The 461,373-nt window shown below is 71.1% G+C and carries 355 protein-coding genes, 1 tRNA gene, 6 pseudogenes and 1 riboswitch (1 of these 363 only partly in view); of the genes and pseudogenes, 163 read left to right on the plus strand and 199 right to left on the minus strand.

The genetic code is table 11. The annotated features are described in order from the left end of the window. On the plus strand, positions 1 to 1,416 hold the full coding sequence (gene dnaA, locus WMF36_RS00005) for a chromosomal replication initiator protein DnaA (protein WP_437485109.1): 1,416 nt from the start codon (positions 1 to 3) through the stop codon (positions 1,414 to 1,416). 56 nt (positions 1,417 to 1,472) lie between these two features. Here dnaA and WMF36_RS00010 read toward each other — a convergent pair whose 3' ends face one another. From WMF36_RS00010 to grpE, 3 genes are all read right to left on the minus strand, one after another. Further along, on the minus strand, positions 1,473 to 5,396 hold the full coding sequence (locus WMF36_RS00010) for a serine/threonine-protein kinase (protein WP_437577493.1): 3,924 nt from the start codon (positions 5,394 to 5,396) through the stop codon (positions 1,473 to 1,475). A gap of 120 nt (positions 5,397 to 5,516) precedes the next feature. After that, positions 5,517 to 7,379: a molecular chaperone DnaK gene (gene dnaK, locus WMF36_RS00015; protein WP_437577494.1), complete on the minus strand. Its 1,863-nt coding sequence runs from the start codon at positions 7,377 to 7,379 to the stop codon at positions 5,517 to 5,519. 188 nt (positions 7,380 to 7,567) lie between these two features. After that, the gene (gene grpE, locus WMF36_RS00020; protein WP_437577495.1) at positions 7,568 to 8,152 is read right to left on the minus strand and encodes a nucleotide exchange factor GrpE; all 585 of its coding nucleotides are present in this window, start codon (positions 8,150 to 8,152) and stop codon (positions 7,568 to 7,570) included. A gap of 239 nt (positions 8,153 to 8,391) precedes the next feature. On the opposite strand from grpE, the gene WMF36_RS00025 reads away from it, so the two are divergent. Together WMF36_RS00025 and WMF36_RS00030 are read left to right on the plus strand one after the other, a co-directional pair. After that, positions 8,392 to 9,654, plus strand: a complete 1,263-nt coding sequence (locus tag WMF36_RS00025) for an aspartate aminotransferase family protein (RefSeq protein WP_437577496.1) — start codon at positions 8,392 to 8,394, stop codon at positions 9,652 to 9,654. 1 nt (position 9,655) lies between these two features. Beyond that, complete coding sequence (locus WMF36_RS00030) at positions 9,656 to 12,091, plus strand: HAD-IC family P-type ATPase (RefSeq protein WP_437577497.1); 2,436 nt, start codon at positions 9,656 to 9,658, stop codon at positions 12,089 to 12,091. A 48-nt stretch (positions 12,092 to 12,139) separates the two neighbouring features. On the opposite strand, the gene WMF36_RS00035 is transcribed toward WMF36_RS00030, so the two are convergent. From WMF36_RS00035 to WMF36_RS00045, 3 genes are all read right to left on the minus strand, one after another. After that, a complete protein-coding gene (locus WMF36_RS00035; protein WP_437485121.1) occupies positions 12,140 to 12,652 on the minus strand; it encodes a Fur family transcriptional regulator in 513 nt (170 codons plus the stop codon). Positions 12,653 to 12,734: 82 nt separating this feature from the next. Continuing rightward, positions 12,735 to 13,805: a hypothetical protein gene (locus WMF36_RS00040; protein ID WP_437577498.1), complete on the minus strand. Its 1,071-nt coding sequence runs from the start codon at positions 13,803 to 13,805 to the stop codon at positions 12,735 to 12,737. A gap of 70 nt (positions 13,806 to 13,875) precedes the next feature. Next, positions 13,876 to 14,670 carry a hypothetical protein gene (locus tag WMF36_RS00045; protein WP_437577499.1) on the minus strand — a complete coding sequence of 265 codons (795 nt, stop codon included), beginning with the start codon at positions 14,668 to 14,670 and terminating at the stop codon, positions 13,876 to 13,878. Between the two features lie 310 nt (positions 14,671 to 14,980). Between WMF36_RS00045 and hrcA the strand changes: the two genes are divergently transcribed. Beyond that, positions 14,981 to 16,024: a heat-inducible transcriptional repressor HrcA gene (gene hrcA / locus WMF36_RS00050; protein ID WP_437577500.1), complete on the plus strand. Its 1,044-nt coding sequence runs from the start codon at positions 14,981 to 14,983 to the stop codon at positions 16,022 to 16,024. Here hrcA and WMF36_RS00055 read toward each other — a convergent pair. Continuing rightward, positions 16,017 to 17,090 (minus strand): RluA family pseudouridine synthase, encoded by a 1,074-nt coding sequence (locus WMF36_RS00055; protein WP_437577501.1) that lies wholly within the window; start codon positions 17,088 to 17,090, stop codon positions 16,017 to 16,019. The two genes, hrcA and WMF36_RS00055, sit on opposite strands and share 8 nt — an antisense overlap. Positions 17,091 to 17,277: 187 nt before the next feature. Between WMF36_RS00055 and WMF36_RS00060 the strand changes: the two genes are divergently transcribed. Both WMF36_RS00060 and WMF36_RS00065 read left to right on the plus strand, forming a co-directional pair. Then, the gene (locus WMF36_RS00060; protein ID WP_437577502.1) at positions 17,278 to 18,132 is read left to right on the plus strand and encodes a response regulator transcription factor; all 855 of its coding nucleotides are present in this window, start codon (positions 17,278 to 17,280) and stop codon (positions 18,130 to 18,132) included. A gap of 116 nt (positions 18,133 to 18,248) precedes the next feature. Continuing rightward, the gene (locus tag WMF36_RS00065) at positions 18,249 to 20,963 is read left to right on the plus strand and encodes an ArnT family glycosyltransferase (protein ID WP_437577503.1); all 2,715 of its coding nucleotides are present in this window, start codon (positions 18,249 to 18,251) and stop codon (positions 20,961 to 20,963) included. 324 nt (positions 20,964 to 21,287) lie between these two features. Here WMF36_RS00065 and cobA read toward each other — a convergent pair whose 3' ends face one another. After that, positions 21,288 to 22,946 carry a uroporphyrinogen-III C-methyltransferase gene (gene cobA / locus WMF36_RS00070; protein WP_437577504.1) on the minus strand — a complete coding sequence of 553 codons (1,659 nt, stop codon included), beginning with the start codon at positions 22,944 to 22,946 and terminating at the stop codon, positions 21,288 to 21,290. Between the two features lie 143 nt (positions 22,947 to 23,089). On the opposite strand from cobA, the gene WMF36_RS00075 reads away from it, so the two are divergent. From WMF36_RS00075 to WMF36_RS00085, 3 genes are all read left to right on the plus strand, one after another. Continuing rightward, positions 23,090 to 23,473, plus strand: a complete 384-nt coding sequence (locus tag WMF36_RS00075) for a DUF4339 domain-containing protein (RefSeq protein WP_437577505.1) — start codon at positions 23,090 to 23,092, stop codon at positions 23,471 to 23,473. 191 nt (positions 23,474 to 23,664) lie between these two features. Further along, positions 23,665 to 24,648, plus strand: a complete 984-nt coding sequence (hemB, locus tag WMF36_RS00080) for a porphobilinogen synthase (RefSeq protein ID WP_437577506.1) — start codon at positions 23,665 to 23,667, stop codon at positions 24,646 to 24,648. Positions 24,649 to 24,651: 3 nt separating this feature from the next. Continuing rightward, a complete protein-coding gene (locus WMF36_RS00085; protein ID WP_437577507.1) occupies positions 24,652 to 25,164 on the plus strand; it encodes a hypothetical protein in 513 nt (170 codons plus the stop codon). Here the strand turns inward: WMF36_RS00085 and WMF36_RS00090 are convergent. The 3 genes from WMF36_RS00090 to nusG are packed head-to-tail and all read right to left on the minus strand — an operon-like array spanning position 25,161 to position 30,347. Then, on the minus strand, positions 25,161 to 27,080 hold the full coding sequence (locus tag WMF36_RS00090; RefSeq protein ID WP_437577508.1) for an ABC transporter ATP-binding protein: 1,920 nt from the start codon (positions 27,078 to 27,080) through the stop codon (positions 25,161 to 25,163). The two genes, WMF36_RS00085 and WMF36_RS00090, sit on opposite strands and share 4 nt — an antisense overlap. Positions 27,081 to 27,109: 29 nt before the next feature. Next, on the minus strand, positions 27,110 to 28,906 hold the full coding sequence (locus WMF36_RS00095; RefSeq protein WP_437577509.1) for an ABC transporter ATP-binding protein: 1,797 nt from the start codon (positions 28,904 to 28,906) through the stop codon (positions 27,110 to 27,112). 25 nt (positions 28,907 to 28,931) lie between these two features. Then, positions 28,932 to 30,347 carry a transcription termination/antitermination protein NusG gene (gene nusG / locus WMF36_RS00100; RefSeq protein WP_437577510.1) on the minus strand — a complete coding sequence of 472 codons (1,416 nt, stop codon included), beginning with the start codon at positions 30,345 to 30,347 and terminating at the stop codon, positions 28,932 to 28,934. A 388-nt stretch (positions 30,348 to 30,735) separates the two neighbouring features. On the opposite strand from nusG, the gene WMF36_RS00105 reads away from it, so the two are divergent. After that, the gene (locus tag WMF36_RS00105; RefSeq protein WP_437577511.1) at positions 30,736 to 31,344 is read left to right on the plus strand and encodes a zinc-ribbon domain containing protein; all 609 of its coding nucleotides are present in this window, start codon (positions 30,736 to 30,738) and stop codon (positions 31,342 to 31,344) included. Positions 31,345 to 31,426: 82 nt separating this feature from the next. Here WMF36_RS00105 and WMF36_RS00110 read toward each other — a convergent pair whose 3' ends face one another. From WMF36_RS00110 to WMF36_RS00120, 3 genes are all read right to left on the minus strand, one after another. Continuing rightward, the gene (locus WMF36_RS00110) at positions 31,427 to 33,319 is read right to left on the minus strand and encodes a serine/threonine-protein kinase (RefSeq protein ID WP_437577512.1); all 1,893 of its coding nucleotides are present in this window, start codon (positions 33,317 to 33,319) and stop codon (positions 31,427 to 31,429) included. A 182-nt stretch (positions 33,320 to 33,501) separates the two neighbouring features. Further along, the gene (locus WMF36_RS00115; RefSeq protein ID WP_437577513.1) at positions 33,502 to 34,356 is read right to left on the minus strand and encodes an HAD hydrolase family protein; all 855 of its coding nucleotides are present in this window, start codon (positions 34,354 to 34,356) and stop codon (positions 33,502 to 33,504) included. Between the two features lie 10 nt (positions 34,357 to 34,366). Next, a complete protein-coding gene (locus WMF36_RS00120; RefSeq protein WP_437577514.1) occupies positions 34,367 to 35,566 on the minus strand; it encodes a class I SAM-dependent rRNA methyltransferase in 1,200 nt (399 codons plus the stop codon). Positions 35,567 to 35,802: 236 nt separating this feature from the next. Here WMF36_RS00120 and WMF36_RS00125 point away from each other — a divergent pair, with 236 nt between their 5' ends. Both WMF36_RS00125 and lnt read left to right on the plus strand, forming a co-directional pair. Further along, the gene (locus WMF36_RS00125) at positions 35,803 to 36,729 is read left to right on the plus strand and encodes a hypothetical protein (protein ID WP_437577515.1); all 927 of its coding nucleotides are present in this window, start codon (positions 35,803 to 35,805) and stop codon (positions 36,727 to 36,729) included. 114 nt (positions 36,730 to 36,843) lie between these two features. After that, on the plus strand, positions 36,844 to 38,619 hold the full coding sequence (lnt, locus tag WMF36_RS00130) for an apolipoprotein N-acyltransferase (RefSeq protein WP_437577516.1): 1,776 nt from the start codon (positions 36,844 to 36,846) through the stop codon (positions 38,617 to 38,619). On the opposite strand, the gene WMF36_RS00135 is transcribed toward lnt, so the two are convergent. The 5 genes from WMF36_RS00135 to WMF36_RS00155 all read right to left on the minus strand — a co-directional run bounded on the left by WMF36_RS00135 (position 38,606) and on the right by WMF36_RS00155 (position 43,841). Then, positions 38,606 to 38,914, minus strand: coding sequence for an HU family DNA-binding protein (locus WMF36_RS00135; protein WP_104976744.1), 309 nt, complete (start codon positions 38,912 to 38,914; stop codon positions 38,606 to 38,608). The two genes, lnt and WMF36_RS00135, sit on opposite strands and share 14 nt — an antisense overlap. Positions 38,915 to 38,978: 64 nt before the next feature. Continuing rightward, positions 38,979 to 39,587: an rRNA maturation RNase YbeY gene (ybeY, locus tag WMF36_RS00140; RefSeq protein WP_437577517.1), complete on the minus strand. Its 609-nt coding sequence runs from the start codon at positions 39,585 to 39,587 to the stop codon at positions 38,979 to 38,981. Positions 39,588 to 39,595: 8 nt separating this feature from the next. Beyond that, positions 39,596 to 40,246, minus strand: coding sequence for a fructose-6-phosphate aldolase (gene fsa / locus WMF36_RS00145; RefSeq protein WP_437577518.1), 651 nt, complete (start codon positions 40,244 to 40,246; stop codon positions 39,596 to 39,598). A 126-nt stretch (positions 40,247 to 40,372) separates the two neighbouring features. Then, positions 40,373 to 43,408 (minus strand): preprotein translocase subunit SecA, encoded by a 3,036-nt coding sequence (gene secA, locus WMF36_RS00150; protein WP_437577519.1) that lies wholly within the window; start codon positions 43,406 to 43,408, stop codon positions 40,373 to 40,375. 348 nt (positions 43,409 to 43,756) lie between these two features. Further along, positions 43,757 to 43,841 (minus strand) — tRNA-Leu (locus WMF36_RS00155). A 550-nt stretch (positions 43,842 to 44,391) separates the two neighbouring features. Here WMF36_RS00155 and WMF36_RS00160 point away from each other — a divergent pair. The 4 genes from WMF36_RS00160 (at position 44,392) to WMF36_RS00175 (ending at position 49,221) form a co-directional block, all read left to right on the plus strand. Then, positions 44,392 to 45,027, plus strand: a complete 636-nt coding sequence (locus WMF36_RS00160) for a response regulator (RefSeq protein ID WP_437577520.1) — start codon at positions 44,392 to 44,394, stop codon at positions 45,025 to 45,027. A 549-nt stretch (positions 45,028 to 45,576) separates the two neighbouring features. Then, complete coding sequence (gene rpoN, locus WMF36_RS00165) at positions 45,577 to 47,097, plus strand: RNA polymerase factor sigma-54 (RefSeq protein WP_437577521.1); 1,521 nt, start codon at positions 45,577 to 45,579, stop codon at positions 47,095 to 47,097. A gap of 61 nt (positions 47,098 to 47,158) precedes the next feature. Then, positions 47,159 to 48,148, plus strand: coding sequence for a hypothetical protein (locus tag WMF36_RS00170; RefSeq protein WP_437577522.1), 990 nt, complete (start codon positions 47,159 to 47,161; stop codon positions 48,146 to 48,148). A gap of 80 nt (positions 48,149 to 48,228) precedes the next feature. Then, on the plus strand, positions 48,229 to 49,221 hold the full coding sequence (locus WMF36_RS00175; RefSeq protein ID WP_437577523.1) for a hypothetical protein: 993 nt from the start codon (positions 48,229 to 48,231) through the stop codon (positions 49,219 to 49,221). Between the two features lie 49 nt (positions 49,222 to 49,270). Here WMF36_RS00175 and WMF36_RS00180 read toward each other — a convergent pair whose 3' ends face one another. Together WMF36_RS00180 and pgeF are read right to left on the minus strand one after the other, a co-directional pair. Further along, positions 49,271 to 50,533, minus strand: coding sequence for a bifunctional nucleoside/nucleotide kinase/histidine phosphatase family protein (locus tag WMF36_RS00180; protein WP_437577524.1), 1,263 nt, complete (start codon positions 50,531 to 50,533; stop codon positions 49,271 to 49,273). 10 nt (positions 50,534 to 50,543) lie between these two features. After that, positions 50,544 to 51,356, minus strand: coding sequence for a peptidoglycan editing factor PgeF (gene pgeF / locus WMF36_RS00185; protein ID WP_437577525.1), 813 nt, complete (start codon positions 51,354 to 51,356; stop codon positions 50,544 to 50,546). Positions 51,357 to 51,442: 86 nt separating this feature from the next. Between pgeF and WMF36_RS00190 the strand changes: the two genes are divergently transcribed. After that, positions 51,443 to 52,627: a serine/threonine-protein kinase gene (locus WMF36_RS00190; RefSeq protein WP_437577526.1), complete on the plus strand. Its 1,185-nt coding sequence runs from the start codon at positions 51,443 to 51,445 to the stop codon at positions 52,625 to 52,627. A gap of 120 nt (positions 52,628 to 52,747) precedes the next feature. After that, positions 52,748 to 55,564: a PBP1A family penicillin-binding protein gene (locus tag WMF36_RS00195; RefSeq protein ID WP_437577527.1), complete on the plus strand. Its 2,817-nt coding sequence runs from the start codon at positions 52,748 to 52,750 to the stop codon at positions 55,562 to 55,564. Positions 55,565 to 55,667: 103 nt separating this feature from the next. Here the strand turns inward: WMF36_RS00195 and WMF36_RS00200 are convergent, their stop codons facing one another. The 13 genes from WMF36_RS00200 to fadI all read right to left on the minus strand — a co-directional run bounded on the left by WMF36_RS00200 (position 55,668) and on the right by fadI (position 71,332). Then, positions 55,668 to 56,999 (minus strand): alkaline phosphatase PhoX, encoded by a 1,332-nt coding sequence (locus WMF36_RS00200; RefSeq protein ID WP_437577528.1) that lies wholly within the window; start codon positions 56,997 to 56,999, stop codon positions 55,668 to 55,670. Between the two features lie 158 nt (positions 57,000 to 57,157). Further along, a complete protein-coding gene (locus WMF36_RS00205; RefSeq protein ID WP_437577529.1) occupies positions 57,158 to 57,865 on the minus strand; it encodes a hypothetical protein in 708 nt (235 codons plus the stop codon). Positions 57,866 to 58,105: 240 nt separating this feature from the next. Then, on the minus strand, positions 58,106 to 59,287 hold the full coding sequence (locus WMF36_RS00210) for a zinc-dependent alcohol dehydrogenase (protein WP_437577530.1): 1,182 nt from the start codon (positions 59,285 to 59,287) through the stop codon (positions 58,106 to 58,108). Positions 59,288 to 59,293: 6 nt separating this feature from the next. Beyond that, complete coding sequence (locus WMF36_RS00215; protein WP_437577531.1) at positions 59,294 to 60,097, minus strand: SRPBCC family protein; 804 nt, start codon at positions 60,095 to 60,097, stop codon at positions 59,294 to 59,296. A 280-nt stretch (positions 60,098 to 60,377) separates the two neighbouring features. After that, positions 60,378 to 61,394 carry a tetratricopeptide repeat protein gene (locus tag WMF36_RS00220; protein ID WP_437577532.1) on the minus strand — a complete coding sequence of 339 codons (1,017 nt, stop codon included), beginning with the start codon at positions 61,392 to 61,394 and terminating at the stop codon, positions 60,378 to 60,380. After that, positions 61,381 to 62,784 (minus strand): protein kinase domain-containing protein, encoded by a 1,404-nt coding sequence (locus WMF36_RS00225; RefSeq protein ID WP_437577533.1) that lies wholly within the window; start codon positions 62,782 to 62,784, stop codon positions 61,381 to 61,383. Before WMF36_RS00225 ends, WMF36_RS00220 begins: the two co-directional genes overlap by 14 nt. 172 nt (positions 62,785 to 62,956) lie before the next feature. Beyond that, positions 62,957 to 63,949 (minus strand): M14 family metallopeptidase, encoded by a 993-nt coding sequence (locus tag WMF36_RS00230; RefSeq protein WP_437577534.1) that lies wholly within the window; start codon positions 63,947 to 63,949, stop codon positions 62,957 to 62,959. Between the two features lie 174 nt (positions 63,950 to 64,123). After that, positions 64,124 to 65,092, minus strand: coding sequence for an agmatinase (gene speB, locus WMF36_RS00235; protein WP_437577535.1), 969 nt, complete (start codon positions 65,090 to 65,092; stop codon positions 64,124 to 64,126). A gap of 8 nt (positions 65,093 to 65,100) precedes the next feature. After that, entirely contained in the window at positions 65,101 to 65,880 is a 780-nt protein-coding gene (locus tag WMF36_RS00240) for a lysophospholipid acyltransferase family protein (RefSeq protein ID WP_437577536.1), read from the minus strand. A 12-nt stretch (positions 65,881 to 65,892) separates the two neighbouring features. After that, positions 65,893 to 66,453 (minus strand): GNAT family N-acetyltransferase, encoded by a 561-nt coding sequence (locus WMF36_RS00245; RefSeq protein WP_437577537.1) that lies wholly within the window; start codon positions 66,451 to 66,453, stop codon positions 65,893 to 65,895. Positions 66,454 to 66,616: 163 nt separating this feature from the next. After that, positions 66,617 to 67,597: an SDR family oxidoreductase gene (locus WMF36_RS00250; RefSeq protein ID WP_437577538.1), complete on the minus strand. Its 981-nt coding sequence runs from the start codon at positions 67,595 to 67,597 to the stop codon at positions 66,617 to 66,619. Between the two features lie 190 nt (positions 67,598 to 67,787). Further along, positions 67,788 to 70,025, minus strand: a complete 2,238-nt coding sequence (gene fadJ, locus WMF36_RS00255; RefSeq protein ID WP_437577539.1) for a fatty acid oxidation complex subunit alpha FadJ — start codon at positions 70,023 to 70,025, stop codon at positions 67,788 to 67,790. Then, the gene (gene fadI, locus WMF36_RS00260; protein ID WP_437577540.1) at positions 70,022 to 71,332 is read right to left on the minus strand and encodes an acetyl-CoA C-acyltransferase FadI; all 1,311 of its coding nucleotides are present in this window, start codon (positions 71,330 to 71,332) and stop codon (positions 70,022 to 70,024) included. Before fadI ends, fadJ begins: the two co-directional genes overlap by 4 nt. Positions 71,333 to 71,586: 254 nt before the next feature. Between fadI and WMF36_RS00265 the strand changes: the two genes are divergently transcribed. After that, positions 71,587 to 71,811 carry a hypothetical protein gene (locus WMF36_RS00265; RefSeq protein ID WP_437485204.1) on the plus strand — a complete coding sequence of 75 codons (225 nt, stop codon included), beginning with the start codon at positions 71,587 to 71,589 and terminating at the stop codon, positions 71,809 to 71,811. Then, positions 71,808 to 72,017, plus strand: coding sequence for a hypothetical protein (locus tag WMF36_RS00270; protein WP_437577541.1), 210 nt, complete (start codon positions 71,808 to 71,810; stop codon positions 72,015 to 72,017). Before WMF36_RS00265 ends, WMF36_RS00270 begins: the two co-directional genes overlap by 4 nt. 286 nt (positions 72,018 to 72,303) lie before the next feature. Here the strand turns inward: WMF36_RS00270 and WMF36_RS00275 are convergent, their stop codons facing one another. The 4 genes from WMF36_RS00275 to WMF36_RS00290 all read right to left on the minus strand — a co-directional run bounded on the left by WMF36_RS00275 (position 72,304) and on the right by WMF36_RS00290 (position 77,980). Then, on the minus strand, positions 72,304 to 74,250 hold the full coding sequence (locus WMF36_RS00275; RefSeq protein WP_437577542.1) for a CBS domain-containing protein: 1,947 nt from the start codon (positions 74,248 to 74,250) through the stop codon (positions 72,304 to 72,306). Between the two features lie 79 nt (positions 74,251 to 74,329). Further along, positions 74,330 to 75,223, minus strand: coding sequence for a hypothetical protein (locus WMF36_RS00280; RefSeq protein WP_437577543.1), 894 nt, complete (start codon positions 75,221 to 75,223; stop codon positions 74,330 to 74,332). 44 nt (positions 75,224 to 75,267) lie between these two features. Beyond that, positions 75,268 to 76,086, minus strand: a complete 819-nt coding sequence (locus WMF36_RS00285; RefSeq protein ID WP_437577544.1) for a hypothetical protein — start codon at positions 76,084 to 76,086, stop codon at positions 75,268 to 75,270. Positions 76,087 to 76,219: 133 nt separating this feature from the next. Next, complete coding sequence (locus WMF36_RS00290) at positions 76,220 to 77,980, minus strand: hypothetical protein (RefSeq protein ID WP_437577545.1); 1,761 nt, start codon at positions 77,978 to 77,980, stop codon at positions 76,220 to 76,222. An 80-nt stretch (positions 77,981 to 78,060) separates the two neighbouring features. Here WMF36_RS00290 and WMF36_RS00295 point away from each other — a divergent pair, with 80 nt between their 5' ends. Further along, positions 78,061 to 79,389, plus strand: a complete 1,329-nt coding sequence (locus WMF36_RS00295; RefSeq protein ID WP_437577546.1) for a hypothetical protein — start codon at positions 78,061 to 78,063, stop codon at positions 79,387 to 79,389. Between the two features lie 41 nt (positions 79,390 to 79,430). After that, positions 79,431 to 83,333 carry a lamin tail domain-containing protein gene (locus WMF36_RS00300; RefSeq protein ID WP_437577547.1) on the plus strand — a complete coding sequence of 1,301 codons (3,903 nt, stop codon included), beginning with the start codon at positions 79,431 to 79,433 and terminating at the stop codon, positions 83,331 to 83,333. A 136-nt stretch (positions 83,334 to 83,469) separates the two neighbouring features. On the opposite strand, the gene WMF36_RS00305 is transcribed toward WMF36_RS00300, so the two are convergent. The 6 genes from WMF36_RS00305 to WMF36_RS00330 form a co-directional block, all read right to left on the minus strand. Further along, complete coding sequence (locus tag WMF36_RS00305; protein WP_437577548.1) at positions 83,470 to 84,144, minus strand: hypothetical protein; 675 nt, start codon at positions 84,142 to 84,144, stop codon at positions 83,470 to 83,472. A 412-nt stretch (positions 84,145 to 84,556) separates the two neighbouring features. Further along, the gene (locus tag WMF36_RS00310; RefSeq protein WP_437577549.1) at positions 84,557 to 86,218 is read right to left on the minus strand and encodes an SBBP repeat-containing protein; all 1,662 of its coding nucleotides are present in this window, start codon (positions 86,216 to 86,218) and stop codon (positions 84,557 to 84,559) included. Further along, positions 86,218 to 87,204 (minus strand): tetratricopeptide repeat protein, encoded by a 987-nt coding sequence (locus WMF36_RS00315; protein ID WP_437577550.1) that lies wholly within the window; start codon positions 87,202 to 87,204, stop codon positions 86,218 to 86,220. The genes WMF36_RS00310 and WMF36_RS00315 overlap by 1 nt, the downstream gene beginning before the upstream one ends. 8 nt (positions 87,205 to 87,212) lie before the next feature. Continuing rightward, positions 87,213 to 88,721 carry a serine/threonine-protein kinase gene (locus tag WMF36_RS00320; RefSeq protein WP_437577551.1) on the minus strand — a complete coding sequence of 503 codons (1,509 nt, stop codon included), beginning with the start codon at positions 88,719 to 88,721 and terminating at the stop codon, positions 87,213 to 87,215. Between the two features lie 275 nt (positions 88,722 to 88,996). Further along, positions 88,997 to 90,352, minus strand: a complete 1,356-nt coding sequence (locus WMF36_RS00325) for a cyclic nucleotide-binding domain-containing protein (protein WP_437577552.1) — start codon at positions 90,350 to 90,352, stop codon at positions 88,997 to 88,999. Positions 90,353 to 90,545: 193 nt separating this feature from the next. Continuing rightward, entirely contained in the window at positions 90,546 to 91,220 is a 675-nt protein-coding gene (locus WMF36_RS00330; protein ID WP_437577553.1) for a dienelactone hydrolase family protein, read from the minus strand. A gap of 289 nt (positions 91,221 to 91,509) precedes the next feature. Here WMF36_RS00330 and WMF36_RS00335 point away from each other — a divergent pair, with 289 nt between their 5' ends. After that, entirely contained in the window at positions 91,510 to 92,250 is a 741-nt protein-coding gene (locus tag WMF36_RS00335; RefSeq protein WP_437577554.1) for a hypothetical protein, read from the plus strand. Between the two features lie 31 nt (positions 92,251 to 92,281). Here WMF36_RS00335 and WMF36_RS00340 read toward each other — a convergent pair whose 3' ends face one another. The 4 genes from WMF36_RS00340 to WMF36_RS00355 form a co-directional block, all read right to left on the minus strand. Then, entirely contained in the window at positions 92,282 to 93,100 is an 819-nt protein-coding gene (locus tag WMF36_RS00340) for a hypothetical protein (protein WP_437577555.1), read from the minus strand. 189 nt (positions 93,101 to 93,289) lie between these two features. Next, on the minus strand, positions 93,290 to 94,486 hold the full coding sequence (locus WMF36_RS00345) for a PLP-dependent aminotransferase family protein (protein WP_437577556.1): 1,197 nt from the start codon (positions 94,484 to 94,486) through the stop codon (positions 93,290 to 93,292). A gap of 376 nt (positions 94,487 to 94,862) precedes the next feature. Next, the gene (locus WMF36_RS00350; RefSeq protein WP_437577557.1) at positions 94,863 to 95,684 is read right to left on the minus strand and encodes a cellulose binding domain-containing protein; all 822 of its coding nucleotides are present in this window, start codon (positions 95,682 to 95,684) and stop codon (positions 94,863 to 94,865) included. Positions 95,685 to 96,244: 560 nt separating this feature from the next. Beyond that, a complete protein-coding gene (locus WMF36_RS00355) occupies positions 96,245 to 97,048 on the minus strand; it encodes a nucleotidyltransferase domain-containing protein (RefSeq protein WP_437577558.1) in 804 nt (267 codons plus the stop codon). Between the two features lie 281 nt (positions 97,049 to 97,329). Here WMF36_RS00355 and WMF36_RS00360 point away from each other — a divergent pair, with 281 nt between their 5' ends. The 7 genes from WMF36_RS00360 to WMF36_RS00390 all read left to right on the plus strand — a co-directional run bounded on the left by WMF36_RS00360 (position 97,330) and on the right by WMF36_RS00390 (position 102,915). Beyond that, positions 97,330 to 98,091 carry a substrate-binding domain-containing protein gene (locus WMF36_RS00360; protein ID WP_437577559.1) on the plus strand — a complete coding sequence of 254 codons (762 nt, stop codon included), beginning with the start codon at positions 97,330 to 97,332 and terminating at the stop codon, positions 98,089 to 98,091. Between the two features lie 48 nt (positions 98,092 to 98,139). After that, entirely contained in the window at positions 98,140 to 98,409 is a 270-nt protein-coding gene (locus tag WMF36_RS00365) for a hypothetical protein (protein ID WP_437577560.1), read from the plus strand. A gap of 32 nt (positions 98,410 to 98,441) precedes the next feature. After that, entirely contained in the window at positions 98,442 to 99,203 is a 762-nt protein-coding gene (locus WMF36_RS00370; protein ID WP_437582056.1) for an ATP-binding cassette domain-containing protein, read from the plus strand. After that, on the plus strand, positions 99,203 to 100,177 hold the full coding sequence (locus WMF36_RS00375) for a sugar ABC transporter permease (RefSeq protein ID WP_437577561.1): 975 nt from the start codon (positions 99,203 to 99,205) through the stop codon (positions 100,175 to 100,177). The genes WMF36_RS00370 and WMF36_RS00375 overlap by 1 nt, the downstream gene beginning before the upstream one ends. Continuing rightward, complete coding sequence (locus WMF36_RS00380; protein WP_437577562.1) at positions 100,174 to 100,437, plus strand: hypothetical protein; 264 nt, start codon at positions 100,174 to 100,176, stop codon at positions 100,435 to 100,437. Before WMF36_RS00375 ends, WMF36_RS00380 begins: the two co-directional genes overlap by 4 nt. 129 nt (positions 100,438 to 100,566) lie before the next feature. Then, positions 100,567 to 102,192: an FAD-dependent monooxygenase gene (locus WMF36_RS00385; protein WP_437577563.1), complete on the plus strand. Its 1,626-nt coding sequence runs from the start codon at positions 100,567 to 100,569 to the stop codon at positions 102,190 to 102,192. An 87-nt stretch (positions 102,193 to 102,279) separates the two neighbouring features. Beyond that, positions 102,280 to 102,915: a TetR/AcrR family transcriptional regulator gene (locus tag WMF36_RS00390; RefSeq protein ID WP_437485251.1), complete on the plus strand. Its 636-nt coding sequence runs from the start codon at positions 102,280 to 102,282 to the stop codon at positions 102,913 to 102,915. A gap of 43 nt (positions 102,916 to 102,958) precedes the next feature. On the opposite strand, the gene WMF36_RS00395 is transcribed toward WMF36_RS00390, so the two are convergent. The 3 genes from WMF36_RS00395 to WMF36_RS00405 form a co-directional block, all read right to left on the minus strand. Beyond that, positions 102,959 to 103,825, minus strand: a complete 867-nt coding sequence (locus WMF36_RS00395; RefSeq protein ID WP_437577564.1) for an Hsp33 family molecular chaperone HslO — start codon at positions 103,823 to 103,825, stop codon at positions 102,959 to 102,961. A 541-nt stretch (positions 103,826 to 104,366) separates the two neighbouring features. Further along, positions 104,367 to 108,647 (minus strand): hypothetical protein, encoded by a 4,281-nt coding sequence (locus tag WMF36_RS00400; RefSeq protein ID WP_437577565.1) that lies wholly within the window; start codon positions 108,645 to 108,647, stop codon positions 104,367 to 104,369. A gap of 14 nt (positions 108,648 to 108,661) precedes the next feature. Further along, positions 108,662 to 110,488, minus strand: a complete 1,827-nt coding sequence (locus tag WMF36_RS00405; protein WP_437577566.1) for an OmpA family protein — start codon at positions 110,486 to 110,488, stop codon at positions 108,662 to 108,664. Positions 110,489 to 110,850: 362 nt separating this feature from the next. Between WMF36_RS00405 and WMF36_RS00410 the strand changes: the two genes are divergently transcribed. Further along, on the plus strand, positions 110,851 to 111,447 hold the full coding sequence (locus WMF36_RS00410; RefSeq protein ID WP_437577567.1) for a superoxide dismutase: 597 nt from the start codon (positions 110,851 to 110,853) through the stop codon (positions 111,445 to 111,447). Between the two features lie 240 nt (positions 111,448 to 111,687). Here the strand turns inward: WMF36_RS00410 and WMF36_RS00415 are convergent, their stop codons facing one another. Together WMF36_RS00415 and WMF36_RS00420 are read right to left on the minus strand one after the other, a co-directional pair. Next, positions 111,688 to 113,028 carry an acetylglutamate kinase gene (locus WMF36_RS00415; protein ID WP_437577568.1) on the minus strand — a complete coding sequence of 447 codons (1,341 nt, stop codon included), beginning with the start codon at positions 113,026 to 113,028 and terminating at the stop codon, positions 111,688 to 111,690. A 5-nt stretch (positions 113,029 to 113,033) separates the two neighbouring features. Next, positions 113,034 to 114,035, minus strand: coding sequence for an N-acetylornithine carbamoyltransferase (locus tag WMF36_RS00420; RefSeq protein WP_437577569.1), 1,002 nt, complete (start codon positions 114,033 to 114,035; stop codon positions 113,034 to 113,036). Between the two features lie 652 nt (positions 114,036 to 114,687). Between WMF36_RS00420 and WMF36_RS00425 the strand changes: the two genes are divergently transcribed. Next, positions 114,688 to 114,999, plus strand: coding sequence for a hypothetical protein (locus WMF36_RS00425; protein ID WP_437577570.1), 312 nt, complete (start codon positions 114,688 to 114,690; stop codon positions 114,997 to 114,999). Positions 115,000 to 115,122: 123 nt separating this feature from the next. Here WMF36_RS00425 and WMF36_RS00430 read toward each other — a convergent pair whose 3' ends face one another. The 5 genes from WMF36_RS00430 to WMF36_RS00450 form a co-directional block, all read right to left on the minus strand. Then, complete coding sequence (locus tag WMF36_RS00430) at positions 115,123 to 115,971, minus strand: GNAT family N-acetyltransferase (RefSeq protein WP_437577571.1); 849 nt, start codon at positions 115,969 to 115,971, stop codon at positions 115,123 to 115,125. 160 nt (positions 115,972 to 116,131) lie between these two features. Then, positions 116,132 to 116,542 (minus strand): hypothetical protein, encoded by a 411-nt coding sequence (locus tag WMF36_RS00435; RefSeq protein ID WP_437577572.1) that lies wholly within the window; start codon positions 116,540 to 116,542, stop codon positions 116,132 to 116,134. A gap of 246 nt (positions 116,543 to 116,788) precedes the next feature. Beyond that, the gene (locus WMF36_RS00440; RefSeq protein WP_437577573.1) at positions 116,789 to 117,415 is read right to left on the minus strand and encodes a Uma2 family endonuclease; all 627 of its coding nucleotides are present in this window, start codon (positions 117,413 to 117,415) and stop codon (positions 116,789 to 116,791) included. A gap of 80 nt (positions 117,416 to 117,495) precedes the next feature. Beyond that, a complete protein-coding gene (locus tag WMF36_RS00445) occupies positions 117,496 to 121,128 on the minus strand; it encodes a UvrD-helicase domain-containing protein (protein ID WP_437577574.1) in 3,633 nt (1,210 codons plus the stop codon). Between the two features lie 127 nt (positions 121,129 to 121,255). Beyond that, entirely contained in the window at positions 121,256 to 121,495 is a 240-nt protein-coding gene (locus tag WMF36_RS00450; protein WP_437577575.1) for a hypothetical protein, read from the minus strand. On the opposite strand from WMF36_RS00450, the gene WMF36_RS00455 reads away from it, so the two are divergent. From WMF36_RS00455 to WMF36_RS00470, 4 genes are read left to right on the plus strand one after another with little or no spacing between them, the layout of a single operon-like run. Next, the gene (locus WMF36_RS00455) at positions 121,494 to 122,453 is read left to right on the plus strand and encodes a prenyltransferase (protein ID WP_437577576.1); all 960 of its coding nucleotides are present in this window, start codon (positions 121,494 to 121,496) and stop codon (positions 122,451 to 122,453) included. The two genes, WMF36_RS00450 and WMF36_RS00455, sit on opposite strands and share 2 nt — an antisense overlap. Next, positions 122,450 to 123,193 (plus strand): ferrochelatase, encoded by a 744-nt coding sequence (locus WMF36_RS00460; RefSeq protein ID WP_437577577.1) that lies wholly within the window; start codon positions 122,450 to 122,452, stop codon positions 123,191 to 123,193. The genes WMF36_RS00455 and WMF36_RS00460 overlap by 4 nt, the downstream gene beginning before the upstream one ends. Continuing rightward, positions 123,190 to 124,107, plus strand: a complete 918-nt coding sequence (locus WMF36_RS00465) for a prenyltransferase (RefSeq protein ID WP_437577578.1) — start codon at positions 123,190 to 123,192, stop codon at positions 124,105 to 124,107. Before WMF36_RS00460 ends, WMF36_RS00465 begins: the two co-directional genes overlap by 4 nt. A gap of 13 nt (positions 124,108 to 124,120) precedes the next feature. Continuing rightward, positions 124,121 to 124,822, plus strand: coding sequence for a lycopene cyclase domain-containing protein (locus WMF36_RS00470; RefSeq protein ID WP_437577579.1), 702 nt, complete (start codon positions 124,121 to 124,123; stop codon positions 124,820 to 124,822). Between the two features lie 115 nt (positions 124,823 to 124,937). On the opposite strand, the gene WMF36_RS00475 is transcribed toward WMF36_RS00470, so the two are convergent. Continuing rightward, complete coding sequence (locus WMF36_RS00475; RefSeq protein ID WP_437577580.1) at positions 124,938 to 127,460, minus strand: glycoside hydrolase family 31 protein; 2,523 nt, start codon at positions 127,458 to 127,460, stop codon at positions 124,938 to 124,940. Positions 127,461 to 128,390: 930 nt separating this feature from the next. Here WMF36_RS00475 and WMF36_RS00480 point away from each other — a divergent pair. Then, positions 128,391 to 129,413 carry a rhamnogalacturonan acetylesterase gene (locus WMF36_RS00480; RefSeq protein ID WP_437577581.1) on the plus strand — a complete coding sequence of 341 codons (1,023 nt, stop codon included), beginning with the start codon at positions 128,391 to 128,393 and terminating at the stop codon, positions 129,411 to 129,413. Between the two features lie 51 nt (positions 129,414 to 129,464). Here the strand turns inward: WMF36_RS00480 and WMF36_RS00485 are convergent, their stop codons facing one another. The 4 genes from WMF36_RS00485 to leuC all read right to left on the minus strand — a co-directional run bounded on the left by WMF36_RS00485 (position 129,465) and on the right by leuC (position 134,981). Then, entirely contained in the window at positions 129,465 to 130,409 is a 945-nt protein-coding gene (locus WMF36_RS00485; protein ID WP_437577582.1) for a fibro-slime domain-containing protein, read from the minus strand. Between the two features lie 267 nt (positions 130,410 to 130,676). Continuing rightward, complete coding sequence (locus WMF36_RS00490) at positions 130,677 to 132,200, minus strand: hypothetical protein (protein WP_437577583.1); 1,524 nt, start codon at positions 132,198 to 132,200, stop codon at positions 130,677 to 130,679. Between the two features lie 726 nt (positions 132,201 to 132,926). Beyond that, entirely contained in the window at positions 132,927 to 133,544 is a 618-nt protein-coding gene (gene leuD / locus WMF36_RS00495; protein ID WP_437485287.1) for a 3-isopropylmalate dehydratase small subunit, read from the minus strand. A gap of 27 nt (positions 133,545 to 133,571) precedes the next feature. Next, complete coding sequence (gene leuC / locus WMF36_RS00500) at positions 133,572 to 134,981, minus strand: 3-isopropylmalate dehydratase large subunit (RefSeq protein ID WP_437577584.1); 1,410 nt, start codon at positions 134,979 to 134,981, stop codon at positions 133,572 to 133,574. Positions 134,982 to 135,197: 216 nt separating this feature from the next. On the opposite strand from leuC, the gene WMF36_RS00505 reads away from it, so the two are divergent. After that, entirely contained in the window at positions 135,198 to 136,109 is a 912-nt protein-coding gene (locus WMF36_RS00505) for a LysR family transcriptional regulator (RefSeq protein WP_437577585.1), read from the plus strand. 95 nt (positions 136,110 to 136,204) lie between these two features. Here WMF36_RS00505 and WMF36_RS00510 read toward each other — a convergent pair whose 3' ends face one another. After that, positions 136,205 to 137,749, minus strand: coding sequence for an IMP dehydrogenase (locus WMF36_RS00510; RefSeq protein WP_437577586.1), 1,545 nt, complete (start codon positions 137,747 to 137,749; stop codon positions 136,205 to 136,207). 578 nt (positions 137,750 to 138,327) lie between these two features. Between WMF36_RS00510 and WMF36_RS00515 the strand changes: the two genes are divergently transcribed. Continuing rightward, complete coding sequence (locus WMF36_RS00515) at positions 138,328 to 139,248, plus strand: transposase (RefSeq protein ID WP_437577587.1); 921 nt, start codon at positions 138,328 to 138,330, stop codon at positions 139,246 to 139,248. 379 nt (positions 139,249 to 139,627) lie between these two features. On the opposite strand, the gene WMF36_RS00520 is transcribed toward WMF36_RS00515, so the two are convergent. Together WMF36_RS00520 and WMF36_RS00525 are read right to left on the minus strand one after the other, a co-directional pair. Further along, positions 139,628 to 139,966: a four-helix bundle copper-binding protein gene (locus WMF36_RS00520; protein ID WP_437577588.1), complete on the minus strand. Its 339-nt coding sequence runs from the start codon at positions 139,964 to 139,966 to the stop codon at positions 139,628 to 139,630. A 294-nt stretch (positions 139,967 to 140,260) separates the two neighbouring features. Continuing rightward, positions 140,261 to 140,917: a ferritin-like domain-containing protein gene (locus tag WMF36_RS00525; protein ID WP_437577589.1), complete on the minus strand. Its 657-nt coding sequence runs from the start codon at positions 140,915 to 140,917 to the stop codon at positions 140,261 to 140,263. A gap of 79 nt (positions 140,918 to 140,996) precedes the next feature. Between WMF36_RS00525 and WMF36_RS00530 the strand changes: the two genes are divergently transcribed. The 3 genes from WMF36_RS00530 (at position 140,997) to WMF36_RS00540 (ending at position 143,118) form a co-directional block, all read left to right on the plus strand. Further along, on the plus strand, positions 140,997 to 141,980 hold the full coding sequence (locus WMF36_RS00530) for a hypothetical protein (protein ID WP_437577590.1): 984 nt from the start codon (positions 140,997 to 140,999) through the stop codon (positions 141,978 to 141,980). Then, positions 141,964 to 142,197, plus strand: a complete 234-nt coding sequence (locus tag WMF36_RS00535) for a hypothetical protein (RefSeq protein ID WP_437577591.1) — start codon at positions 141,964 to 141,966, stop codon at positions 142,195 to 142,197. Before WMF36_RS00530 ends, WMF36_RS00535 begins: the two co-directional genes overlap by 17 nt. A 93-nt stretch (positions 142,198 to 142,290) precedes the next feature. After that, a complete protein-coding gene (locus WMF36_RS00540; protein ID WP_437577592.1) occupies positions 142,291 to 143,118 on the plus strand; it encodes an MOSC domain-containing protein in 828 nt (275 codons plus the stop codon). A gap of 52 nt (positions 143,119 to 143,170) precedes the next feature. On the opposite strand, the pseudogene WMF36_RS00545 reads toward WMF36_RS00540, so the two are convergent. From WMF36_RS00545 to WMF36_RS00555, 3 genes and pseudogenes are all read right to left on the minus strand, one after another. Further along, positions 143,171 to 143,614: pseudogene (locus WMF36_RS00545) on the minus strand (alpha/beta hydrolase); the annotation flags it as partial. A gap of 84 nt (positions 143,615 to 143,698) precedes the next feature. Next, positions 143,699 to 144,511: a dienelactone hydrolase family protein gene (locus tag WMF36_RS00550; protein WP_437577593.1), complete on the minus strand. Its 813-nt coding sequence runs from the start codon at positions 144,509 to 144,511 to the stop codon at positions 143,699 to 143,701. 257 nt (positions 144,512 to 144,768) lie between these two features. Beyond that, positions 144,769 to 145,752 carry a TauD/TfdA dioxygenase family protein gene (locus WMF36_RS00555; protein ID WP_437577594.1) on the minus strand — a complete coding sequence of 328 codons (984 nt, stop codon included), beginning with the start codon at positions 145,750 to 145,752 and terminating at the stop codon, positions 144,769 to 144,771. A gap of 251 nt (positions 145,753 to 146,003) precedes the next feature. On the opposite strand from WMF36_RS00555, the gene WMF36_RS00560 reads away from it, so the two are divergent. The 4 genes from WMF36_RS00560 to WMF36_RS00575 all read left to right on the plus strand — a co-directional run bounded on the left by WMF36_RS00560 (position 146,004) and on the right by WMF36_RS00575 (position 153,697). Further along, on the plus strand, positions 146,004 to 146,297 hold the full coding sequence (locus tag WMF36_RS00560; RefSeq protein ID WP_437582057.1) for a Uma2 family endonuclease: 294 nt from the start codon (positions 146,004 to 146,006) through the stop codon (positions 146,295 to 146,297). 192 nt (positions 146,298 to 146,489) lie between these two features. After that, positions 146,490 to 150,569 (plus strand): RHS repeat-associated core domain-containing protein, encoded by a 4,080-nt coding sequence (locus tag WMF36_RS00565; protein ID WP_437577595.1) that lies wholly within the window; start codon positions 146,490 to 146,492, stop codon positions 150,567 to 150,569. Positions 150,570 to 150,805: 236 nt separating this feature from the next. Then, positions 150,806 to 151,840 (plus strand): hypothetical protein, encoded by a 1,035-nt coding sequence (locus tag WMF36_RS00570; RefSeq protein WP_437577596.1) that lies wholly within the window; start codon positions 150,806 to 150,808, stop codon positions 151,838 to 151,840. Between the two features lie 195 nt (positions 151,841 to 152,035). Next, a complete protein-coding gene (locus WMF36_RS00575; protein WP_437577597.1) occupies positions 152,036 to 153,697 on the plus strand; it encodes an amidase in 1,662 nt (553 codons plus the stop codon). Positions 153,698 to 153,718: 21 nt separating this feature from the next. Here the strand turns inward: WMF36_RS00575 and WMF36_RS00580 are convergent, their stop codons facing one another. Then, the gene (locus WMF36_RS00580) at positions 153,719 to 154,579 is read right to left on the minus strand and encodes a class I SAM-dependent methyltransferase (RefSeq protein ID WP_437577598.1); all 861 of its coding nucleotides are present in this window, start codon (positions 154,577 to 154,579) and stop codon (positions 153,719 to 153,721) included. A gap of 241 nt (positions 154,580 to 154,820) precedes the next feature. On the opposite strand from WMF36_RS00580, the gene WMF36_RS00585 reads away from it, so the two are divergent. After that, the gene (locus tag WMF36_RS00585; protein WP_437577599.1) at positions 154,821 to 155,048 is read left to right on the plus strand and encodes a hypothetical protein; all 228 of its coding nucleotides are present in this window, start codon (positions 154,821 to 154,823) and stop codon (positions 155,046 to 155,048) included. Here the strand turns inward: WMF36_RS00585 and WMF36_RS00590 are convergent. The 4 genes from WMF36_RS00590 to WMF36_RS00605 form a co-directional block, all read right to left on the minus strand. Next, complete coding sequence (locus tag WMF36_RS00590) at positions 155,041 to 155,454, minus strand: PilZ domain-containing protein (RefSeq protein ID WP_437577600.1); 414 nt, start codon at positions 155,452 to 155,454, stop codon at positions 155,041 to 155,043. The genes WMF36_RS00585 and WMF36_RS00590 overlap by 8 nt on opposite strands. 229 nt (positions 155,455 to 155,683) lie before the next feature. Continuing rightward, the gene (locus tag WMF36_RS00595; RefSeq protein ID WP_437577601.1) at positions 155,684 to 159,796 is read right to left on the minus strand and encodes a DUF3344 domain-containing protein; all 4,113 of its coding nucleotides are present in this window, start codon (positions 159,794 to 159,796) and stop codon (positions 155,684 to 155,686) included. Further along, entirely contained in the window at positions 159,793 to 161,646 is a 1,854-nt protein-coding gene (locus tag WMF36_RS00600) for an OmpA family protein (protein ID WP_437577602.1), read from the minus strand. The genes WMF36_RS00595 and WMF36_RS00600 overlap by 4 nt, the downstream gene beginning before the upstream one ends. Before the next feature lie 294 nt (positions 161,647 to 161,940). Further along, positions 161,941 to 162,366: a hypothetical protein gene (locus WMF36_RS00605; RefSeq protein ID WP_437577603.1), complete on the minus strand. Its 426-nt coding sequence runs from the start codon at positions 162,364 to 162,366 to the stop codon at positions 161,941 to 161,943. An 89-nt stretch (positions 162,367 to 162,455) separates the two neighbouring features. Here WMF36_RS00605 and WMF36_RS00610 point away from each other — a divergent pair, with 89 nt between their 5' ends. Further along, entirely contained in the window at positions 162,456 to 163,646 is a 1,191-nt protein-coding gene (locus WMF36_RS00610; protein WP_437577604.1) for a cytochrome P450, read from the plus strand. A 100-nt stretch (positions 163,647 to 163,746) separates the two neighbouring features. On the opposite strand, the gene WMF36_RS00615 is transcribed toward WMF36_RS00610, so the two are convergent. Then, the gene (locus WMF36_RS00615; RefSeq protein WP_437577605.1) at positions 163,747 to 164,865 is read right to left on the minus strand and encodes an RNA polymerase sigma factor; all 1,119 of its coding nucleotides are present in this window, start codon (positions 164,863 to 164,865) and stop codon (positions 163,747 to 163,749) included. A gap of 216 nt (positions 164,866 to 165,081) precedes the next feature. Between WMF36_RS00615 and WMF36_RS00620 the strand changes: the two genes are divergently transcribed. From WMF36_RS00620 to WMF36_RS00645, 6 genes are all read left to right on the plus strand, one after another. Next, positions 165,082 to 166,185 (plus strand): PEGA domain-containing protein, encoded by a 1,104-nt coding sequence (locus WMF36_RS00620; RefSeq protein WP_437577606.1) that lies wholly within the window; start codon positions 165,082 to 165,084, stop codon positions 166,183 to 166,185. 71 nt (positions 166,186 to 166,256) lie between these two features. Then, a complete protein-coding gene (locus WMF36_RS00625; RefSeq protein WP_437577607.1) occupies positions 166,257 to 167,852 on the plus strand; it encodes a DUF1565 domain-containing protein in 1,596 nt (531 codons plus the stop codon). 40 nt (positions 167,853 to 167,892) lie between these two features. After that, positions 167,893 to 169,443, plus strand: a complete 1,551-nt coding sequence (locus WMF36_RS00630) for a hypothetical protein (protein WP_437577608.1) — start codon at positions 167,893 to 167,895, stop codon at positions 169,441 to 169,443. A gap of 249 nt (positions 169,444 to 169,692) precedes the next feature. Next, positions 169,693 to 170,007: a hypothetical protein gene (locus WMF36_RS00635; protein WP_437582058.1), complete on the plus strand. Its 315-nt coding sequence runs from the start codon at positions 169,693 to 169,695 to the stop codon at positions 170,005 to 170,007. Between the two features lies 1 nt (position 170,008). Next, positions 170,009 to 170,386: an Imm10 family immunity protein gene (locus WMF36_RS00640; RefSeq protein ID WP_437577609.1), complete on the plus strand. Its 378-nt coding sequence runs from the start codon at positions 170,009 to 170,011 to the stop codon at positions 170,384 to 170,386. Between the two features lie 261 nt (positions 170,387 to 170,647). Further along, complete coding sequence (locus WMF36_RS00645; RefSeq protein WP_437577610.1) at positions 170,648 to 171,526, plus strand: hypothetical protein; 879 nt, start codon at positions 170,648 to 170,650, stop codon at positions 171,524 to 171,526. A gap of 301 nt (positions 171,527 to 171,827) precedes the next feature. Here the strand turns inward: WMF36_RS00645 and WMF36_RS00650 are convergent, their stop codons facing one another. The 3 genes from WMF36_RS00650 to WMF36_RS00660 form a co-directional block, all read right to left on the minus strand. Next, complete coding sequence (locus WMF36_RS00650; RefSeq protein WP_437577611.1) at positions 171,828 to 173,204, minus strand: hypothetical protein; 1,377 nt, start codon at positions 173,202 to 173,204, stop codon at positions 171,828 to 171,830. 133 nt (positions 173,205 to 173,337) lie between these two features. After that, complete coding sequence (gene metG, locus WMF36_RS00655; protein ID WP_437577612.1) at positions 173,338 to 175,440, minus strand: methionine--tRNA ligase; 2,103 nt, start codon at positions 175,438 to 175,440, stop codon at positions 173,338 to 173,340. A gap of 37 nt (positions 175,441 to 175,477) precedes the next feature. Further along, on the minus strand, positions 175,478 to 176,890 hold the full coding sequence (locus WMF36_RS00660; RefSeq protein WP_437577613.1) for a serine/threonine protein kinase: 1,413 nt from the start codon (positions 176,888 to 176,890) through the stop codon (positions 175,478 to 175,480). 208 nt (positions 176,891 to 177,098) lie between these two features. Here WMF36_RS00660 and WMF36_RS00665 point away from each other — a divergent pair, with 208 nt between their 5' ends. Together WMF36_RS00665 and WMF36_RS00670 are read left to right on the plus strand one after the other, a co-directional pair. Then, positions 177,099 to 178,025: a hypothetical protein gene (locus WMF36_RS00665; RefSeq protein ID WP_437577614.1), complete on the plus strand. Its 927-nt coding sequence runs from the start codon at positions 177,099 to 177,101 to the stop codon at positions 178,023 to 178,025. A gap of 70 nt (positions 178,026 to 178,095) precedes the next feature. Next, positions 178,096 to 182,040 carry a protein kinase domain-containing protein gene (locus tag WMF36_RS00670; protein WP_437577615.1) on the plus strand — a complete coding sequence of 1,315 codons (3,945 nt, stop codon included), beginning with the start codon at positions 178,096 to 178,098 and terminating at the stop codon, positions 182,038 to 182,040. 25 nt (positions 182,041 to 182,065) lie between these two features. On the opposite strand, the gene WMF36_RS00675 is transcribed toward WMF36_RS00670, so the two are convergent. Further along, positions 182,066 to 182,938 (minus strand): hypothetical protein, encoded by an 873-nt coding sequence (locus tag WMF36_RS00675; protein ID WP_437577616.1) that lies wholly within the window; start codon positions 182,936 to 182,938, stop codon positions 182,066 to 182,068. A 235-nt stretch (positions 182,939 to 183,173) separates the two neighbouring features. Here WMF36_RS00675 and WMF36_RS00680 point away from each other — a divergent pair, with 235 nt between their 5' ends. From WMF36_RS00680 to WMF36_RS00690, 3 genes are all read left to right on the plus strand, one after another. After that, entirely contained in the window at positions 183,174 to 184,358 is a 1,185-nt protein-coding gene (locus WMF36_RS00680) for a hypothetical protein (protein ID WP_437577617.1), read from the plus strand. Further along, positions 184,355 to 185,458 carry a metallophosphoesterase family protein gene (locus WMF36_RS00685; RefSeq protein ID WP_437577618.1) on the plus strand — a complete coding sequence of 368 codons (1,104 nt, stop codon included), beginning with the start codon at positions 184,355 to 184,357 and terminating at the stop codon, positions 185,456 to 185,458. Before WMF36_RS00680 ends, WMF36_RS00685 begins: the two co-directional genes overlap by 4 nt. A 72-nt stretch (positions 185,459 to 185,530) precedes the next feature. After that, on the plus strand, positions 185,531 to 186,667 hold the full coding sequence (locus WMF36_RS00690; RefSeq protein ID WP_437577619.1) for a trans-sulfuration enzyme family protein: 1,137 nt from the start codon (positions 185,531 to 185,533) through the stop codon (positions 186,665 to 186,667). Between the two features lie 154 nt (positions 186,668 to 186,821). On the opposite strand, the gene WMF36_RS00695 is transcribed toward WMF36_RS00690, so the two are convergent. After that, on the minus strand, positions 186,822 to 187,688 hold the full coding sequence (locus WMF36_RS00695; protein WP_437577620.1) for a class I SAM-dependent methyltransferase: 867 nt from the start codon (positions 187,686 to 187,688) through the stop codon (positions 186,822 to 186,824). Positions 187,689 to 187,917: 229 nt separating this feature from the next. Between WMF36_RS00695 and WMF36_RS00700 the strand changes: the two genes are divergently transcribed. From WMF36_RS00700 to WMF36_RS00720, 5 genes are all read left to right on the plus strand, one after another. Continuing rightward, on the plus strand, positions 187,918 to 189,072 hold the full coding sequence (locus WMF36_RS00700; RefSeq protein ID WP_437577621.1) for an amidohydrolase family protein: 1,155 nt from the start codon (positions 187,918 to 187,920) through the stop codon (positions 189,070 to 189,072). A gap of 10 nt (positions 189,073 to 189,082) precedes the next feature. Further along, on the plus strand, positions 189,083 to 189,988 hold the full coding sequence (locus WMF36_RS00705) for a phytanoyl-CoA dioxygenase family protein (RefSeq protein ID WP_437577622.1): 906 nt from the start codon (positions 189,083 to 189,085) through the stop codon (positions 189,986 to 189,988). Beyond that, positions 189,978 to 190,574 carry a hypothetical protein gene (locus WMF36_RS00710; protein ID WP_437577623.1) on the plus strand — a complete coding sequence of 199 codons (597 nt, stop codon included), beginning with the start codon at positions 189,978 to 189,980 and terminating at the stop codon, positions 190,572 to 190,574. The genes WMF36_RS00705 and WMF36_RS00710 overlap by 11 nt, the downstream gene beginning before the upstream one ends. A 98-nt stretch (positions 190,575 to 190,672) precedes the next feature. After that, the gene (locus WMF36_RS00715; protein WP_437577624.1) at positions 190,673 to 191,206 is read left to right on the plus strand and encodes a GNAT family N-acetyltransferase; all 534 of its coding nucleotides are present in this window, start codon (positions 190,673 to 190,675) and stop codon (positions 191,204 to 191,206) included. Positions 191,207 to 191,214: 8 nt separating this feature from the next. Continuing rightward, a complete protein-coding gene (locus WMF36_RS00720; RefSeq protein WP_437577625.1) occupies positions 191,215 to 192,483 on the plus strand; it encodes a cytochrome P450 in 1,269 nt (422 codons plus the stop codon). Here the strand turns inward: WMF36_RS00720 and WMF36_RS00725 are convergent. Genes WMF36_RS00725 through WMF36_RS00750 form a run of 6 tightly spaced genes read right to left on the minus strand, consistent with a single transcriptional unit; the run spans position 192,417 to position 196,273 of the window. After that, positions 192,417 to 193,052, minus strand: a complete 636-nt coding sequence (locus WMF36_RS00725; protein WP_437577626.1) for a hypothetical protein — start codon at positions 193,050 to 193,052, stop codon at positions 192,417 to 192,419. The genes WMF36_RS00720 and WMF36_RS00725 overlap by 67 nt on opposite strands. Then, a complete protein-coding gene (locus tag WMF36_RS00730; RefSeq protein ID WP_437577627.1) occupies positions 193,045 to 193,887 on the minus strand; it encodes a multinuclear nonheme iron-dependent oxidase in 843 nt (280 codons plus the stop codon). The genes WMF36_RS00725 and WMF36_RS00730 overlap by 8 nt, the downstream gene beginning before the upstream one ends. Next, positions 193,887 to 195,497 carry a B12-binding domain-containing radical SAM protein gene (locus WMF36_RS00735; RefSeq protein WP_437577628.1) on the minus strand — a complete coding sequence of 537 codons (1,611 nt, stop codon included), beginning with the start codon at positions 195,495 to 195,497 and terminating at the stop codon, positions 193,887 to 193,889. Before WMF36_RS00735 ends, WMF36_RS00730 begins: the two co-directional genes overlap by 1 nt. Continuing rightward, the gene (locus WMF36_RS00740; RefSeq protein WP_437577629.1) at positions 195,475 to 195,714 is read right to left on the minus strand and encodes a hypothetical protein; all 240 of its coding nucleotides are present in this window, start codon (positions 195,712 to 195,714) and stop codon (positions 195,475 to 195,477) included. The genes WMF36_RS00735 and WMF36_RS00740 overlap by 23 nt, the downstream gene beginning before the upstream one ends. A 58-nt stretch (positions 195,715 to 195,772) precedes the next feature. Next, positions 195,773 to 195,970 (minus strand): hypothetical protein, encoded by a 198-nt coding sequence (locus WMF36_RS00745; RefSeq protein WP_437577630.1) that lies wholly within the window; start codon positions 195,968 to 195,970, stop codon positions 195,773 to 195,775. Between the two features lie 24 nt (positions 195,971 to 195,994). After that, entirely contained in the window at positions 195,995 to 196,273 is a 279-nt protein-coding gene (locus tag WMF36_RS00750) for a hypothetical protein (RefSeq protein ID WP_437577631.1), read from the minus strand. Between the two features lie 785 nt (positions 196,274 to 197,058). On the opposite strand from WMF36_RS00750, the gene WMF36_RS00755 reads away from it, so the two are divergent. Then, positions 197,059 to 197,463, plus strand: coding sequence for a hypothetical protein (locus WMF36_RS00755; protein WP_437577632.1), 405 nt, complete (start codon positions 197,059 to 197,061; stop codon positions 197,461 to 197,463). Positions 197,464 to 197,508: 45 nt separating this feature from the next. Here the strand turns inward: WMF36_RS00755 and WMF36_RS00760 are convergent, their stop codons facing one another. The 7 genes from WMF36_RS00760 to WMF36_RS00790 all read right to left on the minus strand — a co-directional run bounded on the left by WMF36_RS00760 (position 197,509) and on the right by WMF36_RS00790 (position 204,373). Further along, a complete protein-coding gene (locus tag WMF36_RS00760; protein ID WP_437577633.1) occupies positions 197,509 to 199,422 on the minus strand; it encodes a hypothetical protein in 1,914 nt (637 codons plus the stop codon). A gap of 75 nt (positions 199,423 to 199,497) precedes the next feature. Next, positions 199,498 to 200,595 carry a hypothetical protein gene (locus WMF36_RS00765; protein WP_437577634.1) on the minus strand — a complete coding sequence of 366 codons (1,098 nt, stop codon included), beginning with the start codon at positions 200,593 to 200,595 and terminating at the stop codon, positions 199,498 to 199,500. Positions 200,596 to 200,741: 146 nt separating this feature from the next. After that, positions 200,742 to 201,674, minus strand: a complete 933-nt coding sequence (locus WMF36_RS00770; RefSeq protein ID WP_437577635.1) for an STAS domain-containing protein — start codon at positions 201,672 to 201,674, stop codon at positions 200,742 to 200,744. Positions 201,675 to 201,877: 203 nt separating this feature from the next. Further along, positions 201,878 to 202,000 carry a hypothetical protein gene (locus tag WMF36_RS00775; protein WP_437485364.1) on the minus strand — a complete coding sequence of 41 codons (123 nt, stop codon included), beginning with the start codon at positions 201,998 to 202,000 and terminating at the stop codon, positions 201,878 to 201,880. Continuing rightward, entirely contained in the window at positions 201,997 to 203,022 is a 1,026-nt protein-coding gene (locus WMF36_RS00780; RefSeq protein WP_437577636.1) for an aldo/keto reductase, read from the minus strand. The genes WMF36_RS00775 and WMF36_RS00780 overlap by 4 nt, the downstream gene beginning before the upstream one ends. Positions 203,023 to 203,248: 226 nt before the next feature. Next, complete coding sequence (locus WMF36_RS00785) at positions 203,249 to 203,845, minus strand: hypothetical protein (RefSeq protein ID WP_437577637.1); 597 nt, start codon at positions 203,843 to 203,845, stop codon at positions 203,249 to 203,251. Positions 203,846 to 203,929: 84 nt separating this feature from the next. Continuing rightward, positions 203,930 to 204,373 carry a hypothetical protein gene (locus tag WMF36_RS00790; protein WP_437577638.1) on the minus strand — a complete coding sequence of 148 codons (444 nt, stop codon included), beginning with the start codon at positions 204,371 to 204,373 and terminating at the stop codon, positions 203,930 to 203,932. A gap of 236 nt (positions 204,374 to 204,609) precedes the next feature. Here WMF36_RS00790 and WMF36_RS00795 point away from each other — a divergent pair, with 236 nt between their 5' ends. The 5 genes from WMF36_RS00795 to WMF36_RS00815 all read left to right on the plus strand — a co-directional run bounded on the left by WMF36_RS00795 (position 204,610) and on the right by WMF36_RS00815 (position 208,154). Beyond that, positions 204,610 to 205,539 (plus strand): hypothetical protein, encoded by a 930-nt coding sequence (locus WMF36_RS00795; RefSeq protein ID WP_437577639.1) that lies wholly within the window; start codon positions 204,610 to 204,612, stop codon positions 205,537 to 205,539. 2 nt (positions 205,540 to 205,541) lie between these two features. Continuing rightward, entirely contained in the window at positions 205,542 to 206,318 is a 777-nt protein-coding gene (locus tag WMF36_RS00800; protein WP_437577640.1) for a hypothetical protein, read from the plus strand. Continuing rightward, positions 206,315 to 207,217, plus strand: coding sequence for a DUF692 domain-containing protein (locus WMF36_RS00805; protein WP_437577641.1), 903 nt, complete (start codon positions 206,315 to 206,317; stop codon positions 207,215 to 207,217). The genes WMF36_RS00800 and WMF36_RS00805 overlap by 4 nt, the downstream gene beginning before the upstream one ends. Then, the gene (locus WMF36_RS00810) at positions 207,214 to 207,735 is read left to right on the plus strand and encodes a hypothetical protein (protein ID WP_437577642.1); all 522 of its coding nucleotides are present in this window, start codon (positions 207,214 to 207,216) and stop codon (positions 207,733 to 207,735) included. The genes WMF36_RS00805 and WMF36_RS00810 overlap by 4 nt, the downstream gene beginning before the upstream one ends. Before the next feature lie 101 nt (positions 207,736 to 207,836). After that, positions 207,837 to 208,154: a putative quinol monooxygenase gene (locus WMF36_RS00815; RefSeq protein WP_437485370.1), complete on the plus strand. Its 318-nt coding sequence runs from the start codon at positions 207,837 to 207,839 to the stop codon at positions 208,152 to 208,154. Here WMF36_RS00815 and WMF36_RS00820 read toward each other — a convergent pair. Together WMF36_RS00820 and WMF36_RS00825 are read right to left on the minus strand one after the other, a co-directional pair. Further along, positions 208,135 to 209,082: a LysR family transcriptional regulator gene (locus tag WMF36_RS00820; protein ID WP_437577643.1), complete on the minus strand. Its 948-nt coding sequence runs from the start codon at positions 209,080 to 209,082 to the stop codon at positions 208,135 to 208,137. The two genes, WMF36_RS00815 and WMF36_RS00820, sit on opposite strands and share 20 nt — an antisense overlap. Before the next feature lie 136 nt (positions 209,083 to 209,218). Then, positions 209,219 to 210,217, minus strand: coding sequence for a metallophosphoesterase family protein (locus tag WMF36_RS00825; protein WP_437577644.1), 999 nt, complete (start codon positions 210,215 to 210,217; stop codon positions 209,219 to 209,221). Between the two features lie 611 nt (positions 210,218 to 210,828). Here WMF36_RS00825 and WMF36_RS00830 point away from each other — a divergent pair. Further along, positions 210,829 to 211,602: a DUF6748 domain-containing protein gene (locus tag WMF36_RS00830; protein ID WP_437577645.1), complete on the plus strand. Its 774-nt coding sequence runs from the start codon at positions 210,829 to 210,831 to the stop codon at positions 211,600 to 211,602. Between the two features lie 52 nt (positions 211,603 to 211,654). Here WMF36_RS00830 and WMF36_RS00835 read toward each other — a convergent pair whose 3' ends face one another. After that, positions 211,655 to 213,103 carry a B12-binding domain-containing radical SAM protein gene (locus tag WMF36_RS00835; RefSeq protein ID WP_437577646.1) on the minus strand — a complete coding sequence of 483 codons (1,449 nt, stop codon included), beginning with the start codon at positions 213,101 to 213,103 and terminating at the stop codon, positions 211,655 to 211,657. 475 nt (positions 213,104 to 213,578) lie between these two features. Between WMF36_RS00835 and WMF36_RS00840 the strand changes: the two genes are divergently transcribed. Then, on the plus strand, positions 213,579 to 214,484 hold the full coding sequence (locus tag WMF36_RS00840) for a hypothetical protein (RefSeq protein WP_437577647.1): 906 nt from the start codon (positions 213,579 to 213,581) through the stop codon (positions 214,482 to 214,484). Between the two features lie 225 nt (positions 214,485 to 214,709). Next, complete coding sequence (locus WMF36_RS00845; protein WP_437577648.1) at positions 214,710 to 215,324, plus strand: NAD(P)H-dependent oxidoreductase; 615 nt, start codon at positions 214,710 to 214,712, stop codon at positions 215,322 to 215,324. A gap of 128 nt (positions 215,325 to 215,452) precedes the next feature. Here WMF36_RS00845 and WMF36_RS00850 read toward each other — a convergent pair whose 3' ends face one another. Continuing rightward, positions 215,453 to 216,457: a hypothetical protein gene (locus tag WMF36_RS00850; protein WP_437577649.1), complete on the minus strand. Its 1,005-nt coding sequence runs from the start codon at positions 216,455 to 216,457 to the stop codon at positions 215,453 to 215,455. Positions 216,458 to 216,567: 110 nt separating this feature from the next. Continuing rightward, entirely contained in the window at positions 216,568 to 217,221 is a 654-nt protein-coding gene (locus WMF36_RS00855) for a lamin tail domain-containing protein (protein ID WP_437577650.1), read from the minus strand. A gap of 172 nt (positions 217,222 to 217,393) precedes the next feature. On the opposite strand from WMF36_RS00855, the gene WMF36_RS00860 reads away from it, so the two are divergent. After that, positions 217,394 to 218,593, plus strand: coding sequence for a hypothetical protein (locus WMF36_RS00860; RefSeq protein ID WP_437577651.1), 1,200 nt, complete (start codon positions 217,394 to 217,396; stop codon positions 218,591 to 218,593). A 36-nt stretch (positions 218,594 to 218,629) separates the two neighbouring features. Here WMF36_RS00860 and WMF36_RS00865 read toward each other — a convergent pair whose 3' ends face one another. The 3 genes from WMF36_RS00865 to WMF36_RS00875 form a co-directional block, all read right to left on the minus strand. Beyond that, on the minus strand, positions 218,630 to 218,944 hold the full coding sequence (locus WMF36_RS00865) for a rhodanese-like domain-containing protein (protein ID WP_437577652.1): 315 nt from the start codon (positions 218,942 to 218,944) through the stop codon (positions 218,630 to 218,632). A 185-nt stretch (positions 218,945 to 219,129) separates the two neighbouring features. Next, complete coding sequence (locus WMF36_RS00870) at positions 219,130 to 221,079, minus strand: family 2A encapsulin nanocompartment cargo protein cysteine desulfurase (RefSeq protein WP_437577653.1); 1,950 nt, start codon at positions 221,077 to 221,079, stop codon at positions 219,130 to 219,132. Continuing rightward, the gene (locus tag WMF36_RS00875) at positions 221,066 to 221,974 is read right to left on the minus strand and encodes a family 2A encapsulin nanocompartment shell protein (RefSeq protein WP_437577654.1); all 909 of its coding nucleotides are present in this window, start codon (positions 221,972 to 221,974) and stop codon (positions 221,066 to 221,068) included. The genes WMF36_RS00870 and WMF36_RS00875 overlap by 14 nt, the downstream gene beginning before the upstream one ends. Positions 221,975 to 222,483: 509 nt before the next feature. Here WMF36_RS00875 and WMF36_RS00880 point away from each other — a divergent pair. Next, positions 222,484 to 222,621, plus strand: coding sequence for a hypothetical protein (locus tag WMF36_RS00880; protein ID WP_437577655.1), 138 nt, complete (start codon positions 222,484 to 222,486; stop codon positions 222,619 to 222,621). After that, positions 222,618 to 223,574, plus strand: coding sequence for a serine O-acetyltransferase EpsC (gene epsC, locus WMF36_RS00885; RefSeq protein ID WP_437577656.1), 957 nt, complete (start codon positions 222,618 to 222,620; stop codon positions 223,572 to 223,574). Before WMF36_RS00880 ends, epsC begins: the two co-directional genes overlap by 4 nt. A gap of 146 nt (positions 223,575 to 223,720) precedes the next feature. Here epsC and WMF36_RS00890 read toward each other — a convergent pair whose 3' ends face one another. Further along, positions 223,721 to 224,833 carry a CAP domain-containing protein gene (locus tag WMF36_RS00890; protein ID WP_437577657.1) on the minus strand — a complete coding sequence of 371 codons (1,113 nt, stop codon included), beginning with the start codon at positions 224,831 to 224,833 and terminating at the stop codon, positions 223,721 to 223,723. Between the two features lie 228 nt (positions 224,834 to 225,061). On the opposite strand from WMF36_RS00890, the pseudogene WMF36_RS00895 reads away from it, so the two are divergent. Both WMF36_RS00895 and WMF36_RS00900 read left to right on the plus strand, forming a co-directional pair. Continuing rightward, a pseudogene (locus tag WMF36_RS00895) lies at positions 225,062 to 225,940 on the plus strand (PA4780 family RIO1-like protein kinase); the annotation flags it as partial. Between the two features lie 968 nt (positions 225,941 to 226,908). Then, a complete protein-coding gene (locus WMF36_RS00900) occupies positions 226,909 to 229,500 on the plus strand; it encodes an ATP-binding protein (protein ID WP_437577658.1) in 2,592 nt (863 codons plus the stop codon). 116 nt (positions 229,501 to 229,616) lie between these two features. Here the strand turns inward: WMF36_RS00900 and WMF36_RS00905 are convergent, their stop codons facing one another. The 4 genes from WMF36_RS00905 to WMF36_RS00920 all read right to left on the minus strand — a co-directional run bounded on the left by WMF36_RS00905 (position 229,617) and on the right by WMF36_RS00920 (position 234,896). Then, positions 229,617 to 231,041: a M20 family metallopeptidase gene (locus WMF36_RS00905; RefSeq protein WP_437577659.1), complete on the minus strand. Its 1,425-nt coding sequence runs from the start codon at positions 231,039 to 231,041 to the stop codon at positions 229,617 to 229,619. A 208-nt stretch (positions 231,042 to 231,249) separates the two neighbouring features. After that, complete coding sequence (locus tag WMF36_RS00910; protein WP_437577660.1) at positions 231,250 to 232,452, minus strand: lanthionine synthetase C family protein; 1,203 nt, start codon at positions 232,450 to 232,452, stop codon at positions 231,250 to 231,252. A 124-nt stretch (positions 232,453 to 232,576) separates the two neighbouring features. Beyond that, positions 232,577 to 233,818 (minus strand): peptide-N-glycosidase F-related protein, encoded by a 1,242-nt coding sequence (locus WMF36_RS00915; RefSeq protein ID WP_437577661.1) that lies wholly within the window; start codon positions 233,816 to 233,818, stop codon positions 232,577 to 232,579. Positions 233,819 to 233,927: 109 nt separating this feature from the next. Continuing rightward, positions 233,928 to 234,896 carry a GlxA family transcriptional regulator gene (locus WMF36_RS00920; protein WP_437577662.1) on the minus strand — a complete coding sequence of 323 codons (969 nt, stop codon included), beginning with the start codon at positions 234,894 to 234,896 and terminating at the stop codon, positions 233,928 to 233,930. A 214-nt stretch (positions 234,897 to 235,110) separates the two neighbouring features. Between WMF36_RS00920 and WMF36_RS00925 the strand changes: the two genes are divergently transcribed. From WMF36_RS00925 to WMF36_RS00935, 3 genes are read left to right on the plus strand one after another with little or no spacing between them, the layout of a single operon-like run. Beyond that, complete coding sequence (locus tag WMF36_RS00925; protein ID WP_437577663.1) at positions 235,111 to 235,479, plus strand: hypothetical protein; 369 nt, start codon at positions 235,111 to 235,113, stop codon at positions 235,477 to 235,479. After that, positions 235,476 to 235,796 (plus strand): DUF3817 domain-containing protein, encoded by a 321-nt coding sequence (locus WMF36_RS00930; protein WP_437577664.1) that lies wholly within the window; start codon positions 235,476 to 235,478, stop codon positions 235,794 to 235,796. The genes WMF36_RS00925 and WMF36_RS00930 overlap by 4 nt, the downstream gene beginning before the upstream one ends. A 12-nt stretch (positions 235,797 to 235,808) precedes the next feature. Further along, a complete protein-coding gene (locus WMF36_RS00935) occupies positions 235,809 to 239,003 on the plus strand; it encodes a PEP/pyruvate-binding domain-containing protein (protein WP_437577665.1) in 3,195 nt (1,064 codons plus the stop codon). A gap of 163 nt (positions 239,004 to 239,166) precedes the next feature. Here the strand turns inward: WMF36_RS00935 and WMF36_RS00940 are convergent, their stop codons facing one another. From WMF36_RS00940 to WMF36_RS00950, 3 genes are all read right to left on the minus strand, one after another. Then, positions 239,167 to 239,760 carry a hypothetical protein gene (locus WMF36_RS00940; protein WP_437577666.1) on the minus strand — a complete coding sequence of 198 codons (594 nt, stop codon included), beginning with the start codon at positions 239,758 to 239,760 and terminating at the stop codon, positions 239,167 to 239,169. A gap of 633 nt (positions 239,761 to 240,393) precedes the next feature. Next, positions 240,394 to 241,260 (minus strand): single-stranded DNA-binding protein, encoded by an 867-nt coding sequence (locus WMF36_RS00945; protein WP_437577667.1) that lies wholly within the window; start codon positions 241,258 to 241,260, stop codon positions 240,394 to 240,396. Between the two features lie 520 nt (positions 241,261 to 241,780). Beyond that, positions 241,781 to 245,272, minus strand: coding sequence for an AgmX/PglI C-terminal domain-containing protein (locus WMF36_RS00950; RefSeq protein WP_437577668.1), 3,492 nt, complete (start codon positions 245,270 to 245,272; stop codon positions 241,781 to 241,783). 307 nt (positions 245,273 to 245,579) lie between these two features. On the opposite strand from WMF36_RS00950, the gene WMF36_RS00955 reads away from it, so the two are divergent. Further along, complete coding sequence (locus WMF36_RS00955; RefSeq protein ID WP_437577669.1) at positions 245,580 to 246,074, plus strand: GFA family protein; 495 nt, start codon at positions 245,580 to 245,582, stop codon at positions 246,072 to 246,074. A gap of 159 nt (positions 246,075 to 246,233) precedes the next feature. Here the strand turns inward: WMF36_RS00955 and WMF36_RS00960 are convergent, their stop codons facing one another. After that, positions 246,234 to 247,007, minus strand: a complete 774-nt coding sequence (locus WMF36_RS00960; RefSeq protein ID WP_437577670.1) for an SDR family NAD(P)-dependent oxidoreductase — start codon at positions 247,005 to 247,007, stop codon at positions 246,234 to 246,236. A gap of 120 nt (positions 247,008 to 247,127) precedes the next feature. On the opposite strand from WMF36_RS00960, the gene WMF36_RS00965 reads away from it, so the two are divergent. Next, positions 247,128 to 247,820, plus strand: coding sequence for a TetR/AcrR family transcriptional regulator (locus WMF36_RS00965; RefSeq protein ID WP_437577671.1), 693 nt, complete (start codon positions 247,128 to 247,130; stop codon positions 247,818 to 247,820). 21 nt (positions 247,821 to 247,841) lie between these two features. Here the strand turns inward: WMF36_RS00965 and WMF36_RS00970 are convergent, their stop codons facing one another. Continuing rightward, on the minus strand, positions 247,842 to 249,170 hold the full coding sequence (locus WMF36_RS00970) for an amidohydrolase (protein ID WP_437577672.1): 1,329 nt from the start codon (positions 249,168 to 249,170) through the stop codon (positions 247,842 to 247,844). Positions 249,171 to 249,426: 256 nt separating this feature from the next. Here WMF36_RS00970 and WMF36_RS00975 point away from each other — a divergent pair, with 256 nt between their 5' ends. After that, positions 249,427 to 250,278 (plus strand): dienelactone hydrolase family protein, encoded by an 852-nt coding sequence (locus WMF36_RS00975; RefSeq protein WP_437577673.1) that lies wholly within the window; start codon positions 249,427 to 249,429, stop codon positions 250,276 to 250,278. Positions 250,279 to 250,343: 65 nt separating this feature from the next. Here the strand turns inward: WMF36_RS00975 and WMF36_RS00980 are convergent, their stop codons facing one another. Beyond that, entirely contained in the window at positions 250,344 to 250,439 is a 96-nt protein-coding gene (locus tag WMF36_RS00980; protein WP_437577674.1) for a VOC family protein, read from the minus strand. A 218-nt stretch (positions 250,440 to 250,657) separates the two neighbouring features. On the opposite strand from WMF36_RS00980, the gene WMF36_RS00985 reads away from it, so the two are divergent. Then, positions 250,658 to 251,710 carry a protein-glutamine glutaminase family protein gene (locus WMF36_RS00985; protein ID WP_437577675.1) on the plus strand — a complete coding sequence of 351 codons (1,053 nt, stop codon included), beginning with the start codon at positions 250,658 to 250,660 and terminating at the stop codon, positions 251,708 to 251,710. A 135-nt stretch (positions 251,711 to 251,845) separates the two neighbouring features. Here the strand turns inward: WMF36_RS00985 and WMF36_RS00990 are convergent, their stop codons facing one another. From WMF36_RS00990 to WMF36_RS01000, 3 genes are all read right to left on the minus strand, one after another. Next, positions 251,846 to 252,241 carry a type II toxin-antitoxin system PemK/MazF family toxin gene (locus tag WMF36_RS00990; protein WP_437577676.1) on the minus strand — a complete coding sequence of 132 codons (396 nt, stop codon included), beginning with the start codon at positions 252,239 to 252,241 and terminating at the stop codon, positions 251,846 to 251,848. Between the two features lie 75 nt (positions 252,242 to 252,316). Further along, complete coding sequence (locus WMF36_RS00995; protein WP_437577677.1) at positions 252,317 to 252,880, minus strand: hypothetical protein; 564 nt, start codon at positions 252,878 to 252,880, stop codon at positions 252,317 to 252,319. 288 nt (positions 252,881 to 253,168) lie between these two features. Then, positions 253,169 to 253,351, minus strand: a complete 183-nt coding sequence (locus tag WMF36_RS01000) for a hypothetical protein (RefSeq protein ID WP_437577678.1) — start codon at positions 253,349 to 253,351, stop codon at positions 253,169 to 253,171. A gap of 136 nt (positions 253,352 to 253,487) precedes the next feature. Here WMF36_RS01000 and WMF36_RS01005 point away from each other — a divergent pair, with 136 nt between their 5' ends. Next, a complete protein-coding gene (locus tag WMF36_RS01005) occupies positions 253,488 to 254,927 on the plus strand; it encodes a serine hydrolase domain-containing protein (RefSeq protein ID WP_437577679.1) in 1,440 nt (479 codons plus the stop codon). A 60-nt stretch (positions 254,928 to 254,987) separates the two neighbouring features. On the opposite strand, the gene WMF36_RS01010 is transcribed toward WMF36_RS01005, so the two are convergent. The 4 genes from WMF36_RS01010 to WMF36_RS01025 all read right to left on the minus strand — a co-directional run bounded on the left by WMF36_RS01010 (position 254,988) and on the right by WMF36_RS01025 (position 260,230). Beyond that, positions 254,988 to 256,556 (minus strand): PAS domain-containing protein, encoded by a 1,569-nt coding sequence (locus tag WMF36_RS01010; RefSeq protein ID WP_437577680.1) that lies wholly within the window; start codon positions 256,554 to 256,556, stop codon positions 254,988 to 254,990. Between the two features lie 282 nt (positions 256,557 to 256,838). Next, positions 256,839 to 258,575, minus strand: a complete 1,737-nt coding sequence (locus WMF36_RS01015) for a glycoside hydrolase family 43 protein (RefSeq protein WP_437577681.1) — start codon at positions 258,573 to 258,575, stop codon at positions 256,839 to 256,841. 176 nt (positions 258,576 to 258,751) lie between these two features. Next, entirely contained in the window at positions 258,752 to 259,408 is a 657-nt protein-coding gene (locus WMF36_RS01020) for a YceI family protein (protein WP_437577682.1), read from the minus strand. A gap of 21 nt (positions 259,409 to 259,429) precedes the next feature. Continuing rightward, positions 259,430 to 260,230 (minus strand): dioxygenase family protein, encoded by an 801-nt coding sequence (locus WMF36_RS01025; RefSeq protein WP_437577683.1) that lies wholly within the window; start codon positions 260,228 to 260,230, stop codon positions 259,430 to 259,432. On the opposite strand from WMF36_RS01025, the gene WMF36_RS01030 reads away from it, so the two are divergent. The 7 genes from WMF36_RS01030 to WMF36_RS01060 all read left to right on the plus strand — a co-directional run bounded on the left by WMF36_RS01030 (position 260,229) and on the right by WMF36_RS01060 (position 267,614). After that, positions 260,229 to 260,393, plus strand: a complete 165-nt coding sequence (locus WMF36_RS01030; RefSeq protein ID WP_437577684.1) for a hypothetical protein — start codon at positions 260,229 to 260,231, stop codon at positions 260,391 to 260,393. The two genes, WMF36_RS01025 and WMF36_RS01030, sit on opposite strands and share 2 nt — an antisense overlap. 32 nt (positions 260,394 to 260,425) lie before the next feature. After that, complete coding sequence (locus WMF36_RS01035) at positions 260,426 to 261,394, plus strand: LysR family transcriptional regulator (RefSeq protein ID WP_437577685.1); 969 nt, start codon at positions 260,426 to 260,428, stop codon at positions 261,392 to 261,394. Between the two features lie 208 nt (positions 261,395 to 261,602). Further along, positions 261,603 to 262,721, plus strand: coding sequence for an ABC transporter substrate-binding protein (locus tag WMF36_RS01040; RefSeq protein ID WP_437577686.1), 1,119 nt, complete (start codon positions 261,603 to 261,605; stop codon positions 262,719 to 262,721). After that, a complete protein-coding gene (locus tag WMF36_RS01045) occupies positions 262,718 to 263,662 on the plus strand; it encodes an ABC transporter permease (RefSeq protein WP_437577687.1) in 945 nt (314 codons plus the stop codon). The genes WMF36_RS01040 and WMF36_RS01045 overlap by 4 nt, the downstream gene beginning before the upstream one ends. Beyond that, on the plus strand, positions 263,638 to 264,426 hold the full coding sequence (locus tag WMF36_RS01050) for an ABC transporter ATP-binding protein (RefSeq protein WP_437577688.1): 789 nt from the start codon (positions 263,638 to 263,640) through the stop codon (positions 264,424 to 264,426). Before WMF36_RS01045 ends, WMF36_RS01050 begins: the two co-directional genes overlap by 25 nt. Then, positions 264,423 to 265,775: an LLM class flavin-dependent oxidoreductase gene (locus tag WMF36_RS01055; RefSeq protein WP_437577689.1), complete on the plus strand. Its 1,353-nt coding sequence runs from the start codon at positions 264,423 to 264,425 to the stop codon at positions 265,773 to 265,775. The genes WMF36_RS01050 and WMF36_RS01055 overlap by 4 nt, the downstream gene beginning before the upstream one ends. Before the next feature lie 285 nt (positions 265,776 to 266,060). Further along, positions 266,061 to 267,614 carry a S28 family serine protease gene (locus WMF36_RS01060; protein WP_437577690.1) on the plus strand — a complete coding sequence of 518 codons (1,554 nt, stop codon included), beginning with the start codon at positions 266,061 to 266,063 and terminating at the stop codon, positions 267,612 to 267,614. Positions 267,615 to 267,640: 26 nt separating this feature from the next. Here WMF36_RS01060 and WMF36_RS01065 read toward each other — a convergent pair whose 3' ends face one another. Beyond that, a complete protein-coding gene (locus tag WMF36_RS01065; RefSeq protein ID WP_437577691.1) occupies positions 267,641 to 268,435 on the minus strand; it encodes a transposase in 795 nt (264 codons plus the stop codon). Here WMF36_RS01065 and WMF36_RS01070 point away from each other — a divergent pair. The 4 genes from WMF36_RS01070 (at position 268,416) to WMF36_RS01085 (ending at position 274,172) form a co-directional block, all read left to right on the plus strand. After that, the gene (locus WMF36_RS01070; protein WP_437577692.1) at positions 268,416 to 269,486 is read left to right on the plus strand and encodes a Mu transposase domain-containing protein; all 1,071 of its coding nucleotides are present in this window, start codon (positions 268,416 to 268,418) and stop codon (positions 269,484 to 269,486) included. The genes WMF36_RS01065 and WMF36_RS01070 overlap by 20 nt on opposite strands. A gap of 153 nt (positions 269,487 to 269,639) precedes the next feature. After that, positions 269,640 to 271,868, plus strand: a complete 2,229-nt coding sequence (locus WMF36_RS01075; protein WP_437577693.1) for a 5'-nucleotidase C-terminal domain-containing protein — start codon at positions 269,640 to 269,642, stop codon at positions 271,866 to 271,868. Beyond that, complete coding sequence (locus tag WMF36_RS01080) at positions 271,865 to 272,605, plus strand: tetratricopeptide repeat protein (protein WP_437577694.1); 741 nt, start codon at positions 271,865 to 271,867, stop codon at positions 272,603 to 272,605. The genes WMF36_RS01075 and WMF36_RS01080 overlap by 4 nt, the downstream gene beginning before the upstream one ends. A 532-nt stretch (positions 272,606 to 273,137) precedes the next feature. Further along, positions 273,138 to 274,172 carry a DUF2278 family protein gene (locus tag WMF36_RS01085; RefSeq protein WP_437577695.1) on the plus strand — a complete coding sequence of 345 codons (1,035 nt, stop codon included), beginning with the start codon at positions 273,138 to 273,140 and terminating at the stop codon, positions 274,170 to 274,172. A gap of 259 nt (positions 274,173 to 274,431) precedes the next feature. Here WMF36_RS01085 and WMF36_RS01090 read toward each other — a convergent pair whose 3' ends face one another. The 3 genes from WMF36_RS01090 to WMF36_RS01100 all read right to left on the minus strand — a co-directional run bounded on the left by WMF36_RS01090 (position 274,432) and on the right by WMF36_RS01100 (position 277,375). Further along, on the minus strand, positions 274,432 to 275,715 hold the full coding sequence (locus WMF36_RS01090) for a lipase family protein (RefSeq protein ID WP_437577696.1): 1,284 nt from the start codon (positions 275,713 to 275,715) through the stop codon (positions 274,432 to 274,434). Between the two features lie 64 nt (positions 275,716 to 275,779). Further along, positions 275,780 to 276,397, minus strand: coding sequence for a YncE family protein (locus WMF36_RS01095; RefSeq protein WP_437577697.1), 618 nt, complete (start codon positions 276,395 to 276,397; stop codon positions 275,780 to 275,782). A 153-nt stretch (positions 276,398 to 276,550) separates the two neighbouring features. Beyond that, positions 276,551 to 277,375, minus strand: a complete 825-nt coding sequence (locus tag WMF36_RS01100; protein WP_437577698.1) for a DUF6597 domain-containing transcriptional factor — start codon at positions 277,373 to 277,375, stop codon at positions 276,551 to 276,553. 65 nt (positions 277,376 to 277,440) lie between these two features. Between WMF36_RS01100 and WMF36_RS01105 the strand changes: the two genes are divergently transcribed. The 11 genes from WMF36_RS01105 to WMF36_RS01155 all read left to right on the plus strand — a co-directional run bounded on the left by WMF36_RS01105 (position 277,441) and on the right by WMF36_RS01155 (position 286,776). Continuing rightward, positions 277,441 to 278,115 (plus strand): glutathione S-transferase family protein, encoded by a 675-nt coding sequence (locus WMF36_RS01105; protein ID WP_437577699.1) that lies wholly within the window; start codon positions 277,441 to 277,443, stop codon positions 278,113 to 278,115. 530 nt (positions 278,116 to 278,645) lie between these two features. Beyond that, positions 278,646 to 278,888, plus strand: a complete 243-nt coding sequence (locus WMF36_RS01110) for a hypothetical protein (protein ID WP_437577700.1) — start codon at positions 278,646 to 278,648, stop codon at positions 278,886 to 278,888. Between the two features lie 166 nt (positions 278,889 to 279,054). Further along, on the plus strand, positions 279,055 to 279,591 hold the full coding sequence (locus tag WMF36_RS01115) for a hypothetical protein (RefSeq protein ID WP_437577701.1): 537 nt from the start codon (positions 279,055 to 279,057) through the stop codon (positions 279,589 to 279,591). Continuing rightward, positions 279,588 to 280,619: a hypothetical protein gene (locus WMF36_RS01120; protein ID WP_437577702.1), complete on the plus strand. Its 1,032-nt coding sequence runs from the start codon at positions 279,588 to 279,590 to the stop codon at positions 280,617 to 280,619. Before WMF36_RS01115 ends, WMF36_RS01120 begins: the two co-directional genes overlap by 4 nt. 200 nt (positions 280,620 to 280,819) lie before the next feature. Continuing rightward, positions 280,820 to 281,305, plus strand: coding sequence for a hypothetical protein (locus WMF36_RS01125; protein WP_437577703.1), 486 nt, complete (start codon positions 280,820 to 280,822; stop codon positions 281,303 to 281,305). Then, a complete protein-coding gene (locus WMF36_RS01130; protein ID WP_437577704.1) occupies positions 281,302 to 282,069 on the plus strand; it encodes a hypothetical protein in 768 nt (255 codons plus the stop codon). The genes WMF36_RS01125 and WMF36_RS01130 overlap by 4 nt, the downstream gene beginning before the upstream one ends. After that, the gene (locus tag WMF36_RS01135; protein WP_437577705.1) at positions 282,066 to 282,608 is read left to right on the plus strand and encodes a hypothetical protein; all 543 of its coding nucleotides are present in this window, start codon (positions 282,066 to 282,068) and stop codon (positions 282,606 to 282,608) included. The genes WMF36_RS01130 and WMF36_RS01135 overlap by 4 nt, the downstream gene beginning before the upstream one ends. A gap of 216 nt (positions 282,609 to 282,824) precedes the next feature. Next, positions 282,825 to 283,916, plus strand: coding sequence for an AAA family ATPase (locus WMF36_RS01140; protein ID WP_437577706.1), 1,092 nt, complete (start codon positions 282,825 to 282,827; stop codon positions 283,914 to 283,916). Between the two features lie 201 nt (positions 283,917 to 284,117). Then, positions 284,118 to 284,642, plus strand: a complete 525-nt coding sequence (locus WMF36_RS01145) for a hypothetical protein (protein WP_437577707.1) — start codon at positions 284,118 to 284,120, stop codon at positions 284,640 to 284,642. Next, positions 284,639 to 285,505 (plus strand): tetratricopeptide repeat protein, encoded by an 867-nt coding sequence (locus tag WMF36_RS01150; protein ID WP_437577708.1) that lies wholly within the window; start codon positions 284,639 to 284,641, stop codon positions 285,503 to 285,505. The genes WMF36_RS01145 and WMF36_RS01150 overlap by 4 nt, the downstream gene beginning before the upstream one ends. Then, the gene (locus WMF36_RS01155; protein ID WP_437577709.1) at positions 285,502 to 286,776 is read left to right on the plus strand and encodes an AAA family ATPase; all 1,275 of its coding nucleotides are present in this window, start codon (positions 285,502 to 285,504) and stop codon (positions 286,774 to 286,776) included. The genes WMF36_RS01150 and WMF36_RS01155 overlap by 4 nt, the downstream gene beginning before the upstream one ends. Before the next feature lie 171 nt (positions 286,777 to 286,947). Here WMF36_RS01155 and WMF36_RS01160 read toward each other — a convergent pair whose 3' ends face one another. Continuing rightward, the gene (locus tag WMF36_RS01160) at positions 286,948 to 287,703 is read right to left on the minus strand and encodes an SDR family oxidoreductase (protein WP_437577710.1); all 756 of its coding nucleotides are present in this window, start codon (positions 287,701 to 287,703) and stop codon (positions 286,948 to 286,950) included. Positions 287,704 to 287,813: 110 nt separating this feature from the next. Here WMF36_RS01160 and WMF36_RS01165 point away from each other — a divergent pair, with 110 nt between their 5' ends. The 8 genes from WMF36_RS01165 to WMF36_RS01200 all read left to right on the plus strand — a co-directional run bounded on the left by WMF36_RS01165 (position 287,814) and on the right by WMF36_RS01200 (position 293,921). Continuing rightward, positions 287,814 to 288,572, plus strand: coding sequence for a helix-turn-helix domain-containing protein (locus tag WMF36_RS01165; RefSeq protein ID WP_437577711.1), 759 nt, complete (start codon positions 287,814 to 287,816; stop codon positions 288,570 to 288,572). Between the two features lie 535 nt (positions 288,573 to 289,107). Continuing rightward, positions 289,108 to 289,548 (plus strand): hypothetical protein, encoded by a 441-nt coding sequence (locus tag WMF36_RS01170; protein ID WP_437577712.1) that lies wholly within the window; start codon positions 289,108 to 289,110, stop codon positions 289,546 to 289,548. Continuing rightward, positions 289,545 to 290,321, plus strand: a complete 777-nt coding sequence (locus WMF36_RS01175; RefSeq protein ID WP_437577713.1) for a hypothetical protein — start codon at positions 289,545 to 289,547, stop codon at positions 290,319 to 290,321. Before WMF36_RS01170 ends, WMF36_RS01175 begins: the two co-directional genes overlap by 4 nt. Beyond that, complete coding sequence (locus WMF36_RS01180; RefSeq protein WP_437577714.1) at positions 290,318 to 290,902, plus strand: hypothetical protein; 585 nt, start codon at positions 290,318 to 290,320, stop codon at positions 290,900 to 290,902. Before WMF36_RS01175 ends, WMF36_RS01180 begins: the two co-directional genes overlap by 4 nt. Positions 290,903 to 291,188: 286 nt before the next feature. Beyond that, the gene (locus WMF36_RS01185; RefSeq protein ID WP_437577715.1) at positions 291,189 to 291,560 is read left to right on the plus strand and encodes a hypothetical protein; all 372 of its coding nucleotides are present in this window, start codon (positions 291,189 to 291,191) and stop codon (positions 291,558 to 291,560) included. Between the two features lie 608 nt (positions 291,561 to 292,168). Further along, positions 292,169 to 292,609: a hypothetical protein gene (locus WMF36_RS01190; RefSeq protein WP_437577716.1), complete on the plus strand. Its 441-nt coding sequence runs from the start codon at positions 292,169 to 292,171 to the stop codon at positions 292,607 to 292,609. Further along, positions 292,606 to 293,385 carry a hypothetical protein gene (locus WMF36_RS01195; protein ID WP_437577717.1) on the plus strand — a complete coding sequence of 260 codons (780 nt, stop codon included), beginning with the start codon at positions 292,606 to 292,608 and terminating at the stop codon, positions 293,383 to 293,385. Before WMF36_RS01190 ends, WMF36_RS01195 begins: the two co-directional genes overlap by 4 nt. Continuing rightward, positions 293,382 to 293,921: a hypothetical protein gene (locus tag WMF36_RS01200; protein ID WP_437577718.1), complete on the plus strand. Its 540-nt coding sequence runs from the start codon at positions 293,382 to 293,384 to the stop codon at positions 293,919 to 293,921. Before WMF36_RS01195 ends, WMF36_RS01200 begins: the two co-directional genes overlap by 4 nt. Before the next feature lie 750 nt (positions 293,922 to 294,671). On the opposite strand, the gene WMF36_RS01205 is transcribed toward WMF36_RS01200, so the two are convergent. Together WMF36_RS01205 and WMF36_RS01210 are read right to left on the minus strand one after the other, a co-directional pair. Beyond that, positions 294,672 to 295,649: an SGNH/GDSL hydrolase family protein gene (locus tag WMF36_RS01205; RefSeq protein ID WP_437577719.1), complete on the minus strand. Its 978-nt coding sequence runs from the start codon at positions 295,647 to 295,649 to the stop codon at positions 294,672 to 294,674. A gap of 377 nt (positions 295,650 to 296,026) precedes the next feature. Next, positions 296,027 to 296,257, minus strand: a pseudogene (locus tag WMF36_RS01210) (transposase domain-containing protein); the annotation flags it as partial. 698 nt (positions 296,258 to 296,955) lie between these two features. On the opposite strand from WMF36_RS01210, the gene ltrA reads away from it, so the two are divergent. The 3 genes from ltrA to WMF36_RS01225 all read left to right on the plus strand — a co-directional run bounded on the left by ltrA (position 296,956) and on the right by WMF36_RS01225 (position 299,362). Then, positions 296,956 to 298,194 carry a group II intron reverse transcriptase/maturase gene (gene ltrA, locus WMF36_RS01215; protein ID WP_437577720.1) on the plus strand — a complete coding sequence of 413 codons (1,239 nt, stop codon included), beginning with the start codon at positions 296,956 to 296,958 and terminating at the stop codon, positions 298,192 to 298,194. Positions 298,195 to 298,311: 117 nt separating this feature from the next. Further along, positions 298,312 to 298,557, plus strand: coding sequence for a transposase domain-containing protein (locus WMF36_RS01220; RefSeq protein ID WP_437577721.1), 246 nt, complete (start codon positions 298,312 to 298,314; stop codon positions 298,555 to 298,557). Positions 298,558 to 298,999: 442 nt separating this feature from the next. Next, the gene (locus tag WMF36_RS01225; RefSeq protein ID WP_437577722.1) at positions 299,000 to 299,362 is read left to right on the plus strand and encodes a hypothetical protein; all 363 of its coding nucleotides are present in this window, start codon (positions 299,000 to 299,002) and stop codon (positions 299,360 to 299,362) included. A 368-nt stretch (positions 299,363 to 299,730) separates the two neighbouring features. Here the strand turns inward: WMF36_RS01225 and WMF36_RS01230 are convergent, their stop codons facing one another. From WMF36_RS01230 to WMF36_RS01245, 4 genes are all read right to left on the minus strand, one after another. After that, entirely contained in the window at positions 299,731 to 300,147 is a 417-nt protein-coding gene (locus WMF36_RS01230; protein ID WP_437577723.1) for a hypothetical protein, read from the minus strand. A 463-nt stretch (positions 300,148 to 300,610) separates the two neighbouring features. Next, positions 300,611 to 300,886: a hypothetical protein gene (locus tag WMF36_RS01235; protein WP_437577724.1), complete on the minus strand. Its 276-nt coding sequence runs from the start codon at positions 300,884 to 300,886 to the stop codon at positions 300,611 to 300,613. A gap of 662 nt (positions 300,887 to 301,548) precedes the next feature. Beyond that, entirely contained in the window at positions 301,549 to 303,123 is a 1,575-nt protein-coding gene (locus WMF36_RS01240; protein ID WP_437577725.1) for a serine/threonine protein kinase, read from the minus strand. Then, complete coding sequence (locus WMF36_RS01245) at positions 303,117 to 304,073, minus strand: hypothetical protein (RefSeq protein WP_437577726.1); 957 nt, start codon at positions 304,071 to 304,073, stop codon at positions 303,117 to 303,119. Before WMF36_RS01245 ends, WMF36_RS01240 begins: the two co-directional genes overlap by 7 nt. 596 nt (positions 304,074 to 304,669) lie before the next feature. Between WMF36_RS01245 and WMF36_RS01250 the strand changes: the two genes are divergently transcribed. After that, positions 304,670 to 305,533 (plus strand): zinc ribbon domain-containing protein, encoded by an 864-nt coding sequence (locus WMF36_RS01250; protein ID WP_437577727.1) that lies wholly within the window; start codon positions 304,670 to 304,672, stop codon positions 305,531 to 305,533. Continuing rightward, positions 305,530 to 309,051 carry a tetratricopeptide repeat protein gene (locus tag WMF36_RS01255; RefSeq protein WP_437577728.1) on the plus strand — a complete coding sequence of 1,174 codons (3,522 nt, stop codon included), beginning with the start codon at positions 305,530 to 305,532 and terminating at the stop codon, positions 309,049 to 309,051. Before WMF36_RS01250 ends, WMF36_RS01255 begins: the two co-directional genes overlap by 4 nt. Positions 309,052 to 309,457: 406 nt before the next feature. On the opposite strand, the gene WMF36_RS01260 is transcribed toward WMF36_RS01255, so the two are convergent. Next, on the minus strand, positions 309,458 to 309,835 hold the full coding sequence (locus tag WMF36_RS01260; protein ID WP_437577729.1) for a hypothetical protein: 378 nt from the start codon (positions 309,833 to 309,835) through the stop codon (positions 309,458 to 309,460). A gap of 182 nt (positions 309,836 to 310,017) precedes the next feature. Between WMF36_RS01260 and WMF36_RS01265 the strand changes: the two genes are divergently transcribed. From WMF36_RS01265 to WMF36_RS01285, 5 genes and pseudogenes are all read left to right on the plus strand, one after another. After that, complete coding sequence (locus WMF36_RS01265) at positions 310,018 to 311,340, plus strand: S41 family peptidase (protein WP_437577730.1); 1,323 nt, start codon at positions 310,018 to 310,020, stop codon at positions 311,338 to 311,340. A 215-nt stretch (positions 311,341 to 311,555) separates the two neighbouring features. Further along, positions 311,556 to 312,194: a peroxiredoxin gene (locus WMF36_RS01270; RefSeq protein WP_437577731.1), complete on the plus strand. Its 639-nt coding sequence runs from the start codon at positions 311,556 to 311,558 to the stop codon at positions 312,192 to 312,194. 34 nt (positions 312,195 to 312,228) lie between these two features. After that, the gene (locus tag WMF36_RS01275) at positions 312,229 to 313,545 is read left to right on the plus strand and encodes a hypothetical protein (RefSeq protein ID WP_437577732.1); all 1,317 of its coding nucleotides are present in this window, start codon (positions 312,229 to 312,231) and stop codon (positions 313,543 to 313,545) included. 388 nt (positions 313,546 to 313,933) lie between these two features. After that, complete coding sequence (locus tag WMF36_RS01280) at positions 313,934 to 315,103, plus strand: right-handed parallel beta-helix repeat-containing protein (RefSeq protein ID WP_437577733.1); 1,170 nt, start codon at positions 313,934 to 313,936, stop codon at positions 315,101 to 315,103. Between the two features lie 365 nt (positions 315,104 to 315,468). Beyond that, positions 315,469 to 315,873, plus strand: a pseudogene (locus WMF36_RS01285) (GxxExxY protein); the annotation flags it as partial. 464 nt (positions 315,874 to 316,337) lie between these two features. Here WMF36_RS01285 and WMF36_RS01290 read toward each other — a convergent pair. The 5 genes from WMF36_RS01290 to WMF36_RS01310 form a co-directional block, all read right to left on the minus strand. Next, positions 316,338 to 317,390, minus strand: a complete 1,053-nt coding sequence (locus WMF36_RS01290; protein WP_437577734.1) for a hypothetical protein — start codon at positions 317,388 to 317,390, stop codon at positions 316,338 to 316,340. 193 nt (positions 317,391 to 317,583) lie between these two features. Next, positions 317,584 to 318,768, minus strand: coding sequence for an XdhC family protein (locus WMF36_RS01295; protein WP_437577735.1), 1,185 nt, complete (start codon positions 318,766 to 318,768; stop codon positions 317,584 to 317,586). Between the two features lie 86 nt (positions 318,769 to 318,854). Then, positions 318,855 to 321,047, minus strand: a complete 2,193-nt coding sequence (locus WMF36_RS01300) for a xanthine dehydrogenase family protein molybdopterin-binding subunit (RefSeq protein ID WP_437577736.1) — start codon at positions 321,045 to 321,047, stop codon at positions 318,855 to 318,857. Continuing rightward, positions 321,044 to 322,048 (minus strand): FAD binding domain-containing protein, encoded by a 1,005-nt coding sequence (locus tag WMF36_RS01305; RefSeq protein ID WP_437577737.1) that lies wholly within the window; start codon positions 322,046 to 322,048, stop codon positions 321,044 to 321,046. The genes WMF36_RS01300 and WMF36_RS01305 overlap by 4 nt, the downstream gene beginning before the upstream one ends. A gap of 3 nt (positions 322,049 to 322,051) precedes the next feature. Next, positions 322,052 to 322,732, minus strand: a complete 681-nt coding sequence (locus WMF36_RS01310; protein WP_437577738.1) for a (2Fe-2S)-binding protein — start codon at positions 322,730 to 322,732, stop codon at positions 322,052 to 322,054. A 148-nt stretch (positions 322,733 to 322,880) separates the two neighbouring features. On the opposite strand from WMF36_RS01310, the gene WMF36_RS01315 reads away from it, so the two are divergent. From WMF36_RS01315 to ilvE, 3 genes are all read left to right on the plus strand, one after another. Further along, positions 322,881 to 323,807, plus strand: a complete 927-nt coding sequence (locus WMF36_RS01315; protein ID WP_437577739.1) for a LysR family transcriptional regulator — start codon at positions 322,881 to 322,883, stop codon at positions 323,805 to 323,807. Between the two features lie 123 nt (positions 323,808 to 323,930). Further along, on the plus strand, positions 323,931 to 324,632 hold the full coding sequence (locus WMF36_RS01320; RefSeq protein WP_437577740.1) for an IclR family transcriptional regulator: 702 nt from the start codon (positions 323,931 to 323,933) through the stop codon (positions 324,630 to 324,632). A gap of 5 nt (positions 324,633 to 324,637) precedes the next feature. After that, positions 324,638 to 325,528, plus strand: a complete 891-nt coding sequence (gene ilvE / locus WMF36_RS01325; protein ID WP_437577741.1) for a branched-chain-amino-acid transaminase — start codon at positions 324,638 to 324,640, stop codon at positions 325,526 to 325,528. 112 nt (positions 325,529 to 325,640) lie between these two features. Here the strand turns inward: ilvE and WMF36_RS01330 are convergent, their stop codons facing one another. Beyond that, entirely contained in the window at positions 325,641 to 326,552 is a 912-nt protein-coding gene (locus WMF36_RS01330) for a LysR family transcriptional regulator (protein ID WP_437577742.1), read from the minus strand. A 529-nt stretch (positions 326,553 to 327,081) separates the two neighbouring features. Between WMF36_RS01330 and WMF36_RS01335 the strand changes: the two genes are divergently transcribed. The 3 genes from WMF36_RS01335 to WMF36_RS01345 all read left to right on the plus strand — a co-directional run bounded on the left by WMF36_RS01335 (position 327,082) and on the right by WMF36_RS01345 (position 332,682). Further along, entirely contained in the window at positions 327,082 to 328,635 is a 1,554-nt protein-coding gene (locus WMF36_RS01335; RefSeq protein ID WP_437577743.1) for a hypothetical protein, read from the plus strand. 217 nt (positions 328,636 to 328,852) lie between these two features. Beyond that, complete coding sequence (locus tag WMF36_RS01340; RefSeq protein ID WP_437577744.1) at positions 328,853 to 330,802, plus strand: ABC transporter ATP-binding protein; 1,950 nt, start codon at positions 328,853 to 328,855, stop codon at positions 330,800 to 330,802. After that, on the plus strand, positions 330,799 to 332,682 hold the full coding sequence (locus WMF36_RS01345; RefSeq protein ID WP_437577745.1) for an ABC transporter ATP-binding protein: 1,884 nt from the start codon (positions 330,799 to 330,801) through the stop codon (positions 332,680 to 332,682). Before WMF36_RS01340 ends, WMF36_RS01345 begins: the two co-directional genes overlap by 4 nt. A 57-nt stretch (positions 332,683 to 332,739) precedes the next feature. Here the strand turns inward: WMF36_RS01345 and WMF36_RS01350 are convergent, their stop codons facing one another. Both WMF36_RS01350 and WMF36_RS01355 read right to left on the minus strand, forming a co-directional pair. Continuing rightward, positions 332,740 to 333,165, minus strand: a complete 426-nt coding sequence (locus WMF36_RS01350) for an organic hydroperoxide resistance protein (protein ID WP_437577746.1) — start codon at positions 333,163 to 333,165, stop codon at positions 332,740 to 332,742. A 177-nt stretch (positions 333,166 to 333,342) separates the two neighbouring features. Continuing rightward, complete coding sequence (locus WMF36_RS01355; RefSeq protein ID WP_437577747.1) at positions 333,343 to 333,951, minus strand: VOC family protein; 609 nt, start codon at positions 333,949 to 333,951, stop codon at positions 333,343 to 333,345. A 131-nt stretch (positions 333,952 to 334,082) separates the two neighbouring features. Between WMF36_RS01355 and WMF36_RS01360 the strand changes: the two genes are divergently transcribed. Next, positions 334,083 to 334,733, plus strand: a complete 651-nt coding sequence (locus WMF36_RS01360; protein WP_437577748.1) for a TetR/AcrR family transcriptional regulator — start codon at positions 334,083 to 334,085, stop codon at positions 334,731 to 334,733. A gap of 89 nt (positions 334,734 to 334,822) precedes the next feature. On the opposite strand, the gene WMF36_RS01365 is transcribed toward WMF36_RS01360, so the two are convergent. After that, positions 334,823 to 336,088 carry a PAS domain S-box protein gene (locus WMF36_RS01365; RefSeq protein WP_437577749.1) on the minus strand — a complete coding sequence of 422 codons (1,266 nt, stop codon included), beginning with the start codon at positions 336,086 to 336,088 and terminating at the stop codon, positions 334,823 to 334,825. Between the two features lie 443 nt (positions 336,089 to 336,531). Between WMF36_RS01365 and WMF36_RS01370 the strand changes: the two genes are divergently transcribed. Beyond that, a complete protein-coding gene (locus WMF36_RS01370; protein ID WP_437577750.1) occupies positions 336,532 to 337,212 on the plus strand; it encodes a DJ-1/PfpI family protein in 681 nt (226 codons plus the stop codon). Positions 337,213 to 337,270: 58 nt separating this feature from the next. Here the strand turns inward: WMF36_RS01370 and WMF36_RS01375 are convergent, their stop codons facing one another. The 3 genes from WMF36_RS01375 to WMF36_RS01385 form a co-directional block, all read right to left on the minus strand. Beyond that, a complete protein-coding gene (locus tag WMF36_RS01375; RefSeq protein ID WP_437577751.1) occupies positions 337,271 to 338,026 on the minus strand; it encodes a glutathione S-transferase in 756 nt (251 codons plus the stop codon). A gap of 190 nt (positions 338,027 to 338,216) precedes the next feature. Further along, positions 338,217 to 338,546 (minus strand): AzlD domain-containing protein, encoded by a 330-nt coding sequence (locus WMF36_RS01380; protein WP_437485553.1) that lies wholly within the window; start codon positions 338,544 to 338,546, stop codon positions 338,217 to 338,219. After that, the gene (locus WMF36_RS01385) at positions 338,543 to 339,295 is read right to left on the minus strand and encodes an AzlC family ABC transporter permease (protein WP_437577752.1); all 753 of its coding nucleotides are present in this window, start codon (positions 339,293 to 339,295) and stop codon (positions 338,543 to 338,545) included. The genes WMF36_RS01380 and WMF36_RS01385 overlap by 4 nt, the downstream gene beginning before the upstream one ends. A 342-nt stretch (positions 339,296 to 339,637) precedes the next feature. Between WMF36_RS01385 and WMF36_RS01390 the strand changes: the two genes are divergently transcribed. Both WMF36_RS01390 and WMF36_RS01395 read left to right on the plus strand, forming a co-directional pair. Next, the gene (locus WMF36_RS01390) at positions 339,638 to 340,255 is read left to right on the plus strand and encodes a TetR/AcrR family transcriptional regulator (protein ID WP_437577753.1); all 618 of its coding nucleotides are present in this window, start codon (positions 339,638 to 339,640) and stop codon (positions 340,253 to 340,255) included. After that, positions 340,252 to 341,523 carry a cytochrome P450 family protein gene (locus tag WMF36_RS01395; RefSeq protein ID WP_437577754.1) on the plus strand — a complete coding sequence of 424 codons (1,272 nt, stop codon included), beginning with the start codon at positions 340,252 to 340,254 and terminating at the stop codon, positions 341,521 to 341,523. Before WMF36_RS01390 ends, WMF36_RS01395 begins: the two co-directional genes overlap by 4 nt. Before the next feature lie 40 nt (positions 341,524 to 341,563). Here WMF36_RS01395 and WMF36_RS01400 read toward each other — a convergent pair whose 3' ends face one another. Beyond that, on the minus strand, positions 341,564 to 344,089 hold the full coding sequence (locus WMF36_RS01400; protein WP_437577755.1) for a PAS domain-containing protein: 2,526 nt from the start codon (positions 344,087 to 344,089) through the stop codon (positions 341,564 to 341,566). A gap of 455 nt (positions 344,090 to 344,544) precedes the next feature. Between WMF36_RS01400 and WMF36_RS01405 the strand changes: the two genes are divergently transcribed. Continuing rightward, entirely contained in the window at positions 344,545 to 345,669 is a 1,125-nt protein-coding gene (locus WMF36_RS01405; protein WP_437577756.1) for a Gfo/Idh/MocA family protein, read from the plus strand. Positions 345,670 to 345,787: 118 nt separating this feature from the next. Here WMF36_RS01405 and WMF36_RS01410 read toward each other — a convergent pair whose 3' ends face one another. Beyond that, the gene (locus WMF36_RS01410) at positions 345,788 to 347,191 is read right to left on the minus strand and encodes a sigma-70 family RNA polymerase sigma factor (RefSeq protein WP_437577757.1); all 1,404 of its coding nucleotides are present in this window, start codon (positions 347,189 to 347,191) and stop codon (positions 345,788 to 345,790) included. Between the two features lie 407 nt (positions 347,192 to 347,598). On the opposite strand from WMF36_RS01410, the gene WMF36_RS01415 reads away from it, so the two are divergent. Continuing rightward, positions 347,599 to 348,204 carry an arsenate reductase family protein gene (locus WMF36_RS01415; RefSeq protein WP_437577758.1) on the plus strand — a complete coding sequence of 202 codons (606 nt, stop codon included), beginning with the start codon at positions 347,599 to 347,601 and terminating at the stop codon, positions 348,202 to 348,204. A gap of 140 nt (positions 348,205 to 348,344) precedes the next feature. Here WMF36_RS01415 and WMF36_RS01420 read toward each other — a convergent pair whose 3' ends face one another. After that, positions 348,345 to 349,985 (minus strand): sigma 54-interacting transcriptional regulator, encoded by a 1,641-nt coding sequence (locus WMF36_RS01420; RefSeq protein WP_437577759.1) that lies wholly within the window; start codon positions 349,983 to 349,985, stop codon positions 348,345 to 348,347. Positions 349,986 to 350,963: 978 nt separating this feature from the next. After that, a complete protein-coding gene (locus tag WMF36_RS01425) occupies positions 350,964 to 351,641 on the minus strand; it encodes a hypothetical protein (RefSeq protein WP_437577760.1) in 678 nt (225 codons plus the stop codon). A gap of 160 nt (positions 351,642 to 351,801) precedes the next feature. On the opposite strand from WMF36_RS01425, the gene WMF36_RS01430 reads away from it, so the two are divergent. Beyond that, positions 351,802 to 352,218: a hypothetical protein gene (locus WMF36_RS01430; RefSeq protein ID WP_437577761.1), complete on the plus strand. Its 417-nt coding sequence runs from the start codon at positions 351,802 to 351,804 to the stop codon at positions 352,216 to 352,218. A 153-nt stretch (positions 352,219 to 352,371) separates the two neighbouring features. Here WMF36_RS01430 and WMF36_RS01435 read toward each other — a convergent pair whose 3' ends face one another. Next, positions 352,372 to 352,824 (minus strand): hypothetical protein, encoded by a 453-nt coding sequence (locus tag WMF36_RS01435; protein WP_437577762.1) that lies wholly within the window; start codon positions 352,822 to 352,824, stop codon positions 352,372 to 352,374. 323 nt (positions 352,825 to 353,147) lie between these two features. Continuing rightward, positions 353,148 to 354,533 (minus strand): DUF4142 domain-containing protein, encoded by a 1,386-nt coding sequence (locus WMF36_RS01440; protein ID WP_437577763.1) that lies wholly within the window; start codon positions 354,531 to 354,533, stop codon positions 353,148 to 353,150. A 339-nt stretch (positions 354,534 to 354,872) separates the two neighbouring features. Here WMF36_RS01440 and WMF36_RS01445 point away from each other — a divergent pair, with 339 nt between their 5' ends. Further along, positions 354,873 to 358,550: a GAF domain-containing protein gene (locus WMF36_RS01445; RefSeq protein ID WP_437577764.1), complete on the plus strand. Its 3,678-nt coding sequence runs from the start codon at positions 354,873 to 354,875 to the stop codon at positions 358,548 to 358,550. 4 nt (positions 358,551 to 358,554) lie between these two features. Here the strand turns inward: WMF36_RS01445 and WMF36_RS01450 are convergent, their stop codons facing one another. Together WMF36_RS01450 and WMF36_RS01455 are read right to left on the minus strand one after the other, a co-directional pair. Beyond that, complete coding sequence (locus WMF36_RS01450) at positions 358,555 to 359,184, minus strand: hypothetical protein (protein WP_437577765.1); 630 nt, start codon at positions 359,182 to 359,184, stop codon at positions 358,555 to 358,557. Positions 359,185 to 359,613: 429 nt separating this feature from the next. Next, positions 359,614 to 360,801 (minus strand): ABC transporter permease, encoded by a 1,188-nt coding sequence (locus tag WMF36_RS01455; RefSeq protein WP_437577766.1) that lies wholly within the window; start codon positions 360,799 to 360,801, stop codon positions 359,614 to 359,616. Between the two features lie 68 nt (positions 360,802 to 360,869). On the opposite strand from WMF36_RS01455, the gene WMF36_RS01460 reads away from it, so the two are divergent. Beyond that, positions 360,870 to 361,313, plus strand: coding sequence for a GFA family protein (locus tag WMF36_RS01460; RefSeq protein ID WP_437577767.1), 444 nt, complete (start codon positions 360,870 to 360,872; stop codon positions 361,311 to 361,313). 69 nt (positions 361,314 to 361,382) lie between these two features. Here WMF36_RS01460 and WMF36_RS01465 read toward each other — a convergent pair whose 3' ends face one another. Further along, a complete protein-coding gene (locus WMF36_RS01465; RefSeq protein WP_437577768.1) occupies positions 361,383 to 364,886 on the minus strand; it encodes a PD-(D/E)XK nuclease family protein in 3,504 nt (1,167 codons plus the stop codon). Between the two features lie 403 nt (positions 364,887 to 365,289). On the opposite strand from WMF36_RS01465, the gene ribD reads away from it, so the two are divergent. Together ribD and WMF36_RS01475 are read left to right on the plus strand one after the other, a co-directional pair. Further along, on the plus strand, positions 365,290 to 365,757 hold the full coding sequence (ribD, locus tag WMF36_RS01470; RefSeq protein ID WP_437577769.1) for a bifunctional diaminohydroxyphosphoribosylaminopyrimidine deaminase/5-amino-6-(5-phosphoribosylamino)uracil reductase RibD: 468 nt from the start codon (positions 365,290 to 365,292) through the stop codon (positions 365,755 to 365,757). 163 nt (positions 365,758 to 365,920) lie between these two features. Then, positions 365,921 to 366,874 carry a S1 family peptidase gene (locus tag WMF36_RS01475; RefSeq protein ID WP_437577770.1) on the plus strand — a complete coding sequence of 318 codons (954 nt, stop codon included), beginning with the start codon at positions 365,921 to 365,923 and terminating at the stop codon, positions 366,872 to 366,874. A gap of 13 nt (positions 366,875 to 366,887) precedes the next feature. Here WMF36_RS01475 and WMF36_RS01480 read toward each other — a convergent pair whose 3' ends face one another. The 8 genes from WMF36_RS01480 to WMF36_RS01515 all read right to left on the minus strand — a co-directional run bounded on the left by WMF36_RS01480 (position 366,888) and on the right by WMF36_RS01515 (position 380,685). Continuing rightward, positions 366,888 to 369,707 carry a hypothetical protein gene (locus WMF36_RS01480; protein WP_437577771.1) on the minus strand — a complete coding sequence of 940 codons (2,820 nt, stop codon included), beginning with the start codon at positions 369,705 to 369,707 and terminating at the stop codon, positions 366,888 to 366,890. A 402-nt stretch (positions 369,708 to 370,109) separates the two neighbouring features. Then, positions 370,110 to 370,715 (minus strand): L-2-amino-thiazoline-4-carboxylic acid hydrolase, encoded by a 606-nt coding sequence (locus tag WMF36_RS01485; protein WP_437577772.1) that lies wholly within the window; start codon positions 370,713 to 370,715, stop codon positions 370,110 to 370,112. A 327-nt stretch (positions 370,716 to 371,042) separates the two neighbouring features. Continuing rightward, positions 371,043 to 372,326 carry a radical SAM protein gene (locus WMF36_RS01490; RefSeq protein WP_437577773.1) on the minus strand — a complete coding sequence of 428 codons (1,284 nt, stop codon included), beginning with the start codon at positions 372,324 to 372,326 and terminating at the stop codon, positions 371,043 to 371,045. Positions 372,327 to 372,390: 64 nt separating this feature from the next. Continuing rightward, a complete protein-coding gene (locus tag WMF36_RS01495; protein ID WP_437577774.1) occupies positions 372,391 to 372,807 on the minus strand; it encodes a GAF domain-containing protein in 417 nt (138 codons plus the stop codon). Between the two features lie 57 nt (positions 372,808 to 372,864). Continuing rightward, entirely contained in the window at positions 372,865 to 373,839 is a 975-nt protein-coding gene (locus tag WMF36_RS01500) for a C-type lectin domain-containing protein (RefSeq protein WP_437577775.1), read from the minus strand. Positions 373,840 to 374,236: 397 nt separating this feature from the next. Then, positions 374,237 to 377,644 carry an ATP-binding protein gene (locus WMF36_RS01505; protein WP_437577776.1) on the minus strand — a complete coding sequence of 1,136 codons (3,408 nt, stop codon included), beginning with the start codon at positions 377,642 to 377,644 and terminating at the stop codon, positions 374,237 to 374,239. 100 nt (positions 377,645 to 377,744) lie between these two features. Beyond that, complete coding sequence (locus WMF36_RS01510) at positions 377,745 to 378,500, minus strand: regulatory protein RecX (RefSeq protein WP_437577777.1); 756 nt, start codon at positions 378,498 to 378,500, stop codon at positions 377,745 to 377,747. 13 nt (positions 378,501 to 378,513) lie between these two features. Further along, complete coding sequence (locus tag WMF36_RS01515; RefSeq protein WP_437577778.1) at positions 378,514 to 380,685, minus strand: carbohydrate-binding family 9-like protein; 2,172 nt, start codon at positions 380,683 to 380,685, stop codon at positions 378,514 to 378,516. Between the two features lie 496 nt (positions 380,686 to 381,181). On the opposite strand from WMF36_RS01515, the gene WMF36_RS01520 reads away from it, so the two are divergent. Further along, on the plus strand, positions 381,182 to 384,493 hold the full coding sequence (locus WMF36_RS01520) for a cadherin-like beta sandwich domain-containing protein (protein WP_437577779.1): 3,312 nt from the start codon (positions 381,182 to 381,184) through the stop codon (positions 384,491 to 384,493). A gap of 185 nt (positions 384,494 to 384,678) precedes the next feature. On the opposite strand, the gene WMF36_RS01525 is transcribed toward WMF36_RS01520, so the two are convergent. The 7 genes from WMF36_RS01525 to WMF36_RS01555 all read right to left on the minus strand — a co-directional run bounded on the left by WMF36_RS01525 (position 384,679) and on the right by WMF36_RS01555 (position 392,401). Then, entirely contained in the window at positions 384,679 to 386,223 is a 1,545-nt protein-coding gene (locus WMF36_RS01525) for a cobyric acid synthase (RefSeq protein WP_437577780.1), read from the minus strand. After that, on the minus strand, positions 386,220 to 387,158 hold the full coding sequence (cbiB, locus tag WMF36_RS01530) for an adenosylcobinamide-phosphate synthase CbiB (RefSeq protein WP_437577781.1): 939 nt from the start codon (positions 387,156 to 387,158) through the stop codon (positions 386,220 to 386,222). The genes WMF36_RS01525 and cbiB overlap by 4 nt, the downstream gene beginning before the upstream one ends. Further along, positions 387,155 to 387,739, minus strand: coding sequence for a bifunctional adenosylcobinamide kinase/adenosylcobinamide-phosphate guanylyltransferase (gene cobU, locus WMF36_RS01535; RefSeq protein WP_437577782.1), 585 nt, complete (start codon positions 387,737 to 387,739; stop codon positions 387,155 to 387,157). The genes cbiB and cobU overlap by 4 nt, the downstream gene beginning before the upstream one ends. Beyond that, positions 387,736 to 389,271: a cobyrinate a,c-diamide synthase gene (locus WMF36_RS01540; RefSeq protein ID WP_437577783.1), complete on the minus strand. Its 1,536-nt coding sequence runs from the start codon at positions 389,269 to 389,271 to the stop codon at positions 387,736 to 387,738. The genes cobU and WMF36_RS01540 overlap by 4 nt, the downstream gene beginning before the upstream one ends. Continuing rightward, positions 389,271 to 389,852, minus strand: a complete 582-nt coding sequence (gene cobO / locus WMF36_RS01545; protein WP_437577784.1) for a cob(I)yrinic acid a,c-diamide adenosyltransferase — start codon at positions 389,850 to 389,852, stop codon at positions 389,271 to 389,273. Before cobO ends, WMF36_RS01540 begins: the two co-directional genes overlap by 1 nt. Then, positions 389,849 to 390,640 carry a precorrin-4 C(11)-methyltransferase gene (gene cobM, locus WMF36_RS01550; RefSeq protein ID WP_437577785.1) on the minus strand — a complete coding sequence of 264 codons (792 nt, stop codon included), beginning with the start codon at positions 390,638 to 390,640 and terminating at the stop codon, positions 389,849 to 389,851. Before cobM ends, cobO begins: the two co-directional genes overlap by 4 nt. Positions 390,641 to 390,799: 159 nt before the next feature. Next, the gene (locus WMF36_RS01555) at positions 390,800 to 392,401 is read right to left on the minus strand and encodes a PAS domain-containing protein (RefSeq protein WP_437577786.1); all 1,602 of its coding nucleotides are present in this window, start codon (positions 392,399 to 392,401) and stop codon (positions 390,800 to 390,802) included. Between the two features lie 190 nt (positions 392,402 to 392,591). Between WMF36_RS01555 and WMF36_RS01560 the strand changes: the two genes are divergently transcribed. The 3 genes from WMF36_RS01560 (at position 392,592) to WMF36_RS01570 (ending at position 394,696) form a co-directional block, all read left to right on the plus strand. Then, entirely contained in the window at positions 392,592 to 393,317 is a 726-nt protein-coding gene (locus WMF36_RS01560; protein WP_437577787.1) for a TetR/AcrR family transcriptional regulator, read from the plus strand. A 79-nt stretch (positions 393,318 to 393,396) separates the two neighbouring features. Next, positions 393,397 to 393,861 (plus strand): ABA4-like family protein, encoded by a 465-nt coding sequence (locus WMF36_RS01565; RefSeq protein WP_437577788.1) that lies wholly within the window; start codon positions 393,397 to 393,399, stop codon positions 393,859 to 393,861. Position 393,862: 1 nt separating this feature from the next. After that, on the plus strand, positions 393,863 to 394,696 hold the full coding sequence (locus WMF36_RS01570; RefSeq protein WP_437577789.1) for a hypothetical protein: 834 nt from the start codon (positions 393,863 to 393,865) through the stop codon (positions 394,694 to 394,696). 33 nt (positions 394,697 to 394,729) lie between these two features. On the opposite strand, the gene WMF36_RS01575 is transcribed toward WMF36_RS01570, so the two are convergent. Further along, entirely contained in the window at positions 394,730 to 395,632 is a 903-nt protein-coding gene (locus WMF36_RS01575; RefSeq protein ID WP_437577790.1) for a fibro-slime domain-containing protein, read from the minus strand. Between the two features lie 868 nt (positions 395,633 to 396,500). Between WMF36_RS01575 and WMF36_RS01580 the strand changes: the two genes are divergently transcribed. Beyond that, the gene (locus WMF36_RS01580) at positions 396,501 to 398,246 is read left to right on the plus strand and encodes a DUF1592 domain-containing protein (RefSeq protein WP_437577791.1); all 1,746 of its coding nucleotides are present in this window, start codon (positions 396,501 to 396,503) and stop codon (positions 398,244 to 398,246) included. A 2-nt stretch (positions 398,247 to 398,248) separates the two neighbouring features. Beyond that, entirely contained in the window at positions 398,249 to 399,685 is a 1,437-nt protein-coding gene (locus WMF36_RS01585) for a DUF1552 domain-containing protein (protein ID WP_437577792.1), read from the plus strand. Between the two features lie 218 nt (positions 399,686 to 399,903). Here WMF36_RS01585 and WMF36_RS01590 read toward each other — a convergent pair whose 3' ends face one another. Further along, a complete protein-coding gene (locus tag WMF36_RS01590; RefSeq protein WP_437577793.1) occupies positions 399,904 to 400,896 on the minus strand; it encodes an NAD-dependent epimerase/dehydratase family protein in 993 nt (330 codons plus the stop codon). A gap of 855 nt (positions 400,897 to 401,751) precedes the next feature. On the opposite strand from WMF36_RS01590, the gene WMF36_RS01595 reads away from it, so the two are divergent. The 4 genes from WMF36_RS01595 (at position 401,752) to WMF36_RS01610 (ending at position 406,569) form a co-directional block, all read left to right on the plus strand. Continuing rightward, positions 401,752 to 402,750: an aldose epimerase family protein gene (locus WMF36_RS01595; protein WP_437577794.1), complete on the plus strand. Its 999-nt coding sequence runs from the start codon at positions 401,752 to 401,754 to the stop codon at positions 402,748 to 402,750. Positions 402,751 to 402,902: 152 nt separating this feature from the next. After that, positions 402,903 to 403,922 (plus strand): sugar-binding protein, encoded by a 1,020-nt coding sequence (locus tag WMF36_RS01600; protein ID WP_437577795.1) that lies wholly within the window; start codon positions 402,903 to 402,905, stop codon positions 403,920 to 403,922. A 32-nt stretch (positions 403,923 to 403,954) separates the two neighbouring features. Next, positions 403,955 to 405,457 carry a sugar ABC transporter ATP-binding protein gene (locus tag WMF36_RS01605; RefSeq protein ID WP_437577796.1) on the plus strand — a complete coding sequence of 501 codons (1,503 nt, stop codon included), beginning with the start codon at positions 403,955 to 403,957 and terminating at the stop codon, positions 405,455 to 405,457. Further along, positions 405,454 to 406,569 carry an ABC transporter permease gene (locus tag WMF36_RS01610; protein WP_437577797.1) on the plus strand — a complete coding sequence of 372 codons (1,116 nt, stop codon included), beginning with the start codon at positions 405,454 to 405,456 and terminating at the stop codon, positions 406,567 to 406,569. Before WMF36_RS01605 ends, WMF36_RS01610 begins: the two co-directional genes overlap by 4 nt. Positions 406,570 to 406,648: 79 nt before the next feature. On the opposite strand, the pseudogene cobJ reads toward WMF36_RS01610, so the two are convergent. The 15 genes and pseudogenes from cobJ to WMF36_RS01685 form a co-directional block, all read right to left on the minus strand. Continuing rightward, positions 406,649 to 407,929, minus strand: a pseudogene (gene cobJ / locus WMF36_RS01615) (precorrin-3B C(17)-methyltransferase). Beyond that, positions 407,922 to 409,061: a cobalt-precorrin 5A hydrolase gene (locus WMF36_RS01620; RefSeq protein WP_437577798.1), complete on the minus strand. Its 1,140-nt coding sequence runs from the start codon at positions 409,059 to 409,061 to the stop codon at positions 407,922 to 407,924. The pseudogene cobJ and the gene WMF36_RS01620 overlap by 8 nt, the downstream one beginning before the upstream one ends. After that, entirely contained in the window at positions 409,058 to 409,858 is an 801-nt protein-coding gene (gene cobI / locus WMF36_RS01625; RefSeq protein WP_437577799.1) for a precorrin-2 C(20)-methyltransferase, read from the minus strand. Before cobI ends, WMF36_RS01620 begins: the two co-directional genes overlap by 4 nt. After that, positions 409,855 to 411,165 (minus strand): precorrin-6y C5,15-methyltransferase (decarboxylating) subunit CbiE, encoded by a 1,311-nt coding sequence (gene cbiE / locus WMF36_RS01630; RefSeq protein WP_437577800.1) that lies wholly within the window; start codon positions 411,163 to 411,165, stop codon positions 409,855 to 409,857. The genes cobI and cbiE overlap by 4 nt, the downstream gene beginning before the upstream one ends. Beyond that, on the minus strand, positions 411,162 to 411,893 hold the full coding sequence (locus WMF36_RS01635) for a precorrin-8X methylmutase (RefSeq protein WP_437577801.1): 732 nt from the start codon (positions 411,891 to 411,893) through the stop codon (positions 411,162 to 411,164). Before WMF36_RS01635 ends, cbiE begins: the two co-directional genes overlap by 4 nt. Further along, a complete protein-coding gene (locus tag WMF36_RS01640) occupies positions 411,890 to 413,017 on the minus strand; it encodes a cobalt-precorrin-5B (C(1))-methyltransferase (protein ID WP_437577802.1) in 1,128 nt (375 codons plus the stop codon). The genes WMF36_RS01635 and WMF36_RS01640 overlap by 4 nt, the downstream gene beginning before the upstream one ends. Positions 413,018 to 413,033: 16 nt before the next feature. Next, a complete protein-coding gene (locus WMF36_RS01645) occupies positions 413,034 to 413,771 on the minus strand; it encodes an FAD-dependent oxidoreductase (protein WP_437577803.1) in 738 nt (245 codons plus the stop codon). A 13-nt stretch (positions 413,772 to 413,784) separates the two neighbouring features. After that, on the minus strand, positions 413,785 to 414,159 hold the full coding sequence (locus WMF36_RS01650; RefSeq protein ID WP_437485684.1) for a DUF3209 family protein: 375 nt from the start codon (positions 414,157 to 414,159) through the stop codon (positions 413,785 to 413,787). A 172-nt stretch (positions 414,160 to 414,331) separates the two neighbouring features. Then, positions 414,332 to 415,519 (minus strand): CbiX/SirB N-terminal domain-containing protein, encoded by a 1,188-nt coding sequence (locus tag WMF36_RS01655; RefSeq protein WP_437577804.1) that lies wholly within the window; start codon positions 415,517 to 415,519, stop codon positions 414,332 to 414,334. Next, the gene (locus tag WMF36_RS01660; protein WP_437577805.1) at positions 415,495 to 416,322 is read right to left on the minus strand and encodes an energy-coupling factor ABC transporter ATP-binding protein; all 828 of its coding nucleotides are present in this window, start codon (positions 416,320 to 416,322) and stop codon (positions 415,495 to 415,497) included. The genes WMF36_RS01655 and WMF36_RS01660 overlap by 25 nt, the downstream gene beginning before the upstream one ends. Further along, on the minus strand, positions 416,319 to 417,068 hold the full coding sequence (locus tag WMF36_RS01665) for a CbiQ family ECF transporter T component (protein ID WP_437577806.1): 750 nt from the start codon (positions 417,066 to 417,068) through the stop codon (positions 416,319 to 416,321). The genes WMF36_RS01660 and WMF36_RS01665 overlap by 4 nt, the downstream gene beginning before the upstream one ends. After that, complete coding sequence (locus WMF36_RS01670) at positions 417,058 to 417,450, minus strand: hypothetical protein (protein ID WP_437577807.1); 393 nt, start codon at positions 417,448 to 417,450, stop codon at positions 417,058 to 417,060. The genes WMF36_RS01665 and WMF36_RS01670 overlap by 11 nt, the downstream gene beginning before the upstream one ends. After that, positions 417,447 to 418,181 (minus strand): energy-coupling factor ABC transporter permease, encoded by a 735-nt coding sequence (locus tag WMF36_RS01675; protein WP_437577808.1) that lies wholly within the window; start codon positions 418,179 to 418,181, stop codon positions 417,447 to 417,449. The genes WMF36_RS01670 and WMF36_RS01675 overlap by 4 nt, the downstream gene beginning before the upstream one ends. A 77-nt stretch (positions 418,182 to 418,258) precedes the next feature. Continuing rightward, positions 418,259 to 418,463, minus strand: a riboswitch (cobalamin riboswitch). A gap of 1,108 nt (positions 418,464 to 419,571) precedes the next feature. Next, complete coding sequence (locus WMF36_RS01680) at positions 419,572 to 420,399, minus strand: enoyl-CoA hydratase/isomerase family protein (protein WP_437577809.1); 828 nt, start codon at positions 420,397 to 420,399, stop codon at positions 419,572 to 419,574. 358 nt (positions 420,400 to 420,757) lie between these two features. Next, positions 420,758 to 421,648, minus strand: coding sequence for a 3-hydroxyacyl-CoA dehydrogenase family protein (locus tag WMF36_RS01685; RefSeq protein ID WP_437577810.1), 891 nt, complete (start codon positions 421,646 to 421,648; stop codon positions 420,758 to 420,760). Positions 421,649 to 421,857: 209 nt separating this feature from the next. On the opposite strand from WMF36_RS01685, the gene WMF36_RS01690 reads away from it, so the two are divergent. From WMF36_RS01690 to WMF36_RS01700, 3 genes are all read left to right on the plus strand, one after another. Further along, a complete protein-coding gene (locus WMF36_RS01690) occupies positions 421,858 to 433,098 on the plus strand; it encodes a tetratricopeptide repeat protein (protein WP_437577811.1) in 11,241 nt (3,746 codons plus the stop codon). A gap of 14 nt (positions 433,099 to 433,112) precedes the next feature. Then, the gene (locus WMF36_RS01695; protein WP_437577812.1) at positions 433,113 to 434,123 is read left to right on the plus strand and encodes an aminotransferase class IV; all 1,011 of its coding nucleotides are present in this window, start codon (positions 433,113 to 433,115) and stop codon (positions 434,121 to 434,123) included. A gap of 149 nt (positions 434,124 to 434,272) precedes the next feature. Continuing rightward, a complete protein-coding gene (locus WMF36_RS01700; protein WP_437577813.1) occupies positions 434,273 to 435,085 on the plus strand; it encodes a hypothetical protein in 813 nt (270 codons plus the stop codon). Positions 435,086 to 435,210: 125 nt separating this feature from the next. On the opposite strand, the gene WMF36_RS01705 is transcribed toward WMF36_RS01700, so the two are convergent. From WMF36_RS01705 to WMF36_RS01720, 4 genes are all read right to left on the minus strand, one after another. Continuing rightward, positions 435,211 to 437,490, minus strand: coding sequence for a hypothetical protein (locus WMF36_RS01705; RefSeq protein WP_437577814.1), 2,280 nt, complete (start codon positions 437,488 to 437,490; stop codon positions 435,211 to 435,213). 54 nt (positions 437,491 to 437,544) lie between these two features. Continuing rightward, positions 437,545 to 437,931, minus strand: a complete 387-nt coding sequence (locus tag WMF36_RS01710; RefSeq protein ID WP_437508243.1) for a RidA family protein — start codon at positions 437,929 to 437,931, stop codon at positions 437,545 to 437,547. Between the two features lie 91 nt (positions 437,932 to 438,022). Further along, on the minus strand, positions 438,023 to 438,718 hold the full coding sequence (recR, locus tag WMF36_RS01715; protein WP_437577815.1) for a recombination mediator RecR: 696 nt from the start codon (positions 438,716 to 438,718) through the stop codon (positions 438,023 to 438,025). A 5-nt stretch (positions 438,719 to 438,723) separates the two neighbouring features. Next, positions 438,724 to 439,047 (minus strand): YbaB/EbfC family nucleoid-associated protein, encoded by a 324-nt coding sequence (locus WMF36_RS01720; protein WP_437485718.1) that lies wholly within the window; start codon positions 439,045 to 439,047, stop codon positions 438,724 to 438,726. A gap of 285 nt (positions 439,048 to 439,332) precedes the next feature. On the opposite strand from WMF36_RS01720, the gene dnaX reads away from it, so the two are divergent. Next, complete coding sequence (gene dnaX, locus WMF36_RS01725; RefSeq protein ID WP_437577816.1) at positions 439,333 to 441,702, plus strand: DNA polymerase III subunit gamma/tau; 2,370 nt, start codon at positions 439,333 to 439,335, stop codon at positions 441,700 to 441,702. A 27-nt stretch (positions 441,703 to 441,729) separates the two neighbouring features. Here dnaX and WMF36_RS01730 read toward each other — a convergent pair whose 3' ends face one another. The 6 genes from WMF36_RS01730 to WMF36_RS01755 form a co-directional block, all read right to left on the minus strand. Beyond that, the gene (locus tag WMF36_RS01730; protein WP_437577817.1) at positions 441,730 to 442,338 is read right to left on the minus strand and encodes a Uma2 family endonuclease; all 609 of its coding nucleotides are present in this window, start codon (positions 442,336 to 442,338) and stop codon (positions 441,730 to 441,732) included. After that, positions 442,332 to 442,946, minus strand: coding sequence for an ATP/GTP-binding protein (locus WMF36_RS01735; RefSeq protein WP_437577818.1), 615 nt, complete (start codon positions 442,944 to 442,946; stop codon positions 442,332 to 442,334). The genes WMF36_RS01730 and WMF36_RS01735 overlap by 7 nt, the downstream gene beginning before the upstream one ends. A gap of 11 nt (positions 442,947 to 442,957) precedes the next feature. Next, on the minus strand, positions 442,958 to 443,950 hold the full coding sequence (locus tag WMF36_RS01740) for a class I SAM-dependent methyltransferase (protein WP_437577819.1): 993 nt from the start codon (positions 443,948 to 443,950) through the stop codon (positions 442,958 to 442,960). Then, a complete protein-coding gene (locus WMF36_RS01745) occupies positions 443,947 to 445,023 on the minus strand; it encodes a radical SAM protein (RefSeq protein ID WP_437577820.1) in 1,077 nt (358 codons plus the stop codon). The genes WMF36_RS01740 and WMF36_RS01745 overlap by 4 nt, the downstream gene beginning before the upstream one ends. Further along, positions 445,020 to 445,766 (minus strand): radical SAM protein, encoded by a 747-nt coding sequence (locus tag WMF36_RS01750; protein ID WP_437577821.1) that lies wholly within the window; start codon positions 445,764 to 445,766, stop codon positions 445,020 to 445,022. The genes WMF36_RS01745 and WMF36_RS01750 overlap by 4 nt, the downstream gene beginning before the upstream one ends. 80 nt (positions 445,767 to 445,846) lie before the next feature. Then, on the minus strand, positions 445,847 to 447,385 hold the full coding sequence (locus WMF36_RS01755) for an ATP-binding protein (RefSeq protein ID WP_437577822.1): 1,539 nt from the start codon (positions 447,383 to 447,385) through the stop codon (positions 445,847 to 445,849). 734 nt (positions 447,386 to 448,119) lie between these two features. Between WMF36_RS01755 and WMF36_RS01760 the strand changes: the two genes are divergently transcribed. Next, complete coding sequence (locus tag WMF36_RS01760; protein ID WP_437577823.1) at positions 448,120 to 449,193, plus strand: trypsin-like serine protease; 1,074 nt, start codon at positions 448,120 to 448,122, stop codon at positions 449,191 to 449,193. Between the two features lie 640 nt (positions 449,194 to 449,833). On the opposite strand, the gene WMF36_RS01765 is transcribed toward WMF36_RS01760, so the two are convergent. Further along, complete coding sequence (locus tag WMF36_RS01765) at positions 449,834 to 450,127, minus strand: hypothetical protein (RefSeq protein ID WP_437582064.1); 294 nt, start codon at positions 450,125 to 450,127, stop codon at positions 449,834 to 449,836. On the opposite strand from WMF36_RS01765, the pseudogene WMF36_RS01770 reads away from it, so the two are divergent. Both WMF36_RS01770 and WMF36_RS01775 read left to right on the plus strand, forming a co-directional pair. Further along, positions 450,075 to 450,191, plus strand: a pseudogene (locus WMF36_RS01770) (hypothetical protein); the annotation flags it as partial. The gene WMF36_RS01765 and the pseudogene WMF36_RS01770 overlap by 53 nt on opposite strands. A 187-nt stretch (positions 450,192 to 450,378) precedes the next feature. Then, entirely contained in the window at positions 450,379 to 450,672 is a 294-nt protein-coding gene (locus tag WMF36_RS01775; protein ID WP_437582065.1) for a hypothetical protein, read from the plus strand. A gap of 93 nt (positions 450,673 to 450,765) precedes the next feature. Here the strand turns inward: WMF36_RS01775 and WMF36_RS01780 are convergent, their stop codons facing one another. Beyond that, positions 450,766 to 451,818, minus strand: a complete 1,053-nt coding sequence (locus WMF36_RS01780) for a LacI family DNA-binding transcriptional regulator (protein WP_437577824.1) — start codon at positions 451,816 to 451,818, stop codon at positions 450,766 to 450,768. Between the two features lie 179 nt (positions 451,819 to 451,997). Between WMF36_RS01780 and WMF36_RS01785 the strand changes: the two genes are divergently transcribed. Next, entirely contained in the window at positions 451,998 to 453,524 is a 1,527-nt protein-coding gene (locus WMF36_RS01785) for an L-fucose/L-arabinose isomerase family protein (RefSeq protein ID WP_437577825.1), read from the plus strand. 184 nt (positions 453,525 to 453,708) lie between these two features. Here the strand turns inward: WMF36_RS01785 and WMF36_RS01790 are convergent, their stop codons facing one another. Together WMF36_RS01790 and WMF36_RS01795 are read right to left on the minus strand one after the other, a co-directional pair. Continuing rightward, entirely contained in the window at positions 453,709 to 454,791 is a 1,083-nt protein-coding gene (locus WMF36_RS01790) for a hypothetical protein (protein WP_437577826.1), read from the minus strand. A gap of 9 nt (positions 454,792 to 454,800) precedes the next feature. Continuing rightward, entirely contained in the window at positions 454,801 to 456,708 is a 1,908-nt protein-coding gene (locus tag WMF36_RS01795; protein ID WP_437577827.1) for a serine/threonine-protein kinase, read from the minus strand. 338 nt (positions 456,709 to 457,046) lie between these two features. Between WMF36_RS01795 and WMF36_RS01800 the strand changes: the two genes are divergently transcribed. After that, on the plus strand, positions 457,047 to 460,481 hold the full coding sequence (locus WMF36_RS01800; protein ID WP_437577828.1) for a DUF2126 domain-containing protein: 3,435 nt from the start codon (positions 457,047 to 457,049) through the stop codon (positions 460,479 to 460,481). A gap of 471 nt (positions 460,482 to 460,952) precedes the next feature. Then, positions 460,953 to 461,162: a hypothetical protein gene (locus WMF36_RS01805; RefSeq protein ID WP_437577829.1), complete on the plus strand. Its 210-nt coding sequence runs from the start codon at positions 460,953 to 460,955 to the stop codon at positions 461,160 to 461,162. Between the two features lie 8 nt (positions 461,163 to 461,170). Here WMF36_RS01805 and WMF36_RS01810 read toward each other — a convergent pair whose 3' ends face one another. Then, positions 461,171 to 461,373: the final stretch of a hypothetical protein gene (locus WMF36_RS01810; RefSeq protein ID WP_437577830.1), read on the minus strand. It continues 1,153 nt past the right edge of the window; the window shows 203 of its 1,356 coding nt (coding positions 1,154-1,356); the start codon falls outside the window, past its right edge; its stop codon occupies positions 461,171 to 461,173.

Consider the following 461,373-nt stretch of genomic DNA (forward strand, 5'->3'; position numbering starts at 1 on the left):
ATGACGATTCCGAAACACGAGCCGCGCGAAGTCTTCGATCAGGCGATCGAGCATACGCGGACGCTTTCGCCCGCAACTTTTGATCAGTGGTTCGGGGGCGTTCAGTTCGATGATCTGACCGACGGCGTGCTCACGCTGCGTGTCCAGAACGAGTTCGTCCTCGAGTGGGTCAGGGACAACTTCCTGCCCTCGCTGACGGACAAGATCCGCGAGCTCACCGGCTGGTCGGTCCAGGTGGCGTGGACGGTCGATCAGCACCTCGCCTCGCCGATCGCGAAGCGCGTGGAGCTCACCCCGGTGCGCCCGCGGGCGCTCGTGGTGCGTCCGACGAGCACGGCGCCGGCGCCGGCGCCCCGGCCCGAGCCGTCGCTCCGGCGCGTCTCGTCGCTGCCGGACGACCTGAACCCGAAGCACACCTTCGCGAGCTTCGTCGTGGGCCCGTCGAACCAGCTGGCGCACGCGGCCGCGATCGCGGCGGCCGGCGGCGGGGGCCGCCGGTACAACCCGCTCTTCATCTGCGGCGGCACGGGGCTCGGCAAGACCCACCTCATGCACGCGATCGCGCACCGCGTCTTCGAGGGCAGGCCGGACGCGCGGATCATCTACGTCTCGGCCGAGAAGTTCACGAACGACTTCATCACGGCCATCCAGCACCACCGGATGGATGAGTTCCGCGCGCGGTACAGGTCGAGCTGCGACGTGCTGCTTGTCGACGACATCCAGTTCCTGGCCGGGCGCGAGCAGACGCAGGAGGAGTTCTTCCACACCTTCAACGCGCTCCACACGCTCGACCGGCAGATCGTGGTGACGAGCGACAAGTACCCCCAGAACCTCGAGCGCATGGAAGAGCGCCTCGTCTCGCGGTTCTCCTGGGGGCTCGTCGCCGACATCCAGGTGCCGGAGCTGGAGACGCGCGTCGCGATCGTCCGGAACAAGGCGGCGCTCGAGGGCATCGCGCTCACCGACGACGTGGCGCTCTACCTCGCGCAGATGGTCCGCTCCAACGTCCGCGAGCTCGAGGGGACGCTGATCCGGCTGGCGGCCAAGAGCTCGCTCACGGGTCGCCCCGTGGACCTCCCGTTCGCGCGCGCCGAGATCACGGCCACGTCGCCGCCGCGGGCGCAGATGATGAGCGTCGAGGACATCCAGCGCGCGGTGTGCCACCACTTCCACCTGCGCTCGATCGACCTCACGTCGAAGGACCGCCACAAGAGCGTGGCCTTCGCGCGCCACGTGGCGATGTACCTCTGCAAGCAGCGGCTGAAGTGCAGCTTCCCGGAGATCGGGCGGGCCTTCGGCAACCGCGACCACACGACCGTGATGAGCGCCGTCCGCAAGATCGAGGCGCAGCGCGACTCCGATCCGCAGGTACGCGCCCACCTCGAGGCGCTCGAGAAGAAGCTCGCCGACGAATAAGGCGCGCGGCGCGCCGAGCAAGGCGCGCCGGAGATCCTGCCGCAGCCGCAGGGCGGTCAGAGCTCGGACAGCGCGGTGCGTGCGTCGTCGGCGACGAGCTTGTTGCCGTACGCGGAGGCGAGCTCGAGCACCTCCGCGAGCTCGCCCCGCGCCTCCTCGACCTGACCCCGCTGCTTCAGGAGCGCGCCGAGCAGGTACCGGCTCTCCAGGGCGTCCGTCCGGTAGGAGCGCGCCTCGGCGTAACGCGCGAGCTCGCGCAGGAGATCGCCGGCGCCGGCCGCGCCGCTCAGGCCGTCGAGGTAGGCGAGGTGCGCGCGGTTGATCGAGACGAGGCGCTCGTGGCCGCTCTCCTCCGCGAGCTCCTTCGACTCGGTGAGCGAGGCGTAGGCGCGCGGCAGATCGCCGAGCCGGCGGCTCGCGTCGCCGAGGTTGTGCAGCGCGGCGGCGGTCTCGAAGCGCAGGCCCGCGGACCGGGCGAGGTCGACGGCGCGCGCCGAGGTCTTCACCGCCGCGGCGAAGTCGCGGAGGAAGACGTGCACGAGGACGCGCTGCTTCTCGCGCTCGCTCGCCGCCGCGAGATCGCCCGGGTTGCCGAGCGCCTCCGCCCGATCGAGCGCGCGGATCGCCGCCTCGATGTCCCCCGTCGCCGCGCGCGTCTGGGAGATCGCGAGCAGCAGCCGCTCGTCGTCGATGTCGCCCATCGCCTCGAGCTGCTCGACCGCGCGGACCGCGCGGGTGAAATCGCCCGTCCTCACGCCGATCTCCGTCTCGCACGCGAGCGCCTTGCGGCGGAGGTCCTCCCGGTCGCCGGTGAGGGCGTACGCCTCCTCCAGCCGCGCGTACGCGTCCGCGAAGAGGTCCACCGCGCCGAGGGCGCGCGCCACATCGACGCGCGCCGAGAGCTTCTGCTCGGGGGTGCCGGCCTCGTCGATGCGCCGGAGCGCGCGGGCCGCGACGTCGCCCAGGTCGGGCGCGGAGCGCACGCGCACGACGACGTCCGCGAGCGCGCCGAGCCACGCGGAGAGCTCCGCCGGCGAGCGGTGGGCGTGGTCGCCGAGGTCGAGCGCCTGGGAGATGAGCCGGAGCGCCGGGTCGAGCTGGCTCGCGCGGATCTTGTGGAGCGCCGCCCGCGCGTGGAACGTGGCGGCCCGGTCGCGATCGCCCGCCTGGTAGAAATGCTGCCCGATGCGCTCGGCGTGCTCGGCGCTGTCCTCGCCCACGACCGCGAGGTACGCCGCCGCGGCCGCGGCGTGCAGCTCCCGGCGGAGCTCGGGCGGGATCGCGTCGAGGACGATCTCGCCGTGCATGGGCGACGCGAAGCTCGCCTGCTCGGGGCCCTTGAGCCGCAAGAGATCGCGGGTCGCGAGCCCGGAGATCGCGCGGTTCACGAGCGAGAGCTTCTGCTGGAGGAGCGCCGCGAGGACCTCGGTCGGCACCGGATCGCCGAGGATCGCCGCCGCCTGGAGCACGGCGCGGTCGCTCGGGTCGAGCCGCCGCACCCGGGTGGCGATGAGCGTGCGCAGCGAGCGCGGCACCGCCGAGGCGCCGTCGAGCCGGGCCTTCACGGCGCCGCCGACGACGCTGAGCGCGCCGGAGTCGCTCAGCTCCTTGATGAGCTCCTCGAGGAAGAGCGGGTGGCCGCCGGCGCGCTCGCGGCAGAAGGCGAGCACCTCGGGCGGCAGGAAGGTCGCGCCGATGCGCGCCGACATGAGGCGCGCGCTGTCGCTGTCCGAGAGCTCCCCGACCTGGATCCGGTAGAAGTGGGGGTGCGCCTCGAGCAGCGGCGGCGGGTCGCTGCGGGTCGCCAGGATCAGCACGGCGCGGAGCCCGCCGGCGCGGCCGGCCGTGGCGAGGAGGGTCTCGGCGGTGAGCTGGTCCATCGCCTGCGCGTCGTCCCAGGCGAAGCAGTGGAGCCGATCCTCGCAGAGGCTCTGCACCATCCGCGGGAAGGCCGCGCGCAGGATCGCGGTCGTCCCCTGCGGCGCCCGCTGGTCGACGAGCGCCGCGCCGAGCTGGCCAAGCACCGCCGCGGACTCGTCCTCGCGCAGGCCGAGCGCGCGCAGCCGCGGCAGCACCGCGCGGATGCGCTCCTCGTCGTCGCCCTCCTGGATGCCGCAGAGCACCTGCAGCATCGCGGTGAGGCCGCTCCACGGGACGTCGGCGCCGTTGTGCGGGCACGACGCGACGTAGACCCCGACGTTGTAGTCGCCCTTCGAGAGCCGCCGCTCCATCTCGGCGAGCAGCCGCGTCTTGCCGATGCCGCGCTCGCCCTGGATGACGGCGATCTGCGCGCGCTTCCTCGTGGCGTCGGCGAGGATGTCCCCGAGCTGCTTGAGCTCGTCGCGGCGGCCGACGAAGCGGCCGTACGCGCCGTCCGGGGGCTGCGCCGAGGTGACCACGCGGCCCCCCTCGGGCGCGGTCCGGCCCGCGCCGGGCAGCTCCTCGGTCGTGAACGCGTTGCGGAGGACGCGCCCGGTGAGGTGTGACACGGCCACTTGCGACTCGGTCGCGCGGGCGAGCGCCTGGGCCGAGGCGATGAGCGACGTGAGCCGCTCGTCCCGGATCGGGGCGCCGGCGCTGTCGACCAGGATGCGGGCGAGGTGGATGCCGGCCGAGGCCGCCGCGCCCCCGCCGCGCGAGCGCAGGATCACGAGGGCGGCGCGCACCGCGGCCTCGGTGTCGCGGCCGTCGGCGTCGCCGAGCCCGAAGACGGCGACGAGCTGCGACGCCTCCTGCTCGAGCAGCAGCGCGCCGTAGCGCGCCAGCACCTCGCGGGCCCGCCCGATGCGCCTCGCCGCGTCCTCCTCGGAGCCCGTGAAGATGAGCACGAGCGCCGTGACCTCGCGCCGCTCGCCGAGCCCGCGCGCGGCCGGGCTGCTGTCGGCCTTCTCGAGCAGCTGGAGGAGCCCCGACGCCGTGCGGCTGCGCGTGCTGCTCGTCGTGTGCGGCACCTCGACCGGCGTGCGCTCGTTGGCCCCGATCGGCTCCTCCTCGAGCACGGCGCTCGCCTCGAGCGCGGCGCCCGCCGTCTCCTCGTGGAACGGCTCCAGGAACTCGGCGAGGTCGTTCGCCCCGAACCGCTCGCCCGTCGCGTAGAAGAACCCGAGGAGCGCCTCGTGCAGCCGCCCGGCGTCGGGGACCCGATCCTCGACGTTCCTCGCGAGCATCGTGCTCACGATGTCGACGAGCGACCTCGGCACGTCGGGGCGCACGAGCGCGAGCGGCGGGTACTCGCTCGCCTGCAGCCGCCGCATGACCTCGAACGCCGTCGGCGCCGCGAACGGGTTCGAGCCGGCGATCATCTCGTAGAGCACCGTCCCGAGCGAGAAGAGGTCGCTCCTGCCGTCGATCGCGCCGGCGCGCGACTGCTCGGGGCTCATGTACGCGAGCTTCCCGCGGATCCTGCCGGCGCGCTTCTCGCCGACCTCCTCCTCGGTCATCGACTGCGTCGCCTTGGCGATGCCGAAGTCGGTGACCTTCACCTCTCCCTCCCAGGAGAGCAGGATGTTCTGGGGCGAGATGTCGCGGTGGACGATGCCGAGGGGGCGCGACTGCTCGTCGCGCCGCCGGTGGGCGTGGTCGAGCGCCTTCGCGATCTCGGCCGTCATGAAGACGGCCATGCCGAGGGGGATCGGCCGCTTGGACCTCCGGCAGCGGGAGAGCAGCGTCGCCAGGTCGAGCCCGGGGACGTACTCCATCGCGATGAAGTAGCTGGTCGGATCGCCGTTCGGATGGTCGACGCGGCCGAGGTCGAACACCTGCACGATGTTCGCGTGCGAGAGGCGGACGGCGAGCTTGGCCTCGTGCACGAACATGTCCACGAAGCGCCCCTGCTCGGCGAGCTTGGGGAGGATGCGCTTGATGACGAGGACCTTCTCGAACCCCTCGACGCCGAAGCTCTTGGCCTTGAAGACCTCGGCCATGCCGCCCTCTCCGAGGCGCTCGAGCAAGCGATAGCGTCCGAAGGTCTCGCTCAGCATCGTCCCGTCGAAGCCCCGCGCAGCCTTGCGTCTAGAGCGCGCGCGGCGCTCCGGAGGGGACGGCCTCGGATCGGCGAGCGAGCCGGTCTTTGATCCCCGGCTGCGTCGCCCGGCCGCGCGTCACGTCTCGACCGCCTTGTTCGCGCCGGCGTCATCATCCCCTCCATACATCGACTCGGCGATCCGGAACGCCGCCCCCTCGAGGCGCGCGTACGCCGCCCGGAGCGTGTCGAGATCGCCGCCGCCGTCGAGCAGCTTCCTCAGCGCGGCGCACTCGGCGTGGACCTCGCCGAGGAGCTCGGCGTCGAGCAGATCGCCGTAGCCCTCGAGGGCCTGCTCGGTCGTGTAGGCGAGGGTCTCGGCCTGGTTGCGGATCTCGGCGAGCTCGCGCCGGAGCGCGTCGGTCTCCTTGAACCGCTCGCCCTCCAAGACGAGCCGGTCGACCTCGTCCGGCGTGAGGCCGCTCGTCGGGGTGACCCGGACCTCCTGCACCCGCCCCGTCCCGAGATCCCGCGCCTCGACGCGGACGATCCCGTTCTCGTCGATGCGGAAGGTGACCTGGATCTTGGGCAGCCCGCGGGGCGCGGGGGGGATGCCGGTGAGCTCGAAGCGGGCGAGGCTCCGGCAGTCGGCGGCCATCTCGCGCTCGCCCTGGAGCACGTGCACGGGCACGAAGCTCTGGTTGTCGACGCTCGTCGTGAAGATCTCGCTCCGCTCGGTCGGGATCGTGGTGTTCCGCGGGATGAGCTTGAACATCACGCCGCCGCCGGTCTCGACGCCGAGCGACAGCGGCGTCACGTCGAGGAGCAGCACCTCGTCCACGTGCCCCGAGAGCGCGGCGCCCTGCAGCGCCGCCCCGACCGCGACGACCTCGTCGGGGTTCACGCCCTTGTTCGGCTCCCGGCCGAAGAACTCGCGCACCGCCGCCTGCACCGAGGGCATCCGCGTCATGCCGCCGACGAGGACCACGGTGTTGACGGCCGAGACGGGGAGCTTGGCGTCCCCGAGCGTCGCCCGGCAGACGTCGATGGTCCGCCGGATGAGGCTCTCGCAGAGCATCTCGAGCTCGTTGCGCCGCATCGTGCGCTCGAGGTGGAGCGGCCCGCCGCCCGGGCCGACGGCGATGAAGGGGATGTTGATCTCGGTCTCGAGCGACGACGAGAGCTCGTGCTTCGCCTTCTCCGCCGCCTCCTTGAGCCGCTGCAGCGCCATGCGATCCCGGCGCAGATCGATCCGGTGCAGGCCATCGAACTCGTCGGCGAGCAGGTCGATGATCCGCTGGTCGAAATCCTCGCCGCCGAGGTGCGTGTCGCCGCCGGTCGACTTGACGCTGAAGACGCCGCCCGCGATCTCGAGGATCGAGATGTCGAACGTCCCTCCGCCGAGGTCGTAGACCGCGATCGTCTCGGCCTTCACCTTGTCGAGGCCGTAGGCGAGCGCCGCGGCGGTCGGCTCGTTGATGATCCGGCGCACCTCGAGCCCGGCGATCCGCCCCGCGTCCTTCGTCGCCTGCCGCTGCGCGTCGTCGAAGTAGGCCGGGACGGTCACCACCGCTTCCGTCACCGGCTCGCCGAGGAACCGCTCGGCGACCTGCTTCATCTGGCCGAGGATCATCGCCGAGATCTCGGGGGGCGAGTAGCTGCGCCCCTTGACCTCGACCCAGGCGTCGCTGTTCGCCGCCTCGACCATCTTGTACGGGGCGAGCAGGACCTGCTTGCTGACCTCGGGCGCGCTGAACTTGCGGCCCATCAGCCGCTTCACCGCATAGATGGTGTTCTGCGGGTTCGTGACCGCCTGGCGCCGCGCCACCTGCCCGACCAGGCGCTCACCGCTCGCGGGGAAGCCGACGACGGAGGGGGTCGTGCGCGCGCCTTCGGCGTTCGGGATCACCCGCACGTCGCCGGCCGAGGCGACCCCTGCCCCTTCGACGACCGCCACGCACGAGTTCGTCGTCCCGAGATCGATGCCGATCACCTTCCCCATATGCGGCGAAAGATACTACAGGCCTGGATGCTCGCCGGGTGGGCAGACGACCGTGGCGCCCGCGATATTTGGGGAGATCGTGCGGTGAGGTGGCGGGGCACAGCAGATCCCGGAGAGGACCACCGCCATGATGCGCATGAGGCAGGAGGTGTGCGCCGGGGGAACCGGCGCGCGACGCCGGTGGAAGCTCAGCTCGCTTCGGACGCCGGCTCGCCGGGCGAGCCCTTCGAGACGACGACCATGGCCGCGCGGAGCAGGTAATCGCCCTGCATGTAGCCCGGCTGGACCTCCGCGATCACGACGCCGGCCGGGTGCTCGGTCGACTCGATCTGCTGGATGGCCTCGTGCACGCTGGGATCGAAGGGCTTGCCGACGGCGGCGATGCGCTTGATGCCCATGCGATCGAGCGTGTCGACGAACTGCTTCGCCACGATCCGCACGCCCTCGGCGACCGACTTCGCGTCGGGCGCGCTCTCGGCGTGGCTGGCGGCGCGCTCGAGGTTGTCGAAGACCGGGAGCAGATCCTTCAGGATCGTCTCGCGGCCGCGGCGCTGCGCGTCCTCGACCTCGCGCCGGGAGCGCTTACGGAAGTTGTCGAAATCGGCGGCGGTGCGCAGCAGCTGCTCGCGCAGCCGCGCGGCCTCCGCCTGCGCCTCGCCGAGCTTGTCTTCCGGGGTGGGGGCTCGCTGCTCCGCCGGCTCTGCGCGTTCCTCCTGCGCCTCCGCCGTCTCCCCCGTGTTCTGGTTCGACCCATTTTGTTCCGAATCGCTCATAGGACGGCCGGCACTATAGCCAGCCGCGATCCGCTGGCAATCGCCAGGCCGAAGTCGGCCCGCGGCGGGCGAGCACCGGCGCGTCCGGACGGCTGCGTCCCCCGGGACCGGCCGCGGGCGCTCGCCGGCGTCCGTGACCGGGCGCTCCGGACGCGCGTTTCGCCCGGGGTTCCGCGATCCGCAGCCGGCCATGCATCCACCGTTTGCTCCGACCCCCTGCCCGGCGTTAGATCGGCCCCATGAGCATCGCCACAAGCCCAGGCGGCGACCCCGCCCCGGCGAACGCCTCGACGCCCGCCAGCTCGCCGCTCCTCGCGGCGCAGAAGCACCTCCTCGGCAACTACCGCCAGCCCGCGTTCGTCCTTGACCGGGGCCGGGGTTGCGAGCTCTTCGACACGGAGGGGCGCAGGTATCTCGACATGTGCGCCGGGGTGGCGGTGGCGTCGCTCGGGCATGCTCACCCGCGGCTCGTGGCGACCATCGCCGAGCAGGCGGGCCGCCTCATGCACGTCTCCAACTATTTCTTCAACGCGGAGAACCTCCGCCTCGCCGAGGAGCTCTGCGCGAAGACCGGCTTCGACCGCGCCTTCTTCTGCAACTCGGGCACGGAGGCGAACGAGGCGATGCTCAAGCTCGCGCGCCGCCACTTCTTCAACCGGGGCGAGACGGAGCGCTACCGGATCGTCGCGTTCGAGAACGCGTTCCACGGCCGCACCCTCGGCGCGATCGCCCTGACGGGGACGCCGAAGTACCGCGAGGGGTTCGGCCCGTCGCTCGCGGGCGTCACCCACGTGCCTTACGGGGACGTGGCCGCTGTGCGCGCCGCCATGGGCCCGGACGTCGCGGGGATCCTCGTGGAGCCGGTGCAGGGGGAGGGCGGCGTCCTGCCGGCCCCGGCCGGGTTCCTCGCCGAGCTGCGGCGCATCGCGGATGAGCACGGCGCGCTGCTGCTCCTCGACGAGGTGCAGACCGGCATCGGGCGCACGGGGCACTGGCTCGGCTCGATGGTTGACGGTGTCCAGGGCGACGCAGCGGCGCTCGCGAAGGGGCTCGGCGGCGGCTTCCCTGTCGGCGCGCTGGTGCTGCGGGAGCGGCTCAACGGCGCGCTGCCCCCGGGCTCGCACGGCTCGACCTACGGAGGCAACGCGCTCGCCTCCGCCGCGGCGCGCACGGTGCTCGCGGTCATCGAGGAAGAGAAGCTCTGCGAGGCCGCCCAGAAGCGCGGCGAGCAGCTCGGCCGCGGCCTCGCCGCGATCGCCGCGCGGCGGCCGGACGTGTGCGCCGGCGAGCGCGGGCGCGGCCTGCTCCGCGGGCTCATCCTCGCGCAGGGGGTGGACGGGCGGATCGCGCTCGGTCGCGCGCGCGACCGGGGCGTGCTGCTCACGATCGCGGGCAGCAACGTGCTCCGGTTCACGCCGCCCCTCATCGTGAGCGAGGCGCAGATCGACGAGGCCCTGGCCGAGGTCGAGGCGGCGCTCGCCGAGACGCCGGCTGCGGGTTGAGGTGGTCGCGTCGCGCGCAGCCGGGCCCACCGTCGCGCCCCTCCCGTGCTCGGGCTGCAGCAAGCTGATCGATCCGCTGCGCGCGGGGCACGTCGCGATCTTCGACCAGCGCTTCCACTATTTCTGCAACGCCCGGTGCCGCCACACCTTCCTCGGTGAGGCGTCGCCCGCGCCGGGCGACGTCCGGCCGCCTGGCCTCGCGGCGCACGGCGCGGCGTTCCTCGGCGCTGCTGCTCGAGGGACCTCGCCGGGGACGCCACCGGGCGCCGCCCGGCCGTACGCCTCAGCGCCGCGCGCCGAGCCCGCGCGGGCGGGCTCGGACGAGGGCGCCACGCGCGTCGCCGATCTCGACGCGCCGATCGTCGACGCGTTCCCGCCCGTGTCGCTCGACGAGAAGCTCCCGGACCTGCCCCTCCTCGACGACGATCGCGCGCTGCTCGAGCCGATCGGGAACACCATCCTGAGCGAGGAGCCGCAGCGCTACGAGGCGGTCGAGGCGCGGGACATCGGCGCGCTCCTGCTCGTGCTCGCGATCATCGCGGGGACGCTCGCCGTCGCGCTCACCCTCGCCGGGGACGCGAAGCTCGTCATCGGCGCCCGCATCGTGCTCGCCACGGTGAGCGCGGGGATGCTCCTCGGCCGCGCCGCCACGACCGCGCGCGACGCCACGGACCCGCACCCGGCGCCGATGCTCGCCCCCGTCCTGGGCGGGCTCGTGGCCGCCGTCTGGGCCCTCTTCGGTCAGGATCACGCGCTCGCGGCCGAGGCCGCGTCGCTCGCGGGCGTGATCGCCACCGCCAGCGCGATCAGCGCCTGGCTCATCGAGAGCGCCCGCCACCGCGTGTTCGCGGAGCGGGGCTGGATCGCGTCCGTGCTCTCCGCGCCGGCGCGCTGGCCGCCGGGCGCGTGGGCGCCGAGCCCGGCGCCTGCCGACCGAGCCCTTCCGCGCGGCGACGACGGCGCCGCCGAGGGCGCCGGGGTCGAGCTCTACGAGCTGCGACCGGGCGAGAGCGTCCAGGTCGACGCGGGGGATGTCGTCCCCGTCGATCTCGTGGTCACGGGCGGCGACATCGAGGTGCTCCCGTGGATCGGCGCGACCACGCCGGCCCGTCGCCGCGACGGCGACCCGGTCATCGCCGGGGCCACGGTGGTCCGGGGCCGCCTCGTCGGCGCGTGCACCTTCTCCGGCGGCGATCGCGCGGTCGCGCGCGTGCTGCTCGACGCTCGCCGGCGCGCGGACGCCCTCGCGCCGATCGCGCAGGCCTCGCGCGCCCTGACCGAGCGCTGGGCGCTCGGCGCCGCGGCGATCGGCGCGCTCTCCGCCTTCGTCGCCGGGCGGGCGCCCGTCGAGATCGCGATGACCGCGGCCGCCGTGCTCGCCGCGATGGCCACGGCGATCACGGCCTCCATCGCCTCGGTGCACGTCGCGCGGGGCATCCTGCTCGGGCTCCGCCGGGGCATCGTCTACAAGAGCGCCGACGCCTGGGATCGCGCAGGCAGGGTCTCGGTCGCCGTGTTCTGCGCCCGCGGCACGCTGCTGCTCGGCGAGCCCGAGCTCGCGGAGCTGGAGGCGACCGGCCAGAAGCTCACGCCGAGCGACGTGCTCGCGCTCGCGGCCGGGGCGGAGCGCACCGAGGAGCACCCGGTCGCCACGGCGATCGTCCGCGCCGCCCGCGTCCGCGGCCTGCGGCCCGACGGGGTGCGCAACCCCAACTTCCACCCCGGCCTCGGCGTGACGGCCGTCACCTCGTCCGGCGAGGAGCTCTGCGTCGGCAACCGCGCGCTCATGCTCGAGCAGCGGATCTCGATCGCCGCGGCCGAGAGCCGCGTCGCCGAGCTCGAGGCGCTGGGGCGCACCGTGGTCCTCGTCGCGGTGGGCGCCCGCCTCGTCGGCGTCATCGGCCTGCAGGACGGGCTGCGCCCCGGGGCGCGGGCCGCCATCCAGCACCTGCTCGACGCGCAGATCGAGCCCGTGCTGATGTCGGGCGACGCGCGCGAGACGTGCGAGGCCATCGGCCGCTCGCTCGACATCGACCACATCCGCCCCGAGGTCCTCCCCGCGGATCGCGGCGCCGAGGTGCGCCGCCTGATCGACGCGGGCACGAGCGTCGCCGTCCTCGGCCACGCCGGCGTCGACGACGCCGCGCTCGGCGCCGCGGACGTCTCCGTGGCCCTCGGCGCGGCCGGCTCCGCGCCCGCCGACTTCTCCACGGTCCTCGCCTCGGATGACGTCCGCGACGCTGCGCTCTCCCTCGCGCTCGCGCACCGCACGCGCCTCGAGGCGCGCGTCGGGCTCGCGCTGAGCGTCGCCCCCGCGCTCGTCGGCGCGGCGGTGATCTCCGCGTTCGTGCTCCCGCCGGCCTACGCCCCCATCGCCTCGCTGCTCGGCGGCGTCATGGCCGTCGTCCACGCCCGCGCGCTCGACGCGAAGAGCTGAGCGCCGCCGCGCGCGGCCTGCGGCGCCGGCCTGCGGCGCCGGGGCGGGCTACGAGATGCCGGAGGCCGCGCTCTTTGTGTCGCGGCAGTCCAGGCAGACGCCGTACATCTCGTGCTTGTGCCAGGTCACCTCGAAGCCGTACTTCGCGGCGATCTCCTCCTGGAGCGCCTCGATGCGCGGCTCCTCGAACTCGATGATCTTCCCGCAGCTGACGCAGATCAGGTGGTCGTGGTGCGCGCTGGCGTCGTCCGCCAGCTCGTAACGGCTGAGGCCGTCGCCGAACCGGCGCTCCGAGGCCACGCCGCACTCCGCGAGCAGCTTGAGCGTCCGGTAGACCGTCGCGTACCCGATGCCTCGGTCGTGCGCGCGCACTTCCGTGAGCAGGTCCTCGATGGTCATGTGCGGCGCGCCCGAGAAGAAGGTGTCGACGATCAGCCGGCGTTGCGCCGTCGACCTCAGCCCCTTCTTGGCCATGTACGCCTGGAGGCGGGCGCGCAGCCGGTCGAGGGCAACTTTGTCGACGTGGGTCACGCTGTCCCCCTCACTCGCGATGACGGCCATGACGAGTTTATCCCGTTCGCGGCGAACCGCGTCAAGGCCGGCGACCGCGCCTGCTCGGCGCGACTGGGCAGCCCCCCTGTCGCTACTCGCCGACCTGCGCCATGTAGCTGACCTGCGCGGCCGAGCCTCCCAAGGGGCTCAGCAGCGTGACGGGCGGCGCCACCATCCCGGCCGCCGACGTGTTGTCGATGACGACGTAGTAGAGGCCCGGGCGCAGCGCATAGCGGCGCGTCTCGATGATCCCGGGCTGGAGAGGGCCGCCCGCCTGCACCGGGCCGGGCGGGGGACCGAGCGGCTTGCCGGTCTGATAGGCCTCGCGCCAGGCGTCGCCCGTCAGCTTGTCGACGATCATGATGTCCACGGGGGCGCCCTGCACGCTCACCTTGAGGTAGAGCGCCTGGTCCGAGTCGGCGACCTCGAACGGTCCGAGGTAGTCGCGCTGGTGCGCGTGCACCTCGACGCTCTCGTTCGCGAACGTGTAGCGCTCGTCGTCCTCCACCTCGAACGGGTGGTGCGGCCGCTGGGGCGGCATGAGGATCCCCAGCGTGAAGTCCTTCCCGGTCTCCTCGTTGTAGAGGACGGTGAACCCGCGGGTCATCTCGCCCGCGACGATCTGGTTGCCGATCAGGTTGGCGATCCCTCCGAACGGCGCGACGTTCGCCATCACGTCGATGACAGGGTTCTCGACGTAGCCGAGCTGGAAGCTCGGGCCCTGAACGATCCGGTTCAGCCGTCCCCACACGTAGACGTCGTCGCCCGCGATCTGGAAGTCGGGCCGGTACTCGACGGACGTCGTGAGGGAGAAGCCCACGCGCTTGGCCGGCTGCATGTAGCCGTACCCCGTGCCGGCGATGTGCACGGTGACCGTCTGGGCCGAGTCGTTGACGTCGTACGAGCACTGCATCGGGAAAAACCGCCCCATGGCCGACGATCGGTCCTGCAGGCGCAGCGAGACCCCGCTCTTCAGCATCTCGGGGCAGATCTTGCTGGCGCCGAAGTTCGAGAACAGAAACCAGCGGAGGCCGGGGCTCGCGTTCACGGGGCCGCTGATGCAGGGGCAGCCGACGAACGTGAACGACAGGGCGACGACGGCGAGCGTCAGCGCGGCAGACGCGGTGGACGCGCGGGGGGACGGGGAGCTTCGTGCGGGCACGCGGGCTAACATAGCGGGTCGACCTCGGGGCGAGAGCGGGTTTGCGCCGGGGAGGACCGCCCGTCCCGCCTCAGCGCACGAGATGCCATTGGACGCCGGGAGTGACCTCGAGATGCAGGTGGTTTTTGTGCGCCCGGTCGTAGTTGGGGGTGAGGATCGACGTGAAGATGTGCTGATCCGCGGCCTCGCACACGATGGAGCGCAGCTCTCGCGCCGTCGTGTCCGCGGGAGGGCTGCTCGTCGCACCCCTGCCGGCCACCCCGGGCTTCCCGGTCGCCCTGGCGCCCTCGCCGCACACAGGTGCGCCGCGCCTGCCGACGAAATCGCGCTCGACGTCGAGCCACGCCTCCGCGAACCCGTCGCCCACGCGCTTCTTGACGAACCGGTAGGGGTCGATGGCGAGCCCGCCCGGGTGCCTCGTGGCCAGCTTGCCCTCGGGCCACATCCTCGACGGAGGTCGCCAGGCCGAGAACATCAGCACCTCGACGATGTCGTGCACGCGCAGGATCCGGCTGAAGTCCGAGAGCGCGAGCGCGAGGCGGCAGTCGAAGACGTCGTTCGGGTTGTCCGCGCGCCGGTGGGTCGGCAGCGCCGTCCGGTAGAGGACCCCGCCGACCCCCTGCATCAGCCGCACCGGCGCGAGCACCCCCGGCGCGCGCGGCACCGGCTCGAACGCGATCTTCCGCCGCGCGAGCGCCGCGCGGCACTGCTCCGCGCTCATGGCCGCGTAGCGCGCCGACGGGTGCTTCGCCCAGTCCTGATGGAACCGCACCTTCGGCTTGCCCTGCGCGCTCGTCGCGGCGGCGAGCGGGCCGAGCGCGAGGGCGAGCGCGGCGGCGGTGGCGGCGTGACGTACGGACGGCATCGTTGCGGGGTCGGCCTCGCGCGGGCAGGCGAAGCGCCCGCTGGAAGGAAGGAGGCGGAAGGCTGGAGGCGTCCGCCGGTGGCGCGGGGCGCCGCAGGATTGCGCGCGGCGGCTGCGCCCATCCTACCGCGCCATTTGACCGGGCCGCGCGATCGCCTCAAAATAGCTCGCATGCGCATCCGTGGGCCCGGCGCCTCCTCGCGCCTCTTGACGTATGGGAGCGAAGGCCCGGCCCGCACGGCTTCCCGGTTCGGGCGGTCCCTGGGCCAGGTAGCCACAGCAGCGCACGCATGCGCCGCCAGCAGTTGACATGGGAGATTTTTCCAATCGCGCTCGAAAGATCCTTTTCGCGGCGGTCACCGAGTTCATCGCGACGGGCGACCCCGTAGGCAGCAGGACGCTTGCGCGGAAGTACGGGCTCGATCTCTCGGCGGCCTCGATCCGCAACGTGCTCGCGGACCTCGAGGAGGCCGGCTACCTCCACCAGCCGCACACCTCTGCAGGGAGGATCCCGACCGACCGCGCGCTCCGGTTGTTCATCGACGCGCTCGTCGAGCTTCGGTCGGTCTCCCCCGAGCAGCAGGCCGAGCTCAGCGCCAGGTTCACCGAGATCTACACGGTGGCGAGCGATCCGCTCCGCGAGACAGGGCGTTACCTCTCGGAGCTGTCCGGCGCCGCGGCGGTCGTCGCGGCGCCGCGGGCGGAGATCCGCGCCCTCTCCCAGCTGCGCTTCATCTCGACGAAGCCGGGGCAGCTGCTTGCCGTGCTCGTCTTCGCCGACGGCTCGGTCGAGAACCGCTTCCTCTCGATCGGCGAGTCGATCAACGAAGGGGAGCTCAACCGGATCCACAACCTGCTCGCCGACGTCATCGAGGGGCGCACGCTGGGCGAGATCCGGGACCTCTTCGCGCGCCGCCTCGCCGATGAGCGCCTCCAGATCGACGCGCTGAGGCGCCGCGCCTTCGAGCTCGGCAGCCAGGCGACGGCCGACGTGACGCGGCGGAGCCAGGTCGTCATCGAGGGGCAGAACCGCCTGATCGATCTGCCCGAGTACGCGGACGTCGACCGGCTCAGGAAGCTGATGAGGGCGCTCGAGGAGCGCGAGGAGCTCGTCGATCTGCTCGACCGCACCCTCGCCGCCGGCGCGGGCGAGGTCACCGTCTTCGTGGGCAGCGAGGCGGGCGACCTGGGCGGCGGCCAGCTCAGCCTCGTCGCCGCGCCGTACATGGAGAACGGGCGCGTCGCCGGGACCGTGGGCGTGCTCGGTCCGACGCGGATGGACTACGCGAAGGTGATGCCGCTCGTCGACGCCACCGCCGCGGCCATGAGCGAGGCGCGCGGCAAGGTCAAGTAGCGCCCTTCCGGCGCGCCTCGCGGAGCCGCTCGAGCACCTCGTCGAAGTCGGGGGGCGGCGGCGCCTGGAACCGCATCGGCCGGTCGTCTGCAGGGTGATCGAAGCCGAGCTCGGCCGCGTGGAGCATCAGCCGCGGGGCAAGGATCTTCGGCGCGCGGTAGTCCCGCACGTAGACCGTCTCGCCGACGAGCGGGTGTCCAGCCTCGGCGAGGTGGATGCGGATCTGGTGCGTGCGCCCCGTCTCGAGGCGGCAGGCGACCAGCGTCACGCCCGCGGCGCCGGTCCCGTCCTGCGGCCCCCGGAGCGTCTCGATCGGCTCCACGTGCGTCACCGCGAGCTGCCCCTCGCGCCGTCCTCCTCTCGCCGAGCCGCGCAGCCCGTCGCCCCGATCCTCGATGAGGTAGCTGCGGTAGGTGCCGCGCGGGACGGCGCCGTGCGCGAGCGCCAGGTACTGCCGGTGCATCGCGCGGACGCGGAGCTGCTGTGCGAGGTGCTTCTTCGCGGCGAGCGTCCGCGCGAAGACGAGCACCCCGCTCGTCCCCTTGTCGAGGCGCTGCACCACGCCGAGCGGCGCCCGTCCGCGCAGGCGGTCGCGCCGGGCCAGCACCTCCCGCACGAGCGCGTCGAGCGTCGCGGCCTGCTCCGCGGGGTCCTCGTCGCCGTAGGGGATGGTGCTCACCCCGGCGGGCTTGTTCACCACCACGACGCTCGCGTCCGCGTAGATCACGAGCTCGCTCTCGAGCTTGCGCCGCCGCACCGTCTCGGGCCGCGGCGCGTGCAGGCGGACCTCGATCGGCTCCCCGCGGAGCACCCGCCGCCGGGCGCTCGTCGCCACCGCGTTCCCGACCAGCACCTTGCCGGTCTCGATCAGCCGGCGCGCGTCGGACCACGAGACCGAGGCCAGCGTCCGGACGGCCCCGTCGAGAGGCCGCCGATCCAGCTCTGCCGGCACCGTCCAGCGGCCATCCTGTGGGGGTCGGACCGGGGCGGTCGAGTCGGCGCCGATCGGTTCGGCGTCCTGGATCTGGGGCGGCGGAGCGGGAGCGGTGGGTCGGAGCGGGCGCATGGAGAGCTCGTTGGGGGGCGCCTCGGCTCCGCCCACCGGCGTGGGGCCGGCCTCTACCGGCGCGGAAAACGCACATCCGCGGGGCTCGCGAGGCGAAAGACACCGCGAATGTTGACACATCGCGCGACGGGGGCCGAAGATATCCGAGCCGTCATCGCTTTCTCGCCATCTGAGAGGAGACCCGTTCGTGGCCAGCACCCTTCTCGCCGTAGACGACAGCGTGACCATGCGCAAAGTGCTCGAAATCACCTTTGCGGGTCAGGATTTCCGCGTCGTGACGGCGAGCAGCGCCGACGCTGCGCTGCAGAAGCTCAAGAGCGATAAACCCGACCTGGTGATCGCCGACATCACGCTCGAGCCGAAGAACGGCTACGAGCTGTGCAAGGCGATCAAGCAGGCCTCACCGGCGACGCCCGTCCTGATCCTGTCGTCCAAGCAGAACCCGTTCGATCCCGCGAAGGGCTCGAGCGTGCAAGCCGACGACCACATGGACAAGCCGTTCGACACCCAGCAGATGATCGACAAGGTCAAGAAGCTGCTGGCGTCGCGCGGCGAGGCGAAGCCCGCCGCCGCCGCGGCTCCTGCGGCGGCGACGCCTGCGCCCGCGCGCACGCCCGCCGCGGCGCAGCCAGCCGCAGCGGCGCAGCCCGCCGCCGCGGCCACGAGCCCGCTCCAGCGCGCGAAGACCCTCATCTACACGCCGAACGCGCCCGCCACCAGCGCCGCGCCGGCCCAGGCCTCGGTCAAGACGGCGCCGGGCGGTGCGGGGAGCGTGCCGGTCACGACGACGATGGCGTTCTCGCCGACGCCGGTGTCCGGCGTGCCGAAGACGGCGTCCGGGCCCGCGGCGGTGGCCGCCACCGCCTCGGCGCAGGTCAACGGCCAGATGGCGAGCAAGCTCGAGGGCCTCGGGCTCACGTCCGAGCAGGTGGAGGCCGTGATGGCGCTGTCCCGCGACGTCGTGGAGCGCGTCGTCTGGGAGGTCGTGCCCGTCCTCGCCGAGACGATCATCAAAGAAGAGATCGCGCGCCTGACGAAGTAGCCGCGCGCCGCGGCCGCCGCGCGGCCGCGCGGCGCGGGAGCATGCGACCGCTGCTTTGCCCGGCGACGTAGAGTTGCTACGTCAGGGCCGCGCCTCGTTCCGCGTTCGGCGCAGCCATGAACGACACGCACGACAAGAGCAGCGGTGCGCCCGCGGACGGCGGCGACGAGACGGTCGAGCTCGACGCCGACGAGGTGCGCCTCGTGCCCCAGGGCAACCCGCTCCGCTGGCGCGGCGCTGCTGTGTCCGCCGCGGGCTCCCTCCTCGCGTTCGTCGTGATGGCGCTCGCGCCTCAGCTTCGCTGGGGGGTCCCGCTCGGCGCGCTCGGGATCGCCGTCGCGGCGCTCGGCTTGCTCGACTTGCTCGGCACGTTCGACGACCCGCCCGAGCGCGTCGCCGCGCGCGTCGGGATCCGCGACCTCCTCGGTCCGCTCGCGCTGCTCGGGGGCGGGCTCGTCGCGTTCTTCGTTCTCATCACGCTCAGCGTGGCGGGCTACCTCTCGCCGAGCTCCCTCTCGCGGGACGGCGCGCCCACGCTGCTCTCGCTGGCGGCGTCCGCCGTCGCCGTCCCTGCCGCGTTCCTCACGGCTGTGGTCGGCGCGTTCCGGCTCGGCGAGCGCCTCGGCCCCTGCCGCGTCGACGAGGCGGGCGCCCCGCGCCCCCTGATCCGGCGGCATGGCTTCTGGCTCGTCGCCCTCGTCACGCTGCTCTACCTGCCCATGCTCGGGAGCCACTCGCTCACCGACCCGTGGGAGACGCACTACGGCGAGGTCGCGCGCGAGATCCTGGCCAGGAACGACTGGATCTCCCTCTGGTGGGCGCAGGACGGCTGGTTCTGGTCGAAGCCGGTGCTCGGCTTCTGGATGCAGGCGCTCGCGATGGCGGCCTTCGGCGTCCGCTACGGGTCGGGAGAGATGCTCTCGGCGGTCGCCGAGGGGCGAACACCGTGGCCCGAATGGGCGGTCCGGCTGCCCATCTTCGCGCTCACGCTCATCGCCGTTTACCTCCTCTACAAGGCCATCGCGCGGATCTTCGGCCGCCGCGCCGGGCTGCTCGCGGGGGTCGTCCTCACCACGATGCCGCAGTGGTTCATGGTCTCCCACCAGACCATGACCGACATGCCCTTCGTCGCGACGATGGCCGCGGCCATGGCGCTCCTCCTGCTCGGCATCCACACCGACGAGGCGGAGGAGGCGCGCGTCTACGAGGTCGATCTCGGCGTGCTCAAGGTGGGCCTCTCGGTCTACCACCTCGTGCTCGGGGCGATCCTCGCCTGCGCGCTGCCGCAGGTCCTCTACCTGCTCTCGCGTCACGTCGAGATCCACACGGCGCCCTTCGGCCTGCGCCTCCACGGCGACGTCTTCAGCTCCGGCTCACCGGGCAACTGCGGGCTCCCCGGCAACGAGGCCTGCCGGTCGGTGCTGCCCGTGCTCCCCGGCCTGCAGCCGGTGCTCCAGGCGGTCATCTGGGCGCAGACGCTCGCGATCGTCCTGTACGCCAGCTGGGGCGAGCGGCGCGTGCAGCGGCTCCTCTTCCTCGCGGCGTGGTTCTTCGCCGCCCTCTCCACGATGGCCAAGGGGCCGGCCGGCTTCGGGCTCCCGGTGCTCTGCGCGCTCGGTTACGTCGTCGTTTCGCGCCGGTACCGCGACCTGCTCAAGATGGAGATCCCCGTCGGGCTGCTCGTGCTCGCGTGCGTCGCGCTGCCCTGGTTCGTCGCGATGTACGCGCGGCACGGCCAGCCGTTCACCGACAGGCTCCTGTTCCACGACATGTTCAAGCGCGCCTTCACCCACGTGCACGACACGAACGAGGGCGACGACGTGAGCTTCCGCTACTACGTGTGGCAGCTCGGCTACGCGATGTTCCCGTGGACAGGGCTCGTGCCCGCCTCGCTCGTGTGGTGGCTCCGGCGGCGCGAGGGGGGACCCCCGGGGGAGCCCGGCTCGGCCGAGGCCCGCCAGAGCGACGCCTCTGTGTTCCTGGCGATGTGGTTCATCTTCGGCTTCGCGCTCTTCTCGCTGATGCTGACGAAGTTCCACCACTACATCCTGCCGGCCGTCCCGCCGGCGGCGATGCTCACGGGGATCCTGCTCGACGACATGCTGCGCCTGGAGCGCGGCGCGGGCGGGCTCGCGCCGCGCTCGGGCAGCGCCTCCGCGCCGGCGCGTTCGCCTTCGGTGGTCAGCTACGAGCGCGCGATGCTCGGCGCCGTCGCGATCGGCGCTGCGCTCCTGGTCTTCTTCGTCGGGCGCGATCTCGCGATGGCGCGCGAGGGGCAGGCGAGCCAGGCCAGGCTGCTGCACCTGTTCACGTACAACTACAAGCGCCCCTGGCCGCAGTCGCTCGACTTCTCCGCGACCCTCTGGGCCTTCACCGCCGCCGCGGCCGTCCTGTGCTTCTTGCTCATGGTCGCGCGCTGGCGCCGCCTCGTCCTCTACGCGCTCGTCTCGCTCGCTGTCGCGTTCACGGCGTGGGGGCTCGACGTGTACTTCGTGCGGACATCGCCCCACTGGGGGCAGCGCGAGACATTGCTCGCCTACATGCGCTCGAGCCAGGAAATCCCAGGGCCGCTCGTCGCCTACCAGATGAACTGGAAGGGCGAGAACTTCTACGCCGGCAACAAGCTGGCGGTCTTCGTGTCGAGCGGAAAGAAGTTTCAGGACTACATCAATGAGCAGAAGAAGAAGGGCGTGAAGACCTTCTACTTCGTCACCGAGCATGGGCGCATCAGCTCCCTGTCGAACGAGCTCGGCAATCCCCGCATCTTCGAGCGGCTCACGTCCATCGAGCTCAACAACAAGTTCCTCGTGGTTCGAGCAACATTCGAGTGACCGGTCGCGCCTGAAGGCGTTTATCTCACCGGCGCTGTCCGGATGTGACGCTGTATGCCTGCTCCGACCTGAGGAAGGCGCTTGTAGATGTTCAACGGTACTGCTGCATCGGGAAATCCCTTGCACCTCTGTCACGAGGGGAGCGCAGGAGCGCAAGGGAGCTCCGGTTCTGACGTCCTAAGTACCTGAATTCACTCCAGGAGGTGCAGGCACGCCTCGTGCTCTCTGTGAGCTCGAGCGTCGCGGCGGAGACCTCCCCCCCAGGTCCGCTGCGACGCTTTTTTTTGCGCCGTGGAGCTCGCCGCACATCGTGCGACCAGCGCCTCAGTGATCGGCGCTTGCCGGGGCAGCTTGCAACGCAGCGAAATGTCGATCCAGCGCGTCCAGGAGACCTGCTGTGGTGCTCACCTCGGCGGTCACGCCGACCCGGAGCCCCCACTTCTCGGCGGTCGCGCTCGTGATCGGGCCGATGCTCGCGAGGAGCACGCGGTCGAGGCGCGCTGCGGCGCCCTCGCCGAGGAGTTCGCACAGGCTGTCGACGGTGCTGCTCGATGTGAGCAGTACGACGTCGATCTCGCCCGCCGAGAGCGCCCGGAGCAGCTCCTCGCGGCGATCGCTCGACGCGGGGCGGGTCTCGTAGACGGGCACCACGTCAACCTCGCAGCCGGCGGCGCGGAGGCGTTCGGGGAGCACTTCGCGGGCGACGAGCGCGCGCGCGAGGAGGACGCGGACCGGGGGGCGCGCCGCCCTGCGCTCGGCCAGCGCGGGGTCGGCGAGGAGGGCCTCCGCGAGCTCCTCGCCGCGGAACTCCTTCGGGATGATGTCGGCGCGGACGCCGCGCGCGGCGAGCGCGGCGGCCGTGCCGGCCCCGATCGCGGCGAGGCGGGCCGAGCCGAAGGCGCGCGCGTCCAGGCCGAGCCGCTCCAGCTCCTTGAAGAAGCAGGTCACCCCGTTCTCGCTCGTGAAGACGACGGCGTGGTACCCGGAGAGCCCGCGGACGGCCTCGGTGACCCGCGCGGGGTGGGGGGGCGGGTGGATCTCGATGGTCGCGAGCTCGACCGCCTCGCCGCCACGGAGGCGGATGAGCCGCGACGTCGAGCGCGCCTGGTGACGCGGCCGGGTCACGAGGACCCGCTTGCCGAACAGCGGCTTCCGGTCGAACCAGCGCAGCGCGTCGCGCAGGCCGGTGACGGCGCCGACGACGATGACCGCGGGGCTCTGGAGCCCCGCCTCCCTGGCGCGGTGGGGCAGCTCGTCGAGGCGGCTCGAGACGACGCGCTGGTCGGCCCGCGTGCCCCACTGGATGGCCGCCGCGGGCGTCGCGGGATCGCGGCGCCCCGGCCCCATCAGCCCCGCGACCACCGCGTCGAGCGCCTGCATGCCCATCAGGACGCAGATGGTCCCGCGGACCGAGGCGAGCTCGCTCCAGTCGAACGCTCTGCCCGCTCGGGTGACGCCGCTGACGATCATCACGCTGGAGGCGATGTTCCGGTGCGTCAGCGAGATGCCGGCGTAGGCCGTCGCGCCGAGGGGAGAGCAGACGCCCGGCACCACCTCGAACGGCACCCCGGCCCGCGCGAGCGCCTCCGCCTCCTCCGAGCCGCGCCCGAACAGGAACGGATCGCCGCCCTTCAGGCGCACGACGCTGCGGCCCGCGAGCCCGAGCGCGACGAGCTCCGCGTCGATCTCCGCCTGCTTCGCGTCCTTCACCACCCGATCGCCGCCGCGCTTGCCGACCGAGCGCACCTCGGCGCCCTCCCGAACGCCGTCCAGCAGCGCGGGGTGGACGAGCTCGTCGTGCAGCACGACGTCGGCCGTGGCGAGGAGCTCTGCGCCGCGCAGCGTGAAGAGCCCCGGGTCCCCCGGGCCCGCGCCGACGAGGTACACGACGCCCGGCCTGGCCGCGGCCGGCCCCCCGCCCGCGGCCCGCAGGGCCGCCACGCCGTGGCCTTCCTCCGAGGGGTCGTCACGCCTGGGAACCACCGTCAAACTCCCGTCGTTCTCTCGTTCATTCATGGCAGACGTTGATTGTCATAGCGATTCTGCAGTGAAGTTGACTCGGTGCGTTAAGGGTATAGAATCGCACCCGTTCGATTCAACGTCCGACGGTTTCTGGAGTCCATTCGATGAGATCTGTGAAACTGTTCGAGGAGCTGCGGAGCTCAGAGCGCGGCTTTCCGGACCGATGGTACGTCACCAACGGCGAGCGATCGGTCGGGCCGGTGAAGCTCGACCAGCTCGCGCGCGGCATCGAGAGCGGAATCGTCCCGCTCGATAGCTTCGTTCGCAATGAGACCTGGACCGTGTGGTGCCCGCTGTCCGACATTGCAATGGTCACGGTCGCCGCCACGGAGACGCCTGCGGAACAGCCGGACGAGGTCTCGGCAGCGGACGCGGACGACGACGATACGGTCCCGCTCTCGTCCCAGCAGACGCCCCATCCGATGACCCCGCCGCGCCCCGGGTCGGCGGCGCGTTCGAGCGCGCGTCCTGGAGCGGCCCAGCGCTGAGCGAGCTCGCCGGGCGCGGGCGCCGCGCTCGGCGGGGCGAGCGCGGCCGGAAGAAGGGAAGTGGATGGCCGGTCTCATGCTGGCGGTTTCGGGCGAACACTAGCCGATTCCAGCGCTCAGGCGATCCACGGATCGCGCGCGGCGAGACCGGAGCGGTCCCCGCGGGCGAAGGGCTGCTATGCTCCGCCGCCGTGTTCCCCACGAAGAGACCGCGCCGGCTCCGCCGCTCGCCCGCCCTCCGCGCCCTGGTGCGGGAGACGTCCCTCAGCCCGGGGGATTTCGTCCTCCCCCTCTTCTTCAACGAGGCGCTCGACGCGCCCCGCCCGGTCGGGACGATGCCGGGCGTCTCGCAGCTGCCCGTGAGCGCCGCGGCGGCGCAGGCGCGGCTCTGCAAGGAGCTCGGCATCGGCGGGACGATCCTGTTCGGGCTCCCGCGCATCAAGGACGCGTCGGGATCGAGCGCGTACGACGCGGACGGCCCCGTCCCGCGCGCCGTGAAGGCGATGAAGGAGGCGGTGCCGGAGCTCCTCGTGATCACCGACGTGTGCGTGGACGAGTACACCGATCACGGCCACTGCGGTCTGCTCCGGCAGGACGCGTCGGGCGCGGTGGACGTCGACAACGACGCGACGCTGGAGGTGCTCGCGCGGGCGGCGGTCGTCCACGCCAAGGCGGGGGCCGACGTGGTCGCGCCGAGCGACATGATGGACGGCCGCGTCGCCGCCATCCGGCGCGCGCTCGACGCCGAGTCGCTGACGGGGACGGCGATCCTCTCCTACGCCGTGAAGTATGCGTCCGGCTTCTACGGGCCGTTCCGCGAGGCGGCGGACTGCGCGCCCAAGTTCGGCGACCGGGCGGGCTACCAGATGGACCCCGGGAACGCGCGCGAGGGCCTGCGTGAGGCGGCGCTCGATGAGGAGGAGGGGGCTGACATGCTCATGGTCAAGCCCGCGCTCGCGTACCTCGACGTCATCGCGCGCGTGCGCGAGGCGACGACGCTGCCGCTCGGCGCCTACAACGTCAGCGGCGAGTACGCGATGATCAAGGCGGCCGCGGAGCGCGGGATGATCGAAGAGAAGCGCGCGGTGCTCGAGCTGCTCACGTCGATCCGGCGCGCCGGGGCCGACTTCATCCTCACCTACCACGCGCTCGACGCCGCGCGCTGGCTCGGCTGATCCATGCGAAGCCGGGGCGCGGGCGGAGGTGCTGCGCGGCGCTCGGGGTGGGCCGCCGCCTGCGTGGTGGGGGCGTCGGCCGCGCTCGCGGCGGGGTGCGCGCCGAGCCGGTGCGACCGGTCCGAGAGCGCGAACCCGCCCATCGAGTTCACCGAGGCCGCGCCCGAGGGGGGCGTCTACGAGACGTCGGCGCCGGACGGCGAGCTCCTCCATTTCCCGGGCGGCATGCGGTACGCGCTCAGGCACGGCCTCGGCGCGCGGCCGCGATGGTGGCAGGTGTACCTGTCGTTCGAGAGCGACGGCACGAAGCGCGGCGGCACGCTGGCGCACGCGGCGGGCAACCAGGCCGAGGTGACCTGCGTGGACGGCGAGCACCTGATCGTCATGAACGACAGCTGCTCCGAGTACTGGCTGCGGGTGGTCGCCGGAGGCGCGGACGGCGCTGACGAGGGCGCGGCGGGAGGCGCCGTCGCCGGCAAGTGCTACGGCGACGACCCGGAGCGCGCTGACCCCTAGGTCTGCGCCACCGCCTGCCGGGCGAACTGGAGCCGGTACAGCTTGCTGTAGACGCCGCCTGCGGCGAGCAGATCCTCGTGCGTGCCCTGCTCGACGACGCAGCCCTTGTGGAAGACGACGATGCGATCGACGGCGCGGATCGTCGAGAGGCGGTGCGCGATGATCAGCGCGGTGCGCCCCTCCATGGCGCCCTCGAGCGCGCGCTGCAGGCGCGCCTCGGTGTCGCTGTCGACGTTGGCCGTGGCCTCGTCCAGGATGAGGAGCGGCGGATCGCGGTAGAGGGCGCGGGCGAAGGCGATCAGCTGGCGCTCGCCGGCGCTGAAGTTGCTGCCGCGCTCGAGCACTGGGGCGTCGAGGCCGTCCTCGCGGCGCTCGAAGAGATCGAGCGCGCCGATGCGGTTCAGCGCGTTCACCACCTTCGCGCGATCCGGGGTCGCGTCGCCGGCAGCGATGTTCGTGAGCACCGTGCCGGGGAACAGGAACACGTCCTGGGGGACGACGGCGAACTTGCGGCGCAGCTCGTCGCGAGGGTACGAGCTGACGTCGCGGCCGAAGACCCGCACGGCGCCCTCCTCGACGTCGTAGAGGCGGAGCAGCAGCGACGCCACGGTGCTCTTGCCGGCGCCGGTCGCGCCGACCAGCGCGACCTTCTCGCCGCTCCTCGCAGCCATCGAGACCTGCCGCAGCACGGGCACGCCCGGCTTGTAGCCGAACACGACGTTGTCGAGCTCGAACGCGACGCCCTCGTCCGCGGCCTTCGTCGGGCCGCCGCCGCTCGCCGCCGCCGTCGCGTCCTCGTCCTTGTTGTCGAGCAGCTCGAAGATGCGCTCCGCGCCGGCCATCGCGGACTGCAGCAGCGTGTACCGAGCCGAGAGATCGCGGATCGGGACGAAGAACATGTCGATGTAGGCGACGAACGCGAACAGCGTCCCGAAGGAGATCTCCTCCTTCAGGCTCTTCACGCCGGCGTACCAGAGCACCGCGGCGATGCAGACGCTCGAGACCATCTCGATGGCGGCGTCGAGCGTCGCGTCGAGCACGATGGATCGGTTGTTCGCGCTGCGGTAGGCCGCGTTGATCTCGTCGAACTCCTCGGCCGAGCGCTCTTCCCTGGCGTAGGCCTGCACGACGGCCATCCCGGAGACCTGCTCGTTGAGGTACGCGTTCATCCTCGCCGTCTTCGCCCGCACCTCCCGGAAGGCGTCGCGGATCCGGCGCCGCGTCCAGTTGACGCCGAGGGCGACGGGGGGCACCGCCGCGAAGGCGAGCAACGACATGCGCCAGTCGAGCGACACCATCACCACGACGATGACGGCGAGGCGGATCAGATCGCCGAACGCGTTGAGCGCGCCGGACGCGAACATCTCGCCGATCGCGTCCACGTCGTTCGTCACCCGCGTGACGAGCCGGCCGACCGGCGTGCGATCGAAGAACCCGAGGCGCCTTGTGTGCAAGAACCCGAAGACGCGCACGCGCAGGTCGGCCATCGCGCGCGCGCCGGCGAGCTGCATCAGGTAGAGCTGCGGGAACGCGAGCGACTGCTCCGCGAGCATGATGCCCGTGAGCAGGAAGCCGTTGCGCGTGAGGCGATCGAGCCCGCCGGGCGAGTCGAAGGCGTCGAGCGCGTCGCGCATGATGAGCGGGCGCATCAGCGCCAGCAGGGCGGTGACGATGAGCAGCGACAGCGAGAGCGCGAGGTGCTTGCTCTGCGGACGAACGAACGGCCATAGCCGCAGCAGCATGCGCGCGTCGTACGCCTCGCCGAGCTGCGCCTCCTCGTGGAAGCGGCTCAGCACGTCCTCGGTGCGGCTCGCCTTCTTCGCCCCGCGGCCCCTGTCCGCCGCCGCCTGCGCCGGCCGCCGCGGGCTCGCGCCCACCTCTCCGGCGGCCGAGGGGCTGCTCGATTTCGACCGCATCGTCGCGCTTTCTCCGGGGCTCGGTTGCGTCACGAGAGCCCCACCGGCTGCGAGGACGGCGACGCCTCGAGGGTCGCGAGATCCTCTTCGAGCTGCTGCTCCTCGGCGAACGACGCGTACAGCCCGCCCGCGCGGACGAGCTCGTCGTGCGTGCCGCGCTCGATGACCTGGCCCTGCTCCAGCACGACGATCGCGTCGCACCGCCGCGCGGCCGCCACCCTGTGCGTGATCAGGACGACGGTCCGTCGCGCCGCCTGCCGCTCGATCGCCTCGAGGATCGCCTGCTCGGTCTTCGCGTCGACGGCGGAGAGCGGATCGTCGAGGACGAGGATGTTCGGCTCGCGCACGAGCGCGCGCGCGAGCGCGACGCGCTGGCGCTGTCCGCCGGACAGCTGCACGCCCCGCTCCCCGACCACGGTGTCGAAGCCGTCCGGCAGCGAGAGGATCTCGTTCAGCACCTCGGCCTCGGCCGCGGCGGCGCGGATGGTCTCGAACGAGGCGGGCGAGTCCGGATCGTCGAGCGAGTAGCCGATGTTGCGGGCCACGGTGGTCGAGAAGAGGAACGCGTCCTGCTGCGCATAGCCGATGCTGGCGCGCACGGTCTCCAGGGGCAGATCGCAGATGTCGATGCCGTCCAGGAACACCGCGCCGCGCGGCGTGGGCATGAGCCGGGCGAGCAGCGTGGCGATGGTGCTCTTGCCCGAGCCCGTGCGCCCCACGATGGCGAGCGAGCCGCCCGCTTCGACCTCGAGGCTCACCCCGTCGACCACCTTCCTGGCGCCATGGGAGAACGTCAGCTCCTTGACGGAGAGGGCGCCGCGGACGACGTCGGGGGACGGCATCGGGCCGCTCACGACCTCGGGGATCGCGTCGAAGATCGCCTTGAGCCGCACGTAGCCGGCGCGACCGCGCTGGACGATCGCTGCGACGAAGCCGAGGGCGAGCATCGGCCACGTGAGCCGCAGCAGCGCCAGCCAGAAGGAGACGAAGTCCCCCCTCGTCATCTGCTTGTCCAGCACGAGCTGCCCGCCGTACCAGAAGACGATGAGCACGCCGACCGAGCTGATGGCCCCCATGAGCGGCCCCATGGATCCGCGCAGCTTGGCGAGGGAGAGGCTCTTCTCGAGGTAGGCCTGGTTCGTGCTCGTGAACGCCGCCATCTCGGACGCCTCGAGCGCGAAGGAGCGGACCACCCGGACGCCCGCGAGGCTCGCGAGGACGCGGTCGCTCATGGCGCCGATCGCCTCCTGGTTGTCGCGGGTGCGGACGAAGAGCTTGCTCGAGAACGAGCGGGTGACGAGCATCAGCGCGGGCATCGTCAGGAGCGCGGCGAGGGTGAGCCGCTTCGAGATGTGCAGCATCACGTACAGGGCGCTCGCGAACGCGAAGACCGAGCCGACGACGTTCAGCAGGCCGAAGCCGAGGAGGAGGCGCACCTGCGTCAGGTCGTTCGTCGCCCGGCTCATGATCTCGCCGGTCGGCATCTTGCGGAAGAAGGCCGGCCCGAGCTTGTGCAGGCGCGCGAGCAGGATCGCCCGGAGCTCGTACTCGACGTTGCGGCCCGCCGTGAAGATGGTGACCCGCGAGAAGACGCGCATGACCGCGGCGCCCACGCTCACCGCGAGCATGATGAGCGCCGCCCGCGAGGCCTCGTCCGACTGGAGCTTCACGGCGGCGTCGACGGCATCCTTGACCAGGAAGTCGCGCTTGGCCATGAGGAGCTGCTGCATCGCGAGCAGCGCCGCGCCGGCCAGGTAGAGCGGGAGTTTGTGGCGGAACTGGGCGGCGAGGCCGACCGGGTAGGTTGAAGGATCGCGCTTGATCATTGAGGAGAGTGCCGCGCGGCGACGCTCAGCGCGCCTTGCGGGGCGTCGGCGCGAGCGGCTTGCGGTGCGACGTCGAGAGCGCAGGCCGATCTCGGGCGTCGGCCACGAGATCGAGCTCGTCGAGATCGAGCCTCGTCGAGAGCAGGCCGAGCAGGACGCGCGCCCCTCCGCGCCCGTCGAGCTCGCTCACCACACCGATCTTGTCGCCAAAGGGCCCCCGCCGCACGCGCACCCGGCTGCCCTTCTCGAGCACGCCGCCCTTCGCGGGCTCCGGGGTGGCCTTCGCCGCGGCGTCCGGCTCGCCGGACGGGCCGCGCTGCGCCCGCGGCGCGTGCTCGGCCTGCGGCTTCTGCGGAGCTTCGGCCTTCGTCTGCGGCTCCGCCTCGCCGTGCGGCGCTCGCCGGGCCGGGGCGCCGCCCTCTCCGCCGTGCCTCGGCGAGGGCCGCGGCTCTCCTCCGCGACCGCCGCCGGCGCCGCTCGTCGCCTTGAACAGCGTCGCCAGGGTCGGCCGGCGGGCGGGGAGGGCAGCCTCGACGCGCTCGTCGCCGCGCGCCCGCGCCTGCTCCATCGATAGCTCGCGCGCCCGCGCCTGCTCGGAGCGCCACCGCTCGTTCTCGGCCTCGATCTCGGCGTGGGCGCGCGCGCGCTCCTGCTCGATGCCCTCGAGCTTGCGGTCGAGCGCAATGCGGTCGTTCTCGCGCGACCAGGCGACGAGCCGGTAGATGGGGGTGAGCGCGACGAGCGCGTCCTCGAGCTGCTCGTCGAGGATGTCGGCGTGCTCGACCGCGGTCTCGCGCGGGACCGACCAGCCGATCCAGAGCGGCACCTGCCCGTCGGCGGCGCGGCGAAGCATCTCGGCGATCGCGTCGGGCGTGGCCGCGCTGCAGGCAACGCGATCGCCCCCGTCGGCGCCGAAGGAGAACTGCTCCGGGAGCGCGTGGAGGGCGCTCGTGAGCTCGGCGGCGAGCGGCGAGGCCGGCTCGCCCGTCGCCTCCTCGGTCGCCGCGAGGCGGGCGCGGAGGTTGTCGACGTCGACCTTCGCGTCCGGGTGGACCGCGAAGCACACCTGCACCTCGCCCTCCGAGATGCGCAGCGCGAGGAACGCGTGCCGCGTGTAGGGGCTCGGATCATCGATCGCGTCGGAGATCGAGCGGCCTCGGTCGAGCAGGCGATCGAGCTCGTCGCGCGCCGCCTGGTCACGCCAGAAGAAGACCCACTGGCAGTCGGCCCGGTGCTTGTTGCGGATCGAGGGGTGCTCGTCCGAGCCGTGAACGTCGACCGAGATGCCGAGGTCGCCCAGCCGGGAGACGACGCCGCGCGCCCAGGCGAGCGCGCGCTGCTTCACCTCGAGGCGGGGGCGTGAGTAGGCCTTCGATGTCGCTTTTTCGGCGGCGTACGCGTCGAAGTCACGAGCGGTGAGATGCAGGGAGGGATGGCTCATTGCTTCGACTGACTGCGAGGCGCGGCGTGGGCGGGTGCTGCCCCTTGGGTGGGTCACGGGAGTCACGGGAGTCACGGGACGAGCTGTGCTCCTCGTGAAAGTCGCGCGGATGGTATCGTGAGGAGCTTCGAAATCAAAGCCTCCACGCCGCGCGATCGATCCCGGCGATGCGTGGAGGCGGCACGCTTGACCGCCATGACAAGCATGTCACCGTAGGCACTCCCGTGCCCCAGCAAGAGGGCGATCCCACCAATATCATCTAGATCCCCGCGTAAATTGCGCATCTCCGGCGCAGCGGGGCCGCTCCCGGGCGCTCCTGTTCCCCGAGTTGTCCGAGCACCCGAGCCCGTGAGCCTGCGAGGCCCGTCGGCCTGACGAAAGAGGAATCATGGAACAGCATCGAGACGAGCACATTGTCTGCGCGAGCTGCGGCACGTCGTTCCTATTCTCGGCTGCGGAAGCCGCCGTTTACGCCGAACGGAAGCTCGCGGCCCCGCCGAAGCGGTGCCGGACTTGCCGCCGCGCGCGCAAGGACAACCGAGGGGAGCACGAGAGCGCGCCGACCGCTCGCGCGGCGCAGCACCAGCGCCCTGGGCCGGCCCGGAGCGCCGGCGGGTACCGCGGCGCGGCGCGCGGTGACGGTCGGCCTCGGAAGCCCCAGTACACGGGCGACGTGAACGAGTACCGCAGCCCGATGCAGGACGCGTACTCGGGGCTTGCGCCCGCGTGGACGGCGCCGAGCGCCTACCCGCACCGCCCGCGCGGCGGCGCGCCCGTCCGCGACGACGGCAACTACCGCGCGCCGTCGTTCGCCGGCGAGCGCCGAGCCGTGCCGCAGGGTCGCGGCGCGCCGCAGCAGCCGCGCGCGCCGCGCAACCGTCCGACGTTCTCGATCACCTGCAAGTCGTGCGGCTCCGAGGGCGAGGTCCCGTTCAAGCCTGTCGAGGGCCGCGACGTGTTCTGTCAAGCGTGCTACCGCGCGCGCAAGCCTTCCTGAGAATCCCGTCAGCGCAGCCGCCTCGAAGCGGCGCAGAGGTCCGGCCATCGTTTGCCGGGCGCCGGGTCTCTGGCGAGCGGAGCTAGAGGCTGATCTCGCAGGCGAGCTCGGAGGTGAAGCCGAGCTCGCCGAGCGTGATCGTGACCTTCACGCCTCCGCCGGACGCGCGTCGCGCCGTCTCCTCGACCATCCCCACGACCCACAGCCGGAGCGGCAGCGAGGCCGGGTCGAAGTCGCCGATGTGGAGCGTCACCCGCCCGGTCGGTCCGGTCGCCACGCGCCATGAGCCGAACGTGAAGAGCCGCGACCAGATCGAGGTCCCGCGACGCATGAGCGACGCGATGTCGGTCAGCGGGCGGGCGAACAGCGTGCGCACGAGGCTGTGCAGCTCGCCGCCCACGCCGAGCCTGCCGATGTCGCGCCAGCGCTCGAGATCGCGCAGCACCAGCGACGTTGCGAGCTCCATGTACGCGTCGAGCGCCTCGAGATCGTATCCGACGAGCGCGTTGATCGAGTCGTGCTTGAAGTCGTCGGCGTAGCGGAGCGGCATCTGCGCGACGACCTCGTCGCGTGCGCTCCTCCCGTACTCGTCGACGATGGTGCGATCGACGCTCCGCAGGACGGGGCCGCGCACATGGTACTGCCCCGCGAAGCGCGCCGGCAGCGGCCGGACCGGGGTGATGTTGGGCCGCCGCGTATCGCGCTGCCGGTTGAGCAGGGCGCCGAAGTCGGCGCTGCGCACGGTGGGCTCGGATCGGAGCCCGAGGTCGGCGCTGCGCACGGTGGGCAACGACTCGCCGCGCTGCGAGAGCATCGAGGGCTCCGAGCCTCGGTTCCGCAGCGCGTTCGAGAGCGTCGCGCCGGGCGCGGGCTTCGCCGGCTCGGACGACGGCCGCATCATGGGCGGCGCCTCGGTGACGCGCCCGCCCGACACGAGCGACGGCGAGATGCGCATCGGCGGCGCGGCGTTCATGTCGAACGCCGTGCCCGCGCGCGATCGGTCGCGCGAGGACGAGAGCCGATCGCGCTCGTTCTCCGAGGCGCCCCCGAGGCTCAGGGCCATCCGCCGCTGCACGTTGATGAGCCTGCCGAGCGCCGCCGTCCGTCGCGGCGGATCTGGCGCGACGCGCTCGAGCTCGCGGACGACGTCGCCGGCCGTCTGGAAGCGCTTCGCGGGATCCTTCTGCAGGAGCCGCTGCACGATCGCCTCGAGCCGCGGGTCGACGGTCACGCCCGCCGAGGCGAGCGTGGGGACCTCCGCGTGCACGACGCGGAACGCGGTCGCCACGGCGGTCGGCGCGCGGAACGGCCGCGTGCCCGTGAGCACCTCGTAGAGCAGGACGCCCACGGAGAAGAGATCGCTCCGCCCGTCGAGCGGCGACTCCCCGGTGGCCTGCTCCGGCGACAGGTAGTCCGGCGTGCCGAACACGACGCCCGTGCGCGTCCGTGGCGAGGGGCCGTCGGAGTCGAGGACCTTGGCGATGCCGAAATCGAGCAGCCGGACGACGGCCGAGCCGCGGCTGGGATCGAAGGCGATGAAGATGTTCTCGGGCTTGAGGTCGCGGTGGATGATCCCCGCGCGGTGAGCGGCGTCGAGCGCCTCCAGCACCGGGAGCGCGACCCCGACGGCGGCCTCCATGTCGAGGCGGCCGAAGCGCGCGAGCGCCATGCCCAGCGACTCGCCGTCGAGGTGCTCCATCACGATGTACGGACCGAGCTCGCCGACGCCCGCGTCGATCACGTCGACGATGTTCGGGTGGCGGATCCGGTTGACCGCCTGCGCTTCCTGGAAGAACCGGTGAGAGAGCTCCGAGTTGTCCGCCAGCTCGGGGTGAAGGAATTTGATCGCAACGGCGCGACCTGCGAGCACGTGCTCCGCCCGGAACACGTCGCCCATGCCGCCCCCGCCGATGCGCTCCGCGAGGCGGTACTTGTTGTCGACGAGGAGGCCGGGGGTCGGGGGTCGAAACGCCATCTGCTGCCGCTGGCGGGCGAGGGACCAAGATCATGGTCCCCGAGAACACGCGCCCCTGTAAAGGGTTGGGAGGCACGCCCCTCCCGAAAGCTCGATCCTATTCCTTCGGTGCACGTCGCGGCTAGGTTACCTGCTCCAGGTGTGGGGCGGATCGCAGCGTGAGGCACCTTGCGGAGGGGCGATCACGGCTCAGGTGCATTCTTCCGCAGTTCGACGATCCGGTGGGTGATCTCCGCGAACCCGCGGCCCATGGGATGGGAGGCCACGAACCGCGGCGGCACCGACAGCTTGCCGAGGTGGGCGCGCACGTTGGCCACGCCGAAGGTCAATGTAAATGCAGCGAAGGCGACGCCGTCGTTGCCGCTGTCGCCCACGAAGGCGTAGCGGGACCGGGCCCGGGTTGGATCCTCTCCGAACCGGGTCGAGAGCAGGTGTACGGCGCCCGTGGCCTTGTCGGCCGGGTCGCGGGTGAGGTGGAGGTGGACGCTCGAGACGAGCGTCCTCACCCCCCGCTCGCGCAGCACGGCGCGCATCTTCTGCACGTCCTCCGGCGGGACGCGCCGGTGCTCCCCGATGTCGATGGTAACGTCGGTCACCCTCTGGTCGTTGTCGTCCGCGAGCGCAGCCGCGGGAAAACGACGCACCATGTCATCGGCGAGCGTGACGAGCTCGGCCCGACGAGCCCGCCGCGTGTCGCGGTCCAGCGCGTCGAGCTTGACGACGCGGCCTGCGCCGGCGCTCGGGGCGAGCCCTTCTCCATGGCCGGCGATCGGACCGGCCTGCTCACGGACCAGCGCGACGGCTCCGTTCTCGACGATCGTCGCGTCGATCGGCCATTGCCGCTGGATCACCTCGCCCCATCCCGCGGGCCTGCCGGTGCAGGCGATCAATGCGAGCCCCGTCTCGCGCAGACGGAAGAGCGCACCGTAGGCGGCCTCGGTGAGGGCGCCGTGATCCAGCACGGTGTCGTCGAGGTCGAAGATCACCCCGGCGAGGCCGCGCGCGTCGTCGGGGGTCAGCAGGGAGAGAGGTTTCATCGGGCGATCGTCAGAGCGCGTCGATGCGCGCGATGAGGCTCTTCAGGTAGAGCCCCTCGGGGAAGGCCGCGGGGACGGGGTGGTCCCCCCCCTGGAAGTGCCGGTCGAACACCGCTGCCTGCATGCGGGCGTCGCGCGCGCCGAGCGCGAGCACCCGGGTGAGGTCGTCGAGGCTCACGGCGCTGGAGCAGGAGCAGAGCACGAGGATGCCGCCCGGTCGCGTGGCGCGGCACGCCCCGGCCGCGAGGCGCCGGTAGGCCGTGAGCGCGGCATCCTTGGACGCGCGCGTGCCTGCGAGCTTCGGCGGATCGCAGAGGACGAGGTCGAAGCCGCCCTGACTCGACGCGCTCTGCAGCGCCTTGCGGGCGTCGTCGCGCGTGAAGCTGATCCGGTCGAGCAGCCCGTTCTCCCGCGCGCACTCCGCCCCGACCTCGAGCGCCGTCGCGCTCTCGTCGATCGCGAGGACCTCGCTCGCCCCGCCGCGGGCCGCCGCCATCGCGAACGTGCCGACGAAGCAGAACGCATCGAGCACGCGCCGGTTGGGGGCGAGCTGCTCGACGCGGGTCCGCAGCGTCCGTTGATCCAGGTAGAACCCGGTCTTGTGGCCGAGCGCGAGCGGGATCGTGTACCGCAGCCCTCGCTCGACGAACCGCAGCCGATCGAGCCCGGGGTCGCCGCGCACCACGCCGCTGTCGGCGGTGAACCCCTCGAGCTTGGCGAGGGATTCCGGGGTCCTGTCCACGATCGCGCGCGGCGAGAGCGCGGCCTGGAGGGCGTCGAAGATCACCCCCTCGCGGCGCTTGACCCCGATCGTCCCGAGCTGCACGACCACGGTGTCGCCGAACAGATCGACGATCAGCCCGGGCAGTCCGTCCCCCTCCGCGTGGATCAGCCGGAAGGCGTCGGTCTCGTGGCCAGGCGCCCGGCCGGGCAGGCCGAGCTCGCGGCGGTGCGCGATGGCGCGCTCGATCCGGTGCCGGAACAGGGCCGCGTCGATCGGCCTGTCCTCGCGCGTGTACATGCGCACCGGGATGGCCGAGCGCGGGGTGTAGAGCCCGCGGCCGAGCACGCTGCCGTACGGATCGGTGACCACGACCTCGTCGCCGGCCACGGCGCCGCCCTCGATGCGCGCGACCGCCTGAGCGAACACCCAGGGATGCCCCGACCACACGGGCCGAACATGACCCTGCTTCAACGTAACCGTAGGCATGATGGAACCCGATTGTTCTCGATGTTGGCAGGGCTGCCGACGAGGGCGGCCGTGCCGTGACGTTTGCCGTGGGAGCTAGTACCCTGCGGGACGGCGCGCGTGTGAACCTTCCGCCACAGCGCGCCGTGGCGGCCGATGCACGCCGGCGTGCTTCGCGGCCATGGTGACGACAATTCAGCGAGATGGTCGATGGCATCCCGGTTGCTAACTTCCCTGCACCGAAGAGGAGTCGCCCGATGCGCCGTTGCTTGACCCATGCCCTTGTTGCGGTGGCGATGACCGCGCCGATGAGCGCGCTTGCGCAGGAGAACAGCAACTGTCCTCCTGGCGCGTGGTTCTGTGAGGAAGTGGAGCCGCCCGGCGATCCCGCCGCGGGGCCGCCTTCCGCCGCCCCTGCCGAGGCCCCCCCGGCCGAGGCGCTGCCCCCCCCATCGCCGCCCCCGCCGCCGGGGCGGCGTGCGACCCGTCCGGCTCCGCCGATCGTCGTCTACCAGACCTCGCCTCCGGGCCAGCCGCCGCAGGTCATCGTCGTGACGCCCGGGTCCGCTCCTCCGCCGCGTGTGATCGTGCGCCGCGTGACCCCGCCTGCTCCGCCTCCGCCGCCGAAGCTGCGCTGGCGGCGCCAGTGGGGCGTCAACTTCCGTATGCAGGGCCTCATGATGGGCCGCGAGCACGGCGGCGCGGAGGACGCCGGCATGGGCGGCGTCGGGATCAGCCTGCGTTACCGGCCCGTCCCCGCCTTCGCGCTCGACCTCGGCGCCGACATCCTCGCGGGTAACGACTACCACGGCTACAACCGGACCGAGGTGCCGCTCTCGCTGAGCGGGATGCTGTTCGTCAACCCGCGCAGCCGCACGCAGTTCTACTTCACGGGCGGCCTGAACATGTCGCACGCCGACGTCGAGCGACCCGTGAGCGAGGCGGCGGCCGGCGGCGAGGCGTACGTTCCGAACACCGAGTACGACTACTTCGGCGTGCAGGGCGGCATCGGCCTCGAGTTCCGGCTCTCCCCCCGCCTCGCGCTGAACATCGACGCGCTCGGCTTCGTGCGCGGTCGCACGGACGACGGTGTCGTTCCCGAGTTCAGGGATCCCGTGACCGGGCGAACGACGGACACGTCGGGCGGTGGGCTCTTCCGCGGTGGGCTCAGCGTCTACTGGTGAGCGTCTCGTCCTAGCCTCCTGTCCGCCCTGACCGTGCGGGGCTCGCCTCGGCTTCGATCTCCTCGGGGCTGCCTCCGCGGTCCGGGCTGCTCCGACGCGGTATAACGCCGCATCGTGCCCCAGGCCTCGACCCCACGCGCGCTTCACAGCCGCGCTCCGCTGCTCCTCTCCATCGCCGGCGGTGCGACGTTCGCCCTCACGGCCCCGCCGACGGATCTCTATCCTGCCGTCATCGCTGGCCTCGCCCTGCTGGCGGCCGCCGTCCACGACGCCCCGACGGTCTGGCGCGCTTTCGGGCGCGGCGCCGCCTGGGGAACGGCGGCGGGCATCGTGGGCCTGCGCTTCGTGCCGGAGGTCATCCAGCGCTTCACGCCGCTCGGCTCGGCGGCCTCGTACCTCGCGCTGGTCCTGCTCGCTGCCGCCCAGTCGCTCGTCTGGGCGGTTTGCGGTGGCATCACGAGCGTGCTCCTCCGGCGCCTGCGCGCCCCGCTCGAGCTCGCCTTCGCGGCCGGCGTGTTCGCCGCCGTGGTCCTCCCGACGGTCTTCGGGTGGACGCCGGCGGGCCTCATGAGCCCGTGGCCGGCGCTCGTGCAGCTCGCCGATCTCATCGGCGAGCGCGGCGTCTCGGTCCTGTTCGCCGTGGGGGCAGCTCTGCTGGCCCGTGCGGGGCTCGCGGCCTTCGGGGTGGCGCCGGGCGGGCGTCCGCTCGCGCGCGCGCCTGCGCCGGAGCCGCGGTCCGCCCGCCGTCGGCCGCCGCGCGCGATCCTCTACCCGGCGCTCTCGAGCGCCGCGCTCTTCGGGCTGCTCGCGGCTCACGGCGCGCTGCGGATGGCCGCGGTGGAGCGCGCCAGCGCGGGCCTGCCGACGGCGCGGGTCGCGCTCGTCAACCAGGCCGTGGGGCCTCACGAGCGCTGGCAGGCGAAGAACCACCCGCGGATCCTGCGGACCCTGCACGAGCTCACCCGGAAAGCCGAGGCCGGCGGCGCCGAGCTCACCCTCTGGCCCGAGGCGGCGTATCCCTACCCCCTCCCGCACAGCGCCCGACAGGCGCCGCGCGGCGGTCGCGCGATCCTCGGGCCGGGCGTCCGCGGTCCGGTCCTCGCCGGGCTCATCACCCATGCGCCGCCCGTGAAGGCCGCCGACGGCGTGGAGGAACGGAACAGCTACAACTCTGCCACCCTCGTGCTCCCTGACCGGACCATGCAGCCGACGCAGGACAAGCTGCAGCTGCTCTGGTTCGGCGAGACGGTCCCGGGCGGCGCCTACCTGCCCTGGCTGCGGCGCATCTTCCAGAAGAGCGGCGGGCTCGTCCCGGGCGCGGAGCCGCGCGCGCTCACGCTTCCCCGAGAGCAAGGGCCCGCGCTCCGGATCGGGGTGCTCAACTGTTACGAGGACACGCTCACCGGGGTGGCGCGGCGGATCACCGGGACGCTCACCCCGAACCTCCTCGTCAACATCACGAACGACGCCTGGTTCACCGGGAGCGCCGAGCCCGAGCTGCACGCGCGGCTCGCGGTCATGCGCGCCGTCGAGCTGCGCCGCGATCTCGTGCGCGCCGTGAACCTGGGCGTCGTGTCATGGATCGACGCCCGCGGCGTGGTGCGCAGCCGCGAGGAGAGCGCTGCGCCGGGGGTGACCTTCGCGACCCCGGCGGTCAGGGACACGCCCCTGACGCTCTACACCCGCCTGGGCGATGTCCCGCTGGCGTCGCTGCTCGCCCTCGCGATCATCGTGTGCGCGCTCAGGGCGCGACACTCCATGGCGAAGGTGTCGCCCGGAGCTCGGGGTATTGGCGCGGAAGCGCGCCCGCTCGCAGGAGCACCGGAGCTCGCGCCGCCGGATGCGGCCACGCAAGCTGCGGCCACCGACGTACCGCTCAGCCGTCCTTGAGCGCCTTCACGGGCGCCGCGCGGAGCTTGCGGCTCGCCGGCTTGCCCTTGATCGTCATCGGCTGCTTGGTGAACGGATTGATGCCTTCCCGGTCCTGCGTGGCCGGGATCTCCTTCGCCTTGATCTTCACGAGGCCGGGGACCGTGACCTCACCAGGCCCCTCCGGACCGAGCTCTTTCTTCACCAGCTCGCCGAGCGCATCGAGCACGCTGGCCACGGACTTCTTGTCAAGGTTGGTGGCCTCGGCAAGACCAACGATCATCTGCGCCTTGGTCAGCTTGTTCGAACCGGGCATGTTTCCTCCAAGTCGAAAGGGGGCGTCCGTTTAACAAGCGAGGTTTCGTATCGCAAGCGATAAGTCATTGCGCCCCCGTCTTATTCGGCCTCGCGACGCCGCTGCGGGGCCGGATTCCAGTGGAACTGCTGCCCCGTGACGCCGCGGCGGCCTCGAGCTCCCGGGTCAAGGCCGTCATCTCCCGCTCCTCCGCGTCGGTCTTGTGGTCGTAGCCGAGCAGGTGGAGCAGGCCGTGCCCGAGCAGCATCGTGATCTCGTCGAGCAGCGGACGGTCGCGCTCGGCGGCCTGACGGGTGGCCGTGTCGATCGAGACGATCACGTCGCCCAGCAGGCCGTGCCACACCGACGGATCCACAGGGCCTCGCCGGCCGCGCCGGCGTGACGTGGCTCCGTTCTGGTCGATCATGGGGAACGCGAGCACGTCGGTCGGCTTGTCCTTGCGCCGGTAATTGCGGTTCAGCTCGTGGATGGCCTCGTCGTTCACCAGGGCAACGGAGAGCTCCACGCCCTGCAGCGCGAGGTGGGCGAGCATCTTGCTCGCGCGCCGGCGTACGACCGCCGCCGACACCCCATGGAACGGCCCGCCCTGCGTCGTGATGGACACGACCGCGGGGGCCGCTGGGCGGCTCCCGCGTCGCTTCGTTCCCGCGCTCCCCTTGTCCTTCTCGGCCACGGGATCCGCTATACCAGCTCGGGGATCTTCTTCGCATCTGCCAAGAACTGCGCGAGCCCGACGTCGGTCAGCGGGTGCCTGGTCAGCTGCTTGATGACCTTGAGCGGCAGCGTCGCGGCGTGCGAGCCGATCATGGCGGCCTGCACGAAGTGGACGGGGTGCCGCACGCTCGCGGTGAGCACCTGCGTCGGTAAGCCGTAGTTCCTGTAGATGGTCACGACCTGCAGGACGAGGTCCATCCCGTCGCCCGCGGCGTCGTCGACCCGCCCGACGAACGGCGAGATGTACGTGGCCCCGGCCTTGGCCGCGAGCAGCGCCTGGGCGGCCGAGAAGCAGAGTGTGACGTTCGTCCTGACGCCCTCGGCGGCGAAGATCCGGACGGCCTTGAGCCCCTCGTCGATGAGCGGGACCTTGACCACCACGTTCGGGTGAATCCGGGCGAGCTCGCGACCCTCGCGGAGGATCGCGTCCTTCTCGACCGCCACCACCTCGGCCGAGACGGGGCCGTCGACCACCTCGCAGATCTCGGCGATCACCTGCCTCGTCGGCCTGCCGCCCTTGGCGAGGAGCGACGGGTTCGTGGTCACGCCGTCGATGACCCCCATCGACTGTGCTTCCCTGATTTCCGCGATGTCCCCTGAGTCGATGAACACCTTCATGGTCCTGCCTCCCCGAGCCGATGAATCGGCCCTCCGGCAGTGTTCATGCTGGCGTCAGGCGCAGGAGCAAGGGCCCGGCGGGGGCCCTTGCTGCCACGTCGCGGCTGTCGGGCGAGCGGCGCCGGCTCAGGCCGTCGCCTCGTCCTCGACGCCGTGGCACGTGTTGAACGGCTTGCCGCTGCCGCAGGGGCACTCCTGCTCCTGCATGACGGCGGGCTGCGGCAGCGCCGGCGCGGGGTTCGCGCCGATCGGGAGAGACTCGTCGTGCTGCGCGACCGCGTCGAGCAGCGCCGCCGCGTGGCGCTGGCGATCCGCCGCCTCGATCTGCGCCTCTTCCTGCTCGGCGCGCCGGACGTTCACGCTGAAGAGCTTCGTGACCACGTTCGAGGAGACGCGGGCCACCATGTTGACGAACATGTTGTAGCCCTCCTTCTTGTACTCCTGCTTCGGGTCCTTCTGCCCATAGCCGCGCAGGCCGATGCCGTCGCGGAGGTGGTCCATGTCGGTCAGGTGATCGACCCAGGCCTTGTCGAGCTCCTCCAGGTAGAGATGCCGGAAGATGCGCAGCGACAGCTCGACCCCGATCTCCTCCTCGCGCTTCTCGTAGGCCTTCTCGGCGCGCTCGTAGAGCTCGCGCGCCAGCGTCTCCTGATCGCCGATGTGCGAAACGTCGTCCGGCAGGTCGACGCCGACGTGCTCGCGGAAACCCTGGAAGATGCCGCCCCAGTCCCACTCCTCGGGCGGCTTGCGCGACGGGCACGACTCCTCGACCATCGCGCCGATGATCCGATCCATCAGATCGAGCAGGCGCTCCCGCTGCTCCGTGAGCGCCTGGGGCACGAGCGCGGCGCTCTCGTCGTAGATCTCGAGGACCTTGTCGGCGCGCGACTCGAGCTCGACCTTCACGCCCCAGCGCGTGTAGATCTCGCGCTGCAGGTTCTCGAGCTCGACGAACCGCTCCGTCTCCTCGAAGTCCTTTCGCACGATCTCACGGCGGTTGCCGTCCGCGTCGAGCGGCATCACTGGATCGTTCGCGAACATGCCAAGCAGGTAGCCGACGTCCGGCCGGACCAGCTCCACGATCGACGCGAGCGGCTTGATGGCCCGCTTCTCGCCAGTCGGCTTCCCCTCCTCGTCGAGGATCTCGGGATAGTAGCGGCCCACGAGCAGCGACTGGCGCATGTCGTAGATCGTCTTGCGCTGCGCGCTCATCACGTCGTCGTACTCGAGCAGGTTCTTGCGGATGTCGAAGTTGCGCTCCTCGACCTTCTTCTGCGCGTTCTCGACGCTCTTCGTCACCCAAGGGTGCTCGATGGGCTCGTCGTCGGGCATGCCCATCCGCTCCATCAGGTTCTTCACCCGATCCCCGGCGAAGATGCGCATGAGATCGTCCTCGAGGGACAGGTAGAACTTCGACGTTCCGGGATCGCCCTGGCGGCCGGCGCGGCCGCGCAGCTGGTTGTCGATGCGGCGCGACTCGTGCCGCTCGGTGCCCAGGATGTAGAGCCCGCCGATCTCGCGGATCTCGTTGCCCTCCGCGGTGCACTCCTTCCTGAGCTCCTCGACCAGCTCCTCGAACGCCTCGGGCTCCGCCTCGGCCTGGCGGTTCTGCTCCTTGAACTTGAGCTTCGCGAGCATCTCCGCGTTGCCGCCCAGGATGATGTCCGTCCCGCGCCCCGCCATGTTGGTCGACACCGTGATGGCCCCTTTGCGGCCCGCCTGCGCGACCACGTAGGCCTCGTTCTCGTGGTGCTTCGCGTTCAGCACGTTGTGCTTCACGCCCCGCTTCGTCAGGATCCGGCTGATCGCGGTGCTCTTCTCGACGCTCGTCGTGCCCACCAGGATCGGCTGGCCAAGCTCGTGCTTCTCGAGGATCTCGTTGATGACCGCCGTGAACTTCTCCTTCTCGGTCTTGTAGACGAGATCCTCGTAGTCGACGCGGACCACCGGCTTGTTCGTGGGGATGATGACGCAGTCGAGCTTGTACGTGCTGTGGAACTCCGCCGCTTCCGTGTCCGCGGTGCCGGTCATCCCGGAGAGCTTCTTGTACAGCCGGAAGAGGTTCTGGAAGGTGATCGTCGCCATCGTCCGGCTCTCCTCCTGGATCCGGACGTTCTCCTTCGCCTCGACGGCCTGGTGCAGGCCGTCCGACCACCGGCGACCCGCGAGGACGCGGCCGGTGAACTCATCGATGATGAGCACCTTGCCGTCGCGTACCATGTAGTTGACGTCGCGCTTGTAGAGCGTGTGCGCGCGCAGGCACTGGTTCAGGATGTGCAGCGTCTCGAGGTTCACCGGGTCATAGAGGTTCGTGCCCTTGAGCACCTTGAGCGCCGCGAGCAGCCGCTCCGCCGTCTCCACGCCCTCGTCGGTCAGCGTCACCGAGTGACCCTTCTCGTCGACGGCGTAGTGCTCCTCGTTCCGGAGCTGGGGGATGACCTCGTTGATCGAGCGGTACTTGTCGCTCGAGCGCTCCCCCTGGCCGCTGATGATGAGCGGAGTCCGCGCCTCGTCGATGAGAATGGAGTCGACCTCGTCGACGATCGCGTAGTGCAGCGGGCGCTGCGCGTACTCGAGCGCCGAGAACTTCATGTTGTCGCGCAGGTAATCGAAGCCGAACTCGTTGTTCTGGCCGTACGTGATGTCACAGCGGTATGCGTCGCGCTTCTCCGCGTCGCCCTGCTGATTGACGACCACGCCCGTCGACAGGCCGAGGAAGCCATAGAGCTTGCCCATCCACTCGGCGTCGCGCCGCGCCAGGTAATCGTTCACCGTGACGACGTGGACGCCCTTGCCCTCGAGGGCGTTCAGATAGCAGGGGAGCGTCGCGACCAGCGTCTTGCCCTCGCCGGTGCGCATCTCGGCGATGCTGCCGTTGTGGAGCACCATCCCGCCGATGAGCTGCACGTCGTAATGGCGCATCTTGAGCGCGCGCTTCGACGCCTCGCGGCAGACCGCGAACGCCGGGACCAGGATGTCATCCAGCGTCGCCCCGTTGGAGAGCTTCTCCTTGAACTCCGCTGTCTTTGCCCGAAGCTCGGCGTCCGAGAGCTTCTGCAGCTCCGGCTCCATCCTGCCGATCGCCTCGGCGCGGGGTCGCAAGCGGCGGATGGCACGCTCGTGCGAGGTGCCGAAAATCTTCTTCATCGCCCAAGTGAACATCTTACGTGCCTTGGCTCCGCGGCGGTCAGGTGGGAGGAAAGGGTCCGGCCGAGGAACGCGAACGTAGTCGCGCCGCGGGCGTCGCGCAATTCCTGGACCGCGCGCTCCGTCGACGACACCGCCGAGGCGATCCGCCCGAGGCTCCGCGGCCCGGGCGCTGCCCGGCCTCCGCCTCCGCCGTCGGACACGCGCTCCGGCGCATGCTCGCTCCCGCACGCCCAGCGGGCCGCGTCCACGCACCGGCCGACCACGCCCGCGCACCGGCGACCACGCTCGGCCCGAGCCGCCCCGGGAAACGACGGGGCACGTCGCGCCGCAGGGAGGTCGAGTCCTCCAGGATTTAAGCCGTGGTGCACGAGGGGGGACTCGAACCCCCAAGCCTCGCGGCGCCGGAACCTAAACCCGGTGCGTATACCAATTCCGCCACTCGTGCGCGCGCACGCTTGTGGCACCCCACGCCAGCCTCATCAAGCGGGAAAATGAGTTTGCTGCGCTGCGCCGATCGCGTCAGGGCGGAGGTGCACGAGCGGCCCGGACGGGAGGCCCCGGCCCGGGAAGCCGAGCCTGGAGCAACGGGCGGATCGGCGGACAGCACCGTCCTGGAGGGGTCGCAAACCTGGGCTGGCCCGTGCGCACGAACCGCGCACCGGCGGTCGGGGACGCGGTGGGCAAGCCGACAGCATGGGGGGGCGCTCTTCGCCGGGGCGGAGAAGCCTTGCGGAGGGAGCGCGAAATGGGCACAGCGCCGGCCCCGGGATCGACGGGGCGGCCTCACCGGCGGCGTCGCTCGAAAGGGCCGCGTTGACGCCGAGAACCAGGGCCGACGAGGGTCGGGCGACGGCGGCGCCACGCTGTCGGCACGTGCGTTGCGAAGAGGGAGGACCGTCCGCGGACGCGGATGCTGCCGCTGAACGGTGGGGCGCGCGCGCGTCGCCGTCCCCGTCGATGCGGCGCAATTCGACTGCAAGCCGCAGGGAACCCCGATGACGTACCAACCGAACGTTCTCCTCTTGGATCAGGACCATGTCCTCCGGAGGGCCACGGCGCTCCTCCTGGGCAACCGCGGTGCCCTCGTCAGCCCGGCCGCAACGCTGGAGGAGGCGATCTCCCTCTCCCGCGAGCGCGTCTACGACGTCGCGCTGATCGATCTCGCTCCCGGGACCCAGGGCGCCCGGGAGATCCTGGGCCGCCTGCGGCGCGAGGGCACGATGCCGCGGCGGGTCGTCTTCTGCGCCGACGAGCCGGTCTCGTGCGACGGAGCGGACGACGTGAGCGAGGTCCTCCTCAAGCCGTACGCCTTCGGCCGGCTGCTCAGCACGATCTTCGTCGATCTCAGCCCCCGGCCATCCACGAGGTCCGGGGTCTTTCCTCGCCTCCGGCTGGTCCGCGGCGAGCTCGACAATCCAGAGCGGAGCGGACCGGGTGAGCGAGGCGCGTGCGCCCCCGACCGGGCCGCCCCCGGTGCGGTAGACCGCCCGACCGAGCCGCGCGGCGGCGACGTCGTCGAGGCGAGCGGCGCCGCCGTCGTCCGGCTCCAGCGCAGGACGCGCAGCGGTCCGTCGGGGCGCACGCTCAGGTCGCCGCGGCGCGCGCCGCGAGGTGCGCGCCATCCCGGATGACGATCCGCCGCCGGTCGAACGAGATCAGGCCGGCGCGCCCGCGAGCGCGCTCTCGCCCGCGAGTTCGCCGGGCCCGCGGTGCCCGAGCGGGACGACCCGCCCGTCGGCGACGCGCTCGGCCTTCACGCGGCTCGAGATCCTGCGAGGCGTCGCCGCGCTCGCTCTCGATCCCCAGCGCAGGTCAGCGCACCTTCGGCTGTCCCATCGCGCCATCGCCTAATTTTTCGGGATTTCAAGCCTCCCGATCGGGAGCCGATGGTGCAACGATCCGTTGGCGGGGGCCAATTCTAACAGACCGAGGATCACACTCCGGGTAGGGCGGAGAAATCCGCCATGGTGGAGCCTGATACCGCGTTCAGCAGTACAGGATGCAGGCCCTGCGCTATTTTTTGGTGCAGACGTGAAAGCAAGACCCGGGCCGCTGCCCCGTTCGATGCTACGTTGGGGGTGAGGCCACCAATGAAACACTCGATGGCACGAACCTCGCGCAATGCCCCGGCCCCCGTTCGGCGGGTGGCGCAGGCGGCGAACTGAGAGAAGGAGCTCCTCATGGGCATGGAGATGAAGCTCCAGTTCAAGCTGTCCCAGCAGCTTGTGATGACCCCGCAGCTGGTGCAGGCCATCCGGCTGCTCCAGCTCTCGCGGCTCGAGCTGGTCGACGAGATCAGGAAGGAGCTGGACGGCAACCCGGTCCTCGCCGACGACATGACCGACCCGAAGGCGCGGGACGGGGAGAAGGGGGATCAGAGGGGGAGGAACGCCGACCTGCCGACAGAGCAGCGGCTCGAGAACGGCGAGCGGTTCGACCGCGACACCGACATCGCGGCGCGCGAGACGGAAAAGCGGGTCAAGGAGGTCGACTGGGAGCAATTCCTGGAAAACCGCCAGCTGCAGCAGGCCATGCCCGCGCACCGGGGCGGCTTCGACGAGCTGCCGCCGATCGACCAGAACCTGACGAAGCCGTCGAACCTGCGCGACCACCTGCTCTGGCAGCTCCAGATGAGCGATTTCGTCGAGAACGAGCGGCAGTTCGCCCTGCTCGTCATCGGCAACATCGACGAGAAGGGATACCTCGACCTCAAGGGGGGAGAACGTCCCGACGGCACGAAGGGCCCTGACATGAGCCTCGCCGACCTGGCGCGGGAGGCGGAGCTGCACCCCGAGGACGCCGAGGAGGTGCTGGCGATGATCCAGCGCTTCGATCCGGTCGGGGTCGCGGCGCGCGATCTGTCGGAGTGCCTGCGGGTGCAGGCCGAGGTGCTCGGCTTCGACGCGATCGAGATGGCCATCATCAAGGACCACCTCCACAACGTGGAGCGGCGCAACTTCCCCGCGATCTCCAAGGCGCTGAAGATCCCGCTGGAGGAGGTCTACGACGCGGTCCAGGAGATCCAGAAGCTGGAGAGCGTGCCGGCGCGCAACTTCGCCGAGGTCGACGAGAAGACGATCGCCATCACCCCGGACGTGTACGTCATCAAGGACGGCTCTCAGTTCGTCGTCACCGACAACGACAAGGGGCTCCAGCGGCTCTACATCAACGAGAACCTCGCCCAGCGGATGCTCAAGGACCCGAAGGCGAAGGAGTTCATCAGCGAGAAGCTCCGGAGCGCGCAGTGGCTGATCCGCGCCATCGAGCAGCGGCGGCGCACGATCATCAAGGTGACCGAGTGCATCGTCGAGAAGCAGCGCGAGTTCCTGGAGCGCGGCGTGGGCTACCTGAAGCCGATGATCCTGCGGGACGTCGCCGAGTCGGTGGGCATGCACGAGTCGACCATCTCCCGCGTGACGTCGAACAAGTACGTGCACACGCCCCAGGGGCTCTTCGAGCTCAAGTACTTCTTCAACTCGTCGATCCACAGGGTGGCTGACGAGGACATCGCCTCGGAGAGCGTCAAGCAGGCGATCAAGAAGATCATCGCGGCCGAGGACAAGTCGAATCCCTACAGCGACCAGGCGATCGTCAAGATCCTCGAGGAGACGGACGGCATCAAGATCGCCCGCCGCACCGTGGCCAAGTACCGCGAGATGCTCGGCATCCTGAGCTCGTCGAAGCGCAAGAAGATGTTCTGAACGGCGCCGGACGCGCCCGCTCGACCCCCGTTCCGGCCCCCCCCTTTCCCGGCCTCCTGCCATGCCCGCCGAACCGATCACGGCCGCCCAGCTCTTCGAGCGCTTCTTCGCGCCGCACTACCCGCCCGACGCGCTCGCCGACCTCGCGGCCATGCGCTCCACCGACGCAAACCCGGCTGGAAACCCGTCGATCCTGGCCCAGATCGAGCACGCGGCGGAGGTGTTCGCCCGGCTCGCGCCCGGGGCGTTCGACGTGCCCGACCTCGGGCTCGATTTCTCCGATGCGTCGGTCCACCGGCTGGGCGCGGCGCTGACGCGCGAGCGGCGCGACGCCTGGCTCTCGCCGGCAGGAGGAGCGGGCGGTGCGGGGATGCGCGGCACGTCGACAGCGAGCGGGGCCGGAGAGCCGTCCATGCTGGTCACGCTCGTGACGCACGGGGCGCTCTATGTCGGCGCGTGCGTCGTCAAGAACCACGGGGGGAAATGGCAGGTCCGGAGGCCGCTGTGGGAGTCGCTGGTCCGGCTCGAGTCGAGCGCAGGGACCGGCGATCTCGCGCTCTTCCAGTGGTGGCTCAAGGCGCTCAGCGACGAGGAGATCGACCGCGGCAGGCTCGTGGATCGCTACCGCATCCACGTGGAGGTGCCGACGTTCGACGCGGAGCGGCTGCCGGTCATCGCGGCGGGCGACCGGCGGATCCCGAGGCTCGCGAAGGTGCGTTACGACACGCTCTACAAGCACCTCCGCGCGCACCTGCCGGAGCTCAGGTCGGTGGGGGAGGACTTCCCGTCCCCGGAGCGCTTCGAGGAGATGGCCTTCAAGAGCATGGAGTTCGCGCTGCTCGGCGGCGGGCGGATGCTCCTCATGCACGGGGCGACCGCGGAGGGGGTGCACCTGTTCTGGCTCGACGCGAACGGCTTCGCGAAATCCGCGTACTACCCGGCCGACAGCTTCCCCGCCCACGTGGTCCAGGTCGAGGGCCAGAAAATCCGGGTGATCGTGCCCGTCCGCGGCGAGACCCAGGCGCACGAGATGCTCTGGTGGGGGGCGTAGCCGGCCGCGTCGCCGTGCGCCGCCCGACGGCGCGCGCGCGCCGGGCTGACCGGCGCGCGTCCCGGGAGTAGGCTCGCCCCGTGCTGTCGCCCGACGTCCGCTTCGAGGGGTTCACCGCGACCGACTGGATCCGCGTGCTGTCGTTGTTCCGGCCCAGACGCACGAGCGTCGACGAGGCCGAACGGCCGCGCGGCGGCGTCGTCGCGGTCCGCGCGGGCGGCAAGCTCAGGAAGCTCGTGCACACCGACGCCGGCCGGCTCCGGATCGACGACGCGCAGCGCGCGGCCACGCTCTCCGCGGAGGAGCTCGCCGCGTCCCATCACGCGAGCTGGGCCGCCGTGATCGAGGCGGGCGCCCTCGAGGCGATCGTGGAGCGGTTCGGGGCGCGGGTGCGGCGCGGCGACGACCTCATCGCCCAGACGCTCCTCCTGCTGCAGCTCGCGCGCGAAGAGCTCCTCGTCGGGACGATCGATCTCTGGCCGGCGCGGCTGCACGGCGTGCCGATCCCGTCGCCGGGCGTCGTGCGGGGCACGCTGGAGTCGCTCGCCGGGGTCGGCAAGACGATGGTGATCGGCCTGTTCGAGGGCGGGGAGCTCTGGACGAGCGTGGCGCTGCGCCGCGACGCGCGCGGGATCAGCCTGATCCTCGGGCCGGACGAGGTGCGGGAGGACATGGGGCTGCTCGCCGGCGACTGGCGCCGCGACTACCGGCACCTGTCGCGCGCGATCGAGGAGCGGGCAGGGGAGCTGTCGCTCGGCTGCTTCGCCGAGGCGGAGACCATCCGGAAGCTCGAGGTCGATCCGAGCCCGGGCGCCTGGGCCCGGGCGGTCGCGGTGCGCGACGTGATCCTCGCGCCGGTGCCGGCGGCGCTCGCCATCCCGCTCGGGATCGACGCGGGGCGCGCGGCGCTCAGCGCCCTCCGCGCGATCGCGGAGCGGATCGATCCGATGGGGATCGTGGGGCCCGCGATGCGGGCGGTGCTCGAGCGGGCCGGGACCGACAGCGAGATGGCCGCGATGCTGCCGTTCCACCCGCTGGAGCTGCTCCGCAAGCTCATCAGCCGCGAGCGCTGACCCGGCCGCACGTCGCCGCGGCCGCGCGCGCGTCGCCCCGATGGAAGCATCAGGGGTGCGCGGTGCTCGAGTCGCCGCCCTGGACCGCCGGGGCGAGCTGGAAGCGGCGCTCCTCGCACGCGTACGCGGTGGGGGTCAGCTCGATGACGGTGTGCAGCGGGATCGGCAGCGTCGGACACGAGGGCGCGGGGCGATCCACGAGATAGGCGTAGAGCGCGCGCAGCACCGCCTGGTGGCCGATCACGAGCACGGGCGAGCGCTGGCGCTCGAGCTGGATGATCAGCGGGTCGAGGCGCTGGATGACGTCCTCGTACGACTCGCCGCGAGGGTAGCGGTAGCGGAACTTGTCGGCCGCGCGCGCGTGGAAGACCTCGGGCATCTGCTGGCGGATCTCCTCGTAGGTCATGCCCTCGCAGACGCCCGCGTCGATCTCGTCGAGGGCGCGCCACGCGACGTGGTTCTGCGTCATCGGGCGCGCGGTCTGGATCGTGCGGCGCAGGGTGCTCGTCCAGACGTTGACGTGCTCTTCGCCGGAGCGCTCGCGGATGAAGCCGGCGAGGTTCTTCGCGTACTCGTCGCCGCGCCCGCTGAGATCCGAGTCGCCGCCGAGCAGGCCCTTCTCGTTGAACACGCTCTCGCCGTGGCGGGTCAGCCAGATCGGGTGCGGCGTGAGGTGCATGTTCATCAAGAGCGGGACGAGGCGCGCCGGCAGGTAGCCGTGGATGCGGTTCAGCACGACCTGGCGGCCGACGTCGATGATCTTGATGTAGCTCTTCTCGGGCTCGCCGAGCGGCTCGTACGCGCGGGCGTAGTGCGCGATGCGCGCGCGGAAGTCGCGCAGCGCCGCCTCCGGATCGACGCCCTGGTAGTCGGGCGAGCGGAGCTTCGTCTCGCGGACGTTGGTCTCGATGATCGACTCGTCGTTGCAGATCGACTCGATGAAGACGACCGGGAAGCCGTGCGCCTGGCAGCGCTCCATCACGAGGTTCCGGCGGGCGCGGGTGCTGTTCGTGGCGTCGTAGATCGCCACCTCGCCGCCGGAGCTGAGCCAGCCGATGAGGTCGTCGAGCGCCGTCATCGCCATGCCGAGCAGCGCCTGGCGGCCCTCGGAGTTGTCGGGGTCGAAGAACTGGTGCGGCTGCGCGGTGCCGAGGTGCGCCCGGCGGTAGTTGCCCACGTTGAAGAGCCGCGTGGGGTGGCCGAGCCACGAGAGATACCGCGCGATCTTGCGGGCGATGGATGTCTTTCCCCGCGCGGGCAGGCCCACCATGGCGAGGACGATCGGCGACGAGTCGCGCGCGAGCGAGACCATGGGGAGCGTTCTAGCCGATGACGGTACGGCCGGCGACGACGACGGAAAGCAACCGGCCGCTTCGCTGTCCGTCGCGCCGGTACGAGAAGAAGCGGGCGGGGTCACACGCGGTGCACCCCGGGACGTCCTCGACCGAGGTTGCGTCGAGGCCAGACTCGGCGAGCTGAGCCTTGAGGATGCGCCGGACGTCCGCATGCGGGCGCGCGCCGGGGGCGCGGCGGACGATGGCGGCGTCGCCGGCGCTGGAGCAGGCGGCGAGATCGGCGGCGACGTCGTCGCCGATCTCGAAGCAGCAGGCCTCGATGTGCGGACCGATCGCCGCGACGAGATCCGCGCCGGGGCCGGCGAGCGCCCTGAGCGCGCGGGCCGCCTCGACCACGACCCGGAGGACGGTGCCGCGCCAGCCGCTGTGGACCGCGGCGACGGCGCCGCTCCGGCGATCGGCGAGGAGGATGGGGGCACAGTCGGCGCTGCGAACGCCGCAGCCGACGCCGGGCACGCGTGCGAGGGTAACGTCGCCAACCTCACGGACGACGTCGTCACGATCCTCGGCTCCGGTGAGCACCCGCGCCGCCACGCCGTGGACCTGGCTGAGGTAATAGAGCCGCGCCGCCGGGATGCCGAGGCGCCGCGCGGCGCGCTCCAGGTTCTCGCGGACGGCGGCGGGGTCGTCGCCGAGCGCCACGGCGAAGCTCAGGGTGTCCCACGGGGGGGCGCTGGCGCCGCCGCGCCGGGTGAAAAAGGCGTGCGAGAAGCCGGCGGAGGCGAGGAGCGGGCTCTCGAGCGCCTCGGCCGCCCCGGGGACGTCGATTTTTGCGGTCATTTGGGGCGCCACGAACGATCGGATGCGTCGGCTGCTTCGGTCATAGACGATACGGGTGGGTTGCGTGGTATTTTCCCGCTCCACGCATGGCCGCCGGTCCGGACCCGAATATCGGTCGAGATCTGCTCGGGGGGCAGTTCCAGATTCTTCAGAAGATCGGCTCCGGCGGCATGGGGTCGGTCTACAAGGCCACACAGCCGGCGATGAACCGGATGGTGGCGGTGAAGATCCTCCACCCGAAGCTCGCGAACCGAAAAGATCTTGTCTCTCGCTTCCGCCGCGAGGCGCGGGCGATGAGCCACCTCACCCACCCGAACACGGTCAAGGTGCTGCTCTACGGCGAGCTCGAGGACGGCTCGCTGTACATCGTGATGGAGTACCTGGAGGGCAAGAACCTGAACCAGGTGGTCCGCAAGGACGGGCCGCTGACCGTCGAGCGCGCGATCCCGATCCTCATCCAGGTCTGCGGCGCCCTGCAGGAGGCGCACATCCAGGGGATCGTGCACCGCGATCTCAAGCCCGAGAACATCTTCCTGTCGACCAACGGCGGGCTGAAGGACTACCCGAAGGTGCTCGACTTCGGCCTCGCGAAGGTGACGGAGCGCGAGCTCCGGCCGGGGTCGGTGATGCTCACGCAGGAGGGCATGGTCTTCGGGACGCCGGAGTTCATGTCGCCCGAGCAGGCGCAGGGCAAGGTGCTCGACGCGCGCAGCGACATCTACTCGCTCGCGACCATCCTGTACGAGGTGCTCACGGGCAAGCTGCCGTTCGAGGCGCGGACGCCCATGGAGTACATCCAGCACCACGTGACCAGGAATCCGATCCCGCTCGACGAGCGCGTGGCCGGGAAGCACTTCCCGCCGGGGCTCGGGGTGGTGCTCGGCAAGGCGCTCGAGAAGCGGCCCGAGGATCGGTTCGAGTCGGCCGCGGAGTTCGCCGACGCGCTCAAGCCGTTCGCAGGCGGCGCGGGCAAGGGCTACACGGCGATGATGCCGAAGAAGGCGAACCCGGCGCTCGAGCAGGCGGCAAAACAGCACGCCGCCGCGCTCCAGGCGAGCAGGCCGCCCGGGTCGTCGCCGTTCAAGTCGCCTGCGAAGACGGTGAAGATGGCCCAGCAGCCGCAGGCGCCCGCCGCCAAGCCCGCGCCCCTCGCCAAGGCGCCGGCGGCCAGGGCGGAGGCGAAGCCGCTGCTCCTCGTCGGTATCGCAGCGGGGTGCCTGATCGCCGGCATCCTGATCACCATCGTGGCGATGCGGCTGTTCCAGGGCTGAGCCTCCGCGGCTGCGCCCTGGATCGAGGCGAGCCTCCACGGGCGTGCTAGCGTCGCCGCTCCGGCGCGCCGGGCGCGCTGGATGCGCATCGCCTGCGCCAGCGTTCACGGGGACGTCGTCATGGCCTCGGAGCAATCAGGGAACCCAGGAGGAAACGAGAACGATCCGGCCAGGAGGGCCGATTCGCCGCGGCGGGCGTCGGAGCCGCCGGTGCGGCGGGCGTCGGAGCCGGCGCGGCGGGCGTCGGAGCCGCCGGTGCGGCAGGCGTCGGAGCCGCCGGCGCGGAGGTCCGGACCGCCAGGGCGAGGGAGCGAGCCGCCGCAGCGGATCAGCGCGGCGGCGCGGCCGGTGAGCGCGCCGCACCTCGATGTCCCGTCGCGCCCGTCCCGCCCGCCACCCCCGCCGGACGACGCGGCCGCACAGGAGCGGAGCGCCAGGATCGCCACCTGGGCGAAGCGCATCGGGATCGCGCTCGCGGCGCTGCTCGTCCTCGCCGCCGCCGCCGTCGTGCTCGTGGTCCGACATTACGAGGCGGATCTCCCCTCGACCCGCGAGCTCAAGGACTACCGGCCCCCGCAGGTGACGCGCATCCTCGCGCGCGACGGGACGCGGCTCGGCGAGCTCTTCACCGAGCGGCGCACCGTCGTGCGCATCGGCGAGATCCCGAACCAGGTGAAGCTGGCCACGCTCGCCGCCGAGGACGCGGGCTTCTACGAGCACGCCGGGCTGAACTACCTCGGCATGCTCCGCGCCCTCGCGGTGAACCTCCGCTCGACCCAGACCCGGCAGGGGGCGAGCACGATCACGCAGCAGGTCGTGAAGAACGTCCTGCTCACGCCGGACCGGACCTACAAGCGCAAGGCGCGCGAGATCATCCTGGCCCGCAGGATCGAGCAGGAGCTCACGAAGGACGAGATCCTGGAGCTCTACCTCAACAAGATCTACTTCGGTCACGGCCGCTACGGGGTCGAGGAGGCGAGCCGCTACTACTTCGGGAAGAGCGTGCGCGACGTGACGCTCGCCGAGGCCGCGCTGCTCGTCGCCGTCGTGAAGGGGCCGTCGGTGTACTCGCCCCGGGCGAACCTCGAGCGCGCCGTGGGGCGGCGCGACTTCGTGCTCGACCAGATGCAACGCAAGGGCTTCGCGGACGAGATCCAGGTCGAGCAGGCAAAGCGGGAGCCGGTGGTGCTCGCCATCGAGACCGAGTCGCTCGCCGAGCTCGCGCCCGAGGTGGTCAGCGAGGCGCAGCGCGTGCTGCGCGAGGTCGTCGGGCCCGCCGCGCAGCAGGGCGGCTACACGATCACGACCACGATCGATCCGGCGCTGCAGGCGGCGGCGCGCGCGGCCGTCCGCAAGAACCTCGACGCCTACGCGAAGCGGCACAAGCTGTTCGGCCCGCTCGCGCGGACCAAGAAGGAGCCGCCGCCCTTCGAGGGGACACCGGCCGGCCACAAGGTCTTCCGGGGGATCGTGACCGGCGCCGACGACGCCCGAGGGACGCTCTCGGTGCGCGTGGGCACGCTGGAAGGCACGGTCGCGCTCCGCGGCGCGCAGCGGTACAACCCGAACGGGCTCGTGGCGAGCAAGTTCGCCGACGTCGACAAGGTGGTGCGCGTCAGCCTGATCGGCCCCGCGCCGGAGCCGGTCGTCGAGGCGGTCGCGCCGGGACAGGAAGAGGACGAGGACGCCGCCGGCGAGGCGAAGCGCGCCGCGCCCGCAGGCAACCCGGCGAAGCCCGCGGCCCCGGTGCCGCTGCGGCTCGAGCTCGGACCCGAGGGGGCGCTCGTCGCCGTCGACGTGCGGACGCGCGAGATCGTCGCCCTCGTCGGCAGCTACGAGGCGGTGCGCGGCGGGCTCGACCGCGCGACGTTCGCGCGGCGGCAGCCCGGGTCGACGTTCAAGGCGCTCGTCTACGGCTACGGGATCCACGCGCGCACGCTGACGCCGTCGACGATCCTCGAGACGACCCCGCTGTCCATCGTCGATTACAAGCCGCAGAACCACGACGAGAGCGAGGGGAAGTCGCCTGCGCGGCTCCGCGAGGCGGTGGCGCACAGCGTGAACGTCGCCGCGGTGTCGGCGCTGTCGCGCGTCGGCGCCTCGAACGTGGTCGCCTTCGCCGGCGCGCTCGGCATCCAGTCGAAGCTCGGCGCGGACCTGTCGCTCGCGCTCGGCGCGTACGAGGTCACGCCGCGCGAGATGGCGGCCGCGTACGCGAGCATCGCCGCGGGCGGCGTCTACGAGCAGCCGGTCCTGATCACGAAGATCGTCGGGCCGGGCGGGGCGGAGATCCCGCTGCCGCCGCGCCCGCCGGCGCACCGCGTGATGGACGAGTCGGAGGCCTACGTGCTCACGAGCCTGCTGACGTCCGTCGTGCAGAGCGGGACCGGCAAGCAGGCGCGCGCGCTCGGGCGGCCGATCGCCGGCAAGACGGGGACGACGAACCAGTCGAAGGACACCTGGTTCGTCGGCTACTCGACCGACATCGCGTGCGCGGTGTGGACCGGCTACGACGACGCGGCGCCGCTCGGCAAGGGCGAGGCAGGCGCGACGTCGGCGCTGCCGGCGTTCGTGGATTTCATGAAGCAGGCGCACGGGAAGCGCCCGGTGGCCGACTTCCCGGTGCCGAACGGCGTCGTGCGCGTGAAGATCGATCCGCTGACGGGCCTCCTCGCGCGCGAGGGGCAGGAAGACGCCATCGAGGAGGTGTTCGTCGCCGGGACGGAGCCGGCCGACGAGGCGCCGGTCCCCGAGGCGGACGCGGGCGCGGAGGGCGCCGGCGGCGGAGCGCCGGAGGAGCTGCAGGGCGTCGTGCCGGCGCCAGGCGAGGGGCCGCGGCCGACAGAGCCGGGGACGGCGCCGGGGCCGATCGAGCCGGAGCACGCGCCGGAGCCAGGGCCGCTGCCGGCCGGCGACACGGCGCCGCCGCCGTTCTGAGCGACGCGCGGCGCGTGAGCGCCCCGGATCGGCTCGAGCGACGGAGCGCCGGAGCGCCCGGAGAGCTCCTTCTTCTCCCGGCGCACCGGCCGCGGTCGCCGCTCTACCCGGCGCCCGGCGTCGCCGTCCCTGTCGGGATCGAGCCGCTGGCGCCCGCGCCGGCCTCGGGGAACGGGCCCGTGACGGCCAGCGTGAGCCCGTCTTCCTGCAGGTTCACGAAGAGCGCCTTGCCGTCGGGCGAGAAGCACACGCCGGCGAGCTCGCTCAGGCTCCGCGCGTTGCGCGCGAAGTCGAAGATCTCCCCGTCCTCCGTCACGCCTCGAAGATAGTTCCCCCGGCTGCCGTCTTCCGCCAGGAAGAGCTCTCCCCAGGGAGCAAGCGTGATGTTGTCGGGCGCGTCCAGATCCTCCGTGTCGGTCGCGTGGGCGATGACCTGGAGCGTGCCGCCGTCCTCCGCAGGGACCAGCTGGAAGATCTGCCCAGCGCCGGCCGGGCCGCCGCTCGTCGCGCAGAGGTACACGACACCTTGCGAGAGGCAGATGCCTTCCCCGCGCCGGAAGACGGCGGCCCCCTTGGCCTGGGCGTCCTTCCGGACCGTGTCGTCCCGCGGATCGGGATCGTCGATATCGACCCAAGCGATCTCGCGTGGCTCCCCCAGCGCCCAGCCCGACGCATCGACCTTGCGGGCCCCGACGACGGCGAGCGCCTGGAGCTGGCCCTTGAACGGAGCGGCGGGGTCCGTCGGCTTGAAGCGGTAGAAGCAGCCGTCCGCCCGATCCTCGGTCAGGTAAGCGATGTTCGTCGCGGGGTCGACGACCGCCGCTTCGTGGAAGAAGCGGCCATAGCCGGTCAGGCGCTGCGGCGGCGCCACCCTGGACGCGTTCGCGGCGCACACGAAGACATAGCCGTGGCGAGCGTCGACGTTCTCCTCGCAGGTGAGCCAGCCCCAGGGGCTCACGCCGCCCGCGCAGTTCCGGTTCGTGCCTGCGAGCACGAGATTGCTCGAGCGGCGCTCGAACGTCGCGGCGTCGAGCACGAGCCTCGTGACGCCGCCCATGCTCGCCGCGTCGTACGCCTCGGCCGGCGCATTCTGGCCGGCTCGGTACGGTCCGATGTTCCTGTCCGCCGGCCCATTCTCGTGATTTCTGAGCAGAATCAACGTGTTATCTGGCCCGGGAAAGCACCCCATTCCATCCGGACGACCGGGCACCCGGTAACCGTCTTCCATGTCGCCGCCGGCGCGCTCGAGGATCCGGTAGGCGAAGCCCGCGGGGAGGTCGAGGATGCCCGCTCGATCGGGCACGAGAGGCCCGAACCGGCCGGCCGCCTTCTTGGCCGTCCTCCGCGCGAAGACCAGGGAGAACGGCAGGGCCAACGCCGCGGCTGCAGCCCCGCCGATGCGCAAGAAGGATCGCCTCGGGACGCGTCGCTTCATGAACAGGATCTACGTCGAACGGCCACCGCGCGAAAGCCGTCGAGCGGGCGCGCCACGAGGCCGCCGCCGCGGTGATGCACACGACGAACGCCGGCCCGCGCGCGTTGACGGTTCGAGTTTGCGGCGGCGCTCGTCAGGACGCGCGCCGCCGCGCGGCGTCACCCCACCTGGCTTCCGTCAGGAACGGGGCGGACCTGGATCTTCGAGGACACTCGGCCCACGAACCGCCGCAGGATCTGCTTCGCGCCGATCGCGCCACCCGCGCCCACCGCGAAGACGAGCGGCGCCGCAGCGCCGCCGGTGATCGCGACGAGACCCGCCGCGAGCAGCACGCCGGCGCCGGTGGCCACCGCGCCCGTCGAGGCCTCCTGGGCCGCGTGCGTGATCGCTTCCCTCTTCGTCATCTTGCCGCGCTGGTAGGCCGTGACCCCCTCGTACGCGCCGAAGGCGCCGTCGATGACGAACCCGATCCCGGCCGCCTTGCCCGCGCCCTTCAGGACCTCCCGGCCCGCGGTCTTCATCACCTCGCGGGCCAGCGTCCTGGCGACCGCAGCCGACGCGCCGTCGGCGAGCGCCGCCTGGCCCACCTGCCGCGCCGCCTGCTGCGCGACGAGCGCGCCCGCCTGCTTCCCGCCCTGATCCACGACGATCTTCGCCGTCGCCTGCGCCCCCAGCGAGAGCCCAGGCGCGAACACGTCCACGACCGCCGTGGTGTTCTCGACCATCGCGCGCCGCAGGCCCTCCCGCGCGCCCTCGTCGAGCAGCCCCTTGCCCGCCGCCGAGAACAGCGCCTCTGCCGCCCCGCGGACGGCGACCGCGCCGCTCCCTGCCACCGAACCAAGGATCTTGTTTCGCCGTGAGCTCATCTCGACCTCGCCGTCTGCCTGCGCGCGCCCGTGCCTCGTCAAGGGGTAGCGCCCCAGGGCGGAAAGACAAGCTCAGCGCCGCGCGCTCTCACGTCGCGGTGCGACGAGATCCGTCCCAGCGCGCGCCTGCGACGATGCGACGAAGCGCTCGACCGACGGCGAGCAGAGGCCGTCGTCGCCGGCGCGCAGATCGATCTGCGCCGCCCCGGTCGTGCGCTCGTCGTGGCTCGCAGCGCTGGCTCAGGCGCTCGCCGCCGGCGTGAAGACGACGCGCATACAGCCATCCTGCTTCTTCTTGAAGAGCTGGTATCCGCGAGGACCCTCCTCGAGGCTCATCGGGTGCGTCACGAGGAACGACGGATCGATCTCGCCGCGCTCGAGGTGCTCGAGCAGGCGCGGGATGTAGCGCTGGCCGTGCTGCTGCCCCATCCGGAAGACCAGGCCCTTGTTCATGGCCGCGCCCATCGGGAACTTGTCGATGAGGCCGCCATAAACGCCGACGATCGATACCGTGCCTCCCTTGCGGCACGCCATGATCGCCTCGCGCAGCACGAACGGGCGATCGGTCTCGAGCCGCATCGCCTGCTTGGCGCGGTCGTAGGCGTACTCGAGGCCGCGTCCGTGCGCCTCCATCCCGACCGCGTCGATGCACGCGTCGGGGCCGCGGCCGCCCGTCATGTCGCGGAGCGCCTCGCGGACGTCCACCTCATCGTAATTGAGCACCTCGGCGCGGCCGCGCTCGCTGGCCAGCCGGAGGCGCTCGGGGAGCCTGTCGATCGCGATGACCCGCTCCGCTCCGAGCAGGTAGGCGCTGAGGATCGCCATCTGTCCCACGCCGCCGGCCCCCCAGATCGCGATCACGTCGCCGGGGCGGATCCCGCACATGTCCGCGGCCATGTAGCCCGTCGGCAAGGCGTCGGCCGCGAACACCGCGCGGTCGTCGGGGACCGCCTCCGGGACCTTGAAGGCGCCCTGATCGGCGAACGGGACGCGGACATACTCGGCGTGACTGCCGGCTATGCCGCCAAAGGCATGGCTGTAACCGAAGATGGCGGCGGTCGTGTCGCCAAATGCCTTGTCGAGCACGGCGTGGCTCGGATTCGAGTTGTCGCAGAGCGACCAGAGCTCGTGCTCGCAATAGAAGCAATGCCCGCAGCCGACGATCGAGCAGACGACGACGCGGTCGCCCTTCTTCAGCTTGCTCACGTCAGGGCCGACATCGACGACCTCGCCGACGAACTCGTGCCCCAGGATGTCCCCCTTCTTCATCGTGGGCACAAACCCGTCGATCAGGTGCAGATCCGAGCCGCATACGGACGACATCCGGACGCGGACGATGGCGTCGTGCGGGGCGAGGATCCGCGGATCCGACACCGTCTCGACGCGGAGATCGTTCACACCATTCCAGCAGAGCGCGCGCATGGAGCCTCACCCCCCCAGCGCGGCCGATCTCCGGCCGCTGGGCTGTCCTTCGATCGTCGGTATCTCGCCGGCCTCCATCAGCTGCTTGAAGTGGCGGAGATCGTCCCCGAGCTGCTGATCCGGCGCCTCGCCGAAGACCTTCGCGATCGCCCGGCCGAGCGCGCCGGCAGGCGCCTTGTAGTCGATCGTCACGTGGACCTCGGTGCCGCGGCCGCCGGGCGCGGGGACGAACCGGACCGAGCCCGCGTTCTCGATGTCGGCCGGCTCGCGGGAGCGCCACGCGATGAGCTCGTTCTCCCGATCCTCGATGATCTCGGCCCGCCACGACACCGAGCCGCCGCCGGGCGCCCTCGCCTTCCACCGCGAGCGGCTGCCGTCGATGACCTCGACCTCGGTGAGGTGCTCCATGAAACGTGGTAAGTTCTCGAAATTACGCCAGAATCGGTAGAGCTCGTCCGCGGGCCTGGCGACGGTCACGGTGCGCGCGACGCGCGTCGCCTCGGGGGCCAGCGCGCCGAACAGGCGGCCGGCGCGCTCGCCGGCGCGGAGCAGCGGCGCGCGCGAGGCGGCGCGATCGTCGGGCGATCGAGCGGCGCCGCGGCGGCCCGAGACGCCGTGCTGGATCAGCGCTCCGCCCGCGAGCGCGAGGACCAGGCCGGGCACGCTGCGGCGAGCAAACCCGTACGCCACGAGGGCGCTGCCGCCGATCGTGGAGAGCAAGCGCTCCGCCCTTCCAGCTGCTCTGTGCGCCTCAGCTTGGTCTCGCTCGGCCAGCGGCGGCGCCTTGGAAATCGGTTCGAGCATCGTCATGACACAACTCCTCCGTAACCTCGGTCAGCTCGCCTGCGCGCGCCGATGAGAGCCTCCGCCGGCGGAGGGCGTCGCCCTACCCCACCGCGCGGGGGCGCGACCTCGTCCGGGGCGCGGCTCGATGAGGGCGAGGCGCCCTGTGCACGCGCAGACGTCAGCTCGTGTTCGCGGCGAGGTGAGGCAAGGCCCGCGCCTGCTCCGATCCACACGCCGGGGGCTCCGGTCGTGTCGCGAGCGCCCGGCCCGCCGCGCGGCGCGCCGCCGCGCCGTGCGCCGGACCTCAGAACCTCACGAGGAGGCGCGAGCCGAGGCCGCCCGGCGACGGCGTGAGCGAGAGCTCCGCCACGGGCGGCTTGCCAGGCGCCGGCGAGGCGGCCTCGGAGGGGCTCAGCAGGAGCAGCGTGACGCCGGCGCCGATGCCGACCAGCCCGACCCCGGCGAAGACGCCCGCGAGCGTCGTGGCGGTCATCCCCGTATCGTAGTCCCCCTGCAGCGACCGCGGGCACGTGTAGCCCCCGCCGGCGGCAGGGGAGCACCCGTCCTCGACCGCAGACAGCGCGCCGGCGCGCACGACGAGCGCCACCACGGTCGCGATCGCGCCCGCGCCGCCGACGCCGAGCGCGATGTAGCCGCCCGTGCGAATACCGCTGGAAGCGGCGGGCGGCGCGGCGAGGCCCGGGGCGGCGTCCGCGTCGCGCGCAGAGAGCGGCGCGGGCACGGTGAGCGACACGTCCCGATGGGCGCCCGGGGTGAGCTCGATGCGCTCCGTGATCGGCGCGGCGCCGCCGTAGAAGAGCTCGACCGTGTGCGCGCCCAGATCGCGCTCGAGCGCGACGCCGAGGAGCCTCGGATCGAGCGGCTTGCCGTCCAGCACCACCCGCACCGGCGACCTCCCCTCGGCGCCCTGCAGGCGGACGGTCAGCGTCCCGACCTTGTTGCCGAGCGTCCGGTAGCGGAGCTCGGCGTCCTCGCTCCACCCGGCATACTTCGCTTCATTGGACTGGAGCGCGGCGCGCCGGAGATCCCACCAGTCCCGCCTCGCCGAGGCGTAGCGGCCCATCTCCTCCTCGCACTCGGCGATGTTCCGCAGCGCGCCGAGCCCCTCGGGGTAGATCTCCAGCGCGCTCCGGAAGGCGATGACCGCCTGCTCGCACTCGCCGGCGCTCCGCAGCTCGCGGCCGCGGGCAAACAGCGTCTTCGCGTCCTCCTCCGCCCCGATGGCGAGCGCCGGGGCCGGCGCCGCCGCGAGCAGGGCGGCGCTGCACAGCGTGATGAGCTGTCGCTCAAAGGATCTCACTCTTGTCGATCTCCTTGCGGCGCCGGGGCACGGTGGGCGGCGGCGCGGACTTGGCGGGCGCCGTGGCGCGGGGAGCGGCCCCGTCCCCCCCAGGACGGGGCTGGGTCGAGCGCGGCCGCGAGGACGCGGTCGCCGTGGCGCGGGGAGCGGACCCCTCCGCCGGCGCGACGCCGGCAGTCGGCTCCGCCGGCGCGACGCCGGCAGCTGGCGCCGCCGCGTCGGACTGCGGTGGCGACGGTGGCGCGGGCGGCGAGCGCGGCGCCTCCTGGAGCGCGCCGCGCACGCCGGGGGACAGGTGCCGCGCCGCCTGATCCGGGCGCGGCCGATCGAGCAGGCTAAACGCGAGCGCGGCGGTGCCCACGAGCGTGCCCAGGCAGGCGACGACCACGGCGGCGAGCGCCGCCGGCCGACGCCTCGGCGGTGCCTCCGCGGGCTCGGGCGGCGGCGCCGTGAGCGCGGCGCGGTAGGCCCGCACCATCTCGCGGATCGAGGCGAACCGCTTCGCCTGCTCCTTCGCGAGGGTGCGCGCGAACCAGCCGTCGAGCCCCCGGGGAAGCGACCGCCGGACCGCCGTGGCAGGCTCGAAATCGCGGGTGCTGACCGCCACGATGAGCTCGGCGATGGTGTTGCCCTGAAACGGCGGCCAGTCGGTCAGCACCTCGTAGGCCAGCACGCCGAGCGCCCAGACGTCGGCCCGCGCGTCGACCGAGAGCGGCGTGGAGAGCTGCTCCGGGCTCATGTAGTTCGGCGAGCCCAGCATGACGTCGGCCTCCGTTTCCCGCGGCCGATCGAGGCCGAGATCGCCGTGCAGCGCCTTGGCGATGCCGAAATCCGCGACCTTCACCGTCAGCTCCACGCCGGGATCGTCGAGGAGCATCACGTTCGAGGGCTTCAGGTCGCGGTGCACGATGCCCATGTCGTGCGCGACGGTGAGCGCGTCGGCGATCTGATCGAGCATGTCCGCGAAGCGCGTCGGATCGATCGGCCCCCGCTCGCGCACCTCCGCGAACAGCGTTCGACCCCGGATGTACTCCATCACGAGATAGGGGATGTCGTCGTGAACGCCCGCGTCGTGAACGGCGACGATGTGCCGCGTGCGCGCGCCCAGGCGGGCCGAGATCTGGGCCTCGAACCGGAACCTCTCCAGGACGGTACGGCTCCGCGCGGGGTCGCCGGTCAGCGAGACGCTGAGGAACTTGATGGCGAGCTCGGTCTTGAGCGTGACGTGGACGGCGAGCCACACCTCCGCCATGCCCCCGCGCCCGAGCGGCCGGACCAGACGGTACTTGCCGTCGACGATCTCGTCGGCCTCGTGCTGCCAGTGGTCCGACTCGTCGGCGCCCGCAGGGCGCTCCGCCGCGCCGGGGCTGACCCTGACGGTCGTCGGCATGCGGGGCGAGTCAGCGTCCACACGCGAAGGATAGTGGATGCAGCGTGCGGGACTGGCACTTTTTCACAGGGGCCGCTGTCGGTCCGCCTCCGCGTGTCCGCGTGTCCGCGCATCCGGCGAGCGCGGGACGGCGGCCGCGGTCAGCCGCGTGTCGGCGGCGAGCGCGGCCGTGTCACTCGGCGGCGTCGGCGAAGAGATCCGCCGGCGGCTCCTCGATGTGCGGCGGCGCCTGCGGGGCCGCCCGGCCCACGCCGCGATCGAGCGCATCGCAGAGGAGCGCGCCCACGCCGGGGACGACGTTGTCGATCGCCGCGTCGGCCTCGCGCGGGTTCAACCACCAGAACGGGTTGAGCAGCCGGCGGAGATCGCGGAGGGAGCGCGTCGGGCGGCTGACCTCCACGGTGAGGGCCAGCGTTCCCAGGTTGGCGTCGAGCCAGTCATCCATGTCGCCGACCGTGGGGTACCAGTGCGCCGCCTGCCGGACCTCGTACCGCTCGCGCGGCAGCGCGCGGCAGAAGGCACCCCCGAGCGCCCGGTACAGCGGTGCGCGCGGGTTGGGCGCGCCGGTGTGCGCCCACGGATAGAGCAGGAGGTTGCCGCAGCTGTGGAAGCCGAGCGCGAGCGCAGGCCGCGTCTCCAGCGCGACGTCGCGCAGCGCGCGCGACTCGGGCTCCGAGAACGCATGCGGCCCCGTGTAGTGCGGCGACCACCTGAGCCGCGAGCCCGCGAACGGGTGCAGCGGCCTCGACGCGGACAGCGGCGCGAAATTCCGGTTCAGATCCACGCCGCGGGCATTGCACCGCTGAGACGCCGATCGCTCGCTGCCGAGGCGCTCCAGGTTGTCGACGAACGCATCGGGATTGACGACCGGCACGACGACGAGCCGCGCCCGCGCTGCAATGCCGCCGCGCCCGCTCGCCAGGATCGACCGGACCGCATCGAGCAGCGCGAGCCCGCCGATCACCTCGACCCCGTGCATGAGCGACGTCAGCAGGAACGTCGGGCCCAGCGGATTGCCGAAGTCATACCGCCGTAACGGTCGTCCATTGGCGGACGTCCCGACCGTCCTTTCCCGTCCACCGTGATTGCGCGCAAGGCGCGCCCAGGCGGCGTCCAGCTGCGGGAGATCGGCGTAACGACCGGAGAGATCGGGCGAGCGTGTCATTCCAGTGTCTCTCATGTGACACCGGAATGGCGACAGGCGCCAGCGGATTGGGCCGCAGCACGGCGCGGCGGGGCGCTTTTCCCCTGGTCGTGCTCGCTGGGCTCGACGACGTCGAGACCAGCTTCAGGTCTTCATGTCTTCACATCTTCACGCCTTCGTTGCATCATCTTCACATCATCCGAGCGGCCGGTTGACCTTTCTCGTTGCGACGAGGGCGAGGCCCTCGAACAGGAGATGCGCGCCGAGGTGAAGGGTGATGTCGGCGTGGTCGAGCGCGGGACATACCTCGACGAGATCCATGCCCACCAGGTTGATCCCCGCGAGGCCGCGGAGCAGCTGGATCGCCTCGCGCGCGCTGAGCCCGCCGGGCACGGGCGTGCCGGTGCCCGGGGCATAGGCCGGGTCAATGCCGTCGATATCGAAGGACAAATAGACGGGCGCCTCGCCGGCGGCGGCGCGGATGGCGGCCGCGATCGCGGGCGTGCCGTCCCAGTCGATCCGGTCCATGTCGTACAGCGTCGCCCCGGCGTGCGCCGCGAAGGCGCCTTCCTCCGGGTGGCCCCACGTCGCGCGGATGCCGATCTGGTGGAGCGCGCCCCGTCCGATCAGCCCCTCGTCGATGGCGTTGCGGAACGGCGTGCCGTGGTGGAACGGCTCGCCCCACACCTCCGACGTGCTCGTGTCGAGGTGGGCGTCCACGTGAATCACGGTGACGGGGCCGTGGCGCCGCGCGAGGGCGCGGAGCACCGGGAGCGCGACGGAGTGATCGCCGCCCACGACGAACGGGACCGCGCCGGCCGCGAGCACCTCGTCGACCGAGGCCTGGATCAGCTCACGCACGGAGTCGGCGTGGAAGGGGGGAAACGGCACATTGCCGCCGTCGAGCACGCGGAGCGCGCGGAACACGTCGACGCCGTGGCCGGGGTGATAGGACTGCACGAGCGCGCTCACGCGGCGCAGCTCGTAGGGCGCGAACCGGGCGCCCGGGCGGTAGGTGACGCTCCCGTCCCAAGGGACGCCGAGGAGCACGGCGTCGGCGCCGGCGTAGGCCGACGCGCCGGCCTCCTGGAAGCTCGCGGTCGGGAGGCGGAAGAAGGGAGTCTGGCCGTGCCGCAGGTACGCGGCGGCTCGTTGTTGCGACATGAGATCTCCTAACGGCTCAAGAGGTCCAGGATGACGGCGCGGGCGCGCTCCGCGAGGTCGGCCGCGCCGCCGTGGTCGCCGAGCGGCGGGCCGAAGGTGATGCAGGCGCTCGCCTCGCGGCGGCTGGAGAAGCGGAGATAATGGGGGAGGAAGGTGTCGTCGCCCGCCCAGCAGAGCTCCGGGGCATCGTAGGTGATCGCCGCAGGCACGATGGGGACGCCCGCGATCCGGGCGAGGCCGAAGATGCCTTTGCGGAAGGGGAGGACCTTCTCTCCGCGGGTGGTGGAGCCCTCCGGGAAATTCAGCACCGGGACGCCGTGGCGCAGGGCGCGGAGCGCGCACCGGAGCACGCGCGCCCCGCTCGCCGGGCGCCGCCGGTCGACGAGCAGCACGCCGAGATCGCGCGCGCGCTCGCCGATGATCGGCCAGCTGCCGATCTCCTGCTTCGCGATCGCGGTGCAGGGGGTGAGCGACGCGAGGAGGATCGGATCGAGGTAGCTGACGTGGTTGGCCACGATCACGAACGGCGGCGCAGGGAGCGCGCCGGTCACGCGGAGGCGCAGGGCGTGCAGCGCGCACAGCTCCCTCGCGGTCCCGTGCAGGAGGCGCGCCCGCTCGCGATCGCGCGAGGCGGGCAGCTCGGGCAGCAGGCGGGTCCGGAACGCGGTGTCGAGCGCGAGCCCCATCACGCCGGAGACCCGGCTGGCGACGGAGAGCGCCTCGGTCCACGGCCGGTCGGCCGCCGCCCCCGGGCGGCGGCCGTCGTCCAGCGGAGCGGTGGTCGTCATGGTCCGTCCGCCTCAGGCCACCGCGGCGATGCCGCCGCCGTCCACCGCGCGCGGCTCCTTGGCCTCGGCCGGGCGATCGACGAGCCCCACCCGCTCGAAGCGGGCCCGGAGGGCCATGAACGCGTCGCGATCGATGCGCGAGATGATGCGCGGGTGCCCCGTGCCGTAGAAATCGGGGCGGACCTCGATCTCCTTGGCGCCCAGCATGGCGTGGAGCGCCCGCGCGGCGTGGTTGTCCTCCTCGACGGTGAACCAGCACGACTCCGCCCATCCAAGGATCGACCCGACGAACGCCCGGAGCAGCGTGTGCGTCGCGCGGGAGCCCTGGTATTCGGGCAGGACGGCGAGGGTCGTGCAGTAGACCTCCTTGCCGCGCGCGAAGGAGAGCAGGTACCCCGCGGGCCTGCCCGCGGCCTCGACCATGAAGCAGGAGTCCCTGAAGAAGTCGCAGCAAAGACGGATGTAGTACCGCCCGAGCTCGCCTTCGCCCGCACTTCCGAAGAGCGCCGTCTCCAGGTCCATCAGCGTCGAAAAATCATCGCTTCGGAGCGTGCGCGCCACATAACGGCTCATCGTTGCGCCTCCTTATTTCAATTGAATCACTGGTCGGGGCGCAGCATGCCGGTGCTCGGTGGAGAACACGTCACAGAATTCCCGAGGTTGAGAGACACTCGGGGGACGCGGGCGCGTCAGAATGGCTGGGAGATCGCGTACGGAAGGTGCCCGATCGGCCATGTCATCGTGGCTTGAGGCGCTCTGCCACGGCGGCCGGGACCTCGAGCGCGAGGCCGGCGAAGGCCCGGGCGGTGTCGAGGAGCGCGGCGACGCCCGAGGACGCGCGCCACCCGCCGGTCACGCCGGTCCAGTGCTTCATCGGAAAGAAGATGTTGCCGTCGGTGTGCGGCGCCGCGCGATCCAGGAAGGTCGCGCGGGTCGTGTACGCGGCGAGCAGCCGCTCCGTGAGGGCCGGGAAGGCGACGAACGCCGCGGCGGTGATGCGGCCGGCGACGCCGACGTACGTGTCGCGCCGCGGCCGCTCGGCGAGGGAGACCATCGCGGCCGCGACCCGCTCGGGGTCGACGGTCGGCCGGATCGGCTGGACGGCGCGGCCCGTGTAATTGCCGGCGTGCTGGTAGATCGGGGTGTCGACCGACGCGGGAAGGAGCGTGCAGACGTGAATGTCCGGGGTGCCGGCGAGCTCCTGTCTCAGGCAGGACGCGAGGCCGAGGATCCCGAACTTGGAGATCACGTAGGCGCTCATCGTCGGCGCGCCGAACTTGCCGAGGGCGGAGACGTTGTTGATGAGCACACCGGCGCCCTGCGCGCGGAAACAGGGCAGCACGGCCCGCACCCCGTGCACGTAGCCGAGCAGGTTCGTCTCGATGACCTGGCGGTAGGTCTCGTAGGGCGCCTCGTCCGCGCGCGCGTAGAGGAACACCGCGGCGTTGTTCACCCAGACGTCGATCCTGCCGAACACGTCGATCGCAGCGCGGGCGAGGGCCCTGACGCTGCACTCGTCCCGCACGTCCGTCGGGACGGCGAGCGCGCGCGCGCCGACGCTGGCGCACTCGGCGGCGACCTCCTCCAGGGCCGACGCGTTCCGCGCGGCGATGACCACCCTCGCGCCGCGCCGCGCGAACGCGATCGCCGCCGCCCTGCCAATCCCCGAGGACGCCCCGGTGATAACGACCACCGAATCGCGAACGCACTTCCGCATGACTGACAACCTCCCGCGCGGTCTGCTGCTCGCCGAGAGGAAAGCAACGCGCGGGCCACGCTGGCTCGGATCGTGCACAGGGAATCCGAGGTAGCGCGCGGTTCCTCGCATGCCGCGGGGGACTTTGCGCCCATCACGCCATGCGCCGACAGAGGGCATGTCGTCGACGCCGCGCCGCTTTTTCCAGGAGTCAGTCGTGGAACGACTTGCCCGTCCTCGCCGCCTCGACGAGGGCCGGGGCGGGCGTCCAGCGCTTGCCGAAGCGGCGCTCGTAGACCTCGATGCGGCGGAGCACCTCCGCGGCGCCGAGGGCGTCGACGTAGCGGAACGGGCCGCCGCGGAAGGGCGGGAAACCGAGGCCGAAGATCGCGCCGATGTCGCCGTCGCGCGGGCTCCGCAGGATGCCCTCGCCGAGGCAGTACAGCGCCTCGTTCACGAGCTGGAGCGAGCAGCGCATCTGGATCTCCTCGACGGCCACCGGCGGCTTGTCCTTCGCCTTCGGCAGCGGCAGCCCGAGCACGGCATAGACGCTCTCGTCAGGGTGCTTCCCCTTGCCCTTCTTCTTCGCCGCCGCGCCGTACAGGTACATCCCGCGCTCGTTCTTGCGGCCCCGGCGGTCGTCGGAGACCAGCTTGGCCATCGTGGGCGGCGGGGACATGCGATCGCCGAACGCCTCGATCATGATCGGGCCGATGTGCGCCGCCACGTCGATGCCCACCTCGTCGAGCAATGCCAGCGGGCCGACCGGCCAGCCCCACGCGACGAGCGCCCGGTCGACCTGCTCGATCGCCACCCCCTCGGCCAGGAGCCAGCTCGCCTCGTTCATGTACGGCCCGAGGATCCGGCTCGTGTAGAAGCCCACCCCGTCGTTCACGACGATGACCGTCTTGCCCTGCCGCTTGCCGACCGCCACCGCCGTCGCGACCACCTCGGGGGACGTCGCCTCCGTCCGGATGACCTCCAGCAACGGCATCTTGTGGACCGGGCTGAAGTAGTGCATCCCCACCACGTTCTCCGGCCGCCTCGACGCGGCCGCGATCCGGGAGATCGGGATCGAGGACGTGTTCGACGCGACGATCACGCCGTCCTTGCCGTTCGCCTCGATGTCCTGCACGACCGCGTGCTTCACCGCGAGATCCTCGAACACCGCCTCGATCACGAGATCGGCGCTCCTCAGGCCCGAGCTGTCCGTCGTCGTCGTGAGCAGCGCGAGCTTCTGATCCCGCTCGATCGGCGTGAGCTGCCTCTTCTTCACCCGGTCGCCGAGGATGTCGGTCACGACCTTGAGCCCGCGGCCGAGCGACGCGTCGTCGCGATCCCGGAGGCGCACCGCGATGCCGGCGTTCAGGCTGACATAGGCGATGCCGGCGCCCATCAGGCCGGCGCCGATCATCGCGATCTTCTCGACCTTCCTCGGCTGCACGGACGCATCGTCCACGCCGGTGTCCTTCTTCATCGCGTTCGTCGCGAAGAAGAGCTCCATCAGCCGGTGCGCCGTGCTCGACACGACGAGCTCGCCGAACGCCCGCGCCTCGACCTCCCTCGACGCGTCGAAGCCCCGGTCCGCATAGGTCTTCAGCACCTCGATGATCCGCTCGGGCGCCGGATAGTGCCCGCCGGTTTTCTCACGCGTTTTCTTCTGTGCTTGCTGGAAAAGTACAGTCCTGCCGAGCGGGTTTTGCTCGAGGGCCGCCCGGGTGAGGAGTGTGGCGGCGTCGAGCTTCGGCCCCTTCTTCGCGGCGCCGCCAGGGCGGAAGGGCGGGCCGCCTTCGACACGCGCGAGCTTCAGGGCGAGCGCCGCGGCCGTCTCCTTCAGGATGGGCGCGGGGACCACGTCGTCGGCGACGCCGAGCTGCCGCGCCTTCGAGGGGCGCATGTTCTTGCCGGTGAGGCCGTGGTCGAGCGCCGCCTGCAGCCCGGCGCGCTCCGCGAGCCGCTGCAGCCCGTTGATCCCGGGGAGCAGGCCGAGCTGCACCTCGGGCAGGCCGAGCACCGTCTTCCTGTCGTCGCTCAGCACCCGGGCATGGCAGGCGAGCGCCACCTCGAAGCCGCCGCCGAGCGCGGCGCCGTGGATCGCGGCCACGATCGGCTTGGGCGAGCGCACGATCCGCAGGATCGCCTCGTGGCCGGCCCGGCACATCGCCTCGGCCTGGGCCGCCGTGGTGACGCTCTTCAGCATGTCGATGTCGGCGCCCGCGATCCAGGTGTCGGCCTTGCCGGACACGAGGATGGCGGCCTTGATGAGCGGGTTGCTGGCGATCTGGCCCATGATCCGCTCGAGATCGCCGGCGAACGTGGGCTTCAGCGTGTTGACCGCCTCGCCCGGGACATCGTACGTGACGACGCCCACGCCGTCGGGGCGCACCTCCAGGGAGACGGGGCTCTTGGCCGCGGGGGCCGGCGTCACGGGGTCGATCGTCGTCGTCATGCTGCCTCCAGGACCACGGCGGCGCCGAGGCCGCCCGCCGCGCAGACGGTGAGGAGCGCGTGCTGGCCGCCGCGCTTCTTGAGCTCGCGGAGCGTGGAGAGCACCATGCGCCCCCCCGTGGCCGCGAACGGGTGGCCGAGCGCGATCGAGCCGCCGTTCACGTTGAGCTTCTCCGGGTCGATCTCGCCGACGGCGGCGGACCGGCCGAGCTTGTCCGCGGCGAACGACGGCGACGCGAGCGCCTTCAGGTTGGACGCGACCTGCGCGGCGAAGGCCTCGTGCATGTCGACGAGGTCCATGCGGTCGAGCGAGAGGCCGGCGCGATCGAGCGCCCGCGGCACGGCGAGCACCGGGGCCATGAGGAGCTGCCAGCCCGGGTCGACCGCCGCGTAGGCCCACGACTTCACGTACCCGAGCGGCTGGTAGCCGAGCGCCCTGGCCTTGCCTTCGCGCATGAGGAGCAGGGCGCTCGCCCCGTCGGTGAGCGGCGACGCGTTGCCCGCGGTGATGGTGCCGTGGCGGCGATCGAACGCCGGCGACAGCTTGGCGTAGGCGTCGAGGGTCGAGTCGTCCCGGACCACGTTGTCGCGCTCGACCGGCTTGTCGTAGGGCGGGGGGATCACGTGCATGACCTCGGCCGCGTACGTGCCGTCGCGCCAGGCGCGCGCGGCGTTCGTGTGCGAGCGGTGGGCGATGGCGTCCTGCTCGGCGCGGGTGATGCCGTTCTGCTTCGCCATCTTCTCGGCGGCTTCGCCCATCTGCTCGCCGGTGGTCGGCTCGCGCGAGAAGCCCGGGACCGGCGGCACGATGTCCTTCAGCGAGAGGCGGGAGAGGATCTCGAGCCGGGCGCCGAGCGTCCTGGCCTTCTGGAGGTCGGTCAGCGCGGAGGCGAGCTTGCGGGAGACGCCGAGGGGCACGTCGCTCATGCTGTCGGCGCCGCCGACGAGGGCGACGTCGTGCTGGCCGGCGAGCATCGCCTCGGCGGCGCTCGTCATGGCCTGGAGCGACGTCGCGCACGCGCGCGAGACGCTGTAGGCGTCGATGTCCTTGGGCAGGCCGGCGCGCAGCACGACCTCGCGCGCGATGTTGAGCCAGTCGAGCGTCGGCACGACCTGGCCGTAGACGACCAGCGTGACGTCGCGCGGGCTCACCTCGCTCCTCTGGAGGAGCTCCTTGACGACCGTGGTCGCGAGATCGACGGTGCGCAGCGCCTTGAGCGCCGTCCCCGCCTTGGTGAACGGCGTGCGCAGCCCAGCAACGACCGCCACCCGGTCCTTGCCGCTCTTCCCATTCTTGCCTGAAGCCATGTCGACTCCTCTGCCGCCGGAGAGCCCACCGCGGGCCCGCCCCGCGCGCCCCCGCGCAGCCCCCCCGGATCCCGGCTCGCCGGTCGGGTGAAGTCCCTTAGGTGCGCTGACGCGACGTGTCAACCTCGCTCGGTCGCTCGGGGGCGGAGAGAGGGACAGCGCGCTCCAGGAGTGAAGTGAGGATGGAAGATCGGTCGAGTCGTCGCTGTGTCTAATTTGGCCTACACAGGATCTTCCCGATAGCGTTACGGGCCATGGGGAAACGACTTCAGTTCAGTGCGCTGCTCTGCGTCGCTGCGGCGATCGCGGGGTGTGCGACGACGGGCGCCAGCTCCACGGCCCCGGCGACGCCGGGCTATGTGTATGTCACCGGGCACCAGACCACGTTCGGGTTCACCACGCCCGAGGTGTGGAGGTGCCCTGAGCAGGCCGGGAAGGGCGAGTGTACGCGGGTCGAGGTGACGGAGGAGGGCGAATGAAGCATTCTTTGAAATGGTGCCTGCTGCTCGCGGCGATCGGCTCCACGGGCTGCCAGGCTGTTTACACGGACATCCGGCATGTGGACGGAAACCGGTACATCATCACCCGCAACAAGTCGGGCCCCTTCACCAAGGCCCACGGCACGGTCCTCGACTGCCAGGCGAACGGCGACGCGATGACCTGCACCGAGATCAGCGACCTGTAGCGCGCGGCGGTCACCCGCTTCGGATACGGGCCCACCTCGACGTTTTCGGTGCTCAGCGCACTGGAGTGCGCTTCCGCGCCGAAAACGCCGATCTGGGCCCGTCTCCTGTGCGGGTGACCGCCGCTCTGGCTGGATCGACGGCCGAGGAAGTGAAGAACGGGAAGGCGCAAAGGGACGTCGGGAAGATTCGTTCCTGAACTCTGCTTGCGCCTTTGCGCCTTTGCGCCTTTGCGTTGAATTCTGTCTCTGCGGCTCCGGTGCGCGCGTCGCCGGGAGCAGCGACTGCTCACGCCTCGCGCAGGAAGGCCTCGAGAAGCGTCGCTGATACGTCGAGGAGATCGCGCTCCGTCACGATGCCCACGAGCCGCTCGCCCGCGACCACGGGCAGGCAACCGACGCGCTGCTCGCGCATGATCCGCATCGCCTCCAGCGTCGGCGTCTCCGGGGCGATCGTCACGGGATCGGTTCGCATGATGGACGCGACCGTGGGCGGGCCGGAGCCGTTCGGCGCCGCCGCGACGCCGCGGGCGACCAGCCGGAGCAGCGCGCGGTGCGAGACGACGCCGACCAGGCGGCCCTGGTCGTCCTCGACCGGCACATGGCGCACGTGCCGCCAGTCCATGACGCTCGCGGCGAAGTCGACGATGTCGGTGGGCCGCACCGTGAAGAGATCGGTCGACATGAACTGGCCCACGGTCCGGTAGCTGTCGCGCAGGAGGTCCCGGTCCGCCTCGAGCGCGGCAGGCTCCCAGGTGTGCACCGGGCGACCGGCCCCGCCGCTCCGGGCCTCCTCCTGCTGGCGGGCGAGCATCGCGGCGCAGAGCGCGCGGCACTGCAGCTCCGAGGTGCCCTGCCCGGCCATCGAGGCGAGCGAGCCGAGCGCCCACTGAGCGCCGGTCTGGCCGCGGCGCACGCGCTCCTCGATGACGCCGAGATAGCGGTCGATGTCGGCGGCGTCGATGCCCGCAGCCGCAAGGCCCCCGCGGGCGGCGGGGAGGAGGTGCGACAGGATGAGCTCCGGGGCGGGGAAGCTCCGCCCACAGGTCCACGTGAGCTGCGCCTTGAGGCCGTGGCGCGCCGCCGCGAAGAAGTTCGCCTTGGCGTCCTCGAACGGCATCTCGAGGTCGATGCGCGGGTGCTCGGCGGCGAGGCCGGACATCAGGCCGAAGAAGAAGGCAGCGTTCGCGACCTCGTCGAGGATCGTGGGCCCCGCGGGCAGCGCGCGGCTCTCGATGCGCAGGTGCGCGACCCCGCCCGAGACGCCGTAGCAGGGGCGGTTCCAGCGGTAGACGGTGCCGTTGTGGAGGCGCAGGGCCTTGAGCTCCGGCACCTCGCCGCGCGCGAGCACCGAGAGCGGCGGCTCGCCGGTCTCGGCGGTCATGATCACGCGGAACCGCGCGATGTCCTCGCGGAAGAGCTCGAGCGCGCCGCCCTGCACCCAGCCGTCGCCGAAGTGGACGCGGGGCTTGTGCTGCCGGACCTCGCGCGCGCTCGGGCGGGTGTCGACCGAGCTCTCGAAGAGGGCGATCCGCGTCTCGTGCCAGAGCCGCTGCCCGAGGAGCAGCGGCGAGTTGACCGCGGCGGCGAGGACGGGCGCGGTCACCGCCTGGGCCAGGTTGTAGAGCGGCGCGAACTCCAGCGCCCCGACCTGGAGGTGGACCTGGAAGCTCGTGTTGCACGACTCGAGCAGGATGTTGTCGTGGGTCATCTCGAGCTCGTCGAGCCCGTGGATCGACACGCGGAAGTGGCCCTGGCGCAGCTCCAGGAGCGCGCGGTTGAGCTCGTGGTAGCGCGGCGCCGGCGTGAGGCTCTCCAGGCGGAGGTCGCCGGTGCGCAGCGTGGGGAGGATGCCCGCGAGCAGCACGTCGGCGCCGACGGCGCGCGCGGCCTCGGCGGCCCGGCCGACGACGTCGGAGAGCTCGGCCTCGAGCCGCCGCAGGCAGTCGCCGCCGAACGGGAGCGGGGTCAGGTTCGCCTCGAGGTTGAAGCGGGCGAGCTCGGTCGTGAGCCGGTCGTCGGCGGCCCGCGCGAGCACCTCCAGCGCGAGCGGCGCGGGGCGGAGCGCGCGGTCGACAAGGAACATCTCCTGCTCGGCGCCGATCCGGCGCACGCCCGACTCGATGCGATCTTCCTGGAGGAGGCGCTCGAGCGCCTCCACGTCGTCGAGCAGCGCCCGCATGAAGGACTGAAGCTGCTCCTCGTTCGCCTGCTCGGAGACGTGGTGCTCGCCCATGGTGATCCGCCCCCCCCCCTTTCGCCCGCCCCGCTCCCGCTCCGCCGAAGCCTACGACGAGCGGCGGCGCGGCGCGCGCTCAGAACCTGTGGCCGACCGCGAGCCGCAGCGTGGCGACCTTGTCCTCGGCGAGGCCGAACCCGAGCGGCGCGTCGAGCGCCACGAGCAGCCCCGCGCGGCCGTAGTAGCCGGGCTTCTCCGGCGTGTAGCTGACGAACGGCTCCAGCGCGAGCTGCGCCATGTCGTCGCGCGTGAGCGTCAGCGCGGCCTGGAGCCGGAGCCCGCCGCCCAGGGCGCCCTTGCCGCGCATCTCGAGCTCGTTGCCCTGCTCGAGCACGAGGTCGACGTCGCTCCCGCTGGTCGGGAGGGCGAGCATCACCGCGGTCTCCGCGCGGTAGACGAGCCGCGTGGCGAGCTCTGCCTCGACGCCGCCGCGGGCCCTCAGGGGAAAGTGCTCGGGGATGAGCCGGTGCAGATCGACGTAGGCGCGCGCCGGGGCGGTCGCCTGCAGCGTGGCGCGCGCGTCGGCGTTGGGGTCGGTGAGGACGGGGATCGAGAGCGTGCCGCCGCCGAAGACGGCGAGCTTGCGCGACATCGCGCGCGCGTAGTGGGCGCCGATGGTGGGGTTGCCGAAGAGGAGGCTGCCGGCGCTGCTGCTCTCGTCGACGCCGAGCCGGGACGACCGGAACGTGGCGGAGACGTTGCCGTAGGCGAGCGGGAGCTCCGCATCGAGGTGGAGCCGCTTGCGCCACTGGAGCTGACCGACGAGAGCGAAGCTCAGGCCGAACGTGCTCACCTCGGACTCGACGTCATCCATCGACCATCCGGCCGACTTGCTCAGGACGTCGAGCTCGAGCGCCACGCGGGAGCCCTGGCTTTTGATCCAGCTGTTCTTTTCCGCTGATGTGGCGATCGGAGCCGCCAGCCAGAGCGAGAGCAGGACGGCGGAGGAGAGCAGCGGCTTCGCGTTCAAGCGGTCCCAGCTGCGATGACTAACATGGTCCGGCTCGCCCGTGTTTAGCGAACGGCGCGGTCGGCGCCCGCCGCGTCCTCGCCCTCTTCTTCCTCGTCGTCGCTGGCGTCCTCGTCGTCGCTGGCGTCCTCGTCCGCTTCCTCGTCGTCGTCAGCCTCGCTGTCGCCTTCGAAGAGCAGGGAGGGGGCGCCGCCGGCGCCGTGCTCCGCGAAGATCGTGTCGGCGGCGATGACGAGTTCCTGGAGGCGTTCGGCGTCGACGGGGCCGTACACAGCGAGCGCCATGGCGCGGTCCCGCACGAACAGCCACGCGTCGGGGAAGTCGCGCAGCGCATCGCGGACGCGCGCCGAGAGCCACCGGCCGATGCCCTTCGCTTCCGGCCCCTCGACAAGGAATTGCTCCATGAAATCCGGGTCCTTCTTGAACTGGACGCCGGTGTTGGGGGCGCGATGGCCGTCGAGGATGGGCAGAGGGGATACGGTGAGCTGGGGCGCAGCCTTGGCCAGCTTCGCGAGGACCACCTGGTACTCGCTGCCGTTCTTCGCGTCCGGCCCGGCGACCACGACGTAGGCGAGCTTCGGGACGAGCTCGTAGCGGGCGACGACCGCGCCGCCGCCCGTCTCCTCCAGCATGCGCTCGAGGCTGCTCGGCGACGAGCGCACCGGGCGAGGGCCGTCGATTTCGGCGACGGTCTTCCGGGCGTCGCGCTGCGCCCCGCGCAGGGGAGAGGCCGCCTGCGGGGTCATCAGCACACGCCAGCGCACGAGCTCGCCGTCGCGCCGCGCCTCGTGCCGACCGCGCAAGCCGGTCAGGTACCAGACGACGAGCAACGCGAGGGGACCTACGTACCAGAGCCAGGGCATGGGGCGGCGATGCTAGCAAACCTCGCGGAGCGGCGGTGGGGTCACGCGCATCCGCGGTGGGGTCGCGCGCATCCGCGGTGGGGTCGCGCGCATCCAGGGCGGGATCGCGCGCGTCCGCGGGCGGCGGTGACGCTCAGGGCGCGGCGTCCGAGGGCGCCGGAGGGGCGGCGTCCGAGGGCGCCGGCGGCGCGTCGTCCCGCCGCTCGAAGATGCACCAGTAGCCGTTCTTGCTGTGACGGACCTTCCCGGCCACCTCGTAGATGCCCCGGAAGCGCCGGTCCTTGCGGAGCTTCTCCTGCGCCGGGAACGGGAGCTTGTCGCACGTGTCGGCGCCGCCGATGAACACGAAGTAACGCGGCGCCTTGTCGAAGACGCGCTGCACGTAGCCGGGGCCCGTCTTGCGCGTGTAGCCGCCCGGGAGCTTGGAGATCACCGGGTCGACGAGGCCGAGGAGATCGAGCACCGGATAGTCGGTCGCGTACCCGATGTACCCGATGTCGCCCACCGCGACCTCGCCGGGCTTGCCGTGCTGCTGGAACCACGCGGCCGTGCCGCCGGCGGCGCTGTCCCAGAACCGCTTGTCATCGTCGAGGATCCGGAACTGGGCGCGATCGAGCCGATGCGCCCGGAAGACGCCCAGCGCGACGAGGCCGCCGACGGCGAGCACCCCGGCGCCCGCGGCGAGGGCGATCGCGCCGCCGGCGCGCGACTCGACGGCGCGGGCCGAGAGCGCGGTGAGCAGCGGCTCGAGCAGCGAGCGGGCGCCGAGGCCGGCGAGGAGGAAGCAGAACGGCTCGAACGGGCTCATGAAGCGGTAGAACGGCATCCAGTCCCCGCCGACGAGGAGCACGTAGCCGCCCACCGCGAGCGCGAGGGCGGCGACGCACAGCGCGTCGCGGTGGCGCGAGACGATCGCCACGCAGAGGCCGAAGAGCGCGAGCAGGAGCACCGGCGAGGTGTGCGCCGCGTACTCCGCGAGGTAGTGCCGCCCGCCGGCCAGCTGCTCCGCGAGGCTGCCGGTCTTGGCGCTCAGCGTGTTCGGCAGCCACGTGCCGTAATAGCTGTACCGCCAGAGCATGTGGCACGCGATCGGCGCGGCGAAGACGACCCCGCGGAGGAGGTTCTGCCGCCCGAAGAAGCGCAGGCCGAGGAACAGCATCGGGATGCCGAGGAACATCGGCGCTTCGGGGCGCGTGAGGCCGGCCAGCCCGAAGACGAGGCCCGAGTACGGGAAGCCCGTCCCCCGGTCGCGCTCGCGGAACATCATCTCTGTGCCCGCGAGGACGAGCAGGACGAAGAGCGGCGTCTCCAGGCCGAAGACGGCATATCCGCTCAGCACGATCGAGGTCGCGAACAGCCACGTGGCGATGCACGGGATCGCGCCGTGCGGGCGCAGCCGGGCCGAGAGGAGATAGACCGCGCCGAGCGAGCCGCAGGCGGCGAGCCCGCCGAGCGCCTTGGCGACGACGTCGGGGTCGAGGCCGAGCTTGATGCCGACCGCGAGCAGCACGGTCCAGAGGAAGTTCGTGTACCCCTCGATGGGCTCGCCGGCGTTGTAGACGAGCCCGAGGCCCCGGGCGAAGTTGCGCGCGTAGCGATACGAGATGTACGCGTCGTCGATCGTGAACGAGCGCACCCGCACCATGTTCGCGACGAGCAGGAGCGCCGGCAGCACGAGGCCGAGCGCGAGGTGCAGGCGGCCGGAGAGCGGCGCGCCGCGCAGCCAGTCGCGCAGGCTCCGGGCAGGCGGCGCGCCCTGCGCGTCGCCGCCCGCCTCGTCCACCACGTCGCCCACCTCGCCGTCGGCCGCGCCGCCAGGAGGAGCGACCTCGCCGCCCGGAGGAGCGACCCCGACGCGCCCGCGCCCTTCTTCGTCCAGTTCCAGGGAAGCCATGGTGCGCGTCTCCCTAGCATGGTTGGTCCATGTCCGGGTCGTTTCTTGGTCGAGCCGGTCATCCCAGCTATCCTCGAAACATGCGTGCAGCCATGGTCGCTCTCGTCGCCTCCTCCGCGCTTTTCCTCGCGGCGCCCGCGCTCGGCGCGCGGGGCGTGCCGTGCGGCTTCTATGGAATCGATCCGGGGGCGCCCGTCGAGGAAGGGGAGGTGATCCTCGACGACGAGCTCGCGGAGCAGCTCGCGCGGGCGGGCGCCGGCGCCGTGCGCGTCGAGCTCCGGCTCGACGACGCCGAGGCGTGGGACCAGGACAAGCTCGACGAGGTCGACGCCGTCATCGACGCCGTCATCGACGCCGGCCTCGAGCCGCTCGGGCTGCTCTCCCACCGCACGCTCGGGGGAGGACAGGACGACTGGAACGACGATCGGGACGGGGACGGCAACAACGCCTATGTGGAGGCGTTCGCCGACAGGGCAGAGGCGTTCATGACGAGGTACGCCGGGCGCGTCGAGCGCTGGGAGATCTGGAGTCAGCCGAACTGCTTCGAAAACCCCGATTACGCGCTCGATCCCGAGAACGCCGGCTGCACCTACATCCTGCCGCGCGTGCTCGCGCAGATCCTCGCCCAGATCCGCATCCGCAACGAGGCGCTCTTCAACGTCGACGAGATCTCGCTGATCACGGGCGGCCTGCTCGCCTCGGACGACGACGCCGTGCCGTTCTCGGGGGTCGATTACCTGCGCGAGCTCTACGATCAGCCCGTGTGGGACGAGCTGGCGCTGCGCTACGGCGAGCGGACGCCGTGGTCGCACCTCGGCCATCAGCTGTTCGTCGATCAGTTCCGCGAGGTCGATCCGGTGGTGCTCGGCGACTATCTCGACGAGGTGCGCGCGATCGCCGAGCAGGAGGGGGACGAGAGCCCCTTCTTCGTGACCGGGATGGCGTGGTCGACGACGCTCGTCGGCGAGGAGCTCCAGGCGGCGAACCTGACCACCTCGCTCGATCTGCTCTCGAAGCGGCGCGACGTCGCCGGCGCGGTCTGGGCCAGCTTTCAGGACGAGCCGCTCGACGACCAGCGCTACGGTCTGACCGACGAGTCCGGCGTCGCCAAGCTCGCGCTCGCCGCGCTCCGCGAGGCGGCCGCGGGCTGCGAACCCGAGCAAGACGAGGGGACCGGGACCGGGGGCAGCGGCGGCGGGAACGGCTCGAGCAGCGGCGGCACGGTGGGCGCACCGCTGCCCGGCAGCAGCGACCAGGGAGGGCGACCGATCGACGGAACGCGGCGCGCGAGCGCCTGCAGTTATGTCGCGGGCGTTTCCCGCGACCGCGGCGCGTTGCCGGAGGTTGGCTGGCTCGCGTTGCTCGCGGCATCCGCGATCGCGATCGCGCGCTCCCGTCGCGTCATCTGAAGGCAACACAGGCGAGCGCGGGCATCACCTACACTCGAGCCATGCCTCACAGGTCGATGCGCTTCACGCGGCTGATGGCCGTGCTCGTGGGTGTCTTGTTCTGGAACGGCTGCGGGGACGACGGCGGCGATAACCCCTCCGGGGTGTGCGGCGACGGCGAGGTCGACGCGGGCGAGGTGTGCGACGACGGCAACACGGCGGAGGGCGACGGCTGTTCGCCGACGTGCCAGCGCGAGGAGGTGCGGCCCCGCTGCGGCGACGGCGCGCTCGACCCCGGCGAGGCGTGCGACGACAGCAACACGGCGGACGGCGACGGCTGCTCGGCGGAGTGCGAGATCGAGGTGCCCCCGCGCTGCGGCGACGGCGCCGTCGATCCGGGCGAGCAGTGCGACGACGGCAACGTCGCGGCCGGCGACGGCTGCGAGGTCGACTGCACGAAGACGCCGGCCCAGGAGATCGTGTGCGAGGCGCTGGCGCCGCTCGCGCAGGGGACGTGCGCGGTGGTCGCCGGCGCGGGCGCCACGCTGATCCGGGGCACCGTGCTCACGCCGGGCGCGGTGTACCGCGGCGGGCGGGTGCTCGTGGACGAGCGCGGGACGATCGCGTGCGTCGGCTGCGACTGCGAGGCGGCGGGGGCGACCGAGATCACGTGCCCGACGGGCGTCGTCTCCCCCTCGCTGATCAACACGCACGACCACATCACGTACACGCAGAACAGCCCGTATACCCCGACCGACGAGCGCTACGAGCACCGGCACGACTGGCGCACCGGGAACAACGACCACACGGAGATCGACACGGAGGGCTCGGCCACCGCGGCGCAAATCCGGTGGGGCGAGCTCCGCTTCCTGATGGGCGGCGCGACGTCGATCGTCGGCTCGGGGAGCGCGACCGGGCTCCTCCGGAACCTGGACCGGGCCGACCAGGAAGGCCTGGGGAAGAAGCCGGTCAAATTCGACACCTTCCCGCTCGACGACGCGAGCGGCCGCGAGCTCGTGAGCGGCTGCGGCTACTCGGGCGACATGGTGAAAGGCGAGGACATCGAGGGCGAGGACGCCTATTGCCCGCACATCGCCGAGGGGATCGAGGCGTCGGCGCGCAACGAGTTCGTCTGCTTGCAGGCGGATCCCAACGACGTGCTGCTGCCGCAGAGCGCGTACATCCACGGGATCGGCCTGACCGCGCCCGACTACGCGGCCATGGCGGCGAAGGGGACGGCGCTCATCTGGTCTCCGCGCTCCAACATCACCCTCTACGGCGACACGGCCGTGGTCACCGCCGCGGCCCGCCTCGGGGTGCAGATCGCGCTCGGCACGGACTGGATCGCGACCGGCTCGATGAACCTGCTGCGCGAGCTCCGGTGCGCGGCGGCGCTCAACGAGACGTACTACGACGGCTTCTTCACCGACGAGGAGCTGTGGACGATGGTGACCGGAAGCGCCGCCGCGGTCACCGCCACCGACGACGTGATCGGCGCGCTGTCGACGGGGAAGGTCGCCGACATCGCGATCTTCGACGGCGCGGAGCGCGAAGACCACCGCGCGATCGTCGCCGCCGCGCCGGAGGACGTCGTGCTCGTGATGCGCGGCGGAAAGGTCCTCTACGGCGACGCGGCCGTGGTGGCCGCGGTCCGGGGCGCGGAGGCGTGCAACGAGCTCGACGTGTGCGGCGTCGCGAAGCAGGTCTGTCTGCAGGACGAGATCGGGATGACGCTGGAGGAGCTAGAGCGGGAAGCGGGCGAGATCTACCCCGCGTTCTTCTGCGGCGAGCCCGAGCGCGAGCCGCTCTGCACGCCGTCGCGCGCGGCGACCGCGCCCGTGAACGCCTCGGTGAACGGCTCGACCGTCTACACCGGGCAGCCCACGGACGAGGACCTCGACGGCGACGGCATCGCCAACGGCGCGGACGACTGCCCGAGCGTCTTCAACCCCATCCGGCCGCTCGACAGCGGGGCCCAGGCCGACTTCGACGGCGACGGCGACGGCGACGCCTGCGACGCATGCCCGCTCGACGCGGGGAGCACCCTCTGCTCGGCGCCGAACCCGAACGACGGCGACAACGACGGCGTGCTCAACGGAGCGGACAACTGCCCGAGCCTCCAGAACCCCGACCAGGCCGACATGGACCGCGACGGCAAGGGCGACCCGTGCGACCTCTGCCCGGCGGCGGCGAACCCCGGAGCGCAGGGCTGCATCGTGTCGATCTACGACATCAAGGACGGCACCGTCGCCGAGGGCGCGACGGTGGCCCTGGAGAACGCGCTCGTGACGGGGAAGCACGCGAGCGGGTTCTTCGTGCAGGTGAAGCTCGGGGACGCGGGGTACGCGGGGCCGGCGGACTCCGGCGTCTACGTCTACAGCCCGTCGAACACCGTGGTCGCGGGCGATCGCGTGCGGATCACGAGCGCGGTGGTCACGAGCTTCTACGGGCAGATCCAGCTCGGCTCCGCCGTCGTCGAGGTGATCGCGTCGCTCGGCGAGGCGGCGCCGGCGCCGGAGCCCGTCGCGCCGGCCGACATCGTCACCGGCGGGCCGCGCGCCGCCGAGCTCGAGGGCGTCCTCGTCGAGGTGGAGGACGTCGAGGTGATCGGGCTCGAGACGATGTACTTCGAGTTCATCGTCACGGGCGATCTGCGCGTGGACGATCTCCTCTACCGGGCCGATCCCTTCCCGGCGGAGGGCGACGGCTTCGCGAGGATCCGCGGCATCCTCAACCACCGGAACGACAACTCGAAGGTCGAGCCGCGCAGCGCGCAGGACCTCGTGGCGGGCGCTCCGCGGCTCGCCGCGTTCGGGCCGGATGCGTCGTTCGCCTACGTGGGGCAGGTCGCCGCGCCGACCCTGCCGGCGCCGCTCGAGGTGACGCTCTCCGGGCCGGCGACGGCCGACACGTTCGTGACCGTGACATCGGGAGATCCGGCGGCGATCGCGGTGGTGGGCGGCGGCGCGACCGTGCCCGCCGGCGCGACGAGCGCGGTCGTGCTGCTCGACGCCCTCGCCGCGGCCGAGGCGGTGGAGCTCACCGCCTCCCTCGGCGACGTGAGCCTGACCGCGACGGTGCGCGTCCTCGACGCGGTCGAGGCGCCGGTGCTGGCCGCGCTCGACCCGCCGTCGCCCAGGGTGGCTCCGGGCGGCACGGTGTCGTTCACCGTGACGCTCGACATCCCGGCGCCGTCGGAGGGCGCCGTCGTGGCCCTCGCGCTCGATCCGCCGGGCGCTGGCACCCTCCCGGCGTCGGTCGCGATCCCGGGCGGGCAGCAGAGCGCCACGTTCGACTACGTGGACGGCGGCTCGGTGGCCGGCGCCACCGTGACGGCGACGCTCGGGGCGATCTCGCTCTCCGCGACCGTCGAGACGGTGACGGTGACGGGAAGGCTCGTGATCAACGAGGTGGATTACGATCAGGAGAATACCGATGGTGCCGAGTTCATCGAGATCTACAACGGCACGGGCGCGCCCGTGGACCTCGCCGGTCACGCGCTCGTGTTGATCAACGGCGCTTCGGAGCCTCCGTCCGCCTACCAGACGTTCGATCTGAGCCTTGCCGGGACGCTCGCGGCGGGCCAGTACCTCGTGGTCGGCAGCACGGCGGTGGTCGGCAGCGACACCCTGCCGGAGGGGACGCTGGCAATCCCGTTCTCGGGCGCCCAGACCAACCGGGTGCAGAACGGAGCGCCCGACGACCCCGACGGGATCGCGCTGGTGAACACGACGACGGGGAGCTTGATCGACGCGCTCTCCTACGAGGGGAGCATCACCGCTGTCACGATCGGGGAGGCCAGTGTGAGCCTCGTCGAGGGCGAGCCATTGCCCGCCTCCGTGGCGGACGTAAACAATGCTCCTGGCTCGCTCTGCCGCCTGCCCGACGGGACGGACACGAACCAGGCCGCGGCCGACTGGGCGTTCTCCGCGACGATCACGCCTGGCGCGGCGAACGTGCCGTGAGCCTCGGCCGAGGCGCGCTGCGCTCTCCTGCGCAGCGCGTCCCGGCGGCCCTCAGGGGTCCGGCTCCGCCGCGCGGCCTCTGCCGGTGTCCTGGTGTGTCAGCTGGATCTGGAGGGGAGAGCCCGTGAGCCGCTGCTCACAGGCAGCCGCAGAGCGGGTCGCCCTGCTTGCACACGCACTTGCCGCCCTTCTTCGCCGACGCCCCCGCACGGGCGCCCCGCGCGGCCTTGGCCGGCGCCGCCCGGCCGCGCTTGACCACGGCCGACTTGGGCGAGAGCTTCGACGTCTTCGCGTCGGCTTCGTCCTCGCCCTCGTCCTCTGCCGCGGCCTTTGCCTCCTCCTCGGCCTTGTAGGCGGTGAACGCCTTCTGCGCCTTCTCGGCGTCGCTCTTGGCGGTGTCGAGCGCGAGGGTCAGCTCGGAGATCTTCTTGTTGCGCTCCTCGATCTGGAGGTTGAGCTGCGCGATCCTGTCCTGCTCGACGATGCGCGCGGCCACCGCCTCGGCCTGGGCCGCCTCGGCCTCCTTCACCTTGCCGGCGAAGGTGGTGACCGTGGCCGCAGCCCCGGCCACCAAGAGCAGGCCCATCACGACCGCGAACCGACTGCGCCGCTTCTGCCGCACGCCCTGGGCGAGCGCTTCGAGCTCGCGGTCCAGGTCGTCCGTGGTCGACATGGGCGGCACGCTGGCCGCCACCGGCGCGATGCTGGGAGGCACCTGGAGCGCCGCGTGAGCGCCCGCCCTCGTCCCCTGAACGTACGTGTCGACGGGATAGGGGGGGGGCACCCCGGCCCTCTCTTGAGAGTAGTTCATCGCGCGAGACCTCCTCCTCCGTGAGCGGCTCCTCAGCAGGCAAATGTGGTGCCCGGTACGAAGACCTCGCCACGGCATCGCGCGCACCGCCCAAGAGCGCGCAGGGAAGGCAAAACGAGGGATCTCGAGGCGCTCCAGGGGCGGGTCGCGCTCGATCCGGTGGATCAGTTGTTCTGGTGCATGGAGCTCTCACCGGACCACCGCGTGTCCCCCTGGTCCGCTGGAGGTCCTGTCCTGCGCGGCGGATCTCCCATGCTGCTGGCAGGCACAAAGATCCGCCTTTGCTCAATGCAGCACGAGCAGACCTTTCGTGAGTTTACCGTCTGCCAGAACGTGTCAATCGGCGTGCACCGGGCACCTTCGCGGGGAGCGCCGGCGCGGCGGCGGAGCGCGCCTCGACGTGGGGCGGACGTCAGGGCTGCAGCTTGGCGACGAAAGCGTCGCGGCCCCCGGCGCTCGTCAGGGGGGCTCCGCCGAGATCGATGCTGCCGCTGAAATTGCCCGTCAGCGCGATGAACCCCAGCGCATCCACGTCGACGGCCGCGGCGCTCTGCGTCATTGCGTCGCCGAACGACACCGCCCAGGCCGTCGTGCCGTCCGGTTTGAGCTTCGCCAGGAAAGCGTCGAAGCCGCCGCGGGACTCGACCTGCGGGGGCTTGAGATCGATGGATCTCTCGAACTCTCCGGCCACGAGGACGTTGCCTGCCGGGTCCACCGCCACCCCGAGCGCCCGCTGATTCGCCGCATCCCCGAACTGACGGCTCCAGACATGCTTGCCCTCGGAGTCGAAGGCCGCGACCACCGCGTCGGACTCTCCGGCGTGCGGCGGGGGTGATCCGTCGAAGCTCATCTGTCCTTCGGTCATCCCCGCAACGAAGATGCTTCCCTGGGCGTCCACCGCGACCGACACGAACTCCTGGTCCATGTTGTCGCCGAAGGTCTTGGCCATGAGCGGCTCCCCGTTCCTGTCGAGCTTCCCCATGAAGGCGTCATAGCCGCGGGGGATGAGGTCCGTCTCCCCGAAGCGCATCGGGCCGGCGATGCTGCCGACCAGGACCACGCTGCCATCGGGCGTGAAGGCGGCGTCCAGCGCGACCTGAGGGCTCGAATTGCCGAAGTTCTTGCTCCAGATGTGTTCCCCCTGCGCGTCCATCTTCACGACGAAGATGTCCTCTCCGCCGAAGCTGACGAGGTTGGCCGCACCCAGCACGTTGGCCCGGTCGGTGAAGCTGCCGGCGACCACGATGTTGTCGTCCGCATCCACCGAGAGCCCGCGGACGGTGTCGGCCCCGGGACCGCTGATGCGCTTGATCCAGTCGAGATCGCCCGCCGCGTCGAGCTTCGCCACGAACACGTCCGTGCTGCCGGCGCTGGGGAGCGACGTCCCGTCGAAATAGAGGGCGTTCTCGTAGGTCCCGGCCAGGACCACGAGGTCGTTCTTGGCGTACGCCACGCGCGTGCAAACATCCGTGCCCGACCCGCCGAACGCCTTGTTCCAGATCGGGGTCCCGTCGGCGGCGAGCTTGACGACGAAGCCGTCGGTCGAGCCCTGGCTGGTGGCGAAATCCACGCTCCCGGAGAACCGCCCCGCGACCAGGATGTTCCCTGCCCTGTCGAAGGCGATGTCTTCACCGTGCTGCTCGCCGTCTCTTCCGATCTTGATGCTCCACTCGAGCGTTCCGGTGCACCTGGGCTCACCGTCGCAGCTCTCGTCAACATCATCAACATCCTCGGCGTCCACCGTGCAGCCCTCGGCCGTGGGGATCACCTGATCGACGCACGACCCGTCTCGCAGACAGCCGCTCTTGCACACGCCGACACCCTCGGTCATGGGGGGGCCGTGATAACAAGGCTCACACGGCTCCATGCCAGTGGAAGAGGTCGACGTCGTCCCGCCGGCGCCGCCCTCCGCGCCGGTGCCGCCGCCGGTGCCGCCGCCGCCGCCCTGGCTGCCCGTCCCGCCTTGCCCGGCGCCGCCGACGTTCGCCGCGATCACGCCCTTGTCGAAGCACCCGCCCAGCGCGCCGGCCACGCCGAGCGCGCCGGAGAGGACCAAGAAGTCGCTGCGTCTCATCAAAACACCCCCGCGATCCCCGCGCCCCACGGCGATACCCACGGACGCGCCGTCGCGCCCCTGGGCCTCGACGCAGACGGCAAGGTGAGGAGCAGCGCGGCGCCGCCCGCGGCGAGCGCCCCGCCCACGATGAACGCCGGCGCAGGGATGAGGCGCATGCTGTTGTACGAGCTCAGCGTGTCGCGCGTCTTCCGCGTGTCCGGGCACACGACCTCCTCGGTACACCCGAGATCGATCAGGTCGCTGCGCAGCGCGCTTGTGACGCCGAACGTGATGCCGCCGAGGACGAGCGCCGCCGCGCCCGTGCCCACCGCAGACCAGCCGAGCACGCGCTGCGTGGTCGGCTGCGCGGGGGCGGCCGGGGAGGGGACGAAGACGGGCCGGCGGACGTCGGGGAACGCGAGCGCGACCGCCGTCTCCTGGCGCTCCTGCAGCGTGATCTCCTGCCGGACGACACGGCTCCCCCACGCGCCCTCGACAAGGTGCTTGCCAGGATCGACAGGCCGGCTGACCCCCACGAGCGCCGGTGGCATGAGCTTCCCGTCGATGGAGATCTGCACCTCGCGCTCCGGGGCGCCGCGCACCCCGACTGCGAGCCTGGGGATCCGTGGTTTGAGATCGTTATACGCCTTCTCGGCGTCGGCGACCGCCGTCCTGAAGACGTCGCTGGCCGAGGCGTCGAGCGGCGTGCGGCTCACGTGCAGGTAGCGCTCGGAGGCCTCGATGAGGCGCCCGAGGCGCTCGAGGCACCGCGCCACGTACAGGCCGATCGTGGGCGCCTGGATCAGCTCTTCCGCGCGCCAGAGCTTGTCGAGCGCCGCCGCATACTCGCCCTTGTCGTAGAGCTCGAGGCCCTCCTCCGCGAGCGCCCGGGCAGCGTTCACGGTGGCGGGGTCGACGTCGGCCGCCCGCGCGGGGGTCGCGAGCGCGAATGCGAATGCGAGCGCGACGGCGGCGGTGCCCAGGGCCCTCAATCGCGGGTGCATTCGTCTGCTCAGAAGCCGAGGCGGTCGGCCTTGGGCCGCGTCGCGCTGGAGGCCGAGGGCGCGGCCGCGGACGAGGAGGTCCTGGTCCGCTGCGCGGAGGAGGCGGCCTTGGCCGGTCGAGCGGGCGCCGCCGCGGTCCAGGAGGCGGTCGCGGCGGGCGCTCGGGTCGAGGCGGGCGCCCTGGAGGCCCGCGCCGAGCCGGCGTCGCCCGCAGGCGCCGGGGTCGCCGCGTCCCGGGAAGGCGCGATCTCGGGCGCTCCCGTGGCCGGAGCCGTCTCCGCCGGCGGAGCGTTCGCCGGAGGAGCGGCCGGCGGCGCCTCGATCGCCGCCGGCGGCGACGCGGCGCCGGACGGCGTCTCGTGCGCGGTCGGGTCGCTCCCCAGCGCGCGCCAGCCCACGAAGAGCACCACGCCGACGGCCGAAGCCGCGAGGCCGAGCACGAGGGCGGCGACCGGCGCGGCGCGGCGAGGCTTCCCCTCGACCTCCGCGCCCTCGTCGACGATCGGCGGCGAGGCCGCGCCCCCGCCGGGCGAGACGACCGGCGGGGCGGACATCGGCGGCGCGGACGCCGGCGGGATGGAGATCGGCGCGGCGGCCGCCGGGGCAGGGGCGTGGGTGGAGCTCAGCGATGCCCTCTCGGTCTCCGGCGCCTCGCCCTCCGGCAGGAGCGCCTCGCGCAGCGCCTCGACCATCGCCGTCGCCGAGGGGAACCGCGCGCTCGGATCGCGGCTGCACGCCTGGAGGAACCAGTCGTCGAACGCCGGCGGCACGGGCACGGACGCCACCCGCGAGGGGACGGGCAGCGGCTCACTGCATATCTCGAGGATCATCGCGCCGGGCGCCTCGGCCTTGATCGCCGCCCGGCCGCACACGCACTCGAAGGCGATGACCCCGAGGGCCCACAGGTCCGACCGGTAATCGACGGTCACCCCCTGCGCCTGCTCAGGGCTCATGTACGGCAGCGTCCCGATCAGCACGCCGGCCTGCGTCCCCATGCCCTCGCTGCCGTACAAGCGCGTCTTCGCGACGCCGAAGTCGAGGACCTTGGCCACCTCGCGGTCGTCGTCGCGGGCGAGGAAGATGTTGTCGGGCTTGAGGTCGCGGTGGACGATGCCGGCGTCGTGGGCCTTGCGGACGGCGCGCGCGACGTCGGCGAAGATGCGCGTCGTCTCGGCCCGAGAGAGCGTGCGGACGCGCCCGAGCCGGTGCGCGAGATCCTCGCCCTCGAGCAGCTCCATCGCGATGAAGGGGACGTCGTTGTCGACGCCGTGATCGAGGATCTGCACGACGTTCGGGCTGCGGAGCGCCGCCGCCGCCTGCGCCTCCTGGTGGAAGCGCGCGCGGACCGTCTCGTCCTTCGCGTACAGCGGGCCGAGCATCTTGATCGCGACCGGTGAGCCCAGCGTGAGATCGGCCGCGCGCCAGACGGTGCCCATGCTGCCCGAGCTGAGCGGGCGGATCAGCCGATACCGGCCGACCAGCACCTGTCCCTCCAGCCCGAACGCGTTCGTCGTCATTGTCGCAGGACCTGTCGTGCGCGCGTGGCCTACCCTACGCTGGTGATTGTTCAGTGCTGGTCAACAAGAACAACGGATAGACTGAAAGTCTACGGGGTATGGCGCGCTGCGTCAACCGACGCACGCGCCTCGCGTTCGCAGGACGCTGCTAGAGCACCGAACAGGTTGAAACCCCTTGCAAGAGAGAGTTTGAACCACAGAGGCAGAGAGGGAACAACAACAAAAACTCTGCGCAACCGTCGCGCATTTCTCCGTCTTTCGAGCGGTCCGGCGATCTAGATGAGCACAAAATCCTCGGCCACGGAGACCTCCTCGGCCATGATGCTCGTGGTCTCGTCGTCGCGCTGGACGGCGAGCTTGTAGAGTTGTGCCAGCACGGCCGGGTGATCCTCGCACAGCCCCATGAACTCGGTGGCCGGCAGGTACAGCGTCACGGTGGGGTGGACGGCGATCACGTCGGCGTTCGCCGCGCGGCGGAGGACCATCGCGATCTCGCCGGCGACGTCGCCCGGGCCGAGCGTCGAGAGCACGAGCGGCTCGCCGCGGGCGTCGTCCGCGCCGTCGCGCCGGACCACGGCGACCTCGCCGGAGGCGATGAGGAACAGGCCGGGGGGCCGCTCGTCCTGGACGAGCAGCCGCTCGTTCTTCTCGAACGTGCGCGTGCGGAACCGCTTCACGAGCACGGGCCTGTCGGCCTCGGGGACGACACGGAGCACGTCGCTCATCCGGACGAGGTTCTCGACCATGCGGTCCCGGCAGTAGGCGGCCAGCTCCAGGCCCACCTCGGGCTCACGCTGCGTGATCTCGTCGATCGCGTCGCGCTTCACCTCGAGGACGATGGATGGCCGCGTGGCGACGACGCTCCCGGTGCGCGGCGCCCGCGAGAGCAGCGCCATCTCGCCGAACATGGCGCCGTTCGTGAGCCGCGCGAGGAGGGTCTCCTCGTCCCCGCGCCGGCGCCGGGCCTCGAGCTCGCCGCGCGCGACGAAGTACGCCTCGCTGCGCGCCGCGCCCTGCTCGATCACGGTCGTCCCCGCCGGGACCCAGATGGGGGTGAACGCGGCGCACAGGGCCCGGAGCGCGTCGCGCCCGACGGACGAGAAGACCGGCTGGGGCGCGATCCCGGGGTGGTCGGCCTGGGCGACCAGCCTGCGCGTCGCGTGGTGGATGATCTCGGTCGCCTTGTTGAGCAGGAGCGCGCCCTGGAGCACGGCGGCGAGCGGCTGGAACGCCTCGGCGGTCGGCAGGGGGGGCGGCGGGGGCGCGCCCTCGCCGAGCCGCGGCGAGTCCCTGCAGAACGAGTCGGCGATCAGGTCGAGCCCGGGGCCGGGATCGCCGCCGAAGCGCTCGCTCTCGCGCGCGGCCGCCACGGCGAGCGGCAGGTTCTCCAGGTCGATCGCGCGGATGACCGCGGTGGAGCACGCCTCGCGCGCGGTCTCGTGCCGGTTCAGCTCGCCGAGGAGGCGGCCGCAGAGGCAGAGCGCGGACGGCATGGTCGGGTCGTGCCGGACCAGCGCCGCGGCCCAACGGAGCGCGGCGTCGCGCTCTCCCGCGAGCGCGAGCGCGAGCGCTCGGTCGATCGGCGACTCCGCCTGGTGCGTCGAGCCCGGGAGTACCGGGGGGAGTGCCATGTAAGCGTGTATATCAGGGTTCCTTGAGCGACGGCAAAGAAGGCCGATCCGGTTGCCATGCGGCGGCTCGGGCGTCGCGGCGTCGCGCCCACGTCGAGCGCGGCGAGCGGCCCCCCGGGCGGCGGGGGGCGCGGCGCGAGCGGCGGCGCCCGGCCGGCGCGGCGCCTCGCGGGGAAGGGCCGGGGCGCTGCGCTCAGCCGAGGTGCTGCTTCAGGAACGCGATGCTCCGCTCCCACGCGAGCTTGGCCGCATCGGGGTTGTAGACATCGGGGCGCGTGTCGTTCGCGAACGCGTGGTCGGCGTCGTAGATGTGGAGATCCATCGACTGGCCGCGGGCGGCGAGCTCCTTCCGGATCGCCTCGGCGGCGGCCGGCGTCGCCCACTCATCGCGCGAGGCGAAGTGGGCGAGGATCGGCGCCTTGACGCGCGAATAGTCGGGCGCGGGGCTCGGGACGCCGTAGAAGGGCACGACGGCCGCGAGCTCCGGGACCGTCGCCGCGGCGGCGAGGCTCAGCGCGCCGCCCAGGCAGAACCCGATGATGCCGACCTTGCCGTTCGAGCGCTCGTGCGCCGACAGGAAGCGGACGGCGCCGGCGATCTCCTCGAGGGCGTGCGGCTTGTCGAGCTCGGTCATGAGCCGGTTGGCCTCGGTCGCGTCCTTGGTGGTCTTGCCGTGGTAGAGGTCGGGGGCGAGGGCGATGAACCCGGCGGCGGCGAGCCGATCGAGCAGCGAGCGGATGTGGTCGTTCAGGCCCCACCACTCCTGGATCAGGACGACCGCAGGCGCCTTGCCGCCCTGTTTCGGCCAGACGATCGCGCCGGTCGCCGAGGACCCATCCTTCACGGGGAATGAAACCTTCTCGGACATGCGACTCCTCCCTTCAAGGCGGGGCGGCGGCGCCGGCCCCAGTGAACGAACGGGGCTCGGCATCCGCCGGCCCCAGTGAACGAACGGGGCTCGGCGTGCGCCGGCCCCAGTGAACGAACGGGGCTCGGCATCCGCCGGCCCCTCTGCCGCGGCGCAGGATAACCGCGCATCGCGTGATGCGCATCGCGCATCGCAAGATACCGGGCGCGCGCTCCACGCCGGCGCGCGGACGAGGTAAAATGACCGCGTGGATCCGCTGGCGGGACGATGGAGGCGAGCCGTCTCTTCCTTGAAGGAGCTCCGGCTGCGGGTCGCGTTCGTGCGGAGCGAGATGCTGCGCGCCGAGCCCGCCTCCGTCGCCCGCGCGCTCGACGACCTCTGCCGCGACGCCGAGCAGGCCGATCCCGGCGCGCGCGACGTGCTCGGCGCCGTCGTGCCGGTCCTCGCGGATCCGGCGCTCTCCGAGCGCGTCGAGCAGCTCCGGGAGCTCGCCCCCTCCCTCTCCCTCCTGTCGCTCTCGCGGCTCCTGCGCCGCAAGGCGCGGCGGCACGAGGCGCAGCCGGCCTCGCCGGCGCCCGACGAGCGCCGCCTCGCCACGTCGAGCGCGGGCCGCGCGCTCTCGCTCGGCGAGCGGCGCGCGCTCGCGCGGCGGCCGACGCGCGCCGCCTTCGACGCCCTGCTGCGGGACCCGCACCCGCTCGTCATCCGCAACCTGCTCGCGAACCCGCGCCTGACCGAGGACGACGTCGTCCGCCTCGCGGCGCGGCGCCCGGCGAGCCCGGAGGTCATGACGGAGCTCGCGCGGCACCCCGAGTGGCCCCAGCGCGCGCGGGTGCGCATGGCGATCGTGCAGAACCCGGGCGCGCCGCCGGAGCTCGCCGTGCCCATGGTGCGCCTCCTCCTGCGGCCCGAGCTCCTGCAGCTCGCGGCGGCGGCGGACGTGCCTGCCGTCGTGCGCGCCGCGGCGCGGGAGCTGCTCGAGCGCCGTCCGCCCGTCCCGCACAAGCCGGGCGGCGCGCTGGAGCAGTGAGCGGCCCACGCTGCCCGAGGACGGCGCCCCGTCACCGCCCGGGCACGCAGCGGCGCCGCGCTCGCCGCGCCGCGGCCGCGGCGAGCGCCGCCGCAGCGAGGCCAGGCAGCGCGCCGTGCGCAGGGCCGGCGGCGTGCGCGCAGGCCGCCGCCGAGGCGCCGTCCCCGGGCGCCGGGCGGCGCGCGCGCGTGCAGGGCGCGCTGAGGTCGGGCGCCGTCCAGGGCTGGTGGAACGCCATCGCGCGCTCCACCGGGTCGTCCACGTTGCTGAGCTCCTCGCTCGGCGCCTCGCCGATCGCGATCCAGAGCCGTACGCGGCGCGCCTCCGGGCTCCACGCGACAAGGTGATAGCTCCCGGTCTCGGGCACCTCGATCCGCTGCTCGAGCAGGAGCCAGGAGCGGGCGCCGGTGACGGGCTCGCGGACCACCTCCGCGTCGTGCACGCTCCGGGTCGCGAAGATCCGCGCGCCGAGCCCCGCGGGCGCCGCGAAGGGCAGCCCCGCGGGCCGCGGCAGGCCGGGGCCGAGCAGCGCGAGGGAGGGGCGCTCGCGGCGGAGCGCGTCCATCTCCGGCATGCCGAGCTGCACGCGGAGCGTCTCTCCCTGCGTGGCGCCGAGCTTCAGCCACACCGGGCGGCTCGGACACCCGAGCTCGGAATACACGACGCGAGAAAGGTGGAGTTCGGAGAACTCGAAGGCTTCCTCGGCGCTCGAGTGGTCTCCGTAATCGAAGAACATCTGGCGTGCGCGCGCGGGGGACGCCGACGCGAGGAGGGCCGCCAGCGTGATCGCCACGAGGGCGAGGCGCTCGATGCGCCCGCGGAGCGTCGCGCGGCGGGTCCGGGGGATCATGTCTCTCGACAGGATCCCTGGGGCCGAAGATCGATCTGTCCACGCCGAATGCGCCGCGCCGCGAGGGGGAAATTATCAGTTATCGCCAGTTACCGGTGGTTACCGTCAATCGCGGGGAAGGCGCCGGGAAGAAGAAGAGGACGAGCACGATGGGCGGCGCCGGCCGCGCTCGCGGGAGCCGGCGGGGGGCTACGCGACCTCGGCCCAGCACCGCGCGAGGCGGCGGACCCCCTCGTCGAGGTCCTCGTCGCGCGAGACCGACGAGAAGCACAGTCGGAGGGCGAACGGGGTCACGGCGCCGTTCGCGCGGAACAGCGACCCTGGGTCGAAGGCGACGCCGTGCTCGATGGCGGCGGCGAGGAAGAACGCCTCGTTCGGCTCGGCGTCGGGCTCGACCCAGATAGCGAAGCCGCCGGCCGGCGACTCGAACCTCCAGCCGGGCAGGTACCGGCGGAGCGCTTGCTCCATGCGGGCGGCGCGGCGGGCGTAGAACTCGCGCAGGCGCACGAGCCGCTGATCGAAGTCCTCGTTGCGGAGGTAGTCTTCCAGGATGGCCTGCGGCAGGCTGGCCGCCTGCAGGTCGTCGGCTTGCTTCAGCTTGAGGACATCGGCCCGGAGCGCGCGCGGGGGCACGAGCCAGCCGACGCGGAGCCCGGGGCACAGCGTCTTCGAGAACGTCCCGACGTGGAACACGCGATCGGGCGCCTCGGCCAGGAGCGGCCGCGGGGCGGGGCCGTCGAAGCAGAGATCCGCGTAGGCGTCGTCCTCGATGATCGGCCGGAGGGTCGAGAGGACCTTTGCTCGCTCGCGCGGCGACAGCCTGCGTCCACGCGGGCTGGAGACAGCGGGCATGAGGTAATACGCATCGACGTGGCTACCGTCGTCGACGAGCGTCGCGCGGCGCGCCTGGAACAGATCGAGCGCGCCGGGGTAGCTCTCGGGGTCGACGCCGATCCTGGCGCCCGGCCCGCGGACCATCTGCGCGGCGAGGGACACGGCCTGCTGCGCGCCGCTGGTCACGATGATGTCGTCGCGAGCGACGCTGGCGCCGCGCCGTCGCAGCTGCCCGGCGATCCAGGAGCGGAGATCCTCGTCGCCCTCGGGCCAGCCGTACTGGAGCGCCGGGCAGCTGGGGATCTGGAGCGCGCGGACGAACGACGCCGCGAGCTTGGACCGCGGGAACTCCCCCGGCGCCGGCAGCCCGCCCGCGAAGCTGATGAGGCCCGGTGTGTCTGCGGCCCGCCGCGTCAGGGCGTCGAACCGGCCGAGGCCGAGCCCGAGGCCGAGCCGCGTCCCGCTCCGCGGCGGATCGCGCGAGATCGGGGCCTGCGACGGCCGGGTGTGGGATGACGGGGGCGGATGGGTTGCGCGCGCGGTAACGTCCATAGATTTCCGGGTCCGGACGCGACCCATTCAAGGATGGTGCCGCCTGCGCTGTCCGTCTCCAGACGGAGCGGAAACCCTCGGGCCCCGCGGCAGGACGTATTTCCCTGGAAAATTGGTTACATCGCGGCAACGCCGGACGGGCGAGGACGCGCTGGTGGGTGTGGCGTGCTCGCGCGGCGTGTCAGGCTGCCACAGCGCGCCGACGGGCGAGCAGGGGTGTCCTCCGGGCGGACATGGCCTGGAAATACGGCCGTCATGGTCTGGTCGGTGAGATGTCTGCCAGGAGATCTGTATCCGCAGCGCACGCTGCTCCGAGCGTGGAGGGTGCTCGCGAGGCGTTTCGCCCGGGCCGGCCGTCGGGAAGGTGTGCTCTGGGCTAGGGCTCTGTGCCCCAGGCGAGCACGCCGTCGTGGTACACGGTGACCTGCATCGACGGGATCCAAGCGGTCGTCGCTTCGAAGGAGTAGTCGTCGGCCTGCGTCATGCGCTCGTAATCGGCGTTGAAGACGCGGATCTGTACCTCTCCGGACGTGGCGCCCGGGGCGAGGCTGGCTGCGGCGGCGAGGAAGCCGAGCTCGAAGTAGTGATCGGCATCCGTGCCAGACGCCTCGCTGAACGTCCTGGTGAGGTTGGCGCATCCGCCGGTGGTCGCCGCGAAGTCGCATGCGCTTCTGAGATCCAGAGCCGCGACGTCGGCGGTGAACCAGTAGCGAATCGTCAGATCGCTGAGCGCGATGCTCTCATCTCCGGTGTTCCTGACCTGGACCTTGAACGACAGCTGCTGGGGGGTGGCGGTGGTGTCTCTGGCGGCGTACTGCAGCTCGAGCGCCGGCGTGGTTACGCCGCCGGTGGTGGAGCTCGCGGTGGTGGAGCTCGTGGCGCTGCCGCCGCCGCCCGTCGTGCTGCTCGCCGTGGAGCTGACCGAGCTGCTGGCCGCGGAGCTGACCGAGCTGCTGGCCGTGGAGCTGACCGAGCTGCTGGCCGTGGAGCTGACCGAGCTGCTGGCCGTGGAGCTGACCGAGCTGCTGGCCGTGGAGCTGACCGAGCTGCTGGCCGTGGAGCTCGTCACGTCAGCTCCGCCCTCCCCGCCGGCGCCGCCGGCGCCGCCGAGACCGCCGGATCCGCCGTCTCCGCCCGTCGTGGAGCTGGCCGTGCCGCCCGTCGCGGAGCTGCTCGTGGTCGAGACCGCAGACCCCACGCTGCTCGAGCTGGACGAGGACGCCCCGCTCGAGCTCGATGTGGCGCTGCTCCCGCCCCCCCCGCCATCGCCGCCCAGACTGGAGCCTTCGGCACACGCCACGAGCATCAGGAGAGAGGCGGCAGAGAGAGCCCTCGTTCCCATCAGCCAGGAGCGCGATTCTCCAGCTCGATTGCAGCCACTGCCCTGCAAGAGCTGCGCTCCTGAGCTCGTCGACATCTTCACCCGAAAACCCCGGAACCACGCTGCTTCGGACGTCTTCGGGCCGAGCAGCGACGCACACCTTGCCATCGGTCGCATCTTGATGACTCCTGTGAGCGCCCGACCAGGTCCGAAGGTCGAACGGAAGGAAGTTGAGACCGGAAGCTTATACAGATCTCCTCGGCGCCAGCAAGAGGTTTGGGCGCCAGCAAGAGGTCTATCGTGGTAACTTTCTGCTGATGTCGTAGTCCTGTGTGGAGTTTTCCTGCGCACAGGTAGGGCACGAACACTGGCCGACACCGGGTGTTCTCGCCGTTCTCGCCGCTCTCATCTCCTGTGTCCCGGCCCGCGGGGCCGCCTCACGCGTCCTCGAGCGGAGGCGGCGCGTGGAGCCAGTTGAGCTCGGAGTCCTCCATGAACCGTGTCTGCCACTGTGCGGGCTTCTCCCAGTCACGAAACGAGAGCACCGCGCCGCAGAACGCCTCGCCCGTCTTCTTGCCAGGCGCACGGATCAGCTCGTCGGCGAGGTGCAGGAGATCCGCCGGCTGCTCGGGCGCGTCCGCGACGAAGGCCCTCACCCACTTGTGGTACGGATACAGGATGCGGTTGTGCGCCAGGATCAGCCGGTAGCCGAAGAGCACCGCGCGCGCCGAAGCCCAGCTCAGGAGATACCGGTTGTCGTGCTGCTCCGCCGACTCGAGATAATAGCGCATCGCCTCCAGCTGGGCGATGAACCCCAGCATCTTGTGCGCGCGCTCATGCTCGGGATAGGCCGAGATCGCGCGCACCAGGTCGTCGATGTCCGGGCGCCGCGACCAGGCGACCGTCGCCCCCAGGAACGCCGAGCGCGCCGGCTCACTGCCGCGCTCGCGGGTCTTCTCGAGGAGATCCTGGTTGATGATCTTGCCGTCGACGTACCCGCCTGGATAGTCCACGAGGCCCGGGTCCCAGGCGACGTAGACCAGCTCGCCGGCCGCATACCGCCGCCTGTGCTCCTCGTCGGTGACCACCCAGAAGAAGTCGACGTCCGACGTCTCCTTCCCCAGCCCCTTCGCCTGGGAGCCTCCGATGATGATCGCCACGGAGCACGGGTCCGCGCTCAGCCGCTCGACGAGGCGCGAGACGGTCCGGAGATGGTGCGCGTGATAGTTCGGTTCTCGCATCGAGGTCATCCACTCTTTCTTCCACCGAGGAGTCTGCCGCCCGACGGTCCGTCGCACGGTAGCGCAGCTCTTGGGAAATTTCCCCCTCGGCGCGCCGCCGAGACCCGGGCCGGCCTCGACCATCACACTCCCTCCCCGGGTAGGCAGCCATGGACGGCACGCTCCAGCGAGGGTACAGGTGCGCTCTGCCGTAGTTCAGGTTCAGGGGAAAATTTCATGAAGACCAAGGCGATCAGCGGTCGACTGGCAGCGTGGGCCCTGAGTGCGCTCGTCGCGAGCGCGTGCTCTCAGAAACAAGGGGGGTCGGCCGAGGGGACAAGGGCGCCGCCGCGGGGGACAAGGGCGCAGCGGCGGGCGAGAAGGCCGCCAAGGTGGGTAGAGTCAAGATTGCCCTCCTCCTGCCAGAGTCGAAGACGGCGCGCTACGAGTCGAAGGACCGCCCCTTCTTCGAGGCCAAGGTGAAGGCCCTCTGTCCGGACTGCCAGATCCTCGCGAGCAACGCGAACCAGGACGCCTCGCAGCAGCAGGCCCAGGCCGAAGCGGCGCTGACCAACGGCGCGAGCGTGCTCGTCCTCGACGCCGTCGACAGCGCCTCCGCGGCCGTCATCGCGACCAAGGCCAAGGCCCAGAAGGTGCCTGTCATCGCCTACGATCGCCTCGTCCCGGGCACGGACGCCATCGATTACTACGTGTCGTTCGACAACGAGTCTGTGGGCAGGCTCCAGGGCGAGTCGCTGATGACGGCGCTCAACAACAAGCCGACGGCCCGCGTGGTGATGATCAACGGCGCGGCGACCGACAACAACGGGATGCTCTTCAAGAAGGGGGCGCACAGCGCGCTCGACGGCAAGGTCCAGGTGGTCAAGGAGTACGACACGCCGGACTGGAGCCCCGACAAGGCGCAGGACGAGATGACCCAGGCCCTCACCGAGCTGAATAACCAGGTGGACGGCGTGTACGCGGCCAACGACGGGACCGCCGGCGGGGCGATCGCCGCGATGAAGGCGGCCGGCATCAAGCCCCTTCCGCCCGTGACAGGTTAGGACGCCGAGCTCGCCGCCGTCCAGCGGATCCTCCTCGGCGAGCAGTACATGACGGTGCACAAGGCCATCAAGCCGCAGGCGGAGGCCGCGGCGGTGATCGCGTATCACCTCGCCACGGGCAAGCCCGTGCCCACCGACATCACCGGCGGCAAGACGGTCAACAACGGGAAGAAGGACGTCCCCTCGGTGCTCCTGGTCCCCCTCGCGGTCACCAAGGAGAACCTGATGGACACGGTCATCGCGGACGCCTTCTGGACCACGGAGCAGATCTGCACGGCCCAGTACGCCGAGGCCTGCAAGGCGGCGGGCATTCTCTAGGTCCGGAGCTCCCCTCGACGCCCATGAGCGCGATGCAGCGAGCTCCGATCCTCGAGCTGCGCGGGATCAAGAAGCGATTCGGCGCAGTGCAGGCCCTCTCCGGGGTCGATCTCGAGGTCTTCCCGGGCGAGGTCGTCGCGCTCGTGGGGGACAACGGGGCCGGCAAGTCGACCCTGATCAAGACCATCGCCGGCATCTTCCCGCCCGACAGCGGCGAGATGCGGTTCGCCGGACAGCCGGTCACGCTCCGGGGACCCAAGGACGCATCGAGGCTCGGGATCGCGACCGTGTATCAGGACCTCGCCCTGTGCGACAACCTCGATGTGGTCGCGAACCTCTTCCTGGGAAGGGAGGAGATCGACCCCGTCTCGCGGGTCATGAATGAGGAGCACATGGAGCGGCGCGCCCTGGAGGTGCTGAGGACGCTCAACGTGAACCTCCCCGCCGTCCGCACGCCGATCGCCGCGCTCTCGGGCGGACAGCGGCAGTCCGTGGCCGTGGCCCGCGCGGTGATGGGGGAGGCGAAGCTCGTCATGCTGGACGAGCCCACCGCCGCCCTCGGCGTCGCCCAGACGAAGCAGGTCCTCGAGCTCATCACGCGGCTCAAGCAGCAGGGCCTGGGCGTCCTCGTCATCAGCCACAATCTCGCCGACGTCTTCCAGGTCTCGGACCGCATCGTCGTGCTCCGGCTCGGCCAGCTCGCGGGCACGTTCGACACGAGCGCGGCGTCGCGCGAGCAGGTCGTCGGCAGGATCACGGGCGCCGACGTGGCGGAGCCAAGGAGGGCAGGGTGATGGGAGGCTCGGGACCGACGGGCGAGATCGCGGCCTCCGCGTCGTCGACGGCAGGCACGGCAGGCGCGGCAGGCCTCTCCGCGCTCGCCCGGCGCCTGCGCCAGGGGGATGCGAGCTCGTTGCCGGTCCTCCTCGGGCTCGTCCTCATCTGGGGCATTTTCGCCTCCCAGAATGAGAACTTCCTCTCCGCGCGCAACCTCACGAACCTGGTGCTCCAGATCGCCGCGATGGGGACGATCTCGGTGGGGATCGTGCTGGTCCTGCTGCTCGGCGAGATCGACCGGTCGGTCGGCGCGGTGAGCGGGATGAGCGCCGCGGTGATGGCCATCCTGAACGTGCAGCACGAGGTGAGCCCGGCGCTGTCGCTGCTCGCCGGGGTGGCGACCGGCGCGTTGATCGGGCTCGCGCAGGGGTTCTGGTTCACCCGGTTCCGGGTCCCGTCGTTCGTCGTCACGCTCGCGGGGCTCCTCGCCTGGCAGGGAGCGCTCCTGTGGGTGCTGGGCACGACGGGCACCGTGAACGTCTACGATCCGCTCATCTCGGGGCTCGCCGGGACGTTCCTCTCGCCCGGGCTCGGGTGGGGGCTCGGCGCGCTCTGCGTCGGCATGGCGATCGCCGGCCAGGCGGTGACCTGGCGGCGGCGGGCCCGGGCCGGCCTCCCGCCCCCCTCCAGGGGCGCCATGGCCGCGCGGCTCGCGGGGGTGGTCGTCCTGGTCCCGGCGGTCGTGGGCCTGCTCAACGCCGACCGAGGGGTGCCGCTCGCGCTCCTCCTGCTGCTCGGCTTCGTGATCGGCTTCGACCTGCTGCTCCGGCGGACCCGGTTCGGGCGGCACGTCTTCGCGGTGGGCGGGAACGCGGAGGCCGCGCGGCGGGCGGGCATCCGCGTGGACGCGATCCGCGTGGCCGTGTTCACGCTGTGCGGGGCGCTCGCGGCCTCGGGGGGATCCTGGCGACCTCGCGCCTGCTCGCCGTGAACCAGTCGTCCGGCGGCGGGGACGTGCTCCTCAACGCGATCGCCGCCGCCGTGCTCGGGGGGACGAGCCTGTTCGGGGGCCGAGGCACCGTCTGGTCGGCGCTGACCGGCGCGCTGCTGATCGGGTCCATCTCGAACGGGATGGATCTGCTCGCGCTCCCCTCCTCGGTGAAGTTCATGGTGACGGGCGCGGCGCTGCTCACCGCGGTGACGATCGACGCGCTCGCGCGGTCCGGCCGGCAACCGGCGGGCCGCTCCTGAGGGCCTGCCGGCCGGACAGACCGCGGGCGCGTCCTGCGGCGCCCCCCGCGATCCCGCCCCCTCTTGCCAACCCGGTCGCTCCTATTTATGGTGAGTGAGTACTCACTCACCATAAATAGGAGGCGGGTCATGGCGAGAGCACTCGATGCGCTGGTGGTCGGGGGAGGGCCGACCGGGTTGACGATGGCCGGGGAGCTCGCCCGGCGAGGGCTCACGGTGCGGATCGTGGACAGGGCGCTGGAGCCGCCCGCGGATCACTCGCGGGCGCTCGCCGTGCAGGCGCGGACGATGGAGATCTTCCGCAGGATGGGGATCGTCGATGCTGCCCTGGAGCGCGCCGTGCGCGTGGGAGGGTTCAACGTCCTCCTCGCGAACGGACAGCGCGCCCGGCTGCCGATCTTCGACTTCCCGGAGCTGTCCACGCCGATCCCGGGCATCTTCGTCATCCAGCAGCTCGACACCGAGCGCGTCCTGGCCTCCCGGCTCGCCGGGCTGGGCGTGGCGCTCGAGCGCGGCGTCGAGCTCGCCGCCTACGCGCAGGACAGCGACGGTGTCTCGTGCACGCTCCGCCGGGCCGACGGGAGCCTCGAGGAGGTGCGCGCCGGGTGGCTCCTCGGCTGCGACGGCGCGCGCAGCGCTGTCCGCAAGGGCGCCGACATCGCCTTCGAGGGGGACACCTACGACGATCACTGCATGCTCGGCGACCTCGTCGTCGACTGGCCGCTGCCGGACGGCGACATCTACCTCAGCCCCTCGCGCCGGGGCGTCCTCGCAGCCTTTCCAGTGCCCGGCAGCCATCGCTTCCGGGTCATCCTCATCCGGCCCGAAGCGCCGCCGGAGCACGGCGCGCCGGTCTCGCGCGAGGAGTTCGAGGCCGCGATGCGCGAGATGATCCCGGTCCCGTTCGAGGTCCAGAGGGCGATCGTCCTCTCGCGCTACCGGCTGCACCACCGCGTGGCCACGCGGCTGCGCAAAGGACGGGTGTTCCTCGCCGGAGACGCGGCGCATATCCACAGCCCGGCCGGCGGGCAGGGCATGAACACAGGAATCCAGGACGCCTACAACCTGGCGTGGAAGCTCGCGGCCGTCGAGCAGGGCCGGATGCCGGCGTGGCTGCTGGACACCTACGAGATGGAGCGGCTTCCCGTGGCACGCCGGCTTGTCGACTTCACCGACCGCCTCTTCGGCCTCCTGGCCGGGCACGGTCCGGTGGGCCGGACGCTGCGCGCGGTCGCGCCGCGCCTCATGGCCCGCGCTTTCGGCATCTCCGCCGTGCAGCGCCGGATCCTGGGATTCCTCTCGCAGCTCCAGATCCGCTACCGGAAGAGCCCGCTGTCGGTGCAGATCGGAAGCCCACCGGAGCACGGGCCGCGCGCCGGGGATCGCGCGCCGGACGCCGTGGTTCGCGGCGCGGCGGGCGAGCAGGTCCACCTCATCGACCTGATGCGCGGCGCCGGATCCACGCTGCTGCTCTTCACCGGCCCGCAGGCGGACGGCGGGGCCCGCGAGCACGCCCGGAAGCTCGCCGCGCAGCTCGGCGGGCCCGACCTCGAGGTCCTGGTCATCGGCGCGCCCGAGGCCGGAGGGTACGCCGATCCGGACAGGCACGCCCACGCGGCGTACGGCGTCGCGTCCTCGGCCGCCGTCCTCGTCCGGCCGGACGGCTATATCGGCGTGCGCAGCGATCCGCTCGACGAGGGGGAGCTCCGGCGGGCCCTCGACCGGCTCTTCACGCGCAGGGCCGGATCCGCCTAGCGCCCTTGCCGATCGCGGCGCGGCGGCGGCCGAAATCCGCCGGGATCGCTGGCGCGCGGAACCAGAAGGTGAGCAGAAGGAACGCCGATGAGCCGACGACCGCGCTCGAGCGACACGTTGACCGAGGCGCAGAAGAAGATCGTCGAGGCCGCGGTGACCGCCTTCGCAGAGCACGGCTTCCACGGGACCGCGACCCGGGACATCGCCCGGCGCGCAGGGGTCGCGGAGGCGACGATCTTCAAGTACTTCCCGACCAAGAGGGATCTCCTCCTGGGGGTGCTCGGGCCCGCCATCGAGCAGCTCGTGGGGCCCGCGATGGCGCGCTCCATGGACCCGCTCTTCAACGCGACGTACCCGACCTTCGAGGCGTTCCTGCGGGCGCTCCTCGCCGAGCGCGCCGCGTTCGTGCGCGCGCACCCGCAGCTCGTGCGCATCCTGGCGCAGGAGCTGCCCTTCGACGCCGATCTGCGGATCGGCATCGCCGGCCGGGTGTTCGCGCCGTTCCTCGCGAGGGGGATCGCCTTGATCGAGCGCTTCCAGCGCGAAGGGCAGGTCGTCGGCTGGCCGCCCGCCCTCGTCCTCCGCTGCGTCGCCTCGACGTTCGCGGGGTACATCCTCCACCGCGTGTTCATCGCTCCCGACGCGGCGTGGGACGACGAGGCCGAGATCGAGCGGGTCATCGCCTTCGTGATCCGCGGCCTCTCGCCCGGCCAGCCGGCGTGACCCCGCGCGGCGCGGTGCCGGCGCGCCGCGCCGCGGGCGGCGATCAGCTCGTCATCAGCAGCGAGCGGAGCTGCGACGGCGACACCTGGTAGTCCTTGCCGCAGTAGTCGCAGCGGATGTCGAGGACCTTCCCGTCCTCGACCATCTCCTCGATGTCGCTCCGCGGCAGGCTCGCCAGCGTGGTCATGACCCGGAGCTCGCTGCAGCGACAGCTGAAGCTGAGCGGCGAGTCGTCGAGCCGCGAGAACGGCATGCCGTGGAGCAGCTCCTCGAGCAGCACGTCCGCCGAGGCGCCCTCCTGCGCGAGCACGTCGTCGAGGCGCTCGAAGTCCTTGAGCCGCTCGGTCATCACCATGAGCGGACCGCGCTCGACCTCCGGGAGCAGCTGCACGAGGTACCCGCCCGAGGTGCCGACGCCGTCCTCGCCGATCAGCGTCGCCACCGCGATCATCGAGACGACCTGCTCCGACTCCTGCATGTACGTCATCAGGCCGCCGGAGATGCCGCCCTCGGCCGGGACCTCGACGACCCCTTGGTGGAGCATGCCGTTCGGCAGCGTGCGCATCACCTGCAGCAGCGACCCCGCGCCGATCTCCACCGCGCTCTTCTTCGCGGCGCCCTTGCCCAGGTTGACGAGGCCGCGGCTCGTGCCGTCCGGGTGCGAGTCCGCGACCAGGGATCCGTGGCCGGCCGCGCCCTTGAGGATCGCCTGCACGCGCAGGTTCGGCGCCATCGCCTCGCGCACGAGGATGGCGCCGGTGATCAGCTCTCCCAGCCGCTGCGCGGTCGCGCCGGTGGCCGTTTGCACCGCGATGGCCCCTCGCACGGTCTCGGTGGTCAGCGCCGTGATGACGCGAAAGGCGCCATCCATCGTGATGGCGCGGACGACGGAATCAGAAGGTCGGAGCAAGATGCACTCTCCCGTGAGGAAATATCGTTAGGCCACGGACGGCGGATGGCAACCCGCGGCGCATCCGACCCGGGCGGTTGCGGCGTGTCGGACCCGTCGGCCCCGGCGGCAACCTCAACCTGGGTCGGGTCCGCCGCAACCTGCGGCGGCAACCTCAACCTGGGTCGGGTCCGCCGCAACCTGGGTCGGGTCCGCCGCAACCTGGGTCGGGTCCGCCGCAACCTGGGTCGGGTCCGCCGCAACCTGGGTCGGGTCCGCCGCAACCTGGGTCGGGTCCGCCGGGTCCGCCGCAACCTGGGTCGGGTCCGCCGCCGCAACCTGGGTCGGGTCCGCCGCAACCTGGGTCGGGTCCGCCGCAACCTGGGTCGGGTCCGCCGCAACCTGGGGTCGGGTCCGCCGCCTCGGTTCCGGCAGCAACCTGGTCGGGTCCGCCTCGCCTCGCAGGCGGAGGCGCCTGACATACGAAAATTTAATTATTTCAAATATTTGTTGAACCGGCGCCCCCGGCCTGCTCCGGGCGGGGGCGCCGTTGGGGAGGGGCTCAGCCGTGTCGGCGGCGCCGGTGCAGCGCGGCGGCGCAGGCGCCGGCCGCGAGCAGGGCCCAGGGCACCGAGGGGCTGCCGTGGCCGTCCGCGCCTGCCGTGCAGGCGCAGCCACCGCCTTGCACCACGACGCCGTCGCCGGGCGGCGCCGTGGTGCTGCACGGACCGATGCTGTTGTCCGGGTTGCGGCAACCCGGGACGCACTCCTTCGTCGTCGCCCCGTCGCACACCATGCCGGCGCCGCAATCGCTGTCCTGCTCGCACGCCGTGGGCTGGTCGTCCGCAGGGTTGTTCGGATCGCGCTCGCCCGCGTCGATCGCGCCGTCGTGGTCCTCGTCCTCGTCGCCGTCGGCGGCGCCGCCGCCGTCGGTATCGGCCTTCGTCGGATCCGTCGTCGTGTCCCCGCCGTCGCCGTCGGGCACGCAGGTCTCCGCGTCAGCGTCCGTGTCCTCGTGCGAGCAGTCCTTGCCCAGCTCGGTCCCATCGAAGAGCCCGTCCCCGTCGCTGTCGGGATCGAGCGCGTTGATCTTCCCGTCCTCGTCTGTGTCGGCGCCGGGCTCGATCTCCTCGCCGTCGATCACCCCGTCGTCGTCGCTGTCGGCGTCGTCCGGATCGGTGCCGAGCGTCGTCTCCTCGCTGTTCGAGAGGCCGTCGTCGTCGCGATCGCCGCGGTCGTCCCCGGGGTCGTTCGGGTCGGTCTCGTTGCTGTCCTCGTCGATCGTGCCGTTGTGGTTCAGGTCCTCGTCGCCGTCGCTCTGGCCGCCGCGGTCGGTGTCGGGGTCCACCACGCTCGTCGTCGAGGCCCCGCCGTCGGCGTCCGGCGTGCAGGTCCCGGCGTCGCCGGCGGTGTCCGCGTCCTCGCAGCCCTTCCCCGCCTCGGTGCCGTCGAAGAGCCCATCCCCGTCGCTGTCCGCGTCCAGGATGTCCGGCTGCCCATCACCGTCCGTGTCGTCGCTGGGGTTCGGCTCCTCGCCGTCGAGCAGGCCGTCGTCGTCGGTGTCGCGATCTCCCGGATCCGACCCGAGGAACGTCTCGAGGTCGTCGCCCACCCCATCGCCGTCGCTGTCGACGTTCTGGCCGTCGTCGTCGCCGTGGCTGGCGGTCGGGTCGGTCTCGTCGGCCTCGATCGCGCCGTTCAGGTTGGCGTCCTCGGAGCCGTCGGTCGCGCCGCCCTGGTCGCTGTCACGGCGCACCGCCGACGTCGTCGTGGCCCCGCCGTCGGCGTCCTCCGCGCAGTGCCCAGCGTCGGCGTCGGTGCCGGGGCCGTCGCAGCGGAGGCCCATCTCCGTGCCGTCGTAGAGGCCGTCGTCGTCGCTGTCCACGTCGCGCGCGTTGATGAGCCGGTCGCCGTCCGTATCGTCCGACGGGTTCGGCTCCTGCCCGTCCGGCACGCCGTCGTCGTCGGTGTCGGCGTCGTTCGGATCCGTGCGCAGCGTCTCCTCGAGATCGTCGCTCAGCCCGTCTTCGTCGCCGTCCTCGTTGTTGCTGTCGTCGTCGCCGTGCCCGCGGGTCGGGTCGCTCTCGTCGTTGTCCACGACCCCGTTCAGGTTGGCGTCCTCCGAGCCATCGCTCACGCCGCCGTTGTCCGTGTCCGCATCGAGCGGCGACGTCTTCGTGGCGCCGGCGTCCGCGTCCGGGGTGCAGCGCCGCGACGGCGCGTCGATGCCGGGGCCGTCGCAGTCGAGGCCGAGCTCGGTTCCGTCGAAGAGGCCGTCGTTGTCGCTGTCGACGTCGAGCGCGTTGATGAGCCCGTCGCCGTCCGTGTCGTCCACCGGGTTCGGCTCGAGCCCGTCGGGCACGCCGTCGTCGTCGGTGTCGGCGTCGTTCGGATCCGTGCCGAGCGCGACCTCGAGGTCGTCGCTCATCCCGTCCTCGTCGCTGTCGGTGCTCAGCCGATCGTCGCCTCCCTGGCCGGCCCGGGGCTCGGTCTCGCCCGCGTCGACCGCGCCGTTCAGGTTGGCGTCCTCGGAGCCGTCGGTCACCCCGCCGCGATCGGTGTCGGCCTCGAGCGGCGACGTCCTGGTGGCGCCGGCGTCGCCGTCGGGGATGCAGTTGCCCGCCGCCGCGTCGGTGCCCGGACCGTCGCAGCCGAGGCCCATCTCCGTGCCGTCGAAGAGGCCGTCGTTGTCGCTGTCGACGTCGAGCGCGTTGATGAGCCCATCGCCGTCGTGATCGTCGGTCGGGTTCGGCTCGAGCCCGTCGGGTACGCCGTCGTCGTCGGAGTCGGCGTCGGTCGGATCCGTGCCGAGGTACCCCTCGAGGTTGTCGGCGAGCCCATCGCCGTCCGTGTCGACGATCTGGCGGTCGTCGGCGCCGTGCCCGGCCGTCGGATCCGCCTCGTCCTCGTCGAGCACGCCGTTCAGATTCGCGTCCTCCGAGCCGTCGAGCTCGCCGCCGTTGTCGGTGTCCTCGTCCAGCGGGTCGGTCGTCGTCGCCCCGGCGTCGCCGTCGGGCACGCAGTGCCCCGCCAGCGGGTCCGTCTCCGTCCCCGGGCCGTCGCAGTCCGTCAGCCCGCGCTCCGTCGCGTCGAAGAGGCCGTCGTTGTCGCTGTCGACGTCCCGCGCGTTGATGAGCCCGTCGCCGTCGGTATCGAGATCCCAGAGCTCCTCGGCGCTATCCTTGATGCCGTCGTCGTCGGTGTCGGCGTCGCGCGGGTCCGTGCCGGCGCGGTTCTCCTCGCCGTCGCTCAGCCCGTCGCCGTCGCTGTCGACGAGGATCCTCGTGGGCGGCGCGCCCGGCTCCGCGTCGTTGCCGTCCGTCGGGTACTCCTGGGCGGCCCCTCCCTCCGGGCTCCGCGCGGCGACGGTCGCCTGGTTCGCGATCTCGCCGTCCGTGCCCGGGTCGATGGTGACGCGGAACCGCACCGTCGTGGTCTCGTCGACGCCGAGCGACCCACCCTGGGCCGCGTCGGCGCCGTCGCCGAGACGGATGCGGACCGTCCTCGTGCCGTCGATGTACTCGCCCCCGTCGTCGCCAGCGTCGTCGGTCACGCCGCCCATGTTCGGGCCCGCGGTGATCTCGAGCGAGCCCGGGACGTAGGTGACCCCGGGGGGCAGCGGGTCGTTCAGCACGACCGCCGCGGCGTCGTCGTCCCCGGTGTTGGCGACGATGAAGGTGTATTCGAGCGTGTCGCCCGGCGTGACGCCGCCGCCGTTGAGGTCCAGGACCCGCTTCGTCGACGTGGCGAGATCCGGCAGGCGGGTCGGCACCGACGCGATGAAGCCGCCGAGCAGGTAGCCGTCGGAGGTGGAGCCGATCGCCTTGATCTGCGCCGACGTGTCGCCGGTCCTGAGCAGGTTGGACGGGACCCGGACCACGTCGATGTCGATGCTGCTCATGCTCAGCGGCGCGCCGGTGAGCCGCGGCAGATCGCCCGCCGACGACGACGGCGCGCCGAGGAACGAGCGGGAGCTGTTGAAGAAGTTGTTCGCCGGGTTCTGCAGGTCGAACAGCGCGGTCCCGTTCCACTGGATCGCGTCGCCGGACGAGCTGTCGCCGTCGTAGCCGATGACGCCGAGCTTCGCCTCGCCCGCGCCCGAGGGGACGACGAACCCCGAGATCGGCCAGGGCGCCGTCGCGTCGCTGGTCACCGCCTCCAGCCCGTCGAAGACGGCGAGGTAGCGCGCGGGCGCGGTCGTCAGCTCGTAGAGCACGACCATCCACCAGCCGGCGAACGTGAAGGCCTGGTTCTGGTTGTCACCGTCGAGGCGGGCCGCGTTGCTGATGCCGCTCAGGCGATAGGCCCCGGCGCCGCGCGCCTGCACGATGGAGGTCACGTCGGCGACCACCTGGGCGTGGGTGAGATCCGAGCTCGCCTGTCCCGAAAGCGCGCCGGTCACGTTGCTGGTGAAGGTGGTGCCAGGCCGATCCAGGGTCACGCTGAGATCGGCCGTGCCCGTCTCGCGGCTCGCCGCCCAGTAGAGGTACGCGTGGGTCACCCGCGAGCCCGGGGGGAGGTTGAGGACCGCGGTGCTGCGGGCCGCCGAGGGCGCTATCGTGTTGTTCGCCTCGGCCTGCCCCGCGAGCGGGCTGTCGGACCGCCAGTAGATGTCGGGCGCCGAGTCCCCGAGCGTCGCGCCGTCGCCGCACGCCCCGACCGTGCCCACCAACGGCGCGGGCGTGGCAGGCGCGCAGTCGTGCGCGAGCGTGTTGCCGATGAGGACGAAATCGCCCCGTTGCGCCACCTGGACCCGGTTCACCTGGGCCGCGTGCGAGGTCCCCGAGAGCGCCCCGAGGAGCGCGGCGCCGGTCAGCCCCGTGATTGCCAATCGCTTTGCCATCGACGCCTCCAGCCCTATGGCTGCTTCTTTGCCTTCTCGATGATGTTGAACTGGACGCGCCGGTTCTTCTGGCGCCCCGCCTCGGTCTTGTTCTCCGCGATCGGGACGTCGGGGCCGTAGCCCTTCGCCTGCATGCGCTCGACCGCGATGCCGTGCGCGACGAGCGCCTTCAGCACCGACTCCGCGCGGGCCTGGCTCAGCCTCGTGTTGAACTGGCGCGTTCCGCGGTCGTCCGTGTGCCCCTGGACCTCGATCTTGACGATCTCCGGGTGGTCCTTGAGCACGCCGGCGACCTCCTCGAGCAGCTCGTTGCTGACCGGCCGGATGGTCGCCTTGCCGATGTCGAACTGCACCTGCTGCAGGATGACGATCTCGGTCTCGGTCACCCGGACCGCCGTCGGGCACCCGTGCTGCTTCGGGTCCTCGTTCGGCTTGCCCTTCTCGTTCGGGCAGCCGTCCTGGTCGTCGCGGATGCCGTCGCCGTCGGTGTCGCCCGGGCAGCCGTTCGTGGCGGGGTCGGTCGTGGCGATGCCGGGCAGCTCCGGGCACGCGTCCGACGGATCGGGGATCGTGTCGCTGTCGCGATCGGGCGGCGGCGGGCAGCCGTGCTTCTTCGGGTCGTCGCTGGTCGGGCCGGCCTGCTCCGGGCACGCGTCGACGTCGTCGGTGATGCCGTCCTTGTCGAGGTCCCCGGGCGGCGGGCAGCCGTTCTTCTTCGGGTCGGGGGAGGCGATGCCGGCCACGGCGGGGCAGGCGTCGTCCGCGTCGAGGATGCCGTCGCGGTCCGCGTCCTTGGGCGGCGGGCAGCCGTTCTTCGCGCGATCCGCGCTCCCGACGCCCGCGACGTCCGGGCAGGCGTCGGCGTCATCGAGGATGCCGTCGCCGTCCCGGTCCTTCACGGGCGGCTTCACCTCGGGCGAGTAGGCGACCATGGCCACCGCGCGGAACGAGGGCGTGCCGACGCCGGCGGTGAGGCCGGGGCCCACGGCGAGCCCGGCCTCGAAGTCGCTGGCGAAGCGGTAGCGCCCGCCGAGCAGGGCTTCGAGGTTGGTCGTGCGCTGCTGGACATCGGAGACGGTGATCGCGCCGGTGATCTCGGGCCCGATCTGCAGCCGCCGCTCGTCGTCGAGCAGCAGCCCGACGCCGGCGCCCCAGTGCACCGTCGTCCCCTGCTCGACGTTGGCGAACTGCCGGTTCGACCGGAACTCGGGCCCGGCGGCGAGCGACCACACCGCGCGATCCAGGTGGCCGCCGAGGACGAGCTGCGGACCGCCGCGCACGTTGCCGTCGCCGGAGTACGCCTCGGGGTCGCCGGTCGGCAGCCACACGTAGCCGGCGAGGGCGATCTGGAACGGATCGAAGTAGTCGCCGTAGAGGGTCGCGCGCGCGCCGAGCCGGAGATCCCCGAGCGCGCTGCTGGTCGGCGGCGGGAGCACGGCCCCCGAGGCGGCCCCGCCGTCGCCGGACTGGAGCGCGAGCGGCAGATCGACGTTCACCGTGAGGTGCTTCCAGAGGGAGAGCGAGGCGCTCAGGTGGAGCAGGAGCTGGCTGCCGACGACCTTGCCGTCGCCGAGCCCCTCGTTCCCGTCGAGCCGCCGCAACACGAGCGGATCCTGGGCGTAGTCGCCGAGGATCATGATGTGGGGCGATGCGTCTCCTGCTGTGTAGGCGGACTGGACACCGAACATCCTGTCGCCGGCCGGCGCGGGCTGGAACCTGTCGAGCGCGAACCCTTCGGGTCTCGCGGGTTCCTGCGCTTCGGCCTGAGCCGCTGCGCCGAGCAGGCACAGCGCCGCCGCGAGCGCGGCCGTCGGATGGGTCCCCTGTGTACGAGCCGGCATGAACGAGGTCGCCTCCCTAGCGCGAAGGAACAGCAAGCCCGAGGAGTATCGACCGAAACGCCTGCGGCGTTCAACGTTTCACCAGGTTTTCACGCGCGCGGCGGGCGATCGAGCCGGCGCGAGGGAGGCGCTGTGTGCGTTGCGGCGCGGGCCCGGTCGCGGCGGCCACGTCGCCCATTCACGGTGCGCCTTGAGCTGGCGTACGGCGTTTCCCGCATGGAGGTCAGGTCCGCTGGCGTCGTGCGGCCGTGCTGTGTCACCGCGCACGGCAGGGTTGCTACCGGAGGGTAGCGGCGGTAGAGCGGCCATCTGACCCCGCGGCACGCGTTGGCGTTGCTCGCGGCACTCGTTTAGGAGGCACCATGGCCCGCGAACCCAAGAACTTCGACAATCTCCTCGGCGGCAACGCCAAGGGCTTGAGTGATCTGCAGCTCAAGGCGCATTTCACGCTGTACCAGGGCTACGTGAAGAAGCTGAACGAGATCTGGGAGCAGCTCGGCAAGGCGGATCGCAGCGCGCCGAACTACTCGTACAACGCGTACAGCGAGCTCAAGCGCCGCGAGCCTGTCGCGTTCAACGGCACGGTGCTGCACGAGCTGTATTTCGAGAACATCGGCAACGGCTCGACGCAGCCGAGCGCCCGGACGAAGCAGCTCATCGAGGCCTCGTTCGGCAGCTTCGACAGCTGGCTGGCCGACGCGAAGGCGGCCCTCCTGAGCGCGCACGGCTGGACGGTGCTCGTGTACGACTACCAGGAGAAGAAGCTCTTCAACAACCTCATCCGGACCGAGCACGATGTCGGTCTGTTCGCGAACACGCATGTCATGGTCGCCGTCGACGCCTGGGAGCACGCCTACTTCGCGGACTACCAGACCAAGAAGGCGGACTACGTGGCCAACGTGCTCTCGGGCCTGAACTGGGACGTGATCAACGCGCGCCTCCAGCAGGTCGGTCAATAGTTCGTCTCGTCCCACGGCGGGGGCGTTTGTCCCACGGCGGGGGCACGCGCCCCCGCCGCCCCACCACCCCGCGATCCACACGCGCTGACCGGGGCGTGATGCCGCTTCGGGCCTGACGTTCGTCGCAGCCTGATATGAGCGCTTGCTGGGGCGTGATGTGTGGGGTGTCGGGCCTGGCGTTCGTCGCAGCTTGGTACGAGCGCCTTCTGGGGCGTGGGGTGTCGGGCCTGGCGTTCGCGGTCAGAGCTCGGCTGTGCCGTGCTGGCGTAGGGTCGTCGGCAACGACAGGGCGTGATCGATGCAGGCACGGATGTCGTCGAAGTTGGTCAGGCCGTACCAGAACACCGTCCAGCTCTCGTTGCGGTAGCTGCCCTCGGCCTGCTGAAAATACCAGGGGTTGATCTCGTTGCCGTTCCGGGCGCGCCAGAACAGCTTCGGGTTCTCGTTCTTCATCCGCGTCCAGAGCGAGCCGCCGATCCCCACGCCCTGCGCCTCCGTGGTCACCGCGAACTTGTCGAGGTACGGCGTCAGGGGCGCCCTCTCGCCCGCGTCGAGCGTGAGGATCGCCGTCGCCCGGTACGAGTCGGACAGGTAGATGCGGTAGAACGGCTTCTTGTCGAAGTAGTGCTCGTCGAGCTTCCGCTCGAAGCACGCCTCGAGCAGATCGCGCAGCCGGTTGCGATCGATGCCGTCCAGCGTGTCGTGCCGCAAGATCCGCTCGCCGCGGCGGACCAGCGTGCCGGACCCCGTGTGCGTGAAGAGCTCCTTCGCCAGGTGATCCGGCGACGTGATCGACACCGAGGAGGTCGCCGGCAGCCCGTCGAGCAGGAGCTTGATCTCCTGCAGCTTGAGCCGCATGCCCCCGGTGAGCCAGGGCTGGGTGACGAGGCCCGCGTAGTCCTCCTCGAGGTTGATGGCCGAGATGATGCGCCCATGCTCGTCGAGGAGGCCGCCCGTGCTCGTGAGGAAGATCATCTTGAACGGCTGCGTCGCGAGCGCGAGCTCGCGCGCGGCCACGTCGGCGTTGATGTTGACGATCTGCCCGCCCGACGTCTCGCCGAGGCAGGCGAGGATGGGCAGGTGCCCCGCGCGGAGGCTGGACCTCACCGCGTCGACGTGGACGCGCTCCACCCTGCCCACCAGCCCGAGGCGCCCCTCGTCCATCAGCGACGCCTCGAAGACGCCGGCGGTGATCGGCCGCGTGCGCGTGCCCATCTCCTCGAGCGCCTCGACGAGCCGCAGGTTCTCGCGGAGGAAGACGCGGCGAGCGATCTCCAGGACGCGGGGCGTCGTGACGCGCAGCCCGTCGACGCGCTCGGTCGGGATGCCCGCCTCGGCGAGCGCCCGATCGAGCTGCGGCCCGGCGCCGTGGATCACGATGGGATACAGCCCGACCTGGTTCAGGAACACGAGCGAGGTCGCGAGCGCCTCGATGTCCTCGTCGAGGATGGCGCCGCCGACCTTGATGACGGCGAACTTCTGCTGATCGACGGCCGCGTACTGCTTCAGGTACTGCTCGACCTCCTTGCGGCTGCCGAGGTTCCTGAGGAGGCGGACGATGACGTCTTGTGTCGAGCCCATCGTGGTCACCACCCGTTGGCCAGCACGTCCATCACGGCCTTCTGCACATGCAGCCGATTCTCGGCCTCGTCGATGACCATGGATGCGGGCGAGTCGATCACCGCGTCCGTGACCTTGACGTTGCGCCGGGCCGGCAGGCAGTGGGAGAAGAGCCCCCCCGCGGTGAGCGCCATCTTCTGCTCGTCGACGATGAAGTGCTTGTGCCTGTCGCGGATGGGCTTCTCCTGCTCCCAGCGCCCGAAGTAGGGAATCGCGCCCCAGCTCTTCGCGTACACGACGTGGGCGCCCCGGTAGGCAGACTCGATGTCGTAGGTGATCGAGAGCTTCCCCCCGCTCTCGGCGGCGCTCTTCCTGGCGGCGTCGAGGTAGCGCTCGTCGAGGTGGTACTCCTCGGTGGGGCAGAGGAGCGTGACGTCCATGCCGAGCTTGGAGGCGATGAGAACGGCCGAGTTGGCGACTGCGGTGTTGAGCGGGCGCGGGTGGTACGTCCAGGTGAGGACGAACTTCTTGCCGTCGAGGCGGCCGAGGCGCTCCTTCATGGCGAGCGCGAGCGCGAGCTCCTGGCACGGGTGGGTGATGGTCTCGAGGTTCACGACCGGCACGGTCGCGTGGCGGGCGAACCCCTGGAGCACCTTGTCCTGGCGGTCCTCCTCCCAGCGCTGGAACTTGGGGAACGCGCGCACGCCGATGAGGTCGGCGTAGCGCGAGAGCACGCGCGCGACCTCCTGGACGTGCTCCTCCGGCTCGCCGTCCATCACGGCGCCGTCCTCGAACTCGATGGGCCACGCGCCCCGCCCAGGCTCGAGGATCACAGCGTGGCCGCCGAGCTGCCGGATGCCGACGTCGAAGGAGGTGCGCGTCCGCAGCGAGGGGTTGAAGAACACGAGCGCGATGGTGCGATCCTTGAGGCGCGAGCCGATCGGCCTCCGCTTGAAGCGCTGCGCGCGCTCGAGGAGGCCCTCGATCTCGGCGCGTGTGTAGTCCATCGTGGTCAGGAAGTGCCGCATCGAAAGCCTCCTCGTCTGCGCAGCGCGGAGCGGGCGCTCGCATTGGAGCAATCCTGGCGGCGATGTCAACGATGCACGCAGGCCGGCGCGGCGCGCGCCGTCTGGCGGAGTCGAGCGCCGGATCCGCGCGGCCGCCGCGCTCCCTGGCGGGAGCGGCGACCGGCGTTCCGGCGGCCTCGGCCCGCAATGCGCGACGGCCTCGTTCACGAGAGGCCGCGGTGCACGCCGCCGCCGAGCGGCTGGGCTCAGCCGACGACGTCGGGCCTCGGCGGCAGGTACGGCGCCACGCCCGGAGGCCGCTCGCGATACCACCTCTCGTGCATCGGTACGACGCCGCTGGGCCACCTGCGCGCCCTGCGCATCCACGGCGCGATCGAAGGTGGCCGCCTCCGGTGGGGGCCCCCCGCCGTGCACCTGCACGGTCGGGAAGAAACAGAGGCACTGTCAGGATTGCACGGGCTGATTTCAGGATCGAAAGGAGGGACACACGTCCCCTACGAAAAATGCGCGGAAATCCACGGGGCAGCGCTTGGTCCGCATCCTGCTAAACGTGGAGGCGGAGCGCCCGTGACGGTTTCCCCCCCCCACCGTCGAATGGGCGCTCTTTTTTTGTGCACTTGCGGCGGCGTGGCGTGAGCGCGCGGGGGTTCCGGTGACGCTGGTCGTGATCCTCACGGTGCGGTGCGAGGCGCTCGACGCGTTCCGCGCGTACGAGAGGAAGGCCGCGGCCGTGATGGCCCGGTACGGCGGCGCGATCGAGCGGACCGTGGTGACCGCGCCCGACAGTTCTGGGCTCAGCCTGAAGGAGATTCACCTCGTCACCTTTCCGGACGAACAAGCCTTCTCGGCGTACCGCCGCGACGGCGAGCTCGGCGCGGTGGCGCACCTGCGGGACGCGTCGGTCGTGCAGACCGAGATCCTGCGCGGGGAAGAGGGGCCGGACTACCACGCTGCCTGCGGCTGAGCCGATGGCGCGTTGAGGTGTCTTGAACCGGGCACCGGGCCAGACGCGGCCGAGCATCGCTCGCGCTCTGCCTCTCTGTGCTCTCCATGCCTCGGCGGCTCCATCTCGCCAGCCTCGCGCTGGTCACGGTTCGAGGCCCGGGACGCGCTCCTCTTGCTCGGGCGGCTCGGCGATGCACGCGGTGGCGACGCGCCGGAATCCGACCCGCTCGTAGACGCGCGCGACGTCGTCGTTCTGCGCGGACAGGAACACCGTGCGAATCCCGGCGTCCAGGGCGTGGCGGGCCAGGACCGCCGTGACCGCGGCGGCGAGGCCCCGCCGCCGGGCCGCAGGCAGCGTCCCGACGCCGACGATCTCGGCGACGTCCTGCGCGTGCTGGTAGCTGCCGGCGCAGAGCGGACCGGCGAGCGCGCCACCGCGACCCCGAGCGGCCGCGTGCACCATCGTCCCCTCGAGCAGCGAGGCGTTCCAGGCGGCCACATATCCGGCCGGGAGCTCGGCCGCGGCGGCGTCCCGCTCGGCCGGTCCCGCGGGGCCCGCCGCGGTGCTGAGCGCGCTGAAGGCGACGTGCGCGACGGCCTGCACGGCGGCGAGATCCGGGTCGCGCGCGGTGATGACCGAGAGCGAGATGTCCTTTGGCAAGGCCGGCTGGACGGGCTCGCCGCGGAGCACGAGCAGCGGGCAGCGCCGGACGCGCAGGCCCGTCGCCTCGGCGGCGGCGTCGAGCCCGGGGGTGGTCTCCAGCACCCACTCGAACGCCTCCGGGATCGAGAGCTCCCGCTGGCGCGCGCGCACCGCGGCCACGTGCTCGGCCGACAGAGGGCCGCGATGATCGAGGGTGGGGCGGGCATAGTAGGGCCAGCCGTCGCCGCGGCGAACGAAGAGGGTCAGCGGCCCGTGGTCCTCGGCACTGGCGTGCCGGCGGGGGACGGCATCGTAGAACCGCTCGATCTCGGCAAGGATGGCGCTCACGGGCCGCGATTGTGGCATCGGCCGCGCCCAGGCGCGAGGGAACCCCGGGGCTCTTCGCGGGGGGCTCCCGCGGTGTCACCTGGCGCCCTGCGAGCAGGCGCGCGATGGCTCCTCCGACGTGTCGCCGCCGAGCCCGATCCTCGACGCTCCGGTGAGCGCCTCAGCTGCGAACGATCGAGATCCGAGGATCCGAGAGCAACCAGAAGTACGTGCCCAGATTACCCGCCGTGAGGATGAGCGCCACCGCGAGCCCGACCGGCCCGATCTCCTTGAAAACGTCACGCCCCACCGCGGCGATCACCCCGATACCGATCATGGAATAGGATTGAAATCGCCTCATCTTCGCCGCGTGCGCGACGAGCGTGTCCCGGGCCAGGTAGGGGCTCACGAACCCGAGCGCGACGCCGGGCACGGTGGGCCAATACGACAGCGAGTGCACGGTGAGCGCGGCGGCGCCAATGAGTCCCAGGACGCCCGCCACGACGGCGCGCACCACGCCCCACTTCCCTGCGTTGGTGCGGAACTGCCGCCATCGGTCGCGCATGGCGCCATCCTGCAGCACCGAGCCCATGGATCGACCGAGCAATGAACCGCTAAAGCGCCAAGAAGGGAATCAACCCTTGGCGTCCTTCGCACTCTGGCGGTTCGAAATTCTGCTCTTGCGGGGTGCTGAAGGAAGTCGCCTGGATGGCGAGGTTCGTCGCCTCCGAGCGCTGAAACGCAGGCCGGGTTTCGCCGTTCAAGGCGGTCGCGGCAAAGCCCGCCGAGCCGAGGCCGGCCGAGGCGCCCGCGCCACCACCGGCCTGACGCCTCCGGCTCACCTGTCGCCGCTCTCGTCCCGCTCCGGCTCGTCGTCGTCCAGGAGCGGCGCCACCTCGGCCCAGAGCGCGTCCAGATCGAGCTCCAGCCCGTCCAGCCCCGGTACACGCACCTTGCCTTCCGATGCGGGCAGCCTCTGCACGTAATACCCGTCGGGGCCGAGCTCGCACAGCTCGAAGAGCTGCGCCTCGGGATCCACGAGCCAGTACCAGCGCACCCCGAAGCGGGCGTACTCGATCGCCTTCTCCATCCGGTCGCGCCGCACGTCGCGCGGACGCTGCGAGAGCACCTCGACCACCACGGTCGGGGGGATCCGGGAGAGCGCGTCCCGGCCGCGAAGCGGCGCGCCCTGGGCGTACATGCACACGTCGGCCTTGCGCCCGCGGCGCGCCGACACGCCGATCTTGTACTCCGAGCCAAACACCCAGCCGCCCCGCGGCCGGGCCCATCCGCGGAGCACCTCGATCAGCCAGCTGACCACCGCTTCGTGCAGCGTCGTCGGCGCCTCTTCCTCCACGAGGCGACCGTCCAGGAGCTCACCCGGCTGGTCCTCCTCCAGGTCGGCCCACTGCTCCAGCGTCATCAGCTCAGGTCGGAGGATCTCCGCTGTCGCTGTCGAACCCATGCCGCCCATCGTACCACCCTCGGGCCTCCCGCGACGCGCCACGCATGGCCCACCCCCCGCGCCATGCCCGGCGGCGCCCCTCACACCCGGAGCACCACCCCTCTCGCCCGCTCGCCCGTCGCCTCGGCGATCGCCTGCACGTAGAGCCGCACCTGCGCCTCCTGGGCCGCGTGCGCCGTGCCCGCGTCCGAGCCGGTCTTGAAATCGACCACGGTCCAGACCCCCACGTCGCCCACGCTCTCCCGGAACGAGAGATCGACGACGCCCTCGGCGATCGTCCCGTCCTCGAGCCGCAGGAGCAGCGGCGTCTCCCGCTCGCATCCGCCGCGCGCCGCGCTCTCCGCAGCGCGCCGGAGCAGCGAGTGCTCGAGCGCCGCGACCGCCGCCGCGACCGCCGCGTCGACCTCCTCGGCCGGCGCTCCGAGCAGCCGTGCCTGCGCCGCGGCCACCGTCCTCACCTCGTCCTCGCCCGCCCGGAGGTCCACCTCGGCGAGGACGGCGTGCACAAGCGTCCCGAACCGCTTGCCGTAGGGCCGGCCCTCGCGCGCGATCGCCGTCTGCTCGAACGAGATCACCGGCAACGCGTCCGCCCGATCTCGCCGCTCCGCCCCGGCCACCGCCGCTTCCGCCGCCTCGTGGCTGATCTGCGTCGCCGTCTTCACGCGGAGCGCCGCCACCGCGCCCTCCAGGATCGCCCGCTGCCGCGCCTCCAGCCACACCTCGTGCCCGCGCTGCCCGAGCTCCCCCGCGCCCGCCGCCGCCCCCGCGCCGCCCGCGTCCGCCTGCAGGATCCGCTGCTGCCGGAGCCCGGCCTCCGGCTCGCGATCCAGGTCGAGCGTGCCTGGATCCCACCACACCACGCGGTGCGACCCCGCCATCGGCGTGTGCTCCCCGGGCGCGACGGCGTCGCGCTCGTCGGCCTCGCACCGCGCCGGGCGCTCCAGCACCGTGTCGGTCCCGAACGGAGGGCAGCCGAGGTCCTCGCAGCGCCGCGCGCTCCGCCGGTCGCGCGGCGCCGGGTAGAGCACGGGGTGCAGCACGTCGAGCCAGCCGTCGCTCGAGCCGTCCCCCGGGCGCGCGTCGCCCACCGCGGGCACCACGAGCAGCTCGCGCGCCCGCGTCGCCGCCACGTACGCGAGCCGCACCGCCTCCTCGCGATCGCGGCGCAGCACCTCGTCGCGGCGCTCGCAGAGCTCCGCGGGCACGCAGCCCGCGATCGGCTCCGCCCACAGGCCGAGCTCCTGATCCACGTGCCGCGACGGGTGCTGGTGCACCGCCGGCGACGCCGGATCCGCCAGGATCACCACCGGAAACTCGAGCCCCTTGGCCCGGTGCACCGTCATGATCCGCACCCCCTCCGTCCCCTCCTCGACGACAGGCGCCTCGGCGACCTCGCCCCGCTCCGCGTCCACCTCGAGCCGCTCCACGAACGCCCGGAACGACGTCGCGCCGCCCGACTCGAACCGCCGCCCGAGATCCATCACCCGCAGCACGTTCGCGAGCGCCTGCTCCCCCGTCGGCCAGATCGCGATGCCCGCGTGCGCGCGCGTCTCGTCGAGCAGCCCGCCGATCGTGTCCGCGATCGGCCGCCGGTTGCGCTCGCGGTGCAGACGCCCGAGCACCGCGAGCGCCTCCGCGACCTCCCGGAGCGGCCGCATCCCGCCCTCGGCCACGAGATCGAGCGCGCCGTCGTCGGGCTGAAACAGCGGGTGCAGGCGCTGGAACCGGTCGCGGTACAGGAGGAGCACGTCGTCGGTCAGCGCGAAGAGCGGCCCGCGCAGCGTCGCGTACACGCTGAGCTCGTCGTCCGGCCACTCGATCGCGAGCAGCGCGCTCCGCACCGCCATCACCTCCTCGCGATCGTGGAACGACCGCCCGCCCACGAGCACGTGCGGGATCCGCCGCGCCTCGAGCGCCCGCACATAGGCGCGGGTCGCGTCCTCGCCGAACGTCTGGAAACGCTTGAACAAGAGGCAGATGTGCCGCGCCTCGATCGGCACCCGCTGGCCCGGGCGCTCGCGCTCGGTCACCGTCCATCGCGGGCCGCTCATCGTGCCCCGGCCGCCCCGGTCGCCGTGGATGAGCTGGTGGACGAAGGCGCCCACCGCGTCCGGGATCGACTGCCGTACCCGGTAATCGGAGATCTTCCCGAAGTCGCCGTACGGCCGCGGCACCGGGAGCGCGATCACCGTCGGCTGGTCCACCGGGTCCTCCCGGAACCGCTCGAGCGCGACGTACCGCGCCTGGCTCGCCGCGCCCTCGCCGGACCCGCCCTGCATCCGCGGCGCGAACGCCGCGTTGACGGCCTCCTGGATCGACGGGGCGCTGCGGAAGCTCGTCGAGAGGTACAGCACGCTCGCGCCGCACGCGACGAGCCGGGCCTTCGTCGCCTCGTAGAGCGCGACCTCGGCGCGGCGGAAGCGGTAGATCGATTGCTTCGGATCGCCGACGACGAACAGCTTGCCGGGCACCGGGCGCGCCCGCGTCCAGTCGATCTCGGCCGGGTCGTCGGCCGCGAGCAGGAGCAGGAGCTCCGCCTGGAGCGGGTCGGTGTCCTGGAACTCGTCGACGAAGAGGTGCGAGAAGCGGAGGTTCAGCTCCTCGCGGACGGCGCGGCTCGAGCGAAGGAGGTTCCTGGCGCAGAGGAGCAGGTCGAGGAAATCGAGCTTGCCGGCGCGCGCCTTGAGCGCGTCGTAGGCGTCGATCGGCGGCCGGAGCTCGCGCGAGAGGCACGCCGCGAGGTCGGCGCTCGCGGCCGTGAGCACGGCGTCGAGCTCGGCCTTCACCCGGTCGCGCTGCGCGAGCACCTCGGCGCGCGAGAGGTCCGCGCCGAACGCCTTGCCCGAGCCCTTCCAGCGCCACTCCTTCCAGCGCGCGAGCTCGCCGAGCTCGGCCTCGAGCCCGTCGTGATCGCGCCCGCCCGTCACCTCCTCGCGGCGGCGGAGCTCCGCGAGGTACCGGTCCAGGTTCCTGAGGCTCTGCGCGAGGTAGTCGCCCTCCCGGTCGGCCTCGGCGCCGAGGTCCGCGAGGACGGCGAGGCGGCACAGGATCTCGTCGATGGCGCGCTCGCGATCGAACGGATCGCGGCGCCAGGGGCGCGTGAAGTCGCGGTGCTCGGCGAGCTTGAACGCCGCGCTCCGGAGCAGGTCGCGCGGGCCGTGCGCGCCGTCGCGCGGGCGCCGGCGCAGGATCCGGCGCACGCCCTCGGGCGGGTCGTTCAGGGTGCGCTGGAACCAGGCGTCGAAGGCCTGGTCGAAGAGCGCCTCGGCCTGGTCCGCGGCCGCGACCTGGTACAGCGGGTCGACGCGCGCCTCGACCGGCCACTCGCGCAGGAGGTCGGCGCAGAACGAGTGGATGGTGCCGATGCGGGCCGCCTCCAGGTGCGCGAGCGCCTCGTCGAGCCGCGCGCGCTCGGCCGGGCCGGACCTCGCGTCGCCGCGCGCCCGCTCGATCTCGGCCCGCAGGCGCAGCTTCATCTCGCCGGCCGCCTTCTCCGTGAAGGTCACGGCGACGATGCGATCGAGCGTCCCGCCGCCCTCCTCGGGCGCCCTCCGCAGCACGGCGACGATCCGCGACACGAGCGCCGTCGTCTTGCCGGTGCCCGCGGCGGCCTCGACGACGAGCGTCGTCCGGAGATCCTCGCGGATGCGGCGGCGGGCGGGCTCGTCCACGAGCTCCCGCGCGCCGCGCGCCCGGTCCGCGCCGGCGCTCATGCGCGCCTCCGCGCCGGATCAGCGCGCTGCGCGGGGCCGCGCGGCGGCGCGCCGGCCAGGCTTGGGGAGGGGAGGGGTGCGTGCGGCACGAGGTCGCGTGTCGTGGCTGTCGGGGGGATAGGGTGGCTCAGATCGGCGTGGAGGGAAACGCTGCACCGACCGCCCTGCCGGGGCCCCGGCCCGGGCGCCGCGCCGCGCCCGAGCGCCGCGCCGGGGAAACCGGTTCGCCGGGACGCAGGGCGCAAAAATACTGAAAAATCTCAGGTTTGCGCCTTTGCGTCCTTGCGCCTTTGCGTTGAAATTCTTCCTCGGGATCCCTGGCCAGATCTCCGGCACGCTGTACTAGCAGCAGGAAGACCTGATCCATGCGCGTCGAGTCGATGAGCCCTGGAGCGCGGTGGTGGTACGCGCTCAAGCCCGCGAGCTGGCCCAAGGTGCTCGTCCCGGCCGTGTGCGGGCAGGCCGTGGGCGCGGCCGTCGCCGGCCGGGTGTCCGCGGGCGCGCTCGCCTTCGGCGCGCTGTGGATGATCGCGGATGTCGCCTTCGTCGTGCTCCTGAACGACTGGGGCGATCGCGAGGTCGACGCCCTCAAGCGGCGCATGTTCCCGGACGGCTGCTCGCCGAAGACCATCCCGGACGGCATCCTTCCGGCGCATGCGCTCCTCCTCGCCGGCCTCGGGGCCGGCGCCGCCGCGCTGATCGTCGCCGGGGGCGCCGGCATCGCGCTCGATCGCCCGCTGCTGCTCCCCCTGGCCGCGGTCGGCCTGCTCGTCTTCGCCGCGTACACGTTGCCGCCGCTCCGGCTCAACTACCGGGGCGGCGGCGAGCTCCTCGAGATGATAGGCGTCGGCGGGGTGCTGCCGCTGCTGCACGCGTATGCGCAGTGCGGCGCGTGGGCGCCGGCGTGGCTCGTGGCGCTCCTGCCGGGCCTGCTCGCGCTCGCGCTGGCGAGCGCCCTGGCCAGCGGGCTGTCCGACGAGCAGAGCGACCGCGCCGGCGGCAAGCGCACCGTGACCGCGCTGCTCGGCAACGCGATCTCGCGCCGGGTCACGGAGGCCCTCGCCGGCCTCGGCCCGCTCCTCTGGCTCGGGGCGCCCCTCGTCGCCGGGGGTGCCCCGCCGACCTGGTCGGTCGCGCCGGCGGCGGCCGTCGCGCTCTGGTTCAGGGAGCGGCTCGTCGAGAAGAGCCCGGAGGCGGTGACGAACGCCTTCGCCGCGCAGGCGGCCTACAAGCTCGAGCTGCACCGCGCGATCTGGTGGGGGACGGCCGCCCTGTCGGCGGCCGTGCTCGCCGCCGGGCTCGTCGCCGGCGGGGGGTCGAGGTGACCGGCGCCCCGGCCGTCCCCGCGATCCCCGCCGAGGCGCGCGACGAGCTCGCGCGCCTCACGCCGCTCCTCGGCGCGCGGGCCTCGGTCGCGCCGGGCCGGCCGTGCGCGCCCACCCCCGTCGCGCTTGTCGAGCAGGTCCTGGGCGGCAGCGAGGACACCGAGCGCGCGCAGGCCTTCGCCCGCGGGCTCGCCGAGGTGGTTCGCGCGGTCGCCGACAACTTCCCCGACAACATCTTCTGGGACCTCGACTACCTGGCGTGCTGCCTGTGGCAGGCCGGGAGCGCCCCCGCGATCGGCGACTTCGCCCGCCGCGTGGTGTCGCTCTGCGTGGGGTTCGGCAACCAGTCGAAGCTGCGCTTCCGCTACGCGCACGACTTCCTCTACGGCTACGACTGGGCCCGCTGGGTGATGCGCAAGCCGGACGAGCGCGCGGGCGTCGGGCCGTTTGATCTCGCGTTCCTCGACTACCTCGACGGCCGGCAGAAGGCGCTCGTCGAGCTCGTGGCCAGCAACGATCGCAAGTACTCCCAGCTGAACGGCCGCGAGTACCGCAACCCCTTCACCTTCCTCCGCGAGCCGCCCGAGGAGTCGCAGCTCCACTACCTGCTCGCCCAGGTCGACCTCATCCCGCTCAAGGCGTGGCGCCTCGACGGCGAGCGCCGATGGGACCTCCCGTTCACCGATCTGCGCGCCAAGCTGGCCGAGCGCCTCGGCCTGTCGCGGGGCAGCGGGCGATGAGCGCGAGGATGGGCCGGCCGGGGGCGCTCCGGGCCTGGCTCGCGGCGTCGCGGCTGTCGTCGCAGCCGACCCTCGCGCTCCCGCTGCTGCTGGGGCAGCTGCTCGGCGCGCGGGCGGCCGGCCGTCCGCTCGACCTCGGGACGCTCGCGGCGGTCCAGCTCTTCGGCCTCCTCGACCAGCTCTTCATCGTCTACGCGAACGACGTCGCCGACCAGGAGACCGACCGCCGCAACCGGACCGCCACCCCCTTCTCGGGCGGCTCGCGCGTGCTTGTCGAGCGGCGCCTCTCGCCCCGCGCGCTCGGCGCCGCGGCCGCCGCCTGCGCCGCGGCGCTCGTGGCCGTCTCGGCGGCGCTCGCGGCGGCGGTGGGCGCGCCGCTCCTCGTGGTCCTCGCGCTCGCGGCGCTCCTGCTCCTCTGGGCCTACAGCTACCCGCCGCTCCGGCTCTCGTACCGCGGCGGCGGGGAGCTGCTTCAGATGGTCGGGGTCGGCGCGGTCCTGCCGCTCTACGGCTACCTCGCGCAGGGGGGCGATCTCGAGCGCTTCCCGTTCGCGCTGCTCGCCTTCCTGCTGCCGAGCCACCTCGGCTGCGCGATCGCCACCGCGCTCCCGGACGAGCCCTCGGATCGCGAGAGCGACAAGCGGACGCTGCCCGTGCGCGTGGGCGGAGAGCGGGCCGCGCTGTGCGTGGCGCTCCTGAACGGGCTCTCGCTCCTGCTCGCGCCGGTCGGCCTGGGCGCGGTGGGCCTGCGCCCGGGGCCGGGCCTGCTCGTGCCGGCGGCGGCGGCGCTCGTCGTGCTGCTGGCCCGCCCGGCGCCGCCGGGCTCGCGCCTGCTCCTCGTCCGCGTCGCGGCCGCGGGGACGGCGACGCTGTCGCTGGTCGCCTTCACCGCCCTCGCCCTCGCCGCGCGCTGAGGAGGGCGGGGCGGTGACCCACGAGTTCCTGCTGCTCTCGCTCCTCTTTCTCCTGCCCGGGGGCGTCATCTGGCTCGCGCGCCCGGATCTGCGCTCGCTGATGAAGCGGATGGCGCTGGCCTCGCTGCCGTTCGTGGCGACCGAGCGGCTGTTCTACCCGAGCTACTGGACGCCCAAGTTCCTGTTCGACCTGGCCGATCGGATCGGGTTCGGCATCGAGGACGTGCTGTTCGTCGCCGGGCTCAGCGCCTTCTCGTCCACCGCGTATGCCGTGGTGTTCCGCCGCGCGCCGGTGCCCTGCGCCGCGCCGGGCGCGCGACCGTGGCTGCGGGCGGCGGCGGGGATCGCGCTCGCGCTCGCGGCGGCCGGGGCGCTGCTCGCGGCCGGGGTGCCGGTCCTCTATGCCTCGGTGGCGGCCATGGGCGCGGTCACCGCGGCGCTGCTCGCGACGCGCCGCGACCTGATCGTGCCGAGCCTGCTCGGAGCGCTCCTGTCGGCGACCGTCTATCTCGGCCTGTGCCTCGTCTTCGCGGCGCTCGTGCCCGGCGTGTTCGAGCGCACGTGGCGGCCCAGCGCGCTGCTCCCGGGCAAGGCGCTCCTCGGCGTCCCGCTCGACGAGATCCTGTACGGGCTCGGCGCGGGTCTCGCGGCCACGGTGTTCCCGGCGTGGGCCTTCGGATTCAGGTACGGACACGCCGGAGGCGCCGGGGATTGAAATTCCCCCGGCGCCTCCGGCGCGTCTTTTCTTCCGTCGGAGCGGTGTTGCTCAGGGCGGCGGCGGCCGTCGAGCGGCCGCCCCATCAATCAGCCTGAGCGTCAACAGCTGTTGCTCAGTTTGCGGTTACAACCACCTCTGAGCCGCTGTACGTGACCATTTGATCTGGAGCAGCAGTGACGTCGACGCCGGCGCCATGATTGGAGCCTACCAACACGACCCTGAACGTCCTGCTGGCCGGCATTCCGGGATAGCTTCCCTTCCTTGCGCCAATGGTCAGCGCCTTGGCAGAGTCGTCCCATGTGAGTGGGATTGTCGAGTGTTGCCCTTCCTCATAGTTATAGGTGTCGCCCTCGTCCTCATAAATAGTGAAGGACCCGTCTTGGCCTGTATAGATCCGGATCTCCAGCGGGTCGATGCTCTGCGTTGCATACTGGATGCTGGGACCCATGGGAACAATTGAGCCCGCTTTGACGTAGAGCGGCATCTCGCTCAGCGGCGCGGGAGCCGAGACCGTACGCCCGCCGTCTGTCGTCGCGCCTGTCCAGAAATCGTACCAGGTACCCGCGGGGAGATAAACGGAGCGGCTGGTAGCGCCCGCGGTGGTCACTGGATTGACCAGGAAGGCAGGGCCGAACAGGAACTGATCCTTGATGCCGAATACCTTCTCATCATTGGGATAGTCGAAGACCAGGTGCCGCATCATGGTGTAGCCTTCGCTGGTCACCTTCCATGCCAATGAGTAGATGTAAGGCATCAACCGATAGCGCAGGTTGTCGATCTTGAGGAGATTGGCCTTGGTGGCAGCGCTCCAGCTGTTGCTGTACAGTTCCCTTGTACCGCCGCCATGTATCCGGAAAATCGGGTTGAAGGCGCCATACTGAAACCAGCGGGTAAAGAGCTCATTGTTCGCGCTGGTGGTCCAGTCCACGTTGTGGCCCCAGTACCCGCCTATGTCAGTGGTCCAATAGGGCATCCCCGCGATCGAGAAATTGAGCCCCGCAGGGATCTGCCTGGCATAGGTTTGAAAATTGCTGTCAATGTCTCCCGACCAGCACGTCGTGGCATATCGCTGCTGGCCGGCAAAGGCGCTGCGGCTGAGGACGTAGACTCGCTTCTGTTTCGGACCGGTGGCACGCCAATGCTCGTACAACCCCTGGGCGTGTCCCAGGGGATAAGCATTCACGTACAGCGCCCCCTTGCCGAGCTCGGTATCAGCCGCCCGCACGTTGACGGGGTCCGGATAGCCCTGAGGCTCGGTGTTATCCGCCCAGATGCCGTCCCAGCCATGCGGCCCCAGCAGGCGATCATGGATCTGCTGGTACACCAGAGCTCTGGCGTCGGGGTTGAATGTGTCATAGAAATGGTGTGTGCCGCCGCTGGCGAACAGCGCTCCAATGTCGTCGAGCGCATTGTAGTTGGCCATCTCTCCCGCCTTCATCTCCGTGTTCACGCGTTCATACAACGGCCAGATCGATATCATCGTATGAACATTGGCTTTGTGCATCTCGGAGATGAGAGCTGCTGGATCTGGATAGCGGCTTTGCTCCATGAAGTGGGAGCCCCATGCGTACGGATTCCAGTAATCCCAGTCTTGAACGATGCAGTCGACCGGAATGTTATTATTGCGGTAGCCGTCCTTGATCCTTAGCAGCTCAGCCTGGCTACCGTACTTGTCCTTCGACTGGAAGAGGCCGTAAGCCCACTTCGGGAACAACGGGGCTGCGCCGGTTGCGGTGCGGTATCGGGTTACGACCTGGTCGATGCTTGGACCATAGAAGAAGTAGTAGTCCACCATCTCGCCGGCTTCGGACGAATAGCTGTACTTGGTGTTGTTGGACCTGGTCCCGTCGAAGGTCGAGGCGGAATAGTTGTCCCAGAAGATTCCGTAACCCCTGTTGGACACCAGCACCGGAACGTTGATCTCCGTGTTGGCGTTGATGATACGTCGAGTCGTTCCTTTGCGATTCATTGCGTTGTCCTGGTGCTGGCCAAGGCCGAACAGCGCTTCGTTCGCGGGTGAGTTGAAGGCGGTCTCGACGCGATTCGTGCTGACACCCTCGACGGTTGCGGGTGTCAAGGTTTTGCTATCTTCCGCCAGGATGACGCTATCGTTCAAGTCGGTATAGGTGACCAGGCCGTTGGTCGTATCGACATTGGCCTTCAAGCGTGATGTGGTAATGGTCACGGTCCCCGAGCTCTCTGCGATGCAAAAGCTCGGTGTGTCCCACTTCTTATTGACAGACAGAGAAGTCTTGTCGGGGAGTGAAGGAGCAGTGGCGTACTGGACCCTGATTATGCTTTCGTTGCAAACGTCCAGTCTCAGCAGGCCGGTTTCCAGGTTGAAGGTAATGCCGTTGGCGTCGGCAGTATAGAGCCCAGTCTCTGGAGGTGCAGGCGGGCATTCGAGCTGGTCGCCGCCGCCCTCGCCTCCGGAACCGCCGCCGCCGGCGCCGGCGCCGCCGACCCCGGTCGTGCTGGACGCACCGCCCCCCATCCCGGTCGTGCTAGCGGCGCTGGTCGTCGTGCCGCCGGCACCCGGACCGGGGTCGGACCCGCCCGAGCATGCGCCGCCAAGCGGCAAGAGACCGACCAGAGCCGCGTATAGATAATGATTGATCGACTTCAACTTTCGCATGACTCCTCGCGAGCAACCGAGTCCACAATAGTCTTCATTGAATTCTACAATTTGTGCAGAATGTAAGAGTGTTTACTCGCCGTGCGGTCGGGGCAGGGAGCTGTTTCCGCCTACGCTTCGCACCGCTGACTCAGGGCAAGAGCACCCAACAGCAGCTCGCTGAGACCGCTCCCTTGAGAGGGGCGGAGGGGCGACAGACTACGGCGCGGGCAAGCTGCTGGTGCCGGACGAACTCCGGGAGCGAATTCAATATCTACTGCCGAAGACGGAGCCGAAGCCGCAGGGCGGCCGGCCGCGGGCGCCTGTTCGGATCGTCCCGACGGGGATCTTGTTCGTGCTCAAGACGGGGATCCCTTAGGAGTACTCACCGCAACATAGGTTACCCCGTTCCTAAGGTTGCCATCCGGCCGCTTCGCCAGCATCACCGGATAAGAGCTCATCTCTGGTGGACAGGCCCCCAGGATTTCGTGTCAGTCGTCGAGTAACCGAGGATTGTCGCGTCCTCTGGTGGATCAACCTGACAAAACGCCAATCACTATCGATCCGCAATCGCTTCAGCGACGGCCGAGCGAACGGAATCGGTGCCAAAATCGACCGAAATTCATCCGATGATGAAAGTCTCGATGCGCATCACGACCCGAGTAAGGCGGACGAAGAGATGCCCCTCGATCAAAATGTGAACGATCACATGGCCGATGTCAACGCCGATCGACCGGCCCGCGGGTACCCTCGAGCCCGTGCGAGGACAAGGCTGGCGGGCTCCTCCGGAGCGCCGCGTCAAGAGGGGCGGGCGCCGGACCGCGAGCATCGCGGGGATAGCAGCCTGGAACAATCTCCTGTCACGGAAATGTGGAGGAGTGGCACGCAGCCTCGCAACTCTTCGCTGATGACTGACCAGGAGCGATGAGTAAGCTCGCGGAGAGGTTGGCGATGACCAAGAAATATCCCGTGATCGGGCGGGCAATGTGCGGTTTCTTGTGCAGCGTTCTCGTGGCTTGCAGTAACGAGCCCGCGGCCGATGGACTTGGCGAGGCGGGCCATGGCGGTTTCGGAGGTGCGGGTGCAGCCGACGGGGGCGGTGCGGCCGGTGGCGGCGGGGCAGGAGGAGTGGCCGGTGGCGGCGGGGCAGGAGGAGTGGCCGGTGGCGGTGCGGGTTCGGGAGCGGATGCTGGTGGCGGAGGCTCGGCGGGTGACGGCGCGGGCGGCAGCGCGGGCTCGGGCGGCTCCGGCAATGCGCTCTGCACCGGGACGGCGGCGAAAGCCGTGAAGATCTACATGATCGGTGACTCGACGATGAGCGTTTATGGGAGCGACCTGTATCCGCGCATGGGTTGGGGGCAGCCGCTCGGCAGCCTGTTCGATGCCCGCTGCGCGACCGTCGTGGACAAGGCGCTCTCCGGGCGAAGCTCGAAGAGTTTCTTCGACGAGGGGGCTTGGACGCCGATCAAGAGCGCGCTCCAGAGCGGCGACTACGTGATGATTCAGTTCGGGCACAACGACGAGAAGCGCGACGACCCGACGCGCTATACGGATCCGCAAACGACGTACAAGCAATACCTGACCACTTACGTGAACGACACGCGCGCGAAGGAGGCGACGCCGATCTTGTTGACGTCGATCAATCGCAACAAATGGAGCGGGGGCGAGCTGTCAGACACGCATGGCGCCTATCCGCCCGCCGCTCGCGAGCTGGCGAGCTCGCTCGACGTCGACTTGATCGACCTGACCGCCCTGACCGAAACGTACTTCGAGCGGATCGGTCAGGACGAAACAGCCAAGCTGTTCCTCATCTTCACTGCCGGTCAGTCTCCGAACTATCCGAGCGGCGTCACCGACAACACACACCTTCAAGAGACGGGGGCACGCGCGATCGGACAGCTAGCGATGGCGGATGCGTACCAGCAGGAGCTCACGCTGGCGAGCCATCTCAAGGCCATACCTGTCGCGCCCTGAGCTCGGTCGTCACGGCGGGGTATCCGACGAGCAGAGCGCCCCGCGGGCGGCTCAATCGACGGATTCGACGCAATCGACGCGGAGCGCCGTCTCCAGGAGGAAGACCGAGTCGTCGAAGTTCCGCTCGGCGTAGAAGACCTTGAGCTTGTGGGACGACCCGGGCACCAGGTGGAGCGCCTGGGCCCACGCGTCCAGACGGACGATCCCCCCGTTCACCCCGTCGCTCACGGCGTGGTCGGCCACGATCGTGTCGTCGATGGATATCCAGACGTCGTCGCTCGATTCGAAGGAGAAAGAGCTCCCCCGCTCGTAGGTGAACGGCACCTCGAACTCGACGGTGAAGCCGAAGTTGTGCGCGTAGCCCTCGTTGCCGAAGCCACGGCCGTCGAGGGAATAGAAGCTCCTGCCGCCCAGCTGGCCACGGCCGCTCCGGAGCTCGAGGTGGATGAGCTGGTCGAACGTCTTGTTGACGACCGGGTCGTCGTGGAACCATTCGTTGAAGCTGTCGTCGTCGTCGCCGCCGGCGCCGTTCGCGGGCGGGGTCCCGACGACCGGCTTGCCGTTCCGGAGCTCTGTATCGGGCTTGAAGCTCTTTCCCCCGGTGGTCTGAGAGGGCCCGAAATCCGGATGCTTCTCGGAGAAGTCGCGCACGGTCATGGGGAAGCTCGCCGTGCAGAGGCTCGTGTCGGGGGGCGCGGGACGAGGTTTGCCAGGAGCGCTGCCGCCGGCGCCGTCGCCGATGAACGGGCCTTCATCGACGCTGCCGCCGCCGCCTTCGGAGGGAGAACCTCCGCCGGCGCCCGGCGTGTCGCTGTCGACGATCTCGTCGGGGGGCTCGGGCGTCCCGATGTGCGAGGCGTCTTCGTTTCGACGGCCGATGGAGGCGGTCTGGAGGGGGCACCCTGCGAGCGGGAGCGCCGCGCACGAGAGGAGCAGCAGGGCCAGGGGCCGTCGGATGGCCGGGCAGAGGGACGCTTCTGGGTGGGCCAGGCTCATGGAACCGTCTCCTGCCTCTCTGGATGCGGCTGGGCCCGGTCGCCCTTCGCGAAATCGTACCGGCCGGCGTCGTTCCAGGAGGGCTCGGCCGCGCAGGGCCGCCGCGGCTCGCTCGCGGACCGCTGGCGCGCCAGAAGCGCCACGGGATTGGAAATCCCGGGCGCTTCTGGCGCTTTTCTTCAATCGGAGCGGTGAGGTTTCAGGGCGCGGGCGATGCGGTCGCGTTCCAGACGCCTCCCGTGGCCGGGGGGATCCGCGCCCGCCGCGTCACGGGAGCATCAGGACGCACTCGGTCCGGCAGACCGGGGGTGAGCTGCCGCCGGCCGGCTGCTCGCAGATGGTCCGCTCGATCGATTCGGGGGGGCAGTTGGAGCCCTCCACGCACTCGGTCCAGCACTCGTTGGGGTACGCGGCCTCGTCCATGCCGGAGCCGGTGCTGCCCGCGCCGGAGCAGACCTGCTGCTCGATGCTGCCCGGCGGGCAGTAGGGCTCCACGGGCACGCACTCGAAGAAGCAGCCGCCCCAGCCGCCGCCGCTGGTGCTGCCGCTGCCGCCGTAACCCGTGCCGACGCTTTCGCTGGGCTCGGGCATGCCGTCGTAGCAGACCTGCTGCGCCTGCGTGCCCGGCGGGCAGTAGGGCTCCACGGGCACGCACTCGGTCCAGCAGCCGCCGGTGCCGGTGCTGCCGCCGATGCCGCCGCCGCCGGTGCCGCTGTTGCCGCCGATGCCGCCGCCACCGGTGCCGCTGTTGCCGCCGATGCCGCCGCCGCCGGTGCCGCTGTTGCCGCCGATGCCGGTGCCGGTGCCGGTGCTGCCGACGGAGACGGCGCTGCCGCCGCAGACGGTCTGCGGGATGGTGTCCGGCGGGCAGTAGGGCTCCACGGGCACGCACTCGGTCCAGCAGCCGCCCCAGCCGGCGCCGGTGCTGCTGCCGGTGCCGCTGCCGCCGGCACCGCCGAAGCCGCCGGCGCCAACGCTGGTGCTGACGTCGACATCGGGGCCGCCATCGCAGGCGGTCTGCGCCTGCGTGCCCGGCGGGCAGTAGGGCTCCACGGGCACGCACTCGGTCCAGCAATCGCCGGGGTAGGGGGGGGCGACCAGGTTGGCCCCGCCGTCGGAGCCGCCGACGCCGACGCTGCTGCTGCCGCTGGCGGTGGCGGTGGTGCCACCGCAGACGGTCTGCGCCTGAGTGCCCGGCGGGCAGTAGGGCTCCACGGGCACGCACTCGGTCCAGCACTCATTGGGAGGCATGGGCATCATGCCGCCGGTGCCAGCCCAGCCGCCGGAGCCGCCGACACCTCCGCTGGTGCCGGTCCAGCCGCCGGAGCCGGCGGTGGTGGTCGTGGAGGTGACGCCGCCGCTGCACACGGTCTGCTCGATGGTGCCCGGCGGACAGAACGGCGGCGGCGGGACGCACTCGGTCCAGCACCCGCCCGGATCGACCGGCATGGCGCCGCCGCCGGCCATGCCGCCCTGGCCCACGGAGGTGGTGGAGCTTGTGCTGCTGCCACTGCAGAAGGTCTGCTGACCCCATCCAGGAGGACAGACGTTGTCGGGCACACACTGCTCCTCGCACATCTCGCCGATCTCACACGGGGAACAGACCGTCTCCCAGTGGAAGCCCTGTCCGCAGTCGGGCTCGGTCGGCGTCGTCGGCTCGTCCGGGGACCCACAGCCCTGCCCCTTGGCGCCGGTGAGCACCACGAGCGCGGAGAGCGCGACGAGCCCCTGGAGCGAGGAGCGAGCGGTCGACGAACGCGTGATAAGAGAGGAGAAGATCGCGAATCGCATGGGAAGACTCCGTCCTGCGTGCCAGTGACAGACACGCGATCAAGGAACGATGGCTCTGCGCCGCGGCATGCGGAGCGCTGCTGCTCCGCGGCTTCTCGGCGCCACTCGGAGAGCTCGCGTGGAGCTAAAGCACTGGGCGTGCCACCCCCGTCCGCCCGCTTGACGGTGCCTCCGTCGCCTGAGCGCGAGGCGTTTCGGCGGGTTTTTCGAGGGGGTTTCGAGGGAGGCGGGCTCCCCCTATGCGATGCCGCAGCGCGCTAGAGGTCCACAGTGTGACGGAGGGAGCTGGTTAGGTGCCAGGTTGCGCCAGCTGTGCCGCCGGGCCATGCGGTCGGCGACCTGAGGTCGGTCGGCGACCTGAGGTCGGCGACGGCGACCCGACCCAGGTTGAGGTGCCCGGTGGTGCCCGGTGGCGACCGACCCAGGTTGAGGTGCCCGGCGACCCGACCCAGGTTGAGGTGCCCGGCGACCCGACCCAGGTTGAGGTGCCCGGCGACCCGACCCAGGTTGAGGTGCCCGGTGGTGACGGCGGCGACCGATCCAGGTTGAGGTGCCCGGCGGCGACCGACCCAGGTTGAGGTGCCCAGCGACCGACCCAGGTTGAGGTGCCCGGTGGTGACGGCGGCGACCGACCCAGGTTGAGGTGCCCGCAGGTTGAGGTGCCCGGAGGTGCCCGGAGGTTGAGGTGCCCGGAGGTGCCCGGCGAAACGGTGATCGTGCGCGGGGCTACTGCGCCGCGGCGCGCTGCACGTACGGCAGCCGCGCCGCCACCTTCTGGACCTCGTCCGCCCCCTCGAGCAGCTGGGCGATCGGGTCCCACGTGCCCCGGAGCAGCGACTCGCGCGCCCCCGGCTTGATGGTGAACGGCACCGCGAGATCGCCCCCCGCCCGGACGACCTGCTCCTGCAGGTCGATCGTGACGAGCGTCGTGGGGTCGGCGCTCACGCGGGCCACGAGCGCGGCGCGGTGCTCGGGGCCCACCGAGACGCAGGGGATGCCGAGCGTCGTCGAGTTGCCGAAGAAGATCTCGGCGAAGCTCTCGGCGATGACCGCCTTGAAGCCGGCCTTGGCGATCGACTGCGGCGCGTGCTCGCGCGACGACCCGCAGCCGAAGTTGCGGTCGGCGATCAGGATCGCGGCGCCCGCGAAGCGCGGGTCGTTCAGCGGGTGCTCCCGCTTCTCGCCGCGCTCGTCGAAGCGCACGTCCCGGAAGAGGTGCTCGCCGATGCCGTCGAAGGTGACGCACTTGAGGAAGCGCGCCGGGATGATGCGGTCCGTGTCGATGTCGTCCCCAGGAACGTGAACGGCGCGGCCGGTGACGGATTGGATCAAGTCGAGTGCCATGGAGATCTCCCTCGGGTGCGAGCGTCGTCAGATTCCGAACACGTCACGAGCATCGGCGATCTCGCCGCGAACTGCGGCGGCGGCCACCATCACCGGGCTCATGAGCACGGTGCGGCCCGTGGGGCTCCCCTGCCGACCCTTGAAGTTGCGGTTCGACGAGGACGCGCACAGCTCGTCGCCGATGAGCTTGTCGGGGTTCATCGCCAGGCACATCGAGCAGCCCGGCTCGCGCCACTCGAAGCCAGCCTCGCGGAAGACCCGATCCAGCCCCTCGGCCTCGGCCGCGCGCGCCACCTCCATCGACCCGGGGACCGCCAGCGCGCGCACGTGCGCCGCGACCTTGTGCCCCACGATGCGCCGCGCGACCTCCCGGAAATCCGAGAGGCGGCCGTTCGTGCAGCTGCCGATGAACGCGACGTTGATCTTCGTCCCCTCGATCGGCTTGCCGCCCTCGAGGCGCATGTACTCGAGCGCCTCGCGGATCAGCGCCCGCTCGGACTCGTTCGCCGCGTCCTCGGCCGCCGGGACCTTCTCCTTCACCGAGATCGCCTGGCCCGGCGTGATGCCCCACGTGACCGTCGGCGCGATCGCGCTCGCGTCGATCCGGACGACATCGTCGTAACGCGCGTCCTCGTCCGACGCGATCGATCGCCAGTACCCGAGCGCCTCCTCCCACGCCTCGCCCTTCGGGGCGTACGGACGGCCCTTGATGTAATCGAACGTCGTCTGATCCGGGTTGACGTAACCGACCCGGGCGCCGCCCTCGATCGACATGTTGCACAGGGTCATCCGCTCCTCCATCGAGAACCCCTCGATGGTCGAGCCGCCGTACTCGTACGCGTAGCCCGTGCCGCCGGACACGCCGAGCCGGCGGATGATCTCGAGGATGATGTCCTTGGCGTAGACCCCCGGGCCGAGCTTGCCCTCGACCTGGATCCGCCGGACCTTGAGCCGCTGGAGGCTCAGCGTCTGCGTGGCGAGGACGTCGCGCACCTGCGTCGTCCCGATCCCGAACGCGATCGCGCCGAACGCGCCGTGCGTCGAGGTGTGCGAGTCGCCGCACGCGATCGTCATGCCAGGCTGGGTGAGGCCGAGCTCGGGTCCGATGATGTGCACGATGCCCTGCCGCCCGGACTCGAGATCGAAGAAGGTGACCCCCTGCTCGGTGCACGCCTTCCTGAGGGCGTCGACCATCCCCTCGGCCAGCGAGTCCTTGAACGGTCGCTTGCGGTTGTCCGTGGGGACGATGTGGTCGAGGGTCGCGAACGTCCGCTCGGGCATGCGCACGCGCAGGCCGAGGTCGCGGAGCATCCCGAACGCCTGGGGGCTCGTCACCTCGTGGATCAGGTGAAGGCCGATGAAGAGCTGGTCCTCGCCGCTCGGCAACGTGCGGACTTTGTGGAGGTCCCAAACCTTGTCATAGAGACTCTTACCCATGATGGCCTCTCGCGATGCGGCTGAACGCGGCTGAAGGGAACGGCGTGCGAAGCGGACCGGCCCGAGCGCAGGCGCCGGGGCGCGGCGGCTGCCTCTCCGGAGACGGCCGCCGCGCCCCGAGCCGGCGATCCGGCGTCGGGCAGGCGGGAGGACTATGCGGGCAGGGGAGAATTAAGTCGAATGAAACTTTTTTCACGATGAGTTAAGTATCGCTACATGGATGCGTCGCTCCTCCCCGCGCTCGAGGATGTGTTGCTGGTGGCCCGGTCGGGCTCGGTCGCCGAGGCGGCGCGGCGGCTGCACAAGACGCCCTCGGCGGTGAGCCAGCAGGTGCGCCGGGTGGAGGAGCACTTCGGGGTGGCGATGTTCGAGCGCGACGGGCGCGGGGTGCGGCTGAGCCCGGCGGGCGAGGCGGCGCTCGGCGCGATCACGCGGCTGTTCGACCAGGCGGAGGGGGTGTTCGAGCTGCTCTCGGAGCTGGCGGGGGAGCCGTCGACGACGCTGCGCCTCGCGGCGAGCGACTACCTCGGCAAGGGGCTGCTCGTGCCGGTCATCCGGCAGATGCTCGACAAGCGCGCGCCGGTGCGGTTCGCGATCACGACGGCGAACTCGGTCGACGCGGCGCGGTGGGTCGAGCGCGGGGAGGTGGACCTGGGCCTCGCGTCGGCGTCCTCGGCGGGCGGCGACCTCGTGAAGCAGCCGCTGTTCGTGCAGCCGTTCCTCTGGGTGGGGCCGCGGCTCAAGGGCAAGGCGCCGGCGCTGCGCGAGCGCCTCCGGCACGAGCCGCTGCTCCGGCTGGCGCCGGGCAGCGTGGGGCGGCGGATGCTCGACGCGTACCTGGATCGCGAGCGGATCCGGCCGATCTCGACGATCGACGTGTCGAGCGTGTCGCTCCTCGTATCGTACGTGTCGGGAGGGCTCGGCATCGGCCTCGCACCGGCGCTCGCGCTGACCGAGGTTGCGCGCTCGCGGCTGGACGTGGAGGTCGCCGAGGTGGAGCCGCTGCCCGTCGAGCTGATGACGCGTGAAAACTTCCGTCGCAACCCGGTCATCGAGCGCTTCATCGACCGGCTGGCGGCCGAGGGGCGCCGCGCGGAGCAGCGGACGCGGGCGCTTCTCCGGGCGTAGCCAGGCGCAGCGCTCGCGCGTCGCGCGTCGCCGGAGCGGACGCCGAGGCGGATCGAGGGCAGGAGACGCCGGCGCGGCCGGGGCCTCCGGGGGGCTCAGGCCTCGCGCGGGCTGCTGCGCGTGTCCTTCAGCGTCACGTCGTGGACGCCGCCCTCGTGGATGCTGACCGCGGAGGCGACGGTCAGGCGCGCGCGCATGTACAGGTCACGCAGCGAGATGGCGCCGCAGTTGCACATCGTCGAGCGCACCTTGGCGAGCGTGACGTCGAGGGTGTCCTTCAGCTTGCCGGCATACGGAACGTAGCTGTCGACCCCCTCCTCGAACTCGAGCTGGTCCTTCTTCTTGCTGGCGTCGCCGTGGTCGTAGCGCTGCCAGTTGCGCGCGCGGTTGCTCCCCTCGCCCCAGTACTCCTTCATGAACTGGTTGTTCACGCGGACCTTGCGCCCGGGCGCCTCGTCGAAGCGCGCGAAGTAGCGGCCCATCATCACGAAGTCGGCGCCCATCGCGAGCGCGATCGTGATGTGGTAGTCCTGGCTGATGCCGCCGTCGGAGCAGATCGGCACGTAGATGCCGGTCCGCTGGAAGTACTCGTCGCGCGCCTTGGCCACCTCGATCACGGCCGACGCCTGGCCCCGGCCGATCCCCTTCTGCTCGCGGGTGATACAGATCGAGCCGCCGCCGATGCCGACCTTGACGAAGTCGGCGCCGGCCTCGACCAGGTAGAGGAAGCCCTCGCGATCGACGACGTTGCCGGCGCCGATATAGGCAGGCTTGCTGTGCGACTTCACGAAGGCGATGGTGTCGCGCTGCCACTCCGAGTAGCCATCCGACGAGTCGATGCAGAGCACGTCGGCGCCCGCCTCCACGAGCGCGGGCACGCGGTCCTTGTAGTCGCGCGAGTTGATGCCGGCGCCGACGATCAGCCGCTTCTCGTGGTCCACGTTCTCGATCGGGTGCGCCTGGTGCGACTCGTAGTCCTTGCGAAACACCAGGTATTGCAGGTGCTGTCGCTCGTCGATGACGGGCAGGGTGTTGAGCTTGTGACGCCAGATGAGCTCGTTGGCCTCCTGGAGATCGACGCCGACCTTGCCGCAGTGGATCGACTTGAACGGCGTCATGATCTCGCGCACGGGCGTGCTGAGCGGCGTCTTACCGAGCCGGTAATCGCGGCTCGTGATGATGCCGACGAACTTGCCCGTGGGGGTGCCGTCCTCGGTGATCGCGATCGTGGAGTGGCCCGTGCGATCGGTCAGCGCGAGCACGTCGCCCAGCGTCGCGTCGGGGCGCAGGTTCGAGTCGCTCACGACGAACCCGGCCTTGTAGTTCTTCACGCGCCGCACCATGGCGGCTTCCTCCTCGATGCCCTGCGAGCCGTACACGAACGACAGGCCGCCGCAGCGCGCGAGCGCGATCGCGAGATCGGCGCCCGAGACCGACTGCATCAACGCGCTGGTGATCGGGACGTTGATCGTGAGCGGCGCGCGCTTCGGGTCCGGCGGGCTCGCGCCCCGATCGGCCTTGAACCGGACGACGGGGGCCGTGAGGTCGACGTTCGCAGGGACGCAGTCCTTCGTCGTCAGATTCGGGACGAGCAGGTACTCGCCAAAGGTCCTGCTCGGCTCATCGTAGATGAATGCCATGTCGGCTCGTAGTGCAAGCGTTTCGCCCTGTCAAATGCGACCGGGGCGAGTCTTCGCGGAAATTCATGTAAGATCGTGGAGTTGCGGGCGTGCGGAGGCGGCGGGAAGGGGCCCGGGGGAACCGCTCCGGGCGGCCGGCCAGGGGGGCCGGACCTCCGGCGGGCGCAGCTAGAGCGGGCGCACGGGCAGGCAGAGCTCGCAGCGGAAGCCGTTGGTCTTGGGATCGTAGAACTCGCCCTGGTAGCGCGACCCGACCCAGGTTGGGCGCCGACCCGACCCAGGTTGCGCCGGCCGTTGACCCCGGCCGGTGACCCGACCCAGGTTGGGCGGACCCGACCCAGGTTGCGCCGGCCGGGGCGACCCGACCCAGGTTGGGGAGGAGGGAGGGAGTAGGAGGTAGGTTGACGGGTTGGGGAGGTTGACGCGGCAGCCCAGGTTGGAGGAGCAACCGCAGGTTGGGCGAGCCCAGAGAACTGCCAGGTGGCGGACCACCTGGCGGCGCCACCCATGGGGCGAGGTAAAGCCTTGAAATCATTCGCCGCAACTCCCGGCACGGCCTTTGTCAGTGTACGCCGGCCATGAGCCAGCCCCGCGAAATTGCTGCAGGCGCTACCTACCTCATCACCCGTCGCGTACTGCGCAGGCATCTGCTCTTCCGCCCGGATGCAGCCATCACCCAGCTCCTGCTCTACTCCCTCGCAGTCTCGACGCGCCGCTTCGGTATCGAGGTCCACGCGCTCTGCGCGATGTCAACGCACCTGCACCTCATCGTGACCGATACGATGGGCGTCTTACCGCGCTTCTTGCAATTCTTCCATCGCATCGTCGCGCTCGGAACGAAGGTGCTCCGCACGTGGGAAGGGCCAGTGTGGGACCACGAGGCCACGAGCGTGGTGCGGCTGCTGACGCGCGCGGCGGTGGTGGAGAAGATCGCCTACGTCCTCGCGAACCCGGTGGCCGCTGGCCTGGTCCGACATGCGCGTGAGTGGCCGGGCGCCAAGGTGGATGTGGACGAGCTCGGCTGCGGCGTGCTGCGCGCGCTGCGGCCCGCGGCATATCTCGATCCCAAAAATCCCCAGTGGCCCGAGGAAGTAGCGCTCACGCTCGCACTGCCCCCCGCCATCGAGCAGGACGGCGGCGACGGCTTTCGACGCGAGGTCGCGGCGGAGCTCGAGCGACACGAAGCGCAGGCCCGCGCGGAGGTGGAGCGGCAAGGGATGCGCGTCCTTGGCGCTGAGCGCGCCAGGAACGTCTCCCCTTACGAGCGCGCCACGAGCTTCGAGGCGCTGCGCGGTCGCAATCCGACGTTTGCGGTCGGCCGCGAGCAGGGGGATGCATGGCGAATCGCTGCCGCCGCCGTGCGTGCGTTTCGCGCATCGTACCGCGCGGCGCTCGAACGGTGGCGCGGCGGAGTACGCGGCGCTGTATTCCCGTCGGGGACGTGGTGGATGCGCACGTTTCACGGCGCCAGCGTGACCGACGTCGTGTTCACGGTGTAGTGACTGCGTCGGGTGTGGCATGGTGAGGCGGGCAGGGAGGGCGACGGGGGCGACGCGTCGTCGTGGGGCACGTCCGTCGGAAGATGGGGGAGCGGGCGGCTCAACGCGCGCATGGTGCGGTGTGCATGGCGACGTAGGAAGGCATGCCAAGCCGAACGCTCACGACGCGGCGCCGGAGGCTGGTTGTTGTAGGCTCGGCTTGATCGAACAGGATCGTGCGTGCCGGTGGCCGGGCCCAATCGATAGATCGACCCAGGTCGGTTGTCCCGACCCAGGTGGGTTCTCCCGACAGGTCAACCCGGGTGGGTCGCGCCAACCTGGGTCGGGTGCCTCAACCTGGGTCGGGTGCCTTCAACCTGGGTCGGGTGCCTCCGCCGCCTCAGATCTGCCGGCAAGCGGTGGCGCAGCGGCGGCACTCGTCCGCGCACGCCTTCATCTGGGGGTCGCCGGCGAGCTTGTCGCAGCTCGCCGCGCACAGGTCACAGAGGCTCGCGCACGCGCTCGTGATCTGGGCGCGCTGCGGCGAGCTGCGCAGGAGGAGCTTCGAGGCCGCCTCGCAGATGTCGGCGCAGTCCTGGAGCAGCCGCACGTGCGTGGCGTCGGCGTGAGCGCCTCCCATCTCGAGGCAATACTGGCTCGCATGGGTGCAGATCGAACCACAATCCTGGGTGAACCGGGCCACCTCCCGGAACGATCTGTCCCCCGGAAACTTGCTCATGACAATCCCCTCGGTCAACTGGGCCGCTCTCCGCCGCGCGGGTATCTCGCGACAAAGAGGCAACCTTGGTATCCAGAGGTTGAATGGATTGAGCGGCCTCTGCACGTCGGGCCATCCCGCATATAGGCCTCGGAACAGCGACCGACGCGCCGGACGCCGGTGTCCCGAACGCGCCGCGCGAGCGGCTCGTCGCCTGGAGACACACGCGGTCGCGGTCCGAACGGCCGCTCCCGCCCTGGTCGCTCGTTCATGCGGAGCCGTGGAAGCGGCGTCCTCCGCCGCGTCGCGAACTGGCTAGCACCCGGGCGCGCGGCAGATACCCATCTTGATGCGCGCGATCTCCTGGAGCTCCTCGGCGATCTCGAGCGTGCGCATCGCGGCGGTGCGCGCGAGCGCCTGGGCCTCCTCGGTGTTCGCGAGGCGCGCGAGGAGCCGCCGGCCCATCTCGTGGTGGTGGCCCTCGTCGGGCTGGATGACGTCGCGGTAGAGGCGCGCCGTCTCGGCGTCCCCCTGCGCCTCGCAGTAGTCGATGAAGGCCTGGTTATGCACCTTGGCCAGCGCCTCCCGCGTGAACTGGCCCGCTGCGACGCGCTCGACCGTGGAGCCGAGCCCCTTCAGGTACCCGAACATCGGCGTGGGCGGCCCGAACCTGGCCGGCATCGCCGCCGGATCGACGCCGAGCGCGCGGAGGCGCTCGGCGATGAGCCGGTAGTGCCTCGCCTCGTCGCCGCACTGGCGGGCGAGGGCGAGCTTCACCTCGATGTCGGTCTCGGTGGTGAGCCAGAGCGCAGCCTCCTCGGTCGCCTCGAGCTCCTTCTTGAGCGCGGTCGCGAGCAGCTCCGGGACGCCGATCCCGCTCCCTGGCTCCGCCGCGCCGGCCGCGGCCCCGATGCGGGCAAGGCGCTCTCCGACCCTCTGGTCGAGCTCGTCGAGGAATTCCTCTGGCTTCATGGGAGGCATGATGGGCGTGCCCCGGGCGGCAGGTCAATAGGCCGCCCGTCGACGGGCGCGATGGGTGTACTCTCCCTGAATGGCCTGGAGCTTTCTGCCCCCGTGGCTCGATCTCGAGTCGGTCTCGATGTCGTTCGACCTTCCCGCGCGCACTGTCCTGAAGCGCACCGGCGTGGCCACGCTCGGCACGTCGAGCGCAACGGCGCTGCGCGTGACGCTCGCGCCGACGCTCCTGCGCGTCGTCTTCGAGCCCTACCTCGTCATCGACCTGCCGCCGCCGCTCGGCGACATGGGGTTGCAGCAGGTCGAGTACGATTTGCGCTCAGGCGCCATGACGCCCAACGTCTTCTACACGGGAGGGCTCGTCCGGGTCGGGAAGGACTCGGCCGAGGACGAGGCCCGCGCCTTCATGCGCGCGCTCGTCACCTCGACGCCCATGGCCATTCCCCCGTACGACCCGACGAGCGACCCCGATCTCGTCGTGACGATGCGTCAGGTGCTCCTGAACCTCGAGTCCGACGGCGGCGGCCCCGCCGTGCGCGGCGCCCGCGTGTCCGCGCGGCTGACGCTGCGCGAGGAGCTCGCGGGCGCGGTGGGCTCGGACGGGTTCCGCATCCCGGCCGGCGCGACGATCGAGGCCAGCGTCGACGTCGAGGGGACCCGGCAGGAGATCGAGACGGCGCCGCGCGTGCAGCGCATCGAGGTCGACTGCTCGTCGGCGGTGCTCCGCAAGCACGGAGTCGACCAGGCCGATCTCCGCCGCTTCGTCGTGAAGCGCGGCGGGGAGATCGCCGTCGAGTGGGTCGAGCCGCTCGGCGCAGCCGGCCAGGCCGCGGGCGTCGAGTCGCTCGTGCGCCTGTTCGGCGCGCTGGCTGCGGGCGGCGGCGTCGCGCTCGACCCGCAGCGCCTCGGGCCCAGCGTCGTCGAAGGGCTCGTCAAGGAAGAGATCGCGCGCGCCCTGGGCCCCGTGCTGGTCGACTGGGTGCGGCAGAACGCGGAGATCATCGTGGGGATGGACCTGCGGCAGGTGCTCGGGATCCCGGAGGGTGACGGGGTGGCGTGAGCGCGAGGGGAGCGGCGGGATATGGGACCCGGACGCCGTGCTCGTGGAGGGGACTCGCGTGATCCTCGCGGCGGAGGCGCTCAACGACGACGGCTCGACGAAGCACGCAGCGCAGGTGGAGGTCGTCCTCGGCGTCACCGAGGTCTGGGGGCGGCCTTGCAGCGATGACACGGAGACCTGCGGCGCCCCCGGCGGCACACCGTGCTGCACAGGCTGAGCGATGTCGCCGCCGAGGAGAGCGTCACCCGCCGGCGCGGGGCGCGTGACGCTGGAGCCCTCGGCGGACCGGAGAAGTGTTATAAACCCACGAATGCGACTCGCCGCCATCCACATCTATCCCGTCAAAGGCTGCCGGGGCCTCGCGCTCGACGCGGCGGCCGTCGACGAGCTCGGCCTCGCCGGCGACCGGCGGTTCATGGTCGTCGACCTCGAGGGCAAGCCCCTCACGCAGCGCCCGCTGCCGCGCATGGCGCTCATCGAGACCCAGCTCTCCGAGAGCACGCTCTCGCTCGGCGCCGCCGGCCGCCCGCCGATCTCCGTGCCGCGCGCGGCGCCGTCGGCGCAGGGCGCGCGCCTGCTCACCGTCGAGGTCTGGAGCAGCACCGGCCTTCTGGCCGAGGACTGCGGCGATGAAGCCGCCGCGTGGCTCAGCGACTTCCTGGAGCGCCCGGCGCGGCTCGTCCGCGCCGGCGAGGCGTTCCGGCGGCCCGTCCTCAAGGCGTCGGTGGCGCGCCAGGAAGATGTCGTGTCGTTCGCCGACGAGTTCCCGTTGCTCGTGATCTCCGAGGCCACCCTCGCCGATCTGAACGCTCGCCTCGAAGGCAGGGGCGCCGCGGCGTTGCCGATGGATCGCTTCCGGCCCAGCCTCGTCGTGAGCGGCTGCGCTGCCTTCGATGAGGACCGGTGGAGCCGCATCCGCATCGGCGACCTCGTGCTCCGCGCCGGCGGCCCATGCGCCCGCTGCGCCGTCACCACGACCGATCAGCGCACCGCGGAGCGCGGCCTGGAGCCGCTCCGCACGCTCGCCACGTACCGGCGCGATCCGCAGAAACCCAGCGACTTGAACTTCGGTCAGAATTATATCCACGAGACGAAGTCCGGCGCCTTGCGCGTGGGCGACGAGGTGACGGTCGGTTGACGGGGCGCGCGAGACGCCCGTGCGCGCCGCGCTCGGCGCGCCGCCGCCTGCGCTACCGCCGGTAGACCAGGAAGCCGGCGATGGCGCCGAGCAGCGCCCGCGGCTCGGCGGTGCGCACCGAGCGGCTGCTGCGCTCGAAGAGCCGTAGATCGGCGCCCGGATGAGGTGCGCGATCTCCTCCGAGAGATCGGGCGGGCAGATCCAGTCGTGCCGGCCGGCGATGACGAGAGTAGGCACCCTGCTCGGTGCCGCGGTCGGCCACGATCTGCTTGGACCGGTCGATGAGGCGATGGCTGGCCGCCGTGGCCACCAGGATGAGATGAGAGATGTGCTGCTGGTACTCGAGCGCATAGGCCATGGCCACCATGCCTCCATGGGAGGTGCCCATCACCACGATGCGATCGAGGCCGAGGTCTTTGATCCTCGCGCGCACGGCGTCAGGGTATCCGATCGGCGGCGCGCCGGGGGGCGCTGGCGCGGGGGAGCGAGGGGGCCCGGGTGCGTGTGGAGTAGCAGCGGAGGCGCAACGTGCTGCCGGGGCAGCACGCGGCTGCGGAGGCGGGTCGCGGCTGCCCCGCCGTCAGGCGACGCCGTGCCGGGTCAGCCAGTCGAGCTGGCGCTCCCAGGCGTGAGCGGCGGCTTCAGGGCGGTAGCTCGGCCGGTAGTCGGCGTAGAAGGCGTGCGGGACGTCGGGGTAGACCCGGATCTCGGAGCGCGCGGCGCCGGGCGCGCCGCCGGCCTCGGAGGCCGCCTGGAGCGCTTGCTGCAGCTCGGTGACCGTCGGCAGGGGGATGCCCTGGTCCTGCCCGGCATAGAGGCCCAGCACGGGCACCTGAAGCGCGCTCGCCACGTCGATCGGGTGCTTCGGCTGCGCCTCGGTACGATCGCCGGCGAGGCGCCCGTACCAGGCCACCGCCGCCTTCAGCGCGGGGTTGTGCGCGGCGTACAGCCATGTGATGCGCCCGCCCCAGCAGAAACCCACCGCAGCGGCCTTGCTGACGTCGGCCTTCCCTGAGGCGGCCGCGAAGGCGATGCTCGCGTCGAGGTCGGTGAGCACCTGCCGGTCGGGCACGCGGCCGGCCAGCGCCCGAAGCTCGTCGACGGCGCCGAGGCGGCTCGGGTCGCCCTGGCGAATGAACAGATCCGGGGCGAGGGCGTAGTAGCCGCGCTTCGCGAAGCGGCGGACCACATCGCGGATGTGCTCGTGGACGCCGAAGATCTCCTGGATCACCAGCACCAGCGGAAACGGCCCGCCGGAGGCGGGGTGGGCGCGGTAGCCGGGGAGGTCGCCGGCCGGCGCGGGTACGGTGACGACGCCGGCGATGAGGCCGGCGTCGTCGGTGTGGATGGGGCTCGGAGCGTTGCTCTCGGCACGGGGCGTGGAAGCGGTCATGGCCTGACCGTGGGCAGCCACCGTGCCAGAGGCGGAGGCGGCCGACCCGAGTTGACGGGTTGAGGAGGCCGGACCCGACCCAGGTTGAGGCGGCCGACCCAGGCCGACCCAGGCCGACCCGACCCGGGTTGAGGCGGCCGACCCGGGTTGAGGCGACCTGACCGCAGTGCATTACCTGAAATTATGTATTGGACGTTATCCGCGCTGCCCGTGGGGACCCTGGAACGCCCTCCGCTCGACGCCTGCGCTCGCGGCGGTCACGCCTGCGCCTCCGCCTCGGGCGCCTTGTCCTTCCTGGCGGCCTTCAGCTTGTTCGGGGGCCGCTTGCCGAACGGCTCGCCGGCCACGATCTCGGAGCGGACGCCGTCGACCCCGACCGGGATGTCCCCGGTCAGCGTCACGCGGTAGAGCACGCGCTCGACGTCGAGGTGCCCGAGATCCTGCGGGCCGAGGTGCGCGGTGGCCCGGTTGTCCCAGAACGCGATGCTGCCCGGCTCCCACCGGAACCGCACCGTGTAGGCCGGGCGGCTGATCTGCTCGAAGAGCAGGTCGAGGATCGCGCTGCTCTCGCGCGCGGACAGGCCCACGATGTGGCTCGTGAAGCCGGGGCTGACGAACAGCGCGCGCTCGCCGGTCTCGGGGTGGACGCGCACCACGGGGTGGACCGAGACCAGCGGGTTCTCGCGCACCTTGCGCAGGTACGGGCTGTCCTGGTCCTGCGGGGCGAACCGCAGCCCGAAGCGGTGCTCGGCGCGCAGGCCGTCGACGAGCGCGCGCAGCGGCGCGGACAGCCCCTCGTAGGCCGCCACGAGGTTGGTCCAGGTGGTGTCGCCGCCGAAGGGCGGCAGGATGTGCGCCCGCAGGATCGACGCCGCCGGCGGGTTCACGGCCGCGGTGACGTCGGTGTGCCAGCGGTTCTCGTAGCTGAAGCGCTTGCCGTAGCGGCGATCGTAGCGGCGGCTGTCGATCGCGAGGATCTCCGGGTGCTCGTCGAACGGCTCGTCCTCGTGCGGGTGGGCGTAGGTCACCTCGCCGAAGCGCGCCGCAAAGGCGATCTGCTCGGCGTGGCCGAGCGTCTGGTTCCGGAAGAAGACGACCTTCCACTTCAGCAGCGCCGCGCGGATGGCCGCCACGGACTCGTCGGGCAGCGGCCTGGAGATGTCGGCGCCGTGGATCTCGGCGCCGGTGTGCCCTGCGAGCGGCTTCACCTGGATGGCTTGATCGGATGGTCTCTGGCTCATGGGTCTCCTCCGCGTGGTCCCCCCGTCACGTTCTTCGTGGCGGTCGGGTATGCGGGTGCCGTGCCAGGGAGCGAGCGGCGGCGAGCGCGCGTGGAGACAGCAGGGTTGGGGGCGGCCTGCGGAAGCTCGTTGTGCTGGGCGACTGAGCTAGCACTGCTGCGGGAAGTTGCCCTGAGCAGCAGAAGAACCGCCATGGCGGATGTGCCGGTCAAGACCGGCATGAGGGAGCAGGTGAGGGAGGCCGTCCCGGCATTTCCCCCACCCCTTTCCCTGGTTTCCCCACGCTCATCTTCGAGGTGCTGAGCCGCAGCACCGAGGAGTACGACAGCGGCGACAAGCTCGAGCATTACAAGAGCCTCGCCTCTCTGCGAGAGTATGTCCTCGGGTCGCATCGGGAGCGCAGCGTGAAGGTCTGGACGCGCGACGCTGATGGCGGCTTCACGTCGGCTACCGCGTGTGAGGGGGACGTCGCGCACCTGTCGTCGATCGGCGCCAGGCTCGACGTCCGCGAGCTTTACGAAGCGGTGGCCGAGCCGGGGGCCTGAGGACAGAGCCGCCGGGGCCGTCCAGGAACCCCCCAAGACAGATACCGTGAAGGCGGCATCGCCCGCGCTGGATTCCGCCGTTCACCGCGCATCGCGCGCATTCCGTGAGCACCCCGCGCGCCGCCCCTTCCGAGCACCATCCCTGCTCACCGGAGCTATTGACACCGTGGCTCGTTCCGCGACCATCGCGTCATGGCGCGCACAGCTCCGGTCCCCAACATCCCTGCCATCCCGGGAATGAACCCTGGTGTCTTCATCCTGGGCGGCGGTGGCGGCGGCGGTGGCCCCGGTGGGCGCGGCGGCAACGGAGCCGGCGGAGAACAGGGCGCGGGTGGCAAGAACGGTGGCAACGGCGCCCAGGGCGGCGGCCGCAACGCCGGGAGCTGCGGCCAGGGCAGCGGCGGCGGCTGCCCCAACCCGACGCACGGGGGCGGTGGAGGAACGCAGGCCGGGCACCCCATCGATCCCGTCACAGGTCGCGTCTACACCCTCGCCGTCACCGACATGGCGCTGCCGGGAGCGTTTCCGCTCGTGATCGAGCGCGCCTACAGCTCCGCGCAGCACGACCTCGACTATGGCCTCGGCCACGGCTGGAACCATTCACTCGGCTGGCGCGTCATCGAGCTCCGCCGCCGCAGGGTGCGCGTCGTCACGGCCACGGCGCTCGCGTGCGAGGGCCGCTGCCCCGACGAGGGCGAGACCGTGAAGCTCCCCGTCGGGCTGCTGACGCGGACCCGCGACGGCTACTTCCTCAAGGCCGACGACGGGATCACGCGGGTCTTCGAGGACGCCTTTGCCATCGACAACGAGTTCCGCCTCAGCGCGCTCCTGGATCGCAATGGCAACCAGGCCCGGCTCTTCTACGAGAACGGGACCGGTCCGCTCCAGTTCGTGAACGACAGCGTGGGCCGGCTGCTCCGCGTGCGGCGGCACCGCGACGGCCGCATCGCCGCGTTCGAGGTGAAGAACGCGTCCGCGCGGGGCGCCTGGACGTCCTTCCGCACGTACGACTACGACGATCGCGGAGATCTCGTGGCCGCGCGCGACGCCCTGGGGCACGCGATGACCTTCGCGTACGACGCAGATCATCGGCTCGTGCTGGAGCGCTGGCCCACGGGCCTCGAGGTGCGCTACCGCTACGACGACCACGGTCGCTGCGTGGAGACGTGGTGCAACGATCCCAACGAGCGCGCGCTCCTGGCCGAGGGCGTGCCCGAGGTGCTCGCGGACGGCAGCCGCGCGAAGGGGTTCCTGCACGCGAAGGTCGAGTACGGCGCGGGCGAGAACAATGTCATCACCTCGCGCGCCCTGCGGAGAATCGAGGCCAACGCCTTCGGCAAGGCCGACCGGATCGTCTGGGCGGGGCAGGTGCACGACAACGCGTTCGACGAGGCGGGCGAGCTCGTGGGTTACCGCGACGGCCTCGGGCGCGCATGGAGGATGGGGGAGGCCGGGGGCGCGTACCGCGTGGTCGACCCCCTGGGTCACGCCACGGAGTACCTGTACGACGATCGCGGCAACGTCGTGACCACGCGCGGCCCCGACGGCCTGGAGACGCAGCACGTGCGCGATGCGAACGGCAACCTGATCTACCTCTCGGATGCGATGGGGCTCGTCGCGAGCTTCCGCTACGGCGAGCGCGGCTGCCTGGTCCACGCCGAGACGGCCGACGGTGGCAAGACGTCGATGAAGTACGACGCGCTCTGCAACCGCGTCGAGATCGTCGAGCCGCACGGCGGCACGCGAGCGCTGCGCTACGACTTCCTCGGGCGGCTTGTGGAGATGCGGGACGAGAGGGGCGGGATCCACCGCTGGATCTACGACGCGATGGGGCGCGTGGTGGAGCACTGCTCGCCGCTCGGCGCCCGCACGTTCACGAGCTACGACGAGGCCGGCCGCTTCACCGGCGAGCGCGACGCGGATGGCCGCTGGTTCCGTCTGATCTACGCGGGTCTCCGCGAGGTGATCGCGGTCGAGCGGAGCGACGGCTCGCGCGTGTCGTACGCCTACGATCGCGAGCTCGACATGGTGCGCATCATCAACGAGGAGGGCGATGTGCACACCATCGAGCGAGACCTGGAGGGGCGAATCCGCTCGGAGCGCACCTTCGACGGCCGCACGCTGCGGTACAAGAACGACCAGGCCGGTCGGCTGTCGAGGATCACCTTCGACGACGGCGAGTTCGTCGAGCTCACCTACGACGATCTCGATCGGATCATCGGGCGCGCGTTCTCGGACGACACGTTCCACAAGCTGGAGTACGACGAGCGCGGGCGCGTCCTGCTCTTCGAGACGGAGGCCGTCCGCACGCAGTACACGTACGACGCGCGAGGGCGCTGCACCCGCGAGGACACGGAGCTGGTGAACGACCCATCGTCCGCGGCGTCGCTCCGGCACCTCTACGACGCCAGCCTGAATCGCACGAGGATGAGCGTGGCCGGCGCCTTCTCGATCGCCACCCCGCGCGACGGCGCCGGGCGATGCTTCGCGCTCGTCTTCTCGGATGCTCGGGGCGCGGACCAACCGATCGCGACGTTCGCGTACGACCCGGCGGACGCGGAGACAGGGCGCCTCTTCGCTGGCGGCGGCGGGATCGAGCACACGAGGGACGCGCACGGCAACGTCGTCCGCTCGGCCGTCCTCGGCCGTGGCACCGCGGTCGTCCGCCCGGGTGAGCCCGCATGGGTCGGCAAGCTGGGCGGCCCGGAGACCCTGCGGTTCGATTACCGGTGGTCGCCCGCCAATGAGCTGCAGGTGCTCGCCGATCGCGATCGCGGGGCGCAGTCGTTCGCGTACGACGCGCGCGGCCGCATCGCGCAGAAGCGGCACGAGCGGCGGGCCGGGACCGAGGACTACGTGCTCTCGCCGCGAGGCGACGTGCGCTGGATCGACGGCCGCGCGCAGTCCCACCTGGGCGGCGGGCGCCTCGTGACCACGAACGGCGCGACCCTCGCGTACGACGCGCGCGGCCGGCTCGTGAAGAAGGTGGAGGGCGCCGCGGTGACCACCTACGCCTGGAGCGTGCTCGGCCTGCTCTCGGGCGTGACATTGCCCGACGGCACCCGGATCGAGCTCGTGTACGACGGGTTCTCGCGGCGCCTGGAGAAGCGCGTCGTGCGGCGAGACGCAGCGCTCGTGAGGCACCGCTACCGCTGGGATGGCGAGGACCTTCTGGAAGAGACGGTGGAGCGAAAGTCGAGCACCCCCGGCGCGGCCGCGCCGTTCACGCTGGTGGAGCGCCGGCGCTATGCGTACTCGCCGGGCTCGCCGGTGCCGCTCGCGCAGGCGATCGATACCGAAGCCGGCCCGGGCGCGTGGAAGTACCTCGTGCACCGGGACGGGGCGCCTGTGCCACTGGCGCTCGTGGATGCCGACGGGACCGTCGACCAGGTCTTCGAGACCGAGGCGTACGGCCGGGTGATTGCGGGCGACGCCACCGCCACGCTGAGCCGGTTCCCGGGGCACTGGTACGAGCCGGAGACGGGGCTCCACCACAACCGGTGGCGGTACTTCGATCCGGCGAGCGCGACGTACCTGAGCCCGGAGCCGCTGGGGCTCCTCGGCGGCCTCGAGAGCTACGGGTACGTGAATGGGAAGCCGCTCGTCTGGATCGATCGCGACGGCCTCGCGCGAAGCGTGACAGCACTCACCGATCGCAATGGCAACGCGATCGGGACTGGCACGTCCTCCCGCGAGGCAGACCTGCACCCCGCTGTGGCGGCAGCGCTGCCGATCCGGAACGCGCGCGGTGGGGACACGGATGCCGCCTCCTGCTCGGAGCCTGCGGCGCTCTCGTCGCACCTCCGGAACTGGGAAAGCCGCAACCCCGGGCAGAGCTGCGACCCCGGCACGCCGCAGGGACGACAGAACCTCAGCACAGCGCTCTCGGAGATCGGTGGCATCTCGAGCCGAGCGGGAACGAAGGACCTCGCGGCGTGCCCGAACTGCTCGCAGACGATCTCCCGGCTCTGGGCGCTTGCCGAGCCGCGACCCCCGTCACCCACGGTCGCGGGAGGCCGAGCCTCGACGAGAGATGCGACCAACGTGCCGGGTGGGCTCCAGAACCCAGAGGGGCCGCGTGTCGTGAACCCGGCCGGCGCACCGGGGCCGATCACGCTTCCGGCTTCCCCTCTCGCGCAGAACGTCAACGACCCCGCAATGAGGGTCGCCAACGAGGACGCATACCGACGAGCCAGCGGGACGGGCTCGGTGGCGGGGCTCAATCCAGGCGTCTTCGACAACTCGTCCGGAACCTGGGGGCCACGCCCATGAACTTTACAGAGCGCGACGATTTGCCAAGCGCCCCCGGGATCGAGGATCTGGGGCCGCTGGGCTCGCTCGCACAGCACGAGGGCACGGTCGTGCGCATACCACGCTCCGCGAATCCCTTCGAGCCGCGACCTCCGGTGCCTGTCGACGATCCTGCCGTTCTCCGCGATGCGGCGCGGCTGGTCTCCGAGGGGCTCGTTCTCCGCCAGCGTCACAATCACGGAGCGCAGGGCGCGCTCATGATCGGTTGGGTTGAGGGGGCGCTGGGGCCGCCGCGCGTGGTTCGCTCGATCGGGCCTTCGGAGCAACTGCTGTGGTTCGAGGGCGCGCTCGTCCTGCTGCTGGCCGACGCCTTGACCGTGGCGTGCGCGACCAGCGAGCGACTCCAGGCACTGCTCGCACACCCCGTGCCGCCCGGGCTCTCGCCCGCGCCAGCGAGGTACTCCTACGGCCCGATCGCCGGCCTTCCGCAGCCCGGAGCGCTGCTTGGGTCGATGGAGTACATGGATCGGTACTTCCCGGAGGCGTTGAAGCTCTACGAGACGGAGACCGGCTGCCGTGTCCGCGGGGTGCTCCAGGGCGCTCTCGAGACGCAGTTCCAGATAAAGCCCGGCGGCTGTATCGCCACGGCTCCGCGTCACCCCGATCGGCTCGCGCGAGCCAGCTCGTTCGGTGAGTGGCAGCCGGGTTTGCGCGAGCAGGAGGGCCTGCGCGTCCAGCTCGAGAGATACCAGGCATCGGACGCGCTCGCGACTGCGGTGCTCGCCGCGGACGAGCTCGTAGGAGGGTTCCGTGGGCAGCGCGGGATCTCGATCGTCGCGCCGTGGGCGGCGAGCATGATCCGTGAACGGACTGCGTCCGGCATCTGGTCTGCGCCAGTCCACCCTTACAACGGCGCCTGGTTCATCGGGTGGATCGAGAACACGGCGGTACGCACGGGCATCTACGTGGACGAGAATGGCGGGGTATGGGCCTCGTGGCAGGAGCCAGACGACGACGAGGTGCAAGTGCGCCTGGTGGGCACGAGCGTCGAGCGCTGGTTCGAACGTCAGGTCTACCTTCTCGAGAACGGCTACGCGTCGGAGGCCACGTGCCGTACGGAAGAGGCGCTGCCGCCCGGGCTCAGTCTCCGCGAAGATCTCTCCGACGCCGCTGCGCAGATCTTCGTGGACGGAGATGCCGTGTGGCTCGTCGAGGAGTGCGGCATCCAGCGAATGTCCCGCCGTGTGTCCAGCGTGTCGGACGTGCTGGCAATCGCAGGTCGCTTCGGGTAGCGATTGCACGGATACGGAGATCCCGCGCGTCCGACCGCCGGCGCTCATGACGGCCCCCTCGCACCTGGTGCACGTGGCCCCACGAGGAGCGCCGATCACCCCGCCGCCGCGCACCCGCCGCCGCGCCGCGATCTCGACGCGCTCCGCGGTCGCGGCCCGTCGCGCGACGGGCCCCGTCGAGTAAGCTGCGCCGCCATGAAGGTCCCCCGACTCACGGGCCGCGCGCTCACGGCAGCGCGCCTCGCGGCCGAGGCGCCCGGATCGTCCGCAGCGCTCCGGAAAATGCTGAAGCGCACCATGGGCATCGATCGGCTCTCGTCGCTCCCGGACGCCTGGCGCGACGAGGTCCCCGCGGACGCCCGGCCGATCCAGGCCGCGGCGCCGCGGCGCTGGGACGACGCCGGGCTCGGCGCGCTCCAGCTCCGCGACTGGCCCACGACCTCGCTCGCCTACGCCGCGGCCTACCGCCGGGGCGCCACGACCCCGCGCCGCGTCGCCGAGCGCGCCCTGTCCGAGATCGACGCGCTCGCCGCGCAGCGCCCGTGCATGAACATCGCCGTCGCCGCCGCGCGCGAGGCGACCCTCCGGGACGCCGACGCCGCGACCGCGCGCCACGCCGCGGGGCACGCGCGCGGCCCCCTCGACGGCGTGCCCTTCCTGGTGAAGGACGAGTTCGACGTCGAGGGCCTCCCCACCACGCTCGGCTCGCGCTGCGGCCCGCTCTCGCCCGCGCCGCGCGACGCCGCCGTGGTCGCCCGGCTCCGGCAGGCGGGCGCCGTGTTTCTCTGCAAGACGGTGCTGACCGAGTGGGGGATGTCGCCGATCGGCAACAGCGTCCACCAGCGCATGCCCCACAACCCGCACCACAGCGAGCGCGCGGCCGGCGGCTCCTCCACCGGCTCCGCGGTGGGCGTCGCGCTCGGCCTCGCGCCGCTCGCGGCGGGCGGCGACGGCGGCGGCTCGATCCGGACGCCCGCTGCGCTGAACGGCGTCTTCGGCATCAAGCCGACCTTCGGCCGGGTGAGCCGCGCCGGCGACGGCTTCAAGGGCTCGGTCGCCCACGCCGGCCCGATCGCCTGCAGCGCGGCCGATCTCGCCCTCTTCCTCGACACCGTCGCGGGCGAGCCCGACCCCGACGACGACCTCACCGCGTGGGCGCCCCCGCCGCCCCCCGGCGGCTTCGGCGCGCTCCTCGGCGCCGGCGTGCGCGGCCTGCGCATCGGCGTGGACGAGGCCGAGTGGCGCGACGCCAGCATCCCGGTCGCGAGCGCGTGCCGGGGGGCGCTGCGCGAGCTCGAGCGCGAGGGGGCCGTCCTCGTGGACGTGCAGATCCCCATCGCGCGGTACGCGGCGCAGATCGGCTATCTCGTCATCGGCCCCGAGTCGCTCGCGGCCCACCAGCGCGCCTTTCGGGAGCAGCGCGACCTCATCAGCGAGGACCTGCGCGTCACCTTCAGCGTGCTCTCGGGCGTCACCGCGCGCGAGCAGCGCGACGCCGCGCGGCTGCGCGCGGGGATGCGGCGCGACGTGGCGAGGGCCCTCGCCGGCGTTGACGTGCTCGCGCTCCCGACGACCGCGATCACCGCGCCCCGCTACCTCCAGGCCGAGGAGGGGCGCGCGTTCCTGGATCCCGCGTCCCTCGACGGGCTGTGCCGCTTCGCCTTCCTCGCCAACCTCACCGGCCTCCCCGCCGGCACCGCGCCCGTCGGGAGCGACGCCGAGCGCCTTCCCATCGGCCTGCAGATCGTCGGCGACGCATGGGACGAGGCGGCCGTCCTCGCCGTCCTCGCCCACCTCGAGCGGTCCGAGCTCGCGGTCGCGCCGCGGCCCCCGGCAGGGATCGACCTGCTCCGGTAGCGGGCCCGGCGCGCCTCTCCGTCAGTCCACGGCCGCCGTCACGACCCACACGGCGCCTCCCATGCGCACGCCCTCGGGGCCCGCATGGGGCGCGATGGCCTCGCGCAGGTCGGCCCGCACGCGATCGACGAGCTCCGGCGCGGCGTTCGCCTGGCGCAGCGCGGCGGACGCCGGACCCATCTGCAGGAGGAAATCCACGGTCTCGTCGAGCGATCTCCCGCCTGCCACCGAGAGCTCCCGGTCGATGGGCTCGTGATGCACCCGGACGAACCCCGCGCGCGCGAGGAGCGCTCCGACGCGCGCTGCGTCGGCGAACGCGAACGGGCCGGGCGCGTGCGGATCGGGCTGCGGCAGGGGGAGGTGCCTGGCCACGGCCAGGGTCGGCACGAAGAGCCAGGGGTTCTCCTGGAGCGAGCGCCAGCAGACGAACGCGAGCCGCGCGCCGGGCCGCAGCGCCTTCCGGAGGTTCGCGAAGGCCGCCTCGGGGTCGGCGAAGAACATGACCCCGAAGCGCGAGTAGAGGACATCAAAGGGCCCGGGCAGCGCCGCGATCTGCGCGTCCGCGTTCTCGAAGGCCACGTTCGCGGCGCCCGCCGAGAGCGCCGCCGCGCGCGCCCTGTCCAGCATCGGCGCGGACACGTCGACGCCGACGACGGCGCCGCCGGGGCCGACGCGGCGGCCGAGCTCGAGCGTGGTGTCGCCGATACCGCAGCCGACGTCGAGGACGCGCTCGCCCGCGGCGAGCCCGGCGCGATCCATGGCGAGGGCGCCCAGCGGCCGGATCTGCGCCGAGATGACGTCGTGGAGGGCCACCCACTTCGGCCCGCCGACCTCGTTCCAGTACTGGATCTGATCGGCGTTCGGGCCAGAGACCTTGATCATCGCTCGAGCTCCTTTCGATGCGCGCGCGGCGCGCTTCCCCGGCGGCCCCTGAGAGCTATCTCCCTTCGGCGTCCGGTACCACACCGGCGCAGGCTCGCGCCGAGCGCCGCCGCTCGGCGATCCCCTCCGGGGGAATCTGGATCGCGCTGCCGGGGATCGACCGGGAAAGAAGTGATCGAAGAGCACCCGGAAGTCGCCGACGTCGTTGAGCTGCTCGCTGAAGCTGCCGATGGGGCCGCACATGGCCATCCCCCCCGCTGTACAGCTCCGGATACCGCTCGATGGAGAGCGTCGTCACGAGCCCGCCTTCGGAGACGCCGAACAGGTACGTGCGGTCCGGAACCGCCCTCTCGCGGAACGCCTCGACGAGCCCCTTGTGGCCACGCTGAGCCCGAGCGGAGATGCGGTATGGGAGGAGGCCTTCGGCGACCTCGGATACGAGGAGGCGGCTGCGCGGCGGATCAGCTGAGCGAGATCATCGCGGCCGTCGCCGCGTAGTCGACGCGCTGCGCGCGGTACGGGTAGGTCGGCGGGAAGCGCTCGAGCGCCTCGCGGAGGCGCCGGCTCGACGCGCGGTCGAGCGGATCGAAGCGCAGGCCCACGGCGCGGCCCGGATCGCCCTCGCGCCGGCCGTGCAGGGTGCGCGCGATCGTCGCCGTCGCGTCGACCCAGAGGTCCGTGCCCGGGATCCGGAACGAGACGATCACCGGCTCGCCCGTGAGCGCGCGGGTGCCTGTCAGCACGAGCATGCCGTCGATGGACAGGTCGATCGCCCGGGTCCCGAGCAGCCGGAAGCCTCGCTCGCGCACGGCCTGGCACTCCACGATCGCGGCGCGGCGCGTGACGCGGCGCTCGCTGGCGAGCAACATTTCCATGGTCGTCCTCCTCGGTGCGGTACGCTACGGAGGATCGCTACAGGTGGGCAATAAACTTACATCGGGTTCCCTGCGCTGCGGCAGGGTCGAGGACGAACGTAGGTGGGGGGGTCTCTCGGCGCCTCCTGAGGAGGCCCACGGCCTCCTGAGGACGCCCACGGTCGCTGGAGGGGGCCTCCCCCCGCCGGCGAGGCGGGGGGAGGCGCGGCCGTGGGCTCTCTCGTTTCCGCTAGCGGCCCGCGCGGCGGCGCCGGCGCAGGACGAGGCCGGCGAGGGCGGCGAGCATGGGCAGGAGCGCGGCCGCGCGGAGGTTGCCCGCGGGGCCGGGCCGCGCGGCGCAGAGGCCGTTGCCCTCGGCGAAGATGCCGCTCGGGTCGTTCGCCCCGGGCCCGCAGGTGCCCGGCGAGCTGTCGATCGAGCTGCACACCTCGCCTGACGGGCAGCTGTTCCCGTCGGCGCCGCGGCAGCCCTCCACGCAGGCGTGGTCCTCGCAGATCATCCCGCTCGTCGGCCCGCCGCAGTTGATGTCCTGCCGGCAGGCCTGGGTCTGATCGTCGGCGCCGTCGTTGGGATCGGTCTCGCCCTCGTCGATGGCGCCGTTGTGGTTCGCGTCCTCCACGCCGTCGGCCACGCCGCCGTCGTCGGTGTCTGCGTCGAGCGGGTTCGTGGTCGTCGTGGGATCTGCATCCGCGATGCAGGTCTCCGCGTCCGCGTTGGTCGCCGCGTTGGCGCAGTCGCGCCCGAGCTCGGTGCCGTCGAACAGCCCGTCGCCGTCGCTGTCCGGGTCGAGCGCGTTGATGAGGCCGTCGCCGTCGTGATCGTCGCTGAAGTTCGGCTCCTCGCCGTCGATCACGCCGTCGTCGTCGCTGTCGGCGTCCTCCGGGTCGGTGCCGAGGTGGTCCTCGAGCGCGTCGCTCAGCCCGTCGCCGTCGGTGTCCGCCGGCGTCACGTCGTCTTCGCCGTTGTTCGGATCGGTCTCGCCCTCGTCGATGGCGCCGTCGAGGTTGATGTCCTCCTGGCCGTCGGGCACGCCGCCGTCATCGGTGTCCGCGTCGAGCGGGTTGGTCCTGGTCGCCCCCTCGTCCGCGTCGGCGCGGCAGTGGCCCGCGTCCGCGTTGGTGGCCTCGTTGTCGCAGGGCAGGCCGAGCTCGGTGCCGTCGAACAGCCCGTCGTTGTCGCTGTCCACGTCGAGCGCGTTGATGAGCCCGTCGCCGTCGGTGTCCTCGCCGGAGCTCGGCTCCTGCCCGTCGATCACGCCGTCGTCGTCGCTGTCGGCGTCGTCCGGATCGGTCCCGATCATCTCCTCGACCGCGTCGGGCAGACCGTCGCCGTCGCGATCGTCCCCCACCGCGTCGTCGTCGCCGTCATTGGGATCGGTCTCGCCCTCGTCGATGGCGCCGTTGTGGTTCGCGTCCTCCGCGCCGTCGGTCACGCCGCCGTCGTCCGTGTCCGGATCGAGCGGGTGCGTGGTCGTCTCGGGGTCCGCGTCCGCGATGCAGCTCTCCGCCTCCGGGTTGGTGGCCTCGTTGTCGCAGGGCAGGCCGAGCTCGGTGCCGTCGAACAGCCCGTCGCCGTCGCTGTCGGGGTCGAGCGCGTTGATGAGCCCGTCGCCGTCGTGATCGTCGCTGAAGTTCGGCTCCTGCCCGTCGATCACGCCGTCGTCGTCGCTGTCGGCGTCCTCCGGGTCGGTGCCGATCAGGTCCTCCAGCGGGTCGATCAGCCCGTCGCCGTCGGTGTCGACGACCGGCAGGTCGTCGTCGCCGTCGTTCGGGTCGGTCTCCGCCCCGCCGATCGCGCCGTCGAGGTCGATGTCCTCCTGGCCGTCGGGCACGCCGCCGTCGTCGCTGTCCGCGTCGATCGGCGAGGTCTTTGTCGCCCCCTCGTCCGCGTCGGCGCGGCAGTGGCCCGCGGTGACGTCGGTGGCGGCGTTGTCGCAGGGCAGGCCGAGCTCGGTGCCGTCGAACAGCCCGTCGTCGTCGCTGTCCACGTCACGCACGTTGATGAGCCCGTCGCCGTCGGTGTCGTCGGCGGGGTTCGGCTCCTGCCCGTCGAGCGCGCCGTCGTCGTCGCTGTCGGCGTCGTTCGGATCGCTCCCGATCGTCTCCTCGAGGTCGTCGCTCAGCCCGTCGCCGTCGGTGTCCACCGGCGGCACGTCGTCGTCGCCGTTGTTCGGATCGGTCTCGCCCTCGTCGACGACGCCGTCGAGGTCGAAGTCCTCGTGCCCGTCGGGCACGCTGCCGTCGTCGCTGTCGGCGTCGAGCGGATCGGTCTTTGTCGCCCCCTCGTCCCCGTCGGCGCGGCAGTGGCCCGCGGCGGCGTCGGTGGCCGGGTTGTCGCAGGGCAGGCCGAGCTCGGTGCCGTCGTAGAGCCCGTCGTTGTCGCTGTCGGGGTCGAGCGCGTTGATGAGGCCGTCGTCGTCGGAGTCGTCGCCGAAGCTAGGCTCCGCGCCGTCGGGCACGCCGTCGTCGTCGCTGTCGGCGTCGTTCGGATCGGTGCCGGCGTCGATCTCGATGGGATCGTCGATCCCGTCCTCGTCCGAGTCGCAACCGTTGCCGATCACGCCGTCGCAGTCGTTGTCGATCGCGTCGCCGCAGACCTCCGCCCCCGAGGGCTCGCACACGCAGGCGTTGCCTGCGAGATCGCACGTCGGCGCGAGCGGCCCGCAGTGGGCGTCGGTGAGGCACTCGACGCACGTGAAGGGCGGCGCCGCCGTATCGCAGTACGCCGTCGGCGCGGCGCAGTCCGCGTTCGTCTCGCACTCGTCGACGGACACCTCGGTCGGCGGCACGCCGCCCTCCGGGCCGTTGCCGTCGGTCGGCGTGTCCTCGGCCGGCGCGCCCTGCTGCCCGGCGGCGTTGACGATCGCCTGGTTGGCGATGAGGCCCGAGACGCCGGCGTCGACCCTCACCTGGAAGGTGATCGTCGCCGACGCGCCGGGGGTCCCGCTGGCGGTGAGCGTGCCCCCCGCCGTCCCGTTCGCGCCGGCGCCGAGCCGCACGCGGATCGTGCGCGTCGCGGCGTCGAACTCGCCCTGGTCGTCGCCGGCCGCGTCCGTCTTCGCGCCCGTGTTGGCGCCGGCCGTGACCGAAAGCGATCCCGGCACGTACGTCACGCCCGCGGGCAGCGGATCGGTGAGCACGGTGCCGACCGACGCGTCGTTGCCGCTGTTGACGACCTCGACCGTGTACTGGAGCACGTCGCCCGGGCGCAGCCGCCCGCCGTTCACGTCGGTGACCGTCTTCGTGGAGGACGTGAAGTCCGGCTTGAAGGTCGAGATCGACGTGATGAAGCCGGCGAGGAAGTAGAGGTCCATGGTGCTCGACGCCCGGATGGGCACCGAGGTCAGCCCTGGGGTCACCCTGGAGGTGATATCGAAGACGTCGATATCCATGCCGGCCATGCTCCCGGCGGTCCCGGCGAGCTGCGGCAGGTCCCCGACGGTCGACACCGGCGCGTTGAAGTACGAGCGCGTGCCGTTGAAGAAGTTGTTGGCCGGGTTCAGGTCGTTGCCGAGAGCGGTCCCGTTGAAGAAGAACTGGTCTCCCTCGTGGGCCACGTCCCCCTCGAACGCGACCATCCCGATCTTCGCGTCGTAGCCCGCGTTCGGCACCAGGAACCCGTCCAGGGTGGCCTCCCGGGCCGACCCGCTGGCCACCGTGTCGAAGCCGTCGAAGAGCGCGAGGTTGCGCGGCGGCTCGGAGGCGAGCTCGTAGAACACGACCAGCCACCACCCGGCGAAGTGGTTGTCGAAGTTGTTGTTCGTGAAGCTCGCGCTGTCGACGCCGCTCACCCGGTACGCGCCGGGCCCTCGCGCCTGCACGACGGCGGTGATGTCCGCGACCGACTGGTAATAGACACGGCTCGAGCTGATCGTCTCGACGCTGTCGATGGCGGTCACCTCCTCGGAGAAGCCGCTCGCGCCGGGCCGCTCCAGGGTGACGGCCGTATCCGGGTCCCCGGTCATCCCGAGGTGCGCGCCCCAGTACAGGTACGCGTGGGTGACCGTCGCGCCGGCCGGCAGCTGGAGCACCGCGGTGGTGCGCGCCTGGGCGGCGGTGATGCTGGTGCTCGCCTCCGCGTTCCCCTCCGCGGGCGAGTCGGCGCGCCAGTAGGTGTCGGGCGCGCTGTCGCCCGTGTTGTTCCCGCAGGGGCCGACATCACCCACCGCGGGCGCGTCGATGTCGTCCCTGCCGCACTCGTTGCCCAGCGTGTTCCCGATCAGGGCGAAGTCGCCCCGCTGGTCGACCTGCACGCGCAGCTCGGGCGCGGCGTGCGCGGTGCCGCCCTGCCCGCCTACCCAGGCGAGCCCGACTAGACCACCTATCGCGTAACGTCTCTTCACGGCGCCTCCTGCTGCTGCTTCGGCTTCTTTTCGAGGATCTTGAACTGCACGCGGCGGTTCTGCTGGCGTCCCTCGTCGGTGTCGTTGTCCGCGATCGGGACGTCAGGCCCGTAGCCCTTCGACGCGAGCCGATCGGCCTCGACGCCGCGCTGGACCAGCGCCTTCATGACCGACTCCGCCCTCGCCTGGCTGAGCTTGATATTGTACGCGCGTCCGCCGCGCGGATCAGTGTGTCCTTGCACCTCGATCTTGGTGATCTCCGGGTGCTCCTTCAGCACACCCGCGACCTCCTCGAGGAGCTCGTCGCTCGCCTTCTTGATGGTCGCCTTGCCGGTGTCGAACTGCACCTGCTGGAGGATGACGATCTCCTGCTCGGTCACGCGCACCGCGACGGGGCAGCCGTTCTTCGCCGGATCCGAGTTGGGCTTGCCCTTCTCGTCGGGGCAGGCGTCCTGATCGTCGCGCACCGTGTCGCCGTCGCGATCGCCGGGGCAGCCGTTCGTCGCCGGATCCGAGGTGCGGAGACCGGGGATCTCGGGGCAGGCGTCCTCCGCGTCGATCACACCGTCGCCGTCCTTGTCCGGGGGCGGCGGGCAGCCGTGCTTCTTCGGATCCTCGTTGCTCGGGCCGGCCTCCTCCGGGCACGCGTCGACGTCGTCGGTGATGCCGTCCTTGTCGCGGTCCCCTGGCGGCGGGCAGCCGTGCTTCTTCGGGTCGTCGTTCGCGATGCCGGCCGTGTCCGGGCACGCGTCGACGCGGTCGAGGAAGCCGTCCTCGTCGCGATCCGAGGGCGGGCAGCCGTTCTTCTTGGGATCGTCGTCGCGGACGCCGGGCACGTCCGGGCAGGCGTCCTGCTCGTTGGCGATGCCGTCCTTGTCGCGGTCGGGGTCCTCGCGCCGGACCTCGGGCGAGTACGCGAGCATCGCGATGGCGCGGAAGTCCGGGGTGCCGATGCCCGACGTGAAGCCGGGGCCGGCGGCGACGCCGAGCTCGAAGTCGCGGAGCGTCGGCGCGAAGCGGTAGCGCACGCCGAGCAGGGCCTCGACGTTCGTGTTGCGCGCCTCCGGCTCCTCCAGCACGGTCGACACGGTCACCTCGGGCCCGATCTGGAGCTGCTCCTCGGGCAGCAGCAGCAGGCCGACGCCCGCGCCGCCGTTGAACATCAGGCCTTGCCGCACCTGCGCGAACGTCTGCGCGGGGCGCAGGTCGACGCCGGCCGCGGCCGACCAGACGAAGCCCGGGATCCGGCCGCCGGCGATGAGCTGGGGCATGCCGCGCACCGAGTCCTCGCCCACGAACGAGCCTTCGCCGCCGCCGGTCGGGAACCAGACGAAGCCGCCCACGGCGAGCTGGAACGGGTCGAAGTACTCGCCGACCAGGCGCAGGCGCAGCCCGACCCGGAGGTCGCCGAACTGGGCGCCGCTCGGCGAGGCGAACGAGAGGCCCTCCGCTGCCGGGCTATCGCCCTCCTGCAGCACGGCGAGCGGGGCGTCGACGTTGATGTGCAGCCGGTCCCAGAGCGAGAGCGACGCGTTGAAGTGCAGGAACAGCTGGTGGCCCACGATGGCGCCGAGGTGGTCGTCGGTGCCCACGCGCGTGAGCACGAGCGGGTTGTGGGCGTAGTCGCCGAGCAGCGCGAGGTGGAGCGTCGGGCTGCCGTCCTGGTGCGGCGAGGCCGCGTAGGGCGACGGCACGCTGAACATCCGGTCGCCGGCGGGCGCGGGGTTGAAGCGGTTGAGCGCTAGGCCGCGCGCCGGTCCCGCCTCCTGAGCGGACGCTGGCGCGGCCCACGCCGCCGCCGCTAGCACGGCGGCGCCGCAGAACCATCGAGGGGGGAAATGGGCTCTCATGCGCAGGATCACCTTTGAGTGCATTGGGCGAGCGGCCGTCGGCTGCACCGGCGCGCAGGCACGTTGGGGAAAGCACCGCGTCCTCGATGTGGGGGGAGCGGCGTGGAATCCCGGGCCGTCTTATATTCTCCGCCGGACGCCATCGGTGGACTTTTCGATGGGCGGCCGGCGGAATTCGGATCGGCCTCAACAGGGCGGCTCCTCCTGCGACCCGGGCTTCGCAGCGCCGCCCTTGCAAGCGTTGTGCACGCCTCATCCGCGCGCGGCGCCGGCTCGTTCCGGCGACTTTGCGCCCTAAAGCGGCTCCGCGGCGGGGCGATAGAGGTCTACGGACATCAGCGCTGCGGCCCGGGTGCATCGGGTGCCGGCGCCAGCGCGCTTCCCTCGCGGCCGCCGCCGCGCCGGCGCTACGCCGTTTCCGCGGAGCGACACCCATTTCGCCAGCCGGCGGACCGCCCTACGGCGCCTCCCGACGAGCGACCCCTCGGGAAGCTCTGCTCCGTTCACGCCGTGCACCGGCGCTTCGCGCTGTTCCACGTGGGGAGCGGCGCGCCGCTCCTTCTGTTCGCGGGCATCATCGGCGCGGTCATCGCGGGTGGGCAAGGCTTTTTGCTCTCGCTGCCGCTCGGTCTGGCGGGCTCTGCCGTGCTGGCGGCCTCTGCGCTGCGCCACCGGGGCCTGCGGATCGCGCTTCATCCAGCGCGCCATCTCGCGCTTCATCCAGCGCGCCATCCCCTGGCTGGATATCCTTGCATCGTCTCGCTGCCGGCGGCAGCTCCCGGCGATTCCTCACGACGGAGGTCCTGGCGATGAACCTTTTCCCGGACGAGATGCGGCGTGATCCCTACCCCATGTACGAGCAGATGCGGAGCAGCTCTCCCGTGCTCCACGTCGCCCCGCTCGATCTCTGGATGATCTTCGATTACGAGGGCGTGAAGCGCGCGCTGACCGACCACGACGCGTTCAGCTCCGCCGTGACGCCCCCGACCGGCAAGGCCCCGGAATGGATCGTCTTCTCCGACCCGCCGCGCCACACGACGCTTCGCGGGATCGTCCTGCGGGCCTTCACGCCGCGATCCATCGCGGGCCTCGAGCCGCGCATCCGGCAGCTGTCGCGCGAGCTCCTGGATCAGCGGATCGAGCACGGGACGATGGACCTCGCGGCGGACTACGCGGGCCCGCTGCCCACGATGGTGATCGCCGAGATGATCGGCATTCCCACCGGGGACCGGGCGCGGTTCATGCGCTGGAGCGAGGCGATCGTGAACCTCAGCCACACCCTCTCGGGGGGCGAGGAGGCGGCCAGGGCCGTGAGCGAGCACGCCGCGGTCAAGGAGGAGATGAAGGCCTATCTCGCGGACCTGCTAAAGGCGCGCCGGAGGGCGCCGGAGGATGATCTCTTGACCCGCCTCGTCGAGGCCGAGGTGGACGGCGAGCGGCTGAACGAGGACGAGCTCGTGAACTTCTTCCAGTTCCTCCTCGCGGCGGGCACCGAGACGACCACGAACCTGATCGACAACGCGATCCTGTGTCTCATCGAGAGCCCGGCGGAGCTCTCCCGCCTCCGGGCGGCGCCCGATCTCGTGCCCTCGGCGATCGAGGAGGTCCTGCGGTACCGCTCGCCGCTTCAGATGGTGTTCCGCGAGACGAGGCGCGCCGTCGAGGTGCACGGCCACGCGATCCCGGCCGGGAAGCTCGTCCTGCCGGTGATCGGCTCTGCGAACCGAGATCCCCAGCACTTTCGCGATTCTGGCCGCTTTGACATCGCGCGCGATCCCAACCCGCACGTCGGGTTCGGGCACGGCATCCACTTTTGCATCGGGGCGTCGCTCGCGCGCCTGGAGGCCAGGATCGCGCTGCCGGATCTCCTCTCGCGGCTGAGGGGCCTTTCGCTGGCGAGCAAGGAGCCGTGGGAGCCGCGCAAGGCGCTCATCGTGCACGGCCCGGTGCGCCTGCCGGTCTGCTTCGAGCCGGGCAGGCGCGCCGCCGCGGTGGCCTGACGCCGCGGGGCGAAGCCCGCCCGGCGAGACGACATCCTCCGTTCAACGACTCGATGCCTCCGCACAGGAGGTCATGCCCGCGCTGCCACGTGCGGCGCGATCACTTCTGCGCCTCGATCGACCCGTGGCGTTCGCAGCGCACCCGCCGGAGGAGGGCGTCGCGCTCCGCGGCGTGCTCTCCGCGACCACGGCGCTCGCGGTGCTCGTGCAGGAGACGGCACGCCGAGAGCTGTCCCTCGGTGGTCCCGAGCTCGAGCATCGCTCGCGCGCGCTCGAGCCTCGGATCGATCCGAGCACGCTCCGCGCCTGTGCGTCCCCGGGACGACATCTCGACCGCGGCCGAGACCGCGCGTATCGTCGTGGTGCTGCCCTGATGGGGGGATACGGCGGAGGCCGTCATGGCCTCTCGGCGGATCACGCCTTCAGGTAGGCTCGGCCCGGTGCCGTGCTGGTCAGCAGGCGCCGCCGGGATCTCTAGCGCGGGCGGCGTGCGCCTCGAGGCCGGGTGCAGGGCCGCTGCGGCGAAACCAGCCGCAGGGCTGGGCAAGGCGGCGCCCGCCCCGAGCACGAGCCCTGCTGCCGCCGTCCCGTGCAGCCGGAACCGGCGGAGTCCGCGCAAGGCGTCGTGAAGCCAGGCACCGGAGAAGAACGGCAGGAAGCACGGCGCCTCGGCCTCCCCGCGCCGGCGCCGCGCTGCCTGCCAGCGCGCTCTCTCCTGCTCGACCTTGTCCCATGCGGCGGCGAGCCGTGATTTGACGGTGTTCTCGGGGAGCGCATGCGCCCCCGCGATCTCGGCAAACGTCCGTCCGAGGAGCTCGTGCTCGATGAAGACCGTGCGCCGTGCGTCGTCGAGCTTGTCGATGAAGCGCCAGAGGACGGAAGCCCGCTGGCGGGCGATCAGGGAGGCTTCCGGGCCCGGCCGCTCGTCCAAAGGATCCTCGCCCTGAAGCGGCGTCACCACCTCGTCCCGACGGCGTGCGCGCCGCCGGCTGGTGCGAGCCTCGTTCCTGACGATCTGGTCCGCATAGGCCGCGGCGTCCCTCGCCAGGCCGACGCGCGCGCGGTTCTCCAGGATGCGAAGCCACGCCTGCTGGACGACGTCGTCGACGTCCTGAGCCGGCACGCCCATGGCGCGCGCGAGCCGGCGGAAACGATCAGAGCCAGGCGGGCCAGGGGCTGCGCCGTCCAGGTCCAGGCTCGTCCAGGTGCTCACGTCCATGCACGTCCAGATGATCCAGGCGCGAAAAGAGGTGACCCAATCGACCGGCGCGACGAGGAACGGTGCGCGAAGGTGCGTCCGCAGGGGGATAACGACAGGGCGACGCCTCGGTGGAATACGTTACGAGGGGAACGTCGGATTTGTCATGCAAACGCGCAGCAAACGGTGTGCGAGCGCGGTTGCTGGGCTCGCGGATTCGGCAGTACAGTCGGCCGCATGACGCTCCTGCGCTCGGTCGTGGGCGGGATCTGCCTTCTCGGCGCGCTGGGCAGCGGCATCGGCCTCGCGCGCGCGGCGCCGGCGCCCGGGGGATCGAAGGCGGCGGTCATGAATCCGCGCCAGAAGGCTCGGAGTGCCTTCGGCGCGCGGCGGTGGGCGGAGGCGGAGGCCAGCTTCGAAGCCGCCCTGGCGGCGCCCGATGCCGCCGAGATGAGCGCGGTGCAGCGGGCCGAGGTGCTCGGCTATCTGGGGCTCTCCGAGCTGGAGCAGGGCAAGCACCGGGAGGCGGCCGAGCACCTGGGGCAGAGCCTCGAGCAGGACGCCGCCTTGAATCAGGCGCTCCTCCGCCGGTTCACGCGCGGGTTCAACAAGGCGATCGAGCACGTTGGAAGGATCTACGTGGCGGCCTCCCCGTCCGACGCCGAGATCCTCCTGGACGGGGAGCCGATAGGCACTGGCGCCACGGCCCACGAGCTGTTTGTCGCGCCGGGGACGTACACGCTCCGGGCCCGGCTGTCGGGGCATGGGGAGGTCTCGCAGCGGGTCGAGGTCGCTGCGGGGAAGACGGTCGGCGCGGCGCTGCAGCTCGCGCGCGTGGCCGACGCGCCCGCGCGGGTACCGGATCCGGCCGCGACGCGGAGCGACGCCGTCAAGCCGGCGGCGGCCTCGGCCGCGCCCCCGGCGGCGCCGGGGCCGTGGGCGTCCTGGCCGGGAATGCTGCGGATCGCGGGGGTCGCCGTCACGACGGCCGCCGTGTCGACGGGGGCCGTCTTCATGCTCCAGGCGAGCGTCCTCGACGGGGACATCGGCGAGCGCATCGACGGCCTCCATCGCGAGCGGGGGTGGACCTCGGGCGCGTGCCGCGCAACGCCGCAGCCCCGGGCGTGCCCTGAGCTCCAGCGTATGCGCGAGCAGCGCGATCGGGCCGGCGTCCTCGGGACCGCCCTGGTCACGACGGGGGCCATTGTCGGCGCGGTGACCGCCGCGTCCTTCTTCATGGACCTCTCGTTCCTGCGATCGACGCCGTCGCGGAGCGGGCTGCGCCTCGTCCCGGCGACGACGGCGCAGCAGGTCGGCGTGGTGGTGCTGGGGGTGTGGTGATGGTCTGGAGGGCGGGTATGGAGGGCCTGGAGGCGAGCGTGGGGTGGGCGAGGGCTGCGCGGAGGGCTTCGGTGTCTCTTGTGATCGCCGCGCTGTGTGCGTGCGGCGCCACCGCCGCCTCGGGGTGCAGCATGTACGGGGGGGACTACTGCTGGGAAGAGCAGACGTGCGACGAGCCGTCTCTCCCGGCGCCGCCGCCCCAGCCCTCGCCGTGCGACGGCGATCCAGAGGGGGCGCCGGCGCTGGACCGTTGCGGGGTGTTCGTGCGCGCGCAGGGCGACGACCGCGACCCGGGCACCCGGCAGCGGCCCGTGCGGACGCTGCAGCGCGCGATCGCGCTCGCCGCGGGCGGACGGCGCGGCGGGGAGGCGCCGACCCGGCGCGTGTACGCGTGCGGCGAGACGTTCGAGGAGGCGGTCGTGCTGCCCTCGGGCGTGGACCTCTGGGGAGGGCGCCGCTGCGCCGGCGGAGGTTGGTCGTTCGGGGAGGCCGACCAGCGGACCACCATCGCCCCGGGGCCGGCGGCGGTCCCGGTCCGGGTGCTCCGCGGGGAAGGGGCGACGTCGACGGTGGTCGGGGTCCGGGTCGTGGCCGCCGAGGGGTCGGCGAGCGACGGGAAGTCGTCGATCGGGATGATCTTGAGCCAGGGGGCGAAGGTCCGGGTGGTGTCGAGCGAGGTCTATGCGGCCGACGGGAAGGACGGGGAGCCGGGGGAGGACGCCCTGCCCCTCCGGGCGAAGGATGGGCAGTACGGGGAGGACGGGGTGAACGCGTGCACGGTGGACGTCGCGACGGGCGCGCCCCCCGTGGTCACCGAGTGCGACGGCGGCATCGAGTCCATCGGCGGACAGGGCGGCGATGGGCACGTCGAGGAAGGTGGAGACGGCGAGCCGGGCGCGCCTTCCTCGGCGGAGGATCCCGTGGCGTCCGGCGAGGGGGGGCTCGGCGCGGGCAGCGGGCGATGCTCGGCCGGAGCGCGGGGCGCGAACGGTGAGCCCGGCCGGCACGGCCCCGGTGCGAGTGGCCTCGGCAGCCTTGATGTGACCGGGTGGGTGGGTGTTCGAGGCGCCGATGGCGCCCTCGGGGGCATCGGCCGGGGCGGCGGCGGCGGCGGCGGGAGTCGATCGAGGGTCGACATGATCCAGTGCCGTGCCGGACAACCTCAGGGCGGCGCTGCCGGCGGTTCCGGAGGCAGCGGCGGCTGTGGTGGAGAGGTGGGCTATGGAGGGGGCTACGGGGGCTCGAGCCTCGGGATCGTGGCGCTGGGGGGCGCCGAGATCACCGTCGAGGCCACTGACGTGGTGACCGGCCGAGGCGGCAACGGCGGGGTGGGCGGGACAGGCCAGCTGGGTGGCAGGGGTGCGCGGGGCGGCCGTGGTGGAAGTTATCAAGACTATACGGCCTGGCATGGATGCGACGGGGGTACAGGAGGCAGGGGCGGCGACGGCGGTGACGGGGGAGGCGGCCTGGGTGGGCACTCGATCGGCGTCGCCACCGTGGGCATCACCAAGGTGACCTTTAAGGAAAATGGGGGATTCATTAGTGGCGGTGCTGGCGCCGGCGGCCTCGGCGGGGGGGGTCGCAAGGGCGCGAGCAAGGGTGGGTGGGGCGAATCGGCTCTGTGGCTTGTGTTCCCAGCGGTGGCCGAGGCCGAGGAGCCACTGTGATGAAGGTCCCCGCGCGCGGGGCGTAACATCGAGAGACACCATGAGGATGGCTGATATCCAACGACTGCTTTTGCTGGGGCCGCTCGCGGCGGCGGGGTGCGGGATCGACCTCGGTCCCTATGAGGATGAGCAGCCTTCTGCGCCGTGCGGCGGCGCGGCGTCGTGCGCACCTGCTCCTCCGCCGGAGTCGGTCTGTAGCGCGTACCTCACCGCCGAGCGGGCAGAGGACGGCTGCGGCGTGTTCGTCGACGGGTTCGTGGGCGACGATGAGAACCCCGGTACGCGGGATAAGCCGGTGCAGAGCCTGCCGCGCGCCATCGCGCTCGCGAGCACGGGGCGCGGGCGCGTGTTCCTCTGTAGCAGACATTCAGACGCGATCACACTGCCCTCCGGCGTCGACCTCGTGGGGAGCTTCGACTGCACCAACGATTGGAAGCGAAGGAAATCGAGCGACGATCCAATCATCTCGTCATTCCCCGCGGGTGTCGCGTTGACGATCGAGCCCGCGAGCCCCGGCGACACGGGGGCCGCGGACGGCGTCTCGACGCTCGTCAACTTGCGGATCGGGAGCGAGAAGGACATCGCGCTCTTCGTCCGGTCCGGCAGCGCCGTGGAGATTGTTCGCAGCGAGCTCTTCGGGAATCCCTTCTACAGGAGGGAGGAGGATGCGAGGCCACTTCCCGATCCGCCCGAAGGCGCGCGTGGGAACGGCGGTGTGCAGGGCTGCTCCGTGGCCTCCGCGGCCGGCGGGGTTCCGGCGATGACCTCCTGTGACGACCGCGCCGTGACGATCGGCGGCAAGGGGGGCGACGGAGGGGCGACGACCGAAGCCGGCGACGGCGGTGACGGTGTGCCCGCGCCGGGCCCCGATGCCAGTCCCGATGACCGTCGCCGGGGCGCCGGGGGTACCGGAGACCACGGCGACGGCCGCTGCCAGGACGGGCAGCCGGGGAAGGACGGTGCGCAGGGCGCCGATGGGGCACCGGCCCAGGGCATCGGGCGTTTCAACGAGGACAGCTGGATGGGAGGCCGGGCCGGGGACGGGGCCAGGGGGGCGCCGGGCCAGGGGGGCGGCGGGGGCGGCGGTCTTCGCGGGAGCGCCGCCTTCTGCGGCGTGGCTTCCCGGTCGGGACCGTCCGGAGGCTCGGGCGGCGGCGGCGGCTGCGGCGGCCAGGGCGGGACGGGAGGCCGCAACGGTGCCCGGAGCATCGCGATCCTCGCGCTCCACGCCAAGGTCACGGTGCGTGACAGCCGGATCATGACGGGTCCGGCCATGCCTGGGGCCGACGGAGGGGAGCCTCAGGACGGCAGCCGTGGGGGGCTCGGGGGCGTCGGCGCCTATTCGCCCGATGAGATTGGCCGCGCGTGCGACGGCGGCGACGGCGGCCGCGGGGGCCGGGGTGGCTATGGCGGCGGCGGGCGCGGCGGGGACTCCATCGGCATCGCCTACCTCGACGAGGACCAGCTCGTGCTGGAGAACGTCACGTTCGAGCTGGGCGAGCCCGGCGTGGGCGGCATCGGCAACCCCGCGGATCCCGCGACCTGGGGCGAGGACGGCATCGCGATCGAGACCTTCCTCTCTCCCGAGTGAGCCGCGTGCGTGCCGGCCGGGCACGGGTTGCGAAAAATGGCATCGATACCTTCGGGCTCACGTGTTGCCGCTTGGATCCCCGCTCTAAGGGAAACGAGCTCCGGCCAACGACCTGGGCTTCTGCCGCGCAGCGCACCCGTGCGTCGGTCAGCAAGCCTTTATTGGGCAGTTCAAACTCTCCCGATCCTCTTGACCGCCGTGAAGAAGCCAAGAAGCCGCTCCAGATCCCCGGGGTCACTCGTGTACACGATGTCTCCCCTGCCGGCCGCAGAAGCCATCACCAGAGCATCGATAGTGAGCTTGGTTCCTTTGCGTTCAGTGTCTTCGCCCAGGAATGCGAGAGCCTCGCCGGCCGCTTGTGCTTGTCTGTCGGTCAGAGGATCTACACATACAGAGGCGCGTATTGCGCGAATTCCGCTTCAGGCTGGCGACACGATGATCATCCAGGGACAGTACCCCCCTTGCCCCTCATGCAAGGGCGCAATGAGGAACACGGCATCGTCGTCGGGTGCGGAGATCCACTACTTCTGGGAGAACCAGCGCTGGACGGCTGGAGGAAAGTAACATGCGCAGATTCGAAGCGAGAACGCTGGCATCGGGGGAGCATCCAGATATTAACACGTTTGTGGTGATACTGGCTGAGCACGCCGACGGCAGCGGGGCGCGCCTGGAGATTCAGAAGCCCTTGTCATCAGACGAGCAGGACCGGCGGCTCGGACTGGATACGTACTGCCTGTGTACGGAGGAAGGGGCGACGCACTACGGCGGCGTCATGTCTTGGACTCTGACGCAAAGTTCGCTAAAAATCCTACTCGACGCGAAGGCTGCTGAGGCCCTTGGCGTCGAAGGCGGGTTCGTGGTCGATTTCGCGCCCGAGAGTCGCATGGTAGCGCGTGTCGGCTTGCGGGGAGGTGTCGACCATCGACCAACAGCGCGAGCGTAGCAGACATCATGCCCGCACGCGGTGCTCGACGCGCAAACGCTCGTGACGCGCCGGCGGAAGCGTTGCGCAACGGCGCAATCCGTTGCGGTTCATGGCAGCGCGTTGCGCTCCCCTCCTCGCCGTCTCGAGGCGCAGCGCCGGGACATCCGGAGCACCTCGCGGCGGCACGTCTGTTGCCGCTCCGCCGCCCCGCAACGAAACCACGGCGTGCCGCCGCGGCGGCAGGCCAGATCCCATGAGACATCGCAGGAGGTTTTCCCCGTGAGTGAATCATTTTCGACCATGGTCCTCCCCCCGGAGCTCGTCGCGGACGACGTGATCGGGCTCCGAGATCAGGTGAGCGCGCGGATCGCGGCGGTGCTTCGGCCGAAGGGCGGCAAGCGCAAGGAGGGCGACGCGTCGCTGCCCAAGGGGGTCGAGCCCCTCGCGGCGCTGCCGCCGCACATCGACAGGCCGTGGCGGCGCTTCGACGCGGCCGCGACAGAGCTCCAGGGGTTCCGCGGCCTGCGGGCGAGCGCGCGGGCCGACCAGCGCCATTCGGTGGCGAGCGAGGCCGAGCGGAGCGCGGCGAACACCCACAGCGATGACCGATGGCGCGCGTTCGAGCAGTGGAACGCGGGGGCCGCCGGGCTCTCCGATGACGGGGAGACGCCGTCGCCGTCCGAGGCGCGCTGGCTCTACGCGCAGCTCTTCCCGGCGCCCGAGGGGCTTCGCTTCATCACGCGCCGGCCCCGGGTCCAGTGGGCCGCGATGGTGCAGCGGATGAAGACGCTGGAGGAGAAGCGCGCACAGGCGGTGATCCAGGGGTTCGGCGGGACGCGGCATCACCGGCAGCTCGTCGTCGCCCACGCGCGCTTCGGCGAGGCCTATGGCTTCACGACCGTGGTCGTCGCAAAGGAGGGCGGGCCGACCGATGGCCGGCCGCAGTGGACCGCCGCCCGGGATGCGCTGCGGAGCCTGATCCAGAAGATCGAGGGCCACGCCGATCCGGAGATCCCGGGGAGCGAGGCGCTGGCCGCGTTCCTGCTGGCGCCCTACGTCGAGATGGTCGACGACCTTGCGAGGTCCCGTCGAAGAGCCCCCGCCAGAAAGCCCGAAGTCGTCCCGGCGCCCCCGCTCGGGGCGGGCGGCATGCCGTGAACCCATCCGCGTGAGGCGCCGCGTCCCCGCGGGAGATGGGTGGCACCCGTCTCCCGGTGGACGTGCCTTCGCCAAAAGACGGGTCGCACCCATCTCCGCGATAGCCCTGCCTCCAACAAAGGATGGGTGGCACCCGTCTCCCGGTGGACGTGCCTCCAAGAAAAGATGGGTGGCACCCGTCTCCCGGTGGACGTGCCTCCAAGAAAAGATGGGTGGCACCCGTCTCCCGGTGGACGCGCCTCCAAGAAAAGACGGGTCGCGCCCATCGCCGCGATCCCCCGGCGAGGTTCTGGATGCGGCCTCAGGGCTCCTTCTTCTTCTTCTTCCACTTCTTCTTCGGGCGCGGCGGAGGCTTCACCTTCTTCGGGTCCTTGGGCGCCCACGGCACGCGCGTGTCGACCGGCAGGATGTCCTCGTGCGGCAGGGCGCGCTCGCCCTCGCGCTTCACCGCGAACGACGCCGACACCACGTTGACCTTGTGCGCCCCGATATCGGACAGATCGCCCTTCACGCGGAGCCCGATAGGGATGCAGAAGAGCCTCTTTCTCTCCTCCTCATCCATGTCGGCCGCCTGCGGCGCCCCGTCGTCCGCGCCGCGCCGACCGCCGAGCATGTTCGGGTTCTCCATCGCCTGAGCGATCTGCTCGAACACCTCCTCGGCGCACACGAGCTCCGGCTTGGGCTTCTTCCGGCTGCCGGACGGATACTGCACCTTGGACTGGACCTTGACCGTCACGGTCACCGGCTGCCGGTCAGACCCCATCTGCAGCGCGCCCGCCGCGAGCGCGCCCTTGGCCGCGTCCACGATGCGATCCCACGTGGGGCCGTCGCCGGCCGACGCGCTCACCAGCCGCACGCCGAGGACCTGGCCGTCGGCGCCGAGCTTGACCTCGAAGGTCGCGCGCGCGTCGAGGGGCGCGGTCGAGGAGCGCACCGTGTCCGCCAGGGTGCTCGCCACCACCCCCGCCGCCGGGACGCTGATCCCCACGCTCTTGTCCTTGCCGTGCACCGTCTCGTTCAGCACCTTGCCCGCGATCGCCGGATCCACGGGCCGAGCGCGCGGCGCGGCCGTCGGGGCGGCGCGCGGCGCGTCGGGGCCGGGGAGCAGGCCGGGCACGGTCCAGAGGGACGTCCCGATCCCGGGCGCGAGCGCGACGTCCCCGCCCGCCGCGGGGGGCGGCCCGCTGTACTCGCCGCCGGGCGGCGCCGTCGCCGGGGCTCCCGGCGCCTCGGCCACGGGCCCGGGCGCCTCGGCCGCAGGCCCGGCGGCCTCGGCGGCGGGCGCCGCGACCTCCGGCGCCGCGGCCTCCGGCGCATCCTTCGGCTCGGCGGCGGGCGCTTCAGGCGCGGCCGGCGCCGGCCTCGCGCGCTCGGTCGAGGCGACCTTGGCGGCCGCGGCGCCCGGCGCGGGCGCCTGCGTCTTCTCGGCCGGAGCGGCCTTGCCGACCTCACCGGCGTTCTCCGGATCGCTCGCGACCGCCTCGCCTCCGGCCGGCGCCGCCGCGGCGCCCCGGGGGGCCGGCGGTTCGAGCTCGAACTCGATGCCGTCCACGAGCGGCGGCGGCCCGGCCGGGGCCTCGGGGGGCCGCTCGGGCGTCGGCGCGGCGAGGATCGCGAGGTGCGCCGCGACCGCGATGGCCAGGGCCACGGCCTCGCGTCCCCGCAGCGCGATGCTCACCGCCTCCTCGAGCCAAGGCGACTACGCATCGAGCAAGGCTAGCATGTCCCCCGGCGCGCGGACCGGCTTCCCCGGGAGGCCCCCGCCCGCCGCCGCGAAAAGCACGATTGCGGCGCGGCGGCCACGCGCGGTGTCAGAGCACCGGTGTGCCCGGCGCGGCGCCGTCGACCGTGAGGGTGCGGATTCGCCCCGCGACCTCGGCGGTCAGCAGCATGCCCTCGGACACGAGCCCTTTGCCGAAGTCGCGCGGCGGCAGGTTGCAGAGGACGACGACCCGCTGGCCGACCAGCTCCTCCGGGGCGTAGCTCGCCGCGATGCCCGAGATGATGCGCCGGGGCGCGCCGTCACCGGTGTCCACGCGCAGGTCGAGCAGCCGGTCCTTCTTCTTCACGCGCTCGGCGCTCGTGACCACGCCGATCCGGAGGTCCAGCCGGGCGAAATCGTCGAACGCCACGGGGCTTTTGCCCTGGCGCGCCGGCTGGGCGGCCGCCTCGGCGCCGCCGCTCGCCTCGGGCGTGGCCTCCGCCTCCGGGGCGGCCTTCGCCTCCGGGGCGGCCTTCGCCTCCGGGGTGCCCTTCGCCTCGGGGATCGCCTTGGTCGCCTCGGCGTCCGGCTGCGGCGGGGCGAACCGGGCGAGCAGCTCGGCCTCCTTCTCCTTCTCGAGGCGCGGGAAGATGGGCGCGCCCTTGCGGAGCTTCTCGCCCGGCCTGCGGGCAGGGGCGTTGAACGGCCACTGATCGCTGCCCACCTCGGGCGCGATCGGCGGCAGCCCGAGCTGCTCGCGCATCCTGCTCGCCACCACCGGCATCACGGGGGAGATCATCACGCTGATCGCCCCGAGCTGCTCGATCAGGGTCCCGACGATCGTCCCGAGGCGCTTCGGGTCGGTCTTCTTGGCCACCCATGGGGCGGCCTTGTCGACGTAGAGGTTCGCCGCCGCGACCACCGTCCAGATCGCGTCGAGCGCGCGCGTCGGCTGGTGCGCGTCGAACGCCCCCGCCGCGGCCGCCGAGGCCTGCTGCTGCGCGCTCCTGAGCTCCTCTTCGAGCGGGCCCGGCGCCCCCTTCTCGGGGACCTCGTCGGCGAACGGGAGCACCCGGTTCAGCAGGTTGCCGAGCGCATTGCCGAGCTCCGAGGCGTACCGCGACAGCAGGTCCTGGATGCTGAAATCCCCGTCCTGACCGAACGAGATCGCGCGCATGAGGCAATAGCGCACCACGTCCACCCCGACGGGCGGCGCGCCGGCCGCGGCGCCCGGGCCGCCGGGCAGGGCCGCGGCCGCCGCCTCCGAGAGGGCCTCCGCCACCTCGACGGGGCTGATGGTGTTGCGGAGCGTCTTCGACATCTTCTGTCCGCTGTAGGTGAGGAACCCGTGGGCGAAGACCTGGCGCGGCAGCTCCGCCTCGCCGTAGCCGGCCGAGAGCAGGAATGCGGGCCAGTAGACCGCGTGGAAGCGGAGGATGTCCTTGCCGACGAGGTGCACGTCCGCGGGCCAGAAGCGCGTGTTGTCCTCGGGCTCCATGAGGGCGGTCAGGTAGTTCGCCAGCGCGTCGAACCAGACGTACATGACGTGCTTCGGGTCGCCCGGGACGGGGATGCCCCACTGGAACGTGGTGCGGGAGACCGACAGATCCTGGAGCCCCTCGCGCACGAAGCTCGTCACCTCGTTCAGGCGGGTCGTCGGCTGCACGAAGGTCGGGTTGCGCTTGTAGTAGTCGAGCAGCGCGTCTCCGTACCTGGACAGGCGGAAGAAATAGCTCTCTTCCTTGACGCTCTCGACGGGCCTGTGGTGCAGCGGGCAGACGTTGCCGGGCTGCTTCAGGTCCTTCTCGGTATAGTAGGCCTCGCACCCGACGCAGTAGAGCCCCTCGTAGTGGCCGAGGTAGATGTCCCCGCGCGCCTGGATGCGGCGCCACAGCTCCTGCACGGCCTGCTTGTGGCGCGGCTCGCTCGTGCGGATGAAGTCATCCGGAGCGCAGCCGAGCTTCGGCCACGTGGCCCGGAAGACGGCGGCGATCTCGTCGGCGTGGGGGCCCGGCGCGATGCCGCGCGCCTCGGCGGCGCGCTGGATCTTGAGGCCGTGCTCGTCCGTGCCGGTGAGCATGCGGCTCTCGTGGCCGCGCATCCGGTGATAGCGGCACAGCACGTCCGCGGCGATCGTCGTGTAGGCGGTGCCGAGGTGCGGGACGTCGTTGATGTAATAGATGGGCGTCGTGACGTAGAAGCGGCTCGCCATGGGGGCGCTCTCTTACCATGCGGCGCCGTCACCGCCGTCATCGAACCGGCGTCGGGTCTGCCGGGGTGCTGCTCGCCAGGCCCGCGGTCGCGCTCGGCGTCGCGAACACGCCGTGCACCTCGCCCGCCGGCGCCCATTGCCCCGCGTTCATCAGCGCGCCCCCCGTGATCTCGGGCTGCGGCCCGGGGCGCGCCTGCACCTCGTCCGCGTGGACGCACACGTTGACGTGCACGCGCGCGTCCGCGTCCGGGCGCTGGACGAGCATCTCGTGGAGCGCCGCCGCGGCATCCAGCGCCGCGCGCCGCTCCCGCCGCTCCTCGATCGCGGAGCTCGGGAGGAGGCGCACCCCGAGCACCTCGTTGCCGGTGATCGACGCCAGGATGAAGCCCGCGCGCGCGAGCTGCGCCTCGCTGAGGTCGAGCACCTGCCCGATATCGGCGACCAGGGCGTCGTCGAGCTCGTCGGCGCCGCCGCGCGTCCGCACCTCCAGGTAGACCGCCACCCCCGGCAGCCTCGGCTCGGGACGGCTCGACACCGACGACGACGGTCCGCCGATGGCCTCGCCGAGCGCGCGCATCAGCTCCTCGACCGAGCTGTAGCGCCGCTCCCGCTGCTTCTCCATGCACCGCAGCACCACCGCGTCGAGCTCGGGAGGCAGCGGGACCCGCACGCTCGGGGGCAGCGGCATCTCCTCCAGATGCTTCCGCACCATCTCGTCCGTGTCATGTGTGTGGAATGGTAACCGGCCTACCAGCATGCGATGGAGAAGTACCCCGAGAGCATAGATGTCCACCCGCGCATCGATGGGTCCGCCAAGGATCTGCTCCGGGGCCATGATCGATGGTGTCCCGGGCATACGTCCGGCGGTGGTGAGCCAGGTCGAGCTCTCCTCGGGGGCCAGCATCTTCGCGATGCCGAAATCGAGCAGCTTCACGGTGCGCGGCTGGCCCGAGCAAATGAAGATGTTGCTCGCCTTGACATCCCGGTGGATGATCCCCGCTGCGTGCGCCGCCCCCAGCGCCGCGCACACAGGTTCCATCAGCTCGAGCACATCGCGGAGCGCGAGCCGCGTCTCGGCTCTGATGAAGGCGTCGAGCGTCTGGCCCTCGAGGCGCTCCATCGCATAGAAGGGCCGGTGATCGTCGAGCTTGTCGACCTCGTAGATCTCGATGATGCTCGGGTGGGAGATCCTGCGCAGGACCTCGATCTCGCGCGCGAACCGCTCGAGCACGCGGGGGGAGTGGGCCACCGCCTCGTTCAGCACCTTGACAGCGGCCCGCCTCCCCGAGCGGCTGTGCCGCGCCGAATAGACCGCGCCGCAGCCGCCTCGAGCGATGAACTCCTCGAGGATGTACTCGCCGGCCAGGGTGCCCGGCGGGAGCTCGCCGCGCGCGGCGAGCCTTTCAGAGTACAAGAAGGTCCTGGTTTCGGCCTCGTCGTCGTCGGTCATGTCGCCTCTTCGCATGGTGTGTTGACGTCGCACCACCTGCGCGTGCGTTGAGTGAGCTGCGTGAGCTGCGTGAGTTCAATGGTGCAATAGTTTTCTGATCGGGTAATAGTTTTTATGAAGTTATGCGAAGGCATACACAGGAGCGTTTCCAAATGGTAACTTAAACTTTCCCATAGCTCGACCTCGTTTCAAAAACCCGCGATGAAAGGTGGAGACCGTCATGGAACTTTGCTGTACGCGTCTCGCTGCATGCCTCGTCATACCTCTGGTTACCACCGCCTGCATCGGAGCCGAGCTCGACGCTGAATCGGAAGCGCTCCTTGGTGAAGCCGAGAGCGCGCTCGAGAGCGACAACGGCTTCCTCTCGAACGCGCTGAGCGTCAACGCGCTGAGCGTCAACTCGCTGGCCCTCAACGCGCTGAGCGTCAACGCGCTGAGCGTCAACGCGCTGAGCGTCAACGCGCTGTCGGCCATCAGGAATCCGGGAGCGAACGGCGCCCTGTCGAGAGACCTCCTTCGCTACGTCGTGAGCTGTGCGCTGCGCCCCGACCAGACGTTCTCGTTCTCATGGACCGACAGCGCCGGGGTCGCCCACCCGGAAGTGTACCGTGGCGACCTCGGCTACGCGCACTGGTGGACGACCACCCCCCTCGGCACCGCCACGACCAACAACACCTATGTTCAGAGCCAGCTCACGGCCTGCCTCGCCGCGCGGATGAACTGGTACGGTATCTCGGTGAGCATCTCCCTGCGCAACAACGAGATGACGTCGACTCCGGCGGAGCGCGCGGCCTATCCGGTGAGGGAGGGCGCGTTCTGGGGCAACCTGTTCTCCACGACGGAGGCACCCTTTCTGCGGGCCTGCTACTCATCAGCCCCAGGAAGCATCGCACGCGCGCGCCAGGTGCAACGCGACTGTGCGGTCGGCCACGTCAGCGTCGACCCGGTGACCGGGGCGACAACCGTTCAGCAGTGTGGTCCCATGGTGATCGTGGGCTCCTGCGAGACGGTGTGCAACGGGGTGGACTACGTGAACGGCTTCTACAGGGGGTGTCTCGTGAATCCTTCGGCCTCGCCTTGGCTACGCTGGGACCAGGTGATGACCACGTTCTTGAAGCCCGCTCCCTCCCCCTAGGGCTCGAATGCGCTCGGAAGCCCTGCGAGGCAAGGAGGCGGAACGCGCGGCCTGGGAAGCGGGGCGCTGTTTGGCTTGCGGACGGCGGAACCAGGGCGCGTGCCCCGAGTGCGCGCAGTCCGCTCGGCCTCCCGCCGGCCAGTCGTCGATTCCTCCGGACATCACGGCGGTCGTCCCCGTCGCCTTGCCTCGCTTCCCCGGCTACTGGACCCGCAGGACGCTGGGGCAGGGCGGCTTCGGCCTCGTCTTCGAGGCCGAGCCCGAGGGCGGCGGGGCGCGCGTGGCCATCAAGCTCGCGCGCGCCGACCGCCGCGGCGCAGGCCAGCGCCTCCGGGGTGAGATCGAGGCGCTCGCGTCCGTCGGCGCCCCCCACGTGCCGGCCGTGCACGGGTGGGGGGCGCTGGACGACGGCTCGCCCTACGCGGTGATCGAGCACATCGCCGCGCCCACGCTGGCCGCCCGGCTCGCGGCGCGCCCGGCGCCGAAGCTCGAGGAGGCCGCCCGGCTCGGGCTCGCGACGCTCTCGACCCTCGAGGCCGTGCACGCGCGCGGCTACGTGCACTGCGACCTCAAGCCCGAGAACATCCTCGCCGATGAGGCGAAGGCGACCCTCATCGACTTCGGCATCTCCCGCGTCGTGGGTCGGCGCTACGACGGGCAGGACGAGGACCTCGCCGTGGGGACGGCCGAGTACATGGCGCCGGAGCAGTCCGCCGGGTGGGCCGATCTCGACGCGCGCGCCGACATCTACGCGATGGGCGTCATCCTGTACGAGCTCTTCGCGGGCCGGCCCCCGTTCTGGGGGCCGCGCGCGGCGGTGCTGGAGGACCACCGGAGCCGCAGGCCGCCGCGCCTCTCGGCCAGCGCGGCCGTGCCGCGGGCGGTCGAGGAGGTGGTGCACCGCTGCCTGGCCAAGGAAAGGGGCGAGCGGTTCGCGAGCGCGACCGAGCTCCGCGTGGCGCTGGAGCGCGCGCTCCGGGACGAGCTCACGACGAGCGCGCGCGAGGCGCCGCGCTCCGTGGCCGGCATCGAGCGCCGCGCGATGGGGCTCCTGTTCTTCGAGAGCGCGGCCGATCGCGTCGCCGTGCAGCGCAGGCTCCGGGCGCTCGGCGGCGAGCTCGCGCACGCCTCCGGCGCGCGCTACGTGGGCGCCTTCCCCCAGGAGGGCGCGGCCAGCCCCGCGCACCGCGCGCGGCGCGCGGCCGACGAGCTGCTCCGACGCGGGACGTGCGCGCGGGTCCTCATCGATCTCGCGCCCGTGTCGATCCAGGCGCGCCCGGACGGGGCGCGGCGCTTCCTGAGCCCGCTCTTCTCGCGCGCCGAGCGGTGGCCCTCCGCCGCCGGGCCGCCCGGGCCGTTCCTCACGCCCGAGGCGTCGGCCGCGCTCCCGGAGCCGTCGCGCGTCGCGGCGGGCGACGAGCTCCCGCCGGGCGCCGAGGACGAGACGCGGGAGGCGACGCGCCCCGGCGCGTTCATCGGCCGTCGCGACATCCTCGATCAGCTCCTGCAGAGCGCCGAGGAGGCGCTCCGCCTGAAGCAGCCCACGGCCGTCTCCGTGACGGGCGGGCCCGGCCACGGGAAGAGCTGTCTCTTCGTCGAGCTCGGCAAGCAGCTGCGGGAGCGCCTGCCGCACGCCCACATCATCGACCTCCGCGGGCACGAGCCGACGAGCGCCGCCTCGGACGCGACGCTCCACGAGCTCGTGCGCGAGGCGCTCGGCATGCCCGAGGAGCCCCCGGAGAGCGGCGTCCGCGCGGCGCTCGCGGAGCGGCTCGGCCCCGCGCTCGGCGAGGAGCTCTGCTCGGGGCTCGCGATGGCGCTCGGGTGGGTGGACGAGCAGACGGGCGGCGAGATCTTCCCCGAGATCGAGGCGCTCCGGGCCGCGCCCGGCGCGCTGCGCTCGGCGCGCGTGCGGGCGGCGGGCGAGTGCCTGCGCCGGCATGCGGCCGCGTCGCCCGTGATCGTCATCCTCGACGACGCGCACTTCGCCCACGACGCGACGCTCGCGGCGCTCGAGTACGCGGCGCTCGCGGACGAGGCCACGCCGCTGTGGATCTGCGCGATGGGGCGCCCGGCGTTCGCCGAGGCGCACCCTTCCTGGGGCGAGCGCGCCGCCCGGCGCGAGGTGTTGCGGCTCGATCCGCTGGACGACGAGAGCGCGCGGGCGCTGTGCCGGCGGCTGCTCCTGCCCGCGCGGGACGTGCCGGAGCCGGCGATCGATCGCCTGCTCGAGCGCTCGCAGCGGGTGCCGTTGCTCCTCGTGGAGCTCGTGCACGGGCTCAAGCGCGAGGGGATCCTGCGCCGGCACCCGCGGGGAGACGCGTGGTACCTGGCGACCGACGAGCTCGATCGGCTCCCCGCGTTGCCGTCGCTCGATCCGCTGGCGCAGGCGGAGATCGCGGCGCTCGGGCCGGCGCTCGGGGCGCACGCGCGGCTGGTCTCGCTGCTCGGCGCCGAGGTGTCGAGCGACGAGATCGCGGGCGTGCTGCGCCACCTGGACGAGCGCGGCGAGGGCGCGGCTTTCCCGCTCGACACGCGCGTCGGGACCGAGCGGCTGCTGAGGGCGGGGGTGCTGGTCGGCGATCGGAAGGGCGGGCTGCGCTTCCGGCACGCGCTGGTGCGGGAGGCTGTCGCGCAGGACGTCGCCGAGGCCGAGCGGCGGCAGATCCACCAGGCGGCGTACGAGCACCACCTCGAGGCGAATCACGAGGGCCGGGAGCAGCGGCGGTTCAAGATCGCGCACCACGCCGCCGAGGCGGGGCTCGCGGACGTCGCGGAGGAGGCGTACCTGGCGATGGCCGAGCGGGCGCGGGGGCGGCACGCCTACGTGGAGGCGGAGCTCCACTACAGCCGCGGGCTCGCGCAGCCGGCCACGGAGCGCGGCGCGCGGCGGAGGACGGCGTACCGGGGCCGGGGGCTGATGCGCTACCGGCTAGGTCGCTACCACGACGCGCTCGGAGACCTCGATCGCGCGCGCGCGATGGCGGTCGAGGAGGGCGACGTGATCGAGCAGATCGAGGTCCTGCTCGATGAGGCAACGGTGCTCGACTGGATGGACGACTACGGCCGATCCAATCAGCGCGTGGAGGACGCGAGGGCGCTCGTCCGCGGCGATCTGCCGCCCGCGCTGGCGGCGCGGCTCTCGATGGCGGCGGCGCGCTCGCTTCACCGCGAGAGCCGCGATGAGGAGGCGGCGCATCAGTTCGAGCGCTCGGCGGCGCAGGCAGAAGGGGTGGGCGACGAGGGCTACGAGACGCTCGTGGTGTCGCTGCTCCTCCTGGGCTTCATCTACCCGGGGCTGGGCAAGCTGGACGAGGCAGGCGCGGTGCTGGATCGTGCGATTCGCATGTGCGAGGAGCGCGGCGATCTCGTGCACCTCGGGCCCGCGATCAACAACCGGGCGATGCTCCGCGCGTGCCTCGGGGACAACGCGGGGATGATCCTGGATTTTCGTCGACTGCTCACCATCTCGCGCGAGCTGGGTCTCGGGATGCTGGAGCTCGTGAGCGAGTTCAACCTGGGCGAGTACCTTTATCTGATGGGTGACCTGGACGCGGCCGTGCCGCACGTGGAGCGGGCCATGTCGCTGGAGCGCCAGCGGCGGGGGGAGGAGATACGGCCGGTGGTGCAGCTCCTTCAGGCGAGGCTGCTCCTTTACCAGGGCGAAGAGGGCAGGGCGCGGGAGATCATCGAGCCCATCCGGGCTCAGCAGGCGAATGCCGCCGTGGCGGGGGGCGAACAGACGGCGATGACCCCCGCGGAAGAGGTGCTGTGGTCGATGATCGACCTGGCGACGCGGGAGGCGAGCGACGAGGAATGGGACGAGATCGAGCAGCGGTCCACTCGCCATTTCGTGGGGCAGGAGCAGATCGAGGTCATCGAGGCGCGGGCGCGCGCTCTCTCCCGGCGCGGCCGCCACGAGGAGGGGAAGGCGGCGCTCGCGAGGGCGATCGAGGCGGCGGGGAGGATCCCCAACGTGATGCGGGAGCGGCTCGAACGGCAGCGAGGAGCGTAGTTGGCCGGAGCAGGAGAGGCGCGCCTCAGTCGCAGTCGAGGCACCTCCACTCGACCTGGCCGTCCGCGGGCACCCCGAACCGCTCGACCGTGTACTTCTCGATGTCGATCAGGAATCCCGAGGGCCGGGCGTTCTCGGTGCAGCACCCGCTGCAATCGGAGTCGGAGCACATGTCGTACACCGTGACGTCGATCTCCTTGCCATCCTTCCGGAGACGCAGGGTCTTCAGCTTGTAGGCCTCGAAGTCCTTGGAGTGGACGGCCGCGATGTTGTGCTCCTGGACCCAGCTCTCCGACTGCTGCCCTTCGAGCGCCGCGAACTGACCTGCCCACATGCACCCGTTGAACTTGATGCACTCCTCGCTGCCTGGGTCGGGGTACGACTCGAACTCCGTCAGGCTGGCCGTGCGCCACACCACGCCGGTATCGCCCCCTGAGCCCGTGGCGCCCCCTGAGCCCGTGGCGCCCCCTGAGCCCGTGGCGCCCCCTGAGCCGGCGGTGCTCGCTGAGCCGGTGTCGCCCCCTGAGCCGGCGCCGCCGCCTGAGCCGGCGCCGCCGCCTGAGCCGGCGCCGCCACAGCTCGGATCCGTCAGCTCGATGCTCGAGGGGGTGAACGAGGCGTCCGAGGTCGTGGAGAAATGGAACGTGAACGACGAGCCCGGACCCACCGATACGCTGGAGGTCCTCGAATACGTGCATGTGGACCCGGATTGCGTATGGGTCCAGCCCGCCTCGTGATCATCGCACGTGGCGCCGCTCGGCACCCCGAACGCGACCTCCGGCCTCGTCCAGCCGGTCGATCCGGTATTCTCGATCTCGATCGTGCCCCAGTAGTCCGGACTCCCGTCGTAAACGCTCGTCGTGACTCTGTACGAGCAGGATGCAGGATGCTGCGGCACGTCGGAGGAGGTGCCGGACGGAGGCGCTGGGTCCGTCGAGCAGGCGACGAACGGAGAGAAGATCGCCGCCAGCGCGATCGGAAGCCCCGGTACCCGTAAAGTTCGACCCGTGCTCATGCGAATATTCCCTTCTTGCTGAATGCAACGTATGGGCTCAAGAAACGATGACAAGCACATCCACCGCCAGAAATCCGGCGCGGCCGTGCCACGGTAGACGTCCGCCACGCAGAGCTCGATGCTGAGGCCCCCGCGCACAACAGGCCACCTCCTCGCCCTGCTGCTCCTCCTCGTGACCGCGCCGGCCCAGGCCGACGCGGGCGAGGGCACGCCGGGCTCCCCCGCCATGGCCGCGCCGGGCTCCCCCGCCGTGGCCGCGCCGGGCGAGGCGCCGGCGACCGCGGCGCCGGCGAGGAAGGACGTCTCCACCGGGCGGCGCGCCCTCGCCGCGGCCGGCGCGGTGTTCCCCGGAGTCCTCGCGCACGGCACCGGGCACCTGATCCTGGGCGAGTCGCGCACGGGGTGGACCCTCCTGGCGCTCGAGGGCGCGGGGGCCGGGCTCGCCGTGGGCGGGCTCGCGGGGGCGGCGGTCTCCGGGGCCTCGCGGCGCGTCATCGCGCCGATCGTGCTCGCCTCCGTGACGGGCGTGGGCCTGTTCGGGATCTCCCTTCTGGCGGATCTCTATGGCGTGCTCGCCCCGGAGGGCGGCACCGGCAGCCCTCCCTCGTCGCTGCCCTGGGTCGAGACGCAGCTCGGGCTGGCCTACGTCCACGACCCCACGTTCGCCTACCGCACGTTTCTCGTGCCAGGCATGGATCTGCGCCTGAGCTCGCTCCGCCTCTCGGGCTCCGGCTGGTTTGGCCTGAACGACGACAATGCGCGCCTCCGCGCCGAGGCCGCGCATCGCTTCATCGGCCCCGGCACGCCGGACGGCCCGCGCGCGGCGGACGGCTCGTTCCTCGAGCTCGAGGGCGCGCTCACCCATCACCGCTACACGTCCGACGACTTCTCGATCACCACCGGCGAGGTCACCCTCCAGGGCCGGCTCGATCTCGCCCACATCGGGCGCACGCTGCGGGGCTCGTTCGCGGAGATGGGGTGGGGGATCGCGATCGAGGGCTACCGCAACGGCGGCCGGCCGTTCGAGGGGAACGAGCTCTTGATTCCCCACTTCGCCTTCGGCATGTACCTCGGGCACACGGGGTATCCGCGCGGCGAGGCCAAGGTGGTTTACGGCCACCGGCACGACGGGTACGCTGGCGGCGCGAAGATCCCCGGCCTCGGCAGCGGCGTCCCGGGCCACCTCGGCCTGCAGGGCCGGCTCTACGCCTCGCCCCGCTGGGGTCTGCTCGCCGACGTGCAGGCGGGCTCCGCGTACGTCGGGCGCCTGTCGCTGCTCTTCCGCCCCGGAGGCTCCCCATGATCCTGAGAGACGCTCTCCTCGCGCTGCTCGTCCTCACCGCGCCGCTCGCCCTGTCCTGCCTCGACGTGGCCGAGGGCCGCGCGCGCCGCGATCGGGAGGTAGGAAAGGCCTCACGGGGCCAGGCGCGCGTCGCCGTGGACGAGGGGCTCGCGGCGATCCGCCGCCTCGAGCCGGGCGAGCTCTCGATCTGGGCGAGCGCGCCCGCGCTCTCGATCCGCCTCACCGACGAGGCGGGCGGGCCGTGGGCGGTCACGATCGAGAACATGCTCGCCGACGCCGAGCTCTCGGCCCGCGTCGGGGACGAGCGCGTGCCGGTGGAGCTCGTCGACGCGCCGTTTCCGACCCAGCGCACCTTCCGCCTCTCCCTGCCGCCCGGCGCCGAGGCGACCCTCTCGCTGCGCCCGCCGGACGAGGCGCGGCGCGAGCCGTGGCGGTTCGCGGTCTTCGCCGACGTCCAGGAGGAGATCGACCGCGTTCAGGACATCTACGCGAGGATGAACGAGGCGGAGGGCGTCCGCTTCGCGCTCATCAGCGGCGATCTCACCTCGCAGGGCTCGGCCGAGCAGCTCGAGCGGTTCCAGCGCGAGATGAAGACGCTCCGTTTCCCCTGCTATGCGACGCTCGGCAACCACGAGCTCGGCACGCGGGACGACCTCTACCACGAGTGGTTTGGCCGGGGGAACTTCCGCTTCGTGTTCCGGGGCGTGCAGTTCACGATGCTCGACTCGGCCAGCGCGACGATCGATCCGCTCGTCTACGGGTGGCTCGACGGCTGGCTCGCCGAGGGGCAGGAGCTCTTGCACGTGGTCACGATGCACCTCGCGCCCCTCGACCCGGTGGGCTCCCGCAACGGCGCGTTCGCGAGCCGCGCCGAGGCGAACAAGCTCCTCACGATGCTCGCGGACGGGCGCGTGGATCTCACGTTCTACGGCCACATCCACTCGTTCTATGCGTTCGAGAACGCGGGGATCCCTGCGTACATCTCGGGCGGCGGCGGCGCGATCCCCGAGCGGCTCGACGGCATCGGGCGCCATTTCGTGACGGTCGACGTCGAGCCCCCCGGCACGATAGCGCAGGTCGCCGTCGTCCGCGTGGACTGAGCCGAGGGGCGACCGTCCTGCCGGTCGATCCACCCTGGGTCGCGCCGCGGCGCCCGCGCTATCCTCGGGCCCATGGCCTCTCCCGAGACGCTCGCCGCTCAGGCGCGCCACTTCGTCGACGACGCGACCGGCGCGGTCGTGCCGCCGCTCCACGCGAGCACGACATACGCGCGCGACGAGGGCTATCGCCTGCCCGCCGCGCACGAGTACACGCGCGACGACAACCCGACGTACCGCGCGCCCGAGCAGCTGCTCGCGGAGCTCGAGCGCGGCGCCGACGCACGCCTGTTCGCGTCGGGCATGGCCGCCGCGACCACGGCCGTGCAGGCGCTCTTGCGGCCGGGCGCGCGCCTCGTCGCCTCGCGCGCGATGTACAACGGCCTCCGCCTCTGGATGACCGAGTGGTGCGCGACGTGGGGTGTCGACCTCGAGCTCGTCGACGCGACCGACCTCGACGCCCTCCGCGCGGCCGTCCAGCGCGGCCCGACGTCCCTCGTCTGGATCGAGACGCCCGCGAACCCCACCTGGGACGTTGTCGACATCGCCGCCGCGGCCGACATCGCGCACGCGGGCGGCGCGCGGCTCGCCGTCGACTCGACGGTCGCCACGCCCGTCCACACCCAGCCGCTCGCCCTCGGCGCCGACCTCGTGATGCACGCGGCCACCAAGGCGCTCAACGGCCACAGCGACGTCCTCGCCGGCGCGATCGTGGCCGCGCGCGACGACGAGGCGTGGCAGCGCATCCGCCACCTCCGTCACGTGCAGGGCGCGGTCCCCGGCCCGTTCGAGGCGTGGCTCCTGCTGCGTGGCATGCGGACGCTCTTCGTGCGCGTCGGCCGGGCGAGCGCCACCGCCCTGGAGCTCGCCCGCCGGCTCGCGGTCCACGCCGGCGTCGAGCGGGTGCTGTATCCAGGGCTCGAGTCGCACCCCGGACACGCGGTGGCGGCGCGGCAGATGCAGGGCGGATTCGGGTCGATGCTCTCGGTCCTCGTGCGGGGCGGCGCCGAGGACGCGCTCCGCGCCGCCGGCCGCGTGAAGGTCTTTCTCCGCGCGACCTCGCTCGGCGGCGTCGAGAGCCTGGTCGAGCACCGGGCGACCGTCGAGGGCCCGCGCACGCTGGCGCCGCCGAACCTGCTCCGGCTCTCGATAGGCCTCGAGTCGATCGACGACCTCTGGACCGACCTCGACGAGGCGCTCCGGGCGCGCTGACGGCCCGGGGATCGCGGCCTTCAACCGGCAGCGGGAGGTGGCGGCGGAGGCGCTCTGGGCGCTGCGCGTGCACCGGGAGGCGCTTGGGTTCCGGCGGAACGACGACCTGGCCGCGATGTACCCGATACCGCCGGAGCGGGCGTGAGCGCCGCGTCTATCGCCGCTGCATCAGCGCGATGGCGCCCGGTACAGGTGACGCGCCTCCGAAGGTGAAGGGGAGCAATGGACGCCGCTCGAAATCGTCGGCGGTGAACAGACGCGCGAGCTCCTCCTCGAGGATCGGGATCCACAAACCACCGGGCTGACGACAGCCTCTCAGGAGGAACCAGCCCCCTGGTCGCAGCAACCTCGTCACCTCGGCTGCGTACCGGGGGCGATCGCCCTCGAGGACATGGTGGAAGCAGCCGCGATCCGAGATGAAGTCCAAGCTCTCGTCCTCGAGCGGGACGTGGAGCACGTCGCCGAGGACGAGCCGGCCGATCAGCCCGCCCTCCTCGAACCTCCGCCGAGCGAGCGCCAGCGCTGCCTCGCTGATGTCGAGGCCCGTCACGGCGCAGCCCCGCTGCGCGAGGAACGCGAGATCGCCGCCCGAGCCGCAGCCCAGATCGAGGCACCGCGAACCGACCGGCAGGCCGAGGGCAAGATAGGTGACGATGAGCTCCTGGCTCGTCCCGGTCTCCCACATCTGCTCGTGGGATCCGGAGGCGTACTGCTCGTCCCAGAGCCTCGCCTGGTCCCGGACTTCACCCCAGATCGCGGCGGCCGGCTGCAGCGGCGCTCGCGTGAGGACGATGCCGAGGGGCTCCCACCGGGCGATCTCTCCCGGCGATGTGCTCTCCGTCCTTCGCGACAGCGCTTCACACAGCGCCTCGAACGCGATCCCGGAGGAGGCGAGTGCGAGCGCCAGCAGCAACACATACGCTTCATCCGTGGAGAGCGCGTGGAGGAGGTCTCCCCGGCGCACGACGAGCCCCTTCGAGGGCGCATGAGGGCCGACGAACACCCCTGGAGCGGAGTGCACGATCTCCTCCGCAGCGAACCCTGGAGACCGCTGACGCATGGGGCCGACCGTGCTCGAGGCGACCCATCGCGTCAACTCGATCCACGACGCGAGCAGAGGCACGCGCGAACCGTGGCGAGCCTGCACGAGGACCTTGACAGGCCGAGTCGCATTTCGCTCTCCTGGATCCTCGGGTGAGCCATTCGCCCCCGACGACGCGCCCGGGTCGAGCCAGCCGCACGGAGGCGCCATGCACCCCACCGAGCTCCCGTACACGGTCATTCACGACGCAGACAGCCATATCATGCCTACACGGCGGTGGCTGGAGGCGTACGCGGATCCTGCGCATCGAGCCACCGTGCGGCGCGCGCTGCCCGACTGGGAGGCAGCGCTCGCGCCGTTCTACGAGGCCGCGCTCCGGCAGACCGCGTCCTTCGGCGACCGAGCGGGCGTCTTTCACAACGCCCTCCGCGGCCCCAAGTCGGGGTTCGCGCCCGGCGCGCTCGATCGCGACGAGCGCGGCGAGTTGCTCGACGCGCTCGGGATAGGGTCGCAGCTCGTGTTCTCCACCTTCGTGATGCCACGGCTGTGCAGCGGCGCCTTCACGCCTCTCGAAGCTGCCGCCGTGAGCCGCGCCCACAACCGCGGCATCGCCGAGTTCTGCTCCAGGGACCGGCGCCTCGTGGCGGTCGGGGCGATCACTTTCCATGACCCGCCGGCGGCGCTCGCCGAGCTCGATCTGGCGAGGAACGACGGCATCCGCGCGGTCCAGGTCCCCACCGACGCGTTCTGGGAGCGAGGTCCGAGCCACGCCGACCTCGAGCCGTTCTGGGCCGCCTGCGCGGCGCAGGGGGTCGCCGTGATCTCGCACATCGGCGGCGGCGAGCTCCTCCCCGGCGTCTATCACCGGACGGAGCCGGCCAGCGAAGGGACGCCGGACGAGGCCGGCGAGACGCTGCGACCCAAGGACTTTGCGGTCACCCACCACAGCGTCGAGCGCTTCCTCACCTGCCTCATCCTCGACGGGGTGCTCGACCGACACCAGGGTCTGCGCGTCGGCGTCATCGAGCAGGGCGCCTCATGGCTCGTGAGCTTCATGCGTCACCTCGACCAGGCCGCCCACCACTTCCGCAGCGCTCCGAGGGTCGCCAAGCTGTCGCTGCGCCCGAGCGAGTACTTCAGGCGTCAGGTCCGCGTCACCCCCTATTTCTTCGAGGACGTCGGATGGCTGATCTCCCAGGTCGGCGAGGAGATGCTGATGTTCTCCACCGACTATCCTCATTTCGAGGGCGGCACCGATCCGGTGGGTCGCTTCGAGGCAAGCTTCAATGGGGTCGGAACCAGCGCCGGAGCTCGCGAGAAGTTCTATGTCGGCAACTACCAAGATCTCATCGCCCTCGGCTGAGCGGCCGCGCATGCTCGGCTGTCCGGAGCCCGGCGAGGAGGGGGACGCGGCGGAGACGGCGGTCCGTGCGCTTCGATCCGCGCTCGACGCGGACGGTCACGTCACGGTCGATTCGCTGCTGCCGCCCGCGGTCGTCGGGCGGCTGCGCTCGCGGCTCGATCGGGTCCTCGCCCGGAAGTACGAGACCGGCGTCTTCCCCGACGAGGCGTACTATCGGCCTGGCGCGACGTTGCCCAACGTACCACGTCACGTCGTGAATGCCTGGAAATGCGATCGACAGATCGCGTCGATCGCGACCTCGGAGCACCTGGCGTCCATCGCCGCCGAGCTCTTCGGCTGGGATTCGATGCGGCTCGCCGTCGACACCGTGTGGGTGAAGCCACCAGGCTCGCTGTCGATCGACTTTCATCGTGAGTTCGAGTATTTCAGATCCCTCGATCCGCCCGACGTGGCCAGCTGCTGGATCGCCCTGGACCCGGTGGACCCCACGAATGGATCGCTGGAGTTCGCGTCGGGATCGCACCGCTGGGCAGACCCCGATCCGCACCTCCTGCAACGGCTGTTCGCCGAGCACCAGGGCCGCGATGCGGTCACCGCCGTCGGCGACGCGCTGGGCGAGCGCACCCTGCTGCGCACGGTCGCGTGCGAGGCCGGTGGGTGCACGTTCTTCCATGGCCGGATATGGCACGGCTCCGGGTCGAACACCTCACCGAGCAGCCGGTGGGCCTATGGCATTCACTGGATACGCGGTGACGCCGAGCTCGGCGACGCGCCGGCGACCTACCTGTTTGGCCGGTACAAGCTGGCCGGATCGAGGGCCCTTCACCCATCGTTCTTCCCGCTCGTGTGGTCGGCCGGCGGGCGACGGAGCGCCTGGGTGGATGAGTTCCTGGCGGGAGGCCCCCTTGGCGGCTGAAGCCTGCAGCCTGAGGGTCGGGCGGGCCGTGCCGGACCAGGTCGACGCGGTCACCTCGGCGCTCGCGGCCGTTCGATGCCCCTATGTCTCCGGGGTCCGGTTCGAGATCTGGACCGCGGCCGCGGCGGTCCAACCCGCGGTGGACGACCTCCTCGCGGCGCTCGCGGCGTTCGGGCTCGAGGGTCGCAGCGATCCGCCCACGGCGCTGGTCGTCCAGCTCCGCGAGAGCGACTCGACGTCGATCGAGGCGCTGCGCGCAGGGGTCGTCGACCTCGCGACCCTCCTCGGCGATCCCCCGGCTCGCCAGCGCGCCGAGGCCCTGGCGGCGCCCGAGCAGTGGTGGCTCCGCGCGGCCGGCGCCAGGTGGTTCGTCACCGTCCACGCGGCGCTCTACCCGCCGCAGCACGCGCGCCACTGGCCGCTCGCCGAGCCCATCGTGACCTTCGTGCCGGAATGGGCATTTCAAGCCCTGTTTCCCGGAGGTCCGACGGCGCAGGCGCGGCGCGCCGTCCGCGCGGCGTTCGCCGCCGCGGGGCAGCGTTATCCGATCACCGGTGGAGCCGTGTCGAGCGTGGAGACAGGCTGAGCCGACGAGGCGCTGCGCGACAAAACGTCGAGTTGACGGCGCCTCTGCGCCCGGGTACGCTGGACATGTGTGAGGATCTCTGGGCGAGGCGAGGACCGGTGAGCTCGACGAAATTGGCTGTCAACATCACCCTCCGTCCCGCGAGGATGGAGGATATCGCCGAGATCCAGCGCGTCGGCCTCGCGGCGGATGAACGGTTCGCAGCGGCCGGTCACCCTGAGCTGGCGGACGGCTCTATCATCCCGACCCAGACCGCCGAGCGGGCGATTTCACAGGGCCGCATCACCGTTGCCGAGATCGGCGGGGCCATCGTCGGCTGGGCCTACACGGGGCGTATCGACGGTGAGCTGTGCCTCGGACAGATCAGCGTCGAGCCGTCGTTTGGCCGGCGCGGCATCGGATCTGCGCTCCTGGGCGCGGTCATCGATCAGGCGAGATCTCGCGGAGAACGGTCCATCGTGCTGAACACGCAGAGCGACGTGGCATGGAATCGCCCGTGGTATGAGCGCCACGGCTTTGCCGTCATCGCGCGTGACCAGTGGACGTCCGCGCTGGAGGCGCTCGCGGCGCAGCAGTCCGAGGGAGGGCTCGACTGGTCCACGAGGGTCCACATGCGGCTCGTGCTGGCCTGATCCCCACGATGACAGGCGATGTTCTGCCGGCGCGCCGGCGCAGCGAGATCGATGACGCCGCGAGGACGCTCGTCACCCCTGCGGCCCACGCCGAGCCGCGCCGCGTCGAGGAGGCGCGCCGGCTGCTCCGTGAGCACCAGCCGTTCTGCCTGATCGACGACCCTCGATTCGCGCGCTTCTACGCCGTGACGCGCCACGCTCACGTCGCCGAGATCTCGCGCCGGCACCGCGATTTCATCAATGCTCCGAGGACGCTGCTCCTGCCCCGCGAGGCGGACGAGCACCGGCGGGCCGGCCGGGCCGTGGTTCGTCCGCTGATCGAGATGGACGGGGCCTCGCACGAGCGCCATCGCGCGCTCCTCGCCCCGTTCTTCACCGGGCAGGGCCTCGGCCGCCTGCAGCAGGTCGTCGCGGAGCTCGCCAGACAGGCTGTCGATCATATGGCCGATCTCGGGGGCGAGTGCGACGTCGTTGCCGAGGTTGCGTCACCGTACCCGCTGAAGGTGCTCGCCGTCGTGCTGGGAGAGGCGCCGTCGAGCCACGCCCACCTGGCTGCGTTCATGACCGGCCCGTTCGAGGCCACCATCGGTGACATGGTGAGGCGTCTCGCCGCTCTGCTCGCCGACCGGCGCTCGCGCCGCAGCGATGACGTGGTATCCGGCGTTGCCCACGGGCTCATCGACGGAGACCCGCTGCCGGCGGCGCAGCAAATTTCGCATCTCTTGACCCTCATCACGGCTGGTTACGAGACGACGAGGGCGGCTCTGGCGGGCGGTGTGGCGGCGCTGGTCGAACATCCAGCCGAGTGGCGCAGGCTTCGTGACGATCCGTCGCTCATCGACGGCGCGGTCGAGGAGATGGTCCGCTGGACCTCGCCCATCCGGGGGTTCATGCGCACCGCGGTGGATGGGTGCGAGGTGGACGGCCACCGGTTCGAAGCCGGGGACTCGGTGTTGCTCTGCTACCCTTCGGCCAACCGAGACGCTTCGGTGTTCGACGATCCGTACCGGTTCGACGTCGGCCGGGCGCCCAACCGGCATCTCGGGTTCGGGGGCGGCGCCCACTACTGCCTCGGCGCAGGGCTCGCTCGCCTGCAGCTGCGCTGCTTCTTCGGTGAGCTGCTGGCCCGCCTCGGATCGGCCGCCGTGGTCGGCGTGCCCACGTATTCGTGCTCGCTCTTCACGGGCGGGCTCACCAGCCTTCGACTCCGCTACGGGCTCGTCGGCCGGTCCGGCGAGCGCAGCGGCGCCGCGACGACCCTCCCTCCTCGCGAATAGAACGCCACGGCCTGGGGGTCGCCGGTCGGCTTCAGATCGCGCACGAATGCGGCGGGGGCGCTGCGAGCGGACAGGAAGTCGAGCGCTCCGATGAACGCAAGGAGGTCGAAGTCGACGTCGAGCACACGCGCCTCGGTCACGCCGCGGGCGGCCAGCTCCCCGAGCTCGGCGTCCGTCGGCGGTCTCGTGCAGCACTGGCTCCCGCTCCGCGCGTGCTCGAACGAGAACAGCGCTCCGCTCAGCCGATCGCCTCGCCGCGCGATCCAGGTGCGCGCCGCCTGCTCGACAGCATGGCGGATCGTCGGCGCGCTGTGACGAAGCTCGGGAATGAGGGCGGCCACGCCGAAGATGAGCTCATCCCCGGTGCGGGCTCGCTCGAAGTAACAGGTCCGAGGCCAGCCGGCGGAGAGCATCCGGGCGATGTCGAGGATCCGCCGGTCACGCTCGATCTCGAAGCGAGCTCGCCGCTCGGGCTCGGCCGGCGGTGGCGGCGCGGTGACGTCATAGAGCGCCGTCAGCATGGCGTCGTAACGCTCCGACGGCCCCGCCCCCGGGGTGCGCTCACTCATGGGCATCCAGCAGCGCTCGAGCCGCGGCCACGCTCGCCGCGACCGTGTCTCGAGATGCCCCGTCGAGCTCGAGGCAGATCGCGCAGCGCCGCCCCATGTGCTCGAGCGCGGTTCCGACCCAGTCGAGCTGCGCTCTGGTCAGCGGCTCCGAGTGGCGATCGATCCAGACGGGGCGGCCTCGCAGCGCGACCACCTGGAACCCCGAGACGTGAATCTCTCGGACACGACCCCAGCCAGCCCAGCCCGGCGGGGCGACGGTGATGGCGCTGTCGGTGTTGATGTGGAAGCCCATCATGTGGCCGCTGTCCAGCACGAGGCCGCAGTCGGCCGCGTCGCCGACGGCCGCGAGGTAGGTCCACATGTCGAGCGGCCCGTCCGCGTAGTAGACGGGCGGGTTCTCCACGAGCAGCGGCCGGCCGAGCGCGCCGGCGCAGCGAACGATGTTCCCTGCGGTCTGTGCGACGCTCTCCGCGTCCAGCACCGGCGGCAGGTGATGCAGCCCGAGCGACATCTGGCCCCACGTCCACACGCCCAGATCTTCCTCGAACCACGCCGCGCCGAGGACCTCGCCGGCGGACCGAAGCCGCTCCAAGCTGAGGAGATCGACCGTCGTCGTCAAGTTGATGTCGATCGCATGGATCACCGCTGTCCAGCCGGCCGCCTCGAGCAGCGACGCCACGTCGGCCGGTACCCTGTCGGAGGGGTTGAGGCCCAGGTTCACGAAGTCGACCATCGCCAGCGTCTCGTCGCCCGCGACGCGCCGCCTGCACAGGTCTGCCACGTCGTCCAGGGTGGCAGCCAGGCCGAGCCCTGCGAGCGGCCGCTCGACGATCATCAATCCAGACCTCGCGTCCTCGTGGGCTGGAGGCTCGCGAGCTCACGGATGCTCTCGGAGGAGCCGTCAAAGCGCGTCAGCCACGGCCACGCCACCTCGACGGAGCTGGCAGGCTCGGAGACGCACAGGTGCCAGAGGACCTTGAACGGAACGTGGCGGAGCAGCGTCGCCTCGAGGCGACGGTGTTGCGCTGCAGGCGGGTCGGTGAGCTTCAGGGCGCGTGCGTCGTGTTGCAGGGCCCGGATCGTCGAGGTGATCTTCGGCAGGTACCGGGGCGCGAACTCCTTGATGAACAGCCGGTGGATCGAGCGGACGTGCTCGTCGACGAAGAGCGGCTCGGGCCCGGGGAGCTCATCCGGGTCGAAGCGGCCGCCGCGCCGGCCCTCGTAGAGGGTGCGCAGGGGCGTTCCGGGGTAGAGCTGAAGCACGGTCAGATAGTGGTCGAACATCTCTTCATCGAGCAGCGCCGCGCGCTGCAGGAACTCGAGGTTCTCGAGGAGCTGCGTGCGGGTCTGGTCGGGGTAGAACATGATGAAGTCCAAGCCGAGCTCCAGGCGGTGCTGCTGCAGCAGCGCCACGGCCCGGTGGTTCTCGTCGACGGTGGCTCTCTTGTTGAGAAATCGAAGCTCCTCCGCCGAGCCGGACTCGAGCCCAAGCTCCACCCCGCGCAACCCCCTCTCGATGAGCCACGGGATCTCCTCCGCCATGTGGAGCAGGAAGCCGACCGTCGAGGAGGTGCTCCAGGTGACGTCCGGCAGGCGCTCGGCCATGGCGCTCACGAGCTCACGTACCCGGGGCGCGGAGACGAAGAAGTTGGCGTCCATGAAGTAGATGTGATCGAACGGGTCGCGGTCCCGCTGATCGGCCAGCCAGCCCACGAGCCGCTCCGTCGGCGCAGCCCGCCACTTGCCGGGCATGGCGATGATGGCGCAAAAGCTGCACTTCTGAGGACAGCTCCGGCTGCTCACCAGCGCGACGGCGCGGCGCATGCGTCGGTCTCGCCGATCCGTGAACACGAGCCTCTCGCCGTCTTCGACCACCTCGCACAGGAACGGATCGACCCAGCGCTCCGTCGGCAGCTGGGCTGCCATTCCGTTCATGATCGGACCGCCGTCACCGAGCCTGCCGATGCCCGGCTCCCCCCAGCATCGGGAGACGTCGCCTTCGAGCGTGGCCCTCACCGCCGCCAGGAACGGGAGCTCCCCATCCCCGGCGATGCAGAGATCGAACACGCCTCCCCAGCGAGCGATGAAGTCTTCCCATGTCAGCGTGACGTGAGGCCCGCCCGCCACGAAGAGCGCGTCGGGGAGCCTCTCGCGGAACAGCTTGGCCCACTCGGCCACCTCGACCACGTGGCCGCTGTAGACCGGGAAACCCAGCACGGCGGGCCGGAACGCGCAGATGACGTCGAGCGCGCGCTCGCGGCTCGCCGGGCTCGAGCCGAAATTGAACACCCTCGCGTCGATCTCGTCGCGCAGCTCCGACTGGACGTAGCTGGCCACGGTCATCGCGCCGATGGGGTGGACGCGCGCCGCCGGTCCACCGAGGGGCGTCGCGACGAGCGCGATCCCGTGCTTTTCGGCGTGGCTAGGCGAACCGGGCTTTGGCAATGCTCTCCTCCGCGTCGGACGCCGCGTCATACAGCCGGAACAGCGTGGGATAGCGAGCGACGACCTTCTCGCGCTCCTCGGTGCGGCACGCCAGGAGCAGCGCGTCGAAGGCCGCCTCGCCGATCCGGAAGGAGGCGCGCCCGTCGTCGAGATAGACGAAACCCGCATCTCGAACGAACTGGACGCCCTCGCGGAACCCCGCCGCCGGACCGCTCATGTCGGCGCCCTGGCGGCAGGGGACGTGATGCCGGACCGGCGGCGGCACCGGCCCGACATCACTTCGACGAGAACACGATCACCCATGGCGAGCCGTCGATGTCGAGCTGATCGAAGCGCCAGACGCCGTGCTCCTCTCGGGACTCGGCGGCGCCGAGATCGAAGGGAACCTCGGCCTTGCGGTACATCCGCACCGAGAACAGCGCCCTCAGGTCGATGGGCATCGACTCCTCGTCGTCTTTGGTGGGCTTCAGCATGGACGGTCCCCGCGAGGCAGAACGTCAGGGTTTCTTGACCTCGCCCGCACCGAGGCGCTCCGCCGGCGTGTCGAGGACGCCCTCGAAAGTGTCCTTCGTCACACCTTCCCAGGTGCGACCAAACACCATGACGAAATCGTCATCTCCGACATTGAGCTCCTGCATGCCCCAGATGCCTTCTTCGATCCGCCCACGTTCGGTGGTGAGCTTCTTGGGGAGGTCCTTCTTGCGGAAGAGATTCGCCCGGAAGTTGATGCTGAGCTCTACGAGCGACTTCTTCTCTTCCTCGGGGGGATCATCCATGGTCAGTCCTCCATTCGCTTGTGACGTGGCCCGTTTCCACGGGAACTACGCCGACGGTGTCCGCTTGAATCACGTTCGCACGAACACCGTGTAATGCCGGAAGCGGTGCGCGTGGATACTGACGTGCCGGCGTCCGCGGCGGCCCGAGCTGTGAGCCGTGTGGATGCCGCGCGATCTCGGAAGCTTGCCGCAGGCGCTCGGGATGCGCAGTCTCGACGAGACTAAGGGAGCGATTTCGAGACGTCAACGATTTTGGTTTTTCGATGAATGGGCGAATTGTCCATGACGCCCGCCCGCGGCGCCTGGTCTCGTGCTGCAGGAAAATCGAGTTATTCCAATAGGATAGCTGTCGAGGGCTGGTTCGGGCTCGGCCTTGTGCCCGGCGTGGAGCCCGCGCGCTCCACGCCGCGGGCGCGCCACGCGCAGCGCGAGCCGGCGCTCGTCGAGCGCGAGAAGCATGAAGCGATCCCGCTGCCGCGGTCGGCTGGAGGTCGTCGATTGACCTGCCGCAGGCTCACGTGCCACAGGGTGTCACGTGACAGCCCCGTGGCGGTGTGTCACCCGCGGCGCTCCCAGGAAACGGCGCATGCGCGAGCCTGCCCACCGATCGCGGCTCGACGCGAGCGGCGCCGCGCAGCGGAGACGGGCGGCGCGCGACCGCGAGGAGGCTCGATCGTCGCGGGGATCGGCGCGATCTCGCGTCTGGCCCGCCGGTTGCTGAGGTCATTGGCGAGAGCGCGCTGTCGCGATGGAGCGACGGCCGCACAACCAGAGGAGAACTCGCCATGAAGCTCGAACAACGTGTGCTCATCCGCCGGACCTTGATCGCCGCCGCCTTTCTGTTGCCCATCGGCGCGGCGGTCGCTGTGAGCGCGCCGAATGACGCCGTGGCCGGGTGTCAGATCACGGTGCGCGTGCACAACTCCGGCAGTCAGGCGTTCACGGTCAACTGGGATGAGAGCAAGGTGAAGGTGTCCGGCGGCACGTGGAGCAAGCTCGCGAACACCTCGTCCGAGCTTGTCGGCGCCGGTCAGACGAAATCGGTCGTCTATGGGGCGCTCTTCAACTGCGGAGCGAATCGCCGGTACCAGATCCACACGAGCCAGGGCGGCGACGAGGAGACGACCTACTTCCCGAGCGTCAGCACCTGGACGACGGACCAGACGCCCACGATCAACGTCTCGATGTGAGGCGGCCTCGCGCGCTGCCCGCGCGCCTCTCGAGGAGGCTCGGCGTCAGCGCGAGCCGAGCGCGATCGCGTCATGGATCGCCGTGAGGGGCAGCCGCACGCGGGCGGTGACGCGGGCGGCGCCGGAGCCGAGCACCTCGGAGGTGACCGCGAGCGGGATCGAGACCTCGCCGCGCGCCGGCAGCGTCGCGAGCCCGGCGAGCTCCTTGGCGGCTTCGCCGATCGCCTCCGGCGTGTCCCCGCGCGCCCCCAGCAACACGAGGCCCGCCAGCGAGAAGAGCCCGCCGGCCAGCGTCCCGGGCTGCTGCAGCGCCTCCAGGCCCGGCGCCGCGGCGAGCGTGCGCTCGTCGCGCCCCGGGTCGGCGGCGACGCGCAGCCGCGCCACCACGGCGGCGTCGTTCTCGCCGATCCCGAACCACGTCCGCTGGCCGGCGGGCACGACGTAGAAATGGGTCGTGTGCGCGGGCGGGGCGTCCTTCGTGAGCGGTTTGGAGCGCAGCTCGACGTGCAGCGTCCCCGCGGGCAGCGTGGCGGGCGCGCGGACGATCACGGGCGTTGTGTGCTCCTCGTCCTCGTCCTCGTCCTTGTCCTTGCTCGCGCGGCCCTCCGGCGCGCCGCCGGGCGTGACCGCGCCGCCGGCCGCCTTCGGGCTCGCCTTGAGCCTGTCCAGCTCTTCGCCGAGCAGGAGCAGCTCCTTCATCCCCGGGATCCAGGTCTGGGCCGGCTCCTCGACCGCGACCAGGATCCAGCTCTGCAGCGCGCGGTGCACCGTCTTCTGCGAGCGCGCTGCGCCCTTGCCGCGCTGGTAGACCGCGATCGCCCGCTCCGCCGCCGCGCGATCCCCGCCCGCGCCCATCACGATGGGGCCGCCCGTGACGAACAGCGTGGCGAGGCGCTCGATGAGCCGATCGAGCGCCGCCGCGTCGTAGCCGTCGTCCACCATGTCGTCGCGCAGCGCCGGGAAGATGATCTCGCGCAGCGGGGTGAGCTCCGCGCGCGACGCGCCCTGCGTGTAAAAGGCGACGGCCGTGTCGCCCGGCAGGCGCAGGAAGGCCGGCGGGGGGGCGGCGTCCGGCGCCACGGCCGGGGCGAAGGCCAGCGTGAGGGGCGAGCGCCGGCTCGCGAAGCGCATGCTGAAGCCGATGTCGACCTCCGCGCGGCCCCACCTGAGGTCCATGCTCATGCTCTCGAGGTCGCGCATGAACGCCTCGCCGATCTCCCGGCCCAGCGCCCCCGTGGGGCCGTCGTCGCCGTCCGCGTCGTCCGGGCTCTTCATGACCTCGCGGAGGGTCCACTCCATGATCTCGAGCCGCGCGTCCGCCTCGATCGGCTCCCGGCCCACGACCTCCACGAGGTAGGGCGCGGCGGCGTCGACATCCTTCGCGTCCTTGGCGCAGAGCAGGCGCGCGCCTCCCCGGCGCTCGCCGGGCTCGAAGGCGCAGCTCTGGCGCGGCGTCTCCTCGTCGGGATCCGCGTCGCGCACGCCCTCCACGCGCAGCATGCCTCGGTGCTCCTTGAGCACGAAGCGGTCGTGCAGCCGCGGCACCTCCTGCTCCGCGACCGACAGGGAGACCACGGGGCGCAGCTCCGGGTCCGTGATGCCGAACCAGGCGACGTCGATCGGCTTGTCCAGATCGACCACGTCGGCGAGCGCCGGCCCCAGCGCTTGCTCGAGCAGCATCTCGGGTCCCATCGGGCCCGCGCTGAACAGCAACACGCCGAAGGGCGTGCTCGCCATGAGCTGCGTGACGTGGCTCCAGCTCCGCTGCGGGTCGGCGATCCGCAGCACCGAGGAGAGCCCTTCCGGCGCGGTCACGGGCTGCGCCGCCGCGAGGGCGGGCTGGGCGCGCGCCGCGCGGGGCGCCGGAGGCAGCGGCGCGACAGGGCCGTGCTGGGGAGCCGGAGCGCCGGCGCACGCGGCGACGAGGGCGATCGGGAGCAGGAGGGCGGCGCGTCTCATGAAGCGGCGATCGTCGCGCCCGAACGGCACGCGTGGCAAGCGGTCTCGGCAGGGTCCGGGTTTTGTTCGGCGCTCTTATTTCGGGAGCTTCATCACCGCGCCGCCGGCGCTGTTCGTCCAGTAAACGCTCGTGGCGTCCACCGTGATGCCCAGCGGATGATCTTGCCCTGTCGCGAGCGTCACGATGTCGCCGCCTCCGACGGGCACCTTCTTCACGGTCCCGTCGTCGTTCGTCCAGTAGACGCTGGCGGCGTCGAGCGCGAGCTTCCGCGGGTTGCGCTGCCCCTCGGCGAGCGCGAAGGGGCTGCCGCCCCCGAGCGGGGCCTTCATCACGGTGCCTCCGTCGTTTGTCCAGTAGACGCCGGTGGCGTCCACCGCGATGTCCTTCGGCTTCATCTGCCCCTCTGCGAGCGTGACGGGGTCGCCGCCCTCGATGGGCACCTTCATCACGGTGCCTCCTTCATTCACCCAGTAGACGTGGGTCGCGTCCACCGCGATGCCGAGCGGCGAGTCTTGCCCTGTCGCGAGCGCGACGGGCTCGCCGCCGAGCGCCGGCACCTTCATGACCGTGCCCTGGTCGGCGCTCGTCCAGTAGACGTTCGCGGCGTCGGCCGCGATGTCCATGGGGTAGGTCTGCCCATCCGCGAGGATCTCCAGATCGCCCTCTAACGACGCCTTCATGATGAGCTCGGTGCCGGAGTCCGAGAAATAGACCGTGCCGGAGTCGAGCGCGATGCTCCGGGGGGCGAAGGGGGGATCTCCCTCGACGAAGAACGCTTCATTGCCGCCGCCGACCGGCACCGTCATCACCTGGTGAGCGACGGGATCGACCCAGTAAACGGTGGTGTCGTCGACCGCGACGTCCACCGGCTCCATTCCACCCGAGGCCAGGAGCAGGGGCTCGCAGCGCCCCTGCACGCACGCCTGTCCCAGGCAGTAATGGTCGCAAGCACCGCAGTGCTCCCGATCGGAGGTCGGGTCCACGCAGAGCCCGGAGCAGGAGAGCTGGCCCGCGTCGCAGCCGGGCAAGCCGCCCCCGCCGCTCCCGTCGCTACCGCCGCCGCCGGAGGTCCCCGCGCTCGCGGTAGAGGAGCTGTTCGCCGTGAACTCCCGACGCTCGGGGGTACACGCGAAGGCCAGCGTCAGCATGCTCATCAGGAGGAAGCGGTTCATGGCGAGCAGTGTACACGAACGCGGGCGCCGCCCGGCCCGCGCGCCGCGGCGCACGGCACCGCGACGCCAGCACCGTTGCTGGCGGGCGGGCCGCGCGTGGCGAGCGTTGAAATGTCAATAAAATCGAATGCTCGTCTGTCTTGTCGCTACGTCGCGCCGAGGGCCGCGGCGATGCCGGAGCGCAGGGTGCTGAAGGTGGCGATGCCGCGCAGATCGACGCCGAGCTGCACGAGGACGTGGGCCATGGCCGGCTGAATGCCGGTGATCAGCACGCGGGCTCCGAGCAATCGCACGGCTTGCGCCGCGCGGATCATGGTGTTCGCCGCCTGCGTGTCGATCGTCTCCACGCCCGTGACGTCCAGGATCACCGTGGACGCGCCTTCGTCCGCGACCCCCTGGAGCAGCTCCTCAATGATCTGCTCGGAGCGCCGGGTGTCGATGGGCCCGACGAGGGGCATGGCCAGGACGCCGGGCGCGAGCGGCAGGAGCGGCGTCCCGAGGGCACGGATCGTCTCCCGCTGTGCTGCGATGAGCTCGGCGCTCCGCTGCAGCTCCTCGGCCTTCGCCTCGGCGGCCTGCCGCGCGCGCACCTGGTCGGTGAGCTCGACGCTGAAGTTGCACACCCCGACGATCGTGCCAGCCCCGTTGCGAACAGGCGCGTACACGACGTTGAACCAACGCTGCTCCTCGCGGCCCGTCGTCGGGTCGTGGACCGCCACCGGGAGCTCGTTGGCGATGAACGGATTGCCCGTGCGATAAACGTGGTTGAAGAGGTCCAGGAGCCCTTGCGCCTTCGTCTCGGGAGCGGCATCGACGAGCGCTCTGCCCAGGAACTCGCGGCCCGGCAGGGCGGCGCGATAGGCCGGGTTCACGAAGGTATACACGAAGTCGTCGCCCTGCCATATGGCGATGGGCGCGGGCGATTGGCTCAGCACCTCGCACAGGCTCTGGTACCCCGCCCGCGCCTCGGCCAGCGCGGCCTGGGCCTCGGCCAGCGCGCTCTCCAGCGCGCGTATCTGCTGCCGCGCCGCGGCGATCTCGGTGGTGGACGCGTCGCCATGAACCGCCTCTCCGTTCATTCGCTTCCCCTCATGGTGACGTCGTCATGGCCTCGCTCCACGATACACCAGCGCTCGATGTGCAAAGCGTTACAAAGAAAGGCAGCGATCGAGGACGATACGGAGCCTATATCGTAATAGGAGCTCGGCGTACAGGACGACACGGGAATTGGCAAACCGGCGCGCCGCGGCTGTGTCGCACCTCACGCGCTGGAGCCGGCCTGTCACGGGCCGATGTGCGGCGGGAGCACCTCGGCGGTCCTGACGAACAGGCTGCCCATCGCCTCGGCGATGGCCGTCAGGCTGTAGACAGCCAGTGCGATGAACACGAGGTCGGCGGCGCTCACCAGGCGCCGTCGATGTTCCTGATGAACTCGTATGGATCGCCGAGCTCGGGCGCGCTCGCGGCGTCGAGGCGAGCGATGGCGTCGGCGGGGAGCTCGAGATCGCCGGCGCCGAGGTTCTCGTCGAGCTGCGCGACCGTCCGGGCGCCGAAGATGACCGACGAGACGGCCGGCCGCGCGAGCAGCCACGCGAGGGCGACCTGGCTCGGCGTCTTTCCGACCTCGTCGGCGACGGCCACGAGCGCCTCGACGATCGCCCAGTTGCGTTCCTTGTCGAAGCCCTTGTAACGCTCTTTCCACTGAGCGAGCCGCGTTCCCGGCGGCGGCGCTTCGCCGCGGCGGTACTTGCCCGTCAGGAGCCCCGACGCGAGCGGCGACCAGGGCAACAGGCCCAGGCCGAACTTCGCGCAGAGCGGCACGTGCTCGCGCTCGAGCCCGCGCGTCGCGAGGTTGTAATGCGCCTGCAAGGTGACGAACCGGTCGAGCCCGCGCTTGTCGGCGATCCAGAGCGACTCCATGAGCCGGTACGCCGTGTAGTTCGACGCGCCGAAATACACGATCTTGCCCGCGCGCGCTGCGTCGTCGAGCGCGCGCACGAGCTCCTCCTCGGGCGTGCGGAGATCCTGCATATGGATCTGGTAGAGATCGATCCGGTCCGTGCCCAGCCGCGCGAGGCTCGCGTCGATCGCCCGCAGGATCCGCATGCGCGAGGCCCCCGTGCCGTTCGGCCCCGGCGCCATCCGGAAGCGGCCCTTGGTCGCGACGACCACGCGGTCGCGGGCCTTGCGCGCCGCGAGCCACGCGCCGAACAGGCGCTCGGAGAGGCCGTCTGGGCCGTAGACGTCGGCCGTGTCGACGAAGTTGACGCCGGCCTCGAGGGCCCGATCGAGCACGGCGAAGGTCTCCTTTTCATCGGAGCCGACCTTGTGCATCATCGACTTCTCGTCGGCCTCGCCGAAGGTCATGGCGCCGAGACAGAGCACCGAGACCTGCGTGCCGGTTGTACCTAGCTGGCGGTAGCGCATGGCGCGCACTCTACATCGCTCCTTCCAGGGGGTCGAGGCGGTCGTCCGTGCACTGGGCAGGAGGGGCCGTGTAAACGCGGCGACTTGCCCCGCGTCATCCAGCCGGGCGCGGCCCTGTCAGCGGGGCAGCGCGATGAGCGTCTCATCCATTAGGAGCCGGGGAAGAACGCGAGACCCACCTTCATGGACACAGGATCCGGCTGGCGCCGGGCGCGAGGCGCGCGCCTCAGCGCGCCGGTTCCGTGCCCGTGGGGGCGAGCTCCGGCCAGGCCGGCCGGAGCGGGATGACGAGCGCATCGAACGGAGCGGGCAGGGAGACGGGGGTCGCCGCGTGCAAGCAGAGCTCCCGGCCGGGCCCGAGCACCATCTGGCGCATCCACAGGCCGGCGCTCGCTCGATCCAGGACCGGTGTGAGCTGAGCGAAGAGCTCACCGTAAGACATGCCGTCGGGTTTGCCGAACCAGTGGGCGTACCCGGGCGTGCGCAGCGCTGCTCCGGCCCGCAGGCGATACAGGCCTCCGGCCCCGCCGCTGGCCGCTGCGGCCGCTGCGTCGTGCGGCGCCGAGCGGCTGGCGGAGACCGCGGCCTCGTTCAGCGCGCCGAGCGCACCGAAATCTTGCACCAGGTACCAGTCCTCGTAGGCGTCGCCGCCGCCGGCCGCCCAGGGGGCCCCTGAGAGCCCGACGCTGAACGACCGGAGAAAGCCTGACGAGGGCGCTGCAGCGAGCGCCGCGTGGAAGGCCCGCTGTCGGCTCTCGTACTCCTCCGCGGCGGTCTGTGGTTGTCGCCAGTGCCAGAACACATAGGCCAGGGGAGGGCTCACGGGCGCCGAGATCGTAAAGGTAGCCGCGGGGCGAGTCAAGCGACCGGTCCCCGGGGCACGCCCCGGAGATCGCACCCCCGACGCTCAGGGTGTACCGACGTTGACGCTCGTGAGGATCTGATTCTTCGGAAGCGAGCAGGTGAGCAGGTACGATACGAACGAGCCCTTCATCGAGTCGGGCACCGTCACCGATTTCCACTTCTCTCCCTGCGCGACGCTGAAGTTGACGTTGCCGACCTCGGTGCCATCCCAGTCGATTCCCGTGAGGGAGCAGCCGGTGGCGGGCCGGGTGGTGTCTCTGACGTTGACCTCTACATAATTGATCTTGTTCCCGGTGGTGACGAGCGGGCAGACCACGTTGAGGCCTTGCAGCGCCTCGATGCCACTGGCGGGATAGTAGACTCGATTGATGTGCTCGGGGGCCTGGGCACGACAGAGGCCGCCGTGATGGTTCTGGACCGCCGCGTCGGCGACGGACGAAACGCTGAAGATGGCCCCTACGAGTGCGATGCTGCTGATGGCGTTCATGAGGTCTATTCCTTTTTCTGTACCGCTTTGAGCGTGCTGCACGGCTCGGCGAGCGCTCGGGCGCCTCACCGTTGTCGAGGGGGTCTATGCGCGGCGCCCGCGGCGGCTGACATCGCGCGCCGTCGCGGGGACGCGCTGGACGTCCGCCCCGACGCTCGCGGGCGCGGCAAGGCGCGGCAGGGCGTGTGGAACTTTCGCCGCCGTGGCGCGTCTCAGCTCCCCGGAGGTTCCGCTCGATGCCCCGACGTCGTGGTCTCTTCCTTGCGTTCTCCCTTGTTTACCCGGCGCTGCTCTCCGCCGGGTGCGCCCAGTCGACCGACGCTCCGGGCGCGACGGCGTATGTGCTGCTCGATCCCGCGGCGCGCGCCCGCTGGACCGTGGCGAGCGACGGCTGGCAGGGCGCGCCGATCCTGCCGGTCGCCCTCGACGTGGAGGAGCCGGCCCTGCTGCGCGGCCCGGGGCGCGCGGAGCTGCTCGAGCTGCGCGGGGGCATGCTCGCGCACGTGCGCGGCGCCGAGGGCGAGGTCCGCTGGCTCGCGGTGGGCGAGGAGGCGCGCGACGATCGCCTGACGCTGCACGCCAGCGAAGCGGCCGCGGCGGCGCTCGCGGCGCTCGTCGACGGCGAGATCTCCGCGCGGCGCGACGGCCTGTGGACGCTCACCGCGCCGGACCTGCTCGAGCGCGGCTCCTTCCTCGATCCGCCCGACGGCGTGCTCGAGGCCCTGCCCGCCACGCAGCGCGCGCCCGGCGATCCCGCCGCGTTCACGCCGTCGGCCGCGCAGGATGCCCTGGACGCGCTCGCCGCCGTGCCCGCGGCCCCCGGAGGCGGCGCGCCCGGCTCGCCGGAGCCTGGCAGCGCGGAGGCGGAGCTGGTGGGCCTCTACGACGCGGGGCTGCGGATGCTCCTCCTGGACGCCTCCGGGGGCTTCACGCTCGAGGACCGGTGCACCGGCGCGGTCCTCGCGACCGGCGAGTACCGCGCCGCGGGCGATCGCGTGATGCTGACATCCACCGGGGCGGCGCCGATCGTGCTGGGCCGGGATCGGGATAGACTGATCCAGCCGGGCTGGGCGGCCTTCGCCCCGCTCGCGCCCGAGCCCTCGCGGCGTGTCGAGCCTGAAAGCGATCTGATCGAGAACGCCGGCAAGGGCGCCGGCGAGGAGTGACCATGAAGCGCAGGCATTTGCTGGGAGCGACTGCAGCAGGGCTCGCGGCCACCGCGTGGCCCGGGTTCCTCCGCGATGCGTTTGGCGACGGCGCCGCGTGCGACGAGAAGGGCAAGCCTTCCGCCGCTCAGGGGTCGGTGGTCCAGGTCTCGGCCGCGTTCCGCCGCGCCCGGCAGGCGAAGAGGGCGCTGCTCGTCTTCGTGATCCCCGCCGACGACGCGGCCAAGTGGGAGCGCGGCCAGGCCTTCGGCGAGCTGCTCAACTTCGGCGCGGACAGGGATCTCGCCCCGCTCGCGGGCGTCGAGGTCGTCTGTGCGACCATGGCCGATCTGAAGAAGCTCGTGCCCGGCGCCGGCGACGGGGAGCCGCTCCTGGTGCTGGTCAGGACCGACAAGGTGCCTGTCGCCGCGGCGCAGCTCGACGTCGCGCTCCCGAGGTACGACGGGATGCGCGGCGTCGTCACCGGGAGCTGGGAGGAGCGACAGAAGCACGACGACAGGATCGCGGCGCAGCGGATCGGCGCGCTCGGGGCGCTGCTCCGGCAGGGCCTCGGCGCCGAGGCGGACAACGTGGCGGCCCGGGCCGCGAGCGTGCGCGCGCGGCTCGTGAAGGCGCCGCCGGCGGGCGCGCACTGGGCGGTCGCGAGCGGCTGCGGGACCGACATCGAGGGGATCGACGACAGCGGGCTCATGGCCTGCGGCATGGGGCACGTGCCCTCCAAGTCCCGGCGCTTTCTCTACTTCTTCGCGATCGAGGGACGCGGGGAATCCCCGCGTTGATCCCGGTCGGCCTCACGCTCCAGCCCGACGCGGCGTTCCTCGACCTGCTCGCCGAGGCGATCCTGCGCGACGCCGACTACTACGAGGTGGCGCCCGAGACGCTCTGGCGCGTGCCGGACGCCGCCGAGGCCGATCTCCAGGAGAACGGCTTTCACCGCCGCTTCGCCGAGCTCGCGCGCCGGTCGGATCGGCCGTTCGTCGCGCACGGCGTCGGCTGGTCGCCCGGCGGCGCCTCGGCCGCGGACGCGGGCCGGCGCGCCCGCTGGCTCGCGGCCCTCCGGCGCGACCACGCGATCTTCCGCTTCCGCTGGTACACCGATCATCTCGGGGTCAGCGCGCCCGCCGGGCTGGCCGCCGGGCTGCCGCTCCCGCTGCCCATGAGCGCGCACAGCGCCGCCGTCGCACGCCGCGCGCTCCGGGCGCTGCAGGCCGTCGTGGAGGACGTCGGCGTCGAGAACAGCGTCAGCTACTTCGTGCTCGGCGACCCGCTGGACGAGCCGCGCTTCCTCGAGCGCATCCTGAGGGCGCCGCGGACGCATCTGCTGCTCGACCTGCACAACGTCCACACCATGGCCCAGAACTTCGGCTTCGATCCGGCGGAGTACGTGGCCCGGCTCGATCTCTCCCGGGTGATCGAGATCCACCTCTCGGGCGGCGGCCCGAGCGATCCGGGCTGGCTGCCTTCCGGCCGGGTGCTGAGGCTCGACGGCCACGACGACGCCGTGCCGGAGCCGGTGTGGCGCCTCCTGGAAGAGGTCGCGCCGCGCTGTCCGAACCTGCGCGGGGTGACCCTGGAGCGCATGGAGGGCACGGTGCGGGGCCCGGACGACGCGGCCGCCGTGCGGGAGGAGCTGCGGCGCGCGCGGCGCGTGCTCGGCCGGCGCGGGAGGCGCAGGTGACGCGCGCGGCGCGCGGCGGGGCAGGCGAGCGCGCGGCACGCGGCGGGGCAGGCGAGCATGGGCCGGCGCGATCGGCGCGGCTGACCGGGGCGCAGGCGCACGCGCGTTACGAAGAGCTCGTGGCCCGCGCGATGACCGCCGAGGATCCCGTGGCCGCGCTGCGCGCCGCGGCCGGGGATCCGGCGCTGCCGCCCGCGCTCCGGCGGGCGCTGCTCGGCGCGGACGAGGACGGCGTGCGGATATCGGCGCTGCTCGTCGCGCGGCTCCGCTTCGAGCGGCTCCTGCGCGGGTCGCCCGAGGCCGAGGCGTGGTTCGACGGCGATCCTGCGGAGTTCAGCGCCGCATTCCGGCGCTACCACGCCGAGGTGCCGCCCACCGCCTTCTTCCCTCCGGGCGAGGCCCGCCTGTTCCGCTGCTGGATCGAGGCGCGCTCTGCACCTGCACGCGACCCACTCCGGGCGGCTGCAGCGGTCCGGATCGAGGAGGCCCGCCGCGAAGCCGGCCATCGACGCCGCTGATGGATCCATCAAGAACAGCGATGGGTGGAGCGGCCGCGCGGGCGTCATAACCCTCCCTATCAAGCGCGGCGCGCAGCGCGCCGCCGAACAAGGAGACCCTCATGACGACTACCAAGCTCCCTGCCGTGACCCGCTCTCTTCTGGTCCGGATCGAGGCCAAGCCCGGCAAGGAGGCCGAGGTCGAGGCCTTCCTCCGCAGCGCCATCGGCCTCGCCGTCGAGGAGCAGCGGACGATTCACTGGTTCGCCCTGCGGATCGGCCCGTCGACCTTCGGTGTCTTCGACACCTTCGTCGAGGAGGACGGCCGCAAGGCGCACCTCGAGGGCCCGATCGCGGCCGCGCTGATGGCGAAGGCGCCCGAGCTGCTCGCGACCGCGCCCGTCATCGAGCGCGTCGACATCATCGCCGCGAAGCCTTGATGCCGCTCCCGGGAGGGCGCTCGCGCGGCCGGGCGCCGCCTCCCTGCGGCTCGAGGCGGGCGGCGCGCGCGAGCATCGTGTCCCAGAAGCGCTGGAGCGCGGACGTCGGCGTGCGATCCCCCGAGCGGACCAGCGCGATCGTGCGCTGGAGCGCCGGGTCGATGAGCGGCCGCCGGGACGCCTCGGCGAGCAGCACCGAGTGCTCCGGCATGAAGGCGAAGCCGAGGCCCGCGTGGACGAGGCTCTGGACCCAGTCCTCGCGCTCGGTCCGATACGCCGCGTACAGCTCGACGTCGCGGGCCGCGCACGCGGCCGTCACCGACTCGCGCATCTCGCACGCGAGCCGATCGAGGTACGGCTCTCCCCTCAGATCCTCGATCCGGAGCGCCTCGCGCGCCTCCAGCCGATGGCCGGGCGGCAGGACGACGACGTATCGCTCGTCGTAGAGCGGGGCGACGACGCACCAGTCCGGGACGGCGACACCGAGGCTCGTGATGAGGACGTCGACCTCGGCCTCCTCCAGGCGCCGCAGGGTCTCGGCGTGCATGGCCACCGAGATCTCCAGCTCCACGCCCGGCGCCTCGCCGTGGAACGCCGCGAGCGCCCGCACGAGCCGCGCCGGCCCGATGGTGCACAGGGCGCCGACGCGGAGCGGGACCTGCTTGAGGCGTCGGTGGTTGTCCGCGATCACCTGCACGGCCTGCGTCTCGTCGTGTAGCCGCTGGAAGCGAGGCAGCACGTGCTGTCCGAGCGCCGTCAGCTTCGCGCCGCCGCGCTCGCGCAGGAGGAGCGCGCCGCCCAGCTCCTCCTCCAGCTTCTTGATCGCAGCGGTGAGCGCGGGCTGCGAGACCGCGCAGCGCTCTGCCGCGCGGGTGAAGCTGCGCGTCTCGGTGACCGCCAGAAAATAGCGGACCTGGTGGATCTCCATGGACGCCCATCTTCGCCCGGTGCCGGTGCGTGCGCCACCGGGAGCGCCCGGTCGAGGTGCGTGAGCCCACCTCGCCGTGCGCTGCGTCCGGAGCGGTGACCTGAGCTCGTCGACCTCATTGTTCTTTGTGTCACTGTTAGGGCGCCGGCCAGGGAATCACGAAGTGGTCGAGGGCGGCGGCGTCTCTGCCGCCCTTGGGGAGTCCGTGGAGCTCGACGGCGAGGCCCTCCGGGGCGGGCGCGATCAGCAGAAAATGAAATGGTCGGAGCGCCGAGCCGCGGGCGAGATCGTCGGTGTGGCGGCGGGCCGTGCCCTGGGCGAGCGCGGCCCGGGGGCCGCCGCCGCCGCCGGCCACGATGAAGAGCTTTCCGCCGCGCTGAAAGCGCTCGTGGTTGTGCACGTGGCCGCTGATCAGCGCCAGCGCCTTCCGGGAGCGGAGGAGGGGCGGGACGATGTGGCGCTGCACGTGGGGCTCGTCGCCCGTCACCGTGCTGTTCGTGTAGGGCGGATGGTGCGCGAGCACCAGCGCCGCGCGCGCTGAAGGATCGGCGTCGAGGCGGCGGAGCGCGCCCTCGTACCAGCGGATCTGGGCGTCCCACGCCGCGGGGGTCAACTCGTCGATGTTGCTGTCGAGGACCACGACGCGGATGGGGCCATAGACGACCTCGTACCAGTGGCGCCCGCCGAGGTGCGGGAAGCGCGCGAAGAGGTGGCGCTCACCGTCGCGGCCGCCCCAGTACTCGTGGTTGCCGAACGCCGCGAACGCCGGGATCCCGGCGTCGCGCACCGGCGCCATCAGGGCGTCGAGATCGGCCCAGTGCCGCGCCGAGCCGCCGTCGAACACCAGGTCGCCGACCACGAACACGGCGTCGGGGCGAGCGGCGGCGAGCGCCTGCACCAGCGCGGCGCGCTCGCCATCGTTCGACTCGCGCCAGAACTCCAGGTACGAGGTGCGCTGCAGATCGGCGACGACGGCGATGCGGCCGCTCGTGGGCGGCAGCGGCACATCGAGGCTCCCCGCGAATAGGCGCGGCGCGGGCAGCGGTGCGCACGCGGCGAGCAGCGCGCTCGAGGCGGCGAGGAGCGCGGCCGAGCAGCCGAGGCGCGGGCGGCGAGGAGAGGGTGCGACAGACATCACGGCTGGATGAGCCTCCTCGCTCACGCCCCGCAGGGCTGTGGCGTGAAGGCAGCTCACTTGTGGACGCCGGCGAGATCCGAACAGCTTCGAGACCTTCAGGGGCAGGAGCATTCAAGCACTCACGAGGATGTGACCGGATCAGCGGACAGCTCTCTTGACACCCAACCGACCGGCGCGCGAGGGCACCTGACCGAGCCGGTCGAGGGCATCGTGGATCGAAATACGCTCGACGGGGAGCCTGAACCGCGGACGGGGACGTGCTCGACAGCCCGAGCGGGCAGGATGCGGAGACCGCTGGATCGGGATTTGTCCCGCCAGCCCGGAACGCACGGGCCACGGTCGCCGTGCTCGAGGCCCGCGGGCTGGAGATCCCCGTCGAGGGGAGGATTTCTCGCGGAAAATCGGGTAGAGTATGTTTCTTTCATTAGCTCGAGCGGATCGTCTCCGGGCGCAACGCGGCGAGCAGAGATGTGGGACGGCAGGCGCATACCGTGCTTGCGACAGCTCGCTGTCTCGACCCGCAGGAGCCTACGAGGACGCTTCGGGCCTGCGGACCGGCCGAGGCGCCCGTGCCAACGTCACCCTGTGTCCGCTCATGGAGAACATCGATGCTCAATTTCACCCATCACCGCGTCTCGCTGCTCACCCTCGTCGGACTCTTGACCCTGCCGGCGTTGGCCTGCGACGCCTCGGGCGGGGACGTCGTCGTGCGGGACGAACCTCAGGCCGAGCTCGCCGTCGAGGACGCCCCCGGCGCGCTGACCAAGGCCAAGGTCGCCGTGGCCGACTATTACATCGTGACCCACCCTGACTACCGCAGGTGCGTTTCACCGCTCTGCGGCGGCCATTTCGTCGCCCGCGTCAACACGAGCGTGGCCCCTTGCGCCGATGGGACCTGGCAGGAGGAATGCCATATGTTCGAGCTCGATCTGTCGAGGCTCGGGCTCGACAGAGCGACCGAGGGCAAGGCCAAAGAGGCGTTCGCCGCGGGGACGGCGCTGGTTCGCGGCGCGCTGAAGCAGGTCGACCTCGGCGACCTCGGGGGGTGGCCGGCCGACGTGCTCATCGCCAGCGAGATCTGGCTCGGGGCGACCGGCAACACGCCCGAGGGCCATTTCTCTCGCGTCGATGAGACCGGGATCGTCTGCATAACGCACCCGTGCCCCTCCCTCTCCGAGCTGAGCCTGAACACAAACCTCAGCGCTTCGCTCGACAGCATCGATCTGTCCGCGTCCGGGGCCACGCCGGCGCAGGTCGACGCCGGCATGCGCGCGCTCTACGAGAGCGGTCTCTTGATCGCCGGCGGGCACGCGGTGGCCACCGGTCCGGCCGGCTCGATGAACCGCCTCGACGCGGCGGAGTTCTACCTGCGCCTGCAGTGAGGCCGGCGCGGAGCGCTGTGACCTGCCGCGGCGTGGCGGAGCTCCGCCGTGCTCACCCGGGTGAGGTGGCGGGGTCGTGTGACCCTATCGGGTGAACGACGGCGGCCTCCGCCCGCTTCAGGCCGAGGCGCGAGAGCCGGGCCGGGGGGTCCCCGGGCGCGGGGTGCCGGATCGTCCCTCGCGGCTCGAGCGGCGGCGCAGCCGGCTCGTTGCCGGTGACCTGCTTCAGGCCGTAAAACCCGTTCATCGCCGCCGACAGCATCATCGCGCCGCGGCTCAACGACCGCGCGCCGCGCGCGAGGCGCTCGAGCACCGCCGCGGGGCGGAAGGCCCGATTCCACATCTGCCGGTGGGCTGCGAGGAGCTGCTCGGGGGACATGCGCGCCGGCCGGAAGGCGACCCCGTAGCCGCTGTAATGAGGCCAGTCGCGCTCTTCCAGGATCCGCCCGTCTCGCCGGTGCTCGTCGTACAGCGGCGTGCCCCGAAACGGCGTGAGGATGCTCAGGAACGGGACGTCGACGCCGATCTCGTTCAGTCGATCGGCCGTGGAGGCGATGACCTCCGGCGTCTGATCGTCGAAGCCCGAGATGAAGCCTGCCATCACGCAGATGCCGCGATCGTGAAGTCTGCGGATGGCCTCGCGGTACTCGCGCACGCGGTTCTGACGCTTGTCGACGCTCTTCAGATCGGCGTCATCGAGGCTCTCGATGCCGAGGAAGATGCCGATACAGCCGGACCGCTCCATCGCGTCGAGGAGCTCCCGGTCCTTGACGATATCGATGGAGGCCTGCGTGAGCCACCAGCGATCGAGCCCGGCGAGCTCGCTCAGGAGCTCCTTGGCCCAGCGGCGATGGACGAGCAGGTTGTCGTCCCAGAACCAGGCGACCTTCTCCTGCCAGAAGCGAGGGAAATGCGTGGTGGCGATGTCGCGGATCACCTCGTCGACAGGGCGCATGCGGAAGCCGGGGTTGAGGTCGGGCACCGTGCAGAAGCTGCAGGTGAACGGGCAGCCGCGCGTCGCCTGGAGCACGCGGGGGACGAGGAAGCTGCCTTCGAGCAGATCGTAGCGAGGGGTCGGCAGCCCGGCGAGCGAGGCCGGTTCGCCGTGATAGACGCGGCGCTGCGTGCCTCGCGCGAGATCGCGCAGGACTGCGGGCCAGACCGCCTCGGCCTCCCCGGTGACCACCACGTCCACGTGCTGGAGCGCCTCTTCGATCCAGTACGAGACATGCGGCCCGCCAGCGACGACGCGCACGCCGAGGGCGCGGTATCGATCGGCGAGCGCGTAGGCGCGGCGCGCGAAGCCGGAGAAGAACGAGAGCGCGACCACGTCCGGCGCGGCGTCGACGGGGACGGGGCGCACCTGCTCGTGGAAGAGCTCGACCTCGTGCTCCGGCGGGGTGATCGCCGCGAGGTGGATCCCGGTGACCGGCGGGACGAAGTGGAAGCGGTGCCCCCGGCGATAGCGGGGGACGTAATTCACGACAATCCTCACCTTCATGAGCGCCTCCTCGGGATCATGCGCTTCATCGGACCGGAACCGCGATGACGATGTGGATCCGCGGGTGGACGGAGATCCGATGAGACGCGCTCAGAATAACGGAAGGCGGTTCGTGTCGATTCCAGAAGCGGGAGGAGCTACCGTGGAGGGACGGTGGTGGGCGCGTGCGGGAGCCGAGGAAGCGAGCGTCCCGGGAACCAGAGGCTCGCCACCACCGGGGTGCTCACCATCGTGACGAAGGTCAACAACCGGCTCTCCGGACATCCGCGCAGCACCCCGACGGGACGGCGCGCGCGCCGTGCCCGAACTGTTCGCAACTCCTGCAGAACCTGCGCGACCGCTGGGGCGCGCCGCGGGAGCGCGTGGTGCAGCCAGGCGCCAGCAGCGAGATCGGGACAGACTCGCTTCGCAGCACGCCGCCTGACCCGCGATGGGCGCAGGGCATGCGGCAGCAGCGCCGCCGGGAGCGACGGAGATGAGCAAGGCACGCGGGGGCAGTGACCGTCCGATCCGGCTTGCCGACAGTGCGCGCAGGCGGCTGAGCCGGCACGCGGTCGAGGTCTTCCAGGAACTCGACCTCCGCCGCGACCCTGAGCACACTACGTCGCCCGACGCGCTGCGGGCCTTGCTGGAAGCGCGCGGGCTGCCCGTCTACGAGGGCGCGCTCGAGCTCGAGGGCCTCGCCGGGGGCACGCCGCTCCCACCGGACAAGCGGCTCGGCGTGTTCGCCTCGCTGAAGGCGCTCGAAGGCGGGCGGCCGCTCGGGCCGGAGAAGCTGCCGCGCGCGGGCGGCGAGGTGCTGCTGCCGGTCGTGGCGAAGGGGTACCCCTCGGTCTGGATCGGCGAGGACGGCCAGGTGGTTCTGGTCGACACCGAGGCTGCGGGCGTGGCGCCGGCGTTCGACGGGCCGGCGCAGTACCTCGAGGCGCTCGCCATCGAGCTGGAGACGGAGCCCTGGCCGCCCGAGCCGGAGCGCCTGCAGTGGCATCACATCAGCGTCGCCGGCCTGGTCGGCGCCGCGGTCGCCGAGGTCTTCTACGCGCCGCCGTTCGCCCCGGCGTCGGGAGCGCACGGGGCCGCGTGGTTGAGCGAGCACCTCCACATCGTGGAGCAGAACACCCCCGGCTTCTTCGTTGGAACCCGGGTCACCACCACCGACGCCGACGAGGCCGTCGCGGCCCTGGAGGCGGCGCTCGCCACGAACCTGGAGGTGCGCTGGTCGGGGCCCCAGCGGCGGCCACGCGCGGGGCAGCGGCCTGTCCTGTCGTTCACGTTCGCGATGGGGCCCAACGCGCCCGACCGGGAGGCCGCGGTGTGGGGCGAGCCCGGCGACTACCGCATCGCCTCGCGGAGCGTCGGCGAGCCGTGGCCGTTCCGATGAGAGCGTCATCTCCTGCACCCCCCGGCGCGTGAGCTCGGCACGACGCCGACGATGGATCCACTCCGGGGACGGCCCGTCGTCGCTCCGCCGCGCCAGCGACGAGGCCCAAGCTCGTCCCTGGTTCCGGAAGAGGGGCTCCGGCGCTTGACAAGGTAAATTACCAAAGGTAACTTACTAAAAGTAGCTCACCCTTTTCTCCGTCATCAGCGAGCAGGAGCTGTCGACATGCACGCGCTCATCGTTATCTCGCATCCCGAGCCCGCGTCGCTCACCCATGGCGTCGCCGCGCATGTTGCTGAGGGGGTGTCCCTGTCCGGCAATTCCTTCGAAATCGCGGACCTCGCGGCGGAGGCCTTCGATCCGAGGTTCACCGCGGCTGATCTCGCCGTTCATCGCCGGAAGGCGCCGCCCCCCGCCGATGTCGCCGCCGAGCAGGCGAGGCTCGATCGCGCGGATGCCCTCGTGCTGGTCTATCCCGTCTACTGGTGGTCGATGCCGGGGCTCCTCAAGGGATGGATCGATCGCGTGTTCTCCAATGGCTGGGCTTTCGACTTCAGCCCGGATAGCAAGCTGGTGAAGCAGCTCGGCGACCTCCGGGTTCATCTCGTCGCCCTCGCGGGCAGCGACGCGCGAACCTATGCGCGGCACGGCTATCTGGGTGCCATGAAGACGCAGATCGACCACGGGATCTTCGATTACTGCGGCGCATGCGTCGTGACGTCCGAGCTCCTGCTCGAATCGGAGACGCAGGATCCGGCTTCTCATCTGGCCGCCGCGCGCGCCATCGGCCGCGGTCTCTTCGATGCGTCCAGGCGAGGCGAGGTGACCGACACCGCATGAACGCGCGGCGCGTTGCCCCGGCGCCCCCGCGCAGGCCCGACGCCGGACCTCCAGGTCGCTCCCGGTCGCTCCTGCCGCCCGAGGGCCGCGAGCGACGAACGGCGCGGCCTCGGGACCTCGGGCGCCGTTCAGGGCGCCTGGCAGGACACGCGGTGGATCGGCTCCTCTTTCCCTTCGCCGATCGTCACGTAGTCCCATCCGCCGGGCACCCACGCGATCGCCTCGGCCTGCTCCTCGTCGGGTGACGGCAGCACGCAGGGCGAGCCGGCCAGCGCCTGCGCCACGGTCTGATCCGGTGTCATCGGGTAGTAGAGCACGCGCGAGGAAGTCCGCAGCAGCACGCCCGTGCCGTCCGGGCGCACGTCGCCGCCCGTGAAGCGCGCGCTCCCGGAGGGCGGCTGGATGGAGCCCGCCCCGACGAGCGTCGCCGGCGCGCCCGCGGCAGGCAGCGCCGGCAGCTCGTAGATGCGAGAGATGCCCTTGTTGACCTTCGTCACGAGGGTGAGCGCCCCGGTGGTGGGGTGAATGAGCAGCGTCTCCGCGTCGTGCCTCCCGTCGGGGTACGAGAGCACGAACGCCTCGGCGGTCGAGGTCTGCGGCGCTCCTCCGAGCGTGTCCGGCTCCTGCACGCTGTACACGGTGTAGCTGGCGCGCTCTCCGTCGTTGTCGCCGATGTCCGCGAGGAACAGGCAGCTGCCCCCGCCGGTACGGCAGGGGCCGCGCGCGATGTCCTCCCAGTCGATCGCGGCCGCGCCGGCCACGTTCACCTCGGCCCGCAGCGCGCCGTTGAGCCCGATCGCGAAGAACCGAGCGTCGTCGCCGTGGTCGTTGTGCACATAGAGCGCGTCCGGGTGCAGCCCGCCGGCGACCACGCCGGAGCACTCGTCGATGTCGCCCCGCGGAAGCGCGCCGACCTGCGTCACCCCGGCGCAACGAGGGCAGCCCGAGACCCGCACCTCCGGCGGATCCGAGGCCCCGCAACCCGACAGGAGCAGCGAGAGCGCGAGCGCTGGCGGCGCCGAGCGCCGCGCCAGGGCCCCTGGCGCAGGCCCGCCGCGCGGTCGGGACGCCCGGCGGGGACGCGGCGGCAGCAACGGGGCGCGGAGGATCTCGGTCGCAGGCGTCGATGACATCAGGTCTCCTGTTCGGTGAGGTTCTCGCATGCTTCGCTGCCGCTCGACGCGGCGGGATCGGTGTCGACGACCGGCGGGCGCCGGGGGGGCGCCGCGTCCCCCCGAAGGCGCTAGGGCGCCGCGTTCGCCGCCCCGGGGGTGGGCGCCGTGACGGTGCCCTCGCCGGTCAGATCGGGGAGCCTGCCCCACGTCTGCCCATCCGCTGCCGCCTCGATCGGGTACTCCAGCTCGGTGAGCACCTGGTCGTTCGGCGAGATGATCGAGACGGTCTCGCCCCTGGAGGCGCTCACCTTCCAGGTCACATAGAAGCAGCTGCTCGGGCCGCCTTCCGGCAGGCACGTGGTGTGGGGCCCAGGGCCGGCCTCGACGGCCTGATCGCCGAGGACGAGCAGGTACTCCCCCGGGGCGAGCTGCGTGCCCTCGGGGAACGTGAGCGCGTCGGTCGGGTTGCACTGCCCGGTATCGTCGGCGTCGCAGAGGCCGAGCCCGCCGAGGTCGGCCGACCCCGGGCCCGGGTTGCCAAGCTCGATCCAGTCGCCGCCCTTGGCCGAGATCTCGTTCACCACGACGGTCGTCGTCGCGGCCCCGCCGCCCGTTCCCCCTTGCCCGTTGCCGCCGGTGCCGCCGGTGCCGCTCGATCCCTGGGACGCGGTGGTGGTCGCGCCCGTGCCCGGCGCGCCGGTGTCCCCCGGCTCGTCGCCCGAACCGCAGCCTCCCGCGCAGAGCGCTGCGACACAGAGCCAAGTGAATCGAAGTTGTGCCATCACGATGTTCTCCTCGGCGCACAGCACACGGCGGTCCCGGCGGTATGTCAATGGGGCGGCTCACGGGGCATCGCCGCGGAGCTTGGGGTACCCTGCCTTCCGCCGTGTCGCGGCGAGAGCGGCCCGAGAGGGGTCGACGCCGCTGCCCGCATGCTTTCGAGGTGAGGAGGACATGATGCGACGACCGCTGGAGCTGATCTTGTGCCTGTCGATGGGGACCGTGCTCGGGGCCTGCGGGGACGACGCGAGCGGGGGGGAGGGGACGACCGACACGGGCGGCGCCGGCGCGACGAGCGCGTCGGGCGCGGGCGGCTCGGGCGCAGGCCCGGGCGGCGCGGGTACAGGCTCGGGCGGCGCGGGCGCGGGATCTCCCGCGCATGAGGGCGGCGGCCCGCCGGCGGGCAACCCCGACGGGAGCTGCGCTGTGCCGGCCGAGGCGCGGGCCGCCGACACCTCGTCACCGACGACGGTGATCGGCGACGGGACGCCGGCGAGCTGCACCTCGGAGGCCGTCGTCCGCGCCGTCGCGGCCGGCGGCATCATCACCTTCGACTGCGGCCCCGACCCGATCACGATCACGCTCGAGGAGACCGCGAAGATCTTCAACGATACCGGCCCCGAGATCGTGATCGACGGCGGCGGGCTCGTGACCCTGAGCGGCGGCGGGCAGCGGCGCATCCTCTACATGAACACCTGCGACGAGGCGCAGGTGTGGACGACGTCGAGCTGCGACAACCAGGATCACCCGCGCCTGACGATCCAGAACCTCACCTTCATCGAGGGCGACTCGACAGGCGATGACGACGAGGGCGGCGGCGCCATCTTCGCGCAGGGCGGGCGCCTGAAGGTCGTCAATTCGCGCTTCTTCAACAACGCGTGCGACGCGGCCGGCCCCGACGTCGGCGGCGCGGGGATCCGCGCCTTCATGCAATACAATGGCCTGCCGCTCTACGTGGTGAACAGCACCTTCGGCGGCGCCGAGGGCCACGGGAACGCGTGCGCGAACGGCGGCGGCATCAGCAGCATCGGCGTCTCGTGGACGGTCGTGAACAGCCTGTTCTCCCACAACCGCGCGCTCGGCAACGGCGGCAACCCCGCCGAGGAGGGGACGCCGGGCGGCGGCAGCGGCGGGGCCATCTACAACGACGGCACGACCATGACGCTCACGCTCTGCGGGACCCGGATCGAGCGGAACGAGGTGAACGCCCACGGGAGCGCGATCTTCTTCGTGAGCAACGACCACACGGGGAACATCGTCATCGATCGGTCGGTGATCACCGAGAACGCCGGCGGCTCCTGGTACCCGACTTACCCGCAGATCTCGAACCACGACGACACGCCGATCGCGGTGACGGACTCGGTCATCGAGTGAGCCCCGCCGGGCTCAACGGACGCGCTCCCCAGCAGCTCAGCTGTGCTCGAGCGGAAGCCCCGCCTTCACCCAGCCGCTCGTGCCACCGTCCAGGTTGTAGAGCTGGTTGAACCCGAGCCGCTCCGCAAGCTTCGCCGCCGTCAGGCTGCGGGCGCCCTTCGCGCACACGAAGACCACCCGATCGCGCGGCAGCGCACGCTGCGGATCCGCCCTCAGCTGATCGAGGGGCACCAGCCGCGCGTGCGGCACGTGCCCGACCGACCACTCGCGCGGCTCACGCACATCCACAACGTCCACCTCTCCACTCTGGATCAGAGCGTCCGCGTCCCTGGGAGAAATCGTCTGGATCATTCGTCCACTATAACGGACATGCGCCCGGCTGGCAACCCGGGGGACACAAGTTCGCCGCCACGACGAAATCCGCAAAAATCCCGTGTTTCTAGCCTGTTTTGAGGATCCCGGCGCGAGGGACTGCGGCAAGGGCAGATCGGCAGGGAGGGCGTGGCCTCCGTCTCAACGGACAACCGCCGGTCAGGTCAGCGCGCGCGCCCGACCTGGATTCGACGCAATGCGTCAACCAGCGCGTCGATGTCCTCGCAGGTGTTGTAGGGGGCGAGGGACGCGCGCACGGTGCTCTCCAGGCCGAAGCGGCGCAGGATGGGCTGCGCGCAGTGGTGGCCCGAGCGCACCGCGATGCCCTCGCGATCGAGCGCCCCGCCCACGTCCTCGGTGCGCTGCCCGTCGAGGACGAAGGAGAGCACGCCCGCCTTGTCGGGCGCGGTGCCGATGAGCCGCAGCCCGGGGACGGTCATGAGGCGGTGGGTGGCGTAGTGGAGCAGCTCGTGCTCGTAGCGGCTGACGTTGTCGATCCCGATCCGCGTCACGTAGTCGAGCGCGGCGCCGAGGCCGACCGCGTCCGCGATGTTGCCGGTGCCGGCCTCGAAGCGGGCCGGCGGCGGCTGGTAGACCGTCCGCTCGAAGGTGACGTCCGCGATCATGTTGCCGCCGCCCTGCCAGGGCGGCATCGCGTCGAGCACCTCGCCCTTGCCGAAGACGACGCCGATGCCCGTGGGGCCGAACACCTTGTGGCCGGAGAACACGTAGAAGTCGCAGTCGAGGAGCTGCACGTCCGCGCGCATGTGCGACACCGCCTGAGCGCCGTCCACGACCACGCGCGCGCCGTGCCGGTGCGCCATGGCCACCATCTCGCGGGCGGGCGTGATGGTGCCGAGCGCGTTCGACACCTGCGTGAGCGAGACGATGCGCGTCCGCGGGCCGAGCAGCTTCTCGTACTCCTCGAGGATCACCTGCCCCCGGTCGTCGACGGGCGCGACACGGAGCCTGGCGCCCTTCTCGGAGCAGAGCTGCTGCCACGGTACGATGTTGGCGTGGTGCTCGAGCCACGTGATGACGATCTCGTCGCCCGGGCCCACGTTCCTCCTGCCCCAGCTCTGGGCGATGAGGTTGATCCCCTCCGTGGTGCCGCGCACGAACACGATCTCGCGCGTGGACGGGGCGTTGAGGAAGCGGCGCACCGCCTCGCGCGCCGCCTCGTACGCGTCCGTCGCGCGGGCCGCGAGCGCGTGCGCAGCGCGGTGGATGTTGGAGTTCTCGTGCTCGTAGAAGTACGAGAGACGATCGATGACGGCCCGGGGCTTCTGGGTCGTCGCCGCGTTGTCGAGCCAGATGAGCGGCTTGTTGTGGACCCGCTCCTCGAGGAGGGGAAAGTCCCGGCGGATCGCGTGGGCGTCGAAGATGCCGGCGGAGGCGCTCAGGCTGCGGACCAGCTCCGGATCGACCGCGCGGATCTCGTGGGCCTCGATCCGGGGAGCGTCGACGGGCGACTCGATGCCCAGCGCCGGCGCGCCGGGCACGAAGTAGGGGTCGGCGTCACGCGCCGCGAAATCGCCCAGCACCGGGATGCGGAGCACCTCGTCGACGGCTCCCAGGCTCAGCGGCTCGGAGCCCACGAGCGGGACGCGCACGAACCCCGCGTGAACCGTCGAGTCCGGCAGCGCCGCCTCGCCGGGCGGGGCGGGAGCCGAGCCGGAATCGGCGGGGACCGAGCCGGGATACGCGGGGGCCGAGCCGGGATACGCGGGGGCCGAGCCGGGATACGCGGGGGCCGAGCCGGGATACGCGGGGGCCGTCGCCGCGGAGGACTCCGCAGGAGACAACGGCGCCGCTCCAGGCGCCAGCGCGGGCGGGGCGGGCGACAGCGACGGCGCGGCGCCGGGCAGCGGCGCCGCGGGCAACGCCGACGCCTCCTGCTTGATCGGCGCGCCGAGCATCTCGTTCGCGAGCTGCGCCATCACCGCGGCCATCGCGTCGGCGTCAAAGCCGGGGACGCCGGGCGCCGGCGCGTGCGCTGCGCCCAGCGCGGTGAGAGGCACGACGAACGGCGCGCCCCCAGAGCTCCCCACGGTCCGGGTCACCTGCGGCAGAGCGCCCTGGAGATCCGTCGTGTGGAGCTCACTTATACTCATAATAGCTGTCCACCTCGACGCCCTCGAGCACGCCGAGCGCATCCTCGGTCAGAACGGCCGCCGAGCAGTAGAGGGATGCGAGGTACGAGGCCGCCCCGGCCTGGTTGATGCCCATGAAGCGAATGGACAGGCTGGGGCTCACCTCGCCGGGGATCCCCGGCTGGAACAGGCCCACGACGCCGCGCTTCTTCTCGCCGGTGCGGACCAGCAGGATATCGGTCTTGTTGCCCGCGAGGTGCAGCTTGTCGGTGGGGATGAGCGGGAGGCCGCGCCACGTGAGGAACGGCGAGCCGAACAGGGTCACCGTGGGCGGCGGAACGCCGCGCTTCGTGCATTCGCGACCGAACGCCGCGATGGCCCGCGGGTGCGCCAGGAAAAAGGCCGGCTCCTTCCACACCCGCGCGATGAGCTCGTCGAGATCGTCCGGCGTGGGGCCAGCGCCGCGCGGCTTGACCCTCATGCTGCCATGCACGCTGTTGAGCAGGCCGTAGTTGCCATTGTTGAGGAGCTCGTCCTCCTGCTTCTCCTTGAGCTTCTCGACGAGGACCGTGAGCTGCTCCTTCACCTGATCCATGGGGCTGCGGAACAGGTCGGAGATCCGGGTGTGCACCTGGATCGTCGTGGTCACCGTGTTCAGCACGTACTCGCGCGGCTGCTCCTCGTAGTGGATGTGCGCCACGGGCAGCTCGGCAGCGTCATCAGGGCTGCAATCGACCGCGAAATCGTTCTCGGCGACCCGGTTGAGCCGGTACACGCCCGCTTCGACCGGCGTCCAGGGAAGCAGGTGTACGAGCCAGCGCGGGGTGGCTCCGGCCCACTGCGGCGGCGTCTTGCTCGTGTTGGCGTGTTGGCGTGCGGCACGCTCGCCAAGCAGGTGGCCTTCATGGTTGCTCATGGCAGGGCTTTTCCTCGAGCTTTGGCACGTGGGGGAATGTCTCCGCCAAAGCTGATTCCATGACTACACACTCCCCACGGGTCACCGCAACGGCGTCGGTGATGCCCGGGACACTTTCCTCCTGTAAAGCAGCGGTGACTTCCACGATAGTGGACTCCTGTAACCCGGAGGTAACCCGGAGGTTTCCTCCATGATGCACGACGGTAAAGCGCGACCGCGCGCGCCGCGATGGTGGTTACGTCGGCGGACATCGGCGGACGTCAGAGCCCACCGACCTTGGGGCGTCGCTGGGATGTAGAAGGAGAGGAGCCAGGCGAGGGAACGCCGACCCCGAGCCACGCGGCGCCGTCGACCGGGCCGGAAGCCGGAAGGAGACAAATGGCTTGGCGGCGACCGTCCGTTATGTTAGACAAGTTGTCCGTTATTGTTTCAGATGCCGCATTCGCTGCCCGCTCGACGTCCTCCGAGCTCGGGGCCGCGGAGGCGCGCCGTCGCACCCTAGAGGCTCCATGTCGAACGTCACACGCGGCTGGTTCGAAGACAGCGAGGGCAAGGCGATCGTGGTCATCCTCCCCGATTCGGGCGAGCGCTGCCCGAGCACGGCCCTCGTCGAAGGGCTCTTCGACGAGGAGGGGTTCGCGACATGAGCGCGCACGACTACGAGGTTCACCGCGCGCCCGCGCTGGCCGGCGCGTCCTGGGCGCTCGGCTCGGTGGTGGCGGAGCTGCGCGCCGCCAGCCGGGAGACCGACGGCGCGCGCGGTCAGCTCGGACGGCAGGCGCTGCCGTCGCGCGAGGTGCTCATCGGTATCGCGCGCGACCTGCGCGCGGCGTTCTTCCCGGCGCACTTCGGGCCGGCGCACCTCACCGACGAGGGGACCGATTACTTCGTCGGGCGCACGCTCGACTCGGCGCTGCTCGCGCTCCACGAGCAGATCCGGAGGGGCCTCGGCGTTCCGAGGGGGCTCGACGCCCGCGAGCTCGCGCGCCGCGAGAGCCGCGCGGCCGAGATCGTGCGCGACTTCGCCGCGGGCCTCCCCGCCGTGCGGGCGCTGCTCGAGACCGACGTGCGGGCGGCGTTCGAGGGCGACCCAGCGGCGACGAGCATCGACGAAGCGGTGTTCTGCTATCCGGGTATCACGGCGATCATCCACCACCGGATCGCGCACCTGCTCTACACCCTCGGCGTACCGCTCATCCCGCGCATCCTCTCCGAGATCGCCCACGCCGACACCGGCATCGACATCCACCCCGGCGCCGAGATCGGCGCGAGCTTCTTCATCGATCACGGGACGGGCGTCGTCATCGGAGAGACGTGCCGGATCGGCGATCGCGTGCGCCTGTATCAGGGCGTCACGCTCGGCGCGAAGAGCTTTCCGCGGGACGCGAGCGGGAACCCCATCAAGGGCATCGATCGCCACCCCATCGTCGAGGACAACGTGGTCGTCTATGCCGGCGCGACGATCCTCGGACGCATTAACATCGGTCGCGGATCGAGCATCGGCGGCAACGTGTGGCTCACGCGCAGCGTCCCACCGAACAGCCGGATCAGCCAAGCCCAGGTGAGGAGCGACGTCTTCGAGGAGGGAAGCGGCATCTAGTATCCCTGGCGAGGCTGTTCCGCGGCGGCGAACCGTCGCGCTCCGTCGCTTCTTTCTGGATTTCGCCGCTCGGGCTCGCCGCGGCCGATGGCGGGGCTGCGCCTGGGCGCGCCGTCCGGGGGCGCCAGCCCGGCGCGCGGCCCGCATCACTCGCACGGGATGATCTCGACCTCGTAGTCGATGGGCTCGCTCACGCCGGTCACATGGATGGCGTAGGTGTGACCGGCCTGGGCACTCCAGCCCTGCGGGTTGAAGCGGAGCGCGAAGGCGCTGCCGAAGTTCGGGTCGAGCTGCGTCACCTGGACCGGGAGGTTCTCCCCGGCGTCGGTCACCGTCACCTGCGCGTCGCCGAGGTCGATCCGCGAGCTCTGGATTGTCCAGCCCGTCTCGTCGAGCGGCGCGTAGGAGGCGTGGAGGGCCCCCGAGGGGAAGGGGCCCGGCGCGGGCCATGCGATGAACGGCTTCTCGCCGGAGCCCGACCCGCCGATGACCACGATGCAGGAGTAATCGCTCGTGGAGCCGAGCCCGATCGGGCCGAGCTCCTCGGAGAGGAGCCAGCGGCGGTGGCCGATCGTTGTCTCGTTGCCGGGATCGGCCATGTAGAGGTCGAGGCTCTCGACGCCGGGAGTCGGCGAGATGACGCTGGTCGCGGCCCCCTCGGCGCCGAGCTCGGTGTAACAGGTCCAGCTCGGCGGCGGGCTGTGCGACAGCATGCCGTTCGCGTGCATCATCAGCGCGCAGGCCTGCGCCTTCTCGTCGCGGAGCGGCTCGGTGGTGACGGGGGGCAGCCCGGCGATGAAGCGGTAGAGGTTCAGGAGCTTGACCGCGTTCACCCGCCCCTCGGCCGGGACCTCGCCGCCCACGCACGAGCTCACGCCGCCGTTCCAGGTGCCTTCCTTGACGTCGCTCCGGTCGGCGTTCCAGCGAGCGCACACCTGCTCGCCCGTCGAACCGCCGCCACCGCCCGAGCCTGCCCCGCCCGCGCCCGCCCCGCCCGAGCCCGCATCGCCACCGCCCGCGCCCGAGCCCGCATCGCCACCGCCCGCGCCCGCGCCCGAGCCCGCATCGCCACCGCCCGCGCCCGAGTCCATCCCTCGGCCGCCAGCGCCCGTCTCGCCGGCGCCCGCTCCCCCCGTGCCGTCCTGTGTCCCCGCGTCTCCCGTGGCCGCCGGAGCTCCCGCGTTGCCAGTGCACGCGGCGGAGAGGGCGAGGAGGAGAAGTGCCGTACTCGGCGCAACAAGCTCTGTGCGATATCCCATCGTGTAAGCCTCCGGGCCGCTCGATGTGAGCGGGCAAGCCGTCCAGCCTACAGGGGCGCGCGGCGCGCGTAAACGCACGGCTCCTCGCGCGCGAGCGGTGCCCCGCCTCCTGGTGCCGCCGGGAGGCGGGGCACCGCGGAAGCGGGGGAGGACCAATCCAGTTGCGGCGCCCCGCGGGGTGCGACTAAAAAGACGGCGAGCGATCCCCGGCGGAGAAGTAAGAACGACATGCGAATCCCCAGCAGCCTCACGTCTCTGGCCGACCAGGGGCTCATCGAGGACGTCGTGCGCCCGCTGATGAGCGGCAAGGAGGCGGAGGTCTTCCTGGTGCGCGCCGGCGGCGAGCTCCGGGTGGCCAAGGTCTACAAAGAGGCGCAGGACCGGACCTTCAAGAACCGGGCGGAGTACACGGAGGGGCGCAAGGTGCGCAACAGCCGCGACCAGCGCGCGATCAACAAGCGCTCGCGCCATGGTCGTGCGCAGGATGAAGCCGCCTGGAGATCGACCGAGGTGGACATGATCTTCCGCCTGCGCGACGCGGGAGTGCGCGTCCCGATCCCCTACCATTTCATCGACGGTGTGCTGATCATGGAGCTCATCACCGACGCCGACGGCAGCCCGGCCCCGCGGCTCGCCGAGGTGAGCCTGAACCCCGACGAGGCGGTGAGGGTCTTCGACCGCTTGCTGGCCGAAGTGGTCCGGATGCTGAGCGCCGGGGTCGTGCACGGCGATCTGTCCGACTTCAACGTGCTGATGGGGGCGGACGGGCCGGTCGTCATCGATTTGCCGCAGGCAGTGGACGCTTCCAGCAATCAGAACGCGCGAAAGCTGCTGCTGCGCGACGTCGACAATCTCCAGCGCTTCCTCTCCCGGTTCGCTCCCAACCGGCAGCCCCGCCCTTACGCGCAGGAGCTGTGGGAGCTCTACTCGTGCAGCCAGCTCACGCCCGAGACACGGCTGAGCGGTCGCTTCCGGGCGTCCTCGAGGCAGGCGGATACCGAGGCGGTCCTGGAGCTCATCAGCGATGCCAACCACGACGAGCGCCGCCGCCGTGAGACGCAGGGGCTGAACATGCGGGGCGTATCGCCCCCGCCTCGCAAGGTCGAGGTGGTGATTATACCGAGCAGCCCGCGAGACCGCGCGCGCCGGAACGCGCAGGAAGCACAGGCGGGCGGCGGGGCGAACGCGCGCCCGGGGCAGGGGGGCGGCGGGGCGAATACGCGCCCGGGGCAGGGGGGCGGCGGGGCGAATACGCGCCCGGGGCAGGGGGGCGGCGGGGCGAATACGCGCCCACGACAGGCCCGCGGCGCGCGCGGATAGGAAACCGTAGAGCTTTCGCCCGTGTCACGCGCCGCGGGGACGGCGCCTGGTGAGCTGCTTTTGCCCATCGGACACCCCTTTCCCCCTCGCAGGGCTGGCGCGGCGTGCTCCGGGCGCAGCTGGGGCTCGATGACCGCGGCGAGCGCTCGCCATGACGGGGGCGGGTCGTGTGCCCAGTTCCGCGGCGTCGAACCCGAACGCCACCGGTCCCCACGTCGGGTGAGATGATGGATGGCGTCGACGAGCTGCCTCCCGTCCTCCGAGGGCGTGAAGTCGATGATGGGAACAACTTCCGCAGACGCCGGCCACGAGGTGACGAGCTGAATGCTACCTGGACAACAGAGCTCACTCAGGGGGCAGGCTCCCCGGACATCGCGGTAGCCATTTCAGAGCGCCGGGCTCGTCCGCGGCGAGTCGCCCCCGCATCCCCCTCGCTCGTGACTTAACCGGTTTACGTGGGTCCCGCTCCGCAGGGCGCCCCGGTCCGGCTCCCTCCGTGCGATGTCTCCCACCACCGCGCCTCCCCGCCGACACACCGCAGCTCGCCGCGCCTGCTCGCGCGCCCCCCGGTCCGCGCGGCGCCCCGGCCCCCGAGCGTTTGCGCGGAGGCCATTGCGTGAGATAGGATGCTCAACGGGTCTCAAATCCATCCCCGGCGGCCCGTGGAGCATGCAGGGGAGGTCGCGTGGGGGCCGCCGGTCAGGAGCGCCGCGCGGACAGCCACGGAGAGCTCCGCCCGTCGTCACGGCCTTCCTATGTCGGATTCGAAAGAGCGAAAGCGCAAGCCGCCGAGCCTGGCCGAGGCCCAGCAAGAGCAGCTCTTACGGCACATCATCTCGACGTTTCCTTACAGCATCTGGTGGAAGGACCGTGACTGCGTCTACCTCGGCACCAACGAGATGAGCGCCCGGGGAGCGGGGCTGAGCCACGCGGACGACATCATCGGCCTCACCGACCACGACCTGCCCTGGACCACCGAGGAGGCGGAGAACTACATCCGCCTCGACAAGGCCGTCATGGCCTCGGGCGAGCCGATGCTGAACATCGAGGAGACCCAGCGCCAGGCCGACGGCGGCCAGCGGTACCTGCTCACGTGCAAGGTGCCGCTCAAGGACGAGAACGGCGAGGTGTTCGGCATCCTCGGCTCCTGGACCGACATCACCGACCGCAAGCACACCGAGCTCGCGCTCGCCCGCGCCAAGGACGAGGCGGAGAGCGCCAACAACGCCAAGAGCGACTTCCTCGCCACGGTGAGCCACGAGCTGCGGACACCCCTCACCCTGATTCTGTCCCCGCTGGAGCGACTCCTCGAGACCCAGCACACGGCCCTGCCGGGCGACGTGCGCGACGAGCTGGAGCTCATCCGCCGCAACACGGCGCGGCTCCTCAATGTGGTGAGCGACCTCCTCGACTTCTCCAAGGCGGAGGCGGCGCGCATGGAGGTCGACTGGGAGCCCGTGGATGTTAACCGGTTCACCTCGCTGATGCTGAGCGATATCCGGCCGAGCGCGGTGGCCCGCGGTCGGACCCTGGCCATGACCGGCGACGCGATCGGCGTCGTCCTGCTGGATCGCTACAAGTACGAGCGCATCCTGCTCAACCTCATCAGCAACGCGCTGAAGTTCTCCCACCCCGGGGGGCACGTCGAGGTCGCGCTGTGCGCGCTCGACGACGCGTCGTTCGAGCTCAGCGTGCGCGACGAGGGGATCGGCATCCCCCGGGGCGAGCTCGGCAAGCTGTTCTCGAAGTTCACCCAGGTCGACGGCTCGGCGAAGCGGAGGTACGAGGGCACGGGGCTCGGGCTCTCGCTGGTCAAGCAGTTCGCGGAGCTCATGCGCGGCTCGGTCTCGATCGAGAGCGAGATCGACCAGGGGACGACCGTCCGCGTGCGCCTGCCGCTCGTGGTCGAGGACGCCGGGCCGCACGACACCGAGCCGGGGTCGCGCAGCGAGAACAGCACCGCGCAGACGCGGCGCTGGCTCAGCTCGTTGCCGCCCGTGGCGATCTCGCCCGGCGGCGGTGGGCCGGAGGAGGGCGCCGGCACACCGCGCGAAGGGCGCCTGTCGAGCCGACCGCCGGGGCCGCCGTCCGGCGCCCGGCCGGGCGCGGAGGCGGACAGGCCGCTGCTGCTGCTCGTCGACGACAACCCGGACATGCGGCAGTTCATGCGCTCGCTGCTGTCGCCAAGCTACCGCCTGCTGGAGGCGACGAACGGCCTCGAGGCGCAGCGGCTGATCGAGCGCTCGCCCCCGCAGGTCATCGTCTCCGACGTGATGATGCCGCTGATGTCGGGCATCGAGCTCATCGCCTGGCTGAAGGCCCACCCCGTGCTGCGCCACGTGCCGGTCATCCTCGTCACGGCCCGCGCCGACGACGAGGCGGTCGCGTCGGGGCTCGACGGCGGCGCCGACGAGTACCTTGTGAAGCCGTTCTCCCCGCGGGAGCTCCTGGCGCGCGTGCGGTCGATGGTGCGGCTGTACCGGTCGTACCAGCAGCTCGGCGCGGAGCAGGCCGAGATCGCGCGGCACTCGGGCATGGCGCAGGTCGCGATGGACGTCCTCCACAGCGTGGGCAACACGCTGAGCAGCGCCGGGGTCACGGCCGAGCTGGTGCGGGAGCGCCTCGAGAGGTCGCGGCTCCCGCGGCTGACGAGGGCCCTCTCCGAGCTGATGAGGGGCGGTCCGGAGGTCGCGGATCCGGCGGACGAGCCGCGCAGCGAGAGCCTGCGCCGCTACGTCGACCTGGCGCTCGCCGCCCTGGAGCAGGAGCAGGCGGAGACCGCGGCGGACGTCGATCGCGTGCGCGAGCAGCTCGACGTCATCCGCGACGCCATCCGCGCGCAGGAGCGGTACGCGTACAGGAACGCGTACCGCACGGAGCGGCTCTCCGTGAGCGAGGTGGTCCAGGAGTCGCTGCACGTGCACGGGGTGGCGCTCGTGAGCGCGCGCGTCGCCCTCCGGCTCGATCTGCGGCCGATCGACGACATCGTGGCGAACCGCCATGATCTCCTGACCATCCTCTACAACCTCCTCGACAACGCGCGGGCGGCGTTCGGCGAGGGGGAGACGCGCGAGCCCTGGATCGAGATCGCGACATGGCAGGACGGGGCCGAGGTGTGCTGCGCCGTGGAGGACAACGGGCCCGGCGTCCCCGAGGGCGCGCGGATGCAGGTGTTCCAGTACGGGTTCACGACCCGGGAGGGCGCGAACGGCATCGGGCTGCATTTCTCGGCGAACCGGATGAAGAGCTTCGGCGGATCGATCCGGATCGAGGAAGGCCGCGAGCGCGGGGCGAGGGTCGTGCTCACGTTCGCGGCCGCCCCCGGCGCGGCCGCGCGCGCCCGCTGAGGGGCGTGCTCCTGCTGGGACATGAAGGCGGGGAGGCGGGAAGAAAAGCTCAATGATCTTCCCGCTTTACCGCCTTCATGGGAGCTCTCTCCGGGCCGATGCGACAACGACCCCGCTCAGCGCGGCCGCGCGGCGTGGTCCGCGATCACGCTCGCCACGCAGCAGGTCAGCTTCTTCCCCATGCCGAGGTGCAGGAACTCGTTCGGACCGTGCGCGTTCGATTGCGGCCCGAGCACGCCGGTGATCAGGAACTGCGCCTCCGGGAACTTCTCCCCGAGCATCGCCATGAAGGGGATCGTCCCGCCCTCGCCGAGCCCCATCGCCGGCCGGCCGAAGAACGCCTGCGACGCCTTGCTCATCGCCGCTTCCAGCCAGGGCGCCGTCGCCGGCGCGTCCCACCCGGGCGACGGCTCGCTCACGTGGAACCGGACCTGCGCGCCGTACGGCGGGTCCTGCTCCAGCGTCTGCTTCAGGGCCGCCGCCGCCTTCCTCGGGTCGACGCGCGGCGGGATGCGCATCGAGAGCTTCGCCCTCGTGAACGGGCGCAGCACGTTGCCCGCGCTGGCGAGGGGCGGGAGGCCGTCGGCGCCGGTCACCGAGAGCGCCGGGCGCCAGGTGCGGTTCAGGAGGAGCTCCGCCACGTCGCCGGTCACCGGGCCCGCGCCCTGCACCCACGGCAGCTCGCTCACGACCGTCGCGCCGAGCACCTCGGCCGCGGCCCGCGCCTGCGCCACGCGCTCGTCCGGGATCGGCACGTGCAGCGCGTCCACGAGGACGCGCCCGGTCCGCTCGTCCTCGATGCGCGACAGGAGCTGCCGCAGGACGCGGAAGGTCGAGGGCACCACGCCGCTGCCCACGCCCGAGTGCACGCCCTCGCGCAGGATGCTCACCTCGAGCGTGCCCTGGAGGAGCCCGCGGAGCGACGTCGTGGTCCAGAGCTGGTCGTAGTTGCCGCAGCCGGAGTCGAGGCACACGACCAGGCTCGGCTTGCCGATGCGGTCCGCGAGCGCGTCGATGTAGGCCGGCAGGTCCTGGCTGCCGCTCTCCTCGCAGCCCTCGATGAGCACCACGCAGCGCGCGTGCTTCAGCCCCTGCTCGTGCAGGAGGCGCAGCGCGGCGAGCGACGCGAAGCCCGAGTAGCCGTCGTCGGCGCCGCCGCGGCCGTAGAGCCGGTCGCCGTCGCGCACCGGCTCCCAGGGGCCGAGCCCCTCTCGCCAGCCCGTCATCTCGGGCTGCTTGTCGAGGTGGCCGTAGAGGAGCACCGTGTCGTCGCGCCGGCCCGGCACCTCCATCAGGATCACCGGCGTGCGGTTCCCGATGCGCACGACCTCGACCGTGAGCCCCGGGATCGGCTGCGTCTTGCACCAGGCGGCGATGAGCGACGCCGCCTTGTCCATGTGGCCGTTCTCGCGCCAGGCGGGGTCGAAGGCGGGCGATTTGTTGGGGATACGGATGTAGTCGTGGAGCGCGGGGACGATCTCCTGCTCCCAGCAGCGCTCGCAGGACGCGACGGCTTTACTCTCGTCGAGCTTCGTCAGCATGGATCTCTCCAGGGGGTTGAGGACGGCGGTGATTTGGGGGACCGACTCTACAGCGGCGGCGACGCGGGGGGGCCGCCGACAGCGGAGGTCTGGCACCTTCGGCGGGTCGCCGCGCGGAGCGCCTGCAGGCGGACGGGCTCCGCGTCCCGCCGGGGCGGCCGCCGGCCTGGCGAGCGGGGCGGGCCAGCGCTCGCCGGGCGCGACGTCGTCACCACAGGCTGTCGAGCCCAGGCATGCCGCGGCTGCGCCCGTCGAGGCAGTCGAGCAGGGTGCAGGCCAGCCCGGCGTCCCCGGTCCACAGGCTGTAGCGCCACTGGCCAACCCGGTTGAGCTCGGCCTCGGACTGCGCGAGGGCCCACATGGCGAATTCGCGGGCGCGATCGAGCCAGAAGGCGTCCTGGGTGCGCCGGTACATCTCCAGCAGGGCGGCCCCGTTACCGTCGGTGCCGTGGCACAGGGCCACCCCCTTCGCCAGCGGCCCGGCGGCCACGATCGACCGCGCGCCCTGGAGCAACAGGGGGAGCGCCTCGGGCAGCTCCGCGTGGCGCAACGACGTGATGATCCCCGGCGCGCCGTGGCACCACTGCAAGAGCAGCTTCGACGGCGATTCCGTGTGCGCGGGCCAGTTGGCGAGCTCTCCATCCATGATCGCCAGGCGGCCGAGCCCCTGCAGGGTCCGCGCGCGCAGCGCCGTCCGCTGCTCCGGGCTCAGCAGGGGCCGGGCGCGCCAGAGCGAATAGAGATTGCCGGCCCAGCCGTGGGCGGCGCCGAGATAATGGATCCGGCGGCCGTAGAGGTCCTGTTCCCACAGCCAGACGTCCCGGGCCTCGTCGTGAACCCAGCTCTCCCAGAGCGCCGCCGCGCTGTCGCGGATCAGCTCCGCCCAGCGCTCGTCCCCGGTCGCCTCGTGCAGGAACAGCGCCGCGATCATCGTCCCGGGCGCGCCCCACAGCGCCTCGCGCGTCGGGTTCGCGCGGTTGTCGCGGATCATCTCGGCCAGGCGATCGGCCTTGTGCGCGTCCGGTCGGGCCAGACAGCAGATCGTCAAGAGCGCGCTCTCGCCGAGGAACCACGACGGCACGCGCTCGCCGTCGTCGGGCGAGCGCGTGTAGTCCTCCAGCACCTGATCGAAGATCTGCGGCAGGCCCATCGGCAGATTGCAGAGGCCCGCCGCCGCGACGCGGGTGAGGGCGAGCCAGACGCCGCACGCGCCGAGGTACAGGCTGTGGAGCGGGGCGGGCGACGCCGGCTCCGGGGAGTCCTCGGCGTCGCGCGGGTGCACCGGCCAGTCGTGCTGGGCCCGGACCGAAAGCGCGTCGGCGGCCCATCGCTGCAGCCAGGCGCGCGCGCGGCCGGGGTCCCAGGCCTCGGGCGGCAGCGTGACGTGGCGTGTCGGAAGGTAGAGGGTCATGCGGCCTTCGGCGGCGCGACGGCGCGGCGAGCCGGCCCAGGGTAGCAGCGAAGCCGGAGCGCTACACGCCAACCACGACGACAGCGCCGTGACACAGGTCGTCGAGAAAGTCAAAGGGACGCATTCACTGAGCCTGCACGTAGAGCGAGAACGGGAAATTGCCCTCCCCGCCGACGAAGGTCGCGTCAGGGACGTCGATCACGAATTCGTGCATGCCGGCGCTCGCGGCACCCCACGGGACGATCCGGGTGTCGATCACGTCGCCAGGGCACCAATTGCTGGACGACTGCCACGCTCCGTCCGACCGCGGGGACAGCCCGTAGATGCCGTTGCTCTGGGTATTGTACTTGCGGAACGGCTCGCACGACATGCGCCCGGGCTTGTACTGCAAGGCCAGCTTGCCGTCGACGTACACGTAATGCTCGCGGCGAATATACTCCTCGCCGCCCTGGTTGGCGCCGTGATTCGACGTGATCAGCACGAGCTGTGCATTCTGTGTATCTGCCGGCAATTCGAAGCTGACGGTCTTGCGGGTCGTGCCGACCTTGTCGCTGGCGCCCATGGCGTAATTGTTGAAGTCTTCGCCGATCGCCAGCGGCAACAGGACGCTGAAGTCCTGGGCCTCCTGCGTGCTGTCGGTATACAGCAGCAGCGATCCGAGCTGCGTGTCATTGCGACCAGCGCAGCCGGCGACCTCGTCGTTCGCGGCGTAAGGCACGCCGAAGATGCTCAATTCGAACCAAAAATCGTGATCGGCCAGGAGGTCGGGGTCTTTCAAGATCGGCACGAGGTTGCTGGCCTCCCATTCGTAGGGGACCGTCGTCGGCTGCTTGTTCATGTTCATGAACGGCGTGACGAACCGTGCGACCTCGATCCGGTCGACCTCGCCGGAAACGTAGGTCTGGGCACCCTTGGGGACCAGCGCCAGGTTGACCGAGCCGAGTCGGTCGTAGTTGTCGCACAGCGCTCCCACGACGACGCGGACCTTCAGGGTGGTTTGGACCCTGGCGAGCAGCTCGTCGGTCAACCTGGTCGCAACCAGCGAGTTGTTGTGGCGGATCACGCCGTCCGGGATCGGCTCGTCGACCGTCTCGGCGTAGCCGTCGTAGAACGCGATGTTCTCCAGCACCGGGACCTCCTCGGGTTCCGGGGGCGGCACGTCGCCGCTGTCGTCGCTCTCGCCGCTCTCGCCGCTGCCGCCAGTGCCGCCGCTGCCTGCGCTGGTCCCGGTCACTGCGCTCGTGCTCCCGGTGCTCTCGGAGGTCCCGGTGCCTCCGCCAGTGCCCACGTCAGAGCGCTGTTCATTCGTGCATGCGGCGAGCAGGGCCAGCAGACAGAAGGTTGGGATCGCGCGACGCAGGTTCATTCGTCGAACTTATCAGGTCGCCGGCTCGATGTCGCGCTGGAGCGGCGGACCCACCGCGCCCAGGTGGGTGGTGTCCTGATCAGGGCACTCGATGGTTTCCGGACCCGAGTCAGCCGCGGCGTCCGTCCTGCGGGCGCGTGCGGCTCCGAAACGCGCTCCGGTAGGCCTGCGGGCTGGTGCCAGCCACGCGGTGGAAGTGCTGGCGGAGCGCGGCCACCGAGCCGAAGCCGACGTCGGACGCGACCCGCTCCACCGATCGCGCCGTCGTCTCCAGCAGGAGCTGCGCTCTGCGCACGCGGGCGCGCAGCAGCCACTGCAGCGGGGTCGTCCCCGTCTGTTCCTTGAAGCGCCGGTTCAGCGAGCGGACGCTCATCGCCGCCTGCCGGGCGATGTCGCAGAGCGCGATCTCCTCGCGCAGGTTCTCCTCGATCCAGTCGAGGACGCAGCTCAGCGAGCTGCCGTCGGCGGTGGGCGGCGCGTGCACGATGAACTGCGCCTGACCGCCGTCGCGCTCGAGCGGCATCACCGAGAGGCGCGCCGCCTCCGCCGCGACGGCCGCCCCGTGGTCGAGCCGGACCATGTGCAGGCACAAGTCGAAGCCGGCAGCTGCGCCGGCGGACGTCAGCAGCTGTCCGCAATCCACATAAAGGACGCTCGGATCGACCTCGACGCGCGGAAACCGCCGCGCGAGCTCCCCGGCGGCGAGCCAGTGCGTCGTCGCCCTCCGCCCGTCCAGGAGCCCGGTCGCGGCGAGCAAGAACGCTCCGGTGCAGATCGAGGCGACACGGGCCCCGGCGCCGGCCGCCGTCCGCACGGCGCGGAGCAACCGTTCCGGTACGGGGCGACCGATGTCGGCGACCCCTGGGAGGATCACCGTGTCGGCCCTGCGGAGCTCCTCGAGCCCGTGACGGACCCGCAAGGCGAAGGTCCCAGCGTCGACCTCCTTCGCAGCGGCGCACACGCGGACTTCGTAGCCAGGGCGTCCGTTCGGGAGCCGCACGCGTCCAAACACCTCGTTCGGGATCGATAGATCGAAGGCCACGACGTCGTCGAAGGCGGCGATGGCGACGCGATGCATGGCCGGATTATGCATGCAGGCCATGATCGCGCCAGGCCAGCTCGCGCGACGACCAGCGGGCATTTCGGCTCCACCGTGGCGTTCGAGCCGGTTGGCCAGAACCTGGCGATGTTTGGCGTTTCAGCCGATCGCGCGGCCGCGGCCCGCGTGCGACGGTATCGTTCATGGTCAGGCGAGGACGCGGGGCTCCGGTGAGAGGCCCCCGGGGGGCGAGATGATGTTGTACCAGCTGGTCCTGACGCTGAAGTTTCTCGGCGTGATGGGGTACGCCGGCGGGCTCGTCGCGAGCTTCGTCACGGCGGATCCGCGCGAGCGGAAGCGAGCCGTGCACCGCATCGCGTCTCCGAGCCTGCTCGCGACGTGGTGCGCCGGATACGCCCTGGCCGCGCTCGGTGGTTTTCGGATGTTCGAGCTGTGGGTCGTCGGCGGGCTCGCTCTCTCCGTCGGCTCCAACGTCATCCTCGTCTACTGCGTCTCGCGTGACAAGCGGGGTCATGGAGCGTTCTCGTGCGCTGCGCTTCCGCTCGCCGGCGTCGTCGGGCTCATGGTCCTCAAGCCGACGTGGGCGCAGGTGTTCCAGTGAGCTCGCTTCATTCCTTGCGTCTGGCGAGCCTCGTCGAGGGAGCATCCCTGCTGCTCCTCCTGCTGGTCGCCATGCCGCTGAAGTACGGTCTCGGCCTGGCGATCGCGGTGCGCGTCGCCGGAGCCATTCACGGTCTGCTCTTTCTCGTGCTGCTCTCGGTCGCTTCTCGGGCGTATTTCGAGCGAGCGGTCCCGACGAGGAGCTTGCTCCGCGTCCTCGGCCTGTCGCTCGTCCCGCTCGGGTTCCTCGCCGCCGAGCGGCTGCTGCGACGCGACGCTGACCGGGGCCACCCAGCTAAGAGGTCGACCCGCCCCTGACGGTGGCCGCACGTGAGCTGGCACAGCTCGGCGCACCGCACGGTGGGCCAGATGGCCAAGTGTTTGAATTTGATTACTTTATTGTCTGTGCCGGGCGCCGCCCGGCGTGGCATACGGCATGCTGACGGAGCGGGCATGACGGCAAGCTCATTCCTCGATCGCCGCCCCCATCGTTCGCGCCGTGCGCGTGCGGGGGCGGGCCTCTTGTCGTTGGCCCTCTTCGTCGGTTGTTCGGGCGAGACGCTCGACCCACCGCCCCCGCCGCCGGAGCCGCCGAGCTGCGACTTCGTGGGTCCTGCGGACGGCGCGCCCGCGTCGAGCGGCGGCCTGCGCATCAACGAGGTGATGACCGGCAACGACGGCGCGTGGGTCGATGAGATCGGCGAGACGGACGATTTCATCGAGCTGATCAACATGGGCGACCGCGCGCTCGATCTCGGGCAGTACTTTCTGGGCGACAAGCTCGGCAAGGCGACGCGGCTGCCGGAGCTGGCGCTCGATCCGGGTCGAACGGTGCTGTTCTGGGCCGACGACACGCCCGATCAGGGCCCGCGGCACCTGCCGTTCAAGCTCTCGAATTCGGGCGCGCGCGTGCTGCTGTGGTCGGCGTCGTGCGAGCTCGCCGACGTGGTGGAGGTGCCGGAGCTGCCGCGCTCCGAGAGCTACGCGCGGCTGCCCGACGGCACGGGCGAGCCGTCGATCTGCCGCTATGCCACGCCCGAGCGCGAGAACGGCGAGACCTGCGATCCGCCGGAGCCGCCGAACCTCGACGACGGCATCCAATTCGCGCCTTTTCCGTGGCCCGAGCCGTTCCCGGCCATCGCCGGGCCGCTGGTCATCTCGGAGCTCTCGCTGCGGCCCGCGGGGTTCGTCGAGGTGCTGAACGCGAGCGACGAGGCCGTGGAGCTCGACGCCTTCGCGCTGAGCCTCGCGACGCTCTCGCCGGGACAGGCGATGCCCGGCGCCGGTGTGGGCGTGCTGCTCGCGTGGCCAGAGCCGTCGGCCACGCTCGCGCCCGGGGAGCGCGTGAGCGTTCCGGTGAGCGCGAGCGATACGGCCGAGCTCGAGGCCTCGCCGGATTTCGAGGGCATCGTGACGCTGCGGCAGGTGGACCGGCCGGTGCCGAGCGATCGGGTCGACTTCATGGCATGGCCGGAAGGCGCCTCGCTGGCCCGCGTGCCCGACGCCACCGGGACGCCGCGCTATTGCGCAGCGGCGAGCCCCGGCGCGGCGAACGAGGGCTGCACCGAGCTGCCGGGGCGTGAGCTCGCGAGCGGGCGCGCGCGTCGGCTGGAGACCGCCGGCGATTTCGCCGAGCTGGCCAGGGGCGGCACCGAGGTCGGCGAGGCCGGCGTCAAGTTCGTGATCGACATGGCCGCGAACGACACCGTGCATCTGCTGAGCACGCGCCAGTGGGCGCTCCACTACACCTTCATCCGCGAGCAGATCCAGCGACTGCCGCACCTCGATCGCTGCGACCCCGAGCAAGCCGCGGAGTTCAACCTCGGCTGGGGGCTGTTCAGCCAGACCGAGTATTATAGCGTCGAGGGCCGGCGCTACCTCCTCGGCACGCTGGTGGAGCACACAAACGGCACCAAGACCGTCGAGTTCTCTCCCGGCGACAAGATCGTCGGCGAGCTGATGCGACGCGCGTTCTTCGCGGTGATGAAGGCGGTGCCCGACCCGCAGGCGTGGGCGATCCGGCCCACCGAGGCGCGCCAGATCGCCGAGCTGCGCGCGATCGAGGGCAACGCGCCGCTGGTCGGGCCGAACGCGCCGTACAAGGGGCTCACCTACCAGCCGCTCAACCCGGCCGAGGGCTTCGGTACGCTGACGTTCGTCCCGGCGCGCGATCTGGAGACGGCCGAGCTCGGCCCGAACGTGATCGTGGTGACGGACGACGTGCCGAACGAGACGGCGTTCATGGGCGGCCTCATCACCGAGGCGTTCCAGACGCCGCTGGCGCACGTGAACGTGCTGGCGCGCGGGCGGGGGACGCCGAACATGGCCCTGCGCCGCGCGCGCGACGACGAGCGGCTCAAGGGCCTGTTCGGCAAGCTGGTGCGGCTCGAGGTGCGGGCGTCGGACTTCGACCTCCGCGAGGCGACCGCGCAGGAGGCGGACGCTTACTGGGAGGCGCGCAAGCCGACCGGCGAGCGGCTCGCGCCGGCGCTCGACCTCTCCGTGCGCGGGATCGTATCGCTCGACGCCGCGAGCTATTCGATGAGCGACAGCATCGGCTCCAAGGCGGCAGGCATGGCCGAGCTGTACCGCGTGAGCGGCGTGGGGCCGTATTGCCCGGCCGACCTGGTGCCGCTGTACGTGCCGCCCGCTGCGTTCGCGATCCCGTTCGCGCATTACATGGATCATTTCCAGGCGAGCGGCGCGGCGGAGCTCCTGGCCGATCTCGAGAAGGATCCCGAGTTCCGTGCCGATCCGCACGCGCACGCCGAGGGGCTGGCGCAGGTGCGCGCGCGGATGCTGGCGCATCCGGTCGATGGCGAGCTCATGAGCGAGGTCACGGCCGCCGTCAAACGACGCTTCGGCGGCGACCGCGTGCGCCTGCGCAGCAGCAGCAACACCGAGGATCTGGCGACCTTCAACGGCGCGGGGCTGCACACGTCGACAAGCGGCGAGCTGGACGCGGAGTCGAGCTCCCTGGAGGACGCGCTGCTCACGGTCTGGTCGAGCCTCTGGAACACGCGCGCCTACGACGAGCGCGAGTTCGGCCACGTCGAGCAGGCGAGCGCGGCGATGGCCGTGCTCGTGCACCAGGCCTGGCAATCGGAGCGCGCGCAGGGCGTGGGCATCAGCCGCAACGCGCTCGATGCGACCCGCGACAGCCAGTACTACATCAACGCGCAGATCGGGGAGGCGTCGGTCACAAACCCCGCGCCCGGCGTGAGCAGCGACGAGATCGTGTACACGCCGCCGCCCCGCACGATCAAGGCGGATTACCACGCGCGTTCGAGCCTGTCGCGCGGGCGCGACGTGCTGTCGTTCCCGGAGGTCCAGCGGCTCGGCTGCGTGCTCGGGTCGATCCACGAGCATTACAAGCCGCTGGTGGACCCGGGCGGGGAGAACCGGCTGTACGCGATGCAGATCGAATGGAAGCTGATCGGTCCGGAGCGCCGGCTGCTGGTCAAGCAGGCGCGGCCCTACAGCTTCGGCGCGCTCCAGGCGCCGGGCGACTGCCGCGAGTACTAGCTCGTTCCCGTCCCGCGAGTCCACGCGAGCGGCGGGCTCGACGTTCGGCCCAAGCTTGCTCACCCCTCCGGTGCCACCGGCAGCCCGAGCAGCCGACCGCTCGCCTCATTCTTGACAGGTCGGAATGGCTCTGCGCGCGGGCTGTCCTCCGGCGGCGCCGCGATCACAACCCGGTGTAGATGGTGGCGAAGGAGGCAGCCTCGCCGCGGAGCAGCAGGCTGAGCCGCGGGTTCGGCACCTTGAAGCTGTGAATCTTGGCGTTCCGCACGTCGAGCACCGCGAAGGCGCCGCCCGGCGTGCTCTCCGCGAGTCCGTTCATGAGCAGGTTCAGCACGACCGAGACGCGCTTGGACGACAGAGGCTCCCCGCGGAAATACATCTTGATGACATGGGGCGTCCCATCGATGACGAGCCCGAGCTCCGGGTTGACGTTGATCTCGAGATCGCCGAGGCGATACGTCGACACCGGCGGCTCGAACCACGTCATCTTGGCCGAGGCGAGGAACTTGCGATATCCGTTCACCACCGACGGGTAGATGCGGCGGCGCCGCTCGTCGTGCTGGGCGGCGAGGAAGCCGTCGAGCACGCTGGTGGGCTTTCCGCTCCTGTGCATGTCGACGATCGCCTCTCGCACCTGCCTGTAAAAGTCCGTGTGGAGCTCGTCCTTCCGCTCCTTGAGCTCCCTGACGCCGGTCAGCTTGGGCGTCCCGGCCTTGAGAACGAAGTCGACAAAGTACGTGAGCGAGATTTTTTCCATGAAGTCTCCTCCAGAACGAAGCATTCCGGCGCGCCACTTGCGCGCGTCGTGCGAGAGACACGCCGTCGCGCCGCGTCCTTGATGTCTACCATGGATAGTCATCTTCGACCCGTCGGGGAAGGGATCGATCGGACGGACATTGTCCCAACCTGTCGGGGGCGGACGGCGGCGCCCGTTGTCAGAAAAATCGTTGTAATTACGCGTGCTTGCATGGAGCGGCGGCGCCGGTTTTCTCTGCGGCGCGGGGCTCCGCCAGGCTGTGCGAATGGCCATGACGAGAAGAGGCGCGCGCGGCGATGGTAATCGACAGAATCCAGCTGTTGTCCAGGGGATGTCCTGTGGAGAACGCCTGTGGAGAACTGGAGAGGGAGGGCGCTATCGAGGCGCCGACAAGATCGGACATGTTCTGTCATAGCCACGCGCGCTTTGGCGCTTGACGCTGCTCGCTGGCGGGGGATGGAGCCGGACGCACGTGTCCGTCAGGACGGCGGCTCACGCCGTCACATCCCCATGAAGGCGGGAAGATCATTGAGATTTTCTTCCCGCCTTCCCGCCTTCATGTTCAAATCCGGCCACCACCGCTTCGTTGGCGGAGCTTCGCGGCGAAGGAGCGCTGGCTTTGTCTCCCGGCGATCAGAACGGGATGTCGTCGTCGTTCCCGAAGCCGCCGCCGCCGCCGCCGGTGTCGTAGTCGTCGGCCGGCGGCGCATCCTGCGGCGCCGGGCGTCCCCCGCGCGGCGCGCTCCCACCACCGCCGGCGGGCGCTCGCCCCCCGCCGCTGCCGGTCGCGACCGATCGCGCGCCGCTGCCCGCGCGCCGCGCCAGCTCCGCGTCGATCGCCGCGAGCTGCCCGCGCGCCTTCTCGTGGAACTGGGACTTCGACCCGTCGGCGAGGTCCCTCTCCAGCGTCCCGCGGAGCCACGAGAGATCCGCGACCTCGCTGATCCGCTTGCCCTTGTCGCGACCGAACCTCACCTCGAAGTCCCCCGCGCTGGCGGCGGAGCCGCCCGCCGAGGAGCCGCTGCTGCGGGCGTATCCGCCGCCCTGGGGCGCGCCTCCACCTTCACCGCCGCGAGGCGCGTACCCGCCGCCGCCGCCGTAGCCTTCGCCCTCCGCTTCGTGCCCGCCGCCATCGGGCTCGAACGTCTCGCCGCTGCTGCCGCTGCCCTTGCCTCGGCCGGTGAGGATGATGTTGTTGGCGTTGATCTCGGTCTTGTAGCGCTTGTTGCCCTCTTTGTCGTCGTAGCTCGACGTGCGGAGCGAGCCCTCGATGAAGACCGACGATCCCTTCGTCAGGATCTTCGCCAGCGCCTCGCCGCGCTTGCCCCACACGACGACGTTGTGCCAGTCGGTGCGCTCGACGCGCTCCTTGTCCTTGTTGAGGTACGTCTCCGTCGTGGCCAGGCGCATGTTGAGCACCGCCTGCCCGCCCTGCGTGAACCGGAGCTCGGGGTCGGCGCCGAGGTTTCCGAGCAGCATCACGCGATTCAAACCGTCCATGGTAGCGACCCTTTCGTGTGAGGAGGTACGCACGCCCTCGCCCAGTGCAGGGGGTCCCTGTACGCCGAGAAGCTCGCCCCGGCGAGGGCAAGATGCAGGCGCTGCGTCACCGGCCTGGCCGGCTCTGCTGCGATCGGGGGGCGACGGGCGGCGCCCCCTCGCTCGGCACCCTCGATCGACGGGGCGCTTGACAGGGGCGGTGGTCTCGGCTCTCGCTCTCTCCCCCCCGAGGATACTCCTCCTCTCGTCCAAGGGCCATATCGCCGATTTCTATCGGTTCATGCTCATGGAGGACCTGGCGCGCCGGGGGCCTACGTCCGCGCGAGGCTCAATCGACCTGTGTCTTGCTGTGCGCCGGGATCAACGCCTCTTGCGGGACCGTGGTCGTCGGGCTCGAGGTGGTGCGTATATCATCGCTCCAGCGCCGCCTCCTCATCCCCAAGGGCGACGGCGCGGTTCAGGGGGCCGGTGAGCGAGGCAACCACGACGGCCCGAGGCGAGCCGCGACGTCCCGACCGCTTCAGCGCGTGACGGCGCCGAGATCCACGAACGCGCGGTCGGTCATCACCACGAAGGGCCGCTCGTCGAAGCTCAGGCCGCCCTTGCCGTCGTGATCGACGATCTGCAGCTTGCCCATGCCGTAGCCCATCGGGCCGCGCGAATAGTAATGCGCCTGCAGGGTGTACCGGCTGGCCCGCTGCTCCCGGGGCGCGCGAAGGGTGAAGCACTCGGGCCCGTAGCCGGTCGTGACGTCGGCATAGAGGCGCCCGCCGCCCGGCAGCGTCGGGTTCTCGTAGGAAGCGTGGCCGCCGCGGTCGTCCCGGATGTGAAAATCGACGTCGTTGGCGTCGGTCTCCCAGCTCAGCACGAAGCGGAGCGAGGGCGCCCGTTCGAGCGCGGCGCCGGCCTTCGCGAGCCGTCCCAGGACGCCCGCCCGGCGCGTCGGATCCGCCTTGAGCCACGCCGCGGCGACGAGGCCGAGGTCCTCGCGCAGGACGTCCTCCACGCCGTCAAAGCGCCCCGGCGGGTAGCGGCGCTGGAGGCCCGCCGCGAGCGCGTCGAAGGCGGCGGCGTGCTCGCCCCGCTTGAGGCGGGCGAACGCGAGCAGGCGGTGGCTGGAGGGGTGGTCGGGGCGCTGCTCGCGCGCCTTCTCGTAGGTGTCGACCGCCAGATCGAGGCCCGCGCCGGGCGGAAGGCGCTCGAGGCGCCCGCCGGCGAAGCGGCGGAGATCCGCGCGCGCCGGGAACAGGTCGATGAGCGAGCCGTACGCGCGGGCGGCGCCCGGCGCGTCGCCCGCGGCCTCGAGCGCCTCGCCGAGCGCGACGAGGGCGAGCACGTCGCCGGGCGCCTCGGCGCGCCAGGCCGAGGCGTCGCGCACCGCGGCCGGCGCGTCGCCCCGGGCGAGGAGGTCCTGGATCCGCTTGAAGCGGCCGGTATACGGCTCGACCGGCGGCTCTGACGGCGGCGCGGCGGCGTCGGGAGCGGCCGGCGTGGCCGCGGCGTCCGGCGGCGCGAACAGGATCGGGTACAGCACGTCGACGCTCCCGGCCTCGGGCGCGGGGAAGCTCAGCGCGTGGAAGGAGCGGACCACGCAGGAGACCACGGCCCCGTCGGGCAGATCGGAGCCGCCGTCGCGCGCCTTCGCGACCGCGCCGCTCGGGTCGATGGTGAAGCGCACGGCGACGCGGCCCTGCAAGCCGGCGTTCCGCTGGAGCCCGCGCTCGTAGCAGAGGCGGAAGCGGCCGAAGCTCTGGCGGACGATGCGCTGGATCACCTCCGGCGGGAGGCGGCCGCTCACCTGCGTCGCGCCCATGCGGACCGAGGGCGCCGCGCCCCGGTGGTGGCCGCCGAGGCGGCCGTGCCCGCTGCCGATGCCCTGGCCGGCGCCCGCGGCCGGCGCGGCGCTCGGCGCGGGCGCGGCGGCCCCGTGGCCCAGGGTGCCGACCGAGCCGAGGCCGATGCCCTCGCCGCGGCCGCCGCCGCCCTCGCTGACGCCCGACAGCCCGAGCCCGCCGGCGCCCTCGCTGACGCCCGACAGCCCGAGCCCGCCGGCGCCCTCGCTGACGCCCGACAGCCGGAGCCCGCCCGCGCCGAAGGACTCTTCGTGGCGCGCGCCGGGAGGAGATCCCGGCGGCGCGGGGGGCGGGCGCAGGGCCGCGGTCTGGCCGAGGGAAGCCGCGGCGGCCAGGCGGGCGGGCGGCGCGCCCCCCTGCGGCTTCTGGGCCGGCGGCCAGGAGCGCTTCTGCACGGCGACGCGGCCGCCCTCCACGGTCAGGAGGTCGGCGAGGCCGCGCCGGGGGATGTCGAAGCGCGCGTAGTCGCCCTCGGTCTCCAGCACGAGCAGCGCGGTGTACGGGCTCAGCACCCGGTGCGTGATCGAGAGGTCGACGATCTGCTTGCGGAGGGCGGTCGGGTCGCCGCCAGGCGCCTCCCGGGCGAGGAGGCCGTCGATCTTCGCCCGGGCCCAGGAGCGCTGGAGCAGCGGGCGCTCCACGCCGCGGAGATCGGGCGCGGTGGTGCGGCCGTCCACCGTGATCCGGACCGGCAGCTCGGCCGGCACCTCGGCGTAGACGAGCGCCTCGTCGCCCGGCTGCATGCCGTCCAGCGTGCTGGGCCAGACCCAGCGCGCGCCCTCGACGTTCACGGCGATCCCCGAGCGGGTGGCCGAGGCGAGGCGCCGATCGAGCTCGGCGACGCCGCGGGCGCCGTCGATCACGGCGCCGTCGCGCGGCAGGCCCGCCGTGACGAGCTGCCGGAGGACGGCCTCGTCGCGGATGCCGCCGAGCGCCACAGCGTCGAGCCGCTCGACGCCCGCGTCGCGCAGCGCCGCCGCCGCGCCGCGCAGGGCGCCCGGCGCGACCTCGCCCGCGGTGGCGATGCCGTCGGAGAGGAGCACAACGCGCCGCTGCCCGCGGGCGCGCGCGCGCTCGCCGGCCCAGCGGAGCGCGCGCCCGAGATCCGAGGCGCCGAGCGCCTGCCGCTCGCGGATGCGCCGGAGCTCCGCCTCGCCGAACGCCGAGGCCGGGCCGTCGAAGATCGGGGTGACGGTCTGGTCGTAGCAGGCGACGGTGAGCGGCGCGCCCGGGCCGCCTGCCCGCGCCGTTGCCTGCGCGACGGCCGCGAGCAGGCCGAGCTGCTCGTCGAGCCCGAGCGCCCGCGAGGCGCTTGTGTCCACGAGGACCACGGCGGAGGCGAGCGGATCGGGCCGCGCTTCCACCGGCGCGCGCACGCGGGCGAGCACGAGCTCGCCGCTGCGCAGACCGCCCCGCGCCTCCATCGACCCGAGCCGCGCGGGATCCACCGCGAAGTCGGCGTCGGGCGCCGCGTCCTTCCGGTGGAGCGCGTGGATCGGCGCGGAGGCGCCCGCGACGGTGGCCTCGAGGTCGAGGCGGCTCACCACGGGCAGGCCGCGCAGGGGGACGGTGAAGGGCGCGTCCGGGCGGAGCTCCTGGGAATACGAGAGGACGATCTCCTTCACGCCGCGCGCCGGGATGGGGAAGACCCGCGCGCTCACCTCGTTGCCCGCCGCCTGCTCGAGCAGCGCCGGATCCTGCTTGCGATGGAGGAAGTCCTCGTACGCCTCGCGCGCGCGCTGGCGCTCGACCACCTCGCCCTCCTGCCAGCGATCGCCGATCCTCATGGCGAGGCGGCCGAGGCTCGCGCCGGGCGGCAGGGTGACGCGGAAGGTGCCCTCGAGCACGCGATCCTCCGGGTTCTCGAACGTGAGGTGCAGCTCGGTGAGCGCGAGCGGCGCCTCGATGACCGCGCGGCCGGTGAGGGCGACGAGGCGCAGCCCCGTGCCGTCCGCCGCGGTGAGCTGGATCGGCGGGGCCTCGGAGCGGCGCGCGGCGAGGGCGAGGGGCGGCACGGCGGGCGCGGCGGGCTCGGGACCGCGCGAGAGCGCGTTGGGAGCGGCGGGCGGTGAGGTGCTGTCGGCACAGCTCGAGAGCGCGGGGATGAGAGCGGCGATCGCGGCGAGCGCAGCGCGGCCGCGGAGGAGGGAGCTTCGCACGGGGGCCTCCGGTCGTGGCACGGCGGTCCGCGCCTGAACGCAGGCCCGCCGGCCGTGGGGTAGGGCGATCGACAGCCGGGCGGGCCCGAGGTTCCCGTCGCAGCCGCGGTCGAGTCGCCGCCGGCCCGCGCATCGAGCACCGCCGGTTGCCGGCGTGCGCCAGCCTCTGAGCTACGCTGCGACGCCATGACCGCCCGCCGGCACGCCTACCTTGGGTCGATGCAAGCGCGCCGCGAGCAACAGAAGCCCACGTCGTTGGGCGCCACCAGGACAGGACCGACGGATGTCTGAACCGGCGAAACATGTCATGACCGTTCGGTGCTCATGCGGAAGCGTCGAGCTCGAGGCCACCGGCGCTCCCATCCTCGGCGCCGCCTGCTACTGCGACGATTGCCAGGCAGGCGCCCGTCAGATCGAAGCGCTGCCGGATGCGCTTCCCGTTCGAGATCCCGACGGCGGCACCGCATACCTCCTCTACCGGAAGGATCGTTTCCGATGCTCGAAGGGAGACCAGCTCTTGCAGGGCTACAAGATCAGAGAGAAGTCGCCCACGAGCCGGGTCGTCGTCGCCACCTGCTGCAATTCAGCGATGTTCCTCCGGTTCGATGGCGGGCCGCACTGGGTTACGGTGTACCGAGCGCGGTTCCAGGGAGACGCTCCGCCCTTGCAGATGCGCATCAACACGAAGTTCAAGCCGGAGAATGGCGATATCCCGAGCGATGTGCCCAGTTACTCGACCTTCCCCATCAAGTTCGTGGCGAAGCTCGTCGCTGCCAAGCTCGCGATGCTGCTTCGTCGATGAGGCGCGGCGCCCGACCTAAGGAATCCCCTCATTTGCAGCCATTTTCAGCGGGGAAATTGAACGGGGAGGCGGGGAGACAGGGAGTATTTTGAGGATTTCCCTCCCCGTCTCCCCGCCTCCCTGTGATTTTCCGAAGAATTCGAGGGGCTGCCTCAGCCCTCAACCCATCGGCCGGCCACCGCTCGCGCGGAGGATCTCCCCGGTGACCGCGGTGTTCGCCGCCGAGCACAGGAAGACGATGGTGGGCGCGACCTCCTCCGGCCGCAGCAACCGCCCGACGGGATACGCTTTCCCGCGCTGCGCGAGGACCTCCGGTGACACCCGCGCGCTCACCTTGTCGGTCAGGGTCAAGCCCGGGACCACCACGTTGGTCAGGATCCCGTGCGGCCCGAGCTCGCGCGCGAGCACCGAGGTGAGCCCGTGGAGCGCCGACTTGGCGGCGGCGTACGGACCGCCGCCCACCACCCCGTCGAGCGCCACGCCCGAGGAGATGTTGACGATGCGGCCCCAGCCGCGGGCGCGCATGGAGGGCACCGCGGCCTGGATGGCGGCGAAGGCGCCGTCGATGTTGTCGTGGAGGGTGCCTTGCCACTCGGCGAGCGGGATGTCCTCGAAGCGCGGCGCTTCCCAGGGCAGGTGCTCGCTCCAGCGGACCGCGTTGTTGACGAGGACATCGAGCTGCCCGAAGCGCGCCAGGGTGGCCGCGACCACCGCCTTGACCGACTCGATCGACCCGAGGTCGAGCTCCAGCGCGAGCGCCTCGCCGCCTTGCCGCTCGATCTCCTGGACGACCTGGGCGGCCTTCTCCCGCTCGCTCCGGTAGGTGAGCGCCACGCGGGCCCCCTCGGCCGCGAGCTGCAACGCCACCTCCTTACCGATCCCCTGCGAACCACCGGTCACCAGCGCAGCTCTCTTCTCCAGCCCCAGCTTCATGCGACACCTCGCTTTCAACTGGAGGGTAGAGAAAGTGGAATAAAATTCCAAAATAAATTGGAAGAATCCTCCAGTTGGGCCGGCTGGTCAGCGGCGCGTGGCTGGGGTAGGGAAGGGGCCATGGCCGTGGCTCGACAGAACGGCGTGGCCCGCCGGGAGGCGCTGCTGGACGCGGCGCTCCGCTGTTTCGAGCAGCGGGGCCTGCTGCGCACCGGCATCGAGGACGTCCGCAAGGAGGCAGGCGCGAGCCCTTCGAGCGTGTACCACCTGTTCGAGGACTTTCCGGCGCTGGTGTCGGCGCTGCTCGAGCGGACGTTCGAGCGGCTGCTGGGGTACGTGACCGCGCGCGTGCTCGCCGCCAGGACGGCGCGCTCGGCGGTGCGGACGCTGGTGGAGGCGCATCTGGCCTGGGTGTTCGACCACGAGGCCGAGGCGCGCTTCATGTACCAGGCGCTCGCGCTGGAGCTGGACGGGCATCACCGCGCCGCGCTCCGGGACACCAAGGCGCGGCTCAAGGCGGAGGTGATGGCGCACCTGGCGGAGCTCGGCGTCTTCTCCGGGGCGCGCTCGTCCGAGGTGATGGTCGACGTCGTGCTGCTCGGCCCGGCGCACCAGGCCTGCCGATCCTATCTCTCCGCGCCCGGCGCCGTGGACCCCAGGTGGATGAAGGCGGCCCTGCCCGATCTCGCGTGCGGAGCGCTGGCCAGGGTCGAGCCGGCGCGCCGGGCGGCGCGAACAGGGCAGCGCGCCGATGGCGTGGAGCCGCGTCAGCAAGCTGGAGGGGGAAGGAAGAGCAAACCGAGTCGAGGATGACGATGGCCCGAGGGGGGCACGTCATCCGTTGTACTCGCGCAGCGCCGTGCCCCTGGCGCGGGCCAGCATGGCGAACGCGCGGCGCTCCGCCTCCCAGAGGATTCGCTCCTCGTCGAGCGTGAGGAGCTCACGGTCCTTCATGACGAGCCGGCCCGCGATGATGGAGTGGCGAATATCGCTGGACCTCGCCGAGTACACGATGTTGCCGACGAGGCTGTTGCGAGGGCGAAGGTGAGGGCGGTGGAAATCGAAGAGGATGATGTCGGCGGCGGCGCCGGGGGCGATGACGCCGCTCGCCTCGAAGCCCAGGGCCCGCGCGCCGTTCCGCGAGGCCAGGCGGAGCACGGCGTCGCCGGGCAGGGCCTCGGCGTCGCGCAGGTGCGCCTTCTGTAACAGGGCCGCGAGCTGCGCCTCTTCGAGCATGTCGAGGTTGTTGTTCGAGCCGGGGCCGTCGGTGCCGAGCGCCACGTTCACGCCGCGGGCGAGGAGCGAGGGGACGGGCGTCACCCCCATCCCGAGCTTCATGTGGCAGCCGGGGCACTGCGCGACGCTCACGCCGCGGCCGGCGAGGATCGCTGTGTCCTCCTCGGTCACAGCGATGCAATGGGCGGCGAGCTTCTGGCCGGGGACGTCGAGGAGGCCGAGCGCGTCGAGGAGCGCGGGGGGCGTCTTCCCGTGGCGCTTCCGCGATACCTCGACCTGCTCGTCGCTCTCGGAGAGGTGGATATGGATGCCCAGGCCCTCCTTGCGCGCCGTCTCGCCGATGCTCTTGAGGAACTCGGGCGGGCAGGTATAAGGCGCGTGCGGGCCGAGGCACGTCTTGATCCGGCCGCCGGCCGCGCCCTGAAAGCGCCGGGCAAAATCCACGGCCCCGGAGAGATCCGTCCCGACCTCGCTGGAGAGGCCAAAGACGCACCAGGCGAGGAGCGCTTTCAGGCCGCTCTTCTCGACGACGTCGGCGACGCGGTGCATATGAAAATAGTGATCCGCGAAGCCGACCGTGCCGCTCCGGATCATCTCGGCCGCGGCAAGATAGGCGCCCCATTCGACGTCGTCTGCGGTGAGGGCGCGCTCCGCGACCCATATCTTCTCATTGAACCAGCGGTCGAGCGGCAGGTCATCTCCGAAGCCGCGCACGAACGTCATGGCCGCGTGCGTGTGCGCGTTCCAGAAGCCGGGCAGGGCGACGAGATCGGTGCCGTCGAGCACCTCGCCGGCGAGGAAGCCGGGGGGCGCCTGGCCAACGGCGAGGATCGCACCGCCTTCGATCGCGATATCGACGCCGCGGAGCACATCGCCCGCGTCGTTGAGGGTGATCACATCGGCAGCCTTGATCAGGATCGACGGCATGGTGCTTTAAATCACTCTTTGCGCGAGGGCTCAAGGCCCGCGCCGGCCACGTGAGCCTGTCGTGGTCTGATCCGTGAGCTCATGCCGGCGAGCACCGGGTGTGCGGCGTCCGGGACGTAGATGTGCCCCACGTTCGTCGCGTCCGGATCCATCGAGCTCCGATCTCGATTTCCGGGCGCGCGCGGGCGATCCTGTGCACCCGAGCGCCGCTGGAGAGGGGCTTTACCGCGCGCGCGTGCTGTGATGCAGTGCCGCCGTGACCGCACCGAGCCAACCCAGGGCGCCCGAGGGCGATCTCGCCACCTTCCAGCGCGAGCGCATCACGCACGATGGGGAGACGCGCGATGTTTATCGAAAAGGGAAGGGCCCCGCGGTCCTCGTGCTGACCGAGATGCCGGGGATCTCTCCCCAGGTGCTCGGGTTCGCCGACCGGGTCGTGGCGCTCGGCTGCACGGCCGTGCTGCCCGACCTCTTCGGGATCGCTGGCCGCGACCCCGTGCGACCCAAGCTCGCGGGCGTGCTCTACGGCATCTCGACGATGGCCAAGGCCTGCATCAGCAAGGAGTTCACCTGCTTCGCGGCGGGGCGCTCCTCGCCGGTCGTCGACTGGCTCCGGGCCCTCGCCGCGTCGGAGCACGAGCGCTGCGGCGAGCCGGGCGTGGGCGTCGTGGGGATGTGCTTCACCGGCGGGTTCGCGCTCGCCATGGCCGCCGACGCTCGGGTGCTGGCGCCTGTCATGTCGCAGCCCTCGCTCCCGTTCCCGCTCACGAAGAGCCGGCGGCGAACCGTCGACTGCGATCCTGCGACCCTCGACGCGGTGGCGCAGCGCTGCGACCGAGAGGGCCTCCGGGTGCTGGGGCTCCGCTTCAAGGACGATCCCCTGGTGCCGGCGGAGCGGTTCCAGTTCCTTCGCGAGCGCCTCGGCGACGGGTTCGTCGCCGTGGAGCTGGAGCAAGCCGACGGGCACCCCGAAGGGCCCCTCAGGAAGCATCACTCGGTGCTCACCGGCGCGTTGATCGATGCGCCGGGCGAGCCGACGCGCGCCGCGCTCGACCGGGTCCTTCAGCTCTTTCGCGACAAGCTGCTGGCCACTTCGATGAACGCCTGAACGACGTGCGCTCGGCGACGCCCCTCTTCGAGGCGTCGAGCTCGGTACTCCGGACCCGATAGGCGTCACCGCGTCAGCATCACCAGGTTGCCGTCGGGATCGGCGACGTAGGCGACGCGCTCGCCCCAGGGCCGGTCGGCAGGCTCGAGCACGATGGGCACTCTCCTCGCGACGCGTGGTCGCGCACAGCAGGAAAACGACGCAGTCGGGGCGATTCGAGTGAAGGACGACCGAGGTTGCCGGCATCCACCAGCCAACCGTCAGGTTTTCATGCGGGCCAGTCTCTCGAGACGGCTCGTATCTCGCACGCTGGGAGAGAAAATTCATGAGACAGCGGTATCTTGCTTTGGCGAAATTATTCTGTGTCACGGCAATGGCCATGGCCTCGTCGGCGTGCGGCGGCGACGGGGGGCCCGATTCCGAGCCGGAGCTCGACCTCGAGCGCTCGGATGTGGAGGCGCCGCTCCAGGGAAGCGCCGCGAGCGGGAGCTGCCCGCTGCTCGACGGTCCCTACGCTTACAACGAGCTCAAGGGCCCGCTCGAGAATCTGCCGGTCGACTGCGTCCCCAGCTGGACCGAGGCGCAGCTGAGCAATGGATTTGCTGCGATCCGTGACACGCGGCATCCGGAGCTCGCCTTACCGGCGCAACCCGGGTTTCCGCGGCGGATTCCCTGGCTCGATCCTGAGAACGGCTGCGAGGAGCGGGCCCCGGCGGCGGCCTACTTCCTCCACCAGTGGGACTATCCGACGCCCTGGTTTGCCAGGGTGACCGGGGATCTGACCTTGCAGACCGAGAACGAGCCGGACGGAGAGGTGTCGTGGAGCGGCCACGTTGCGCCCGTGGTCCGGGTCGGCGGGCAGCTCATGGTCCTCGACCCTGCCATCGAGCCGGCTGGGCCTCTCCCGATCGCGGCGTGGCTCTCTCGGTTCGTCGCCGGCGAGGCCGACATGGCGGTGTGCCGCGATCACGCTCTCGGGGACGGGTGTTTCGCGGCCGAGCCCGTGGCGCCGTCGCTTCCCAGCATGGCGTCCGACTACGAAGGAATACGCATCCGGCTGGTCTCCGAATGGCGCGTTCAGGAGCTCCTCGGACGCGACCCGTACCGCTCCCTCGGCGACTGCCCGCCGTGGGTCACCACCTGCCCGCCCGAGCCCGCGCCCGATCCGAACCTCCCGCCGACCCTCCAGCGGTTCGCGTCGGACCGGACCGACATGCCCGTCTGGTATCCCATCTACGTCATCGGAGACAACTTCGTCCCGGGCTTGACGACCGTGCGCATCACCGGGAACGGTATCGACGAGCTGGCTCCCATCTCCGAGATCAACAAGCGCAGGATCCTGATCGAGCAGGAGTATCCGTTCGGCGTCTACCAGGTGACGGCGTCGAACGGAGCGCACGCCAGCCCGCCCCTGTCCCTGACGATCGAGTGATCCGGAGGACCAGGCACGTGCGCCGGAGCCCGGCGCACGTGCGGTCGCCGGAGCGCGACGCTCGGCCGGGGCGCGCTGACACGGGCTCTTCGGGGCGAGGCGCTCGCGGATCGAGCAGGCCGGCGGTCGAGCTATCTACCGCCCGAAGAACGACACCTGCTGGAATCGCAGGCCGGCCAGGATCTGCTCCACCCGCGCGTCGGACAGCGACCCGATCCGTTCCCCCAGGCGGGCCTTGTCGACCGAAGAGATCTGCGACACGACCACGACGCTCTGCCTGGGGAGGTCCCCCTCGCCCACGTCGAGCAGGACATTCCCCGGCTCGTTCGCCCGGTGCAAGTTCGACGTCAGCGCGCACACGACCACGGTCGTGATGCGCGAGTGGTTGAAGAGGTCGTCCTGGACCACCACGTGGGGATGGGAGTAGCTCGGGGCAGGCCCTCGCGAGTCATCTGGCCCTATCCAGAACACGTCCCCGCGGTTGATCTTCACCGGAGGCGTGTCCGCTGGTTCTTCTGCGCTCGCCGTCATGTGCGCTCGTGAACTTGGCCTGAAGAATGCGGCATTGCAAGGATTATGAGCCTGCCGGCCGATGCCGGTGGGCTATCAGAGGCACTCGACGAGGCCGTCGTACAGCGATCTGTCCGTTCCGGGGAGCGCGGCGTCGATCGCCCGATCCATCGGCGCCGAGAGCGCCTTCACGAGGTCGACCACGGCGGTCTCCGGGGCGACGGGCATCTCGCAGAGGAAGACCCTGGCGTCCACCTCCACATCGCCCGTGGAAGGGAGGACCTCCTCGTTGCTCGCCGCGAAGACCCACACGCAGCTGCCTATCGTCCCGGCGTGCTCCTCGACGGAGCAACGGAATCGAAGCGGCTCGTAGTTGCTGTACTCGCCTTCGCAGAAGGTGTCGCCGCACACGGCGTCGAAGTCGTCGTCCAGAACGCGGAGCAGCCCGTACCAGGCGTCGATCTCGGCCGCGCTCGTGAAGTACGACCCGGCGTCGACGAAGCGCTTCGCGCCGGTCGAGCCGGCCGGAGCCCCCGCACCGTCTTGCCGCGGAGCGGTGCTCTCCGGCCGCGGCAGGGCGGCGCCTTGCGCGGCAGAGCAGGCGAGCGCGAGAACAGGGAGAAGCAGGAACAGGGAGCGATGAGAGCGATGAACCAACATGCGTGCCTCCATCCGAGCGCGACGCGCGGCGCCGGCTCGAGCCATCACGCCGCGTCAGGGCCTTTGCGCTGTCCCGCAACGGCGAGGCCAGCGCGAGGTCGGCCCTCGCGGCGTTTCGATAGGCACTCTTTGCGAGCGGCGTGCCGCGGCTTTTTTGCCGGATCTCGCGGCCCTCGCCGCGCCCCGGGACCTGGCGGCCGCCACGCGTTCCGCCAGATCCGCCAGATCCGCCAGCTCCCCGCGATCCGATCGTTGCTCCGGCTGATCTTCATCGCGCCCTTCCCGCGCTCACGGCGCGCCCGCTACCTCGACCACGAAGCGCTCGCCGTCGACCCGGATCGCCACCGGCCGGCCGGAGAGCCGCGCGGCCGCGCGTGCGTGGGCCTCCGGCTCCTTGGCGGCGAGCGCCGCCGCCGACGACGCTCTGCCCGGCGCCGGTGGCGCTTTGAAGAGAATCTCGTCTCTGGGCATGAACGATCCTCACGAGTCCGGGAACAGAGCTCCGAAAACGAGCGGTTCTCTCCAATCGACGTGACGATGCCCCGCGGCGCGAGCCGACGGCGCGCGGCGTCGATCCGGAGACGCCCGCGCACGACAGGAGCCGATCATGAAGTCTCTGCACCATCGCTTCATTTCTCCGGGAACGCCGGTCGCCGGCGCAGCAGCGACGCGCTTCCGACGCGTGTTCTCGACGGTCCTCATCTCCGCGCTGCTCGGATCCTCGGCCCTGCTCGCGGGCTGCTCCGACGGCGGCGGGGCGCCGGCAAGCACGGACGCCGGCAGCGGCGCGGGAGGCGGCGGCGCCCAGAGCGGCGCGGGCGGCGACGAAAGCGGCGGCGGCGGCGAAGACGCGGGCGGAGGCAGCGGCGGCGAAGACGCCGGCGGCGGCGGCGGCGGCGGCGATGGCGGCAGCGGCGGCGAAGACGCCGGGAGCGGCGGCGGCGACCCGTGGGGCGAGTGCACCGACGAGTCCACGAACGGCGCCAACACCGACCCGGACGACCCCGTGCAGCAGGCCGTGGATCGCCTGGGCGACGGCAAGTACCCCGCCGTCCTGGCCACCGTCCGTGACGTCGACGGGAAACTCCGTCACTACGCCGCCGGTGTCCGCGATCTGGAGACCCAGGCGAAGGTGCCTGTCGACGGGCTCGTGCGCATCGGCAGCAACAGCAAGACCTTCACCGCCGTGGTCGTCCTGCAGCTCGTCGGCGAGGGCAAGGTCGACCTCGACGCGCCGGTCGAGACGTACCTGCCGGACCTGGTCCGCGGCGAGGGCATCGACGGCCGCGAGATCACGGTTCGGCAGCTGCTACAGCACACCAGCGGGCTGGCCGACTACGACGATGTGCTCCTGGTCGGCGGCGTCTTCCCGGTCCAGCACACCTACTTCGATCCCTACGCTCTGCTCGACATGGGGCTGTCGCAGCCGGGGAAGGCCCCCGGCTCCGAGTGGGCGTACAGCAACACAAACTACGTCCTCGCCGGCCTGATCATCGAGAAGGTCACCGGCCGCCCGCTGAACGAGGAGATCACGAAACGGGTCATCGAGCGCATCGGGCTGCGCAGCACCTATCTCCCCGGCGTCGGCGAGCAGAGCATGAAGGGGTGCCATCTCAAGGGCTATCACACGGACGTGCCCCTGGAACCGCTGCAAGACATCACCGAGCTGGACACGTCCTGGGGATGGGCCGCAGGACAGGTGATCGGGAGCCCGAGCGACCTCAACCGCTTCTATCTCGCCCTCTTCGGCGGCGAGCTCCTCGAGCCGGCGCAGCTCGAGGAGCTGCGCACCACCGTCGACGCCGCCATGTGGCCCGGCGCCCGGTACGGCCTCGGCGTGGTCAGCACCCCGCTCAGCTGCGGCGGCCTCGTCTGGGGACACGGCGGCGACATCCCCGGCTACCATACCCGCGGCGGTGTCACCGACGACGGCCGCGCCATCACCGTCGCCGTCACGGTGCTGCCGTACTTCCTGTACGGCGCAGAGGCCGCCGATCAGGCCTACCTCGACATCCTCGCCCTCGTCGACACCGCCCTTTGCGAGTGAGCCCCCGGGGGCGCTCTTGCGCCTCTCCGGCGGCGGGAAGCACGCGGACCGCGCCGCGCCTCAGGCCCTTCGCGCCGTGCGCGGCGCGATGACATACCCCTTGCGTCCCAGCGCGTGCCGGAACCCGGCCTCCAGGTCCCGGTGCGTGGTGAGGTTGCCGAGATCGAGGCCGAGGTCGATCACGGTGCGGGCGATGCCGGGCGAGGCGCCGACGACGCTGCACTCGGCCCCGAGGAGCCCCGCGGCGCGCGTGGCCTGGATCAGGTGGTTCGCCACCGCGGTGTCGACCGAGGTGACGCCGGTGATATCGATGATGACGAACTCGGCATGGTGCCGCTCGATCGCGCCGACGAGCGACTCCATGAGCTGAGCGCCGCGGGAGCTATCCATCTGGCCGACGAGCGGAACGACGAGGATGCCCGGGTGGATGGGGATGCTCGGCGTCGAGAGCTCCTGGATGAGATCGAGGAGCCGCCGCTGGGTCTCGAGGAGGATCGCCTCGTGGCGCTTGGCGTCCTCGATCTTCTTGCGCTCGGTGATGTCCTCGCCGAGCCCGAGGAGATAGCGACCCTTGCCCTTCGAGTCCTTCATGGGGATCCACCGGGAGTGGCAGATGCGCTCCCCGAAGCGCGCCGAGGGCACGCGGAGCTCGGGGATCTCGACCGGCACGCCCCCCGCCAGGACGGCGCGGCTCTCGGCGTCGATCTTGTCGGCCACCTCCTTCGGCAAGTAGTCAGCGATGCGCTTGCCGATCAGGTCCTCTCGCGCGTGGCCATGAAACTCCTCGAACTTCTTGTTCACCCGCACGTAGCGGAGCTCCGCTTCTTCCTTGACAAAGAGGATGAGCGGGAGGTTCTCGATGATGCCGTCGAGGAGGATGCGCGTGCGCTCGAGCGACTCCTCCGTCGCCCGGCGCTCGGTGATGTCGTCGTAGATCACGGCGAGGCCCCGATCTCCCACGGGAAACGACCAGGTCGTGATGACGCGCGAGCCCGCCTCCGGGGGGAGGACCACCTCGTCCTCGGCGGTGCCGCCGCTGCGGATCAGCTCCGCCAGGCGCTGAGGAATGCCGAGCTGACGCAGGCTGGGGGCGCTCTCGTCCACGGTCCGGCCGAGGATCTCCGCCATGGGCCTGGTGGCGAGCCGCGCGGAGGCCGGGTTCATGTAGACGTAGCGGAGCGACCGGTCATCTGCGGGGATCTCGAGGGAGAGGAACGTGCAGCCGAGCTGCATCGTCTCGATCACCTGCGCGCAGCGGCGCTGGTGCTCCCGCGCGCGGCGCTCGTCCCGATCGATGAAGCGGAGCAGCGCGCCGCGGCCCCCGCCGATCGTGCAGGAGAGCCCGCGGAGCGCCCAGCGCGGCGCGCCGGAGCCCTCGCCCGGGAGGTCGCTCTCGCCCCGGTCGCTCTCGCCCGAGAGCAGCGCCTGGAGCCAGGCGAGCTCGACGGCCGCGGGCGCCGGCGGCAAGAGCACGCGATCGCCCTCCGGCGACAGCGGCAGGATCGGCGCCCCGGGCCCCGCGAGGAGCCGCTCGAGCTGCTCGTTCTTGCACCGGACGGCGCCGCGCGCGTCGATGACGAGCGCGGGGTCGTCCAGGGTCTCGACGAGCAACCGCAGATCGAGGCACACCCTCTCTTCTTTGTCTTCAGCTGCCGTATTCACGAACCCACCCCGGTGAGCCGTCCGCGTGAGCCGAGCGCGGCCCGCTGTCCTGGAGGGTCACACCGAGGGCATCATCGCTCCGTTCGTGAATTTCTGCACTCCCTGGTGAGCTCCTCCGCCGAAAAGACGGAGCGGGCGTCGCGTCCGGCGCCGCCGTCACCACCTCCGCTGGCGCCGAGGTCGGCAGGAGCGCGCCGCCGACCGACATGGTTGTCTGTGGGGGCCACGACGAGCGGCACGGCGTGGGGTTTATCCCAGATTCGAGCTCATCGCTCCCGGGCCACGCCCCCTTCGGTCGCGCCGCCGGAGCCCCAGGGACGCCGCGAGCAGCGCTGTCAACACGAGGGCATTCCCGGACGGAGCGCGGCTCGCCGAGCGGCAGCTACAGCCGGCTGGGTCGCCTGATTCCCCGCCGGAGGTCCCCCCCGACGTCTGGGCGGGCGGCGCTGAGCCTGAGGAAGCCCCACCCGTACCCACCGTGGACCCTCCGCCGGAGCCGGAGCCGGCTCCACCGCCACCGCCACTGCCGCTGCCGCTGACGGTGCCGCCGCCGCTCGTGCTTCCAACCGTGCCAGCCCCGCCGGCTCCCCCGCCTCCGATGGGCGAGAATTGCCAGGAGTTCACGTTGAGGAGGTACGACTCGCCACCGGTGAAGACCAGATAAAGATCGTGCACGCCGGTGGCGCCGTCGACCCCACACGACGTATCGCTCCACGCCTGCCAGCCCCCCGTCGCTTCGACCGCGCAGGTACCCACGAGCGTGCCGTCGGGCGCATCCAGGTGGAGCTCGATGCTGCCTCCCTCCGCGGCGCTCGCGACGCGCGCGCTGAAGCTCTCCGCCCCTTCGCCGAAGTCGACCCCACGGAGACGCACCCAGTCTCCGTCGTGGATGCTGGCGAGGTTCATCCCGCCCTCCTCGCAGGGCTCGGTCTCGATGCCGCTCTGTGCGTTGAAGGTCTCGGCCTCGACGCGCGCGTACGGGTCGAGGTGCCCGACCTGCTTGAGCCCGTCCGTCGTGTAGGTCACTGGCACGATCGAGCCGTCGGCTTTGTAGGTGAGCGACTCGAGCGCGATGTTCCGGCGATAGCCTGTGGGCTCTCCGGCGTCGGTGGCGACGGAGCGATTGTGGTAGGCGTGGTACCAGGAGCCGCCAAACTCAAAGATCGCCGCGTGGTTGTTGTCGCCGTTGTTCTTCGGCGGCTGCGCCCCCACCGTGCCACCGTACGTGAAGCCGGACGTGGGGCTCTTGCTCGTGAGGTAGTCGATCCGTATGCCGTTGGCGGGGTTCGTCGAGTACGACAGATAGTAGACGCCGTCGCGCTTGTGCATCCAGGAGGCCTCGAAGAAGTACGGGACCGTGAGCCCGATGGCCGTGCCCGAGACGCTCACCATGTCGTCGTTCAGCCTGATGATGCGCGCGTTCTGCTCGCCGTTGCCGCCGAAGTAGAGGTACGCCTGGCCGTCGTCGTCGACGAAGACGCCCGGATCGAAGAGCCACATGTTGGGGCCCGAGGCGCCGGGGGTGCTCGAGGTGATCAGGGCGCTGCCCTTCGCGTCCTTGAACGGTCCGGTCGGGCTGGCGCTCGAGGCGACGCCGATATTCGACCCGCCATTGCCGAAGTACATGTAGATGGTGCCGTTGCGCTCGGTGAGCGCCGGGGCCCAGGAGAGGTTCGCCCAGGCGCCGTCACGGGGCATGCGCATCACTTCCCCGTGATCGGTCCAGTTCTTCAGGTCGCTGCTCGAGACGGCCACGATCGACGCCATCTTGTAGCCGTCGTCCGAACCGTCCTGCTTGACGCTGTCGTCATCGTTCGAGCAGTAGAGGTAGAGGCGCCCGTCGTGCACCAGCGAGGCCGGGTCGGCGAGGTAGCGGTGCGAGGCGATGGGGTAATCGGCCAGCGCGGAAGGGCTCGCGAAGAGCCCGGCCAGGACGAGCGCGCCCCCGCGCCATGCCGCTATCGACAATTTTCGTGAAGAATGCATGTTCACCTGATCGCTCGGGGTCCGAAGCGAAATCGCGAGAGCTCGCGTGGTCTCGGGACAAAGCGGAAGGACGCCCTCCCGGGCCAAATGTGAACGTTCACATGTCGGGTGTCAACTGCAATCAGCCGGCCAGCGCCACCCGCGTGCGGGCGGCGCACCCGGTCTCGGGCCGGCGCTCAGCCCTTCTTGCGCGGCGCCTTGAGCGACAGCTTGAGCAGCACGTCGTCGCGGATCAGGTCGTCCTGCTTGCCCGGATAGACGATCCCGAAGTCCTTCCGGTTGATCACGAACTCGGCGTTGCCCGACACCGCATCGGCGCCCTCGGCGATGGTCGCGGGGAAGGTGATGGTCTTCTTCACCCCGTGCAGATCGAGCTCGCCGGTGATCGTGTGCGTCGCGCCGTTCTCGCCGCCGGCCTTGATCTGGCTCGAGGTGAAGGTCGCCTTCGGGAACTTCTCGACATCGAAGAAGTCCGGCGACTTGAGGTGGCCGTCGAGCTTCTCCGCGTCGGACTTCACCGACGCTGTGTCGGCCTCGATGCTGAGCTTGCCGCCCTCGGCCTTACCGCCGGCGAGCGTGATCGAGCCCGAGATCTTCTCGAACTTGCCCTCGTGCTTGCCCGTGACCTTCGAGCCGACGAAGCCGATGGTGGACGCGGCCGCGTCGAGGGGCAGCGCCTCGGCGGGGCCGGAGGGCGCGGCCGCCTGCGCCTGCGCCGGCGCGGCGGCCGAGACGGTCGCCTTGGGCTTGTCCTTCGTCGGATCCTCGCAGCCCGCGAGCGAGAGCACGAGGGCGGCGGGGAGCACGAGGCGAGCAATACGGGACGTGATCATGAGAGACATTCTCCTTGTCGGTCAGCCAAACTGCACAGAACGCTTCGTGAACGTGCCATAGGTGAGCCCCGTGATGGGGAACTCCACCGGCTCGCTCACGTCGATCGACGCCCCCAGGGCGGCGACCACCGGTACGAAATGCTCGTGCGTCGGGAGCGCCATCTTCACCCCCGGCGCGCGCCTGCGGTAATCGAGCAGCGCGTCGACGTCCCGGCGCGCCAGCACCTCGGCGCACCACGCGTCGAACTCCGTGGCCCAGGGCTGCGTGACCGCATCGCCGCGCCAGTCTGCCGCGCGCAGATTATGAGTCAAGAAACCGCTGCCGATCACCAGCACCCCCTCGTCGCGCAGCGGCGCGAGCGCGCGCCCCATCTCGAGGAGCGGGGCTGGAGAAAGGGTCGGCAGCGAGACCTGGAGCACGGGGATGTCCGCGTCCGGGACCATGGCGACGAGCGGCACATAGGCCCCGTGATCGAGGCCCCGGCGCGGATCCTCCGCGACCGGCCCGAGGGGGCCGAGCAGCTCCCGGACGCGCCGCGCGAGCGCGGGGGCGCCCGGCGCGGGGTAGGTCACGCGGTAGTACTTCTCGGGGAAATTATAGAAGTCGTACACGAGGGGCACGGTCTCGGTGGCGCCGAGGGTGACCGGCGCGTCGACCCAGTGGGCCGAGAGCATCAGGATCGCCCGCGGGCGCGGCATCGCCTGCGCCCAGGCGCCGAGCTCGGCCACCCACGCGCGATCGTCGAGCAGAAAGGGAGAGCCGTGCGCGAGGAAGATGGCCGGCATGCGCCCCGCGTGAGCCTGGTTCCGGGTCTCGGACATGGTACCTCTCTCGGTCGCGCCCGACGTCGACGTGGCGCCCGATGTCGAAGCCGAGCTCGATGTCCCCGACGTCGAGGACCGGCACGCGCCCGCGATGGGCGCGGCTCCGCCCGCGACAAGGAGGAGCCTCAAAGCAGCCCGGCGATTCATGGGCTCACCCTAGGACGTTTCCAGGAGTGGTACAATCCCCCCACAATGAAACGCCAGGTTGTCAAAAAGGAAACCATCGACGCGGATCTGCTCGATCTGCGGGCTTTCTGCCTGGTCGTCGATCTCGGGTCGATCACGGCGGCCGCGAGGACGCTGGGGGAGACCAAGGGCAGCGTCAGCCGCCGCATCACCCGCCTGGAGCACGCGCTCGGGGTGGAGCTGCTCCGGCGCAGCCCGCGGCTCGTGCAGGCGACCGAGGACGGCCTCGCCTACCGGATGCGGGTGGGCCGGGCGCTCGAGCTGCTGGAGGACGCGAACGCGGCGGTGCAGCAGGCGCGCGCCAATCCGAGCGGGCACCTCCGGGTGACGGCGCCGTTCGATCTCGGGCTGAGCCTCCTGGCGCCGCTCTCGGCGGGCTTCACCGAGCGCTACCCCGAGATCTCGCTGGAGATGCTCCTCACGGAGGCCCTGCTCGACTTCGACGCCCACCAGATCGACGTGGCCCTGCGCGCGACAGCGAGCCTCCCGGACTCGTCGCTCATCGCCCACAGGCTCCAGCACATCGAGCTCGGGCTGTTCGCGGCGCCGGCCTACCTTCGCAAGCACGGGCCCGTGCGCACGCCCGAGGACCTCGCGGGGCACCGGCTGCTCCTCGCCCAGACCGCGCGCGGGCACGCGACGATCGCGCTGCAGCCGCTCCCGGGTGCGCGCGGCGAGCGCGCCGAGATCCGGGTGCGCGCGGCGATCGCGGCGTCCGATTACTCCTTCTGCCGCGAGGTCGCGCTGGCCGGGGCCGGGATCGCGCTCGTCCCCGCGGTCAACGTGCGGAGCGATCTCGAGGCGAAGCGGCTCGTCCCCGTGCTCAAGGACCACGCGATCGACGGCGGCGCCCCCCTCTACCTCGTGCACCCGGGGACGCGCTTCCTGCCGTCGAAGATCCGCGCCTTCCGCGACTACCTGCTCGACGCCTTCGGCGTTCAGGGGCGGCGCGAGGCCTCCGCCACCGCGCGATAGCGGGCCGGCCCCTCCTCGCTCCCGGCCGGAGGGAGAGCGCGCCTCCCGGCCTCCCGGACGCGGGCCGTGCTCGCGTCCGAGCAGCGGAGCACCACCAACTGTTGCTGGGGAAGCAGCGCGTCCGCAGATCCGACGCCGGGCGCCGCGCGGCGGTGGGCGCGGACCCATGGACGGTCGCCGCCGGAGGGCGGCCCGCACGGCGGCATGGGTGTTGCTGCGCAGGTCGCGTACCGAGGTCCATCTGCGCACGTTCATCGACAGCAAAGGCTTTCTTCTGGTGCTCGCCGCGGCGCTGCTCGCCCTGTCCGGGTGCAAGCGCGAGCGCGGCGCGAGCGCCGGTCCCCGGCTCGCCCTGGACGCCCCGATCCCGGCCGAGCTCCCGCGCGAGACGCGGCTCAGCATCGGTGATCCGAGCGCGCAGAAGCAACTCCAGCTCTCGGGCGACATCGACAGGCTGCCGTTCCGCGTCGACTGGCAGAACATCAGCGGCGGGCCGCAGACCATCGAGGCGTTCCGCGCCGGCGTCCTCGACGCGGGCTCGGTCGGCGACACGCCGCCCATCCACGCCACCTTCACCGGCGTCGACATCAAGATCATCGCCGTGCTGGTGCGGGAAAAGCCCATCTACGAGCTGGCGACGGCGCCGGGCGTGCGGCTCGCGTCGGTCCAGGACCTCCGCGGCAAGAAGATCGCCTATTCGCCGGGGCAGGCGCAGGGCGCGCTCGTCCTGCGCGCGCTCAGGAAGGCCGGGCTGTCGCCGCAGGACGTCACCCTCGTCCAGCTCGGCAGCCCCGAGTTCAGGGAGGCGCTCGCCGGCCGACAGGTCGACGTCGCGCCGCTGTCCGGCATCACCCTGCTGCGCTACCTCAACGAGTACCGCGCCGACGGCGCCTCGTCGATCTCGCACGGGGTCCGCGACAACCTCAGCTTCCTTCACGTGCGCACCGAGGCGCTCCAGGACGCCCACAAGGCGGCGGCGCTATTCGAATACGCCAGGTGGCGCGCCAGGGCCCAGCTGTGGGCCCACGCGAACCCGGAGCCGTGGATCGAGGCGTATTACGTCAAGGACCAGGGCCTCACGGCCGCGGAGGGGCGCTTCCTGGTCGAGAGCACGAGCAAGCCACAGTATCCGAGCGACTGGACCGAGACGATCGCGCTGACCCAGGAGACCGTCGACCTGCTCGCCGAGGCCTCCGGTCAGAAGCGCTTCGAGGCCACGACGATCTTCGACCGCCGATTCGAGACGATCGGGGCGGAGGCGACCAGCGCCGCCCAGGGCGCCGGACCGACGGACCGGCCGGCGACGGCCGACAGGAGCACTCCATGACGACCACACTGCCCACGAGGGCCATCTCGCCGCGCGTCGCCACGCGAGCCGCCTCGCTGCGCGTCGCCGGCGGCCCGGATCTCACCGCGTCCGCGGATGTCCGCGCGTCGCTTGTCGGCGCGCTCGCGCGCCCGGCAGGCGGCCCTGTCGCCCGCCGCCGCTCGCGGCGCCGCCTGGGCCCGGGCCGGCGCATCCCGTACGGCGCGGCGCTCGGCCCGGCGCTGCTGCTCGTCGCCTGGGGCCTCGCCTCGGCGACCGGCGTGCTCGACGCGCGCGTGCTGTCCGCGCCGTGGACCGTGGTGACCACGGCCAGCGATCTGATCGCCGACGGGCGGCTGCTGTCCAACCTGCTCACGTCGGCGCAGCGGGCCTTCCTCGGGCTCGCCCTCGGCGTCGGCCTGGGCACCGTCCTGGCCCTGCTCTCCGGGCTGACCCGCGTCGGCGAGGCGCTCGTGGACGGGCCGGTGCAGCTCAAGCGCGCGATCCCGACGCTCGCGCTCATCCCGCTGCTGATCCTCTGGTTCGGCATCGGCGAGGAGATGAAGGTGCTCACCATCGCCCTCGGCGTCGTCATTCCGGTCTACGTCCACACCCACGCCGCGCTGCGCACCATCGACGCGCGCTACGTGGAGCTGGCCGAGACGGTCCGCCTCTCCAGGTGGCAGTTCGTCCAGAAGGTGGCCTTGCCGGGGGCGCTGCCGGGCTTCCTCATGGGCGTCCGGCTGGCGGTCACCGGCGCGTGGCTGGCGCTCGTGGTGGTCGAGCAGATCAACGCCACGAGCGGCATCGGCTACATGATGTCGCTGGCCCGCTCTTACGGTCAGACGGAGATCATCCTCCTCGGCCTCGTCGTGTATGGCCTGTTCGGCCTGGCCTCCGACGCGGCCGTCCGGCTCATCGAGAGAAGGACCCTGTCATGGCGCCGTATCCTGGCCGGCTGACCGCGCCGCCGCCCACGGTCCGGATCCGCGGCCTGACCCGCCGCTTCGGCGCCCGCACGGTCCTCGACGACGTCGACCTCACGATCCAGCGGGGCGAGTTCGTCGCGCTGCTCGGCCGCAGCGGCTCGGGCAAGAGCACCCTGCTGCGGGCGATCGCCGAGCTCGACTACGACGTGACCGGCTCGGGCGAGCTGCACATGCCGCAAAATCGCGCGGTCGTGTTCCAGGACACGCGGCTCCTGCCGTGGGCGCGGGTGCTCGACAACGTGATCCTGGGGCTCGACCTGCCCGACGCCGCGGCGCGCGGCGAGGCCGCGCTCGCCGAGGTCGGGCTCGCCGGGCGGGAGCGCGCGTGGCCGGTCGAGCTGTCCGGCGGCGAGCAGCAGCGGGTCGCGCTGGCGCGGTCGCTCGTGCGCGACCCGGAGCTCGTGCTGGCCGACGAGCCGTTCGGCGCGCTCGACGCGCTGACCCGGATGCGCATGCACGATCTCCTGCGCGAGCTGTGCGCGCGGCACCGCCCCGCCGTGCTGCTCGTCACCCACGACGTCGACGAGGCGATCACGCTCGCCGACCGGGTGCTGGTGCTCGTCGACGGCCGCATCGCCGAGGAGCAGCGGATCGAGCTGCCGGCCCCGCGCCCGCTCCGCGACCCCCGATTCCTCGCTCACCGCGAGTCGCTGCTGGCCGCGCTGGGCGTGGCGCCGGCAGCGGCCTCCACCGAAGACACCGACTCGAGCTCTGAACTGGAAGGAAGTGCCCCGTGACCCATCGGCCCGGACGACTGCATCTCAACGCGTTTCTCATGAGCGTAGGCCACCATGAGGCCTCGTGGCGCTTGCCGGAGAGCGACCCGTTCGCGAACACGAGCATCGCGCATTTCAAGCACCTCGCCCGCGTCGCGGAGCGGGGCAAGCTCGACTCCCTCTTCCTCGCCGACAGCCCGGTGCTCTGGAACAACGTCGGCCGCAGGCCGGCCGGGACGCTCGAGCCGACGGTGCTGCTCGCGGCGCTGGCGGGCGTGACCGAGCACGTCGGGCTGATCGCCACCGCCTCGACCACGTACAACGAGCCGTTCAACCTGGCCCGGAGGTTCGCGTCGCTGGATCACATCAGCGGGGGGCGGGCCGGGTGGAACATCGTCACGACCGCCGGCGTGGACGCGGCGCGCAACTTCAACCTGGACGAGCTGCCGGCGCACAGCGACAGGTACGCGCGGGCGGCCGAGTTCATCGATGTGTCGCTGAAGCTGTGGGACAGCTGGGACGACGACGCGCCGCTCGGCGACAAGGAGAACGGCGTCTGGGGCGACGACGGGAAGATCTATCCGGCGCAGCACGCGGGCCGGCATTTCAAGGTCGGCGGCGCGCTCAACGTGCCGCGCCCGCCGCAGGGCTATCCGCTGCTCGTGCAGGCCGGCTCGTCGGAGGACGGCAAGGAGCTGGCGGCGCGGTACGCCGAGGCGGTGTTCACGGCGCAGCAGACGCTGGAGGACGGGCAGCAGTTCTATACCGATCTGAAGGCGCGCGTCCGGGCGCTGGGCCGCGACCCGGAGTCGATCAAGATCCTGCCGGGCATCGTGCCCGTGATCGGCGCCACCGAGGCCGAGGCGCACGCGCTCGACGCCGAGCTCGACCGGCTCATCAAGCCGGAGTACGCGAAGCGCCAGCTCGCGCAGACGCTGCGCGTGAAGCCGGAGGACCTCGACCTCGACGCCGAGCTGCCAGGGGATCTCCCGAGCGAGGATCAGATCGAGGGGGCCAAGAGCCGTTACACGCTGATCGTGACCCTGGCCCGGCGGGAGCGGCTGACGGTGCGCCAGCTCATCGGCCGGCTCGGTGGCGGCCGCGGGCACCGGACGTTCGCCGGCACGCCCGAGCAGGTGGCGGACGCGATCCAGCACTGGTGGGATCAGGGCGCGGCCGACGGCTTCAACATCATGCCGCCGGTGCTGCCGTCGGGGCTCGAGGCGTTCGTCGACCACGTGGTGCCGATCCTGCAGCGTCGTGGTCTGTTCCGGACCGAATACGAGGGCAAGACGCTGCGCGACAACTACGGGCTGTCGCGGCCGGTGAACCGCAACCACGGTCAGGAGCTTGTCGAGGCGGCAGAGTGAGCGGCGTACCCGCTGCGCGGCGACAGCTGCGCTCGACGCGTTCCTGAGGACGAGCCGCCGTTACCTGGCGGCGGTCGCGCCGGTCTCGACGAGCCACGCCTGGGCGTCCTCGGCGAGCTCGCGCAGGGCGTTCACCGAGGTCTCGTGTACAGACTCATGGAGTAGAAGGCGAAAGCTCATGTCGGGTGGTCGTCGTGATCGCGCGACGTCCGGCGGCGCACCGTTCCGTGAATTCCGCGCGAAATCGATCGATCCAGGCGCGTGTTCATGTAGCGTCCGCGCGACATGCGCACTCCTTTTCTGACATGGATCGCCATCACGCTGTTCTCCCTGGCCACCGCCGCCTGCGGGGATGATGCTGCCGATGAACAGCCCTCCGAGGCCACTGGCGGTGCCGGCGGCACGGGCGGCAGCACCGGTGGCGGCGGCGGCGCGGGCGGCGGTTCCGGCGGCACCGGCGGCACCGGCGGTTCCGACGGCACCGGCGGCACCGGCGGCACCGGCGGCACCGATGGTACCGGCGGCGCGGGCGGCGCCGACTCGCGCGACCTCCTCGAGCAGCTCCAGGACATCGACGGCCTCACCGCCGTCGAGCAGGACTCGAGCTTACCGGGATACCGCTACTTCGTGATGGAGCTCGACCAGCCCGCCGATCACGACCACCCTGAGGGCGTCCGGTTCCAGCAACGCGTGACCTTGCACCACCGGGATCCCGCCGCGCCCGTGGTCCTCGTCACCGAGGGCTACCAGGTCCGCCCGGACTCCCAGTGGCTCGACGAGCCCGCCGAGCTGCTCGCCGCCAACCAGATCCGCGTCGAGCACCGCTTCTTCACCCCCTCCCGCCCGGAGCCCGCGGACTGGTCGCTGCTCACCATCGAGCAGGCCGCCGCGGACCTTCACCGCGTCATCGCGTCGATCCGGCCGCTCTACGAGGGCAAATGGATCTCCACCGGCGCGAGCAAAAGCGGCATGACCTCCGTCTACCATCGCCGCTTCTATCCCGCCGACGTCGACGGCACGGTGGCATACGTGGCCCCGCACAGCGCCGGCACCTCCGATCCGCGCTACGTCGATTTCGTGGCCGAGCGCGGCGATCCCGCGTGCCGGGAGGCCCTCCAGGGCTTCCAGCGCGAGGTGCTGCTGCGCCGCCCCGCCATGCTCGACCTCATGGAAGCCGAGATCGAGGTCACCTACGATCTCCTCGGCGCCGAGAGGGCCCTGGAGGTCGCCGTTGTCGAGTCGGTCTTCTCCCTCTGGCAATACAAGGACGCGAGCTTCTGCGAGCGCGTCCCGACCGCCGCGTCGGACGACGCCGCGGTCTGGGCGTTCCTCGACGAGGCGAACGCCCCCCGCCTCTGGTCCGACGCCGACCTCGACGGCATGGAGCCGTACTACTGGCAGGCTGCGGCGGAGCTGGGTTATCCGAGCTTCTCGGAGGCGCACATCGCGGATCTGCTCCTCTACCCCGGCGCGAACGCGCCCACCACGTTCATCGAGCCCGGGCCCGGCAAGGCCGCGGCCTTCGAGCCCGCGGCGATGCAGGACGTCTCCGGCTGGCTCACCACCGAGGGCGAGCGGTTCCTGTTCATCTATGGTGAAAACGATCCGTACACCGCGGCCGCCTTCGACGTCGGGGGCGCCCGCGACTCCCACCGTCTCATCGTGCCGGGAGGGACCCACGGCGCCGTCCTCCTCGCGCTCGCGCCGGCCGACCAGGCGGTGGCCTTCGGCGCGCTGGAAGCCTGGACGGGCGTCACGCCGAGCGTCACCCCGAGCGGCCGCGCCCCGGCGGCGCTGCGGCCCCTGCTCCGGGGCCGGCGCTGGGTGGCGCGCGACTAGTCTCGACTTGGGCACAGCTGCCGGTGTCAGACAGCTGTGCCCAAGCACGCCAGCAGCGGCGCCAGACGTTTTTTCAACGTCGGAGCGTTTGTGTCGGGCTCAAAAAGTCGCTCGGCCCATGAGGCGCGCCGCAGTGTCGCGAGCATGTCGGAGAAAGCTGGCAGGGTCTTGCTGGGGGAGCTCTTCGGCGAGTACCAGGGCGCCTTGGACGGTTGCGCCGAGCGGAGCTTGCAGCCGGTCCTGGCGTACCGGAGCACCACGAGCGTGCAGAGGAGCAAGGTGAATGGAGCGGTTCGCTCGACGGCGCGCTCGGTCCTGGAGCGCGGCTGCTCGAAGCCGCGCTTGCCCTTGGTCTCCTGGAAGGTGGCCTCGAGCGACCAGCGCTTGGCGTAGTGCTCGATGATGTCCCTGGGCACCATCGTCGGGTCGGTGCTGACCAGCACGTCGTCGTCGATGTGGCCCGGAAAGCCGCGCACCACGACCAGGCGCACCAGCTCGGAGCGGGCCACCGAATACCAGAGCGCGTCGAGGGTCATCACCTTGACGGTGACGACCCGCTTGTAGACGTTGACGTTGACCGACTGCCAGCGCGCCTTGGCGGCGTTGGCCTGGGCTGCCGGTGACGGCAGCCTCGTGCCTCGCACCCGCGGCCGCCCCGTCTGGCCGCCGCGGCGCGCAGGCGCAGGCGCGTAGATGGCCGCGTCGAGCCGCGCGCGACCGGCGAAGGTGACGTTGCTGGGGCGAGCCCGGATGACCGAGCTATTGGTGTAAGCCGCATCGCCGACGACGAGGAGGCGCCGGGTGCGGCAGCTGCTCGCCAAGCCGCGCGATGAGCTCAGCCGCGAGCTCGGTGATGCGGCGATGCGCGCGCCGCTGCTGCTCGCACAGCTTCTCGCTGCGGTAGAGCCGGAACAGCACCGGCAAGCACCATGTCTTGTGGAACAGCTGCACGCAGATGCCCAGCATCACCCAGAGCTGCCCCCAATGGAAAGCCACGCGCGTGGCGGTCGACAGCAGCGGGTCGCGATGCATCGAGGCGGCGGCGATCTTCTTGCCCGTGTGACGGCCGAGCGTGTCGTCGACCGCGGCCAGAAGTGGCTGGTCGCGCTCGACCAGCGCATCGAGCTACGCACCGGCGTCAGCCCCATCGCGTCGCACTCCCAGATGGCCTTGGAAAAGAAGCGGAGGAAGCTGCGGATGTGCTTCCAGCCCATGGCGTTGGCTGCCCGCACCGCGGAGGTGACGGTGTGGCGGCCGAGCGCCAGCATCCAGCCGCACGCCAACGTCAGGAAAGTGCGGAAGTTAGGTGCAGTGAGCGCGGAGAGCTGGTGCCGTGACGTCGCCGACGCTCGCGTGCACGGCGCGACGCGGAAGGTGCCACGCGAGGTGTTCGAGGCCGAGGAGCTGCCGCGCCTGCTGGCGCTGCCGGAGGCGCCGTTCGATGTGCCCATCTGGATGACGGCCAAGGTCCACACCGACCACCATGCGCAGGTCGCGCGTGCGCTCTACTCCGCGCCGTCGCGCTACCGGAACAAGAAGATCGAGGTGCGCGTCGATAGCACGTCGGTGCGGCTGTACTACGACCCTGAGCTGGTCAAGGTCCACCCTCGCGTGGCGCCCGGCAAGCGCTCAACCGATCCAGGCGACTACCCCGTCCGCAAGGCCGAGTACGCGCTGCGGAACGTGAACGCGATCATCACGAGGGCGCCCTTCCGCGCGGTCCTTCGCAAGTGGCGAGCGTTAACGAGGCTGTCACCGGCCGTCCATCGGATGGACGCAGCGGCGCGCGGAGGGCGCGCCGCTCAAGCGTTCTTCCGCCGCCTCGCCTCTCCGGTGCTGCTGACATGTCGAGCAGCACATCGAACCCCTTGATCCGGGCGTGCATAGGTGCGAAAACTCGATCGCCCCGATTCAACATGGCTGTATGCGCGCGAAGAGGCATCGGCCGAAGCGGCGCTCGGAAAGGTGTTCACGATGACAGGTCGAGTCGGACGGATAGCGTCGGTTTCCTCGGTGATTCTGGCCATGACCGCGCTGACCGCGTGCGGCGATGACCAGGGCGGCGCAGGCTCATCGACCTCCAGCTCCTCCGGCTCAGGCGGCGAGGGAGGAGGCGGCGAGGGGGGAGGCGGCGAGGGGGGAGGCGGCGAGGGGGGAGGCGGCGAGGGGGGAGGCGGCGAGGGGGGAGCGCCCGCGACGCCGAGCGGAGCCACGGCCGACCTCGCGCTGCTCGAGACCACCGATCTCCATACCAACATCCTCGGCTTCGATTACTTCAAGCTGGTCGCTGAGCCATCGATTGGCCTCGAGCGCACCGCGACCCTCGTCAACCAGGCGCGAGCCGAGTTCTCGAACAACATCCTGATCGATAACGGCGACACCATCCAGGGCACCGTGCTCGCCGACTATCAGGGGCTCGTCGAGCCGATCGGGTGCGGCGAGACGCTGGCCATCTACAAGGCGATGAACCACATGGGGTTCGACGTCGGCGGGATCGGCAATCACGAATTCAACTTCGGCCTCGCCTTTCTCTCGCAGGTGACCCACACCCCGTTCGACGTCGAGGGGCTCGATCTCGCTGGATCGGCGGACTGCGAGGGCCCTCGGTTCCCGCTGGTGAACTCCAACGTCTTCAGCCTGAAGACGAACGAGACGCTCTTCCCGAACGCCGTCGTCGTCGAGAAGACCATCACGGCGACGGCGCCGGGCGGCGGCGCCATCGAGAGCACGGTCAAGGTCGGCTTCATCGACTTCACGCCGCCGACGATCCTGAGCTGGGACAAGAAATGGCTCGACGGCAAGGTCTTCGCGAAGGGGGTGGAGGAGGTCGCGGCCCCGCTGGTGGACGATCTCCGCTCCAGGGGGGCCGAGCTGGTCGTCGCCATCGTCCACGGCGGCCTCGACGACTCGCCCTATACGCCCACCCTCGAGAACCAGGCGTGGTACCTCGCCCAGGTGCCCGGCATCGACGCGATGCTCATGGGCCACTCGCACCAGATCTTCCCCAACCCGAGCAGCACCGTGGCGCAGTTCAGCCTGCCGAAGGTCGACAAGGACGCGGGCACGGTCGACGGCGTCCCCGCGGTCATGGCGAATTTCTGGGGCCAGCACCTCGGTGTCATCAAGATGGGGCTCACCCACGACGGCGAGGGCTGGACGGTCGACAAGGCGAAGACGGTCGTCGAGGCCCGGCCGATCGCCACGACCTGCAAGGATGGGCTCCCCGAGGCGTGCGATGCGATGGAGCGCTGGCGCACGGGGGCGTCCTGCGCGTTCGCGACCCTCTGCGACGCGCAGCCGGACAAGACGAAGGTCCTCGTCGAGGCCGACCCTTTCATCGCACCGCTCCTCGACGCCGAGCACCAGGCGACGATCGCCTACGTCAGGACGCCCATCGGCACGACCGATTTCGAGATGTCGTCGATGTTCGCCGACGTGGGGGACGCCAGCGCGATCCAGATCGTCAACCAGGCCCAGGCGGACTACGTCGCCCACTACATCGAGGAGAACCTGCCGCAGTACGCGTCGCTCCCCGTGCTCTCGGTGAGCGCGCCGTTCAAGTCCGGCTTTCAGGGCGGCAACGACTACACCGACGTGCCGGCGGGGAGCATCGCGATCAACAACGCGGCCGATCTCTACCTATACGCGAACACGGTCCAGGCGGTGAAGGTCACCGGCGCGGACATCCTCGACTGGCTGGAGAGGGCCGCGACGCGCTTCAATCAGATCGATCCGAGCACGACCGAGCCGCAGCCGCTCATCAACGGCGCGATGCCCGGATACAACTTCGACATGTTCACGGACAGCAGGATCTCGTACGAGATCGACGTGACGCAGCCGCTCCCGCCCATGGGGATGAAGGCCAGCGGCCGGATCAAGAACCTCCAGTGGAACGGGGAGCCCATGGCTCCGGCCGCGGAGTTCATCGTGGCGACGAACAACTACCGCGCGAGCGGCGGCGGCGGCTTCCCTGGCCTCGACGGCTCGAAGACGATCTACGCCGCGCCGGACACGAACCGCGACGTGCTCATCGCGTACATCAAGAAGATCGAGGGCCTCACGCGGGCCGAGAACGGCTCTGCCCGCAGCTGGCGCTTCGCCCAGGTCACGACGATGGGCCCCGTGACCTTCACCTCGGCGCAGAACGCGCTCCCGAAGGCGGAGGTCGCCGGGCTGAACAACATCTCGCTCGCCGCGCAGGATGAAGGCAGCGGCAAGATGCTCTCGGTTTACTCCATCGACCTGAGCCGGTGAGCGTCCCGCCTCCCGTGCGGCTCGCCGCGCTGGTCGGCGGCGCCCTCGTGCTCGGCGTCGTCGTCGCCCTTTACCTTGGAGGGCTGCGCGAGGGCGATCGTCCCGAGGCGGGTCGCCCCACGCCCGCCGCGGCGCCCTCGCCGCCGTCGCGACCCGGGGCTCCGCCCCCGAGCGGCATGGACGCGCGGACGCTCGGCTTTCGCCTGCTCACGCTCGCGGATCCCGGGGAGGTCCTCGCCGGGATGGATTCGCTCGCGCGGGCGGCCGAGCAGGGAGACGTCGAGGCGCAGATCTCGCTCGGAAGGATCTACCTGAAGGGGCTGCCGTCGGTCCCCAGGGACGCGGCGCGCGCCCGCGCCTGGCTGCTGCGAGCCGCCCCCTCGCACCACCCGAGCGCCGCGTATTTCCTCGGCGTGATGAGCCAGAACGGCGAGGGAGTGAAGGTGGACCCCGCGGAGGCTGCGCGCTGGTTCGAGGTCGCGGCGCGCGGAGGGTCGCCGGACGCGATGTTCCTGCTCGCCAATGCGTATCGCGCAGGCGCGGGCGTGCCAAGGAATGACAGAAAAGCCGTGGAGCTCTACGAGAGCGCTGGCGAGCGGGAGCACCCCGCGGCGCTCCAGGCGCTGGCGATGGCGTATCTCTATGGTGAGCTGGGGCTCGAACCCGACGAGGCCGAGAGCCGCCGGTACACGATGGAGGCCGAGCACGCCATCCAACACCGGCAGGTTCCTCCGTAGGCGGCAGGTCCCCGACAAGGCGTCATCATGGAGGTGCTCTGGGACGCCCTGTTCGTCGTGGTGTTGTCCCCCAGCTGACGGTTGCCGTGTCAGCTCCCTGGCCTCCCGCTAGATAGACCGTTGCGTGACGGGGCGGCGAAGTTTGCGAGCCCACGGGCAGCTCGGTCTTGACTTCAAAAAAACGACTACACATAGGTAGTGTATAACGCACTATCGCGCGTTCCATTCAACACCCGTCGGTCACCGGCGCCAAGGGTGGGGCGCGTATTGCGCGTGGGTTCTTGCATCGCGGGGGACAGGCCCAAGTCACGATAATCGCACCTTCGGCGTCCGCCGAAACCCCATCAAGAGGGAAAGATGACATCCAAGCTGTTCAAAGGGCCAGCTACTGATCCTGGGCAAGGAGCCTGATGGCGACAGCGTCCGATTCGTGCCGGATGATCCATCGCCATTCGAAGAACTAAAATAGGGTTTTGATGCTATCTCACAGGCGGGCACCGGCCGTGCTCAGCCGATGGATGCGGGAGGCAACATGTCGCTGAAGAACTATGGCGTATTGAAGGGCACAGTGATCGATCGGCGTTTCGCATCGGGAGCGAACCCGCACTATCAGATCCACATCGTGGACGACACGATAGACTATCGGATCGCGGTGAATGTGCAGTCGCAGGACGGCTCCAAGGTCGAATATGTCGTCGAGTCACGGTTCGCGCACCCGCTGCTTCAAGAGCTCCACGAGCTGAGGCTGGGCTTCCATCCGCTGGAGAGGAAGCTGGGCGGGATCGGGCTCGACTATATCCGGGGGAACCTCGTGGATCGGACAGAGTTCGTTCCGCTGCCATTCTCCGCCCCAGGCCCTGACAACGACCTCAACGAGAAGCTCGATCACTACGTGCAGCGGGCGATGGCCGACGAGACGGCGCTTCTGTACGCCTTCGGGGAGCGCTGGGGCCCGGAGAACGGGAAAAAGGACAAGATCTTCGGCTTCCTGCCCGGAAACGGTATTCACGATATCCACATGAACCAGGGCAACGACGCCCGCTTCAAGAAGGACGATGGTGTCTGGCAGGACGGCGGCCTCCTCATCCACTTCCCGCGTGAGGACCAGTGGGTCGCGATCTTCCTGAAATTTCAGACGCAGGCGTGGCACACCGATGACCAGACAGGGCACACGATCGGAGTCCCGGTATCCGGACCGCCGTCTGACGTGGCCGGTGGGGGCGGTGGACTCCCCACGGTAGAGCAGCCTGACGGGATCGTGCGGATCGTTGCCGCCCTCGTGAACGACACGCGCACACCCGAACGGGAGACCGTTACATTGTTGAATACGTCGAACCAGAAGATCAACCTCGCTGGCTGGTCGCTGCTCGACAAGGCCGAATCGAGGATGGCGCTTACCGGAGAGCTTCAGGCAGGTGAGCTGACGACGTTCGTCGTCCAGGCTCCGATGGTCCTCTCCAACAAGGGCGGGCTCATCACGCTGCTCAACGCGGAAGGGCTGAAGGTCGACGGCGTGTCCTATACGAAAAAGCAAGCGAGCAATCCGGGTTGGACGATCGTGTTTTGATGCCAATCCAGGGCGGGGGACAGGTGCCATGATGGCCTGCGTGGGCCCCCGCGGGAGCTCCGGGAGCACGGAGGAGGCGCTGCCCCCTCCGTGCCAATGCGCCTGGGACACCGGCCCCCCGCGTGTCGGCGCACGTCGTCCTCACTAGCCCCCTGGACGCCGTGGACGCGCTCGAACGATTGCAGAGCTAGATGCCATCCTCGGCGGAAGCACCGTACGGATCGGCGAGGGGGCGCCCGCGCCGGGCACCCGCGCCGCGCTACAGCCGCTCGCTGAGGGAGAGGTTCGATATCTTCGTGTAGTAACGCGGGGAATGGTGATCCCAGGAAACCGGCAGGCGGATGTTGCTGAGCATCGGGAACTGCGCGGTGGCCCACGCCACGGCCCCCACGACCAGCGAGGAGGCCGACCAGACTTGGGAGCTGTTCCTGGTCGTGAACTCCCAGCCGTTGCCGCCGCCGCTCGACCTGTACTCCTTGCCGAAGTGCTCGAACCGGCCCGCCGAGAACGGCGGCAGCCGCGGCACAACATCCTTGTCGTAGACGTGCCGGAAGACCGCGTGCCCGAGGCTCTTGTCGAGGACCCTGGCGAGCTCGGGGGCAGCGACCATCGGCGCTCCATAGGTGTATACCCCGCACAGCTTCTCGCGGGCTCCCCTGTACTTTGCGTCCTTCCAGATCTCCGCCGCCGCGAGCGCGGCCATCGCGCCGCCCAGGCTGTGACCGGTGATGTAGAGCGCCTTGAGCGGGCTCTGCGACGTCATAGGCGCCTCCGGAATGGACGGGTTATACTGGGCGACGTTCCCGTGCGACCCCGCTACCGGCCGGCGCAATTTGTACTCGGAAGGGATGCCCCTCGACGCCAGCATCTGCGCCCGGTCGCGCAAGTCGATATCGTTGCTTCTCTCCGCCTCCCTGAGCTCGAGGACGCCGCCATCCTCGACGATGCGCAGGCCCTTGTGAACGAGCGGCCATAGCGCCTGGAGGTTGCGGAACATGCCGCCGTGGACCCGTCCTTCGATGAAGCGCTCCGGGGCGACGCTGAGATCAGTCATCCAGCTGAGGATGTTCTGCGGCTCGGTCCCGCGGAAGATCAGGATCGCCACGTCGCGGTCGGGGCTCTGGATCAGGTACGCGGTCGCGACGACAAAGAGCGGGGGGTTCACGATGCCCATGCGCAAGCACTTCCAGTGCCTCAGCCCGCGGCGTGCCATCATGAAGGTGAACGTCGCCGGATCCGCATAGGCCCATGTCGAGGCGAAGGCGAGCAGGTCCGCCACATCGCTGTCGTAGTTGGACGCTCCGAGGACGGCGGGCGGTATATCATCGAGCATGGGCACGCCGCTCGAGATGAGCTCGTGATCCTCGTCCAACAAGTACGGTGGGACTACCTGATCGAACTTGTAGAAGTGAAAATTTAAGAATGGAAGGAAACCGGCCGTGGCCGGCTCCACGGGCGCTTTGCTCATCTCCTTCGCATCGCCGAGGACCTTGAGTCCTCCCATGCCGGTGGCCTCTACCTCCAAAGCAGCGGTATCCGTCATGATTGCCCCCTTGAGTAAGAAACTCCCCGCCCGGAGCGTATGGGAGCAGTGATATCCGCGTGTGTCAATGGGGGCGTAGCTGCGTACGCTTCCGTCCTCGCTTTCCACGCCGCCCTGTCGCGGCCCTCATGCCGGGATCTCGCTCCCTGGTTTCCCCGAGACACAGCGTGAGCCGGATCTCGTCGCTGCCCTGCAGGCTCACCCTCAGCGTCGAGGCGTCGTCCGGCAGCGCTATGGTCAATGGCTGCGACCCGACGAAGATCGACGAGCGCACGGCGGACGAGGCTGCGTCTACGACGACCAGCGAATTGGCGTGCTTCGACGTGTCTCCGCCCACGGTCGCATAGAAAACGTCCCGGGCGGGATCGGCGATCGCGTGACTGGCCTGGACGTCGAGCTCCGTGGGCTCCGCCCCCGCGGATCCGCTCCCGCTGGGAGCCCCCGCCGGCGGATCCGCCTGCGCTACCGGGGCCCCCGCCGGAGCTGCTCCATCCGCCGCCCCCGCTGCTCCTCGTGCTCGCGCATCGTCCTTCTCCTGAAGGACGAGCCGGCACAGCGTCGATGCGCACGCCACCTCGGTCTTCACGTCCTCCGGCAGCCTGGCCGTCATCTGCTCCACTGCGCCTTCCAGCCGCGCCGCCTCCGCGTCGTCCTGCGGCGCATTGAACAGACGCTGATCCAACGTTCTGGCAGCTAGCCCCCTATTTTTGCGACCACGGCAGGCGAGGCAATGGCAGGTCGAGGCCCGGATGGGCTCGCCTTCGATCGTGACGCCGGGTCGTCCACAGCTACAGACGGCGCGTCGCGTCGTGATGCCATCGCTCCTCCTGCGAAGTCACCCCCGGGTCGCCGACGCAGCCGCGCAGCGCGCCGCGTAGGCGGCTGGCGTGAACCCGACTTGTGCCTTGAAGTCGCGGATGAAGTGCGCCTGATCGTGGTACCCGAGCTCGGTCGCCAGCGCCGCCCACGCGATGGACGCCCCCGACGCCACGCGCTCCGCGGCCTCCTGGACCCTGGATCGCCGGATGATCCACTTGGGCCCGACGCCGATGTACCGCTCGAACGCGCGGTGCAGGGTGCGGACCGAGACCCCCGCGACCCGCGCGAGATCCTCGGTGCGGTGGATGTCGCGATCTCCCTGCGCGCGGGCGGCGAGCGTCATGGCCTCGTCGAGCCCCCGATCCGAAGGACCCCCGTGCGCTCGGAGGAGCGCCTCGATCGCGCGGACCGCGAGGAGGTCGTCCGGTTGATCGAGCACGTCGCGCTCCAGCGCGCTCGCCGCGTCACCGAAGACGTCGACGAGCGGGACGACCTGATCGACCAGCCGGCGCATCGGACAGCTCGCGAACGGAAAGAAGCCCCCCGGCTTGAACTTCGTGGCCACGACGCGCCCCGTCCCATCAAGCCGCGAGATCTCGCGCCGCGTCCCGAGCCCGTTCACGATCGACCCGTTCACCTGGATGGCCAGGTTGACGCAGGGGTGCGGCAAGATCTCCTGCTCGAACGGCGCGGGGAGCGACCAGCGGACGACCCAGTGCCAGTCGACGAGCGCGGCCAGATCGGGCGCGGGCGCGTGGCGGCGCAGCTCGAAGCTCTTGAGCCCCGCCGCGGGGTTCAGGATGCCGAGGGTGCGGCCTTCGGGGGTGACGCTCGAGCTCATCGCGTGGCGCTCTTTTACAATACGCGGCCCGGCCCGGGCAGTAGGGTCCGGCCCGGAGGCACGACATGGCTGATTCGACCACGACCGCGCGGGGAAACCTCGTCTTCTATCATTCACCGAACACGCGCGCGTCGGGCACGCGCATCCTTCTCGACGAGCTCGGCGCGCCGCACGAGCTGCGCGTCCTCAACATGAAGGCCGGCGAGCAGCGCAAGGCGCCCTACCTCGCGGTGAACCCGCTCGGGAAGGTCCCCGCCATCGCGCACGACGGCGCGCTGGTCACCGAGCAGGTCGCGATCTTCATCTACCTCGCCGACCTCTTCCCGGAGGCGGGCCTGGCCCCGGCCCTCCGCGATCCGCAGCGAGGCCCCTACCTCCGCTGGCTCGTCTACTACGGGTCGTGCTTCGAGCCGGCCATGATCGATCGCGCGATGAAGCGCGAGCCGGCGCCCCCGGGGATGTCGCCTTACAGCGACTACGACACGATGTTCGGCACGCTCGTGGAGGCGCTCCGAAAGGGCCCCTACCTGCTCGGCGAGCGGTTCTCCGCGGCCGACATCCTCTGGGGTACGGCGCTCCAGTGGATGACGACGTTCAAGCTCATCCCCGACTTGCCGGAGATCGCGGCCTACGTCGCGCGGATCTGCAGCCGGCCGTCGTTCGCGCGGGTCACGGCGGACGACGCGCAGCTCGCCGCGGCGCACGAAGCGGCGGTCGCGGCGGCGGTGCAAGCGAGCTGACGCGCTGACGCGCCGCCGCGGACGTCGGCTCACAGGTCGGGAGCAGGCCTGTGCCGGTGCTCCGCCGGCGGCGCGCGGCAGGTCGACGGCGCCGTAGCCGCGCGGAGCGGCGCGTCGAGTGATGGCGGCCGCGTCGAGACCTACCGGCCGGGTGGGCTCAACAGCCTCAGTCCCCGTTGCGCATTCGAGCAAGTCTTCGCGTACTCGCGCAGTCGCCTGTCGACAGCGTCGATGCGGGATCCATCGATCGATCCCAGCCGTTTCGCTGTGTCCTGTTCGTTTTCACCCTCGCGCAGCTGGATTTGCCGATGGATCACGCTCGAGATGCACCCGGCGCGCAGCGTGCATGGTCACCCTGCATCACCCGGTATGCGACAGTCAGCATGCTCGGGTAGAGGGGAAGGAATCGAAAATGAAACAGCTGAGATTGATCGGCGCTCTCGTGACCGCCGCGGTGGTTTCTGTCGCTCCGCTCGCTCGTGCGGCCAGCACGACGCCGATTCAGGACCTTGCACTCGTCGAGGAGACGAGTGTACCCAGCTCGGCGGACGCGAGCGCCCGCTGGCACGGGCATCACGGTCACCACGGGCATCACGGCCATCACGGTCACCACGGGCATCACGGCCACCACGGCCATCACGGGCATCACGGGCATCACGGGCATCACGGGCATCACGGGCATCACGGGCATCACGGGCATCACGGCTATCACGGCTATTGGGGTTTCCGGGCCGACGTCTCTCCGCTGGCAGGGCTCCCGACTCCGGTCGTGAGCCTGACGGAGGGTCAGCGCTGATCCCTGACGGTTCATGGTGCCGCTGGCAGGTCGAGTGGACGCTCGGCCGCCAGCGGCGCCGTGCCGGCAAGAGGGGTCGTCCGGTTGGGCAAGGTGCCGGCGCTGCGGGCACCCTGGGGGGGAGCTGCATGAACGGAACAGCCATGGGCCGAAGACGCGCCATCGTTCTGCTCGCCGCGGCGGTGGCGCACCTCGTGGTGGTCTGTCTGGGCGCTCTGCACGTCTACATTGGAGACGAGGGCTGGGCGCGCCGGGCGGTGAAGGTTTACGGCCTGCTCTCCGGAGCGGACAGCGGGTACTCCTTCTTCGCTCCGGGGGTCGGGACGACGCTTGCAGCGAGCTTTCAGGTGAACGGCGCCAACGGGGAGATCGCCGCCGATGTCCTGGAGACGGGGGTGAGCCGTGAAGCGGATATCCGGGTCAGGAACATCATCGGGATGTTCTCGTTGGAGGAGGATGAGAGGGTGAGGCGCTCGCTCGTGGCTTCCTGGGCCGGCAAGGTGCTCGCCAGGCATCCGGACGCCGACGGCGTCGTCGTCCAGCTCGATACGTTCGAGCTCCCCTCGATGGCGGAATACCGCGAGGGGAAGACCACAGGATGGACGCTGAATTACCGAGCGAAATTCGTGCATCACGCGAAGCTCCTGCGCGCGCAGCAGAGCAACGGGAGGGCGCCGTGAACGCGCGGCCGATGGCTGCTCCCCGGGCGGCGATGGAGCGTTGGCTTGCGCAAGCGTGGGCGGCCGTCGAGCGCTTCGCCTTCGCTCCTGCGTCTGCGGCGCCGCTCGCCGTGCTCCGGATCGGGCTCGCCTCCGTTCTGCTCATCCAGGCGGGGATGGTCGCTCCTGCTCTGTTCGATCTCTATGGGCGAGCGGGGATCCTGCAGACACCACTCGTCGACGCGCTTGGAAGGCCGGGGTTTGTCCGGCTCAGCTGGCTGATAGACCGTCTCGCCCCGCTCGGGATCGGAGACGTGCCCATTATCGTCGCCGTGTGCGCCTTCTATGTGCTCGCCCTCTTCGCGCTGCTCGCGGGATGGCGCACGAGGGTGGCCGCGGCGGCTGCCTGGTTCTCCCACCTGATGCTGATGATGACGGCGGATAGCACGAATTACGGTGTAGACCAGTTCGCCAACATCTTCCTGTTCTACCTCATGTGGATGCCGGCGGGAGCGGCGTTGTCGCTCGATCGATGGCTCGGCCGCGCGCCCATCGGGCCCACGAGCATAGCGCGCTTCGCCCTGCGCGTGGTGCAGATACACCTCTGCATCGTCTACCTCGTGAGCGGGCTGGGAAAGGCGCTCGGCGAGCAATGGTGGAACGGCGAAGCCATCTGGCGGACGCTCAACCTGCCCGATTATCGCCAGTACGACTTCACCTGGCTGGCCTACTATCCATGGCTCGCGGTGGGCGCAGGCTGGATGGTGCTGCTCATCGAAACCGGCTACCCGGTCATGATCTGGCCGCGGCGCACCCGGCGGCTCTGGGTCGCGGCCACCGTGGCGCTCCACGTCGGCATCGCGGCCTTCATGGGGCTGGGTGTCTTCGGCGCCATCATGGCTGTGCTTACCCTCTCTGCATTCGCGGTGCGGGCAGAACCTCCCGAATCCATGCCCTCCGAGACGGCCGCGCTTCGCAGCGAGGACGCGGGTGCGCCCCGCTGCGCGCTGTCAGCGGCGGCCGGACCATGGCGCCGCGACCGGCCGTGATCGCGGGCGACGCTGGCGCACGCTCTGGACGGTACGACCCACGGCCACCGTGCTGTTCTCCCATAGATTCCCGTTGACGCCTAATCCGACCATCAGGAGGATGGGCCGCATCGCTACGTTGTCCGGGGGTTGCGGAGGGGGGCAATGAGACGGTGAGAACACTGGCCCGGCGGATCCCATCGGCGGCGCTGGCCGCTCTCGTGCTTTTTCCGACGCAGGCAGAAGCGTCCGAGCTGAGCGCCGGTGTGAGCCTCGGGTGGTTCCAGGCCGGTACCGTTCCGCGCCTCGCGGTGGGGCCGCAGGCGGGCATAGCGTGGCCCATCCAGCGAGACATCCTGTTCACGGTGCACGACCTGTGCACGATCCTACCCCCGACCCAGGAGGACGGGCCCGGGGTCTACAACCAGACCTCGGTTGGCATCGGGTACGCGTGGGAGGAGGGCAACGTCAGCGCGGGGCCCTCGGTCGCGCTCTACGTCGTGCCGGCGTGCGGCATCACCTTGTGCGGCCGCGTCGCTGGCATGGCCGTAGGCGGGCACGCGCAGACCAACGCGTACGTTGCTGGACCGCTGGGGGTGTCGGTGAGCGTCAACGTGGATTGGGTCGGTCGGGGCAGTCTGGTGCTCCCGGGCTACGTGTCCGTCGTCGTTGTTGCTGGTCCTGTGCTTCGATGGAGTGCCAGATGAACGCAAGAAGAGTTCTGTTATTGATCGTGGCCATCTCGGTTTGGGCGCTGGCGGCGTGCAACTGGACGATAGGAGACTGCTATCCTGTCGGGGAAAGAACTTCGGGTGCAGGTGCCGGTCCAGGCTCGGAGCCCCGCCCCATCTACACCTCCGCCGCATCCGGTGACTTCGGGGCGGAACCGCCGGAAGGCCCGTACGACGGCAGCGAGCGCAAGATCGCGTGCAACGAGTCGGACCTCGAAGACGAAGAGGAGAGGCCGAGCGACAGCTCGGAGAGGCCGAGAGAGAGCCCGCAAGACCCGTGCCCCGGATTCGGCGACATGGTCGGCGACGGAGCGACCTTCTTGAGCTGTAGCGGTGCATGCAGCTCGAAGTGTCCGCAGCCTGGAATGGCCCACTTTGTCTACGTAGATTTCGATCCGTCGGACTTCCCGTTTGTCACCATTGTCCAGGATGACGGAACGGATAAAGGCGGAGGGTGGCAACAGGCCAAGGCAAACCTGAAGTTCACGCACAAATTTTCAGGCGGTACCACCGAGTGGCACTGCGCTATCACCATCAAAATTCCGCTCCGGACTGAGTTGATGGGTAAAATCGATCCAATCCGTGCGGCCAGCCTCAGTGAAGAGATCACGGAGGAGGTTGCCAACGTCATGGATTACAACCTCCCGCCGGGGATCTTTTGCAAAAGATTTGCTATCCAGGTGGACGCTGCGTTCAAGTCCAAGTATAAGGGGCTCGGCGCCAGGGTGACGAGTCCATGAAGATAACTCGCTCCGAGCTGCTCGACGTCGTTTACCGCTTCTACCCGCGGGGTGTGCATAAAATCATGCGCATCTATGTGCCTTCGGGCGAGCCCGTCTACGAGGACACGGAGGAGCACCGTCGCCTGGTGGAAGCCGCAAACCGCGGGCGAGCGGAGTACCCGACGTGGAAAGCGATGATCCGTCGAGTGGGGGATCGATACGGCCTTCAAAACGAGTCGCTCAACCTGTTTGCGGGGGGGATCGACCCGGGGTACTCGGCTCGCATCTGGCTCACCGACGAAACGGCGCTCAGCTTCCACGTGTCCCTGCTCGGGCCATACTACGGGATCCACCTCCCCGGCATCCCCGAGGAGGAGCCGGTGGCGCGCGAGATCGCTGGGGAGATCGAGGCCACGTACCCCGGCTACCAGCCGATCCCGCCGGAGCTCGGGAACGAGGTGGTGCCGGATGTGGACATGGACGGGGTATCGATGGGCGAGGCGACGATCTACGTGTGCCTCTTCTCGGTCGTGTGGACTTGGGTGGATCCGGTGTAGCCATTCCCTGGCGGCCGCCGCGCACGTGGCTGAGCTCGGGCGCCTCGCCGTCGAGGCGCGCTCGTGGCGAGTTCAGCGGCGCCCCCGCCGCGGCGGCGCGACCGTGGCGATACGCGCCGGGGGATCTCGGGCGCAGCTCGGCAGGGGATCATCTCCTCCAGGTAAAAACGCCGCGGCCGGCGTCGAAGCGGCCGGCGTCGGGCTATCCTGGGCGGGATGACGGTCCAGGAGCTTCACGTCGCGGGGTATCGCTCGATCCGCGAGCTGACCCTCCCCCTCGCGCAGGTCAATGTCATCGTCGGACCGAACGGCGTCGGCAAGACGAACCTCTATCGCACCATGGTGCTGCTCGGCTCCGCGGCGAGCGGGAGCTTTGCGCGCACCCTGGCCGAGGAGGGGGGGATGCCCTCGGTGCTGTGGGCCGGCCAGCGCAGCAAAGGCCCGGTGCGGATGACGCTGCGGGTGCGGCTGGATCAGCTCGTCTACGAGCTTCAGTGCGGGCTGACGCCCCCGCCAGCAGGGCCGTTCGCGCTGGACCCGGACATCAAGGAAGAGACCCTCTGGCTGCTCGACAAGCGCCGCCGCCTGCCGATGCTGGAGCGGGCCGCGGGCTCGGCCTTCGCGCGCGACGTGGACGGCCACCGCGTGACCTTTCCCTTCTCGCTCTGGGGCTCGGAGTCGGTGCTGGCGCAGGTGGTGGAGCCGCATCGGTTTCCGTTGCTCTCGGCGGTGCGGCAAAAGCTGATGAACTTCCGGTTCTATCACCACTTCCGCACCGACTCCGGCGCGCCGTTGCGGGTCGAGCAGGTCGGGGTGCGGACGCCGGTGCTCAGCACCGATGGCCATGATCTGGCGGCGGCGCTGGCGACGATCATCGATATCGGCGACAGGGGCGCCTTGCAGGATGCCGTCTCCAGCGCGTTCCCTGGCGCGTCGCTCGAGGTCTCCTCGACGCAGGGGCGTTTCCGCGTCGAGCTCGGGTTGCCAGGGATGTCGCGGCCGCTCGACGCGCGCGAGTTCTCGGACGGCACGGCGCGCTATCTGTGCCTCCTGGCAGCGCTGCTGAGCCCGAGACCTCCGCAGCTGCTGGCGCTGAACGAGCCGGAGACGAGCCTGCATCCGGATCTGCTCGGGCCGCTCGGGGATCTGCTCGTGCACGCGGCATCCCGGAGTCAGCTGTGGATCACGACGCACTCCCGCCCGCTGGCAGAACGGCTCCGGAAGGCGACGCCCTGCCGGCTCATCGAGCTTGACAAGAAAGGTGGAGAGACGGCGCTGGCGCGCGGCGCGGCGGAGGAGGATGAATGACGTCCGCCCCGGCGTGAGCTTTGCGAGCGGAGCCGGCGCGGGGAAAGCGAAGGGGAGGTGAGCTCGGCGCGGCCGCTCAGGTCGAGGGCGACGTCGGGCGCTTGTGACTGGAGAGCAGGCACGCCACTGGATCGAGCGTTTCGTCGCCTGGTACAACGACAAGGGCAGCGGACGCCGGGCCGCGTGGGGTAGACTGCGTCCGTGGCTCGACCCGGCAAGCGCCCCACGGATGATTTGCTGACACCGACGCTGCAGGACGCCGGCGAGGGGCAGGCAGCGCCAGGGAAGCGGCCGTTCCGGCTCCAGTCCCAGGTCTGGATCGGGGTGCTCGGCGGGGTGGTCCCCATGTTCCTCCTCGGCATGATCAACGCCGGGCGCCTGCGGCTGCCGGCCGAGCAGCGGCGGCGAATGCTGCTCCTCGGCCTCGCGGCCCTGGCCGCCATCCTGGTCCTCTGGAGCTGGGCGAAGTTTTCCGCGTACGGCCAGGCGTCGGCCGACGCGCCGGGCTTCCGCCGCGGGATCCGGCTCGCCAACCAGATACTCGGCGGGCTGCTTTACCTCGCCTACAGCCGCCTTCAGCAGCTCGCCGACCGGCGCTTCCAGTTCGCCGGCGGAGAGCACGCCTCCCTCTGGATCCCCGGCATCGCCGTCATCCTCGCCGGCTTCGCGCTACAGTTCGCCGTGCTCGCGGGGCTCGCCGCGCTCCCCGCCGGAGTGCGGCCGTGAGCGACGCCGAGCAGGCCGTCGCGCTGGCGCGCCACTACCTCCACGTCGACCAGCCGCAGCGCGCGCTCGAGACGCTCGAGCGGATCGCGGATCCCGATCTCGAGGACCCCGAGCTCTGGGCGCTACGCGCCGCCGCGCTCCACGCGCTCGACCAGGCCGCCGAGGCCGCGCGCGCCGCGCGCGAGGGCCTCGCGCGCGCGCCGGAGTCGCCCCACCTGCTCTACCTGCTCTGCGACTGCGAGGCGCAGCTCGGCGACGCCGCGGCGGCGGAGCGGGCCATTCTGAGCTGCCTGCGCGTCGCGCCGGAGAGCGCCCCCGCGCTCTGCCGCTATGCTTTGCTCGTCGCCAAGGAGGGCCAGGTGGACAAGGCGGCGCGGCTCGTCGAGGAGGCGGCGCGCATCGATCCCGAGGCGGGCGGCGTCGCGCGCGCCCGGATGATCGTGGCTTACCTGCAGGGCAAGGACGAGGAGCTCGCCCGGCACGGCAAGGCGCGCCTCTCCGCCGATCCCGACGACGCGCTCACCCACCACTTGCTCGGCCAGGCCATGCTCGAGGGCGGCCGGGTCGAGGAGGCAGGCCGCCACCTCCGGACCGCGGCGCGCCTCGACCCGGGCGACCACGACCTCGCCGGCGCCGCGCGCGAGGCCCGCTTCGCCTCGCATCGGCTGATGAGGCCCCTCTGGCCGATGCAGCGCTTCGGGGCCATCCCGGTGTGGATCGCGGCGATGGTGGTCCTCTACGGGCTACGGGCGACGGGGAACCGGGCCGCCGCGGGCCTCTTCGGCTTCACCTACATCGCTTACTGCCTCTACAGCTGGATCATGCCGCCGCTCCTGCGGCGCTGGATGGGTCTATCGCGATGAGCTCGGACCGGATCACCGCGCTGGAAAAGGCGCTCGAGGTCGCCCCCGACAACCACCCGCTCCGGCTCCTGCTCGCCGAGATGCTCCAGGGCGCGGGCCGCCCTGCGGACGCGGCGCGGCAGTACGAGGCGCTGCTCGACGCGGGCGAGCTGCCGCGCGAGTCGCTGCTCGACGCCGCGAGGCTCTCGATCGAGGCCGGCAGCCTGCAGGCCGCGGCGCGCTGCCTCGACGCCGCGCGCAAGGCCGGGCTCGTGGAGGGGATCCCCGAGACGCAGGCGCGGCTCGACGCGAAGCTCGACCATCAGGGCGTGCTCCGGCTTGTGCACTCGAGCGGCCGCGCCGCCGCCGCGGCGGGCGCCGAGGGGCGCAAGCAGGACCGACGAAAGCTCGGCGAGGAGGCGCGGACCACCTTCGCGGAGATCGGCGGCCTGGAGGAGGTGAAGAAGGCGGTGCACCGCGCCATCATCCTCCCGCTGCAGCGCCCCGACCTCTACGCGAAATACGGGCGCAAGGCGGGAGGGGGCATTCTCCTTTATGGCCCGCCCGGCTGCGGCAAGACGCTGCTGGCGCGCGCGACCGCGGGCGAGTGCAATCTGCCCTTCTTCAATGTGCGCATCGAGGACATCCTCGACCCCTACGTCGGCGTGAGCGAGCGCAACCTCCACGACGCCTTCGAGGAGGCGCGCGCCCACGCGCCCGGCGTGCTGTTCCTCGACGAGCTCGATGCGCTCGCCTTCGCCCGCCGCAAGCACCACGGCAGCGCGGGGCGCCCCCTCGTGGATCAGCTCCTCCAGGAGCTCGACTCCATCGGCTCGGAGAACAAGGGGCTGCTCGTGCTCGGCGCCACGAACGCGCCCTGGGACGTCGACGACGCGCTCAAGCGGCCCGGGCGCTTCGATCGCCTGGTGTTCGTCCCGCCACCCGACGAGGAGGCGCGCCGCAGCGTCCTGGAGATCGCTCTCGCGGGCCGGCCTGCGGAGCGGCTGGATCTGAAGAAGCTCGCGCGGATGACGCCGCTCTTCAGCGGGGCCGACCTGCGCGCGCTGGTGGAGCAGGCGTTCGACCGGGTGATCGAGGAGGCGCTCGACACCGGCACGGAGCCGCCGCTCACGATGAAGCACGTGGAGGCGGCGCTCGCGGCGCAGCGCCCCACCACGCTGGAGTGGCTGGCGCGCGCCCGGAATTACGTGGAGTTCGCCAACCAGAGCGAGCACTACAAAGACGTGGCCCTGTTCCTGAAGTCCCGCGAGGCCAAGGCCTGGAAGGACTGAACGCCCGCGCCGCCCGCCGGCGCCATGGCCTCGTCGGCGAAGTACGCGTTACGCAGTCCCCGATCCACCGGCTCCTCTTGTCCCTGATTCAGTGAAGCTGAGTCGCCGCGCCGATCTGCGGATCGATTCGTCGTGTCATCGAGACCTCCTTGCCGGCGCGCGCTCGTCTCCTCACCAGGGGATCGGGCCTGCGTCGTCCGAGAAGGTGCCAGTCGGTCCGTCGGGACCGAGCAGCGCGAGGCGCACCGGCTCGCGCGCGCCTTCGGCGACGGTGCGCGTTCCGCTGTGGTTGTTGAGATCGGTCGCGACGTAGCCGGGGCACACCGCGTTGACCTTGATCGCGGTGCCGGCGAGCTCCTGCGCGAACGCGATCGTCACCGCGTTGAGCGCGCTCTTCGACGGGCTGTACGCTACGCCGCCGACGCCGCGGACCGGAGTGGCGGGATCGCTGATCCAGGTCATCGAGCCGAGGCGGCTCGACACGTTGACGATTCGCCCGGCCGGCGCCTCGCGGAGGAGCGACAGCATCGCCTGGGTCACGGCGATCACTCCGAACACGTTGGTCTCGAACACTTCGCGGACGTCGGCGAGCGAGGCCACGCTCGGCCTCCCGCTCTGGGCGATCTCGTCGACCGTGACCCCGCTCTGCGCTCCGCCTTTGGCGATGCCAGCGTTGTTGACGAGGACGTCGAGCCGGCCGAGCTCGCGACGGATCCGCGCTGCGGCGGCGGCGATCGAGTCGGCGTTCGTGACGTCGAGCGCGATCGCGCGAGCATCGCCGGTGATCTGCTTCGCCGCGGCCTCGCCGCGCGCGAGGTCGCGCGAGCCGACGAGCACGGTGTGGCCGCGCGCCGCGAGCTCCTTCGCGATCGCGTGGCCGATACCTTTGTTGGCCCCGGTGACCAGGGCGACGGGTTTGTCTTGCATATCCCCTGGCTAGTGATCTCCGCGGGCGCTGCCTTGGTGATTCTTGGCCGGTCGAGAGGGCGGCCAAGAATGCCCAAGCCGAGGGGGCGCGTCGGTCATAAGATGGGGGTGTGGCGACCCGTGCCGACCTCCTTGCTGTCCCCGTGCCCGGCGTGCGCGTTACGCGCTGGTCGACCGACGAGCTCTACGCCGGCATGAAGGAAATGTACGCGATCGCTCGCATCGAGGTTGGGCGCCTGGAGTGGTGGAGCCGCGGAAAGGTGTGGAGGTGCGGCCCGGGCTCGTTGCAGATCCTGCAACCCGGCGACGTGCACCGCGACATCTCGCGCGACGGCCCGGGCACGGGCCAGTGCGTCGCGTTCTCGGCGCAACTTGTCGAGAGCGTGATTGGCAAGGTCTGCGTCCATCCACTGCTTGCCGCCGGTGACGAGCGGGGCGCGGCGTTCCACCGCCTGCATCACGCGGTGCGCGCCGGCGCCGATCGTCTCGAGCTCGAGGTCGCGGTCGCCGAGGCGATCGGCGCGCTCGCGGCGGTGGGTGACGCGCAGTGCGAGCACACGCGACCGGTGCGCCGCGCGATCGAGCTCCTGCGAGAGCAGCTCGCCGAGCCGGTGACGCTCGACGACCTCGCTGCGCACGCCGGCCTCGAAAAGTTCCACCTGTGCCGCGCGTTTCGCGCGCAGGTCGGCATGTCTCCGTACGCGTACCTGACGCGGCTGCGGATCATGCGCGCGAAGGAGATGCTCGTCGCCGGCGTGAGGCCGCGCGACATCGCCCCGCAGGTCGGCCTCTACGACCAGAGCCAGCTCAACCGGCACTTCCGGCGCATCGTCGGCACGACGCCAGGCCAGTACGCGCGCGGCGTCTAGAGCGGGGCTGTATCCAGCTTGGCTGAGCGCCGGGCTAGAGGGCACCCCGACCCACATTGGCTCCCGTTCGGAGGAGGACGACAGCTGATCCCGAGGGCGACGGCGCCAGGCGGGGGAGCGGCTGCGGGGGCGAGGTGAACGCTTGCAGGCCTTGGTCGGGGCCGTCGGTGTCACCTGGCGGGGCGCGGAACGGCCGCGAAGGTCGAGGGATGTATCGGGCGCTGGTGACCGGCCGTCATCGACCAGCTCGTTGGCGAACACCCCCGCCGCATAACCGCGTGCGCCCCTGCGCACGCCCGGGACGGGCTGACCCGCATGCATTCCGGTTTCACCGCGAAATTTGTCTTTGACGCGCACATCACGCTCAGAGAAATGGCTTGCGGTTCTCAGCGCTCATCGCGCGCAGCGGCCGAAGGTTTCCAACCGGGGGGAGACGGTGAGGGCGTCACAACGGCGGATCTCATGGGCAGCAGGGGTTGTCCTCCCGCTCCTCGTTGTCCCGGCGCGCGTAGAAGCGTACGAGCTGAGCGCCGGTGTGAGCCTCGGGTGGCTCCAGGCCGGTACCGTTCCGCGCCTCGCGGTGGGCCCGCACGCGGGCATAGCGTGGCCCCTCCAGCGAGACATCCTGTTCACGGTGCACGACCTGTGCACGATCCTACCCCCGACCCAGGAGGACGGGCCCGGGGTGTACAACCAGACCTCGGCCGACATCGGGTACGCGTGGGAGGACGGCAACGTCAGCGCGGGGCCCTCGGTCGCGTTCTATGTCGTGCCGGCGTGCGGCATCACCTTGTGCGGCCGCGTCGGTGGCTTGGCCGTAGGCGGCCACGCGCAGACCAACGCGTACGTTGCTGGACCGCTGGGGGTGTCGGTGAGCGTCAACGTGGATTGGGTCGGTCGGGGCAGTCTGGTGCTCCCGGGCTATGTGTCCGTCGTCGTTGTTGCTGGTCCTGTGCTTCGATGGAGTGCCAAATGAACGCGAAAAGATTCCTGTTGTTGATCGTGGCAATATCGGTCTGGGCGCTGGCGGCGTGCAACTGGACGATAGGAGACTGCTATCCTGTCGGGGAAAGAACTTCGGGGGCAGGTGCCGGTCCAGGCTCGGAGCCCCGCCCGGTCTACACCTCCGCCGCATCCGGTGACTTCGGGGCGGAGCCGCCGGACGGCCCGAACGACGGCAGCGAGCGCAAGATCGCCTGCAACGAGTGGGAGCTCGAAGACGAAGAGGAGAGATCGAGCGACAGCTCGGGGACCCCGACGACCCATAGCCCGGAGAGCCAGCGAGACCCCTGCCCCGGATTCGGCGATGTAGCCGGAGACGGGGCGACCTTCTGGAGCTGTGGCGGTGCATGCAGCTCGAAGTGTCCGAAGCCTGGGATGGCAAGCTTTGTCTGGGTAAATTTCGATCCGTCAGATTTTCCTTTTGTTACAATTGTCAACGATGACGGAACGGATAAAGGCGGAGGGTACCAGCAAGCCAAGGCCAGCCTGAGGTTCGAGGACAGATCTCGAGACGGCATCAGAGAGTGGTACTGTTCTCTCACCATCAAGATGCCGCTCCGGACTGAGGCGATGGGGAAGATCAGTCCGCTCCGTGCAGCCGAACTCAGTGAAGAGATTACGGAGGAGGTCGGAAAGCTCATGAACTACAAGCTCCCGCCGGGGATCTTCTGCGAAAGGTTTCACCGCGCGGTGCACGCTGCGTTCAACTTCAAGTACCAGGGGCTCGGCGCCTCGGTGACGAAATGATGGGAATAAACCGCTCGGAGTTGCTCGATGTCGTCTACCGTTTCTACCCGCGGGGCGTGCATAACTTCGAACGCAGGCACGTGCCTCCCAACGAGCCCTTCTACGACGACACGGAAGAGCACCGCCGCCTGGTGGAAGCCGCGAACCGCGGGCGAGCGGAGTACCCGACGTGGAAAGCGATGATCCGTCGACTGGGGGACCGATACGGCCTTCAAAACGAGTCGCTCAGTCTGGTGGCGGGGGGGAGCGACCCGGCGTACTCAGCCCGCATCTATCGCCCCAAGGACTTGGAGCCCGTTCCCTCGCCCAACAGCAGGGCTTCGCTCAGCTTCCACGTGAGCCTCCTCGGGCCCTATTACGGGATCCACGATACGGGCGAGCCCGACGAGCTACCGGCCGCGGTTGCAGCAGAGATCGAGGCCACGTATCCCGGTTACCAGACGATCCCGCCGGAGCTCGGGAACGAGGTGGTTCCGGACGTGGCGATGGACGGGGCATTGATGGGCGAGGCGACGGTCTACATGTGCCTCTTCTCGAACGTCTGGACGTGGGTGGACCCCCCTAGCTACTTCCCTGTGTGACCCCGGTCCCCGCGGCCGAGCTCCGGCGCGTGACGAGGTGGAGGCTGCGTCCAAGCTCAAGTATCGGGGGCTCGGCGCCAGGGTGACGAATCTATGAAGATAACTCGCTCCGATCTGCTCGACGTCGTCTACCGCTTCTACACCGCGGGGCGTGGGTAACTTCGAACGCAGGCACGTGCCTCCCAACGAGCCCTTCTACGACGACACGGAAGAGCACCGCCGCTTGGTGGAAGCCGCAAACCGCGGGCGAGTGGAGTACCCGACGTGGAAAGCGATGATCCGCCGAGTGGGGGACCGATACGGCCTTCAGAACGAGTCGCTCAGCCTTGTGGCAGGGGGGAGCGACCCGGCGTACTCGGCCCGCATCTATCGCCCCAAGGACTTGGAGCCCGTTCCCTCGCCCAACAGCAGGGCTTCGCTCAGCTTCCACGTGAGCCTCCTCGGGCCCTATTATGGAATCCACGATACGGGCGAGCCCGACGAGATACCGACGGCGGTCGCAGAAGAGATCGAGGCCACGTACCCCGGTTACCAGACGATCCCGCCGGAGCTCGGGAACGAGGTGGTGCCGGACGTGGCGATGGACGGGGCGTTGATGGGCGAGGCGACGATCTACATGTGCCTCTTCTCGAAGGTCTGGACCTGGGTGGATCCGTAACTACTCCCCCCGGGCGGCCGCCGTTCACGTGGCTGAGCTCGGGCGCTTCGTCCTCGGAAGCGCTCGCGGGGAGCTCGGCGGCGCTCCGCCGCCGCGGCGCGGTCGTGGCCGCACGAGCCGGGGGAACTCGGGCGGCTCGCATCTCGGCAGGGGACAGCTGATCCCGAGGGCGACGGCGCCAGGCGGGGGAGCGGCTGCGGGGGCGAGGTGAACGCCCGCAGGTCTTGGTCGGGGCCGTCGGTGTCACCTGGCGGGCCGCGGAACGGCCGCGAAGGTCGAGGGATGTATCGGGCGCTGGTGACCGGCCGTCATCGACCAGCTCGTTGGCGAACACCCCCGCCGCGTAACCGCGTGCGCCCCTGCGCACGCCCGGGACGGGCCGACCCGCATGCATTCCGGTTTCACCGCGAAATTTGTCTTTGACGCGCACATCACGCTCAGAGAAATGGCTTGCGGTTCTCAGCGCTCATCGCGCGCAGCGGCCGAAGGTTTCCAACCGGGGGGAGACGGTGAGGGCGTCACAACGGCGGATCTCATGGGCAGCAGGGGTTGTCCTCCCGCTCCTCGTTGTCCCGGCGCGCGTAGAAGCGTACGAGCTGAGCGCCGGTGTGAGCCTCGGGTGGCTCCAGGCCGGTACCGATCCGCGCCTCGCGGGGTGCCCGCAGGCGGGCATAGCGTGGCCCCTCCAGCGAGACATCCTGTTCACGGTGCACGACCTGTGCACGATCCTACCCCCGACCCAGGAGGACGGGCCCGGGGTGTACAACCAGACCTCGGCCGACATCGGGTACGCGTGGGAGGACGGCAACGTCAGCGCGGGGCCCTCGGTCGCGTTCTATGTCGTGCCGGCGTGCGGCATCACCTTGTGCGGCCGCGTCGGTGGCTTGGCCGTAGGCGGCCACGCGCAGACCAACGCGTACGTTGCTGGACCGCTGGGGGTGTCGGTGAGCGTCAACGTGGATTGGGTCGGTCGGGGCAGTCTGGTGCTCCCGGGCTACGTGTCCGTCGTCGTTGTTGCTGGTCCTGTGCTTCGATGGAGTGCCAAATGAACGCGAAAATATTTTTGTTATTGGTCGTGGTCATATCGGTCTGGGCGCTGGCGGCGTGCAACTGGACGATCGGAGACTGCTACCCTGTCGGGGAGAGAACTTCGGGGGCAGGTGCCGGTCCAGGCTCGGAGCCCCGCCCGGTCTACACCTCCGCCGGATCCGGTGACTTCGGGGCGGAGCCGCCGGACGGCCCGCACGACGGCAACGAGCGCAAGATCGCCTGCAACGAGTGGGAGCTCGAAGACGAAGAGGAGAGACCGAGCGACAGCTCGGAACGGCCGACAGAGAGCCCGACGAGTCCGCAAGACCCTTGCCCTGGATTCGGCGATATTGCGGGAGACGGAGCGACCTTCTTGAGCTGTAGCGATGCGTGTAGCTCGAAGTGCCCGCCGCCTGGAATGGCCCCATGGGTATACGTAGACTTCGATCCGTCGGACTTCACATTTGTTACCACCGTCAATGACCCGGGCACGGGTAAAGCCGGTGGGTGGCAGGTGGCTAGGGTCAAACTGAATTTCAGGAAACTCACTGTCCCGCACACGGTCAAGAGCTGGTCCTGTAATTTTTCCATCGAGATGCCGCTCCGGACTGAGATGTATGGACCAATCGATGCAGACCGCGCAGCCAGCCTCAGCGAGGAGATCACGGAGGAGGTCGCGAACCGCATGGACTACGATCTCCCCCAGGGGATATTCTGTAGTAGGTTCATCGACCAGGCGCGGGCGACGTTCAAATCCAAGTACAAGGGGCTTGGCGCCAGGGTGACAACTCCATGATGATAGCTCACTCCGAACTGCTCGACGTCGTTTACCGCTTTTACCCGCGAGGCGTGCATAACACCGATCGCATCCACGTGCCTCCGGGCGAGCCCGTCCACAAGGACACGGAGGAGCACCGCCGCCTGGTGGAAGCCGCGAACCGCGGGCGAGCGGAGTACCCAAGGTGGAACGCCATGATCGACAGGTTGGGGGATCGATACGGCCTTCAAAACGAGTCGCTCCACCTGTTGTCCGGGGGGACCGACCCGGCGTACTCGGCCCGCATCTGGCTCACCGACGAAACGGCGCTCAGCTTCCACGTGTCCCTGCTCGGGCCATACTACGGGATCCACCTCCCCGGTATCCCCGAGGAGGAGCCGGTGGCGCGCGAGGTCGCCCGGGAGATCGAGGCTACGTACCCCGGCTACCGGCCGATCCCGCCGGAGATTGGGAACGAGGTGGTGCCGGATGTGGCGATGAACGTGGTGTTGATGGGCGACGCGACGATCTACATGTGCCTCTTCTCGGAGGTGTGGACTTGGGTTGATCCATAGCCATTCCCCTGGGCGGCCGCCGTCCACTTGGCCGAGCTCGGGCGCTTCGCCGTCGAGACGCGCTCGAGGCGAGCTCGGCGGCGCCCACGCCGCGACGGGGTGGCCGTGACGATACGCGCCCGGGAAGGGGAGAGCTCGGGTGGCTCGCACCTCGGCAGGGGATCATCTCTTCCAGGTAGAAGCGCCGCGGCCGGCGTCGAAGCGGCCGGCGCCGGGCTATCCTGGGCGGGATGACGGTCCAGGAGCTTCACGTCGCGGGGTATCGCTCGATCCGCGAGCTGACCCTCCCGCTCGCGCAGGTCAATGTCATCGTCGGGCCGAACGGCGTCGGCAAGACGAACCTCTATCGCACCATGGTGCTGCTCTCCGAGGAGCCGCCCGCCCGCGGAACGGCCGCGCCCGGGCGACGTCGTGCAGCTCGAACCCCGACAGCGAGAGTGCCGTGTCCGTCCGGGCGTTGGTCTGGCCCGGGAGGCGCGTCGCGAGACGCTATGCGGCGTCACCGGGCGCCTTGCGGCGCAGAACGGTGCTTTTCCAGTGCGGTGGCCCTCGGTTGGGACAGCGTGCTGGAACATCGGTCGGCTCGCCGAGCGGAAGCCGCGTCGTGCTGCCATTCGTTTTCGATACCAGGCGATGTGATTGCGCCGGGGCGAACCAATAGCCGGGGTTACGCCGCGAGCTCCTCAATTTCGGCTCGAACGGCGTGCTCCGCGAATCTGCTCGTGCGTTGGTGGCGTTCGCCTTTCGATTTCAGCGGAGGTACGGACTCAACGCCTGGAACCAAACATCGGCCATGCGGTTATACCCTGCCTGGTTCGGGTGGAGATTGTCGGCGAAGAGGGACTGCTTGTAGTTCGCGTCGTTGGTGAACGCTGTGTACATGTCCACCAGCACGATGTGCTGCCCCTTGCTGACGCGCGTCGAAACCAGGTCGGGCATGGCCGCGTTGTAGGCGTTGACGGCGTTGTTCGTGGCGTCCGATCTCGTCGGCACGATCTGCGCGAGCACCACGAGGATGTTCGGATCACGCATGAAAATCGAGTCGAGCAGCTTGCCCAGGCGATTCGGTGCGTCCGCAAGGTTGATGTTACCGTTGATGTCGTTCGTTCCGATCATCAACGTAATGATGTTGGGCTTGTAATTCGGAATGCTGGTGCCCACGAGCTGCGCGATGCCGTTGTTGCCCTCGATCGTCCAGCCGCCGTGACCCTCGTGGTTCCTCGGGAACGCCATTCCGTCCACCATGGGCACGCTGTAATCATTGGCGGAACCGACGAAGGTGATGTCGCGGTTCGCTTCGAGCGCGAGGTGGAACAGCGGGGCGCGGTAGCCGCCGGCGACGTTGAAACCCTGCGTGATTGAATCGCCGAAGGGCATGATCTTACAGGAGCCGCTCGCCGGGCAGGGCTGGAATGCCGGGCCGCCGCCCGCGCCGGCGCTGCCCCCTGCGGCACCTCCGTCACCCGCGGTACCTCCGACACCGTCGGATCCGCCGCCCATGCCACCCGAGCCCGCTCCGCCGGCGCCCCCGGTGCCGCCGCCGCCGGTGCCTCCTGCACCGGCGTTCGCCGCGCCCCCGCTGGTCGCGCTCGAGCCGGAACTGCCGGGCGAGCCGGCCGCTGTCCCGCTGCCGCTCGTGGTCCCGGCGCTGGCCGTGCTCGCGGTTCCGTCCGTCGTCGTGCCAGGCGAGTCGGCGCCGTCACTGCACGCTGCGACGAGCAGCACCACACACGCGAGGACGGCGGAAGAAGAAAATTTTAGGCGGTGTACGAGCATCTGCTGCGCATAACACGATCGCGGCTCCACCGCGATTGTGAAGCGCAGCTTATCGAAGAGGCCGTTGTCGTTGAACGATTTTATCGCGAGGGGAAGTGCGTCTGGACGGCGGCGCTCTTCGCGGCCACGCGGCGCCCGAGCGCGAACGGCGGTTACACCGTAACCACCCGCCCATCGCCATGGGCACGGCCCCTTGCGGCTCTCGCCGGGGTCGACGATGTTGGGCGGGGGGCGGCGCCGGCCCACGACTCGGCGCGGGCACAGGCGGTCCTGAAAGAGGGCCCGGTGACGTGGCCTCCACCTGTGTCGCCGACCAAAGCGCGCGTGGTTCAGGTCGCGTCGGCGTCGCCGGCGCTCGGAGCAGCGAGCAACGAGTTCGCCCAGGCGTCGGGCAGCAGTTCGTCTAGCCGTCCGCGCGGCCAGCCCGCCTGCAACTTGCCGATGACGTCCGTCGCCCAGGCGAGCGGGTTGACTCCGTGCATCCGGCACGAGCCGAAGATCGTGTAGCCGATGGCCAGGCGCTGAGCGCCCTTGTCGGAGCCTGCGAACAAGTAGTTCTTCGTGCGCCAGGAGAAGCCTGGTTGAGGAGGAAGCCATGTGAACAAGCGGAAACCTCATTCGAGACCCAGCGGGTGCACGTTGCCCGCCCGGTAGAGCAGACCAGCAGCCGGAAGCGAGTCTTGCGTGGACCGAGGGCGACCTCGGCTGCGAAGCGTAGACAGCAAGGGAGCGGGCCGTGGGATTGAGCCCCGAAAGGACTGATGGTGCGGGGGCCGACGCTGTAAAGAAAGCGGAAGGCAGCATCGACGGGCAGGAGATGGTCGAGCCCGTCGACCTCGCCGGGGTCGGAGACCAGGGCACGCGAACCAAGGGTCTTCCAGGAACCTGGGAGGCCTCTCGTCGTCCGTCGTCGGAGACGGCCGGGGACCCGTCCAAGCAATCCCCAGGCTCGATCGCGGGGCGCTCGCGCGATCGAGAGCGAACACGAGGCGCAGCGACGGTACTGGCAAGCGAAGGAAACGAAGCGCGCCGGGAGGCGACGAGAGGCGTCGGAGCGCCTCATAGTACCAGCGAAGCGGGGGAACCGAGCCGCAAGAACCCCGCGGAGGGAAGGGGGCGCCGCGACGAGGAGCCGGCGCAGGGCACGATGGCGGGGACTTCGCGCCCCAGCACCATCTCCCCGAGACTGCGCCGGGTAGCAGAGATGGCGCGGGCCTGTCGCGGGCGACCGCTCACGACGCTCGCCCACCACATCGACATGGAGTGGATGCGTGAGGCGTTTCGCCGCACGCGGAAGGACGGGGCCACGGGGGTCGACGGCAAGACGGCCGCGGAGTACGCGCAGGCCCTGGAGATTAACCTCCAGGACCTGCTCCTCCAGGCCAAGGCCGGGACCTACCGAGCACCGCCCGTCCGGCGTGTCCACATCCCGAAGGGCGATGGGTTGCAGACGCGGCCCATCGGGATCCCGACCTTCGAGGATAAGGTGCTCCAGCGGGCCGTAGTCATGATTCTGGAGGCCGTCTACGAGCAGGACTTCTTGCCTTGCTCGTATGGCTTCCGACGGGGCCGCGGCGCGCACGACGCGCTCGCCGCGTTGTGGAGCGGCGCCATGGCGATGAACGGTGGGTGGGTCATCGAGATCGACATTCGGAAGTTCTTCGATACGCTCGATCACGGACACCTGCGAGAGATTCTGCGCCAGCGGATCCGAGACGGCGTACTGCTCCGTCTCATCGACAAGTGGCTCCACGCGGGTGTGCTCGAGGCCGGAAGCGTTCACCACCCGGCCGAGGGGACACCACAGGGTGGGGTGATTTCGCCCCTGTTGGCGAACGTCTTCCTGCACGAGGTACTGGACACGTGGTTCGAGGGGACCGTTAAGCCTCGCCTGAAAGGGCTAGCCTACATGGTCCGGTACGCGGACGACGCTGTTCTAGGATTCACGTGCGAGGAGGACGCTCGGCGCGTCATGGCCGTTCTCGGCAAGAGGTTTGCCAAGTATGGCCTGGCGCTCCACCCCGAGAAGACGAGGATGCTGCGTTTTCAACGCCCACCGCTCCGGGCGGCTCTGCCGCCGCGGGGACAACGGCGTGTGGCAACGTTCGACTTCCTTGGTCTCACCCATCTGTGGACCCGCTCCCGAAGGGGGCGGTGGGTCATCCGGCGACGGACGGCGAAGGATCGGTTCACGCGCACCATGCGCGCATTCCGTATCTGGTGCCGTAAGAACCGCCATTTGCCGATGAAGGAGCAGCACGCGACACTCAGCCAGAAACTGCGTGGCCACTACGGGTACTTCGGAGTCACAGGGAACTTCGGGAGCCTCGATAGGCTGCGCTTCGAGGTGGAGCGTACGTGGCGTAAGTGGCTTGGACGCCGCTCGGGCCATGCGCACATCTCCTGGGAGCGGTACAACACCCTTCTGCGACGATACGAGCTGCCAAAGCCACGCATCGTACGCGGGGTGTTGACTCGGAGCGAGTCAGCGTCGTGAAGAGCCGGATGCGTAAATTGCGCACGTCCGGATCTGTGGGGGCCCCGGGCGGGTAACCGCCCGGGGCTACCCGACCTGTGATGTGGAGCTCCACATAACAGGAAAAACTGGCTCTTCGTGGGCAGCAAGGACGGTGCCGAGTGGAACGCCACCATCGTGTCGCTCATTGCTTCCTGTGCGCTGCACGGCATCGAGCCCTGGGCCTACTTGCGCGACGTGCTGATCCTGCTGCCAACCTGGCCGCCTGAGCGGATCCTCGAGCTCGCTCCCAAGTCCTGGAAGCAGACCCTCGAGAACGCCGACGCTCGGCAGCGGCTCGCGGCAGGTCCGTGGCCCCGGGCGCCAGCCGCGACGCCCAGCTGATCGCTGCTCAGCGTCGCCTTCCACTGCCGCGGGTACGGACGCCGCCTTGGCGCCCACCGGGCGCGCCGCTCGCCGGCCTTGGCGCGCAGGTGCCGCCTTTTCGACGCTCGCGTGGTCGACGCGTGGCTTCCGGCGCCTTGTTGTCGACGACTCGGGCCCGGCAGAGGCATCGGCGGCACGCGGCTTCGCCGCAGCGCGCCTGCGGGCGACGTGCACGCGGGCGTCGACCTCGGCGTCGACCGCCGTTTCCTCCGCTCGCTGCTGGGCCCAGCCATCCTTCGCCGCAGACCGCTCTTGCTCTCGCATCGCGTCGCGAATCTACGGCGACGGCGCGCACCACGCGAGGATGGGGTCTACAGGACGGATACAGGACACGGAGGAGCTCCGCCGCCTGGTGGAAGCCGCAAACCGCGGGCGAGCGGAGTCCCCAAGGTGGAACGCCATGATCGACAGGCTGGGGGATCGATACGGCCTTCAAAACGAGTCGCTCCACCTGTTGTCCGGGGGGGCCGACCCGGCGTACTCGGCCCGCATCTGGCTCACCGACGAAACCGCGCTCAGCTTTCACGTGTCCCTGCTCGGGCCATACTACGGGATCCACCTCCCCGGTATCCCCGAGGAGGAGCCGGCGGCGCGCGAGGTCGCCCGGGAGATCGAGGCTACGTACCCCGGCTACCGGCCGATCCCGCCGGAGATCGGGAACGAGGTGGAGCCGGATGTGGCGATGAACGTGGTGTTGATGGGCGAGGCGACGATCTACATGTGCCTCTTCTCGGAGGTGTGGACTTGGGTGGATCCGGTGTAGCCCTCCCCTGGCGACCGCCGTCCACCTCGCCGGGTTGAGCGGCTGGAAGGCGAGGAGCTCAAGGCGAGCTCGGCGGCGCCCCCTGCGGCGGCGGGGCCGTGGCGGTACTCGCCGCGAGGGAGCTCTGGCGGTTTGCACCTCGGCCAGGGATCGTCTCCTCCAGGTAGCAGCGGTCACATCGCTGGCGGGCGGCCTGGGCGAGCTCGAAGAGCGCGAGATCGGCGCGATCGCCGTGCTCGTCACGCGGGCACGGCCGCCGTTTACACCTCGCCGAGCTCGGTCGCGGCGCCGACGACGAGGGCCGCGAGCGCGAGTTCGGCCGCCTCCCCGTCTCGGTGAAGGCCCGGGTCCAGGAGTAGGGGGCGGTCCTAACGGTTGCAGCAGAGCACGTGCGTGTCACCGGGCTCCAGCTCGCCGCTCACCACCTTGGAGTCGGTCGAGGGGGCGCAGGTCGGCTCGTCCTTCACGAGGATAGACCGAATCGCACCGATCTGTCCGTCGATCGTATCCGTGCAGAGCGGTCCATCCAGCCCGGAAACGAAGACGGCTCCGAGCTCTTCGGAGCAGTCTGCCTGATAATACACCGTGGTCTGTACGCGGCACTTGTCGCGGCTCGGCTCGCTACAGGAGCAAGGGCTGCACGTGCGCGTGTCGTTGTAGAGGGGGATCTCCCGCCGCCTCCGGTAGGAGTCCCAGCATTCTCCGTTCGCCTGCGGGGGGTAACAGTAAAGGAACGCCGTAGGGATGAAGTCTAAATCCGGTTCACACGCCCGAATGAATTCCATGTTGGTCCGCCGCAGTGCAGGCACCGGAGAGACAGGTTCACAGTGACTTACCGGCGGCGGCTCGATCGTCACAAAAGCGTAGGAATCGCTCGGTATGGGGTGGGTAAGAGGAAAGCATGTCCCATCCCAGCTGCTGCCCGCATCGATCGTATCGACGAGGTCGCTACTGGAGCAACGGGACGAGGAGTGTAGGAGCACCCTCTGCGGGAGCACGCAGGAGGATGGACTACACTCGCAAGGCTCGCATTCGACCGGCCCGGGCGTCCCCGCCCACCCTTCCCACAAGACCTTGCCCTCGCATCGTGGAGCGTACTCCGGTTGGCCGCCGTAGAGCAGGATGAGCTGGCTCGGATCTGGATCGGGCAGGTCGTCGGGCACCGGTGAAGAGCAGCCAATGAGCACACATGCGGCCAGCATGGAGGGTGCAACCCAGCGCATCGCAGCAGCTATCCCACGGCCTTGGTCAATCGTCAGCATTGCCATGAATCACCTCCACCACGTCCGCGCTGGAGCAGCAAAATGTTCGGGTCTCGCCGCTCTCAATCGTGCCCTTCACCAAAGAGACGGTAGTTGTTGGCGAGCACGTGCCCGGTTCGTCCCGTGCGAACACCACGCGCACGCCTGCCAGAGGCGAATCAGCAGGTGCGCCGTAGCAAATTTCCTCTTCTGTGCCGATTCCATTGATCGAGATCAGCATGTCCGAGCAGCTCGCGTCGCTGAAAAGCATCACATCCGCCACGCAGCTTCCACCGACGGGGGCGCCGCACTCGCATGGCGTGCAGGTACGAGCGTCTCTGATCTTCTCCTGAAATTCGAAGCGCGCGGAGAAGCCCGGTCGGCACAAGCCGTCGTGCTCGGGTGCGATACACACTAGCCCATCGAAGGAGGCAACGTACTCACCGGTCCACGGGCAAGCTCGTGCGAAGCGCCCGCTGAGGGGCGGTGGAGTGAGCTGCTTCGAGGGATCGCAACTGGGAGCCATTGTAGGTGGCTTGATGGTGACCGAGGCGAACGCGTCGCCAGGGACAAGGGGCGAGGTCTTGACGCAGTGCCCCGGCGGGTCGGCTGCACCGGCGAAATGAACCTTGACCCCTTCGTCAGCGCAGAGAGGCGCCTCGTGCGTCTGCACGCTGTCCGGCAGGACGCATGCGGCAGGGCTGCACGCGCACGTCCCGCATTCGTTCTGGTACTGAGGGTCGGTGCTCACAGCGGCCCATCCCTCCCAGTAGTCGAGCCGACCTCCCGGACAGATGGGAAAATCTGCCGTGTCGCCGACCCACAACAACACTGGGTTGTCATCGGTCCGGGGCCTGGGGATCTCGATGTCCTCCCCGCAACCGAGCAGCGCAGCCATGCTGAAGGCAAAACAAGATGTCGACCGCATGGGAACCCCTCTGCTGCTCAGTAAAAGACCTTCTGACAAGGGAGCAGACCATCACAGAGATCGGGCTCCTGCGCCGGCATCTTCGTGGTCTGCCGTGTGGGAGCGGCGGGCCGGTTCGTGCGCGACCGCGCCGCGACGGGCGGCGGGGCGGCCCCTGGGAGCGGCTCAGGGCACCGATCGATCGGTCGAGCTGAGGGCGGCGGAGCGGCTCGACCCGCCGCGGCCTGGACCACTGGCCCCAGGCGCGGCGCGACGTGACGCGGGGGCTCCCACCGCAGGACCGCGGCCGCGCTGCCCATCACGAACGCCAGCGCGAGCACCGCGCCGAACCAGCGCGGGGGGGAGCGTCGCCCTGGGGTATGGCTTGAACGCTGCGGGGTCGAGGGCACCGGTGGTGCCGGCAGCACCGGAGAACGCGGAGGGGTCGAGGGCACCGGCGGTACCGGCAGCATCGGCTCGAGGTCCGGTAGCTCGGGCGCTGGAGGCGATCGCAGCGCGACCGGAGGCACGTGGTTGCCGTTGTCCCGCGCGTCCCGCGGCGGGATCGCGCTCTTAAGGGTGGCGGGCGTCTCGGAAGGGCGCCGCGTGGCGACCGGGGACGCGTCGGTGACGCTGTCCGCCGCGTCCCGCGGCGGCGCGCTCTTGACCGTGTCGGGCACGTCGGAAGGGCGGGGCGCGGGGAACTCGCCAGCTCGCCCTCCCTCTTCACCCGAGGCGAACGCGTCCGTTTCGTCCTCCACGAGGATGGCCGCCGCCTCGTCCGACTTGTGCCGAGCGCCGGACGGCTCGGCGAAGATGTCCGCGTGGTGAGGGGCCGGCGGTGCGCCAAGCTCTTCCCACGCGCGGGCAAAGGGAGTCAGGACAGAGAGCATCTCGTCGATGCTCGGCTGCCGTCGCTTGGGGTTCTCCTCAAGCGCCCTCTGGATCATCACCTGAAGCATCGGAGGGATCCCGCTGGGAAAGCTCGGGGGTCGGGTCCACGGCGAGAGGGCGCGTTTGCACAAGAGCTCGTACAGGATCGTGCCGAAACCGTATACGTCCGCGCGAGGTCCCAGCTGACCACCCGAGAAGAGCTCGGGCGGTGCGTACCCGTAGGGATCTTGACGAGCGTCCTCCGGGCCGAGCTGAAAGAGACGGGCAAACCCGAAGTGGGTGAGCGCGTATCGGCCATCGCCCCCGACGAAGACCCGGTCCGGACTGAGGGCGCCGTGGATGAAGGAGAGCTCATGAGCGCGCACGAGACAACGGCCGACGTCGATCAGCACCTCGAGATCCGCCGGCCCGAGGTCGTTTCCGCGCGTGGCGTCGATGAGCGGGATCGCGTCGTCGAGCACAGGCGACGCTGCCCAAGCCACGGCGCCGTTCACCCCTCCGTAGAGCACGGGGACGACCTCCGGGACCTCGACTGCGAGGCGCTGCAGGCGCGCGATCTCCTCGGCGAACAGGCCCGCATCGAGGCGCGCGCCCTCGTGGACGTGCAACCAGACCAGAGCCCCCGTGTCACCGATCTGCCGCGCGAGGAAGTGACGGAGCAAGCCGCGCTCCTCGTTGAGTAGCTCGTGGCCTTCCCAGACGTCGCCGGCGGCTACCATACGAGCTGGACCTCCGCGCCGGCGCCTCTCGTGCGGATCTCGGCCTTCCGCGGCCAGACGACGTACACGACCGTTGCGGCACCGAGCGCTGCCCCTGCGACGAGCGCAGCCGAGCCGAAGCCATGGAACAGGCCCGCTCGTGTGTTCGCCGCGTGCGCTTCGTCGTAGGTCTTGCGGAACTGCGCGCTGCTCGGGAGCATCGAGCCGTCCGAAAGGCGCGACACCTTGGCGGCCGATTCGCTCTCCGCGGCGTCGCCGGCCAGGTGAAGGCCGACGCCGGCGCCGAGCAGGGCCGCCGAGGCGGCCGCGCCGGTGCCGAGGGTCCACGGGTTGCGCGCCCGCGCTGGAGCGCTGGCGGCCTTCGGGGCCTCGAAGGCGAGGACGACGCGCCGCGACTGCCCCGCCGTCACCTTGACGAGCGCACGGGCTACCTGCCCCTGCTTGCCCGTCGCCGTGACCTCGTGCTGTCCAGGGGCGACGAAGACGGGGCCGTCCGCGCTCACCTCGCGACCGTCCACCAGGAGCCGCGCCGTACCCGGCGGGGCGCTCACGTGGAGCTCGGCCACGCGTTGCCGAACGGCCGCGAGGTCGGCGCGTCGGACCTCGTAGCGGCGGCGCTCGACGTCGTTGGTCGGCGCGGGCATCTGCGCGACGCACGTGGAGAGCTCGGCCGCGGCCTCCTCGAGGCGGCCGAGGCGCAGGTCGAACACGCCGAGCTGACACACGGCCATCGTCGAGGGCTCGAGCTCGTTGATCCGCGCCCAGAGCTCGCGGGCGCGAGCGAGGTCGAGCCGCTTGGCGGCCTTCTCCGCCTCCTTGATGAGCTCCTGGACCTCGCGGGACCGGGGAGGAGGGTCCGCGGCCGCGGCCTGTACGGGGAACGCGGAGGCGAGGACGAGGGCCAGGGCCGCCGCTTGCCGTGGATGGATCAGCAGAATAGAGGCACGCACGGTTCAGCTCGGGGCAAACGAGGGGGACCACAGCGCCGCGCTGGCCCATCCAGCGCGACGCTGCGTTTCATACCACCGCGTCGACGCGGTCGAGCGTGCAGAAGTGCCGCGTGTTCCGGGGCGTGCATTGTGATCGAGCGACGAAATTTCTCGTTTGCGACCTGGAAAAGCGCCGCGACCGGTGACGACTCTCGCCGCGGTCCATGATGCGAGAGGGGCGAGGCGCGCTGCGCCGGACACGCGGGTTCGGGTCGGAGCGCTCGCCGGCGTCGAGGTGCGCGGCGCGCGGCACGGGGTCGAGATCGTCGGCGGGCGAGGCGCCGAGCGGGCGGAGTGGCGCGGTCCGGGCCCTAAAGGCGCTCTCTATGCTGACCACCCTTCCCGATGCGGACCGCAAGGGACGACGCCCGGTCCCATGACCGCAGCTGAGGCGGCCACGGCGAGAACTTTGTCTCCGCCGTCAGCGCAGAGCTCGCCCACGTGCGCGGACAGGCTGGCACGCCGGGCGTAGGTCAGCGGGCCGTCTGGCTAGTAGGCCCGTGCGCACCCGAAAGGGTACAAAAGAGCGGAGCAAAGCGGTAGGCTGTTCACAAGTCATGCAAGAGCTACCCTGCCCCGCGTGCGGCCACGAAATTCCTGCTTCGGCAGAACGCTGCCCGCACTGTGCTCGTCCGGGTCTATTTCCCAACGTACGTGCCGTCACGCAGCCGGAAGAGACCGCGGCTTTCGACGCTCGATTTCGGGACGCCCGCGACGAAGCCTCTGCGCGCGGTTTGCTTGCGCTCTTCGAAGAGTTCATGGTCGCACTCGACGACTCCAAAGCTGTTATCGCTCGCCCGCTCCGAGAGGCGCAGCGCCTGGCGAGCAGTCACAAGGAGGGGTACGCCACGTACTACCAGCTCACGGACGCTGAGGTCCGCTTACCCGACGGAAATGAGTGGGATTTTTTACGACGTCAGGCCGACGAAGCACTGTTTCCGGGCTATAAGGAAAAAATTAGGTTCGCAGCTCTGACATTAGATGCTGTCGGTCTATCGAATTATGGAGACTGTTCAATGACACTGCGAACATCGATGGTCGCACACCGGACCACAGTTCTCGAAGAGAACTCAGCAGTGTTTATAAAGCACCGCAGCGTAAAAATGGTCGATGCCTCAATTTGCGCGCGTGGCCACCGAACCACCTGGGACGACCGCGCCAAGATCTGCGCCGTCAAACTAGGTTGTGAACTCAATCCCGGGACGACGAGGGATCAATTCCCCAGCCTTCTTCTTCGTCAGGGCGCGACGTCAGACGACGACCACTTCGTTGAGGCGCACGTATATGGGCCGATGACGATCCGCACCTTTGAACGGGTGGCAGTTACACGGCAGGGCAAGCGGCGATCAACGAAGATCATTCTGCGTGCGTTGAAAGCCGATTTGGCGAAGTGCGGTGTTGAGTTTGAGGTGCAAAAATGAACGCCGCAATTTCCGGTCGGGCAGGTTTGGCGATCATCGTAGAAGAGGGACTTCTCTTTTCTGTCAACGTGAACGAGATCGAGCGCCAAGTTCCAAGGCGCCCCGAAGAGGTGCGCCTTCTGCTCGGTGATGCGCGAGACTTGCGCTTTCTAAAAGACGTGACGCTCAACGACGTGCAGCGATGCCTGGAAGAAGATACTAGGGCCGACGAGGCACTCCATATAGCGCTCATCCTCCTCGACGCTGAACACATGGACGATCTCCGCGCGGAAGCGGCAGACGAGTTGAACACGCTTTTTAACTCGGAGGCAGTAGTTGCGCAACTCGAGGCCGTTCTCTACACGAGACCCATTCCGGCCTCGTTAGATGTTGATGGGGCACTTGGCATCAGCCGCCGAACATCTGCGAATCTGGTTGCAAAATTCTTAGAAATGCTCGTGGCAGTCCAGCCGGTGGTCGAGGTAGCGTGGAATGCCTGGGACACGATTCCCATCACAGTGTTCGGTGACGCCGACGAGCGTAGACGATCCTTGACAGCAATGACCAGAGATGGAATGTTTCGAAATGTTGTAAAAACATTAGCTGCGAACCGCGGTACAAGCGATTTGGGTGCGACTATGCTGACGAGCGCGCCTGCGTTGTCTGTGCATAATTGCACCGAAATAATTTCGCGCTGGATAGGTGCTTTGCATCACGCGAGGAGTGAGCTCTCAGTTGTGCCGAACGAGCCTGTGGCGCGTGCGATCGACGCTGTGGCTTCAGAGCAGATGTCAGCTGTGGAGCAAGGTGAAACGACTCGTCCATCGTTCGACAAGGTCCAAGTGCTGCGCAACGTCCAGGAGCAGAAGCGGCACATCGTGCATTTGATGCATTTGGGTGAATTTCTCCAGGTGCGTGAGCTGATCGAAAATCTTGTTGATTATCAGCTGAAGCATGGAGGGGCCAAGTATGCATCTAAATCACTGTGTGATCTAGCTATAGAGTCGCAGAGGCGCCGCTTGTTCTCGCTGCAGCTCGAACTTACTCAACGAAGCGTCATGTTAAGCCCGAGCGATGTCTGGTCATGGTCCCAGCATGGGAAGGCTTTGCTCAACGCGCGTGACTTCGTTGGCGCTCTCGAGGCGTATGAACGTGCATTGGCATTAGGGGGAGACGTGGTCGTCGGGTGTGGGCGAGCGGCGGTGCTCAAGGCCCAAGGTAAGCTAGACGAGGCGCTCTCTGCCTACGATCAGATTCTACGCAACCACTCCGGTAGCGCCGTGGCGAAGAACGGGCGAGCGGAGGTGCTCAAAGCTCAAGGCAAGCTAGGCGAGGCGCTTGCCGCTTATAATCAGATTGTTCGAGAACACCCGGCTGACGTGGTAGCAAAGTGCGGGCGGGCGGAGGTGCTCAAGGTCCAAGGTAAGCTGGACGAGGCGCTTGCCGCTTATAATCATATCGTTCGAGAGCACTCTGATAATGTGGTGGCCAAAAGTGGGAGAGCGGAGGTGCTCAGGATCCAAGGCAAGCTTGACGAAGCGCTCGCCGCCTACGACCAAGTCGTTCGGGAGTACCCCACCGGTGCCGCGGCGAAGAACGGGCGAGCGGAGGTGCTCAAAGCCCAAGGCAAGCTGGGCGAAGCACTTGCGGCTTATGACCAGATTCTTCGGGAGCATCCGGCTGACGTGGTGGTGAAAAGCGGGCGGGCGGAGGTGCTCAAGGCCCAAGGCAAATTGGACACAGCGCTTGAGGCCTACAATCAAATCATTCGGGAGCACCCTGGTAACGATGTGGCCAAAAGCGGGCGGGCGGAGGTGCTCAAGGCCCAAGGCAAACTTGACGAAGCGCTCGCCGCCTACGACCAAGTCGTTCGGGAGCACCCCACCGGTGCCGCGGCGAAGAACGGGCGAGCGGAGGTGCTCAAAGCCCAAGGCAAGCTGGGCGAAGCACTTGCGGCTTACGACCAGATTCTTCGGGAGCATCCGGCTGACGTGGTGGTGAAAAGCGGGCGGGCGGAGGTGCTCAAGGCCCAAGGTAAATTGGACACAGCGCTTGAGGCCTACAATCAAATCATTCGAGAGCACCCTGGTAACGAGGTGGCCAAAAGCGGGCGGGCGGAGGTGCTCAAGGCCCAAGGCAAGCTCGACGAAGCGCTTGCCGCCTATGACCAGATTCTTCGGGAACACCCCACTCATGCGGCGGCGAAGAACGGGCGGGCGGAGGTGCTCAAGGCCCAAGGCAAGCTGGGCGAAGCACTTGCCGCTTACGATCAAATTCTTCGAGAACACCCGGCTGACGTGGTGGTGAAAAGCGGGCGGGCGGAGGTGCTCAAGGCCCAAGGCAAGTTGGGCGAAGCGCTTGCCGCCTATGACCAGATCCTTCGGGAGCACTCTGATAATGTGGTGGCCAAAAGCGGGCGGGCGGAGGTGCTCAAGGCCCAAGGCAAGTTGGGTGAAGCGCTCGCTGCCTATGACCAGATTCTTCGGGAACACCCCACTCATGCGACGGCGAAGAACGGGCGGGCGGAGGTGCTCAAGGCCCAAGGCAAGTTGGGTGACGCGCTTGCCGCTTATGACCAGACTCTTCGAGAACACCCGGCTGACGTGGTGGTGAAAAGCGGGCGGGCGGAGGTGCTCAAGGCCCAAGGCAAGTTGGGCGAAGCGCTTGCCGCCTATGACCAGATCCTTCGGGAGCACCCTGATAGCGTGGTGGCCAAAAGCGGGCGGGCGGAGGTGCTCAAGGCCCAAGGCAAGCTCGGCGAAGCGCTCGCCGCCTATGACCAGATTCTTCGGGAACATCCCACTCACGTGACGGCGAAGAGCGGGCGGGCGGAGGTGCTCAAGGCCCAAGGCAAGTTGGGTGAAGCGCTAGCCGCTTATGACCAGATTCTTCAAGAGCACCCGGCTGAAGTGGTGGCAAAGAGTGGGCGGGCGGAGGTGCTCAAGGTTCAAGGTAAGCTGGGCGAGGCGCTTGAAGCGTACGACCAGGTCGTTCAAGAGCACCCTGATAGCGTGGTGGCTAAATGTGGGCGGGCATGTGCTCTCGTGGCCCTTGGGTGCGCCACGGAGGCCCTTGAGCAGCTACCGACCGACAGTCCCGTAACTAGGGATGAATGGATTGGTTACCACATCCGCGGGATGATCCTGCTCCGTACGGGAGATATCGAAGCCGCAACAGCTGTATTTGTGCGCGGGATAACAGAAAATCCATGGGTAGCCGAGCGCGATTACTTTTTCAGTGCTCTCGCCGTTGTCCGGATCCGTCGTAAAGAATATGCCGTCGCTGTTGCTCAGCTCGAATTCGTTCAAATGCCGCTTCTGCAAGAGCCGGCCAATTTGATCCGCGTCCATGCCTTGGGGATGCAAGGTCAGGTCGCTCAGGCTGCAGAAGTTTACCGACGCCTCTCGCCGGTCGCTCCTCCATTGATCCGTGAGCTGCGTGCAGAGCTCCATCGCCGCTTCATTGCGCAAGCAGCGCCGCAGCACGATGACGATTGGTTGATGCAGCGTGAGATCGACTGCGTACTCGCAGCCGCCTGAGTTAACCGGAATCGTTATGGGTCCTTGCAGACCAGGCGCGAGCTTGTTGCTCTTCAAACCATCACGCTCGCGTCGGCAATGTAGCATTGTAACATCAACCCTGGTCTCCGCGCAGAGTGAAGCGCCTCGCGACCTCCGCAACCCGGCGGCGATGACCATGCGGAGTCCCTCTCCAAGGTGGGCGAGGAGAGCGGCGACCGGCACCCTCGGCTGGCGGATCCGCAGCGGGCCCGTCCGCACCTACCGAAGTTCCAGTGCAGCGCCAGCGGGGCGCGCGCCTCGACATGCCCGTGGAATGGCGCCCGCCCCTGCCGGTGCTGTGGGCCAGCGGAACCGCGGTGGAAAGCTGTCCCTCGTATAGCGGCGCACAACTGGCGCCGCTGTGCGCTGCGCGGGAGCACGTCGTTCAGAGGCAGTCGCCTTCCTGCCGGAGCTGGGGACATGCCGTCCCGATGCGGTGGGCTGCTTCCAGTGCGGCCTTGCTCGCACCCTCTTCTGGTGCTGGCGGATGACCGCGCAGCCGATCGAGCGCCTCATGAACGACCCGGGCCGCCTCGTCGTCCCCGAGCGCGACGGCGCGAGTGAGCGTGTCGGCGAGCGAGGCGACCACGGCGGCCGGCGGCGACGGATCGACCATCGCGAGCTCCCGGAGCCCGGGGCTTGCCGGTTGGGCCCGGGTTGGGTCGATGCCTTCCGAACGGGTGCGATCCGGGTTCAAGGGCCCCAGAAGCACCGGCACAGGCAACGGATCGCACCGGTTCGCCACCTCAAATTCGTTGCCCAAGCTCGTCCCTGGTTCCCCGTCCACGGTAGGCTCCCCGCGCGGAGGACCCCCTCGCCGGGAGCCGGGCGGCCCTGAAATCCCTCCGCCGCACCAGGGCCGAACCTCCGCAATCCGGTGCGGGCCGCGCTCCCGCCTCCGATCGGCGTTGCCCGCCCTTTCCCTTCCGTGATGTGCTGCGGGGCATGGTCGCTTCGAAGCTTGTCGCGGTCCTCTCCACATGCACCCTCGCGCTGGCGGCCGCCTTGACCGGAGGCTGCACCGCGTCAGATGGCCCGTCGGAGCCCAAGGCGGACGACTGCTCGACGGAGGGGCAGAACCGGTTCCTGTTCGATCTGATGAAGGACGCCTATCTCTGGTACGACCGCGTGCCGGACGTGGACCACCGGGCTTACCCCTCGCCCGAGGCGCTGCTCGAGGATCTCGTCGACACGTCGCGAGACCGCTGGAGCTACATCGCGCCCACGAGCGAATACGAAGCCTATTTCGAGGAGGGGCAGACGCTCGGGCTCGGCGTCCGGTGGAGCTTCGACCTGGAGGGCAACCTCCGGCTCGCGCTTGTCCATCCGGCCTCGCCCGCGGGGGCGGCGGGCCTGCGGCGGGGCGACAGGGTGCTGGCCATCAACAAGATCGATGTCGAGCAGGTAAGCGACGATCTCTGGGCAGAGGTGGCGGGCCCCGACGAGGAGGGCGTCGATGTCTCGCTGACGATCGAGCGCGCGGGCGCCGAGGTCTTCACGGTCGCTGTCCGGAAGGCCGTGTATCCCATGACCACGGTGCTGAACCCGCGGATCCTGAAGGCGGGAGCCGCGACGGTCGGTTACCTCGTGCTCACCACCTTCATCGAGCCCACCACAAAGGAGCTCGACGGCGCCTTCGCGATGTTCAGGGACAGCGAGATCGACGAGCTCGTCCTCGATCTGCGCTACAACGGCGGCGGGCGCCTCGCCGTCGAGAGGCACCTCGCGAGTCTGATCCACCGGCCTGCGGAGAGCGGCGCGCTGCTCGACGTCATGGCGCATAACGACCGGCACGTCGACTGGGACAAGCGGGCTTTGTTCGAGGACCTCGACCCGCCGGCGCTCCCCCTGTCCCGGCTGGTCGTCATCACCACCGGCGCGACGGCCTCGGCGAGCGAGACGCTGATCAACAGCCTGCGCGCCTACATGGACGTCCAGATCGTCGGCTCGACGACGCACGGCAAGCCCGTCGGCATGCACGGGTGGACCTACTGCGACAAGAGCCTGCACCCGATCTCGTTCCGGGTGCTCAACGCGAAGGACGAGGGGGATTTCTACGAAGGCTTCGCCCCCGACTGCGCCGCCCACGAGACGCTCGACGCCGAGCTCGGCGACACGGGCGAGACGTGCCTCGCCGAGGCCCTGCACCTGCTGGAGCACGGCGCGTGCTCGACCCCGGCGGAGCCGGGCGAGGCAGGCGAGCGACGCTCCGCACCGCCGCGCGAGATCCCCTGGGACGGCTTCCGGCGCGAGGTCGGCGCGCTCTGAGGCCCTCTCGTCCTCACGGGATTTCCCGCTCACGGGATTGCCCACGCGCGGAACCAGGGCCCGGCGGCTGCCCGGGCCGGCGCCGCCCGGCAGGCCCAGCCGCCGGCGAGGCGCCAGCGCAAAAGACCGCAGCGACCGGCTTGACACGCTGAGCGGCTTGACGGAGATTCCTCCGTCATAGCGGACGTAGCGCCGCGGCCAAGGAGGGACACTGTATGAGCCTGCAACTCGGAAGCATCGCGCCTGATTTCGAGCAAGAGTCCACGCAAGGGAAGATCCGGTTCCACGAGTGGGCCGGGAGCTCGTGGGTGATCCTGTTCTCGCACCCGAAGGATTTCACCCCGGTCTGCACGACCGAGCTCGGCGCGGTCGCGCACCTCAAGGCGGAGTTCGACAAGCGCGGCGTCAAGCCCATCGCCCTCAGCGTCGACGACGTCGACTCGCACAAGCGCTGGTCTGTCGATATCGAGGAGACGCAGCGCACGAAGCTGAACTATCCGATCCTCGCCGACGTGGACCGGAAGGTGTCGAGCCTTTACGGGATGATCCACCCGCAGGCGAGCGACACGCTCACGGTCCGCTCGGTGTTCCTCATCGATCCGAACAAGAAGATCCGCGCGACGTTCACGTACCCGGCGAGCACCGGGCGCAACTTCGATGAGATCCTGCGCCTCATCGACTCGCTCCAGCTCACCGACAGCCACTCCGTGGCGACGCCCGCGAACTGGAAGGACGGCGATGAGGTGGTGATCGTCCCCTCGCTCCAGGACCCCGAGGTCCTGAAGCAGAAGTTCCCCAAGGGCTACAACGCCGTCCGCCCGTACCTGCGCCTCACGCCGCAGCCGAACCGCTGAGGCGGCGCGGCGAGGGCGCTCGGGCCTGTCCTGTATGCCCTCCGTGACGCGGCTGCTCGCCGTGCTCGCCCTGCCGCTCGCGGCGTGCTCGTGCTCGTGCTCTCGCGCGCCGGCGCGCGAGACGCTCGCGGCGACCGGCGACGCCCCGAAGCCGGCGGCGCCGGCCGCCGGACGCGGGTGGAGGCTCGTGCACCACGAGACCTTCGATGCGCCGTTCCAGGAGCCGGCGGAGTGGACCGAGGACACGTACGGTGACGCGAGCCCCTACCACGTCGATGCCTTCGACGAAGATGGCGAGTTCTTCTTCGCGCGCGGCGGCGAGGCGTTCCGGGAAGGGCTGCGGAGGTTCCGCTCGTTCCGGAAGTCCTTCACGTACGGCGAGGGGGGCTGGCTCACGGTCGAGCTGTACGGCCGCGACAGCGATCGCGACGGCGTCCCCGAGACGGGCGGCCGCTTCGAGGCGATCGGCGGCAAGGCGAGGCTCGTCTCCACCCGCCATGTCGACGGCGCGATCCTCCGCTCGACCGCGCCCCTGCCGGCGCGGTACCGCGTCGAGGTGACGGTCTCCAACATCGACTTCGGCGGCCTGCGCGAGGGGAGCTGGACGCACCGGGGCAAGATCAACGGCTACGACGGCGATGAGGTGGCCGACCCGTGGCGGTTCACCGATCGGAGCACGAAGCCGCTGTCCGCCACATTTGGAAACGGTGTTTACTTCCTCTGCATCACCGACCACGCGCGGCCGGCGCCTCACAACAACGTCTTCATCCATCATCACCGGAAGGTCGTGATGGACACCGACAACAACTTCGGCGACGACGGCCCCTGGTCGGAGGTCTGGAACCCCGTGACCGGCCGGGCCGAGACGGACGGCTCGCGTTACGTGAGCATGATCTGGCTCCGCGGCGACGCGTTCGGGAGCCCCTGGACGGGCAACGGGTTCACGTCGTACACGGCCGGCGGGTGGAAGGACGGCCCCGTCTTCGTGGACAAGTACCTCGACCGGGAGACCTACGTGTTCACCGTCGAGCGCGACGGCGAGGGCTATGCGATGTCCGCGGCGGGCAGGTTCCACCACGGCGGCCGCACGACGTACGCGGCGCGGCGGGGTTTTCGCGAGCCGCCGGTGACGTGGCACTACAACCAGCGTCCCGACGAGCTCGAGGGCCCGGGCTTCAACGAGACGGTCGACTTCGGCAGGACCTTCGAGACCTGGCCGGCGGGGTCGGCCTACCCGGATCACTTCTTCTTCGGCGACCCGCACATCAACTATTACGAGGGCACCGCCGAGTTCGACGACGTCAAGCTGTACCTGCCAGACGAGGGAATGGCGCCGTCGCGCACGGACTGACGTCCGGCCACGACGTCATCGTCTCCGTTGCGGCGAGACGCGTTTAACCATTGCGAGCGTGCTCTTCCGGGTTTATCATTGTTCCGCTTTCGATAATCTCTAGAAATTCGCCCAGAAGATCTCCGCGCAGAACAGACGCAGACGCCGTCTGCCGCGGTACCCGCAGCGGCGTCGATGGCGAGGTCTGCGATCCACCGTGACCCGCTGTCCTGGCTGAACGATTCGGGGTGAAGGGATCTCGGACCGTGCTGGGCGCTCTTCGAGCGCAACGCCGAGGATGCCCAGCGCCACGCAGGACGTCGGCGCCCCGGGACGCTCATGAGTGCTCGCTCGCGCGCGCGTTCGTTCGTGATGTTCAACATCCTTTTGATGGATCCAGGAGCTGTATATGAATAGCGCTCTATCCCTGTTGACGTTCATTGCGGTCGCTCTGATCCACGGGTCGGCGCTGGCGACGACATTTTATGTCGACGACACCGGCGACGACGGCAACGATGGCTTGACCCATGAGACGGCATGGGCGACGCTCCAGTATGCGGTCGACACCATCGGTCCTGGCGATACCGCCCTCGTACTGGAGGGGCTCTACGAGGGGTGTCGTATCGAGAGCTCAGGCGAGGCCGGCCGGCCCAAGACCCTGCGAGCAGAGCCACCCGGGGGAGCCGTGGTGCTCGAGCCCGGGACGAACAGCCAGCATGAAAGCACTATCGAGGTCGAGACGTTCGACGGCGTCGTTAAGCACTGGGTGATCGACGGCTTCGAGATCGTTGGCGGCGCCCGCTCCGGCGTCGACGTGCGCGTCACGCGCGACATCACCGTCCAGAGATGCCACGTTCACAGCAGCGGGAGGACCGGGATCTTCACGGCGTTCAGCGACGACGTGGTCGTCCAGTACAACGAGTCCGAGCTCAACGGCGAGCACGGAGTTTACATCAGCAACAGCGGCGACTTTCCCGTGGTTCGCGGCAATCTCCTCCGCGACAACTTCGCGGCCGGTGTTCACATGAACGGCGACAGGACCATCACACCCGGCGACGGGCTCATCAGCTTCGCCACGGTCGAGGCCAACATCATCTGGGAGAACGGCGTCGGCGGCGCCTCAGCCATCAACTGCGATGGTGTCAGCGACAGCGTCATCCGGAACAACCTGCTCTACAACAACCACGCGAGCGGGCTCTCTCTCTATGCGATCGACGGCAGCGAAGGCTCCAGCCGCAACGAGGTCTACAGCAACATCATCGTGATGGCGGAAGACAGCCGCTGGGTGGTCAACATCCCCCAATCACCTGACGGCATCTCCAACCCGAGGTGTAACAAGATCGTGGGCAACGTCCTCTACACGCCGCGCCTCAACAGGGGATCGATCCTGATCTATTCGGGTGGCGCGGAGGACCCTTGCTTCAAGAGCGATTACAACGTGGTCGTGGACCGCTTCAGCAGGGACAACGGTGATACGATCATCAGCCTCGCGAGCTGGCGGCGAGCTACGGGGCAAGATAGACACTCGTTCCTCGTGACGCCGGGTATGCTGTTCGTCGATCTTGCAAGCGACGACTAGCACCAAACGCCCCCGAAGCCCTTCGCGCTGCCAGAATCCACTTCCGCAGCACTTGGCAGCACAGGCCGTGCGTCTGACGGCAGCCGGCCCCTGGCGGCGAACCCCATCACGACGCGACACCCCGAAGCGCGGTCGGCCCCCGCGGCTTGTTGGGCGGGAGACAGAGCAAGAGAGAGTACACAGGGAGACGGGGAGACGGGGAGGAGAGAGAGATATACAGACCAAGGGGGAGAGGCGAGAGGTGGGGACCACCGTCCGAGCCTGCTCGCTTGGGGTCGACGGCTTTCAGGTCGCTCGTTTGTAGGGTGGTTCCCGGTGATGTCAATTTCGCGCAACCAGAGCTGGTCCCGCGTCGATAGATAGCCATGAGCATCGATGGGGCACAGCGAGACAGGGAAACGAGAAGATTGTGGGAGCTGTCCGAGCGAGTCATCGGAGCGTGCATCGAGGTGCACCGCCACCTCGGCCCCGGGCTCCTGGAGTCTGCCTACGAACAATGCTTGTGTCATGAACTGTCGCTCATGGGCTTGAGCTTCGCGAGGCAAAGGCCACTTCCAGTGACCTACAAGAGAGCCACGCTCGACTGTGGTTATCGACTCGACGTTGTCGTCGAGGAGAGGCTCATACTGGAGCTCAAGGCCGTCGATCACCTGCTGCCAGTCCATGAAGCTCAGGTGCTCACATACCTGAAGCTGACGGACCTGGACGTCGGGTTGCTCGTCAACTTCAACACGCCGGTGCTCCGCCGCGGGATCCGACGCCTGGTACGCCGCGGTGCGGAGGCTGTCCGGTTCTCCCGGTGTCGCACCGAAGACGACCACCCCGGCACCACCAGCCGCCCCGCATCGATGCCGCCCGAAGCCGTCAGCGCCGAGCCTGCTGGTTTGAATGACTGATCCTCATCTCTCGCCTCCCCGCCTCCCCGCCTCCCTGTGAATCTTTCCTTCTTCCTCTCCGCCCAACATGCGTTGAGGCGGAAGTCGTCAGTGAACGCTCCGAAGGGCTCGGGGGCGTTTGGTGCTAGCAACTGCATTGATGCTTGTTCCATCTGGTTGCCCTGCTTCGTGGTGCGCGGCGGCCTTTGCGCCGGCGCTCCGCCCGCTGACCGAGGCACGCTCGTCTCCGGTCCTCGCTGCTTCGCCTTCGGCCCCGCTCCACCCTGATCCAGGGGAGCCTCGCGAACGCGCTCGGGGCTTCGGCGAGAGCGGCTGGCCCTGGCTCGCTCTCCGGCGCGTCATGGCAGCGCGACAGGCACGGCCTCGATCCGCGTGCTGACGACCCTCCGGCGCTGCGCGCCGATGTTCGTCTGATCGATCTGAAACATCAGCGAGAATTTCTTCTCGTCAGCCGACGGCGCGAGATGAGGCGACCTGAAGCGGTCATCCCGCGAGTCTTCGCGGACGATCGGCTTGCCGCCGTCATGCTTCCACATCGGCGCCGGGGTCCCGTGCCCCGTCCCGTCGGGCATGACGACCCGGCTGCTCACGTGGACGGTGACCCTGCTCCCGGCCACGAAATCGCCGTTCATCGACAGCGCCTGCCCGGAGAAGCGCTTCAACACCGCCTGTGCAATGAGCCGCCAGTCCTCGCCGTTCCCCGCGTTTGCCCCGAGGAAGCGCACCGAGACCAGCTGGCCCTTCGCGTTCAAGGTGAGCTCGAACGAGCTGTCGGCGACGTCCGGCGCGACGGAGGACGACACCTCCTCCGCGACGGCCGAGGCGAGCGTGCCCGCGGCGGGAAAGACCGGCAGGGGCGCTCGCCCGCCCTGGTCGGCGTCGCTCCGAGCGGAGCGCGGCGGGACGGGGCGCCCGGGGGCGAGGGGGCGTCTGGGGGCGATGGACCTCGCCGGTGGCTTCACGGGCAGGACACCTGGCAATGTCCAGACCGGCACACCGTCGAGGCCAGGAGGGGCGGCGGCGAGGGGAGGCGCGTCGTACGCGTCCGGAGGCGCGCTCTCGCGGGCCCCCGGTTCGGCGCTCGACGCTTGTGCGGAATCCGCCTCGGGCGGCGCCGCCGGGCGCGCTCGCGGCGCGGCGCGCCGAGAGCCGGGGTCGGCGCTCTTCGTCCGCGCGAGGCCCTGGGGCGGCTCGACTGGCAGCTCGTCCGGCGCCCTGGGCTGGTCTGGCAGGACGTCGATGTCCAGCGACACGAGCGGCTCGACCTCCTCGCCCGCGCCGGTCTGCGCGCGCGCGTCGATGACCTGCGGCACGAGCGCTCGAGCAGCGACGACGCCTCCCGCGTGGAGGAGGAACGCAGCGAGCAGAGAGAGGGAGTCCCGATCGCGCACAGGCCGCCGACCGTAGCACGAGGGCGCGCTTTCCGTGGTCCCCGGCCGCCGTCGGTACCGTGCCCGCCCCAGCTGGGGTACGCACCTCATTCATTGTCGCGCAGGAGGCCTCGCCGAGCTGCCCGGCCCCCAGCAAGGGCGCTCGCCGCGCGGCCCTTCAGCTCCGGCGCGGCCGTGTGGCAGGACATGAAGTCTACCCCTCAGGCACCAGCGCCGGCGCCGCCGCGGCTCCTCTGCGGGAATATCCCTGGAGGGGTGCCGCGGGCAGGTGGATCGATCCGCCGGCGCGGTCACGGAGGCTGCGGCCCTCGCGACGAGACAGGCACGCTTGCGCCTCGGCGAGGATGGCCAGGGCGATCTCCTCCGGCGTCTCGCCCCCGAGGTCGAGGCCGATGGGGCTGTGCAGGCCGCCTGCGCACGCGAAGGTCGGCGCGCCGCTCTCGGCCAGCAGGCGCTCGGTGCGGCGCCGCGGTCCCAGCAGGCCAAGATAGGCGACAGGAACCGTGGAGAGAGCTCGAAGGAGCGCCCGGTCCTGCGTCACGCTGTGCGTCATGACCACGCAGGCTGTTTCGGGCGGGATAACGAGGTTGGCGAGCGGGGACGCGCGGTCGGTCACCACGACCTCGTCGGCGACGGGGAAACGATCCCGGCGGGCGTAATGGGCCCGAGCGTCCGCCACGGTCACGTGCCACCCGAGCTCCTTGGCGAGACGCACGAGCGGAACCGCGTCGTGGCCGCCGCCGAACACAACGAGAGAGCGCGGCGGGCGCACCACCTCGAGGAAGACGTCGACCCGCACGCGCGCGTCCCCGAACGCCACCTGTTCGGAGGCTCCTCGCCGCAGGCAGTCCGCGGCGCGCGCGGCGATGCTTCGCGCCAGCGCGGCGTCCGGCAAAAGGCCGCCGAGGTGGCCGTCCGCATCGAGGGTCACGCGGTCCCCGACGCGCGCCCGCGAGGGGTCGAGCGAGCCGATCACGGTGGCGAGCACCCCCGCGCGCCGGCGCGTCACGCACGAGGCAAGGAAATGGATCGGCTCGACCGGCTCCTGCTCGTGGCGCAACCGCTCGAGCAGCACGTGAATCACCCCCTCGCAGCCCAGGTCATAGGGGCGTTCACCCTCCTCCTCCTCGCGCGTGCTGTATCGGACGAGGGCGGGGCTCCCATTGCCGGTCAACCACCACGCCTTGCGCGCCACGTCGCCCTCCAGGCAGCCGCCGCTCACCGAGCCGACACGGCGCCCGTCCTCGACGAGCAGCATGCGCGCGCCGGGGCGTCGATAGGCCGAGCCCTCCACGCGCACCACCGTTGCCAGCACCGCATCCTTGCCGTCGCGAACGGCCTCCGACCACAGCGAGATGATGGCTTGTGCTTCGTTCATCGGGGGTCTCTCCCATGGATTCGAATCGATCTTCGCACCTCGCGCGTGGCGCCGTGCGCCCTCGACGCCGAGCGATCGCCGCGGGGTTACAGCACGTCCTCGACACGGACCGGCAAATGGCGGAGGCGGCGCCCGGTCGCGTGATGGATGGCGTTGACGATCGCGGGCGCCACGCCGACCATCACCACCTCGCCGAGACCCTTGACGCCCATGCTGTTGATGAGCGGGTCCGGCTCGTCGATGAACTCCGCTTCGATCGTCCCGATGTCCGCGTTGACGGGGATCACGTACTCCGCGAGGTCGGCGTTCACGAACCCGCCGTACCGGGGGTCCACCTCGCTCACCTCGCGCAGCGCTGCGCCGATCCCCCAGACCACGCCGCCGAGCACCTGGCTGCGCGCCGTGCGGGGGCTGACGACCCGGCCACAGTCGACGACGCTCACCACGCGTGGCACGCGGATCCGCCGGGTGCGGGGCTCGATCCGCACCTCGACGAACTGGGCGCAAAAGCTCATGGAGACAAAGTCGGGATAGGCCGGGCCGGCGGCCGCGGGGAGTCCCTGGGCGACTCGGTCGAAGATCGCGTCGGGCTGGCCGGGCGCATGGTGGCGCGCCTCGACATCGACGTGCGACCTGCCGGCGTCACGCAGGATCTGCTGGAAGGTGCGGTTGGCCGGTCCGTTGCGTGCCAGTTGCTCCAGCTCCCGCAGCATGTTCAAGGCTGCCTGGTGCACCGCGGGCAGGGCCGTGGCGGCCCCCCACGAGCCCGCGGTGAGGTGCTGGGGCACGCTGCCCGTATTCCCGACGAGGATGTTCACCGCCTCGGCCGGAACGCCGAGATCCACCGCGACCGTGGAGGCGATGGCCGTGCGGATCCCCTGACCCATCTCGTGCCCGCCGACGCTCACGAAGATCTCGCCCGCATCGGTCACACGCAGCATCGCGATGGCCGGCGCGGTCGCGGCCTTGTACGCCCCGAGCGCGACACCCCACCCGACGAGCGTGCCATCGGCCAGGCGCATCGAGCCCGGCGCCTGCGTTCTCCTCTCCCAGCCAAACCGCTCGGCGCCCCTCTCGAGGCACGCCACGACGTGCCGGGACGAGAACGGCCGGCCGGTCAGCGGGTCTGTCGCTGCGTCGTTGGCGACGCGAAACGCGACCGGATCACGGCCGAGCGCATACGCCAGCTCGTCGACGGCGGTCTCGAAGGCGCACGCGGCGATGTGCTCGAAAGGGGCGCGCGCGAAGCCCGGCGTCTGGATGTCGTTGCGGACAAGGCGCTCGCGGCCGCGGAAATTCGCGATGCCGTACAGGCGCGCGGTCAGATCCGCGTAGGAGAGCGGGAAGAGGTCATGGCGCGAGGTCTGGTGGTCAATCTCGTGCACGGCGGCCACCATGAGCCCCGATGCATCGGCCCCCAGCCGCACCGTATGGCGGCTGGCGGGGCGGAAGCTCGCATTGTTGAAGATCTGCGCCCTGGGGACCACCAGCTTGACCGGACGGCCGAGCTCGCGAGCGGCCAGCGCGACAAGCGCTGTGTGTGCCTGCAACGAGTTTCTCTGACCGAAGCCGCCGCCGGCCGTGGGCGAGAGCACCCTGATCCTGTCCGGAGCCAGCCCGAACACCTTGGCCAGGCCGTGCCTGAGCGCCTCGGCGTTCTGCGTCGATTCGCGGATCGTGAGCTCCCCCCGCGACCACTCCGCCACGGTGGCCAGGAGCTCCATCGGGTTCTGGTGCTGGGGAGGGCCTTGAAACGTCGCGTCCACGCGCGTCGCGGCCGTCGACAGGGCGCCGTCCGCGTCGCCGACGACCCGATCCGCGAAGGCGGGCTTCGGCAACGGGGAGTCCGCTTGCGCGAGGATCTCCGCGCCCGGCGCGTCGAGCGTCACGCTGATGGCGTCCTGCGCATAGGTGGCGCGGACGAGCGCCGCGGCCTCCCTCGCCGCCTCGAGCGTATCGGCCACCACCAGCGCGATCGGCTGGCCGCGATAGGCGATCGCCGTGCCGAGCAGGGGCTGCAGGCTCTGAAAACCGTAGCCGCCGCCGAGCAGGAACCCGGCCGACTGCAGGCCCGCCGTGTCGAGGTGCGTCAGGACCATCCGCACGCCAGGGACGCGGCGGGCGGCGTCCGTATCGAGGCTCAGGATGCGACCGCGGCCGATCGTCGCCACCGCCAGCATCCCGTGGGCGAGCCCGGGGAGGGCGTGATCGGCGGTATACTGGGTCGCGCCGCGAACCTTCTCGCGCGCGTCGACCCTGGGGATATCCGGATGGCTCATGGCTGTTCTGCCCTCTGTCGTGCGATCATCAAGGCGTCCGTGATCGTTTGCGCCCCCAGCTCGACCTTGAAGGCGTTGTGGACGCCCGGGCTCGCGGCCGCGAACGCGGCCTGGCCAGCGCTCTGCGCGACGTCCTCGGTGAGCGGCTGGCCGAGCAATACGTTCTCGGCCTCCGGCGACCGCCAGGGCCGGGTCGCGACGCCGCCCAGGGCGACCCGCGCTTCAGCGACCACGCCGGCGCTGAGCCGGACGGCGACGGCCGCCGACGTGAGCGCGAACGCGTAGGATTCGCGGTCGCGTATCTTGTGATAGGTCGACCCGCGGCCCGCCTCGGACCTCGGCACGCGAATGCGTACGATCAGCTCGTCAGGGGCCAGCGTCGTCTCGACCTCCGGCGTGGAGCCCGGCTCCCGATGCAGCTCCGCCAGGGGAATGGAGCGCTCGCCGCGCGGGCTCAGCGTGTCCACCACCGCGTCGAACGCCACGAGCGCGACGGCCCAGTCCCCGGGATACACCGCGGCGCAGGCGTCGCTCGCGCCGAGGAGCGCATTGCCGCGATCCATGCCATCACGCGCCGCGCATCCGCTGCCGGGGGCCCGCTTGTTACAGGCAAACGGCTCTCCACCACGGAAATAGGCGCAGCGGGTCCGCTGCAGCAGATTGCCGCCCACCCGCGCCATGTTGCGCAGCTGCTGCGAGGCGGCCTTCCACATCGCCTCCGACAGCGCGGGGTAGTCCTCCTTCAGCCGGCGATCGGCGGCCACATCGCTCATCCGGGCCAGCGCCCCGAAGACGAGCTCGTGCGGGCCGGAGGTGTCGAAGCGCGCGAGCGTGTCGAGGCGGGTGATGTCGATCACCCTGAGAGGACCCTCGACGCCCAGCTTCATGAGATCGTAGAGCGTGGTCCCTCCCGCCAGGAACCGGGTTCCGGGGCCGCCGTCGGCCATGGCCGCGATCGCCTCCGCCGGCGTCGACGGCCGTATGTACGTGAAGCTTTGCATGGCTCAGGTCCCTCCGATCTCCGGCGCGGCTTGCTGGATCGCAGCGAGGATGCCGGCATAAGCGCCGCATCGACACAGGTTGCCGCTCATGTACTCTCGTATCTGCTCCGCGGACCCGGCGTTGCCCTCGCGGACACAGGCCACCGCCGCCATGATCTGGCCGGGCGTGCAATATCCGCACTGGAGCGCATCCTGATCGATGAAGGCCTGCTGCATGGGATGCAGCGGCCCGCCCTCCGGCGATAGCCCCTCGATCGTCGTGATCTCCCGGCCGTCGGCCTGCACGGCGGGGGTGAGGCAGGACGCGACACGACGGCCGTCGAGGTGCACGGTGCACGCTCCGCACTGACCGTGGTCGCAGCCCTTCTTGGCGCCGGTCAACTGCAGCTGCTCGCGGAGCACATCCAGCAGAGACGAGCGCAGGTCGATGTCGACCTCGGCCCTCGTGCCGTTGACGAGGAGCCGGACGGATGTGTCCGCGCTCCTCGCCGGCGTGTCGCATCCCGTGCAAGCGCTCCCGAGCGCCGACAGCCCGCTGGCCACTGCGATCGAGCCCGCGGTGAACTGACGTCGGGTGAGGAGGTGGGCCGCCAGCAGCCCGCCGCCGGTGTTCGGCTCGCCAGCGGTCTCCTGCTTCGATTGGGCTCCACGAAGTGGCGATGGTCGACTCGTCTTGTCCTGCATGGTGATCTCCTCGCGACGGCGGCCGGCGTGCGCGGGTCGGCGCGTGCCAGGCGTCCAGATACCCCAGCCCGGGCTGAACGCGACTCGTCCTGTCGTGACCATGCGCCCGTGCACCCCACCATGCCAGTGAATAGGATATATGAGTCATATGAACCCCAGTTATGGGAGAGACCTCGACCTCAACCTCCTGCGCGTGTTCGCGGTGGTCGCGGACACGGGCAGCGTCACCGCGGCGGCGGGCCGGCTCTACCTGACCCAGCCGGCGGTCAGCGCGGCGCTGCGCAGGCTGGCCACCGCCGTCGGGGCTCCGCTGTTCGTGCGGCGCGGGCGCGGCCTCGCGCTCACCGGCCGGGGCGAGCGGCTGCGCGCGACGCTGGTGCCCCACCTCCAGGCGATCGTCGACGCCGCGCTCAGCGAGCCGCAATGGAACCCGGCGACCAGCGAGCGCACATTGCGCCTCGGCCTGTCCGATACAGCCGAGTTCTGGCTGCTGCCCGCGCTGCTCCGCGCCCTCGCGCCCGAGGCGCCGCGAATGCGTCTGATCGCCGTGCCGGTGCAGTTCCGCACGATCGCAGCGGCGCTCGCGGGCGGCCTCGACGCCGCGGTCACCGTCGCCGATGACCTGCCCGCGACCGTGCGCCGCCAGGCGCTGTACTGCGGCGGCTTCGTGTGCCTGTTCGACCCGCGCCACACGCGCCTGCGCCGCACGCTGACCACGGAGGACTACTTCGCGCTCGATCACGTGATCGTCAGCTACAACGGCGATCTGCGCGGCATCGTCGAGGACGTGGTGCAGCGCTCGCGCAAGGTCCGCTGCTCGGTCTCGACGTTCGCGAACCTCGGCGCGCTGCTGGACGGCAACGCCCTTGTCGCCACCGTCCCCACCAACATCGCCGCGTACATCCGCGAGACCCGGCCGCACCTCGTCACGCGCCCGCTGCCGTTCGCGATCGAGGGCACGCCGACGGAGCTCGTGTGGCCGTCGAGCACCGACGACGACGACGCGTGCCGGTTCGTGCGCGGCAAGATCGTCGAAGTCGCGCGGTCCGCATCGTCGAAGCCGCGGCGAGCCTAGCCCCCGAGGAGAGCGCGCCCTTCGCCCGCTCTCCTCCGCGCGTCGCCACGGCGCGAGAACGGCGCGCCCTGGACCGCGGCCCTGGATTGGAGTAAACCAATTATCGGAACTTCATTCCGAATAATGGAACGCTCTGGAACGGTCGACAAGGCGGTGCGCGCCCTCGAGGCGCTGCGCGAGGGGGGCGGCAGCGCCTCGCTGGCGGAGCTCGCGGCGCGCCTCCGCATGCCCAAGGCGACGCTGCACCGGCTGCTCGCGTCGCTCGCCGCGCACGCGCTTGTCGAGCAGGACGGGGAGGGGCGCTACCGGCTCGGCGTCGGCCTCATCCGCCTCGGGCTCGGCGCCCAGGGGCTCGACCCCGTCGCGCGCGTCGCGAAGCCCGAGCTCGAGCGGGCGGCGCGCGCCTTCGGCGAGACGTTCTTCCTCGTCGCCGCGCGAGCGGGGCGGCTCGTCGTGCTCGACAAGGCCGAGGGCACGGGGCTCCTGCGCGCGGCGCCGACGGTCGGGGCCGAGGTCCCCGTCGACGTCACCGCGAGCGGCCGGCTCTACCTCGCGCACGCGCCGGAGCTCGTGGGCGCCCCCTGCGCGAGCCCCGCCGCGCAGCGCGCCGCCAGGCGCGGCTACGACGTCAACGAGGGCGAGTGGATCGACGGGCTCACCGTCATCGCGGCGCCGGTGCTCGCGCGCGGCAGCCTGCACGGCTGCATCGCCTGCGCCGCCGCCGCCCAGAGCCTGCGCGGCGATCGTCACGACGCCGCGGTGCGCCACACGCGCGACGCCGCCGAGCGCGTCGCGCGCGCTCTCCAGGGAGACAGCAGGAGGTGAACGGCATGAAGACATGGATCGATGGGCGAATCGTCGACGCGAAGGACGCGACCGTGAACGTGACCGATCACGGGCTGCTCTACGGCGACGGCATCTTCGAGGGCATGCGCGTCGCCGCGGGGCGGCTCTTCCGGATCGAGCGCCACCTCGCGCGGCTCGCGGCCGGCGCGAAGGCGCTCGGCCTCGCGCTGCCGCGCCCGCTCGATGGGCTCCGCGCGATCGTCGAGGAGACCGCGCGCGCCCACGCCGAGCGCGAGGCCTACGTCCGCCTCGTGGTGACGCGCGGCGTGGGCCCGCTCGGCGTCGACCCGACCACCTGCGAGCGGCCGGGGCTGTTCTGCATCGTGGGGTCCATCCGCCTCTTCGACGACGAGCAGCGGCGGCGCGGCCTCGAGCTCATCACGTCGAGCCACCGCCGGCCGGACGCGGACGCGCTCGACATGCGGATCAAGAGCCTGAACTACCTGGGCTCCGCCCTCGCGAAGCTCGAGGCCAGGCAGCGCGGCGCCGACGACGCGCTGCTCCTGAACGCGCGCGGCCACGTGGCCGAGGCCAGCGTGGCCAACGTGTTCGCGCTCCGCGGCGACGTGCTCGCGACGCCGCCCGCCACCGACGGCTGCCTCGAGGGCATCAACCGCGCGGCCGTGATGGAGCTCGCGCGCGGCCTCGGGCTCACCGTCGTGGAGCGCTCGCTCGGGCGGCTCGACTTCTTCGCCGCCGACGAGGCGTTCCTGACGGGCACCGGCGCCGGCGTGATCGCGATGCGCAGCCTCGACGGGCGCGCGATCGGCCCCGGCGAACGCGGCCCTGTCACCGCCCGCCTGACCGCGCTCCACCGGCAGCTCGCCGAGACCGAGGGCGTCGAGCTCATCGCCGCGCCCGGCGGCCAGACCTGAACGGGCAGGCCGAGGGAAGGGGAAAATGACTTAACCGGTTCAGTCCTCCGCTCATCGTCTCGTCGACCGGTCTCCCGGGAGACCCGAGCGCGGCGGGCCGCCGGAGGGCACGTCAGCTGTCACGGGCGATCTCCGCGAAGATCCCTCTCAGCCAGATGTGCGCCGGGTCCTTCGCCTGCCGCTCGTGCCACACCTGATCCAGCGAGAAGCCGCCGAGCTCCACGGGCGGCTTCATGATGCGCAGCGCCTCCATCTCGGCGAACACGCGCGCGATGCGCGCCGGCACGGTCAGCACGAGATCGGTCTGGGCAACGATGTGCGCCGCCACGAGGAAGTGGGGGATCTGCAGCGCCACACGGCGCGAGAGCCCCCGCTCCGCGAGGACCTCGTCCACCCGGCCCCCGCCGTCGCCGCGCGGGCTGATGAGCGCGTGAGGTAAGCTCGTGTAGCTCTTGAGGGTGAGCTTGCTGCCCACCACGGGATGATTTCTCCGCACCACGCACATGTAGTGCTCCTCGATGAGCCTTTGCCGGTAGAAACCGGCGGGCACGGTGGGGAGCAGGCCGATCGCCAGGTCGACCTTGCCGGTCTCCATGGAGCTCCACATCTCGCCGTCGTAGGGGCGCGCGATCAGGTCGACGAAGGGCGCGTCGGAGAAGAGCTTTTGCACGAGCCGGGGCAGCAGGATGAGCTCCACGTAATCGACCGTGGCGACCGCGAACGAGCGGCGCGCCGTGGCGGGGTCGAAGCGGGGGCTGTGCGCGACCGTCGCCTCGATCTGGGCGAGGGCCTCGCGGATGGGGCCGATGAGCTCCTGCGCGCGCGGCGTCGGGATCATCCCCCTCGGCGTGCGCACAAGGACGGGATCGTCGATCAGCGCGCGGAGGCGCCCGAGGGCGTGGCTCATGGCCGACTGGCTCAGCCCGACGCGCGCCGCGGCGCGCGTGACGCTCCCCTCCGCCAGGAGGGCGTCGAAGACGACGAGCAGGTTCAGGTCAATCGAGGCAAGATGCACGGGATGCATGGGGCCCATGCTACGAATGAGTTGGAGGCGCGCCATGGGCCGGTCTAGAGGTTTTCCACTGGACCGGCACGGTCGCTGACCCCGCCGAGGGAGCGGCGGGGCGGATGCCGCCGGTCGTCGTGCCCATGTCTCGCTTCGATTTTCCCGAGCACGACCAGGAGCCCGGCCCCCGGACCCTCCTCGCGCCCGCTTCGCCCGCGATCGCAACCCTGTTGCAGGTCGAGCAGCCGGCCACGGAGCGGCCAGAGTGCCCTTGTTGCATGGAGCGGACCACGGGTCGCCGGGTTGCCTCGAAGGCGGCATGGATGACCTGGATTGGCCATCCCGTCTACGGATGAGCCCGCATGGCCGGCCCGAGTCGCGCTGACGGTCGACTCCAGCCGAGTCCAGCCGAGCCGGTTTCCACCGCGTTTCCCCGGTGCTGCCCGCCGAGCGGCGCGCGGCACCCATGAACGTAGCGTTTCGGCAGCTGTACGGAACAACGGTAACAGGAAGAGAGCGCGCCATGCCAAGTCCGAATTGGAGTTCCTTGATCCTCGCTCCGCTCGTCGCCCTCGTCGCCCTCGTCGCCCTCGTCGCCCTCGCCTCGTGCGCTCCCCGGGCGGAGGGCGAGCGCCATGCCGCCGTGTCGAGCGCGCTCAACGCCGAGGACAGGCTCGCTGCTTGCGAAAACGACCCTCGCGTGGTCGCCGGGCTCGTGACCAGCGAAATTTGCGCGGGCGCTGATATCTTCTTTCGCGAAACTTTCGAGGGCAACGGCCGCTCTTGCGGATCCTGTCATCCTGTCGAAAACAACTTCACGATTGACATCCCTTTCATCGACGCGCTCCTCGACATCAACCCTTTTGATCCGCTGTTCGTCCACGAGCAGGAGCCCGAGCTGATCGACCTCGAGATCTACGAGCTGAAGACGCTCGGCCTGATCCGCGAGAACATCGACGGCTTCGACGACCTCGACGGCAAGTACGTGATGCGCGGGGTCCCGCACACGTTCTCGCTGGCGACGACCATCACGCCCGACCCGATGCACGAGGGCGCGGAGCTGCCCCTCGAGCGCACGGGCTGGTCGGGCGACGGCGCCCCGGGCGCCGGGTCGCTGCGCGACTTCCTGACCGGGGCGATCACCCAGCACTTTCCGACCGACCTGAGCCGTGAGCCGGGGGTCTCGTTCCGGCTCCCCACGGAGCAGGAGCTCGACCTCACGCTGGCCTACCAGATGAGCCTGGGCCGGATGAACGAGCTCGATCTCACGCGGGTGAAGCTCACCGATCCCGAGGCGAACGAGGGGCGGCTTTCGTTCCTCGATCCGCAGCGGGGCCGCTGCAACGTGTGCCACGCCAACGCGGGCGCGAACCACCTGGACACGGGGCGGAACCGCAATCTGGACACGGGGACCCGGAAGGCGCCGGCGACCAGCACCTTCGGGGCGTTCGACGGCGGGTTCGGGGGCGTCGGGCTGGCCGAGCCGAACATCGACGTCCTCGACCTCGGGTTCCTGAACGGGTTCGGCGACGGCACGTTCAACACCCCGCCCCTCATCGAGGCCGTGGACACGCCGCCGTTCTTCCACACGAACGCCTTCGGGGACGACATCGAGGCCGCGGTCGCCTTTTATATCTCGTCGTTCTTCAAGGAGTCTCTGGCGGGCCGGGAGCTGGAGGCGCGGTTCGGCGCCCCCATCCAGTTCCCCGACTCCGACATCGTCAAGATGGGGCGCTTGCTCCGCGTCCTGAACGCCGCGTTCAACCTCGACCTCGCGGAGCAGCGCCTGCGCGCCGCCCGGGAGCTCGCGGGCCAGTTCCACGACGCGCGGGACGACGTCCAGAAGCGCCTGATGGAGCTGGCCGAGGTCGAGATCGACGACGCGCTGCGGGTCCTCGGCGTCGCCGGCACGCCGCTGCACCCCGTCTCGCGGTACCGCCTCCGGCAGGCGAAGGACGAGATCGCGGCGGGCCTCTCGGCGGCGGCCTGGTCGGCGCGCGAGAGCCGGATCTCGACCGCGCTCCTGCGCGTCCAGAACGCGCGCGATCCGCTCGGCTCCAACATCACCTTCCAGCTCGGCCAGGGCAACCTGATGTACTAGGGGCCGCGCCCGGACGAGACAACGAACCGCAGGGCGCCAGGGCCGTCAAGAAGCGAGCTCTCTCGGCTATCTTGGCGTCCGTGGCATCCTGGCGGTTCTCTCACGTGGGTCGCTGACCGGCGCCGCCGATCCGCGCGTCAGGGCCCCTGGCCAACGCCGCGCGAATCAGTAGCTTACGGGCCCCCGGCGTGGCCGGTCTGCCAGGTGCCCTGCTCTGATGTCGTCCGGCTCACGTTCTGGTTTCGGCGCGCTCCCTTCCCCTGAAACGGCGCGCTCCCGCGCGGGGCGCTCGCTCCTCCTGCGGCTCCTCGGGCTGAGCTGGGCGTACCGGGGGCGGGTCGCGCGCGTCCTCGGCTACCAGATCGTCCTGCTCTCGCTCGGGCTCGCGGGGCTCGGCCTGACCGGGCTCGCCATCGACATCCTCCGCCATCGGCTCGATCCGTCGATCCGTCCGCCGGCGCTGCCGCTCGGAATCGGCCGGCTGCTCGACCTGGAGCGTGAGCCCATGCGCGCGGTCCTCTCGATCGGCGCTGCGATCCTCGCCATGGCGGTCGCCCGCGCGGTGCTCAACTACGGTTACGCGCTCTCGGTGGGCCACCTCGTCCACATGGAGATCGTCCCGGATCTCCGCGCGCGGGTGTACGACAAGCTCCAGCGGCTGAGCTTCCGGTTCTACGACGCCAACAAGAGCGGCTCGCTCATCAACCGCGTCACCGGGGACGTGCAGCTCGTGCGCTCGTTCGTGGACGGCGTGCTGCTCCAGAGCGTCATCATGGTCCTGTCGCTCGGCGTGTACGTCGCGTACATGCTCCGCACGCACGCCCTCCTGACGCTCGTGTGCCTCGCGCCGACGCCGCTGCTCTGGATCGCGAGCACGCTCTTCGCCCGGTGGGTGCGGCCCGCCTACCTGCAGAACCGGGAGCTCGTGGACCGCATGGTCCTGAGCTTCACCGAGGGGATGCAGGGGATCCAGGTCATCAAGGGGCTCGGGCGGGAGCGCGAGGCCCACCGCCGCTTCGACGAGCGCAACCGCGAGGTGCGCGACCAGCAGCAGGGCACGTTCCGGAAGATCAGCGTGCTCAGCCCGACCATCGACCTGCTCGGACAGAGCCACCTCGTCCTGCTGCTCGGCATGGGCGGGCTGCTCGTCACGCGCGACCGGATGACGCTCGGGCAGCTCGTGGTGTTCGCCGGCATCCTGCAGCAGTTCTCCGGGCAGATCGCGAGCATGGCGACCCTCGTCAACACCGCGCAGCAGAGCTTCATCGGGGCGCGGCGCGTCTTCGAGGTGCTCGACACCCCCGTCGAGATCACGAGCCCCGAGGCGCCCGCGCGCCCCGTCCAGGTGGAGGGGCGCCTCGCGTTCGAGCGCGTCACCTTCGGGTACGACCCGGAGAAGCCCGTCCTCCACGGCATCGACCTCGACGTGGCGCCCGGGCAGTTCATCGCCGTGATCGGCCCGACCGGCGCGGGGAAGAGCACGCTGCTCAGCTTGATTCCCCGCTTCTACGACCCGACCTCCGGGCGCATCCTGCTCGACGGCATCGACCTGCGGCGGCACGATCTCGACCTGATCCGCCGGCGCATGGGGGTCGTCTTCCAGGACAACTTCCTCTTCAGCAACACGGTGGCGGCCAACATCGCGTTCGGCGCCCCGCACGCGACGCGGGAGCAGATCGAGCGCGCCGCGGTCATCGCCTGCGCCCACGAGTTCATCCGGGAGCTGCCCGAGGGCTACGACACCGAGCTCGACGAGTCGGCGGCCAACCTCTCGGGCGGCCAGCGGCAGCGGCTCGCCATCGCGCGCGCCGTGCTGCTCGACCCGCCGCTGCTCTTGCTCGACGACCCGACCGCCGCGGTGGACGCGAGCACCGAGCGCGAGATCCTCGACGCGATCCTCAGCGCCACCCGGGGGCGGACGACGATCATGGCCACGCACCGGGCCCACCTGCTCCGCCGCGCGCACCAGGTGATCGTGCTCGACCGGGGCCGCATCGCCGAGCGGGGGACGCACGAGGAGCTCCTCCGGGGCCGCGGCCACTACGCGAGCGCGCTGGCGCTGCACGACGCCCACGCCGCCGCCGCGCGCGCGGACGAGAGCCCGTCGCGCCGCGACGGCGCCGGCGCGCGCCCCGCGGCCCCGGGCCCGGCCGAGGAGCCGGCGTGAGCCGCGCCGTCGAGGCGCCGCGCCGCCCTGCGAAGGCGGCGGGGCCGGCGCGCCCCGCGGCCGAGCCGGCGCCGATCGACGTCCGCCTCGGCCTCGCGCGCGCCTCGCTCGAGGACGAGCGCGACCACGCCCACCGCGGGCTCGATCTCGGGCTCGTGCGGCGGGTGCTCTCCTTCACCCGCCCGTACTCGAGGAAGCGCAACGCGCTCTTCGTGCTCGTGTTGGTGAGGTCGATCCAGCTCCCGATCCTGACCTGGTCGGTCGGCGCCATCATCAGCGGCCCGGTGGCCCGGCGCGACGCGCGCGCCACGCTGCTCTCCGTCATTGGCTTCGCGGCGCTGGCCCTGTTCACGGCGGTCGTCTTCCACTACCGCGCTCGCCTCGCGCTCGAACTCGGCGAGGCCGTGGTGTTCGACATGCGCGATCGGCTGCAAAGGCACCTCCTGCGCATGCCGATGAGCTTCTTCGTGAAGACGAGGGTGGGGCGCCTCATCGGCCGCATGACCTCCGACATCGACGCGATCCGGGTGGCGGTGCAGGACGTCGTGTTCGTGAGCACGGTGCAGCTCGGCACGATGGCGGTGGCGATGGCGCTGATGGCCCACGCGCACTGGCCGCTCTTCCTCGTGGTGGCGGCGATGGTCCCGGTCTTCTGGGGGCTGATCGTCTATTTCCACAAGCGCCTCGGGGCCGCGCACCAGCGCGCGCAGGAGAGCTTCAGCCGGGTCACGGCGACGCTCGCCGAGTCGGTCACGGGGGTGCGCGTGACGCAGGGCTTCGTGCGGCAGGACATCAACGGCGGGCTGTTCCGGGCGCTGATCTTCGACCACTCGCGCTACAACATGGATGCGGCGCGCCACTCGGCCGCTTTCCTCCCGCTCCTGGAGTTCAACGGCCAGCTGTTCCTGGCCGTGCTCGTGGTCGTGGGCGGCTATCAGGCCCTGCACGGCGCGATCGAGCTGAGCGTGCTCGTGGAGTTCTTCTTCCTCGCGAACCTGCTGTTCAACCCGATCCCCGTCCTCGGGAATCAATACAACCAGGCCCTGACGGCCATGGCGGGCGCCGAGCGGCTCTTTCGCGTGCTCGACGCGGAGCCCGCCTGGCCCGACGAGGGCGGCTTTCCGGCGCTGCCGCCGGTGCGCGGCCGGGTCGTCTTCCAGGGGGTGTGCTTCGCCTACGAGCCGGGCAAGCCGGTGCTCCACGGGGTCGATCTGGTGGCCGAGCCGGGCGAGATGATCGCGCTGGTCGGGCACACGGGCAGCGGCAAGACATCGATCCTGAACCTGCTCGCGAAGCTGTATCTGCCGACGGCGGGGTCGATCACCGTCGACGGGCACGATCTCGCGACGACCTCGTCGGCGTCGCTGCGGGCGCAGCTCGGGCTGGTGCTGCAGAGCAATTTCCTGTTCAGCGGCACGGTGCTCGACAACGTGCGTCTGGGCAACCCGGCGGCGACCGACGCCGAGATCCGCGAGGCGGCGCGGAGCCTGGACGCGCTCGACGTGCTCGACGCGCTGCCGGACGGCCTCCACACCGAGGTGGGCGAGCGGGGGACGGGGCTGTCGCTGGGGCAGCGGCAGATAGTGTGCTTTCTGCGGGCGATGGTCGCCCATCCGCGCATCGTGCTGCTCGACGAGGCGACGAGCTCGGTGGACGCGCTGACCGAGGCCCGGCTGCAGGCGGCGCTCGGGCGGCTCCTGCGAGGGCGGACGAGCTTCGTGGTGGCCCACCGGCTGAGCACGATCCGGCACGCGGATCGGGTCGTCGTGCTCGATCACGGGCGGGTCGTGGAGCAGGGGACGCACGCGGAGCTGCTCGCGCGGGGAGGGGCGTTTGCGGCGCTTCACCGGGAGCTGGCAAACGAGGCGCCGGCCCCCTGAGAGGGAATTTATTGGGAGGGGGCGAACTCTATCGCTCGGGGGAGAGGGGGATCGAGATCAGGCGACCTCTAGACGGACGGGGACGTTGTTGCGGGTGGCATTCGAGTAAGGGCAAACCTGGTGCGCCTTCTCGACCAGCTGCTCGGCTTGCGACCGCTCCAGGCCCGGCAGCGCGATCCGCAGGCCGATATCGAGGCCAAATCCGCCCTCGGAGCGGGGGCCGATGCCGACGGTCGCGGTCACGGTGGCGTCGGCAGGTATCCGCGCCTTCTCCTGCGCGGCCACGAACTTCAAGGCACCCAGGAAGCAGGCCGCGTAACCCGCCGCGAACAGCTGCTCCGGGTTGTTCCCCTCACCACCCGCGCCGCCAAGCTCCTTCGGCGTCGAGAGCTTCACGTCGAGGGCACCGTCCGCGGTCTTGGCGTGGCCATCGCGGCCGCCCTGAGCAGTGGCTTGGGTCGTGTACTTCACGTCGACAGGCATCGGAGCGCTCCTTTTCGTGACGGCGGCCCGGGCACGGAGGGTTCGTCCCCGCTGGGCAGGGCCGGCCGGGCAGCCGTTCGGATACGCTCCCCATAGTGCTCGAGCCCACCCTGCGCAACGTCGGAAGGGACGCCGACGGAGATCCCGCGGGGCCGCGCGGCGCGCTCGGCGCGGGGCTCACGGGGCGGTCCAGGTGTACTCCAGCGCGGAGACGTCAGGCGCGCCGATGGGGATCTCCCCCGTGAATCCGAGCGTGACGAGCTCCAGGCGGTTGCCGAAGGGGTCGTTGAAATAGAGCGACGCCTGGCCGGGCGGTCCGAGCTGCGTGGGGCCGTAGGTCGGCACGCCAGCATCGTTCAGGCGCTCCTTCCAGGCAAGCAGCCTCCCAGGCGCGACCCGGAACGCGCAGTGCGGATGATCGGCGTTGCGGGGCGGCTGCCCGATCGGCGACTCGAAGAGGTCGAGTCGCGGCCCGCCCGCGAACACGACAGTGAGGTGAACGCCCCGCGCGATCTCGTCCGCAGGCCGCCCCATCCGAGCGAGGAACGGGACGTCGACGCGCATCATCACGCGCGCGCCGAGCAGCCCGACATAGAACCGCTCCGCCACCCCCAGATCGGCACACGGCAGGGTGAGGTGATCGACCGCGCTCAGCTTGCCGCTCCACGGCGGACGCAGGCGGTAAGCGAGATGCGACCAGGCGAAGAAGAGGCGCATTCCCACGCCGATCGCCTTTCGCTGAACCAGCGCCGAGAGCGGCGCGGCGGTGAGCCCCGGGGACGTCATGCGTTTCCTCCAAGAATGGAAGGTCAATCAATCAATCAGTTGATTGAACTTACGCGACGGCGGGCGAGCGGTCAAGGCGGGCGGCGCGGGCGCTTGATGGGACGGGAGAAAACCTGTAGCTTTGCGCGGGCTTGGCGAAGACGAGAGGCGCCGCCGCGGACGGCAGGGCATCGACCACGGAGCTCGGTGCAGCGCGGCGGCGCGACCTGCTCGAGGCGGCGTACTCGCTCATCGCCGAGAAGGGGCTGGAGGGGCTGCGGACGCGCGACATCGCGGCGCGCGCGGGCGTCAACATCTCGACGCTGCACTACTATTTCGGGACCAAGGACGCGCTCCTCGTCGCCATCGTCGAGCACGTGACGGACAAGTTCGGAAAGGAGCGCGCCCCGGGGCCCGCAGGCCCGGCGGACGCGCTCGCGGGCCTGAGAGCGCACCTCGAGAGCGCATGGCGCAGCTTCCAGGACAATCCGCACCTGGCGACCGTCCTCCAGGAGCTCTCCCTGCGCGCGCGGCGCGACCCGGCGGCACGGATGGCGTTTCGCGCCGTCCACAAGGAGTGGAACCTCGCGGTCGAGCACCTCGTGCGGCAAGGCGTGCGCGGCGGACAGCTGCGCTCCGATCTGGATCCGCGCGCCGCCGCCGCCGTGGTCACGTCCTTCATCATCGGCGCCATGATCCAGCTCGGGGTCGACGCCGGAGCATTCGACTTCCAGCACGTGTCGGAGGAGGTCGATCGGTGGCTCGCCCCCGCGCCAGCCAAACGGGCGCGCAGCCGCACGTGAGCGGCCCGACAGCCGTCGAGAGACGCGAACGGCGCTCTCGCCACCTCAGATCAGCGGAAGCGCACGTCGAGGCGAGCGCTCGGGGCGGCTCACCGCGCGCCCTCGGCGCCGCAGCGGGAGAGCGCGTAACGCAAGGCGTTCTGGAGCACGCCGAAGGTCGTGAACCCTCCCTCGGCCCCGCCGAGCTCCGTCATCGTCCGCGCGATCCCGGGCGAGATCCCGGAGACGAGGCAGGTGCTGCCGAGGAGGTTCGCCGCGCGCACCACGGCGAGGAGGTGGGCCACGGTCGCGGCGTCCACCGCGCTCACGCCGGTCAGGTCGAGGACGGCGAAGCGCGCGCCCGTCCGCACGATCTCGGCGAGGAGGCGCTCCATGATGTGATTCGCCCGCGCGGTCTCCACGGTCCCGATGACCGGCAGCACGAGGATCCCCTCCCACGCCTGGATGATGGGCGAGGACATGGCGAGCATCGTCTCCTGCTGCTGCCGCATCACCGCCTCGGCGCGCTCGCGGTCGGCGTTCTCCGCCGCGAGCAGCCGGTTCTTCTCCTCGAGCTCCTCGGCGTAGGCCGCCCGGCGCTGGAGCGCCTCCCTGAGCTCGGCCTCCAGCCGCTTGAAGGGCGTGATGTCCCTGACCGCGATCGCGACGCCGTCGCTCAGCGGGATGACCTGATTCTGGAGCCACCGGCCCTCGTGTCCTGAGCTCTGGCTCTCCTGCTCCTCGAGGAGCCGCTCGCCGGTCCGAAAGACGCGCGCGTACTTGTCCAGCTGCCCGCGCTGGCGCGCGGCGGGCACCACCTCGCTGAACCGCCGGCCGACGATCTCCTCGCGCGGCATCGACATCCCCTCGACGGCCCGCTGGTTGGCGTCGGTGAACACGAAATCCACGAGCGTCCCGGCCTCGTCAAACGCGCACTGGAGCACGAAGAAGGCGTCCAGGCTCCCGTCGACCGCCGCCCGGAACCGCGACTCGGCCGTGAGCAGCGACTCCTCCGCTTGCTTGCGATCCGTGACGTCACGCGCGACGAAATAGACGAGCTCCTCCCCCGGATGAAACGACGAGTTCCACTCGATCCACCGGTAAGAGCCGTCGCGACACCGGTAGCGGTTCGTGAACGTCACGGTGCCACAGCCGGCGAACGAACGCGCCGACTCGGCCACCGTGCGCTCTCGGTCGTCGGGGTGCACGAAGTCGATGAAGGGCGCCGACAGGAGCTCTTCGCGCGAGAACCCGAGCGTGCGCTCCCATGCATGGCCAACCCGCTTGAAGCGCCCGTCAGTCCCCGCGATGCCCACCAGATCCACGGACAGCTCGAAGAATCGGCCGAGCTCGTCCATCTGCCACGCTTGGTTCATGGTAAATTCCACCGCTACCAGATCCGGCGCGGATCGTCGAGCTTCCTGGGCGATCCGAGGCCGGGCGCCGCGGATACGCGTCGCGATCGTGCGCCGCTATACCAACTGGGGCATCGCGGGCGCATTCTGTGGAAGTCGCGTCGGGGAGGAGTCGGGGGCTGGTCCGGCGAGGATCGTCAATGTTCATCCCACCTTCATGTGACGTCTCTCTGGGCAATACCCCCACCACCGGGCGCGACCATGCGACATCGCGCCGCAGGACAGCGTGTCGCATGGTCGCGCCGCAGGACAGCGCGTACACAGGCCTCATGAGACGCCGACAAATCTTGGATCTCGCTGCCGCGAGCGCCGCGCTCGCCACATTGCAAACGCTCGGCGGGTGCGCGCAGGACGACGGCGCTCCCGGGCCGTCGCCCACAACACCTGAAGGAGAGAGCTCCCCCATGCAGCACATCGCCATGCTGGTCTATCCGGGCTTCACCGCGCTTGATCTCATCGGTCCTCAGACCGCGTTCAGCATCGTTGACAATACGCAGATACACCTCGTGTGGAAGACGCTCGACCCCGTGACGACGGATTCGGGCATCACCCTCTTTCCCACGGCGACCTTCGGGACGTGTCCCGAGGAGCTCGAGATCCTCTTCGTCCCGGGTGGCGTCGCCGGCACGATCGCCGTGATGGAGGACGGCGAGGTCCTCGATTTCCTCGCGGCGCGGGCGGAGCAGGCGAGCTACGTGACGAGCGTTTGCACGGGGTCGCTCGTGCTCGGCGCTGCGGGGCTGCTCCGCGGCTACCGTGCGACCACGCACTGGGCATTCCGCGAGGTCTTGCCCCTCCTCTCGGCCGAGCGCGTCGACGCGCGCTACGTCGAGGACCGCAACCGGATCACGGGAGGCGGCGTGACGTCAGGCATCGATTTCGGCCTCCGGATCGCCGCCAAGATGCGGGGCGAGGAGGCCGCGCAGGCGGCGCAGCTCGTCATGGAGTACGCCCCCGACCCGCCGTTCCAGGCGGGCACGCCGGAGTCCGCGCCCGCGGTCGTGGTCGAGCGGATCGCCAGCCTCATTGCGCCGGGGGTCGCCCAGGCCAGACAGGCAGCGGAGCACGCCACGGCACGCTGGTGAACGCGCGACGCGCCCTCTCCGAGGGGCCGCTGAACCCGCGCGTTCCGGACAGGGCCGGTCAGCTCGTCCGGAACGCGCCGTAGAGCTGGTCGCGCCACGCGATCAGATCATCGTAGCGATCGCGCAGGTTGGGGTCGGAGAAGCACCGTCGGCTGGCGGCGCCGAGCTTCAGCGCGGCGGGCGGCGCCACGTTCACGAGCACCTGGCTCATCGTGATGTCGGCGAACGTGAAGCCGCCCAGCAGCGTCCTCGGCGCGTCTCCGGACGGCGCGCCCCGCGCGAGCATCGCGCGGAGCTCGCCCAGCGCCTCGACCTGCGTTTGCAGGTGCGCCTCGCCGCCGGTCTCGTGGCCGCCGTACTTGCGGAGGGTGCGGCGGACCCCGAGCCCTCCGAGCCGCGAGGCGAGGGGGCCGAGCGCGCGGCGGAGCGGCCCCGGCGCCATCTCGGCGAGCGCCTCGTCGTCGGCCAGCATGCGCGACAGCGCGCGGGCGCGCCCGGCGGCGAGGGCGCGCTCCGACAGATCGATGAGCCGCGCAATGGCGGCCTCGTGCTCGGCGGGGAACAGGGTCGGACCGGCGCCGCGCCCGTCGGCCCAGCGCGCGATGTCGGCCGAGTCCGCGAGCACGCGCCCGTCGTCGGTGGTGAGCACCGGCACGGAGACAGGGCCCGTGAGCCGGCGGAGCTTCGCCCGGAGCGCCGGCTCGCCGATGAGAGGCAGGTAGTGACGGAAGGTGTACGGGACGCGCCGGACGTCGAGCGCCCAGCGCGCCTTCTCGGTCCACGCAGAGAACTCGAGGCCAAGTAGCTCGGTCATAGGGCCGGCAGCCTACCACACGCCGCGCGCGTCTCCGGCCGATCGCTGGCGGGCAGAGGACGCGGCTCCTTGCCGGCGGCCCTCGGCCTCACCACGAGCGATCTCACGCGCCGGCCTTCCGGTCGGCGGGCGCTCTCCTCCAACCTACGCCCAGCGTGCCCGCCTCGGCGCTTCAGGAGAACCTGCGCCTCTACCAGCCCAGTCCGATGCGCAGCGGCAGGAACACCGCCATGCCGGTCACGATGGTGCCCAGGATGTCGCGGCGGGAGATGTAGTAGACGCTGGCCGCGACGCTCGCGGGCAGCCGCGCGTCCTGGAAGGTCGCGATCAGCTGCCCCTGCGTCATCACCACCTCGGGCACGATCACGGCCGCCAGCGCCGCCAGCGGCGCGTAGCGCAGCCCGCGCCTGAGCCAGCCGGGCATCGGCAGATCCCGCTCGGGGTACAGGAAGAAGGCGCGGGTGAACGCCGTGATCAGCGCGAGGCCGAGGATGGCCGCGAAGGTCTGCCAGGCGCTCATCGCCGAGCCTCCTCGGTCCGCTCGCGCGCGCGCCTGTGCGCCTCTTCGGCCGCCTCGATGCCCAGGCCGACCGCGACCGCGGCCGCGATCGCGACCAGGATGTTGAGCTTCAGCGGCAGCGCGTAGGCCGCGACCGCGGCGCTGGCGGCGGTGCCGGCCGCCAGCCAGGTGGCCCTGTCCTGGAGCAGCGAGCAGGCGACGCCCAGCAGCGCGAGCACGCCGGCGAAGCCGAGGCCCCATTCGACAGGGATCACGTTGGCCAGCGCGATGCCGCCCAGCGAGGAGCCTTGCCATGCAGCCCAGTTCGTCGCCACGCCGCCCCAGAAATAGGGCTCCTGCTCGGGCGCCGGGTCGGGCACGGGAAAGCGCTTCATGAAGATCACGTAGCTCAGGTCGCCGCTGAAGTAGCCGCAGAGACACCGCCGCCAGCGCGGGATCCGCGCGAAGTAGGGCCGCCACATCGCGCTGAAGATCACGAACCGCAGGTTCACGCAGGTCGCGGTGGCCCAGACGACCCAGATCGGCGCGCCGGACGCGATCAGCGGCATCGCGGCGAGCTGCGCGCTGCCGGCGAAGACCAGGAGCGACATCAGCACCGCGAGCGGCGCCGTGAGCCCGCTCTTGACCATCGTGACGCCGGTCACGAGGCCCCAGGCGGCGACGCCGAGCGACACGTGCAGCATCTCGCGCGCGCCGCTGCGGAACTCGGGGTGGAGCGCGGTGGCGCGGGCAAAGGCGGCGAAGGACATGCGGGCGCTCGAGGGCCTAGAGCGACAAACGGGTTGAAACCCCGAAAAAAGCAGGAATTTTCACAGGGAGGCGAGGAGGCGGGGAGCGAGAGACGGCGAGAGGGAGAGATTCTTTTTTTTCTTCCTCCCCGCCTCCTCGCCTCCCTGTGAAAATTCTCGGGATTTCAACATGATTGGTATTCTAGGAAGTGTCCAGGCGCGCTACGAAAGTCAAGGCGACCCGCCCCCGGCGCGGCCTCCCGCCCGGGGAGGCCTGCTGCGGGAGAGCCTCCCGCGCTGCGCCCTTGAGGGGAGGGGAGTGATCGCCTTGCATACCGACCGACCGGTCGGTATACCTTCCCGATGCCGGCGCGGACCTACTCCAGCGCGCGAGAGCGCATCCTCGACGCGGCCGAGCGGCTCCTCGCCTCGCGCGGGGTGAACCAGCTGACCATCGAGGCGGTGATCACCGAGGCGCGGATCAGCAAAGGGGGCTTCTTTCACCACTTCGCGACGAAGGACGCGCTCCTCACAGCGGTGCTCGATCGGCTGAGCGCGCGGGTGAACGATGACTCCGCGAAGCGCGCGGCTCGGGACCCGGAGCCCCGGGGCGCCCGGCTGCGGGCGCAGATCGCGCTCGCCTTCGACGCGGACAAGTGCGAGACCGCCGCGCCTCGCGCCTTGCTCCTGGCGCTCATCGAGGCGGCGAGCGCCCAGCCTGCGGTGGCGCGCCACGCCGGCGAGCTGAACGCCGAGGCCTTCGCGCGCGACGCGGCCGAGGACATCCCGGAGGGGCGGGCCATCGCGATCCAGTTTGCTCTCGACGGTTTCTGGTTCTCCCAGGCGCTCGGCACGGCCGCGCTCACCGAGGGCCAGCTGCGGGCGCTGCGCGACGCGCTCCTCGCGCTGGCGCAGCCGGAGGCGGGCGCGGGGCGCCGGCCCAGGCGGCCACGAGCTTCAAAGAAAGGCGGTCAAGCATGATGTCCATTCCCGATATCTCCGGTGCTCAGCACAAGGCGAACCCCCATCCGCTCTATGCGCGGCTGCGCTCCGAGGCGCCGGTCGTGCGCACCGTGCTCGGAGACGGAAAGCCCGCGTGGCTCGTGACGCGCTACTCCGACGTGGCTGTTGCGCTCAAGGACCCGCGCCTCGGCAAGGATCCGCTCCGCGCGCTCAGCGCGGAGGAGCAGGCCAGGCAGGTGCCGTGGATGCCCGGGTTTCTCCGGCCGATGTCGAAGAACATGCTCGATCAGGACCCTCCGGATCACACCCGCTTGCGCGCCCTGGTGCACCAGGTCTTCACGCCGCGGCGGGTCGAGGAGCTGCGCGGGCGCGTCGAGGCGATCACCGAGCGCCTCGTGGCGCGGGCCCGGGCGCGCGGGGCGCTCGATCTCCTGGAGGAGCTCGCGCTGCCGCTGCCGATGGCGGTGATCTGCGAGCTGCTCGGCATTCCCGAGGCGGACTGGCCGCGCTTCCGGACCTGGACGAACCGCCTGACCGGGATCGTCACGAAGGTGGACATGGTCCGCGCGATGCCGTCTCTCTACATGTTCGTGCGCTACCTGCGCGCGCTGATGGAGCGGCGCCGCCGCACGGGCGGGGAGGATCTCATCGCGGCGCTCGTGCGCGCCGAGGAGGCGGGCAGTCGGCTGAGCGAGGACGAGCTGATCGCGATGGTCATGCTCCTGGTCGTGGCGGGGCACGAGACGACGGTGAACCTGATCGCCAGCGGGACGCTCGCCCTGCTCGACGATCCGGAGTCGCTCGACCGCATGCGGCGCGAGCCTGGGCTGATCAAGCCGGCGGTCGAGGAGCTCCTGCGCTTCACGAGCCCGGTCGACCTCGCGACCGAGCGGTACACCACGGAGGACGTCGCGTTCGGCGAGCACGTGGTCCCGCGGGGACAGCGGCTCATCGCGGTGCTCGGCTCGGCGAACCACGACGAGCAGGTCTTTGCGAGCCCCGGGCGGGTGACGCTCGACCGGGACCCCAACCGCCACCTCGCCTTCGGCAACGGCGTGCACTACTGCCTTGGCGCGCCGCTGGCGCGGCTCGAGGCGCAGATCGCGTTCCCCGCGATCGTCCGGGATCTCCCCGAACTGCGGCTCGCCGTGCCGCGTTCGTCCCTGACATGGAAGCCGTCGCTCCCGCTGCGCGGGCTCACCCGGCTGCCGGTGCGGTGCGCGGCGGCGCCGGTCTACTCTGTCCCCCGGGCGGCCCGGCCGCCGGAGGCGGGTACCCAGCTGTAGTATCTCATTCTCCTGTCGCTCTCAGAAACGCCGCGTCCCGTCACGGCGCGGCCCCCACCGGCAGCGTGAAATGGAACGTCGTGTCCCCTCCCCTGGGGCTCTCGACCCAGATCCTGCCGTGGTGCGCCTCGACAAGCCCCTTCGCGATGTACAGCCCGAGCCCGAGGCCGACCGCGCGCTCCTCCCTCGCTTTTCCCCGGAAGAACCGCTCGAACAGCAGCGGAAGATCCTCGGCCGGGATCCCGCGGCCGCTGTTCCGGATGGAGAGCTGCACCTCGTCGCCGCGCCGCTCCAGCGACGCCCGGATCGGCGTCTCCGGATCACCGTATTTCGCGGCGTTGGAGATGAGGTTGCTGAGCACCTGCTCGACGCGCCCGGCGTCCGCGTGCACGACCGGGATCTCTCCCCTGATCTCGACCTCGACAGCGTGCCCCTCGGCCTCGCTCGCCATCCGCTCCACGACCGCAAGGAGCAGCGCCGGCAGATCGATGGGAGCGCTCTCGATCGCGAGCCGCCGCGACTCGATCTGGGAGATATCCGTCAGATCCGACACCATCCGCCCGAGCCGCTTGGCGCTCGCCACGATATGCCCCGCCCTCGTCTTCACCACGGCCGCCACCTGCGGCTTCCGCTCGATCTGGGCCGCATAGCCGAGGATCGTCGTCACGGGCTGCTTCAGATCGTGCGCCACCACCGACGTCCATTCTTCCTTGAGCCGCTCGAGGTCCTTGAGCCGCGTGATGTCGTCGAACACGACGACCGCGCCGAGCCGCTGCCCATTTCCGTCGACGATGGGCCCGGCGCTCACGAGCACCGCCAGCATGCTGCCGTCGGCGCGCCGGAGCGCGAGCTCCCTCGAGGTCGTGACCTCGCCGCGCAGCGCGCCCGCCGAGGGCCCCTCGTCGTCCGGGAGCGGCTGCCCGTCGAGGGAGCGCAGGCTCCATGCGCCCGGCAGCCCCGGCGGCGCGTCGGTCCCGGCGAGCTCCTGGGCGCGGCGATTCCAGGCGATCGGCGCGCCGGCCGGGTCGAGGAGGAGGATGCCGACCGGCGAGCGCTCGATGACCGCGTCGAGCCAGCTCCGCTCGGCCGCCACCTGCTTGAGGAGCCGCTCGCGCTCCTCGTCGGCGAGCTTCTCCGTCGTGACGTCGCGCGAGATGCCGATCCCGGCGACCGGGGCGCCGTGCTCGTCGCGCTGGATCGTGATGTGGGTCGCGACCCAGCGGATCCGGCCGCTCCTGTCGATGATCCGGAACGTGAGTCGCCCGCCGGCCGCGGCCATCTGCGCGACGAACTCGTGATAGCGCCTGCTGTCCTCGGGATGGACCAGCGAGAGGAACAGCTGAGGATTCTCGTACCAGGCCTCGGGCGGATAGCCGGTGTGCTCGAGGACGGCGGGGTTGATGTACTCGTAGCCTCCTTCCGGGCCGAACCGGATGCGGAAGATGACGTCGCTCGCGTGCTCCGCGATCACCCGCATGCGCTCCTCGCTGAGCCGCAGGGCCCGCTCGGCGCGCCGCTGCTCGGTGACGTCGAGGGCCGTGCCGATCAACCGGAGCGGGGTTCCGTCCTCGGCCCGGATCACGTCCGCCGCGGTGTGGAGGAGGCGCTCTTCGCCGCTCGGGCGGAGGATCCGGTAGTCCATGCAGTACGGCCTCTCGCCGTGGAGGGCGAGGTCGACGGCGCGCATCAGGCCCTCGCGGTCCTCCGGGTGGATGCAGGCGAGGAACCGCTCGTACGTGAGCGTGCCGGCGTCGCGGGACAGCCCCAGCATCGAATAGCACTCGTCGGACCAGAACAGCTCGTCGGTCGGAATGTGCCAGTCCCAGTTGCCCAGCCTGGCTATCTTCTGCGCTCGCGCGAGGCTCTCCTCGCTCAGCCGGAGCGCCGCCTCGGTCTTCCTGGCATCCACGATCGCCTCGGTGAGCTGCTCGCTCGCGCGCTCCAGCGCGCGTTTGTCCCGCTCGAGCTCGTCGATCCGCGCGCTCCGCGCGCGGGGCTCGGCGGCGGCGAGCGCCATCCCGAAGAGGCTCGACAGGGCGCCTGCGATCTCGACGATCTCGGGCTGCGGCAGGGAGGGTTGCGCCGCGGCACAGAGCAGCACCGCGCGCAGTTCCCCGGCGAAGGCGATCGGGATCGCGATCGCGTGGTCGCAGCCGCAGAGGGCGCGCAGGTGGCCGGCGTCCAGGAGCGCCGCTGCGGTCTCGCCCTCGGGCGCGACCTGCACGACCCTCGTGCGCGCGGCCTCGGCCGCGAGGCTCCGGTCGTCGAGCGGCAGGCGCTGGAGCGCGTCCAGCGAGCCCGCGCCGCCGCCCTCGGAGGCGACGAGCCTGAGCGCTCCCGGCTCCTGGGCGACCTCGTAGAGACAGGCGATGTCGGCGTGCAGGAGGCGCGACGTCGCCGCGACGATCGCCCGCGGCGTGCCGTCCTCGCCGGCGCGGAGCAGGGCCAGCGACGCGTCGGCCACGATGCGGGCCAGCGCGCCGCTCGACGCGGGCGGGTCCTGGCGACGTCCCTTTCCGGACGGTCCACCCCCCTCGGCTCCTCGCCTTCCGTCGTCGCTGTTCACTCCGCCCCTCGCGCCTTCTACCAGGATCCCGGCGGGCGCGAGGCGAGACTAACACGAGCGTTCGTGCGGCACCTCGGTTCGCTCAGCGATCCTTTGCCGGGCCCGAGCCCGGCGCGGGCCGCGCCCACACCGCGGAGAGCTCCGTGGGAGCCTTCGATGTCATCCGGCTGCGCGACATTCATGTGCAGGCGAAACACCAGCCTTACAGTGTGAGCGTTGCGTGCTCGGAGCCGTCGAGCTCGCCATTGCAGGGAAGACAGCGATGACCGGATGGCGTCGAAGAGGTCCTGCGTCGCGTGGCTGAAGCTCCTGGCCTGGATGGCGGACGCCGGAGCGCCGGTGAGGTTGACCTCTCGCTGCCTGGGGGCGCCGTAGACGCCACCCCCGCCGGTTGACGCTCGCGGTCATCTCTCCATGCTCCCCGTGAACGCGGGTTGCCCGCGCAGGGAGGAACCATGTCCAGGACAGCGTCGAACGAGACGAGGAAGATCCGCTACGCGGTCGTCGGGGCGGGCAACATCGCGCAGGTCGCCGTGCTGCCGGCGTTCAAGAACGCCGCCGAGAATTCGGAGCTCGTCGCGCTCGTCTCGGGTGATCCCGAGAAGCTCGCCGCGCTGGGCGAGCGCTACGGCGTCACCGAGCGCGGTGGGTACGACGAGCTCGAGGACATCCTGAAGCGCGCGCGCGCCGACGCGGTGTACATCGCCCTGCCCAACGCGATGCACCGCGCGTACACCGAGCGCGCCGCGGCGGCCGGCGTCCACGTGCTCTGCGAGAAGCCCATGGCCATGACCGAGGAGGACTGCGAGGCGATGATCCGCGCCACGAAGGACCGCGGCGTGAAGCTGATGATCGCCTACCGTCTCCATTTCGAGGAGGCGAACCTGCAGGCCATCGAGATCGCGCGCTCGGGCAAGCTCGGTGAGGTGCGCGCGTTCACCTCCCTGTTCACGCAGGTGGTGCGCCCCGGCGACATCCGCACGCGGAGCGACGAGGGCGGCGGTGCGCTGTTCGACCTCGGCGTTTACTGCGTCAACGCCGCGCGGTACCTCTTTCGTGAGGAGCCGACCGAGGTGCTCGCCACGAGCCTGCGGCTCGACGAGAAGCGCGCCAAGGACGTCGACGAGACCACCGCGGCCATCCTGCGCTTCCCGAGCGGCGCGGTCGCGCAATTCACCGTCAGCCAGGGGCTCGCGAGCGTGTCGTCGTTCCGTCTCGCGGGCACCGAGGGCGACCTCCGCGTGGAGCCGGCCTTCGATTACACGGCCGACATCAAGCATTACCTGACGGTGGGCGGGAAGACGGAGGAGAAGACGTTCAAGAAGCGGGACCAGTTCGCTCCCGAGCTCGTCTATTTCTCGCGCTGCCTCCTCGAGGGCAAGGAGCCCGAGCCGTCGGGCCTCGAAGGGCTCGCCGACGTGCGGGTGATGTTCGCGATCCAGAGCTCCGCCGCGAGCGGGAGGGTCGAGGCGATCCCGCCGCTCCATCCGGAGCAAAGGCCCGACATGCGCCAGAACATCAAGAAGCCCCCGGTCGACGCGCCGGAGCCGGTGAAGGCCCCGTCGCCGTCGGAGCAGTGAGGCGACGACCCGACCCAGGCCGCGGCCTCCGGGGAGGCCCTGCGGAGGCCCTGCTGGGTCGCTGCAGCGGACCCCTGGCCGAGCGCCGAGGCGGCGCCCGCGCGCGCTCCTCGCGCCGTCACCCTTCGAGGTAGGAGCCGAGCTCTCGTTGCCGCGAGCGCATCCGGAGCTTCTCGAGCAGCTTCGCCTCGATCTGGCGGATGCGCTCCCGCGTCAGCGAGAACGACTGCCCGATCTCCTCGAGCGTCTCGTCCTCGTTGCCGTCGAGGCCGAAGCGGCGCCGCAGGAGCTCGCGTTCGCGCGGCTGCAGCGAGTCGAGCAGCTCGCGCGTCTGCTCGATCAGGCGGCGCCGGGCCAGCATCTCGGCGGGCGTGGGGTCCTCGTTGGCCAGCAGATCGCCGAACCGGGTGTCGCCTTCCTCGCCGACGGGGGCGTCGAGGCTGAGCGGCTCGAGGGCGAGCTCGCCGATCACGCGCACCTTCTCCACGGAGAGGCCGCTGCGCTCCGCGACCTCCTCGACGGAGGGCTCGCGCCCGCGCTCCTGCACCAGATCTCGCCGGGCGCGCACCACCTGGCTCCGGATCGCGGTGAGGTGGACCGGCATGCGGACGGGCTTCCCCTGGTTGAGGATCGTCCGCTTGATGGCCTGCTTGATCCACCACGCGGCGTAGGTGCCGAAGCGGTGGCCGCGGCGGTACTCGAACTTGTCGGCGGCGCGGATGAGGCCGAGGTTCCCTTCCTGCACGAGGTCGAGCAGCGGGACGCCGAAGCGCTGGTGCTCCCGCGCGATGGCGACCGCGAGCCGGAGGTTCGCCTGGACGAGCTCCGACTTCGCCTGGGCGACCGCGCGACGCCCCCGGGCGATCGCCGCGATGGTGGCCGCGATCGGCGCGCGCTCCGCCCCGTCGGCCTCGGCCGCCGCCGTGCGCAGGCTCCTCTCGATGCGCTCCTCGAAGGTCGGATCGAGGCGCAGCTCGGCGAGGCCCGCGGCGAGGCCCGCCAGGGCGATCTCCACGTCCTCCTCATCCCGCCGCCGGGCGACGAGCTCTGCGTCCTGCTGCCGTGCGACGAGCGCCCGGGCGACGCCGAGCAGCCCCACGAGCCGCGTCGTGCACGCGTCCGCGTCGGGATCGTTCGCGTCGGTCTCGCACAAGAGGTCCCGGACGCTGAGCGCCCCGTTCTCGACGTCCTCCGCCGTGAAGGCGAGCTCGCGCAGGGCGACGGGCGAGCGGACCCATGCCTCGAAGCACGCGAGCGCGCCCGCCTCGATGCGGCGGCCGAGCGCGACCTCGCCCTCGCGCGTGAGCGGCTGGCTGCCGGCGAGCGACCGGAAGTACAGCTCCGTCGCCCCGAGCGAGGCCTGCGTGCCAGCGGACTTCGGGCGGCGCGCCGGAGCGCGCTCGCCCCCGCGGCCGGGCGCGGATCCGCGCCCGGCCGTGGACCCGCGCCCGGCCGCGGAATCGATGGAAACGGGAGGACTCGATTCGGACTCGCTCGCCGGTAGCGAGGAACGGAACCTCATTCAATGCGCTCCAGTGTTGCCGCTGCTTCGTGCCTGACCTTGAAGGGTGTGAAGGGGCACGATCATCGAGGCGCCTCGTTATCCTAACCGCCAAGGACGTAAATAGGAAAACGAATCGCTCGCTGATTTGGCGCATTTCCACGGCGTTTTCGGAGGTCGTCCGCCGGCCGGAGCGGAGCGTCTCTGCGCCGGCGCAGGCGGCCGCGCGGTCGCGCGTGGCCGAACGAGCGGGCACGGCCTGCTGGAGCCGTCGGTGTTTCACCCCGATGCGGTCTTGTCGTCGCTTGCCGTCGGAGCCCGTCGTCGGACGTGGTGAGGACGGCGCCGGACGGGCAGGGCGGCGCCGCGAAGGGGCCAGGGGGAGACCGAAGCGGACGGCCTCGGAGGGGGCGCCGGGAGGTGGCGACGTGGCATCCTCGCCGCACCACCCCGAGATTGACATGGACACGCCGGGGCTCATCGATCTGACGGAGCCGCGGATCAACGTCTACGAGGGGTCCGGCCCGCCGAGCCCACCCTCGCGCGCGGCGCGTGATCTGCCGGCGCTCCCCGCCTCGCCGCCGCCTGGTAGGCCGCCGCGCCCGCGCCTATGCTTCACGCCCGCGCTGCCCTCCGGGGCGCGCAGGGAGCCAGTCGATGCAGGAGCGACGCGGATGATCCAGATCTTCGGCACGGCCAAGTGCAAGGCGACGCGGGCGGCGCAGCGGTTCTTCGCCGACCGGAGCATCAAGGTGCAGCTCGTCGAGCTGCGCGAGAAGGGCCTCTCCAAGGGGGAGCTCGCGAGCGTGGCGCGCGCGGTGGGCGGCATGCGCGCGCTCTACGACGCGGAGGGCGCGCGGGTGAAGGAGCGCGGCCTCCAGCACCTCGGCCCGAGCGAGGCGCGGCTCGCCGAGCTCCTCGTGGAGGATCCGCTCCTGCTCCGCACGCCCATCGTGCGCGACGGCGCGCGCGCGTGCGTGGGCCACGCCGAGGCGACGTGGAAGGCCTTCGCGGAGGCCGCAAAGGCCGGCTGAGGCGCCCAGGGGACGGCCGCCCAGGGGCCTCGACAGGCGCGCCGCCACGTTGTTGACGCCGTGAGCTTCCTCCCACCTCGCCGCGAGCAGACATCGTGTCCGGGGTACCGGTTCGGGGGCGCGCCTGCCACCGCTCGTCCTCACCCCGCCGGCGCGCGCCCGTACTCCTTGAGCTTGCGGTACAGCGTCGACACGCCGATCCCGAGCTCCGCCGCGGTCCGCGTCTGGTTGCCGCCGTGGCGCGCCAGCGCCGCCAGGATGTGCTCCTTCTCGACGTCGCCGAGCGTCCGCGCGCGCCCGTCGCGCGGCCCGGCGTCCGGCGGCGGCAGGGCCGAGCGCGCCTCCTCGGGCAGGTCGTCGGCCTCGATCCGCCGGCCCTCGGCGAGCGCGACGGCGCGCTCCATGGCGTTCTCCAGCTCGCGCACGTTGCCCGGCCAGGCGTACCGCACGAGGCGATCGGCGGCGCCGGGGCTGAGGCGCGGCGCCGGCCGCCTCATGCGCGCGGCCGCCTGGGCGAGCAGCGCCCGCGCGAGCGGCAGGATGTCTTCCCGGCGCTCGCGCAGCGGCGGGAGCCGGAGCTCGATCACGTTGAGTCGATAGTAAAGATCCTTCCTGAAGCGGCCGGCCGACACCTCGGCGGCGAGCTCGCGGTGGGTCGCCGCCACCACCCGCACGTCGACCGCGCGGCTCCGGTTCTCGCCTACCCGCCGGACCTCGCGCGTCTGCAGCGTCCGGAGCAGCTTCACCTGCACCCCCGCCGAAAGGTCGCCCACCTCGTCGAGGAACAGCGTCCCCCCGGCCGCCGCCTCGAAGATCCCCGCGCGGTCCCGCGCCGCGCCCGTGAAGGCGCCGCGCGCGTGCCCGAAGAGCTCGCTCTCGATCAGCGGCTCCGGGATCGCCGCGCAGTTGATGGCCAGGAGCGGCCCCCGCGCGCGGGGCGAAGCGTCGTGGACGAGCCGCGCCACCCGCTCCTTGCCGGTGCCGCTCTCGCCCGTGACAAGCACCGTGGCGTCCACCTGCGCCACCCGCCGCGCGAGCTCCAGAACGCGCTGCATGGCCGGGCTCGACGCGACGATGCCGCCCGGATCCGCCGCTCTCGCCCCCGCCGCCGCCGTTCGCAGGAGCGTCTCGGCGCGCGCCTTCAGCCTGCGCTCGGCGCGCCCCAGCGCCTCGGCGGCGCGGCGCAGCGAGGCGTCGAGGCGATCCTCCTGGAAGAACGGCAGGTGCGGCTCGATCTCGGCGCCCCAGGCCTCGGCCGTGCGGCCGGCGAACAGGCAGCTCGCGTCGCCGCGGCCCAGGCAGCGCCGCTCGATCACGTAGATGTCCCGGCCCTCGACGCAGCTGAGATAGCCGCTCGCGAAGCCCGCGAGCGTCCAGCACACCGGCGCGTCCGCGTGGCCGAGGTGCAAGAGGTGCTGCTCCGCCTCGTACGAGGCCTCCACCGTCGCGCCCTCGGGCGACAGCGGGCCGTCCGCGCCCGGCGCGAGGCGGATCATCCCCTGCAGCGTGTGGATGCGCCCGCCCGCGTTGCGCCACTCCTCGTCGCTCTCCAGCGCGAGCTCGGCGCGCGCCGCCTCGGCCGCGCGGAAGCCGTGCGCGAAGCCGAAGCGGGTGAGGATCGCGCGGGCCGCCGCGGCCCCCAGCGCGTCGATGAGCTGCTTGCGCAGGAGGCCCATCGCGACGGCATCGAGCAGGATCGCCCGCGCCCCGGAGAAGCGGAGCTCGCCGGCCTGGGGGTCGACCGTGAGGAGCTCCGAGAGATCGAGGTCCGCTGCGCGCATGCTGGCTGTCCGGTCGACGTGACCGAGCCTAGGTGCCTCGCCGGGCGCGCGGAAGGCTCGGCCGCGCTGCCCGGCTCCCGGAGCGGCGCGCGGCGCCGGGCCCGCCGCACCCTCATTTCACGGCGTGACCCGGCGAGGGGAGGTCACCCCCGAGCGTGGTAGTCCTGGAGGATGTAGCAATGCGCCTCCATCGCCCGGATCCTCCTGTCGACGTTCCTGTCCTTCACGAGCTCCCAGGAGGCATTGTCGATGGGATCGAAGAACGGACGGGGACGGCGAACAGCTCGACCGTCCTGTCGTCTCCAGGACGGCGCCACGTGCCCGAGCGGGGCGCGCCGAGGGGGCCGCGCGTCAGCGACGCCTGACCGCCGGTGGCGCGCCGCGTCGGAGATCACAGCGGCTTCCTCGAACGGTAGCGTGAGTAGCAACCCGGGCAGCGCCACTCCATCATCCTTAGCCCGTTCGCGTCGACGGTCCGTGTCAGCCGCCAGCCATAGCGAGAGCTGATGAGCGTGTAGTTCGTCTCCGTCTTTGGCGCAGGTGTACCGCAATCCACGCACTGCTGTGCTACACGCTGCTCGCTGTCCGGTGGCTCTCTCATCGTGCCACCTGACCCGGAGGGAGGCGCGCTCGTGGGGCCGTCGATGGTGCGACCTGACCCGGAGGGAGGCGCGCTCTTGGGGCCGTCGATGGTGCGACCTGACCCGGAAGGAGGCGTGCTCTTGGGGCCGTCGAGCGTTCCCGGGTAGAATGAATCGCGTCTCGTCGCCGACATCTGCTCCTCAGGGGGTGCGCCGAATCTCCGCTGAGCGTGTCGCCTCGCCCGTCCGCAGGGTGCCCGGGGTCCAGCAGTCCCAAGTGTACCGAAGTGCGTCTCGGGTGCCAAGTTGATCTCGGCGGGACGGCCGAGATCAAGGCCATCTGCAGCGCGGCGGGGGCCTGTAGGTCGGCGCGGGCGCGGCGGGCGCGCGGCCGCGGTCAGCGCTCGTGGCGCTTTTCCTTTTCCTCGACGTGGTGCCGTCGACGCTCTGCGCGAGGCTTCTTCGTCGGCTTGGCCGGGGTCGCCGGCCTGGCCGTCGCCCCCGCCTTGACCGTCGCCCGCGCCCTGACCTTGATCTCCGGCCGGGCCGCGGGCGCGCGGTGTACGTGGCCGTGCTGCACGGGGTCGCGCTGCACGTGGCTGCGGTGCACGGGGTCGCGCTGCACGTGGCTGCGGCGCACGGGGTCGCGCTGCACGTGGCCGCGGTGCACGTGGTCGCGCTGCACGTGGTGATGGTGGTGATGGGCTCGGCGCCGGTCGAAGTCGACGCGGTAGTGGACCAGCGCGCGCGGCTCGTCGCGGTAGTAGACCCAGCCGTGGCGCGATGGATAGTACCAGCGACCGTCCACGTAGTAGACGTAGCTCCCGCGGTAGTACACGCGCGGGTAGGTCTCGACCTGGACCGGCGCCGCTGCGATGTGAACGACCGGCTCCTCGTACACCGCGAACTCCTGGTACGTGACGGTCGCAGGCGCGGCGGCCCTGGTGTGGACTTCCGCCGCGCACCCGGTCGCGCCGAGGAGCGCGAGCGCGACGAGCGCGGCCAGCACGGCGAGCCTGCTGCGCTGCGGGGCATGCGCGGTGGCTCTGGCGAAGGAGGTATCGAGGACTGTCACGTTCGTCTCCATGGGGTTCACAGGAGCAACTGCGGTGCCACCCGGCGGCCCGGGGGCCGGCGCCTGCGCCTGGCAGCGCGCCTGCTCCTGGTATAGCGCTTGCTGACCCTTCGCGCATCGGCGCGACAGCGCCAGACTTGGATAAAGGAAGACGATCCCCATGGAACTCTCGAAGGTGCTTTCCGGTCTCGCTGGCTGCGTCCTCGCCACCGCCTCGCTCACGGGGTGCGTCATCGTCGATCATGACGACGACCCCTTCACGAGCGGCTCGCTCACCGTCGCGCTGACCATCGACGGCAGCAACGACCCGTGGGAGTGCTTCGATCACGACGTGAGCGGGCTCGCGGTCAGCGTCGAGGACGAGGATGGCGACGTGGTCGATGGGGCCGTGGACTGCGAAGATTTCGGCCTCACCCTCGACGGCCTCTACGAGGGGTACTATGATGTCGATGTCTGGCTCGTGGATTTCGACGGATACGCGATGAGCGATATCGTGCGCGTCGAGGGCGTCGACGTGCTCGACGGCATCGACACGCTCGTGAAGGTCGACTTCCCGACGAGGTGGATCGATCGCTGACGGGGCTCAGAACGCCTCCGTCGCCGGGCGCACGTCGATCTCGACCTCGCGCCCGGCGAACGCCGGCAGGTTACCCTCGTCCGGGGCTCGCGGCGGTGCGCGACGGAGCCGCCTGGAGCCCCTCCCTCGTCCAGGCGGGTGACGAGCCCGGTGTCATGAGGGGGACCCGCCTCGGGTCTCGACGAGGTCGTCCGCCGGCGGGGCGCTCCACGGACGCACGAAGAAGGGCCACGCGTCGTGGAGATACAGGCCGAAGGGGACCCACCAGATGAGATCGTTCGTCAGGCAGAGCACGGCGGACCGGGGCGGCCACTGCCCGGTCACGACCAGGGCCGCGAGGCCGATGGGCCCGAGGAGCTTGCCGAGCAGGCCGACGGCCGCGAGGAGAAAGCCGCGTTCCGGGACCCGCGCGACCTCCGCGTAGAGGATGGCGTACACCCCGACCACCATCCCGAGGCAGGCGAAGATGGCGGGGTGGTTGAGGGGCGGCATGCCCGCGAAGCGAAACAGCCATTGCGGGTCGAGCGCCGCGTAGAGCCCCCAGCAGGCGTTGTAGAGGGCGGCGAGCGAGAAGACGGCGCGGTGCAGTCGGCGGCGGGCGATCATGGGGCCTTCGGGCGGCAGGCGTGAGGGGCGCACGGAGGCATCACGGGCATGCCGGCGACGATACCAGCTCGGGCGACCGCGAGCGCGACGATCAGAGCCGTTCCAGACGAGGACGGCGATCGCGTTCTTCGGACGCGGTCCGGAGCAAGAAGACCGCCGAGACACCAGGAGAGATCATGAACCTCTTCGCTTGGCGTCCCTGGCGTCTTGGCGGTTCATCTCCTTCGGATCCGCGCACCGCCCCGGAGATCGCGGGCGCGTTGCGGCGCGAGCGGTGAGAAGGCGCTGCTGATAGGGTCTTCTGTGGCTCGCCTTGCTACTTGCTACTGGTCCCGCTGACTCCCTTGCTGCTGCGCGTAGGCCTGATGGCCTTGCTGCTGGCCGCGCTGCTGCTGCCCGAGCTGGGCGCCCTGCTGCTGGCCGCGCTGCTGCTGGCCTTCTTGCTGTCCTTCCTGCTGCCCGTACTGGGCGCCCTGCTGCTGGCCGCGTTGCTGCTGTCCTTGCTGCTGAACGCCTTGCTGCCCATACTGGGCGCCCTGCTGCTGGCCGCGTTGCTGCTGCCCGAACCGGTCGCCCTGCTGCTGGCCGCGCTGCTGCTGCGCTTGCTTCTGGTTGCCCTGCTGCTGGACGCCTTGCTGCCCGTACTGGGCGCGTTGCTGCTGGCCGCCTTGCTGCTCTTGCTGCTCCTGCAGCAGCGAGCAGAAGAGCTGCTCCGCCTCTCTCAGGTGCTGCTCGACGTGCGCTCGCATCGCCTTCACGTGAGAACGGAGCCTCGCGTTGTCCGTGCTCGCGACCATCGGCATGTCGAGGAGCTCGATCGCGCGGCGATGGAAGGAGACCTGCGCCCAGATGAAGGCGATGTCGAACTCGGTGCCTTTCTGGTCTTCCAGCGATTCGGTCAGCTCGGTCGAGCTGGCCTCCAGCTGCTGGCAGCGCGAGCAGGCCTCGAAGTTGACCCTGCCGCCCTTCGACAGGTCCGCCCCGCGCTGCCCGGCCTGGGAGTGCTCCTCGATGATCTGCTCGGCGTGACGCTGGACCTCCGGGGACTCCGCCTTGTCTCGAGCGATCTCCGACAGCTCGACCTCCTTCTGATGGATGAGCGAGACCAGCATCGTGATCTCCGCCTCCGACCCCTGCTGCATCGCGCCTCGCTGGCCGGGCTGCCTGCGGTCTCCCTGCCTGTCACCTCGATTCCCGATCTCGCCGTGGCCTCCCTGCCTGCCGCCCTGATAGCCGGCCTGCTCGCCGCACTCTTGCGCGCCGCCCGCGCGCTGGCCGCCGGCCTGCTCGCCGCCGCGCTGCCCGCCGCCTTGCCTGCCGGGCTGCCCGCGGCCTCCCTGCCTGCCGCCGGCGTGCTCGCGGTCGCGTTGCCCGCCGCTCCTGTCCGCGCCTCTCGCGCCCTCTCCGCCTGTCTGGCCGCCGCTCCTGCCGTCGGCGCCCGTGGTGCCCCTGCCGGTCCCGTCGTCGCCGGCCGTCCCGTCGCGGTCCGTCTCGGCATCCTCCTCGCCGCCGATGCAGCCGCCCGCCCCGGCGAGTACAATGCTCCCAGCGAACATGATCGCCATGAGGCGACCTGAACGATAGCCCAACATCTGCTTGCTCCTTGCTCGATATCGGCGCGCTGTCGCGCTCACCTGCCGGTTATCGGCCCCCAACATCTGGGTTCGCGCAACGGGGATGGTGAGCGAGGTGGAGCCCGAAGCCAGCATCGTCTTTTCCCCGAGAGCCCCCGCGCCACCGGCGCGATCACCGCGAGAATCGAAGTCCCGCTCAACGTTGACCCTGGCCGTCCCAAAGCAGCCAGCCCGCAGCAGCGATTCTCTCACGACGACCTGCCTGCGCACCGGCCCGCCCGGGGCGCCGCGCTGAGAGCCGCCGTCCGCCCCCGTCCGCGCCGGCGCAGGCCGGACAGGCGCGCACGCACCTGTCCGGGGGCGGCGCCGCTCTCGCGCCGCCTTTCGCCGCGCCGCCGATGAGCGTAAGCTCCGGGCGACGTCCGACCGAGCGACGCCTCGGCCCTGCTCCGAGCCTCCGGTTGCGGTCACTCTATGGGAACCTCTGCTCACCCCCGCCCGCCCTCCGGGCCCTCGAACAGCGTTGACTCGACGGACATCGAAGCCCTGAAGCGGGAGCTCGAGCGGCTCCGCGTCGCGGCTTCCCGCGATCGCGGGTGGCTCAACGCCGTGCTCGAGCACAGCCCGCACGGCGTCATCCTCTGCGACGCCTCCGGCAAGCTCGTCCTGCACAACCGTGCGGCGGAGCGCATCTGGGCCGGCAGCGCCTCGACCGAGTCGATCCAGGACTGGACGCTGTATCGCGCCTTTCACGAGGATGGCCGCCCCTACGAGGCCGCCGACTGGGCGATGGCGCGCGCGATGTCCGCAAGGCAGGTCATCGAGAGCGAGGAGACCCGGATCCAGCGCTTCGACGGGACGCGGGGCATGGTCCTCGGGAGCGCCGCGCCGATCCTCGGGCCCGGAGGCGAGCTCGAGGGGGGGATCTCGGTGTTCGCCGACATCTCCCGCCTGAAGCAGGTCGAGGCGGAGCGCGGCGAGCTCGCGGCGCAGCTCACGAGGCGCGTCGAGGAGCTCGATCGCAGCGCCCGGCTCACCCAGGCGCTGCTCGCGGTCAGCTCCGCGCTGAGCGGCGCGGTCACGGTCGAACAGGTGTCCACCGCCGTCATCCGCGACATCCACCGCGTGCTCAACGCCTCGACGACGATGATGTACGCGGCCGACGAGGCGGCGGGGGTCGCGACGCTGATCGGCCACTGCGGGCTCGAGGCGCAGCGCACGACTCCTTACGTGACCGTGCCGCTCGACGCCCGACTGCCGCTCTCGGAGGCGCTCCGGGAGCGCCGGCCGGTCTGGGTGGGTACGAAGAGCCGCCTGCACGCCGGGTACCCCGAGCTCGCGGCGCTCAGGCCTGCTCGCGACGACATCGAGGCGCTCGCCGTCCTGCCGATCCTCACCCACGGAGAGCTGCTCGGCGCGCTCTCGTTCTCGTTCGCGACCGAGCGGGCGTGGACCGATGAAGAGCGCGAGTTCTTGCTCAGCGTGGCCGCGCAGTGCGCATCGGCGCTGGACAGAGCGCGCCTCCTCGAGCAGGAGCGCGAGGCCCGCGCGCGCGCCGAGATGCTCGCGGCCGAGCTCGAGCGGCAGCAGGCGACGCTTCGCCTGCTGAGCGAGGCGGGCGCCGTGCTCTCGAACTCGCTCGACTACGAGGCGCGGCTCACGCACCTGACCCACCTCGCGGTCCCCACGCTGGCGGACTGGTGCGCTGTCGACATGCTGAGCGGCGACACCATCGAGCGCGTGGCCGTTCACCACTGCGATCCGGCGAAGATCGAGCTGGGCGAGCGCCTGCGGGCGATGTCACCGCCCCGGCCCGACGCCGCGACGGGCGTGCCCGCGGTCATCCGCACCGGCCGCCCCGAGTGGGTGGCCGACATCCCGGGCTCCGTGCTCGAGTCCGCCGCGCAGAACCCCGAGCACCTGCGCCTCATCCGGTCGCTCGGGCTCAGGTCCTACGTCGTCGTCCCGCTCCGGGGGCGCGAGCGGACCATCGGCGCGCTCACGCTGGTCCACGCCGAGTCGGGCCGTCGCTTCAGCGAGGCCGACGTCGCGCTCGCCGAGGAGCTCGCGAACCGCGTGGCCTTGCTGATCGACAACGCGAGGCTGTTCCAGCAGGTCGACGCGTCCCGCCAGCAGCTCGCGGGCCTGTTCAACCAGGCGCCCGCCGGCATCTGCATCCTGCGCGGCCCTCGGCACGTCTTCGAGCTGGTGAATCCGACGTATCATGACATCCTCGGCGGTCGAGAGGTGATGGGCAGGCCGATCCGGGAGGCGCTCCCCGAGCTGGAGGGCCAGGGCATCTTCGAGCTCCTGGATCGGGTCTACCGGAGCGGGCAGCCCTACGTCGGCACGTCCGTGCCCCTCCGCCTCCGCCGCGGCGCCGCAGGCCTGGAGGAAGAGCGCTTCTTCAACTTCGTCTATCAGGCGATGCGCGCGCAGGGCGGCAGCACCGAGGGCGTCATGGCGTTCGCTTTCGAGGTGACCGACCAGGTGCTGGCGCGCCGCCACGTCGAGCAGCTCGCGATCGAGCTCTCCACGAGCGAGGCGCGCCTCCGCACGCTGGTCCAGGCGACCACGGCCATCGTGTGGACGACCACGCCGGAGGGGAAGATCATCGAGAGCTCGCCGAGCTGGCGCGAGTTCACTGGCCAGGACGACGCCGAGTACCTGCGCGGCGCCTTCATGGAGGTGATTCACCCGGAAGATCGGGAGGCGACGGCGCGGGCCTGGTCGGACGCGACGGCGCGCGGGGCCGTTTACGAGGCCGAGTACAGGCTCCGCCGGAGCGACGGCACGTATGCCTATACCGTGGCGCGCGCGGCGCCCGTCCGAGCGACGGACGGCAGCATTCGCGAGTACGTGGGCTGCAACATGGATATCAGCCAGCAGCGCGAGGCCGAGCGGCTCACTCGAGAGCACGCCGAGGTGCTCGAGACGCTCCACGAGGTGGGGCAGGTGCTGTCGGCAGAGCTCGAGCTCGACGCGCTCGTCCAGTCGGTCACCGACGCCGGGACGAAGCTCTCCGGCGCGGCGTTCGGCGCGTTCTTCTACAACGTGATCGACGCGCAGGGCGTCAGATCCATGCTGTATGCGGCCTCGGGGGCGCCGAAGGAGGCCTTCTCGCGCTTCCCGATGCCGCGGAGCACGGCGGTGTTCGCGCCGGCGTTCAGCGTCGAGGGCGTGATCCGCCTCGACGACGTGACCCGGGATCCGCGTTACGGCACGGACCCCTCTGACCAGGGCCCGCCGGAAGGGCACCTCGCCGTCGCGAGCTACCTGGCCGTCCCTGTCGTCTCCCGGAGCGGCAAGGTCATCGGCGGCATGTTCTTTGGCCACCCGAGGCCGGGGGTCTTCACCGAGCGCTCCGAGCGCATCACCCTCGGTCTTGCCGCCCAGGCGGCGGTGGCGATGGACAACGCCCGGCTGTTCCGTGAGGCGCAGTCGCTCATCCGCGCGCTGGAGCGGACCAACGCCGAGCTCGACCAGTTCGCGTACGTGACGAGCCATGACCTGAAGGCGCCGCTCCGCGGTATCGCGAGCCTCGCCCAGTGGATCGAGGAGGACCTGTCGGACAGGCTCACCGCAGAGACGCGCCATCAGATGGAGATGCTGCGCGGCCGCGTGCGGCGCATGGAGGCCTTGATCGAGGGAATTTTGGCCTACTCCCGCGCCACGAGGTTCCGCGAGAAGCCGGAGAGCGTGGACCTCGAGAAGCTTGCGCGGGAGGTGGTCGAGCTCATCGCCCCCAAGCCGCCAGCGCGGGTCACGCTCGACGTGCCGCCCGCGACCCTGCGAACGTACAGGGTGCCGCTGCAACAGGTGCTGATGAACCTGATCACCAACGGGCTCAAGCACGCCGGCCGCGAGGATGCGACGGTGTTCGTCTCCGCCCGGGAGCAGGGCGACAGGTACGAGATCGCGGTGTCGGACAACGGGACGGGTATCGCGCCCGCGTTCCAGGAGAAGGTGTGGGGGATGTTCCAGACGCTGCAGGCGCGGGACAAGGTGGAGAGCACGGGGATCGGCCTCGCCATCGTGCGAAAGATCGTGGAGAGCCGCGGCGGGCGGGCCTGGGTGGAGTCGGACGGCAAGAGCGGGGCGACGTTCCGGTTCACGTGGCCGAAGAGGGAAGAGGCGCAGGAAGCGGCGTAGGGCTCTAAGGATAGTTCAGCTCGACGACGTTGCCGTCGGCGTCGACCGAGAGCTCGATCTCCACACCCCTGATCACGATGTTCGCTTCGTAGGAGAGCTTTCCGTCGTGCAGCTCTTCGTCCAGCTCCACGATCGAGCCGCCCTGGGCTGCGCGGACGAGCGCCCAGTAAGCCCCCGGCGGGAGCATGGCCATCGTGATGTCCCGCTCGATCAGCGTGCCGTGCGAGTCGATCCTCAACGCGTAGGTCCGCGTGGTGTTCCGGATATCGGCCTCGTAGACGACTTCTCCTGTATCTTCCTCGATCTCCATGCGTATCTCCAGGATCGCCGCGCCGGCTGCCTCGTTCTCGATCGCCCGGCGCGCGGGCTCGGTGACGCTGGCCAGAGGCACGATCCACGACTCGATCTCGCTGCCGATCACGTTGCCCTCGGCGTCGAGCTCCACCTCGTAATAGGTGTCGGCCAGGAGCAGATCGATCTCGTATGTCGCGACGCCACCGTCGATGTTCTCCTGCACCTGCAGGATCTTGATACCCTTCCCGAGGCGCATGAGCGCCGCGCCGACGGGCGCAGGGAGTCGATCCACAGCGATGAGCCGCTCGATGTCGTCCACCGTACCCGCCTTCGAATCCACCTGCTCCTTGGCTGGCGCGGAGCCGTGATCGTCAGATGTCGCGTGCGCAGAAGCAACGGACAACACGCACGGAATACACGCCAGGACGACGGACATCGACGCACTCGGGACAGTCTTATGTGTGTTCATTGGGCTCCTTCGTCCTACATGTATGTTGTAGTGCGACGCAAGGCGCCCAGGTAGGGGCGGCTTCATTTCGACGTGCTCGCGTGAGCATGCCGGCGATAAGCGTCTGTCCCGGACACTGTCTGAGGACTTCGTCGGACGCGGTGTCACGTCCCTCGGCGTATCTGGAGCCGGAAAGTCCACAGCGGCCGGAGGAAGCAGCGCTCCCGTTCCCAATGTCGCCGCGCGACGACGCTCCGATGGATCTCGTCCCGAGCTTCCGAGCCGCGCCGTGAGCCGGCCGCGGGCGCGCCGTCGCTGCGCTCAGTCCGAGGGCTTCGGCATCTGGAACACCATCGCTTCTTCGTCGGCCTCGAGGTTGTTGATGTTCCAGTAGATGGATCCGCAGTCGATGGCGATCTCGAAGAAGTACGGCTGCCCGGTCGCGAGGGTGGTCGTGTCTCCCATGCCGATGTGCGCCCTCCGCACCTCGCCGTGGCCGGCGCCGTTCACGTAAACGGTCCAGTAGACGAACTCGTCGTCCACCGCGAGCGACTTGGAGACGGACTGAGCGTCGACCGTGGTGGTGAAGGGCGGGGCGTCGAGCGCCGCGTCCGTGGCCTTGGACTGGACCGCGCCGGTGTTGTCGGTCACCCAGTGCACGACGCCGTTGGCGAGGACGATCTCGCTCGGGTTGCCGTTCGTCTCCGCGAAGACATCGGTCTCGCCGAGCGGCTCCTTCGTCTTGCGCAGGATCTGGCTCCCCATGTAATCCGCCCAGTAGACGTGCGTCGCGTCGACGGCGATGCCGGTCGGGTGGCCGCCGGAAGCGACCTGCTCGGCGAGCGCCTGGCTGCCATCGGCCTTGGCCCGCCAGACGGCCGCGGGCGTCTGGGTCACCCAGTAGACGCTGTCGCCGAACGAGGCGATCCGGCCGAAGCCCGGGACGACATCCTCGTCCTCCTGCCGAGGGACCTCCGCGATCCGGATCGGGCTCGATTTCGGCGGATCGATGGAGATCCCCAGCACGTCTCCGTTGCTCCAGTTCATCCACGAGAGCTGCCCGCCCGAATAGGTGACCCAGGTTGTCTCGCCGAATCCGAGGGTGCCCGGGAGCGTGCGCGCGGCCCCGCCATCTTTCGGGATGGCAACGATGGCCATGTTGTTGGCCAGGAGCACGAGATCCCGGGTGACCGCCATGCCCTTCGGGTTGGCCCCGAGCTCCCCTGGCATCTGCGTCACGGGGCACTCACCCGCGGTGCAGCTCGATGGGGGGCACGAGGGCGCGCCCCCGCCCGCCCCACCGGCGCCGCCGGCGCCGCCGGCGCCCGATGTGGCCTGCGCCGAGCCGCCATCCCCAGAGCCAGTGGTCGCTGTCGCCGAGGAGGCCGTCGTCGAGGACGAGGAGGTGGTCGCCTCGGTGCCAGGCTCGATGCCGAAGATGAGATTGCATCCGGTGCCCGCCGTCGCGAGCGCGATCAGGGCGCAGGGCAAAGCGAACTTGCTGTACATGAGGGAGTGTATAGAACGCGCGCGCAGCGCCGGCTACGATGGGCTTCGGACCTTTTCGTGGAGGTGATATGCAAGCTGGATCCGAGCGCGTCCGGAGCGGCGGCTGCTCCTGCGGCGCGGTGCGCTTTCGCCTTCGTGGTGAGCCCATCCGCGTGGGGCTGTGCCACTGCGCGGACTGCAGGAAGGTGACGGGCAGCGTCTTCCTGGCGTTCGCCATATGGCCCTGGGCGAGCTTCGAGCTCACGGGCGAGACGAGGTGCTGGGATGGACGCAGCTTCTGCCCGACGTGCGGTTCTCGGCTGTTCTCGCTGCGGGAGGATCAGGGTGAGGCGGAGATCAAGCTGGGATGTCTGGACGAGGCGCCCATGGATCTCGCGCCGACCTACGAGCTCTGGATCAAGCGCCGCGAGCGCTGGCTGCCCGCCCTCGCGGGCACGGAGCAGCACGTGGAAGACCCGCCGTGGGTGACCGTCGGCTCGAACGCGCCAGCGAATCTCGCCGATCCCGGGTGACTGGCACCCTCGCCGCGCGCCGCGCCCGGCCGCCCCCCTGGACGCGCCGCGTGCGCGCACCGCCCGCGCTCATGCCAGCCTGCGGAGCTGCTCCAGGCGCCGGCGCTGGTCGGTGTCGCGCCGCTTGATCTTCCCGGTCCTGAGCTCCTCGTACGGCCCGCACACGGGCCGGTAGTCGCACTGCGCGCACGCCCCCTCGGCCGGCATCGGCAGGAGCGCCGCCCTGTCGATCGCGTCGCCGATGATCCCCGCCACCTGCGCGGCCGCCTCGCGCGCCCGCGCGTCCAGGTAGATCGGCACCTCGGTGAACCCGCCGGCGGACGTGCAGTAATAGAGCCGCCCCGACTCGACCTGCGTCCCCGGCGGCATGAGCTTCTCCAGCGCGAGCGCGTAGAGGACCGGCTGGAGCGCGCCGCCGCCGCTCACGACCGCGTCGCGCGGCGCCCGCGCCTTGCCCGTCTTGTAGTCGGTCGCCCGCATCGCGCCCCACACGCTCCGCTCGACAAGGTCGATCGACCCCCTGAGCCTGACCCCGCAGTCGAGCTCCACCGGCTGGTCCGAGCTCCCCGGGTCGCGGGTGGCGAGGCGGCGCGGCAGCCCGAACGACAGCTCGAAATGGATCGGCTCCCAGTCGCGGTCCTCCGCGGCGCGCCGCAGCCACTCGCGGAGGTCGGCCCGCACCGACGCGATGCCGTCGTCCCAGACGCGCTGGATCGCCGGCGCGAGCTCGTCCGCGTAGCGCGCGGCCACGCGGTCGAGCGCCCGATCGAGCTCGGCCCGCGCCTCGTCGAGCGAGGCCACGCTCACCGGCAGCTGACCCGCGTCGCGCAGGGCGACAAGCACCTCGTAGAGCACGTCGTGCACGAGCCGGCCGCGCTGGAGCGGGTCGAGCTCCTCGATCGCCGCCGGCGCCGGGCGCGGCGCGAGCTTGTGCACGGCGTAGAGGAAGAACCGGTAGGGGCACGCGGCGAAGTGCTGGAGCGCGGTCGGCGAGAACGACCGGCGCCCGAAGGCGTGCTTCGCGAGCGCCTCGCGCGCCTCGGCGATCGGCTTGAACAGCCCGTCGGCGCTCGTCCAGCCCGGGATCCAGCGCCGCGCCCGGAACCGGAGCGCCCGCGCCAGGTGCGGGTTCGCGCCGAGCAGGTAGCGCGCGGTGCCGATGGTCCGGTCCTCCGGCAGGCTGAAGAGCGTCTCCAGGAGCGCGAGGTCGTGCTCGGCCGCGTCGATGGCGTCCTCGGGCCGCGCCGGCGCGGGCCACCCGATGCGCGCGGCGCCGCCCTGCTCGGCGCGGCGCTCGAGCTCGCCGAAGCCGGGCAGCCGGCCCTCGGCCGCGCGCAGGAGCTCGAGCCCGTAGAACGAAGGCACGCGCGGCCGGGACTGGTCCATGTCGACGCGCGGGTACGACACGACGAGCTTGCGGCGGGCCGCGCCGACCGCGAGCCGGAGCGCGAGCCGCTCGCGCGCCACCCGGTCGTCGCTCGTGTCGAGGCCCGAGGCGCCCCCGGCGATCGCCCGGCGGAGCGCGTCGCGGAGGATCGGGTCCTCGGTGACCTTCTGCGGGAAGATCCGCTCGGCGAGCCCGGGCACGAAGACCACGTCGAACGAGCGCCCGCGGGCGGCCTCGATGGGCGCCACGAAGAGGCGCCCATCGCGGCGGGCGGCCGGGGGCAGCACGAGGTCGGTGAGCCGGTGCGCGAGGCAGAGGCGCACCTCGCCGAGATCCACCGGGCCGACGTCGGCCATCGGCGCGAGCTCGGCGAGCACCGCGAGCACGCGCTCGGGCCGCCTCAGCGCGCGCGTCGCGAGCGCCGAAAGCCGCTCGCGCCACGCGCCCCAGGTCGCGCGCTCGCCCGGGCTCGGCAGCGCCGCGAGCAGCGGCAGCGCGAAGTCGCGGAGCGCCGAGAGGTCCGCGAGCATCCGCGTGACGCGCGCGGCGTCGCGCTCCTCCGGGGCGCGCGAGAGCTGCAGCCGGAGCTCCTGCTCCAGGCCGGAGAGCCGCGCCTTCCACCGGTCGAGCCCGCCGATCACCGCCGCGTCGACGAGGATCCGCTCCCAGCGCCGCGGGGCGCGCAGGGTGCCGTCCTGCACGGGGGCACCACCGCGGTCTGCGCTCGCCGCGTCCGGCGCGCCCTGCGGGGCCGGGGGGTCCAGAGCGACCGGCGCGCCTGTCCGGGGCAGCGCGCCGCGGTCCAGGCGCGCGCCGCCGCCGGAGGGCGTCTCCTCTTCATCGCCAGGCGCCTGAGCATCCCCGAGCTCCTCGTCGAGCTCGCCGCGCAGGAGCGCGGGGAAGAAGTCGTCGTCCGGCGGCACCCACCGGTCGGCCTCGGACGCGGCCGGCGGCGGCTCGCCCGCTGGCGTGGCGTCGGGCACCTGCCCGAGCGAGAGGTACTCGGCGAAGCGCGACGCCGAGAGGTGCTCGGCCGCGCACGCGAGCAGCGCGAGGAGCGCGCGTCCCGCGGGATCGGGCTGGACCGAGCCCTGCGCGAAGTACGCGGGGATCCCGGCCCGGCGCAGCGCCTCGACGAGGTGCGCGCGGTACTGCTCGGGCGCGCGCAGGAGGATCGCCATCCGCTCGAACGGCACGCCGCGGCCCGCCTCGCGCAGCGCGATGCGCGCGAGCTCCACGCACTCCCGGCTCTCCCCGGGCGCGGAGAGGATCTCCACCTCGTCGCCGAGCCCCGGGGCCTCGTCGGTCAGCGGGTCGAACAGGTGCTCCTGCAGGCGCGCGAGCGAGGTGCTGGGCGCGCCCGGCGGCGGCCCGTCGCCCGGGTCGTCCGCGTCGGTGCCCGCGTCGGTGCCCGCGCCGGGGCCGTCGTGCGCGGCCGAGACCGCGGCCAGCGCGACGCGCCGCGGCGGCGACCGGAGCGCGGCCTCGAGGTGGCGCAGCGACGCGGCATCGCCGGCGGGCACGGTGGCGAGCGCGTCGGGCGAGCGCGCGGCCATCGCCTCGAGGAGATCGCGCTCCAGCGCGAACCGCACCGGCAGGTCGAGCAGGAGCATCGGCAGCCCGAGCAACGGGTGCCTCGCGCGGGGGTCGCCGTCGTCATCGGCCCGGGCGCGCTCGGCCGCGAGGCGCAGGACGAGCGCGCGATCGGCGAGCCCCGCCTCGTCCAGGGCGGCGTCGAAGGCGCGGGCGATGCGGTCGAGATCGGCCGGCGCGAGCGCGTCCGGATCGACGCCGGCGAGCCGCACCTCGTCCAGCGTCCGCGCCACGGCGCGCGGCAGCCCGGGCCGATCCGCGACGCGGGCGAAGCGCCCGAGCAGCCCGTCCTGCGCGAGCCCGCCGATCGCGCGCGCGCACAGGGCCTCGATCGCGAGCGGGCTGGCCGGGACGAGGCCGCGCGCGGCGAGCGCCGGCATCGCGAGCGCGGCGGCGATGCGCCCCAGGGTGAGCCGGTGCCAGCCGAAGGTGGCGCGGCGGCCGCGGACCGACGCGCGGGCGAGCTCGCTCACGGCCTCGACCGAGGCGCCGACGAGGAGCACCCGCTCGGCGGGGCGCCGGCGGCGCAGCCAGCCCACGGCGCGATCGAGGCGGGCGGCGGCGCTGGGCGAGGTGATGAGGACGTGGGGCACGAGGGCGCTGGGGAAGGCGGCGGAGGCCGCGCGAGGCGGCGCGAGGCGGCGCGGCCGCGGTGAGGACCGCTGCACGACGGTGCAGGCCGGCGGAGTGTGATGCAGAACGGAGGGGGAGGAAACCCGCCGAGGCGCGGGCGACGCAGCGCGGGCGCGGGGGGAGCTCTGCTGCTCGCCCGCTGCCCGCGCCGCGGTCCTCCGCTATACTGGCGCGTCATGCGGTGCGGTCGTGGTCGCACGGGCCCCGAGGGGGCCCCGATGAACGCGGGAAGGGTGGAAGATCATTGATCTTTTCTCCCCGCCTTCCGGTCTTCACGTCCAGATCCGGTCACCCCCTCTCGTGCGACGTCGCGGCGAGGCCGGCAGGTCGCCCCTCCAGGGACGGCCGAGCCCCGAGGCCCGCGTGAGCGACGACGACCTTCGCTGGATGGAGCGCTGCCTCGAGCTGGCGGCGCTCGCCCGGGGGCGCACCGCGCCGAACCCGATGGTCGGCTCGGTCATCGTGCGCGACGGGGAGCTCCTCGCCGAGGGGCTCCACGAGCGCGCCGGGCTGGCCCACGCCGAGGTCGACGCCCTCCGCAAGCTCGCCGGCCGCGCCGAGGGCGCCACGCTCTACGTCACCCTCGAGCCGTGCTGCCACCACGGCCGCACGCCGCCCTGCACCGACGCCATCCTCCGCTCCGGCGTCCGGCGCGTCGTCCTCGGCATGATCGACCCGAACCCCCTCGTCTCCGGCAGGGGCGCGGCGATCCTCGCGGGCGCCGGGGTCGAGGTGGTGATCGGCGTCGGCGAGCTCGCCTGCCGTGAGCTGAACCGCGCCTACATCGCGCGCATGGCCGAGCGCAGCGCCCTGACCGCGCAGCGCGGGTGACCGTCCCCGCCGCCCCGGCGCCGACACGGGCGTTCGCCGCGCACGGCGCTGGCACCACGCTTGTTATGCCCTCCGCTCACCCGCGGAGCCGAGCGGTGCCGAATTGTGGGCGCCCTCACGATCGGCCGCTCTAGACACCATTTCTAGACGGAAAGGTGGCAGTATGAAGAATGCTATCCCGATTGCGATCCTGTGCCTCGGCGGGCTCGGCTGCGCGGATACGCCTGCTGGGGACGAGGGCGAGCAACCATTGCTCACGTCCCGACAGCGCATCGTCGGAGGCGCCGTGGACACAGCGCACGCCTATGTCGTGGGCGTGGGCACCCGCAGCCGGGCGTTCTGCAGCGGGACCGTGATCTCGCGGCGCACCGTGATCACGGCGGGACACTGCCACGGCACGCTCACGCGGGTTTACTTCGGCACGAGCCTCGGGCGGCGCTCGGAGAGCGTGCGGATCGAAGCGTCGCGGCGGCACCCCGAGTACGACCCGGGCACCCTCGAGAACGACCTCACCCTCCTCAAGCTGGAGAGCGACGCGCCCGTGCAGCCTGCGCCGCTCCTGCGCGAATCGATGGAAAATAGCGGGTGGTACGTCGGACCGGACTACACCTTCGTCGGATACGGGGTCTCCGACGGGGTCGCCGGGACGGGGTTCGGCATGCGCCGCGTCGTGACGTTCCCGATCCTGGCGATCGGCCCGGCCCAGGTCGGCGGGACGCCTGGGACGATCGACGCGACCCAGTTCTATTACCAGGTCCCCGCCATGAACACGTGCGCTGGAGACTCCGGAGGTCCGGCGTTCCTCGTGCGGTCGGGCGTCGAGCGCCACGCCGGCGTGACGTCGTTCGGCGACGACCCCTGCACCCTGGACGGGGTGCAGGCGCGCACCGATCTCGACCAGATCTCCCGGTTCATCCAGCCGACGATCGATGAATTCGAGGCGGACAACCCGTGCCGCGCGGACGGCCTCTGCGACGCGACGTGCGATGTCGGCCCCGATCTGGTCGACCCCGACTGCGCCGATCTCCACTGCGGCGCAGATGGGGTGTGCGCGCTCGCGTGCGTGTCCCCGGCCGACCCGGACTGCGCCCTCGGCGACGATGGCGTGGAGGAGTGATCGGCGACGGCGCTCAGGGCGTGTCTGCGGGGTCCGCCGGGTCGCTGCCGGCGCTCCGCTCGTCGCCGTCGAGGAAGCCGTCCTCGTCGCGATCGATGCCTGTGCGGTAGCCCGAGCCCGGGGGCGCGCACGTGTACGTCAGCGGGCGCCCCGTCGCGACGGCGATCTGGCGGAGCACGGCGTCCGGGATCGGCGGCAGCGCCATCCGGTCGGCGGCGAACTTCCCGGCTCCGGTGTAGAGAAAGCCGATCTCCTGCAAGATCACGTGGCTCTTCGCGACGAGGTCGCACTCGCCAGCATTCGCCCTCTCGATCAGGAGATCGACCCGCGGGCCGGCGGCGGCCTGGTTCTCCCAGCGCAGCGTCACCTGCTGGCCGACGATCGGCGCGACGTTCGAGTCGAAGGCGAGGAGGTACGCCTCGAGCTGCCTTCGGACCGCGTCGCCGGCCGGCGAGTCCGGCAGGCCGTCGGGGTTGTCGGGGAACGTGCCGAACTGGTTTGTGAAGCCGGTGAACGGCGAGAACCCCATCCCGCGGAAGAACCGGAACAGCGTATCAAAGCTCCCGTCATGCAGGAACCCGAACCCCCGCACCTGGTCTCCCATGGGGTCGTTGTCGCCCGGCAGGATGCCGAACTCCGGGGCTTCCATCCCGAACATCCCGACCTTCTGGTAGAGGTTGCGCAGATGCGGCGTCTTGATGAGCTGCGGCTGGAAGTCGAACGTCATGTTGCCGTCCGTGCCGAAGAAGCCGGGCTTGCCGGTGCCCGGGTTGCCGTCCGGGTCGAGGACGTGGCAGCCGTTGCAGATGGCCGTCCCGTCCAGGTTGCTGTTGAAGAAGGTGTCGCGCCCGGCCTGCTGGTCCGGCGTGAGCGAGTTGTCCAGGCGGCGGATCGGGTTGGGCGGATAGGTCACCTGGAGGATGAAGTCCGCGAACGCCTCCATGGCGGCGGGGGGGATCGGGCCGCTCCGGCCGAGCAGATCGGTGAAGCCGGCCTGGAACTTCATGAACGCGGCGCGCTCGTCGAACGAGCCGCTGTCCGGCTGGGCGTTCGGCGCGTCGTTGCCGCCCGTGCGATCGCCGCGCCAGTGCATGGGTCCATGGTTCGCCATGCCGCGCAGGCTCTGGGTCGTGGTCGGGCCCTTCATCGGGTGGAACTGCTGCGGCATCGGCTGCTGTGTGAACAGGTTGAGCAGCGGGCCGACGAACGGGCCCGGGTTGTTCGTGACCGCCGCGTCCGGATTGCCGAGATCCCACCCGAGGCTGTCGAGGTCGCCGAAGATATGGCAGCTCGCGCACGAGGAGTCGCCGTGCGCCGAGCTCGATCGCGCGTCGTAGAGCTGGCTCCGCCCGAGCGTGACGCTCGGCGGCTCGGGGCTATACATCGCGACGTGCGCCGTCTCGGCGCCGGTCGCGGTGTCGACGATCGAGATCGCGTTGTCGAAGCGGGTCAGCACGAACAGCTGGCCTCGCGGCTCGTCGAGCGCGAGCCCCGACGGGCCGCCGCCGCTCACCTCGATGTGGTCGGCCGCGTCCGGCACGAACGTGTCGTCCTCGAGGGCGGCCGTGCTGAGCACGCCGATCTTGCTCGAGCCGAGCGCGGCCACATAGAGCGTCGCGCCGTCGCTCGTGACGGCCATGTCGACCGGCTGGGCGAGGCTCGCCTCGCTCTCCGCGTTCGGCGTCGGCGCGCAGCAGGCCGCGTAGTCGATGTGCTTGTTGAGGTGCCGCGGGGCGACGCGCGGGGCGCCGCTCTTGCGGAGCACCGTGATCCGGCTCTCGTGGAGGTGGCCCCGCAGGCTCTGCCCGGCGAAGACGCCGGGGCCCTCGAACCGCTGCTCGTTCCTCGCGTCGGTGTTGGAGACGTAGATCTTCCCGTTCGCCGGGTTGACGACCATGTTGAAGAGGACCGTCCCGACGCCGGTGAAGACCCCCGAGGGCCCGGCGACGGGCCGCGGCGGGCTCGCCATCGCGTCGATGGCGAACACGTCCTTGTCGGGCAGCGAGAGCTTCACGCGATGGTCCCAGGGGTTGCCGAGCTCGTCGACCCAGTGCGCGCCGTCGAACTTGACGATGAGGCTGACCTCGGGCGCCGGGTCGCCGTCCGCGTTGGTGGCCGGTCCCGGCGAGGAGCCGTCGGGCACGAGCAGCTCGGTGACCACGGTGGTCTGGTTGCCCGAGTGGAAGCCGGCGGCGTAGACGCGGGTGCCGTCGGGCGTGGCGGCGAGCGCGCGCGGCGTGTCCGTGAAGAGGGTGAGGATCGTGAGCGGCGCGCCGCCGAGCGACGTCCCGAGGTGGTTCGCGTCGAACACCCAGACGTCGGCCCGGCCCACGCCGGGCGTCGTGAGCTCTGGATCGTTCGGGTTGTTCTGGCCGCGGTGCGCGGCCGTGATGAAGGCGCGGCGCCGCCCCGGACCGGCAAACACGATGTCTCGCGGCTCGTCGCCGACGAGCAGCGTGCGCTCGACACGGCCGCCGTATCCGCCGGGGGAGAGCTGGACGACGCTCACGCTGTCCGACACGTGGTTCACGACCCACACTTCCGTGTCGCTCCGCGCCGCCACGGCGACCGGATCGATCCCGACCGGGATCGAGCTCCGGTGGACCAGCGCGCCGTCGTGCACGCGGAAGACCTCGAGGCGGCCGTCCGGCGTGTTGAGCGCGAATAGCAAGTTTCCGCTGGGAGACAGCGCGAGCGGGCGCACCTGCCCGCTCTCGAAGAGCGTGGTAGACGAGTCGGCCAGGGCCGGAGCGCTGGACGCGAGAACAGCAGTGGACGCCGCGGCGGACAAAAGTCCGGCGGCGACCCTTCGCAGGGCGAACGATGACTTCATGGGGCCTCCTCGAGCGAGCGACTTCAGGGAGCGATCGGAGATCGGGCGATCATTCAACGATTAACACGATCACGCTCTCTCGAGATCCATGAATCAGCGCTCGTGTTTCAATTTTGAAACATGTGTGCTGTCCCACGGGCGTTCCGTCCTCCGAGGCTGTGGCGCGTCATGGGGCAATCGTTGAAGTGCAATGGCAATGGCGGCGCCGCGATGCGCGGTGCGCGGCCACCAGCGCGTGGGCGAGACGCTGCCTTCCCGCCTTCCCGCCTTCCTGTTCAGATCCGGCCACCACCCCGGCGCGGGGGCTCTGACGGGAGCTGGAGGAGGGCAGGAAGAGGAGGGAGGGCGGTCAGCGCCGGAGAGCTCGAGGACGCCCGGGCTGGGCGCCGCGGAGCGGGGGCGCTACTTCTTCGCCATCACGTACCGGAAGCCACGGCGCTCGGCGCCCGTGACGAGCGTGCCCGCGCGGTGCAGCTCGATGCCGTGGAGCTCTTTCACCTTGAGGTCGTCGAGCCGGCAGATCATGGGGACGACCTCCGGCACGCCGTGCCGCCGCGCGAAGGTCACGAGCGGGCACTCGCGCACCTCGCTGGCCCTGTCGAAGCGGAAGCCGCCCGGCTCACCCGCGAGCATGCCCTTCATGAGCAGGCGCCGCGCGGGCTTCAGCCGGAACACGATATCCATCGCGGCGCCGAGGAGCGGGCTCCGGTGAAGCTGCTTGCGGTAGAACGCGAGCAGCATGTCCTCGGCGAGGCGCAGGGCCGGCTCCCGGTCCACGCCGAGGTCGTGCAGGAGCGCCTGGTAGATCGCAAGCACGGGCGGGCCGAGCTCGAAGAGCTTGCGATCCATGCTGCTCTGGAACGGCGGTATCGTCGCCTCCAGCGCGAGGTACCGCTCCTTGACGCGCGTGTGGAGCTCCGCCGCGCACTCTTCGCCGAGCTCGCGAATCGCGACGAATCGGCCTTCCCTGAGGATCTGAGCGAGACGTTCCGACGGCGACGACGACATGCTCAGAAATTATCACAGGCGGCGCGCGAGCAAGAACCATTGTTGAAATTTCCACGGCGGAGAGGGCCACTCGAAGTGGCCGGCCTGGCCGGCCAATTGGCCCATTCGACTGGCCGGCCAGTCCGGCCAGTCCGGTCAGTCGGAGCAGCGGACCGAGCCGGTTAGCCGGTCAGCAGGCGGGGCAGCCAGCCGGTCAGCCGGTCAGCAGGCTTGTCGGGCTGGCCGGCCAGCCCGGCAGGGAAGCCGGCGTGATCGGATGAGTTCAATCCGGACGCACACGGCTCTGCCGGAGTGCCTGGTCGCCGGACAGGAGCTCTGGTGGCAGCCCTACGCGGCCGCCGGGCCCCACAGGCCGGGCACGCGCGTCCCGCACGCGGGGCACGCGCCGCCGGAGAGGAGGACCTCCTGCGTCTCGTAGTTGAACCGCCGCACCACGACCTCGTGGCAACCCGGGCAGCGGGTATGGGAGAGCTCGCGCACGCGGTCGGCCACGTTGCTGACGTAGACGTAGTTCATGCCGCGCGCGTATGCGACGCCGGCCACGTCGACGAGGAACGCCGGGTCGGTCGTCAGCCGATCGCGCATCTTGTAGCGCGGGTAGAAGGCGTTGAGGTGCCACGGGATGTCGGGATCGACGCCGGCGATCTCGGCGCCTAGGGCGCGGAGGCCGGCCGCCTTGTCGTTGAATCCCGGCACGACGAGCGTCACGACCTCGACCCAGTAGCCGAGGCGCCGGGCCTCGCCGATCGCCGCGAGCACCGGCTCCACGCGGCCGCCGAGCGTCCGGTACTGGTCGGCGCTCCACCCCTTCAGGTCGACGCGGAACACGTCGGTGACCGGGCGCATGTACGCGAGCGCCTCGGGGGTCGTGTTGCCGTCCGAGATGAGCGCCGTGACGAGCCCCCTCCGCCGCGCCTCGGTGAACACCGCGCGCGCCCACTCGGCCGTGATCATCGGCTCGTTGTAGGCGCTCGCGAGCACCCCGCAGCCCGCAGCGACGGCCACCTCGACGAGATCCACCGCGCTGATGTCGATCGGCTCGCCCTCGCCCTCGGGCTCGCGGAGGGCCTGCGAGACCTTCCAGTTCTGGCAATAAGGACAGCGCAGGTCGCACCCGAACATGCCGAAGGTGAGCGACCTCGCGCCGGGGCGCACATGGAAGATCGTGTTCGTCTCGACCGAGCGCACGTAATGGCGAGCGACGTAGCCGAACGGGACGCGGAGCTCGCCGTCCTTCTCGAAGCGGATCCCGCACGCGCCCGCGCGCCCCGGCGAGAGGACGCAGCGGTGCGCGCACGCGGTGCACCGGAGATACCCCTCCTCGGGCCCTCGCTCGTAGAGCACCCCGGGCACGGTGCGGCGGGCGAGCTTCGCCGTGAGGGGCTCGCCCGCAGCGCTGCCTGCTCCCGCCTCGGCGAGAGCGCGCTCGCCCCCGGCGCTGCCTTCTCCCGCCTCGGCAGGAGCGCGCTCGCCCGCGGGCGCCGCGCCGCGCACGAGGTCCTCGACGCGGACGTGCGGCCGGCTGCCCGGGTCGCGCGGATCGCGCGAATCGCGCGAATCGCGAGGATCGACCATCGCTGCTTCCGGGGCGCTGCGGCCGTTCGTCACCATGGGAAGGCGCCCATCCTCGCATCGGGGCCGCGAAAGACAAGGGCCGGCGCCCGCAACGGGGGTGTCAGTCCGGCAGCGCGCCCGCGCCCTCGACGAGCCCGGCGAGCTCGTCCTCGCCGAGCTCGCGCTCGCCGGCGAACGCGATCCCCACGACGGCGCGCACGCTCGCCGAGGCGTCGCGCACCGGCAGGGCCACCGCGGCCTGCGCCGCGACCGCCCTGGCCCCCGGCCGCACGTCGCCGGACGTGTCTGTCTGCAGGTTGCACGTCTGCACAGGCTGGCCGCGCTCCCAGGCGAGCCCGGCCATGCCCTTGCCGCGCGGGACGCGGCGCGTGATCTCCTGCACCTTCTCGGGGATGTTCACGGCCGCGGCCAGCGCGAGCGCGTCGCCCTCGACGAGGTGCACCGTGCCAGCGATGCCCCCGTTGTCGGCGACGAAGCTCCGCAGCCACGGATCGAGCGACTCTCGGCGCGCTTGCATGGCCGCACCCTCGACCGGCGCGGCGCCTGCGTCAACCGCGAGGACCGGCCGGAGCCGTCAGTCGGACGACTCGCAGATGTAGCGCAGGTGCAGAGAGCAGGGCTCGTCGTTCCAGCCGAGCTCTGGATAGAACCGGTTGAGCTGGCCGCAGTCCTCGCTTCCGGCGTTGTTCGGCTCCCCAGGGTACCAGTTGGTGTACGACACGGGCGCGCCGCTGTCCCAGGCGAAGTCGCCCTCGGAGGCCCTGTCGTTCAGGCCCATCCACCACTTCTGGGTCGAGTGCGCCGAGGCGAGGCTGTAGACCCAGGCCTCCTCGGCCGCGTCGTCGAGCGTGACCAGGCTCATGCCCTGGGCCGCGCAGCTCGCCTTCGCGTCGTTCCACGACTCCTGGCCGTCGCAGAACAGGTAATCGTGTCCATCGTGGGTCTGCTTGTCGCACGTCGTCGAGCCGCAGACGAGGATGGTGTGCGCGCAGAGGACCGATTGCACCGTCCCGTTGATCACGATGTCCACGTAGAAGTAGATCGTCTGCTCGACGCAGTCGTCGATCGACTGGGGCTGCGCCCTCGGCGCGCCGCTCCCGTGCTCCCGCGCGATCATCCGCTCCTGCTCGAGGGCCGCGATGTCGTCCGCGCCGAGCGCGGGGAAGTTCGCGGGATCGGCCGTGACCACGAAGCGCCCTCCCGCGGCCTCCAGGGGGCTGTACGGGTGCGAGAACAGGGGCGCCATCGCGTCTGCCATGGACGCGCTGCCCTGATCGCCGAAGGCGAGGTCGATCCGGTCGAAATCGAGGCCGTCGAACGCGAAATGAACCATCACCCCTCGCGCGCTCAGGTCGACCGAGAGCCGCTGGCCAGGCGCGAGGCGCGCGATGCTCCGGGCGTCGACCAGCACGTTCGAGGCGTCCACCTCCTCGATCGCCGCCTCATCGGGGCCCGCGGTGCTGCAGCCGGCGAGGCCGACCGCGGCCAGCGAAGCCGCGGTGAGCGGCAGCGCCAGGAAACGAGTGATACGAGCGAGCTGTTCGAGCATATTCCCTCCAGATGTGATGAATCTCGTCGGCGAGCCACGTTGTCGGGACAGGGCATGACGCGTCGCGCGCCCCGGGTTTCGCCGCAGCGCCTGCCCGGAGCGCACCCCGAAGCCGCTGCGCCCAGCGCGGCCGCAGGGGACTCCCGAGGTCCGCAAGGCCCCGAGCGCCCCCTGGCTCCGGCGCGCCCGCAGCCCAATAGATGAGCGCTGCCGCCCGGACGGTCCCGCCGACGGGCAGAGCTCGCGCGTCACGAAGCGAGCGAGTGTGCTGCCACCCTAACGGGTAGACCGCGAGTATGCGGACAGCGTGACTTCACGCCAAGGGGAAAATCGAACTCGCCAACTTTCGAGGAGAAGGTGTCCGGGCGTGTGCGTCCTCACGGGAGCTCTCGCGCACTCACGCCTCCTCCTTCACACGCTTCGGCCATCGCACGAAGAACGTCGCTCCTGCGCCGGGGTGCGACGCGACCCACACGCTCCCGCCGCGGCTCTGCACGATCTTCTTCACGACGGAGAGCCCGATCCCGGTGCCCTCCACCCTGTCGCGCGACTCGAGCGTCTGGAACAGGTCCCAGATGCGATCGTGGTACTCGGGTGCGATGCCGGGCCCGTTGTCCTTCACGGCGAACTCGTGGAAGGCCCCGGCGTCCTTGCAGGTCACCTCGACGCGGGGGTCGCTGCGGCGCGCGTGCTTCAGGGCGTTGCTGATGAGGTTCTGAAACACCTGCTGCAGCGGGACGCGCTCCGCGGCGATCGTCGGCATCCCGGGGGCGATCTCGACCTCTGCGCCCTTCGCCGGCGAGAGCAGCTCGACGACCTCCGCGAGCAGCTGGCCTGTCTCGACGCTGACCACATCGCCCCTCAGGCGCCCCGCCCGCGAGTAGTGGAGGATCCCGTCGATGAGCGTCTCCAGGCGGCGCACGCGCCCGCGCAGCAGGTGGAGGTGCTCCTGCGTCTCGCCCGTGAGCTTCCCCGCGAGCGACTCCTCGATCCACTCCGACAGGTTCGCGATCCCCCGGAGGGGCGCCTTGAGGTCGTGCGAGGCGACATAGGCGAACTGGTCGAGCTCCTGGTTCGTCTTCGCGAGCGCCGCGATGAGCTCCTCGCGATGCTGGCTCAGGTGCTCGACGCGGCGCCGCGCGAGCACCTGATCGGTCACCTCGAAGGCGACGACCATGACGCCCGTGACGGCGCCGGAGGGGTCGCGGATGGGCTGCGCGACGTAGTTGAAGAAGGCGTCGCTCGCCACGCCCCCGCGCAGGATCGGGATGTTCAGCTCGGTCACGCGCAGCGGCTGGCCGCTGCTCAGCGCGCGGTCCAAAGTCGCGATCACCTCGTGCTCGCCGATCTCCGGGAACACGTCGCGCACGTTCTTTCCGACGATCTCGGCGCGGCTGAGCATGTCGCAGTACGGCGGGTTCGCGAACTCGTAGCGGTGCTCGGGGCCGGCGAACACCGCGATGGGGACCGGCGCCTGCATGAAGAGGTCGTACAGCTTCTCGCGCTCTCGCTCGGCCGCCGCGCGCAGGCGCGCGATCTGGAGGTGCGTGGCGACCCGGGCGACGAGCTCGCGCGCGGAGAACGGCTTGGCGAGGTAGTCGTCCGCGCCCGCCTCGAGCCCCTCGACGCGCGACTCCTCGCCTGCGCGCGCCGAGAGCATGATGACCGGAACGCGGCTCGTGCGCTTGTCCTCGCGCAGCGCCCGGAGCAGGCCGAACCCGTCGAGGTTCGGCATCATCACGTCGGTGAGCACGAGATCCGGCGGGCTTTCGCGCGCGGACGCGAGCGCCGCGGCGCCGTCGGCGACCGCCTCGACCGTCCAGCGCTCGCGCAGCACGCGCCCGACGTACTCGCGCATGTCGGCGTTGTCGTCCGCGAGGAGGATGCGCGCCGCCGGGCCCGCCTCGAGCGCGGCGGCCGCTGGCGGCGAGAGCCCCGCCGGCGCGAGGGGATGGACGTCCTCGCCGGGCTCCGCCCCGGGCAGCCAGCGGAGCGCCTCGTGCACGAAGGGCACGGCGCCCGTCGCCGTCGACGCGAGCGCTCGCCTCGCGTTCACGCGGTCCTGCGGGAGGTGCGCTGTCCCGCGAGGGAGCGAGATCGTGAACGACGTCCCCGCGGAGGCCTCGCTCGCGACGCGGAGGGTCCCGCCGTGGAGGCGGACGAGCTCGTGGACGAGCGCGAGCCCGATCCCGGACCCTTCGTGGGTGCGGGACCGCGCCCCCTGGACGCGATGGAACCGCTTGAACAGGTGCGACAGCTCGTGAGCCGGGATGCCCGCCCCGGTGTCTCTCACGGTGAGATCGACGCGATCGTCATGAGCGCGGAGCGAGATCGCGACCGCGCCATCGAACGTGAACTTGAGCGCGTTCGAGAGGAGATTGAGCACGATCTTCTCCCACATGTCGTGATCGACATAGATGGGCTCGGGCATCGGCGGGCAATCGACCTCGAACGCGAGCCCGGCCCGCTCCATCGCGGAGCGAAAGGCGCTCGCGAGGTCCGCGGTGAGCGCGGAGAGATCGGTCGGCTCGTAGGACGCCTGGATCCGGCCCGCCTCGATGCGCGAGAAGTCGAGCAGCGCATTGACCAGCTTGAGGAGGCGGACCGCGTTGCGGTAGGCGGTCTCGAGATCGGCGCCCGACAGGCTCCGCTTCCCCGACGCGAGCGCGTCCTCGAGCGGCCCGAGCATCAGCGTGAGGGGCGTGCGAAACTCGTGGCTCACGTTGCTGAAGAAGGTCGTCTTCGCGCGATCGAGCTCGGCGAGGGCCTCCGCCCGCCGCTTCTCTTCCTCGTACGCTTGCGCGTTGGCGATGCTGGCCGAGATCTGGCCGGCCACGAGGTGGAGGAAGCCGCGGTAGTCGTCGTCGAAGAGGCGGAATGGATTCAATCCGACGATCAGGACCCCCGCGCGCCCCGTCTCGCCGGATGGGGAGATCGAGAGCATGGCGGCTCGCGCCGGCGGCCCTTGCCACGCGCCGGTCGGGAGGTCCCCGAGGTCGGACGGCAGCTCGACGACGCGGCAGGTCTCGTGCTCGCGCAGCACCCCGGCGAGCGGCCAGCCCGGCTCGCCCGTGAGCGCGATCGTCTCCGGGGCCGCGGCGTGCCCGCGCGCGATCCCCGTGGTCCCGGCGAGCTGCATGCGTTGCTTGTCCGCGTCGACGACGTAGATGAGCGCGAACGGGAGATCCTTTGCGTCGGTCGCGAGCGAGCGCGCGCTGCGCTCGCACGCGTCCTCCCACGTGCGCGCGTTCGCGGTCCGCGCCGCGAGCTCGCGGAGGAGCGCCAGCTGCCGCTCCCCGATGATGCGCTGTGTGTCGTCGGTATTGGCGCAGAGGATCCCGCCCGTCCCGCCCTGATCGTTCGGCACCGGGCTGTAGGAGAACGTGTAATACGTCTCCTCCTGGTAGCCGTGCCGCTCCATGATGAGGAGGAGCGCCTCGTCGTAGGTGCCCTCGTCGCGGCGCATCGCCGACGCGGCGCGCGGCCCGACCTGGCCCCAGATCTCGCGCCAGACGACGGACGCGGGCTGTCCGAGCGCCTCGGGGTGCTTGCCGCCGACGATCGATTTGTAAGCGTCGTTGTAGAGGTTGATGAGCGCGTCGCCCCACCAGACGAACATCGGCTGGCGCGAGGTCAGGATGATGCGCACGCACGTCTTCAGGCTCTGTGGCCACGACGAGACCGGGCCGAGCGGCGTCTTCGACCAGTCGATCGCGCGCATGCGCGCGCCCATCTCTCCTCCGCCGGCGAGCACAGCGTGGGCGTCCGCGCGATCGGGCGGCGGGCCCTCCTGCTTGAGCGACATGGCTCCTTGTAGCGTGCGGGAGGTGGCCGGAGAAGAGCAGAAAGATGGGTGCGTTGAGGGGGAATCGGCGGCCCGGCGCGCGGCGAGCGGGGCAGTTGCGCTACGCGCCCTCGTCGTCGGGCGGCGGCGCGTCGAGCACCGCGCGCAGCGCCCGGCGCGTCACGTCGGGCGCGTAACCCTGCCGCGCCAGGAACGCGTAAAGCTTCTGCCGCTGTTCCATCGGGGCCAGGCCCGAGAGGGAGCGGAGCTTCTTCCGCGCTGCCCGTTCGGCCACGGCGAGCTCGTCTGTTCCCTCATCGGCCATCACCTGCCGGATCGCCGCGTCGGCCACGTCGCGCGCGACGCCCTTCCGGGCCAGGTCCTGCTCGATCCTGCGGCGCGAGCGCGGCTTGCCCACGATGCCCGAGCGCGCCTTGGCCTCGGCGAAGCGCGCGTCGTCGAGCAGCCCGTTCGCCGTGAGGCGCTCGATCGCGCTCACCACGTGCTCCCGGGGCTCTCCCTTCTCGATCAGGCGCTTCTCCAGCTCCCTGGCCGACCGCGCGCGGAACGACAGGAGCCGCAGCGCCCGGTCGTAGGTCTTCTGCGCGCCGGCGCCCTCGCCGGCCTTCCGGAGCGGCTCCGCCGCGGCGGCGGGGCTGTCTTGCCCGGGCGCGAAGCCCGCGGCGCTCGCCTCGGGGACCGTGGCGAAGGCGACCCCATCGACAAGGATGACGACGTGGCCGGGCTTGTCGGGCGAGGGGACGATCCCCGTGATGATCGGCATGCGGGGCAGCACGATGGCGCAGCCCGCGCGGGCCGCAAGCGCCCTCGCGCCCGCCGGCCGGCGACCGCCGCGATCGGCCGCCTGGTCGCTCATCTCGGAGCTCGAGTCAGGGATCGAGCACGAGCACGCCGAACGCCTCGGGTACATGGAAGTCCGGCTTGGTCGTGCGGGGCGGGCTCCACGCGAGGTAGTGCCGCGGCCCCTTGCCCTCCATCCGGTAGAGGTTCATGCGCAGCCGCGCATCCGGGGCGAGCGCCTTCACGATCCCCGGCGCCGCGATCCGCGCCTCGATGACGGCCGTGCGCTCGCTTGCGCTCTGGCTTGTCGCGATCGTCGCGCCGCTCGACCACGCCGTGTCCTCCACGCGCGCATCGCGGTCGATCGCGATATCGAAGAAGTGACCGAACGGCCCGATCTCCACCTCGAAGTACCGCTTCGGCGCACCCGGATCCGGCGTGAGGAACAGCTCGATACAGTCCTCCCTGTAAAGCCCTTTCCGCTCCTCGCCGACGGGCTTCGAGCGATCCGTGTTGAGCCCGGCGTTCGAGAGCTCGAAGAGCGCATGGAGCCCCGCCGTCGACCAGAGAAAGCGCGCCCGCGTGGGGAATCCGGTGCGCTGGCCGGCATAATCGGTGTCCCACTGCACGGCCTTCGCGCGGCTCCAGGCCGCGTCGTCCGCCTTCCCGTCGAGCACGATCTGCTCTCCCGGCGGCAGCCGCGGCGCGCGCGCCTCCGGCCTCGCCGGGGTCCCGCCGTCTTGCCCGCCCTCGGGCGCCGTCTGCGAGGCCGGCGGCGCGGGCTCTGGCCCCTTTGCGGGCCCGCCGGGCAGGGGCGTTTGCCCGGGTTCCCAGTCGAGCCGGAAGGGCGCCATCGCCTTGTAGTGGACCGGCCTCGGGGTCTTCAGGAGATCTGCCCCGTCCCCCGTGATCGCCGTCGCCTTGAGGTCGAGCCCGAAGCGCTTCGCCGCCGCGTCGATGAGCGGCGATGTCCGGTGGCCGCCGAGCTCGCGCGCGAGCGCCGGGCTGTTCCACACGCCGAGGAGCTCCGCCACCACCCGGTCGACCCGCACCGGGTTCGTGCCGCCGACCGCCACCCTCTCGGCGGTGGGGCGCAGGACCTGGAAGCCGTCTCCGCCCATCGCCGGCGCTCCGTCGCCGAGCACGGCGTCCGGCGTCGAGATCTCGAGCACGTCGACCATCCGATCGGCGAAGGCGCGGAGCGACGCGAGGTACAGGGCGCGGTCCTCCTGGCCGGCGGCCTTCGTGTCGAGGTACGTCTTGAGCTCCCGGTGCATCCTCCACTTCTGCTTGTAGGCAGGCGCGCTGTCCGACAGCATGACCGTGCCCTGCATGCCCTTGATGCCGGCCGAGATGACCGAGTACCGGTGCATCTTGAGCCGCGGGAGCGACAGGAAGAGCCCGCGGTCGAGGTGCTCGGCCAGCACCCTCGGCATGAGCAGCGTCGGGACGTGGGTCGCCTGGATTCCGCGGATGGCGAGGGGCTTTCCGGGCTTATCTCCGGCCACATCGAAGACCCCGTCGTCGTCCATGGCGACGAGCGCGGCGCCCTCCTCCGCGGCCATCGCCTCATAGCCGGTCCGCTGCACGAGGTCCTTCCAGAACTTGTGCGAGTGGCCGCAGCCCTCGGCGATCGTGATCTTCGTGTGCCCGCGCGCCTTGAGGCACTGGACGACGCCTCGAACGAACTCCGGCTGCGTGATGCGGCCGGTCACGCCGTCGTCGCCCTTCGACTTCGCCGGGTCCTTCACGCTGTCGAAACCGCAGATATTCGGCTTGAGGAGCACCGGAGTCGCCGCGGGCCGCCTGGGCACCACCGCCTCGCAGATGCGCTTGCCGAGCTCCAGAGGCCCCTCGCCGCGGAGCACGGTGACGGGCGAGTCGTCGGCCTTGAGGCGCTCGATGTGCCGCTTCCTGAGGGCGGCGCCGTCGATGCTGTCCGACGCGATCACCGACGGGCCGGCCTCGTACCGCTGCGACGCGCCCGCGACCACGTCGCTCGACGCGCCCGGCGCGGCGGTGGGCACGGCCGGGTGCGTGGAGTCGGCGGCGAACGAGGCGGCGCTCGCCGCCGGCGCAGGCGCGGCCGTCGACGCGGGCGGCGGCGCCGCGTCGAGCTGCGGCTGCGCGGCGGCGGGCCCGCCGTCGCCCGGCTGGCGTTGCCGGTCCCCGCAGCCCGCGAGGACGGCGACCAGCGCCGCGAGCGCGAAGGAAGAGCGCCGCGCCCGGCGGCCGTGGAGCGCCCGTGTCCCGTTCATCATCGCGAGCACGATGGAGCGAAACGGCGGCGACGAGAAGGCAGAACGTGCAAGGTGGGGAGGGGACCGCCGCCCGGATGCGTACCGAAGACGAGCCTCGACTCCTGTTGCCCGGAAGCCACGCTGTCGTGATCGCCGCCGCGCATCCACGGGCGCTGGGCGATCCTCCAGCGTGACGAGCCACACCGGATCCACGGCCCGGTCGCGAGCGCGTGAGCGCGCCGGCCCCCTGCCGGATCGTCCTGGCGGCCCACCGGGGGCTACGCGCCGGGACGGCGTATGTCGTTCCTGTTGGCCCCGCCGCGCGCGAATCGTCTAGTCTCGACGACCGCTCCCTCTCCGAGCGCGCGCGGCGCAGCGCCGTCTCACGTCGTGCTCGATCCGGAGTCGGAGCGCACCGGCCAGGCAGCACATCGAATCGCGCCCCTTCGTCCAGCGAAATCTTCTATTCCGACCGTGGTTCGAGCGACGGAGCCATCGCTTCACATCGAGGTTGACCATGCCCCACCTGCGGATCTTCTTGCTCGTCGGTCTCGCCTTCTTCCTCGCCGCTTGCACGAGCGAATCCCCCGGGGCGACCAGCGGCGGGGCACCCCTGTGCGGGCCAGGGCAGTCTTTGTGCGGCGATGTGTGTGTCGACCTCGCCACCGATGTGGCGCACTGCGGGGCGTGCGACGTCGCCTGCCCGGAGGGGCAGCTCTGTGATGGGGCGGGGGAGTGCGCGCTGTCGTGCCAGAGCGGGCTTGTCGCGTGCGACGGGACGTGCATCGACCCGGACACGCACCGCGACCATTGCGGCGCGAGCGGTGATTGCAGCGGGAGCGACGCGGGCGTGACGTGCGCGTCCGGGGAGATCTGCAACGGCGCCGGGGAGTGCGCGCTGTCGTGCCAGAGCGGGCTTGTCGCGTGCGACGGGACGTGCATCGACCCGGACACCGACCGCGACCATTGCGGCGCGAGCAGCGATTGCCGCGGGAGCGACGCGGGCGTGACGTGCGCGTCCGGGGAGATCTGCAACGGCGCGGGGCGGTGCGAGCTGTCGTGTCAGAGCGGGCTCGTCGCGTGCGACGGGACGTGCATCGACCCGGACACCGACCGCGATCATTGCGGCGCGAGCAGCGATTGCCGTGGGAGCGATGCCGGGATCGTGTGCGCGTCCGGGGAGATCTGCAACGGCGCAGGGCGGTGCGAGCTGTCGTGCCAGAGCGGGCTGGTCGCGTGCGACGGGACGTGCATCGACCCGGACACCGACCGCGACCATTGCGGCGCGAGCAGCGATTGCCGCGGGAGCGACGCGGGCGTGACGTGCGCGTCCGGGGAGATCTGCAACGGCGCGGGGCGGTGCGAGCTGTCGTGCCAGAGCGGGCTCGTCGCGTGCGGCGGCACGTGCATCGACCCGGACACGGACCGCGACCATTGCGGCGCGAGCAGCGATTGCCGCGGGAGCGACGCCGGGATCGCGTGCGCGTCCGGGGAGATCTGCAACGGCGCGGGGCGGTGCGAGCTGTCGTGTCAGAGCGGGCTTGTCGCGTGTGGCGGCACGTGCATCGACCCGGACACGGACCGCGACCATTGCGGCGCGAGCAGCGATTGCATCGGGAGCGACGCCGGGATCGCGTGCGCGTCCGGGGAGATATGCAACGGCGCGGGGCGGTGCGAGCTGTCGTGTCAGAGCGGGCTTGTCGCGTGCGGCGGCACGTGCATCGACCCGGACACGGACCGCGACCATTGCGGCGCGAGCAGCGATTGCAGCGGGAGCGACGCCGGGATCGCGTGCGCGTCCGGGGAGATCTGCAACGGCGCGGGGCGGTGCGAGCTGTCGTGCCAGAGCGGGCTCGTTGCGTGCGACGGGACGTGCATCGACCCGGACACCGACCGCGCTCATTGCGGCGCGGGCGGCGATTGCAGCGGGAGCGACGCCGGCGCGGTCTGCGGCGCGGGCGAGATCTGCAGCGGCGGCGCATGCGAGGCCTCCTGCGCGCCGCCCCTCGTGGCGTGTGGCGGGGCCTGCGTCGACCCGTCGACCGACGAGACCTACTGTGGCGCGACCGGCGACTGCGCGGGGGCCAGCGCAGGCGCCACGTGCAGCGCGAGCGAGGCGTGCGTCGCTGGGGCGTGCGCGAGCACGGACTCGAGCCTCTCCGGCCTCTCGGTCTCCAGCGGGGCCCTGAGCCCGGCCTTCGATCCGGCGTCAGCGGTCTATGTCGTGTCCGTCGAGGATCGCATCGCCTCGATCACGGTGACGCCGTCGGCGTCGGCCGCGGGCGCCGCGATCGAGGTCAACGGGACCCCCGTCGCCTCCGGGAGCGCCTCGTCGCCCATCGCGCTGATCCAGGGCGGGAGCACCGCGATCACCATCGAGGTGACCGCGCCGAGCGGGGACGTGACGACCTATGGCGTGGTCGTCCTTCGCGGCGGGGTCGTCTCGGCGTACCTCAAGGCCTCCAACACGGACGCGGAAGACCAGTTCGGCTTCGCGGTCACGCTCGACGGGAACACGCTTGCCGTGTCCGCGCTCGGGGAGGCGAGCGCCGCGACAGGGGTCGATGGAGACCCGACCGACAACTCGAAGACCAGCGGCGCAGTGTACGTGTTCGTGCGCGACGGCGGTTCCTGGGTCCAGCAGGCGTATCTGAAGCCGACCACCGCCGACGTGAACGACAACTTCGGTTACAGCCTCTCCCTGTCCGGGGACACCCTGGCGGTCTCCGCGCAGGGCGAGGACAGCAACGCCCGCGGCGTGGACGGCAACCAGGCGAACAACGGGGCGCCGAACGCCGGGGCGGTGTACATTTTCAGGCGTAGCGGGGCGGCGTGGGCCCAGGAGGCCTATATCAAGGCATCCAACGCGGAGGCTCAGGATCAGTTCGGTTATGCGGTGACGCTCGAGGGAGACACCCTCGTCGTGGGCGCGCCTACCGAGGACAGCACTGCCACCGGCGTGAACGGCGGGCAGACGAACAACGGGGCGTCGCAGGCCGGAGCTGCCTACGTGTTCACGCGCAGCGGGACGACGTGGACCCAGCAGGCGTACCTGAAGGCGTCGAACACCGGCCTGGGCGACGCGTTCGGCGCCAGCGTCGCCCTCTCCGGGGACACGCTCGCGGTGGGCGCGGCCGGCGAGGCGAGCGCCGCGACGGGCGTGAACGGCGCGCAGACGGACAACGCTGCTTCCGGGAGCGGCGCCGTCTACGTGTTCACGCGCAGCGGTACGGCGTGGACCCAGCAGGCGTACGTGAAGGCGTCGAACACCGGCGCGGGCGACGCGTTCGGCGCCAGCGTCGCGATCTCCGCGCATTCTCTCGCTGTGGGCGCGACCGGCGAGGCGAGCGCCGCGACGGGCGTGAACGGCGCGCAGGCGGACGACAGCGCCCCCGGGAGCGGCGCCGTCTATGTGTTCACGCGCAGCGGGACGAGCTGGTCCCAGCAGGCCTATCTCAAGGCGTCCAACGCGGAGAGCGGCGACGCGTTCGGGTCTGCAGTCTCGATCGACAACGATTTCCTCATCGCGGGCGCGCCCGGCGAGGACAGCAGCTCCACGGATTGGGGCTGGCTCGAGTCGGACAACGGCGCGTCCGGGGGCGGGGCCGCGTACCTGTTCGAGCGCTCCGGCGGCGCCTGGGCGCAGGACGCGTACATCAAGGCAGCGAACACCGGGGCGTCGGACGCCTTCGGGGCGCGCCTCGACCTGCACGGCACGACGCTCGTCGTCGCCGCGGCCGGGGAGGACAGCAGCGCCACGGGCGTCGACGGCGACGGGGCGAACGAAGCGGCGACCGACAGCGGCGCTTGCTACAGCGCCAGCTGGTAGCCGACGGCGAGCGTTTGACGAGACAGGGCATTCACCGCGTGGTCAACGACCTTCAAGAGTGAATGCCCGTTCCCCCCCCCCTTTTTGCGCCTTTGCGCCTTTGCGCCTTTGCGTTGAATTCTCGTCTCCAAGGACCGACGATCTCAGTCAATCGGTATCCCCGCGTGAGCGGAGAGCCGCGCCGCTCAGCGCCGGTCGAGCCCCACGATCCGATCGAGCAGCGCCCGATCCAGGCTCGCCTCGACCGCCGTGGCGAGCCGGTCGTACTCCTCGTGACGGCTCGGGATCGCCGTCGCCCCCGCGGGCGCGGGGAGCCCCCGCCGCTCGCGCAGCGCCGCGAGGAGCGACCGCCTGAGCCCGTCGTTCTCGAAGAGCCCGTGGATCATCGTGCCCACCACCGCGCCGTCCGCGGATACGGCCCCATCGAGCGCCGCCTCGGCCCTGCCGCTCCTCGATCCGATCGCGAACGCCGCGCGCGCGCCGCCCACCCGCTCCACCCGGCCCATGTGGATCTCGTAGCCGGTCAGCTCTCCCTCTCCCGCGCTCGCCGCGTCCCCCGCGCCCAGGAACGAATCGCCCGCGAGCCGCGCCCGCACCTGCGCCGTCGTCTTGGTCCGCTCGAACCGCGTCCCCACGTCGAGCAGCCCCAGGCCCCGCGCCGCCGGCTCGGCCGACTCGACGCCTTCCGGATCCTCGATCGCCCCGCCGAGCATCTGGCAGCCGCCGCAGATCCCGAGCGTCCACCCGCCTTGCCGGGCGCGCGCCGCGACCGCCTCCGCGAGGCCGCTCGCGCGCAGCCACGCGAGGTCGGCCATCGTGCTCTTCGTCCCGGGGAGCACCACGAGATCCGCCCCGCCGATCTCGTCCGGCCGCTCGATGAACCGCACAACCACGTCCCGCTCGTGCTCCAGCGGCTCCACGTCGTCGTAATTCGATATCCGCGGCAGCCCGACCACCGCGATGTCGATCTGCCCCGGGCCCGCCGCCCCTCGCCGCCGCCGGCCCTCCAGCGACACCGAGTCCTCGTCCGCGATCCGCAGGTGCTTCAGATAAGGCACCACGCCGAGCACCGGGACGCCCGTCCGCGCGGTGAGCATCTCGAGCCCCGGCTCGAGCAGCGTGATGTCGCCGCGGAACTTGTTGATCACGAACGCCGCCACCCGCGCGCGCTCGTCGGGCTCGAGCAGCGCCATCGTCCCCACGAGCGCCGCGAACACCCCGCCGCGATCGATGTCGCCGGCGAGGAGCACCGGCGCGTCGGCGACGCGCGCGACATGCATGTTCACGATGTCGCGGTCCTTCAGGTTGATCTCCGCGGGGCTGCCCGCCCCCTCGATCACCACGACGTCGTGCGCCTCCCGGAGCCGCCCCAGCGAGCGGGCGATGATGTCCTTGAGCTCCCCGCGATAAGCGAAGTAGTCGCGCGCGTGCAGGCTCCCGATCGGCTTGCCGAGGACGACCACCTGCGAGCGCGAGTCCCCCTCCGGCTTGAGCAGGACCGGGTTCATGTCGACCGTCGGCGCCACGCGCGCCGCCTCGGCCTGCACCGCCTGCGCCCGGCCGATCTCGCCGCCGTCCAGGGTCGCGAACGAGTTCAGCGCCATGTTCTGCGACTTGAACGGCGCGACCCTGAGCCCCCGCCGCTGGAACATCCGGCAGAGCGCCGTGCAGAGGAGGCTCTTGCCGACCGAGGACGCGGTGCCCTGCACCATCACCGTGAGCGCTGTCATCGCCAAAGCTCCTGTCCGAAGGATGTCGCCGCGAGCGCGGTCGCCGCGAGCCCGGCGAAGAGCAGCGCCGCGAGCCCGACGATGCGGCAGGCCTCGTCGATGAGCTCCCTCCGGAGCGGCTCCACCGCGTCGCCGAGGCGGTAATGGCCGCGCTTCTCGAGCTCGACCCGGAGCAGCCCCGCCATCGCCGCCATCGGCCGGCCGGCGTTCGGGCTCTCGGTGCGGCCGCCGTCGCGGAGGAGCACGGCGAGGCCGCGGCGCGCGTCGGCGCCGCGGAGCCAGCCGGCGGCGAGGAGCAGGAGCGCGGTGAGGCGCGCGGGCACGAAGTTCAGCGCGTCGTCGAGCCGCGCCGACGCCTTGCCGAGGTACTCGTAGCGCCCGTGGTAGCCGATCATCGCGTCGAGGGTGTTCACCGCGCGGTAGAAGAGCGCGCCCGGCAGCCCGAAGAGGGCGAAATAGAAGAGCGGCGCGACGAAGCTGTCCGACGCGTTCTCGGCGACCGACTCGATCGACGCGGCGACCAGCGCGGGCTCGTCGAGCTCCGACGGGTCGCGGCTGCAGAGGCTCCGCAGGGCGCCGCGGGCCGCGGGGACGTCGCCGGCCGCGAGCGCGTCGCGCACGCCGAAGGCCGCGTCGCGGAGCGCGCGCAGGGCGAAGGTCGGCTTCAGAAGGAGACCTGACAAAGCGACGCAGACGACCGGGTGCGGGGCGATCAGCGCGGCGAGCCCGGCGCCCAGGGCCGCGAACAGGCACGGGACGGCGAGGGCCATGAGCGCGCCGAAGAGGAGCTCGGCCACGCGGCCGGACCGCGGCGCGCGGCGCTTCAGCGCCTGGATCGCGGAGCCCATCCACACGACCGGGTGGACGGCGGCCGGGGGCTCGCCGCAGGCGAGGTCGAGCGCGACCGCCACGAGCACCGCGGCGGCGGCGGTCATCGCCCGTCCTCGCCCATGACGGCGACCGGGCCGGGGCGCAGGCGCAGGATGGCGCCCATCACGGCCACGTAGAGCTCGCTGGCCGACCGGTTGAGCCGCTGGTGCGCGCGTCCGGCGAGATCGCGGAAGGCGCGGCCGAGCCGGCTCTCGGGGACGATGCCCATGCCCACCTCGTTCGACACGAGGACGACGTGGGGCGCCGCCGACTCGACGGCGGCGGCGAGATCCTCGATGCGCGCCTCGATGCGATCGAGCTCGCGGCCCTCGGTCTCGTCGCGGAGCAGCAGGTTCGACAGCCAGAGGGTGAGGCAGTCGACAACGACCACGTCGACGCCGGTGAGCGAGGCGATGCGCTCGGGGAGCCCGACCGGCTCCTCGAGGGTGGTGAACTCGTCGCCCCGCTCGCGGGCGTGGGCGGCGATGCGCGCCCGCATCTCGTCGTCGAACGGCTCGGCGGTCGCGATGAAGGCGCGGCGCGCCCCGAGCGAGCGCGCGAGGGACAGCGCGAACGCGCTCTTGCCGGAGCGCACGCCGCCGCCGACGAGGGCGATCCGCCGCGGCGCCGCGCGCGCGCCGCTCATCGCCCCTGCTCCTTCCGGTGCGCGGCGGCGCTCGCCACGAGCCCCTCGGGGACGAGCGGGTTCGAGGCCCAGTGCGCGTGGACGTAGGAGGCGAGGACGCGCTGCGCCAAGTACCCCTCGCGCGTGACCTGGCCGCCGCGCCGGCGCCGCACGGAGTAGGCGTGCTCGATCGGCAAGGGCGCCTGCGCGGCGGGCGCGGCGGGCGCGGCGGGCGCGGGCGGCGCGGCGGGCGCGGGCGGCGGTTCGGGCGATGCCGGCGCCTGCGTGGGCTGCGTGGGGCGGAGCTCGGAGTAGCGGAACTGGTGCCCGCGGAAGCGGAGCCCCGCTCCGCCGAGGATCGTGCGCGCCTGCGTCTCCACCTCGACGTAGCCGAGCGCCTGCAGCTTCTCGCACATCACGGCCTCCGCCGGCACGAGCCCGACCATGGGGTGCGCGCGCCCGTCCAGCGTGCGGATCGCCTCGGTCAGGTACATGAGCCCGCCGCACTCGGCGTAGATCGGGCCCCCGCCGCCGGCGAACGCGCGGATCTCGGCGCGCAGGGCGGCGTTCTCGGTCAGGCGCTCCGCGTGCGCCTCGGGGTAGCCGCCGCCCAGGTAGAGCGCGTCGACGTCGGGCAAGCGCGCGTCGCGGATCGGTGAGAACCGCACGAGCTCGGCCCCCGCGGCCTCGAGGCGGCGCAGGTTGTCCGCGTAGTAGAAGTGGAAGGCCTCGTCGAACGCCACGCCGAGGCGCACCCGGCGCGGTTGCGCCCCGCCGCTCGCTCCTGTCGCGGCTCCGCCCGCTGCTATCCTGGGCGCAGCCGCCGCCGCCGGCGGGGCCGCCTCCGCCGTCTGCGGCAAGGGCGGCGCCCCGCGCGCGATCTCGAGCAGCGCGTCGAGCCCGATCCACGCCTCGGCCTGCGCGCCCCAGTGGTCGAAGCGCTCCTCCGGGAGCGCGGCCTCGTCGGCCGTGCGCAGGCCGAGGTGGCGCTCGGGGAAGCTCTGCGCCTCGTCCCGCGGCAGGCCGCCGAGCACGGGCGGCGAGCGCTGCGCCTGTCGAAGAATGTCGAGGTGCCCCCGGCTGCCGACCCGGTTGCACACGACCGCGGCGACGCGGAGCCCCGGATCGAAGCCCGCGAAGCCCTGCACCAGCGCCGCGACGCTGCGGGCCATCCCGGACGCGTCGACAACGAGCGCGACCGGCGCCTCGAGCCACTTCGCGATCTCGGCCGTCGAGCCCTCTTCCCCGGTCGGGCTCGCCCCGTCGAACAGCCCCATCACCCCCTCGATCAGCGCCACATCGGCGCCCGCGGCCTCCGCCGCGAACGTCGACAGGACCGCCTCCCGGCCCATCATCCAGCCGTCGAGGTTGTGCGACGTCCGGGCGACGGCGCGCGCGTGGTACGTCGGATCCAGGTAGTCGGGGCCGCACTTGAACAGGGCGACCCGCAGGCCGCGGGCGCGGAGCGCGCGCGCGATCGCGACCGTGGTGGTCGTCTTCCCGACGCCGCTCGCCGTGCCGGCCACGACGAGCCGGGGGATGGCCAGGCTCATCAGAAATCGACTCCGATCTGGGCCTTCGCCCCCTGCTCGAACGGGTGCTTCACCGACCTCATCTCCGTCACCAGATCGGCGAGCGCCACGAGCGCGTCGGGGGCGTTCCTGCCGGTGATCACCACGTGCACGTGCGCGGGCCTCCCGCGCAGCGCCGCGAGGAGCTCGTCCTCCGCGATGAAGCCGTAGTGCAGCGCATACGTGATCTCGTCGAGCACGACGATGTCCTGCTCGCCGCCCGCGATGAGCGCCGCGGCCTCCTGGAACGCGGCGCGCGCAGCCGCCTTGTCGCGCGAGAGGTCGTCGCTCTCCCAGGTGAAGCCGCGCCCCATCACGAGGAAGGTGAGGCCGGGGAGCGTCTCGGCGAACAGGCGCTCTCCCGTCTTCCACTTCCCCTTGATGAACTGCACGACGGCGACGCGCATGCCCCGGCCGAGCGCGCGGAACACCATCCCGAGCGCGGCCGTCGTCTTGCCTTTGCCGTGGCCGGTATAGACGATGACGAGCCCTCTCCGACCCGCCGCCGGCGCCCCGGCGCCTCCCTCTGCCGCCGGCGCCCCGGCGCCTTGCTCCGCGCTCACGAGCCCTCCTCCGCCGGGCGCGGAGTGCGCGGCTTCTCGGCCTTGCGGAACCTGTGGCTGAACTCCGGATCATAGAGCCGCGAGTCGGCGAAATCCGTGGACGTGAGCACCCGGCCGACCAGGATCATCGACTGGCTCTTGATCCCCTCGGCCCGCACCTTCTCCCGGATGTCGGCGAGCGTGCCAGTCACGATCTTCTGATCGGGGCAGCTCGCCTTGTGCACCACCGCGACCGGGCAATCGGCGCCGTAGGACGGGATGAGCGCCGCGGTCACGTCCTTGAGCAGGGTGATGCTCAGGAACAGGCAGAGCGTCGCCTTGTGGCGCGCGAGCTCCTCGAGCCGCTCGGCCGGCGGCACCGGCGTGCGCCCCTCGGCGCGCGTCAGGATCACGGTCTGCGAGAGCTCCGGGAGCGTGAGCTCGCGCCCGAGCGCCGCCGCCGCCGCCGTGAACGACGAGACGCCGGGGATGATATCGTAGGGGATCCCGAGCTCGTCCATCCGGCGCATCTGCTCGGCGGTCGACCCGAACAGGACCGGATCGCCGGTGTGCACGCGCGCCACGTCGTGCCCTGCCTCCCTCGCCTCGACGAAGACCGCCACGATCTGGTCGAGGGTCATGCCGGAGGAGTCGATGACCCGGGCGTCCGGCCGCGCGGTGGCCACGACCTCCCGCGGGACGAGGGAGCCCGTGTACATGACGACAGGGCAGCGGGCGACGAGCTCGGCGCCGCGGACCGTGATGAGCCCGGGGTCGCCCGGGCCCGCGCCGATGATGTAGACGCGCATGGGGGTTCTCTCCTCGTTTCGTGCGCCGGCCATCCTGCCGGGGAGCGCTGGCGCGCGAAGCTAGAGCGGTCGCGAAGCGAACGCCAGGCCTCCATGCTTCGTCCAGTCCACGCTTCTTTCCTCGTCGCCCTCGCGGAGGAGGGGGAGCGCCGTCCGCGCTCAGCGCCGCTCGGGCAGGCCGCGGAGGCTGACCTCGATCCCGGCGCGGAGGTTGCCGTGCGTCGTGACGCCGGAGAGGTCGACCCCGAGGCCGCACATGGATTGGGCGACGGCGGGCCCGATGCCGGTGAGGACGCCGCTCGCGCCGAGCAGGCGGATCGCGCGGACGATGCGGACGAGGTGCTCGGCCGTCGCGGCGTCGACGCTCTCGAGGCCGGTGACGTCGATGATGGCGAAGCGAGCGCCTGTGCGCACGACCTCGTCGAGGAGCTTGCCGGTGACGTCGGCCGCGCGCGCCTCGTCGAGCGCGCCGATGACGGGCACGGCGAGCACGCCCTTGGCGACCTGGAGGATGGGCGTGGACAGGGCGCGGATGAGCGCCTGCTGGCGCTGGATGACCGCGAGCTGATCGGCGATGGCCTCCTTCTGCAGCTCGAGCTCGGCGATGGTGGCCGCCATGTGCTCCTCGTGCTCCCGCTGCGCCGTGATGTCCGTGCCGATGGCGAGGATGTGCGCCGTGCCGTCCTGCTCGACGAGGGGCACCTTGATGATGGACATCCACCGCACCTTGCCGTTCGGGCGCGAGACGGGTTGAACCCGCGAGACCGGCTGCATGCGCGCGAGCACCTCCTGGTCCATCTCGCTGATGACCGAGAGCTCGGCGTGAGAGGGCGGCAGATCGGCGACGGTCTTGCCCACCGCCCCCTCCGGCGTGGTGTTGTACAGCTCGGCGTAGCCCTTGCTGACGAGCTTCATCTTGCCGTCCCGATCCTTGACCGTGACGATGATCGGGATGGTGTCGAGCACGAGGCGGATGAACTGCCGCTCGCGATCGAGGGCGAGCTCTGCCTCCTTGAGCTCGGTGGTATCGATCCGCAGGCCGACGACGCTCCCGTCGGCGAGGCGGCTGCTCTTGAGGGTGAGCCAGCGGTCCCCGAACCGCCGCATGTAGATGTCCCCGGAGCGGCGATGGTCCGCGAGGCGACCGGCGACCCACTCGTCTTCGCTGAGGCCGCTGTGGAGGTGGATCCCGTTCCGGCAGCCCTCGCGGACGACGTCTTCGAACGTATTGCCTACCTGGATGGCGGCGGCACATTCGGGGTAGAGCGATCTGTACGTCGTGTTGAAGAAGCAGAGCCGCTCCTTGGCGTCGTAGATGACGAAGCCGACGTCGAGCGCCTCGACGGCCGCGTGCAGGCGCGCTCCTTGATCCCGCGCCGCCTGCTCGGCCCGACGTTGCTCGGTCACATCGCGCAGCGCGAGGAGCACGGCGGCGCACGCGCCCGCGGGGTCGACGAGCGGGCTGAGGCTCCCCTCGGCGAGGACGACGCGCTCGTTCGCGAGGTGGAGCGCGAGGTCGGGCGGCAGGGCGCGCGGGGCGCGATCGCGGAGCACCTGCTCGAGCAGCGCGCCGAGGGGCGGATCGGGCCGCAGGGCCCCGTCGATCGGCTCGCCGCGCGCCGTCGCCCCGGGCGTGGAGCAGAGGCGCTCGGCGGCCGGGTTCAGCGCCAGGATCCGACCGCTTTCATCGAGCAAGAGCAGCGGGTCGACGCTGCAGGTGAAGGCGAGCGAGTAGAGATCGACAGGAGCGTCGCTAGGCATCGGGAGGAGCGTAGATCAAGATCTTCGCAGGGTGTCGGCCTCGGTGACCTCCTGGCGCATCCACAGGCAGCGAAGCTGCTGGCCAAGCTCGGCACGGGCGCGAGCCCTTCGAGCGGAGCGGCCGCCGCAACGCGCCCGTGAGAAGATCCTTGACGGTGCACGGATCGCTGTTATACAAAGTAACACTGTTATGAGCGACGACGACGGGAGCGACGGCGCCGCCCAGCGGCCCGACGACAGGGACATGGCGAGCACGCGCCTGAAGACCACGAAGACCAGCGGCACGAGCCAGGCGGAGCGCCTGCAAGCGTCGAGCTTGCAGCGCCGCGAGCAGCAGAAAGAGAGCCTGCGGGGCGCGATCCTGGCGGCGGCGGGCGAGCTGTTTCTGGAGCAGGGATACGAGGCGTTCTCGATGCGCCAGGTGGCCGAGCGCATCGGCTACTCGGCGACGACGATCTATCGCTATTACGAGGACAAGGATGATCTCCTGTTCGCCATCGTCCACGAGGGGTTCACCGAGTTCCAGCGGGCGCTCGTCGCGGCCGCCGAGAGCACAGCGGACCCGATCGGGCGGATCGAGGCGCTCGGCGCCGCGTACGTTCGTTTCGGCATGCAGAACCCGGTGCACTATCGGCTGATGTTCATGCAGCGGTTCGACTTCGTCTTCGACCAGCGGAAGGAGCGGCAGCAGCCGATGATCGGTTCCTTCGATGTGCTGCGGAGAGCGGTCGCGTCCGCGATGGATGCCGGCGTGGTGCAGCGCGGCGATGTGGAGCTCCACAGCCAGGTTGTCTGGGCCCTGGTCCACGGAATCACCTCCCTCGGCCTGGCCGACCGCGGCCGCTTCACGGCCGATGACGTCGACCGGACCCTGGAGATCGCCATGAAGATGATGGTTCAAGGCTTGCGCCCCTGATCGCGCTCTTTTTTTCTCGTGAAGTTAACACTGTTACTATTAGTTTCATCGTTATATGTGGCCATGGATGGAGGGTGTGATGGATGGAATTTTTGGACTGAGTAACTTCCTCGTGCTGCCGTTCTGGGGCTTGATGATCTTCCTGCCCCGCTATCGCTGGACGCGGCGGATCATGGAGTCGCCGCTCGTGATCGTCGCGCCCGCGCTGCTCTATACGGCGCTCGTCTTCCCGGCCATCCGCGAGGTGCTGCCGATCGTCAACCGCCCGAGCCTCCCGGCGGTGGCCTCGCTGCTCGGCTCGCCCGCCGGCGCCACGATCGGTTGGGTTCACTTCCTCGCCTTTGATCTCTTCGTGGGCCGGTGGGTGTACCTCGACAGCCGCGATCGTGAGATCTCGCCCTGGCTCATGGCCCCGGTGCTCTATCTGACGCTCATGCTCGGTCCGATGGGGTTCTTGCTCTACCTCGCTGTCCGCGCCATGGCCGCTCGATCGGCGCGCGCGCTCGGCGACCCACCGGCCAGGCGCCGGGTCGAGGAGGTCTGAGGTGCGCGCGCGCTCGGCGAGCACCCCCCTCCAGCTCCCTCGCTCGATCGAGGAGCTCCTCAGGCGAAGCCCTGTCTTGTTCACGGCGGCCGTCGTCCACGTCGCGCTGCTCGTCTTGCTGCTCGGCGTCGCCCCGCTCGACGCGCGCCTCGTGCTGGGGGTGAACCCGTGGATCAAGCCGGCGAAATTCGCCGCCTCGATCGCCATCTACCTCCTGACGATCAACTGGCTCATCGGCGATGTCACGCTCCCGCCGAGAGGCCGGAGGGCGGTCGTCTGGGGCACGGTGGCGATGGTGAGCTTCGAGATGATCGCGATCGCCATGCAGGCGGCGCGGGGGGTGGCGTCGCACTTCAATCAAACGACGCCGTTCGACGTGGCGGTATTCGCGCTCATGGGCATCGCCATCCTGGTGAACACGGCGCTCGCGGCGTACCTCGCGTACAGGTTCTGGACGACGCGACCCCCGCTGCCGGCTCCCTATCTCTGGGGCATCCGTCTGGGTTTCCTCCTGTTCCTGCTGGCTTGCGCGGAAGGCGGCTTCATGTCGACGCTCGACGCGCACAGCGTCGGCGTCGCGGACGGCGGGCCCGGGCTGCCCATCGTCAACTGGAGCACGCGAGGCGGCGACCTGCGCACAGCGCACTTCTTCGGGATGCACGCGCTGCAAGCCGCCCCGCTGTTCGGGTACTGGCTGTCGTCGTGGGCGTCGGGGTCGGCGTCGCGCACGCAGCGGGCCGTGCGATGGGTGGTCGCGTTCGGCGTCGGCTACGGCGCCGTCGCGCTAGGGCTCTTCCTTGCGGCGCTCGCAGGGCAGCCGCTGATCCGAATGTAGCGCGCCGAGCTCGCGCGCAGCGCGCTCTCGGCGCTACCTCAGGATCGGGTCGCAGTTCGTGAACGTGAGCGACGTCGATATCGAGAACATCGACCCGAAGCCGCGGCGCTCCGCGTGGAAGAAGTCGAGCGGATACTCCTTGCCGACCTCGATGCCGAGCTCCTCGGCGCTCGCGTCGAGATCGACGGCGGCCAGGGTCGCGGAGTGGAGCCCGCCCATATCGATCGCGAGGCGCCTGTTGATGAACACCCAGAGATCGTCGTCACCGGCGAACCAGAAGACGTCGCCGGGCCGGTACTCGAACGTCATGTGGAGCTCGTACGTGAAGCCGTAGTTGTGCTCCCGCCCCTCGTTGCCCCACCCCTGATCGTCGATGGGGAAGAACTGCTCTCCCACGAAGTGCCCGAGGCCGCGCTCGCTCGCCTTGAGAGGGACGACGTACGGAATCGGTACGTTGACCGTGGGGTCGTCGTGATACCACTGATAAAACGCCTCGGGACCGGTCGTGTGATCCGTGCCGCCCTCATGGGCATAGACCGGCTTGTCGTCGGGGCCGAGATCGGGCTCGACCAGGCCTCTCATGACATCGCCCGCGAAGTACTCGAAGTCGGGGTGCCCGCCCTCGGAGTCAAAGGCCTTGAAGTCGCGCACCACCCCCACGAGCTGCGGCTTGCAACCCTCGTCCCCGCCGGCGCCGGCGGCGCCCTGGGGGAAGCCGCCGCCGGCGCCGGGATCGAGGATGCCGGGGTCATCGCCGCCGGCGCTGGAAGTGGACGAGGACGAGGCGGGCAACGGCGATGTCGTCGTGGCGCCGATGTCGCGACCGATGATGGCGATCTCGGGGGTGCACCCCGCGAGCGCCGTGCCCGTCGAGAGAAGGACGGCCAGGAATCGCGGGGCGCCCGCGCGGGCCGTCGTGGGTTGGGCCAGCTTCATCGAGATCGTCTCCTGCCGCATGGATGCCGCCGACCTCGCCGATCCTTCAGGCAAACTCACGCGAGCGCGAGCCCGGCCGCGATACGCCCGCCGGAGCCCCGGCGAGCGCTGCGGAATCGGTGCCGAAATCGGTCCCGATGACGAAGGCGCCGGTGCACAGGATGACCCACTCAAGGCCAAGTCGAAGGAGCAAGTATTTGTGAGCGTTCACAGAGGCCGCGTCGACTTCAATCCGCCCGTCCACGGACAAGCTCGGACCCGGATGGCTGGCGAGTCCGCTCCGGAGCGGCGCGTCAGGAGAGGCGGAGCGGGCCGCGTTCGTGGTCGATGCGGACAAGCTCGCCGGTTCTCGTACCGGACGGCCTCGCAGGTCCTGCAGCACAGCCCCCACATGCATCGCGACACGCGGGGGTCCATTTGGGTTGACACCCGTTATGTGAACGTTCACATTCGGTTCTCGAAGATTCCTTCCACTTTGCCACGGGTGGGACGTCGTGCGCGTCCGGGCCTTCGTTCCTGGGATTGGGGTGGATTTTTGCGCTGATTTCGTTCGCTCGGTCGTCGCGGGCGCGAGCAACGGTGAGGTCGCGGGGGATCGCTCGACCCGGGCCGGGCCCGAGGTTTCACCTGCGACCCGCGCGCGCACCGGTTCACTGGAGTCGCAGCCGCACATAACCAGCCTCGTGGAGGCTGCCGTGCGTTCATATGCAGCACAAATCGCTGCTCTCGTTGGATTGAGCAAGGTGGGTTGCGGCTCGTCGGATACGGAGCCCGTCCCGGAAACGTGGAGCACCTCGTCCGGGGCAGCGGCGGGCGGTGGGTGGGTCAACGGACACTCGCGCTGCGGGATAGACTGGGAGGCTTGAGCATGCGTCGACCTCGGGTTTGGGATTGGATTCAGCGCACGGCGTCCCCCGCCTCGGGGGAGGGGCAGGCCGCCCGGGAGCGCTCCGGCGCCTGGCGCCGCTCGGCGTGGCTCGCGGCGTGCGCCTCGGCCCTCGTGGCGGCGGCGTGCACGGGCACCCTCGGGAGCAACGTCGACGGGCAATCAGGCGACGGGCAACCAGGCGACGGGCAACCAGGCGACGGGCAACCAGGCGAGGACGCGCAGTGCGAGCCGCGGCTGGCGCGCCGCGTCGTGCTGCTCGCCGATCTGCAGTTCTCGAATTCCGTGCGTGCGCTGCTCGGGGACGCCGCCGTGCGGGCCGATCAGGCGCCCGATGAGAAGACCAAGCCCTTCATGAAGAAGGGGATCGTCGTCGGCACATCGCTGGTGCGCACCCGGCTCGACGCGGCCGCTTACGCCGCGGAGAGCCTCGAAGGGCGCTTCGAGCAGGTGACCGGCTGCGCGACGGACGGGGATGACGCGTGCGCCCGCGACTTCCTGACCCGGTTCGCGGCGCAGGCGTTCCGGAGGCCGCTCGGGGCGACCGAGCTCGAGGATCTGTGGGAGGTGATCGAGCTCGGGAAGGAAGAGAGCTACGAGCGCGGCGTGATGCTCGCCGTCGAGGCCATCCTCGCGTCGCCCTCCTTCTCCTACCGGACGGAGCTCGGCGAGGAGGGGAGCGACGGCGTCGTGAAGCTGTCGCCGCACGAGCTCGCCAGCGAGCTCTCGTTCTTCCTCACGGACAACCCGCCGGACCCCGAGCTCATGGCCGCCGCCAACTCCGGGGCCCTCCGCGACCCGGCAGAGGTGGCGCGGCAGACCGAGCGGCTGCTCGCGCTGCCGGCGACGCGGCGCAGCCTGAGCACCACGCTGCTCGCGGCGTGGGGGCTCAGCAACCTGTTCGGCACGGTGAAAGACCCGGGGATGTTCCCCGAATACGGTCCCTTGCTCCAGGCGAGCATGTTCCACGAGACCGAGCTGTTCGTGGACGCGACCCTCTGGGGCCGCGGCGCCGACGTCTCCGAGCTGCTCACGTCGCGGGAGACGTTCGCGAACGAGCCGCTCGCCAAGGTGTACGGCGTGGAGCACACCGGCGCGCCGGATGAGTTCGCGCCGGTCACCCTGCCCGCCGACCAGCGCGCCGGCCTGCTCACGCAAGCGAGCGTCCTCGCGACGCTCTCCCGCACGGACAACACGAGCGTGGTCGCGAGGGGGCTGTTCATTCGAGGCGCGCTGCTCTGCCTGCCGAAGCTCGCGTCGCCGCCAGAAAACCTCGCGGACGAGGTCGCGGACCTGCTCAACGCCGACATGACCGAGCGAGAGCGCGCCGAGGCGCGCGCCGCGAACCGCACCTGCGGCGCATGCCACAGGGGGATCGACCCGCTCGGCCTGGCGCTCGAGAACTACGATCCGCTGGGTCGTTATCGAGACACGCTCGACGGCGCGCCCATCGACGCGCGCATCGAGCTCGGGGGGATCCTCGGGCTGCACGAGACCTACGCGAACGCTGTCGAGTTCGCCGGCGCGATCGCGCAAAGGCAGGAGCTCGCCGCGTGCCTCGCGCGGAACCTCATCACCTACGGCACCGACGACGAGCAGCTCTCGCCGGTCGACTGCCAGGTCGAGCGCGTGATCAAGGCATTGCCGGAGGGCGCGCGCACCCTGCCCGCCATCGTGAAGGCCATCGCGACGTCGAGCGCGCTCACCGAGCGCACCGAGGAGGAGTGACCATGAACCGCAACCTGCCCTATGTCTCGTCCCGCCGTCGCTTCCTCCAGGGCATCGGCGCCGCCGCGGGGATGTTCGCGATCCTCCGCGGCCTCGAGCGGACCGCGGAAGGCGCGCCGAGCCCGAAGCGGCTCCTCATCGTCCAGCGGCCCGTGGGCACCGTCTACGAGAACTGGTGGCCGCAGGGGAACGGGACCAACTTCACCCTGTCCCGCATCCTGCGCCCGTTCGAGCCGGTGCGTGACCGGATGATCGTGATGCGCGACCTGAAGCTGCCTTACGAGGGCTCGGTCGGCGGCGGCCATGAGCGCGGGACCGTCCTGATGGCGACCGGCCAGCGGACCAAGCAGCTCTACCCCGGCAACGGCGGGGACGACCCCGTGGCCGAGGGGGCGAGCATCGACCAGCTGCTCGTGAAGCAGTCGGCCGATCTGCAGGGGGCGCCGATCGCGTCGCTCCAGATCTCGTGCGACAAGCGCGCGGACACGCCGGAGGTGTCGACGCGCCACATGTCGTACTCCGGCCCGCGGAGCCCGATGACGCCGTACTACCAGCCGCTCGACGTCTATCAGCGGGTGTTCGGCACGATGATGCCCGGGGGGCCGACGAGCGACAACCTCGAGGCGCTCGCCAGGGCGCGCCGGCAGAAGAAGAGCGTGCTCGACTTCGCGACGAGGGACATCGGCCGGCTCCACGAGCTCGCGCCGAGCGCGCAGCGCGAGATGCTGGACGGGCACCTCGAGGCGATCCGCGAGGTGGAAAAGGAGTTCGATGCCGACCCGCGCAACGCCGCGTTCTGCGGAATAGAGCAGCCGCCCGAGATCGTCAATGTGAGCGAGTACATCGACCCTTACAGCTCGTCGCACGTCGTGAACGAGCGCGACGACGAGAAGCACGCGCGCATCGGCGCCCTGCACTTCGCCGTGCTCAAGGCGGCCTTCCGGTGCGACCTGACGCGCGTGGTGACCTTCCAGTGGGCCCCGGGGACCAACCACGTGAGCTTCGGCGACCTGTGGCCGCCGGATTCGCGCATCTTCAAGGTCCACCACACGACGAGCCATGATCCCGACACGCGAGATACGCTCGAGTTCCTCACGCGCGTGGAGGAGTTCTACGCCACCAAGATGGTGGGGTTCCTGGAGGAGCTCGCGGCCACCCAGGACGTGAACGGCGGGACGCTGCTCGACAACACGCTCATCCCCTACGTGACCGAGGTCGGCACCCGCAAGCACAACTGGGACAACGTGCCCTGGCTGCTCTTCGGCGGCGCCAACACCGGGCTCCTCGGCGGGCGCGTATGGGACAACGGCGGCCGTGGCCTCCGGTCGACAAACGACGTGTGGATGGCGTGCGCGGGGGCGTTCGGCCTCCCGGACTTCGTCATCGGGGATGCCGACCTGCACACGACGGCGACCCAGGGCCTGTTCATGCCGGCGTGAGCGTCCAGGCCCTGTGCCCGTCACCAGGGGGAAATTGAACAGGGAGGCGGGGAGGCGGGGAGTTTTTCTGAGATTTTACTCCCCGCCTCCCCGCCTCCCCGCCTCCCTGTGAATTTTCCGAAAAATTTGAGGGGAGTCCTCAACTCCTACTCCCCTGGTCTCCTGGCGCCCTTGGCGTCATGGCCGCTCGCTTCGCGGCCCGACTTCCCGCAGCAGTGCTAACCCGGGTACCACGTGATCCGCGGATCATCGGGCGCGCGCACGTAGTCGAAGGCGGCGTCCGCAAGTCGCGCCAGATTGTACTGCGGCCGCCAACCGAGCAGGAACTTCGCCTTCGTGTTGTCCAGCCAGGTCGAATGGTAGGGCGTCTTCACCTTCACGCTCGGCAGGCCCCGGGTCGTCTCCAGGTAAGACGCCAGCTCACCGTAGTCCACCGGCTCATCCATGCAGACGTTGAAGGTCTGCTGGCGGGCTCTCTCGTTGTCGATCGCCATGAGGAGCGCGGCGACGAGATCCTCCACATGCACGAAGTTACGCTTCACCGGCTTGCCGTCAGGGTCGAGCATCACCGGGACGGCGCCCGAGCGGACGTGACCCTCCGCCGCCTCGGCTCCGACCCAATCGCGCCACCTCGGCCCTCCGAACACGTCGTCACCGAACGATAGCTGGGCCTTGAAGTCGTCCTTCTCCATGATCCACGGCGCACGCAGGCAGCATCCGTTGAGGTCATACTGGACGTAGTATTGCTCGAGCATGACCTCCTCGAGCACCTTGGACAGCGCATAACACCCCGGGTAGGCGCTGTGCTTCTGCGCCTCCGTGACGGGGACGGGGTGTGGATAGAAGAAGTGGCCCATCCCGGCGTCGCCCCCGACCAGGATGAATTGCTTGAATGCAGGACTGACGCGGCAGGCCTCGAGCAGCCAGAACATGCCTTTGATGGCCACGTCCATGATGCTGTCGGCGGTCTCCTTGCTGGTCGCGAGGTGCAGCACGTGGCTCACGCCCTCCACCGCCTCGCTGGTCACGGCGCTGTGCTCGATCGACCCACGCACCACTTCCAGGCGCGCCGTCGGCTCCAGCATGCGGTTGTGGCATAGCGCACGAACCTTCCAGCCCTCGAACCTGGGGTCCGACAGGAACCTGCGGATGAAGGCCTGGCCGACCTTCCCCGCCGCCCCGGTGACCAGAACTCGCTTTGTCTCACTCACGTTGTCGCTCCTCGCTCCGGGTGCACGCCGAAGCAGCTGTACTGGTGGGCGCCGGCGTAGAAGGGCCTGTTGAACAGGAGGTGTCGGGGTCGTTCTGGTGGATCGATCGTCCGACGTTCTCGGCGCCGCGCGTCGTGGACGACCCACCCAGGGTGAAGCAAAAGGATGGAGCTCGGGCGCATCGTGAGCGGTCACATGCCAGGTGTCAACTCCATTGGAAGGACCGCGGGTATCCTCGAGCCCGAGGGAGGACAAAGCCAGCGGGTCCTCCGGAGCGCCGCGTCAAGAGGAGGGGGCGCCGGACCGCGGTCATCGCGGGCGCCCGACTGGATCGAAGATACCCGCGGTCCTTCCAATGGAGTTGACACCGAATATGTGAACGCTCACAATGCGCTCGGGGGGCATCCTTTTGCTTCCTCGTGGGTGAAACGTCGTGCGCACCGAGACCTTCGTCGTCCCGATCGATCTCGGCGCCGATTCCGTTCGTTCGGCCGTCACGGATGCGAGTTTCCGACGCCGCCGCGGAGGCGCAATGCGGTAAGAGCGCGCCGCTGGCGTGCAGGAGAGAGGAGATGTTCCATGCGGATTGCGAGTTTTCTCGAACGACGAGCTCAGAGCAGCAGATCTGGACGAGCGAGCCGGACCTGGGTTAGGCAACGCCGAGCGAGCACCGCCCTGGCGTTGCTGCTCACGCTCGGCTGCTCGGGAACGCAGCCTCCTCCCGCCGCAGAGCCCGTGACGCCTGCCCCCGCGCCGGCAACGACCCCGAGCGTGCCACCGCCCGTGCCAGACGTGGCGCCCGCGAAGCCCCTCGCCATCACCAAGGCTCGTCATGGCGAGATCGAGGCTCAAGGCGTGGATATTTACACTCTCACGAACGCGAACGGCCTCGTGCTCAAGGTGATGACGTACGGCGCGATCATCACCGAGCTGCACGTGCCCGACAAGGCCGGAAAGCTCGCCGACGTCGTCGTCGGTTTCGAGAACCTGGACGGCTATCTCACCGGCAACCAGTTCTTCGGCGCGACGGTTGGCCGCGTCGCCAACCGCATCCGCAACGCGAAGTTCAAGCTCGAGGGCAAGGAGTACACCCTGGCCTCGAACAACAAGCCGCACCACCTGCACGGCGGCGCCAAGGGCTGGGACAAAGTGGTGTGGAGCGCCGCCACCGCCGAGACCCCTGACGGCCCGAGCATCCGCCTCACGTACGTGTCGAAGGACGGAGAAGAGGGGTATCCTGGCACCGTGTCTGCGAAGACCGTCTATACGCTCACGAACCGGAACGAGCTCCGCGTCGAGATGGAGGCGGTCACGGACAAGACGACGCTCGTCAGCATGGCCCACCATTCGTACTGGAACCTCGGCGGGCACGGCTCCGGCACGATCCTCGATCACGAGCTCACGCTCTATACGGACAGCTACACGCCCGGCGATCCGGGCGTCCCGACCGGAGCCGTGAAGCCCGTCAGAGGTACGCCGTTCGACTTCACGGCGCCCAAGCCCATCGGCAGGGACTTGAAGGCCGTTGGCGGAGACCCTGTCGGGTACGATCACAACTTCGTCGTCAACGGAGACCCGGCCGCCCTGCGACCCGTGGCGCGCCTCAAAGATCCGAAGTCCGGCCGCGTGATGACGCTGGAGGGGGATCAGCCCGGCGTGCAGTTCTACTCCGGGAATTTCATGAATGGCTCGAAGGAGGGCAAAGGCGCCACGTACGTGCAGCACGCGGCGCTTTGCTTGGAGACCCAGAAGTTTCCGAACGCGATCAACGTGCCGGCCTGGCGAGAGCAGCCGATTCTCAAGCCGGGGCAGGCCTATAAACACACAATGATTCACCGCTTCACGGCGGAGTGAGAGAGGCGGCCATGCTCTGTTTCGGTGTCATCGGTACGGGCGGGATCGCGCGTGGCTTCACGCCCGCGCTTCAGGGCAGTCAGCGTTGTCGGGTCGTGGATGCCACGCAGGGTGTCAACGTGATCAACATTGAATCAGCAAGGAGACCTGCCGTGGAAGAGACGAAGTCCTGGGGCAAGGGTTGGGCGATCACCGCGCTCTTCCTGTTGGCGCTGCTCGCGATCACGGGGTGCGGCAAGCAGAGCGAGGGGACGGGCGCCGCGCCCGCCGAGGGGGCCGGCTCGAAGCCGAAGATGGTAAAGCTCGCCTTCGTCACAAACAACGCGAGCGAGTTCTGGAAGATCGCTCAGGCAGGCGTCCGGAAATACGAGCAAGAGAGCAAGGTCCAGGTCGACGTGAAGATGCCGCCGAACGGCACCACGGAGGAGCAGAACCAGATCCTCGAAAACCTCTCGAGCCAAGGCTATGACGCTATCGCCGTGAGCGCCATCGCGCCGGGCGATCAGGTCCCGGTGCTCAACAAGACGGCCGAGAAGAGCAAGCTCATCACGTTCGACTCGGACGCCCCGAAGTCGAACCGACTGCTCTACATCGGCACCAACAACCACGAGGCCGGCAAGGCGCTCGGCGCCCACATCGTGAAGCTCCTCCCGAGCGGCGGCAAGATGGCCGTGTTCGTCGGCATGCTGTCCGCGGACAACGCGAAGCAGCGGCTCCAGGGCATCCAGGACGCGATCGCCGGCAAGAACATCGAGATCGTCGACAAGCGCGAGGACAATACGGACCGCGCGAAGGCGCGCTCCAACGTGGAGGACATCATCAATGCGCACCCGGACCTGAAGCTCGTCGCAGGCCTGTGGTCCTACAACGGTCCCGCCATCGCGGCGGCCATCGAGGCTCTCGGGAAGAAGGGCAAGGTCCTCGCGGCCGTGTTCGACGAGGAAGAGGGGACGCTCACGGCCATCGAGAACGGCACGATCTCGGTCACGGTCGTCCAGAAGCCGTTTCAGTTCGGCTACATGGCGAGCAAGTGGGCGCATGAGCTCGCGACAAAGCCCGACGCGGCCATCGCGCAGATCCCGGCGAGCAAAGGCATCGACACCGGCATCGAGGTGATCGAGAAGGCCAACGTGGCGGAGTTCAAGCAGAAGCTCGCCGAGATGAAGAGGTGAGCGTGACCGCGGCGCTACCGAGTCTGCTCGCGATGAGCGCGATCAACAAGCGGTTTCCCGGCGTGGTCGCGCTCCAGGGCGTCTCCCTTTCGCTGAAGCCGGGGGAGGTGCTCGCCCTGATGGGCGAGAACGGCGCCGGCAAGAGCACGCTGATGAAGATCCTCGGGGGCGCCCAGCAGCCCGACGAAGGCGAGATCTGGATCGAAGGGAAGAAGGTCACCCTCGAGAGCGTGCGCGCCGCCAAGCGCCTCGGCATCGCGCTCATCCACCAGGAGCTGATGCTGGCGCCGAACCTGGACATCGCCGCCAACATCTTCCTCGGCAACGAGGGCGGCGGGGCCAGAGCGCTCCTCCGTCCGCTGCCGAAGGGCGGCATGTACGCCCGCGCCCACGAGCTGCTTCAGCGCGTGGGCTTGTCGCTCCCGCCCTCGACCCCGGTGTCCCTGTTGACCGCCGGTCAGATGCAGATGGTCGAGATCGCCAAGGCGCTCGCCCTGGACGCGCGTATCCTCATCATGGACGAGCCGACTTCGTCGCTGACGAGCGGTGAGTCCGAGCATCTCTTCCAGATCATCTCCAAGCTCCGGTCGGACGGCATCGGCATCGTCTACATCTCGCACCGGATGGAAGAGGTCATGGCGCTGGCGGACCGGGTGACGGTCCTGCGCGACGGCCGCTACGTCGGGGACCTCACGCGCGCAGAAGCGACGCACGAAAAGATCGTCTCCATGATGGTGGGCCGCGAGCTGAGCGCGCACTACTTCCCGGAGAAGCGGCCGCGGAGGTCGACCGAGCCCGTGCTGGTGGTCGAAGGCCTCGTCGTGCCCGGCGCGCCCGCGCCGGTCTCCTTCTCGGCCGAACGCGGGGAGATCCTCGGCTTCGCCGGCCTGGTCGGCTCGGGCCGCACGGAGCTCATGCAGACGATCTTCGGGGTGACTCCTGCGCTCGGCGGACGCATGACGCTCGAGGGCGAGGCGTTTGCTCCTCGAAGACCCAGGGACGCCATCGACCGCGGCGTCTACCTGGCGCCGGAGGATCGCAAGCGGCACGGCCTCGTGCTGCCGCTCAGCGTCGCTGAGAACACCTCCCTGCCCAACATCGGCAACTACAACCGCTGGGGCTTCCTGGACAGGAAGACGGAGCGCCGCGTCGCCGAATCGGAGGTGAAGCGGTTGCGGACGAAGACGCCTGGCATTCGTCAGCGCGTCGCGAACCTCTCCGGCGGAAACCAGCAGAAGGTGGTGCTCGGAAAATGGCTGGCCATGAGCCCGCGCGTGCTGCTCGTGGACGAGCCGACACGCGGGATCGACGTCGGCGCCAAGGCCGAGATCTACCGCCACATGGCTACCCTCGCGGATGGAGGCATCACGATCTTGATGGTCAGCTCGGACATGGGAGAGATCATCGGAATGAGCGATCGCGTCGCCGTCATGCACGAGCGACGCATCAAGGGGGTATTGCCGCGGGAGCGGCTCAGCCAGGAACGGATCGCGACGTTGATGACGGGCCACGCCGGCGAGGAGGCTTTGTCGTGAGGCGCGAGCTTGGCATGACCATCGCGCTCGTCGTGATGTGTCTGGGTCTCTACATCTCGAACCCGGATTTTCTCGGGCAGTCGAACTCGATCAACACCCTGCGGCAGATCTCGATGCTCGGGATCTTCGCGATCGGCATCGGCTTCGTCATCATCACCGGCGGCATCGATCTGTCGATCGGGTCCGTGATCGGCCTGACGGGCGTCCTGATCGCGAAGCTCTCGTCGAGCCAGGCCGGCGGCCTGGGCTACTCGTTGTGGATCGGCATTCCGGCGGCGCTCGGCGTGGCGCTGCTGATCGGCCTCGGCCAGGGACTCTTGATCACGCGGCTCAAGCTGCAGCCGTTCATCGTCACGCTCGGCGGCATGTTGTTCTTGCGCGGGGTCTCGCAGACCATCGCCGAGGGCGGCACCCTGAGCCTCGGGGGCTCGCCGCTGCTCCACCTCGCGAACGGCGGGCTGCTCAACGTTGGCAGCGACGCGCTCGTCCCGTATCCGTTTCTGATCTTCCTCGCCGTGATCGGCGTCTCGACCTACGCGCTGCACTTCACGGTGTTCGGGCGTTACGTCTATGCGATCGGCGGCAATCGCGACGCAGCGGAGTACTCCGGTATCAGCGTGAAGCGGGTGGAGACGTCCACCTACGTGATCTCGGCGGGCCTCGGCGGCGTCGCTGGCGTCTGTTACGCGTCGTACATCGGGCAGATGTCGCAACAGGTCGGCATCGCGTACGAGATGTACGCGATCGCCGCGGCGGTGCTCGGCGGCTGCTCGCTTCGCGGCGGTGAAGGCACGGTGCTCGGCATCCTCATCGGCTCCGCGCTGATGCGGGTCATCGACAACGGCATCAACATGTTCCAGATGCCGTACGAGGACGCTGACGGCATACGACGCATCTGGCGCCTGGACCCGAACTGGACGTTCATCATCATCGGCGCCGTGATCCTCGTCGCCGTCATCCTCGACCAGATCGTGCACATGGTGCAGGAAAAACGGCGCACCCGGCGTGCCTCCGCGGGAGCCGCCGAGGCGGCGCCGAGCCTCCAGGCGGCCGCGGCCTTCAGCGCAGCGGAGTCGCCGGCCGCACGATCGCCCGATCACGAAAACGTTTGAGCCCTCCGGCCCGTACGGGGTCGGGGCGGCTCGAGGCCTGCCGCGCGCCAGGAACAGACGTGGACGACGCAGCTCGAGGCTAGAGGCAGCGCAGCACGTTGTCGCGCACGAGCTGCCAGATGGTCTCGGGGATGTCGCCCAGCCAGCGCGCGTCGCGCTCCACGGGCGTCTCGGCGTCGTCGAGCGGGTCGTCGGGGCTGTAGACGAGCCGCCATAGCCGCTCGCTCACCGAGCCGTTCCGGTCGATCACGAAGCGGTGGACGAGCTTCTTCGCGAGCTCCTCGCCCTCGAGGTCGAGCAGCAGGACCGGCGCCTCGACCTTGACCTCGCGAAGCGGCTTGAGCCGGAGATAGACCCCCTTCACGAGATCGACCTCGTCCGGCGGCTCGAACCCCGCCTCGCGGAAGTCGACCGGCGCCTTTGTGTTGCCGACGAGGTAATACTCTCCCTGGGTCTCGGCGAGGATCGCGCCGCCCAGCCTTCCTACGCGTGCCATCTAGACCTCCTCCGAAGTGAGGCTCTCGTCCGATGAAGTGAGCATCTCGTCCGAGAGCACGAGCGTGCGCCCCGGCGTCTGGCCCGGGAGCGCTTCCCCATCCCATGTGTACTTGTTTGTATATCCGCGCGGCGTGACCATGTACCCCTCGAACAGGAAGGTGTTTGTCGAGCCGACGAGCACCGTGGTGAGCATCCCGATCTCGTAGTCGAGGAAGTGATCGACATCGGTGATCACGGCGCTCTCCAGCTTGCGATAGGCGCTCTTCACGAGCGCGACCGGCGTCGTGCCCGCGCGGTGCTGCGCGATGATCTCCTTGGCCCGCACGATCTGGCGCGTGCGCCGGCCGCTCGCCGGATTGTAAAGGCCGATGACGAAGTCGGCGGAGGCGGCGGCCTCGAGCCGCCGCTCGATGGCCGGCCAGGGGGTCAGGAGGTCGGACAGGGAGATGGCGCAGAAGTCGTGCCCGAGCGGCGCGCCGACGAGCGACGCGCACGCGTTGAGCGCGGTCATGCCGGGCACGATGCGGAGCTCCGGCGACTCGCCCCGCTTCCAGCCGATCTCCTGGAGCACCTGGAAGACGAGCCCGGCCATGCCGTAGACCCCGGCGTCGCCCGAGGAGATGATCGCGACGCGCCCGCCGTCCCGCGCCCGCTCCACGGCGGCGCGCGCCCGGCCGATCTCCTCGGTCATACCGGTCTTGACCACCTCCTTGCCCTCGATGAGGTGCTTCACCAGCCGGATATACGTCGTGTATCCCACGATGAGATCCGACGAGGCGATCGCCTCCAGGGCGGCGCGGGACGCGTGCGCCTCGGCGCCGGGGCCGATTCCGACGATCGACAGGACTCCTTTGTCACCCATGGCTCTCCTCGATGGTGCGCTTCGCGAACGGGACGCGCGCGACGGCGAGCGTCATGGACCGGCCCACGCCCGGCTCGGTGTACGCCCGCTTCGGCACGAGCAGCCTCGTGGCCCCGGCCGCGCGCAGGGCGGCGGGCTCGGCGACGCCCCGGGCGCCGACGTGCTTCTTCACCGTCTCCGACGGGTTCTCGATCCCCTCGGTCGCGTCGAGCTCCTCGGCCGTGAACGTGACGAGCGGCCACCCCCGCCGCGCCGACAGCGCGAGCAGCGCCTCCTCGTCGGCCTTCTTGTCGATCGTCGCCAGCGCCTTCACCGATTGGACCGACAGCCCGTGCTCGTCGAGCAGCCGGTCGACCCCGCGCTCCACCATGTCGAGCGGCGCGCCGCGGTCGCAGCCGACGCCGAGGACGAGGCTCTTCGGGCGGTAGACGACGGCGCGCTCGACGACCGCGGGGTGCGAGCGCGACAGATCGCGATCGCTCGCGACGAGGAGCATCTCCCACGCGTCCGGATCCACGCCGTCGAGCGATGTCGCGTAGCGCACGCCCGGCGGGAGCGGCGTCCCCTCGGGCCAGAACGACGGCTCGCCCGTCTCCTGGACGAACAGCACGGGCGCGGCGTTCACGACGGCGGCGCAGCCGCGCGTCACGTTGCGATCGGGGTCGTCGAGGGTCCACCCGAGCTCGCGGCCGAGGATGTCGACCGTCAGCGTCCCGAGCGCGTCGGACGCCGTGGTCACCACCGGCTGCGCGCCGAGCAGCGCGGCCACCTTGTCGGTGAACGCGTTGCCCCGGCCGACGTGGCCGGAGAGCACGCAGATCGAGAACCGGGCCGCGTCGTCGACGCACACGACCGCCGGATCGACCTTCTTGTTCTTGAGCAGCGGCGCGACCATGCGCACCACGGCGCCGACGCTGATCACGAAGACGTGGCAGTCGTAGGCCGTGAACGCCTCGTTCAAGAGCGGCCCCATCGGCAGCGGGAGCGGCTTCGCGCCCTCCGGCGCCCCGTCGAAGAGCTTCTGCGACACGTAGAGATCCGCGCCCGGGAGGCCCGGGACGAGCCGGCGCGCGATGTCGATTCCATGGCGCGTGATGGCGTAGACGGCGTAGGGCTTGCGCGCGGCGATCATGGCGCCTCCGGTTCGTTAGGTGCCTTTTCGAAGCTGCCCGGCAGCGAGGCCTCGGCCTCGCCGACGAGGAGCCCGCTCCGCTCCCCGCGCGTGACGACGACCATGGCGAAGCAGTCGCCCCGCTCGTCCTGCGCGGCCCGCAGGTCCCGGACGATGCGCTGCTCGGGCATCGTCGCCTTGGACACGAACACCGCCCGATCGAGGAGGCCCGCCCGCGTGAGCGCCTCGGTCACCTTCGGCATCTCCGAGCCGATCTTCATCAGGACCACGGTGTCGAAGCGACAGAGGACGTCGGTCAGGTCGTCGACGCCGTACGTGGCGGGGAGGATGGCGATCCGCTCCTGCCCGTCGGCGAGCGAGAGCCCGCTCACGGCCGGGACCGCCGTGACCGAGGTGACGCCGGGGACGACCTCGACCTCGAGCCCGGGGAAGCGGCGGAGCGCCTCGCGGCGGACGTAGACGAACGTGCTGAAGAGCGACGGATCGCCCTCGGTGGCGAACGCGACGGAGAGGCCGCGCGAGAGCCGGTCGCCGATCTGGCCGACGGCCGCGTCGATGTACGGGCGGACGCGATCCGGGTCCTTGCTCATGGGGAAGGTGAGGAGCAGCCGCTCCTGGTCCGGCCGCTTGGGGACGACGGGCGAGAGGATCCGGTAGGCCATCGAGGCGCCGAAGTCCGAGCTGCGGGGGAGCGCGAGCACGTCCGCAGCCTCGAGGACGCGCACGGCGCGCAGCGTGAGCAGGTCCGGCGCGCCGGGGCCGACGCCCACGCCGTAGAGCTTGCCGAGGCCGCTCATGACGCCTCCGAGGCGGGCGCCGGCCGGGCCGACTGCGCCCGCTCCGCTTCCTGCGGCCTCGCGGGCTTCGTGGCGGCGAAGACGTGGATCGGGTTCAGCGCCTCGTACCGCATGTAGCGCGCGAGCGGCACGCCGCGCGAGACCGAGAGCAGCGTGACCTCGGGGTCGAGCCCCCGCGCCCGGAGCGCGCGGTACGTCTCGGCCACGTTCTCCATCGTGATCGCGTTGACCACGAGCCGGCCGCCCGGCCGCAACCGATCGAGCGCCGCCGTGATGATCTCCTCCATGCTCCCCTTGCTCCCTCCGACGAACACCGCGTCCGGGTCCTCGAGCGCGGCGAGCGCCTCGGGCGCGCGGCCCGCGACGACGCGCACGTTATCGACCCCGTGCGTGCGGACGTTGTCCCGGCAGATCTCCACGCCCTCCGGGTCGACCTCGATCGCGTAGACGCGCCCGAGGGGGCAGAGCATCGCCGCCTCGATCGAGACCGACCCCGAGCCGGCGCCGACGTCCCAGACGACCGCGTCGGGGCGGATCGCCATCGACGCGATCGAGAGCAGGCGCACCTCGCGCTTCGTGATGAGGCCGTTCTTCGGCATGCGCTTCGCGAACGCGTCCTCGTGCAGGTAGGGGACAGCCGGCGGCGGCCGCCACGCCGGATCGCTCCTGAGGAGCAGGAGCACGTTCAGCGGGCCGATGTCGTCGCAGGACGCGAGCGCGGCGAGGTCGAACGCGCGCACGCGCTCGCCCGCGCCCGCGAGGCTCTCGCAGACCCACGCCTTCCAGCCTGTATCGCCGTGCTCGAGGAGGCGCGCGGCGAGGCGGGCCGGGCTGTTCTCCCCGTCGGTCAGCACCGCGACCTTCGAGAGCCGGCGGAGGCGCGTCGCGAACCCCTCGGGCGAGCGCCCGTGGACCGAGACGAACGCGGCGTCGTCCCAGGCGATGCCGGTGCGCGCGAACGCCCACTGGACCGAGCTCAGGGTCGGGATGATCTCGACGTGCTCGCCCCCGAGCTTCCGGACGACGAGCGCGCCGACGCCGAAGAACAGCGGGTCGCCCGAGGCGAGGATGCACACGTTCTGCTCGGCCGAGAGGGCCTCCACGCGGTCGAGCGCCGCGGACAGGCCGCCCTTGAGGGCGATCTTCTCGCCGCGGAACTGCGGGAAGAACTCGAGGTGCCGCTCGCCCCCGACGAGCACCTCGGCCCGGGCGACCGCGGACGCGGCGCGGCTCGAGAGGCTGGCGCACCCGTCGTCGCCGATGCCGACGACGGTCACGGCGCGGCGCGCGCTCGCGCTCGCGCTCATCGCGCCACCATCGCCGGGGCCGCCGGGCCGGACGGCAGCGTCGGATCCGGGGGGTCCGCCGAGAGGAGCAGCAGCGCGTGGACGATCGCGACGGCGATCGGGCTCCCGCCCTTGCGCCCGCGCGCGACGATGTAGGGGAGCCCGGACTCGAGCAGGGCCTCCTTGGACTCCGCCGCCGACACGAACCCGACCGGCACGCCGATCACGAGCGCCGGCCGCGCCCCCTCCTCCCGGGCGAGGCGCACGACCTCGAGCAGCGCGGTCGGCGCGTTGCCGATCGCGACGACCGCCCCGTCGAGGAGCCCGAGCCGGTGCGCCTTGCGCATCGACTCGATCGCGCGGGTCGAGCCGGCCGCCGACGCGGCCTGGATGACGTCGTCATCCGAGATGAAGCAGTGGATCTTGCAGCCGTACGACGCGAGGCGCTGCTCGTTCAGGCCGACGCCGATCATCTTCACGTCGACGAGGACCGGCGCGCCGCCCCGGAGCGCCTCGATCCCCCGGGGGATCGCCTCGGGGTGGAGCCGCATGAGCGACGAGAACTCGAAGTCCGCGGTCGCGTGGATCACGCGGCGGACGACCTGCCACTCCGCCTGCGGGAAGCCGTGCGCGCCGGCCTCCTCGTCGATGATCGCGAAGCTCTTGTCCTCGATGCGCCGCCCGAGCGCGGTCATCTGCCGCATGTCGTTCACCGCGCGCGCGTCTTCACCGATCTTGGCACCGCTCATGGCTCCTCCGCTCTGTCTGTGCAGGCGGCCCCGGCCGGGTACCGGCCGAGCAGCGCCCCGTTGAAATCGACAAGGCAGGCGTGCACCTCGATGGCGCCGCCCGCGTGGGCCGAGGTGTGCTCGACGACGCGCCGGCAGATCCCGCCCGCGACGCCGGTGAGCCCCTCGCGCTGGCACAGCTCGAGCACGTGCCGCGCGGTGTTCGCCTGCCGGATCTCCGCCGCGATCTCCGGCCGCGCGCCGAGCTCCTCGGCGATCTGCGCGAGCAGCTCCATGCTCACCTCCGAGCCGGCGGCGTGCGTCATCATCTTGCCGTCGGCCATCTTCGAGAGCTTGCCGATCATGCCGACGATGACCGCGCGGGCGATCCGCCGCCGCGCGGCGTGGCGGACGCCGGTGCCGATGAAGTCGCCCACCTGGATGAACGCGTCCTCCGGGAGCTCCGGGTAGAGCTTCATCGCGTACGCCTCGGACTTGCCGCCGGTCGTCAGCGCGAGCGTCGCGATGCCGCGCTCGGCGGCGACGTCGATCGCCTGCACCACGCTCGCGCGGAAGGCGGCGGTGGAGTACGGCTTCACGATCCCGCTCGTCCCGAGGATGGAGATCCCGCCGATGAGCCCGAGGCGCGCGTTGATGGTCTGCTTCGCCATCTCCTCGCCCTGGGGGACGCTGATCGTGACCGTGGCGCCGGCGAAATCCGAGCCCTCGAGCTCCTCGAGGACCATCTCGGTGATGTTCCGGCGCGGCACGGGGTTCACGGCCGGCGCGCCGACCGGCAGCCCGAGCCCGGGCTTCGTGACGACGGCGACCCCGTCGCCGCCGCGGATCTCGACGCCCGGCTCGCGGCGGAGCTCGACCTCGGCGACGAGCTCGGCGCCGTGGGTGCAGTCCGGATCGTCGCCGGCGTCCTTGATGACGCTGCAGGTGGCGCGTTGCCCGTCGCGGTCGCAGCGCTTCAGCGGGAAGGTGACGCGTTGCCCGTTCGGCAAGGTCGTCTCGATGGCGTCGACCGCCGCGCCGCGCGTGAGCACGCGCGCCGCCGCCTTGGCCGCGGCGGCCGCGCACGCGCCCGTCGTGAACCCCTCGCGCTGCCCTTTCGGGTCTCTCGGCCGGACCTCTGCCATACAGGATCCTGAACGATTACAAGGACTTCTTCAGCGGGTTGTTGAAGAAGCTCTCGAGGAGCACGCTGCCCTCCGGCGCGCCGAGCGAGGTCAGCCGGTCGCGGAGCGGGTAGAGGACGGCGCCGTCGCCCGCGCAGAGCACGGCGTCGTAGGGGCCGGCGGAGAGGTGCTGCTCGCTGACGAGCGCGCACGCGCGCGCCGGCCGCTCGGGGTGGCCGACCGGGGGGAGGTCGCGGGCGACCGAGAGGCGGACGGGGGCGGGGAGGCGCTCGCGGACGAACGGCTCGGAGAGGAAGTAGTCCTCGGACTCGACGAGCCAGAGCAGGTCGAGCTGCGCCGCGCCGGCGGCGGCCGCGCTCTGCGCGATGCCGAGCGCGGCGGTGATGCCTGTGTCGGTCGCGATCAAGAGCGCGCGGCCGGAGAAGCCCGGCGGGAGCCGCAGCTTGCCCCAGGGGCCGCTCCACTCGAGCTCGGCGCCGGCGGGGAGGTCGTTGAGCACGTTCGACCCCGGCCCGGCGCCGATGCGCTTCACGGCGATCTCGACGGCGCGCTGCTCGGCGTCGCTCGAGAGGAGCGAGTAGGCCCGCTTCGCGAGCTTGCCGCCGGGCAGGGTGACGCCGGTGTTGATGATCACGTACTGCCCGCCGGCGAAGCCGAGCTCGGCGCCGTCGACGCGCTCGACGCGGAGCAGCCGGGCGCCGTGGCCGAGCGGCGTTGCGTGGGCGATCCTGATCTTCGGGTTGCCCTGAGCCATCGGTTTGCTCCGCTCACTCCGCCGGGTAGATCTCGTGCACGAAGTCGTGCATCTCCTCGAGCTCCCGGTAGAGCCGGCCGAGCCCGTCGACCTGGGCGCGGAGGTCGAGCTCGACCTGCTTCGTGAGGATGAGGAGCGAGCGCAGGTAGGCGAGCTTCGCGTCGCCCGCGGGGGTCTTCGCGACCTTCTCCTGGAGCTCCACGAGCGACCCCTCGAACAGGCGCGAGAGGTTCTTCAGATCTCCGGCGCGCAGCATCGCCGAGACCGGCCCCGGCGCCTCCGCTGCAGGGCCGAGCTCGGCGAGCTCGTGCGCGCGCTCGGCGGGGTCGTCGATGCCGAGGATGTTCATGAGCCCCAGGCGGAGCGCGGCGACTTCGTGACAGGCCATATCGGTTGTCTCCTAAAGCGAGAAGATGTTTGAATGAAGCGAAAAAAAATGAGGCGCCGAGGACGCCAAGAGAGAAGGGAGAGATCTGTTCTCTCTTCATTCTTTCTTGGCACACTTGGCGGTTCATCTTCTCTCCCTACTTCATCTCTCGTGGCGGTTCGTCTTCTCCGCCTCATTGCATGATGTCGTCGACGAGCCGCGCGACGAGGCGGTCGCCGAGCAGGTGCTCCTCCACGAGGTCCTCGGCGTCTTCCTCGCGGACGCCGCGGTACCATACCCCGTCGGGGTAGACGGCGACCGTCGGCCCCTCGCCGCAGCGACCCATGCACGACGTCCTCGTCACGCGGATCTGCTGCTGCTGGCCGGCCTGCTTCAGACGACGGCGCAGCGACTCGAGCAGCGCCAGGCTGCCGCGGTCCACGCAGTCGGCGTTGCCGCAGACGAGCACGTGCTTGCGCAGCGGGCGGTGGGCGTGCAGGTGGTTCGACGCCTGCGTGTGCGTCAGCGTGTGGCGCACGCTGTAGAGCATCGCCTTGAGCCCGCCGACCTCCTGGGCGAGCCCCGGCATGGCCGTGCGGTACATGCACGTGTCGCAGGGGAGGGGCGACTCGCCGGCGAGCGCCTGGCGCGCGCGCTCGTCGACAAGCCCGAAGAGCGCGCTCGACAGGCCGAGGTGGGGCGCGAGCGACGCGCGGATCCACGGGTACGTCGAGGCGAAGCGATCGACCTGCTCGGCGAGCTTCGTCATGAGCCGGCCGGCGAAGAGGAAGTAGGGGAGGACGACGACACGCTCGGGCCGCTGGCGCGCGATGCGATCGAGCGTCTCCTCGACCGAGGGCCGCGTGATGCCGATGAAGGTCGGCTCGACGAGCTGGAGCCCGCGGCCCTCGCCGATGAGGCGCGCCATCTTGCAGAAATCGCCGTTCGCGTCCGGGTCGCTGGCCCCGCGCCCCACCACGACGAGCGCCGTCCGGGCCCGCGCCGCCGGGTCGTCCGGCAGCACGGACGCGGCGCGCTCGAACGCGACCTCCGCGAGCGCCGGGTGCACGCCGAGGTGCCGCGCCGCCGAGAAGCGCACGCCCGGGTGCGCGGCCCGCGCCTGCTCGAGCGCCAGCGGGATGTCGTTCTTCACGTGACCCGCCGCGAACAGGAAGAGCGGCACGACCGCCACCCGGGACACCCGCGCCGCGAGCGCCGCGAGCGCGTCGGCGAGGTAGGGCGTCGCGAGCTCGATGTAGCCGTGCTGCACGACGATCCCGGGCCGCGAGGCGCGGTAGTCGGCCACGAGCGCCTCGAACTCGGCGTTCGACGCGGCGTCGCGGCTGCCGTGGCCGATCAGCAGGAGCCCATCGTCATGCATGCGAGCGCCTCCTCCAGGGTGAGCGGAAGGCCTGCGTGGCCCCGCGGGGGGGACGGGCTCATCCGGGTCCAGAGCTCCGCGACCCAGGGCCGCCTGAGCCGCGCCCGCGCGAGGAGCTCCCCGCGCGCGAACACCTCCCGCGGCGGCCCGTCCGCGAGGACCTGCCCGTCGCCGAGCAGGATCGCGCGCGTCGCGAAGAGCGGCACGAGATCGACCGCGTGCGTCGCGGCGACCAGCGTGGTCCCCTGCTGCTCGGAGAGGGCGCGCAGCGTCCGGCAGAGGGAGAGCTCGCCCTCCGGGTCGAGGCCCGCGGTCGGCTCGTCGAGCAAGAGCACGCGCGGCTGCATCGCCAGCATCCCGGCGATGCACGCGCGCTTGCGCTCGCCGAAGCTCAGCGCCTCGATCGCGCGGCCCTCGAGGTGCGCGATCTGCACGGCGGAGAGCGCCGCCTCGGCGCGGCGCCGCGCCTCGGGCGCGGGCAGGCCCAGGTTCCTCGGGCCGAACAGGACGTCGTCGAGGAGCGTCGCGCCGAGCAGCTGGTCGTCCGGGTCCTGGAGCACGAGCGCGGCGCCCGCGGCCACGGCGTCCGAGGGCGAGCCCACGCGGCGGCCCGAGATCTCGACGCTGCCGCCGGGCACGGGGAGGAGCCCGACGAGCGCCCGGAGCAGCGCGGTCTTGCCGGCGCCGTTGCCGCCGAGCACCGCCACGGACTCGCCCTCGGCGACGTCGAGGCGCACGTCGCGCAGCGCGGGCTCGGCGCCGCGGTAGCCGATCCGGGGGGCGCGCAGGGCGATGGCGCTCATCCCGCCTCCCCGGCGGCGACGCTGAGCCCGAGCGCCGCGAGGGCGGCGGCGGCGAACGCGAGGTTCGCGGCGGGCGCGCTCGCCCGGCGGTCGGCGACGGGGAGCTTTCCCTTGTAGCCGCGGAGCTGCATCGCGAGGGCGGCGTGCTCGGAGCGCTCCAGGGTCCGGAGCGCCACGACGCCCGCGACGGCGCCGGCCGAGCGCGCGGCGGCGCGCGGGTGCGCGAACCCGCCGCGGAGCGCGGCGGCGCTCCACGCGCCGTCGGCCGCGCGCTGGAGCACGCCGGCGAAGCGCCGCGCGAGCGCGAGCAGCTCGACAAGGGCCGCGGGCGCGCCGAGCCCGGCGAGCGCCGCCTCGATCTCGGCGGGGGCGGTGGCGCTGGCGAGCCACCGGAGCACCGCGGCCGCCGCGAGGACGCGCGCGGCGATGGTCGCGGCGCGGCCGGCCCCCTCGCGCGTGAGGGCGTCGAGCGGGAACGGCGCGCCCGCGAGGAGCGGCTCCCCCGGGGTGAGCGCGAGCGCGAGCGCGGCCGCGAGCCCCCCGACCCACGCGGCGGGCGCGAACGCGCGGAGGACGGCGCCCGCCGTCACGCCCTGGAGGCGGAGGGCCGCGCACGCGACGACGAGCAGCGCGGCCGGCGTCCAGGGCGAGCGCGCGCCCGCGGCGACGCAGCACGCGGCCACGGCGGCCCCGAGGCGGAGCCGGGGATCCACGTCGCGGAGCCGCGCGGGGAGATCAGTCGGCACGGAGCCCTTCGCCGCCGGGCTTGCCGGCGGGCTGACCGGCGCGCTCGACGAAGAGCACGCGCGAGAAGTAGCCCAGGGCGAAGCCGGAGAGGAGCCCCGCCCAGAGGAACGCGAAGAGCAGGAGATCGCCCTCGAAGCCCGCGAACAGCGGCCCCGTGTCGTGGCGCCCCGCGTCCTCGGCGACGCGGCGGATCACGGCCTCGTCGACCCCGTCCCAGGAGGCGTTGCCGCACGCGACGAGCCCGAGCGCGGCGGCGGCCGGGAGCGCGGCGGTGAGCCGGAGCGCGGCGGTGAGCCGGAGCGCGGCGGTGAGCCGGAGCGCCGCAGCGCGCGCGCGCCGTGCGAACGCGGGCAGCGCGCGCTGCGCGACCCGCCGCGTCACGACGCCCCCGCGGCGAGCGGGACGACCCGCAGCCGCTCCAGGATGTCGGGCCGCCTGGAGCGCAGGAAGACGAGGGCCCCCGCGGTCATGGCGCCCTCGAGGAGGCCGAGCGGCAGCTGGGTGGGGACGAAGGCGAGGGCGACGCCGGTGAACATGGACGTCACCGACCCTTCGCCAGCGAGCCCGAGCGCGAGCTCGAGCGCCGTGGTCGCGTACGTGGCCCAGTCCGAGGTCACGCCGGCCAGGAACCCCGCGACCCAGAGGCTCGCGCCGCAGCGCTGCGCGAGCCGGAAGGCGAGGTACCCGGTGAACGCGCCCGCGATGCCCATCGACGCGACGTCGGCGCCGAGCGTGGTGAGCCCGCCGTGCGCCAGGAAGAGGGCCTGGATGAGGAGCGCCACCACGGTGACGAGGACGGCCATCCAGGGGCCGATGAGCACCGCGGCGAGCCCGGTGCCGCACGGGTGGGAGCAGGTCCCGGCGGTCGGCACCGGCACGGGCATGCACGAGATCGCGAAGACGGCGGCGGCGACGAGGCCGACGAACGGCTTGTAGAAGACGTCCTGCCGGGTGCGCTGCCGGAGCAGGTGGAGGGCGATCGCGACGAAGGGCAGGGCGATCGCGTTCCAGACCGCGCACCAGCCGAGCGGCAGGACGCCTTCCGCGAGGTGCATGGCGGCCGCGGGCCGGGCCGCGAGGAGCGTCACCAGGAACACGCAGGCGATGGACACGGCACGGCCGTGGGGACCGATTTCGGCGCTCCGGGTGAGGTCCGCACCCGAACGCCACGAAGACGTGCGCAAGCTGCACCTCGTGGGGGGCTCGGGTAGGTCTCCCGGCTCATGGGTTCAGGGAGCTGTTCGAGCTCCCAGCGCTGCGTCCACCTTCCCAGGCCTGTTCATGAGGCCCAGTGGTCTTCGGAGGCAGCTCCCCACTCACGGTGGCGGTACCGCGCCGGTTTCGCACCGGCTTCCCTGTTATGCCCTGAGGGCACCCGAGGCGTAGATTGTCAGATGGAGCTCGGTAGTCCCGTTTCGCGCCCGGCGTCAAGGAGGTCGCGCCGCGATCACGAGGAGGCGCTCGTCTCGCGGCGGGTGTCTCGCGGCGGGTGTCTCGCGGCGCGCGTCTCACGCCGGACCGCGCTCGTGACGCGCCGGGCGTGCGAGCTCCCGCCTCGTGCCGTCCGGCCCGCTGCTGGCCGTCGAGCGCTCCGTTCGTCCGGACGTTCGGCGGGGCGGGGGTGCCCGCGCTGAATCGCGCCGCGCCCTCGCCGCATGACGAGCGGGCGGTCCGGCGCTGCCGCGGTGTGCCGTGCGCGGATGGCGCCGTCCTGTCGAGCCGACCGGCAGCTCCACGCGTGATCGCGCCCTGTGCAATGGGGGAATCGAAGAAGGAGAAGGTAAGGAGAAGGAGAAGGAGAAATTGACCGAGACGCACGAGGCAAAGCTTTCTCGAAAATGCTGCAAGCCTTGTGCTTCTGTAGTTAAAGTCTCTTTACTTGCTCACCTCAGGGTCGCTGCTGGCTCCGGCGTCCTCTCGGGGCGTGCGCCGCCCGTGCGCGCGGCGCAGGTGCTGGGCCCTCTCGGAGCGTGCACGCCCCGTGCGCGCGGCGCACGCCCCGGTGGCTTTCTCGCGGCAGTGTGCCTTGTTTGTCCTGGCTCTTTACTTGTGAGCAGGTGTTCCGTGCCTGGCTCCCTTCGTCGCGGCGTCCGCCGCGAGGGGGCGGCGGGCTCTCGTGTTCTCCTTTCCGAGAACGCGAAAATGGACTCCGCCGGAGGGTGTCTCCCGTGCACGGGTATGCCCGGCTCGAACGCGCATTCGCGGGAATGGGCGGCGTCTGCGCTGTGCGGTCATCTGGCTGTCCTCGTGCCGGGCGCAATCCGCTCACCCGCGTGCATGCCTTGCACTTTGTTATCGACAACCTGCTCTCGGATGCCACACTCTGATCACCGCATGCGCACCGGCGCGGTTCCCCCCCCGGCCCGGAGCGCGTGCGGGTTTTCTTGAGCACCGCGGCGGGCGTTCACGACGCCGCCGCGGTCCCCCTGCCGCGGTCATGTCTGGCCCCCCTCCAGCATGATGCGCGGTATTTTTTTGCCCTCTGGCGTGCGGCTCGGAAATTCACTTTCCGATGAACGCGGCCTGCGATTTCGCCAGGAAAGCTTTCATTCCGAGCTGCTGGTCGTCGCTGCCGAAGAGCGCGGCGAAGGCCTGGGCTTCCAGCTCGTTGGCGGCGGCGAGGTCGAGGCTTTCGCCGCGCAGGATGACGCGCTTGGCGGCGGCGACGGCGAGCGGCCCGCGCGAGGCGATCTTGAGGGCGGTGTCGCGGGCGCGCGCGAGGAGCTCGGTCGCCGGGAAGACGGCGTTGACGAGCCCGAACGAGAGCGCCTGCTCGGCGGTGATCATGTCGCCTGAGTAGATGAGCTCGCGTGCGCGTCCGGGCCCGACCCGTCGCAGCAGCCGCTGGGTGCCGCCGAACCCTGGGATGACGCCCAGGTTCACCTCGGGCTGGCCGAGCTTGGCGCCTTCCGCGGCGTAGATGAAGTCGCAGGCGAGGGCGAGCTCGCAGCCGCCCCCCAGCGCGAAGCCGTTGACCGCGGCGATCACGGGGAACGGGGCGGTCTCGATGAGGTCGCCGAGGCGGTGGCCTGCGTCGGCGAACCGCTTCGCGGCGATGCTGTTCATCGCGGCCATCTCGGCGATATCGGCGCCGGCGACGAACGCCTTGCCGGCGCCGGTCAGCACCGCCGCGCGGACCTCGTTGCCCTCGGCGGGCGCGAGCAGGTCGTGGAAGGCCGCGGTGAGCTCGCCGAGGACGGCGGGGTTCAGGGCGTTGAGCTTGTCGGGCCGCTGGATGGTCACGATGGCGACGTGGCCCGCGCGCTCGACGGCGACGAGCTGGAGCGTACCGCGAGCAGGGATCCCCGGCTGCTGTTCTTGAGCGGTCATGGGGTGGGGTTAGCAGCGCCCGGCGCCGGGGGGAAGCGCCTGCCTTGCGCCTCGGAAGGCGTCATTTCGTGCCTGCCTGGGCCTGCTATGCCGAGCCCGTGGCCGCTCCGACGAGCGGGCGATTTCCAGCGGAAGTCACGCGCCTGTTCCGGGACACGGAGGCGAGTCTGTGTTTCCGGCGGACTCAGCAAGCACCCCGCGGCAGTGCTTATACATTGCGTTCCTGGGCGCAGGCCGCACGCGGTCGTGGGGAATCGCGTGGACAGGCTGTCTCCCGAACCGCCAAAAATGTTCGCATCTCGCGGATGACGCGGCGTCCCTCCACCCCCGCCCCCGCTGGCGCCGTCGCGGCTCCCGCCTACACGGCCCTCCCCGTCTTCTGCCCCTTCTCGTCGTACACGTAGAACCCCCGCCCGCTCTTCTTCCCGTACCACCCCGCCGCCACGAGGTTCCGCAGCAGCGTGGGCGCCCGGTACTTCGAGTCCCCGAACTCCCGGTGCAGCACCTCCGCGATCGAGAGCACCGTGTCCAGCCCGATCAGGTCCGCGAGCTCCAGCGGCCCCATCGGGTGGTTCAGCCCGAGCCGCGCCCCCGCGTCGATGTCCTCCGGCGTCGACAGCCCCTCCTGAAGCGCGAAGCACGCCTCGTTCAGGAACGGGATCAGCATCCGGTTCACGATGAACCCGGGCTGGTCCTTCGAGGTGATCACCGTCTTGCCCAGCCCCACCGTGAGGTTCCGGACGGCCTCGTACGTCGCGTCCGACGTCTGCACCCCCCGGATGAGCTCGACGAGCTTCATCAGCGGCACCGGGTTCATGAAGTGCATCCCGATGACCAGCTCAGGCCGGCCGGTCACCGCCGCGAGCCGCGTGATCGAGATCGACGACGTGTTCGACGCCAGGATCGCCCCCTCTGGCATCGCCGCGTCCGCGAGCTTGAAGATCCGGCTCTTCACGTCGAAGCTCTCGGTCACCGCCTCCACGGCCAGGTCGACCCCCGACAGGCCGGCGATGCCGTCCGCGGCCGCGACGCGGCCGAGGAGCGCCTCCCGCGCCTCCGGGGCCATCTTCCCCTTCTCCACCTGCTTCGCGAGGATCGCGGCGATCTGAGCCTTGCCAGACTCCGCCAGCGCCCTCGAGACGTCGCACAGGACCACCTCGAGGCCCGCGGCCGCGGCGACCTGGGCGATGCCTCGCCCCATCTGGCCCGCGCCGATCACCCCGAAGCGCTTGATCGTCGTAGCTTCCATGCCCGCGGTTGATACCCGAAGCCGAGGGCGCGGTGAACCGCCCATGCCGACGGCCCGCCCGCTGGCCGTCCCCGCGGCAGAAGCGCGCGAAAGCTGCGCCCGCGCTTTTGCCGCGGGGGCGAGGATCCTTGAAACCGTGTCGTCTGCCCGGCTATCTTCGCCCGGCCGTGAACGGACCGGACCGAATTCGCGAGGTCCGCGGAGATACGATGAGCGTTGAGACGATTCGGATGGCCCTCGGGCGCCTGCAGGATGAGCCCGAGAACGAGGCAGCCTGGAACGAGCTCGCGGAGGCCGTGACTGCTCCGAACAACGGCGCGGGCGCCGGCGACGTCGAGCGCCTGCTCGGCGCGGCGCGCGGGCGGCACGAGGAGCGGCACGAGTGGCAGGCCGTCGCTCGCCTCCTCGAGCTGGAGATCGCGCTCGCCGCCGGCAGCCCCGTCGAGGGCGCGATGCAGGCGGAGCTCGCCCGCGTCTACCACGAGGAGCTCATCGACGTGGAACGCGCGACGGCCGCCTACAAGCGGCTGCTCGAGCTGCGCCCCGACGACGACGACGCCGCCGAGGCGCTCGAGACTGACGCCTCGAAGCGCGAGCGGTGGCGCGACCTCGTGGACCGCTACGTGGCCGAGGCCGAGGCCGCGACCGACGGCGCCTTCAAGAGCGCGCTCACCACGAGCGCGGCCGACATCGGCTACCGCTACGGCCGCGCCGAGCTCGGCGAGAAGGTGGGCGAGCTCATCGATCTCGCCCTCCAGCTCGACCCGAAGAACCGCCGGGCCGCCAACCTCGCCGAGATCGCCTTCGCCTCCGCGGGGGACTGGGACGCCGTCGTCCGCGTCCAGTCGCTCGTCAAGGCCGAGGCGGAGCGCAAGGAGGACCGCATCGCGGCGGGCGTCCGCGCGGCGCGCACCATCAAGGCCCACCTCGATGACCCGGCCCGCTCGATCGCGGCCTACGAGGAGGTGCTCGATCTCTCGCCCGGCCAGCCCGAGGCGCTCTCGTTCCTGGCCGAGGCGTACTCCGCCGCGGGCGACTGGGATCGCCTCGTCGCCCTCTACGAGGACCAGCTCCGCAGCGGCGGCGTGAAGCCGGGCGACGAGCTCGGCATGCTCGTGCAGATCGCCATGGTCCACTGGCGCATGCGCGCTCAGCCCCAGGCGGCCGAGCCCTACTTCGACCGCGTGCGGCGCGCCGACCCGGCGCACGCCGGGATGCTCAACTTCTACCGCGAGGTCCTGGAGCAGCGCGGCGACAAGCCGCGGCTCACGACCATCCTCACGGACGCGCAGCGCGCCGTGCCCGACGGCGCCGAGAAGCGCGCCCTCGCCACCGAGCTCGCGCGGCTCGCCGAGTCGCAGGAGAACGCCGCCAAGGCGATCGAGCAGTACAAGTCCGTGCTCCGGACCGATCCGGAGAACCGCCAGGCGCGCGACGCCCTGAAGCGCCTCTACCTCCAGACCGAGGGGTACAACGCCCTCGTCGAGCTCTACCGGCAGGACCTCGAGCGCACGCCCGCCGACGACGTCGCCGGCAGGGTCGCCGTGCTCGGCGAGATCGCCGGGATCTACCGCGACCGCGCCAAGAACGACGCGGCGCTCGTCACGGTCCTCACCCAGATCGTCCAGCTCGACGACAAGGACGTCGACGCCGTGCGGGAGCTCACCCGCATCTACGAGGCGCTCGGGCGCTGGCGCGACCTGCTCTCGTACCAGCAGCGCCTCGCCGAGCTGACCGAGAGCCGCGCCGAGAAGGCGGGGCTCTACCGCGCCGTCGCGCGGCGCTGGTTCGACCAGTTCTCGAACGTCCAGAACTCCATCGCGGCCTACGAGGCGCTGCTCACCGTCGAGCCGATCGACGAGGAGGCGCAGCAGAAGCTCCGCGAGCTCTACCTGAAGCGGCGCGCCTGGCCGCAGCTCTACTCGCTCTACGAGCGCAAGCTCGACAGCGCCGAGGGCGCCGCGAAGATCGAGCTCCTCGGCGAGATGGCCAAGCTCGCCGCCGAGCGGCTCGATCGCGGCGCGGACGCGATCACGCTGCAGAAGCGGATCCTCGAGCTCGACCCGAGCGCCCCCGGGGTGCTCGACGCACTGGAGAAGCAGGCCGAGCGCGAGAAGGACTTCGCCACGGTCGCCGAGGTGCTCGAGCGGCGCGTCGACCTCGCGGCCGACGACGCGGCGCGGCTCGTCTCTCTGCAGAAGCTCGGGGCCGTGTACGCCGAGCGCCTCAAGGATCCGGCCCAGGCGGCGCGGACGTGGCGGCGCGTGCTCACGCTCTCGCCGGGGCACGCGCGCGCGCTCCGCGTCCTGCGCGACGCGTACTTCGCCGCGGGCGACTGGGACGGGCTCGAGGAGCTCTACGCCTCGCAGAACGACTGGGAGGGCCTCGTCGACTTCCTCTCGGGCGCCGCGGACAAGGCGACCGACCCGGCCACGAAGCTCGACATCTCCTTCCGCGCGGCGCGGATCTTCGAGGAGCAGCTCAAGGCGCCCGAGCGCGCGGCGCGCTCGTACGAGCGCGTGCTCAGCGTCTCGCCGAAGGACGCGCGCGCCGCGGCGGCGCTCGTGCCGATCTACGAGGACGAGGAGAAGTGGGCCCGGCTGCCGGCGCTCTACGAGATCCTCCTCGACGCGACCGAGGACACCGAGGCCCAGGTCGGCATGCTGCGCAAGCTCGCGGCGGCGACGGGCGGCCCGCTCTCGGACAAGCCGAGCGCGCTCGGCTACGCGCGCCGCGCCTACGAGCTCAAGCCCGACGAGGAGGGGCTCGACCTGCTCGAGGCCTGGTCGCGGGCGGCGGGCTCCTGGGGGCCGTTCGTCGAGGCGGTCGAGGGCCGGCTCCGGACGGCGACGGACCTCACGACCGACGTCCAGCGCACGCTCCGGCTGAAGCTCGCCGAGGTGTACGCGCGCGAGATGGGCAAGCTCGACGAGGCGGTGACCGTCTACCGCGGCCTCGTCGAGGACGACCCGTCCGACGACGACACGGTGCGGGCGCTCGACGCGCTCCTCCGCGCGAACGAGCGGCAGGCCGACCTCAGGTGGCTGTTCGATCTCAGGGCGAGCCAGGTCGAGGGCGAGGCGCGCGCCGAGATCCTCGAGGAGTGGGCGACGCTCGAGGAGGAGGTCTTCGGCGATCCGGCGAAGGCGATCGAGCTCTTGCGCAAGGTCATCGCGCTCACGCCCGGGCGCATCAACGCGCTGCGGGTGCTCTCGCGCCTCCTGAACGCCGCGGGCGAGTACGAGGCGGCGGCCGAGATCGTGGCCACGCACCGCGACGTCAGCGAGGGCGACGAGCGGGCGCGGCGCGAGATCGAGCTCGCGACGCTCTACCTGGACCGGCTGGATCGTCCGGCGGACGCGTTCGAGGCGGCGGCGCGCGCGCTCGATCTGTCGGCGCACGACCCGGACGCGATCGCCGTGCTCTCGCGGCTCGTCGAGCGCCCGGAGACGCGCGTGCGCGCGGCCCGGGTGCTCGCCGTCGAGTACGCCGAGACGGGCAACCACCGGCGCGAGGCCATGGCCCTGCGGGTGATCCTCGAGGCGGAGCGAGACCCGGCGCGGCGCCGGGAGCTCTACGTCACGCTCGCGAACGTCGAGGAGACGAAGCTGCACGCGGCCGGGACGGCGTTCGACGCGCTGCTCCGGGCGCTGCACGAGTTCTCGGACGACATCGAGCTCTGGGACCGCGCCGCGGAGCTGTCGCGCCGCGCCGGCCGGCCGACCGACCTCGCGGAGGCTTATCGCGTGCACCTCGTCGCGGGGCGCACCGAGGGCGACAAGGTGCTCGGGAGCGCCGTGGAGGTCGAGCTCTGCGAGCGCGCGGCGAGCCTGCACGACGAGCAGCTCGGCGATCCGGAGGGCGCGAAGCCCTACCTGGAGCGGGTGCTGAGCCTCGACCCGAACAGCCACCGCGCCTTCGAGCGGCTGAAGCAGATCCTGACGGCGGCCGAGCGCTGGGGCGAGCTCGAGGCGCTCTACGACCGCGCCGCGAAGGGCACGACCGACCAGAGCGAGCGCATCGAGCTGCTCAACGAGGTCGCGCTGATCGCCGAGGAGATCATCGGCGATGCCGCCAAGGCGATCGGCTACTACGAGCGCATCCTCGAGCTCGATCCGTTCTACACGGCGGCGCTCGACTCGCTGGAGAAGCTCTACGAGCGCGAGGGGCGCTTCCGCGACCTCGCGGCGCTCCTCGAGCAGCGCCTGAAGACGGCGACCGAGGCCGAGAGCGTGGAGATCAAGCTGTCGCTCGGCAGCATCTACCTCGACCGGCTGCACGAGCCGGACGGGTCGCTCGGGCACCTCGAGGACGTGCTCCGGATCCGGCAGAACGACCCGAAGGCGCGCGAGCTCGTCGAGCGGCTGCTCGACATCGGGGCGCTCCGGCTCCGGGCGGCGCGGGTGCTCGAGGCGGTGTACGAGGCGCGGGACGAGATCCGGCAGCTCGTGCGGGTCCTCGAGATCCGGCGCCAGGGCGCGGAGACCGAGTCGGAGCGGCGCGAGCTGCTCCGCCGCGTCAGCGTGCTCCAGGACGAGCGGCTCAAGGACGACGCGGGCGCGTTCGCCAGCCTGTCGGAGCTCCTGCCGCTCGAGCCGGAGGACCTCGCGGCGCGCGAGCGGCTCATCGAGATCGGCCGGCGCCTCGGCGAGCACGAGCAGGTCGCCGAGGTGCTCACGGCGGCCGCGGACGCGTGCGGGACGGCCTCGATCCGCGGCGAAATCCTGATGGAAGTCGCGAGGATCTGCGAGGACCTCCTCGGCGACGCCGACCGGGCCGAGAAGGTCTACCGGCGCGTGCTCTCCATCGATCCGACCGATCCGTCGCTGGTCATCCCGGCGGCGCAGGCGCTCGGCCGCATCTACGCGGCGAAGGAGGAGCACCAGGCGCTCGCGGGCGTGCTCGCGATCGAGGTGCGCCTCGAGGAGGACGTCGAGACGCGGCGGTCGCTCTACGAGCGCATCGGCACGCTGTACGAGACGGTGCTGGACGACCCGGCCAAGGCGATCGAGGCCTGGCAGGCGCGGCTCGGCGACGACAGCGCCGACACGGCGGCGCTCGCGGCGCTGGAGCGGCTCTACGAGCGGACCTCGCAGTGGCGGGAGCTCGTCTCCGTGCTCCGGGCGCGGGAGCAGGCGACCACCGACCCGGAGGAGCGGCGGCGCGCGATGACCAAGGCGGCCGAGACGCTCGCGCAGCGGCTCGCCGACGTGCCCGAGGCGATCAACGCGTGGCGCGCGGTGCTCGACGAGTTCGGGCCCGAGCGCCCGACCCTCGCGGCCCTCGAGGCGCTCTACGACCTCGACGAGCGCTGGGTCGACCTCGCCGACACGCTGGAGACGGACCTGTCGCTCGCGGTGGAGACGCCCGCCCGGCTCGATCTGCTGGCGCGGCTCGGCGACGTGCGGCGGCTGCACCAGGCCGACGCGACGGGGGCGCTCGAGGCGTACCGCCAGGCGCTCTCGCTCGATCCGTCGAACGCGCGCTGCCGCGCGGCGCTCGAGGCGATGCTCGAGCGGGACGACGCGCGGCGGGACGCGGCCGAGACGCTCGAGCCGCTCTACGAGGCGGACGGCGACGCCGAGCGCCTCCTCCGGGTCCTGGAGATCAAGGTCGAGACCTCGGAGCTCCCGGGCGAGCGGCTCGCCACCCTGCAGAAGGCGCTCCGCACCGCGGAGGGGCCGCTCGGCGACACATCGCGGGCGTTCGGCTACGCGCTCCGCGGCGTGCGGGAGGCGGCGGGCGAGCCCGACGTGACGACCTGGATCGAGACGGTCGAGCGGCTGGGCGAGGCCACCGGACGCTGGTCCGAGGTGTGCGCGCTGTTCCAGGGCATCGCGCCGGACATCCTCGACGGCGACGTGCAGCAGGACGTCCGGCTCCGGGTCGGCGAGCTCGCGCGGCACAAGCTCGACGACCGCGAGCTCGCGGTCGAGCAGTACAAGAAGGCGCTCGAGGCCCGCGGCGACGACCGGCGGGCGATGATCGCGCTGGAGGAGCTCTACGGCGAGGCGAACGACGCCGGGCGGCTGCTCGAGATCCTGAAGCTCCGGGTCGAGCACGCCGAGAGCGACGAGGAGAAGACGGGGCTGCTCTTCCGGATCGCCGAGCTCGAGCGGGGCCCGCTCGAGGACCAGGCCGGCGCGATCTCGACCTACGAGACGATCCTCGACATCGCGCTCCACCCGGACGCGCTCGCGGCGCTCGACAGCCTCTACCGCGCGGCGGGGCGCTTCCAGGACCTCATCCGGCTCTACGAGCGGCAGCTCGACGTGCGCGCCGGCGATCTCGCCGAGCTGCACGTCAAGATCGCGCTCGTCGCGCACCGCCACACCGAGGACCTGCAGCGCGCGTTCGACGAGCTCTCCGAGGCGCTGCTCATCGATCCGGCGCACGAGGGCGCCGTGTCGCTCCTCGAGGCGATCCTCGAGGGCTCGGCCGAGGCCGAGCACCGGGCGCGCGCCGGCGAGATGCTCGAGCCGGTGTACCTGCGCCGGGCGGACTGGAACCGGGTGAAGATCGCGCTCGATGCGCGCCTCGCCGCGAGCCAGGATCCGGTCGAGCGCCGCGACCTCCTGCAGCGGCTCGCGACCTTGCACGAGGAGCAGCTCGAGGACTACCGCGCGGCCCTGGAGACGGTGGCGAAGCTCCTCCACGAGGATCTCACCGACGAGGGGGTCTGGGCGGAGCTCGAGCGGCTCGCGAAGGTGGCGAGCGCCGAGCGGCGGCTCGCCGAGATCTACGCGGCGGAGCTCGGCGAGCTCACCTCGGACGACGCGTCGAGCGCGAAGCTCAGCCGGCGCACCGGCGAGCTCTACGCCCAGCTCGGCGACGTGACCGACGCGCTGAAGTGGTACCGGCGCGCGCACGAGTTCGAGCCGGACTCGCGCGAGCTGTTCGACGCGATCGACGGGCTGCTCATCAAGGAAAGGCGCCACGCCGAGCGCATCCAGCTCTACCGCGCCGCGCTCGACTACCGGAAGGACGAGGATCGGCTCGACGCCCTCCACACGATCGCGCGCCTCGAGCGGACGGAGCTCCGCGAGCCCGCGCTCGCGATCGAGACCTACCGCGCGGCGCTCGACGTCGACGAGGACGACGCCCGGTCGCTCGACGCGCTGACCGAGCTCTACCGCGAGCTCGATCGGCCGCGCGATCTCGCCGACCTCTACCTGCGCCGGGCCGAGGCCGCCCCGAACGGCGAGCGCGCGGCGCCCTACCGGCTCGCGCTCGCGGAGCTCCTGCGCACGCGCCTCGACGACACCGCGGGCGCGATCGATCAGCTCGAGGCGATCGTCGGCGAGGTGCCCTCGCACGCCGAGGCGATCCGGGCGCTCGAGGCGCTCATCCAGGACCCGCAGCACAAGGCGCGGGTCGTCGAGATCCTCCGGCCGCTCTACGAGGGGGCGGACGACTGGCGGCAGCTCATCCGGCTCAACGAGGATCGGTTCGGCCTCGCGCCTTCCGCCACCGAGAAGGTCGCGGTGCTGCGGGAGACGGCGAAGCTCTGGGAGACGCGGGGCAGCGATGAGCTGCGCGCCTTCGACGCGATCCGGACGGCGTTCAGCCTCGATCCGGACGACGGCGAGACGCGCGGCGAGCTCGAGCGGCTCGCCGAGCAGCTCGGCGCCTGGGAGGAGCTCGCGGAGAGCCTCGAGGAGGGCGTGACCATCACGGCCGACGAGCTCACGAAGCGCGAGCTGCTCTCGTCGCTGGCCAGGGTCTACGACACGCGCGTGGACGACCCGCGCCGGGCGCTCCGCGCCTACGCGCGCCTGTCCGCGCTCGACCCGAGCGACCCCGAGCCGCTCGAGCAGATGGACACGCTGGCCGTGCTGCTCAGCGACTGGGACACGCTCATCGCCGTCCTCGAGAAGAAGAGCGAGATGGCGTCGGACGAGGACAACGCCTCGCTCTGCCGGCGCATCGCCGAGACCAAGCTCGAGATGCTCGAGGACACGGAGGGCGCCATCCAGGCGTACGAGCGGGCGCTCGAGCTCGACCCCGAGAGCGCGATGACGATCGACGCGCTGATCGAGCTGCACGAGCCCCGCGGCGCCGCGAGCCGGCTGGTGGAGCTCTACGGCCGCCGCGTCGAGCTCGCGGGTCCCGACGAGGAGGAGCTGCGCTACGACCTCAACGTGCGCGCCGCCGAGCGCTACGAGAGGGACCTCTCGAGCCCGCGCGACGCGATCACCGCGCTCAACGCGGCGCTCGACGCGAAGCCGGGCGATCCGGCGGTGCTCACCTCGCTGGAGCGGCTCTACCGGGCCGAGCGGATGTGGGACGAGCTCCTGTCGAACCTGATGCTCCAGGCGAGCGCCGCCACGGAGCGGGGCGCGCGCATCAAGCTCCGGACGGCGATCGGCGATCTCTACGCGCGGGAGCTCGAGAGCCCGAGCGACGCGATCGAGCAGTACCGGCTCGTCCTCGACGAGGATCAGGCGAACGATCATGCGATCCGGGCGGTCCGCGCCATCGGCGAGGGCCGCGAGGAGCTGCGCCTCGACGCCGCCCAGGTGCTCGAGCCCGTCCTCCGCGCGGCCGGGCGCCACGAGGAGCTCGCGGCCGCGCTCGAGCTGCGCCTGCGCGCGCAGACCGAGCCGACCGACCGGGCCGAGACGCTCCGGGCGATCGCGGTGGTGCAGGACGTGCAGCTCGGGCGGCCGCTCGAGGCGGAGGAGGCGTTGCTCCGCGCCCTGGAGGACGCGCCGGACGACGCGTCGCTGCACGGCGAGATCGAGCGGCTCGCGGAGCGCACGGACGGCTTCGGCCGCTACTGCGACGCGCTCGCGCAGCGGGCCGCGGCGACCTTCGACGCGACGATCGCGAAGGACCTGTTCCTCCGGATCGGCCGCATCGCCGAGGAGAAGCTCAAGGACGACCGGCGCAGCGCCCAGGCCTACGCCAAGGCCGTCGAGCACGCCGGCGACACGCCGGAGCTCCTCGAGGCGCTCGATCGGCTCTACGGCCGCCTCGGCGACGAGAAGGCGCTCGCGGACGTGCTCGAGCGCCGCGGCGCGGTGACGAGCGGCGATCGCGACCAGGCGGATCTCTTCTACCGGCTCGCGGTGATCCAGATCGAGTCGTTCGGCGACAAGCCCCAGGGCCTCAACACCCTGCGGCAGGCGCTCGAACGCGCGGTCGATCACGAGCGGGCGAGCGCGGCGATCGAGGCGCTCACCGAGGATCCGACGCTCTTCGACGAGGCGGCCGAGGCGCTCGAGGGCGTCTACCGCACGCGGGGCGACAACGCCGCGCTGGCGCGCCTCTACGAGAAGCGCATCCGCTTCGCGCCGACCGGCGTGGAGCGGATCCGGATGCGCCTCGACCTGGCCAAGGTGCTCGAGGTGCGCTCCAACGACCCGCGGGCGGCCCTGGAGACCCTCGAGAAGGCGCTCGCCGACGACCCGTCGGACCCGGACGTGCTCGGCGAGATCGAGCGCCTCGCCCCGCTGACGGGCGGCTGGGCGAGCGCCGCCTCCGCGCTGGAGCGGGCGGTGCGGGCCGGGGCCGATCTCGACGGCGACACGGCGCGCGATCTCTGGATGCGCATCGCCGAGTGGCAGAAGAACAAGGTGGGCGACCCCAAGGCCGCCGAGGCGGCGTACGAGGCGGCGCTCACGCACGATCCCACGAGCGAGCACATCCTGCGGTCGATCGAGGAGCTGCAGCGGGCCCCCGGGCGCGAGCGCGACCTCATCGGCACGCTCCGCCGGATCGCGGCCCTCGACGGCATGGAGGGGACCGCGGGCGAGCTCCGCCGCGAGGCGAAGCAGCTGGCGGAGCGCGCGCTGGGCGACCGGGAGCTCGTCGAGGCGATCCTGCGCGAGATGATCGCGGCGGACGAGGGGGACACCTGGGCGCTCGCCGAGCTCACGAAGGTGCGGGAGGAGGCGGGCGACCCCAAGGAGGTCTTCCGGCTGCTCGTGCGCCAGTCCGAGCTCTACGCCGAGGCCGATCGCATCCGCGACGCGCGGCACGCCGCCGCGGCGGTCGCGCGCGAGAAGCTCGGCGACGACGCCGCGGCGATCGATCTCTACGAGACGCTCTTCGAGGCGGATCCGGGCGATGCGCGCGCGGCGACCGCGCTGCGCGAGCTCTACGCGAAGGCCGGCAAGCACAAGGAGCTGCTCTCGCTGCTCGAGCGGCTCACCGACCTGGCCGAGTCCCCCGAGGCCCGCTCGGCGCTGCGGCTCGAGAGCGCCGAGATCTGCCTCTCGCGGCTCGACGCCGTGAGCGAGGCGACCGAGCACCTGCGCGCGGTCCTCGACGAGCAGCCCGACAACGAGAAGGCGACGGTCCTGCTCGCGCAGCTGCTCGAGAAGACCGGCCGCGATCAGGAGCTGTCGGATCTGTTCGTCACGCAGATCGAGCGCGCGAAGGACCGCGGCGACGTCGCGGCGGAGCTGTCGTACAGCGTCCGCCTCGGCGAGGTCTACGAGACCCGGCTGAACGACACGGCGCGGGCGATCGAGACCTACCGCGCGGTCCTCGAGCGCGAGCCGCGCCACGCCGGCGCGCTCCTCGCGCTGGCCCGCCTGCACGAGCAGCGCGGGGAGAAGGCCGAGGCGGCGCAGCGGCTCGAGGTGATCCTCGAGGACGCCCGCGCCGCGGAGGCGGTGAGCACTTCGCTCCGGCTCGCGGATCTGCACCGGTCCCTCGGCGACGAGGGCGCGGTCCGGCGCGTGCTCGAGCGGGGCCTCGCGGCGGACGCGTCGGCGCAGGACATCAGGAAGCAGCTCCTCGCCCTCTACGAGAAGCAGCAGGCCTTCACCGAGCTCGCCGATCTCATCACCGGCGACGCGGAGACGGCCGGGCAGCCGGCCGAGAAGGTGGCGCTCTACCGCAAGGCGGCCGGCATCCACCTGACGAAGCGGAGCGATCCCGGCCGCGCGGCGGACCTCCTGGTCAAGGCGACCGAGCTCGTGCCGGGCGATCGCGAGCTCCTGCTCGCGCTCTGCGACGCGTACAGCGCCTCGGGCCGCGGCCAGAAGGCCGCCGAGGCGCTGCAGCAGATCGTCGAGTCCTACGGCGGCCGCCGCTCGAAGGATCTCGCCGCGATCCACCACCGCCTCGCCAAGGCCTACCTGGCCGAGGGGCAGCGGGAGCGGGCGCTCACCGAGCTCGACGTCGCCTTCAAGATCGACCCGGGCTCGATCGCCATCCTCCGCGACCTCGGCGTGCTGGCGCTGGAGCTGTCGGAGTCAGGCGACGACGCGGCGAGGACGGCGCACATCGACCGCGCGCAGAAGACCTTCCGCGCGCTGCTCCTCCAGAAGCTCGACGAGGGCGCGCCGATCAGCAAGGGCGAGGTCTTCTATTACCTCGGCGTGATCAGCCATCGTCAGAACGACGACAAGAAGGCGATCCAGATGCTGGAGCGCGCGCTCGACAACGACCGCGACTTCGCCCCGGCGAAGGAGCTCCTGGCGCAGCTCAAGAAGTGACGTAGTCTCGCCGCGTGACGCGGCTTGTCAGCATCGACGGTGTCATCCATCGGCCGGAGGAGGCCAAGGTCTCGGTCTACGACCGCGGCTTCCTCTACGGCGACAGTGTCTTCGAGACCATCCGTACCTACGGCGGCGAGCCGTTCGCTCTGGAAGAGCACCTCGCCCGCCTCGAGCGCTCTGCCGAGCGGATCGCGATCGCGCTGCCGATCCCGCCCGACGCGCTCGCCCGCGAGGTGCGCGCGCTGATCCGGGCCGCGAGCGCGCCGGAGGGCGCCGGAGCCACGGCAGGCTCGGCGGGAGCCGCTGGCTCGGCGGGAGCCGCGGGCTCGACGGGAACGACGGGCCCAGCCGCGCCGCTCGAGAGCTACATCCGCGTGATGCTGACCCGCGGCAGCGGCCCGCTCGGGCTCGATCCCGCGCTCGCGGGCGCGCCGCTCCGCGTCGTCCTCGTCGAGCCGCTGAAGCCGCTGCCGGGCGCGCTCTACCGCGAGGGGATCTCGGTCATCACGACGCGCACCCAGCGGGCCGGCGACGCGGCGCCGGGGGCCAAGATCTCGAACTACCTCGAGAGCCTCCTCGCCCTGCGCGAGGCGCGGGCCGCCGGGGCCCACGAGGCGCTGATCCTGGACCCGTCGGGCCACGTCGTCGAAGGCACGACGTCCAACGTCTTCCTTGTGGAGCGGCGTCCGCCGGCGCGCGAGGGCGCGGAGGAGGCGGGATACCTGTTGATCACGCCGCCCAGGGAGGCAGGGATCCTTGTCGGCATCACCCGGGCCAACGTCATCGACGTCGCGGGCGAGCTCGGCATCCCGGTGTGCTGCGAGCCGGTCACGATGGCCCGGCTCCTGGCCGCCGAGGAGGCGTTCATCACCTCGAGCCTCCGCGAGATCGTTCCAGTCGTGCGCGTGGACGGGCACACCCTCGGCGCGGGACTCCCCGGCCCGAAGACCCGGGCGCTGCACGTCGCTTTTCGCAAGAAGGTGGGTCTTGGTGAGGCGCCCCTCCCGTGGGAGGCGCCCTGAGCCTCGGCGACCCACCGGACCGCGTCGAAATCTTGCGATCCATGATGTGCTGCTCGGAGCACGCGTCCAAGAAACGGGCTGGCACGCTCCCTGCGCGGTCGGAGGGGGCTCGAACCTCGCCCGCCGTACTATCTGCCCGAGAGGAATCCATGATGAATCGCTCGCTTCGAATCGCCTGCTTCCTGATCAGCGCTGCGTCCGCCGCAGCGGCGGCCGGGTGTGTCGTCACCGCCGAGACCCTCGTGCGCTACGAAGGCACCGACGAGAGCGTGCGTGTCGAGTACCTCCCGACCCAGAGCATCCGCATCGTGAGCGACAACGGTGACGTCGAGGTCCGCACCGGGAACGTGAGCGACGTCGTCGTCACCTTCTCCCCGTTCACGATGCGCAAGAAGGACGAGAACCTGCTCGCGGTGCAGGAGATCGAGGAGAACCTCGATCTCGCCGCGAAGACCGAGGGCGAGGTCGTCATCACGACCCAGCGCAGGGCGGGCTCCTCCGGGTACCTCGGCGCCGACATCGAGGTCGTCCTGCCCGCCGACTTCGACGGCGGGCTCCGCGTCGAGCAGGACAACGGCAGCGTCGAGATCGACCTCGACGGCGCCCCGTCCCGCGGCACCACCGTCCTGAGCGACAACGGCAGCATCGACGTGGTCGGCGCGCGCGGCGCGATCAACGTGGCCACCGACAACGGCGGCGTCTTCGTCGACCTCGACGCGTGGAGCAGCTCGGACGGGGCGATCAGCTCCGGCAACGGCGCGGTCGAGCTCTCGGTGCCGGCGGGGGTGGACGGGACGATGACCGCGCAGACGCTCAACGGCGACGTCGTGGAGCAGGGCATCCCCTCGACGTGGGCGACCGCCGGCGAGGGCAGCGCGACGTCGTACACGATGGGCGACGGCGACGGCGGCCTGCTCGAGCTCTTCACCGAGAACGGCGACATCACCGTCACCGTGAAGTAGCTCCGCCAGACAAAAGCCGAGAGGCGAGCGCCGGGTCGTTCCGGGCTCGCCTCTCGCTTTTGTTTCCCAGCGCGCCAGCGTGGCCGGCGCGCGCGATCACGCGCCGGCGTGGCCGGCGCGCCCGATCACCCGCCGGCCGCCTGCTGGGCCTCGCCGCCCGAGCCCTCGCCGCTCGGGGCCTCGGCGCCCGAGCCTTCGGCAGGCTCCTCGCCGCTCGCGGCCTCGGCGCCCGAGGAGGGCCCGGCCGCGCCGGCCGGAACCGGGACCCGCAGCTGCCCGCCGCCCTGCTGCGCGAGCACGCCGAGCGCCTTCTGGAAGAACGCCGCCAGGAAGGGGATCTCGCGCGGCGGCGCGGTGATCAGCCCCGCCTCCCTGATGGCGCGCGCCACGGCGAGGGCGGTGGTGGCCGCCGCGTCCCCCTTGCGCGCCCGCAGCGAGACCGCGCTGCTCCGCATCCGCGTCGCGAGCTGCCCGCGCACCTCGGGCGAGAAGAACCGGTCGGTCGCGAGCTCGAGCTCCTCGCGCAGCGCCGTGTTCACCTGCGCGGGATCGCGCATCCCGGCGGACCCGAGCCGCTGGCCGACCTTCTGCAGGAGCTCGTCGAGCGCCTGGCGGGCGGGCAGCCAGTGCCGGAACTCCGGCTCGTCGTGCAGGGCGGCGGAGCCGGGGATGAGCGTCGCCACCTGCTCGTCCGTCAGGCTCTCCTCGAGGTCCGCCACCGGGTGGCGCGGCTCGGTCTCCGGCGCGGGCTCGATGAGATCGCGACACCCCTCGAGCCCGAGCGGCACGACCTGCCCCGACACGGCGTTCTGCCGCTTCGCGGTCGCGATCCGGTGGCGGGCCCACTCCAGCGAGACGGGCACGGGCGCCGTGCCCAGGTTGTCGTACGCGCGCGCCCGGCCCTCCTTGAGCTGCGAGCCGCTGAGCCACCCCCCGCCGGCGTGCAGCACGCCGACCGACTCGCGCACGATCACCTCCGCGATCCGGTAGCGGCCGCTTGTGTCGCGGCTCGTGATCGCGATGGCCTCGGTCCCGCTCGAGTCGGGCGGGATCAGCGTCGCCTGGATCACCTCGGCGCGCTCCTCGGCGAGCCGCACCACGCGCGGCCGCGTCGGGATCGCCGCCCCGCGCGACTTCAGCACGTTGAGCGCCCGGCGCGCCGCCTTCCGCGCCGCGCCGGGGGCGTCCTCCGACTCGGCGGCCGCCGCGATCGCCTCGGCGTTGGAGGCGCCGATCCAGGCGTCGACGAGCGCCGGCGCGGCGTCGCCCGCCGCCCGCAGCGCCTCGATGGCCCGATCCCAGCCCGCCGCGAGCACCTCGGCGTCGAAGTCGACCTTCGCCGCCTCGGCGCCCGCGCTGCCCTCCGGGCGCGTCCCGCTGTCGGCCTTGCTCTTCGCGGCCGCCGTCGCCTGCTTCGCCTTGGCGGTGCGTGCGCTGAGCGCCTCGCGCGCCGTGAGCGCCGGCTTGTCCGTCGCCGCGACCTGCGTCGCCTTGGCCGCCGGCAGCGCGAACAGGAGGTGCGCCGGCCTGGCGGGGCCTTGCGGCTGCCGGGCGCCCTTGCCCGTCACGACCGTCGCGCTCGCGCCCTGGCCGACCACGGTCACCATCCGGTCGCTCTGCTGCTGCTTCGCCGCAGCGGGCGCTCGTCCCCCGGCGCCCCCCGGGCCCTGCGCCCCGGGCCGCGCGCCCTGCGGGCGCCCGCTGTCTGCCCGCCCGCCTTCCGCGACCGGTCGCGCCGAGAACCCGCGATCGGGCCTCGGTCCCCGGTCGGGCCTCGGCCCGCGATCAGGCCTGGGTCCGCGATCAGGCCTGGGCCCGCGATCGGGCCTCGCGCCCTGCTCCGCTCCGGCTCCCTGCGCCGCGCCAGGTCCCTGCTCCACCCTGGGGCCGCGCTCCGGCCGGGGCCCGCGGTCGGGCCTGGGCCCCCGGTCGGGTCGCGGGCCGCGGTCGGGCCTGGGCCCCCGGTCGGGCCTGGGCCCCCGGTCGGGCCGCGGCGCGCCGGATGCCGCGGCGGTCCGCTCGGGCCTGGGCGCGCGGTAGTCGCGGACGACGCGCGGCGCGACGGTGGGCGGCGGCGCGGCGTCTTCGGTCGGGGCCGGCGGCGGCGCGTCCGCCAGCGCCGGGCGCTTGCGGGGCGCGATCAGGTCCAGCAGCGAGCCTTGCGGCTCTTTTGCGGCGGCCTTCGCCGAGGGACGCGGCGCCTCGCCCGCGGGCTGCGCCGAGGCGCCCTCGGACGGCTCGTCGGCTCGCTTGGCGACGCTCGCGCTCGACGTGCTCGCCGAGCGGACGACCTTCCGCGCGCGCGGCTTGTCTCCGCTCTCTGCATCGGGGGCGCCCTCGTGCGCAGATTCGGGAACTGCGCTGGCGGTCCGCTCCGTGCTCTCGCTCTCGTTCTTTGTGCTCATGTCGAGGCTCCCGGGGACATTTTGGAGAGGGGGACCGCGGCCGCGGCTCCCCGATTATCGCGATAGATGGGCAACAGCTTCGATCTCGACGGCGGAGCCCTTGGGCAGCGCCGCCACCTGCACCGTCGCCCGTGCGGGCAGCACGCCGCCGACGGCTGCCCCGTACACCTGGTTGACGACGGCGAAATCCGCGAGGTTCGTCAGGTAGATCGTGGTCTTCACCACGTCGTTCCAGCTCGCGCCGGCCGCGGACAGCACCTCGCTCAGGTTCTTGATCACCTGGGTCGTCTGCGCCTCGATCCCCCCGGCGACGAGCTCGCCCGTCGCGGGATCGATCGGGATCTGGCCGCTGCAGAACACGAGATCGCCGGCCCTGACGGCCTGCGAGTAGGGCCCGATGGCGCGCGGGGCCCGATCGGATGTGATTGCGGTTTTGGACATGTCGACCTCTGAATGGTGGAGCGCCTCGGCGTGCGGAAGGCCCGCCCGGCCCTCGCTGACGTGGGTCGGGGGCCGGTCTACGCGGTTCCCTCTAGCCGAAGCTCTTCCGGCCTTCGATGGCTCGCCCCAGCGTCACCTGGTCGGCGAACTCCAGATCTCCCCCGTGCGGCACGCCGCTGGCAATCCGCGTGACCTGGATCCCCATGGCGCCGAGCTCGCGCGCGAGCAGGAGCGCGGTCGCCTCCCCGTCGACGGAGGGCGGGGTGGCGACGAGCACCTCCCGCACCGGCTGCTCGCGGTCGCGCACGCGCGCCCGGAGCGCCTCGAGCGGCAGCTCCTCGGCACCGACCCCCTCGAGGGGCGAGAGGAGCCGGCCGAGCACGAAGTAGCGCCCGCGCATCGCCCCGCTCCGCTCGATCGCCAGGAGGTCCTGGACGCGCGCGACGACGCAGAGGAGGCCGCCGTCGCGCCGCGTGTCCTGGCAGATGGCGCAGAGCGCCCCGCCGTTGTCGTCGATCTCGGCGATGTGGCCGCACCGGACGCACGGCCGGATGTGGTCGCAGAGCTCCGCGAGCTCGCTGCCCAGCTCGCGCGCGGTGTCCTCGCCGGCGGTCACGAGGAAGAGGGCGAAGCGCTGCGCCGTCTTCTCGCCGACGCCCGGCAGGCGCGCGAGCAGCTGGGCGACGCGCGACAGCCGGCCGGGCAGGCCTCCAGGCGCGCTGCGGAAGCCGGCGGGGCCGCCGTTCGGGAGCTTCGAGGAGCCGGGGAGCGAGGCCGGGGGACGCAACGCAATCAAGTGTGCATGCCGGGGAGCTTGACGCCGCCGGTCACCTTGGCGATCTCGCTCTCGACGAGCTTGTCGGCCGTCTCGAGCGCCGAGTTCGACGCGGCCACGATGGCGTCGAGCGCCATCTCCAGGCCCTCGCTCGCGAGGAACGCGGGGTCGACGTCGATCCGGCGCACCTTTCCCTCGCAGGTGACCACGACCGTGACCTTGTCCCCGGCGGCGGTCGCGCTCACCTCGCGCTCCTTCAGCTCGTCCTTCACCTGGTCGATTTTGCGCTGCATGCGCGCCGCCTGGCGAACCAGCTCATTCATTCCGCCGCGAAATTGCATGAGACGGCGGTCTATGCCGTGAACGGCGCCGCGCCGCAACCGGGAAGGGGACGCGGAGAGCGCGGCCTGTCCGGCCCCGTCCGGTCGCGTCTCACGTCGAGCGGCGCTTCCGCCTCTCCAGGGACTCCGTTGCGTACCCTTGCGCATGGCGCCCGGCCCCGGTCCCGGCGGAGAAGGGTGCGTTTTGCGCGGCAACTCTGGCAAACTCACCGGAATGCAGGGCGGCGTCCGCGTCGGCCACAGCTGCGGCGACGCGCTCGCCAGAAGGTGCTAGTCGAGCAGCGTATGAGCTACGTCGTCCTCGCGCGGAAATGGCGCCCGCAGTCCTTCGAGGATCTCGTCGGCCAGGAGCACGTATCCACGACGCTCGGCAACGCCATCGCGCGGGATCGCGTCGCGCACGCCTTCCTCTTCACGGGCGTCCGCGGGGTCGGCAAGACGACGAGCGCGCGCATCCTCGCCAAGGCGCTGAACTGCGTGCACGGCCCCACCGCGAAGCCGTGCCAGACGTGCCCGCAGTGCGCCGAGATCACCGTCGGCGCGGACGTCGACGTCCAGGAGATCGACGGCGCGAGCTACAACGGCGTCGACGAGGTGCGGAAGCTCCAGGAGAGCCTGCCGTACCGGCCGGCGCGCGACCGGTTCAAGATCTTCATCGTGGACGAGGTCCACATGCTCTCGAACGCGGCGTGGAACGCGTTCCTGAAGACGCTGGAGGAGCCGCCGCCGCACGTGAAGTTCATCTTCGCGACGACGGAGGTGCACAAGGTCCCGGTCACGATCCTGAGCCGGTGCCAGCGCTACGACTTCAAGCTCATCGGGGCGCAGGCGATCGCGGCGCGGCTCCGCTGGGTGCTCGAGCAGGAGAAGATCCCCGCCGACGAGCCGGCGCTCAGCGCGCTCGCGCGGGAGGCTGCGGGGAGCATGCGCGACGCGATGAGCCTGCTCGACCAGGTGATCGCGTGGGTGGGGACGAGCGGCGATCGCATCACGGCCGAGGGCGTGGCGAAGGTGCTCGGCGTCGCCGACCGCGTGGTGCTGCACCGGCTGGCGGAGGCGCTCGTGGACGGCGATCCTGCGGCGTGCGTGCGCATCGTGGGCGAGCTCGCGCATCAGGGGTACGACCTGCCGCACGTGGCCCGCGACTTCCTCGCGCACCTGCGCGATCTCGTGGTGGCGAAGGTCTGCGAGGATCCGGCGCCGCTGCTCGATCTCGCCGACGAGGAGGTCGCCGACGCGCGGGCGCTCGCGGCGCGCGCGGACGCGGACGATCTCACGCGGCTGCACCAGGGTTTCTCGCGCTCCTTCGACGACATCGTCCGGAGCGGCCAGCCGCGGGCCTCGCTCGAGATGGCGCTCGTCCGGCTCGCCAGGCGGCCGCCGCTCCTGCCGATCGACGAGCTGCTGCGCCGCCTCGGCGATCTCGAGCGGCGCCTGAACGGTGGAGGCGGAGGCGGCGGAGGCGGCGGAGGCGGTGGTGCGCCGGAGCGCGCGCCGCAGCGGCCCGGCGCGCCGTCCGGCGGAGCGGCTGCGCCCCGGCGCGGCGCGGCGCCGGCCGAGGCAGCGCCCGACGAGGCGCGGGCGGATGCGCGCGCCTCGGGCGCCGCGGCAGAGGGCGGCGCGGTCCCGGGGGCGGCGCGCGCGGGGAGCGGCGCGGCGGGGGCAAACGGCGCGGCGGTGAACGGCGCGGCGGTGAACGGCGCGGCGGTGAACGGCGCGGCGGCTTCGTACGGCGCGGCGGTGAACGGCGCGGCGGCTTCGTACGGCGCGGCGGTGAACGGCGCGGCGGCTTCGTACGGCGCGGCGGTGAACGGCGCGGCGGCTTCGTACGGCGCGGCGGCGTACGGCGCGCCGAGGGCGAACGGCGCAGCGGCGAACGGCGCGCCGGGCGCCGGGGGGGTGGCGAGGGCGACGGGCGGTGTGGTGGCGAACGGCACGTCGTCGGCGAACGTCGTGGCCCTCGCGAACGGCGCGCCGGGCGTGCACGGCGCGGCGGCCAGCTTCGCGGGCGGCGGCGCCGGGCCGGCCTTCGCGAAGGCCACGGCCTACGCGAACGGCGCAGCCGCGCCCGCGTACCGCCCCGACAGCGCGCCGCCTCCCTCGCCGCGCGGCGCCCTGTACTCCGTTCCGCAGAGCGCCCCGCCCCCCGCGGCGCAGGCCCCGGCGCCGCGGTCGAGCGCGCCGCCGCCGGCGGCGCAGGCCCCGGCGCCGCGGTCGAGCGCGCCGCCCCCCGCGATGAGCGCCGGCGATCTCGCCACCTGGCGCGCGGTGATCACCGGGGTCCGGGCGCTGCGGCCGGCGCTCGCCTCGGTGCTCGAGCACGCGGCCGTGCTGGAGCTCCAGCCGACCCGCGTCGTCCTCGGCTACGAGGCGAACTCGTTCCTGTCCGGCCAGGCCACCGAGCCCGCGGCCCGCGAGCTGCTCGCCCGGGTCCTGCGCGCCCATTTCGGCGGCCCCGCCGAGCTGGTCTTCGAGACGATCACCCGCGGCAGCGCCGGCCCCTCGCTCGCGCAGGTCGAGACCGCCGAGCGCAAGGCGCGGGTCGAGGCCGCCCGGCGCGCCGTGGCCGACCACCCGCTCGTCACGGCCGCGATCGAGCTGCTCGGCGCGGAGCTCAAGGACGTGCGGCTCTCTCAGGACTTTGCCGAGGGCTGAGCGTCCCGCGCCGCCGCGCAAGCGAGCTCAGCCGCCGTCCCGCAGCCAGCTGCGGAACGCCTTGACCGCCGCGTGCTGATCCGGCCAGCGCACGAAGCGCGCGAGCGCGACGAGATCCAGCTCTGGAAGGAGCTCGCTGGTCGCGATGGCCTCGTACGCCTCGCCGCGCAATGCATGGATCTGGAATGCATCGCGCTCCCAGAACCAGACCTCACGGACGCCGAGACCGCTGTAGACAGACAGCTTGTCGAGCCCACCGCTCGTCAGCACCACCTCGATCGCAATGTCGGGGAACTCCTTGAGCGGCTCGCCGACGCAATAGCACTCGTCGGGCTCGAGGCCGCGTGCCTTGGCCTCGCGACGGAACGTGGTCGAGCCGTAGCCCTGGAGCGGCACATCGCGCTCCAGCGCGAAGATCTCGATCAGGCGGGCGATGCTCTTCTTCGCTACTTCGTGATCGATGGACGGGCTCATCAGCTCCAGCGTTCCCTCGCAGAAGGTCATCCGCAGGCCGGGTGTGTCCAGCTCGTCCCGCAGCCTCACGTAGGTCTGCCAGGGGACGCCGTGGATCACGAACCGCTGCTCACCCGCGGGCGCGATCGAGGACGGAAACGGCATGTGGGCGGCGGCTACCATGGGCTCTCACGCAAGGTAGCACGCGCCCCCCGAGCCAGGAGCTCCGCCCGCTCTTCCACGGTGCCGGGGCCGACCTCGACCACCTCGCAGCCGGCCGCGCGGTAGAGCGCGCCGAGCCGCTGGTTGATCCGCTCCGCCTCGGCGGCGCGCGCCTCTCTGCTCCTGCCCCAGCGCGGCGCCTGCAGCTCGGGCATCACGGCGAACAGGAACACCAGCGCATACCGCTCGAACGCGGGCTCGCCGGGCGGCCACGGATACTCGGCCTCTCCGCTCGTGCGCAGGTAGTACTCGACCGGATCGAGAACCCCGCGCTCCAGCCAGTCGCCATCCCGCGCCTCCGCCTCGATCGTCTTCTGGGTCTCCAGCACCCGCGCGGCGAACTCCCGCTTTCGGCACATGGGACAGAAGTGGTCCGGCGCGTCGAGCGGGCGAAACGGCTCGTCCGGCGGATGGCCGTGGGTGCGCGCGCCGAGCTCGTCCAGCACGCGCCGGTGCGCCTCACCGTGCACGCCGTAGCCCCGCGTGGACGCGAGATGGCGGAGCGTCGTGGTCTTGCCGCACGCGTAGGCTCCCGTCGCCACGAAGAGGCGCTTGTTCGTTTCCATCATCCACCATCATCTCATCGCCGCACCCACCACACCGAGCCGGCGCCGCGCTCGGCCGACCGTCCGGCCAGGGACATGAAGTGAGCCACGGCGTCCATGACCTCTGCGTGCTTGTCGTTGTGATCGTGGCCGGCCAGGACGGCGCCCGGCCTGAGCTTGGGCCACCAGGCCTCGAGATCGGCGAGCACGGCCGCGCGGTCGTGCGAGCCGTCGAGAAACACGAGATCCAGGCTCGCGTCGGCGAAGCGCGCCGCCGCGTCCGTGGACGGCATCCGCAGGACGCTGGGCCGGATCCCGAGCGCCTCCATGTTCGCCTGGAACGCGCCCGGCACGTCCTCCGCGGCCAGCAGGGCGCGATACCGCTCGTCGTACGCGTCGCTGGAGCCTTCCCACGTGTCGACGCAGTGGAGCGCGACGCCGTTCCTCGCCGCGAGCCGCGCGACGTAGGCCGTGGAGAGCCCCTTCCAGGAGCCCACCTCGACCATCGCGCCACCCCGGATCGAGCGCACGAGCGCTCGGTACGCCAGGCCGTCTTCCTCGGAGAACCAGCCCTGGATCGGGTCGACCCGCGTCACCGGAAACAGCGCGAGGAGCGCCGCCTGCTTCTGCGCTGGATCGCTGTATTCGTATTGCCGGTCGCACAGCTTGACGAAGCCGCGGGCATCGTGCGCGACGAACAGGGGCCGCTGGATCACGGCGAATTTCTTGAGCGACGTGGACCGCTCGGGCTCCCGCTCTCCCGACCGGATCTCGTCGGCCGTGGTCGCGAAGATCACGTCCTCGTGCCGTATCGGGCGCCCCGGAGCCGGGCCGTCGGTCCACGGCCTCTCTCCGGGGTATCCGGCGCGGTCGGTGCCGTGCTCGAGGAGGCGAGCCAGCTTGTCGGTCTCGCTCGCGCGGAACAGGAGAGGGCCCGTGATGCCGCGCCCGTCGAGCTCGTCCAGCACCTCCTCGAGAAAGAGCAGGTTCCGGCCGATGTAGGGCAGGGGGATGACCGGAGGCGTCATGATGCGTCGAGCGACGCACGCGCCGCCGGGGGTGGGCCCAGGATGCCGTCCCACGGCTGCCAGGTGGAAGCGAGCCTCCCGTTCGGGTGGAAGATGAGCTCGTGGACGATGCCTGGGCCCGAGCGCTTCGTCTCCTCGAGCTGGGCGAGGTCGGCCTCCTCGAAGACCACATCGATGTCCTCGAAGCGGAACACCTCGACATAGTAGTAATAGCCCACGATCTGCCGCTCGAACGAGAACCGCGGGTCGGCGCTGAGCGCGTCGAGGAGCGGCTCGAGCCGGACGCGGGAGCGATCGCTGTATTTCACGACGTGGTTCTCGACCACCGCGGCCTTGTCGGTCTTCATCAGCTGGCGGAAGATCACGTTGTCGACGCCGAGCGACCGGGCGAACCGCAGATAGGCCACGATGGGCTCGACCGAGTCGATCTGCCCCTGCAGGAGCACGCAGGAGAGGCGCACCCGGGTGCCGCCCGCCGCTGCCGCCTCCACGACTTGGCGCAGCTCGTCGACGCTCAGGCCGTCCTTCATCACCATCAGCTTTGCGTTCCTGTCGTGATCCGGGTGGGCGCGGCTGATGTTGAGGTGCTGGACGCCTGTCTCGACGATCCAGTCGATCACCCGCTTTCCCTCGCGCTGCTGCAGGAGCCCCGACCCGTTCGTGGTGAGCGTCCGCTTGCGTCCTCGGCGGGCCTGCCCGAGGGCGAGGATGCGGGGCAGCCGCGGATCGTGGCTCGGCTCGCCGCCGGTGATGGATACCGTCGGATCGAGCGGCCGGAGCGCGACAAGGGACTCGGCCATGGCGTCGAAATAGCGTTCGTCGTCGTCCTCGACGGTCTTCTGCACCGACAGGCTCCGCCCGCGCGACGCCGGCCTGAGCTCCTCGACGCAGAAGTGGCATTTCGCATTGCAGGGCTGGCGGCTGTAGATGGAGAAGTTCGCATTGCGGTAGATCTCGACCGGCTGTCCCCACAGGTCGAAGCGCACCGTCTCGCCGGCGGTGCTGTTGCCCGTCAGATCGAAGGCGCGGCTCTTCAGGCGGCGCCATTCCTCGTGGAAGGGGCGCGCGCTCACGGCAGGTCTCGCATGGCGTCGGAGCGCGCCACGAGGTCGGGGCCGAAGGCGCGGCCGTCCGGGTTGAGCATCGTGAAATGGGTGCCGACGAGGAAGGGCTCGTCCCAGTCCTCGCGCTTCTGCGCGAAGCCGTAGCGCTGCAGGTGGAACACGTTGGCGAGCTCGATGAGCCCCGCGTCGCGCACCGCCTGCACGACCCACGCGTCGCCGTCGGCCTCGTCTTTCCGGAGCCGGACGTTCAAGACGAGCTGGCGGTCGCCGCCGAGCGCGGAGAGCCGCTCGTGCAGGGCGCGCGCGAGGGCGAGGAGATCGCTGTCGTGCTCGAGGAGGTGGTGGTTGATCGAGAGCTTGATCGTGGCCGGCTCGCCGAGCTTCTGGAGCCAGGCGTCGAGCCCGGCCGGGTCCCGCGGGATCTCGACGCCGTTGGTCACGACGACGACGCGCGCGCAGCGGGGCTCGGCGCGGGCGAGCCGCACCATCTCGTCGAAGTGCGGGTGGATGGTGGGCTCGCCGCCCTCGAGTTGCACCTCGAAGGGTCCCTCGGCCGGGAAGCTCGCCTGGTAGCGGTCGAGGGCGAGGAAGGTCCGGCCCCGGGGCGACGAGCAGGTGCAGCACCACGGGCACGCGCGGTTGCAGTGGTTCGAGGTGGCCACGTAGAGCCGGTGCGGCCGCTCCGCCGTGGGGCGGTCGAGCGGGAGCGCGCCGGTGAGCGTGGCGTTCTGGGGTCTCGTCGCGGTCGGCATGGGGCCTCCAGCGAGGAGGATACGGCGGAGGGGGGAGGGGATGAAGGAGATCTGGGGCCGCGCCGCCCCCTCACCTCGCCTCAACACCCCGCCGCCACCCTCCGCGGCAGCCGCGCCGTGAACGTCGTCCCCCGCTCCGCCTTGCTCTCGACGTCGATCTCCCCGCCGTGCGCCTTCGCGATCTGGTGCGCGATGAACAGCCCGAGCCCGAGCCCGCGCCCCGTGCTCGACCGGCCGTCCGCAGGCGGCTGTTGCCACGGATCGAACAGCGTCTCCAGCCGCTCCGGCGCGATCGCCGGCCCATCATTGTGCACCTCGATCTGCACGTCCTCCCCGCGCGGCCGGATCGCCACGCGGATGGCGCTCCCCGGGTCGGCATAGTCGACAGCGTTCTGCACGAGGTTCGTCACCATCTGGGCAATCCGCTCGGGATCCCACAGCCCGGCGCCGCTCCCCTGCAGATCGAGCCGGATCGGCACCTCCTGCTGCATGGCCCTGAGCTCGTCGATCGCCCCCTGGCAGAGGACATGGAGGTTCCCCGGGCTCGGCGCGATCGGGATGCTTCCGCCGAAGCGGCTCCGCGTCAGATCGAGCAGGTCGTCGATCGTCCGCGCCATGCGGCGGGCGCTCGCCGCAATGCGCTCGACGCTCCTCGCCTGGCGCGGCGTCACGTTGCCGTGGTGCATCAGCACGCTGGCCGCCAGCGTGACGGACGTGAGCGGCGTGCGCAGATAGTGGCTGAGCGCGCCCAGGAACCGATCGCGAAACGCGAGCTCGTCGATCCGCTCCGCCTCCGCCCGCTTGCGATCCGAGATGTCGATCACCGTGCCGATCATCCGGACGCTGCGCCCCGCGGCGTCGAAGAACGCACGGCCCTGCACGCAGACCCAGCGCTCGATCCGATCGCAGATCCCCACGAGGCGGTACTCGATGCTGTACTCCCCGCCGCTCTCCGGGTCCTGCGACCGCAGCACGGCCTCCTGCACGCGCGCGCGATCGTCCGGGTGGATCGCCGAGACGAAGAGCTCGTAATCGACGTCCGGCTCCGGACCCAGCCCGGACACCTGCCGGCAGCGGTCGTCCCAGCGCAGCTTGCCGGTCACGGTGTCGTAATCCCAGACTCCCACGCCGCCGGCTTGCGTGGCGAGCCGCAGGCGCGCAGCGCTGTCCTCGAGCGCGGCGCGCGCCGCCGTCTCGATCTCGCGGGCGCTCGTCCACATGCTCGCGTCCACCACCGCGTGGAGGATCTGCGCCTCCCTCACCCCGAGGGAGATCCCCTCGGCGGCACACACCTCGATGAGCACAGCCCGGAGGTGCGATAGCTCGCGCAGGGCCGCCGCGATGCAGCAGCCCTGCGCGGCGTGAAGGTGCGCGTGGTCCTCGACCCGCTCGTAGGCGCTCTGGAGCTCCCCGTCCTCACCGGCGAGGGGCTCGGCGCACGGGCTCGCCGCGAGCGCCTCGATGAGGTGCTCGAAGAGCCTCGGGACCTCGTCGACGAGCATCGGACCCCCGTTCCGCTGCGCCGCCACCGCCCGCGGATCGTCGAGCACCCGGCGCGTCCAGCGCTCGAGCACGTCGCGCTTGCAGCTGCGCAGCCTGGCGGCAGGGGAGGTCTCCACGGGCGGACCGGCGTCATCCATCGCCACAAAAGCGAGCGCACGCCAGCGCGGATGTCACGTGAGGACACCCCCTGATTGACGCGTCGGTGGCCGTCATACGGCCTCGCGCCCGGTGCCAAGGGGCCAAAGACGCCAGGAGGAGAAGAAGAAAAGAGAGGGAGACAGATCGCCGAGGCGCCCAGAGAGCCCGGAAATCCTCTTCCGAGCGCCCTCGGCGCCTTTCTGCTCTTCTCCGGGTCGCTTCACCCGGCGCGGCCAGGCACCGCGCCAGCTCCGTGCGTCAGAGATCCCGCCAGAAAACCGGCCGATAACGAGCGGTCGCCGAAAACAGTAGCGATTTTCATAATTTCCGCCTGTTTCGCCGCCGAGGGCGGCTCCGGTATGGCCCAACGGGGCGGCCTCCGCCGCCGCATCGCCCGCGCTCAAGGGCCGCGGGATCACCGATCGGGGTCGACGCCTAGCCCGGCGGCGCGGACGTTCTCGCCCCAACACTCGAAATATGCTCTCCGGCGGGCAAGCCCTGGCCCACCGCGGTCCAGAGGTCCCTAATGTGCTGATGGGTGGAGCCGCCAGCTGGAGGCCGTCGCCGCCATCCAACGCTCGGCGGACGCACACGCCCTCGTCCCCAGGACCACATTCTCCCGGAAATCGACGTGAATCGACGCAGCAACCACCGGTCGACCCATGTCGGCATGGTTGTTGCCCAAGCACGATGCTTGAGACGGAGAGCCATCATGAACAAATCACTCGAAGTTATCATTGTCGCCGCCTCCTATTCTATTGCCGGATGCGTCCTCGATGCCCCAAATGGCACCGACACGCACCTCGGAGCCGAGCATACGAACGAGCACGCTGAAGCACTTACGAATGGCGAATCCCCTGTTGCCGACAACAGCTCCCTGGCGAGATCGACGGTTCGAGTCAAAACTCAAACGCATCCATCGTGGTTCCCCCCCGGATTCGATTTGGTAGATTACTGCACGGGGGTCATCGTCGGCCCTCGGCACGTGCTGTCGGCGTCGCACTGCATTCCGCCAGCGGGCGACACCACGGTGACGTTCTATAACGGTCCGCTGCCAACGGGGGACTTCGCCACGGCGATCGCGGCCGTAGCACCGAGCGGGGTCGAGCTGGGCTCGTATTCGGATGACGGCCGCCGGGACACCAACGGCAAGTTCGCCGACATCGCGATACTCACGCTCGACTCGGATATCCCGAGCTATACGCGCCCGGCATTGCTCCCCCTGGGCTACCCCGGTAACGACGTTTCCGGTTACATGGTCGGCATCGGATATCACGACAATCAGCCGAACGACGACGACTGGGATATGCGGAAGCGCTCTGAGACCACGTATTCGAGTGACGTGAATGACGGGCACTTTTTGGTCAATGACGGGCACCTTTTGACAGATTGGCCGAACGTGAGCCATGGCGACTCCGGAGGCCCCTTCCTGGTCGGGGCGAGCACGCCGGGCCGATACGTCGTTCACGGCGTGGCAGCCTCGGCCGTCGACGAGTGGGGTACGTGGAAGACGAAGTACACGAGCATCGCGTACCGGCTAAACTGGGTCCTCAGCAAGATCAGCTATACCGGAGGAATGACCCGCAATGTGGGCGTCCAGCTCGTGTCAAGCAGCTTCATTATCGATCCATCGGTCGATCACAGCCGCAAGTGTGCATTGCATTGCGAGCACACCCCAAGCTGCTCAAGCTATTCCTATTCACTCACCGGCCAGCTGTGCACGCTCAACCTCGGGAGCGCGACGCCTGAAACGGCGAGCGGCTTCGTCTCGGGAGAGAAGCCATGAACGACGCCACCCGGCGCGAACCGCGCTCCGGGAGCCGCGGCCCATCAAACCGCGTGCCTATAGACCCAAACGCTCCTCGCCTTCGCTGTAGAGACCGAAGGCGACAGCGCAGCCAGGACGCTCGGATTGACGTCAGCTCCAGCACCTCGGCCGCGCGCCCCGCATGGCGCAGGCACGTCGCCAGGTAGCATGCCGAGCGCGGCCACTGCTCGGTGCCGGAGTTCCCCCGCGACGTTCGCGAGCGCCTCGTCCGGTAGGAAGGCCTCACCGACACATCGGATAGCGGACGCGGGGTTTCGCTGGGCTGGATGCTTCCCCGAGGTCGAGCGGCGGAGGGCCCGCCGGCCCCGATCAGGAGACCCTCCTCCAGGCTCCACACGTGCCCGGTGAGACCAGCCTCCGTCAGAGGGGTCACAGTCAACTACACGTGTCCAGGTCGCGCTCGCCGACGCGCCAGGCGAATACAATGCACGACGGGTTTGCTTTGCAAGGTCGTCGGCGCCGGCAGCACATGCGGCGACGCGCCCCTCGCGGAGGCGACCAGCGCCCTGGAGCCCGAGGCGCTCCCTGGCAGCGTGCTCCCCGCGAGCTCGGGGACGCACGCGGGGGACGCCGGCGTGTTCCTGCTGCCTCCCGGCAACTACCGCGTTTGCGCGACACCGATGAGCGACGCTGCGCCGTCGAGCGAGTGCGCTCCCACCGAGGGGACGGCGTACGTCGCCGCCGAAGCCACGACCGAGGTCCTGCTCGTGTCCCAGTGCGGCGGGGGCGCGAACGGCGGTCTCGACACGGTGGTCGCGCTGAACGACCCGCCGAGGATCAACGATCTCGACATCGCGCCCAGCAAGTTCATCTCCCGGTGCGAGACGGCCACGATCACCGTGGGCGCCGAGGATCCCGACGGCGACCCGATCTCCTTTGCCTGGTCGATCACCGCGAGCCCGGCCGGGTCCTCCCCGGCCCTTCAGGCGACCGGCGCCGCCAGCAGCTTCTCGACGGACATGCCGGGCGACTACCAGGTTCAGGTCACGGTCTCCGACGTGTATGCCGCGTCGAGCTCGCTGACCTTTCCCGTCCACGTGTCGGCCGAGGACTGCAGCTGTACGTGCCCCGAGGGCCTCACGCAGCTCCCTGACGGCGACTGCGCGACGAGCTACGACATCGACGACGCGAGATTCCATCGGGATGCAAACGTTCACGGAGACGGCTCCTCTGGGCATCAACGAGCCCGGGAGCCCTCTGGTCGCCGGCGTGACGTCGCTCAGGGCGGCCAATGCTTCCCTGGGCAGCGGCGGCCCCATCCACGGCGGCGTCGTCGTCGCGACGTGGGGCAGCGGCGTGCCGTTGATCCTACGCGGCTTCAAGGACGGCCGCGCGCGCGTGGAGCTCAATATGCTCCCCGTCTCCAGGGCGTCGAGGGACGGCTTCTGGGTCGGTGACGGCGCCGACATCATGAGAAACGCGCTGCTGTTCGAGTAGTCACCAGGCTTGGTACCACGGTCCCCCGTCGTACCATCGCGGTCCCGTCGCACCGTCGCCGGCGCTGATCGGGTGTGGCCCAGCGGGGCGCCCTTAGCTGCGCGGCACGTCCGATGTTCGCGCGGTGAGGCGAGGGGGGAGCAGGACCTCTCGCGCGACCTTCCCGCCCGCCAGCATTTCAAGGAGCAGCCGGACCGCTTCGCGTCCTATCGCGCCGACGTCCTGATCGACGGTCGCGACGGGATAGCGCAAGAGATCGGCCATCAGGATGTCATCGAATCCGACGACGTCGATCTCGTCGGGCACGGAGAGGCCGGCGGCGCGGATGGCCCGCAGGGTCCCGACAGTGGTGCAGAAATTTGCTGCGTAGACGGCCAGAGGTCCACGCAGCCGCTGGAGAAGCTCGACCATGCGCGTCTCGGCCTCTTCCGGGGTGGCCTCCTTCAACTCCTCGATGGCCGCCGCCTTGACGCCGCTCCGCGTCAACTCTGCCCGGAACCCGTCGAGACGATGTCGGTAGGTGGGGATGTCGAGCGGGCCGCCGATGTAGACGAGCGACCGATCCTTGTGCCTGAGAAGGTGGCGGAGCGCCAGCACCGAACCGGCGGCGTGATCGGTGCGCACGCACGCCACGTCGAGGTCCGGGACCGCCCGGTCGATCTGCACAAAGGGAAGTCCCTGCTTGTGCGCCGCGATGAGATCGCAATCCCCTCCGGAAACCGGGGACACGATGAGCCCATCCACCCGGGACTCGTGCAAGAGCTGCAACGCGCGACGCTGGCGCCCCGCGCTACCGGCCAGGTGACTCACCACGAGGGCGTAGCCGTGGAGCTCGGCCTCGCGCTCGGCGCCGACGGCTATCCCGGCCCAGATCGGGTTCGACAGGTCTTCGACGGCGAGGGAGATCGCGTACGATTTTTGCTCCCGGAACGCCTGGGCCATGGCGTTGGTCCGATAACCCAGCTTCTGGGCCAGCGTCCAGACCCGCTCCACCGTGGCGGCGCTGATGCGAAATTTCGCATGCTTGCCCGTCAGGACGTGAGACACCGTGGTCTGGGACAACCCCAGGCGTTCGGCGATGTCCTTCATACGGATCGGACGCAGACCGGGCACGTGCGGGGGGTCGGGGTCGGGGGGATCGTTCAAGCTCGCGCTCTCTTTAGCTAATTCGGATTAGCTGTTGACGCTAGCACGGACATGCATAGTATTGAAGCGGAATACGCGGTCGGTGTTTGCGGTCCCTCGCGCGCGAGGGGGCCATGGCAGCGATTCTACGGATCCACCAGACCATTCTGGTTCAAGCCCGCCTGCTCCAGGAGACAGCGATGACACAGAGTGAACCGGTGATTTTGGGCTTCATGGGCAACCGGGGCTTCTTTCCGACGGAGTTTGCGGAGGACGGAGCGAAGGCCACCCGATCGGCTGTGGGCCATGTGCTCGGCGGGCGCGTGCGCTACGTCGATCTCGGTAACGTCGAAACCTACGCCGACGCGCGCGCGGCCGCGGGCGTCGCCCAACAGTACCGCCGCACTCCCGACGGCGGCGGGGCCATTGGCGTCATCTGCTCGATGTACAATTTTTCCGATGAAAACGGGATTCGGGACTTTCTGCGGCTGGCCGACCTCGATGTGCCGGTGCTGCTGCACACCGAGCCTGACGTGCGCGGTCTGGGACGCATGGGACAGAAGGGCCGGCGGGACGGGGCGTGCGGGCGCTTTTCGGCCGCTAACGCGCTCCGCCACATCGGCTACCCGTACACCCTCACGTCCAAGCATTGCGAGGCCGTGAGCTCGGCCGCCTTCGCGGACGATCTCCACGCCTTCTACGCGAGCTGCGTTCTGGCATCGAAGTTTCGTCGCCGGGGCCGCGGCGTGCGCCTCGGGTTGGTGGGCTCTGGGCCCGACGCGTTCCAGACGGTCACCAACGTCTCCACCGAGCTGCTGGGGCACATGGGCCTGAGCACGGTCGGCCTGGAGCTGATCGCGCTCGATCGACAGATGCGTAAGGTCTCGCCGCGCGAGCTATCCACTCAGCTGGAAGCGGTCTCCGGCTACATGGCAGCGGCTGACGTTCCGCGCGCCTCACTGGAAGCGATCGCCCGGATGGGCGTCGTCTTCGATCGCTTCGTGAAAGAGAATGACCTCGACGGCATCGCGGTGCGCTGTTGGACGGAGATGCAGAAGTACCAGATTGGCGGAGAGGTGGGCGTGATGCCCTGCACCTGCATGAGCATGCTCTCGGACAAGCTCATCCCCGCCGCCTGCGAAACCGACATCGCGGGCTGGATGGGGATGTACATGCTCCAGTGCGCTTCCGGGCTCGTGCCGCTGCTCGGCGACTGGAACAACATGTACGATGACGAGCGCGAGGAGGTGGATCTCTTCCACTGCGGCGTTTGGGCGAAGAGCGTGATGCGCCCCGGCGCCCGCATCACCCGCCAGGAGATCCTGGCCACCCAGGCCGACATCGGCGCGGAGAACACCTGGGGCGCGGTCGACGGCGAGCTCAAGGCGGGCACCTGCGCTTTTCTGAGACCTTGCACCAACGCGCGCGAAGGCAGCGTGTTCCTCTACGGCGGGGTGGGCCGGGTCAGCGAAGAAGGCATCGACACTTTTGGCACTCGCGGCCGCATCCAGATTCCGCGCATTCAGGAGCTCTTTCGCTATTTGACGCAGCCCGAGCGGGCGGTGGAGCACCACACCGCGCTCGTGGTCGGGACGCACAAGAACATCGAGCTGACGATGAAGGCGATTCGAGACGCGGTGCCCTACATCAATGCCCAAGCGGGCCTCAGCCGCAGCGGCCAAGCGCTGGTTGATTTCTACGAGCACAGCCAGGTGGGCGAGCTCTGAGGCCGGAGCTCAGGTCGCCTGCGTGCGCGCGCGGATTCGCTCCCGACCGCCGACGGTCACGCTCTACGGCAGCGTGCGCGGACTGGCGCAGCCACCACGGCGCACGATCGCGGACCACCGTAGGCCGATCCTCGTCGAGGCAAGGATGTCGGCGATCTCCACGAGATAAGTGCCCAAGTCGAGTCTAGAACGCCCCCAGCACGCCGACACCGCCCCCGTCCGGACCGATGAGCGGCACCACGCGCGCCTGCACGCGCCCCGGCCGCGCTCCGGCCGCGCTCGCGCCCTCCGGTCCCGACCGGCCCGACGTCAGCACCAGGATCGCCCCTGCGCCGATCGCGGCGACGCCCACGCCGATGCCGATCGTCGATACGAGCGCCTTGGTCTCCGCCGCTTCGATCTCCGCGCGACCCAGAGGGGAGCATTGCTTGCCCGGACAGAGCGCCGCGTCCTTCTCCGCGTCGCCAGCCTGCCCCGCAGCGAGGATCCCGAACACGGCACCGACGCCGAGCACCGCCGCGCCGGCGCCCCCGATCACGAAGCCCGCGGTGCGCAGCCCTCCGCTGCCGCCGCCGCCACCTGCGCTGCCGCCGCCGGCGTCGCCGCCCGCCGCCGGACCCCGCGGCGCGGCGGTCGTCTTCGCGGGCGGCGCGGGCTCGAGCTTCGGGACGGAGATCGCCTTCAGGTCGGCGCTCTCGCCGACCTGCACGGTCGTCGACCACACCGAGTAGCCGCTCGCCGTCGCCTCGACCTGGTGCGACCCAGGATCGATCGGGATCGGCGTGCCGAGCGCGGCCGCGGGGATGTCGTACCCGTCGATGCGAACCAGCAGGCCCGGCGTGCCCTCCGCGACGAGCTGGATCTTCGAGAGCCTCGGCTCCAGCGCGTTGATGTGCTCCTGCGCGAACGCCTCGCGCGCGGCGTTGCCCTCCTTCTTCGAGGCGAAGAGCGCCTCCTTGAACTGCCCCCACGCCGTCGCCGTCCTGCCGAGCCCCTCGTTGCACAGCGCCAGGTTGAGCAGCGTGCCCGTGCCGGGCCGCAGCCGCTGGCTCTCCGCCAGCTTGGGGCACGCCTCGGCGTACGACTTCACCTCCATCAGGCGGCGCCCCTCCTCGAACAGCGTCTGGGCCAGCGTCGGATCGCCGCCCATGCCCTGCGCCGCAGCGCCCGCGGGCGCGAGCAGGGTGGCCGAGGCAAGGACGACCGAGGCGACGACGAGTCGAGCGCGACGGATCGCGCGGGGCGCATGCAATCTCGAGAAGATCATGGGGTGGGCTCAGTGCGGATCGTTCAGGTCGATGCCTTGCGGAGGACGCTGGGTCGCTGGAGGTGGCAAGGGGCGGCCGGCCGGCCCGCTGCGCCCCGCCGGCGCCCGCGGAGGCGCCGCCCTCGTCGGCACCGACGCGGGCGAGGCGGACGCCGAGGCGCTCGCCGACGCCGAGGCGCTCGCCGCGGCAGTGTCCGTCGCCGCCCCCGTCGGCAGGATCGTCGGCCCGTCCGGCGTCGCCGCCCCGGGGTCGGACACCGGCCGCTCCGCGGTTGGCGTCGGCGCAGGCGCAGGCGCAGGCGCGGCGGTCTCCGTCGCGCTCGCGGTCGTCGCCTGCGTCGCCGCCGCGCCGCCCGCGTCATCCGCGTCGCCCCGGCGGAGCATGAACACGCTGACCGCGAGCACGCCGAGGACGAGCGTCGCCGAGAGCAGCGTGATCGCGATGATCACGGCAGGAGAGGCCGGCAACCCGGGGATCCGGCGCCCCTCCGACGAGATCCCCAGGTGGGTCGACGAGGCGAAGGTCGCGGCGGCGCGCGAGCTCATCGGCGCGCTGTACGGACCGGGGACGATCTGCTGATGCGGCGCGGAACCTTCGGGCGGCACCGGGCTGAGCCTGCCGCCATCGCCGGGCGGCGCGCCCGGGGGGCCGAAGGCCGGCGACGAAGACGGCCGGGCAAACGGCGAGGACGGGTGCGGGAACGGCGTCGTCCCGGGGGCGACCGGCGACGGCGAGAACGGCGACGGCGGGTGAGGGTAGGGGGTCGCCGCAAAGGCGACAGGCGACGGCTGCGAGAACGGCGCCGCCGCGTCGGGGTGCGGCGTCCCGGGGTGCTGCGGCGGCGCGGCGGCGGCCTGACCGGCTGCCGCAGGCGACGAGAGCCCCGGCCACGACGGCTCGCGGAACGCCGGCGACGAGGCCCGCGCGTCCACGACCGAGAACGAGGGCTGCGACGCGCGGTGCCCGCCGGCGGCCGCGGCGTGCAGCGACAGGCCGCCCATGCGCGCGATCCGGACGAGCGTCGGGTACGTGCGCGCGGGCGCGAACGGGGCGAGCGCCACGACGAGCTCGGCGACCGACGCGTACCGCTGATCGCGATCGCGGGCATAGGCCTTCTCCAGCACGGTCGCGAGCGGGGCGGGCACGTCGGGGCGCATGTCCCGGAGCGGCGTCGGGGTGCCGGTCAGCACCTCCGCGCAGAGCTGCGGCAGCGTCTCCGCGTAGTACGGCTGCCGGCCGGCGAGCAGCTCGTAGAGCGAGACGCCGAGCGCATAGATGTCGGTCCGGTGGTCCACCGAGCGCGTCTGCCGCATCTGCTCCGGCGACATGTACAGCGCCGAGCCCAGCGCCGCGTCCGTGCCCGTCAGGACGTCGACGGCGCCGGTCGCCATCTTCGAGATGCCGAAGTCGAGCACCTTGACGAGCGGCGAGCCGTCGACGCGCGTCGTCAGGAACAGGTTCGCCGGCTTGAGATCGCGGTGCACGATGCCGAGCCCGTGGGCCTCGGCGATCGCCTCGCTGCCCTGGACGATGTAGTCGACCGCGTCCTCCAGGCCGAGCACGCCGTGGTCCCGGAGCAGGCGCGCGAGATCGCTCCCGGTCAGGAACTCCATGACCATGTACGGGGCGCCGTTCTCGAGCGTGCCGACGTCCGAAACACGGGCGACATGCTCGCTCTTGACCCTCATGCCCGCCTTCGCCTCGCGCAGGAAGCGGCCCGACCCCTCCGGGTGCCGGCTGAGCTCGGGCAGCAGGAACTTCAGCGCGACCCGCTCGTCGAGCACGATGTGCCGCGCCTCGACGACCACCCCCATGCCGCCCTGGCCGATGATCCGCTCCACGCGGTACTTGCCGGCGAGCACGGTCCCCGGCTCGACCGGGGGCAGCGAGGGCTGTTTCGTCTCGGAACCCGACACAGCGGGCGATGATCACCGCTTCGCCCTCGGACGGCAAGCGCGCGGCGCCGGTGTAGGGCCGCGGCGCCGCACGGCCGGCAGAACAACGCGAAAGATGCAGCAACGCGCGCCGCCGCGCGGCCGCTCCGCGCACGATGACGCCGCCGCTCGTCGCGCCGCCGCCGCACGGTCACGCCGCCGCGCCCGCCACACGCCGGCGTCTTCGCGCCGCTACACCGCCGCATTCTCGCCGAATCCTTCAGGAAACGAACGCGCCGTGCGTCCAGAACACGTCGCGGAGAGCGAGACGGAACGGGGGCAACTCTGGTTGGATAGGGCCACCCCCGGAGAGAACCACCGTGCGCCTGCTCATCCAGCACCGGACCCGTTACACCTACCCCCAGCCCGCCTCGCTCGGCCCGCACCTCATCCGGTTGCGGCCCGCGACGCATGCGAAGGCAAAGATCGAATCGTACAGCCTGAAGCTCGAGCCGCACATCGCGGCGCACTGGCAGCAGGACCCGTACGGCAACCATGTTGCCCGGGTGCTCCTGCCCGCGGGGGAGCGCGCCTCGCACCTCGACATCCTCGTCGAGCTCGCGGTCAGCGTGCGCCCCGTCAACCCGTTCGACTTCTTCGTCGATGAGCGCGCGGAGCACGTCCCGTTCGCGTATCCGGCCGAGCTCAAGCAGGACCTCGCCCCCTTCCTCGACAGCGCCGATCCGTCGATCGCGCGCGGCCCGCTGTTCGACGAGTTCCTCGCCGGGCTGCCGTCGCAGGGCCACACCGTGACGCTCCTCGTCGCGCTGAACACCGCCGTGAACCGGCGCATCAAGTACGTCATCCGCGAGGAGGCCGGCATCTGGACGCCGGAGGAGACGCTCGCGCAAGGGCGCGGCAGCTGCCGCGACTCGGCGGTGCTGCTCATCGCCGCCCTCAGGTCCCGCGGGCTCGCCGCGCGCTTCGTGAGCGGCTACCTCGTGCAGCTGACCGACGAGGGGATGATCCCCGACCAGCCGCGCGGCGTCAGCCGCGACGTCGTCGACCTGCACGCGTGGGCCGAGGTCTTCCTGCCCGGCGCGGGCTGGATCGGCCTCGACGCCACGAGCGGCCTGCTCTGCGGCGAAGGCCACATCCCGCTCGCCTGCACGGCCTCGCCCGCGCTCGCGTCGCCGGTCGAGGGCACGAGCGACACGCGCGCGAGCGACGTGACCTTCGAGATGAAGGTCGGGCGCCTCGGCCACGAGCCGCGGCCCACGACGCCCTACGAAGAGCCCGTGTGGCAGGAGCTCCTCTCGGTGGCGGATCGCGCCGACGAGCGGCTCGCCGCCGCGGGGCTGACCCTGACCATGGGCGGCGAGCCGACCTTCAACTCGCGCGAGTACCCGGACGCGCCGGAGTGGCGCGAGGGCGCGCTCGGCGCGACGAAGTGGTCGCAGGGGCTCCGGCTCGCGCACGAGCTCCGGCGCCGGATCACGCCGGGCGGCCTCCTGCTGCTCCGCGCCGGCAAGCACTACCCCGGCGAGAGCCTGCCCCGCTGGGCCCTCGAGATCGTCGGCCGGCGCGACGGCGTCCCCCTCTGGACCGAGATGTCCGGGGCGCGCCACGCGGACCCCGCGGTCGCGCCGAGCCGCTCGTCGCGCGGGAAGAACGTCGCGCTCTCGCGGAAGTTCGCCGAGGCGCTCGCGACGCGGCTCGGGCTGACCGAGTTCCTGCTGCCGGCCTACGAGGACCCCTGGCGCCACCTCCAGGACGAGGCGAACCTGCCCACCGAGGTCGACCCGCTCAAGGCGAACCTCGACGACCCGGAGGAGCGGCGGCGCCTCGCGCGGGTGCTCGATCGGGGGCTCGGCAGCGAGGCCGGCTTCGTCCTGCCCCTCACGCGCCAGTGGGGGGCGTGGATCAGCGAGCGCTGGGGCTTCCGGCGCGGGAACCTCTTCCTGATCCCGGGCGACAGCGCCCTCGGCCTGCGCCTGCCGCTCCGCTCGCTCGTCGCGGTGGCCCCGCCGCCGCCCCTCGAGGAGCTCGTGTCGCCGCCCGATCCGCGGCGCGGCGAGCCCGAGGCCGACGAGGAGGAAGAGAAGCAGCGCCGCGTCGAGCGGCTGGACGACGACGGCGATCCGGAGCACGCCGAGACGGCGCGCGCGCGGGCGGCGCAGCGGCACGCCCACGAGGGCAAGCGCGAGGCGCAGGCCCAGCGCGCGGCGCCGGCCGCGGGGCGATCGGGCTACGGGGTGCGCACGGCGCTCTGCGTCGAGACGCGCGACGGCACGGTCCACGTCTTCCTGCCGCCGCTCCTCGCGCCGGCCGACTTCTTCGAGCTCATCGCGGCGATCGACGCGACCCGCCAGGAGACGGACATCGACGTGCTGCTCGAGGGGTACCCGCCGCCGCCCAGCGCGGACGTGCTCCGCTTCTCGGTGACGCCGGACCCGGGCGTGCTCGAGGTGAACCTGCCGCCGACCGACGGGGTGCGCAAATACGCGTCGCTCCTGGAGACGGTGTTCGACGCGTCGCTCCACAGCGGCCTGCACTGCGAGAAGTACCTCGTCGACGGGCGCATGGCGGGGAGCGGGGGCGGCCACCACCTCACGTTCGGCGGCCCGACGCCGCGCTCGAGCCCCTTCCTGCGCCGGCCGGATCTGCTGGCGAGCCTGCTCACCTTCAACCAGCACCACCCGTCGCTCTCGTACATGTTCGCCGGCCTGTTCGTCGGCCCGACGTCGCAGGCGCCGCGCGTGGACGAGGCGCGCCACGAGAACCTCTACGAGCTGGAGATCGCGCTCGCGCGCGCGTTCGAGCGGCGCGAGGGCGAGCCGCCGTGGCTCTCGGACCTCCTGTTCCGCCACCTGCTCGTGGACATGACGGGCAACACGCACCGCGCCGAGGTGAGCATCGACAAGCTGTTCGATCCGCAGACGGCGCACGGCCGGCAGGGGCTCATCGAGCTGCGCGCGTTCGAGATGCCGCCGCACTTCCGGATGGCGGTCGCGCAGTCGCTGCTCGTCCGCACGCTCCTGGCCTCGTTCGCCGAGGAGCCGTACACGGGCCAGCTCGTGCGCTGGGGCCAGGCGCTGCACGACCGCTTCCTCCTGCCGTACTACCTGTGGCGCGATTTCGAGGACGTGCTCGATCACCTGAAGCAGCGCGGGCTCGCGCTGCCCGCGGACGCGTACCGCCCGTTCATCGAGCTGCGCTGCCCGGTGGTGGGCACGCTGCACGCCGGCGACGTGATGCTGGAGGTGCGCAACGCGATCGAGCCGTGGAACGTGCTCGGCGAGGAGCTGACCACGACGGGCACGTCGCGCTACGTGGACTCGTCGATGGAGCGCATCGAGGTGCGGGTGCGGGGGCTCACGCCCGAGCGCCACACGGTGCTCGTGAACGGCCACGTGCTGCCGCTCCGGCCGACGGGGACGGCGGGCGAGCTCGTGGGCGGCGTGCGGTTCCGCGCCTGGGCGCCGCCGCACAGCCTGCACGCGCACCTCGGCATCCACCACCCGGTCCACCTCGACCTCCTCGACACGTGGGCCAAGCGCTCGATCGGCGCGTGCGCCTACCACGTGTGGCACCCGGAGGGCCGCGCCTACGACGCGGCGCCGCTCACGCGGTTCGAGGCGTCGGCGCGGCGCGCGCAGCGGTTCACGATCGAGGGGCCGACGCCGTGGCCGGTGATGGGCAAGCCGGCGTCCCCCCACGGCGACGCGCCGTACACGCTGGATCTGCGGCGCTACCCGGTGGACCGGCCGCCGCCGAAGCCGGTGAAGCCGCCGACGCCCGACGACGAGGGGTGAGCCGGCGCGGCGGTGTTCGGTGAGCGGCAGCGCGGCGGCCTCCTGTCGAGAGGCTTCCGCGCTGCCGGTCTCCGGAGCTGACCGGGACCGACGTGGGAGACCTGGTGGGCGCCTGGACGGATGTCAGGCGCCCACGGTCGAGGCGAGTGTGGCATTTCAGCCCAGCGCTCCCGAAGCGCGCGCCGCGCGCCGATGCACGGGAAATCCGGGACGCAGGGAGTCCGAGCCCGGCCGTGGCCTGCGCCCGTGTGGCGATTTGTCTTCGAATGACATCCTGCGTCCATCGGCGGCGGCGGCGGCGACGCGACGTCCGGTGTCGGGCTCGCCCCACGCGGCGCCGCGCGTCTCGAGGGGGCGCCGACGCGTGCGTCGCGTGCGTCGCGTGAGAAGCGCGATTGGTACGTCCCCTGCTTGGGTGGTCGATGTCCCCTGCATCGCATGCGGACAGCACACAAAGAAGGAGGACAACCCATGATTCGCAAGATGTTGGCTATGCTTCTGGTCTCGACGATTCCCCTGGCGGCTGGCTGTTTCGTCGATGCGGACGACGACAAGGACGGCGATGACTGCATCACCACGTGCTCGACGGAGCGCGACGACTGCGTGTCCGCGTGCGATGACGACGGCGACTGCATCTCGGCGTGCGAGGAGGATCACGACTGCGATTCTCTGTGCATCTGAGCCCGGAGTCAGGGCAGCCCGGGCAGGCGCCGCGAGAGCCACGCGGCGAGCGACGGGCGCGTCCGGAGCCTGAGGCGCATCGGCTGGATCCCGGAGGGGAAGGCCGCCTCGGCGAGCGCGGGCATGAGGTCCTCGTCGACGTTCTTGAGGGCGACAACGCGCTCGTCGCGCCGCTCGATCCAGACGAGCTCGCCGTCCTCGGCGCGCCCGA

This window comes from Sorangium sp. So ce887, from assembly GCF_051521455.1.
Taxonomy (GTDB): Bacteria; Myxococcota_A; Polyangia; order Polyangiales; family Polyangiaceae; genus Sorangium.

Excerpts from the sequence above, each read along its gene's own strand:
- WMF36_RS00510 (WP_437577586.1), bottom strand. The coding sequence starts at position 137,749 with ATGGCATTCATCTACGATGAGCCGAGCAGGACCTTTGGCGAGTACCTG.
- WMF36_RS00330 (WP_437577553.1), bottom strand. The coding sequence starts at position 91,220 with ATGTCCGAGAAGGTTTCATTCCCCGTGAAGGATGGGTCCTCGGCGACC.
- WMF36_RS00945 (WP_437577667.1), bottom strand. The coding sequence starts at position 241,260 with ATGGACGGTTTGAATCGCGTGATGCTGCTCGGAAACCTCGGCGCCGAC.
- WMF36_RS00635 (WP_437582058.1), top strand. The coding sequence starts at position 169,693 with ATGTCTCCCCTGCCGGCCGCAGAAGCCATCACCAGAGCATCGATAGTG.
- WMF36_RS01250 (WP_437577727.1), top strand. The coding sequence starts at position 304,670 with ATGCAAGAGCTACCCTGCCCCGCGTGCGGCCACGAAATTCCTGCTTCG.
- WMF36_RS00910 (WP_437577660.1), bottom strand. The coding sequence starts at position 232,452 with ATGACCCTCTACCTTCCGACACGCCACGTCACGCTGCCGCCCGAGGCC.
- WMF36_RS01025 (WP_437577683.1), bottom strand. The coding sequence starts at position 260,230 with ATGTCCGAGACCCGGAACCAGGCTCACGCGGGGCGCATGCCGGCCATC.
- WMF36_RS00435 (WP_437577572.1), bottom strand. The coding sequence starts at position 116,542 with ATGGGCTCGGTGCTGCAGGATGGCGCCATGCGCGACCGATGGCGGCAG.
- WMF36_RS00320 (WP_437577551.1), bottom strand. The coding sequence starts at position 88,721 with ATGACGACGAACGCGTTCGGGCTGGAGGGACAGGTGCTGGTCGGCCGG.
- WMF36_RS00065 (WP_437577503.1), top strand. The coding sequence starts at position 18,249 with ATGAACGACACGCACGACAAGAGCAGCGGTGCGCCCGCGGACGGCGGC.
- WMF36_RS01650 (WP_437485684.1), bottom strand. The coding sequence starts at position 414,159 with ATGGCCTGTCACGAAGTCGCCGCGCTCCGCCTGGGGCTCATGAACATC.
- WMF36_RS01320 (WP_437577740.1), top strand. The coding sequence starts at position 323,931 with ATGGAACGCTCTGGAACGGTCGACAAGGCGGTGCGCGCCCTCGAGGCG.
- WMF36_RS01135 (WP_437577705.1), top strand. The coding sequence starts at position 282,066 with ATGAAGATAACTCGCTCCGAGCTGCTCGACGTCGTTTACCGCTTCTAC.
- WMF36_RS00705 (WP_437577622.1), top strand. The coding sequence starts at position 189,083 with ATGCTCGGCTGTCCGGAGCCCGGCGAGGAGGGGGACGCGGCGGAGACG.
- WMF36_RS00375 (WP_437577561.1), top strand. The coding sequence starts at position 99,203 with ATGGGAGGCTCGGGACCGACGGGCGAGATCGCGGCCTCCGCGTCGTCG.
- WMF36_RS00170 (WP_437577522.1), top strand. The coding sequence starts at position 47,159 with ATGCCCGCCGAACCGATCACGGCCGCCCAGCTCTTCGAGCGCTTCTTC.
- WMF36_RS01130 (WP_437577704.1), top strand. The coding sequence starts at position 281,302 with ATGAACGCAAGAAGAGTTCTGTTATTGATCGTGGCCATCTCGGTTTGG.
- WMF36_RS00325 (WP_437577552.1), bottom strand. The coding sequence starts at position 90,352 with ATGGCACTCCCCCCGGTACTCCCGGGCTCGACGCACCAGGCGGAGTCG.
- WMF36_RS00095 (WP_437577509.1), bottom strand. The coding sequence starts at position 28,906 with ATGATCAAGCGCGATCCTTCAACCTACCCGGTCGGCCTCGCCGCCCAG.
- WMF36_RS00890 (WP_437577657.1), bottom strand. The coding sequence starts at position 224,833 with ATGGGATATCGCACAGAGCTTGTTGCGCCGAGTACGGCACTTCTCCTC.
- WMF36_RS00745 (WP_437577630.1), bottom strand. The coding sequence starts at position 195,970 with ATGCTGAAGCCCACCAAAGACGACGAGGAGTCGATGCCCATCGACCTG.
- WMF36_RS00485 (WP_437577582.1), bottom strand. The coding sequence starts at position 130,409 with ATGAGCCTGGCCCACCCAGAAGCGTCCCTCTGCCCGGCCATCCGACGG.
- WMF36_RS00840 (WP_437577647.1), top strand. The coding sequence starts at position 213,579 with ATGAGCAAGGCACGCGGGGGCAGTGACCGTCCGATCCGGCTTGCCGAC.
- WMF36_RS00995 (WP_437577677.1), bottom strand. The coding sequence starts at position 252,880 with ATGTTGGTTCATCGCTCTCATCGCTCCCTGTTCCTGCTTCTCCCTGTT.
- WMF36_RS00640 (WP_437577609.1), top strand. The coding sequence starts at position 170,009 with ATGCGCAGATTCGAAGCGAGAACGCTGGCATCGGGGGAGCATCCAGAT.
- WMF36_RS01375 (WP_437577751.1), bottom strand. The coding sequence starts at position 338,026 with ATGACCGAGCTACTTGGCCTCGAGTTCTCTGCGTGGACCGAGAAGGCG.
- WMF36_RS01195 (WP_437577717.1), top strand. The coding sequence starts at position 292,606 with ATGAACGCGAAAATATTTTTGTTATTGGTCGTGGTCATATCGGTCTGG.
- WMF36_RS00120 (WP_437577514.1), bottom strand. The coding sequence starts at position 35,566 with ATGCCTACGGTTACGTTGAAGCAGGGTCATGTTCGGCCCGTGTGGTCG.
- WMF36_RS00915 (WP_437577661.1), bottom strand. The coding sequence starts at position 233,818 with ATGAACCTGCGTCGCGCGATCCCAACCTTCTGTCTGCTGGCCCTGCTC.
- WMF36_RS01390 (WP_437577753.1), top strand. The coding sequence starts at position 339,638 with ATGCCGGCGCGGACCTACTCCAGCGCGCGAGAGCGCATCCTCGACGCG.
- dnaA (WP_437485109.1), top strand. The coding sequence starts at position 1 with ATGACGATTCCGAAACACGAGCCGCGCGAAGTCTTCGATCAGGCGATC.
- WMF36_RS00575 (WP_437577597.1), top strand. The coding sequence starts at position 152,036 with ATGAAGGTCCCCCGACTCACGGGCCGCGCGCTCACGGCAGCGCGCCTC.
- WMF36_RS00815 (WP_437485370.1), top strand. The coding sequence starts at position 207,837 with ATGACGACTACCAAGCTCCCTGCCGTGACCCGCTCTCTTCTGGTCCGG.
- WMF36_RS00450 (WP_437577575.1), bottom strand. The coding sequence starts at position 121,495 with ATGGATCAGGTCTTCCTGCTGCTAGTACAGCGTGCCGGAGATCTGGCC.
- WMF36_RS00905 (WP_437577659.1), bottom strand. The coding sequence starts at position 231,041 with ATGCTGACGAAGCTCGACGAGAGTAAAGCCGTCGCGTCCTGCGAGCGC.
- cbiE (WP_437577800.1), bottom strand. The coding sequence starts at position 411,165 with ATGAGCGCGAGCGCGAGCGCGCGCCGCGCCGTGACCGTCGTCGGCATC.
- WMF36_RS00770 (WP_437577635.1), bottom strand. The coding sequence starts at position 201,674 with ATGAACGGAGAGGCGGTTCATGGCGACGCGTCCACCACCGAGATCGCC.
- WMF36_RS01565 (WP_437577788.1), top strand. The coding sequence starts at position 393,397 with ATGGATGGAATTTTTGGACTGAGTAACTTCCTCGTGCTGCCGTTCTGG.
- WMF36_RS01645 (WP_437577803.1), bottom strand. The coding sequence starts at position 413,771 with ATGGCTCAGGGCAACCCGAAGATCAGGATCGCCCACGCAACGCCGCTC.
- WMF36_RS00615 (WP_437577605.1), bottom strand. The coding sequence starts at position 164,865 with ATGGACGTGAGCACCTGGACGAGCCTGGACCTGGACGGCGCAGCCCCT.
- WMF36_RS01480 (WP_437577771.1), bottom strand. The coding sequence starts at position 369,707 with ATGAAGTCATCGTTCGCCCTGCGAAGGGTCGCCGCCGGACTTTTGTCC.
- WMF36_RS01380 (WP_437485553.1), bottom strand. The coding sequence starts at position 338,546 with ATGAGCGCCTGGCAGACCTTCGCGGCCATCCTCGGCCTCGCGCTGATC.
- WMF36_RS01785 (WP_437577825.1), top strand. The coding sequence starts at position 451,998 with ATGACACAGAGTGAACCGGTGATTTTGGGCTTCATGGGCAACCGGGGC.
- leuC (WP_437577584.1), bottom strand. The coding sequence starts at position 134,981 with ATGGGTAAGAGTCTCTATGACAAGGTTTGGGACCTCCACAAAGTCCGC.
- WMF36_RS01635 (WP_437577801.1), bottom strand. The coding sequence starts at position 411,893 with ATGAGCGGTGCCAAGATCGGTGAAGACGCGCGCGCGGTGAACGACATG.
- WMF36_RS00475 (WP_437577580.1), bottom strand. The coding sequence starts at position 127,460 with ATGCGAAAGTTGAAGTCGATCAATCATTATCTATACGCGGCTCTGGTC.
- WMF36_RS00085 (WP_437577507.1), top strand. The coding sequence starts at position 24,652 with ATGCGAAGCCGGGGCGCGGGCGGAGGTGCTGCGCGGCGCTCGGGGTGG.
- WMF36_RS01580 (WP_437577791.1), top strand. The coding sequence starts at position 396,501 with ATGCGTCGACCTCGGGTTTGGGATTGGATTCAGCGCACGGCGTCCCCC.
- WMF36_RS01005 (WP_437577679.1), top strand. The coding sequence starts at position 253,488 with ATGAAGTCTCTGCACCATCGCTTCATTTCTCCGGGAACGCCGGTCGCC.
- WMF36_RS00245 (WP_437577537.1), bottom strand. The coding sequence starts at position 66,453 with ATGAGCCGTTATGTGGCGCGCACGCTCCGAAGCGATGATTTTTCGACG.
- WMF36_RS00090 (WP_437577508.1), bottom strand. The coding sequence starts at position 27,080 with ATGCGGTCGAAATCGAGCAGCCCCTCGGCCGCCGGAGAGGTGGGCGCG.
- WMF36_RS00345 (WP_437577556.1), bottom strand. The coding sequence starts at position 94,486 with ATGGACGTTACCGCGCGCGCAACCCATCCGCCCCCGTCATCCCACACC.
- WMF36_RS00410 (WP_437577567.1), top strand. The coding sequence starts at position 110,851 with ATGGCCCGCGAACCCAAGAACTTCGACAATCTCCTCGGCGGCAACGCC.
- WMF36_RS01225 (WP_437577722.1), top strand. The coding sequence starts at position 299,000 with ATGATCGACAGGCTGGGGGATCGATACGGCCTTCAAAACGAGTCGCTC.
- WMF36_RS00200 (WP_437577528.1), bottom strand. The coding sequence starts at position 56,999 with ATGAAGCGACGCGTCCCGAGGCGATCCTTCTTGCGCATCGGCGGGGCT.
- WMF36_RS00480 (WP_437577581.1), top strand. The coding sequence starts at position 128,391 with ATGACCAAGAAATATCCCGTGATCGGGCGGGCAATGTGCGGTTTCTTG.
- WMF36_RS01115 (WP_437577701.1), top strand. The coding sequence starts at position 279,055 with ATGGGCCGAAGACGCGCCATCGTTCTGCTCGCCGCGGCGGTGGCGCAC.
- WMF36_RS01510 (WP_437577777.1), bottom strand. The coding sequence starts at position 378,500 with ATGAGCGACCAGGCGGCCGATCGCGGCGGTCGCCGGCCGGCGGGCGCG.
- WMF36_RS01340 (WP_437577744.1), top strand. The coding sequence starts at position 328,853 with ATGTCGTCCGGCTCACGTTCTGGTTTCGGCGCGCTCCCTTCCCCTGAA.
- WMF36_RS01015 (WP_437577681.1), bottom strand. The coding sequence starts at position 258,575 with ATGCATTCTTCACGAAAATTGTCGATAGCGGCATGGCGCGGGGGCGCG.
- WMF36_RS01555 (WP_437577786.1), bottom strand. The coding sequence starts at position 392,401 with ATGCCTAGCGACGCTCCTGTCGATCTCTACTCGCTCGCCTTCACCTGC.
- WMF36_RS00520 (WP_437577588.1), bottom strand. The coding sequence starts at position 139,966 with ATGAGCAAGTTTCCGGGGGACAGATCGTTCCGGGAGGTGGCCCGGTTC.
- WMF36_RS00580 (WP_437577598.1), bottom strand. The coding sequence starts at position 154,579 with ATGATCAAGGTCTCTGGCCCGAACGCCGATCAGATCCAGTACTGGAAC.
- dnaK (WP_437577494.1), bottom strand. The coding sequence starts at position 7,379 with ATGGGGAAGGTGATCGGCATCGATCTCGGGACGACGAACTCGTGCGTG.
- WMF36_RS00830 (WP_437577645.1), top strand. The coding sequence starts at position 210,829 with ATGCTCAATTTCACCCATCACCGCGTCTCGCTGCTCACCCTCGTCGGA.
- WMF36_RS01560 (WP_437577787.1), top strand. The coding sequence starts at position 392,592 with ATGAGCGACGACGACGGGAGCGACGGCGCCGCCCAGCGGCCCGACGAC.
- WMF36_RS00990 (WP_437577676.1), bottom strand. The coding sequence starts at position 252,241 with ATGACGGCGAGCGCAGAAGAACCAGCGGACACGCCTCCGGTGAAGATC.
- dnaX (WP_437577816.1), top strand. The coding sequence starts at position 439,333 with ATGAGCTACGTCGTCCTCGCGCGGAAATGGCGCCCGCAGTCCTTCGAG.
- WMF36_RS00525 (WP_437577589.1), bottom strand. The coding sequence starts at position 140,917 with ATGAAGCCAGAGGAATTCCTCGACGAGCTCGACCAGAGGGTCGGAGAG.
- WMF36_RS00955 (WP_437577669.1), top strand. The coding sequence starts at position 245,580 with ATGACCGTTCGGTGCTCATGCGGAAGCGTCGAGCTCGAGGCCACCGGC.
- WMF36_RS01310 (WP_437577738.1), bottom strand. The coding sequence starts at position 322,732 with ATGCAGGACAAGACGAGTCGACCATCGCCACTTCGTGGAGCCCAATCG.
- WMF36_RS01495 (WP_437577774.1), bottom strand. The coding sequence starts at position 372,807 with ATGCAAGCGCGCCGAGAGTCGCTCGATCCGTGGCTGCGGAGCTTCGTC.
- WMF36_RS00720 (WP_437577625.1), top strand. The coding sequence starts at position 191,215 with ATGACAGGCGATGTTCTGCCGGCGCGCCGGCGCAGCGAGATCGATGAC.
- WMF36_RS01740 (WP_437577819.1), bottom strand. The coding sequence starts at position 443,950 with ATGACGCCTCCGGTCATCCCCCTGCCCTACATCGGCCGGAACCTGCTC.
- WMF36_RS00285 (WP_437577544.1), bottom strand. The coding sequence starts at position 76,086 with ATGCCCTGGCTCTGGTACGTAGGTCCCCTCGCGTTGCTCGTCGTCTGG.
- WMF36_RS01655 (WP_437577804.1), bottom strand. The coding sequence starts at position 415,519 with ATGCATGACGATGGGCTCCTGCTGATCGGCCACGGCAGCCGCGACGCC.
- WMF36_RS00835 (WP_437577646.1), bottom strand. The coding sequence starts at position 213,103 with ATGAAGGTGAGGATTGTCGTGAATTACGTCCCCCGCTATCGCCGGGGG.
- WMF36_RS00985 (WP_437577675.1), top strand. The coding sequence starts at position 250,658 with ATGGCCTCGTCGGCGTGCGGCGGCGACGGGGGGCCCGATTCCGAGCCG.
- WMF36_RS01460 (WP_437577767.1), top strand. The coding sequence starts at position 360,870 with ATGCAAGCTGGATCCGAGCGCGTCCGGAGCGGCGGCTGCTCCTGCGGC.
- fsa (WP_437577518.1), bottom strand. The coding sequence starts at position 40,246 with ATGAAGGTGTTCATCGACTCAGGGGACATCGCGGAAATCAGGGAAGCA.
- WMF36_RS01690 (WP_437577811.1), top strand. The coding sequence starts at position 421,858 with ATGAGCGTTGAGACGATTCGGATGGCCCTCGGGCGCCTGCAGGATGAG.
- WMF36_RS00135 (WP_104976744.1), bottom strand. The coding sequence starts at position 38,914 with ATGCCCGGTTCGAACAAGCTGACCAAGGCGCAGATGATCGTTGGTCTT.
- WMF36_RS01775 (WP_437582065.1), top strand. The coding sequence starts at position 450,379 with ATGCAAACGTTCACGGAGACGGCTCCTCTGGGCATCAACGAGCCCGGG.
- WMF36_RS00550 (WP_437577593.1), bottom strand. The coding sequence starts at position 144,511 with ATGACCGCTTCCACGCCCCGTGCCGAGAGCAACGCTCCGAGCCCCATC.
- WMF36_RS01490 (WP_437577773.1), bottom strand. The coding sequence starts at position 372,326 with ATGGTGACGAACGGCCGCAGCGCCCCGGAAGCAGCGATGGTCGATCCT.
- WMF36_RS01275 (WP_437577732.1), top strand. The coding sequence starts at position 312,229 with ATGCCCTCCGTGACGCGGCTGCTCGCCGTGCTCGCCCTGCCGCTCGCG.
- WMF36_RS00755 (WP_437577632.1), top strand. The coding sequence starts at position 197,059 with ATGAAGCTCGAACAACGTGTGCTCATCCGCCGGACCTTGATCGCCGCC.
- WMF36_RS00700 (WP_437577621.1), top strand. The coding sequence starts at position 187,918 with ATGCACCCCACCGAGCTCCCGTACACGGTCATTCACGACGCAGACAGC.
- WMF36_RS01305 (WP_437577737.1), bottom strand. The coding sequence starts at position 322,048 with ATGCAAAGCTTCACGTACATACGGCCGTCGACGCCGGCGGAGGCGATC.
- WMF36_RS00570 (WP_437577596.1), top strand. The coding sequence starts at position 150,806 with ATGATCGGTTGGGTTGAGGGGGCGCTGGGGCCGCCGCGCGTGGTTCGC.
- WMF36_RS00045 (WP_437577499.1), bottom strand. The coding sequence starts at position 14,670 with ATGCCGTCCGTACGTCACGCCGCCACCGCCGCCGCGCTCGCCCTCGCG.
- WMF36_RS00750 (WP_437577631.1), bottom strand. The coding sequence starts at position 196,273 with ATGGATGATCCCCCCGAGGAAGAGAAGAAGTCGCTCGTAGAGCTCAGC.
- WMF36_RS00725 (WP_437577626.1), bottom strand. The coding sequence starts at position 193,052 with ATGAGTGAGCGCACCCCGGGGGCGGGGCCGTCGGAGCGTTACGACGCC.
- WMF36_RS01505 (WP_437577776.1), bottom strand. The coding sequence starts at position 377,644 with ATGTCGCTCAAGCAGGAGGGCCCGCCGCCCGATCGCGCGGACGCCCAC.
- WMF36_RS01295 (WP_437577735.1), bottom strand. The coding sequence starts at position 318,768 with ATGAACGAAGCACAAGCCATCATCTCGCTGTGGTCGGAGGCCGTTCGC.
- WMF36_RS01720 (WP_437485718.1), bottom strand. The coding sequence starts at position 439,047 with ATGCAATTTCGCGGCGGAATGAATGAGCTGGTTCGCCAGGCGGCGCGC.
- leuD (WP_437485287.1), bottom strand. The coding sequence starts at position 133,544 with ATGGCACTCGACTTGATCCAATCCGTCACCGGCCGCGCCGTTCACGTT.
- WMF36_RS00780 (WP_437577636.1), bottom strand. The coding sequence starts at position 203,022 with ATGCGCTACCGCCAGCTAGGTACAACCGGCACGCAGGTCTCGGTGCTC.
- WMF36_RS01000 (WP_437577678.1), bottom strand. The coding sequence starts at position 253,351 with ATGCCCAGAGACGAGATTCTCTTCAAAGCGCCACCGGCGCCGGGCAGA.
- WMF36_RS00490 (WP_437577583.1), bottom strand. The coding sequence starts at position 132,200 with ATGCGATTCGCGATCTTCTCCTCTCTTATCACGCGTTCGTCGACCGCT.
- WMF36_RS00190 (WP_437577526.1), top strand. The coding sequence starts at position 51,443 with ATGGCCGCCGGTCCGGACCCGAATATCGGTCGAGATCTGCTCGGGGGG.
- WMF36_RS00400 (WP_437577565.1), bottom strand. The coding sequence starts at position 108,647 with ATGGCAAAGCGATTGGCAATCACGGGGCTGACCGGCGCCGCGCTCCTC.
- WMF36_RS00795 (WP_437577639.1), top strand. The coding sequence starts at position 204,610 with ATGCCCCGACGTCGTGGTCTCTTCCTTGCGTTCTCCCTTGTTTACCCG.
- WMF36_RS00940 (WP_437577666.1), bottom strand. The coding sequence starts at position 239,760 with ATGGAAAAAATCTCGCTCACGTACTTTGTCGACTTCGTTCTCAAGGCC.
- WMF36_RS01520 (WP_437577779.1), top strand. The coding sequence starts at position 381,182 with ATGCCCCACCTGCGGATCTTCTTGCTCGTCGGTCTCGCCTTCTTCCTC.
- WMF36_RS01435 (WP_437577762.1), bottom strand. The coding sequence starts at position 352,824 with ATGATCGCCCGCCGCCGACTGCACCGCGCCGTCTTCTCGCTCGCCGCC.
- WMF36_RS01200 (WP_437577718.1), top strand. The coding sequence starts at position 293,382 with ATGATGATAGCTCACTCCGAACTGCTCGACGTCGTTTACCGCTTTTAC.
- epsC (WP_437577656.1), top strand. The coding sequence starts at position 222,618 with ATGAGCGCGCACGACTACGAGGTTCACCGCGCGCCCGCGCTGGCCGGC.
- WMF36_RS01500 (WP_437577775.1), bottom strand. The coding sequence starts at position 373,839 with ATGCTCGAACAGCTCGCTCGTATCACTCGTTTCCTGGCGCTGCCGCTC.
- WMF36_RS01705 (WP_437577814.1), bottom strand. The coding sequence starts at position 437,490 with ATGAGCACAAAGAACGAGAGCGAGAGCACGGAGCGGACCGCCAGCGCA.
- WMF36_RS00385 (WP_437577563.1), top strand. The coding sequence starts at position 100,567 with ATGGCGAGAGCACTCGATGCGCTGGTGGTCGGGGGAGGGCCGACCGGG.
- WMF36_RS01540 (WP_437577783.1), bottom strand. The coding sequence starts at position 389,271 with ATGAGCCTGGCCATCCCCCGGCTCGTCGTGGCCGGCACGGCGAGCGGC.
- WMF36_RS00455 (WP_437577576.1), top strand. The coding sequence starts at position 121,494 with ATGCGCGTCGAGTCGATGAGCCCTGGAGCGCGGTGGTGGTACGCGCTC.
- fadI (WP_437577540.1), bottom strand. The coding sequence starts at position 71,332 with ATGGCTTCAGGCAAGAATGGGAAGAGCGGCAAGGACCGGGTGGCGGTC.
- hrcA (WP_437577500.1), top strand. The coding sequence starts at position 14,981 with ATGGGAGATTTTTCCAATCGCGCTCGAAAGATCCTTTTCGCGGCGGTC.
- WMF36_RS00465 (WP_437577578.1), top strand. The coding sequence starts at position 123,190 with ATGAGCGCGAGGATGGGCCGGCCGGGGGCGCTCCGGGCCTGGCTCGCG.
- WMF36_RS01280 (WP_437577733.1), top strand. The coding sequence starts at position 313,934 with ATGAATAGCGCTCTATCCCTGTTGACGTTCATTGCGGTCGCTCTGATC.
- WMF36_RS00845 (WP_437577648.1), top strand. The coding sequence starts at position 214,710 with ATGCACGCGCTCATCGTTATCTCGCATCCCGAGCCCGCGTCGCTCACC.
- ltrA (WP_437577720.1), top strand. The coding sequence starts at position 296,956 with ATGGAGTGGATGCGTGAGGCGTTTCGCCGCACGCGGAAGGACGGGGCC.
- WMF36_RS00025 (WP_437577496.1), top strand. The coding sequence starts at position 8,392 with ATGAGCATCGCCACAAGCCCAGGCGGCGACCCCGCCCCGGCGAACGCC.
- WMF36_RS01060 (WP_437577690.1), top strand. The coding sequence starts at position 266,061 with ATGCGCACTCCTTTTCTGACATGGATCGCCATCACGCTGTTCTCCCTG.
- WMF36_RS00295 (WP_437577546.1), top strand. The coding sequence starts at position 78,061 with ATGCGTGCAGCCATGGTCGCTCTCGTCGCCTCCTCCGCGCTTTTCCTC.
- WMF36_RS01050 (WP_437577688.1), top strand. The coding sequence starts at position 263,638 with ATGGCGCCGTATCCTGGCCGGCTGACCGCGCCGCCGCCCACGGTCCGG.
- rpoN (WP_437577521.1), top strand. The coding sequence starts at position 45,577 with ATGGGCATGGAGATGAAGCTCCAGTTCAAGCTGTCCCAGCAGCTTGTG.
- WMF36_RS00680 (WP_437577617.1), top strand. The coding sequence starts at position 183,174 with ATGCTGAGGCCCCCGCGCACAACAGGCCACCTCCTCGCCCTGCTGCTC.
- WMF36_RS01485 (WP_437577772.1), bottom strand. The coding sequence starts at position 370,715 with ATGTCGTCGTCGCCGTCGGAACGTCTCGCTCAGATCCTCAGGGAAGGC.
- metG (WP_437577612.1), bottom strand. The coding sequence starts at position 175,440 with ATGGCGAGCCGCTTCTACGTCACGACGCCCATCTATTACATCAACGAC.
- cobM (WP_437577785.1), bottom strand. The coding sequence starts at position 390,640 with ATGCGCGTCTACATCATCGGCGCGGGCCCGGGCGACCCCGGGCTCATC.
- WMF36_RS01385 (WP_437577752.1), bottom strand. The coding sequence starts at position 339,295 with ATGTCCTTCGCCGCCTTTGCCCGCGCCACCGCGCTCCACCCCGAGTTC.
- WMF36_RS00610 (WP_437577604.1), top strand. The coding sequence starts at position 162,456 with ATGAACCTTTTCCCGGACGAGATGCGGCGTGATCCCTACCCCATGTAC.
- WMF36_RS00740 (WP_437577629.1), bottom strand. The coding sequence starts at position 195,714 with ATGAGCGGTCCGGCGGCGGGGTTCCGCGAGGGCGTCCAGTTCGTTCGA.
- WMF36_RS01420 (WP_437577759.1), bottom strand. The coding sequence starts at position 349,985 with ATGCGCGCAGCGGACCTCGATCTCTCGGAGCTCCTCACGGTCGACCCC.
- WMF36_RS01365 (WP_437577749.1), bottom strand. The coding sequence starts at position 336,088 with ATGAACCAAGCGTGGCAGATGGACGAGCTCGGCCGATTCTTCGAGCTG.
- WMF36_RS01680 (WP_437577809.1), bottom strand. The coding sequence starts at position 420,399 with ATGACCGCTCAAGAACAGCAGCCGGGGATCCCTGCTCGCGGTACGCTC.
- WMF36_RS01455 (WP_437577766.1), bottom strand. The coding sequence starts at position 360,801 with ATGTACAGCAAGTTCGCTTTGCCCTGCGCCCTGATCGCGCTCGCGACG.
- cbiB (WP_437577781.1), bottom strand. The coding sequence starts at position 387,158 with ATGACCGCCGCCGCCGCGGTGCTCGTGGCGGTCGCGCTCGACCTCGCC.
- WMF36_RS00820 (WP_437577643.1), bottom strand. The coding sequence starts at position 209,082 with ATGGAGATCCACCAGGTCCGCTATTTTCTGGCGGTCACCGAGACGCGC.
- WMF36_RS01140 (WP_437577706.1), top strand. The coding sequence starts at position 282,825 with ATGACGGTCCAGGAGCTTCACGTCGCGGGGTATCGCTCGATCCGCGAG.
- WMF36_RS01030 (WP_437577684.1), top strand. The coding sequence starts at position 260,229 with ATGGTACCTCTCTCGGTCGCGCCCGACGTCGACGTGGCGCCCGATGTC.
- WMF36_RS01045 (WP_437577687.1), top strand. The coding sequence starts at position 262,718 with ATGACGACCACACTGCCCACGAGGGCCATCTCGCCGCGCGTCGCCACG.
- WMF36_RS01605 (WP_437577796.1), top strand. The coding sequence starts at position 403,955 with ATGAGCGCGATCAACAAGCGGTTTCCCGGCGTGGTCGCGCTCCAGGGC.
- WMF36_RS00540 (WP_437577592.1), top strand. The coding sequence starts at position 142,291 with ATGCGACTCGCCGCCATCCACATCTATCCCGTCAAAGGCTGCCGGGGC.
- WMF36_RS00865 (WP_437577652.1), bottom strand. The coding sequence starts at position 218,944 with ATGATCCAGACGATTTCTCCCAGGGACGCGGACGCTCTGATCCAGAGT.
- WMF36_RS01410 (WP_437577757.1), bottom strand. The coding sequence starts at position 347,191 with ATGAGGTTCCGTTCCTCGCTACCGGCGAGCGAGTCCGAATCGAGTCCT.
- grpE (WP_437577495.1), bottom strand. The coding sequence starts at position 8,152 with ATGAGCGATTCGGAACAAAATGGGTCGAACCAGAACACGGGGGAGACG.
- WMF36_RS00730 (WP_437577627.1), bottom strand. The coding sequence starts at position 193,887 with ATGATCGTCGAGCGGCCGCTCGCAGGGCTCGGCCTGGCTGCCACCCTG.
- WMF36_RS01020 (WP_437577682.1), bottom strand. The coding sequence starts at position 259,408 with ATGATCACGTCCCGTATTGCTCGCCTCGTGCTCCCCGCCGCCCTCGTG.
- ilvE (WP_437577741.1), top strand. The coding sequence starts at position 324,638 with ATGAAGACATGGATCGATGGGCGAATCGTCGACGCGAAGGACGCGACC.
- WMF36_RS00605 (WP_437577603.1), bottom strand. The coding sequence starts at position 162,366 with ATGAAGCGCGAGATGGCGCGCTGGATGAAGCGCGATCCGCAGGCCCCG.
- WMF36_RS00925 (WP_437577663.1), top strand. The coding sequence starts at position 235,111 with ATGATGTTGTACCAGCTGGTCCTGACGCTGAAGTTTCTCGGCGTGATG.
- WMF36_RS00825 (WP_437577644.1), bottom strand. The coding sequence starts at position 210,217 with ATGTCTGTCGCACCCTCTCCTCGCCGCCCGCGCCTCGGCTGCTCGGCC.
- WMF36_RS01405 (WP_437577756.1), top strand. The coding sequence starts at position 344,545 with ATGTCCAGGACAGCGTCGAACGAGACGAGGAAGATCCGCTACGCGGTC.
- WMF36_RS00160 (WP_437577520.1), top strand. The coding sequence starts at position 44,392 with ATGACGTACCAACCGAACGTTCTCCTCTTGGATCAGGACCATGTCCTC.
- WMF36_RS01300 (WP_437577736.1), bottom strand. The coding sequence starts at position 321,047 with ATGAGCCATCCGGATATCCCCAGGGTCGACGCGCGCGAGAAGGTTCGC.
- WMF36_RS01575 (WP_437577790.1), bottom strand. The coding sequence starts at position 395,632 with ATGAAGCTGGCCCAACCCACGACGGCCCGCGCGGGCGCCCCGCGATTC.
- WMF36_RS01515 (WP_437577778.1), bottom strand. The coding sequence starts at position 380,685 with ATGATGAACGGGACACGGGCGCTCCACGGCCGCCGGGCGCGGCGCTCT.
- WMF36_RS00790 (WP_437577638.1), bottom strand. The coding sequence starts at position 204,373 with ATGAACGCCATCAGCAGCATCGCACTCGTAGGGGCCATCTTCAGCGTT.
- WMF36_RS00110 (WP_437577512.1), bottom strand. The coding sequence starts at position 33,319 with ATGGCGTTTCGACCCCCGACCCCCGGCCTCCTCGTCGACAACAAGTAC.
- WMF36_RS00230 (WP_437577534.1), bottom strand. The coding sequence starts at position 63,949 with ATGACACGCTCGCCCGATCTCTCCGGTCGTTACGCCGATCTCCCGCAG.
- WMF36_RS00515 (WP_437577587.1), top strand. The coding sequence starts at position 138,328 with ATGAGCCAGCCCCGCGAAATTGCTGCAGGCGCTACCTACCTCATCACC.
- WMF36_RS00440 (WP_437577573.1), bottom strand. The coding sequence starts at position 117,415 with ATGGGTTCGACAGCGACAGCGGAGATCCTCCGACCTGAGCTGATGACG.
- WMF36_RS00660 (WP_437577613.1), bottom strand. The coding sequence starts at position 176,890 with ATGACCGACGACGACGAGGCCGAAACCAGGACCTTCTTGTACTCTGAA.
- cobI (WP_437577799.1), bottom strand. The coding sequence starts at position 409,858 with ATGAGCGGCCTCGGCAAGCTCTACGGCGTGGGCGTCGGCCCCGGCGCG.
- WMF36_RS00305 (WP_437577548.1), bottom strand. The coding sequence starts at position 84,144 with ATGAACTACTCTCAAGAGAGGGCCGGGGTGCCCCCCCCCTATCCCGTC.
- WMF36_RS00310 (WP_437577549.1), bottom strand. The coding sequence starts at position 86,218 with ATGAGACGCAGCGACTTCTTGGTCCTCTCCGGCGCGCTCGGCGTGGCC.
- WMF36_RS00265 (WP_437485204.1), top strand. The coding sequence starts at position 71,587 with ATGGGGAAACGACTTCAGTTCAGTGCGCTGCTCTGCGTCGCTGCGGCG.
- WMF36_RS00875 (WP_437577654.1), bottom strand. The coding sequence starts at position 221,974 with ATGAGCAACCATGAAGGCCACCTGCTTGGCGAGCGTGCCGCACGCCAA.
- WMF36_RS01355 (WP_437577747.1), bottom strand. The coding sequence starts at position 333,951 with ATGACGTCCCCGGGGCTCACCGCCGCGCCGCTCTCGGCGCTGGTTCAG.
- WMF36_RS01085 (WP_437577695.1), top strand. The coding sequence starts at position 273,138 with ATGTCGCTGAAGAACTATGGCGTATTGAAGGGCACAGTGATCGATCGG.
- WMF36_RS01525 (WP_437577780.1), bottom strand. The coding sequence starts at position 386,223 with ATGACAGCGCTCACGGTGATGGTGCAGGGCACCGCGTCCTCGGTCGGC.
- WMF36_RS01180 (WP_437577714.1), top strand. The coding sequence starts at position 290,318 with ATGATGGGAATAAACCGCTCGGAGTTGCTCGATGTCGTCTACCGTTTC.
- WMF36_RS00315 (WP_437577550.1), bottom strand. The coding sequence starts at position 87,204 with ATGCACCCGCGATTGAGGGCCCTGGGCACCGCCGCCGTCGCGCTCGCA.
- WMF36_RS01440 (WP_437577763.1), bottom strand. The coding sequence starts at position 354,533 with ATGCTGGCTTCGGGCTCCACCTCGCTCACCATCCCCGTTGCGCGAACC.
- WMF36_RS00215 (WP_437577531.1), bottom strand. The coding sequence starts at position 60,097 with ATGACGATGCTCGAACCGATTTCCAAGGCGCCGCCGCTGGCCGAGCGA.
- WMF36_RS01100 (WP_437577698.1), bottom strand. The coding sequence starts at position 277,375 with ATGAGCTCGAGCGTCACCCCCGAAGGCCGCACCCTCGGCATCCTGAAC.
- WMF36_RS01160 (WP_437577710.1), bottom strand. The coding sequence starts at position 287,703 with ATGCAAGACAAACCCGTCGCCCTGGTCACCGGGGCCAACAAAGGTATC.
- fadJ (WP_437577539.1), bottom strand. The coding sequence starts at position 70,025 with ATGACGACGACGATCGACCCCGTGACGCCGGCCCCCGCGGCCAAGAGC.
- WMF36_RS00370 (WP_437582056.1), top strand. The coding sequence starts at position 98,442 with ATGCAGCGAGCTCCGATCCTCGAGCTGCGCGGGATCAAGAAGCGATTC.
- WMF36_RS00585 (WP_437577599.1), top strand. The coding sequence starts at position 154,821 with ATGGCCATCCCCCCCGCTGTACAGCTCCGGATACCGCTCGATGGAGAG.
- secA (WP_437577519.1), bottom strand. The coding sequence starts at position 43,408 with ATGTTCACTTGGGCGATGAAGAAGATTTTCGGCACCTCGCACGAGCGT.
- WMF36_RS01090 (WP_437577696.1), bottom strand. The coding sequence starts at position 275,715 with ATGACGGATACCGCTGCTTTGGAGGTAGAGGCCACCGGCATGGGAGGA.
- WMF36_RS01805 (WP_437577829.1), top strand. The coding sequence starts at position 460,953 with ATGATTCGCAAGATGTTGGCTATGCTTCTGGTCTCGACGATTCCCCTG.
- speB (WP_437577535.1), bottom strand. The coding sequence starts at position 65,092 with ATGTCGCAACAACGAGCCGCCGCGTACCTGCGGCACGGCCAGACTCCC.
- WMF36_RS01230 (WP_437577723.1), bottom strand. The coding sequence starts at position 300,147 with ATGGAATTCATTCGGGCGTGTGAACCGGATTTAGACTTCATCCCTACG.
- WMF36_RS01685 (WP_437577810.1), bottom strand. The coding sequence starts at position 421,648 with ATGGAAGCTACGACGATCAAGCGCTTCGGGGTGATCGGCGCGGGCCAG.
- WMF36_RS00340 (WP_437577555.1), bottom strand. The coding sequence starts at position 93,100 with ATGATCCCCCGGACCCGCCGCGCGACGCTCCGCGGGCGCATCGAGCGC.
- WMF36_RS00530 (WP_437577590.1), top strand. The coding sequence starts at position 140,997 with ATGGCCTGGAGCTTTCTGCCCCCGTGGCTCGATCTCGAGTCGGTCTCG.
- WMF36_RS00900 (WP_437577658.1), top strand. The coding sequence starts at position 226,909 with ATGTCGGATTCGAAAGAGCGAAAGCGCAAGCCGCCGAGCCTGGCCGAG.
- WMF36_RS00860 (WP_437577651.1), top strand. The coding sequence starts at position 217,394 with ATGATGCGACGACCGCTGGAGCTGATCTTGTGCCTGTCGATGGGGACC.
- WMF36_RS00960 (WP_437577670.1), bottom strand. The coding sequence starts at position 247,007 with ATGAAGCTGGGGCTGGAGAAGAGAGCTGCGCTGGTGACCGGTGGTTCG.
- WMF36_RS00620 (WP_437577606.1), top strand. The coding sequence starts at position 165,082 with ATGACGCTCCTGCGCTCGGTCGTGGGCGGGATCTGCCTTCTCGGCGCG.
- WMF36_RS00010 (WP_437577493.1), bottom strand. The coding sequence starts at position 5,396 with ATGCTGAGCGAGACCTTCGGACGCTATCGCTTGCTCGAGCGCCTCGGA.
- WMF36_RS00505 (WP_437577585.1), top strand. The coding sequence starts at position 135,198 with ATGGATGCGTCGCTCCTCCCCGCGCTCGAGGATGTGTTGCTGGTGGCC.
- WMF36_RS00055 (WP_437577501.1), bottom strand. The coding sequence starts at position 17,090 with ATGCGCCCGCTCCGACCCACCGCTCCCGCTCCGCCGCCCCAGATCCAG.
- WMF36_RS00270 (WP_437577541.1), top strand. The coding sequence starts at position 71,808 with ATGAAGCATTCTTTGAAATGGTGCCTGCTGCTCGCGGCGATCGGCTCC.
- WMF36_RS00920 (WP_437577662.1), bottom strand. The coding sequence starts at position 234,896 with ATGCATCGCGTCGCCATCGCCGCCTTCGACGACGTCGTGGCCTTCGAT.
- WMF36_RS01750 (WP_437577821.1), bottom strand. The coding sequence starts at position 445,766 with ATGCCGACCGCGACGAGACCCCAGAACGCCACGCTCACCGGCGCGCTC.
- WMF36_RS00880 (WP_437577655.1), top strand. The coding sequence starts at position 222,484 with ATGTCGAACGTCACACGCGGCTGGTTCGAAGACAGCGAGGGCAAGGCG.
- WMF36_RS00690 (WP_437577619.1), top strand. The coding sequence starts at position 185,531 with ATGGCCTCTCCCGAGACGCTCGCCGCTCAGGCGCGCCACTTCGTCGAC.
- WMF36_RS00125 (WP_437577515.1), top strand. The coding sequence starts at position 35,803 with ATGCGCCGTTGCTTGACCCATGCCCTTGTTGCGGTGGCGATGACCGCG.
- WMF36_RS00420 (WP_437577569.1), bottom strand. The coding sequence starts at position 114,035 with ATGCGGCACTTCCTGACCACGATGGACTACACACGCGCCGAGATCGAG.
- WMF36_RS00970 (WP_437577672.1), bottom strand. The coding sequence starts at position 249,170 with ATGCCGTCGATCCTGATCAAGGCTGCCGATGTGATCACCCTCAACGAC.
- WMF36_RS00590 (WP_437577600.1), bottom strand. The coding sequence starts at position 155,454 with ATGGAAATGTTGCTCGCCAGCGAGCGCCGCGTCACGCGCCGCGCCGCG.
- WMF36_RS00365 (WP_437577560.1), top strand. The coding sequence starts at position 98,140 with ATGACGGTGCACAAGGCCATCAAGCCGCAGGCGGAGGCCGCGGCGGTG.
- WMF36_RS01710 (WP_437508243.1), bottom strand. The coding sequence starts at position 437,931 with ATGTCCAAAACCGCAATCACATCCGATCGGGCCCCGCGCGCCATCGGG.
- WMF36_RS01760 (WP_437577823.1), top strand. The coding sequence starts at position 448,120 with ATGAACAAATCACTCGAAGTTATCATTGTCGCCGCCTCCTATTCTATT.
- WMF36_RS01035 (WP_437577685.1), top strand. The coding sequence starts at position 260,426 with ATGAAACGCCAGGTTGTCAAAAAGGAAACCATCGACGCGGATCTGCTC.
- WMF36_RS00210 (WP_437577530.1), bottom strand. The coding sequence starts at position 59,287 with ATGCGCGCGCTCTGCTGGAATGGTGTGAACGATCTCCGCGTCGAGACG.
- WMF36_RS00180 (WP_437577524.1), bottom strand. The coding sequence starts at position 50,533 with ATGGTCTCGCTCGCGCGCGACTCGTCGCCGATCGTCCTCGCCATGGTG.
- WMF36_RS00765 (WP_437577634.1), bottom strand. The coding sequence starts at position 200,595 with ATGAACCGCTTCCTCCTGATGAGCATGCTGACGCTGGCCTTCGCGTGT.
- WMF36_RS00240 (WP_437577536.1), bottom strand. The coding sequence starts at position 65,880 with ATGACGACCACCGCTCCGCTGGACGACGGCCGCCGCCCGGGGGCGGCG.
- WMF36_RS00870 (WP_437577653.1), bottom strand. The coding sequence starts at position 221,079 with ATGAGTATAAGTGAGCTCCACACGACGGATCTCCAGGGCGCTCTGCCG.
- WMF36_RS01585 (WP_437577792.1), top strand. The coding sequence starts at position 398,249 with ATGAACCGCAACCTGCCCTATGTCTCGTCCCGCCGTCGCTTCCTCCAG.
- WMF36_RS00405 (WP_437577566.1), bottom strand. The coding sequence starts at position 110,488 with ATGCCGGCTCGTACACAGGGGACCCATCCGACGGCCGCGCTCGCGGCG.
- cobU (WP_437577782.1), bottom strand. The coding sequence starts at position 387,739 with ATGAGCGGCGCGCGCGCGGCGCCGCGGCGGATCGCCCTCGTCGGCGGC.
- WMF36_RS01430 (WP_437577761.1), top strand. The coding sequence starts at position 351,802 with ATGGAACTCTCGAAGGTGCTTTCCGGTCTCGCTGGCTGCGTCCTCGCC.
- WMF36_RS01075 (WP_437577693.1), top strand. The coding sequence starts at position 269,640 with ATGACCGCGCTGACCGCGTGCGGCGATGACCAGGGCGGCGCAGGCTCA.
- WMF36_RS01660 (WP_437577805.1), bottom strand. The coding sequence starts at position 416,322 with ATGAGCGCCATCGCCCTGCGCGCCCCCCGGATCGGCTACCGCGGCGCC.
- WMF36_RS01735 (WP_437577818.1), bottom strand. The coding sequence starts at position 442,946 with ATGATGGAAACGAACAAGCGCCTCTTCGTGGCGACGGGAGCCTACGCG.
- WMF36_RS01175 (WP_437577713.1), top strand. The coding sequence starts at position 289,545 with ATGAACGCGAAAAGATTCCTGTTGTTGATCGTGGCAATATCGGTCTGG.
- WMF36_RS01350 (WP_437577746.1), bottom strand. The coding sequence starts at position 333,165 with ATGCCTGTCGACGTGAAGTACACGACCCAAGCCACTGCTCAGGGCGGC.
- WMF36_RS00415 (WP_437577568.1), bottom strand. The coding sequence starts at position 113,028 with ATGGGCTCGACACAAGACGTCATCGTCCGCCTCCTCAGGAACCTCGGC.
- WMF36_RS00565 (WP_437577595.1), top strand. The coding sequence starts at position 146,490 with ATGGCGCGCACAGCTCCGGTCCCCAACATCCCTGCCATCCCGGGAATG.
- pgeF (WP_437577525.1), bottom strand. The coding sequence starts at position 51,356 with ATGACCGCAAAAATCGACGTCCCCGGGGCGGCCGAGGCGCTCGAGAGC.
- WMF36_RS00850 (WP_437577649.1), bottom strand. The coding sequence starts at position 216,457 with ATGTCATCGACGCCTGCGACCGAGATCCTCCGCGCCCCGTTGCTGCCG.
- WMF36_RS01620 (WP_437577798.1), bottom strand. The coding sequence starts at position 409,061 with ATGATCGCCGCGCGCAAGCCCTACGCCGTCTACGCCATCACGCGCCAT.
- WMF36_RS01255 (WP_437577728.1), top strand. The coding sequence starts at position 305,530 with ATGAACGCCGCAATTTCCGGTCGGGCAGGTTTGGCGATCATCGTAGAA.
- WMF36_RS00075 (WP_437577505.1), top strand. The coding sequence starts at position 23,090 with ATGAGATCTGTGAAACTGTTCGAGGAGCTGCGGAGCTCAGAGCGCGGC.
- WMF36_RS00105 (WP_437577511.1), top strand. The coding sequence starts at position 30,736 with ATGGAACAGCATCGAGACGAGCACATTGTCTGCGCGAGCTGCGGCACG.
- WMF36_RS01330 (WP_437577742.1), bottom strand. The coding sequence starts at position 326,552 with ATGCATCCCGTGCATCTTGCCTCGATTGACCTGAACCTGCTCGTCGTC.
- WMF36_RS00390 (WP_437485251.1), top strand. The coding sequence starts at position 102,280 with ATGAGCCGACGACCGCGCTCGAGCGACACGTTGACCGAGGCGCAGAAG.
- WMF36_RS00195 (WP_437577527.1), top strand. The coding sequence starts at position 52,748 with ATGGCCTCGGAGCAATCAGGGAACCCAGGAGGAAACGAGAACGATCCG.
- WMF36_RS01105 (WP_437577699.1), top strand. The coding sequence starts at position 277,441 with ATGGCTGATTCGACCACGACCGCGCGGGGAAACCTCGTCTTCTATCAT.
- WMF36_RS00685 (WP_437577618.1), top strand. The coding sequence starts at position 184,355 with ATGATCCTGAGAGACGCTCTCCTCGCGCTGCTCGTCCTCACCGCGCCG.
- WMF36_RS00275 (WP_437577542.1), bottom strand. The coding sequence starts at position 74,250 with ATGGGCGAGCACCACGTCTCCGAGCAGGCGAACGAGGAGCAGCTTCAG.
- WMF36_RS00225 (WP_437577533.1), bottom strand. The coding sequence starts at position 62,784 with ATGCCGACGACCGTCAGGGTCAGCCCCGGCGCGGCGGAGCGCCCTGCG.
- WMF36_RS00300 (WP_437577547.1), top strand. The coding sequence starts at position 79,431 with ATGCCTCACAGGTCGATGCGCTTCACGCGGCTGATGGCCGTGCTCGTG.
- WMF36_RS00445 (WP_437577574.1), bottom strand. The coding sequence starts at position 121,128 with ATGAGCGCCGGCGCGGACCGGGCGCGCGGCGCGCGGGAGCTCGTGGAC.
- WMF36_RS00855 (WP_437577650.1), bottom strand. The coding sequence starts at position 217,221 with ATGGCACAACTTCGATTCACTTGGCTCTGTGTCGCAGCGCTCTGCGCG.
- WMF36_RS01155 (WP_437577709.1), top strand. The coding sequence starts at position 285,502 with ATGAGCTCGGACCGGATCACCGCGCTGGAAAAGGCGCTCGAGGTCGCC.
- WMF36_RS01265 (WP_437577730.1), top strand. The coding sequence starts at position 310,018 with ATGGTCGCTTCGAAGCTTGTCGCGGTCCTCTCCACATGCACCCTCGCG.
- WMF36_RS00965 (WP_437577671.1), top strand. The coding sequence starts at position 247,128 with ATGGCCGTGGCTCGACAGAACGGCGTGGCCCGCCGGGAGGCGCTGCTG.
- WMF36_RS00555 (WP_437577594.1), bottom strand. The coding sequence starts at position 145,752 with ATGAGCCAGAGACCATCCGATCAAGCCATCCAGGTGAAGCCGCTCGCA.
- WMF36_RS01475 (WP_437577770.1), top strand. The coding sequence starts at position 365,921 with ATGAAGAATGCTATCCCGATTGCGATCCTGTGCCTCGGCGGGCTCGGC.
- WMF36_RS00355 (WP_437577558.1), bottom strand. The coding sequence starts at position 97,048 with ATGCGAGAACCGAACTATCACGCGCACCATCTCCGGACCGTCTCGCGC.
- WMF36_RS01640 (WP_437577802.1), bottom strand. The coding sequence starts at position 413,017 with ATGGCAGAGGTCCGGCCGAGAGACCCGAAAGGGCAGCGCGAGGGGTTC.
- WMF36_RS01395 (WP_437577754.1), top strand. The coding sequence starts at position 340,252 with ATGATGTCCATTCCCGATATCTCCGGTGCTCAGCACAAGGCGAACCCC.
- WMF36_RS01270 (WP_437577731.1), top strand. The coding sequence starts at position 311,556 with ATGAGCCTGCAACTCGGAAGCATCGCGCCTGATTTCGAGCAAGAGTCC.
- WMF36_RS01700 (WP_437577813.1), top strand. The coding sequence starts at position 434,273 with ATGATGAATCGCTCGCTTCGAATCGCCTGCTTCCTGATCAGCGCTGCG.
- WMF36_RS00250 (WP_437577538.1), bottom strand. The coding sequence starts at position 67,597 with ATGCGGAAGTGCGTTCGCGATTCGGTGGTCGTTATCACCGGGGCGTCC.
- WMF36_RS00290 (WP_437577545.1), bottom strand. The coding sequence starts at position 77,980 with ATGGCTTCCCTGGAACTGGACGAAGAAGGGCGCGGGCGCGTCGGGGTC.
- WMF36_RS00205 (WP_437577529.1), bottom strand. The coding sequence starts at position 57,865 with ATGAGCTCACGGCGAAACAAGATCCTTGGTTCGGTGGCAGGGAGCGGC.
- nusG (WP_437577510.1), bottom strand. The coding sequence starts at position 30,347 with ATGAGCCATCCCTCCCTGCATCTCACCGCTCGTGACTTCGACGCGTAC.
- WMF36_RS01730 (WP_437577817.1), bottom strand. The coding sequence starts at position 442,338 with ATGGTAGCCGCCGCCCACATGCCGTTTCCGTCCTCGATCGCGCCCGCG.
- WMF36_RS01370 (WP_437577750.1), top strand. The coding sequence starts at position 336,532 with ATGCAGCACATCGCCATGCTGGTCTATCCGGGCTTCACCGCGCTTGAT.
- WMF36_RS01315 (WP_437577739.1), top strand. The coding sequence starts at position 322,881 with ATGAACCCCAGTTATGGGAGAGACCTCGACCTCAACCTCCTGCGCGTG.
- WMF36_RS00630 (WP_437577608.1), top strand. The coding sequence starts at position 167,893 with ATGAGGATGGCTGATATCCAACGACTGCTTTTGCTGGGGCCGCTCGCG.
- WMF36_RS00600 (WP_437577602.1), bottom strand. The coding sequence starts at position 161,646 with ATGAGAGCCCATTTCCCCCCTCGATGGTTCTGCGGCGCCGCCGTGCTA.
- WMF36_RS01790 (WP_437577826.1), bottom strand. The coding sequence starts at position 454,791 with ATGATCTTCTCGAGATTGCATGCGCCCCGCGCGATCCGTCGCGCTCGA.
- WMF36_RS01240 (WP_437577725.1), bottom strand. The coding sequence starts at position 303,123 with ATGGTAGCCGCCGGCGACGTCTGGGAAGGCCACGAGCTACTCAACGAG.
- WMF36_RS01445 (WP_437577764.1), top strand. The coding sequence starts at position 354,873 with ATGGGAACCTCTGCTCACCCCCGCCCGCCCTCCGGGCCCTCGAACAGC.
- WMF36_RS00115 (WP_437577513.1), bottom strand. The coding sequence starts at position 34,356 with ATGAAACCTCTCTCCCTGCTGACCCCCGACGACGCGCGCGGCCTCGCC.
- WMF36_RS00035 (WP_437485121.1), bottom strand. The coding sequence starts at position 12,652 with ATGGCCGTCATCGCGAGTGAGGGGGACAGCGTGACCCACGTCGACAAA.
- WMF36_RS00800 (WP_437577640.1), top strand. The coding sequence starts at position 205,542 with ATGAAGCGCAGGCATTTGCTGGGAGCGACTGCAGCAGGGCTCGCGGCC.
- WMF36_RS00760 (WP_437577633.1), bottom strand. The coding sequence starts at position 199,422 with ATGAGACGCGCCGCCCTCCTGCTCCCGATCGCCCTCGTCGCCGCGTGC.